The organism is Candidatus Competibacteraceae bacterium, assembly GCA_016713505.1.
Lineage (GTDB): Bacteria > Pseudomonadota > Gammaproteobacteria > Competibacterales > Competibacteraceae > Competibacter_A.
In genome coordinates this window covers 1612471-1995000 of record JADJPA010000001.1, presented here as the reverse complement: position 1 = coordinate 1995000, position 382530 = coordinate 1612471, and the positions used below count along the sequence as shown (strand labels likewise).

325 protein-coding genes, 2 tRNA genes, 2 rRNA genes, 1 other RNA gene, 3 pseudogenes and 1 riboswitch (2 of these 334 cut by a window edge) are annotated in these 382530 nt (G+C 61.5%); of the genes and pseudogenes, 156 read left to right on the top strand and 177 right to left on the bottom strand.

Annotated features, from left to right (window positions below; all coding sequences use genetic code 11):
* From IPK09_09010 to IPK09_08990, 5 genes are all read left to right on the top strand, one after another.
* Positions 1–2818, top strand: a 23S ribosomal RNA gene (locus IPK09_09010) (it extends 71 nt beyond the left edge of the window).
* A 149-nt stretch (positions 2819–2967) separates the two neighbouring features.
* A 5S ribosomal RNA gene (gene rrf, locus IPK09_09005) occupies positions 2968–3083 on the top strand.
* A gap of 954 nt (positions 3084–4037) precedes the next feature.
* Positions 4038–6029 (top strand): TonB-dependent receptor, encoded by a 1992-nt coding sequence (locus tag IPK09_09000; protein MBK7983754.1) that lies wholly within the window; start codon positions 4038–4040, stop codon positions 6027–6029.
* 142 nt (positions 6030–6171) lie between these two features.
* Complete coding sequence (locus IPK09_08995; protein ID MBK7983753.1) at positions 6172–6714, top strand: YfiR family protein; 543 nt, start codon at positions 6172–6174, stop codon at positions 6712–6714.
* A gap of 2 nt (positions 6715–6716) precedes the next feature.
* A complete protein-coding gene (locus IPK09_08990; GenBank protein MBK7983752.1) occupies positions 6717–9506 on the top strand; it encodes a response regulator in 2790 nt (929 codons plus the stop codon).
* A 47-nt stretch (positions 9507–9553) separates the two neighbouring features.
* On the opposite strand, the gene IPK09_08985 is transcribed toward IPK09_08990, so the two are convergent.
* Positions 9554–13816: a TIR domain-containing protein gene (locus IPK09_08985; GenBank protein MBK7983751.1), complete on the bottom strand. Its 4263-nt coding sequence runs from the start codon at positions 13814–13816 to the stop codon at positions 9554–9556.
* 164 nt (positions 13817–13980) lie between these two features.
* On the opposite strand from IPK09_08985, the gene IPK09_08980 reads away from it, so the two are divergent.
* Positions 13981–14421 (top strand): Hsp20/alpha crystallin family protein, encoded by a 441-nt coding sequence (locus IPK09_08980; GenBank protein ID MBK7983750.1) that lies wholly within the window; start codon positions 13981–13983, stop codon positions 14419–14421.
* Between the two features lie 94 nt (positions 14422–14515).
* Here IPK09_08980 and ptsP read toward each other — a convergent pair whose 3' ends face one another.
* Complete coding sequence (ptsP, locus tag IPK09_08975; protein ID MBK7983749.1) at positions 14516–16780, bottom strand: phosphoenolpyruvate--protein phosphotransferase; 2265 nt, start codon at positions 16778–16780, stop codon at positions 14516–14518.
* Between the two features lie 133 nt (positions 16781–16913).
* Between ptsP and IPK09_08970 the strand changes: the two genes are divergently transcribed.
* Together IPK09_08970 and IPK09_08965 are read left to right on the top strand one after the other, a co-directional pair.
* The gene (locus IPK09_08970) at positions 16914–17834 is read left to right on the top strand and encodes a cation diffusion facilitator family transporter (protein ID MBK7983748.1); all 921 of its coding nucleotides are present in this window, start codon (positions 16914–16916) and stop codon (positions 17832–17834) included.
* 115 nt (positions 17835–17949) lie between these two features.
* Entirely contained in the window at positions 17950–20502 is a 2553-nt protein-coding gene (locus IPK09_08965; GenBank protein MBK7983747.1) for an EAL domain-containing protein, read from the top strand.
* Positions 20503–20557: 55 nt separating this feature from the next.
* Here the strand turns inward: IPK09_08965 and IPK09_08960 are convergent, their stop codons facing one another.
* The 7 genes from IPK09_08960 to IPK09_08930 form a co-directional block, all read right to left on the bottom strand.
* Positions 20558–21490 (bottom strand): M23 family metallopeptidase, encoded by a 933-nt coding sequence (locus IPK09_08960; protein MBK7983746.1) that lies wholly within the window; start codon positions 21488–21490, stop codon positions 20558–20560.
* A 13-nt stretch (positions 21491–21503) separates the two neighbouring features.
* Entirely contained in the window at positions 21504–22163 is a 660-nt protein-coding gene (locus IPK09_08955; protein ID MBK7983745.1) for an NAD(P)H-binding protein, read from the bottom strand.
* A gap of 157 nt (positions 22164–22320) precedes the next feature.
* Positions 22321–22572, bottom strand: coding sequence for a YfhL family 4Fe-4S dicluster ferredoxin (locus IPK09_08950; GenBank protein MBK7983744.1), 252 nt, complete (start codon positions 22570–22572; stop codon positions 22321–22323).
* A gap of 108 nt (positions 22573–22680) precedes the next feature.
* The gene (gene coaD, locus IPK09_08945; GenBank protein ID MBK7983743.1) at positions 22681–23172 is read right to left on the bottom strand and encodes a pantetheine-phosphate adenylyltransferase; all 492 of its coding nucleotides are present in this window, start codon (positions 23170–23172) and stop codon (positions 22681–22683) included.
* Between the two features lie 76 nt (positions 23173–23248).
* A complete protein-coding gene (rsmD, locus tag IPK09_08940) occupies positions 23249–23866 on the bottom strand; it encodes a 16S rRNA (guanine(966)-N(2))-methyltransferase RsmD (protein ID MBK7983742.1) in 618 nt (205 codons plus the stop codon).
* Positions 23863–25227, bottom strand: a complete 1365-nt coding sequence (locus IPK09_08935) for an insulinase family protein (protein MBK7983741.1) — start codon at positions 25225–25227, stop codon at positions 23863–23865. The genes rsmD and IPK09_08935 overlap by 4 nt, the downstream gene beginning before the upstream one ends.
* A 57-nt stretch (positions 25228–25284) precedes the next feature.
* Entirely contained in the window at positions 25285–26661 is a 1377-nt protein-coding gene (locus IPK09_08930) for an insulinase family protein (GenBank protein ID MBK7983740.1), read from the bottom strand.
* 95 nt (positions 26662–26756) lie between these two features.
* Here IPK09_08930 and ftsY point away from each other — a divergent pair, with 95 nt between their 5' ends.
* The 11 genes from ftsY (at position 26757) to IPK09_08875 (ending at position 38542) form a co-directional block, all read left to right on the top strand.
* Positions 26757–27836, top strand: coding sequence for a signal recognition particle-docking protein FtsY (gene ftsY / locus IPK09_08925; protein ID MBK7983739.1), 1080 nt, complete (start codon positions 26757–26759; stop codon positions 27834–27836).
* Positions 27837–27941: 105 nt separating this feature from the next.
* Positions 27942–28811, top strand: coding sequence for an RNA polymerase sigma factor RpoH (gene rpoH / locus IPK09_08920; GenBank protein MBK7983738.1), 870 nt, complete (start codon positions 27942–27944; stop codon positions 28809–28811).
* Positions 28812–28930: 119 nt separating this feature from the next.
* Positions 28931–29968 (top strand): low specificity L-threonine aldolase, encoded by a 1038-nt coding sequence (locus tag IPK09_08915; protein ID MBK7983737.1) that lies wholly within the window; start codon positions 28931–28933, stop codon positions 29966–29968.
* An 11-nt stretch (positions 29969–29979) separates the two neighbouring features.
* Positions 29980–31005, top strand: a complete 1026-nt coding sequence (murB, locus tag IPK09_08910; GenBank protein ID MBK7983736.1) for a UDP-N-acetylmuramate dehydrogenase — start codon at positions 29980–29982, stop codon at positions 31003–31005.
* 24 nt (positions 31006–31029) lie between these two features.
* Positions 31030–31782: a 16S rRNA (uracil(1498)-N(3))-methyltransferase gene (locus IPK09_08905; GenBank protein MBK7983735.1), complete on the top strand. Its 753-nt coding sequence runs from the start codon at positions 31030–31032 to the stop codon at positions 31780–31782.
* Positions 31783–31933: 151 nt separating this feature from the next.
* The gene (locus tag IPK09_08900) at positions 31934–33235 is read left to right on the top strand and encodes a diguanylate cyclase (protein ID MBK7983734.1); all 1302 of its coding nucleotides are present in this window, start codon (positions 31934–31936) and stop codon (positions 33233–33235) included.
* A gap of 189 nt (positions 33236–33424) precedes the next feature.
* On the top strand, positions 33425–33919 hold the full coding sequence (locus tag IPK09_08895; GenBank protein MBK7983733.1) for a cache domain-containing protein: 495 nt from the start codon (positions 33425–33427) through the stop codon (positions 33917–33919).
* A gap of 177 nt (positions 33920–34096) precedes the next feature.
* The gene (locus IPK09_08890) at positions 34097–34621 is read left to right on the top strand and encodes a gamma carbonic anhydrase family protein (GenBank protein ID MBK7983732.1); all 525 of its coding nucleotides are present in this window, start codon (positions 34097–34099) and stop codon (positions 34619–34621) included.
* A 25-nt stretch (positions 34622–34646) separates the two neighbouring features.
* A complete protein-coding gene (locus IPK09_08885) occupies positions 34647–35555 on the top strand; it encodes an AAA family ATPase (GenBank protein MBK7983731.1) in 909 nt (302 codons plus the stop codon).
* 10 nt (positions 35556–35565) lie between these two features.
* Entirely contained in the window at positions 35566–36600 is a 1035-nt protein-coding gene (locus IPK09_08880) for a DUF58 domain-containing protein (GenBank protein ID MBK7983730.1), read from the top strand.
* The gene (locus tag IPK09_08875; GenBank protein ID MBK7983729.1) at positions 36539–38542 is read left to right on the top strand and encodes a DUF3488 domain-containing transglutaminase family protein; all 2004 of its coding nucleotides are present in this window, start codon (positions 36539–36541) and stop codon (positions 38540–38542) included. Before IPK09_08880 ends, IPK09_08875 begins: the two co-directional genes overlap by 62 nt.
* A 159-nt stretch (positions 38543–38701) precedes the next feature.
* On the opposite strand, the gene IPK09_08870 is transcribed toward IPK09_08875, so the two are convergent.
* Together IPK09_08870 and IPK09_08865 are read right to left on the bottom strand one after the other, a co-directional pair.
* Complete coding sequence (locus IPK09_08870; GenBank protein MBK7983728.1) at positions 38702–39301, bottom strand: CBS domain-containing protein; 600 nt, start codon at positions 39299–39301, stop codon at positions 38702–38704.
* Positions 39302–39618: 317 nt separating this feature from the next.
* Positions 39619–40410, bottom strand: coding sequence for an alpha/beta hydrolase (locus IPK09_08865; protein ID MBK7983727.1), 792 nt, complete (start codon positions 40408–40410; stop codon positions 39619–39621).
* A gap of 166 nt (positions 40411–40576) precedes the next feature.
* Between IPK09_08865 and IPK09_08860 the strand changes: the two genes are divergently transcribed.
* Positions 40577–41896 (top strand): deoxyribodipyrimidine photo-lyase, encoded by a 1320-nt coding sequence (locus IPK09_08860; GenBank protein ID MBK7983726.1) that lies wholly within the window; start codon positions 40577–40579, stop codon positions 41894–41896.
* A gap of 20 nt (positions 41897–41916) precedes the next feature.
* Here the strand turns inward: IPK09_08860 and IPK09_08855 are convergent, their stop codons facing one another.
* The gene (locus IPK09_08855; GenBank protein MBK7983725.1) at positions 41917–42666 is read right to left on the bottom strand and encodes an NAD-dependent deacylase; all 750 of its coding nucleotides are present in this window, start codon (positions 42664–42666) and stop codon (positions 41917–41919) included.
* 275 nt (positions 42667–42941) lie between these two features.
* On the opposite strand from IPK09_08855, the gene IPK09_08850 reads away from it, so the two are divergent.
* Complete coding sequence (locus IPK09_08850) at positions 42942–43772, top strand: protein phosphatase 2C domain-containing protein (GenBank protein MBK7983724.1); 831 nt, start codon at positions 42942–42944, stop codon at positions 43770–43772.
* Positions 43773–43819: 47 nt separating this feature from the next.
* On the opposite strand, the gene IPK09_08845 is transcribed toward IPK09_08850, so the two are convergent.
* The 3 genes from IPK09_08845 to IPK09_08835 all read right to left on the bottom strand — a co-directional run bounded on the left by IPK09_08845 (position 43820) and on the right by IPK09_08835 (position 46326).
* A complete protein-coding gene (locus IPK09_08845) occupies positions 43820–44236 on the bottom strand; it encodes a hypothetical protein (protein MBK7983723.1) in 417 nt (138 codons plus the stop codon).
* A gap of 124 nt (positions 44237–44360) precedes the next feature.
* Positions 44361–45872, bottom strand: coding sequence for a YifB family Mg chelatase-like AAA ATPase (locus IPK09_08840; protein MBK7983722.1), 1512 nt, complete (start codon positions 45870–45872; stop codon positions 44361–44363).
* A 154-nt stretch (positions 45873–46026) separates the two neighbouring features.
* The gene (locus tag IPK09_08835) at positions 46027–46326 is read right to left on the bottom strand and encodes an accessory factor UbiK family protein (GenBank protein MBK7983721.1); all 300 of its coding nucleotides are present in this window, start codon (positions 46324–46326) and stop codon (positions 46027–46029) included.
* Positions 46327–46646: 320 nt separating this feature from the next.
* Between IPK09_08835 and IPK09_08830 the strand changes: the two genes are divergently transcribed.
* From IPK09_08830 to IPK09_08820, 3 genes are all read left to right on the top strand, one after another.
* Positions 46647–46985, top strand: a complete 339-nt coding sequence (locus tag IPK09_08830; protein MBK7983720.1) for a P-II family nitrogen regulator — start codon at positions 46647–46649, stop codon at positions 46983–46985.
* Between the two features lie 61 nt (positions 46986–47046).
* Entirely contained in the window at positions 47047–48399 is a 1353-nt protein-coding gene (locus IPK09_08825) for an ammonium transporter (protein MBK7983719.1), read from the top strand.
* A gap of 126 nt (positions 48400–48525) precedes the next feature.
* Complete coding sequence (locus IPK09_08820) at positions 48526–48864, top strand: P-II family nitrogen regulator (protein MBK7983718.1); 339 nt, start codon at positions 48526–48528, stop codon at positions 48862–48864.
* Between the two features lie 61 nt (positions 48865–48925).
* Here the strand turns inward: IPK09_08820 and speE are convergent, their stop codons facing one another.
* Positions 48926–49786: a polyamine aminopropyltransferase gene (gene speE, locus IPK09_08815; GenBank protein ID MBK7983717.1), complete on the bottom strand. Its 861-nt coding sequence runs from the start codon at positions 49784–49786 to the stop codon at positions 48926–48928.
* 32 nt (positions 49787–49818) lie between these two features.
* On the opposite strand from speE, the gene speA reads away from it, so the two are divergent.
* Positions 49819–51723: a biosynthetic arginine decarboxylase gene (gene speA, locus IPK09_08810; GenBank protein ID MBK7983716.1), complete on the top strand. Its 1905-nt coding sequence runs from the start codon at positions 49819–49821 to the stop codon at positions 51721–51723.
* A gap of 79 nt (positions 51724–51802) precedes the next feature.
* Here speA and IPK09_08805 read toward each other — a convergent pair whose 3' ends face one another.
* The 16 genes from IPK09_08805 to IPK09_08730 form a co-directional block, all read right to left on the bottom strand.
* Positions 51803–53221 carry an HDOD domain-containing protein gene (locus tag IPK09_08805; protein MBK7983715.1) on the bottom strand — a complete coding sequence of 473 codons (1419 nt, stop codon included), beginning with the start codon at positions 53219–53221 and terminating at the stop codon, positions 51803–51805.
* Positions 53222–53387: 166 nt separating this feature from the next.
* Complete coding sequence (locus IPK09_08800; protein MBK7983714.1) at positions 53388–54356, bottom strand: hypothetical protein; 969 nt, start codon at positions 54354–54356, stop codon at positions 53388–53390.
* Positions 54353–56137: an arginine--tRNA ligase gene (locus tag IPK09_08795; GenBank protein MBK7983713.1), complete on the bottom strand. Its 1785-nt coding sequence runs from the start codon at positions 56135–56137 to the stop codon at positions 54353–54355. Before IPK09_08795 ends, IPK09_08800 begins: the two co-directional genes overlap by 4 nt.
* Before the next feature lie 28 nt (positions 56138–56165).
* Complete coding sequence (locus tag IPK09_08790; GenBank protein MBK7983712.1) at positions 56166–58049, bottom strand: cyclic nucleotide-binding/CBS domain-containing protein; 1884 nt, start codon at positions 58047–58049, stop codon at positions 56166–56168.
* A 126-nt stretch (positions 58050–58175) separates the two neighbouring features.
* Positions 58176–59861 (bottom strand): cation acetate symporter, encoded by a 1686-nt coding sequence (locus IPK09_08785; GenBank protein MBK7983711.1) that lies wholly within the window; start codon positions 59859–59861, stop codon positions 58176–58178.
* On the bottom strand, positions 59858–60166 hold the full coding sequence (locus tag IPK09_08780; GenBank protein MBK7983710.1) for a DUF485 domain-containing protein: 309 nt from the start codon (positions 60164–60166) through the stop codon (positions 59858–59860). The genes IPK09_08785 and IPK09_08780 overlap by 4 nt, the downstream gene beginning before the upstream one ends.
* A 320-nt stretch (positions 60167–60486) precedes the next feature.
* Positions 60487–62703 carry a primosomal protein N' gene (locus tag IPK09_08775; GenBank protein MBK7983709.1) on the bottom strand — a complete coding sequence of 739 codons (2217 nt, stop codon included), beginning with the start codon at positions 62701–62703 and terminating at the stop codon, positions 60487–60489.
* Between the two features lie 40 nt (positions 62704–62743).
* On the bottom strand, positions 62744–63904 hold the full coding sequence (bamB, locus tag IPK09_08770; protein MBK7983708.1) for an outer membrane protein assembly factor BamB: 1161 nt from the start codon (positions 63902–63904) through the stop codon (positions 62744–62746).
* A complete protein-coding gene (locus IPK09_08765; GenBank protein MBK7983707.1) occupies positions 63901–64824 on the bottom strand; it encodes a tetratricopeptide repeat protein in 924 nt (307 codons plus the stop codon). Before IPK09_08765 ends, bamB begins: the two co-directional genes overlap by 4 nt.
* Positions 64825–64830: 6 nt before the next feature.
* Positions 64831–66141 (bottom strand): histidine--tRNA ligase, encoded by a 1311-nt coding sequence (gene hisS / locus IPK09_08760; GenBank protein MBK7983706.1) that lies wholly within the window; start codon positions 66139–66141, stop codon positions 64831–64833.
* 82 nt (positions 66142–66223) lie between these two features.
* The gene (locus tag IPK09_08755) at positions 66224–67291 is read right to left on the bottom strand and encodes a helix-turn-helix domain-containing protein (protein ID MBK7983705.1); all 1068 of its coding nucleotides are present in this window, start codon (positions 67289–67291) and stop codon (positions 66224–66226) included.
* Between the two features lie 39 nt (positions 67292–67330).
* Positions 67331–68092 carry a type IV pilus biogenesis/stability protein PilW gene (gene pilW, locus IPK09_08750; protein ID MBK7983704.1) on the bottom strand — a complete coding sequence of 254 codons (762 nt, stop codon included), beginning with the start codon at positions 68090–68092 and terminating at the stop codon, positions 67331–67333.
* A 13-nt stretch (positions 68093–68105) separates the two neighbouring features.
* Positions 68106–69200 (bottom strand): 23S rRNA (adenine(2503)-C(2))-methyltransferase RlmN, encoded by a 1095-nt coding sequence (gene rlmN, locus IPK09_08745; protein ID MBK7983703.1) that lies wholly within the window; start codon positions 69198–69200, stop codon positions 68106–68108.
* Positions 69201–69208: 8 nt separating this feature from the next.
* Positions 69209–69655 (bottom strand): nucleoside-diphosphate kinase, encoded by a 447-nt coding sequence (gene ndk, locus IPK09_08740; protein MBK7983702.1) that lies wholly within the window; start codon positions 69653–69655, stop codon positions 69209–69211.
* Positions 69656–69947: 292 nt separating this feature from the next.
* Positions 69948–70820 (bottom strand): ATP phosphoribosyltransferase, encoded by an 873-nt coding sequence (locus IPK09_08735; GenBank protein MBK7983701.1) that lies wholly within the window; start codon positions 70818–70820, stop codon positions 69948–69950.
* Positions 70821–70859: 39 nt separating this feature from the next.
* Positions 70860–71063, bottom strand: a complete 204-nt coding sequence (locus tag IPK09_08730) for a hypothetical protein (protein ID MBK7983700.1) — start codon at positions 71061–71063, stop codon at positions 70860–70862.
* 105 nt (positions 71064–71168) lie between these two features.
* Between IPK09_08730 and IPK09_08725 the strand changes: the two genes are divergently transcribed.
* Both IPK09_08725 and nfi read left to right on the top strand, forming a co-directional pair.
* The gene (locus IPK09_08725; GenBank protein ID MBK7983699.1) at positions 71169–71807 is read left to right on the top strand and encodes a TIGR04211 family SH3 domain-containing protein; all 639 of its coding nucleotides are present in this window, start codon (positions 71169–71171) and stop codon (positions 71805–71807) included.
* Positions 71808–71838: 31 nt separating this feature from the next.
* Positions 71839–72489 (top strand): deoxyribonuclease V, encoded by a 651-nt coding sequence (gene nfi / locus IPK09_08720; protein MBK7983698.1) that lies wholly within the window; start codon positions 71839–71841, stop codon positions 72487–72489.
* On the opposite strand, the gene IPK09_08715 is transcribed toward nfi, so the two are convergent.
* Both IPK09_08715 and IPK09_08710 read right to left on the bottom strand, forming a co-directional pair.
* Complete coding sequence (locus IPK09_08715) at positions 72486–73550, bottom strand: hypothetical protein (protein ID MBK7983697.1); 1065 nt, start codon at positions 73548–73550, stop codon at positions 72486–72488. The two genes, nfi and IPK09_08715, sit on opposite strands and share 4 nt — an antisense overlap.
* Before the next feature lie 219 nt (positions 73551–73769).
* Positions 73770–75344 carry a glucan biosynthesis protein D gene (locus IPK09_08710; GenBank protein MBK7983696.1) on the bottom strand — a complete coding sequence of 525 codons (1575 nt, stop codon included), beginning with the start codon at positions 75342–75344 and terminating at the stop codon, positions 73770–73772.
* A 159-nt stretch (positions 75345–75503) separates the two neighbouring features.
* On the opposite strand from IPK09_08710, the gene IPK09_08705 reads away from it, so the two are divergent.
* A complete protein-coding gene (locus tag IPK09_08705) occupies positions 75504–78938 on the top strand; it encodes a mechanosensitive ion channel (GenBank protein ID MBK7983695.1) in 3435 nt (1144 codons plus the stop codon).
* A gap of 181 nt (positions 78939–79119) precedes the next feature.
* A complete protein-coding gene (locus tag IPK09_08700; GenBank protein MBK7983694.1) occupies positions 79120–80286 on the top strand; it encodes a hypothetical protein in 1167 nt (388 codons plus the stop codon).
* Between the two features lie 84 nt (positions 80287–80370).
* Here the strand turns inward: IPK09_08700 and IPK09_08695 are convergent, their stop codons facing one another.
* The 8 genes from IPK09_08695 to IPK09_08660 all read right to left on the bottom strand — a co-directional run bounded on the left by IPK09_08695 (position 80371) and on the right by IPK09_08660 (position 87355).
* Positions 80371–80877: a TIGR00645 family protein gene (locus IPK09_08695; protein MBK7983693.1), complete on the bottom strand. Its 507-nt coding sequence runs from the start codon at positions 80875–80877 to the stop codon at positions 80371–80373.
* Between the two features lie 144 nt (positions 80878–81021).
* On the bottom strand, positions 81022–81822 hold the full coding sequence (locus IPK09_08690; protein MBK7983692.1) for an ABC transporter permease: 801 nt from the start codon (positions 81820–81822) through the stop codon (positions 81022–81024).
* Entirely contained in the window at positions 81819–82571 is a 753-nt protein-coding gene (locus IPK09_08685; protein ID MBK7983691.1) for an ABC transporter ATP-binding protein, read from the bottom strand. The genes IPK09_08690 and IPK09_08685 overlap by 4 nt, the downstream gene beginning before the upstream one ends.
* The gene (locus IPK09_08680; protein ID MBK7983690.1) at positions 82564–82920 is read right to left on the bottom strand and encodes a Rieske (2Fe-2S) protein; all 357 of its coding nucleotides are present in this window, start codon (positions 82918–82920) and stop codon (positions 82564–82566) included. Before IPK09_08680 ends, IPK09_08685 begins: the two co-directional genes overlap by 8 nt.
* Before the next feature lie 8 nt (positions 82921–82928).
* Positions 82929–84146, bottom strand: a complete 1218-nt coding sequence (locus IPK09_08675; protein ID MBK7983689.1) for a UbiH/UbiF/VisC/COQ6 family ubiquinone biosynthesis hydroxylase — start codon at positions 84144–84146, stop codon at positions 82929–82931.
* Positions 84147–84183: 37 nt separating this feature from the next.
* The gene (gene ubiH / locus IPK09_08670; protein MBK7983688.1) at positions 84184–85416 is read right to left on the bottom strand and encodes a 2-octaprenyl-6-methoxyphenyl hydroxylase; all 1233 of its coding nucleotides are present in this window, start codon (positions 85414–85416) and stop codon (positions 84184–84186) included.
* Positions 85413–86777, bottom strand: a complete 1365-nt coding sequence (pepP, locus tag IPK09_08665) for a Xaa-Pro aminopeptidase (GenBank protein MBK7983687.1) — start codon at positions 86775–86777, stop codon at positions 85413–85415. Before pepP ends, ubiH begins: the two co-directional genes overlap by 4 nt.
* 17 nt (positions 86778–86794) lie before the next feature.
* Positions 86795–87355 carry a UPF0149 family protein gene (locus tag IPK09_08660; GenBank protein ID MBK7983686.1) on the bottom strand — a complete coding sequence of 187 codons (561 nt, stop codon included), beginning with the start codon at positions 87353–87355 and terminating at the stop codon, positions 86795–86797.
* Between the two features lie 122 nt (positions 87356–87477).
* Between IPK09_08660 and IPK09_08655 the strand changes: the two genes are divergently transcribed.
* From IPK09_08655 to IPK09_08635, 5 genes are all read left to right on the top strand, one after another.
* Positions 87478–87756 (top strand): TIGR02449 family protein, encoded by a 279-nt coding sequence (locus tag IPK09_08655; GenBank protein ID MBK7983685.1) that lies wholly within the window; start codon positions 87478–87480, stop codon positions 87754–87756.
* Positions 87753–88070, top strand: coding sequence for a cell division protein ZapA (locus IPK09_08650; protein ID MBK7983684.1), 318 nt, complete (start codon positions 87753–87755; stop codon positions 88068–88070). Before IPK09_08655 ends, IPK09_08650 begins: the two co-directional genes overlap by 4 nt.
* A 32-nt stretch (positions 88071–88102) precedes the next feature.
* Positions 88103–88290, top strand: a non-coding RNA gene (gene ssrS, locus IPK09_08645) — 6S RNA.
* A gap of 96 nt (positions 88291–88386) precedes the next feature.
* On the top strand, positions 88387–88989 hold the full coding sequence (locus IPK09_08640) for a 5-formyltetrahydrofolate cyclo-ligase (protein MBK7983683.1): 603 nt from the start codon (positions 88387–88389) through the stop codon (positions 88987–88989).
* 4 nt (positions 88990–88993) lie between these two features.
* A complete protein-coding gene (locus tag IPK09_08635) occupies positions 88994–89470 on the top strand; it encodes an EVE domain-containing protein (protein MBK7983682.1) in 477 nt (158 codons plus the stop codon).
* Positions 89471–89485: 15 nt separating this feature from the next.
* Here IPK09_08635 and alkB read toward each other — a convergent pair whose 3' ends face one another.
* The 3 genes from alkB to ilvA form a co-directional block, all read right to left on the bottom strand.
* Entirely contained in the window at positions 89486–90139 is a 654-nt protein-coding gene (gene alkB, locus IPK09_08630) for a DNA oxidative demethylase AlkB (GenBank protein ID MBK7983681.1), read from the bottom strand.
* A gap of 7 nt (positions 90140–90146) precedes the next feature.
* Positions 90147–91238: a bifunctional DNA-binding transcriptional regulator/O6-methylguanine-DNA methyltransferase Ada gene (gene ada / locus IPK09_08625; protein MBK7983680.1), complete on the bottom strand. Its 1092-nt coding sequence runs from the start codon at positions 91236–91238 to the stop codon at positions 90147–90149.
* A 100-nt stretch (positions 91239–91338) separates the two neighbouring features.
* The gene (gene ilvA / locus IPK09_08620; protein MBK7983679.1) at positions 91339–92859 is read right to left on the bottom strand and encodes a threonine ammonia-lyase, biosynthetic; all 1521 of its coding nucleotides are present in this window, start codon (positions 92857–92859) and stop codon (positions 91339–91341) included.
* A 32-nt stretch (positions 92860–92891) separates the two neighbouring features.
* On the opposite strand from ilvA, the gene rpiA reads away from it, so the two are divergent.
* Complete coding sequence (gene rpiA / locus IPK09_08615; protein ID MBK7983678.1) at positions 92892–93551, top strand: ribose-5-phosphate isomerase RpiA; 660 nt, start codon at positions 92892–92894, stop codon at positions 93549–93551.
* 80 nt (positions 93552–93631) lie between these two features.
* Here rpiA and IPK09_08610 read toward each other — a convergent pair whose 3' ends face one another.
* The 6 genes from IPK09_08610 to IPK09_08585 all read right to left on the bottom strand — a co-directional run bounded on the left by IPK09_08610 (position 93632) and on the right by IPK09_08585 (position 97660).
* The gene (locus IPK09_08610) at positions 93632–94747 is read right to left on the bottom strand and encodes a porin (protein MBK7983677.1); all 1116 of its coding nucleotides are present in this window, start codon (positions 94745–94747) and stop codon (positions 93632–93634) included.
* Positions 94748–95003: 256 nt separating this feature from the next.
* A complete protein-coding gene (locus tag IPK09_08605; protein ID MBK7983676.1) occupies positions 95004–96071 on the bottom strand; it encodes a porin in 1068 nt (355 codons plus the stop codon).
* Positions 96072–96286: 215 nt separating this feature from the next.
* Positions 96287–96360 (bottom strand) — tRNA-Gln (locus IPK09_08600).
* A gap of 16 nt (positions 96361–96376) precedes the next feature.
* The gene (rpsI, locus tag IPK09_08595; GenBank protein MBK7983675.1) at positions 96377–96769 is read right to left on the bottom strand and encodes a 30S ribosomal protein S9; all 393 of its coding nucleotides are present in this window, start codon (positions 96767–96769) and stop codon (positions 96377–96379) included.
* A gap of 31 nt (positions 96770–96800) precedes the next feature.
* Positions 96801–97235 (bottom strand): 50S ribosomal protein L13, encoded by a 435-nt coding sequence (rplM, locus tag IPK09_08590; GenBank protein ID MBK7983674.1) that lies wholly within the window; start codon positions 97233–97235, stop codon positions 96801–96803.
* 116 nt (positions 97236–97351) lie between these two features.
* On the bottom strand, positions 97352–97660 hold the full coding sequence (locus IPK09_08585; GenBank protein ID MBK7983673.1) for a (2Fe-2S) ferredoxin domain-containing protein: 309 nt from the start codon (positions 97658–97660) through the stop codon (positions 97352–97354).
* A 34-nt stretch (positions 97661–97694) separates the two neighbouring features.
* Between IPK09_08585 and coq7 the strand changes: the two genes are divergently transcribed.
* The gene (gene coq7 / locus IPK09_08580) at positions 97695–98342 is read left to right on the top strand and encodes a 2-polyprenyl-3-methyl-6-methoxy-1,4-benzoquinone monooxygenase (GenBank protein MBK7983672.1); all 648 of its coding nucleotides are present in this window, start codon (positions 97695–97697) and stop codon (positions 98340–98342) included.
* Positions 98343–98403: 61 nt separating this feature from the next.
* On the opposite strand, the gene speD is transcribed toward coq7, so the two are convergent.
* The 5 genes from speD to IPK09_08555 all read right to left on the bottom strand — a co-directional run bounded on the left by speD (position 98404) and on the right by IPK09_08555 (position 102229).
* Positions 98404–99207 carry an adenosylmethionine decarboxylase gene (gene speD, locus IPK09_08575; protein ID MBK7983671.1) on the bottom strand — a complete coding sequence of 268 codons (804 nt, stop codon included), beginning with the start codon at positions 99205–99207 and terminating at the stop codon, positions 98404–98406.
* A gap of 132 nt (positions 99208–99339) precedes the next feature.
* Positions 99340–99756, bottom strand: coding sequence for an OsmC family protein (locus IPK09_08570; GenBank protein MBK7983670.1), 417 nt, complete (start codon positions 99754–99756; stop codon positions 99340–99342).
* Complete coding sequence (trpC, locus tag IPK09_08565) at positions 99753–100592, bottom strand: indole-3-glycerol phosphate synthase TrpC (GenBank protein MBK7983669.1); 840 nt, start codon at positions 100590–100592, stop codon at positions 99753–99755. The genes IPK09_08570 and trpC overlap by 4 nt, the downstream gene beginning before the upstream one ends.
* Positions 100589–101623, bottom strand: a complete 1035-nt coding sequence (gene trpD / locus IPK09_08560) for an anthranilate phosphoribosyltransferase (GenBank protein MBK7983668.1) — start codon at positions 101621–101623, stop codon at positions 100589–100591. The genes trpC and trpD overlap by 4 nt, the downstream gene beginning before the upstream one ends.
* A gap of 21 nt (positions 101624–101644) precedes the next feature.
* Entirely contained in the window at positions 101645–102229 is a 585-nt protein-coding gene (locus tag IPK09_08555; protein ID MBK7983667.1) for an aminodeoxychorismate/anthranilate synthase component II, read from the bottom strand.
* Between the two features lie 567 nt (positions 102230–102796).
* Here IPK09_08555 and IPK09_08550 point away from each other — a divergent pair.
* The 7 genes from IPK09_08550 to IPK09_08520 all read left to right on the top strand — a co-directional run bounded on the left by IPK09_08550 (position 102797) and on the right by IPK09_08520 (position 111588).
* Entirely contained in the window at positions 102797–102955 is a 159-nt protein-coding gene (locus IPK09_08550; GenBank protein MBK7983666.1) for a hypothetical protein, read from the top strand.
* 461 nt (positions 102956–103416) lie between these two features.
* Positions 103417–104205, top strand: a complete 789-nt coding sequence (locus IPK09_08545; GenBank protein MBK7983665.1) for a prolipoprotein diacylglyceryl transferase — start codon at positions 103417–103419, stop codon at positions 104203–104205.
* Between the two features lie 274 nt (positions 104206–104479).
* Complete coding sequence (locus IPK09_08540) at positions 104480–107653, top strand: EAL domain-containing protein (GenBank protein MBK7983664.1); 3174 nt, start codon at positions 104480–104482, stop codon at positions 107651–107653.
* Positions 107654–107856: 203 nt separating this feature from the next.
* A complete protein-coding gene (locus IPK09_08535; protein MBK7983663.1) occupies positions 107857–109632 on the top strand; it encodes a DEAD/DEAH box helicase in 1776 nt (591 codons plus the stop codon).
* 43 nt (positions 109633–109675) lie between these two features.
* On the top strand, positions 109676–110311 hold the full coding sequence (locus IPK09_08530) for a glutathione S-transferase family protein (GenBank protein MBK7983662.1): 636 nt from the start codon (positions 109676–109678) through the stop codon (positions 110309–110311).
* Between the two features lie 10 nt (positions 110312–110321).
* Positions 110322–111035, top strand: a complete 714-nt coding sequence (tsaB, locus tag IPK09_08525) for a tRNA (adenosine(37)-N6)-threonylcarbamoyltransferase complex dimerization subunit type 1 TsaB (protein ID MBK7983661.1) — start codon at positions 110322–110324, stop codon at positions 111033–111035.
* Between the two features lie 79 nt (positions 111036–111114).
* Complete coding sequence (locus IPK09_08520; GenBank protein ID MBK7983660.1) at positions 111115–111588, top strand: Rsd/AlgQ family anti-sigma factor; 474 nt, start codon at positions 111115–111117, stop codon at positions 111586–111588.
* A gap of 1 nt (position 111589) precedes the next feature.
* On the opposite strand, the gene IPK09_08515 is transcribed toward IPK09_08520, so the two are convergent.
* Positions 111590–112471 (bottom strand): radical SAM protein, encoded by an 882-nt coding sequence (locus IPK09_08515; GenBank protein MBK7983659.1) that lies wholly within the window; start codon positions 112469–112471, stop codon positions 111590–111592.
* A 166-nt stretch (positions 112472–112637) separates the two neighbouring features.
* On the opposite strand from IPK09_08515, the gene IPK09_08510 reads away from it, so the two are divergent.
* The 5 genes from IPK09_08510 to IPK09_08490 all read left to right on the top strand — a co-directional run bounded on the left by IPK09_08510 (position 112638) and on the right by IPK09_08490 (position 116909).
* A complete protein-coding gene (locus IPK09_08510) occupies positions 112638–113075 on the top strand; it encodes a thioesterase family protein (GenBank protein ID MBK7983658.1) in 438 nt (145 codons plus the stop codon).
* Positions 113059–114669 carry a 50S ribosome-binding GTPase gene (locus tag IPK09_08505; protein ID MBK7983657.1) on the top strand — a complete coding sequence of 537 codons (1611 nt, stop codon included), beginning with the start codon at positions 113059–113061 and terminating at the stop codon, positions 114667–114669. Before IPK09_08510 ends, IPK09_08505 begins: the two co-directional genes overlap by 17 nt.
* Positions 114635–115948, top strand: a complete 1314-nt coding sequence (locus IPK09_08500; protein ID MBK7983656.1) for a GTP-binding protein — start codon at positions 114635–114637, stop codon at positions 115946–115948. Before IPK09_08505 ends, IPK09_08500 begins: the two co-directional genes overlap by 35 nt.
* A 4-nt stretch (positions 115949–115952) precedes the next feature.
* Positions 115953–116273, top strand: coding sequence for a DUF3301 domain-containing protein (locus IPK09_08495; GenBank protein MBK7983655.1), 321 nt, complete (start codon positions 115953–115955; stop codon positions 116271–116273).
* A 165-nt stretch (positions 116274–116438) separates the two neighbouring features.
* Positions 116439–116909, top strand: a complete 471-nt coding sequence (locus tag IPK09_08490) for a glycine zipper 2TM domain-containing protein (GenBank protein ID MBK7983654.1) — start codon at positions 116439–116441, stop codon at positions 116907–116909.
* Between the two features lie 71 nt (positions 116910–116980).
* Here IPK09_08490 and IPK09_08485 read toward each other — a convergent pair whose 3' ends face one another.
* Positions 116981–118270 carry a hypothetical protein gene (locus tag IPK09_08485; GenBank protein MBK7983653.1) on the bottom strand — a complete coding sequence of 430 codons (1290 nt, stop codon included), beginning with the start codon at positions 118268–118270 and terminating at the stop codon, positions 116981–116983.
* Between the two features lie 331 nt (positions 118271–118601).
* On the opposite strand from IPK09_08485, the gene IPK09_08480 reads away from it, so the two are divergent.
* The 7 genes from IPK09_08480 to ppc all read left to right on the top strand — a co-directional run bounded on the left by IPK09_08480 (position 118602) and on the right by ppc (position 130721).
* Entirely contained in the window at positions 118602–120326 is a 1725-nt protein-coding gene (locus IPK09_08480; GenBank protein ID MBK7983652.1) for an acyl-CoA dehydrogenase family protein, read from the top strand.
* 3 nt (positions 120327–120329) lie between these two features.
* On the top strand, positions 120330–121502 hold the full coding sequence (locus IPK09_08475) for a MaoC family dehydratase (protein MBK7983651.1): 1173 nt from the start codon (positions 120330–120332) through the stop codon (positions 121500–121502).
* Positions 121503–121527: 25 nt separating this feature from the next.
* A complete protein-coding gene (locus tag IPK09_08470) occupies positions 121528–122694 on the top strand; it encodes a DUF4062 domain-containing protein (GenBank protein MBK7983650.1) in 1167 nt (388 codons plus the stop codon).
* Between the two features lie 99 nt (positions 122695–122793).
* Positions 122794–124794, top strand: a complete 2001-nt coding sequence (locus IPK09_08465) for a protein meaA (GenBank protein MBK7983649.1) — start codon at positions 122794–122796, stop codon at positions 124792–124794.
* Between the two features lie 4 nt (positions 124795–124798).
* Positions 124799–125791 carry a methylmalonyl Co-A mutase-associated GTPase MeaB gene (gene meaB, locus IPK09_08460; GenBank protein MBK7983648.1) on the top strand — a complete coding sequence of 331 codons (993 nt, stop codon included), beginning with the start codon at positions 124799–124801 and terminating at the stop codon, positions 125789–125791.
* Positions 125792–125831: 40 nt separating this feature from the next.
* Positions 125832–127583 carry a crotonyl-CoA carboxylase/reductase gene (ccrA, locus tag IPK09_08455; protein MBK7983647.1) on the top strand — a complete coding sequence of 584 codons (1752 nt, stop codon included), beginning with the start codon at positions 125832–125834 and terminating at the stop codon, positions 127581–127583.
* 309 nt (positions 127584–127892) lie between these two features.
* A complete protein-coding gene (ppc, locus tag IPK09_08450; GenBank protein MBK7983646.1) occupies positions 127893–130721 on the top strand; it encodes a phosphoenolpyruvate carboxylase in 2829 nt (942 codons plus the stop codon).
* Between the two features lie 16 nt (positions 130722–130737).
* On the opposite strand, the gene nhaR is transcribed toward ppc, so the two are convergent.
* The gene (nhaR, locus tag IPK09_08445) at positions 130738–131697 is read right to left on the bottom strand and encodes a transcriptional activator NhaR (GenBank protein MBK7983645.1); all 960 of its coding nucleotides are present in this window, start codon (positions 131695–131697) and stop codon (positions 130738–130740) included.
* A gap of 112 nt (positions 131698–131809) precedes the next feature.
* Here nhaR and IPK09_08440 point away from each other — a divergent pair, with 112 nt between their 5' ends.
* The 3 genes from IPK09_08440 (at position 131810) to ccrA (IPK09_08430) (ending at position 134730) form a co-directional block, all read left to right on the top strand.
* Entirely contained in the window at positions 131810–132175 is a 366-nt protein-coding gene (locus IPK09_08440) for an HPF/RaiA family ribosome-associated protein (GenBank protein MBK7983644.1), read from the top strand.
* A gap of 16 nt (positions 132176–132191) precedes the next feature.
* Positions 132192–132854 (top strand): carbonate dehydratase, encoded by a 663-nt coding sequence (gene can, locus IPK09_08435; protein MBK7983643.1) that lies wholly within the window; start codon positions 132192–132194, stop codon positions 132852–132854.
* A gap of 106 nt (positions 132855–132960) precedes the next feature.
* A complete protein-coding gene (gene ccrA, locus IPK09_08430; GenBank protein ID MBK7983642.1) occupies positions 132961–134730 on the top strand; it encodes a crotonyl-CoA carboxylase/reductase in 1770 nt (589 codons plus the stop codon).
* A 226-nt stretch (positions 134731–134956) separates the two neighbouring features.
* On the opposite strand, the gene IPK09_08425 is transcribed toward ccrA (IPK09_08430), so the two are convergent.
* A tRNA-Val gene (locus tag IPK09_08425) sits at positions 134957–135031 on the bottom strand.
* A 227-nt stretch (positions 135032–135258) separates the two neighbouring features.
* Between IPK09_08425 and IPK09_08420 the strand changes: the two genes are divergently transcribed.
* Positions 135259–136209 (top strand): succinylglutamate desuccinylase/aspartoacylase family protein, encoded by a 951-nt coding sequence (locus IPK09_08420; protein ID MBK7983641.1) that lies wholly within the window; start codon positions 135259–135261, stop codon positions 136207–136209.
* The gene (locus tag IPK09_08415; protein MBK7983640.1) at positions 136181–136861 is read left to right on the top strand and encodes a protein-L-isoaspartate(D-aspartate) O-methyltransferase; all 681 of its coding nucleotides are present in this window, start codon (positions 136181–136183) and stop codon (positions 136859–136861) included. Before IPK09_08420 ends, IPK09_08415 begins: the two co-directional genes overlap by 29 nt.
* Before the next feature lie 2 nt (positions 136862–136863).
* On the opposite strand, the gene IPK09_08410 is transcribed toward IPK09_08415, so the two are convergent.
* The 5 genes from IPK09_08410 to IPK09_08390 form a co-directional block, all read right to left on the bottom strand.
* Positions 136864–138216 carry a deoxyguanosinetriphosphate triphosphohydrolase gene (locus tag IPK09_08410; protein MBK7983639.1) on the bottom strand — a complete coding sequence of 451 codons (1353 nt, stop codon included), beginning with the start codon at positions 138214–138216 and terminating at the stop codon, positions 136864–136866.
* Between the two features lie 224 nt (positions 138217–138440).
* Positions 138441–138620, bottom strand: a complete 180-nt coding sequence (locus tag IPK09_08405; GenBank protein ID MBK7983638.1) for a type II toxin-antitoxin system VapB family antitoxin — start codon at positions 138618–138620, stop codon at positions 138441–138443.
* A 51-nt stretch (positions 138621–138671) separates the two neighbouring features.
* Positions 138672–139085, bottom strand: a complete 414-nt coding sequence (locus IPK09_08400; protein MBK7983637.1) for a PIN domain-containing protein — start codon at positions 139083–139085, stop codon at positions 138672–138674.
* Positions 139082–139342: a hypothetical protein gene (locus tag IPK09_08395; GenBank protein ID MBK7983636.1), complete on the bottom strand. Its 261-nt coding sequence runs from the start codon at positions 139340–139342 to the stop codon at positions 139082–139084. The genes IPK09_08400 and IPK09_08395 overlap by 4 nt, the downstream gene beginning before the upstream one ends.
* A gap of 76 nt (positions 139343–139418) precedes the next feature.
* Positions 139419–141338, bottom strand: a complete 1920-nt coding sequence (locus IPK09_08390) for an ATP-binding cassette domain-containing protein (protein ID MBK7983635.1) — start codon at positions 141336–141338, stop codon at positions 139419–139421.
* A 93-nt stretch (positions 141339–141431) separates the two neighbouring features.
* On the opposite strand from IPK09_08390, the gene moeB reads away from it, so the two are divergent.
* Both moeB and IPK09_08380 read left to right on the top strand, forming a co-directional pair.
* Entirely contained in the window at positions 141432–142181 is a 750-nt protein-coding gene (gene moeB / locus IPK09_08385; protein MBK7983634.1) for a molybdopterin-synthase adenylyltransferase MoeB, read from the top strand.
* Complete coding sequence (locus IPK09_08380; GenBank protein ID MBK7983633.1) at positions 142178–142675, top strand: cupin domain-containing protein; 498 nt, start codon at positions 142178–142180, stop codon at positions 142673–142675. Before moeB ends, IPK09_08380 begins: the two co-directional genes overlap by 4 nt.
* A gap of 28 nt (positions 142676–142703) precedes the next feature.
* On the opposite strand, the gene IPK09_08375 is transcribed toward IPK09_08380, so the two are convergent.
* The gene (locus tag IPK09_08375; GenBank protein ID MBK7983632.1) at positions 142704–143303 is read right to left on the bottom strand and encodes an arylesterase; all 600 of its coding nucleotides are present in this window, start codon (positions 143301–143303) and stop codon (positions 142704–142706) included.
* A 131-nt stretch (positions 143304–143434) separates the two neighbouring features.
* Here IPK09_08375 and IPK09_08370 point away from each other — a divergent pair, with 131 nt between their 5' ends.
* Together IPK09_08370 and IPK09_08365 are read left to right on the top strand one after the other, a co-directional pair.
* Positions 143435–144118, top strand: a complete 684-nt coding sequence (locus IPK09_08370) for an ABC transporter ATP-binding protein (protein MBK7983631.1) — start codon at positions 143435–143437, stop codon at positions 144116–144118.
* 3 nt (positions 144119–144121) lie between these two features.
* Complete coding sequence (locus tag IPK09_08365; protein ID MBK7983630.1) at positions 144122–146659, top strand: FtsX-like permease family protein; 2538 nt, start codon at positions 144122–144124, stop codon at positions 146657–146659.
* 86 nt (positions 146660–146745) lie between these two features.
* Here IPK09_08365 and IPK09_08360 read toward each other — a convergent pair whose 3' ends face one another.
* The 13 genes and pseudogenes from IPK09_08360 to IPK09_08300 form a co-directional block, all read right to left on the bottom strand.
* Positions 146746–148149: an MFS transporter gene (locus IPK09_08360; protein MBK7983629.1), complete on the bottom strand. Its 1404-nt coding sequence runs from the start codon at positions 148147–148149 to the stop codon at positions 146746–146748.
* 67 nt (positions 148150–148216) lie between these two features.
* Positions 148217–149086 carry a formyltetrahydrofolate deformylase gene (gene purU / locus IPK09_08355; protein ID MBK7983628.1) on the bottom strand — a complete coding sequence of 290 codons (870 nt, stop codon included), beginning with the start codon at positions 149084–149086 and terminating at the stop codon, positions 148217–148219.
* 82 nt (positions 149087–149168) lie between these two features.
* A complete protein-coding gene (gene gcvT, locus IPK09_08350; GenBank protein MBK7983627.1) occupies positions 149169–150290 on the bottom strand; it encodes a glycine cleavage system aminomethyltransferase GcvT in 1122 nt (373 codons plus the stop codon).
* A 41-nt stretch (positions 150291–150331) separates the two neighbouring features.
* Positions 150332–151711 (bottom strand): L-serine ammonia-lyase, encoded by a 1380-nt coding sequence (locus tag IPK09_08345; protein ID MBK7983626.1) that lies wholly within the window; start codon positions 151709–151711, stop codon positions 150332–150334.
* Positions 151712–151769: 58 nt separating this feature from the next.
* Positions 151770–152198 (bottom strand): annotated as a pseudogene (locus IPK09_08340) (amino acid permease).
* A 199-nt stretch (positions 152199–152397) separates the two neighbouring features.
* Positions 152398–153654, bottom strand: a complete 1257-nt coding sequence (locus tag IPK09_08335) for a serine hydroxymethyltransferase (protein MBK7983625.1) — start codon at positions 153652–153654, stop codon at positions 152398–152400.
* Positions 153655–153685: 31 nt separating this feature from the next.
* Positions 153686–154207: a glycine cleavage system protein R gene (locus IPK09_08330; protein MBK7983624.1), complete on the bottom strand. Its 522-nt coding sequence runs from the start codon at positions 154205–154207 to the stop codon at positions 153686–153688.
* Positions 154208–154231: 24 nt separating this feature from the next.
* Positions 154232–157105: an aminomethyl-transferring glycine dehydrogenase gene (gcvP, locus tag IPK09_08325; GenBank protein ID MBK7983623.1), complete on the bottom strand. Its 2874-nt coding sequence runs from the start codon at positions 157103–157105 to the stop codon at positions 154232–154234.
* A 69-nt stretch (positions 157106–157174) separates the two neighbouring features.
* Positions 157175–157555 (bottom strand): glycine cleavage system protein GcvH, encoded by a 381-nt coding sequence (gcvH, locus tag IPK09_08320; GenBank protein MBK7983622.1) that lies wholly within the window; start codon positions 157553–157555, stop codon positions 157175–157177.
* A gap of 52 nt (positions 157556–157607) precedes the next feature.
* Positions 157608–158627, bottom strand: a complete 1020-nt coding sequence (locus tag IPK09_08315) for a methylenetetrahydrofolate reductase (GenBank protein MBK7983621.1) — start codon at positions 158625–158627, stop codon at positions 157608–157610.
* Positions 158624–159082, bottom strand: a complete 459-nt coding sequence (locus IPK09_08310) for a methylenetetrahydrofolate reductase C-terminal domain-containing protein (GenBank protein ID MBK7983620.1) — start codon at positions 159080–159082, stop codon at positions 158624–158626. The genes IPK09_08315 and IPK09_08310 overlap by 4 nt, the downstream gene beginning before the upstream one ends.
* 56 nt (positions 159083–159138) lie before the next feature.
* Entirely contained in the window at positions 159139–160296 is a 1158-nt protein-coding gene (locus IPK09_08305; protein MBK7983619.1) for an amidohydrolase, read from the bottom strand.
* A 411-nt stretch (positions 160297–160707) separates the two neighbouring features.
* Positions 160708–162267 carry a sigma 54-interacting transcriptional regulator gene (locus IPK09_08300; GenBank protein ID MBK7983618.1) on the bottom strand — a complete coding sequence of 520 codons (1560 nt, stop codon included), beginning with the start codon at positions 162265–162267 and terminating at the stop codon, positions 160708–160710.
* A gap of 139 nt (positions 162268–162406) precedes the next feature.
* On the opposite strand from IPK09_08300, the gene IPK09_08295 reads away from it, so the two are divergent.
* On the top strand, positions 162407–163651 hold the full coding sequence (locus IPK09_08295; GenBank protein MBK7983617.1) for a low temperature requirement protein A: 1245 nt from the start codon (positions 162407–162409) through the stop codon (positions 163649–163651).
* Between the two features lie 15 nt (positions 163652–163666).
* Here the strand turns inward: IPK09_08295 and znuB are convergent, their stop codons facing one another.
* Genes znuB through IPK09_08280 form a run of 3 tightly spaced genes read right to left on the bottom strand, consistent with a single transcriptional unit; the run spans position 163667 to position 165696 of the window.
* The gene (znuB, locus tag IPK09_08290) at positions 163667–164458 is read right to left on the bottom strand and encodes a zinc ABC transporter permease subunit ZnuB (GenBank protein ID MBK7983616.1); all 792 of its coding nucleotides are present in this window, start codon (positions 164456–164458) and stop codon (positions 163667–163669) included.
* Complete coding sequence (gene znuC, locus IPK09_08285; GenBank protein ID MBK7983615.1) at positions 164451–165203, bottom strand: zinc ABC transporter ATP-binding protein ZnuC; 753 nt, start codon at positions 165201–165203, stop codon at positions 164451–164453. The genes znuB and znuC overlap by 8 nt, the downstream gene beginning before the upstream one ends.
* A 1-nt stretch (position 165204) precedes the next feature.
* Complete coding sequence (locus IPK09_08280; GenBank protein ID MBK7983614.1) at positions 165205–165696, bottom strand: transcriptional repressor; 492 nt, start codon at positions 165694–165696, stop codon at positions 165205–165207.
* Positions 165697–165777: 81 nt separating this feature from the next.
* On the opposite strand from IPK09_08280, the gene IPK09_08275 reads away from it, so the two are divergent.
* The gene (locus tag IPK09_08275) at positions 165778–166716 is read left to right on the top strand and encodes a zinc ABC transporter substrate-binding protein (protein ID MBK7983613.1); all 939 of its coding nucleotides are present in this window, start codon (positions 165778–165780) and stop codon (positions 166714–166716) included.
* A 171-nt stretch (positions 166717–166887) separates the two neighbouring features.
* Positions 166888–167307 (top strand): RNA polymerase-binding protein DksA, encoded by a 420-nt coding sequence (gene dksA / locus IPK09_08270; protein MBK7983612.1) that lies wholly within the window; start codon positions 166888–166890, stop codon positions 167305–167307.
* 119 nt (positions 167308–167426) lie between these two features.
* Here dksA and IPK09_08265 read toward each other — a convergent pair whose 3' ends face one another.
* From IPK09_08265 to IPK09_08255, 3 genes are read right to left on the bottom strand one after another with little or no spacing between them, the layout of a single operon-like run.
* The gene (locus IPK09_08265) at positions 167427–167618 is read right to left on the bottom strand and encodes a hypothetical protein (GenBank protein MBK7983611.1); all 192 of its coding nucleotides are present in this window, start codon (positions 167616–167618) and stop codon (positions 167427–167429) included.
* A gap of 7 nt (positions 167619–167625) precedes the next feature.
* Positions 167626–168087 carry a tRNA (adenosine(37)-N6)-threonylcarbamoyltransferase complex ATPase subunit type 1 TsaE gene (tsaE, locus tag IPK09_08260; GenBank protein ID MBK7983610.1) on the bottom strand — a complete coding sequence of 154 codons (462 nt, stop codon included), beginning with the start codon at positions 168085–168087 and terminating at the stop codon, positions 167626–167628.
* Between the two features lie 21 nt (positions 168088–168108).
* A complete protein-coding gene (locus IPK09_08255) occupies positions 168109–169626 on the bottom strand; it encodes an NAD(P)H-hydrate dehydratase (protein ID MBK7983609.1) in 1518 nt (505 codons plus the stop codon).
* Between IPK09_08255 and queG the strand changes: the two genes are divergently transcribed.
* Positions 169625–170818, top strand: coding sequence for a tRNA epoxyqueuosine(34) reductase QueG (queG, locus tag IPK09_08250; GenBank protein ID MBK7983608.1), 1194 nt, complete (start codon positions 169625–169627; stop codon positions 170816–170818). The genes IPK09_08255 and queG overlap by 2 nt on opposite strands.
* Positions 170819–170904: 86 nt before the next feature.
* Here queG and IPK09_08245 read toward each other — a convergent pair whose 3' ends face one another.
* A complete protein-coding gene (locus IPK09_08245; protein MBK7983607.1) occupies positions 170905–172317 on the bottom strand; it encodes a sigma 54-interacting transcriptional regulator in 1413 nt (470 codons plus the stop codon).
* Positions 172318–172706: 389 nt separating this feature from the next.
* Here IPK09_08245 and IPK09_08240 point away from each other — a divergent pair, with 389 nt between their 5' ends.
* From IPK09_08240 to IPK09_08225, 4 genes are all read left to right on the top strand, one after another.
* The gene (locus IPK09_08240; protein ID MBK7983606.1) at positions 172707–173741 is read left to right on the top strand and encodes a cache and HAMP domain-containing protein; all 1035 of its coding nucleotides are present in this window, start codon (positions 172707–172709) and stop codon (positions 173739–173741) included.
* A 59-nt stretch (positions 173742–173800) separates the two neighbouring features.
* A complete protein-coding gene (locus IPK09_08235; GenBank protein ID MBK7983605.1) occupies positions 173801–174352 on the top strand; it encodes a hypothetical protein in 552 nt (183 codons plus the stop codon).
* Positions 174353–174434: 82 nt separating this feature from the next.
* Entirely contained in the window at positions 174435–175253 is an 819-nt protein-coding gene (locus tag IPK09_08230) for an N-formylglutamate amidohydrolase (GenBank protein MBK7983604.1), read from the top strand.
* 64 nt (positions 175254–175317) lie between these two features.
* Entirely contained in the window at positions 175318–177318 is a 2001-nt protein-coding gene (locus IPK09_08225; GenBank protein MBK7983603.1) for a diguanylate cyclase, read from the top strand.
* A gap of 31 nt (positions 177319–177349) precedes the next feature.
* Here the strand turns inward: IPK09_08225 and recJ are convergent, their stop codons facing one another.
* The 8 genes from recJ to IPK09_08185 form a co-directional block, all read right to left on the bottom strand.
* Complete coding sequence (gene recJ, locus IPK09_08220) at positions 177350–179065, bottom strand: single-stranded-DNA-specific exonuclease RecJ (protein ID MBK7983602.1); 1716 nt, start codon at positions 179063–179065, stop codon at positions 177350–177352.
* A 24-nt stretch (positions 179066–179089) separates the two neighbouring features.
* Entirely contained in the window at positions 179090–180118 is a 1029-nt protein-coding gene (locus IPK09_08215; protein ID MBK7983601.1) for a hypothetical protein, read from the bottom strand.
* 22 nt (positions 180119–180140) lie between these two features.
* A complete protein-coding gene (locus tag IPK09_08210) occupies positions 180141–181463 on the bottom strand; it encodes a homoserine dehydrogenase (GenBank protein MBK7983600.1) in 1323 nt (440 codons plus the stop codon).
* A complete protein-coding gene (alaC, locus tag IPK09_08205; protein MBK7983599.1) occupies positions 181463–182689 on the bottom strand; it encodes an alanine transaminase in 1227 nt (408 codons plus the stop codon). Before alaC ends, IPK09_08210 begins: the two co-directional genes overlap by 1 nt.
* 155 nt (positions 182690–182844) lie before the next feature.
* Positions 182845–183369, bottom strand: coding sequence for a hypothetical protein (locus IPK09_08200; GenBank protein ID MBK7983598.1), 525 nt, complete (start codon positions 183367–183369; stop codon positions 182845–182847).
* Positions 183370–183786, bottom strand: coding sequence for a hypothetical protein (locus IPK09_08195; GenBank protein MBK7983597.1), 417 nt, complete (start codon positions 183784–183786; stop codon positions 183370–183372).
* A 109-nt stretch (positions 183787–183895) separates the two neighbouring features.
* On the bottom strand, positions 183896–184738 hold the full coding sequence (locus IPK09_08190) for a hypothetical protein (GenBank protein ID MBK7983596.1): 843 nt from the start codon (positions 184736–184738) through the stop codon (positions 183896–183898).
* 252 nt (positions 184739–184990) lie between these two features.
* Positions 184991–187120, bottom strand: coding sequence for a glycosyl hydrolase family 57 (locus IPK09_08185; GenBank protein ID MBK7983595.1), 2130 nt, complete (start codon positions 187118–187120; stop codon positions 184991–184993).
* 254 nt (positions 187121–187374) lie between these two features.
* Here IPK09_08185 and pyk point away from each other — a divergent pair, with 254 nt between their 5' ends.
* The gene (gene pyk, locus IPK09_08180; GenBank protein MBK7983594.1) at positions 187375–188850 is read left to right on the top strand and encodes a pyruvate kinase; all 1476 of its coding nucleotides are present in this window, start codon (positions 187375–187377) and stop codon (positions 188848–188850) included.
* 70 nt (positions 188851–188920) lie between these two features.
* On the opposite strand, the gene IPK09_08175 is transcribed toward pyk, so the two are convergent.
* The 5 genes from IPK09_08175 to IPK09_08155 all read right to left on the bottom strand — a co-directional run bounded on the left by IPK09_08175 (position 188921) and on the right by IPK09_08155 (position 192332).
* The gene (locus IPK09_08175; protein ID MBK7983593.1) at positions 188921–190270 is read right to left on the bottom strand and encodes a sensor histidine kinase; all 1350 of its coding nucleotides are present in this window, start codon (positions 190268–190270) and stop codon (positions 188921–188923) included.
* Complete coding sequence (locus IPK09_08170; GenBank protein MBK7983592.1) at positions 190267–190938, bottom strand: response regulator transcription factor; 672 nt, start codon at positions 190936–190938, stop codon at positions 190267–190269. Before IPK09_08170 ends, IPK09_08175 begins: the two co-directional genes overlap by 4 nt.
* Positions 190939–190940: 2 nt before the next feature.
* Positions 190941–191261, bottom strand: coding sequence for a PepSY domain-containing protein (locus IPK09_08165; protein MBK7983591.1), 321 nt, complete (start codon positions 191259–191261; stop codon positions 190941–190943).
* 67 nt (positions 191262–191328) lie between these two features.
* Positions 191329–191940, bottom strand: coding sequence for a cytochrome b/b6 domain-containing protein (locus IPK09_08160; GenBank protein MBK7983590.1), 612 nt, complete (start codon positions 191938–191940; stop codon positions 191329–191331).
* A gap of 68 nt (positions 191941–192008) precedes the next feature.
* Positions 192009–192332: a PepSY domain-containing protein gene (locus tag IPK09_08155; protein ID MBK7983589.1), complete on the bottom strand. Its 324-nt coding sequence runs from the start codon at positions 192330–192332 to the stop codon at positions 192009–192011.
* Positions 192333–192563: 231 nt separating this feature from the next.
* Between IPK09_08155 and IPK09_08150 the strand changes: the two genes are divergently transcribed.
* Positions 192564–192956 carry a hypothetical protein gene (locus IPK09_08150; protein MBK7983588.1) on the top strand — a complete coding sequence of 131 codons (393 nt, stop codon included), beginning with the start codon at positions 192564–192566 and terminating at the stop codon, positions 192954–192956.
* Positions 192957–193236: 280 nt separating this feature from the next.
* Positions 193237–193836, top strand: a complete 600-nt coding sequence (locus IPK09_08145; GenBank protein MBK7983587.1) for a methyltransferase domain-containing protein — start codon at positions 193237–193239, stop codon at positions 193834–193836.
* Here IPK09_08145 and pta read toward each other — a convergent pair whose 3' ends face one another.
* Entirely contained in the window at positions 193837–195996 is a 2160-nt protein-coding gene (gene pta / locus IPK09_08140) for a phosphate acetyltransferase (protein MBK7983586.1), read from the bottom strand.
* Between the two features lie 177 nt (positions 195997–196173).
* A complete protein-coding gene (locus IPK09_08135) occupies positions 196174–198351 on the bottom strand; it encodes a DUF4214 domain-containing protein (GenBank protein ID MBK7983585.1) in 2178 nt (725 codons plus the stop codon).
* 249 nt (positions 198352–198600) lie between these two features.
* On the opposite strand from IPK09_08135, the gene IPK09_08130 reads away from it, so the two are divergent.
* Entirely contained in the window at positions 198601–199353 is a 753-nt protein-coding gene (locus IPK09_08130; GenBank protein MBK7983584.1) for an enoyl-CoA hydratase/isomerase family protein, read from the top strand.
* A gap of 44 nt (positions 199354–199397) precedes the next feature.
* On the opposite strand, the gene IPK09_08125 is transcribed toward IPK09_08130, so the two are convergent.
* The 5 genes from IPK09_08125 to IPK09_08105 form a co-directional block, all read right to left on the bottom strand.
* Entirely contained in the window at positions 199398–200012 is a 615-nt protein-coding gene (locus IPK09_08125) for a response regulator transcription factor (GenBank protein MBK7983583.1), read from the bottom strand.
* A 16-nt stretch (positions 200013–200028) separates the two neighbouring features.
* On the bottom strand, positions 200029–201957 hold the full coding sequence (locus IPK09_08120) for a PAS domain-containing protein (GenBank protein MBK7983582.1): 1929 nt from the start codon (positions 201955–201957) through the stop codon (positions 200029–200031).
* 15 nt (positions 201958–201972) lie between these two features.
* Complete coding sequence (locus IPK09_08115; protein MBK7983581.1) at positions 201973–203946, bottom strand: GAF domain-containing protein; 1974 nt, start codon at positions 203944–203946, stop codon at positions 201973–201975.
* Entirely contained in the window at positions 203943–204275 is a 333-nt protein-coding gene (locus tag IPK09_08110; protein MBK7983580.1) for a hypothetical protein, read from the bottom strand. Before IPK09_08110 ends, IPK09_08115 begins: the two co-directional genes overlap by 4 nt.
* A 73-nt stretch (positions 204276–204348) precedes the next feature.
* On the bottom strand, positions 204349–206595 hold the full coding sequence (locus tag IPK09_08105; protein ID MBK7983579.1) for a copper-translocating P-type ATPase: 2247 nt from the start codon (positions 206593–206595) through the stop codon (positions 204349–204351).
* A gap of 167 nt (positions 206596–206762) precedes the next feature.
* On the opposite strand from IPK09_08105, the gene IPK09_08100 reads away from it, so the two are divergent.
* From IPK09_08100 to galE, 6 genes are all read left to right on the top strand, one after another.
* A complete protein-coding gene (locus IPK09_08100; GenBank protein MBK7983578.1) occupies positions 206763–208013 on the top strand; it encodes a SpoIIE family protein phosphatase in 1251 nt (416 codons plus the stop codon).
* Positions 207979–208431 (top strand): ATP-binding protein, encoded by a 453-nt coding sequence (locus IPK09_08095; protein MBK7983577.1) that lies wholly within the window; start codon positions 207979–207981, stop codon positions 208429–208431. Before IPK09_08100 ends, IPK09_08095 begins: the two co-directional genes overlap by 35 nt.
* Before the next feature lie 95 nt (positions 208432–208526).
* A complete protein-coding gene (locus IPK09_08090; GenBank protein ID MBK7983576.1) occupies positions 208527–208862 on the top strand; it encodes an STAS domain-containing protein in 336 nt (111 codons plus the stop codon).
* A 169-nt stretch (positions 208863–209031) separates the two neighbouring features.
* Positions 209032–210129 carry a response regulator gene (locus IPK09_08085; protein MBK7983575.1) on the top strand — a complete coding sequence of 366 codons (1098 nt, stop codon included), beginning with the start codon at positions 209032–209034 and terminating at the stop codon, positions 210127–210129.
* A gap of 65 nt (positions 210130–210194) precedes the next feature.
* A complete protein-coding gene (locus IPK09_08080; protein ID MBK7983574.1) occupies positions 210195–211178 on the top strand; it encodes a hypothetical protein in 984 nt (327 codons plus the stop codon).
* A 184-nt stretch (positions 211179–211362) separates the two neighbouring features.
* Positions 211363–212334, top strand: coding sequence for a UDP-glucose 4-epimerase GalE (galE, locus tag IPK09_08075; GenBank protein ID MBK7983573.1), 972 nt, complete (start codon positions 211363–211365; stop codon positions 212332–212334).
* Here galE and IPK09_08070 read toward each other — a convergent pair.
* Positions 212331–212747, bottom strand: a complete 417-nt coding sequence (locus IPK09_08070) for an acyl-CoA thioesterase (protein MBK7983572.1) — start codon at positions 212745–212747, stop codon at positions 212331–212333. The two genes, galE and IPK09_08070, sit on opposite strands and share 4 nt — an antisense overlap.
* Before the next feature lie 184 nt (positions 212748–212931).
* Between IPK09_08070 and IPK09_08065 the strand changes: the two genes are divergently transcribed.
* From IPK09_08065 to IPK09_08030, 8 genes are all read left to right on the top strand, one after another.
* A complete protein-coding gene (locus IPK09_08065) occupies positions 212932–213717 on the top strand; it encodes a 4'-phosphopantetheinyl transferase superfamily protein (GenBank protein ID MBK7983571.1) in 786 nt (261 codons plus the stop codon).
* Complete coding sequence (locus IPK09_08060) at positions 213695–215035, top strand: WecB/TagA/CpsF family glycosyltransferase (GenBank protein MBK7983570.1); 1341 nt, start codon at positions 213695–213697, stop codon at positions 215033–215035. The genes IPK09_08065 and IPK09_08060 overlap by 23 nt, the downstream gene beginning before the upstream one ends.
* A complete protein-coding gene (locus tag IPK09_08055; protein ID MBK7983569.1) occupies positions 215032–215781 on the top strand; it encodes an exopolysaccharide biosynthesis polyprenyl glycosylphosphotransferase in 750 nt (249 codons plus the stop codon). Before IPK09_08060 ends, IPK09_08055 begins: the two co-directional genes overlap by 4 nt.
* 3 nt (positions 215782–215784) lie before the next feature.
* Complete coding sequence (locus IPK09_08050; GenBank protein MBK7983568.1) at positions 215785–217242, top strand: NDP-sugar synthase; 1458 nt, start codon at positions 215785–215787, stop codon at positions 217240–217242.
* A 22-nt stretch (positions 217243–217264) separates the two neighbouring features.
* Positions 217265–217936 carry a thiopurine S-methyltransferase gene (locus tag IPK09_08045; protein ID MBK7983567.1) on the top strand — a complete coding sequence of 224 codons (672 nt, stop codon included), beginning with the start codon at positions 217265–217267 and terminating at the stop codon, positions 217934–217936.
* Positions 217933–219162: an MFS transporter gene (locus IPK09_08040; protein ID MBK7983566.1), complete on the top strand. Its 1230-nt coding sequence runs from the start codon at positions 217933–217935 to the stop codon at positions 219160–219162. The genes IPK09_08045 and IPK09_08040 overlap by 4 nt, the downstream gene beginning before the upstream one ends.
* Before the next feature lie 99 nt (positions 219163–219261).
* Positions 219262–221466, top strand: coding sequence for a protein kinase (locus IPK09_08035; GenBank protein MBK7983565.1), 2205 nt, complete (start codon positions 219262–219264; stop codon positions 221464–221466).
* Positions 221454–222710, top strand: a complete 1257-nt coding sequence (locus IPK09_08030) for an OmpA family protein (GenBank protein MBK7983564.1) — start codon at positions 221454–221456, stop codon at positions 222708–222710. Before IPK09_08035 ends, IPK09_08030 begins: the two co-directional genes overlap by 13 nt.
* A gap of 58 nt (positions 222711–222768) precedes the next feature.
* On the opposite strand, the gene IPK09_08025 is transcribed toward IPK09_08030, so the two are convergent.
* The 5 genes from IPK09_08025 to IPK09_08005 all read right to left on the bottom strand — a co-directional run bounded on the left by IPK09_08025 (position 222769) and on the right by IPK09_08005 (position 226066).
* A complete protein-coding gene (locus tag IPK09_08025) occupies positions 222769–223365 on the bottom strand; it encodes a sel1 repeat family protein (protein ID MBK7983563.1) in 597 nt (198 codons plus the stop codon).
* On the bottom strand, positions 223362–224048 hold the full coding sequence (locus tag IPK09_08020) for a hypothetical protein (GenBank protein MBK7983562.1): 687 nt from the start codon (positions 224046–224048) through the stop codon (positions 223362–223364). Before IPK09_08020 ends, IPK09_08025 begins: the two co-directional genes overlap by 4 nt.
* The gene (gene xrtH / locus IPK09_08015) at positions 224032–224529 is read right to left on the bottom strand and encodes an exosortase H (protein MBK7983561.1); all 498 of its coding nucleotides are present in this window, start codon (positions 224527–224529) and stop codon (positions 224032–224034) included. The genes IPK09_08020 and xrtH overlap by 17 nt, the downstream gene beginning before the upstream one ends.
* A gap of 102 nt (positions 224530–224631) precedes the next feature.
* Positions 224632–225213, bottom strand: a complete 582-nt coding sequence (locus IPK09_08010; GenBank protein ID MBK7983560.1) for a hypothetical protein — start codon at positions 225211–225213, stop codon at positions 224632–224634.
* A 16-nt stretch (positions 225214–225229) separates the two neighbouring features.
* The gene (locus IPK09_08005; protein ID MBK7983559.1) at positions 225230–226066 is read right to left on the bottom strand and encodes a transporter substrate-binding domain-containing protein; all 837 of its coding nucleotides are present in this window, start codon (positions 226064–226066) and stop codon (positions 225230–225232) included.
* 262 nt (positions 226067–226328) lie between these two features.
* Here IPK09_08005 and IPK09_08000 point away from each other — a divergent pair, with 262 nt between their 5' ends.
* Together IPK09_08000 and leuB are read left to right on the top strand one after the other, a co-directional pair.
* Positions 226329–227888, top strand: coding sequence for a citramalate synthase (locus tag IPK09_08000; protein MBK7983558.1), 1560 nt, complete (start codon positions 226329–226331; stop codon positions 227886–227888).
* A 38-nt stretch (positions 227889–227926) separates the two neighbouring features.
* On the top strand, positions 227927–228985 hold the full coding sequence (gene leuB / locus IPK09_07995) for a 3-isopropylmalate dehydrogenase (protein MBK7983557.1): 1059 nt from the start codon (positions 227927–227929) through the stop codon (positions 228983–228985).
* Between the two features lie 110 nt (positions 228986–229095).
* Here leuB and IPK09_07990 read toward each other — a convergent pair whose 3' ends face one another.
* From IPK09_07990 to IPK09_07960, 7 genes are all read right to left on the bottom strand, one after another.
* Positions 229096–229968: a DUF3365 domain-containing protein gene (locus IPK09_07990; protein ID MBK7983556.1), complete on the bottom strand. Its 873-nt coding sequence runs from the start codon at positions 229966–229968 to the stop codon at positions 229096–229098.
* A 687-nt stretch (positions 229969–230655) separates the two neighbouring features.
* Complete coding sequence (locus tag IPK09_07985; protein MBK7983555.1) at positions 230656–232332, bottom strand: lactate permease LctP family transporter; 1677 nt, start codon at positions 232330–232332, stop codon at positions 230656–230658.
* Positions 232333–232477: 145 nt separating this feature from the next.
* The gene (locus tag IPK09_07980) at positions 232478–235312 is read right to left on the bottom strand and encodes an FAD-binding oxidoreductase (protein MBK7983554.1); all 2835 of its coding nucleotides are present in this window, start codon (positions 235310–235312) and stop codon (positions 232478–232480) included.
* An 81-nt stretch (positions 235313–235393) separates the two neighbouring features.
* A complete protein-coding gene (locus IPK09_07975; GenBank protein ID MBK7983553.1) occupies positions 235394–235837 on the bottom strand; it encodes a GNAT family N-acetyltransferase in 444 nt (147 codons plus the stop codon).
* 24 nt (positions 235838–235861) lie between these two features.
* Positions 235862–236512, bottom strand: coding sequence for a lactate utilization protein (locus IPK09_07970; GenBank protein ID MBK7983552.1), 651 nt, complete (start codon positions 236510–236512; stop codon positions 235862–235864).
* The gene (locus IPK09_07965; protein ID MBK7983551.1) at positions 236505–237944 is read right to left on the bottom strand and encodes an iron-sulfur cluster-binding protein; all 1440 of its coding nucleotides are present in this window, start codon (positions 237942–237944) and stop codon (positions 236505–236507) included. Before IPK09_07965 ends, IPK09_07970 begins: the two co-directional genes overlap by 8 nt.
* Positions 237944–238678: a (Fe-S)-binding protein gene (locus tag IPK09_07960; GenBank protein MBK7983550.1), complete on the bottom strand. Its 735-nt coding sequence runs from the start codon at positions 238676–238678 to the stop codon at positions 237944–237946. Before IPK09_07960 ends, IPK09_07965 begins: the two co-directional genes overlap by 1 nt.
* A gap of 311 nt (positions 238679–238989) precedes the next feature.
* Here IPK09_07960 and IPK09_07955 point away from each other — a divergent pair, with 311 nt between their 5' ends.
* The 5 genes from IPK09_07955 (at position 238990) to IPK09_07935 (ending at position 243028) form a co-directional block, all read left to right on the top strand.
* Entirely contained in the window at positions 238990–239778 is a 789-nt protein-coding gene (locus IPK09_07955) for a GntR family transcriptional regulator (protein MBK7983549.1), read from the top strand.
* A 39-nt stretch (positions 239779–239817) separates the two neighbouring features.
* Positions 239818–240633, top strand: a complete 816-nt coding sequence (locus IPK09_07950; protein ID MBK7983548.1) for an amino acid ABC transporter permease — start codon at positions 239818–239820, stop codon at positions 240631–240633.
* A gap of 3 nt (positions 240634–240636) precedes the next feature.
* Complete coding sequence (locus IPK09_07945) at positions 240637–241545, top strand: amino acid ABC transporter permease (protein ID MBK7983547.1); 909 nt, start codon at positions 240637–240639, stop codon at positions 241543–241545.
* 14 nt (positions 241546–241559) lie between these two features.
* On the top strand, positions 241560–242066 hold the full coding sequence (locus tag IPK09_07940; GenBank protein ID MBK7983546.1) for a glutaredoxin family protein: 507 nt from the start codon (positions 241560–241562) through the stop codon (positions 242064–242066).
* Positions 242067–242290: 224 nt separating this feature from the next.
* On the top strand, positions 242291–243028 hold the full coding sequence (locus tag IPK09_07935; protein MBK7983545.1) for an SDR family oxidoreductase: 738 nt from the start codon (positions 242291–242293) through the stop codon (positions 243026–243028).
* Between the two features lie 29 nt (positions 243029–243057).
* Here IPK09_07935 and IPK09_07930 read toward each other — a convergent pair whose 3' ends face one another.
* The 11 genes from IPK09_07930 to IPK09_07880 all read right to left on the bottom strand — a co-directional run bounded on the left by IPK09_07930 (position 243058) and on the right by IPK09_07880 (position 254910).
* On the bottom strand, positions 243058–243753 hold the full coding sequence (locus IPK09_07930; GenBank protein MBK7983544.1) for an HAD-IA family hydrolase: 696 nt from the start codon (positions 243751–243753) through the stop codon (positions 243058–243060).
* On the bottom strand, positions 243753–244946 hold the full coding sequence (locus tag IPK09_07925) for an O-succinylhomoserine sulfhydrylase (GenBank protein MBK7983543.1): 1194 nt from the start codon (positions 244944–244946) through the stop codon (positions 243753–243755). Before IPK09_07925 ends, IPK09_07930 begins: the two co-directional genes overlap by 1 nt.
* Before the next feature lie 105 nt (positions 244947–245051).
* Positions 245052–245130, bottom strand: a riboswitch (SAM riboswitch).
* A 41-nt stretch (positions 245131–245171) separates the two neighbouring features.
* Complete coding sequence (gene purF, locus IPK09_07920; GenBank protein MBK7983542.1) at positions 245172–246683, bottom strand: amidophosphoribosyltransferase; 1512 nt, start codon at positions 246681–246683, stop codon at positions 245172–245174.
* Positions 246684–246733: 50 nt separating this feature from the next.
* Positions 246734–247225 carry a CvpA family protein gene (locus IPK09_07915; GenBank protein MBK7983541.1) on the bottom strand — a complete coding sequence of 164 codons (492 nt, stop codon included), beginning with the start codon at positions 247223–247225 and terminating at the stop codon, positions 246734–246736.
* Between the two features lie 129 nt (positions 247226–247354).
* On the bottom strand, positions 247355–248644 hold the full coding sequence (locus IPK09_07910) for a hypothetical protein (GenBank protein ID MBK7983540.1): 1290 nt from the start codon (positions 248642–248644) through the stop codon (positions 247355–247357).
* A gap of 2 nt (positions 248645–248646) precedes the next feature.
* Positions 248647–249951 (bottom strand): bifunctional tetrahydrofolate synthase/dihydrofolate synthase, encoded by a 1305-nt coding sequence (gene folC, locus IPK09_07905; protein MBK7983539.1) that lies wholly within the window; start codon positions 249949–249951, stop codon positions 248647–248649.
* Positions 249952–249977: 26 nt separating this feature from the next.
* Complete coding sequence (locus IPK09_07900; protein MBK7983538.1) at positions 249978–250844, bottom strand: acetyl-CoA carboxylase carboxyltransferase subunit beta; 867 nt, start codon at positions 250842–250844, stop codon at positions 249978–249980.
* Between the two features lie 80 nt (positions 250845–250924).
* The gene (locus IPK09_07895; GenBank protein ID MBK7983537.1) at positions 250925–251755 is read right to left on the bottom strand and encodes a tryptophan synthase subunit alpha; all 831 of its coding nucleotides are present in this window, start codon (positions 251753–251755) and stop codon (positions 250925–250927) included.
* A gap of 15 nt (positions 251756–251770) precedes the next feature.
* Positions 251771–252997: a tryptophan synthase subunit beta gene (gene trpB / locus IPK09_07890; protein ID MBK7983536.1), complete on the bottom strand. Its 1227-nt coding sequence runs from the start codon at positions 252995–252997 to the stop codon at positions 251771–251773.
* Positions 252975–253616, bottom strand: a complete 642-nt coding sequence (locus tag IPK09_07885; protein MBK7983535.1) for a phosphoribosylanthranilate isomerase — start codon at positions 253614–253616, stop codon at positions 252975–252977. Before IPK09_07885 ends, trpB begins: the two co-directional genes overlap by 23 nt.
* Positions 253617–253731: 115 nt before the next feature.
* Positions 253732–254910 carry an MFS transporter gene (locus tag IPK09_07880; GenBank protein ID MBK7983534.1) on the bottom strand — a complete coding sequence of 393 codons (1179 nt, stop codon included), beginning with the start codon at positions 254908–254910 and terminating at the stop codon, positions 253732–253734.
* Positions 254911–255062: 152 nt separating this feature from the next.
* On the opposite strand from IPK09_07880, the gene der reads away from it, so the two are divergent.
* The 5 genes from der to IPK09_07855 all read left to right on the top strand — a co-directional run bounded on the left by der (position 255063) and on the right by IPK09_07855 (position 258962).
* Positions 255063–256451, top strand: coding sequence for a ribosome biogenesis GTPase Der (gene der, locus IPK09_07875; GenBank protein ID MBK7983533.1), 1389 nt, complete (start codon positions 255063–255065; stop codon positions 256449–256451).
* Positions 256452–256592: 141 nt separating this feature from the next.
* Positions 256593–257600 carry an SLAC1 anion channel family protein gene (locus IPK09_07870; GenBank protein MBK7983532.1) on the top strand — a complete coding sequence of 336 codons (1008 nt, stop codon included), beginning with the start codon at positions 256593–256595 and terminating at the stop codon, positions 257598–257600.
* Positions 257601–257653: 53 nt separating this feature from the next.
* Positions 257654–257866 carry a DUF2892 domain-containing protein gene (locus IPK09_07865; protein MBK7983531.1) on the top strand — a complete coding sequence of 71 codons (213 nt, stop codon included), beginning with the start codon at positions 257654–257656 and terminating at the stop codon, positions 257864–257866.
* A gap of 5 nt (positions 257867–257871) precedes the next feature.
* Entirely contained in the window at positions 257872–258216 is a 345-nt protein-coding gene (locus IPK09_07860; GenBank protein MBK7983530.1) for a carboxymuconolactone decarboxylase family protein, read from the top strand.
* Between the two features lie 119 nt (positions 258217–258335).
* Complete coding sequence (locus IPK09_07855) at positions 258336–258962, top strand: dual specificity protein phosphatase family protein (protein ID MBK7983529.1); 627 nt, start codon at positions 258336–258338, stop codon at positions 258960–258962.
* On the opposite strand, the gene IPK09_07850 is transcribed toward IPK09_07855, so the two are convergent.
* Together IPK09_07850 and IPK09_07845 are read right to left on the bottom strand one after the other, a co-directional pair.
* Positions 258947–259804 carry an isocitrate lyase/PEP mutase family protein gene (locus tag IPK09_07850; GenBank protein MBK7983528.1) on the bottom strand — a complete coding sequence of 286 codons (858 nt, stop codon included), beginning with the start codon at positions 259802–259804 and terminating at the stop codon, positions 258947–258949. The genes IPK09_07855 and IPK09_07850 overlap by 16 nt on opposite strands.
* A 14-nt stretch (positions 259805–259818) precedes the next feature.
* Positions 259819–260712, bottom strand: coding sequence for a carbon-nitrogen hydrolase (locus IPK09_07845; protein MBK7983527.1), 894 nt, complete (start codon positions 260710–260712; stop codon positions 259819–259821).
* A 285-nt stretch (positions 260713–260997) separates the two neighbouring features.
* Here IPK09_07845 and IPK09_07840 point away from each other — a divergent pair, with 285 nt between their 5' ends.
* Together IPK09_07840 and parC are read left to right on the top strand one after the other, a co-directional pair.
* Positions 260998–261222 (top strand): hypothetical protein, encoded by a 225-nt coding sequence (locus tag IPK09_07840; GenBank protein MBK7983526.1) that lies wholly within the window; start codon positions 260998–261000, stop codon positions 261220–261222.
* Positions 261223–261336: 114 nt separating this feature from the next.
* Entirely contained in the window at positions 261337–263577 is a 2241-nt protein-coding gene (gene parC, locus IPK09_07835) for a DNA topoisomerase IV subunit A (GenBank protein MBK7983525.1), read from the top strand.
* Here parC and msrQ read toward each other — a convergent pair.
* Positions 263544–264164 (bottom strand): protein-methionine-sulfoxide reductase heme-binding subunit MsrQ, encoded by a 621-nt coding sequence (gene msrQ, locus IPK09_07830; GenBank protein MBK7983524.1) that lies wholly within the window; start codon positions 264162–264164, stop codon positions 263544–263546. The genes parC and msrQ overlap by 34 nt on opposite strands.
* 350 nt (positions 264165–264514) lie before the next feature.
* A complete protein-coding gene (locus IPK09_07825; protein ID MBK7983523.1) occupies positions 264515–265525 on the bottom strand; it encodes a zinc-binding dehydrogenase in 1011 nt (336 codons plus the stop codon).
* A 374-nt stretch (positions 265526–265899) separates the two neighbouring features.
* On the opposite strand from IPK09_07825, the gene IPK09_07820 reads away from it, so the two are divergent.
* The 3 genes from IPK09_07820 to IPK09_07810 all read left to right on the top strand — a co-directional run bounded on the left by IPK09_07820 (position 265900) and on the right by IPK09_07810 (position 272376).
* A complete protein-coding gene (locus IPK09_07820; GenBank protein MBK7983522.1) occupies positions 265900–267555 on the top strand; it encodes an NAD(P)-binding protein in 1656 nt (551 codons plus the stop codon).
* Positions 267556–267662: 107 nt separating this feature from the next.
* Positions 267663–271247 carry a pyruvate:ferredoxin (flavodoxin) oxidoreductase gene (gene nifJ / locus IPK09_07815; GenBank protein ID MBK7983521.1) on the top strand — a complete coding sequence of 1195 codons (3585 nt, stop codon included), beginning with the start codon at positions 267663–267665 and terminating at the stop codon, positions 271245–271247.
* Between the two features lie 127 nt (positions 271248–271374).
* Entirely contained in the window at positions 271375–272376 is a 1002-nt protein-coding gene (locus IPK09_07810) for a dihydroorotate dehydrogenase-like protein (protein MBK7983520.1), read from the top strand.
* Between the two features lie 73 nt (positions 272377–272449).
* On the opposite strand, the gene IPK09_07805 is transcribed toward IPK09_07810, so the two are convergent.
* Positions 272450–273778, bottom strand: coding sequence for an MFS transporter (locus IPK09_07805; GenBank protein MBK7983519.1), 1329 nt, complete (start codon positions 273776–273778; stop codon positions 272450–272452).
* 109 nt (positions 273779–273887) lie between these two features.
* Between IPK09_07805 and IPK09_07800 the strand changes: the two genes are divergently transcribed.
* From IPK09_07800 to IPK09_07760, 9 genes are all read left to right on the top strand, one after another.
* On the top strand, positions 273888–274346 hold the full coding sequence (locus IPK09_07800) for a YaiI/YqxD family protein (protein ID MBK7983518.1): 459 nt from the start codon (positions 273888–273890) through the stop codon (positions 274344–274346).
* 144 nt (positions 274347–274490) lie between these two features.
* Positions 274491–275075 carry a LexA family transcriptional regulator gene (locus IPK09_07795; GenBank protein ID MBK7983517.1) on the top strand — a complete coding sequence of 195 codons (585 nt, stop codon included), beginning with the start codon at positions 274491–274493 and terminating at the stop codon, positions 275073–275075.
* 85 nt (positions 275076–275160) lie between these two features.
* Positions 275161–276426: a putative DNA modification/repair radical SAM protein gene (locus tag IPK09_07790; GenBank protein MBK7983516.1), complete on the top strand. Its 1266-nt coding sequence runs from the start codon at positions 275161–275163 to the stop codon at positions 276424–276426.
* Entirely contained in the window at positions 276423–277199 is a 777-nt protein-coding gene (locus IPK09_07785) for a TIGR03915 family putative DNA repair protein (GenBank protein MBK7983515.1), read from the top strand. The genes IPK09_07790 and IPK09_07785 overlap by 4 nt, the downstream gene beginning before the upstream one ends.
* A 329-nt stretch (positions 277200–277528) precedes the next feature.
* A complete protein-coding gene (locus IPK09_07780) occupies positions 277529–279295 on the top strand; it encodes a potassium/proton antiporter (GenBank protein MBK7983514.1) in 1767 nt (588 codons plus the stop codon).
* Positions 279296–279440: 145 nt separating this feature from the next.
* The gene (locus IPK09_07775) at positions 279441–280631 is read left to right on the top strand and encodes an efflux RND transporter periplasmic adaptor subunit (protein MBK7983513.1); all 1191 of its coding nucleotides are present in this window, start codon (positions 279441–279443) and stop codon (positions 280629–280631) included.
* A 12-nt stretch (positions 280632–280643) separates the two neighbouring features.
* A complete protein-coding gene (locus IPK09_07770) occupies positions 280644–283817 on the top strand; it encodes an efflux RND transporter permease subunit (protein MBK7983512.1) in 3174 nt (1057 codons plus the stop codon).
* Between the two features lie 13 nt (positions 283818–283830).
* Positions 283831–285219 (top strand): efflux transporter outer membrane subunit, encoded by a 1389-nt coding sequence (locus IPK09_07765; protein ID MBK7983511.1) that lies wholly within the window; start codon positions 283831–283833, stop codon positions 285217–285219.
* On the top strand, positions 285216–285854 hold the full coding sequence (locus tag IPK09_07760; protein MBK7983510.1) for a TetR/AcrR family transcriptional regulator: 639 nt from the start codon (positions 285216–285218) through the stop codon (positions 285852–285854). Before IPK09_07765 ends, IPK09_07760 begins: the two co-directional genes overlap by 4 nt.
* On the opposite strand, the gene IPK09_07755 is transcribed toward IPK09_07760, so the two are convergent.
* On the bottom strand, positions 285851–286408 hold the full coding sequence (locus tag IPK09_07755; protein ID MBK7983509.1) for a class II aldolase/adducin family protein: 558 nt from the start codon (positions 286406–286408) through the stop codon (positions 285851–285853). The genes IPK09_07760 and IPK09_07755 overlap by 4 nt on opposite strands.
* 13 nt (positions 286409–286421) lie before the next feature.
* On the opposite strand from IPK09_07755, the gene IPK09_07750 reads away from it, so the two are divergent.
* Positions 286422–286727 carry a hypothetical protein gene (locus tag IPK09_07750; protein MBK7983508.1) on the top strand — a complete coding sequence of 102 codons (306 nt, stop codon included), beginning with the start codon at positions 286422–286424 and terminating at the stop codon, positions 286725–286727.
* A 147-nt stretch (positions 286728–286874) separates the two neighbouring features.
* Here IPK09_07750 and cpdA read toward each other — a convergent pair whose 3' ends face one another.
* The 7 genes and pseudogenes from cpdA to IPK09_07715 form a co-directional block, all read right to left on the bottom strand.
* On the bottom strand, positions 286875–287651 hold the full coding sequence (gene cpdA, locus IPK09_07745) for a 3',5'-cyclic-AMP phosphodiesterase (GenBank protein MBK7983507.1): 777 nt from the start codon (positions 287649–287651) through the stop codon (positions 286875–286877).
* A 38-nt stretch (positions 287652–287689) separates the two neighbouring features.
* The gene (gene argA, locus IPK09_07740) at positions 287690–288994 is read right to left on the bottom strand and encodes an amino-acid N-acetyltransferase (GenBank protein ID MBK7983506.1); all 1305 of its coding nucleotides are present in this window, start codon (positions 288992–288994) and stop codon (positions 287690–287692) included.
* A 77-nt stretch (positions 288995–289071) separates the two neighbouring features.
* Positions 289072–289785: an N-acetylmuramoyl-L-alanine amidase gene (locus IPK09_07735; protein ID MBK7983505.1), complete on the bottom strand. Its 714-nt coding sequence runs from the start codon at positions 289783–289785 to the stop codon at positions 289072–289074.
* A gap of 162 nt (positions 289786–289947) precedes the next feature.
* Positions 289948–290142: pseudogene (locus IPK09_07730) on the bottom strand (aspartate racemase).
* A 71-nt stretch (positions 290143–290213) separates the two neighbouring features.
* The gene (locus IPK09_07725) at positions 290214–290462 is read right to left on the bottom strand and encodes a DUF2917 domain-containing protein (GenBank protein MBK7983504.1); all 249 of its coding nucleotides are present in this window, start codon (positions 290460–290462) and stop codon (positions 290214–290216) included.
* Between the two features lie 61 nt (positions 290463–290523).
* A complete protein-coding gene (locus IPK09_07720; protein MBK7983503.1) occupies positions 290524–291012 on the bottom strand; it encodes a hypothetical protein in 489 nt (162 codons plus the stop codon).
* Between the two features lie 253 nt (positions 291013–291265).
* Complete coding sequence (locus tag IPK09_07715; GenBank protein MBK7983502.1) at positions 291266–291634, bottom strand: nuclear transport factor 2 family protein; 369 nt, start codon at positions 291632–291634, stop codon at positions 291266–291268.
* A 168-nt stretch (positions 291635–291802) separates the two neighbouring features.
* Here IPK09_07715 and IPK09_07710 point away from each other — a divergent pair, with 168 nt between their 5' ends.
* On the top strand, positions 291803–292015 hold the full coding sequence (locus IPK09_07710) for a phage integrase N-terminal SAM-like domain-containing protein (GenBank protein MBK7983501.1): 213 nt from the start codon (positions 291803–291805) through the stop codon (positions 292013–292015).
* A gap of 24 nt (positions 292016–292039) precedes the next feature.
* Here the strand turns inward: IPK09_07710 and IPK09_07705 are convergent, their stop codons facing one another.
* Entirely contained in the window at positions 292040–294505 is a 2466-nt protein-coding gene (locus tag IPK09_07705; GenBank protein MBK7983500.1) for a penicillin acylase family protein, read from the bottom strand.
* 129 nt (positions 294506–294634) lie between these two features.
* On the opposite strand from IPK09_07705, the gene IPK09_07700 reads away from it, so the two are divergent.
* A complete protein-coding gene (locus IPK09_07700; protein MBK7983499.1) occupies positions 294635–294964 on the top strand; it encodes a high-potential iron-sulfur protein in 330 nt (109 codons plus the stop codon).
* Between the two features lie 51 nt (positions 294965–295015).
* On the opposite strand, the gene IPK09_07695 is transcribed toward IPK09_07700, so the two are convergent.
* Positions 295016–296497, bottom strand: coding sequence for a RimK family protein (locus IPK09_07695; protein MBK7983498.1), 1482 nt, complete (start codon positions 296495–296497; stop codon positions 295016–295018).
* Between the two features lie 30 nt (positions 296498–296527).
* Positions 296528–297664, bottom strand: a complete 1137-nt coding sequence (locus IPK09_07690) for a GNAT family N-acetyltransferase/peptidase C39 family protein (protein MBK7983497.1) — start codon at positions 297662–297664, stop codon at positions 296528–296530.
* 214 nt (positions 297665–297878) lie between these two features.
* Between IPK09_07690 and argE the strand changes: the two genes are divergently transcribed.
* From argE to IPK09_07670, 4 genes and pseudogenes are all read left to right on the top strand, one after another.
* The gene (argE, locus tag IPK09_07685) at positions 297879–299039 is read left to right on the top strand and encodes an acetylornithine deacetylase (GenBank protein ID MBK7983496.1); all 1161 of its coding nucleotides are present in this window, start codon (positions 297879–297881) and stop codon (positions 299037–299039) included.
* Positions 299036–299953 (top strand): AEC family transporter, encoded by a 918-nt coding sequence (locus tag IPK09_07680; protein ID MBK7983495.1) that lies wholly within the window; start codon positions 299036–299038, stop codon positions 299951–299953. The genes argE and IPK09_07680 overlap by 4 nt, the downstream gene beginning before the upstream one ends.
* Positions 299954–300023: 70 nt before the next feature.
* Positions 300024–300191: pseudogene (locus IPK09_07675) on the top strand (Uma2 family endonuclease).
* Between the two features lie 59 nt (positions 300192–300250).
* On the top strand, positions 300251–301054 hold the full coding sequence (locus IPK09_07670) for a DUF3782 domain-containing protein (GenBank protein ID MBK7983494.1): 804 nt from the start codon (positions 300251–300253) through the stop codon (positions 301052–301054).
* 36 nt (positions 301055–301090) lie between these two features.
* Here IPK09_07670 and IPK09_07665 read toward each other — a convergent pair whose 3' ends face one another.
* From IPK09_07665 to IPK09_07650, 4 genes are all read right to left on the bottom strand, one after another.
* Positions 301091–301855, bottom strand: coding sequence for a hypothetical protein (locus tag IPK09_07665; protein ID MBK7983493.1), 765 nt, complete (start codon positions 301853–301855; stop codon positions 301091–301093).
* Positions 301856–301933: 78 nt separating this feature from the next.
* Positions 301934–302500, bottom strand: coding sequence for a pilin (locus IPK09_07660; protein ID MBK7983492.1), 567 nt, complete (start codon positions 302498–302500; stop codon positions 301934–301936).
* A 466-nt stretch (positions 302501–302966) separates the two neighbouring features.
* On the bottom strand, positions 302967–304406 hold the full coding sequence (locus IPK09_07655; protein MBK7983491.1) for a sigma-54-dependent Fis family transcriptional regulator: 1440 nt from the start codon (positions 304404–304406) through the stop codon (positions 302967–302969).
* Positions 304385–306022 carry a hypothetical protein gene (locus IPK09_07650; protein ID MBK7983490.1) on the bottom strand — a complete coding sequence of 546 codons (1638 nt, stop codon included), beginning with the start codon at positions 306020–306022 and terminating at the stop codon, positions 304385–304387. Before IPK09_07650 ends, IPK09_07655 begins: the two co-directional genes overlap by 22 nt.
* A 258-nt stretch (positions 306023–306280) precedes the next feature.
* Between IPK09_07650 and sucC the strand changes: the two genes are divergently transcribed.
* The 3 genes from sucC to IPK09_07635 all read left to right on the top strand — a co-directional run bounded on the left by sucC (position 306281) and on the right by IPK09_07635 (position 310103).
* The gene (sucC, locus tag IPK09_07645) at positions 306281–307441 is read left to right on the top strand and encodes an ADP-forming succinate--CoA ligase subunit beta (protein ID MBK7983489.1); all 1161 of its coding nucleotides are present in this window, start codon (positions 306281–306283) and stop codon (positions 307439–307441) included.
* 43 nt (positions 307442–307484) lie between these two features.
* Positions 307485–308360, top strand: coding sequence for a succinate--CoA ligase subunit alpha (sucD, locus tag IPK09_07640; GenBank protein ID MBK7983488.1), 876 nt, complete (start codon positions 307485–307487; stop codon positions 308358–308360).
* Between the two features lie 108 nt (positions 308361–308468).
* Positions 308469–310103, top strand: coding sequence for an NAD+ synthase (locus IPK09_07635; GenBank protein MBK7983487.1), 1635 nt, complete (start codon positions 308469–308471; stop codon positions 310101–310103).
* A 4-nt stretch (positions 310104–310107) separates the two neighbouring features.
* On the opposite strand, the gene IPK09_07630 is transcribed toward IPK09_07635, so the two are convergent.
* The 7 genes from IPK09_07630 to IPK09_07600 form a co-directional block, all read right to left on the bottom strand.
* Complete coding sequence (locus IPK09_07630; GenBank protein ID MBK7983486.1) at positions 310108–311025, bottom strand: hypothetical protein; 918 nt, start codon at positions 311023–311025, stop codon at positions 310108–310110.
* Positions 311026–311053: 28 nt separating this feature from the next.
* A complete protein-coding gene (locus IPK09_07625; GenBank protein MBK7983485.1) occupies positions 311054–312766 on the bottom strand; it encodes an ABC transporter ATP-binding protein in 1713 nt (570 codons plus the stop codon).
* Complete coding sequence (locus tag IPK09_07620) at positions 312763–313917, bottom strand: DUF1611 domain-containing protein (GenBank protein MBK7983484.1); 1155 nt, start codon at positions 313915–313917, stop codon at positions 312763–312765. The genes IPK09_07625 and IPK09_07620 overlap by 4 nt, the downstream gene beginning before the upstream one ends.
* A gap of 217 nt (positions 313918–314134) precedes the next feature.
* Complete coding sequence (locus tag IPK09_07615) at positions 314135–315544, bottom strand: sigma-54-dependent Fis family transcriptional regulator (protein MBK7983483.1); 1410 nt, start codon at positions 315542–315544, stop codon at positions 314135–314137.
* 50 nt (positions 315545–315594) lie between these two features.
* A complete protein-coding gene (locus IPK09_07610; GenBank protein MBK7983482.1) occupies positions 315595–316947 on the bottom strand; it encodes a two-component sensor histidine kinase in 1353 nt (450 codons plus the stop codon).
* 169 nt (positions 316948–317116) lie between these two features.
* Positions 317117–317917, bottom strand: a complete 801-nt coding sequence (suhB, locus tag IPK09_07605) for an inositol-1-monophosphatase (protein MBK7983481.1) — start codon at positions 317915–317917, stop codon at positions 317117–317119.
* Positions 317914–318588 carry a Uma2 family endonuclease gene (locus IPK09_07600; GenBank protein ID MBK7983480.1) on the bottom strand — a complete coding sequence of 225 codons (675 nt, stop codon included), beginning with the start codon at positions 318586–318588 and terminating at the stop codon, positions 317914–317916. The genes suhB and IPK09_07600 overlap by 4 nt, the downstream gene beginning before the upstream one ends.
* A 324-nt stretch (positions 318589–318912) precedes the next feature.
* On the opposite strand from IPK09_07600, the gene IPK09_07595 reads away from it, so the two are divergent.
* The 3 genes from IPK09_07595 to IPK09_07585 are packed head-to-tail and all read left to right on the top strand — an operon-like array spanning position 318913 to position 326081.
* Positions 318913–319566, top strand: coding sequence for a hypothetical protein (locus IPK09_07595; protein ID MBK7983479.1), 654 nt, complete (start codon positions 318913–318915; stop codon positions 319564–319566).
* Between the two features lie 49 nt (positions 319567–319615).
* A complete protein-coding gene (locus IPK09_07590; GenBank protein ID MBK7983478.1) occupies positions 319616–320296 on the top strand; it encodes a PspA/IM30 family protein in 681 nt (226 codons plus the stop codon).
* Positions 320297–320336: 40 nt separating this feature from the next.
* Positions 320337–326081 carry a hypothetical protein gene (locus IPK09_07585; protein MBK7983477.1) on the top strand — a complete coding sequence of 1915 codons (5745 nt, stop codon included), beginning with the start codon at positions 320337–320339 and terminating at the stop codon, positions 326079–326081.
* A 47-nt stretch (positions 326082–326128) separates the two neighbouring features.
* Here the strand turns inward: IPK09_07585 and IPK09_07580 are convergent, their stop codons facing one another.
* Positions 326129–326449, bottom strand: coding sequence for a hypothetical protein (locus IPK09_07580; protein MBK7983476.1), 321 nt, complete (start codon positions 326447–326449; stop codon positions 326129–326131).
* A 292-nt stretch (positions 326450–326741) separates the two neighbouring features.
* Here IPK09_07580 and IPK09_07575 point away from each other — a divergent pair, with 292 nt between their 5' ends.
* Positions 326742–328508, top strand: coding sequence for an alpha amylase C-terminal domain-containing protein (locus tag IPK09_07575; protein ID MBK7983475.1), 1767 nt, complete (start codon positions 326742–326744; stop codon positions 328506–328508).
* Between the two features lie 84 nt (positions 328509–328592).
* On the opposite strand, the gene IPK09_07570 is transcribed toward IPK09_07575, so the two are convergent.
* From IPK09_07570 to cysE, 3 genes are read right to left on the bottom strand one after another with little or no spacing between them, the layout of a single operon-like run.
* Complete coding sequence (locus IPK09_07570) at positions 328593–328916, bottom strand: iron-sulfur cluster assembly accessory protein (protein ID MBK7983474.1); 324 nt, start codon at positions 328914–328916, stop codon at positions 328593–328595.
* Between the two features lie 13 nt (positions 328917–328929).
* On the bottom strand, positions 328930–329337 hold the full coding sequence (locus tag IPK09_07565; GenBank protein ID MBK7983473.1) for an iron-sulfur cluster assembly scaffold protein: 408 nt from the start codon (positions 329335–329337) through the stop codon (positions 328930–328932).
* Between the two features lie 7 nt (positions 329338–329344).
* Positions 329345–330172, bottom strand: coding sequence for a serine O-acetyltransferase (gene cysE, locus IPK09_07560; protein ID MBK7983472.1), 828 nt, complete (start codon positions 330170–330172; stop codon positions 329345–329347).
* Between the two features lie 363 nt (positions 330173–330535).
* Between cysE and IPK09_07555 the strand changes: the two genes are divergently transcribed.
* The 6 genes from IPK09_07555 to IPK09_07530 all read left to right on the top strand — a co-directional run bounded on the left by IPK09_07555 (position 330536) and on the right by IPK09_07530 (position 337987).
* On the top strand, positions 330536–331345 hold the full coding sequence (locus tag IPK09_07555) for a hypothetical protein (GenBank protein ID MBK7983471.1): 810 nt from the start codon (positions 330536–330538) through the stop codon (positions 331343–331345).
* A 474-nt stretch (positions 331346–331819) separates the two neighbouring features.
* Complete coding sequence (locus IPK09_07550) at positions 331820–333916, top strand: serine/threonine protein kinase (GenBank protein ID MBK7983470.1); 2097 nt, start codon at positions 331820–331822, stop codon at positions 333914–333916.
* 302 nt (positions 333917–334218) lie between these two features.
* Complete coding sequence (locus tag IPK09_07545) at positions 334219–336225, top strand: protein kinase (GenBank protein MBK7983469.1); 2007 nt, start codon at positions 334219–334221, stop codon at positions 336223–336225.
* A gap of 107 nt (positions 336226–336332) precedes the next feature.
* On the top strand, positions 336333–336578 hold the full coding sequence (locus tag IPK09_07540) for an FHA domain-containing protein (protein MBK7983468.1): 246 nt from the start codon (positions 336333–336335) through the stop codon (positions 336576–336578).
* Positions 336579–336777: 199 nt separating this feature from the next.
* A complete protein-coding gene (locus IPK09_07535; protein ID MBK7983467.1) occupies positions 336778–337122 on the top strand; it encodes an FHA domain-containing protein in 345 nt (114 codons plus the stop codon).
* Positions 337123–337135: 13 nt separating this feature from the next.
* Positions 337136–337987 carry a serine/threonine-protein phosphatase gene (locus IPK09_07530; protein MBK7983466.1) on the top strand — a complete coding sequence of 284 codons (852 nt, stop codon included), beginning with the start codon at positions 337136–337138 and terminating at the stop codon, positions 337985–337987.
* 49 nt (positions 337988–338036) lie between these two features.
* On the opposite strand, the gene IPK09_07525 is transcribed toward IPK09_07530, so the two are convergent.
* The 3 genes from IPK09_07525 to IPK09_07515 form a co-directional block, all read right to left on the bottom strand.
* Positions 338037–338750 (bottom strand): HAD-IA family hydrolase, encoded by a 714-nt coding sequence (locus IPK09_07525; GenBank protein ID MBK7983465.1) that lies wholly within the window; start codon positions 338748–338750, stop codon positions 338037–338039.
* Positions 338747–339466, bottom strand: coding sequence for a bifunctional 2-polyprenyl-6-hydroxyphenol methylase/3-demethylubiquinol 3-O-methyltransferase UbiG (ubiG, locus tag IPK09_07520; GenBank protein MBK7983464.1), 720 nt, complete (start codon positions 339464–339466; stop codon positions 338747–338749). Before ubiG ends, IPK09_07525 begins: the two co-directional genes overlap by 4 nt.
* 76 nt (positions 339467–339542) lie before the next feature.
* Complete coding sequence (locus tag IPK09_07515; protein MBK7983463.1) at positions 339543–340871, bottom strand: TRZ/ATZ family hydrolase; 1329 nt, start codon at positions 340869–340871, stop codon at positions 339543–339545.
* Between the two features lie 431 nt (positions 340872–341302).
* Here IPK09_07515 and IPK09_07510 point away from each other — a divergent pair, with 431 nt between their 5' ends.
* Both IPK09_07510 and IPK09_07505 read left to right on the top strand, forming a co-directional pair.
* Complete coding sequence (locus tag IPK09_07510) at positions 341303–341983, top strand: hypothetical protein (GenBank protein MBK7983462.1); 681 nt, start codon at positions 341303–341305, stop codon at positions 341981–341983.
* Positions 341984–342078: 95 nt separating this feature from the next.
* Complete coding sequence (locus IPK09_07505) at positions 342079–342546, top strand: DUF3574 domain-containing protein (GenBank protein MBK7983461.1); 468 nt, start codon at positions 342079–342081, stop codon at positions 342544–342546.
* Positions 342547–342735: 189 nt separating this feature from the next.
* Here IPK09_07505 and IPK09_07500 read toward each other — a convergent pair whose 3' ends face one another.
* Positions 342736–343347, bottom strand: a complete 612-nt coding sequence (locus tag IPK09_07500; protein MBK7983460.1) for an OmpA family protein — start codon at positions 343345–343347, stop codon at positions 342736–342738.
* 352 nt (positions 343348–343699) lie between these two features.
* Here IPK09_07500 and mtnA point away from each other — a divergent pair, with 352 nt between their 5' ends.
* Positions 343700–344755 carry an S-methyl-5-thioribose-1-phosphate isomerase gene (mtnA, locus tag IPK09_07495; GenBank protein MBK7983459.1) on the top strand — a complete coding sequence of 352 codons (1056 nt, stop codon included), beginning with the start codon at positions 343700–343702 and terminating at the stop codon, positions 344753–344755.
* A gap of 98 nt (positions 344756–344853) precedes the next feature.
* Here mtnA and fbaA read toward each other — a convergent pair whose 3' ends face one another.
* Positions 344854–345924 (bottom strand): class II fructose-bisphosphate aldolase, encoded by a 1071-nt coding sequence (gene fbaA, locus IPK09_07490; protein MBK7983458.1) that lies wholly within the window; start codon positions 345922–345924, stop codon positions 344854–344856.
* 250 nt (positions 345925–346174) lie between these two features.
* Here fbaA and IPK09_07485 point away from each other — a divergent pair, with 250 nt between their 5' ends.
* From IPK09_07485 to IPK09_07460, 6 genes are all read left to right on the top strand, one after another.
* Positions 346175–347242 carry a class I fructose-bisphosphate aldolase gene (locus tag IPK09_07485; GenBank protein MBK7983457.1) on the top strand — a complete coding sequence of 356 codons (1068 nt, stop codon included), beginning with the start codon at positions 346175–346177 and terminating at the stop codon, positions 347240–347242.
* Positions 347243–347378: 136 nt separating this feature from the next.
* Positions 347379–347924 (top strand): MgtC/SapB family protein, encoded by a 546-nt coding sequence (locus IPK09_07480; GenBank protein MBK7983456.1) that lies wholly within the window; start codon positions 347379–347381, stop codon positions 347922–347924.
* 229 nt (positions 347925–348153) lie between these two features.
* Positions 348154–349252, top strand: a protein-coding gene (gene prfB / locus IPK09_07475) for a peptide chain release factor 2 (GenBank protein MBK7983455.1) whose coding sequence is annotated in 2 segments (ribosomal slippage) — positions 348154–348228 and positions 348230–349252 — 1098 coding nt in all. Because the reading frame shifts where the segments join, the coding sequence is not laid out codon by codon here.
* 31 nt (positions 349253–349283) lie between these two features.
* Positions 349284–350780 carry a lysine--tRNA ligase gene (gene lysS / locus IPK09_07470; protein MBK7983454.1) on the top strand — a complete coding sequence of 499 codons (1497 nt, stop codon included), beginning with the start codon at positions 349284–349286 and terminating at the stop codon, positions 350778–350780.
* Positions 350781–351171: 391 nt separating this feature from the next.
* On the top strand, positions 351172–353118 hold the full coding sequence (locus IPK09_07465; GenBank protein MBK7983453.1) for a HAMP domain-containing protein: 1947 nt from the start codon (positions 351172–351174) through the stop codon (positions 353116–353118).
* Positions 353119–353262: 144 nt separating this feature from the next.
* On the top strand, positions 353263–354981 hold the full coding sequence (locus tag IPK09_07460; GenBank protein ID MBK7983452.1) for a methyl-accepting chemotaxis protein: 1719 nt from the start codon (positions 353263–353265) through the stop codon (positions 354979–354981).
* 116 nt (positions 354982–355097) lie between these two features.
* Here IPK09_07460 and IPK09_07455 read toward each other — a convergent pair whose 3' ends face one another.
* The 4 genes from IPK09_07455 to IPK09_07440 form a co-directional block, all read right to left on the bottom strand.
* Positions 355098–355427, bottom strand: coding sequence for a transporter (locus IPK09_07455; GenBank protein ID MBK7983451.1), 330 nt, complete (start codon positions 355425–355427; stop codon positions 355098–355100).
* Between the two features lie 46 nt (positions 355428–355473).
* Complete coding sequence (locus IPK09_07450; protein ID MBK7983450.1) at positions 355474–357348, bottom strand: potassium transporter Kup; 1875 nt, start codon at positions 357346–357348, stop codon at positions 355474–355476.
* 490 nt (positions 357349–357838) lie between these two features.
* Positions 357839–359359, bottom strand: a complete 1521-nt coding sequence (locus IPK09_07445; protein MBK7983449.1) for a DUF4080 domain-containing protein — start codon at positions 359357–359359, stop codon at positions 357839–357841.
* Between the two features lie 49 nt (positions 359360–359408).
* Positions 359409–359600 carry a hypothetical protein gene (locus IPK09_07440; protein ID MBK7983448.1) on the bottom strand — a complete coding sequence of 64 codons (192 nt, stop codon included), beginning with the start codon at positions 359598–359600 and terminating at the stop codon, positions 359409–359411.
* 215 nt (positions 359601–359815) lie between these two features.
* On the opposite strand from IPK09_07440, the gene pdxH reads away from it, so the two are divergent.
* Positions 359816–360460 carry a pyridoxamine 5'-phosphate oxidase gene (pdxH, locus tag IPK09_07435; GenBank protein ID MBK7983447.1) on the top strand — a complete coding sequence of 215 codons (645 nt, stop codon included), beginning with the start codon at positions 359816–359818 and terminating at the stop codon, positions 360458–360460.
* Between the two features lie 541 nt (positions 360461–361001).
* Here pdxH and IPK09_07430 read toward each other — a convergent pair.
* Both IPK09_07430 and acsA read right to left on the bottom strand, forming a co-directional pair.
* A complete protein-coding gene (locus IPK09_07430; GenBank protein ID MBK7983446.1) occupies positions 361002–361265 on the bottom strand; it encodes an acyl carrier protein in 264 nt (87 codons plus the stop codon).
* Positions 361266–361464: 199 nt separating this feature from the next.
* On the bottom strand, positions 361465–363228 hold the full coding sequence (gene acsA, locus IPK09_07425; protein MBK7983445.1) for an acetate--CoA ligase: 1764 nt from the start codon (positions 363226–363228) through the stop codon (positions 361465–361467).
* 175 nt (positions 363229–363403) lie between these two features.
* Between acsA and IPK09_07420 the strand changes: the two genes are divergently transcribed.
* From IPK09_07420 to recC, 4 genes are all read left to right on the top strand, one after another.
* Entirely contained in the window at positions 363404–366097 is a 2694-nt protein-coding gene (locus tag IPK09_07420) for a bifunctional acetate--CoA ligase family protein/GNAT family N-acetyltransferase (protein ID MBK7983444.1), read from the top strand.
* A 187-nt stretch (positions 366098–366284) separates the two neighbouring features.
* Positions 366285–366926: a molybdenum cofactor guanylyltransferase gene (gene mobA / locus IPK09_07415; GenBank protein MBK7983443.1), complete on the top strand. Its 642-nt coding sequence runs from the start codon at positions 366285–366287 to the stop codon at positions 366924–366926.
* A complete protein-coding gene (locus IPK09_07410; protein ID MBK7983442.1) occupies positions 366919–367722 on the top strand; it encodes a DUF721 domain-containing protein in 804 nt (267 codons plus the stop codon). The genes mobA and IPK09_07410 overlap by 8 nt, the downstream gene beginning before the upstream one ends.
* Positions 367723–367760: 38 nt before the next feature.
* Positions 367761–371051, top strand: a complete 3291-nt coding sequence (gene recC / locus IPK09_07405) for an exodeoxyribonuclease V subunit gamma (GenBank protein ID MBK7983441.1) — start codon at positions 367761–367763, stop codon at positions 371049–371051.
* 34 nt (positions 371052–371085) lie between these two features.
* Here the strand turns inward: recC and IPK09_07400 are convergent, their stop codons facing one another.
* The 3 genes from IPK09_07400 to IPK09_07390 all read right to left on the bottom strand — a co-directional run bounded on the left by IPK09_07400 (position 371086) and on the right by IPK09_07390 (position 375692).
* Complete coding sequence (locus tag IPK09_07400; protein MBK7983440.1) at positions 371086–373812, bottom strand: PASTA domain-containing protein; 2727 nt, start codon at positions 373810–373812, stop codon at positions 371086–371088.
* 397 nt (positions 373813–374209) lie between these two features.
* Complete coding sequence (locus IPK09_07395; protein ID MBK7983439.1) at positions 374210–375406, bottom strand: PLP-dependent aminotransferase family protein; 1197 nt, start codon at positions 375404–375406, stop codon at positions 374210–374212.
* Positions 375407–375425: 19 nt separating this feature from the next.
* Positions 375426–375692: a YcgL domain-containing protein gene (locus tag IPK09_07390; protein ID MBK7983438.1), complete on the bottom strand. Its 267-nt coding sequence runs from the start codon at positions 375690–375692 to the stop codon at positions 375426–375428.
* A 75-nt stretch (positions 375693–375767) separates the two neighbouring features.
* On the opposite strand from IPK09_07390, the gene IPK09_07385 reads away from it, so the two are divergent.
* The 6 genes from IPK09_07385 (at position 375768) to IPK09_07360 (ending at position 381701) form a co-directional block, all read left to right on the top strand.
* Complete coding sequence (locus IPK09_07385; protein MBK7983437.1) at positions 375768–376430, top strand: carbonic anhydrase; 663 nt, start codon at positions 375768–375770, stop codon at positions 376428–376430.
* 122 nt (positions 376431–376552) lie between these two features.
* Positions 376553–378118: a bifunctional phosphoribosylaminoimidazolecarboxamide formyltransferase/IMP cyclohydrolase gene (gene purH / locus IPK09_07380; protein MBK7983436.1), complete on the top strand. Its 1566-nt coding sequence runs from the start codon at positions 376553–376555 to the stop codon at positions 378116–378118.
* 30 nt (positions 378119–378148) lie between these two features.
* Positions 378149–379447 carry a phosphoribosylamine--glycine ligase gene (gene purD, locus IPK09_07375; GenBank protein MBK7983435.1) on the top strand — a complete coding sequence of 433 codons (1299 nt, stop codon included), beginning with the start codon at positions 378149–378151 and terminating at the stop codon, positions 379445–379447.
* 2 nt (positions 379448–379449) lie between these two features.
* Positions 379450–380481, top strand: a complete 1032-nt coding sequence (locus IPK09_07370; GenBank protein ID MBK7983434.1) for a U32 family peptidase — start codon at positions 379450–379452, stop codon at positions 380479–380481.
* A gap of 10 nt (positions 380482–380491) precedes the next feature.
* Positions 380492–381415, top strand: coding sequence for a U32 family peptidase (locus tag IPK09_07365; protein MBK7983433.1), 924 nt, complete (start codon positions 380492–380494; stop codon positions 381413–381415).
* 103 nt (positions 381416–381518) lie between these two features.
* On the top strand, positions 381519–381701 hold the full coding sequence (locus IPK09_07360; GenBank protein MBK7983432.1) for a ClpX C4-type zinc finger protein: 183 nt from the start codon (positions 381519–381521) through the stop codon (positions 381699–381701).
* Here IPK09_07360 and IPK09_07355 read toward each other — a convergent pair.
* Both IPK09_07355 and rho read right to left on the bottom strand, forming a co-directional pair.
* Positions 381691–382206 carry an SCP2 sterol-binding domain-containing protein gene (locus IPK09_07355; protein MBK7983431.1) on the bottom strand — a complete coding sequence of 172 codons (516 nt, stop codon included), beginning with the start codon at positions 382204–382206 and terminating at the stop codon, positions 381691–381693. The genes IPK09_07360 and IPK09_07355 overlap by 11 nt on opposite strands.
* Positions 382207–382244: 38 nt before the next feature.
* Positions 382245–382530 carry the final stretch of a transcription termination factor Rho gene (gene rho / locus IPK09_07350; protein ID MBK7983430.1) on the bottom strand. 971 nt of this gene lie beyond the right edge of the window, so the window shows 286 of its 1257 coding nt (coding positions 972–1257); its start codon lies off the right edge, out of view; the stop codon is at positions 382245–382247.

Genomic DNA, 382530 nt, shown 5'->3' with positions numbered 1-382530 from the left:
AAAGCTCCGGGGAGCTGGCAAACAAGCACTGATCCGGAGATCTCTGAATGGGGAAACCCACCCGCGAGGGTATCCCGACCTGAATCCATAGGGTCGGGAAGCGAACCCGGGGAACTGAAACATCTCAGTACCCGGAGGAACAGAAATCAACCGAGATTCCGCCAGTAGCGGCGAGCGAACGCGGAACAGCCACCAGCAGCTAACCGTCCGATTAGGAGAACGGCTTGGAAAGGCCGGCCGCAGCGGGTGACAGCCCCGTATCCGAAAATCCGACGGCGAGACTAAGGCTGGAACAAGTAAGGCGGGGCACGTGAAACCCTGTCCGAACACGGGGGGACCATCCTCCAAGGCTAAATACTCGTGGTCGACCGATAGCGAACCAGTACCGTGAGGGAAAGGCGAAAAGAACCCCGGCGAGGGGAGTGAAACAGACCCTGAAACCGCATGCGTACAAGCAGTCGGAGCCCCTTCGTGGGGTGACGGCGTACCTTTTGTATAATGGGTCAGCGACTTGCTTTCAGTGGCGAGCTTAACCGGTAGGGGAAGCGCAGGGAAACCGAGTCCGAACAGGGCGACCAGTCGCTGGGAGCAGACCCGAAACCGAGCGATCTATCCACGACCAGGCTGAAGGTGGGGTAACACCCACTGAAGGGCCGAACCCACGTCTGTTGAAAAAGCCGGGGATGAGTTGTGGATCGGAGTGAAAGGCTAATCAAGCTCGGAGATAGCTGGTTCTCCCCGAAAGCTATTGAGGTAGCGCCTCGTGTCTCACTCCCGGGGGTAGAGCACTGTTTCGGCTAGGGGGCCATCCCGGCTTACCAACCCGAGGCAAACTCCGAATACCGGGAAGTGCAATCACGGGAGACACACGGCGGGTGCGAACGTCCGTCGTGAAGAGGGAAACAACCCCAGACCGCCAGCTAAGGTCCCCAAATTGCGGCTCAGTGGGAAACGATGTAGGAAGGCCCAGACAGCCAGGAGGTTGGCTTAGAAGCAGCCATCCTTTAAAGAAAGCGTAATAGCTCACTGGTCGAGTCGGCCCGCGCGGAAGATTCACCGGGGCTCAAGCCGCATACCGAAGCTGCGGAGGCCGCAAGGCCTGGTAGGGGAGCGTTCCGTAGGCCGTTGAAGGTCGCTTGTGAGAGCGGCTGGAGGTATCGGAAGCGCGAATGCTGACATAAGTAACGATCATGCGGGTGAAAACCCCGCACGCCGAAAGCCCAAGGGTTCCTGCGCAACGTCAATCGGCGCAGGGTGAGTCGGCCCCTAAGGCGAGGCCGAAAGGCGTAGTCGATGGGAAACCGGTCAACAGTCCGGTACTGACGGAAACTGCGATGGGGGGACGGAGAAGGCTAAGCCAGCCGGCGATTGGTAGTGCCGGTTCAAGCGAGTAGGCAGGGCGACCCGGCAAATCCGGCCGCCCAATGCCGAGACGCGACAACGAGCCCTTCGGGGCGAAGTGGCCCACGCCCGGCTTCCAAGAAAAGCCTCTAAGCTTCAGGTTTCCGCCACCCGTACCCGAAACCGACACAGGTGGGCGAGGAGAGCATCCTCAGGCGCTGGAGAGAACTCGGGTGAAGGAACTCGGCAAACTAGCACCGTAACTTCGGGAGAAGGTGCGCCCGCGGTACGTGAAGCCCCTTGCGGGCGGAGCGGAGGCGGGCCGCAGTGACCAGGTGGCTGCGACTGTTTACTAAAAACACAGCACTCTGCCAACACGAAAGTGGACGTATAGGGTGTGACGCCTGCCCGGTGCCGGAAGGTTAATTGATGGGGTCAGCCGCAAGGCGAAGCTCTTGATCGAAGCCCCGGTAAACGGCGGCCGTAACTATAACGGTCCTAAGGTAGCGAAATTCCTTGTCGGGTAAGTTCCGACCTGCACGAATGGCGTAACGATAGCCACACTGTCTCCACCCGAGACTCCGTGAAATTGAACTCGCTGTGAAGATGCAGCGTACCCGCGGCAAGACGGAAAGACCCCGTGAACCTTTACTACAGCTTTGCACTGGACTTTGAGTCTTCTTGTGTAGGATAGGTGGGAGGCTTGGAAGCCGGGACGCCAGTTCCGGTGGAGCCAACCTTGAAATACCACCCTGGAACACTCGAGGTTCTAACCTCGGACCCGAAACGGGTTCAGGGACCGTGCATGGTGGGTAGTTTGACTGGGGCGGTCTCCTCCCAAAGCGTAACGGAGGAGCGCGAAGGTACCCTCAGCGCGGTCGGAAATCGCGCGGTGCGTGCAAAGGCCAAAGGGTGCTTGACTGCGAGACGGACAGGTCGAGCAGGTGCGAAAGCAGGTCTTAGTGATCCGGTGGTTCCTGATGGAAGGGCCATCGCTCAACGGATAAAAGGTACTCCGGGGATAACAGGCTGATACCGCCCAAGAGTCCATATCGACGGCGGTGTTTGGCACCTCGATGTCGGCTCATCACATCCTGGGGCTGCAGTCGGTCCCAAGGGTATGGCTGTTCGCCATTTAAAGTGGTACGCGAGCTGGGTTTAGAACGTCGTGAGACAGTTCGGTCCCTATCTGCCGTGGGCGTTGGAGCGTTGCGGGGAGCTGTTCCTAGTACGAGAGGACCGGAATGGACGGACCTCTGGTGCACCGGTTGTCACGCCAGTGGCACGGCCGGGTAGCCACGTCCGGACGGGATAACCGCTGAAAGCATCTAAGCGGGAAGCCCCCCCCAAGATGAGCGCTCCCGAGTCCTTGAGACTCCTGAAGGTCCGTGGGAGACCACCACGTGGATAGGCGGGCGGTGGACGCGCCGTGAGGCGTGCAGCCGACCCGTACTAATCGACCGTGCGGCTTGATCCGCCAACACCCAACCGCTGCGCGCCGAGGCCCCCCTCCGGCGCCGGCTCGATCTCGATCTCGATCTCAACTTCGACCCCGACCCCGACCCCCCCCTTCAAGCCGGCCCCTCCCTGCGAGTCCGGCGGCGTCGCACCGACCACCCCTTTTCGCTTGGCGACCTCAGCGTGCGGGAACCACCCGACCCCATCCCGAACTCGACCGTGAAACCGCACCGCGCCTATGATCGTGTGAGATCCACTCACGCTAAAGTCGGTCATCGCCAAGCTCCTATTACCAAGCCCAACTTTTTTGACGAAGTTGGGCTTTTTATTTTTCGATGTGCCTAATTCTTCGCTTTTACCCTTAAGGATTTTCCGGCAATTCGGATTTAATTGAATTTATATACTAATTAAATTACATTTTTAGATTGTTAATACCAAAGTCTTGGAACTCACTTTGAGCTTCTTGGCTTCTAACCAAGCCATTTTTTGTATCGAAATCGATTTAAGTGAAAAAAGGAGTGAAGCAATAGGCATGGAGATTGAGGGCGCGATTCAAGGCGCATCCTGCGGCTCGTCGCCGAGTGAGCCAAGCCGGTTATCGGTGTCGGGCTGAGGCGCGATTACCGCTGGTGCGCCAGTCAATATCCTGACACCGCGATATTGTTACCACCGCCGGAGCGGATAACGCCAAGGTTGTGGCGACAGTGATGGGTTAAGAAAACGCTAGACTCTGCGCCGCCAGTCTCAGCAGTATCCTGGACCCTGCGGTCATCGGGTTAGGCGAGAGTCTGTCGCAAGCGCTGTAGCCTTGCGAAACCGTACCGACGTCATGAAGAAGTTATCTTTTCCGATCAAATGAATATGCATTTGATACCGCTGCATGGCATTGATTCCAGCGGCGTATACGGTGCAGCATCGCTAGGGCTATAAGTCATATTAAAGTGACAAAATGACGGAACAATAGAGCGGCGCAATAAAAAATTGGCGGCATTAGTTCTGACGGTATGACGCTGGTCAGTCTTGGTATCACGATTGCTTGTATTTATTGATGGATTCGCGGTCCGTTATCGCGCGCGATAAGCTCACCGTTGTGCATGACTGAGTATATTAGATAGAAGTAATTATTTTAATTAGTTAATTTTTTGAAAAGGATCATGATAATGGAACGGTCACGGCCAGCCGAGCAGAATTCCTTCTTATACTGCAATGCTGTTGCTTGCTGGCGATATTGCAAAGCGATGTTGGTGGATGCCAGGCAGTTCAAAGGTTACAGCGGGCTGATGCTGTGGATTTTGGGCTGTAGCCTTGTCGGCCCGGCGCTGGCGGATAGCACCACACTGGCCGCTCTCAAACAGATGAGTATCGACGATCTGGCAAATCTGGAAATTTCCATTGCCTCCGGGCGGCCAGAACGATTTGGGGATACGGCGGCGGCGGTGTTCGTGATCACCGCCGAGGATATCCGGCGTTCCGGCGCGACAAGTTTACCGGAAGTATTGCGCATGGTGCCTGGATTGGCCGTGGGCCGGGTTGATGCTTCCTCGTCGGCGGTTTCGACCCGAGGTTTCCAGACGCAGGGAGCGAACAAATTGCTGGTGCTGATCGACGGGCGCAGTATTTACAACGCCCTTTTTTCGGGCGTTTACTGGGAATCGTATGGCATCGTGCTGCAAGACATCGAGCGGATCGAGGTCGTGCGTGGTCCCGGTGCGGTGACTTGGGGGGCGAACGCGGTCAACGGCGTCATCAATATCATCACCAAACGGACTGAAGAAACCCAAGGAACCTACATCGGCACGGTCGCGGGCGATAAACAGCGGCAACTCGTGGCCCGCCAGGGCGGGCGGTTAGGCGAGCAAGGCACTTACCGCCTTTATGCCAAATTGCATCGGGACGATCCGCTACCGATCATTTCAGGCGCGGATGAAAATGGAGTCTTGTGGAAAGGCGGCCGCGTGGGTTTCCGCGCCGACCGACGGATCGGTGACGACGATCTCATGCTGGAGGGTGAAACCTTCCGGGAAGCGGCCAATGCTAATGATTACACCGGCCGCTACCTGTTCGGGCGCTGGGAGCAGCGGAAAGGCGATGGTGCGGTCGGTACGCTACAGGCTTATTACAACCGGCTCGGGATAAACAATGGAACAGCAGACGATAGCGAAGATACCTTCGATCTGAGTTATCGTTGGAGCTTCGCGCCGGTGGGCCGGCACACCTTCAGTGTCGGTGGTGGCTATCGTTGGATTTACACTGATATCGACCCGAAAAGTGGCGTCCAGATTCGCAGCACGACTCGGAATGATCAGCTGTTCAGCGCTTTCATTCAGGACGATATCCAACTCGACGAGCAGCTTTACCTGACGCTCGGCACCAAGCTGGAGCACAACAGCTACACCGGTTTCGAAGTTCAGCCCAGCGCTCGCCTGCGCTGGCTGCCGAGCGACCGGCAAACGCTGTGGGCCGCCGTGTCGCGCGCCGTGCGAACCCCTTCGCGGGCCGAGCATGACATGATACTGACTCAATACCCCGGTAAAGTCATTGATATACCGGGTTTGGGGAATGTTCCGTTAATTGTCACGCTGATCGGCAATCCGGCGATGGTCTCGGAAGAATTGATCGCCTACGAAGCCGGTTACCGCTGGCAGGCCACATCGCGCCTGACTCTCGATGCGGCGCTCTTCCTAAACGATTACGATCGATTGCGCACCTTTGAACTGACAGGTCCACCCAGCCTGAGCCTGTTTCCCGCGCCCGCGCTGGTCCAGCAAGCCACTGCGGATAATAAGGACCACGGCCGCACTTACGGTTTGGAGCTGGCCGCTGAATTTCGGCCTTACGACTGGTGGCGGCTTCAGGGCGCCTACTCCTTTCTCCACATGAACATCAAGCCCGATGCGGGCGGCACCGACAACGCCAGCGCGCAGATCGACGAGCAATCTCCCATGCGGCAATGGACGCTGCGTTCGTCGCTGGATGTACGGGACGATGTGGATCTGGATTTGTGGTTGCGCTACGTCGCCGATATTCCGACTTTAGCCATCGACTCCTATATCACTCTCGATGCGCGTTTGGGCTGGAAAATCAACGCACAGTTCGATCTCGCCTTAGTGGGCCGCAACCTGCTGGATTCGCCGCATGTGGAATACAAGAAGTTTGCCGGATTGGATCTAGAACCGAACACGGCCGCGATCGAACGGGAAGTTTATCTGATGGCTGAATGGCGGTTCTGAATAGTCTCTCGATAGCACACCAGTGAATGCATTACCCGTCGCTGCCACATCTCGGTGGTGGGTTAAGCCCTGTGCTCGACCGCTCGCACCCGAAGTGACCCGCACTCGTAGCGCTCGTCCCGCAAGAGGCTGGCGCGGGTTTGTGGTCGGGTTCGGCTTGCTCGGTTTGGCGGCCGTCGACGGCCCAGCCGTTGCGGATGATTTTAGTGAAAATGAGGTGAAAGCCGTATTTCTCTACAATTTTGCGAGTTTTATAAACTGGCCGCAGGACGTCAGGCAGGATCCCGCAAAACCGTTCCGATACTGCGTGCTGGATGACGAATTGGTGCCGCTACTGCAAAATGTCTTGAAAGGCGAGACGATGCGAGGGCGGCCGCTGAGTGTCCAGCGCGAAGTGACGGCCTCCAATGTTGCGGAATGCCACATCCTTTATATGGGTACAAGCGGCTTTCGCGGAGCGGAAAGCTGGAAATTGGTGCAAGCGGCGCTCTCCGCCCAAGTGTTGACGGTCAGCGATATGGAAAACTTTGAAAACAATGGCGGAATGATCGCGCTGGTGCGGCAGGACCGGCGGATCCATCCGCGCATCAACATCGATATGGTGGAAAAGGGCAAGTTGCGGATCAGCGCCAAGCTGCTCAATCTGGCCACGGTCGTTCGCGATTCCACGAGTACGGGCCGTTAAAAATGTTGCTTTTGGTTCGCGATCGGCCGATCAAACAGAAAGTGATCGCCATTGCGCTGGTCAGCACGGTGATCGGTCTGGCCGTGGCGCTGACGATCCTGGTCGTCAGCGATATCTACACCCTGCGCCGCAACGCGCGCGATTTCGCCTCATCCCTGGCGCGGGTGGTGGCGGTCAACAGCTCGGCGGCGCTGGCCTTCCGAGATCCGGACACCGCCAACGAAATTCTCGCCGCGTTCAGCAGCGTACCCGAGGTAGCGGCAGCCCGCGTTCGCTCCCTCGACGGTCGCGAGTTCGCGCGTTATCAGAGCCAAAATCTGCACCATGCCCGGCTGCTCGAACAGATGTTCGAGAGCGAACAAAAAATCCCGCGCGCGTCAGGCGGTTCGAACGCGGGGCAAAAACCGCCTTCGTTTAGCTTCCAAGACGGGTATTTAGGGATCAGCCAACAGATTGTCGTCAACGGGAAACTGTCGGGTTTCATGGATTTGGCGCTCGATCTGTCGAGCCTCGACCAATTGATTCGACGGCGGTTGTTGTTGGCCTTGCTGGTGCTGTTGGGGGCGTTTGCCATCGCCTATCTGTTGGCCTCAAGGCTTCAGCATCTGATCTCGGATCCCATCATCACGCTCGCGAGCCGGATGCGAGAGATTTCGATCACGAAAGACTACTCCGTGCGGGTCCCTCGGAGCGCCAATGACGAAATCGGCACGCTCATGCAAGGCTTCAACACCATGCTGGAGCAGATCCAGCACCAGGATGCCGAACTGCATGTCGCCAAGGAAGATGCGGAGCGGGCGAACCGCGCCAAGAGCGATTTTCTCGCGCGCATGAGCCATGAAATCCGCACGCCCATGAACGGCGTCATGGGGATGGCGGAACTGTTGGCCGATTCGGAGCTGTCCGTGCGCCAGCGGCGATTTGTGAGCAACATTCGCGGCTCCGCCGAGTCGCTGCTCGCCATCATCAACGATATTCTGGATTTCTCGAAGATCGAGGCTGGGAAGCTTGAACTTGAGTGCATCGCTTTCGATCTTGAGGAGCTGGTTGACAACTTGGGCGAATTATTCGCCGAGCGGGCCCATCGCAAGGGGCTGGAGTTGATTTGTTGGGTGGAGCCCGGCGTGCATTCAACCTTGCGAGGCGATGTCGGGAGGTTGCGGCAGGTGTTGACCAACCTTCTCGGCAATGCGTTCAAATTCACGCAGGCTGGCGAGGTGGTTTTGTGCGTGACCTGCGCGCGTGAGGAAGACTCCGAAATCGTGCTGCATTTCGAAATCAGGGATACGGGAATTGGCATCGCGCCCGAAGCGCAGTCTCGCCTTTTCAGTTCTTTCTCGCAAGCCGACAGTTCGACGACCCGCAAGTACGGCGGCACGGGGTTGGGCTTGGCCATTTGCAAGCGACTGGCGGGGTTGATGGGCGGGGAAGTGGGGGTGGACAGTGTGTTGGGGCGTGGCACCCGATTTTGGTTCACCGCCCGTTTGGCCAAGGACGGGGGAGTTCAAACGGATCGCTCGCCTTCTTTCATCGCGCCGGGCGCGCTGAAGGCGCTCGTGGTGGATGACAGTGCTTCCAATCGGGCGCTGGTCGAAAAATTGTTGTCGGATTGGGGTGTTGCGTATGCCAGCGCCGATGGAGCGCCGCGGGCGCTGCGCTTGCTGCGAGAGGCGTCCGCCGCCGGTGCCCCCTTCAATCTGGGGTTGTTCGATCAAAAAATGCCGGAAATGAGCGGCATCGAGCTGATCAAAGAGATCCGAGCCGATCCGGTTCTGGCGCGGCTGTCGGTGGTCATGCTGAGTTCGATCTGGGAAGCCTCGGACAGCGAGCAAATGCAGGCGTTGGGAATCCAAGCTTGCCTGCCCAAACCCTTGCGGAAAGCGCAACTCCATCAGTGCCTTTTAGCGGCGACGGGCAAGGAGCCGCAAAGCCGGTTGGAGAAACAGCCGCCGCCCGTCGCGGCGATCAGCCTAGCGCAGTTCGAGCGGCGCGGACAGCGGGTTCTGTTGGTGGAAGATAATCCCGTCAACCAGGAACTGGGTTATGAAATGTTGCAAGCTTTGGGCGTGCAAGTCGAGCTGGCGGAAGACGGCGAGCAGGCGCTGGCCGCGCTCGCCCGGCAGAGCTATTCGTTGGTGCTGATGGATTGCCAGATGCCGGTGCTCGACGGGTTTGAGGCCACCCGTCGGTTTCGGGCGATCGAACCGGCTATCGGGGCCCGGCTGCCGGTGATCGCTCTGACCGCCAACGCTTTGATCGGCGATCGTGAGTTATGTCTGGCCGCCGGCATGGACGATTATCTCACCAAGCCGTTCACGACGGCGCAGCTCAACGGAATCCTCGAACGCTGGTTGCCTCAGCGCGGGACTGGTGCGGAGTTGGCCGCCGCTCCTCCGCCGGCGGATAATCAGGAAAAAGCGCTGTTGGACCTCGCGCAACTCGCCCAGATTCGCGCCCTGGATCGCGGGGGCGCCAGTGTCTTAGGCCGGATCATCACGCTTTTTCTCGAAAGCGCACCCGACCAAATCGCGGCGATCCGGGCCGCCCTCCAGGACGGGGACAGCGCGCGCGTTCGCGCGGTTGCCCACCCGTTGAAGTCGGCCAGCGCTAACCTGGGAGCCGCCCAGTTCTCGAAATTGTGCGGGCAACTGGAGATGCGAGGCAAGGAAGGCCAATTGGCGGGCGCGACCGAAGATCTGGCGGTGCTGGAACGAGAGTTTGAGGGGGTGCGCCGCGCCCTGCTGGCGCTACCCGAGGCCCCGGTGGCTAAGCCGCATGGGCTAAGCGACTAACCGTACTGGATTGGTTGCGACCCGTCGATCGCGGGGGTCGGCGTCGGTCACGGCTTGGCGAGTTCCTCGAACAGCAGTTGCAGTTCGACCGCATATTGATAATGCAGGTTGGAATCATCGGCCAAGGCAGGATCGCGGGAGCCGGCCAGGATGGCTTGCAGCTTGGCGATCAACAGTTGACCCGGAGCTGGAATATTGGGGCTCGCCGCCATTTTTTCCAGCATGGCCGCCAGGCTGGCGACATTGCCAGCGCGAATGGCATGACCGATCTGCTCGCAAAGACGGGCGCCTGGATTGGTGTTTTTACCGCCCGCCCGCCGGTAAGCCAAATACTTTTGCATGGCTTGCTGGCGGGCTTGATCGGCGACCTCGGGATTGGGGACGGCTTGGCCGAGGTCGTTCAGGCCGCGCCGGATCGCCCAGTTACGCGCGGTCAAGCTGTCTGGCAGGTTGCACTCGCTGGCCCGGTATAATTCCTGGCGGGCCTCGTCGTGCCGTCTGAGCTGGATCAACACGTTCGCCAAATGGTTGCGAGCAGACTCCTCACCGAGGCCATCGCCCAGTTGAGCGCACAGTTCGGACATGCGCCGGTAGGCCAGGGCGGCTTCTTCTAGTTGGCTCAACGCCAGATGCAGATGGCCGAGTTCGCCCAAGATTTCCGATATTTCGCCGCGGTTGCGTTGCCGCTCGTACAGGTAAAGCGCTTGCTGGCAAGCGTGCAGCGCGGCCGGCAGTGCTTCGTTCAGTTTGTGAGCCACGCCGATCTGACGCCAGGCGCGGGCGGTCCCTTCCGATTCGCCCAGCGTTTCGAAGATGGCTCGGGCGGTATCGTACAAGACGATCGCTTCCGGATAATGGCCCTGACGCTGGCGCACTAACCCCAACTGCATCTTGTTGGCCGCCAGCGTCAGGTTGGCGGTGCTCGAACCGGCGCGGGCGATCGCGGCTTCGTAGGCGGCGGCGGCTTCCTGAAGGCGTTGCAGATAAATCAGGCAGTCACCGATTTCCGCATCGGCGACCGCGACCATGCGGCCGGCGCTGGCGTTGCCGGCGTCAGCCAGGCTCTGGAACAGCCCGCGCGCCTCGGTCAACTCTCGCGCGGCGGGTTCGGCGGCGCCGGCCAGCTTGAGCAGTTTTCCCAGCTGCAAATAGGCGCGCGCCAGATCGTAACGCGCTCCAGCGTAGGATTCATCGCCGGCCGTCTGGCACTGGCGCAGCAGTTTGCGGGCGGCCTGAAGGGCCTCCTCGATGGACCCGCCATCGCGCAATCGCTCGATCCGCAGCCGCTCGGTTTCAAAGCGGATCCGGCTCCAGCCGGACAATGCTTGGCTGGCGCGTTCGCGGGCGGCCACCGCTTCATCCAGGGCGGCGGGCACGCCGAGGGTGGCGAGCAACTGTTCCAGGCGGGTGGCTAAATGAGCGGTTTGTTCCGGTTTGGCGTGTTGCTGGTAATCGCGCAGCAGGGCCAGCAGATTAGGTAGCTCCAACCGTAGGAGCCGCGTGGTGCGGGCGCTGTCTTTGAAGGACTGCTGGTAGAGTACTTCCAGCAATTGCTCCATGCCGGCGCACCAGCGCTCGCGCCAGAGCGGCCGCTGGTTGGCGGGCAACCGGCTGTTTATATAATGGGACAGCGCGATATCCAAACGCAGATGACCGTAGCCGCGATCCTCCGCCAGACCGAGTTGGAGGAGCCGCTCGCAGAAGGCGTCGAGGCGCTGGGCGTCGAGTTCGAGCGCTTTCCCCAAGACGAGGCGGTTGACGCCATCCTTGCAAAAAGCCAACAGGGTCGAGCGTTCCCGGTCTTCGGGGGAAAGATGGCGCAACGCCAGTTCCAAGCTTAAAAAAAGCGGCCATTGCGGGTCGTCGCCATGAAGGCGTAACAAGTCGGCGCGGAGCGGCCCCGTTAAAGCGCGCAGGGTTGCGTGCGCGCCCCGCGCGCCGATTTCACGGGCCAGGCGCTGCAAGGCGATGGGGTACCCGGCGGCCAGCCTGACCAGCGCGAGCAACTGCTGAAAGCCGCTGCCGCTATCGCTGGGCGGCGGCATTTCCCGATCGGCGATCAGCGTTTTACCGACCAGAGTGATGGCCTCTTGGTCATCCATGGCGCTTAGGGTGGTTTCCACCCAAGGTTGAGCGAAAGGCGGCGGCCCCAAGCGGCCCAATCCCAACAGCCGCAGCTCCGGCCATTCATTTAAAAAGTCTTTCCAAAACAGGTCGAAGGCCGCGTCCTGCTCCGCCGGCCAGCGCTCCAACTGATCGAGCACGATCAGGGCGGGCCGGGTCCGCAAGCTTTGACGGAGATCGTCGAGAGCCCGCCACAGACTCGGATAGCGGCCGACCGACCAGCGCTCGCCTTCGGGCAACAACTGCCGGCCGAGCGTTTCCAGCAGCGTGCGCGGATCGCTGGCGTCGTCACCGCGCGCGTAGGCCAAGTGGCCATAACGGCCACAATGGGCCAGCCACGTCACCAGGGCGGTGGCGGTGGCGGTTTTCCCGTTGCCGCCGGGACCCCGCAGGAAGACGGCGGGACGTTCTTCCAGCAACCGTTCCAGGACCAACAAGTCACGCCCGCGGCCGATGAAGCCGGTGGAGGGCGGTGGAGGCAACAAGCGCGGTGGGTTGAAATGGGCCTGCCCCAGCAACCGGCGCCAAAGCTCCAACGGGGGACGCAGGCAGAGCCGGGGATCGCGTTCGCCCAGATAGAGGTTAAAGCAAAACCAATCGTGCAAGTGCACGCCGCCGCCGCCCAAACCGGCCGCGCGGTAGCTGTCGCTGGCCAAACGGCGCTGGCTGGTGTTCAAGGCTTGAGCGATCTTCGCGCCGCCCAGCAATTCTTCATAAAACGTGCTCCAGAACTGCCGCTGAGTTTCCTGCGGGGTATCGGGCCGCACGGTGATCACCGCCGTGATTCCAGCCTTCAACAGCGCGGCGATCAGGCCGACGGTCGCGGTGGAGGGTGAGGCGCTGTCTGTTGAAGCGCACAGCACCACCAGGCGGACGCAGTAGGTGGCGAGCAGAGACGCCAGCGCCGTCGCCGCGATGAAGTGGGCTTCGCGACAAATCGGGGCGTGCAAGTCGTAGCTGGCCTCGAAGCCGATCAAGATCGTGTTGCTGTCGAGATCGTCGCGGAGATAGCTGTCCAGGTGGACGGCGGCGAACGGGCGTCCGGCCGCCCAAGCGTCGTTCAACTGCTTTTCCAGCGTGCCTGGGGTCGGCGGAGCCAGCAAGCGCGGTTCAACCAGACTGCCCAGACTGTCCAGCGCTTCCAGCAGAGGCAAGGCGCTGCGTCGGTAGTCGGGATGGCCAGTCGGTTCGGTGTCGGGCCGGGGGCTGATGGCGAGCAGCCGTAGGGGCGGGGGGACCGGCGCGAAGACAGTCCCCCCGCCCGCAAACCGGCGCAGGAATTGGACGGGGCGCTTGCCCTGCATCAGGAAGCCGGTCGGACCGTGCAGCAGCTCCCAGGGCAAGCCGAGCACGGTTGCGACGGCCGGATGATCCGTGGCGGCCCGCACCGTCAGACGCAATTCGTAACGTTCCGGCGCGTTGCGCCAGGCAGCGGTCAGTTGGTGCGGTCCGGGCGCTTCCAAGATGGCGTTGTGAAACGACCGACCCCACTTCGCCAGCAGGGTTTCAGTGCGGCGAGCCAGATAGCGCAGAGTGTCGGTCGGCCAGCACGGATGGCTTTGCAAGTACCAATTCAGGAGGCGGCCCGGAAAAGGGCCGGGCGGCAGACCGTGCGCGCTGAGTTCGTCATCGGCCGGCACGGGGTCCGCCGGGCGGCGCAGGCGAGCGACCCAGCGCCAGCGTCCGGCGGAATCTTCCGGTGCGAAGTCAAGTTCCAGCTCCGCCAGCGGCGGCGGATTGCGGCCGCTGGGAGGGTCGCCAGGCGGCGGTTCGTCCAAGGCGGCCAGCAGCAGGGGCAAAACCTCACCCAGCCCCTCGGCGGGCAGTTGGATGGGCGCGCAACGCGGGGCTGGCGCGAACCATTGCGTTAAAATCGTCGGGTCCACCCCCGGCAGCAAGAGCGGAATCACCCGATAACTCCCAGCCCGGCGGCGTTCGGTTGCCTGGGCGATCTCGATTTCCCGACGCAACCACGCCGGCTGGCCGGTGTTCAGGCCGAGCACCACGATCACCTGACGGGCCTGTTCGATGGTCCAGCGCACCTCCGGCGCCAAGCGGTTGCCGCCGCGCAAGTTCTGCTGGTCGCGCCAGACGCTGAGATGAGCGGTTTCCAATGCCAAACTCAAATCTTGGGAAAACAGGGTATCGGGTTGAGCGTGGCAGATAAAAACGGAGGCAACGGCCATCACATGGGGTTCCGAAGGGAAAGGATTGAAAAGCGTAAGCGCATATAGTTTAACGTAAAAAATGTCAAAGGTGGCCTTGAAATCAAGGCGCTCAACCTCATTTAACCAGCAAGACGACACGGCGTTCATGAGAGTGCCAAACCTAAAATTCGAGGAGATCGCTGATGGTTATAATGCGTTATGAGCCTTTGAATCTGTTGAATCAGTTACAGCGCGAAGTCGACCGTCTGTTCGACACCAGCCGCTTCGGCGACGCAGAAAACGGGCATAGGCTGGTGGACTGGGCGCCCGCGGTCGATATCAAGGAAGAATCGAACCAGTTCATCATTCGCGCCGACCTGCCGGGAGTGCCGCTCAAGGATATCGAGGTCACGCTTGAAAATGGGAGGTTGAGCCTGAAAGGGCAGCGCGCGAGCGAGAACGACGAGCAAACCGACCAGTACCGCCGGGTCGAGCGGGTGCGCGGCACCTTCTTGCGCCGGTTTTCGCTGCCGGATGTGGCCGACGCCGAGAAGGTCAGCGCCAAATGCAGGGACGGCGTGCTGGAAGTGATCGTGCCGAAACGCGAGGCGGCGCAACCGCGCAAGATCGCGATTGCAAGCTGATCGCTCGGCCGGGATGCGCCAGCCCTCCGCATTCCCCCAGCGTTGAGCCAAAGCACGGGTTAAAACCCGTGCTTTGCGTTGTCGCCCGCGGCGCTTAAGGCGGTTCGCGGACCAGTTTGCCCAGCCCCGCTCGGCGCAGCGCATCGTTCAGCAAGCGATGAACTTGGCGGGCGGTGTCCAATTGCAAGGCCTGCCGGGTCAGCTCCTGGGCTTGAGCGCGCGTGAAACTGCGGATGGCCCATTTGACGCGCGGCACGCTGGTGGCGCCGGCGCTCAAGCTGGCCGCTCCCATGCCCAGCAACAGGATGGCGGCGCCGGGATCGGCCGACATTTCGCCGCACAGATTCACCGGCCGGCCCGCTTGGCGGCCGTCCTCGATGATGTGAGCGATGATTTTCAGCATGGCGGGGTGCAGGCTGTCGTACAGTCCGGCCACGCGGGAATTATCGCGATCCACCGCCAGCAGATACTGGGTCAGATCGTTGGTGCCGACCGCCAAGAAATCCACCCGACTGGCCAGTTGCGCGGCTTGGAGCGCGGCGGAAGGGACTTCGATCATCACGCCGATCCGAGGGCGCGCGTGCGCCAGCTCATCTTCGGCCAGTTCGCGTTGCGCCCGCTCCAGCAGGCGCAATGCCTCATCCACCTCTTCCACGGTGGTGATCATCGGAAACAGAACCCGCAGGTTGTTCAGGCCGGCGTTGGCCCGTAACAGGGCGCGCAACTGGGTCATGAAGATGTCGGGCCGATCCAGGGTAAAGCGCATGCCGCGCCAGCCGAGAAAGGGATTTTTTTCCGAGATGCTGAAATAAGGCAGGCATTTGTCCCCACCGATATCCAGCGTGCGAATGACGACCGGCCGCGGGGCGAACGCCTCCAGCATTTGCCGGTACAGCGCGCATTGCTCGTCGGTGCTGGGAAAAGAGTCGCGCAGCATGAAGGCGAATTCAGTGCGATACAGCCCGATGCCGTCGGCGCCGCAGGCGCGGGCGGAGCCGATATCGGACAGCAGGCCGGCCTTGGCGTACAGCGGTAACCGGTAACCGTCTTGGGTTTCGGCCGGCAGGTCGCGCAGCGCCGCCAGCCCGGCGGACAGCTCGGCGTCGGCGGCGATCAGTTGGTGGTATTCCTGGCGCAAGGCACGGTCGGGATTGATGAACACCCGGCCCTGATAGCCGTCGACGATGATCTCGCAGCCTTCGAAACCGCCGATGGGTCGGTCGCCCAGCCCCATGACCGCCGGAATGCCCATCGCCCGCGCCAAAATCGAGACGTGCGACAGCGCCGAACCGCGCAGGCAGACGATGGCGGCCAATCGGTCCGGCGCCGCCGCCAGATGCGCCACGCTCATCTCCTCGGCCAACAACACGCAGCGCTCGCACGGGTTGCCGGTGGGTCGAACCGTTCCGGCCCGTAAGTGATGCAAGACCCGTCGGCCCAGATCGCGGATGTCGTCGGCTCGGGCGCTGAGATAAGAATCGTCGGCCTGCTCCAGCAGGCGCGCGCGCGTCAGAACCGCTTCGCACCAAGCGCCCTGCGCCCAAGAACCCGCTTGAATGCGCGCGCGGGTTTCATCGAGCAGGCTGTCGCTGTTCAACAGCATCCGATGGGCGGCAAACAGGCTTTGTTCGGTCGGGGGCAGCAGCGGCGCCAGCCGCTCGCCCGCCGAACGCAACTCATCATCGACGGCGGCGATGGCGGCTCGGAACGCGGCGTCCTCGGCGGCGGGGTCAGCGGCGGCGCGGTCGGGCACATCGTCGAGATCGATCAGCCGCTCGGGGATGGTGACCGCGCCGATCGCCACGCCGCCCGCTCCAGATACCCCCTGTAGCGCTTGAACGCCGGTTGCAAGCGGCGGTGGTTTCAGTACGCCGCTCGGGCCGCCCGCCGCCCGATCGAGCCTGCTGGCCAATTGCGCGGCGAGAGTGAGCAGAAGATTCAGCTCATCCGCCTGGAACTGACGGACCGCGGTGTCTTGGGCGACCAGCACGCCGAGCGTCCGCCGATATTGAATCAGCGGCGCGCCTAGAAAAGCGCGGTAGCCGTCCTCGCCGTGCCCGGAAGTTTCGCAAAAGCGCGGATGGCGCGAGGCATCCTGAAGGTTCAGCGGCTCCTGACGTTCGGCGATCAAGCTCACCAAACCGTGTTGTAGGTTCAGGCGCAGCTGGCCGACCGCCGAGGGGTGCAGGCCGGCCGCCGCCGCGAGCACGAACTCATCGTGCTCCGGGTCGGCCAGATAGAGACTACACGCTGCAACTCGCAGCGTATCCCGAATCCGCTGGACCGCGGTGGCCAGCGCGTCCGGCAAATCCAACGCGGTGCTGACCTCCTGGGCGATATGACGCAAGGTTTCGAGCATGGCGTCCGGGGCCTTTGGGTTGCAGTCGAAAAGAGGCGAGTCGAGCGCCGCCGGTGGGATCGCTCGACCGTCGCCGCGATCGAAGCCAACTAGACTATACTGGCTTGCCTCCCATCACAGAAGACCGAGCCTCATGAGCGACGCAATAAACTTGGCCGTGGGCCCCGCGCGAGCCGCGCGCTTGCTGCGGTGGGCGACCTATGCTTCCGTGGCGACCGCCACCGTCTTGATCGCCGGCAAACTGGCGGCCGCGCTGCTGACCCAATCGGTCAGCGTGCTGGCGTCCTTGGTCGATTCGATGATGGATATCGCGGCGTCAATCATTAACTTGCTGGCGGTGCATTATTCCCTGCAACCACCGGACCGCGATCACCGCTTCGGTCACGGCAAGGCCGAGCCGTTGGCGGGTTTGGCGCAAGCGGCGTTCATCGCCGGCTCGGCGCTGTTTTTGATCCTGCACGCCATCGACCGGTTGCTGCATCCCCAGCCGCTGAACGATGGGTTGGTCGGGATCGGGGTCCAGGTGTTCGCCCTGGTCCTGACCGGGGTGCTGCTGGCTTTTCAGCGCTATGTGATCCGTCGCACCCAATCCACGGCGATCAGCGCCGATGCCTTGCACTATGCGACCGATCTATTGACGAATGCCGCCATCATCATAGCGATTGGCTTGGCCATGTGGGGTTGGCCGAGTATGGATTCGATCTTTGCCATTGGGATTGCGTGCTATATTTTGTATAGCGCGGGACACATCGGCTATGAATCGATACAATTGCTCATGGATCACGAATTGCCGCCGGACGTTCATGCCCGCATCAAGCAGATCGTTCGCGCCCACTCCAGCGTACGCGGCGTCCATGAATTGCGGACCCGCCGTTCCGGGCAGACCTATTTCATTCAACTGCATCTGATGTTGGACGATCAATTGCCCTTGGTGGAGGCGCATCGGGTGGGCGACGAAGTGGAAGCGGCGATCAAGGCGGCATTCCCAGGCGCCGATGTGCTGATTCACCAGGATCCGACCAGCGAACCGCCGCCTCAGCCCTTGCCCGCTTGAACGTTGTGATGGCGCGGCTCGATGCGAGTTTTGCTTTATAAAATTTCGAGTAGGTGCGAAACCAGGTCGATGGATCGCCGCAGCATAGATCAACGCATTGCAAGGTATTGAGCCCATGTCAGCTAAGAGCGCGCCTGACCAACCCCTGGTGCTGATTGTCGACGATGATTTATCGATTCGCCTGTTGGTGAGCGTGGCCTTGGAACAAGCGGGGTTTCGGGTGGAACAGGCCGAAAACGGTCGTCTCGGGATCGAGCTGTTCGAACAGTATCATCCCGAGGTGGTGCTGATGGATGTGATGATGCCTGAGATGGACGGTTTCGCCGCCAGCGCCGAACTGCGCCGCCGCCCCGGCGGCGCGCAAGTCCCGATTCTGATGATGACCGGCCTGGACGATCACGAGTCGATCGATCGGGCTTTCGATGCCGGCGCGACCGATTTTATTACCAAACCGATCAACTACACGCTGCTCGGCCATCGGGTCCGCTATCTGCTTCGAGCCAGCGCGGCGATGAACGACTTGCGGGAGAGCGAACGGCGCTTGGCCGCCGCCCAGCACATCGCCCGACTGGGCCATTGGGATTGGCGTCCCGAGCAAGAGGTCCTGCATCTATCGCAAGAGGTCTGCCGGATCTTGGGATTGGACCCCGCCCGCTCGGAAGTAGCGCTCCAGGTCATTTTCGACCGTATTCCCGAAAAAGAGCGGCCGCGGGTGCGGGCCTGGTTTGCCGACATCCAAGACCAGGGCGAATCGGCCGGTATCAACCATTGGATTCTACATGCGGCGGATGGCGACCTCCGTTATGTCCGCCAGCAGGTCGAGGCGGTCTGTGACGAATCGGGTCGGATCGTCCAGCTGCATGGCGCGCTTCAGGATATCACCGAACTGCAACGGGCCGAGGAGCGCATTCGCCAGCTGGCGTTCATCGACAGCCTGACCCGGTTGCCCAACCGCGAACTGCTGAAGGACCGGCTCAGCGCCGCGCTCAGCCTGGCCAAACGCTATGGGCGGCGCGCGGCCTTGCTGTTTTTGGATCTGGATAATTTCAAGCGCATCAACGACACGCTCGGCCACAGCGTGGGCGATTTATTGCTCCAGGCGACGGCGGAGCGTTTGAAGGCGAGCCTGCGCCAGAGCGATACGGTCTCGCGCCGCGAAGGCGTCGAGGCGCAAGACGAAACCATCGCGCGGCTCGGCGGCGATGAATTCACGGTCCTGCTGCCCGAGGTGCGCCGCAGCGAAGATGTCGCGAACGTGGCGGAGCGCATCCAGGCGGCGCTGTCGCAGCCGCTGGTCCTCGGCGGGCACGAGGTGTTCATCACCCCCAGCATCGGTATCGCCATTTTCCCAGAGGACGGCGACGATTCCGAAACCTTGTTGAAAAACGCTGACATGGCGATGTATCTGGCCAAACGCCAAGGTCGGAACCTCTACCGCTTCTTCGACGCCACCTTGAACGATGCCGCGCTCAAACGCCTGACGATGGAGAACCAACTGCGCAAGGCCATCGAGCAGAACGACCTTTCCCTGCACTATCAACCCCAGCTGGACTTGCCCAGCGGCCGCATCAGCGGCGTCGAAGCCTTGTTGCGCTGGCACAGCCCGGTGCTGGGATCGGTGTCGCCGGTCGATTTCATTCCGCTCGCCGAGGAAACCGGTCTCATCATCTCCATCGGCGAATGGGTGCTGCGCACCGCCTGCCTGCAAGCCAAGCGCTGGCAGGAGCAAGGTACCGGCTTGCAGCGGATGGCGGTGAACATCTCGGTCCTGCAATTCGTCCAGCCCAGCTTTCCGGCGCTGGTCGCGCGGATTCTGGAAGAAACCGGTCTGATGCCGGAATCCCTGGAGCTGGAGATTACCGAAAGCCTGCTGATGAAGGACCCCGAGGGCGCCACCTGTACGCTTCAGGCCCTCAAGGATCTCGGCGTGCAACTGGCCATCGACGATTTCGGCACCGGCTATTCCAGCTTGAGCCGGCTCAAGCAATTGCCTTTGGACCGGCTCAAGATCGACAAGGCGTTCGTGCGTGAAGTCAACTTGCAACCGGATGACGCCGCCATCGCCACCGCCGTCATCGCCATGGCCGAAAGCATGGGATTGAAGGTGATCGCCGAGGGCGTGGAGAACGAAGCGCAACTGCGTTTTTTAAAGTCCAAGAATTGCGATGAGGTCCAGGGTTACTTCTTGAGCCGACCGCTGCCGGTCGATGAAGCCACCCAGATGTTCCAGCGCCACCGCGACACCGTGGCTGATGAGTCGGCGCTGGCCGGGGACATCCGCATTCTGCTGATCGCCGACTCCGACCCCGCTCACATGGCGACCATCGCGGACGCACTGCGTCCGGAAGGTTATCAGTTGCTGGCCGCCACCGACGCTCAGACCGCGCTGGATCTGCTGGCCAGTCACGACGTTGGAGTCGTGCTGGCGGACCTTCGGCTAGTCGGACCCGGCGGCGAGCAGATTTTCCGGGCCTTTCGCGAATTGCACCCGCAAACGCTGCGGATGGCGATGGGAAGCGACTGTGCGGCCGGGGAAATGATCGATTTAATCAATGAAGGCGCGATCTACAAATTCTTGCCCAAGCCGTTGGCGCTGCCAGCGCTACGCGAGGTATTGCGCAAGGCTTTCCTGACGCGCAACCGCGCGGTGGTGGAGGATTTGGGCTAGCGGCGCGCGCTGGAGCGCGGGTGGCCTCCCCCGCGCCGCGCGGGTCGGAATGCCCTCAGGGCGCTGCCAGCAGGGTGCCCGCGACCGGCGTGATGCCTCGCCCGTCAGCGCCGGCGAACTCGAAAGGGATGGAGATCAATTCCATGCCGGTATTGCGCTGGATGACAAAGTGCAGGTGCGGGCCGGTGGAGTAGCCGGTATTGCCGGAATCCGCCAGCCAAGCGCCGCGCTCCACCCGCTGTCCCAACGCCACGCGCACCGAATCGGGATGCAAGTGGGCGTAGAGGGCCATCGTGCCGTCGGCGTGCAAGATGCGCAGGGCATTGGCGCGGGTCTGGTATTTGGGGTCGGTCCCGCCGTCGAAGAAATCGCTGGAGGCCTCCATGACGGTGCCGGCCCGAGCGGCGCGAACCGGGGTGCCGAGCGGCAGGGAGAGATCGACCGCATAGCGGCTTTGCGTGTGCCGGTGGCTGAACGCGCCATCGAAAGCCTGGCCGATGGCAAAGCGCTGCCCTGAAGCGAACGGGGCTGCGTAGGGCTGTTCGGGCTGGTGCGTGGCGGCCGGATCGCCCAGTACGGCCCGGACTTGATAGGAATAGCGCCAGCGGGGTCCGGTCGGTTTGAGCGTGACGGCCGTCGTCTCCGCGCGGGCCGGAGCCACCACCCTGACCGGCAGCGGCGGTTCGGCGCGCATGTTCTCCAACCGTTCGGCGCTGATTTCCACCTCGACCGGCCCGTAGTAGTCGTTGACCACCGCCAGTACCGGCGCTTCGGGAGTGCCGCGATTGCGCAGGCTGATCCTGGCCGGCAGTTCGCTGGCCGGCAACGGCCGTACCTCGGCCTTGACATCGGCGCCGGGCGGTTTGTCGGTGAAGATCCAAGCGCCGGACGCATCCTGATATTTGTAGAGTTGTTTGGCGAACCCACCAGAGGCCGCGAGCGCCAACCCGAACGTCGCCGTCGCGACTACGATCCGAAGCGGCACCATCCCGAAGCCTCGCTCACGTTTTAAAATGATGAATTTGAACGCCTTGTGAGCTGCTTTTGGCGAGTTCCACCATTTTGGCCGCGACGGTTTCCGCGGGCACTGGCCGATAAGAGCTAAACGGCCCCCAAGCGAACATCGACCAGAAAGGCGCCATCAGCTTGCTCCAGTCCTCAAGCGGTCGGGGTTCGGAACGCTCCCCCAACAGCAGCGCGGGGCGCAAAAGGTGTACGGCTTCGAAAGCCATCTCGCTGACCTCGGTCTCGGCGCGTCCTTTGAGCCGGTTGTAGAACACCGGTGAACCGGGGTCGGCTCCGACCGACGACACCAGCACGAAGCGAGCCACGCCCCGCGTCACCGCCAGCTTGGCCAGTTCGACGACATAGATATGATCCACCTTGGCGAACGCTTCCGGGGAGCGGCTGGCCCGATGGGTGGTACCCAGACAGCAAAGCGCGGCATCGGCCACGATCGAGTCCGCCTGTTCGCGTAGGTGCTCGAAGTCGGTCACTCGAACGCTGAGCTTCGGATGGGTTTGTTCCAGCGGCCGGCGCGAGAGGACGGTGATGTGGTCGATGCCGTCATCCGCCAACAACTTCGTCAAGCAATGTCCGCCCACCAGGCCGGTCGCGCCCGCCAGTAATACCCGAATTCTCGGTCGTTGTTGAAGGCCCATTTGCGATGCTCCCAGGCTTGAATCCGGTGTATCGGACGCGGATCCGCCTCATGCCGGATCTCAGGAATTGCTCCATGGTGGTCGAGCGGGGTCGCCGCTTGAGGTTTCAAGCGGCCGCTGATCGGTGCTGGCCGACGATAAAACGCTGCCCAGCGCGTCAGGCCGTGCTGGTTAATTTCTCATACTTGGCTTGCAACTGTTCCTCGGTTTCGGAATGGCTGGGGTCGGGAAGAATGCAGTCCACCGGGCAAACTTCGATGCATTGCGGGGTATCGAAATGCCCCACGCACTGGGTGCAATGGCTGGGGTCGATTTCGTAGATTTCCTCGCCCTGCGAGATTGCTTCGTTCGGACACTCCGGTTCGCACACGTCGCAGTTGATACATTCGTCGGTGATCATCAGTGCCATGACGGGCTCCTCTTTGGTTGCGCACGACCGCCGTTGGTGAAGGTGGTTAATATAGACTTAAATTCGCCCTGATTGCTCTCGATTCGGCTGGATTTCCGAATATTTTAGTCAATTATTCCGAGGCGCGAATTTCGCCGCCAGCGCCGCCTCAACCTTGGGATGCACGAACGGTGCGATGTTCCCGCCCAGTTTGGCGACTTCGCGCACCAGGCTGGAGGAAATGAAGGAATATTGCTCCGCCGGCGTGAGAAAGACCGATTCGATTTCGGGATAGAGCCGACGGTTCATGTTGGCGAGCTGAAATTCAAACTCGAAATCCGAAACGGCCCGCAGCCCGCGCAGGATGACATCCGCGCCGATCTGTTTGGCGTGATTGACCAGCAGGATGTCGAAGCCGCAAACCTCGACCGTCGGCAAGTGCGACAACACCTCGCGCGCCAGTTTGACCCGTTCCTCCAGGGAAAACAGCGGTTGTTTGTTGGGGTTGGCGGCGACGCTGACGGTCAGGTGATCGAACATGCGGACGCCGCGCTCGATCAGATCGATGTGGCCCCGAGTGATCGGATCGAAGGTGCCCGGATAAATGGCGGCGACGGACATGAAGGTTCCTGGCGGGTGTCGGAGATTCGCGGATTATCGAGAATGCCGCGCCGCAAGGCAACCGTTCAGCAACGGTTCAAAATGCGGCTCGGTCGGGACGTGACGGAGCGACGGTGGCAGCCGGAGTTTCCCGCCGCGCCAGCCGGTAAGCCACCGCGCCAGCGGTCTTTTCCCGGACCGGTAGCCAGTTCGCCGGTAGAGCCAGTTGCGGTAAGGCCGTTTCCGCTTCCAGATAAATCCAGGCCGTCGGAGCCAGCCAGTCGCCTCGTTCGAGCGCCGCGCCAACCGGTTCCAGCAGGTCGTGGCCGAAGGGCGGATCGAGCAGCACGATTTCGAACGGCGCCCCAGGCTGTTGCAACCAAGTGAGGGCTTCGGCCTGTTCGACGCGGGCGTTGCTGGCATTCAGCCGCGCCAGATTCTCGCGCAACGCCGCGACCGCCGCCGGATGGCGCTCGACGAATACCGCCTCGGCCGCGCCGCGCGACAGGGCTTCGATGCCGAGCGCGCCGCTGCCGGCGAACAAATCCAGACAACGCGCGCCGGGCAGCACCGGCGCCAGCCAGTTGAACAGCGTTTCCCGCACCCGGTCGGGCGTCGGTCGCAGTCCGGGCAGCTCGGGAAACGACAAGCGCCGGCTCCGCCATCGGCCGGCGATGACGCGCAGCTGCTGGGCGCGCTCGCCGCCTCGGCTCATGATCCGGCCGGCTTGGCCGGGGTGTCGGGTGAGGTTGGCGCGGGCTGACCGCCGCCGACGATGACGGTAATCAGTTTGTCCGGCCGCACCTGTCGCTGCCAGGCGGTCTTGGCCTGTTCCAGGGTAATGCCGTTCATGGTGCCGATGTAATTTTGCAGGTAGTCCAGCGGCAGGCCATGGAAAGCGATCATTCCCAACGCACCGACCAGCTTGCCGTTGCCGGCGAGATCGAGCGCGAAGCCGCCGGTGATGTTTTGTCGGGCTTCTTCCAGCGCCTGCGTGCTGGGTCCGTGGTCGGTAAAGTCCCGCAAGGTGCTTTGCGCCACCTGAAGCGCGGTATCGGCTTGATCGTTGCGGGTTTGCAGGTTCATCAAGAAAGGTCCGGCCTGTTGCATGGGAGAAAAAGCACTATAGGCCCCGTAAGCCAAGCCGCGCTTTTCGCGAATTTCCTGCGAGAGCTGTGACACCAGTCCATTGCCGCCCAGGACATGGTTGCCCAGAAACAGCGCGTAGTAATCCGGATCGCCGCGCTTGACTCCGAGCTGGCCGATCAGGATATGGCTTTGACTGGAGGGGTGAGGGATGCGGATGGTTTGGCTGGCCGTGACAGCCGAGACCGGTGGTGGTGGCGGTACGGGTTCGCCTTTTGCCAACCCGTCGACCAAACGGCTCGCCAGTTGCTCGGCGGCGGAACGGTCCAGATCGCCGACGATGGCGACGACAGCGTTGGCGGCGGTGTAATAACGGCGGTGAAAGTTTTCGATGTCGGCGCGGGTGATGGCGTTGAGGCTGGCCGGCTGGCCTTCGGGCGGCGAAGCATAGGGGTGAGCGCCGTATAAGGTTTTGAAGAAGGCATCTTGTGCGATGGCGCCGGGCGATTGGGCGCGTTCCCGCAGTGCGATCAGCAGTTGCTGGCGGACCCGCTCCACGGCGTCCGGCGCGAAGCGCGGCTCCTTTAACAGTCGAGCCACGGTTTCGACGGCGGGTTGCAAATAACGTGGTTCGATCAAGCTGCGCAGCGACACCGACGCCGAATCACGCCGCGAACTGAAGCTCACTTGGGCGCCGACTTGGTCCAGCCGGTCGGCGATGACATCGGCCGACCAATCGCCGGCGCCTTCTTCCAGCAAGGCGTTGGTCAGTTTCGCCAAGCCCGGCTGCGCGCCGTCGCGGATCGAGCCGGCGTTGAACAGAATTTGCGCGTCCACCATGGGGAGTTCGCGCGCGGGGATGAAGTAGACCGATACGCCGTTGGCCGTGCGCCAGTTTTGGATGGCGGGTACGGCGGCGGCGAGACCGGCGGTCAGTAACAGAGCGGTGGCCAGAAGACTGGTCAGAGCGTGTTTTACGGAGGACAACATCGGGCGAATCCTTAATCCGCCTTTCTCCGCGGGAGAAAGGTCGAAGGTGAGGGGTAGTTAGCGAAGCACATGGTCCAGCGCGGCGGGAGGCGGGTTCGGACGGCGGTCATCCAGCGGCAGCGGCTCCAAGGTCGCCACGGTCAAGCGGTCGTCGGTGAGGTAGTTGCGGGCGACCTCGCGCACTTGTTCCGGCGTGACCGCCTGAACCCGTCGCACGTAATCGTCGAGCTTGTTCCAGCCTAAGCCAACCGTTTCCAGGACTCCCATGCGCATGCCTTGATAGAACATGGAATCTTGCCGGTAGACATCGGCGGCGACCACCTGCGCCACCACGCGCGCCAGTTCGTCGGCGCTCACCAGCTCCTCGCGCAGCCGCTTGACTTCGGCGCGCAAAGCGTTTTCCAGTTCGGCGCTGGTGTGGCCCGGCGCGGGATTGCCCGCCAGCACGAACAATTCTTCCAACCGTGACGTCGGACTGTAGCTGGTGTCGGCGGAAGCGGCGATCTGGCCGCCGCGAATCAGATTGCGGCTGAGCCGAGCGCTGGTCCCGCCGTCGAGGATGCCATCTAACACCGCCAGCGCATAGGGTTCCCAATCCGCGGCGGCGGTCTTCAAGGTCGGCACCTTATAGCCCAGCGTCACGTAGGGGACTTCCGCTGGGGTTTTGACCGCGATCCGCCGTTCGCCTTGCTGGAGGATTTCCACCACGGGTCTGGGTGGGGTGAGAGTGCTCGGACTCAGCGGGCCGAAATGCTTTTCGGCCAATTCGTGGACCTTGGCGGGGTCGACATCGCCGACGACCACCAGGGTAGCGTTATTGGGGGCGTACCACTGCTGGTACCAGCGGCGCAGATCGTCCGGGCTGATGGCTTGAATGTCCTGCATCCAGCCGATGATCGGATGGCGGTAGGGGCTGGTGACGTAGGCGGCGGCCATGAATTGTTCCTGAGTCAGGGCATCGGGCTGATCGTCAGTGCGCAACCGGCGCTCCTCGGCGACGACCTGAGCTTCCTTGCCGACATCTTCCGGTTTCAGCAGCAGATTGCGCATCCGATCGGCTTCCAGCCGGAAGCTGAGCTCCAGCCGCTCTTTTTCCAGCGTTTGAAAGTATGCCGTGTAGTCGCGGCTGGTGAAGGCGTTTTCATCGCCGCCGTTGGCGGCGATCAGCCGGGAGAACTCCCCGCCCGGCACGTTCGGAGTACCTTTGAACATCAAATGTTCCAGCAGGTGCGAAATGCCGGTCAGGCCGCTCGGCTCGTAGCTGGAGCCGACCTTATACCAGACCTGCGAAACCACGACCGGGGCGCGGTGGTCCTCGCGCACCAGCACTTTCAAGCCGTTGCCGAGGGTAAATTCGTGAACGGGCGTGGCCGCAAAGGCCGTGGGAACGCTCAAAAGGCAAAGGAGCAGCAGTGGATTGAGAGTATTCAACATGGTCTCGAACGTTAAATGGGAGCCTGCGTAAAACAGACTAAAATGGTACGATAAGTTCCGTTCCCAAATCAGCATAACGGTAACTTTGAAGCATCATGCCTGAATCCAAAAGCAATTCCGGCCGGTTGCCGCCCGGACCCGCCGCGCCGGAGCGCAAGAAATCCAGCCTGTTTGACGTATTGAATCGGCCGATTCATCTACCGTTTCGCAAGGAGCGCCCGCCGGAGGGAGCGGCCGAATCCGGTGACGGCAAACCCTTCGCCAAGCTGCGCGACCGCTTGCGCCGTACCCGGAAGGGCCTGGTCGGCGGCTTGGCCGGTCTGTTCGCCGGCCGGAAACTGGACGACGAGACGCTGGAAGAACTGGAAAGCCGCTTGTTGTTGGCGGATGTCGGGGTCGAGGTGACCGAGCAACTGATAAAGCGGCTGACCGAGCGGGTCTCGCGTCGGCAGTTGAACGACATCCCGGCGCTGATTCAAGCCTTGCGCGATGAATTGTTGGCTATTTTGATCCCTTGTCAACAGCCGTGGCAGCCCAGCGAATCCCGGCCTTACGTCATCCTCACGGTCGGCGTCAACGGGGTCGGCAAGACCACCACCATCGGCAAGCTGGCGAAGAAGCTGCAAAGCGACGGGCTTTCGGTGTTGCTGGCGGCCGGCGACACCTTCCGCGCCGCCGCTGTCGAACAGTTGCAGGTCTGGGGCGAGCGCAACCGGATCGCGGTGATCGCCCAGCACGGCGGGGCCGATTCCGCCTCGGTGATTTACGACGCGGTTCAAGCGGCCAAGGCCCGTCAGGTGGATGTGGTGATCGCCGATACCGCCGGTCGCTTGCACACTCAGTCGAACCTGATGGAAGAGCTCAAGAAGATCAAGCGGGTCACCGGCAAGGTCGATGCCGGAGCCCCGCACGAGGTGCTGTTGGTGGTGGACGCCAGCACCGGCCAGAACGCGCTCAATCAAGCCGTGCAGTTTCACGACGCGGTCGGCGTGACCGGCTTGATTTTGACCAAGCTCGACGGCACCGCCAAGGGCGGCATCGTGTTCGCCATCGCCCGCCGGTTGGGCCTGCCGATCCGCTTTATCGGGGTCGGCGAGGGTATCGAGGATTTGCGCGAGTTCGATGCCGGCGAATTCGTGACCGCTCTGTTGGATGAGGCGGCTGATAATAGTTGAGTGAAAGGTGAGGAAACTTTTCGCTGGTTTGGCACTCTTAGTCTGAGAGTGCTAAAATGAATACTGTAATGTTTGAGGGTTAGGGAGGAATGAAAGACGATGACGATGGCCACCGCGCTGGTTCCCCACTTGCAGCATTTGCCGGCTCCGGTCGACAGTCTGGAAAGTTACATCCAGGCCGTCAACCAAGTGCCGGTGTTGAGCGCCGAGGAAGAACAGGCTCTCGCCCGGCGTTTGCGGTTGAACGATGATTTGGCGGCGGCGCAGCGGCTGATCGTGGCTCATTTGCGCTTCGTGGTGCACGTCGCGCGCGGTTACATCGGTTACGGCCTGCCGTTGGGCGATTTGGTGCAGGAAGGGAACGTCGGCCTGATGAAGGCGGTCAAACGGTTTGATCCGGAGCACGAGGTGCGGCTGGTGTCCTTTGCGGTGCATTGGATTCGGGCGGAGATTCACGAGTTCATCCTCCGCAACTGGCGGATCGTCAAGGTCGCCACCACCAAGTCGCAACGCAAGCTGTTCTTCAAACTGCGCGGCGCCAAGAAGCGCCTGGGCTGGCTGAACGGCGAGGAAGTCGAGACGGTGGCCCGCGAATTGGGCGTGAGCGCCGAGTCGGTCATGGAGATGGAATCGCGGTTGAGCGGTTACGATGTGTCGTTCGATCCGGTTCCAGAAGCCGACGCCGACGCCGAACATGAACCGCATACGCCGTCGGCTTATTTACGGGACGAGCACGCCGATCCGGCCGATATGTTGGAGCGGTATGACTGGGAGGATCAGACCACCCTCCAGTTGAGCGAAGCGCTGGACCGTTTGGACCCGCGCAGCCGCGACATCGTGCAGCGTCGCTGGCTGGACGACGTCAAGCCGACCTTGCATGAGTTGGCCGCTGAATATAAGGTGTCCGCCGAACGGATCCGGCAATTAGAGCATAACGCCATGAAGAAATTGCGGGCTAGCCTGCCCGTCGCCTGAGCACGAGCGTTTCACAGCCCGCCCTCGTGGCGGGTTTTTTTATGGGCGCGGCCCGTCCGCGCTTGTGGCCCTTTCCAGCATTGCGCTATTTTTTCAGCCCCGCCACTCTGAGAGCCCTCATGAATCCGCCAGTGCGCCAGTTTGCCAGCGACAACTACTCGGGAATGTGTCCTGAAGCCCTGGACTATTGGCTGGCGGCCAACCAGGGCGACGCGCCCGCTTACGGTAACGACGGCTGGACGCAGCGCGCCGCGGACCGGTTTCGCGAGCTGTTCGAAACCGACTGTGAGGTATTTTTCGTCTTCAACGGTACGGCGGCTAATTCGCTATCGCTGTCGGCGCTGTGCCAGTCCTATCACAGCGTGATCTGCCACGAAACCGCCCACATCGAAACCGACGAATGCGGCGGGCCGGAATTCGCCTCCAACGGCTCCAAGCTGCTGTTGGCGCAAGGCGAAGACGGCAAGCTCGATCCGGTCGATGTCGGGCGGCTGATCACCCGGCGCTCGGATATTCACTACCCCAAACCCAAGGTGATCAGTCTCACGCAGGCGACCGAGTTGGGAACCCTCTACACGCTGGACGAACTGCACGCCTTGCGCGATTTGGCCGACCGCTACCAGTTGAAGGTGCACATGGACGGCGCGCGGTTCGCCAATGCCTTGGTGTCGCTGGAAAAGACCCCGGCGCAAGCGACGTGGCAAGCCGGGGTGGACGTGTTGTGTCTGGGCGGAACCAAGAACGGTATGGCGGTCGGTGAGGCCATTGTGTTCTTCGATCGGGAACTGGCGACCGATTTCGCCTACCGGTGCAAGCAGGCCGGACAATTGGCTTCCAAGATGCGCTTCATCGCCGCGCCCTGGCTGGGGCTGTTGGAAACGGGCGCTTGGCTGCGCAACGCCCGCCAAGCCAATCAGATGGCCGCCTATCTGGCCGAACGGCTGCGCGCGATCGCCGGCCTGCGCTTGATGTTTCCCCGCCAGGCGAATTCCGTGTTTCTGCAATTGCCGCCGGCGGCCATCGCGGCGTTGCGGGCCAAAGGCTGGCAGTTCTACACCTTCATCGGGGTCGGTGGCGTCCGCTTGATGTGCTCTTGGAACACCACTGCCGAAGCGGTCGATCAATTCATCGACGATCTGGGACATGCCTTGCGCTGAGGGGGCGGATAGTGGTTGCCGAGCTGCTCCAGCGCGACGTGCCGCTGCATCAACTGAACAGCTTCGGTCTGCCGGCTCGCGCCGCTTGGTTTGCGGCCATCGAAACCCTGGACCAGCTCGCCGCGCTGATGGCCACCCCGGAATGGCGCTATTTACAGCGCTTCGTGTTGGGGGGCGGCAGCAACGTGATCCTGACCGGCGATTTCGATGGGCTGGTGCTCCATGTACGGATTCCGGGGCGGGCGCTGGTCGCTGAAGACGCGGATGCTTGGATCGTGCGGGCGGGCGCGGGCGAGAATTGGCATGAATTCGTCACTTGGACGCTGGGGCAGGGTTGGCCGGGTCTGGAAAATCTGGCGCTGATCCCCGGCACGGTCGGCGCGGCGCCGATTCAAAACATCGGCGCTTATGGTCTGGAAATGGCCGAACGCTTTCAATCCCTGGAAGCGGTGGATCTGGCGACGGGTCAAGGTGTGGTGTTCGAGCGGGCCGCCTGCCGGTTTGGCTATCGGGACAGTACCTTCAAACAGGAAGCGACGGATCGGTTTCTGATTATCGCCGTGACCTTTCGCTTGCCCAAACGCTGGCGGCCGATCACCGGCTATGCCGGTGTGGCGCGCGAACTGGAGGCCTGCAAAATAACCGCTCCGACGGCCCGGCAGGTCGCCGATGCGGTCATCGCCATTCGCTCGCGCAAGTTGCCGGACCCCGCTCATCTGGGCAACGCCGGCAGTTTTTTCAAGAATCCGGTGGTGGACGCCGCCGCCTTTGCCCGTCTTGTCGCCCGCTGCTCCGACCTGCCGCACTACCCGCAGCCGGATGGTACGGTCAAACTGGCGGCGGGTTGGCTGATCGAGCGCTGTGGTTGGAAGGGTAAGCGGTTCGGTCCGGTCGGCGTCCACGACCAGCAGGCGCTGGTGCTGGTCAATCGTGGTGGCGCGCGAGCGCAAGACGTGCTGCGGCTGGCGCGGGCGATTCAAGAATCGGTTTTGACCGAATTCGGCGTCATGCTGGAACCGGAGCCCTTGGTGGTTTGATACGGCTTCAGGAGTGGCTTCCACATGCCGCGGCGAGACTTGAACCGCCTTCCCCGAATCTATCTGTCGCTACCGCTGGTGGTCGGTGAGACCGTGCCATTGGACGATACCGCTTTCGGCCATGTCGTGCGGGTACTGCGCTTGAAACCCGATGCGGCGCTGATCCTGTTCGACGGTCAGGGCGGAACGTTCGCGGCGACCCTGGTGGAAGTCGGCAAACGCAATGCCCGCGCGCGCGTGACGGAGGCGCTGCCCCGTGAAGTGGAGCCGCTGTTGCGGATCGTATTGGCCCAAGGGATCTCGCGCGGCGAGAAGATGGATTACACTTTGCAAAAGGCGGTCGAACTCGGCGTGACCGCCGTTCAGCCGCTTTTTACCGAACGCGCCGGCGTGGAGCTGGCCGGCGAACGTTTGGCGCGGAAAGTCCAGCATTGGCGCGGCATCATTATCAGCGCCTGCGAACAGTGCGGCCGCAGCCGCTTGCCGGAGTTGCGGGAGCCGCTGGCGCTGGCGGATTGGCTGGCCCGGCCCGCGCAACGGGATTTGCGCGTGCTGCTCGATCCGACGGCGCGTCAAGGTTTACGCGAACTGCCAGCGCCGGACCGTGCGGTCACCCTGTTGATCGGTCCGGAAGGGGGTCTCAGCCCGGCGGAAATCGCGCGGGCCCGCACGGGGGGGTTTACCGGCATCCGGCTCGGGCCGCGCATCCTCCGGACCGAAACCGCCGGTGTCGCTGCCCTGGCGGTGGTACAAACCCTGTGGGGCGATTGGAATTGAGGTTTTGGTCGAAGGCTGCCGTCCAGTCAATGCATCAAATTCCTGATGAAAATTCAAATAATGATGCTAACCCTATAAACTATTTCGGACATACCTGCGGCCTGATTTTTCGGAGGGTCACGCTGCGAATAATTGGCGGGGATGCGATTTCATGCCAAGCGATCACGGAAGCGACAGCAAAGAGACCGGTACGGTGCTCGTGGTGGAAGACAGTCGAGCCTTGCGAGGGCTGCTGGCGTCCTATCTCAACGACTGGTACGGACTGACGGTGGTGGGCGTCGGGTCTCTGGCCGAGACCGCAGCGCAACTCGCTTGGTGTCCCGAGCGGTTTTTCTGCGCCGTGCTGGACCTTAACCTGCCTGATGCCCCCAACGGCGGGGCCGTCGATCTGGTGCAAAGCCACGGAATTCCCGCGATTGTACTCACCGGCTTCGTGGACCCCGCGCTGCGGGAAACCATGCTCACCAAGCAAGTCCTGGATTATTTCATCAAGCGCAACCTCAGCGATATCGAACAGGTCGCCCGCACGATCGGGCGTTTGTGGCGAAATCGCCAAGTCAAGGTGATCGTGGTTGACGATTCCCGCGGCTTTCGAGGTTATTTGCAGGGCTTGCTGGAAAGCTACCGTTACCGGATTCTCACCGCCGGCAACGGTCACGAGGCGCTCGGGCTGCTGGCGGAGCATCCCGATACCAGCTTGGTCATCACCGATGTCAACATGCCGGAGATGGGCGGATTGGAATTGATCGAGCACATCCGCCGCCAGTACCGCCGCGAGGATCTGGCGGTGATCGGTATGTCGGATGCGTCCAAGCCGGGCCTGTCGGCGCTGCTGCTCAAGACCGGCGCCAACGATTTCATCGCCAAGCCGTTTCAGGTGGAGGAGCTGCTGTGCCGGGTCAATCAGAACACCGACATGATGGATTACGTGCGGCAATTGCGCGAGGCGGCCACCTGCGATTTCCTGACCGGACTTCTCAACCGGCGCCAGCTGCTGGAATTGGGTGAAAAACTCTACGCCAACGCCCAGCGCGGCCATTTTCTGCTCGGGCTCGGCATGGTGGACGCCGACTATTTCAAGCGGATCAACGATCGCTTCGGTCATTTGGTCGGCGATGAGGCGCTAAAGGCCATCGCCGCCACGCTGAACAAAACCTTGCGCGCGTCCGACATCATCGGCCGCTACGGCGGCGAGGAATTCGTTTGTCTGACCGTGCTGCAAGCCGAAGCCGATGCCGAGCGAGTCTTTGAGCGCTTGTGCGCCGCCGTGGCGAAAATCGGACTGTCCGCCGGCGGTCAACCCGTGCCGCTGACTGTCAGCATCGGCTTCACCACTGACCTGGGAAACTCGCTGAAGCAGATGATCGAACAGGCCGACAGCGCCGTTTATCGGGCCAAGGCCGAAGGTCGAAATCTGGCGGTGCGATGGTCGCTACAGCCCGCCACCGAATGAGGGCCAAGCTGGCGAATACATCCGATCCAAGCGGCAGTGTGCTCAGGTTCGGTACGTGTTGCGCCAATTAACCACAAAATGTTGCGCTTTATCTTGTGTCCCACTGTTTCAGCATCTAAGGTTAATACACGCCACCCCCCGTGGTGGTGTAATCACTACCTGAGCAACTAAACCAAGGAGATTTTGGAGATGAATAAAAAATTAGTGCTAGGCGTGGCCGCGTTCTGCACCCTGGGTCTTTCCGCCGGCGCGTGGGCGGCTGACGCCGCGACAGCCGATGAAGTGGTCGCCAAGGTCAAAGCCGCCGCCGCCGACGTCAAGGCGGGTGGAGATGCCGCGCTGGCCGCCTATAACGATCCCAAGGGCAAATGGGCCTGGAAAGACTCCTATGTCTTCGTGATGGATTGCAAGACCGGCGTCATGACCGCTCATCCCAACGATAAGGTCAAGGGCACCAAATTGGCTGACCTCAAGGGCAAGGCGGGCGAGAATCTCGGCCCGGCGCTGTGCGCCGCCGCCGCCAAGGGCGCCAATGGGGGCTGGGTGGAATATCAGTGGACCAAGCCCGGCGCGGAAGGTAACCACCGGAAAGTCAGCTACGTGCTGCCTGCCGGCAGCTATGCCGTCGGCGCGGGCGTTTATGACGATACCCCGGTTGCGACTTTAGAGTCTAAGACCAAGTAATCTTGGATTCCGCCGTGCTTGGCGCGCCTGCCGGGTTGCCAATCCGGTCGCGAAGCACGGTGGATTGACACTCCGCCAGTTTTTTACTCTCCGACTTTTTCCTTCATCTGCTCCTCCCGGTATTCGATCTCGTTTATACTGGCGCTTTCACGAGAAATACCCTGGCAGGAGGATGCGGTGATTTATTCCCTCGGCGACCGCAAGGTCGAGTTTCACGGCGAGGACTGGTTCATCGCCGACAACGCCACCGTCATCGGTTCGGTGGTGCTCAAGCAGAACGCCAGCATCTGGTTCAATGTCGTGGTGCGTGGCGACAACGACATCATCACCATCGGCGAAAACACCAACGTTCAGGACGGTTCGGTCCTGCATACCGACCCCGGCATCCTGCTCACCCTCGGCCGGGATGTGACCGTCGGCCATTTGGCCATGCTGCACGGCTGCATCGTCGGCGATAACAGCCTCATCGGAATCAAGAGCCTGATCATGAATCGGGCGGTGATCGGCAAGAATTGCCTGATCGGCGCCAACAGCCTGATCCCGGAGGGCAAGGTCATCCCCGACGGTTCGCTGGTGATGGGTTCGCCCGGCAAGATCGTCCGCGCCTTATCGGAGGGAGAAATCGAGCGCTTGCGGCAAACCGCCGGCCGCTACGTGGAGAATTTCAAGCGCTTCAAGTCCGCTTTGCGCCGGCAGGATTGATGTGGCCGCGGCGTTTGAAGATCGGCTGGAACTGACGGTCCGTCAGGTCGGGTCCATCATTCTGGGCAAGGAGCACGCCATCCGCTTGGCCGTGGCCTGCCTGTTGGCGCGCGGCCATCTGCTGATCGAGGATCTGCCGGGCATGGGCAAAACCACCCTGGCGCACGCCTTGGCGCACAGTCTGGGCTTGCACTACCAGCGCATCCAGTTCACCAGCGACCTGCTGCCGGCGGACATCCTCGGCGCGGCGGTCTACGAGCGCCAGCGCGAAGCCTTTGTCTTTCACCCCGGCCCGATTTTCGCCCAATTGATTTTGGCCGATGAAATCAACCGCGCCACGCCCAAAACCCAGAGCGCGTTGCTGGAGGCGATGGAGGAGGGGCAGGTCACCATCGAAGGCGAGACCCGGCCGTTGCCGGAGCCATTTTTCGTGATCGCCACCCAGAATCCGTCCTACCAGATCGGCACCTTTCCGTTGCCGGAGTCGCAGTTGGACCGATTTTTGATGCGGATCGAACTGGGCTATCCCGACCCTCAGGCCGAACGGATCTTGCTGGAGGGTGAGGACCGGCGCGATCTGCTGGCGCGGTTGCCAGTCGCGATGACGCCCGCACAGTTGCACGCGGCGCAGCTGCAAGTGAGCGGCGTGCACGTCGCCCCGCCGCTGCTCGATTACGTGCAGGCGCTGCTGGCGTTTTCCCGCCAATCCAACCGCTTCCGGGGCGGCTTGTCGCCTCGCGCCGGCTTGGGATTACTGCGGGCGGCGCGGGCCTGGGCGTTGCTGCACCGACGCGGCCATGTCTTGCCGGAAGACGTGCAGGCGGTATTGGCGGCGGCGGTCAGCCATCGCTTGCATCCTGGCGAAGACAGCCTGGAGCAATCGGCGAGCGATCTGGTCGGGCATCTGCTGGCCTCCGTGGCATTGCCGGCCTGAGCGCCGCGCGATGTTGAAGGGCTGGCGACGGCGTTTCGAGGTTTGGGTGACCCGCCACCAACGACCCGCTCACGAACCGATCCGGCTGGATCGTCGCCGCATCTACATTCTGCCGACCCGCCAGGGGTATGCTTTTGCCTTGCTGCTGTTTTTGCTGTTTCTGTGGTCGATCAATTACAGCAACAGCATGGGCTTCGCCTTTACGTTCCTGCTGACGGCGGTGGCCTTAAACACCATGTGGCAGGCGCACGACAATCTGTTGGGCCTGGTCATTCAGGGCAACGGCGCCGAGCCGGTATTCGCCGGCCAGGATGCCCGCTTCGGTTTCCGGCTGGAAAATCCGCGCCGGACGCCGCGCCACGGCATCGCGCTGCAATGGCGGGATCGGGAACCGCTGTATGTGGATGTTCCGGCCCAAGGTTCGACAGCAGCCGTTCTCGCCATTCCCGCCGAGCGGCGCGGCTGGTTGCGGCCGGGCCATGTGCGGGTCATGACCCGTTTTCCGCTCGGCTTGTTTCAATCTTGGAGTTGGGTGGAATTCGATGTCGCCGCCTTGGTTTATCCCCGGCCTCGCGGCCGGCGACCGTTGCCGGCGGTGCTGTCGGGCACCTCGGGTAGCGGATCGCACGAACTGGGCGCGGGCAGCGAGGATTACGCCGGCTTTCGGCACTACGCACCGGGCGATTCGCCGCGCCGGATCGCCTGGAAGGCGGCGACCCGCACCGATCAGTTGCTGGTCAAACGTTTCATCGATCAGGCGCGGCCGGAATTGTGGCTCGATTGGCGGTTGTTGGGCATCGAGAACGTGGAACCGCGTCTCGAACAGCTCTGTCAATGGGTATTGAAAGCCGAAAACGACGGCCACGAATACGGTTTGCGGCTGCCGGGTTCGAACGTTCCGCCGGCGCGCGGCGATCCTCAGCGCCGCCGCTGTCTGGAAGCGCTGGCCTTGTTCACCTATCGCGAAGATTTCCCTCGTGCCGATGAAGCTATGGAAGCCAGGAAACCGACAATGGCGGGAAAAACCCGCCGCACCGCCGGCTGAACCGCTGACGCTGCCCGCATTGATTTGGCTGCTGGTCGCGCTGGGGCTGGCGGTCGCGCCGCACGCGCGCGAAATGCCGGTCTGGCTCACGGTGCTGTTTTTTACCATCGCAGTCTGGCGCGGATTTCTGGCGCTGCGCAATCGACCGCTGCCGTCACGCTGGCTGTTGCTGGTGGTGGCCGTGCTGGCTGGCGCCGGCGTGCTGATCGATTTTCGGACCCTGTTTGGCCGCGACGCGGGAGTGGCCTTGCTGGTGGCGATGTCCGCCTGCAAGCTGCTAGAGACGCGCGGCTTGCGGGATGGAGTGGTGCTGGTGTTTCTCGGCTATCTGCTGGTGATGAGCAACCTGCTCTACAGCCAGGAAATTCCGATGGTCGCTTACCTGTTCGCGGTCGTTTTGGCGATGTTGGCGGCGCAGGTCATGATCCACCGCCAGCACGCGGGGCTTGGAGCGCTGGCTCCGCTGCGGCTGGCCGGCAAGATGGCGCTGCAAGCCGTCCCGGTGATGTTGATTCTGTTCATTTTATTCCCGCGTATTCCCGGACCGTTGTGGGGGTTGCCGAAGGATGCTTACAAGGGTCGCACCGGGTTGTCCGATGAGATGATGCCCGGTACGGTCAGCGAGCTGATCAAATCCGACGCGGTGGCGTTTCGAGCGCGCTTCACCGGCCCCATTCCACCGCCGCGCGAACTTTACTGGCGCGGGCCGGTGCTGTGGAATTTCGACGGTCGCCGTTGGGCCTCGGGTGAAGGGTCGCCCAGAAATGTTCCCATGCCGTTTACGCCTGAAGGCGCGGCGCTGGAGTACTCGGTGATTTTGGAGCCGAGCAATCGGATTTGGCTGTTCGCGCTCGATCTTCCGGCCAGCCTGCCGCCGCAAGCCGGCATGACGCCCTCGTTCCAATTGCTGCGCCAGCAGCCGGTCAACGAGGTTTACCGCTATTCGATGCGGTCCTATCTCAAGTATCGGACCGGCGATCTGGAAGCGTCGGAACGGGCTCGTGCTTTGCGCTTGCCCTCATGGGGCAATCGACGCGCCCGCGAGCTGGTGGCGGAATGGCGGGCGCGCGATGCGCGTCCCGAAGCGCTGGTGAACGCGGGACTGACGCTGTTTCGGGAGCAGGCGTTTTATTACACCTTGACGCCGCCCTTGTTGGGCAGCGATAGCGTGGATGAATTTCTATTTCGCACCCGCCAGGGCTTTTGCGAGCATTACGCCAGCGCGTTCGTGTTCCTGATGCGGGCGGCTGGGGTGCCGGCGCGGGTGGTGACCGGCTATCAGGGTGGGGAACGCAATACTTTCGGCGATTATCTGATTGTCCGCCAGTCTGACGCACATGCCTGGGCCGAGATTTGGCTGGAAGGGCAGGGCTGGGTGCGGGTGGACCCTACGGGCGCGGTGGCCCCAAATCGGGTACAGCAAGGACTCTATGCCGCCGTGGCCGATGCCGAGAACCTGCCGTTCCTGATCCGGCGCGGCGGCGACAGCGAGTGGTTGCGGCAATTGGCGATGGGCTGGGATTCCCTGAACAATTCCTGGAATGAGTGGGTGCTGGCCTATGGGCCGGACCGGCAAAAGGAATTTCTGTCGGGGCTGGGGTTCGGTCCGGTGGATTGGGCGGATATGACGGTGGCGATGACGGTGGCGCTGGGCGGATTTAGCCTGTTGGTTGCCGGATGGCGCTGGCGACGGCAAAGCTCTCGCGATCCAGTGGTGCGCGCTTGGCAGCGGTTCTGCGCCCGGCTGGCCCGGCGCGGGCTGGCGCGCGACGCGCATGAAGGGCCTTTGGCGTTTGCCGAGCGAGTGGCTGTCAGTCGGCCGAAGCTGGCGGATTCGGCGCGAGTGATCGGCGGTCTTTATGCGGTGTTGCGGTATGGGCCGGGTGTTTCTTTAGAAGAGGTGCGGCAATTGCAGAAGTTAGTACGGGAGTTCAAGGTTTAATATTTGAGCGGGCAGGGCGTGCGCTCAAATAAACAAGCCAAAAAAATAAGGGCGGCCGCTAGGACACCCTTATCGAAAAAATCGAACAGCTTAAAAGTGATGAGAATTCAAGATGCCGAAACTGAGCATCCGCTCAGCATTAATTATTACAGAGCCGCATTACAGAGCCGCGCCGGCTTTTTCCAATTCGGCGTAAGTCGTCGGCTGGCGCGCCGGATTGATGCTCAAGCCCATTCGCAAGCCAATTTCCGCCAGCGAGAAAATCCCGCGAATCGCCGGAATGTCGGTTTCAGGGTCGATGTCCAGCACCAAGGCATGTTGGCGGTTGACCTGACGCAAGGTCGCGATGATGTCGCCCACCCGCGAACCCAGCACATCCTCCATCATCAACACTTCCAGCTTCGGCCGGAGGGTCATCACGTCGGAAACCAGCAAATCCTCGCGGGCGCAACCGGATTTGGCGATGATCCGGCTGGCGCGTTCGCTGTCGATGTCGCGGCTGGTGACCACGCCGAGCAGGTTGTCCTCGGCGTCGCACACCAACAGGATGCGGACGCGGCGCTTGATCATCAATTCCACCGCCTTGCTGAGCGGGGTTGACAGATCGGTGGTCACGGCGGTGATTTGGCAGAGGTCGGTCATCACCGACAGCGCGGGATCGTCGGCGGTGATGCGTCGGGGGAGCTGTTGCTTGGGACGCGCGTAACGGATTCCCCGTTCTAGCCGGTGCAGCGATAGCGTGTGATAGGCGTTTTTCATGTTAGAGCTCTCTCCTGTTCTACAAGCATTAACGGCGATTTCGACCGTTTTTTATTGGAGGCGAAGCCATTATAAAGGATTATTCTCGGACAATAAATAGGGCAAATTGTCACACTCAATGCTCAAACGGTTGTCTATATTATGTGATGCTTGCAGGGTAAATCGCTTATTTCATGAGGTTTTTTAATGCTTCAATGCAGCATGAATTTTACCGTTTACAGATCATGGGGGCCTCAAAAGTAGCCAGCAATCGCTTTATGCAGCGTTATTTGTCGAGGAGCTCGATCACGGTTCGTCCGAACTTTTTTTCGGCTAGGTCAGAATGATTTTTCGCTTCGGTTTTCTCGGATGACGGCCAGCAGATCGCCCAGCGTTTGAACGAGCACCGCCAAATCTTGATCTCGCGACAGCGTGTGCTCGCCGTCCTTCAACAACAGCACGCGCACGTCCGAACCGCTCAACCGCTCGGCGACTTGCGCGCTGATCCGCCACGGCACATCGGCATCTTTCATGCCGTGAATCAGCCGCGCCGGGCAGGTGATCGGCAGCGTCGATTTGTCGAGCACACGGTGTTGCTCCGCTTCTTCGATCAAGTTCAGGGTGATGGTGTAAGGTTCGCCGTAGGGTGACGGCAGGCGGATGACCCGTTCCCGTCGCAAGCGTTCTCGCAAATGTTCATCCAGCCGCTCCCAAAGCAAATACTCGGTGAAGTCGGCGGCGCACGCCAGGCCGAGCAGGGCGGCGATCCGCTCCGGCCGCGCCAGCGCCGTCAGCAGCATCAGCCAAGCTCCCATCGACGAACCGACCAGGATTTGCGGCCCCTCGGTCAGTCGATCCAGAATGTCGAGCACTTCTTGCGCCCAGCGGCCGATAGTGCCGTCCGCGAAGCGGCCGCTGGACCCGCCGTGACCGGAGTAGTCGAAACGGATGAACGCTTGGCCGCGCCCCCGACACCAACGTTCCAGCGCGGTGGCCTTGAGACCGGTCATGTCCGAGGTGAAACCGCCCAGAAAAACCACGCCCGGCGCGGCGCCGGGACTGCGATGGTAGGCGAGCCGGGTACCGTCGGGGAGCGTGAGCTGGGCCGGTTTGGGTTCGAAGAGCGGCATGAGGCGGCTTTCTCCTGATGAAGTGCGCTACAGTATTTCATTAATGTCGGCAAAGATTGAACCGGTCCTTGGTCCGGCCGGCGACGAGCGGGCCGGGCATCGAATTTGCGCGATAAAATACGACAAAAACAATGGCGCGCGACACGGCCACCCGAGGAAGCGAACGATGACTGAACGACGTACGATCCTATGGTTTCGCAACGATCTACGCTTGCACGATCATGAAGTGCTGGCGTTGCTGGCGGATACCGTGCAGGTGTTGGTGCCGGTTTACTGCCTCGATCCGGCGCAATTCGACATCCAACCCTCGGGGTTTCCGCTGACCGGCCCGCTGCGGGCGCGGTTTCTGGTCGAATGCCTGGAGGATTTACGGGCGGGGCTGGAAGCGCGCGGCAGCGGTTTGCATGTGGTGGTGGGCCAACCAGAAAAAGTGATTCCCGCTTTGGCGCAAACCCTGGGTGTCCGGGAAGTATTCGCCGAGCGCGACGTGTTGGGCGAGCCAGTGAAAGTCGAGCGGCGGCTGGCCGCGGCATTGGAACCGCTGGGGGTATCGCTGCGCGGCTTCCGGGTCAGCACGCTTGTCCATCCCGATGACTTGTCCTTTCCCGCCGCCAATCTACCCGAATCCTTCGCGCAGTTTCAGGAAGCGGTGACAGCGAGCGGTGAGCCGCGCGCGCCGTTGCCGCCCTTGCAAAAGCTGCCGGAGTATCCCGACGGCCTGAGTACCCCCACCCTGGCGACTCTGGTTCAGGCGCTGGGCTTGTCCGCCGTGTCCGATCCTGGCCACCAGACCGGCTTCAAGGGCGGAGCGACCGTGGCGATCGCGCGGCTGGAGGATTTCGTGCAAGGACGGCGAACCTCCCTGGAGGCGTTGCGCGGCGGCGCGGGTGAGGCCGCCGCGCGGGCCGACCGTTTCGGGCCTTGGCTGGCGCGCGGCGCGCTGTCGCCCCGGCGGATTTATCAGTACGTCAACTATTCCGGGCTGACGATGTGGGCCGGCGAACTGGCGAACGCCGCGGTCACCGAGCTGCAACGGCGCGATTTCTGTCGGTTCTTGGCGATCAAGCGCGGCGAATGGGACGAGCAGTCCGGTCGGCCGCCGGCTTGGGAGGATGAGGGGTTACGGGAGCGCTTCGAACTCTGGCGGCGGGGGGAAACCGGCGAGCCGTTCGTGGACGCCCACTTGCGCGAACTGGCGCTGACCGGCCATTTGTCGTCCTTCGGCCGGCGGCTGGTGGCGAGCTATCTCTGCCATGAGCTGGGTTTGGATTGGCACTGGGGCGCGGCTTGGTTCGCCTCGCAGTTGTTGGACGACGATCCCAGCGTCAATCTGGCGATCTGGATGGAGGTGACCGGCCGCTGGCGCGCTTTCGATCGGCCGGGTCGCTTGAATTCCGCCGAGCAGGCGGCGTACTGCGATCCCGACGGAGTTTATTGCCGCCGCTGGCTGGAAACGGCCGGACCCGCCTCGCAGCGGTTCGGCTGAGAAAGGAGGGCTGATAGCGCTCACGCCGGTTCCCAGACTCGGGCGACCAGCGCTGGCAAAATCACCCCCGCCGCGCCGTTCAGGCTGTAGCTGACGTGCGCGCTGAGCGGGGTCGGGTGCGGGTTGATCTCGACCACCGTCGCGCCGGCGGCGAGCGCGCTAAACGGTAACTCAGCAGCCGGGTAAACCAGGGCCGAGGTACCGATGCTGAAAAACACCTCGGCGGTGGCGGCCGCGTGTTCCGCCGCGTGCAACGTCGCTACAGGCAGGCTTTCGCCAAACCAAACCACGTCCGGGCGCAACACGTTGCCGCAATGCGGGCAGCGCGGTGGAATCTCGCCGCTGTCGGGCCAGCTTTCCACCGGCCGTTCTTCGCTGAAGCATTTGGTGCGAAACAAATTGCCGTGCAGTTCCAGCAGGTGCTGGTTGCCGGCGCGCCGGTGTAAACCGTCCACGTTCTGGGTAATCAGCGTGAATTCGGCAAAGCGCCGTTCCATGTCGACCAGCGCCCGGTGTCCGGTGTTGGGTTCGGCCTGTCGGACCCGCGCCTGACGCCAGGCGTACCATTCCCAAACCAGTTTAGGATTGCGTCGGAAGGCGTCCGGCGTGGCGAGTTCTTCCGGGTTGTATTGCGCCCACAAGCCGGTCTGAGCCTCTCGAAAGGTCGGCACGCCGCTTTCGGCGGAAATGCCGGCACCGGTCAGGACCGCCACCCGGCGGGCGGCGCGGAGGCGGCTGACGAGTTCGGTGGGAATCAGGGCTTCACTCATGATGGCAAGCCTCCGGCATCAGTGAGTCGGACCGGCCAGTGCGGGATCGCGGAATTGCCCGACATTGCGCCGGTCCCATCCAAACAAGGACATAGTGATAGTATGCTACTAGAAGCTGGTGAGGGACCATTCATTTCGCGACGCCGCCCCAGCCCGGAAGTTCGAAAATCTGACCCCCTTGCGTGCGATGGGGCGACGTGTGCGACGGCTGATAGCCGCTGCCAGCGGTCGATTATCCGTAGTACTGAAAACAGCCCTGCGCTGATGGAGCCAGCATGACCGTTGCCTTAGATTCGTACTACACCATCGGTAAGGTGCATTTGTATTGTCAGGATTATGTGTTCCAAGGTTGGAAACCCGTTCCTCACGTCATTCTGGCCGACGGCTGTTCCGCCTCTCCCAATAGTGATGTGGGGGCCCGCTTGCTGGTGTTGAACGCGCGTCGGGAGCTGGAGCGCTACGCGAAAATCCCGCGCGATGGCCCCGAACTCGCTATTCAGCACTGGGACTTGGGCCGTCAGATCGTCCTGCGCGCGGCGCGGCAGGCACAAGAACTGGACCTGAATCCCGAGGTCTTGGATGCAACTCTGTTGGTGGCTTGGTGCGATGGCGCGACTGTCTACGTGCATCTATACGGCGATGGCTGCATCGCAACTCGCCGTGCCGATGGCGAGCTGGCCCTCATTGAGGTCGAATACGCCGAAAACGCGCCCTATTATCTGTCCTATTTATTGGAGCCCGACCGCCAAGTCCTCTATCAGGGGGCGGTCGGCAATCCCGAGGCGGCGCAAACAATCCATTATCGGAGTCAGGCGGCGGACGTTTCGACCCGGCAAAAACGCTTCGATACGCCGGTCGCCTTCAGCTTCGATCTGGCGACCTTTCCGACCGTGGCGGTCGCCACCGATGGGCTGCATTCCTTCATCAGCGCCGAAACCGGCCAACAGGTAGACCTCCTGGAAGTGGCACAAGCCATGTTCGATTTTGGTGACCTTCAAGGCACCTTCGTCATGGACCGGCTGCAAAATACCCTGATCGAGTTTGGCAACCGACTGCTGTTCAATCTGGATGATCTCAGCGTGGGCGCGTTCGTGAAAGTGGCGTGAGCCGGGCGCGATGGCGGCTGCGTCGAAAGCCGCCCGATCGGTTGCCATCACAAAAACCGTAAATACGCTTCCAGCACTTTCAGGGTGTAGGCGTCAGCGCCGTCGCTGCGATAGCGCTCTGGTTCGCCGGTCAGCCACCAGGCGGCAGCGCGTTGTACGGCGACGATTTCGTTTTGGTCGCTGGCGGCGAACTGATCGCGCAGCACGCCGTCCATCACGCAAACCAGCACCTGACGGGCCAAGGCTTGATCGGCGGCGAACTGTTCCGGGCTGAGTTCCTGGTTCAGACAAACCTTGGACCAGCGTTTGATATTTTCCGGTTTGACCTGCCAGTCGCCGTACAGGCCGGCGTCGGGCTTGGCCTCCGGCGCGGACAGCCGCAACGCCTCGACCAGCGCCGCCACCTTGGCTTCGGAAACCTGGGCCTGCACGGAGAACGCGGCGATCCAGAGCAACGCCAACAGCCCCCACCCCGACCGCTGGCGCAGCCGAGCAAACCGGGCTGCTGGACTCGACCGCAAACAGTTAGCGTGGCGTGGCATGGCATTCTCACTGGTGACAGGACGGATGGCTATAGGGTAGACGATCTCAGCGAAGGATCGTTCGGTCCAGCGCGCGGTAGCTGAGCGCTTCGGTGAGATGCGGGGTTCGGATGTCTTCGCTGCCGGCTAGATCGGCGATGGTGCGGGCGACTTTGAGGATGCGGTGATAGGCGCGCGGCGACAGCCCCAATCGTTCCAGCGCCTGTTCCAGCAAGCGGTGATCGCCCTCGCCCAGCGTGCAGTAGCGTTCGATCTCGCGGGTTTTCAGGGCGCTGTTGGGCTTGTTGGCGCGGTGCAGTTGCCGGTCGCGGGCGGCGCGGACGCGGGCGCGCACCGTGGCGCTGGTTTCCTCGGGCGTCTCGCCGCGCAACACCCGGTGAGCCAGGCGCGGCACCTCGATATGCAGGTCGATCCGGTCCGCCAACGGCCCCGAAATCCGCCCCCGGTAACGGCGAATCTGTTCCGGCCCGCAGGCGCAACGCCGCTCGCTGTCGCCCAGATAGCCGCACGGGCAGGGATTCATGGCCGCCACCAGTTGAAAGCGCGCGGGAAAATCAGCTTGGCGGGCGGCGCGGGAGATGGTGATTCGTCCCGATTCCAACGGTTCGCGCAGCACCTCCAGCACATGCCGGTCGTACTCTGGCAGCTCATCGAGAAACAGCACGCCGTGGTGGGCCAGCGAAATTTCGCCGGGTCGCGGCTGGCTGCCGCCCCCGACCAACGCCACCGCCGACGCAGTGTGATGGGGTGCTCTAAAGGGTCGAATACCCCATTGCGCCAAATCCAGTCCTTGCGCGCTGACCGAAGCGATGGCGGCGGTTTCCAGCGCTTCCGCTTCGCTCAGCGGCGGCAGGATGCCCGGTAGCCGGCTGGCCAGCATGGTCTTGCCGGTGCCGGGCGGACCGATCAGCAGCAGGTTGTGACCGCCGGCGGCGGCGATTTCCAGAGCGCGCTTGGCATGGTGCTGGCCGCGCACCTCACTGAGATCGCGCTCCAGAACGGGTTCCGGCGTCGGCTGGGGCCGAGCGGCGGGCGGTTGCAGGGCGGTTCCGGTCGCCAGATGACGGCAAACCTCCAGCAGATGGGCCGCGCCCAGCACGGCCACAGTGCTGACCAGCGTCGCTTCGGCGGTATTGTCGTGCGGCACCAGCAGCGTTCGTCCGGCAGCGCGGCAGGCCAAGGCAGCCGGCAGCACCCCACGCACGGAGCGCAGTTCGCCGCCCAAGGCCAGCTCGCCGAGAAATTCGTACTGTTTCAAACGCTCCCGGTCGATTTGTCCCGAAGCGGCCAGAATGCCGAGCGCGATGGGTAGATCGAAGCGACCGCCTTCCTTGGGCAGATCGGCCGGGGCCAGATTGATGGTGATGCGGCGGCTGGGGAATTCGAGCTGGCTGTTCAGCAACGCGCCTCGAACTCGATCCTTGCTTTCCTTGACGGCCGCTTCCGGCAAACCGACGATGAACAGCCCCGGCAAGCCGGCCGACAAATGCACCTCCACGCTCACCAGCGGCGCGTGGATGCCGACCTGAGCGCGGGTATAAACGATGGCGAGGGACATGGGGAGCCTGTGGTGCGTCCGCCGGGCCGGCACTTCTTGGATCGCCGCGCTCGGCGGGTCGCCGCCAGCAGCGCATTGCACTCATTTAGTGCGGTGTGATGGGCGCTCCAGAGAGCGAACGGCTGGCCGCGCGGTGGGGCGCATGGGGGGTGGATCAACCATCACCTTCGGTTTCGCCCGATTTTTCAGCACTTTTGCGCCGTTTGCCGATGCTGGCTTTCGCTTCCAGCTCCGCGACCTGTTTTTCCAACTCCTCCAGCTTGGCGCGGGTGCGGGCCAATACGCCCTGCTGGACCTCGAATTCCTCGCGCGTCACCAAATCCAGCTTGTTAAAGGTGGCTTGTAGGGCGGCATGGATGTTCTTTTCCATGTCTGCTTGGAACTGGCGGAAGCTGGACGGCAGGGCTTCGGTAAAGCGTTTGGCCAGATCGTCGAAGGTTTTGGGGTCGATCATCATGATTTCTCCAGAGTATCCAGCATGGTGAATTTTAGTTTAACGGGATTTTCCGGTTTGTGGACGGCAATCTATTGCACCAAATAAGTGCATGGCGCGGCGCGCGGGCCGGGTTGGAGCTACAACGAGTGCGAAAGATGGCGGAACTTTAAAATAATTCAATTAATATCAATTATTTAATTAGATGGCATGTAATGTGCTATGCGGTGTCGACACCTTTATTGGTTATTGTTGGTGCTGGCGCACGGAGATGCTGGAAACGCTGGGACAACGGGCCGTGCCCTTCGCCGGATTTTTCAAGTTATGGGAGATTGCAAGGTATGAAGCTGGTTTCCGCGGTCATCAAACCATTCAAGCTCGACGATGTGCGAGAAGCGCTCTCGGAAGTAGGCGCGCAAGGCATTACGGTCACCGAAGTCAAGGGGTTCGGCCGTCAGAAAGGGCATACCGAATTGTACCGGGGTGCGGAGTACATCGTGGACTTTCTGCCCAAGATCAAGATCGAGGTCGGTGTCTCCGACGACCTGACCGAGCGGGTGATCGAAGCGATCACCCGCTCCGCCAACACCGGTAAGGTCGGTGATGGCAAGATTTTCGTCTACGATCTGGAAAGCGCCGTCCGAATCCGCACCGGCGAGTCCGGGCCGGAAGCGTTGTGAAGCAATCCTGCATTTGACTGGTTTAACCGATGACTGGAGACATCCCCCGATGAGCAGAGCGATGCAGGTAGTCAAAAACGGCGGTTTGGGGTTGCTGGCGACGCTGGCCCCGACGCTGGCGCTGGCGCAAGAGGCCGTCAAACCGGAGCTGAATTCGGGCGACACCGCCTGGATGCTGACCTCGACCGCCCTGGTATTGTTCATGACCATTCCCGGCCTGTCGCTGTTCTACGCCGGCATGGTGCGCGCCAAGAACGTGCTGTCGGTGATGATGCAATGTTTTGCCATCACCGCGTTGGTGACGGTGCTGTGGGCGCTGTACGGTTACAGCGTGGCGTTCGATGCCACCGGTATGACGGCGGGTACCATCAACCTGAATTCCTTCGTCGGCACCTTGACGAAAGCCTTCCTGAACGGCGTGACCGTCGACAGTTTGTGGCAACCGGTGAGCACGGTGGCCAACGCCATCCCGGAAACGGTGTTCATGACCTATCAAATGACCTTCGCCATCATCACCCCGGCGCTGATCGTCGGCGCTTTCGCCGAGCGGATGAAGTTCTCCGCACTGTTGCTGTTCATAGGGTTGTGGCTGACCTTCGTTTATCTGCCGATCGCGCACATGGTCTGGGGCGGCGCGGGTTCGCTGATCGGCAGCAATTGGGGGGTATTGGATTTTGCCGGCGGTACGGTCGTCCACATCAACGCGGGTGTCGCGGGTTTGGTGGCCTGTTTGGTGGTCGGCAAGCGCAAGGGTTTTCCGCACACCGCGATGCCGCCGCACAACCTCAACTTCACCCTGATGGGCGCTTCGATGCTGTGGGTGGGTTGGTTCGGCTTCAACGCCGGCAGCGCGGTGGCGGCCAACGGCAGCGCCGGAATGGCGATGGCGGTCACCCAGATCGCCACGGCGATGGCGGCCCTGGCGTGGATGTTCTCAGAATGGCTGGCGCACGGCAAACCCAGCGCGTTGGGTATCGCCTCCGGCGCGGTGGCCGGCCTGGTGGCGATCACGCCCGCTTCTGGCACCGCCGGACCGATGGGGGCGTTGCTCATTGGGTTGGTGGCCGGCGCGGTGTGTTTTTTGGCCTCCACCAAGCTGAAGCGGGCGCTGGGTTACGATGACTCCTTGGATGCGTTCGGCGTACACGCCGTCGGTGGTTATATCGGCGCCATTCTGACCGGCTTGGGCGCCGACAAGATGATGGGCGGCGTCGGCTTGGCCGAGGGCGTGACGTTGGCCGATCAACTGCTCGCGCAGTTCAAGGGCGCCACCTTCACGCTCCTTTATACCGCTGTTTTAAGTTATATCTTGCTTAAGATCGTGGATGTGCTGGTCGGATTGCGAGTGACCGAAGAGCAGGAAACCGAAGGTCTGGATATCGCGTTGCACGACGAACGCGGCTACAACCTGTGACAGTCAGGGCGGCCGGCCGGTCGCGGAGTTCGGCCGTCCGCCTCCGACACATCGCACGCGATGCCGGATTTCGGTTATAGTCCGGCCCAGTCTTTCTTTGAATCAAGCGAACGCTAGAGGGCAGCCATGAAGTTAATCGCCGCAATCATCAAACCGTTCAAACTGGACGATGTGCGGGAGGCCCTATCGGGTATCGGCGTGCAGGGCATTACCGTAACCGAGGTCAAGGGGTTCGGCAGGCAGAAGGGACATACCGAACTGTACCGCGGCGCCGAATACGTGGTGGATTTTCTGCCGAAGGTCAAGCTGGAAATCGCGGTGGATGACGGCTTGGTGGACAAGGTGGTGGAAGCCATTTGCTCGACCGCCAACACCGGCAAGATCGGCGACGGCAAGATCTTCGTTTACGATCTGGAACGCGCGATTCGAATTCGCACCGGTGAATTCGGCCCCAGCGCCTTGTGAGCGCGCCGTGAGGCGCGGCCGACAGGCGGAACCGCCGGCGCCGGCCTCGCGTTTTTAGCGCTCAAAGTCCCGCCAGCGCCCGCCGCATGAATTCCGGGATGGCCAGCGCGGCGCGGTGGATGTCAGCGTTGTAGTAGTCGGTGGCGAACGCTTTGGCGGCGGCGTCCGCCTCGCGAAAGTCGGCGACCCGGCCGGCCTTGCGGGCGAGGGTGGCGCTCCACCAGCCGGACGGATAGCCGCATTGCGGAAAATGCAGGGTATGCGTGTCAGCGAAACCGGCGGCGCGCAAGTTCCGGTGCAGCGGCAGCAGGATGCTGTCGAGATGAAACAGCGGTGATTCGCTCTGCTGGACCAGCACGCCGTCCGCGCTCAGCGCCCGGTGGCAGTCGCGGAAAAAGGGTTCGGCGAACAATCCTTCGGCGGGTCCGATCGGGTCGGTGCTGTCGACGATAATCACCTCGTAAGCACCCGCCCCGGCATTTTTCACCCAAGCCAGACCGTCATCGAAACGCAGTTGCGCCCTTGGATCGCCGTTGGCCGCGCACAGTTCGGGGAAATAACGCTCGGCGGCGTCGGTGACGGCTCGGTCGATGTCGATCTGAACGACGGTTTCGATACCAGGATGCTTGAGCGCTTCCCGCAGCGTGCCGCAGTCGCCGCCGCCGACGATCAACACCCGCCTGGGATTGGGATGCGTGAACAGCGCCGGGTGCGCCATCATCTCGTGATACAAAAAATTATCGCGAGAAGTCAGCATGATGTAGCCGTCGATCACCAGCAAGTTACCGAACCCTGCGGTGGCGTAGACGGCGATGTGCTGGTGCGGGCTCCAAACGTCGTGCAACTTGCCTTCCAACTTGAGCGAGAAGGCGGAGCCGGTCGCGGGGTGGATTTCGGAAAACCAGCTATGATCCAGCGTCACGTCGGAACCCTTGTTGCGGAGGATAAACGGCAGTGAACGACGAGCGGCAGCCACCGCCGACCTGGACCGTGGCCCAGGCGCGCGAAGTATACAACACCGCCCGTTGGGGCGGCGGCTACTTCGACATTGACGAGGCCGGCCGGGTGCGGGCGCGGTCGCCGCGCTGGCCGAGCCATCCGGGGGTCGATCTGGCGGTTTTGGCCGAAGACGCGCGCGCTTTGGGCTACGGCTTGCCGGTGCTGGTCCGCTTCAGCCACATCTTGCACGACCGGGTCGATACCCTGTGCGACGCCTTCACCGCCGCCATTGCCGAACTGAATTATCAGGGTCGCTACACCGCCGTCTATCCGATCAAGGTCAACCAGCAGCGGCGGGTGGTTGGCGAGATCGTCCGGCACGGCGGCGCGCGGGTCGGGCTGGAAGCGGGCAGCAAGCCGGAGCTGCTGGCGGTGCTGGCCTTGTCGCCATCCGGCGGCGTGGTGGTCTGCAACGGCTATAAAGATCGGGAATACATCCGGCTGGCTCTGATCGGCCGGCAGTTGGGGCTCAACCTGTTCATCGTCATCGAAAAACTCTCCGAATTAGGATTGATCATCGAGGAAGCCAGCCGGCTTGGCGTCGCGCCGCAACTGGGAATGCGGGTGCGGCTGGCGTCCATCGGAGCCGGCAACTGGCAGAACACCGGCGGCGAGAAATCCAAGTTCGGCTTGTCGGCCAGTCAGGTGCTGGAGGCGATGCGGCGGTTGCGCGAACGGGGAATGCTGGAGCAGTTGGTATTGCTGCACGCGCATCTGGGCTCGCAGATCGCCAACATCCATGACATCCGGCGCGGCTTGCAAGAAGTGGGACGCTATTACGCCGATCTGTGGCGCTTGGGCGCTCGCCTGCAATGGGTGGATGTCGGCGGCGGTTTGGGGGTGGATTACGAGGGTACCGGCTCGCGCGGCGCTTGCTCGATGAACTACAGCGTGCGGGAATACGCCAACAACGTCGTGCACGCGCTGTGGGAAGCCTGCGTCGAAGCGAGCTTGCCGCATCCACAGCTCATCAGCGAATCCGGTCGGGCGCTGACCGCCCACCACGCGCTGCTGATCACCGAAGTCATCGACCACGAACCGATGCCTGGCGGTCAGTTGCCGCCCGCGCCGGGCGCTGGCGATCCGCTGCTGCTGCATCAGTTTTGGAAGGCCTATCAGAGCGTCTCGCGCGGCTCGGCGGTCGAGGCTTATCACAATGCCGCTCACTGGCTGGCGGAGGCGCGGGACTTGTACCTGCACGGCGTGTTGCGGTTGGAGCAGCGGGCCCGCGCCGAGCAACTCTATTTCGCCATTTGCCGCAAGCTGCGACCGTTATTGAATCCCACCGCCCGCGCGCATCGCGAATTGCTGGACCAACTGAACGATAAATTGGCGGAAAAGCTGTTCCTGAATTTTTCGGTCTTTCAATCGACGCCGGATGTCTGGGCGCTGGAGCAAATTTTCCCGATCTTGCCGCTGCAAGGGTTGAACGAAGCGCCGGCCAGCCGAGCGGTGCTCCAGGATCTGACCTGCGATTCCGACGGCTGTATCGAGCGCTACGCCGACCGCGAAGGAGTGGAGAGCACGTTGCCGCTGCCGCCGTATCAGGCCGGCGAACCGTATTTGCTGGGGATTTTTTTGCTGGGAGCCTATCAAGAGATTCTTGGCGATATGCACAATCTGTTCGGCGATACGGCTTCGATCAACGTGGAGCTGATTGAAAGTGGCCATCGCCTGGTCGAGCCGGCGCAGGGCGATACGGTAGCCGACCTGTTGCGCTACCTGCGTTTCGAGCCGGAAGCACTGCTGGCGGCCTATCGCGAAAAGATCGAGGCCGCCGCGCTCGATCCAGACCGACGGCGGGCTCATCTGGCGGAGCTGGCCAGCGGGCTGGCCGGCTCCACTTATCTGGAGCCCTGAGATCGGGTGGCCGCAACCGCTGAACAGCGGCTGCGGTAGCCCTTATGCCTTGCCTTGATGGAGGCGCGGAGACGGGCGCTCAGGTCTCTTTAGGCAGAGGTAACACCGCGCACAGCGTATCCAATTCCGCCATGCTGGCATGGACTTGGCCCACCGCCGCCAGCGCCTGTTCGCGGGTGATGCCGAGCGTGAACATGGCCAGCGCGGGGAGCCGGTTGTTATGTTCCTCGCCCAAGCCGACATAATGCAGCAGGCGATTGGCGATCAGCACCAGATTGGAGTATTCGGCGAAAGGATGGGTACCCTCCTCGCTGTGATGCCAGCGCACCGCCGAGACCACTTCTTCGGGCAGGTTCCAGGACTGCATCAACCAGGCGCCGATATGGCCGTGCTCGACGCCCATGACATAGCGCTCCGCATCGTTGATCGGGACATGCCGGTTGACGGCGAGAAAGCGGTTGAGCAGATAGAGGCGGGCCGGCAGGACATGCGCCAGCACCAGATAACCGAAATCGTGCAACAACCCGCTGAGATAGGCCAAGCCCGGATTCACGCAGGGCGGATCGGGAAGAAGCTTGACCAGTTCGCCGACGAGCGCGGCGCAGTAGATGCTGTGCTGCCAAACCGCCTGCAAGCCGACCGGACCGCCCGCCGGCATACGGAAGGTTTGAGCCATGCTGGAACCCAGTAAAAGAGCGAGCGTGCGGTCTGGTCCCAAGACCCGCTCGACGGCGGTCTCCAGCGAATCCACCGGGCCGTGAAAGCCGTGCAGCGGCGCGCGCGCCCAGTAGACGAGCTGGGCGGCGCAGCTGGCGTTCTGTTCGGCGAGTCGGATGATATCCTGGGTTGAAGGGGTTGCCTCGGCGCGCAGCGCCAGCAGCTGTTGTACGGTTTGGGGCACGGTCGGTAATTCGGTGATGGATTCCAAGCCAGCCCGCGTGGGTGCCGGTGTATAGCGGTTGGTCAGGCTGTTCAGGTTTTGAGGCGTGAGCGTCTGTTGGTTGGTCAGAAAATCCAGATCTTCGGCCGGAATCGCAAATTGCCCCCAGCGAGCTTGAGCCAGCAGGTGGCCGAAGTCGCTGGCTGCCATGTTGACGAGACAATCGCTGCTACCGCTTTCAAAAAAAATCTCCCCCTCGCCAGGCAGGCTGGTATCGACCAGCGCGGAAATGCCGAACGCGGCGGGTAAGGGGGGCCGAGAATCTCCCTTGCAGCCGCGAGTCTGAAAAAAGTTTAGCGTTTCGGCCCCGTACAGCGGTTCCAGCTCAAAGTCCCGCAACTGGCAAAGCAATGAGAAATCCAGCAGATGGCTGTAAGGCAGAATCGCCATCAGCAGTTCGTTTTTATCTTGCAGCAGGACCGCGCGCACGAGCCGACGGGTGGGTATGTCGAGCCTTTCCGCCACTTGGCCCAGGGCCTCGTTGGACGGATAAGGAATCAGCTTATAGGGAAACTGCTGCCGGTCCAGATAACTCCGAACGGAGTCGGGAAGGTTCATGGCAATATCCAAGTCGCGGAATTTTGAACAGCCAGACGTAACGTTATTATTATAGCTGTAGAAAGAGGTCAATATTAAGCAAATAAAGCGTCTGGATATCGGGCAAGCGCCGCGCCAGCAACCATAAGCTGTGCTAGGACCGAGCGGTTTGTCGGAATCGTTGGGATTATTCGCTTTTCACCGCAATCGCCGAACTTGGGCTGATCGGTTTGGCCGTTTGCGCCGGGCGGGCCGGGGCGTTGGCGGGTTTGGTCAGCCTGGGTCCACCGGCGGAGGTGGTGGTCGGCGTGGTGGCGTTGTGAATGGGACGGGCGGAGCGGGGGCCGCCGGCATCGGGCGGCGCGGTAAGATGGCGGATTGGCGCTATCGGCTTGGAGCTGCTGGAGGTCGGGCCGGTGGGTGTAGTCAGGTTACGAATCGGTGGGGTCGGCGCGGCGCGGCTGCCGGTGGTGGCGACATCGGGTTTGGCGGGGGTCTTCTTCAAGGTAGCGGGTTTGGTCCCGCTGGCGGCGGTGGTGGCGGCATCCGGTTTTGTGGCGGTCTTCTTTGACGTGGCGGGTTTGGTCCCGCTGGCGGCGGTTGCGGTGGCATCCGGTTTTGTGGCGGTCTTCTTTGACGTGGCGGGTTTGGTCCCGCTGGCGACCGGCGTAGCGATAGCTGGCTCGGTGGCGTTCTTTTTGGCCAGGGCCGATTTACGTGGGGGTTCCGAGAGCGCTTGCGCGCGACTGGCCGCCCGAGCGGCGGTACTGCGCGATCTGGACTCTTCCCGGCGAATATCGATTTGCCGCTTGGGGAGTTCGGTATAAAAGTCGTATTTAGGTTTGGGGGCGGCCGGTACGGTTTCAGCCACGGGTTTCGGCGTTGCCGATGCGACCGGCGGGCTGGCAGCCGACGGTCGACCGGCGGGAGGCGCGGCGGGGGCAGGATCGGCGGCGGTCGCGGCGGGGGCAGGATCGGCGGCGGTCGCGGCGGCGGTTGGCGCGCTTGGGTGTTGGCCGCCCTTTTTGATATAGGCCAGCAAACCACCGAACAGTCCGATCAGGACCAGCGTGACCATCAACAACCCATGCTGGCGCACCGCCTGACGGCGGCGCTGCCAATTGGAAGCGGGTTTGTAATCGCGACGGATGCTCACATGACCTCCGGAGCCGAAACGCCCAACAAGCTAAGACCGTTTTTAATGATTTGCCGCGTGGCGACGCTTAGGTTGAGACGGGCGTCGCGCAACGCATCATCCGTTACCAAGACCCGATGCTCGTTATAATACGTATGAAAGGCATTGGCCAGTTCTCGCAGATAATGGGCCAATTGGTGCGGCTCGTGCGCGAGTGCGGCCGCTTCGACCACTTCTGGATATCGGGACAGCGCCACCAGCAACAATTCTTCGTGCGGTTCGACCAGCAGCCCCAGATTGGCGTTGCCACGCGCCTCGTCGCGGCTTAGACCTTTTTCGCGCAATTGCCTGAGCACGCTACAAACCCGAGCGTGAGCGTACTGAATATAGTATACGGGATTGTCTTTCGATTGCGACTTGGCCAGATCGAGATCGAAGTCCAGATGTTGCTCGCTCTTGCGCATCACGTAGAAGAAACGGGCGGCATCGTTGCCGATCTCCCGGCGCAGTTCGCGCAAGGTGACGAACTCACCGGAGCGGGTAGACATCGGCGCCCGTTCGCCGTTGCGGTAAAGGATGGCGAATTGCACCAGTAACACCGCCAGGCGGTCCGGGTTTTCTCCCAGCGCTTGCAGCGTCGCCTTGATGCGGGGTACGTAGCCGTGGTGATCGGCGCCCCAGACATCGATCACCCAGTCGAAACCCCGTTCGAATTTTTCCAGGTGGTAGGCGATATCCGACGCGAAGTACGTCGTTTGACCGTTTTCGCGCCGCACCACCCGATCCTTTTCATCGCCGAAGGCGCTGGAACGAAACCACAGCGCGCCCTCTTGCTCGTAAAGATAACCGGCGGCGCGCAGTCGTTCGAGCGACTGATCGACCACGCCGCTGTGCTCCAGGGTGCGTTCCGAGTACCAGTGCTCGTAGACCACCCCAAAGTCCCGCAGATCGTCGCGGATATCGGCGAGGATGGTCTTGAGGCCCAAGTCGAAGATGAAGCCGTAACGGCGCTCGCCGAGAAGCGTTCGCGCGCGTTCGACCAGTGCGTCGATATAGGTTTCCTTATCGCCTCCAGCGACCTGATGGCCGGCTTCATCCTGAGTTTCATCCGCCGGCAGGCCCTGAAAAACCCGCGCCGACGGCAGCACGTAGGCGCCGCCGTGCTCGGCGTAAATCCGGGTGGCGATCTCGCGCACGTAGTCGCCCCGATAGCCGTTGCTGGGAAAAGTGAGCCGTTCGCCGCAGTGTTCGAGATAGCGCAACCAGATGCTGACGGCGAGAATGTTCATCTGCCGCCCGGCATCGTTGACGTAATATTCCCGGTGGACCTGATAGCCGATGGCGTCCAGCAGGTTGGCGACGGTGGCGCCGAAGGCCGCGCCGCGCCCGTGGCCGACGTGCAAGGGGCCGGTCGGATTGGCGGAAACGAATTCCACTTGCACCCGCCGGCCCGCGCCGAGCGAACCGCGACCGAAGGCATCGCCTTGTTCGAGAATGTCCGCGAGGATTCCGTGATAGGCGGTGGGCGTCAGAAAAAAATTGATGAAGCCGGGCCCCGCGATTTCCACGTTGGCCACGCGGTCGGACTCGGGGAGCGCGGCGACGATGCGCTCGGCCAACTCGCGAGGTTTGCGGCGCGCGGTTTTTGCCAGCATCAGGGCGATAGCGCTGGCAAAATCACCGTGAGTTCGGTCGCGAGCGCGCTCCAGCGGAATATCGGTCGGCGGCTCGCCCGCCAATAAGCCGTCCCGAAGCAACGCTTCGAGCGCTTGAGTCATCAGGGCTTGCAGGTGCGTTTTCAAAATAAAACCTTGCTGGCGGGTCTTTCGATCAGCCGATCATCCCGAGTTTGAAGTGGTAGGTAATAAATTTTTTGAATTCATTGACGATCTTAAACGAATCGCGCAACTGCTCCCGCTCCAACTTGTTCAGTTCCTTAGGGTTCATGTAATTGTCCTGCGGTACGCCTTGCCCGATCTTGCGCAGGCCGGCTTGGGTGCGCAGCGCGGACATGAAGGTGAACGCCTCGATCAATTCGGTCCCAAACGATGCTTCGAACAGGTTGCGCTGGCTCAGGGCGGTGATGCGTTCGATGGTATTGGTTTGCGGTAAGCGGTACTCCAAGGCCAAGCTGCGGACGCCGTGAACGATGGGAAAGATGCCGCCTTTCTTAATATCCAATTCATTGCGATTTTTCTCAAGCACGAAATTGGTGAAAAAACCGAGCGGTGTTTCAAACGCCACGGTGGCCCTGGCGAATTGGCTGTAAAAGGACCGATAGTCGCCGAGCAGGCGGTGCATCCGATCCTTGACGTGCCGCAGCAGGTTTTCATCGCCGGCCACCGCCTTGGCGTCGAAAAAGATCGCGAATTGCAGGAAGGAATCGTGAGTGGGATGGACGATCCACTGAAACAGTTCTTCCTTGAAGCCCGCCACCGGCTTGGCCCAGTAGGGGTTGGACACCATGATATTGCCGGGGCAGCGAGGGTAGCCGAAATCGAGCAAGCTTTCGGTGAACTCCTGGGTGATCCGTTCCAGCTCGGGCCAGGAAAACTCATCGCGCAGGATCAGCGCGTTATCCTGATCGGTTTTCAGCACCTGCTCCTCGCGGCCTTCACTGCCCAGCACCAACAGACAGGCGTTGTCCAGCAGCGCCGGCGGCACCAGCAGCTCGAACAGCTTCCGCAGCATCTTTTTGTTGAGCTCGGACACCAGTTGCATGATGTAGCGAATCTTGATGCCCTTGGCGTACAGATCGCGGATTACGTTGATCAGGTCGCGGCTGGCCCACTTCAGTTCTTCCTTGGAATGCGCGCGTTCGATTTGCAGGGCGATCAGATGCGAGTGGTTGGACCAATAGCTCAGCAGGTCGATCTGTTCGAGGATGCCGTGGATGGCGGGGCCGTCGCGGATCACCAGCCGGCTGATGTTGTGGCGGGTCATCCGCAGTAGGGCGTTGAACAGAAAGTCGTCCGGCGTCATGCCGACCAATTCGTAGGTGGCGAGCGGGCCGACCGGCGCATCCAAGGAGCGCCGCTCGATGATGGCGGCCTCTCGCAAATCCGTGGCGGTCACGATGCCGGTTTGATCGCCGTGTCGGACCAGCACCGAATTGGTTTTGTTCGCCTTCATCGCCACCGCGGCTTCGCGAATCGTCGCCTCGGCGGTGACATAAGTCGGCGGATGGATGTAAACATCCTGAATTTTGGTGACCGTGAACGCCGACAGCTCCCGCACGTCATCAGCGGTTTGGCGCGGCGCCGGCCGCTGCGAAATAGTGAGATCGTAGAAGCGCGCGAAGCCTGGATTGTCGCGCACGGCTTGCAGGAAGGCGGTTCGGGGCAGGCAATAACAGCGGGTCGCCTCGGCGGCTACGAAACTACGCTTGCTGGCGCCTTCCAGCAGGGCGCGGGTATCGAAGGTATCCTCACTCGCGTAAAACGAGGTGATGCACAGCAGGGTAGCGCTACCGGGTCCGAAGGTCTTGGCGGAATCCGGAGCCGACAGCGCGTCGTCGGTTTCCCAAACCGCGCCATCGATGACGATAAACAGGCCCGCCGGCATTTCCCCGGCCTTTATCAAGGCCTCACCAGCAGCGTAGCGACCGACCGTCAATTCCTGGGCGAGCCGCTCCAGTTCTGACTCGGGTAGCTGGTTGAAAGGGGGCAGTTGCGCGAGAAAGGTTTTTCGATCCAAGTCGTCGGAGATGGCCACGGCTATTGTGTCCGGTTACGTTAAAAACCCCCTTGCGGCATCGAGTCCGAAGGGGGTTCATCTTAGCAGATTTGCAGCCGGCGGGCGTTTGGCGCTTTCGAAGCCGCGCCCGTCGGCTCAAGTCGGTCAGTGGCCGGACGCGCCCTCGGCGCCTATGCCGGTCTGACAGCGGACATCCTGCGCCTCGAAAGCCGCGCGTTCCTGCCGGGCGTTTTCGCTGTTGTCCATGATCGAGCCGAGCCAGATTCCCAGGAACGAGATCGCCATCGAGAACAGCGCCGGATTTTTGAGCGGGAAGATCGGATCGCCCAGCTTGAGCACGTCGGTCCACACCGTCGGCCCCAGAATCACGAACAGCGTGGAGCTGATCAGACCCAGCCAGCCGCCCAGCAGCGCGCCCTTGGTGGTCATCTTCGACCAGAAGATCGAGGCAATCAGGATCGGGAAGTTAGCGCTGGCCGCCACCGCGAAGGTCAGGCCGACCATGTAGGCGACGTTTTGCTGCTCGAAGGCGATGCCCAACAGAATGGCGATGATGCCCAACACCAGCGTGGCCATCTTCGATACCCGGACTTCTTGCTGCTCGTTGACATTGCCGTGCGCGAACACGTTGGCGTACAGGTCGTGCGAGATCGCCGAGGCGCCGGCCAAGGTCAGCCCGGACACTACCGCCAGAATGGTGGCGAAAGCGACCGCCGAGATGAAGCCCAGCAGAAAGTTGCCGCCCACCGCCGCCGCCAGATTGACCGCCGCCATGTTCTGGCCGCCTTTCAGTTCCAGCACGCCCTTGGCATTCGTCACCATGAAGCCGGAATCCGCCGGCATCAGCAGCACGATGGCGCCAAAGCCGATCAGGAAGGTCAGGATGTAGAAATAGCCGATGAAACCGGTGGCGTAGAACACCGATTTGCGGGCTTCGGTGGCGTTGGGTACGGTGAAGAACCGCATCAAGATATGGGGCAAGCCGGCGGTGCCGAACATCAACGCCAGACCGAGCGAAATGGCTTCGGTGGCGCTGGTGACCAACACCCCAGGTCGCATCAGGGCGTCTTTTTTGGCGTGGATTTCGGTCGCTCGGCGGAACAGCGCTTCCGGGCTCATGGAACCGGCGGTGGCGACGTAGAGCGCCCCGAAGGCGATGATCGTCGCGCCGCCCAACAGCAGACAGGCCTTGATGATCTGCACCCAAGTCGTTGCGAGCATCCCGCCGAACGTGACATAGAGAACGATCAAGATGCCGACGATGATCACCGCGTAGGTGTAATCCAGTCCGAACAGCACCTGAATCAGCTTGCCGGCGCCGACCATTTGGCCGATCAAGTAGAGGATCACCACCACCAGCGAACCGGTGGCGGCCATGGTGCGCATCGGTACCCGCTGGAAGCGGTAGGACACTACGTCGGCGTAGGTGTACTTGCCGAGGTTGCGCAGCTGTTCGGCCATCAGGAACATGATGATCGGCCAGCCGACCAGCCAGCCCACCGAGTAGATCAAGCCGTCGTAGCCGTTGATGAACACCAGCCCGGAAATGCCCAGGAACGAGGCGGCGGACATGTAATCGCCCGCGATCGCCAAGCCGTTCTGGAAGCCGGTGATGCCGCCGCCGGCGGCGTAGAAGTCCTTGGCGGTCTTGGTGCGCTGCGCCGCCCAATAGGTGATGCCCAGGGTGGCGCCGACAAAGATCAGGAACATGATGATGGCGGTGACATTGACCGCTTGTTTTTTGACTTCGCCCACATCGCCGGCGGCCAGCGCCGCGCCGGCGACAAGGCTCAGCGCCAAGATCGCACTGGCATTTTTCCAAAATTTCATAGCACTTCCTCCTTGATTTCGCGGGTCAGCCGGTCGAATTCCGAGTTGGCGCGGAACACGTAGATGCCGGTGAGCACGAAGGCGCTGATGATGACGCCCAAGCCGACTGGAATTCCGACCGTGGTGATGGAGCCGGGCGACAGCGGTTGGCCGAGGAACTCTTTGTTGAAAGCGACGATCAGGATGAAGCCGTAATAGATCACCAGCATGACGAAGGCCAGCATCCAGGCAAACGCTTTACGTTTCGAGAGCAGCTCGTGATATTTGGGATTGCTTTTTATGGCGTGTACTAGATCTTGTTGCATTGTGGGTTTCCAAGAACAAGGGTGAATGGGGGTGGGAGCGCGACCGGATCGCCGCTTGCGGTGGCGCTGGCGAAGCAGGGGTCCGGGGTGGTGACTCGGAACGCTCGATTCCGTCGCGTCCTTCAGTGGTTGCTCGGCTGTGCCAAAACGCACATGCACCCAAAAAGTGTAGTAGCATTCTCGGTCAAGTAAAGGTTGTGCGATTTAGTTATTTTTTCAATCGCTTGAAATTTTTTGCAGCCACTTACCAAGGCGTGCGTTTTTCGGCGGCCAAGCGCGGAAGGGGCCGCTGACGACGCCTGGAACCCGCCAGAGCAGCGTCAATAGAGCTCTATGGGGTCGACATCCAGCGACCAGCGGACGCTGCGTTCGCCGCGCTCCGCCCACAATAAGGGAACCCACCGCTCCAGGAAGCGGTGGAGCGGCTGGCGCTGCGCGGCCTGCACCAAAAGCTGGGCGCGATAGCGGCCGGCGCGGCGCTCCATCGGCGCGGGGGCCGGCCCCAGCAATTCGACGTCCTCGGCGATCGGTTCCGCCAGCGCCAGTCCGATCCGTAGAAAAGCCGTGGCCTGTTCGGCGGTGGTGGCTTCGGCCCGCAGCAAAGCCTGGTGGGCGAAGGGCGGCAGCAGCGCGGCTTGCCGCTCCGCCAGCGCCGCCGTCGCGAAAGCCGGGTAGCCTTGCGACACTAAAACCCGCAATAACGGATGGTCGGGTTGATGGGTTTGGATGAGGACCGTGCCCGGTTTGTCGGCCCGCCCGGCCCGCCCGGCGACCTGAAGAATCAGTTGCGCCATCCGCTCGCTGGCGCGGAAATCGACGCCGTAAAGCCCTTGATCGGCGTCCACGATGCCGACCAGCGTCACGTCGGGAAAGTGGTGGCCCTTGGCCAGCATCTGCGTCCCGATCAGCAGGCGGCGTCCGCCGCTTTGAATGACCGCGAGCAAGGTTTGCAGGCTGCCGCGCCGGCGGGTGCTATCGCGGTCGATGCGGGTGACGGCGGTCTCGGGAAACTCGCGCCGCAGCACGCTTTCCAGACGTTCGGTCCCCTGGCCGAGCGGGCGCAGATCCAGGCTACCGCACAGCGGACAGAGCGCATCCACCGCCCGCTGATCGCCGCAATGGTGGCAGATCAGGCGGTTGCGGCGCAGGTGCAGGGTCATGCGGGCGTCGCAGTGCTGGCACTGGCTCAACCAACCGCATTCATGACAGAACAACACCGGCGCAAAGCCGCGCCGGTTGAGAAACAGCAACACTTGTTCGTCGCGATCGAGATGGAGTCGAATGCGTTCCAACAGCGGGCGCGACAGCCCTTCGGCCAGCGGCTGGCGGCGCAGGTCCAGAATGTCGATCGGCGGCTCGCTGCCGCCGCCGACCCGTTCGGGCAGGCTCAGCAGCCGGTAGCGGCCGCGCTGGGCGTTGTGGCGGCTTTCCAGCGCCGGCGTGGCGGAACCCAACATGACCGGAATGCCCAGTTGCCGGCCCCGAATCACCGCCAGATCGCGGGCGTGGTAGCGGAACCCCTCCTGTTGCTTGAAGGAGGAATCGTGTTCTTCGTCGACGATGATCAGGCCCGGCGCGCGCAACGGTACGAACACCGCCGAGCGGGTGCCGACCACCACTTTGGCGGTGCCGTCGCGCGCCAGCAGCCAGGCGTTGAGCCGTTCCCGGTCGCTCAAACCGGAATGCAGCACCGCCAGCGGTCCCGGCAACCGCTCCCGGAAGCGCTCCAGCAACTGGGGAGTCAGGCCGATTTCCGGCACCAGCACCAGCGTTTGCCGGCCGCATTCCAGCACCGCTTCGATCAGGCGCAGATAAACCTCGGTTTTGCCGCTGCCGGTAATGCCTTCCAGCAGAAAGACCTGAAATTGCTCCAGCTCCGCCAGGACCGCCGCGACCGCCGCCGCTTGAGCGTCGTTCAGGGTCGGCGGCGAGCCAAGCGCCGGCGCAGCCGGCGCACCCAGCGCTGCGGAGGGTGTGAGGGATTCCACCCAGCCTTTTTCGTGCAGCGCCCGCAAAAGGGCGGCGCTATCCCGTGCGACGGCGCGTAGGGCTTCGGTGGTAACCCCGGCGGAACAGCTTGCCAGATGCTCCAGTAGCCGCCGCTGGACGGGGGCGCGCCGCAGGCGCGCCGCGGTGGCGAGCGCGGCGCGCCCGGCGCCGCTGATCCGCCATTGCGGGGGGGGTGCCGGCGACAGCGCCGGCTCGCCTTGACGCAGTAATACCGGCAAGGCGGTGGCGAGCACTTCGCCGGGCGGATGGTGGTAATAGCGGCGCGCCCAATGCAACAACGCCAGTGCTTCGGCGGAGAGTACCGGCGCTTCGTCAAGCACCCGCTGGGCCGGCCGCAGCGTGTCGGCGGGCATCTCGGAACTGTTGCCGGTCTCGATTAAAAATCCGACGACGTGCCGGCGTCCGAACGGAATCCGCACCCGAACCCCAGGCTGGAGGGTGGTCGGATCACACTGTGGTGGAGGTAAATAATCGAAGGTTCGATAAAGCGGCGAAGGAACGGCGATGCGCAAGATGAGATCGGCCACGGCGGCAAGACCGGCAGGAGTTGGGCTCGCCGGGAACCGTTCAGCCCCCGGCCCGAAAAGCACCTAGCGCGCCGTTCTTGCCGTAGACGAAGATCGTGTTTCCGGCCGTGAGGGGGGGTGCGATGATGGCTTTGCCGGCGGCGCGAATCCGCCCGACGATGCGTCCGTCGTTCTTGTCCAGCCAATGCAGGTACCCTTCGAAGTCGCCGACCACGAGGTAATCGTCGCTGGCGGCCGGGGCGGTCAACCGGCGTCCGCTCAGTTCGTTCTGATTCCAAAGCGTGCCGCCGTCGCGCCGGTCCAGCGCCAGCACCGCATCGGCATCGTCGCTGACATAGACGTGTTGGGCGTCCACATCAAGGCCAGCATAGCTGGACAGCGCCCGGTTCCAGACCGGGTTGCCGCCGCGCATGTCGATGGCGGCAACGCTGCCGCGATAAGCCACCAAATAAAGGGTATCGCCGAAGACTTTCGGCTCGGAATCAATATCGATCAACCGCTCGATTTCGGTGCGGCCTTGCGGTGGAGAAACGGTCTTTTCAGTCAGCGGCAGCCCCTTATCGAGCGACATGACGAGCAGCTTACCGGTCTCCAGGCCGGCGACGACCAGATTCTGAACGATGACGGGCGCGGAATTGCCGCGCAGGCTGAGGGCGGGCAGGGCGTGCGCGGAAACCCAGCGCCGGTCCCCGGAGCGGGCGTCCAGACCGGTGAATTTGCCGTCGCTGGTGCGGACCACGACGGTGCCCCTGGCCGCGCGCGGCGGCGCCAGCACCTCGCTGGAAACCGTGGCCCTCCAGACTTCCTGGCCGTCGTCCTGTCTCAGGGCGACGACTTGGCCTTTGTCGGTGCCGACCAAGACTAGCTCTTTGTCGCTCAGGCCGACCCCGCCTGAGATCGGCAATTTCGTGGTGACTTCCCACAGGCGCTGGCCGCTGAGCGCGTCGAGCGCGGTGACCGTGCCATCGTAGCTGGCCGCATAAATTCGCCCGTCCGCCAGCGCGGGCGTCAGCCGGATGAATTGATTTTCCGCGCCGGAGCCGACCTTGGTCTCCCAAAGCTGCTGTATCCCGACCGGCGAGGTGATGGATTTCAAGGCGGCGGGCGGAACCGTATTGTCGGAACCGCCGAACCAGCCGCCGAACCAGCTACAGCCGGCGCTCAACACGAGCAAGAAAAGCGGGAGTACGCGACGGATCATGGTTGTTGGCCTGTGGCGGGAGCAGCGGGAGCCGGCGCCGGCACGGCGGCGGGCGGCGCGACGGCCGGTGCCGGAGGGGTGGCGGGTCCAGCAGCGCCGGCGGGTTCGGTAAGGGCTTGGGTCGGTTCGGGCTGAGCGCTAGCAGGCGAGGAGGCCGCTGTTTCGGGTTGTGGCGCTGGAGCCCGTTGCGCGGCGGGCGCTGGCGTGTCGGCCTCGGCCGGAGGGCCGTCGGTTCGGGCGTCAGCGTTGGCGGGTCGAGCGGCGGGCGGCGGGCCGGCCGGCGCCGCGATCAGCGACTCGGCGGTTGGCGGGGACAGGTTGTCGAGCTTGAGCTGCAAGAGCGTACTACCGCCGCTGGCGGCCAGGGCGGCGGCGTAGGCGTTTCGCGCCTTGCCGGGATCGTTGGCGGCCAGCGCCAGGTCGCCGCGCAGTTCCTCGCGTTCGGCGATCAGGCTGGCGGTCGTTACCTGGGCCAGCCGTTGTTCGGCATCCCCCGGCCGGCCGGCGGCGGCTAACACCGGCGCCAGCCGCAGCCGGGCGACATCCTTGAGCTCGTCGAGTTTGGCGTTTTCGACGACCCATTCCAGCCGCTGGTTTGCCACCGCGGTAGCGCCGTCCTCCAGGGCCAGCTTGGCCAGCCGCAGCATCGCCAGCGCGGTGTAGGGCGATTTCGGAAAATCGGCCAACAACGCCTGCCCGCGCTGCCGGGCCTGGTCGGCGTCCGGTTTTTCCACCGCCTCGATAAAGGCGTCATAGGCTTGGGAGGCTTGCTCGGCCGTGGCGTTGCGGTGAGATGTCCAATATTGCCAACCGAAAATTCCGATCACCGCGAGCGCGATGCCGGCGATGATACTGGCGCCGTTTTCCTTCCACCATTGCTTGAGGTCTTCGACGCGTTCGTCGTCGGTGTATTGCTCCATCGATCGCTATCCTCGGGTATCCGGTTCGGTTGTTGGGTGTTCTTCCAAGGTTGCCGCCCGCAAATAGGTGGTGACTTGATCCCTCGGGAGAGTCAGTTGTTCGCTGGCGGCGGCGCGCAACGCTTTGATGGCGACGGTTTGGCTGGCGATCTCGTTGTCGCCCAGAATCAGGGCAAACCGGGCGCCGCTGTGGTCGGCCCGACGAAACTGGGCCTTGAAGCCGCCGCCGCCGCAATGCATTTGCAAGCGCAGCGCCGGCACCTGTTCGCGCAACTGTTCGGCCAGCGCCAAGCCCTGCCGTTCCGCCGCCGCGCCAGCCACGATCAGATAGACGTGCGGCGGCTCGACGGTCGGTTGGCCGGCGGCGGCGAGCATGGCGATCAGCCGCTCCAAGCCCATCGCAAAGCCGATGCCCGGCACCGCTTGACCCCCCAATTGTTCGATCAAGCCGTCGTAGCGGCCGCCGGCGCAGATGGTTCCCTGAGCGCCCAACGTGTCGGTCACCCATTCAAACACGGTTTTGCAGTAGTAATCCAGGCCGCGCACCAATCTTGGGTTGATCTGGTAAGCGACGCCAGCCGCGGCGAGCAGTTCCTTCAACCCCTCAAAATGCGCTTCGGACTCGGGGTCGAGCTGGTCGAGCAGCGACGGCGCGTCCGCGATCAGCGCTCGCATCGCCGGATTCTTGCTGTCCAGAATCCGCAGGGGATTGGCGTTCAAACGGCGCTGGCTATCCTCGTCCAGCTCCGCGCGCCGGGCGGTGAAGTACGTCACCAAGCGTTCGCGATAGGCCGCGCGGGCGGCGCTGGAGCCGAGCGAGTTGATTTGCAGGACCACATCGCGGATACCGAGCCGTCGCCACAGCCGCGCCGACAGGCAGATCAGCTCGGCGTCGATATCGGGACCGGCCATGCCGTAAGCCTCGACGCCGACTTGATGGAACTGGCGATAGCGGCCTTTCTGAGGTTTTTCGTAGCGAAACATCGGACCGGCATACCACAGCCGCTGGGTTTGGTGGTGCAGCAGGCCGTGTTCGATGCAGGCGCGCGCGCAACCGGCGGTCCCTTCGGGACGCAGGGTCAGGCTGTCGCTGCCATCGCGGTCGGGAAAGGTATACATCTCTTTGCCGACGATATCGGTCACTTCACCGATGGAGCGGACGAACAGCTCGGTCTTTTCGACCAGCGGCAGACGGATTTCTTGATAGCCGTAAGCGGCGAGCACCTCGCGCACGGTCGCTTCGAGACGCTGCCACAGCGCCGATTCACCGGGCAGGATATCGTTCATGCCGCGAATGGCTTGAAACGCTTTGGTCATGGGCTGAAAGTTGTTGCTAAGCGGTTAAAACGGAGCGCCGCCATCGCTTCAGATGAAGCGAAGTCGGCGCTGAGACTGGCGGTCAGGGCTGCTCGCGCGCCAGGGTAAAGCGGCTGACCGTGCCGCGCCGCGGTACGTAAAAATCCGTATTAACCAACCGGTCGTCCAATAGGATCCGGGTCGCGGGAGCGTTGCCGAGAGTGACCTTGAACGGTGCCGGGCCCGAGATGGCGCGGGTGCTGTTGGCTTTCATCAAGCCGTTGGCGAGCACGTTGCCTTGGGCGTCCTTCACTTCCACCCAACAGTCGTTGCTGAATTCCAACAGCAGCTTGGCCTCACCGAGCGAGCCGGCGGGGGCCTCTGAATCCGTTTTGACCGGTCCGGGAGCGGCGGTGGAGACGATCCCGCTTGCCGGAGGCGCGGGCGGGGGTTCCGGCGCGGGGGCAGGGAGCGCCGGAGTCGTGGCCGCCGGCGGAGTTGCGCTTGCGGAAATCGCGGCGGGAGCGGGGCTGGTCGGTGGCGGCGAGGATGATCTGAGCGCCGGCGGGGCGACGGGGACCGCGGCGACGGTGGCCGGCGGCGGGGCCGGGATGGCCTCTTCGGGTGCGGGCTGAAACGGGTATTGGGTCTGGCTGATAGCGGTTTTGGAGGCGCTTTCGCCGGGTTTCTCGACGGCGGGCGCACCGTCCGACCACCACCCGAACAAACGGCTGGGGTCGAGGTCTTTGAGATTTTGAATGGCGGCCCAGGCGATGGCCACGACCACCGCCAAGTAAAACACGCCGCGCAGATCCCGTACTCGGGTGTGCCGCCGCACCGGGTGCATCACCTTCAGCGGCGGTGGTTCCTGCGTGCTGCTGCCCGACTGACGTCGGTAGCGGTCGAGCACCGCCTGTTCGGGGAGATTCAGCAGCCGAGCGTAGCGGCTGAGGTAACCACGGACGAAGACGGGCGGACCCAGCTGATCGAAGCGGTCGTTTTCGAGCGCCTCGATGATGGCGGCGTTCAGGCCGAGGTGGCGGGCGACCTCGCGCTGTTCGGCGTTATAGCTGGCCCGGACCTGCGTTAGCCAAGCACCCAGTGACTCGGCGCCGGCGGCAGGTTCGGGTGGGGGAGTGAGATGGGATGTGAGCTCGTTAGGTATGGTCATCGCGGTCTTTTAAATGGGTCGTTACTGTTTTCTAGAAAGTCACTTACTTTTGTCGTGCAGACGCTGGGCTTCTTCGGAATTTGGAAATTGAGACGATAAGGCCGAAGCGTACTCCCGGCGTAGTTGAGGGTCGCCTTCCTTGTCAGACTCCATCATAAAGCCCAACCAAAGGCTCTGCGCCGTGACGCGGGTCTGGCTGTGGTAGCGTTGTAGAAAGGCGCGTCCCTGCAAGGTTTTTCCTTGCGTTTGGCTGAGTTCGGCCATTTCGTACAAGGCGACGCTGTTATTGGGGTTTTGCTCCAACGCCTTGCGCAACCAGATTTCAGCCTGAGCGGGATCGCCGCGCTTGCGGGCGCACACTCCGAGGCCGGCGTTGGCGTCGGCGGCGTTGGTGCCCGCGTTGGCCGGATCGGCGAGGATTTTCTGGAACTCGGCTTCGCCCTCGGCGGTCCGGATCGGCTCGCGCGTGCAGAGCAGGCGGGCGTAGTTGAGCTTGGCCAGCGTGTAATCGGATTTCAGTTCCATCGCCCGCTTGAAATGGGTTTCGGCGGGACCGTACTCGCGCAGTTCTTCATACAGCACGCCGAGGGCGTTGTGGGCTTCCGGGTAATTTTCGTTGTATTGAACTGCTTTGAGCAGCTTTTCGGTCGCCACGTCGAGCCGGCCGGACTGCATGTAACCCACCCCCAGCTTGAAGTTGGTCTCGGCGATGTTTTCCTTGAATTCGGCGTCCTTGGTACTGGCGCACGCCGCCAGCAGCACGCTCAGCGCCAGCACGATCGATGAAGTGATGATTCGCATGGTCGGGCGTTTCTCAACTGGCGAGTCGGGTCAAGCGGCGTTCCGGCCGGCGGCCCCGAGGTTGGACTTGCCCGGCCAGTTGCCCGCAGGCGGCGGCGATGTCGTCTCCGCGCGTCTTGCGGGTGATCGCGGTCAGCCCATGCTGGATCAATACCGCGTGAAACCGGGCGATGGCGGTCGGCCCGGACCGGCGGTAAGCGGTTCCCGGAAAGGGGTTGAACGGGATCAGGTTGATCTTGGACGGGATGTCGCCAAGGAGTGCGACCAGCGCGCGGGCGTGCTGCTCCGAGTCGTTGACACCGTCCAGCAGCACGTATTCCCAGGTGATGCGGCGGTGCGGCTTGTCGGCGATATAATGCCGGCAGGCGGCCAGCAGCTCGGCGATGGGGTACTTGCGGTTGAGCGGCACCAGTCGGTCGCGCAATGCGTCGTCGGGCGCGTGCAGCGACACCGCCAGGCTGACTTCGGACACCTCCCGCAGCCGGTACAGCGCCGGCACCACGCCGGCGGTGCTCAGCGTGACGCGACGTTTGGAGATGCCAAAGCCGAGATCGTCCTGCATCAGGTCGGTCGCCTTTACCACGTTGTCGAAATTCAGCAGCGGTTCGCCCATGCCCATCAGCACGATGTTGGTGATGATGCGGTTGCCGTTGCGCTCATCGCCCAGCGCCCGGCTGGCCTGCCACACCTGACCGATGATTTCGGCGACGGTCAGGTTGCGGTTGAAGCCTTGCTGGGCGGTGGCGCAAAAGGAGCAGTCCAACGGGCAGCCGATTTGCGAGGACACGCATAGCGTACCGCGATCCGGCTCGGGGATGAACACCGTTTCGATGCAATTTCCACTATCGAGCCGCACCAACCATTTGTGCGAGCCATCGCGCGAGGCTCGATCGAGCACCAGCTCGGGCGGGCGGATTTCGGCGCAGCCGGCCAGCCGTTGCCGCAGCGCCTTGCTCAGATTGGTCATGGCGGCGAAATCGGTGACGCGCTCGTGATAAATCCATTTCATGAGTTGGACAGCGCGAAACGGCTTTTCGTCCAACGAGGCGCAGAACGCCTCCAGAGCGCGGCGGTCCAGATCGAGCAGGTTGGTACGGGCGGCGGTCACGGGCGCGGCTATTTGGCGGCAGGGTTCAATGGGTGCGGGCACAAGTCGAACTGACCGAAGAAAAACGCGATTTCATGAGCGGCGGTGTCGGGCGCGTCGGAGCCGTGCACCGCATTGCGGGTGACGCTTTCGGCGAAATCGGCGCGGATGGTGCCAGGAGTGGCTTTCTTGGGGTCGGTGGCGCCCATGATTTCCCGGTTCAACGCGATGGCGTTTTCACCTTCCAGCACCTGGACCATGACCGGGCCGGAAGTCATATAGTCGATCAGATCCTTGTAAAAAGGCCGTTCGCTATGGATGGCGTAAAAGACCTCAGCCTGCTGGCGGGTGAGGTGAACCATTTTGGCCGCGACGATTTGCAGCCCGCGATCCTCGAAGCGGCTGTAAATCTTGCCGATGATGTTTTGAACGACGGCATCGGGCTTGATGATGGATAGGGTGTGTTCCAAGGTCATGAAAGGCTCCATACGAAGAATGCGGGTTGGGAAAGAACGCGAATCTGACGCGGGCAGTCGGGATCGGCTAAAGTTTAGCGATATTGCAAGGACGCCGACAATGCGTCCGCCAGGTTCCGATCCATAAACAGGCTTGAGCCTCTTTAAATTAAGCGTTATTGAAAACTTGTCGGTGATGGGACGGCGGGAATTGGCAAGTCGTTCTGGCGGCCGTTCGTCCGCCGCCGGAGCGGTTACGCGCGCGGCATCCGGCGGGACCAGCGTTGCGCCGGGGACTCCTCACCCCATTTTCTCACACCATCTTGTTAAGTCCGTGCTCCAAAATGCCTCGGGCGCCCGCTTCGATGAGCCGGGGAATCAGATCGCGGACTTGGGCGCTGTCCACCACGGTTTCCAGCGCCAGCCAGTCGCGGTCGTAGAGGTGGCTGACCGTGGGCGCTTGCAGGCTGGGCAGCAGGCCGACCACGCGCTCCAGTTGAGATGCCGGCACGTTCATTTTCAGCGCGACCTTGTTGCGGGCGGCCAGCGCGGCGCGGGCGAGCAGGGCGATTTGCTCGATCTTGGTCTTTTTCCAAGGGTCGGCCAGCGCGGCGCGGTTGGCGATCAGGCGGGTGGTGGTGTTCAGCAGGTCACAGACGATGCGCAAACCGTGGGCGCGGATGGTGCTGCCGGTTTCGGTGATTTCCACCGCCGCGTCCACCAGCCCCTCGACCACCTTGGCTTCGGTCGCGCCCCAGGAAAACTCCACGGTGGCCCGGACGCCGCGCTCGGCCAGATAACGCTTGGTGAAGCCGACCAGTTCGGTGGCGATGCGCTTGCCGGCCAAGTCTTCCAGCGACTGGATCGGCGAATTGCCGTTGACGATCAACACCCAACGCGCGGGCTGATCGGAGCTTTTCGAATAACTCAGCTCGGCGATTTCCACCACGTCCGCTTCAGTTTCCAAGATCCAGTCCAACCCGGTGAGACCGGCGTCGAGAGTGCCGTTGGCGACATAGGGCGCCATTTCCTGCGAGCGCACCAGCGCGCAGCCGATTTCGGCGTCGTTGACGGTGGGGAAATAGTTGCGGCTGTGAGGGCTGATGCTCCAGCCGGCCTGGGCGAACAGCGCGATGGTGGAGGCTTCCAGGCTGCCCTTGGGAATGCCGAGTTTGAGTTGCCGCATGAGGTATCCTGTCGGGATCGGAGTTGCCGGGAAGGGGCGCTATTCTATGTCAAAGCGCGCTGGGATGTCCCGCGCGGCGTGAAGAATCCGCGATACCGCCAGTTTCGCGCGCGGCGGGTCAGCGCCTTCTGCTTGAAGCGGCGCGGCGCGGCCGGTATCCTCGTTACCCGACGCCGCGTCGGGGCGTCCGACCACCGCCGTAATAAGAATCACAAGCCCGTGTTTCAGCAGATGCTCAATCAAGATCGTTCTTGTAAACACTCTCTTTGCCAGCTTTCCAGCCGGGGCGAAATGACCCTTGGCGCGCGGCCCAGCGCACGCGCGCCGGGCGATTCGACGAAACTTTGCATGAAATGCCGATGGTTCTGGCTGATTGCATGGGGGTGCGCTGCCTGGCTTGGGTCCGTCCGGGCCGAAACCCGCTACGCGACCGATGCCATACCGGTACCCATTCAAAAAGGCCCCTCCCTGGAATTCAGGATCGCGCGCCTGGTGCCCGGCGGCACTCCGCTGGAGGTGCTAGAACCCAATGACAAGGGTTACACCAAGGTTAAATCCCCGGAGGGTACGGTCGGCTGGATCCTGACGCGCTATCTGATGGATCAGCCCATCCCGCGCGAGCGCGTGGGCCAGCTTGAAGAGCGCGTCGTCGTCTTGGAAAACGAAAACCGCGGCCTGCGGGATGAATCCAAAGCGTTGGGCGCTACCCGCGATACCTTGAACCGCTGTAGTCAGGACTTGACGGCGGTCCGGCGCAGCGCCTCTCAGACGCTGGAAATCGAACAGGAAAACCGCAAGATGCAGCAGGCGGTCGCGACGGCGCACGAACAGCGCCGCCAGTTCGAGGTGGAGAACCAAAGCTTGCGCAATCAATCGACCCGCCATTGGTTTCTCGCCGGCGCGGGCGTCGCCTTTGGCGGTTTGTTCCTCGGCCTCGTCATCCCGCGCCTGTCCTGGCAGCGGCGGCGGCGTTGGGACCAGTTCTAACCCGGCCGCCGCGTTCGCAATCTTGCAAGCGCTGTTCTCCCAGCCGTGGAATCTCAGCCCTGCCGAGGCGGCGGCGTTGCAGCGGGAATTGCGGCCGCGCGTGGAGTTGGGTGACCGGCTGGGGCCGGTGCGGCGGGTGGCCGGGGTGGATGTCGGCTTCGAGGCGGGCGGGACCGTGACCCGCGCGGCGGTGGCGGTGTTGCGCTATCCCGAACTGGCTGTGCTGGAGAGCGCCATCGCGCGGCGGCCGACCGAATTTCCCTACATCCCCGGCCTGCTGTCGTTTCGCGAGCTGCCGGCGGTCTTGGACGCGCTGGCGCAAGTGCGCGAGCCGCCGGATTTGTTGTTGTGCGACGGGCAGGGCATCGCCCATCCGCGCCGGCTGGGCATCGCCAGCCACCTCGGCCTGTTGGTGGATCTGCCCAGCATCGGCGTAGCCAAAACCCGGCTGTGTGGAACCTTTCAAGAGCCGCCGGACCAGCGCGGGGCCTGGACGCCGTTGCGCGCCGGCGAAGAGATCATCGGCGCGGTGTTGCGGACCCGGCCCGGCGTCAAGCCGTTGTATGTTTCATCCGGCCATCGCATCAGTTTGGAAACGGCGCTCGGCTACGTCATGGCGTGCTGTACCCGCTATCGGTTGCCGGAAACCACCCGCCGCGCGCATCGGCTGGCCTCGGGTTAAATAGTGGTGAGCCGGGGCTGGCCGCCGCTGTAAAGCATCCGGTTGGCTTCCTCGAAAAAGTCCCGCTCCGGCAGCAGTTCGTTGCTGGGAAAACGGATGAGCAAGGTGGTGATCCGGCGTTTTTTACCCAACAAAATATCGTCGAAGGTCAGGGTGTTGGCATTATCGAACGCGCCTTTTTCCACCCTGATGTTCATATGGTCCAGGGTGATCGACACCCGATCCAGCCGCAGGTATTTTTCAGGTTCGCGCAAGGTTGCCGCCACTTTGGCCAGATGGTCGTCGAGCGTCGCCGAATCGGCGCGCAGCCGCCCCAGCTCGGTTTCGATGTCGCGCAGCCGCCGGTCGATGGCGGCGGGCGTGCTCGGGGTGGCCGCTTGCGGGTCCAACAACGGTTGCAGCGCGATGTTGAGCCCCTTCAACAATTTGGTTTTTTGCTGGAGCAGCAGCCGCTGTTGCTGTTCGAGCTGTTGCTTTTGAACCCGGGTTGAGGTCAGCCGCTTGAGGGCGGTCTCGATCAAATAATCGAAGGAGCGCCGCTTGATTTCGCGCCGGGTCTTGGTTTCGCTGCCGGCCGGAAAAGCGACGTGGTGGTTGTGGAAATTAACGGTGATTTGCGCCACGTCGCGCCGGATCATATTGCCTTCCAGCGCCACGCCCAACGCGGTTTTCTCGGTGCGCTCCGCGCGCAACAAGGCGTATAAATCCACCGGCAAGCCACGGCTGACGCGCTTGCGATATTGCTGCAATTCCTGGCCGAAGCTCAGGATTTCCTGCAAGTGCTGGGAGGAGGCGAACAGGGCGCGCAAGCGGGGATCGCTGGTGAAGCGGCGGCTGGCGATTTCGATGGGCGGCGGCAGGGCCTCCGCCAATTCGATGACGTATTCGATGGCGTGTTCGACCGGTTCCCAGAGTTTCTTTCGATAGTGGCTCGCCATTCGCAAGCGGGGGTCGGTGCCCTCCACCACGCGCTCGATGGCGGCCCGAATCAAAGGAGGGTCGAACTTGCCCGATTGCCCGGACGCATCCGAAAACAGCGATTGCAGCAAGCGAAATACCATGATCTTGACTCGTTACGTTTCCGCCGATTTCGATGCAGCGCGGAGAAAGGTCGCCCGAACAGCGTCTTCTCAGACGGTCCGGTGTTTTTTTCTCCTACGATTATGGTCGGGATCAAGCGCAACGCAATGCGCCTTCGCCCTCAATTTTCAGCGTCGGCTGGGATCGAGGGCGAAGGGCGTCAAGACCGAATGCAAGGCCGGGGCCGTCAGGCCGGTTCTTCAGCAGCGCGGGGGCGGCGGCGACCATTGATAGAGCCAGGTTTCGCTCAGCGCCTCCGTGGCGTCACGCAGGAAACACCGTAAATCCACCGGTTCGCTACCGCTGACATTCAAGTCGAAATGGCAGCGCCAAATGCCTGAATCCAGGAGTGGAAGGGCTATTGCGTCCCTGATTTCGCCGCGCGAGGCGGCGACCACGGCATCCACCTTGGCGGTCTTGGGGAGTTGGGCCAACGAGCCGCCCTGAAAATCGAGGACGAATTTACGCAGCGGCACGGTGAGTTTTTGGCCGGGGACGCCGCCGCCGCCGGTGCGGGTGGCGATCACTTCAGCGACGGTCGGCCGGACCGGAGGTTGCGCCCCCCAGTGCAAGCGGTAGCTGAACGCCATTTCCTGACCCGGTTGCGCCGGTTGCGCCGGATTCCAGAAGGCCACGATGTTGTCGAGCGTTTCGTCGGCGGTCGGCAGCTCGATCAGTTGGATCATGCCACGCCCCCAGTCGCCGAGCGGCTCCACCCACAGCGAGGGCCGTTTGTCATAGAACGCGCCGACATCCTGGTAATGGCTGAAATCCCGGTCGCGCTGCAACAAGCCAAAGCCGCGCGGGTTTTCCTCCACGAACGAATTGACGCGGATATAGTGCGGGTTGAGGATCGGTCGCCAGATCCATTCGCCGGTGCCGCTCCACAGCGCCAGCCCGTCGGAATCGTGGATTTCGGGGCGGTAGTCATCGGCGATCCGCCGGTCGTTCTCGCCGCACTGGAACATTGAGGTCATCGGCGCGATGCCCAGCCGCTCGATGGGACGGCGCGGGAACAGATGGGTTTCGACCTCCATCACCGTGCTGTCGCCCGGCGTCACCGCGAAACTGTAAGCGCCGGTGATGCTCGGGCTGTCGAGCAGGGTGTGAATGGTCAAGGCCGTTGCGTCCGCCGCCGGACGTTCCAGCCAGAAGGCGCGGAAGGCGGGAAATTCCTCCGGCCGCTCCATGCCGGTGTCGATCGCCAGACCGCGGGCCGACAAGCCGTACTGCTTGCTGGCGCCGACCGCGCGAAAATAGCTGGCGCCGAGGAAGGAAAACATATCGCGGTCCCAGTCGGCGCGGCTGTTGACCCGAAAGCCGGCGAAACCGAGATCGCCGATCTGCTCCGGGATTTTGTCCTTGACCCGGGGGCCGTACTTATACATCTCCGGCGAGAAGTGAATCGGTCGCGCCGTGCCGCCGGCGACTTCGTATAGGCTGACCGGGTAATGAAAATAAAGGCCCAAATGAAAGAATCGCGCCTGAAACGGGAGTTCGCCGCCGACCCATAGCGAATGATCGTTGCGAAAATTGTTGAGGGCTTGATAATCGTCCCAGGTCATGGCGGCGAGCCAAGGCGGACGGGCGTCGGCGGGCTCCCGATACGGTTCGCTCGCCAGCCGTCGGGCGGTGTCTCGCAGCCAGTCCTTACTGAAGGGCTGGGCTTCGGGTTGCGGGTTCTCGGTGCTGGATGTCGCGCCAAGCACGGAAGCCGGTAGCGTCCCCAAGGCGGCCAATTGGATTAATCCTACTAGAAAGTCGCGTCTTATCATGATGTTATTAAAACCAGTCGTTTTTTATGAGTGCGGAGATTATAACGCCCATCGGTCGGAAGGGGGCCGCCCGCTGGCTTGGATTGACAGCGAAGCAACGAACGTGAAGGCTCCAGGGCTTATTTATTGTAGCGCGCCGGCTGGCCCGGCCTGGCGGTCATGACGAGAATCTGGCTGGGCGGTCTGGCGCTGTCGCTTTTGCTGCTGGCGGCGAGCCCGCCCGGCGTGGCCGCGGGTGCGGCCACCGTCGCGGGAGACGCTCGCGACCCTGGAGCGACGGCGGGCGCGGGCGCGGGAAGTACGGCGGTGGCGAGCGGCCCGACAGCTGATCTGATTCAGGCCAAGCTGGCCGTTCTGGCCGCCAGTTCCGACCTGTCCGACGAGGAACGCAAACAGGCTAAAGAACTTTATCAACAGGCGTTGAGCCAAGTGCAGGCCGCCAAGCGCTATATCGAGGCCGCCGCCGCCGCGCGACAGCTCCAGCAATCCGCCCCGGCCGCCATCGCCAAGCTGCAACAGCAGCCTCGAAACCAACCGCCCGCTCCACCGTCGCCGGATCTGGCTCCGAACGAATTGGCGCAACGGCTGACGGCGGCGCAGACCGAAGCCGGTGAGGCCCGCAAGCGGTTGGCCGACTTGGACGAGCAATTGACGGTCCAGCAGGGCCGCCTCAAGGCAATCCCGGTCGAAGTCGCCAATTTCCAGCAGCAAATGGCGGATTCGGACAACCAGGTAAAGCTGGCCGCGGCCAGCGCCACGCCGCCCGCTCTGGCTGAAGCTCGGCTGGTTTTTGTCAACGCCCAGCGCCACGCCTTGAGCGAGCAACTCGCCGCGCTGGAGCAGGAACGCTTGAGCCATGACGTCCGCTTGACCCTGCTGAACGCCCGACGCGCCGTGGCCGTGGCCGATGTGGAGCGGACTCAACTTCAGGTCCAGCAACTCCAGGAAGCACTCAACGAACGCCGCCGCGATGAAGCGGACGCCGTCGTCCAGCAGACCGCGCAAACCCGCCAAGACGTAGCGACCAAACCCGCTGTGCTGCAAAGCGCCGCCGCCGCCAACGCCGCGCTCAGCCGCCGGCTGGCGGATCTCGTGGCGGAGAGCGATGGCGTCAACCGCGAGCAGACGCAAGTCAACGAGCGCCTGTCGCAACTGAGCGGGCGGATGGTCAGCAGCCGACAACAGCTCGACATCGCGGGCTCCAGCGACGCCATCGGGCCGATCCTGCTTGAGGAACGGCGCACGCTGCCGGATGTCAGGCACTATCAGTACGATGCCAGCGAACGCCAGCAGCGCATCATCGAGGCGCGTTTGGCGCAGTATCGCAGCAATGAGGAATTGCGTCAGGGACGCGACATCGAGGCCGCGCTCAAAAGCGGTGCCGTCGGATTCGAACCGGATTGGACCGAGCCGCAACGTCAGGCGGTCGTGGCGGAATTGCGGCCTTTGCTGGTCCAACGCCAGGACCTGTTGGAGAAGCTCGGCGGCAGTTACGCCGATCTGATCGCCGGGTTGGTGGCGCTGGATGACGCCCAACGCAAGCTGGTCGATCAGGCCGGCGTATACGGCGCGCTGCTGGACCGGCATCTGTTGTGGGTGCGCAGCAGCCCGACGCTCGGCATCGAATGGCTGAGCGCTCTGGCGCAGGCGTTGGAGTGGCTGACCGGTCCGACCCGCTGGCGGGAAGTCGGGCAAAATCTCTGGCGCGGGGTGCAAAACAACGTCTTGCCGGCGCTGGTCGGCGCGGTGCTGCTGGCGGGCCTGCTGTACCAGCGCCGCGCTCTGGTGTGGCGCTTGGCTGAGGGCGTCGACGCCATCGGCGATGTCCGCCGCGACAGCTTCGGCCGCACGGCCCGCGCCTTGGGGGTTACGCTGTTGCTGTCGCTGCCTTGGCCCGGACTGATGGCGTGGCTGGCGTGGCTGCTGTACGGGTCCGGCAACGCCGCCGAATTCTCCCAAGGACTGGCGCGGGGACTGATGGCCGGCGCGCTGATCGCGCTCAGCATCACCTTTTTACGCCAGCTGTGCCGTCCCCAGGGCATCGCCAGCGCCCATTTCGGCTGGAGCGAAGCGGGCTGCCAGCACGCCCGCCGCCATCTTTACTGGTTTGTCTGGGTCGGAGCGAGCAGCGCGCTGATCGTCAAATTGTGCGACGCGCAAACCCTGCCTCTGTACAGCGACAGTCTGGGGCGGCTGGTGTTCTGCGCCGGGATGTCGGCCTTGGCGGCGTTGTTGTGGCGGGTGTTGCATCCCACGCAGCCGCTGATCGGCGCGTTGGCGGCCAAATATGAGGGGACGCTGTTTTGGCGGCTGCGTTATGTATGGTTCTGGCTCATCGTCGGCAGCTATCTGTTGCTGGCGCTGCTGGCATTGTCTGGCTATTACTACACCGCGTTGCAATTGCGCGCGCTGATGTTGCAGACGGCCTGGTTGTTGTTGGGTCTGGTGATTCTGGTCAGCCTGTTCCTGCGTTGGTCGAACATCAGCCAGCGCCGCTTGGCCTTGCAGCGGGCGCTCGCCAAGCGAGAAGCGCAACTGGCGGCCCGCGCCTCCAAGGAAGCGGTGGCCCCTTCCGGCGAGGTGGCGCCTCCCGAACTGCTGGAGCTGCCGGACCTCGATCTCAGCACCGTCGACGAACACACTCGCGGCCTGATCAATCTGCTGGTCTGGGTGGCGTTGGGGTTCGGCCTGTGGCATATCTGGGCGAGTCTGATTCCGGCGTTTTCCGTGCTGAACGAAATCGCGCTGTGGCAGCAGACGGTCCAGACCGCCGCCGGGCCTCAGCTTTCCGACATCACGCTGGGCAGCGTGCTGGCCGCCGGCCTGTTGCTGCTGCTGGTCGGTTTCATGGCCCACAACCTGCCCGGCGTGCTGGAGCTGGTGGTGTTGCGGCGATTGACGGTGGAGCCGGGCAACCGCAACGCCATCATCACCATCACCCGCTATCTGATCGTCGGAACGGGTCTGGCGGTGGCGCTGAACATCATCGGCGTCAGTTGGAGCAGCGTGCAATGGTTGGTGGCGGCGCTCGGCGTGGGCCTGGGCTTCGGCCTGCAAGAGATTTTCGCTAATTTCGTTTCCGGCTTGATCCTGCTGCTGGAGCGGCCGATCCGGGTCGGTGACAACGTGACGCTCGGCGAGCAGAACGGCACCGTCCGGCGTATCCACATTCGCGCCACCACCTTGATCGACTGGGACCGTAAGGAAATCATCGTCCCCAACAAGAGCTTCATCACCAACGTGCTGATCAATTGGACCCGGAACGGCTCCATCGCCCGCATCGATATTCCGGTAAAAATCAGCCACAGCAGCGATCCGCTGTTGGTGCATGACGTGTTGCTAGCGCTGGTGACGGCCCATCCCTTGGTGCTGAAAGAACCTGCCCCGGCGGTATTGTTGTTGAAGTTGGGTGAAAACGCCCTGGAATTTGAGGTTCGGGTGTTCGTGCAAGAGCCGGTCAACCGCCTGCCGCTGACCCACGAACTCAACAACCGGATTTTCGAAGCGTTGCGCGCCCATCAAATCGAGATTCCATTCCCGAAACGAGAGATCCATGTCCAGGGCTGGCCGGTTGCTCGGACGGATTCGCCTTGATAATTCTTGTGAAAAGCATGGTAATCATTGATACAAATTCCTCACCGGGCGAAATTGCCCGGAAATGAACTGGCGGAATACTTCCAGCGACGGATCGGCCGCATCGCGTTCGGTAACGGCGACAATTCTCCGGCCGATTCCAGAGCGACGAAAAGGACGGCCACAGGCTGGAGGTATTCCCATGATTACTGCCATACGCATCGAATTGCTGCCCGGTCATAGCACGGGCGATGCCGTGTTCCTCGCGGGGTCGGCGCCCGCCCACCAGGGTACGGTCGATACCGATCTCAGGCCGGGCATCTACAAACTGACCGCCCATAAAACCGTAAAAAAATGGACCATCCACGGAGCTGACGGCGGGGGGCTGCGTTTCTACGTCGTGCTCGACGGCGCCGACCCGTGGGCGATTGACTACGCTCCCGGTTTGCGGCTGGAGGTCATCAGCAAAGGGCAACTGCTCAATCCAAACGAGGACTTGCTCGACGGTATCGGCCCCGACGCCTACCGCAACGATCCCGCGTATGTCGACCGGGTCAGCGCCGGCCACTACGATGTCGCCACCGGCAAGTTCACGGTCGATCACGAGTCCGGCGTTACCGTCGAGTTGGACTATGCCGCCATTCTCAGATCCGTCCAGCAGCCGAGCGCGGGCGGCGCCACCATCTACGTTTATTACCGAAATCTGCAAAACTACAAAATCTACCCGCGCTTGTTCGACAAGAACACCGCGCCCAACATCGTCAGCATGGTGCTGGAAACCGAACAAGCCCGGCCGGGCGCGGAAGGGTTTGCCCGGCTCGGACGCTTTTTGCTGGAGCTGGTGAAGGTGCGGACCAGCGCCTCGGCGGCGGGCCACGTGGCGGGTCAGGTGCCTGCTCGGGCGGCGCCGGCCCAGGCGGCGGAGGTGGCGTGGAAAGCGGTGCCGAAGGCTTCGGCCAGTTTGGTGCGGAAGATGATACCGGGCATGACCGGCGGGAATTTGCCCTCGGCCAATTTGCGATTTGCTTCGGGCGATCTGTTGAAAGCGGGCGTGCAGAACCAAGGCGGAAAGATCGTTTATCGGGTCGATGAGATGATCGCCTTGGGCGCGGATGCGGTCACGGTCAAGGCGGCCCATCGCAGTATGATCGTCGCGGCCGCTCAAGAGGCGAGGCGGCTGGGTCAGAAAACGTTCAGCATGTTCGGTAGTCAGGCCAACCACAACGCTCGCCGACACTTCGACAAACTGGCGCGAGAAATTGGCGTGCCCAATTCCGGCAAGCAGCTCCCTGGGAGCCTGCCGATCGGCTATCAGAACTACGAAGTCACGCTTAAGGTCGACAGGGTGCTGTCTACAAATGTACCGTGATAGGTCGCAACCTTGGCTGTCGGCCGCCGATAGCCGACGTCCGGCAATGGGGGTTGCTCCGGCGCGTGCCGAGCGGATTCAAACCTAATGTTGGCGATGTTGGCTGAACGCGATCTTGTCGATCAACGCCATCAACAGCGCCGAAAGCACAAAAGCGATATGGACCACCATCAGCCAAAAAAGCTCTTGGGTATCGCCGGTCTTGAAGTTCATGAACGCTTTGAGCAAGTGAATCGAGGAAATGGCCACGATTGACACCGCCAGTTTGATTTTGAGGGTCGCGGCATCCATCCGGCCCAGCCAGGCCGGCTTTTGCTGCCCTTCGCCTAAGTCCATGGTCGACACAAAGGTTTCGTAACTGCTCAGAACCACCATCATCAGCAGGTTGGCGATCAGCGCCAGGTCGATCAGCGCCAGGCCGGCCATGACGACTTCGGTTGCCGTCATGACCAGCACCCGGTCGAACAGGTGAATGGTTTCCTGCGTCGCCTTAACGCCGAATAAGATCAGGATGGCCGCCAGCGCCAGATAGATCGGCACCAGCAGCCAGCGGCTGGCGAAAATCAGTTGTTCGAGGATTCGCTGGATCATGGTCTTAACTCTCGGCAAGGAGCGGTACGCTGCGCTGTTGGGATCGGCCAGCGAACCGGCGCATGAAAATAGCAAGGTTTCGCCAGCTCTCAAGCGCGATTGGAACAGGAAACCAAGCCGATGAGGGGCTGAAATAATGGATGGTCATTCCCCCGACTGCAACAGGGAACCGCGCTCCCGCGCCCCGTGAATGGCGCCCAGAAACACGCTGACGCCGAGCGCGAGATAACCGGCGTTCAACAACAGAGCGTACAGCAGATAATCCGCTCGAAAGGTCTGATGCAGCAGCACCGAGCGCATTCCTTCGAATACGTGGCTGGCCGGCAGCGCCCAGGACAGCGGTTGCAGCCAGCCGGGCAGGGTGCTGATCGGGTAATAGATGCCGCACAGCGGCGCGATGGCGAAGATCGCCGCCCAGGCGATGCTTTCCGCGCCCATGCCATTACGCAACACTAACGCCGATACCATCAGGCCGATGGCCCAACCCATCAGGATCAGATTCAAGAAGAAGCTGGCTAGCGATGGTCCAAGTTGGAACAGATTGAAGCCGTAAAACGGCATGGCCAGCAGCACCGCGATGCCAACGCCGATCAGGGTGCGCGCCAGACTGACCAGCATCAGGGACAAAATCAATTCCAGCGGTTGCAGCGGGCTGATGAACAGTTGGCCTAGGTTACGGGAGTGCAGTTCCTCAAAGAACACCACCGACAGGCCCAATTGGCTGCGAAACAGCACATCCCACAGCAGCACGCCCGACAGCAGCAGGCCGGTGGCCTGATGGATCACGTCGCTGTGGCCGGCCAGATAGCGGGTGATGAAACCCCACAGGATCATTTGCACGGTCGGCCAATAGGCCAGCTCGACGATGCGAATCCAGGAACTGCGCAGCAGATAGAGATAGCGCAGCGCCAGCGCGCCGATGCGCTGCGGGGAAATCGGGTTCATGCCATTACTTCGCCACTTTGAATGCCACGCGCGATGTCGAGAAACACTTCTTCCATGTCCTTGCGGCCGTAGCGCTGGATCAACTCGCGCGGCGCGCCGGTGGCGACGATATGACCGGCGCGCAACATGATGACTTGGTCGCAGAGCCGTTCGACTTCACTCATGTTGTGCGACGCCAGCAGCAAAGTCGCACCGCTGCGGTCCCGATAGTCGGTCAGAATCGAGCGCATCCGGTCGGCGGTGTCGGGGTCGAGCGAAGCGGTCGGTTCGTCCAACAACAGGATTTCCGGCTCGTTCAGCAGCGCCTTGGCCAGTACGACGCGGGTTTTTTGACCGGCGGACAACGTGCCGTAAGGACGCTTGAAAAAAGCGTCGATGTCCAGCTCTCGGCCCAGCGTCGCCAGACGCGCGCGGCTGTGGCGCACGCCGTACAAGCGCGCGTAAACGGTCAGGTTTTCCCACACGGTCAGCCGCTGCGGCAAGTCCATGTACGGCGAAGAAAAGTTCATGCGCGGCAACACCCGGTAACGCTGGCGCGGGATGTCTTCGCCGAGAATCCGAATCTGGCCGCCGCTCGGCAGCAACAATCCCAACAGCATGGCGATAGTGGTGGTTTTGCCGGCGCCGTTGCCGCCCAGCAGCGCGCAGGTGGCGCCGCGCGCGACCGAGAAACGGATGCCGTCCACGGCCCGCACCGTCCCGTAGTGCTTGCGCAAATCCTCCACCTGGATGACCGGCGCTTCAGTCACGCGCCCGCTCCAGGGGTTCGAGCGCGATCAGCCAACCGTCTTTTTCGGCCACGGCGATGCGCTGCAAGGATTGTCGGGCGCAAGGGCCGGAAACGCAGTACCCGTCTTCGATCCGAAACAGCGCGCCGTGAATGCCGCACTGAATCAGGGTGTTGGTGTAATCGAGAAATTGATCGGGTTCCCATTCCATCGGCGCGCCGGTATGCGGGCAGCGGTTGCGATAGGCGAAAATCCCCGCGCCAGTGCGCACCACCAGCAGGTCGGCGTAGCGGGCGTCAGGCCGGACGGTGATGCCTTTGCTTTGGCCTTCGGGCAATTGGTCCAGGCGACAAAGGGGATAGTCGGACATGGAATCGCTTATAGAACGGCGCGCGCCAGGCGCGGCAGATCGCCTTCCAAGCCCATCGCCCGCCGGGCGATCAAGTTCTTGAGCGGTCCGGCGGCATCGGTCAGCGTGAGGCCGAGGTTGCGCAGCAGGGGAAGCGGCGGCAGAGACGCGCCGAACAACCGCTTGAAACCGTCCATTACCCCCAACATCAACAAGTTGTCGCCCTTTCGCCAGCGTTCGTAACGCCGCAAGACCTTGAGCGATCCGATATCCTGCTCGACAGCGACACCATCCAGAACGACCTCGGCGAGCGTTGCCGCATCCAGCAGTCCCAGATTGACGCCCTGTCCCGCCAGCGGATGCACCACATGCGCGGCGTCACCGATCAAGGCGAGTCCGGGTTTGACGTACTGATGCGTGTGCTGCAAGCGCAGCGGAAACGCGCCGCGCTGGCCGATCTGGACGATGGAGCCGAGCCGCCATTCGAAGGCCTCCCCCAGCGCCTGCCCGAACTCGTATTCATCCAGCGCCAGCAGAAAATCGGCTTGGTCGGGGGTGGTGGACCAAACGATGGAGCAGCGGCCGTCGTGCAAGGGCAGAAAGGCCAGCGGCCCGGTCGGCAGGAAGCGCTGCCAGGCGGTTTCCTGATGCGGTTCGGCGGTACGGACGTTGGCGACGAGGCCTTTCTGATCGTAACTCCAGCCGCCGGTATCGATGCCGGCCCATTGCCGGACCTTGGATTGGGCGCCGTCCGCCCCGACCAACAAGCGGGCGGTCAGTTCGCGGCCGTCGCTCAACTGAGCCCGCCAACGGTTGTCGTCCATCACGTGCGCGGATTCCAATGCCGCCGGACAGAGCAGTTCGACCGCTGGCAACTGGCTGGCTCGTTCCAACAGCGTAAACTGGATCACCCGATTTTCGATGATCCAGCCCAAGAGCGGTTCGCCGATGGCGGCGCTGTCGAAATGAATCTGGCCGAAACCGGTTGAATCCCAGACCCGCATGTCGCGAAACGGGCTGACCCGCCACGCGGTCATGCCATCCCACGCGCCCACCGCCGCGAAGATGCGCTGCGAGGCGCGGCTGATGGCGGAAACCCGCAGATCGATCGCGTCGGCCGGTCGGGTGCGCTCCAACGGTACACCTTCGAGCAGCGCGATGCGCAGCTCGCTCTGGCCCAACGCGCAAGCCAGCGCCGAGCCGACCATGCCGCCGCCGGCGATAATGAGATCGTAATCTGTGTTCATACGGTTAAGACGTTATCTGACTGAATATGCCGGAAGCTCACGCCGTCAGCGGCAGACCTCGGGCCAGCTTCGGCAAGCGTCCGTCCAGGCCCATGGTCTGTCGGGCGAACCAGTGCTTGAGCGGCGGTAGGAGATCGAACGCCAGCAGGCCCAGATTGCGCGCGGCCCGCACCGGCGGCAGCGGGTTGACGAACAGTCGGGTCAGCGCGTCGGTGAAGGCGATGGTTTGCCGCTGGTCCCAACGCCGCCAATCCGCATACCGGTCCAGCACCGCCAAATCGCCGATGTCCTGACCCTTCCGCCCGGCGTCCGCGATCACCTCCGCCAGCGCCGCCACGTCGCGGATGCCGAGATTGAAACCTTGCCCGGCGATGGGGTGCAGCGTGTGCGCGGCATTGCCGATAAGCGCGACGCGGGTCCGCGCATGTTCGCGGGATTTTAGCAGAAACAGCGGATAGGCTTGCCGCCGGCCCACCCGTGTAAACGCCCCCAGCCGGTCGCCGAAGCGGTGGTGGAGCAGGGCGATGAAGCCGGCGTCGTCCAGCGCCAGCACCGCCGCCACATCAGGCTCGCGCACCGTGCAAACCACCGCGCAGCGATTGTCGGCCATCGGCAGCACCGCCACCGGTCCGTCCTCGGTAAAGCGCTCGTAGGCGACCTGTCGATGGGGCAGGGTCGGGGTGACGTTGGCGATGACCGCCTGTTGGTCGTATTCCCAGCGCAAGGCGGGGATGCCAAGCTGCTCGCGGACCGGCGAACGGGCGCCGTCGGCGGCGACCACCAATCTGGCGCTGAGCTCGACGGTTCGTTCATCACCCAACCGCACGGTGGCGCAAGCCGCCGCCGGTTCGACGTTAATCTGCTCCAGCCGGGCCGGACAGAGCAGTTCGACGCCCTTCAAAGTCGGCAGTTTCGCCAGCAGGGCCGCGCCGATCAGGCGCGCTTCGGTCACGTAGCCCAGCGCGTCCACCTTTTCCTCGCGGCAGTCGAGATGAGCGAAACCGATGCCGCCGCGTTCGGAGATGTGGATTTTTTTGATCGGCGCGGCGGTTGGCGCCAGCGTTTCCCACAAGCCGAGCGTCTGAAAAATCCGCTTGGTGCCTTGGGCGAGGGCGATGGTGCGGTCATCGTAGCTGGGGTGGGCGCTGACGGTGAGCGGCGCGGCTTCGAGCAGGCCAATCCGTAAGTCCTGACCGGCCAGCGCGCAGGCCAGGCTGGCGCCGACCATGCCGCCGCCGACAATCAATAGGTCATAATTCGGTATCGTCATCGGCTCGCCCGCATCAGTGCTTCGATGTCATCGATCTCTTTCGGCGCGGCGGTCAGCACTTCGTGGCCAGCGGCTGTGACCAGCACATCGTCCTCGATGCGAATGCCGATCCGCCACCAGCGTTCGTCCAGCTCGGTTTCGAGCGAGACGCCCAGCCGCGCCCAGTTCGCATCGATGATTTTACTGCCGGCGGCGATATAGAGGCCCGGCTCGACGGTGGTGACCATGCCCGGCTCGAACACCCGCCAGTCGTCGCCGGTCTTGTAGTCGCCGACATCGTGTACGTCCATTCCCAGCCAGTGGCCGGTGCGGTGCATGTAAAAAGGTTTGTAACTTTCCGCTTTGATGAGTTCGTCGGTTTCGCCGTGCAGCAGACCGAGCGCGATCAGCCCTTCGGCCAGGGCGCGGACGGCGGCGTCGTGCGGTTCGTTGAAGTGGCAGCCCGGCCGCACCTTGGCGATGGCGGCTTTCTGGGCGGCCAGCACCAGCTCGTAGACGGCGCGCTGTTCGCCCGAAAAACGGCCGTCGACCGGAAAACTGCGGGTGATGTCGGAGGCGTAGCCGTCCAGTTCCGCGCCCGCGTCGATCAGCACGATTTCCCCAGCGTTCAGCGGCGCGTTGTTCTCGGTATAGTGCAGGATGCAGCTGTTGGCGCCGCCGCCGACGATGGAGGGATAGGCCCAGCCGGCCCCGTTGCGCTGGAAAGTTTGGAAAATTTCGGCTTCAAGCTGATATTCCATCAAGCCTGGCCGGCAGATTTCCATGGCCCGCCGGTGCGCGGCGGTGGCGATGCGGGCCGATTCGCGCATCACCGCGATTTCTTCCGGCGCTTTGCGCAGCCGCATCGGGTGCAGCAGGTGTTCCAGCGCGATGAAGGTGGTCGGGGCCCGAACGCCGGTTCTGGCCTTGCCGCGTACCTGATTGATCCATCCCATCACCCGCCGGTCGAAGTCTGGATGGTAGCCGATGGCGTAATACACCCGTTCCCGATTTTCCAGCAGCGGCGGCAACCGTTCGTCGATGGCAGCGATGGGATGGGCGTTGTTGGCGCCGTAGCGCTCCACCGCGCCTTGCGGGCCGGCGCGGCGACCGTGCCAGGTTTCCATGAGCGGATCGCGGTCGCGGCAGAACAGCAAAAATTCCTGTTCGCCGCCGGGCACCAGCACCGCGATCGCTTCGGGTTCCGGGAAGCCGGTCAGATAGTAAAAATCGCTGTCCTGACGGAAGGGGTAATCGACATCCCGATTGCGGAGAGCTTGGTTGGCGGCGGGCACGATGGCGATCGCGCCCGGACCCATCTGCTCCATCAGGGCGCGGCGGCGGCGGGCGAAAACGGTGGCGGGTATGGTTCGGGCAAACATGCGGGTCGCTGGTGAAGTCAGTGCAGGCGGCCGTGCCGTGGCGCGGAACGGTGCAAGTCTTGTTGGACCAACAGCAAGCCGACTCGCAGGTATTCGACCACTTCCGCATAAGCGGTTTCATCGGCTTCGCTGGCGTTGTCCGTTTCAAAGCCGACCCGTGCGATGTCGGTGGCATCGCGCAGAAATTCCTGGCTTTCCGGCGATAGTTCGCCGCGCTCCGCCGCTCGGCCGAGACCGAGGCCGTACAACAACCCCTGGCACCAGGTTCCCAGCGCCTGAGTGCGCTGGTAAAGCGGCGTATCATCGTCCGGCAACAACGGCGTTACGGACCAGTCGGGATCGCCGCTCAATTGCGCGCTGCCGTACTCGAAGAGTTTGAGCAGAACGTCGCGGGCGGGTTCGGTGAGTTCGACGTCATCCTCCGCAAGTTCGCTGGCGTGCAGCAGCCATTGTTCGCGACTGAGTTCGCGGTCGGCGCACAACAGCCCGCACAGCAGCCCATGCACTTCGGCGGGGTCGAGCGGATCGAGCAACCGGATCAGACGTTCGAAGATCGGCTGGTGGTTGGTGGCGGACATGAGGGTTTCCGGGCAAGGGGAATCGAACAACGTGCGGTGCGGGCAATCCTAACACTCTGCAAGCCGCTGCCGATAGCACCGCGAAATTGACCTGATCGGAAAAGCCGCTCTATAGTATTGCCATGAAAATCGATGAACTTTACGAAACGGTAGTACCTTCCGAGGTCGATCCGCTCGATAGCGTGACCGAAACGGCCGCCAGCGGGTTGGCTATCCTGGCCGAACGGGTAGAACAATTGGCGCAGTTCTGCGAACGCTTGTTGCGGGAGAATCAAAGCTTGCGCGAGCAGCAGCACGACTTGCAGGCCAAGTGCGAGCAATTGCACGAGAAGAACGAACTATCGCGGTCCCGGATCGAGGCGATGGTCGTGCGCCTCAAGAGTTTGGAGCAAACCCCATGAGCCAGGAAACCATCGGCGTAATGATCCAACTGCTCGGCGGCGAGTATCGATTTGCTTGCACATCCGGCGAGCGGGAAGATTTGTTGGAGGCTGGCCGCTACCTCGACGAAAAGCTGCGGGAAGTACGCGATCGCAGCAGCAAGCTGCTGAGTTTGGAAGCGGTTGCGGTGATGGCCGCCATGAACATCAGTCACGAATTGTTACACCAGCGGCGTCAATCTGATGAGACGGACGCGCTGGTGAATTACCATGTGCAAGCGATAGTGCAAAAAATTGATGACGTTCTTAGTAAAGCCGTCCCGGTTGAGTTATAATCTGTCCGAGAATTTAGATTATTCGGTTCGGGCGCTCTCTGCGGTGTTCGAGTAGTGGGCCGGGTACTCCTTGATCCTAGTTGATTTTACCCGGGGAAACGGTCAGCGGTGTGGTGTGCATGTCCGCCTTGTAGCGGGAAGCCTGATACGCCGCTCTGTGTTCCCACTTGAGCCGCGCGGTTCAAGGGCAAAGGTCCGAGACGGCACAGGCGGAGAGCGCCCCCTATCCTGAAAGCATGGCGACTGCGGTCGCCTTTATCTTTTTCACTCCGACATCCTGCCTTTAGCAGTGTGCGATACGGCTGATCGGGACGACTTGCGTCAGCGATTGCGGATCGCCCGCCGGGCGTTGTCTGAAATCGAACGGCGGGACGCGGCGGCGGCGGTGGCCAGCCGGGTCGCGGTCTGGCCGTTGTTTGGCGAAGCCCAGCGGATCGCCGGGTACTGGGCCTGCAACGGTGAACTGGACCCGACGCTGTTGTTGGAAGTGGCCTGGACCGCCAACAAGACGGTCTATCTTCCCGTGGTGGTTGATACGCCGTTTCACGCGCTGCGCTTTGCTCCTTATCGGCCCGGTTTACCGTTGCGCCGCAATCGCTTCAACATTCCCGAACCTGACGTTGCGCCGTCGGAGTGGTTGGCGCCCGAGCAATTGGATTTGGTGTTAGTCCCTTTGGTGGCTTTTGATGCGACCGGTACGCGTTTTGGCATGGGTGGGGGATTCTACGACCGCAGTTTTGCTTTTTTAGGCGATTCCGGCTACCGAGGCCACCGGCCATTGCTGTTGGGGTTGGGCTATCAGTTTCAGAAATCCGCTGAGCCCTTGCGCCGCCAACCCTGGGATGTGCCCTTGAACGCGGTGGCGACTGAAGCGGCTTTGCAGGTGTTCGGCCCAACGAACGGAATGGCAAGGGGATGAACCCATGGGCTATTGGCTGTTGAAATCAGACGCCACCGCGTTCGGTTTTACCGATCTGGAGACCGCCCCGGCGCAAACGACGCCCTGGGAAGGGGTGCGCAACTACCAGGCTCGCAATTTGCTCCGCGATAGCCTGCGCCTGGGCGATCAGGCATTTTTCTATCACTCCGGCCCGCCGAACCCGGCCATCGCCGGCATCGTCGAAGTCGTGCGGGCGGGCTATCCCGATGAAACCGCCTTCGATCCTGAAAGTCCGTATTACGATCCCGCCAGTTCGCGCGAGCAGCCGCGCTGGTATCGAGTGGACGTGCGGCTCATTCGGCGTTTGCGCCGGCCCGTCACGCTGGCCGAGTTGAAACGGTATCCTGAAGCACTGGCGGATTTCGCCTTGCTGCGGCGAGGTAACCGCCTGTCGGTGTTGCCGGTCACAGCGGCGCAGTGGGGGTTCGTGCTGGATTTGGAGGATGGCGCGGAGGCTTGAGCACCGGCCGTCTCGTTAGGCCGCTTTGCGGAACGTCAGGTTGATGCGGTGTTCGCCTGTCAACGGGTGATAACCTGCTTTGAGCGGCAGGACGCCGTGATAGCGCAACCTTGCGGGTCCGCCCCACACCACCACGTCCGCGTGCGCCAGCGGCACGCGCGCGGGCGTGTCATTTCGGCGCAGCCCACCGAACAGGAATACCGCCGGCAAACCCAGCGAGACCGAGACGATGGGCGCGCTAAAGTCGCGTTCGTTCTTGTCTTGATGCAACGACAGTCGCGCGCCTGGTTGGTAACGGTTGAGGAGACAGACCTCTGGCTTAAACTCGATAAAGCCGGCGGCCGCCGCCGCGTCTTGAGCCAATTGCAAAAAGGCTTCCGGCATGGGAGGCCAAGGCCGGCCGCTTGCGGGATCGAGCGCATCGTAGCGGTAGCCGCTGTCATCCGACACCCAACCGTAACGACCGCAGTTGGTCATCGCCACCGACATGCGAAAGCCGCCCGGCGTGACCATGTGCCGAAAAGGTGCCTGAATCGCGATGTCCCGCAGCATCGCGACCAGCGCCGCGCCAGCCGAGCGGGCGAAGCCGCGCAACACGACCGCGCCGGAACACAGTTCCTCACGCCATTGCTGGCTCGCTTCCGCATCCGTAAACAGGCTCAATGTCATGGCTCTTTCAACCGTCGCGCGCATGAAAGGCTTCCTTTGCCAGCAGCGCGCGCTTGCGCTCTACCCCCCAGCGATAGCCGGCTAAGCCGCCGTCAGTGCGAACCGCGCGATGGCACGGAATAGCGACCGCCAAGCGGTTCGCCGCGCACGCTCCCGCCACCGCCCGCACCGCGGTGGGTGAACCGATTCGATGGGCGATAGCGGTGTAACTCGCTGTTTCGCCAGCCGGAATTTCACGTAAAGCCCGCCAGACTCGCCGCTGGAACGCCGTGCCGCGCACGTCGAGCGGCAAGTGCAGGCCGATGGACGGCTGTTCGACAAAGCCGACCACCTGGGCAACGCGTTGTTCAAATTCGAGATCATCGCCGATCAGTGCGGCGCGCGGGAAACGGTCTTGCAGTTCGCGGACCAATGAGTCGGGATCGTCGCCCATGAAAATGGCGCAAATGCCCCGCTCGCTTTGGGCGACAAGAATCGATCCGAGCGAACATTCGCCGACCGCAAAGCGAATTTCCGTGTTGGCGCCACCCGCCCGATAGCTGGTCGGTGTCATGCCCAGCATCTCGTTCGATGTTTCATAAAAACGGCCGTTGGCGTTGTAGCCGGCTTCAAAAACGGCTTCTGTCACCGTGCCGCCGCGGTTGAGTTGGTGACGTAGTTTTTTTGCGCGGTGCGCCGCCGCGTACTCTCTCGGCGTCAATCCCGTGATCGTCTTGAAGATTCGATGGAAGTGATAAGCGCTGAGTCCCACTCGATTTGCCAATTCTTCAAGATTCGGCGCGGTTTCGGCATTTTCGATCAGCCGGCAGGCTTCTGTCACTTTCGCCGCGTGCTGTGCGATCAAAGACGGCTGATCGGGCTTGCAGCGCTTGCAGGGTCGGAAGCCGGCGTGTTCGGCGTCCGCGACGGTTGCATGGAAGCGGACGTGCTCCGGTCGCGCCCGCCGCGCGGCGCACGAGGGTCGGCAGTAAACGCCCGTGGTCGCAACCGAGTAAAAAAACGTGCCGTCGGCCTTGGGATTACGGGCGACGAGGGCAGCCCACCGAGGATCGTCGACTGTTGCGGTGGCGCGTTGTGCGTTTTTGGCGGCGGCGTTCATCATGCATTTCTCTCAACCTTCCGATCGGGACTAGCACTCTATCGAGGGTCGCGAGCCTGCGCACTCCGAATCTTGCTTTCAAATTCGCTGCTGGGTGGGTTTAGGCTTGACCGTCCAGAAACAGCCGGTAGGCGGGGTTGTCGGTCTCATCGCGGTAAGGATAATTCAGGTCCTGAACGAACTGCTGAAACCGCGCTCGTTCCGCCGCCGGCACCTGAATGCCGACCAGCACCCGACCGTAATCCGAGCCGTGATTGCGGTAATGAAATAAGCTGATATTCCAGCCATGCGCCATGCCGGTCAGAAACTTCAGCAGCGCGCCCGGCCGTTCGGGAAACTGAAAACGATACAACAGCTCGTCGCTGATGCCGGGGGCATGACCGCCCACCATGTAACGGACATGCAGTTTGGCCATTTCATTGTCGCTCATGTCCACCACCGGATAGCCTTGGTCGCGCAAAGCGGCGATGATGCGCTGCTTTTCGTCATCGCTCTCGGCGAGCTGAATACCCGCAAAGACATGGGCGTGCCGGGCGTCGGCGTAGCGGTAATTGAATTCGGTAATGGAGCGCTTGCCGATGGTCTGACAAAACCGGCGGAAGCTGCCCGGCTGTTCGGGGATGGTGACCGCCAGCAGCGCCTCGCGCCGTTCGCCCAACTCAGCCCGCTCGGCAACGTGCCGCAAGCGGTCGAAATTGATATTGGCGCCGCAGTTGATCGCAATCAGGTTGGCGTTGCTGATGCCGGTGCGTTCCACGTACTTTTTCAAGCCGGCCGTGCCGAGCGCGCCGGCCGGTTCGGCGATGGAGCGGGTATCATCGAAAATGTCCTTGGTGGCGGCGCAAATTTCGTCCGTGGACACCAAGATGATGTCATCGACGACTTGCTGGGCCAGCCGAAAGGTTTCCGCGCCGACTTGCCGCACCGCCACGCCGTCGGCGAACAGGCCAACGTGGTCGAGCGTGACGCGCTGGCCGTGCTTGAGCGCCTCGTGCATCGAGGCGGCGTCATCCGGTTCCACACCGATGAGCTTGATGTCGGGTCGGAGGAATTTCACGTAAATGGCCACGCCCGCGATCAAGCCGCCGCCACCGACCGCAATGAAAATCGCCTCGATCGGGTCGGGGTGCTGGCGCAGGATTTCCATGCCGATGGTGCCTTGGCCGGCGATCACCTCCGGGTCGTCGTAAGGATGAATGAAAGTCAGGCCTTTGTCCGCTTCCAACTGGCGGGCGTGTTGGTAGGCTTCATCGTAGGTATCGCCAAATAGCACGATCTTACCGCCCCGGTCGCGTACCGCCTGGATCTTGATCGCCGGCGTGGTGCGGGGCATGACGATGGTTGCCCTAGCGCCGAGCCGCTGGGCGGCCAGGGCGACGCCTTGGGCGTGGTTGCCGGCCGAGGCGCAGATGATGCCCTTTTCCAGCGCTTCACGCGGCAGATGGGCGATCTTGTTATAAGCACCGCGCAGCTTGAAGGAAAACACCGGTTGTAAGTCCTCGCGTTTGAGCAACACTCGATTGTTCAAACGCCGCGACAGCCGGCTCATGGTCTCCAGTGGCGATTCGATGGCAACATCGTAGACCCTGGCGGTAAGAATTTTTTTGATATAGTCGTGCATAACGATAGTCAAGGCTGAAAGCAGAGAATTCCGTGTCCAACGACGAGATGAAAAAGCGCGCCGCCGAAGCCGCGCTGGAGTATGTGGGAGATGATACGGTTTTGGGCGTCGGCACCGGTTCGACGGTCAATTATTTTATTGCCGCGCTGGCCCGCATCAAGCACCGGCTCGACGGGGTGGTATCGAGTTCGGAGACCACGACCCAGCGCCTGAAAGCGGCCGGTATTCCCTTGTTGGATTTGAATGCCGCCGGTCCGTTGCCCTTATACGTGGACGGCGCGGACGAAGCCAACCGGCGGTTGCAACTCATCAAGGGCGGTGGTGGCGCGCTGACCCGGGAGAAGATCGTGGCGGCCGCCAGCGAACGGTTCGTCTGCATCGCCGATCAATTCAAATTGGTAGAGGTGCTCGGCGCGTTTCCCTTGCCGGTGGAAGTCATTCCGATGGCGCGCAGCCATGTGGGGCGCGAGGTGCTCAAGCGCGGCGGCCAGCCGGTCTTACGGGAGAATTTCATGACCGACAACGGCAACCTGATCCTGGATATCTACAACCTGCAAATTCTCGATCCCGTGGCATTGGAAGCGGAATTCAACAATATCGTGGGTGTCGTTACGGTCGGATTGTTCGCACGGCAGCCGGCGGATGTCCTGCTATTGGGCACCGCTGACGGTGTGCGAACGCTACGTCCTTGAGGGCGGGTAGCAGACGACAAAAAACGGGCGCTGCGTAGCAGCGCCCGTCGCCCTTACGCCCGGAGTCGGGCTTTTTTTGATTAGAAATCGACGCGAGTACCGATGGAGATGGCGTTTTGGTCGCCGAAGAACAACTCATCACCATTACGGCCGATATATTCAAGCCACACTGAAGTGCGTTTGCTGAAGTTGTACTGATAGCCGACCAAGTAATTCTCAACCTTGTCAAAACCATCAATACCGCCGTCCAACTGCCCGTAAGCAGCCCGCAAGGTATTGTTGCCAAAGCTGTAGGAGCCGGTCAGGTACCAGCTTTGCGGCTCGTCGCTTGAAACCGATAATCCGTCGAACTTCAGCTTGCGTCCCAGGCCGTTTGCATTGACGTCACCCCGCTCATAAATGAACGCCACCCCAAACGGACCAGAGTTATAACCCAAGCCCAAAGCCCATTGATCCAAATCAAAATTGGCAACGACATTTTGTCCAAAGTCGTTTTTTCCAAGATCAATATTACTATCCCCATTTATCTTGATATAGCTGAGGCCAGCGAAGAAGGGACCGTTGCTATATTTTAGCGCCACATTCCAGATATCGACGCTCTTGGAAAAAGGATCGGAATTGGTAGCAACTCCATCCATGACGAGCATGGCTTCAGCGCCAAAACCGGCAACATCGGGTGTCGCGTAGTAAAGACTGTCCACCGAGCGCACCAAGTCGCCCGGGCCACGGACGTTGCTCAATTCACCGACGGCGTCCAAGGCGAAAGCGCCGCCCAGCCATGCGCCAGGTCCAAAGGTTCTACCGCTGTTGAAAGTGTCCGCGATACCTACGATGTGATAGTAAGGTGTTTCCTGGGTACCCACTGAAATTTGGCCGAAACCGCCCTTTAAGCCGACAAATTTGGGACGGTTGCTGGTAAGGTTGCCGCCTTCAGTGATATCGACGCCAAACTCATACTGGTAGATGGCGCTCAAACCACCGCCCAACTCCTCCGAACCCAAGACGCCAAGGCGCGAGGAATTGTCAGTGACGTCCAGAAAACCATCGCTATCAAACAAATCGTTCAAACTGTTCCCGCCTTCATCGACGTAATCGACGGAAACTCGCGCCGAGCCGTACAGGATCGTATCGGCCTGACCGGTAAGAGGAACAACGAGCGCGGTTGAGACAGCCAAGGCGATTATGGACTTTTTCATGGCGGAATTTCCCGATGGTCTAAGAGTGATATCCAATTTAAAAATTCATTTCCAATCAATTGGATGTTTGATTAGAGATGAATTTCAAAAGTGATTCAGCACAAGTTATATACGAAGTTCATCAAAAACACAACTTTTTGTTTATAAAAAAACAACTAGATTTTCATTAAAACAACGGAAGAGGTTGCAAACGGCGAAAATGAAAACGGGCACCCGTAGGTACCCGTTTTTAACAACCGGTCACGCCAAGTAAAACTTAGAAATCGTGGCGGGTACCGATGGAAACAGCGTTGCCGTCGCCATAAACACTGTCGCTGGTCCGGCCGACGTATTCGACCCAAAGCCGGGTACGCTTGCTGAAGTTGTACTGATAGCCCACGGCATAGTTGTCAATTTCGTCAACACCGACGGCCTTGCTGTCAGGATCCACATGGCCGTAGGCGGCGCGGATGATATTGGGGCCGAAGGTGTACTGGCCAGTCAGGTAGTAATTCTTGGAATTATCGGGGAACAGCGTGTTGACGTCGCCATCTTCGTAAGCCAAGGTGACGGCGAACGGACCAGAATTATAGCCCAGCGCCACACCCCACTGATCGCCGTCCGGCGTCGGGGCCAGCGGGCCTAAGTCCGGACCTTCCAGCGCCAGATAAGTCGCGCCGGCAAAGAACGGACCATTCTTGTACGACAACCCGATGTTCCACATGTCAACAGTGTCGCTGAGGTTGGAGGGCAACTTGTTGTCGGCGGCGGACCGGCAGAAGGCGGCGTCTTTGGCCGGATTACAAGAGCCGTTCATAACCAGCATCGCCTGGGCGCTGAAACCGCTGAGATTGGGGGTCGTATAGACGAGGCTGTTGTCCATCCGCGTGGCGAACGTATTGCCGAGATAAATATAGTTACCGAACACCCGGCTGCTGTTGAAAATATCGCCGATGCCGATCACGTTGTAATACGGCGTCCACTGCGTGCCGACGGTGAGGGAGCCAAAGCCCCCTTTCAGACCGACCCACTTCGGGCGGTTGCTGTTTAAGTTGCCGCCTTCGGTCACATCGACGCCGAATTCGTATTGGTAGATGGCCGACAGACCGCCGCCCAGATCCTCTTCACCGCGCACGCCCAGGCGGGAAGCGTTGTTGACGATATCCAGATACCCATCGCCATCGAACAGACCTGAAACGAAGTCGCCAACATCTCTATTGGTATTTTCGTCGACGTAGTCAAGAGAGACTCGGGCCGAACCGTACAGCGTGGTGTCAGCGTAGGCGGCGGAGCCAAAACCAACCAGCGCGGTGGCTACGGCCAACGCAAGTGCGGACTTTTTCATAAACGTAAACTCCTAGGTTTGTGTTGCAAGTACACAACAAAAGGATGTTGAAAACGCGTTGATGAAATTTATACGCATTTTGCGGCACAAATGCAACTGATTTTTTCAAAAAAAACACAAAATTTAATTTTTGTTTTTAAAAAACAACATTTGTTGTTTTTTTACAATCAAGCAATAAAAAACCCATCTCACTACGGTTGAGGTGGGTTTGATGATGGTTGGGGGACTAGGATTCGAACCTAGGTTGACGGAGTCAGAGTCCGTAGTCCTGCCGCTAGACGATCCCCCAATAAGCGATTGAAAGATCAACGCTTCGAGTATTGGGTGGCGCGGCGAGCCTTGCGCAGGCCGACCTTTTTCCGTTCTACCTCGCGAGCGTCGCGGGTGACGAAGCCGGCTTTGCGCAACGGTGCCCGCAAGCTGTCATCATACTCGATCAAAGCACGGGTCAGGCCATGGCGAATCGCGCCCGCCTGACCGGTGATGCCGCCGCCCTTGACCGTGACATAAACATCAAACCGATCATTGAGGGCAGCCGCGTCCAACGCTTGATGGACGACCATCCGAGACGTTTCCCGGCCGAAATATTCGTCCAAGGGACGCTGGTTGACGGTGATGCGGCCGGCGCCGGGCCGCAGAAACACGCGGGCGGTGGCGGTTTTGCGTCGGCCGGTGCCGTAATGCTGATTCTCGATCATTCTCGATGGTTCCGTTTGCTATTCCGACAGGTTAGCCCTTCAGGTCCAGCGGCCGCGGCTGCTGGGCGGCGTGCTCGTGTTCGGAGCCCGCGTACACTTTCAGCTTGCGGAACATGGCCCGCCCGAGGGGGTTTTTGGGCAACATGCCCTTGACCGCGATTTGAATGACGCGCTCCGGGGCGGTCTTCAATAATTTTTCCAAGGAAATCGATTTGATATTTCCTACATAGCCTGTTGTTCTGTAGTAAAATTTATCGGTTTCCTTGCGGCCGGTCGCCCGTACTTTCGCGGCGTTGACCACGATGATGTAATCGCCGGTGTCGACATGGGGGGTATACTCGGGCTTGTGCTTGCCCCGCAAGCGGCGGGCGACTTCCGTCGACAGCCGGCCCAGAACCTTATCCGAGGCATCGATGACGTACCAGTCGCGCTTGACCTCGGCCGGCTTGGCGCTGAAAGTTTTCATTATGACAGGCTCCAAAAATCCGTGTCCGCGTAGGGAGTCGGGCATTCTACTCAAGAGGCGTGCGCCTTACAAGGGTGCGCTAGCGCTAAAAGCGACGTAAGGCTCTAGCGGGGAAGCTAAATTCGCAGCCGTTCCACCGGTTGGCCTTTGATGAGGTGTTGCTCCACGATCTCATCCAGATCGCTATGGTCCACATAGGTGTACCAGATCGCTTCGGGATAAATGACGATGGTCGGACCTTCGGCGCAGCGATCCATGCAACCGGCGGTGTTGATACGCACTTTATGGGGTATGGCGGACCCCAGTTCCTTGACGCGCCGCTTGACGTAATCGCGCGCTTCCTGAGCCCCGTATTGCTGGCAGCATTGCGAGCCATCAGCGCGCAAGTTGGTGCAAAAAAAGACGTGATAGCGATAATAAGACACTTGATTCTTCTCCAGGATTTGAGCTTACCCGCGCATGACGACTCGTTACTATACGCCCGCCGACGTTCTGCTCGGCAATTTGGATCAGGCGATCCGCACCCTGTTTGGCCGTCCGGCGACAACCGGCCGATCCCGGCCGAGCGCCGATGCCGTTCAGGCTTCCGAATTACCACCCGCCGAACAACAGTTGTCGGCCCGTTTGATGCGGGTCAACCATACCGGCGAAGTGTGCGCCCAAGCGCTGTATCAAGGTCAGGCGCTGACTGCTGATCTGGATAAAGTGCGGGATCGCATGGAGCGAGCCGCCGACGAGGAAAACGATCATCTGGCGTGGTGTGAGGCGCGGCTGAAGGAGTTGGACAGCCGGACCAGCATTCTCAACCCGTTGTTCTATGCCGGGTCTTTCGCCATCGGCGCGCTGGCTGGCAAGGTCGGCGACCGTTGGAGCCTGGGCTTCGTCGCCGAGACCGAATATCAAGTGGTCCAGCACCTCGATTCGCACCTGAAGCGCTTGCCGGAACAGGATCGAGCCAGCCGGGCGATTCTGGAGCAAATGAAGGAAGACGAAGCCCGGCACGCCACCAACGCGGTGGTCGCCGGCGGCGCGCGGTTGCCGCTGCCGATCCGGTTGCTGATGGAGGGCGTATCGAAAATAATGACCAAAACTACGTATTGGGTCTGATCGAATCTTCCCCCGTCGGCTGGAGGGGAGGGCGGCGCCAACTGGCGCGGGGGTCAAGCGGCTAAACCCGCAGGCCCTTGTGCAGGTTTTCGCCGTAAAAGATTTCCGCCATCTCCCGCCGCACCCGCCGCTCGATTTCTAACTGCTCGCGCGCCGGTACGGCCGGTTTGTCCACGCCGAACAGATAATTGTTCAAGTCGAAGTCTTTCAGAATCATTTTGGTGTGAAAGATATGTTCCTGATAGACGTTGACATCGATCAGCTGATACCGCTCGCGGGTGTCCTTGGACAGGTAGTTTTGGATCGAATTGATCTGGTGATCGATGAAATGCTTCTTGCCGCTCACATCACGGGTGAAGCCGCGCACCCGATAGTCGATTAACACGATGTCCGACTCGAAGCTGTGAATCAGGTAGTTCAGGGCTTTGAGCGGCGAGATGCGGCCGCAGGTCGATACGTCGATATCGGCCCGAAAGGTGCTGATGCCGTTGTCGGGGTGGCTTTCCGGGTAGGTGTGAACCGTGATGTGACTCTTGTCGAGATGGCAGATCACCGCTTCCGGCAGCGGCCCCGGCGCTTCCGAGTTGGACAGCTTATCGGAGGCGACGGGTTCCTCGGAAATCAGCAGGGTGACGCTGGCCCCGTTCGGCTCGTAGTCTTGGCGGGCGACGTTGAGGATATTGGCGCCGATGATCGCGGCGACGTTGCTCAGAATCTCGGTGAGGCGTTCGGCGTTGTACGCCTCGTCGATGTACGCCAGATAGCGTTCCTGCTGCTGCGGGGTCGCGGTATAGCAGATATCGTAGATATTGAAGCTGAGCGTTTTCGTCAGATTGTTGAAACCCTGCAACCGCAGTCTGGGCATGGGCCTAGGAGTCATCGCCTCTCCTCGCAGGCGGAACAATCGAGAAACCGCTCAGCGTACTGGCATCCCGTTCGGAAAGGGCGCGAGTATAACAGGTTCAGGCGGCCACGCTGCCATTGCACGGACGCTTCTTCAAGCGTCACGAATCTCAAAGCTGTGGCTGATTTGCGCGGTTTTGCCGAGCATGATCGAGGCGGAGCAATATTTCTCGGCGGACAGTTCGATGGCGCGCTCGACGTGCTTGGCGTTCAAGTCTTTGCCGGTCAGGATGAAATGCACGCGGATGGCGGTGAAGACTTTAGGATCGCTGTCGGCGCGGTCGGCATCCAATTGCAGCTCGCATCCCCGCAAATCCTGTCGGGCCTTGCGCAGAATGTTAACCACATCGACCGCCGTGCAGCCGCCCATACCCATCAACAACAGCTCCATCGGTCGCGGGCCGAGGTTGCGCCCACCCAGTTCTGGCGGGCCGTCCAACACCAAAGCATGGCCGCTGGCCGAGCGCGCGACGTAGCTCATGTCTTCCAGCCAGGTGATGCGGGTTTTCATCGGTGTTCTCGCAAGGCGTTTTGGTCGTTTCGGCCTGATATCCCGAACAATTCGGCCAGCTTGGCGCCGGGGTCCGCCGCTCGCATCAAGGCTTCGCCGACCAGAAAAGTATGGACGCCGCGCTCGCGCATCAGCGCGACATCCGCTGGGGTATGAATCCCGCTTTCAGTGACCACGGTGCGGTCGGGTGGGATGCGGGATAGCAGATCGAGGGTGATGTCCAGCCGAGTTGCAAAGGTGCGCAGGTTGCGGTTGTTGACGCCGAGCAGCGGCGTGTCCAGCACGAGCGCCCGCTCCAGCTCGCCCGCATCGTGAATTTCCACCAACACGTCCATGCCCAGTCCGACGGCCAGTTGTGTCAGTTCGCGCAGCGCGGTATCGTCCAGAGCCGCCACGATCAGCAAAATGCAGTCCGCGCCAATCGCGCGGGCTTCATAAACCTGATAAAGATCGATGGTGAAATCCTTGCGCAGCACCGGCAACTCGCAGGCCGCGCGCGCCTCTTGTAAATAGGCTTCGCAGCCCTGAAAGAAGTCGCGGTCGGTCAGCACCGACAGACAGGTTGCCCCAGCGGCGGCGTAGCTGCGGGCGATCTCCGCCGGCTGAAATGGATCGCGCAATAACCCCTTGCTGGGCGAAGCGCGCTTGATTTCAGCGATGACCGCCGGCTCGCCGCGCGCGCTAGCGGCTTTCAGTTGGGCCAGAAACGGCCGAGTCGGCGGCGCGGTTTCCGCTTGCCGGCGCACGTCGGCCAAATCGAGCCGCTGGCGGCGTTCGGCGATTTCCTCGGCCTTGCGGGCGAGGATGCGCTGGAGCACGTCGGGGATATCGCTCATGCCGAGAGCTTTTGGGTGCAGTGAACGAACTCGTCCAACTTCGCTTTGGCTTTACCGCTGGCCAGCGCCTCCCGCGCCTGTTCGATGCCTTCGGCGATGGAACTGACCCGGTCGGCGGCATACAGCGCCGCGCCAGCGTTGAGTGCGACGATATCGCGCGCCGTGCCGGGTTCGTTGTCGAGCACCGCCAGCAGAATCGTCTTGGATTGTTCCGCGCTTTCAACCTTGAGATTGCGGCTGGACATCATCGCCAAGCCAAAATCCTCGGGGTGGATCTCGTACTCCAGAATCTCACCGTTCTTGAGTTCTCCGACCAAGGTAGCGGCCCCTAGCGAAATTTCGTCCATGCCGTCCTTGCCCCAGACTACGAGCACATGCCGCGCGCCCAGCCGCTGCATGACGCGCACCTGAATCCCGACCAAATCGGGATGAAACACCCCCATGAGCTGGTTCGGCGCGCTGGCCGGATTAGTCAGCGGGCCGAGAATGTTAAAGATGGTGCGTACCCCCATCTCACGGCGCACCGGCGCGACGTTTTTCATCGCGGTGTGATGGTTCGGCGCGAACATGAAACCGATGCCGGTTTCCGCGATGCACTCGGCCACCCGCTCGGCGGGCAGGTCGAGCCGCACGCCGAGCGCTTCCAGCACGTCGGCGCTGCCGGATTTGGAGGAGACCCCGCGATTGCCGTGTTTGGCCACCCGCGCGCCGGCGGCGGCGGCCACGAACATCGCCGTGGTGGAAATGTTAAAGGTGTGCGAGCCGTCGCCCCCGGTGCCGACAATATCCACAAAATGCTCGTGCGGGGGTGGCACGTGGACCTTGGTGGATAGCTCGCGCATCACTATGGCGGCGGCGGTGATTTCACTGATGGTTTCCTTCTTGACCCGCAAACCGGTGAGAATGGCGGCGGTCATCACCGGTGAAATCTCGCCGGCCATGATCTGGCGCATCAGCGACAGCATTTCGTCGTAAAAGATTTCCCGGTGCTCGATGGTGCGTTGCAGGGCTTCCTGGGGAGTGATGGACATGAACAAGGTCTCCGCGGCCGTTCAGTGGCGCAGTTTGAGGAAATTGTGGAGTAGGGCGTGGCCGTGCTCGGTCAAGATGGATTCGGGATGAAATTGCACGCCCTCGACCGGTAACGTTTTATGCCGGACCCCCATGATTTCATCGAGCGCGCCAGCCGCCGTCTGCGTCCAGGCGGTGACCTCCAGACAATCCGGGGCGGTGGCCTTGTCGATCACCAGGGAATGATAGCGGACCACGGTAAAGGGATTGGGCAGATCGGCGAACACACCCTGGCCGTTGTGATGGACGGCGGAGGTTTTGCCGTGCATGACCTCGCCGGCGCGCACGATACGGCCGCCAAACGCCTGACCGATGCTCTGATGGCCCAAACAAACCCCCAGGATCGGAACTTGTCCGGCAAAAGTGTCGATCACCGCCAGCGACACCCCGGCCTCGTTAGGGGTGCAGGGTCCGGGTGAGAGGACGATGCGTTCGGGATCGAGCGCGGCGATTTCATCCGGGGTAATCTGATCGTTGCGGTAAACCCTCACCTGTTCGCCCAATTCGCCAAAATACTGCACCAAGTTGTAGGTAAAGGAATCATAATTGTCGATCATCAGCAGCATGGCGCATGTATCCTATTGTCAGTCATCAACTTAATCTGCTTCGGCACCATTCCTATCCGCCGCATCCACCCGCTCTTAGCCAGCAGTGATCGCGGGAAGCCTACATTTTTACCGGAATCCGGGTCGGGCGAAAAGGTTTTGACCCTCAGCGATCCGCTGAGAAGGACACCACCGCGCGGCGCCCCGCCGCCTCATTGATCTCGCCCCTCTGAAACACGGCGGGGCGAAACTGGAACGCTACTGGCGAACGGCGCCCATCCTGTCGCTTTTCTGACGGCTGCGAATCGATGCCGCCGGCGGCAAAAGCCGCCCACGGGCGGCGTCGCCGATCCGTTGGCGGTCAGCGTGGTTTGGCGCTGCTTCGAGTCGCATGGGATGGCCCCACAGACTGCCGCCATCAGTCAGGTCTAACCGCCAACTCCATGAGGGATCAGAGGATGGCACCGCCATGCGAGAGATCGGCATGATAAGTGCATTCATCGCGCTCGCTATTTTTGCGCGAAACCGACCTTGATCCTTAAGGAATTCGATATGCTTCAGACCGTTGCCACCGTGCCGACCCCTCGGATGATCGAACTGCTGGAACTGATTGATCTGGCGAACCAAAGTGATGTTGAACCCAGATTGGCCGATTATCTTTATCACTGCCGTCGAACCGGCTATGAGCCGCCCGCGGAGCTATTGGATATGGCGCGCGATGTGATCCAGCGAAAGCGGATCTGCTAGCGGGGCATTAACAGTCTGGCAAGGTCTAAAAACAGTCTGGCAAGGTCTAAAGCTCGCTCGTGCTCTTATCATTCACAGTCTCCGTGGTTGTCGCAACCCGCAAGCCGTTGGAAGCCGCTACCGGTTAAGTTCGGCGGTATGCCGGCTTTCGATCCCTCAGCCGAGCCTTGATGTCATCGAGCGGTTCCGGCCATGACGTTCCTGATCGATAGGTATCCAGCCGCAGCTAGGCGGAAATCTCTATAGGGACGGTTTTCGTTGCATGCCGCCGGATTGTGGCCGCCCGCCCGGTGGCCGATCTGACAACCGCAGCATCCTTTCAAGGCCATGCTGTCATTCTCCCGTGGATGTTAGGCGGTCTAAAAATGATAGTCTGTGCGGCCGGAGGCAGCACTCCTGGCGGCTAAGCACCGCGTTGGGGTGCGCCCGGTTCATTTGATCGATCATTGCAAGGAGTTTTCATGCTGGTGCATCCCAATTTTGATCCGGTGGCCTTCGCCTTGGGGCCGTTGCAGATACGCTGGTATGGCCTTATGTACTTGTTGGGCTTTGCCAGTGGTTGGGCGCTCGGCCGCTATCGCGCCAAACAACCCAATTCCGGTTGGAGCGTCGCCGAGGTGGATGATCTGGTGTTCTACATCGCCTTGGGGGTCATTCTTGGCGGCCGGATCGGCTATATCTTGTTTTATAGCCTGGGTTCGTTCTTGCAAAACCCGCTGTTGTTGTTTCGGATTTGGGAAGGTGGGATGTCGTTCCACGGCGGGTTTCTGGGCGTGCTGGCGGCGATGGCGCTTTTCGATCACAAATATCAGCGAGGATTTTGGCCGACGGTTGACTTCATCGCGCTGCTGGTTCCGCCCGGCATTTTTTTCGGCCGCATCGGCAATTTCATCAACGGCGAGCTGTGGGGGCGGGTGACCGACTTGCCTTGGGGGATGGTATTCCAGCAAACTGGCGATGGGTTGCCGCGCCATCCTTCCCAATTGTACGAAGCGGCCCTGGAGGGTGTGGCGTTGTTCGTCATCGTTTGGCTGTTTTCGGCCAAGCCGCGCCCGACCATGGCGGTATCGGGGGTCTTCGCCCTGACTTATGGGATTTTTCGCTTTCTGGTGGAATTTGTACGCCAGCCGGACCCGCAATTGGGTTATCTTGCTTTCGGTTGGCTGACCATGGGACAGGTGTTGTCGCTACCCTTGGTCGCGGTCGGCATCCTGCTGTTGAGCATGGCCTACCGCCGGCGCGGAACCTGATGGCGCACAGTGTTATTTCAGGGGTTGCGTTTCAATACTGGGGCGGCTTTGGCCGGCGGAGCGCCGCTCTAGGATCGCCTCCCGCTTCGTGAGCTTTCGTGACGGCGGCCAACCGCCTGAATGACAGAATTACGCTACACTTTTACGAACCTTGACGGTCCATCGGCTTGCTAGGCGTATTTATAGATTATTCTCTAATAAAATCAGCTTAGGAAAGGCTATGCCGCTTAATGACTTGCCAACTTTTGGAGCCGGCCGCCTCTCTCGGGAAAAAATGGGCGCGTCGCTAATGGTGGTGGCGAGTGCCTGCCTGACAGGATTGTTGTTCTGGTGGGTGTGCGAACGGCCGCACCTGTTTTTGCAGAATTCCATAGCCTATTGGCTGGCTTTGACGGCGAGTTCTCTGTCGGGTGGAGTCCTGACGTGGTATTTGCGAGCCTTGTCGGCGCGGCTGACCCGCGCGGAAGCGCGGGCGCGGGCGAACGAGTTCAAGGTTCATCGGTTGCTGGCGGAGCTGCCCAATCTTGCCGTTCACGGTTACAACGAAAAACGCCAGATCGTCTTCTGGAACGAAGGCAGCGAACGCCTTTATGGCTACAAGCGGGAAGAAGCCTTGGGCCGGCGGCTGGAAGATTTGCTGTTTCCGTCTTCGATGCGTTCGGGGGTGATCCGAACCGTCCGCCGCTGGTTCGAGGAAGGACGGCCGATCCCCTGCTCCGAACTCGACTTGCTGCGTAAGGATGGCTCGCTGGTCTCGGTCTGCTCCAGCCGGGTGGTGCTGCCGTCCAGCCAGGGATCTTCGGAACTCTATAGCCTCGATGTCGACTTGTCGGACCAAAGGCAGGCGCAAGTGGCGTTGGCGCAGCATGAGACCTTGCTGGAGGTGGCGGCCTTGATCGCGGCCCGGCTGCTGAAGGCGACCGATCCCTTGATGGCGATGGCGACCTGTTTCGCGCACTTGGGTGAAGCGGGCGGCGTCGACCGCGTGTATCTGTTCGAAAACCGCTTCTGTCCGCAGACCGGCCAATTGTTGATGAGCCAGCGCCATGTCTGGCGCGCCGATAAGGCTCCCGTCAGCACCAAGACCGCGCTGCAAAACCTGTCCTACGAACGGGGCGGCTTCGAGCGCTGGCGGCGGACGCTGGCGGCGAATACTCCCATCCTCGGCCTGGTGCGGGAATTCCCGGAGACCGAACGGGCGGTGCTGGAAGTTCAGGGCATCGTCGCCAGCCTAGTGGTGCCGGTCAACGTGCACGGCGAGTTTTGGGGATTCATCGGCTTCGACGACTGCCGGCACGAACGTGTGTGGACCCAGGCCGAGCGCAATATTCTCCAACACATCGCCGCCAATTTCGGGGAGGCTATCGTCCGCTGTCGGGCGGAACTGGCGTTACAGGAAAGCGAGGAGCGGTTCCGCCGTCTCGCCGACAACATGCGCGATCTGGTGTGCCAGATCGATGTCAACGGCACGATTTTGTATCTGAGCCCCTCCTATCGAACGATGCTGGGGTTCGATACGGACGCGCTGTTGGGCCGCTCGGTTTTCGCCAACGTCCATCCCGAAGACCGCCAAATGGCCATCGGTGTTTGTCAGCTATCGCTGTCGAAGAAGTCGATGGGCGAAGCGCAGTTCCGCCACCGGCGGGCCGATGGGGAGTACCTGTGGCTGGAAGCCGTCGGCAATCCCTTGTTCGACGCCAGGGGCAGGGTGTGCGGGGCGGTGATCAGCAGCCGCGATATCACCGAGCGCAAACGCGTCGAGGCGGAACTGCGCCTCGCGGCGCGCGTGTTCGAGAACAGCCGGGAAGCGATCATGATCACGGACGCCGAAAATCGCATTCTCTCGGTCAATCGCGCCTTTATCGATATCACGGGTTACGCCGCCGAGGAGGTGATCGGTCAAACACCGCAACTGCTGGCGTCGGGCCGGCACGACCGCGACTTCTTTCAAGCCCTGTGGCACGCCGTGGTGACCGAAGGCCACTGGCAGGGAGAAGTCTGGAACCGGCGCAAGAACGGTGAAGTTTATCCCGAGTGGCTAGGGATCACGGCGGTGTATGATTCGCGGGGGCAGCTCACGCATTACGTGGGGATTTTCAGCGATCTCAGCGAGCGCAAGGCCACCGCCGACAAGATCGAATTCCTCGCCCATCACGACCCCCTGACCGCGCTGCCGAATCGCGTGTTGTTTTACGACCGGCTGGAGCAGGCGCTGACCCAAGCCGAGCGCCAGCGCACCGCCGTGGCCTTGCTGATCCTCGATCTCGACCGATTCAAGCTGGTCAACGACTCCCTGGGACACGAACTGGGCGATCAATTATTACAGATGGTGGCGATGCGGCTGCACCAGCACGTGCGTGAGACGGACACGGTCAGCCGCCAGGGCAGCGATGAATTTTTGATCTTGCTACCCGAAACCGGGGTGGAAGGCACCGATCGGGTAGTGGACAATTTGCTGCGATGCTTTCAAAACGAGCCTTTCAAAGTCGCCGACCATGTCTTGAACATCACCGCCAGCATCGGGGTCACCCTGTATCCCACCCACGGCCGCAACAGTGACAGCCTGCTCAAGCAGGCCGGCATCGCGCTCGACTACGCCAAGAACGGCGGCGGTAACACCTACCGTTTCTTCACCGCCTCGATGAATGTCAACACGCTCGAACGCCTGCATCTGGAGACCAGCCTGCGGCTGGCCCTGGAACGCGGTGAGTTCGTGCTGTATTACCAACCGCAATTCTCCATGGCCAGCGGTCTGATCGGAGGCGCTGAAGCGCTGTTGCGCTGGCAGCACCCCGAATGGGGTTTGGTGGCGCCAGGCCGCTTCATTCCGGTGGCCGAGGACAGCGGTCTGATCGTGCCGATCGGGGAATGGGTGCTGCGGGAAGCGTGCCGTCAGGCACGGGGTTGGCAGGAGGCGGGGCTGAGGCCGATCACGGTTGCGGTCAATCTGTCCGCCTTGCAGTTCAAGCGGTCCGACCTGTTGGCCACCGTGACCCAGGCTTTGGCGGAAAGCGGGTTGGAGCCCGGCTACCTGGAATTGGAACTTACCGAATCCATCTTGATCCAGGATGTGGACAGCGCTCTCAAGGTCGTGCAGCAGATGCGGTCGATGGGGTTGAAGCTGTCGATCGACGACTTTGGAACCGGCTATTCCAGCCTCAGCTACCTGCAAAAGCTGGCCGTGCACAAGCTCAAGATCGATCAGTCGTTCATCCGGGGGCTGGCCGGCAACGATACCGACAGCGCGGCCATCATCCGCGCCATCATTCAAATGGCCCACAGCTTGAAACTGCTGACGGTGGCCGAAGGGGTGGAGAGCGGCCAGCAACTCAGCTTCCTGCGCCATCACCGCTGCGACGAGATTCAGGGGTATTATCTAGGCCGGCCGATGCCGGCCGTCGAATTTGCGACATGGCTGGCCGAACCGGCGCATCTGGCGCTGGCGTGATTGCGGCGGATGCCAGGATGTGGTGAAGTACTTCGCTCCGGTGGAGAAGGTCTGTACCGGTGTTTGGCAGCCTTGATCGGTCGGTCGTCGCAGCAAACGCCGATTCAGCCGAACGAGATTTCATGGACAGAGGTTTTGACTCGCCGTTTGTCGCTCAGCGCTTCCGCCCGCGCTCGCATTCTTCCAACTCAGGCTATTTTTGCATGTCAGCTCCCATCGAACGTTTTGACGATTTAGCGCTTTCTCCAGCGTTGCTCGAAACCCTTAAAGGCATCGGTTACGAAGCCCCGTCGCCGATCCAGGCCGCCACCATTCCGCTGCTGCTCGAAGGCCGCGATGTGCTGGGACAAGCGCAGACCGGAACCGGTAAGACCGCCGCATTCGCCTTGCCGGTGCTGGAAAAACTGGAATTGGCCGACCGGCGCCCGCAGGCGCTGGTGCTGACCCCGACCCGCGAGCTGGCGATTCAGGTCGCCGAAGCGTTTCAGGGCTACGCCCGCCACTTGCCGGGCTTTCACGTGCTGCCCATCTACGGCGGGCAGAGCATGGGCATCCAACTGCGCCATCTGCGGCGCGGCGTGCACGTCGTGGTCGGGACGCCGGGGCGAGTGATGGATCATCTGCGGCGGGAAACGCTGTCGCTGGCCGGGTTGCGCACCGTGGTGTTGGACGAAGCCGATGAAATGCTGCGGATGGGTTTCATCGACGATGTGGACTGGATTCTCGAACAGAGCCCGGCGGAGCGGCAGATCGCGTTGTTTTCGGCCACCATGCCCGAACCGATCCGCCGCGTGGCGCACCGCCATCTGCGCGATCCTCGAGAAGTGAAGATCAAGGCCGGCACCGCCACCGTCGCCACCGTCCGCCAGCGCTACTGTCAGGTCGGGCCGCAGCACAAGCTGGATGCCCTGACCCGCGTGTTGGAGGTCGAGGACGCCGATGCCGTGCTGATTTTCGTGCGCACCAAGGTCGCGGCGACCGAATTGGCGGAGCGGCTGGAAGCGCGAGGCTATCCCAGCGCCGCCCTGCACGGCGACATGACCCAGATCTTGCGCGAAAAAACCATCGAGCAGTTGCGCGGCGGCGGTCTCGACATCCTGGTCGCCACCGATGTGGCGGCGCGCGGGCTCGACGTGCAGCGGATCAGCCACGTCATCAATTACGATATTCCCTATGATACCGAGGCTTACGTGCACCGCATCGGTCGGACCGCCCGAGCGGGGCGGACCGGCGACGCCATTCTGTTCGTCGCGCCCCGCGAACTGCGGATGCTGCGCGCCATCGAGAAGGCGACCCGGCAACCCATCGAACGAATGCAATTGCCGACCCAGGAAACGATCACCGGGCATCGCCTGGCCCAATTCAAGCAGCAGGTCGGGGAGATTTTTGCCGCTCAGCAGCTGGATTTCTTCCAGCAGGTCGTCGCGGAAATCGAACGGGAACAGGATATCAGCGCGCCCGACATCGCCGCCGCGCTGACTTGGTTGGCGCAGCGCGACCGGCCGTTTCAGTTCGAGGACACCATTCCCAGCGAGGCGGAACGAGCGCCCGCCCGTGCGGAGCGGGAGACCAAGCCCAGCGCCCGCAACGAACGTCCGGCAAGAAGCTCTGCTCGGGAGTCGGCCGATTTCGACAAGGTGCGTTACCGGTTGGAAGTCGGCCACCAGCACGGCGCGACCCCGCAAAACATCGTGGGTGCCATCGCCAACGAAGCCGGTATCGAAAGCCGCTACATCGGCCGCATCGAAATTCACGAGGATTACAGCACGGTGGATTTGCCCGATGGAATGCCCAAGGAAATTTTCCAACATCTCAAGAAAGTTCGGGTACGCCAATATCCGTTGAACATCAGCCGCTTCGATGGCCTGGACGCCGACACCCCGCGCAAGCCTCCCAGGCGGACAGTGGCGGAAAAACAGACGACGGCGGGCGCCGCGGAGGGGTTACCAGTCAGGAAAGCCAGGAAGCGGAATCCTTGAAACTGACCGTCCGGTTTTGCAGTCATTCACGGGAGCGCTCGATATGCTGACGGTTTACGGTTGTCCGAATACCCGGTCCACCCGGGTGGTGTGGGCGCTGGAGGAAGCGGGCGCGGATTATGAATACGTGCCGATCGATCTACGAATCGGAGCCGGGTTGCAGCCCGATTATCTGGCGCTCAACATCGGCGGCAAGGTGCCTACTTTGGTGGACGGCGGCTTTGTGCTCACTGAGTCCGGCGCGATTTGCACCTATATCGGCGACCGATTTCCGGGGGCAGGGCTGGTGCCGCCGGTCGGTACAAAGGAGCGCGCTAGCTACAACCAATGGTGCTATTTCGCGCTGAGCGAGTTGGAGCAACCGCTGTGGACCCTCGCCAAGCACCGCTTTGCGTTGCCGAAACAATATCGAGTTCCTGCCGTCCTGGACACCGCCCGCTGGGAATTCGCGGTGGCGAGCCAGGTTCTGGCGGCGGGGCTCGGCCAACATTCCTTCATCGTCGACGAGCGCTTCAGCGCGGCCGATATTCTGATCGGTCATACTCTGGCTTGGGCGCGGGCCTGCGAATTGCCGCTCGAACACGACAACCTTCTGGCCTACGCCGCGCGCTTGTGGGAGCGTCCCGCCTTGGCCAGGGCCAAGCAGCGGGAGCGGGTCGAGAGCGGTTTGCAGGATTGAAGGGCCGGTTGTGAAGGTGCTGGCGTTCGATACCTCGACCGACGCCTGTTCCGCCGCCGTATGGGTGGCTGGCAGCGTTCTGGAACGCTACGAACTGGCCCCTCGCCGTCATGCGGCTTTGATCTTGCCGATGATCGAGGCGGTGCTGGCGGAAGCCGGAGCGGCGGTCGGGCAATTGGACGCCATCGCCTTCGGCCGGGGTCCGGGGGCTTTCACCGGCGTTCGGGTGGCGGCCGGCATCGCCCAAGGCCTCGCCTTCGCCGCCGATCTGCCGGTCGTCCCGATATCCACCTTGGCGGCAATGGCGCTGGGCGCGGGTCGGGAAACGGGCCACGCCCAGCTTGCGGTAGCGCTGGACGCCCGGATGGGAGAAGTTTACTGGGGAACGTATGCCGCGGTCGGCGCGGCGGTCGAACTGCGAGGCGAGGAAGGCGTTTGCGCGCCGGCCGCGGTGTCCGCGCCGCCGGGTGACTGGTTCGGTGTCGGCAGTGGCTGGGGCGTTTACCCGGCCATTTTGGCCCGTCGGGTAACAATGACCGGCTGGTCGAGCGCGTGCCTGCCACGCGCTGGAGACATCGCCCGGTTGGCCGCCGATCCGCGCCGGCGGGCGGAGTGGCTGCCCGCCGAGCGGGCGCTGCCTGTCTACTTGCGCAATGAGGTCGCCAGTAAGCCGGTCGGGACACTCTCCGGGTCCGCCGGGAAGGATAAAATCGTTGGGGGATAACATCTGGCATGATTTGTGATAGTCTCATGCGACGACAATAAAAAATGACGAAAATAGCCACCAACCTGGAGTATGTAAGATGAACGCGATCCTCAGCACCGCTCAGGTCCATAGTAAAAGCCTGCCGGATTTGTTAAATAAGCTGTTGGTGGCGCGCCAGGAAAGCCTGGTGCTGTTCCAAAAGCTGGCCGCGCTGAAGCCGTTTGCGCTCGCCACATCGATCCATCCTCCGCTGCGGCGCTTCCGGCAGGCGCTGGTGGATTATCTGGCCTTGGGACCGTTCGAAGTGTATGAAGCCCTGGAAGAACAGCCGGCCGAGTCGCCGTATTGCCGGGCGCGCGATTTATCCCGACGGCTCTACGCCCGCATCGCCCGCACCACCCAGACCGCGCTGGACTTTCACGACCGCTATGAAGGTAAACTGTCCGAACCGGCGCTGGCCGAATTGAACGAAGAACTGTCGCGCTTGGGCGAAGCGCTGGCCACCCGCATTGAGTTGGAAGACCAGATCATCACGGCGGTCCGCCGCGCCGACCTGCGGGTCGCGGCGTAAGTCAGTAGCCGCGCAGCCACTCGGGTCGCAAGCGCAATCCGCCGTTCATGGCCAATTGCAGTTGCGCCAGCAACGCATCGCGATCTTGCGGCAGCGTGCCGGCCAGCGCCAGCGCGTTGGAGGCGTGATTGGAGCGGAACACCAGCGGGGCGGGCGGATCGAGCCGTTCGATCAGCCGAACCTGTTCCGCCAGCAGCGCCCGATCATCCTGCGGTTGGAACGGCTCGCGGAATTTGCGCGCGAATTCATCGCGCAGGCTCGGGTCGATCATCAGTTGCAAGGTGGATAGATAATCCAATTCTACCTGGTTGACCAGCGCTGCGGTATCGTCGATGTGCTCCCGCCAGTACGCCCGGCCGCCCAATCCGAGAATGACCGTCGCGGAGATCGTCAAGCCCGCCGCCTTGGCCTTGCCCAACCCGGTGACCATGGCCTCCGGGGTCGCGCCCTTGGTGATCCGTTTCAATAGCTCTGCCGCGCCGGTTTCGATCCCGTAGTACAACAGCGTCAAACCGTTATCCCGCAAGCACCGCAGTTCGTCGGCCGATTTCTTGAGCAGGTTGGCGGGCAGAGCGTAGCTGGCAACCCGTTCCAACCGAGGCAAAGCCGCTTTCAGAGCGCGCAGGATTTCCAGAAGATGCTCGGTCGGCGCGGCCAGCGCGTCGCCGTCGGCCAGAAACACCCGTCGCGGAGTGGGGTCTAGCTGGGACATGGCCTGAATTTCTGCTTGAACTTGTGCCAGCGGACGGATGACAAAGGATTTAGTCCGATACATCGCACAAAAGCTGCACCGATTGAAACTGCACCCCAAGGTCGCCTGCAAAATGAAACTGTCGGCTTCCGAGGGTGGCCGCCAGAGTGGCATGTCATAGTCGATCAACATTGAGAGAGTCCTCAAGCAGGTTTGCGGCAGTGACGGTGGGAAATGAGGCGCGGTCCGTTTTTCACCATTATCGTTTACAATTCCCGCCACGAGCGCGATTTTCCCTGCGGCCATCGGCTTGGTCTTTCAGCGAAACACGCATTTCCGATCATCGTCGAGGCGACGCATGGCGCGAATTAAACTGGAGTTGCCGGCGGGTTTCCCATTCAGCACCGATCTGCCGATCCGAATTACCGATATCAATTATGCCGGACACCTGGGCAACGATGGCGTGTTGGGCTTGCTGCACGAGGCGCGGTTCCGCTTTATGGCGCACCACGGCTTGCAAGAGCTGAAAGTCGAGGGCCTGGGGCTCATCATCACCGACAGCGCGATCGTCTACAAATCCGAAGCGTTTGCCGGCGAGACGCTGACCGTGGCGGTGACCGTGGCGGATTTCAACAAATACGGCTGCGATTTCGTCTATCGGGTCACTGAAAAGCGTAGCGGTCGTGAGGTGGCGCACGCCAAGACCGGGATCGTTTTCTTCGACTACGAAAAGCGAACGGTGCAGAAAATACCACAATCTTTCCTCGACCTGTTCCCTGATGCCGCTCCCGTCTAAATGGTCCTTGCTCAAGAGCGGCCTCGGTTTTCGTCGTTCGGGGGCTAGCGTGGTCGAATCTGGCTCCGGCAAAACCGGGTCCGGCGCGCGCGGCGCGGTACCCTTCCGCTTGGTGTTGGGCGTGGCGGCCAGCATCGGTGTGGCCGCGCTGTTGGTGTTGGTGCTCTACATCACCGATTTGGGGCTTTCGGTGTGGGAGCGTCTGGATCGGGCGCCGACGACGTTCTGGGCGATTTACCTGCTGGTTCTGGCCGTGCTGAGCGCGGGTGGCGCTTACGCGGTGTGGCGAGCGTTAAACTGGGGCCGGCCCACCGGTAGGTCCCGAACCGCGGTTTCGGCCAAGCCGCCTGATGAAGCGACCCTGCGCGAGCGCTTGGAGCGCAGTGAAAAAGCGGGCGTGGCCGTCGGGGCGGTCCGCCGCGAGTTGGAAGAGTTGCAGCGGCGGCGGGCGGTGGGTGAAATCGTGGTGGCGGTGTTCGGCGAAATCAGCACCGGCAAGTCCTCGCTGATCCGCGCGTTGCTGCCGGGAACCGACATCGCGGTCGACGTGCGCGGCGGCACCACCCGCGAGGTCACCTATTACACCTGGACCAGTTCGGCCGGCGACCGCCTGATTCTGGCCGACCTGCCCGGCTTGAACGAGGCCGACGGCACGCTGGACCGGCAGGTGCGGGACGAAGCGTTGCGCGCCCATGTCATCCTGTATGTCTGCGAAGGCGATCTGACCCGCGATCAATATGAGGCGCTGCGAACTTTGGTGGATTTGGGCAGTCCGGTGATCGTGGCTCTGAACAAGGTCGATCGCTATACCGAGCAGGAACTAGAACAGATCCGGGCGCGGCTGGCCGAGCGGATCGGCGAGAAGCTGGAGGTAGCGCCGGTGCAGTGCGGCGGCATGGAGGAAGTCACCCGGATTTACCACGACGGCCGCGAGGAAACCACCCTGCGCGAACGCACCCCGCGCGTGGAGGAATTGCGCCGCGCCTTGCAGCGCTATCTCGACACCGACCCGCAGGTGCTGGATTCGCTGCGCGATACGGCCGTATTCGTGCTGGCCCAGCAGAAACTGGATGCGGCGGTCGCGCACTACCGCCAGGGCAAAGCGCAAGCCATCGTCCAGAGTTATTCGCGCAAGGCGGTGTTCGGGGCGCTGGCGGCGGTCAGTCCGGGCACCGACATCTTGATTCAGGGCTATCTCGGCCTCAATTTGGTCAAGGAATTGTGCGCGCTGTATGAAGTGCCGGCGCGAGAGATGGACATGCAGCGCTTTCTGGATCTGGCCGGCAACCAGATCCGCCGCAGCATGAACCTGCTGCTGGCTTTGGTCGGCAACGTTTTCAAGGCCTTTCCCGGCGTGGGTACGGTGGTGGGCGGCGCGATTCACGCCGTGGTCTACGGTTTGGTCTTCGAGAGCTTGGGCAAAGCGATCGCCCGTTCGCTGGAAAGCCGCGGCGATCTGGTCAGCGGACCGACTCTGCGGATGTTCGAGGATAACCTGAGTGAAGATTTGGAAGCGCGTGCAAGACGCCTTGCCCAACTGGTTTGGACACGACAGCGGGATGGTGAAGAAAATACCGGAAACATCGCCCCCTAACGGCGATGCCCACTTGGCGCTGGCCCGCGAGAGCTTGCGCGACTTGCTCGATGACAAGCGGGTGCCGCCGCCGGTGCGCGCGGCGCTGGCCGAGGATTACCAGCAGTTGAAACTGCTGCTGGAAAAGATCGAGCACGGCCACATCCATATCGCGGTGTTCGGGCGGGTCAGCGTCGGCAAGTCGGCGCTCCTGAACGCCTTGCTGGGTGAGACGCAATTCTCGACCAGCCCGCTGCACGGCGAAACCACCCGCGCCGCGCACGCCCGCTGGCAGGAATACGACGCCGGCGGGGTGTTTCTGATCGACACGCCCGGCATCAACGAGGTGGCCGGCGAAGAGCGCGAGCGACTCGCCCACGATGTCGCCAGCCGTTGCGATCTGGTGCTGTTCGTGGTCGATGGCGACATCACCGACACCGAAATCAAGGCGTTGCGGCAAGTCAAGGGCGCGGCGCAGCGGCTGCTGTTGGTGCTCAACAAGACCGACCGCTACACCCAAGCCGAACGCGAGCTACTCCTTAAGACGTTGCGCGAACGCACCGCGGGGTCGATCCATCCGCAGGATATCGTCACCGCCGCCGCGCAACCGGCCGAACGCATCGTGATTCTGGTGGACGCCGACGGCAACGAGACCGAAACCCGCCGTCGGCCGGAACCGGCTGTGACCGCGTTGCGCGAGCGGATCTGGGACATTCTCAAGGCGGAAGGCAAGACCATGGCGGCGCTCAATGCCGGGCTGTTCGCCGGCCGGTTCTCCGACCGGCTGACCCGCGAGATCGTCGCCGTCCGCCGCGATCTGGCCGAGCAAGTGGTGCGCAACTATTGCCTGGCCAAGGGGGTGGCGGTGGCGCTGAACCCGATTCCCGTGGCCGACATTCTGGCGGCGGTCGCCACCGACGCGGCGATGATCGTGCATTTGGGCCGGGTCTACGGCTTGCCGATCACGCGCGGCGAGGCGGGTTCGCTGCTCAAGGCCATCTTCACCCAACTGGCGTTTCTGATGGGGACGGTGTGGGTGATGAATCTGGTGGCCTCGGCGCTCAAGGGCATCAGTTTGGGGCTGTCGACGCTGGTGACCGCCGCCGCTCAAGGCGCGGTCGCCTGGTATGGGACTTATGTGGTCGGAAAAGCCGCCGAGCAGTATTTCGCCCAAGGCAAATCCTGGGGCGAGGGCGGCCCGAAGCGGGTGGTGCAAGACATTCTTGACAGCCTAGACCGGGAATCGCTGCTGGCCCAGGCGCGGGAGGATATTTTATCCCGCTTGAAACCGCTGCTGTGAACCGATGAGCTTCTCTTTTCTCATCAGCTTCCTGGCGGTATCGGGTATCGGCCTGTGGTTCTGGCGGGACAGCCTCGGCGCCCGCGAACAAGCCCGCGTCGCCAGCGCGCGCGCCTGCCAGCAAAACGGCGTGCAACTGCTGGACGATACCGTGGCGCTGGAACGGCTCTGGTTGCGTCGCGACGACGGTCGGTTGAAGCTGGAACGGCTGTATGTGTTCGAGTTCACCGATACCGGGCAGAACCGCCAAATCGGCAGCGTGTTATTGGTCGGCTGGCGCGTTGAAGTGCTGCAAATGGAAGGCGGCGATTTGCTGCTGCCCTAAAAGCGCGTCCGCGGGTTGGTTTGGGGCCGCGAAAAGCTCGGTGGCGGGCGTTCAGCCGAGATTCAGAGGGTTTTGCTAAGGTGGTGGCGCGGGTTTGGCGATCCTGTTTTAACGTTCTGAAATCAATGGTCCCATTGCAACTGCTTGAGTCGTCGAGGTGAGTTGATGAAAGCGCTTAAAACCATGGCGGTGGTCGTGATGCTGGCATCGGGTTTGATGCTGGGGGGCGGTTGCGCGTCCAGCCTGTCCGGCGGCGCTTACAGCCGCGCGCAGGCGCGCGGGGTGCAAGAAGTCCGGTTGGGTTATGTCGAAAGCGTGCGTGACGTGCTGATCGAAGGGACGCAGAGCGGGGTGGGTACGATGGGCGGCGCGGCGCTGGGCGGCTTGGCCGGCAGCAACCTCGGCAAGGGCAACGGCCGCGCGGCTGGCGCGATCGGCGGCGCGATCGTCGGGGGGCTGGTGGGCTCGACCATCGAGCAAAATGCAACTCGCCAACCCGGTTTGGAAATTACGGTTCGGTTGGACAGCGGTCGGTTGCTCGCCATCACTCAGGCCGCCGACGAGCCGTTCAATCGCGGTGATCGGGTGCGGTTGTTGACCGGCTACGACGGGACGGCGCGGATCGCGCATTACTGATCGCGGCCTTCCGGGGCCGGCGCAAGCCGGCCTGCATTCCGATGGCGCGAAAATCTGTGCGGTTACTGCGTTCAATGCGGCCGTGCCGCCGGCGCGGGCAAATCCGCTTCGGTTGCCGCCCGCAAGCTTCGGCCGTTTTCCGAGTGCAGCAGTCGGCCCGGATGCAGTACTTCGCGTTCGGCCTTCTGTTCGGCGCAGCGCTGGATCAAATGATCGACGATCACCTGCACCCCTTGCGGTTGCAAGGGATAGTAATGTTCCAAGCGCGCCAGTTGGCCGGAGGCGTCCAAGGCGGTCACGGTATAGGCCAGCGTCCCCAGTTCCGCGTCGGCCTGATGAGTGATCGATAGCTGGCGTTCCGGTTGTTCGCTGTCGTTGTGGAAAATGCGCTCGACCAAATAATCGCCTGACAGACAAGGAATCTCTCGAAACGCCGCCAGCGCGGTTTCGCTGGCGGCGTTTCGCAGCGTCTCTTCCAAAGGCGGGTTGGCCAACACCCAACGCACGTGCAGTCCGTAGAGCGCCAGCGCTAGCGCGTACTGCCGCTGCGCCCTCACCCAACCCCGATAGCCGCCCGTCAGTTCCGCGGCGGGCAAATTCCGTCCCGGTCCGAATTGCGCCCAGTCGTCGAAGGTGTAAAACAGGGTGTGGGCATCCCCTTTCGCCACCAGAAAACGGTTGCCGTCCTCCAGTACGGCAGCGCGGACGCCGGGTCGTTCGAACCAGGCGTGTTCCAGCAAATCCCACAGCGGCAATAAATGGCCGCTTTCCAACTGCACCCGCAACAAAGCGCAGAGATCGCTCAGGGTGGCGAAAGACAGATTCAGCGCCACCACCCCGAACACCTGCTGGACCGCCTCACGGGTTGCTTGCGACACTTCGCCGCTTTGCAGCAAAATGTCTTCCATAACTCGCGCCAAGCCGGCAATATCATGACTGTGCCCGACGAAGCAAAACGGCAACAACAGCAAGGGACCGGAGCCGGGCCGGCGCAATGGATTGATGGCGGCGACCGGAAAGAAACCCCGGTCGGTGCCGAGCGCCATCAGTTGCGGGGTAAAAACGGCCGCGCGCGAACTGCCGCGGTACAGTTCGGCCAAGGCGCCGACCAGTGGAAATCCCGGCTGGAGGATTTCGGTTTGATCGTAGAGCGCGCCGGATAGAATCAAGCCCAGATGGCTGATGCCGCCGAGAATGCGGTCCAAATCCTTAGCGAGATGGCCGGCCAAGGCGGTGGCGGCGATCACATCGAGCGGCGCGGGCGGCACGCCGGCGGGATCGGCGTGGTTGGGGTCCAATTCGAGCGCCAGCACGCCGGCGTGCTGGCTGAGTTCGGTCGACGGCTTGGAAAATGTGGCCACGAAGATCTCTTGCAGTGTGGCGGCGCGCTCTGTTTTCGGTGCGCCGATAATGATGGAAAATGCTTTGCGTCAGGCTGTTGACTTTGGCAAGAGCCCGCTGCTGACGGGCGCCATTATAAGGAGAAATCGACAAGCAATTTCTCCGAGGCCGTTCACCAGGAGGTAGTTTGTCGCCGTTCGTTGGCTATCGCTGATTTTCCCTGAAGGTTTTGCAAGCGACGGACACAATGCATGATGTGATCCGACCGGTTTCCGCTTAAACTTCGGCGATAGCTTTAAGAAATTTAGGGTTTTCATAAATAAACACAAACCACTCGATGAGGTAAAACCCATGTCCGCACCGACCCAGAATCCGGCAGAACAATTACAACAGGCCGCGCTGGCGCTGGATACCGTCCAGAAGGCGCTCGATTGTTCCCTGGCGGACGTGAAAGAACGCTCACAGAAGGCCGACGGTAAAATTTCCGCCGCGCTGCTCGACCATCACCAACTCGTCAGCTATGACTTGGCGCTGTCTTGTGCTGAAGTGACCGGCGCGCGTTTCGGGCTGGATTACGCCAGGCGGGCGCGGGCGGCGGCGGGCGGCGGTTCGGCCAGTGAACTGATACTGGAAGAACGGTTTGCCCTGCTGTTTGCCGCCGAAGCGTTGCAAGCGGTGCGCAATCGCCTGAGCGCCCGCCCCACCGATTTCGGGCTGGATGACGCCTGGTTGAGTAAAACGGTGGACGATCCCAAGGTTCGGCAGTTCTGCCAAGCGCAATTGCCAGCGGCCCATGTGGCTGAACTCGGTCAGTTGATGCGGGCGCAGGACGGCGTGACCGGCGCTTATCTGCTGGATGATCATCACGAGATGATGCGCGAGCAATTCCGCCGGGTGGCGGAGGAAGTGGTGATGCCACTGGCCGAGGAAGTCCACCGCCACGACCTGGACATCCCCGATGCTATTTTGGAGCAGGTCAAGGATATGGGTTGCTTTGGCATCTCCATCCCGGAACGCTTCGGCGGCATCCAAAGCGACGAGCAGGAAGACAACCTCGGCATGATCGTGGTGACCGAGGAACTGACCCGTGGTTCGCTGGGTGCGGCGGGCAGCCTGATCACCCGGCCGGAAATTCTGTCCAAGGCATTGCTCAAAGGTGGCACTGAGGAGCAAAAGAATAAATGGCTGCCGCAATTGGCCTCCGGCGAGTTGCTGTGCGCGGTGGCCGTAACCGAGCCGAACTACGGCTCCGATGTCGCCAACATGCGTTTGAAAGCCACCAAGACTGAAGGTGGCTGGCTGCTGAACGGGGCCAAGACCTGGTGCACTTTCGGCGGCAAGGCGGGCGTGTTGCTGATTCTGGCTCGCACGAATCCCGACATCTCGCTGGGCCATCGTGGCTTGTCGATGTTCCTGCTGGAAAAACCCAGCACCCCCGGCCACACCATCAATTTCACCCAGGAAGGCGGCGGCAAGCTCACCGGTAAGGCGATTTCCACCATCGGCTATCGCGGAATGCACTCGTTCGACCTGTTCTTCGACAATATCTTCGTGCCGGATGAGAACATGCTGGGCGGGCCGAAAGGCGAGGGCAAAGGCTTCTACTTTACGATGGCCGGATTTTCCGGCGGCCGGATTCAGACCGCCGCCCGCGCCATCGGCATCATGCAGGCCGCCTATGAGAAAGCCTTAAGCTATTCCCAGGAGCGGATGGTGTTCGGCTATCCCATCGGCGACTATCAACTGACCCAGATCAAACTGGCGCGGATGGCGACTTATCTCGCCATCGGCCGCCAGTTCACCTATTCCGTGGGTCGGCTAATGGACGAGGGCAAGGGCGACATGGAAGCCAGCATGGTCAAATTCTTTACCTGCAAGACCGCCGAATGGGTGACCCGCGAGGCGTTGCAGATTCATGGCGGCATGGGCTACGCCGAGGAAACCCCGGTCAGCCGCTATTTCATCGACGCGCGGGTGCTGTCGATTTTCGAGGGGGCGGAAGAAACCCTGGCGCTGAAGGTCATTGCCCGTTCTCTGGTGGACAACGCCAAATCCAAAGCTGAAGTGGGAGGTTGAGCGATGAGTTTTTCGATGCGTTTGAGCGAGCAGGCGGAAGTCGCTGGTTCCGTTACGGTCAACGTGGAATGGGCGCGGCGGCCGCAATACGGGCGCTATCTGGATGAGTTCGTACCGGGGCAGGTGTTCGTCCACCCACGTGGCTACACCTTCGAGCGTGGCCCGATGCTGGATTTCGCCCGCGTATTCATGCAATGCAATCCATTGTATTTGAACGTTGAATATGCCAAGGCCCACGGCTTCCCCGACCTGCCCGCCAGCCCGCAGATGGTGTTCAACGTCACGCTGTCGCTGGGCGTGCACAACGATTCTGAAAAAGCGATTGCCAATCTCGGTTATTACAACGTGCAATTCCTGCGGCCGGTGTATCCGGGCGACACCCTGCGCGGTTATACCCAGGTGGTGGATCGCAAGGCGCGTGGCGAGGATAAACCTGGCATCGTGCTGATTCGCACCCTGAGCGTGAACCAGCACAATCAGGTGGTGCTGCAATACGAGCGCAAGATCATGGTCGGTTATCGCGGCAATCGGTTGCCGACCACCCCCGCGCCGACCACCCCGGTCGATTTCCCGTGGGTCGAGCATCCGGTGGTGGATATTCCGCTCAATGCGGGCGGCTATCCCAGCCAGTTGACCGGCCCCAATACCTATTTCGAGGATTTCTCGCTCGGCGATCTGATCGTCCACACCAACGGCCGCACCATCACCGACGAGCACATGTATTGGACCTATCTGGTCGGCAACACCCATCCCTTGCATTTTGATCGGGTCTATAGCACCGGTCTGTCGGGCAAGATGAGCGGCGATCCAATTGTCTATGGCGGCTTGGTATTCGCTTGGCTGGAAGGCTTGGCCAGCCGCGATGTCAGCGAAAATGCGGTGTGGGAATTGGGCTTCACCGAGGGTTATCACACCCAGCCGTCGATCTCCGGCGATACGGTGGCGGCGCTCTCACGAGTGGTGGCGACCGAGACCGTGCCGAATAACGATGCGGTCGGTATCGTGACTTTCCAGTTCATCGGCGTGAAGAACATTAGCGCCGCTGCTGCATTGGAAACGTATGGCGCGGATTTGTTTATCAAGGAGAACGATAAGCAGAAGTTGAGTAAGGAGAAGCTGAGCAACAAGATTTTTGAGATTGAACGGCGGCTGCTGATTAAGCGGCGTACGGCGTGAGATGATAAGAATCCCCTCTCCAAAAATGGAGAGGGGAAAATTAATTAAAATTAATGATGATCTTCAGCCAGAATATGATTTGCACAGCTTGCGATTGAGAAAGGTCGGGCCTCGTCGTAAAAATTTTGGAGAAAAAGTGTCAACAATAAAATATCAGATATTTATTAGTTCGACATACGAGGATTTGAAGCAAGAAAGAGATGAAGTAATCAAAGCTATCCTTGAAATGGGACATATTCCTGTCGGCATGGAGATGTTCAGTGCTGCTGATGAGGAGCAGTGGAAGTTAATTGCCAGACAGATTGACCAAAGTGATTATTATATTGTTATTGTTGCACATAGGTATGGCTCAGTTACTGGTAAAAAAAGCTATACAGAGAAAGAGCATGATTATGCCGTAAAACAAGGCATTCCGGCAATCGCTTTCATTATAGATGACTCTGCATCTTGGCCTATAGATCGTATAGAGTCAGATGTTAAGAAAATAGAATCTCTTAAAAAATTCAAGCAGAAACTTAAGGGTAAGTTAGTTGGATTTTGGGCATCCAAAGAAGATTTAGGGGGCAAAGTATCACGATCTTTAGTAAAGTTGATCACAACTAACCCGCGTCCAGGATGGGTTAGAACCACTGAAACTATTGGGCCGGAAGTAGTTAGTGAGATGTCGCGGCTAAGTAGTGAAAATGCTCGCCTTGCTGATAAAAATGCACAGCTCGAAAAAATGCTAGAAGAAAATATAAAAATAGCAAATCAATATTTCTCTCAGGGAGGAAGCAAGATCGATTTAGAGTACATCTATCATATAGGCCAAGAAACGTATGAAAGTAAATTTAGTATAGATTGGGATGGTTTGTTCATAAGAATTGCTGAAGGACTCTTGGAGAATACTACTGAGTACAATGCTAGAAGTATAATAAATAAACTAATTTATTCTAAAATAATACAAGAGAATGAAAAAAAGATTACTTCATTAAATATTAAAGAAAATGAAATTTTAAAAATAAAAATCCAATTTATAGCTTTAGGATATATTGATATTCAAATAGTTACAGTACCTACTATTGCTAATGGTTCCTCTTCTAGCAGGCGAGGTTCACAACATCCCCATTGGATTCTTACTATCTTAGGCAAGGAAAAGCTTGCCGAGTTAGTGGCTATTCGTGAAGATAAAAATCTGAGCCTAGAAGAATAAATAGACTATGAAATTCTCTAAAGAAAAACCTCAATATCACCCCATCACAAGGACGTAAAATAACAACCCAATGACCACAACTCCCAAGAGAGGCGCCTGATGTCCAACCCTAAACGCGACAAACCCTGGCTGATGCGGACGTATTCCGGCCATTCTTCCGCCAAGGCATCCAACGAGTTGTACCGCACCAACCTCAGCAAAGGCCAAACCGGCCTGTCGGTGGCCTTCGACCTGCCGACCCAGACTGGTTATGACTCGGATCATCCGCTAGCCCGTGGTGAAGTCGGCAAGGTCGGCGTGCCGATTGGTAACATCGGCGACATGGAAGCGTTGTTCGACCAGATTCCGCTGGGTCAGATGAACACCTCTATGACGATCAACGCCACCGCCGCTTGGCTGTTGTCGTTGTACGTCGCCACTGCCGAGCGCCAGGGTGCGAAACCGGCGCAACTGCAAGGCACCACCCAAAACGATATCCTCAAGGAATACCTGTCGCGCGGCACCTACATCTTCCCGCCGTCGCCCTCGGTGCGGTTGACCACCGACATCATCGCCTACACCGTCAAGAACATTCCCAAGTGGAACCCAACCAACATTTGTAGCTACCATTTGCAGGAAGCGGGCGCGACCCCGACCCAAGAATTGGCCTATGCGCTGTCCACCGCCATCGCGGTCATGGACGCAGTGCGCGATTCCGGCCAAATCGGCGCGGATGGCTTCGAGCAGGTGGTCGGACGGATTTCCTTCTTCGTCAACGCCGGGATTCGGTTTATCGAGGAAACCTGCAAACTGCGGGCCTTCGGCGAGATGTGGGACACGATGACCCAGCAACGCTACGGCGCGCAAAGCGAGGAAATGCGCCGCTTCCGCTACGGGGTGCAGGTCAACTCTCTAGGTCTGACTGAAGCGCAGCCGGAAAACAACGTTCAACGCATCGTGCTGGAAATGCTCGGCGTGTCGCTGTCCAAACGCGCCCGCGCCCGCGCCATTCAGCTACCGGCTTGGAACGAGGCACTGGGTCTGCCCCGGCCCTGGGATCAGCAATGGGCGTTGCGGATGCAGCAGGTCTTAGCGTTTGAAACCGATTTGCTGGAATACGGCGACATCTTCGACGGCTCGCCGGTGATTGCGGCCAAGGTCAAATCGCTGATCGACGGCGCGACGGCGGAAATGGCGCGGGTGCAGGAGCAGGGCGGCATGGTGCAAGCCATCGAATCCGGCTACGTCAAGCGGCAACTGGTCACCAGCCACACCGAGCGGATGCGGGCTATCGAACGCGGCGATTTGAAGATCATCGGCCTGAATTGCTATCAGGAAACCGAGGAATCGCCGCTGACCGGCGGCAAGGACAGCGGCATCATGAAGGTCGATCCCCGCGCCGAACGCGAGCAGATCGAGCGGCTCAACGCCTTCCGTGCCCAGCGCAACGCCGCCGAAGTGAAAGCGGCGTTGGCCAATCTGGCCGAAACCGCCCGCAGCGGGGCCAACATCATGCCCGCCTCGATTCTGTGCGCCCACGCGGGCGTTACCACCGGCGAGTGGTCGCAGACCCTGCGTGACATTTTCGGCGAATACCGCGCCCCGACCGGCATCGACATTCCCGCCAACGACGATGCCCGTAGTGCGCGGGCGGTGGCGATTCGCACCCAGGTCAGCAAGACTGGCGAAGAAATGGGTCGGCCGTTGCGGCTGCTCATCGGCAAGCCCGGTCTGGACGGCCACAGCAACGGTGCCGAGCAAATCGCGGTCAAAGGGCGCGATGTCGGCTTCGAGATCGTCTACGAAGGTATCCGCCTGACCCCGGAACAAATCGCTAAGGCGGCGCTGGAAGAAGGCGTGCATCTGATCGGTTTGTCGGTGCTGTCCGGCAGCCATCTGGAAATGGTCGAGGATGTGTTCAATCAACTGGATAAAGTCGGCTTGAAGGAGTTGCCGGTGGTCATCGGCGGCATCATCCCGGAAAGCGACGCCAAGCAGTTGAAGGAACGCGGCATCGCTGCCGTCTACACGCCCAAGGACATCGATATGAACGGCATCATGGTCGATATCCTCAACCTGATTCGCAAAGCCAATGAGCTAAAGCCCGTCGCGGTGGTTTGAAGCCATGAGCTTGGCTCTGCCCGCACCGGAGGCGCTGGCCGCCGCCGTCAGCCGCCGCGACCGGCTGGCGCTGGCCCGTGCACTCAACCTGCTGGACGACCGCCGTCCAGCCGCTCGGCAGTGCGCGGCGGCGTTTCTGGATGCGCTGCCGCCGGACAAGTTGGACGCTGGCGGCCATCTGATCGGTATCACCGGCCCGCCGGGCGCGGGCAAATCCTCGCTGACCGCTGCGTTAATTCAGGTCTGGCGGCAGCGGGGCTTGAAGGTGGCGATTCTGGCGGTCGATCCGTCCAGCCCGATTACCGGCGGTGCGCTGCTCGGCGACCGGCTGCGGATGCACGCCAGCGGCGCGGATCGGGAGGTGTTCATACGCTCGCTGGCTTGTCGCGGTGAGTTCGGCGGTTTGAGCGCCGAGGTCTGGCCGATGAGCCTAGCGATGCTGGCGGTGTTTGACATCGTGCTGGTGGAAACCGTCGGCGTCGGTCAGAAGGAAATTGACGTATCCAAAATGACTGACACCACCTGTTTCGTGGCGCAACCGGCGTCGGGCGATAGCATCCAGTTTTTGAAAGCGGGCATCATGGAAGTGCCGCACGTCATCGTCGTCAACAAGGAAGACATTGGTATGGCGGCGCGCAAGACCTTATCGGAATTAAAAAATACCCTGCGGCGGCAAATGGACCCGGAAGGCTGGCAGGTTCCAGCTTTATCGGCCAGCGCTGCGCTCGGCAGCGGGATTGATAAGCTGGCCGATGCGCTGGAGCAGCACCGGCTATGGCTGCTGGGACAGCAGCAGTTCACCGCCCGCCGCCAGCGCTGTCAGGCGGAATGGCTGGTCAAGCATCTGCGCGAAGAGTTTGGTCGTTACGGCCTCGGCCTACTCGGCGGCGAGGAGACGCTGTTTAGCGAACTGGCCGAAGCGCCGCGCCGTTCGCCGATTGCGGAATATGAACGTTTGCGCGAGCGGGTGATGCAGGCTCTCAAAACACGATCTTAACAACAACCCTTAAAACCACCCCACAGAGAGGAATCACAACATGGCCAAAGAACTCTATAACCTTGGCGAACAACCCCCCTTAGGCGTTGTCCCCAAAAAAATGCACGCCTGGCTGATTCGCGCCGAGCGCTTCGGCAAGCCGACCGAAGCCTTCAAGCAGGAAGTGGTGGACGTGCCGCCGATTGCCGATGACGAAGTGCTGGTCTACGTGATGGCGGCGGGCATCAACTACAACAACGTCTGGGCCGGGCTAGGTATTCCGGTCAACGTCATCGGTGCGCGCAACAAGGCCGGGGAGAAGGAAGATTTCCACATCGGCGGCAGCGACGCCTCCGGCATCGTTTACAAAATCGGCAAGGACGTGACCCACGTCAAGGTCGGCGATGAAGTGGTCGTCCACTGCGGCACCTGGGATCGCAACTGCGAATGGGTCAAGAGCGGCGGTGACCCGATGTATTCGCCCAGCTTCCGTATCTGGGGCTACGAGACCAACTACGGTAGTTTCGCCCAATTTACCAAAGTGCAGGCCCAGCAATGTATGCCCAAGCCCAAGCACATGAACTGGGAAGAAGCCTCGGCCTACGTGCTGGTCGCGGCCACCGCGTGGCGGATGCTGCACGGCTGGGGCAAGAACGCGGTCAAAAAGGGCGATGTAGTATTGGTCTGGGGCGGCGCGGGCGGCCTCGGTTCAATGGCAATTCAGATCGTCAAGGCAGCCGGTGGCACGGCGATTGCGATGGTGTCCGGCGAAGATAAGTTCGACTATTGCATGAAGTTGGGCGCGAAAGGCTGCATCAACCGCAACGAATTCGAGCACTGGGGCATGTTGCCACACTGGAAGGATAACGTCGGCTACGCCAAGTGGCTGAAGGGGGTGCGGGCATTCGGGGCCAAGATTTGGGAGGTGCTGGGCGAGAAACGCGCTCCCAATCTCGTGTTCGAGCATCCCGGCGAAACCACCATCCCGACCTCGATTTTCGTTTGCGACACCGGCGGCATGGTGGTGGTCTGCGCGGGGACGACGGGCTATAACGCCACCGTCGATCTGCGCTATCTGTGGATGCGCCAAAAGCGCTTGCAAGGTTCGCACTTCGCCAACGCCGAACAGTCCTATCAGATGAACGAACTGGCAGTGCGCGGTCTGCTTGATCCGTGTCTGTCGCGGGCCTTCACCTACGAAGAACTGCCGGTAGCGCACCAACTGATGCACGACAACAAACACCCGCACGGCAACATGGCGGTGCTGATTGGCGCGACCGAATTTGGCCTGGGGGCCAGCGGCAAACCGCCGGTCAAACTGGAGCATCCCACGCTACCGAAGGGCGATGTGCACAATACCCCGCATCCGTACCCAATGTCCGAGCCGTTGCCGGGCGTGGCTGAAGCCGAAGCCATCAAGATCAGCGACGACGGCACCAAGGTCAAAGACCTCATGCACCGTGGCATCATTTCTTGTGCACCGAGCGATACGGTAGGTCAAGTGGCCAAGGTGATGGTGGACAACGAAATCCACGCGGTGGTGGTCATGGACGGCGGCAAGGCGGTTGGGGTGGTCTCGCAAACCGACATGGTGTTGGCGCGGCAAGGCCGTACCTCCGAACAAGCGCGGGCGATGAAGGCCGCAGACATCATGACCCCCGGTTGCGCTACCTGCGACGCCAATATTCTGTTGAGCGAAGCGGTGAGCCTGATGACCGGACGGCGGATGCACCGCTTGGTGGTGACCGAAAACGATCAGCCTACCGGCGTGATCTCTATGACCGATGTGGTGAGAAAAATTATCGGCGAGTAAGCGCTTACGACGCAGGTTAATGTTCCGGCTCATGCTCCATATACGGGGTAGAGCCGGGGTATCACGGCTGAGTAATCCAGGGGCGCTATTTGGCGCCCCTGATTATTTACGCCTAGTTCATCAGTAGACTGCTAAACCTCTCAAACAGGCGACGTTAAAGCCTTAGTGGAGATCAGCCAACCACGCTACGCTGCCCAAACCTACTATCGGTCGCAGGGAGTTCCTTCGGTAACCTGTAGGTGAAACAAAATCATCCGCTGTGGTCAATCCTTGATGAACTCTTGATCCAGAACCACCGGAGCATTCCCCATGCCGACCCCCTCTGACAAGCCGCTACGCGACCGCGTTAAACTGCTGGGCCAGTTGTTGGGCCAAACGCTGCGCGACCGCGAAGGTCGCACCGTATTCGATGCCGTTGAAACCCTGCGCCAGGGTTTCATTGAATTGCGCAGCCAATCCGATCTCGCGCCCGACATCCGCGAACGGCTGCTGCGTTTCATCGCGGCCCTCAATCCAGAGATGCTCAACCACGTCGTGCGTGCTTTCAACGCCTATTTCAATCTCGCCAACATTGCCGAGGAAAATTTTCAGCACCAGTTGCGCCGTGAGCAGGTTCGGCGCGGCAAAGCGCTGTGGCGCGGTTCGTTTGATGAAACGTTGCGCGCCTTGCGCGCCGATGGCGTGGATGCCAGACGGTTACAGACCTTGCTCGATCAACTGTGCTTTACGCCGGTGTTCACCGCGCACCCGACCGAGGCCAAGCGCCGAGTTTTGCTAGGGGCGCAACGACGGGTGTTTGTGACCAACGGCAAGCTCGACAATCCAGCGCTCAACCGCTACCAGCGCGCCGAGGTGGTGGAAGAGCTGCAAAGCCAGATTCAAATCCTGTGGAAAACCGACGAGGTGCGCAGCTTCAAGCCGCAGGTGCGCGATGAAATCAAGAATGGCCTGTACTATTTCCGCGAGTCCATCTTTCAGGCATTGCCGACGCTCTACCGCAACTTGGAGCGGGCGCTGAACGCGGTCTACGGCGATGTCGGCGGGAAAGGGGGTATCCGCATTCCCTGCCTGCTGCGGTTCGGTTCGTGGATCGGCGGCGACCGCGACGGCAACCCGTTCGTCACGCCGGAAACCACCGCCCTAGCGTTGCGCCTGCAAACGCAGGAAATCCTGCGCGAATATCTGCGCCGGATCGAGGAACTGAACCGCCATCTGACTTATTCCAGTTCGCTGGTCATGCCCTCGCCGGTGTTCGCCGCCCGTCTGGAAGCGGATGCGGAACAGATGAGTGCCCTGTTCACCGACGCGCCCCGCCAGTACGCGCAGGAACCGTACCGGCGCAAGCTGTTTTTGATCTATCACCGCCTGCGGCACAACCACGACCGGGCGCGCGCCCGCGCTGAGGGCCACCCCGAAGCAGCGCCAGTGCCGTTCTGGGGCTATGCATCCGAGCAGGCGTTTCTGGATGATCTCTATCTCATCCGCGATTCCTTAATCGCGCACGGCGACCGCGCAGTCGCCGATGGCGAACTGACCGATCTGATCCGGCTGGCGGAGACCTTCGGTTTCTACCTGACCGCGCTCGACGTGCGCCAGGAATCGGGCCGACACACGGCGGCGGTCACGGAGATTTTCGCGGTCGCGCCCAACTTGCCGGACTATGCCGCGCTGTCGGAAGAACAGCGGCTGGCTGTCCTGAACGAGCTGTTGGCTAAGCCCGGTACGCCGCTACTGTATTGCGATAGCTTGAGTCCGGCCACCCGCGAGACCTTGGAGGTGTTTCAGGTGATGGCGCGGCTGCGGGAGGAAATCAGCCCGTGCGCGTTCGACAATTACGTCATCTCCATGACCCACGAGGCTAGCCACATCCTGGAGGTGTTATTTCTGGGCAGTTTCGCGGGCTTGGCGGGGCGGCGCGTCGATGGTAGTTGGCATTGCGCGCTCCGGGTGGCACCGCTGTTCGAGACCATTGCCGACTTAAATCGGGTTGAAGTCTTGCTGAGTCGGTTATTGGATCAGCCGACGTATCAATCCTTGCTGGCGGCGACGGGCGGCGTTCAGGACGTAATGGTCGGCTATTCTGATTCCTGCAAGGACGGCGGTATTCTGGCCTCGAACTGGGGGCTATACCAGGCCCAACAGCGGGCGGTGGCGCTGACAGCGGCGCGCGGCTTTGGTTGTCGCCTGTTCCACGGTCGCGGCGGCACGGTCGGGCGCGGCGGCGGTCCGACCCACGACTCGATTTTGTCTCAGCCCACAGGCACGGTAAAAGGTCGGATCAAAATCACCGAACAGGGCGAGGTGCTGTCATTTAAGTATCAGAACTTGGAAACGGCGGTTTACGAGCTGACCCTGGGCATTACCGGGCTGATGAAAGCCAGCCGTCACCTGGTGCAGACGGTTCCGCCAGAACCGCCGGAAGCCGCGGCGGTGATGGCCGAGTTGGCCCTTCATGGCGAAGCGGCGTACCGGGAATTGACCGAGCAGACGCCGGGCTTCATCGATTACTTTTATGAAGCGACGCCGCTGGGTGAAATCGCGCTGCTGAACCTGGGTTCGCGGCCCTCGCACCGCGCGCAGAGCGACCGCTCCAAATACTCGGTACGGGCGATCCCCTGGATGTTCGGTTGGGGTCTGTCACGGCACACCTTGCCCGGTTGGTACGGCATCGGCACCGCCTTAGCCCTCTGGCGCGGCGACGATCCCCAGCGGCTGGCGACCCTGCAAACGCTTTACCGCGAATGGCCCTTCTTCCGGGCGCTGCTCGATAATAGCCAAATGTCGCTGAGCAAGGTCGATGTCGGCATCGCCCGCGAATATGCCCGGCTTTGCCACAACGCTGACGCCGAAAAGCGCATTTACCAGCAGTTTCGGGTGGAGTACGAGCAAACCTGCCGCGAGATTATGGCGGTGGCGCAAATCTCGACCCTGCTCGAAGAAAATCCGAACCTCGCCAAGTCGTTAGAGCGGCGCAATCCGTATCTGGACCCGCTCAACCACATTCAGGTGACGCTCTTGCCGCGCTATCGCCAAGCGCTGCGGGACCAGGGACCCGATTCACCGGAAGCGGAGAAGTGGTTGCGACCGTTGCTGCGATCCATCAACGCTTTGGCGGCGGGAATGCGGAACACCGGTTGAAGGCGGCGGTCGCTGCTTATGGATTGGCCTTGTCGGTGGCGCGGTCAGCATGGCCGCCGCCCTCGGTGCGCTCTGGCTTCCCGAAAAACTCGCGCTGGGTGGCCTGCACCACCGCCACAATGGCCGGATGCAGCAATCGCCGCTCGGTGGTGATGGCGTAGAGCCGTTCCGTCACCGCTTCAATCCGCCCGACCGCCTGCACCGTGTATTGCCGGGTCACATAATCGGCGATGGCGGTGGGGGCTACGAACAAACCCGCCCCAGCCTGACCGAACGCCTTGAGCAAGGCGCTGTCCTCGAATTCGCCGACGATGTGCGGATACAGGCGCTGGGTTTCAAACCAGCGTAAAAGATCGGGCCGTAGCGCCACATCGTCCCCCGGCAACAGAAACGGCGCACGATCCAGCAGTGCCGGAAAGTCGCCCGACAGGGACTGCGCCAACTGCGGGGCGGCGAACACCGTCAAATCGCTCTCGCCTAGAAAGTGGCTGTAGCCGCGCACGTTGAGATGATTGGGCATCGGCTGGTCCGCGATCACCAGATCAAGATGATGCACCGCCATCTCCGCCAACAGCGGGGCCAGGCGGCCTTCCCGACACAGCAGCCGCACCGGCTCGGCCATGCGCAACGCCGGTTCCACCACCCGATAAGCCACCGATTTCGGCACCGAGTTGGCGATGCCGACCCGAAACAGCAGGCTCTTGCGCACTGTCTGATCCAGCGCGAGTGCTAGCAGTTCATCGCCGAGCGCGAAAATCTCATCCGCGTAACTGAAGATACGCTGACCGGTCTCGGTCAGTTCCAGCCCCCGCCCGACCCGGCGAAACAGCTCCACCCCCAAACGGCCTTCGAGTTCGCTCAACTGGCTGCTGATCGATTGTGGCGTTAGGTGCAGGTGTTTACTGGCGCTGGCGATGCTGCCCGACCGGGCCACCATCCAAAAATAGTGCAGGTGTTTAAAGTTAAGGCTGGCCATGCGCCTCCAATACATCGAAAAAATCGAATGATTACGCAATATTATTCAGATTGTTGGATGTTTCGCCAGCCTTTAGACTGACGCTTGTCATTGACCCTAAAGGAGCCACCTCATGAATATCCAGATCCGAACCATTGGTATTGTGTTGACCAGCGCTGTGCGTGAGCATGTTGAGCGTCGGTTGCAATTTGCCTTCGGTTGGGCTGACGAGCGCTTGCGCCATGTCGCGGTGCGGTTGTCCGATGAGAACGGCCCACGCGGCGGTGAGGATAAGCGCTGCCGGATTCAGATTAGCTTCGCGGGCGCGCCGAGCCTGGTGGTTGATGATACCGAGGCTGATTTGTATGTCGCTATCGACCGGGCCGCTGACCGGGCCGGGCGCTCGTTGGCGCGGCGGCTAGAGCGGCAACGCGACTATCGTCAGGGCTTGTCCAACACCACCACACCACTGAGACCGAGCGCCTCAACGCTGCACTGAACTTTGGAGAACCTTGATGAAGTACTTACCAGAGTTATTCGCCGCCAACGCGCGCTGGGCCGAGGAGACGACTGCCAACGATCCCCATTTTTTCGCCGATTTAGCGTCGATTCAGACGCCGAGCTATCTGTGGATCGGCTGCTCGGATAGCCGAGTGCCTGCTAACCAGATCACTGGTTTGAAGCCGGGCGAAGTGTTCGTGCATCGCAATGTCGCCAACGTGGTGGTGCATACCGATCTCAATTGTCTGTCGGTGATGCAGTACGCCATTGAGGTGCTCAAGGTTCAACACATCATTGTCTGTGGTCATTACGGCTGCGGTGGGGTCAAGGCGGCTTTGGACGGCGCATCCTTTGGGTTGATCGATAACTGGCTGCGCCATATTCAGGACGTGCGCGACCGACATGCGGAGTTGCTAGACGCTTTGAAGGATACGGACGCGCGTTGGCGGGCGCTGTGCGAGTTAAATGTCATCGAGCAAACGCGCAATGTCGCCCGCACCACCTTGGTGGGCGATGCCTGGAAACGGGGGCAGACCTTGATGCTGCACGGTTGGGTTTACGGTTTGGCAGACGGCCGTCTCCAAGATCTTCAGACCTCTATTCAAGACAGTGTAGCGCTCGATGACACCATTGCTCTAGCGGTCGCGGGCGTGTGGTCGCGCTATGCACTGCCTTGATTTTTTTAGCAATCCAGCCGCAGGCCTCGCTTATAGGGCTACGCGGTTGGTGCGGTGTGCTGTGAAAGCGACCTGAAATGCTTCAACCGGGAGGATGAGAAAAATTATGACCAAAGAACTGTATAACCTCGGCGAGCAACCCCCATTAGGTGTTGTTCCCCAAAAAATGCACGCTTGGCTGATCCGCCCGGAACGCTTTGGCAAGCCGACCGGGGCCTTCCAGCAGGAAGTGGTCGATATCCCAGCCATCGCCGATGACGAAGTGCTGGTGTACGTGATGGCGGCGGGCATCAACTACAACAATGTTTGGGCGGGCTTGGGGATTCCGGTCAATGTCATCGGTGCGCGTAACAAAGCCTTTGAGCGGGGAGAACTGGGCGAACCGGAGCCGTTTCACATCGGCGGCAGCGACGCCTCCGGCATCGTCTATAAGGTCGGCAAGGATGTGACTGGTTTAAAGGTCGGCGACGAGGTGGTGATTCATTGCGGCCGCTACAGTCGTGACTGCGAATGGGTCAAAAGCGGTGGCGATCCGATGTATTCGCCCACCTATCGAATCTGGGGGTATGAAACTAACTGGGGCAGCTTCGCCCAGTTCACCAAAGTGCAAGCTCAGCAGTGTATGCCCAAGCCCAAACACATGACCTGGGAGGAAGCGTCGGCCTACACCTTAGTGGCGGCTACGGCTTGGCGGATGCTGCACGGCTGGGGGGCCAACGCCGTTAAGAAGGGTGATGTGGTGCTGGTCTGGGGCGGTGCGGGCGGCCTCGGCTCGATGGCGATTCAGATTGTCAAGGCGGCGGGCGCGATTCCTATCGCCATTGTCTCCGGTGAAGACAAATTTGATTACTGCATGAAGCTCGGCGCGAAAGGCTGCATCAACCGCAACGAGTTCGACCACTGGGGCATGTTGCCGCACTGGAAGGATAATGCAGGGTATGCGAAGTGGTTGAAGGGGGTGCGGGCGTTCGGGGCCAAGATTTGGGAGGTGCTGGGCGAGAAACGCGCTCCCAATCTCGTGTTCGAGCATCCCGGCGAAACCACCATCCCGACCTCGATTTTCGTTTGCGACACCGGCGGCATGGTGGTGGTCTGCGCGGGGACGACGGGCTATAACGCCACCGTCGATCTGCGCTATCTGTGGATGCGCCAAAAGCGGCTGCAAGGCTCACACTTCGCCAATACCGAGCAATCCAATCAGATGAATGCGCTAGCCTTGCAGGGTTTGCTTGATCCGTGTCTGTCGCGTGCCTTTCCTTATACCGACGTTCCTCATGTCCATCAGTTGATGTACGAAAATAAACACCCGCACGGCAACATGGCGGTGCTGATTGGGGCGACCGAATTTGGCCTGGGGGCCAGCGGCAAGCCGCCGGTCAAACTGGAGCATCCCACGCTACCGAAGGGCGACGTGCACAATACCCCGCATCCGTACCCAATGTCCGAGCCGCTGCCGGGCGTGGCCGAAGCCGAAGCGATCAAGATCACCGACGACGGCACCAAAGTCAAAGACCTGATGCACCGGGGCATTATTTCCTGCGCGTCGGGCGATACGGTCGGAAAAGTCGCCAAGATCATGGTGGACAACGAAATCCACGCGGTGGTGGTCATGGACGGCGGCAAGGCGGTCGGCGTGGTCTCGCAGACCGACATGGTGCTGGCGCGCCAGGGCCGCACCTCCGAACAAGCGCGGGCGATGAAGGCGGGCGAGATCATGACCCCCGGTTGCGCCACCTGCGACGCCAACATCCTGCTCAGCGAAGCGGTCAGCCTGATGACCGGGCGGCGGATGCACCGCTTGGTGGTGACCGAAAACGATCAGCCCACCGGCGTCATCTCCATGACCGATGTGGTCAGGAAGATCATCGGCGAATAAGCACTGCCATCAAACTCGGTTGGCGCTCGGGCTCGTTCTCTTGAAGCGGGCTGGAGCGTTACCGGTGAATTCATTGGGCGCGTCCGTTGCGGCCATTTTTACGGCCTTGAGCGATGTGATCGAACAAGCCAGCCAAGCGCAATGCGTGGAAATATCGAAGAAACGGACTGAAGCGGAGGAGGAAAAATCAGGAATCCGAGGGATGGTTTTTGCAGTTCAATTCGAGTGGTGGGCGATGCTGGGCTCGAACCAGCGACCCCTACCGTGTGAAGGTAGTGCTCTCCCACTGAGCTAATCGCCCGCTTAAAGCAGAAGATCAGTATAACGACTGGCGGGGGAGGCTGACAAGCATCCTGCGGATTCACGTGACCAGCAGGGGTTGTCGGCGCTGGGTGGAACCATCTGAACGCGAAATTTTCCAATTGGACTAAGTTATATAAAAACGCGATCTATAATAATTTTTGTAAAAAGCTGATGCCGCTATAACGGAGCGAGACCTTGATAAATACAACAATCTCCGGGTCAGTCATGTCTTCTGGCCGAGGTGGGGTATTTGCTTACCATGACATCGGCCCCAAGGAACGCGCGCCACGGCTGGCGTTAGTGGCCGATCTGCACGGCAACGAATTGAACGGCTTATTCATATTGTCGCGGTTAGCAGCTTTTCTGCGAAGTATACGTTTGAGCGACCGGCGCGGTTTGCGCTTGCGCGAACGAATCGTGATCGTTCCGACCATCAATACCTTGGAATCGCTCAATGCCCATGAAGCTCCGCAACGCGCGGACGCCAGCCAGCGCCGCTTGTTGTGGGTTGAGGCCACTGAGGCCTTGTTGGCGCTGACGCGCGCCGCTTACTATCGGGTCGACATCCACCAAGCGAATCTCGATATTGAAGAGATGCCCCAAGTTCGATTGTACGCGCCCAGCGATGACGAACGGGCCACCGCCTGTCTGTTTGGGTTGCCGGCGGTCATCGAGCGGCCGATGGAGCATGGTGCGGTGTCCGGTTTGGCCCATGCGTGGCGCCAGCAGGGCGGCGAAAATTTTTCGATCTACGCCGGCCAGTCGGGCAGCGTGCAAACCCGGCATTGCGAGATCGTTTTTAAGGCGCTGGTGGCGTTCCTCGACCGAACCGGTATCGTTACCGGCTTGAAGTCCACCGGCGATGATGAGTTGGGTTATTTTGGTCTGCGGCAGATTTGCGTCGTCTCAGCCGAGCAACCGGGCATTTTTTCATCGCCCCTGGAAGTCGGTCGTTGGGTTCGGACCGGCGAGCAACTGGGCCAGATTTACGACAGTTTTTCCGGCGGCGTGCGGCTACGGGTGATAGCGCCCACGACGGGGCTACTGGCCAGCCTACGCCGGCAGCCGCTGCTGGGTAAGGGCGAATTGTTGGCGCGCATTCTGATTCCAGAGGCCGCCAAGCGCCGACCGGCGATCGGAACGCATCATGAGCGACGAGCCGTTTCCCGACCCTGAAAGCGCCCGGCGCTTGCTGGAGCGAGTGGCGGCCGAAATGCGGGAAACCAGCCATTTGACGGGCTGTTCGCAGCTGAGCGACGCGGTGCGGAGGGCCTTGGCGGAGGTTCCGCGCCATCGCTTCGTGGCGGCCGACCAGCTGGAGTTGGCCTATGCGGATCGGCCGTTGCCCATCGGGCGCGGTCAGACCATTTCCCAGCCCTTCATCGTGGCGCTGATGACCGAATTGCTACGCGTCGATCCGCAGGCCGTGGTGTTGGAAATCGGCACTGGTTCCGGTTATCAGACCGCCGTGTTGGCCCAGCTGGCGCGGCAGGTTTATTCGGTCGAGCGCATTCCCGAACTGGCCGAGACCGCCGGGCGGCGCTTGTACGAACTCGGCTATGACAACATCGAGATTCGCTGCGATGACGGCGGGCGCGGTTGGAAAGAACAAGCGCCCTTCGATGGCATCATGGTCACGGCGGCGGCGACTGAGGTGCCGCCTGCATTGGTGCGGCAGTTGAAGCCTGGCGGGCGGCTGGTGATTCCGGTGGGCGAACCGTATCGCTCGCAGGATTTGCGCGTTATCAGCAAGGACCAGCAGGGCAAAGTGGCCACGCGCAGCGCTTTGCGGGTGGTGTTCGTGCCGCTGGTGCGGGATCGGGCTTGAGTTCAGCCGTTCGGTAAGGAAATACCGGTCAGTTTCTTGAACAAGGCCACCGCGTAGGAGTCGGTCATGCCGGACACGAAATCGGTGATGGCCAGCACGCGCCGGTAGAGATCGGCGGCGGGCTGCCGGCCCGGCCCCGCGAATTGCTCCGGGATCAAGTAAATCAGCATTCGGCTTTTGGGTGAGGCATTGGGGCCTTTAGCGGCGATGTCGTTGACGGTGGTGACGAACGCTTCCAACAGCCCGCCCAGCACTTCAAAACCGGCCGCTTCCACTTCGATCACCGGCTTCGATACATACACTTGATTCTCGCCGCAGTCCTTCAGGGCGTGCATGGCCTCGGCGGCGGGAATAATGTCCAGCAGCTCCTCAGTCAACGTCCCGGCCAGAATCCTGTCCTCATTTTCCATGAAGCAGTGGTGAACCTGATCGATGATCGCGCCGATGGTCTTGGCGCGCAGATATTCGATGCGTTCCTTGGGCCGGGTGATATGGTCCATTTTGCGGCGGGCGCGATCTGGATCGCCGGTCAGCTGCAACAGCAGATCGCTCACTTCCTCATACCGTAGTTGTTGCAGCCGGAAGGCGTCTTCCACGTCGATGATCCGATAACAAATATCGTCAGCCGCTTCGAGTAGATAAGCGAGCGGGTGACGGCTCCACGCACCGGGTTGCACCGGCTCCAGCCCCAGTTGCCCGGCCACTTCCGCGAATAAGTCGCCATCATCTTGATAAAAACCGAATTTCTTGAAGGCAATGTCCGACGGCGCTGCGGTTGGCAACGTGGCGGCGCGCGGGTATTTGGTAAAGGCGCCGAGCGTGGCGCAGGTCAGTTGCATTCCGCCGGGATTGTCGGGGCTTTGCAGTCGAGTGATGATCCGAAAGCCCTGGGCGTTGCCTTCGAAGCGCAGAAAATCCTGTTGTTGCGCTTCGCTCAACTGCTCCAAAACGGTTTGGCCGGTCTTGGACGTGGCGAACCAGAGCCGGATGGCGTCTTCGCCGGCGTGGCCGAACGGGGGGTTGCCGATGTCGTGCGCCAGCGAGGCGGCGGCCACCACCGCGCCGAAATCCTGCGGGTAGACGCCTTGCGGCTTGTGGCGTTTGATCACGCTGTCGCCGACCATCGTACCCAGCGACCGCCCGACGCTGGAGACTTCCAGGCTGTGAGTCAGGCGGGTGCGGACGTAATCGCTTTGCGAGAGCGGAAAGACTTGGGTTTTGTCTTGCAAGCGCCGGAAGGCCGAGGAAAAAACGATCCGGTCGAAATCGCGCTGAAAGTCGGTGCGCGCTTCGTTGTCGGGATGCTGGCGCGACAGGCCCAGTCGGACGCGGGAGAGCAGGCGGTTCCAGTCCATCATTTAGCGGTTGCGTTGCGCTTTCTTGGGCCAGTACGTCAAAGAATAGCGGAGAATCGGGGCGACGTTTTACAAGCCGCCGCTACAAGTCTGGTTCTGTTAAAAAGAGCTGCAAGACTTCCGATTTCAATATTTGAATCGCCGGGCTCTCAGCATTTCGCAACAGGCCGATCCACACTGAGGTGTCAACGAGGATCATCACCGGCGCGGGCCGCTTTGTGATCTTAGGTCGGGTCAAGTAAATCCTGACCCACCAGTTCGAGAATGCGTCGCTGCTTCTGACTGGCTATAAACCGCCGTAAAGCGATATCCACAATATCCACCGCTTCCCGCTTGGTTTTCACGTTCGCCAAACGCATGACTTCGTTGACCAGATCGTCATTGAGAACGATATTGGTGCGCATATACCCCTCTTTGATAAAGCTATCGTAAGCAGTGAACTGTTTTCTTCGCCATTAGGACAGTATCTCGAAAGAAACGTGTCGGTGGCCTTGTCGGATTCGATACGTTGAAAAATTATTCCGGTCGATGGTCAAGATTTTGCGTAGTTTTAAGGTCTCGGCGAGGACAACGAGTGAAGCATCGGCCAGGTCCATGGGATGATCGGCGTAGCGAACCATCAATTCAAAGGCCCGCACCAGCGCGGCATCGTCCAAATACCAAACCATAAGGCCGTGAGCGGCGACAAAATCCATCAACCGTTGCGAGCCGATGCTGCGAGGATCGAGCAGATGAAAAGCTTCGGTAAGCACCGGAACCGTGGTGCAAAGGGGTTCTTCGATGCGAGAAAGCCGTTGCGCGCAACGCAAATGATCGCGGTCAGCGGGGTCAAACAGGGCGACCAGCGGCCCGGTATCGACCAAGATCACCGCTTGTGTTTCCGGCGAATAATGTCGCCAATCGCGGATTTGGCCGCGCGGGCGGGCGCGACGGCATAACCGCCTTCGCCCAAATCGAGTTCGCGGTAAATTGAATAAGGAGTGCGGTTTGCCTGTTGCAGAGCGTGCTTTTCATAGATGCTCAAACCCTCCTTTAGCACTTCAGAAATGGACAGGCCGGTTAAATTTCGCAGCCGTTCCAAGGTTTTTTCGGCTTCCCCGTCAAGCCGGACAGTTCGGGTGCTCATGGATCGCCCTCAGTTGCTGATTACAAATTGTAATACAGAAAATCCCGTCGCGTGAAATCGCAACGGCTGAGGGCGTTCATTCCAAGCGCGCCAGCGCCTCCAACGCTTCTTGCGCTTCCAGCCAGTCGCTTTCGATTTCTTCCAGCGCTTTGTCCGCTTGCGCCTTGCGCAGCAATAGCGCTTTCAACGGGGTCTTGTTGGCGTCCTCGTACAGCGCTGGCTCCAACAAATCGTCGTGCAAGCGGCTCTGTTCGGCGTGCAGCGTCTCCAGCTGCTGTTCCAGCTTTTTAATTCGCTGCTCCAGCGGCTTGCGCTTGATCGCCTGTTGCTGGCGGCGCTCGGCGTCTTGCCGTTTCTGCTCGCGCCGTTCGAGTGCGCTGTTGCTGTTGCCGGTGGTCCGTGACTCCGCTTCCCGGCTGGCTGTCCGCTGCCGTTCGTTGATCCAATCGCGATAGTCGTCCAAATCGCCGTCGAAGGGTTGCGCCCGACCGTCCGCCACCAGCAAAAACTCATCGGTGACGGTGCGCAACAAATGGCGGTCGTGCGAAACCACGATCAACGCGCCTTGATAATCCTGCAACGCCAGGGTCAGCGCGTGGCGCATGTCTAGATCGAGGTGGTTGGTCGGCTCGTCCAACAGCAGCAAGTTCGGCCGCTGCCAAACCAGCAAGGCCAGCGCCAGCCGTGCCTTCTCGCCGCCGGAAAAGGGCGCGACCGGTTCCAAGGCCCGGTCGCCGTTAAAGCCGAAACCGCCGATGAAATCGCGCAACTGCTGTTCGGTGGCGCGGTCGCCCAATTGTTGCAAATGCCGTAGCGCGCTCCAATCGGGCCGCAGTTGCTCCAATTGGTGTTGGGCGAAATAACCGATAGCCAAGCCTTGACCGGTTTCGATCCGCCCGGATAGCGGCGGCAGCACGCCGGCCAACAGCTTAATCAACGTCGATTTGCCCGCGCCGTTCGGCCCTAGCAAACCCAGGCGGGTGCCGGGGTGAAGGGTGAGCTTGACCTGTTCCAACACCCGCCGCTCGCCGTAGCCAGCGGCTACTTTTTCAACCGCCAGCAGCGGATTCGGCAACCGTCCCGGCTCGGCGAACTGGAACTCAAACGGCGAATCGACATGGGCGGCGGCGATGCGCTCCATCCGCTCCAAGGCTTTGATCCGGCTTTGCGCTTGGCGAGCCTTGGTGGCCTTGGCGCGAAAGCGGGTGATGAAGCTTTCCAGGTGGGCGATTTCGCGTTGCTGCTTTTCATAAGCGGCTTGCTGCAAGGCCAGCCGGGCCGCGCGTTGCTCCTCGAAGGCCGCATAGTTGCCAGCGTAGAGGGTGATCCGGCATTGGTCGATATGGGCGATGCGATCGACCACGTTGTCCAATACATCGCGGTCGTGGGAAATTATTAGCAGCGTGCCCGGATACGCGCGCAACCACTGTTCCAGCCATAACACGGCGTCGAGATCGAGGTGGTTGGTCGGCTCGTCCAGCAGCAATAAATCCGAGCGGCACATCAGCGCCCGCGCCAGATTCAGCCGCACCCGCCAACCGCCGGAAAATTCGGCGGCCGGCCGTTCCAGTCGGTCGGGGGCGAAACCGAGACCGTTCATCAACTTGCCGGCGCGGGCGCGGGCGCTGTAGCCGTCGATGGCCTCAAAGCGGGCGTGACAGTCCGCTTGTCGCGCGCCGTCGTGGGCGGCTTCGGCGGCGTGCAACTCGCGCTCGATCCGGCGCAGTTCGGCGTCGCCGTCCAGCACGTACTCCAGCGCGGGAACCGTTAAGGCCGGCGTTTCCTGGGCGACATGGGCGACGACCCAGCGCGGCGGCCGGTCGAGATCGCCGGAATCTTGATGCAATTCATCGAGCAGCAGCGCGAACAGGCTAGACTTGCCGGAGCCGTTGGCTCCGATCAAGCCGACCTTCCAGCCGGGATAGACGGTTAGCGATGTGTTATCAAACAGCGGCTTGCCGCCGCGTTGCAAGGAAAGTTGGCGTAGGGTCAGCATAGTGGACTGAAGTTTATCAGCTTGCCGGCGAGGGCGATTCAACTGTTAGCTGGCTACAATCAGCCTTTAGCGACCCCAGCGCGAGGCCACTGCATGACGGACGATGAGTTGTTGCGTTACAGCCGGCAGATTCTGCTGCCGGAGTTCGATATCGAAGGCCAACAACGGCTGCGGCAGGCCCGCGCCTTGATCGTCGGCTTGGGCGGGCTGGGTTCGGCGGCGGCGATGTATCTGGCGGCGGCCGGGATAGGACGCTTGACGCTGGTCGATTTCGATAAGGTTGATCTGTCCAATCTGCAACGGCAGATCATCCACCGCACGGCGGACCTTGGCCGCCCTAAAGTAGAATCCGCCCGCGATACGGTGTTGGCACTCAATCCGCTGGTCGAAGTCATAGCGGCGGCGAAGGCGCTGGATGAAGCTGAGCTGGCGCAACATGTCGAGGGCGCCGCTGTGGTGGTGGACGCCAGCGACAATCTGCCGACTCGGCTGGCGCTCAACGCCGCGTGTGTTCGCGCGGGTACGCCGTTGGTGTCGGGGGCGGCGATCCGCTTGGACGGGCAAGTGCTGGTCTGGCGGCCAGGAGGGGAAGGGGCCTGTTATCGCTGCCTGTATCGCGACGCCGACTTGAATCTTGAAACCTGCGCTCAGACCGGTGTGTTGGCTCCGATAGTCGGGATCATTGGGAGTATCCAGGCGCTGGAAGCGATCAAGGTGTTAACCGGTCTTGGCGAACCGCTCGACGGCCGGCTGCTGCTGCTGGACGGCGCTCGCATGGAGTGGCGGACGATGAAAGTACGACGCGATCCGGCGTGTCCGATTTGCGGGGACCGTGGGGCATGAACGCCGACGACTGGATCGCCCATTTACGGCTCGAACCGCATCCCGAAGGGGGCTATTTCCGACGTATTTATACCGCCGCGTGGCATATTCCAGCCGATGTGCTGCCCGATCACGACGGAGCGCGGCCGGTGGTGACCGCCATTTACTACCTGTTAAAAGGCGAGCAGCATTCTCGATTGCACCGCTTGAAATCCGATGAGCTCTGGCATTTTTATTTGGGTTCGCCGCTGACCGTGCACATGCTGGATCGCGGCAATCAGTATGTGGCTTGGCGCTTGGGCGCTAACCCGAGCGCCGGCCAGCATCTGTACCATGTGACGCACGCCGGTTGTTGGTTCGGGGCCACGGTCGACGATCCCAACGGTTTTAGCCTGGTGGGTTGCACCGTGGCGCCCGGTTTCGACTTCGCCGATTTTGAATTGGCGGATCGACAGATGCTGCTCCAGCAGTATCCGCAACAGGCCGAATTGATCGAGCGTTTGACTTCATCCTGAGAGTCGCGGGATTTGCGAAAGGGCGGCATCATCGCAACGCCTGTTCCAGCGTCGGCCAGACGTTATCCAGAATCCGCTGCTGCGCCTCGGCGCGCGGGTGTATCCCATCGTCTTGCGTCAAGGTCGGATCGCCCGCCACGCCATCGAGCAGGAAGGGAATCAAGGCGATAGAGTAGCGTTGGGCCAGATCGCCGAACATCGCCTGAAACTTTTGGGTGTAGGAAGGGCCATAATTCGGCGGAATCCGCATTTCGGCCAGCAGCACGCGCGCGCCCGCTTTCTGGGACAGTTCGATCAGCCGGGCCAGATTTTCGCTGATGGTCGCGGGCGATTGGCCGCGCAGCCCGTCGTTGGCGCCCAATTCCAGAATGACGATGGCCGGGCGTTCGCGTTGCAGCGCCGCTGGCAACCGGCTCAGGCCGCCGCTGGTGGTGTCGCCGCTGATGCTGGCGTTGACGACTCGCTGCGGGTAGCCGCGTTCCGCCAACCGGCGTTGCAGCAAGCTCACCCAGCCGCGCTCGATGGGGATGCCATAGCCAGCGCTCACGCTGTCGCCCAGCACCAGCAGCACCGGGGGCTCGGCGCGAGCCGGAGCAGCGCAGAGCAGAACGCTCAGCCAGAACGCCATCTTGAGGAACGCTTTCAGGTTATTGGGTTCGATCATGGGAGAATGGAGCCATGCGGGTGGATAGTGACCAAACAGCGGGCAGCGGCGTTAGCGTAACCGCCGCGCCGCAATCAGACAATCAAACGGACTGTATGGTGCGGGTCGAAAGCTTGCGCAAGCAAGTCATCAGCCCGGAAGGCCCGCTGGTCATCCTGGATGACATCCACTTTACGATTCAGCGCGGTGAGAGCGTGGCGGTGGTCGGAGCGTCCGGCTCCGGCAAATCGACCTTGCTCAGCTTGCTGGCGGGGCTGGATACCCCCAGCGGCGGGCGGGTGTGGCTGGCCGGGGTCGATCTCGGTGGCCTGGATGAAGACGGCCGCGCCCTGTTGCGGGCGCGGCGGGTCGGCTTCGTGTTTCAGTCGTTTCAGCTGCTGGTCGGGTTGACCGCGTTGGAAAATGTGATGCTGCCACTGGAGTTGGCCGGCCAGACCGAGGCCCGCCGAGTGGCGTTGGATGTGCTGGATCGGGTCGGACTCAAGGCCCGCGCCCGCCATTATCCCACGCAATTATCCGGCGGCGAGCAACAGCGGGTGGCCATCGCTCGCGCCTTCGCCGGCGATCCCGACGTGCTGTTTGCCGATGAGCCGACCGGCAACCTCGACCAAAAGACCGGCCAGCGCATCATCGATCTGCTGTTTTCGCTCAACCGCGAACAGGGTGCGACCTTGATCCTGGTCACGCACGACCCCGAACTGGCGGCCTATTGTGACCGGATTCTGGAATTGGACGACGGGCGGCTGCGGGGTGAAAGCCATAAGGCGGGAGGTCGCTAGCGCATGGTTACCGAAAGGAATTTGGCCGCCACAGCGTCTCCGCAATGGCCGACGCTGCTGCGAATGGCTTTGCGGGCGCTGCGCCGCGACTGGCGGGCGGGTGAATTGCGGGTGCTGGCGGCCGCGCTGTTGATCGCGGTGGCTAGCGTTGCCGCCGTCGGTTTCTTCGCCGACCGCATCCGGCAAGCGATGGAGCACAAAGCCAGCGAACTGCTGGGCGCCGATCTTGCGGTATCGTCCTCGAACCCCTTGCAGCCGACGCTGGCGGAAACGGCGCGCCAGCGGGGCTTGTCGGTTGCCGACATTCTCAATTTCCGCAGCGTGGTCGTTTCTGGCGATCTCACCCAGTTGGCCGAGGTCAAGGCGGTCGGCCCCGGCTATCCGCTGCGCGGCGCGTTACAAGTCAGCGACCAGCCGTTCGGGCTCGCCCGCACCGTGACGACTATTCCCGAACCCGGTCAGGTTTGGCTGGATGAGCGTTTGTTGCAAACCCTCGGCTTGCAGGTCGGCGGCTCGGTCAACCTCGGCTCCCGCCGCTTTCGGATCGGACAGGTGCTGGCCTACGAGCCGGATCGGGCCGGCGATCTGTTCAGCCTCGCCCCGCGCTTGCTGATGAATCTGGCCGATATCCCCTCGACCGGCTTGATTCAGCGCGGCAGTCGGGTTGAATACCGGCTGTTGCTGGCCGGGGCGCCGGCGGCCTTGCAGGCTTTTAGAAGCTGGGCTGATCCCGTATTGAAAACGGGCGAGAAACTGCAAGGCGTGCGAGATGCCCGCGCTGAGTTGCGGGTCGCCTTGGAACGGGCGCAACGCTTTCTGAATCTGGCGGCGTTGGTCAGCGTCATTTTGGCCGGAGTCGGCGTGGCTATCGCCGCCCGGCGCTTCGCCGCCCGCCATTGGGATAGCGTCGCCATTCTGCGTTGCGTCGGCGCGACCCAGCCTTTAGTCACTCGGCTGTTCGTGCTCGAATTGCTGCTGTTGGCGGCGGCGGCCGGCGCAGCGGGTTTGGTGGTCGGCTATATCGCGCAATATGGGCTGAGCGGGGTGCTCGGCCAACTGATCAGCCGGACCGAATTGCCGCCCCCTTCTTGGCGGCCGCTGCTGCCGGCCTTGCTGACGGGCTTTGTGACCTTGCTCGGGTTCGGCTTGCCGCCGTTGCTGCGGCTGCGGGAGGTGCCGCCGCTGCGGGTGCTGCGGCGCGATCTCGGCCCGGTCGATCCGCGCTTGCTGGCGTTGTACGGTCCCGCCGTGCTGGCGAGCGCCGCGTTGCTGGTCTGGCAGGCGGGTGAATGGCGGCTGGCGTTATATGTCTGCGCCGGGGTGGCGGGAACGGTCATCGTGCTGTCGCTGGCGGCTTGGGGCTTGGTGAAGGCGCTGACTCTGTTGCGCGGTCGGGTCGGGGTGGCGTGGCGGTTCGGCTTGGCCAACATCGCCCGGCGCGGTCCCGGCAGCGCAGCGCAGGTGGTGGCGCTGGGTTTGGGCTTGATGGCGTTGTTGGTGCTGACCCTGGTGCGCACCGATTTGCTGGCCAGTTGGCGCTCCAGCTTGCCGGCCGATGCGCCCAATCATTTTTTGGTCAACATTCAGCCCGGCGAGGTCGCGGCGGTCGGGGATTTTCTGCACGAACACGGTTTGAATGGCGTTGAGCTGTTTCCGATGGTGCGCGGTCGCCTGAACGCCATCAACGGTCGCGCGGTGGGGCCGGACGATTACGACAACCCGCGCGCCAAGGGGTTGGTGGAACGGGAATTCAATCTGTCCTGGGCCGAACGCTTGCAGGCGGATAACCGCATCATGGCCGGTCGCTGGTGGACTGGCGCGGAGCACGGTCAGGGCCTTGCCTCGGTGGAGCAGGGTTTGGCGCAGACTCTGGGCATCACGCTGGGGGACACCTTGCGATTTCAAGTGGCCGGACAGAGTTTGGACGCCAAAGTGGGGAGCCTGCGCCGCGTCGAGTGGGATTCGTTCCGGGTGAATTTCTTCGTGCTGTTCCCGCCCGGCGTGCTGGATGCCTATCCGGCGACCTGGATCACCAGCTTTCATTTGCCTAAGGACCAGAAACCGCTGCTGGCGGAGTTGGTCCGCCGCTATCCTTCGGTGACGGTGATCGACGTGGACGCCCTGATGGGTAAGGTCCGCGAGATCATGGATCGGGTGATCGCCGCTGTCGAATACATATTTTTGTTTACCCTGGCGGCGGGCTTGGTGGTGTTGTACGCAGCGATTCAAGCCACCCAGGACGAGCGGCGGTTCGAGAGCGCCGTGCTGCGCACCTTGGGCGCGCGTCAGGCGGTGGTGCGGGAGAGCCTGCTGGCGGAGTTTGCGACGCTGGGACTGTTGGCTGGGGTGTTGGCCGCCGCCGCCGCGACCGTGTTGAGCTTCGTGCTCGCCGTGCAGGTCTTCGACTTTCCCTATCGCTGGAATCCGTGGGTCTGGCTGTTGGGCGCGGTCGCCGGCGTGCTGGGCGTGGGTTTGGCGGGTTTGTTCGGGGCGCGCTCGGCGCTGAGCCAGCCGCCGTGGCGGGCGCTGCGGGAATTGTAAGCGCCGGATCAAAAAAAACGCCTCTCCGCGAAGATTGGGGAGGCGCTGAGCGTTCTGTCAAGACGGAAATACAAAATGCGGATGGCCTATTTCTTGGCGGGGATCAACACAAAAGCGACCAGGGCCGCCAGCAGCGTTGCGACGACGCCGGAGCCGATGCTGTACATGGCGGCCGCGTGCAAGTTGCCTTGCGTGCTCGCCGCCACGGCTCCGTAGATGGCCAGATGGATAGCGATGCCGAACGCGCCGCCGATCGAACTGGCCATCTTGAAGATGCCGCCGGCCACACCGGCCTTGTCCGGAGGCGCCGTGTTGATCGCCGCGCCGGTCGCCGGCGTGGCGAACATGCCGAGGCCGACGCCTTGGGCGGCCAAGCCGGCGAAGACCAAGATGAAGTAGAGCGTATTGTCGGTGATGGAGGTCATGGACAGCAGGAGCACCATGACCAAGAAGCAGAGCGCCCCCAACACCATCGGCAGGCGCGGCCCGGTGCGCAGGCTGATCTTTTCGCCCACCCGGATCATGGTGACCACGGTCACGGCGTAACCCAAGGTCAGCAGCGCCGCTTCCATCGGCGTCAGACCGCGCCCTTTTTGAAGGTAGGTTTGAATCACGAACAGAATGCCGATCAGCGAGTTGATGAACAGGTTGGCCACCACCGCACCGGTGAAGATCTTGCTCTTGAACATGCGCAGATCCGCGATGGGCGATTGATGCCGCAGCTCGTTGGGAACGAACACCGCCATCGCTGCTATAAAGAGGGCGAGCGCACCGATGGTGGTCGGATTGGCCCATCCCCAAGCATTACCTTTGGAAATGAATAGATTGAGGGCCAGGAAGCCGACGATCAGCGCCGCGAAGCCCAGGGTATCGAACCGCTCGTTCGGGTTGCTGGCCGCTTTCCGTTCCGGCGCCCCGCGCAGCAGCCAAAAGGCGATGAAGATACAGGGCACGGCCAGCAGGAAAGCCCAGCGCCAGCCGATATAGGTGGCGACCAGCCCGCCGAACAGGCTGGAGACGCTGGCCGCGCCGAAGGTCGACATCGACCAGAGGCTGATGGCGCGTGGGCGGTCGGCGTCGTTGTAGTAAACCCTGACCAGCGCCAGGGTGGCGGGCATGATGATGGACGAGGCGAGGCCCTGAAAAAATCGGCCCGCAATCAGCATCGGCATGTTGGGAGCCAAGCCGGCCAGCAACATGCCGATCAGTCCGATGCCCAAGCCGATGCGCGTCAGCAGCACGCGCCCGTAACGATCCGCCAGCCCACCCGCCGGTACGATGCAGATGCCCGCCACCAACCCCGCCATGCTGGAGGCCAAACCCAGGTTTGGATCGGTGGACGGCACGCCCATGGTCGCGGCGATGCTCGGCAGCAGTGCGCCCATCGACATGGCGAACAGCCAATACAAGGATACGCCGATGCACATGCCCAAGAGAACACTGCCCGGACACCGGTACCCTTCGGAATTTAGCGCGGCGTTATTCGACATAAGCTATTCTCCTTATTCATATTATGAACGATCAACCCGAACGGCCCCGCCGGCGCCGGGGCTTGATTCAGCGGAATACCACCGTTCTCCTTCCGTTGAGGAACAGCCGGCGCTCGACGTAGTATTTGACCGCTCGCGCCAAGGCCGCGCACTCCATATCCCGACCGGTGGCCGCCAGTTGCTCGGGGCGGCAGGCATGATCGACCCGCTCGACCACTTGCTCGATGATCGGGCCTTCGTCCAAGTCCGAGGTCACGAAATGGGCGGTGGCTCCGATCAGCTTGACGCCGCGCTCGTGGGCTTGATGGTAGGGTTTGGCGCCTTTGAAACCGGGCAGGAAGGAATGGTGAATGTTGATGGCGCGACCGGCCAGTTGCTCGCACAGCTCGGCCGAAAGCACCTGCATGTACCGCGCGAGAACCACCAATTCGGTTGCGGTGCGGGACACGATCTCCAGCAGCTGTTGCTCTTGGGCGGCCTTGGTGTCCGGGGTCACCGGCAGATGGTGATAGGGCAGGCGGTGAGCGTCGGCGATGGGCTTCAGATCGGGATGGTTCGACACGATGGCCGTGACCTCCATCTTCAGTTCGCCAATGTGCCAGCGATATAACAGATCGTTCAGGCAATGGTCGAATTTGGAAACCATGAGCAGCACGCGCGGGCGCGCGGCGACCGCATGGATCGCCCAGCGCATCGCGAAGCGGCCGGCGACCGGCGCAAATTCCTGCCGCATTCGCGCCAGCGACGCGGACGGGTCAGCGGGGCTGTGATAGACGCAGCGCACGAAAAAGCGGTTGCTGGTCTCGTCGTCGAACACGGCCAGCTCTTCGATGTAACAACCCAGACCGTCCAAACAGGCCGAGACAGCGGCAATCTGTCCCGGCGCGCTCGGGCAATCCAGCGTCAGAATGAATGTGCTGCTGGGAGCGGCGGGCATGGCGGTAACATCCTCATCGGCGACCGACCCCAAGACCTGGGCCGGCCGCCCGAGCGTCGGTGTAACATGAAGGTCTTATCCATCAACCCCGGTGGTAACGCTGCGGGACGAACGGTGTTTTGGCGACTTCGACCGGCACCGGTTTGTCGCGCACCACGGCGTTGAGCGCGGTGCCGATCTTCGCCAGCGAGGTTTCGACATAGCCCATCGCGAGCGGGCCGCCCAAGGTCGGACCGAAGCCGCCGCTGGTGACTAGGCCGACCTTACGGCCGCTACCGTCCACTAATTCAGCGCCATCCCGGACTGGCATTTTGCCCTTGGGCAACAGGCCGACGCGCTTGCGCGCGACGCCGCCGGCGATCTGACCCAGAATGACATCGGCGCCGGGATAGCCGCCGGGCCGGGTGCCGTCGCGGCGGCGCGGCTTGGACAGCGCCCACAGCAGGCTGCCTTCGACCGGGGTGGTGGTGGTGTCGATATCGTGGCCGTACAGGCACAGCCCGGCTTCCAGCCGCAGCGAGTCCCGCGCGCCCAGCCCAATCGGGGCGACTTCCGGTTGCGCCAACAGCAGGCGGGCCAGCTCCATCGCCTTGTCGGCGGGTACGGAAATCTCGAAGCCATCTTCGCCGGTGTAGCCGGAACGGCTGATGTAACACGGGACACCGACCAGCTTGACTTGACCGTGATCCATGAAAATCATCTTGGCGGTGTCCGGCGCGAGCCGCGCCATCACCGCGCCCGCCGCCGGACCCTGAATGGCCAGCAGCGCGCGGTCGGCCAGCTCCTCTACGTTGCAGCGGTCGGACAAATGCGCCTTCATGTGGGCGATGTCCTGCTTTTTGCAGGCGGCGTTGACCACCACGAACAGCGAATCGCCGCTGTTGGCGACCATGAGATCGTCCAGAATGCCGCCTTGCTCGTTGGTGAACAGGGCATAGCGCTGGTTGCCGGCCGGGAGTTCGATGATGTCGACGGGAACCAACGTCTCCAGCGCCGCCGCTGCGTTTGCGCCGGATAGACGGACTTGGCCCATGTGGGAGACGTCGAACAGACCGGCCTGATTGCGGGTGTGATTGTGTTCCTTGATGATCCCAGAGGGGTATTGCACCGGCATTTCGTAACCGGCGAAAGGAACGATCTTGGCGCCGAGTTCGACGTGCAGGTCGTACAGCGGCGTGCGGGAAAGGGTTTCGTTCGTGCTCATGGCAGGGTTCCAAGTAGTGGAGAGTTCGGGTTCGCGGTGCGTTAGCACTCGATGATGTTGACGGCCAGTCCGCCGCGAGCGGTTTCCTTGTATTTGGTCTTCATGTCCGCGCCGGTCTCGCGCATGGTCTTGATGACCTTATCCAGCGACACGAAATGCTTGCCGTCGCCGCGCAGCGCCATGCGGGCGGCGTTGATCGCCTTGATCGAGGCCATCGCGTTGCGCTCGATGCACGGCACCTGCACCAGCCCGCCGACCGGATCGCAAGTAAGGCCGAGGTTGTGCTCCATGCCGATTTCGGCGGCGTTCTCGACCTGCTGCACGGTGCCACCGAGCACTTCCGCCAGTGCCCCGGCCGCCATCGAGCAGGCCACGCCGACCTCGCCCTGACAGCCGACCTCCGCGCCGGAAATCGAGGCGTTTTCCTTGTACAGGATGCCGATGGCGGCGGCGGTGAGCAGGAAACGCTCCACGCCGTCGTCGCTGGCGTTCCACACGAAGCGGGAGTAGTAGTGCAATACCGCTGGAACGATGCCAGCCGCGCCGTTGGTCGGGGCCGTAACCACTCGTCCGCCGGTGGCGTTTTGTTCGTTCACCGCCAGCGCGTACAGGTTGACCCAATCCATGACCGTCAGCGGATCGCGCAGGCTGGCCTCTGGCCGGTTCACCAGCGCACGGTACAGGTCGGCGGCCCGGCGGCGCACCTTGAGGCCGCCCGGCATGATGCCCTGCTTGCTGATGCCGGCGCGCACGCACTCCTGCATCACGTTCCAGATTTTCTGCAAACCCGCCCGCGTCTCGGCTTCCGGCCGCCAGCTCTGTTCGTTCTCCAACATCAGTTGGCTGATGGAAATCTGACTTTCCTCGCACCGCCGCATCAGGTCGGCGCTGGTCTTGAAGGGATAGGCCAGGGGCGTTTGGTCTTCCACGATGCGGTCGGCCCCGGCCGCTGCTTCGTTGACCACGAAACCACCGCCCACCGAGTAATAGACCTTGTTACTCAGCACGCCGCCACCGGCGTCAAACGCGGTGAAGCGCATCCCGTTGGGGTGGAACGGCAGCGACTCGCGCCGGTGCATGATCAGGTGTTCCTTTTCCCGGAACTCGATTTCATGCGCGCCCAGCAGCTTGAGGCAACGGGCGTCGCGCATCGCTTTCAGCCGGCTGTCCACCGCTTCGGTATCCACCGTATCCGGCGCGTCGCCTTCGAGGCCCAGCAGCACGGCTTTGTCGGAGCCGTGCCCCTTGCCGGTCGCGCCGAGCGAGCCATAGAGGTCGGCCTTGACCGCATGAACCCGTTCCAGCAGGCCGGCCTCCTTGAGGCCGACGGCGAATTCCAAGGCGGCCCGCATCGGGCCGACCGTGTGCGAGCTAGACGGCCCGATGCCGATTTTGAACAGATCGAAAACGCTCAGCGCCATGGGAGCCTCCGCAGTGCTCGTTAAGCCCGAATTGCTTCCTGATCGGGAGATTTCACCCCAGGGCGACCAGCGCGGGAACCCATTGGGGAATGTCGGGGAACCAGTAGTGAAAATAGACGCCGATGGCGGTGAGTTCCGCCATGCCGGTCGCCACCCAAGTGAACCAGTAGGTCCAGCCGGTCACGAATCCCGCCCACGGACTGACGTATTCCTCCGCGTAGACGGCGAAAGAGCCGGCGACCGGTCGGTGAAGCAACAGCTCTCCCAAAGCGCGCATGATGAAAAAAACGGCCAGGCCAGCGAGGGCATAGGTCACCACCAGAGCCGGCCCCGCTTTTGAAATCGCCCTGGCCGAACCGAGAAACAAGCCGACGCCGATGGCGCCACCGAGTGCGATCAACTGAATGTGGCGGTTTTCCAGCCCGCGGCGCAGCTCCTTTTTCTCGTGTTGCTGTTCTTCGTCCAACAGTTCCGTGACGGTGGTCATGGCGGCTGTTTCCTCTTTGGCGAAATGAGCGAAAGCCCTCGGCCTGGTGGTGGCGGGGCATGGGAATCTAACGGAGTTAGCTCCCGTTTTCATATCGGCTACCCACGGCCCGAGGGCGCCAATATGATTCGTTCTGTTTTTTTGTCGGACGTATTAGGTCCGGGGCCTGAAAGCACCGCGCCGGTAGAACCTGCGTCCGTTACGTTCCGTAGACCGGGAAACGGGCGCACAGCTCGGCGGTTTGCGCCTTGACCCGCGCGATCACCTCTGGGTTCTTGATGTCATCGAGGATGTCGCAGATCCAATTGGCGACAGACTCCACCTCGGCTTCCTTGAAGCCGCGGGTGGTCGCGGCCGGGGTGCCGATGCGGATGCCGCTGGTCACGAACGGCGATTGCGGGTCGTTGGGCACCGAGTTCTTGTTGACGGTGATGCCCGCTGACCCCAGCGCCGCGTCGGCGGCCTTACCGGTCAGGCCCTTGTCGATGAGACTGAGCAGGAACAAATGATCCTCGGTACCGTTGGAAACCACCTGGTAGCCGCGTTTTTGGAACACCGCCGCCATCGCCTTGGCGTTCTTGATCACCTGCTGCTGGTAGGTCTTGAACTCCGGTTGCAGGGCCTCCTTCAAGGCCACCGCCTTGGCGGCGATCACGTGCATCAGCGGGCCGCCTTGGATACCGGGAAAGACCATCGAATTAAACTTCTTCTCCAGATCGGGGTTGGACCGCGCCAGAATCAAACCGCCGCGCGGCCCGCGCAAGGTCTTGTGGGTGGTGGTAGTCACCACATCGGCGATCGGCACCGGGTTGGGATAGAGACCCGCCGCGACCAGGCCCGCCACATGCGCCATATCGACGAAGAAATAAGCCCCAACCTTATCGGCGATGGCGCGGAAGCGCGCCCAGTCGAGAATCAGCGAATAGGCCGAAAATCCGGCGACGATCATCTTAGGCCGGTGCTCCAGCGCCAGCGCTTCGACTTCCTCGTAGTCGACTTCGCCGGTGTCGGGCTTGATGCCGTACTGCACCGCGTTGTAGGTCTTGCCGGAGAAATTGACCTTGGCGCCGTGGGTCAGATGGCCGCCGTGGGCCAGGCTCATGCCGAGCACGGTTTCGTGCGGCTGGAGCAGGGCCATGTAGACCGCGCCGTTGGCCTGCGAGCCGGAATGCGGCTGGACGTTGGCGTAATCAGCCCCGAACAACTGCTTGGCGCGGTCGATGGCCAACTGCTCGGCGACATCGACATGCTCGCAGCCGCCGTAGTAACGCTTGCCGGGGTAGCCTTCGGCGTATTTGTTGGTGAGCGCCGAGCCTTGCGCTTCCAGCACCCGCGGGCTCGCGTAATTTTCGGAAGCGATCAGTTCGATGTGATCTTCTTGCCGCTGTTTCTCGGCTTCGATGGCGGCGAAAAGTTCGTCGTCAAAACCTTGGATTTTCATGTCGTTGCCAAACATCGCAAGTCCTCTCGATTCGGTGGTTTTCGCGTCAGGCCGCTGAGGCGAGGCTGATATCGACCATCAGGTTGTTGGCCAGATTCTCGATCGCCTGACGCAGTACGGCGTCGGTCAGTCCCGCGGGGATGCGCAGAGTGGCGCGCAGCTCAAACATGTCCTCACCCGAGAATGAGCCGCTGAAAAAAGCGGTCTCCATCTCCTCGATGTTGACCTTCTGCCGCGCCAGGGTGTCGGAGATATCGCGCACGATGCCGGGCCGGTCGAGGCCGGTCAGTTCCAGCTTGAGGGTGCGCCCGCCCGCCGCCGCCCCGCTGCTTCCCTGTTCGATCACCAGCCGCAGGCCCTGTTGTTCCAGCCCCTGCAACGAGGCGATCAAGGCCTCGGCCTTCGCCTGCGGCACGCTGACCAGCAGCAGGCCGGCGAACTTGCCGCCCAGGCTCGCCATGCGCGAGTCCAGCCAGTTGCCGCCGCCCGCGGTGATCTTTTGCGAGATCGCGCTCACCAATCCCGGTTTATCCTGACCGATCACGGTCAGGACGATGGAGGTCATCATGATTCGGCTCCTCAGTGAGTGGCGTCAGGCGCCCGCATAATCGCTCTGGTCTTCGTAGTCCGACACCGGCACGCACGCGCACACCAGATGGCGGTCGCCGTAGACGTTGTCGACCCGACCCACCGGCGGGAAATACTTGACGGTGCGCAGGCTGTCGACCGGGAATGCCGCCTGTTCGCGGCTGTAGGGATGACCCCATTCGCCGGCCAGATCCAGCGCCGTGTGCGGCGCGTTCTTCAGCGGGTTGTCGGCGGCCGGCATATGGCCCGATTCGATGGCGTGAATTTCCTCGCGAATGTGGATCATGGCGTCGCAGAAGCGGTCGAGTTCCGACCTCGGTTCGCTCTCGGTCGGCTCGATCATCAGCGTGCCCGGCACCGGGAACGACATGGTGGGGGCGTGGAAGCCGAAGTCGATCAACCGCTTGGCCACGTCGTCGACGGTGACGCCGGTACGATCCTTGATCGGGCGCAGGTCGATGATGCACTCGTGCGCCACCCGGCCGTTGGCGCCGGTGTAAAGGATCGGATAGTGCGGCGCGAGGCGGTGGGCCATGTAGTTGGCGTTGAGGATAGCCGCTTCGGTGGCCTGCTTGAGACCTTCGCGGCCCATCAGCGCGATGTAGGCCCAACTGATCGGTAGGATGCTGGCGCTGCCCCAAGGCGCCGCCGCCACCGCGCCGGAGGGTTTTTCCGCCCAAAGGTGATGGCCCGGCAGGAACGGCGCCAAGTGCGCCTTGACCCCGATGGGGCCGACACCGGGGCCGCCGCCGCCGTGTGGGATGCAGAAGGTCTTGTGCAGGTTGAGGTGGGATACGTCTCCGCCGAATTTCCCTGGCTGACACAGCCCCACCATCGCATTCATGTTGGCCCCGTCGAGATAGACTTGGCCGCCGTGGGAATGGATCACCGCGCAGATCTCGCGGATCGCTTCCTCGAACACGCCGTGAGTGGACGGGTAGGTGATCATGATGGCGGCCAGATTGGCGGAATGCTTCTCGGCCTTGGCCTTCAGATCGTTCAGATCGACGTTGCCGTTTTGATCGCAAGCCACGACCACCACCTGCATTCCGGCCATCTGCGCGGTCGCCGGGTTGGTGCCGTGGGCCGAGGACGGAATCAGGCAGACGTTGCGCCCGCCTTCGCCCCGGCTGGCGTGATAGGCGCGAATCGCCATCATGCCGGCGTATTCTCCTTGCGAACCGGCGTTGGGCTGGAGCGACACGGCGTCATAACCGGTGCAGGCCACCAGCATCTTCTCCAGTTCCGCGAACAGTTCCGCATAGCCCTGGGCCTGATCGAGCGGAGCCAGCGGGTGCAGGTTGGCGAACTCCGGCCAGGTGATCGGAATCATTTCCGTGGTGGCGTTCAGCTTCATCGTGCACGAGCCGAGCGGGATCATGCAGCGGTCCAGCGCCAGATCGCGGTCGGCGAGGAAGCGCAGGTAACGCAGCATCTCGGTTTCCGAGTGATAGGTGTTGAACACCGGATGGGTCAGGAACTCGGAGGTGCGAGCCAGAGCCGTCGGAATGCGGCCAGCGGCGGATGGCTCCAGCGCGGCGAAATCCGGCGGGGCCGCGCCCGCCTTGGCGAAGGCCGCCCACAGGACTTCCACGTCAGCGCGGGTGGTGGTCTCGTCCAGCGCGATGCCGATGGCGTCACCGCCGGCGGCGCGCAGGTTCAGCCGACGGTCGCGCGCGGCGGCGTGAATGGCGGCGGTCTGCCCGCCGGTCTTGACGGTGATGGTGTCGAAAAAAGCCGGGGTCGCCAGTTCGTGGCCGAGTTTCAGGAGTCCTTCGGCCAGGGTCACGGTCAGCCCATGCACCCGTTCGGCGATGGCGGTCAGGCCCTTGGGACCGTGATAAGCCGCGTACAGGCCGGCCATGATCGCCAGCAGCGCCTGCGCGGTGCAGATGTTGCTGGTGGCTTTCTCGCGCCGGATGTGCTGCTCGCGGGTCTGCATCGCCAGGCGCAGGGCCTTGTTGCCTTTGCTGTCGATGGAAACACCCACCAACCGTCCCGGCATGTCGCGCTTGTAGCGGTCGCTGGTGGCGAAGAAGGCGGCGTGCGGCCCACCGTAGCCGAACGGGATGCCGAAGCGCTGCGCCGAGCCGATGACCACATCGGCCCCGAATTCAGCCGGCGGCTTTAGCAGGGTCAGAGCCAGCAAATCGGCGGCGACCACCGCCAGCGCGCCCTTGCCGTGAGCCTTGGCGATGGTGTCGGCATAGTCGTGAATCGCGCCGGAGCTGGCCGGGTATTGCAGCAACACCCCGAAGCAGTCCAGCGCGTCGAGATCGCTCTGATGGCCGCCGACCACCACCTCCAGGCCGAGCGGCGCGGCGCGGGTGCGCACCACGTCGATGGTTTGGGGATGGCATTCGGCGGATACGAAAAACGTCTTGCTCTTGGCTTTCGACAGTCGCCGGCAGAAGGTCATCGCCTCGGCGGCGGCGGTTGCCTCGTCCAGCAGCGAGGCGTTGGCGATTTCCATGCCGGTGAGATCCATGATCATGGTCTGGAAGTTCAGCAGGGCTTCGAGTCGTCCTTGTGAGATTTCCGGTTGATACGGGGTATAGGCCGTGTACCACGCCGGATTTTCCAGCACGTTGCGCAAAATGACCGTCGGGGTGTGGGTATCGGAATAACCCATGCCCAGGAACGACCGGAACACCTTGTTATGGGCGGCCATGCGCCGTAGTTCGGCCAATACCCGCGCTTCGCCGCGAGCCGGATCGAGCGCCAGCGGCGTGCCGGACCGAATGCCGGCGGGCACCACCTTGTCGATAAAGGCATCCATCGAGTCAAAACCCAGCGTGGCGAGCATCTTGGCTTGCTCGGCGGCGCTCGGCCCGATGTGCCGGGAAATGAATTCTCCGCGGTTGTCCAGCTCGGACAAGGTGCGCCGGGGTGCGGTAGTTGGAGTATTCACGACCACCTCTTCGAATTGTGATGGAGCAGCGAACCGTCAATCGAGACTGGCTACGAACTTGTCGTAGGCCGCCTGGTCCATCAGGGCATCCAATTGCGCCGGATCGGCGATCTTGATCTTGAGGAACCAGCCCGCGCCGAGCGGGTCGCTGTTGGCCTGGGCGGGGTCGTCGGCGAGCGCGGCGTTAGTTTCGATCACCGTGCCGCCCGCCGGCATGTGAATTTCGCCGGCGGCCTTGACCGATTCGATGGTGGCCCCTTCGCCGCCTTGCGCCAGTTCCGCGCCGACCTCGGGCAGGCCGACGAACACCAAATCGCCCAGCGCGTTTTGGGCGTAGTCGGTGATGCCGATCACGCCGGTGCCGTCGTCTTCAAGGCGCAGCCATTCGTGGGTTTCGGTGAACTTGATCTGACTCATGAGCTTCTTCTCCTGATGGGTGAGGTTTCGGTTTGGCCTTTCGCGAAAGGCCCTACGAGCATAGTTGGTTATTGTTCCTAATGCCCGGATGCCAGGGCACTCGCCCTTGCAGCACGCCGGAGCGTTCGATCACGTCGGCCACCGCTTCCTGCTGGTAGTAGGCCATCACATGGACGCCGCTAACGCCCTTGATTTCACGAATTTCCTGCATCAATTCCGCGCACAGTTTCCGCCCTTCGGCCTGCTGGTTTGCAGCCCCAGCCAGCCGTCTGATCACGGCGTCCGGGATATAAACGCCCGGCACGTGCGAGCGCAGCCATTCGGCGGATTTGGCCGAGCGCAGCGGGCCGACGCCGATCAGGATGAACACCTTATCGAGCAGCCCGAGATCTTCCGTTTTTTTCATGAATTCCCTGAGTGGGGGAATTTCAAAGCAATATTGGGTCTGGATGAACTCCGCCCCCGCCGCGACTTTCTTGGCCAGCCGCCGCGGCCGCCACTCGCGCGGCGGCGTTAGCGGATTTTCGACCGCGCCGAAAAACACCCGTGGCGGCGAAGCGATCTTGCGGCCGCTTTGAAAGCGATGCTCGTCGCGCAACAGCCGGGCGATTTCCAACAGCGACATGCAATCCAAATCGAACACCGGCTTGGCCTGGGGATGGTCGCCCGCCTGCACGCCGTCGCCGGTCAGGCACAGCATGTTGCACACCCCCATCGCCGCGCCGCCGAGAATGTCGCCCTGAATCGCGATCCGGTTCTTGTCGCGGCAGGCGATCTGCATGATCGGCGCGTAACCGGCCCGAATTAGCAAGGCCGACACCGCCACGCTCGACATGTGGCAGTGGCCGCCGGCACCGTCGGTGGCGTTGATGGCGTCCACGTAACCGTCGAAGATGCGAGCGCGGGCAAACACTTCTTCCGGGTCGGCCGAATCGGGAGGGTCCATCTCGCTGGTGACCGCGAACGCGCCCGCCCGCAACACCCGCTCCAACCGGCCCGCCGAGACGTGGCCCGGCAGAATCGGCATCGGCAAGCTGGGATCGTCCGGGATGTCATCGAAGTTCAGCGTCATTCGGCGGCCTTCGCCCGTTCCCGCGCCTGGGCGAGCCAGGCCGAGCGTCCCCGCAAGCGCCAATCCACCGGCGCTTGCACCGTCCGCAAGCGAGCGAGGCCATCGCGCATCCGGGCGCTGCCGTTGAAGGCCTCGACCCACACGCATACCATCTCCTGCTTGACCTCGCAGCGCCCGTCGGATCGCACGCCGCCGCACGGCCCGTTGCGCAAATTCTTCGGGCAATTCATCGGACAGGACAGGCCGGTCGAGCTCAGCACGCAGCATCCGCACATCTGGCAATCGAACAGCAAGCCCTTGACCGCCCGCTCGACCGCCGCCACCGGTTTTTCCAGGCGGGCGTAGCCGATGCGCCGCCACAGCGGATCGAGCGCGATCATGGTCCGCTCGAACCCGCGATAGAGCCGCTCCAGCCCTTTGGCGTGACGCACTGACCAGCGGCGGACGGCGTACATGAGCGGGTTCTCGCTGGGGGCTGTGACGGGTCACCAGGGATTAAACCGGGCCGCCGCTATTGCAGATAGTGCTCGGCCACGGCCACCCAGTAGGCCGCGCCAATCGGCAAATTGCGGTCGTCGAAGCGGTACATGGGATGATGTACCATCGGCGTGTCGCCGTTGCCGATGAAACAGTAAGCGCTCGGTTTCCGCTGCGCGTAAAAGGCAAAATCCTCGCTGCCCATAAAGGTGGGGCCTTGGGTGATCACTCGATCCTCGCCCAGCAGCTTTTGGGCGATTTCGGTGCATACCGCCGTCTGCTCGGGATCGTTGACCAGCACCGCGCCCGGCGGGCCTTCCTTGATTTCATGGCTAACGCCGTAGGCTTCAGCGGTGGCGGCGGTGATGGCTTTGATCTTGGCCAGCACCATCTTGCGGGTTTCCGGCGCGCTGGTGCGGGTGCTCAAACGCAGAATGGCGGTTTGCGGGATCACGTTGCCGGCGTCGCCCGCCAGAAACGCGCCGACGCTGACCACCGCCGAATCCTTGGGCGCGACGTTGCGCGAGACGATGGTTTGCAGCGACATCACCAGCGCCGCGCCCGCCACCACCGGATCGACGCTCTTTTCCGGCATGGAGCCGTGACTGCCCACGCCGGTGAGAGTGATTTCCCAGTTATCCACCGCCGCCATCACCGGGCCGGGGGTGAAATAAATCTTACCCAGTTCGAGGCCGGGCATGTTATGCATCCCGAACACGGCCTCCATCGGGAACCGCTCGAACAGGCCATCATTAATCATGGCGGGCGCGCCGCCCATGATCTCCTCGGCGGGTTGGAAGATCAGGTTCACGGTGCCGTTGAAATTGCGGGTCTTGGCCAGATATTGGGCCGCTCCCAAGAGCATGGCGCTGTGGCCGTCGTGACCGCAGGCGTGCGATTTGCCCTCGACGGTGCTCTTGTACTCACTTTCCGACATTTCCGGTACCGGCAGCGCGTCGATGTCGGCGCGCAAGCCGATGGAGTTCTTGCCATCGCCCGCTTTAAGACGGGCCACCACGCCGGTCTTGCCGACGCCCTCAGCGACCTCATAGCCCCAGGCGCGTAGTAATTTTGCAATGTAACCGGCGGTATGGCGTTCCTCGAACGCGGTTTCGGGCTGGCGGTGCAGGGCGTGCCGCCAGGTTTTGATCTGTTCCTGTTCGGCGGTCAGAGCATTCAAAAGGGCGGTCATCACATCGTTTCTCCAAGTCGGTGAGCGGTGATCGAACGGTTTGGGGCTGGCGCGGGCGTCCGAGTGGGTCGTGAGGCGCTCGAACAGCCGCCGCTCAAATTTCAACCGTTGGCGGGTACATGGTTCCCTTGCGGGTGATGAAATGAATGGGTGACCTCAGCACGAGGTGGTGGAAGTGGAGCAAAAGCAATGCCAATCTAAAATTTATTGATAGATCATTATCTTATGTAAAAAGAGGCCCGCTTTGCCACAAGGTCTGTTGTCATATCCTTACAGCGATGCCTGAAGCAACGATGACGATCAATAAAAAGATTTTAAAAACATGATGATAGTGGCTGTAAGGAATTTATTACGCTGTAATAAAACTCATACGATGCGAACAGAGCGGATTTTGGAACGGTTGGGACTGCGCTAGCGCGGGTCGCGAATCCCGTATTTGCGCAGCTTGTCGGCGATTCGGGTATGCGAGGTCTTGAGGTGGGCAGCCAGCTTGCGGCTGGACGGGTAGAGCGGATACAGGCGTTGCAGGATCTCTTTCTCGGATTTTTCCACGATCTCGTCCCAGCTTGGGGCGGCGGCGTCCGCCATGGGCTCCTGCGCGAGGGTATCCGGACCGCTGATGCTGGAACGGGCGAGATCGAGATCGAACGCATCGAGAATCGACTTGTCGCTCATGGTGACGGCGCGAAAGATGGTGTTTTGTAACTGCCGGACATTGCCCGGCCACGGATTGGTCAGCAAGGCGGTTTCGGCGGCGGCGGTCAGCCGGCAAGGCGGCCGCCGGGCCTGGGCGGCGGCTCGCGCGATGAACAGCCGCGCCAGCAACAAGATGTCCTCGGCGCGCTCGCGCAGCGGCGGTATGGCTAAGGTCAGGACGTTGAGCCGGTAAAAGAGGTCTTCGCGGAAGGTGTGCTGGGCGACCATGTGTTCGAGGTTGCGATGGGTGGCGCTGACGGTGCGCACATCGACCTTCTGCTCGCGCTCGCCGCCGACGCGGCGGAAGCTGCCATCGTTCAGGAAGCGCAGCAGCTTGGCCTGGAGGTAGGGCGACATTTCACCGACTTCATCGAGAAAGACGGTACCGTGATTGGCGAGTTCCAAAAGGCCCGGCTTGCCGCCGCGCTGGCCCCCGGTGAACGCGCCCGGCGCGTAACCGAACAGCTCGCTTTCCGCGAGATTTTCCGGCAGGGCCGCGCAGTTCAGCGCGAAAAACGGCGCTTGCGAGCGCGTGCTGGCCGCGTGACAGGCCTGCGCGACCAATTCCTTGCCGGTGCCGGTCTCGCCGAGCAACAGCAGCGGGGCATCGACCAGCGCGACGCGCGCCGCCCGCGCCTTCAGCGCCCGAATCGGCGCGGATTCTCCAAGAATCGTCGCGAAACCGGTTTCTTCGACGCGCTGCAACGCGTGCAGCCGTTCGCCGATGCGGCTTGGCGCGTGCAAGGTGATCACGCCGCCGGCCGACTGGTCGCCGGCGGCTTCCGCCAGCGGTCGGGTATCCAGCAAAAAAGGCTTGCCCCGCAGCAGGACTTCTCGCAGTGGCGCGTGAAAGCGATTCTGAGTCAGCTCCGCCTGCAAGGCGTCGTCCCCGAACAATTCGCCCAGAGTCATTCCCCGCAATGCGGGTTCGCTGGTCTCGGCGACGACGGCCGCGGCGGCGTTGGCGACGATGATGGTGCCGCCCGTATCCACCGCCAGCACCGGATCGGCCATGGCCGCCAGCAGGGCATCGAGATAAAGTCGCCGTCGCGTTCCGGGAAGCATGTCGACATCGAAAATGGCTTCCACGCCGTCGATCAGAGCGAGCGCCTCGCGCAGTTCGGTAAGCCGCTGTGCGGTCAGAGCCGGGACATCGACGTAGATGTGAGGCACATCGACCTCGACCGCGGCGACGTTCAGGCGTCGCTTGGCAAAGACCAGCAGCATTTCCTGGAAGATGCCGATTCGGTCGACAAAGCGGATGTTGAGCCGCATGTTCGCCTCTTTGGGATGTGGTGTCTCGGGGCAAGGACTCTAAACTGGTTTTAGTGTAGTTGGAGAAGTTCGCATCCAGGCGTCTGCGTTTACAATCCGCGGACCGATCGATGACCGCTTTACAGGAGAACCCGCGCTCATGGCGATGAGACCGAAAAAATTCATGCAGGGACGTGACATTCACGAACAGCATCGGGTGGCGACCGCACTGGAGTTGTTGTTCGATCTGGTGTTCGTGGTGTCGATTGCCGCCGCCGCGCGTGAGTTGCATCATGCCTTGACCGCCCATCACATCGCTCAAGGTCTGATAGGTTTTGCCGTGGCGTTTTTCGGCATTTGGTGGGCGTGGATGAATTACACCTGGTTCGCTTCGGCTTACGATACCGACGACACCCGTTATCGGCTGACCACCATGGCGCAGATGTTCGGCGCGTTGATCTTGGCGGTCGGTATTCCCGATTTGTTCAATGACAACACCAAAAATACCGTGGCCGTGGTCGGCTATGCGGTCATGCGGTTGGCGATGGCGGCGCAATGGCTGCGGGCCGGGTACGAAGATCCCGGCCATCGCGAGGCCTGTTATCGCTATGCCGCCGGTATCCTGATCGTGCAGGCCTTTTGGATCGTGCGTTTGTTCTTACCGGTGAACGGGCAGCTGGCGCTGCTGGCGCCTTTGATCGTTGCCGAATTGTTAGTGCCGGCTATCGCCGAGCATAAGATCAGGACGCCGTGGCACCCGCATCATATCGCCGAGCGTTACGGCTTGCTGACCATCATCGTGTTGGGCGAATGCATTCTCGGAGCGAGCAACGCGATGGCCAACATGCTGCAAGCGCAAGGTTGGTCGTTCGGCCTGTTCCCGCTCGGGCTGAGTATCACCGCGCTGATTTTGGCGTTGTGGTGGCTGTATTTCGACATGCCTTGGGCGGAAGTGCTGACCCGCGAGCGCCGCCATCAGGTGGCGTTCCTGTTCGGCTACGGCCATTATCTGATTTTCGCCTCGCTCGCCGCCGTGGGCGCGGGTCTGGAAGTGGTGGCCGATGTGGTGCAGGCCAAGCGGGAAGCGGCGCTCCTCACGCCCGGAGCCGAGGTGGCCCATGCGGTTTCGCCGCTGTTCGCCATCGGTGCGGTCGCCACCACGGTGCTGGTCTATCTGTTCAGCGTGGCCTTCATGCGCGCCTATGTCATCGAGCATAGCCAAAGGATTTGGGGTGGTTTGCTGGCGGCGCTGGGCGTTTTGGCGGTGGCGGTCGGCGCGGTGGCGGCCGGCCTCCCGCTGCCGTGGGCCTTGCTGGTGACGGCGGCCGCACCGCTGATGATGACGCTGATCTGCCCGAATCAAGCGGCCGACGGACCCGCGCCCGCCGCGGTGGCGGCGCGCTGACAGCGGCGGCGCGAGCTAGCGCGGCCAGCGGTTGGGGATGGCGGAACCCAGCGCGAACAAGCTGGTGGCCGCCACCACGACCGAAGGGCCGGCCGGGGTGTCCCAGCGCAATGAGGCCCACAGCCCAAACCCGATGGCCAGACAGCCGATCAGGCTGGCCAGAGCCGCCATGCTCTCCGGGGAACGGGCGAAGCGGCGCGCCGTCGCCGCCGGGATGATCAGTAGCGAGGTGATGAGCAGGATGCCGACCACTTTCATCGCCACGGCGATGACGATGGCGATCAGCAACATAAAAGCCAGCCGCACCTGAAAGACCGACACCCCTTCCACCCGCGCCAGTTCTTCGTGGACGGTGGCCGCCAGCAGCGGTCGCCACAGCCCCGCCAGCACGCCCAAAGCCAGCAGATTGCCGCCCCAAATCCAATAGAGGTCGGTGGTGCCGATCGACAGAATATCGCCGAACAGATAGCCGGTCAGATCGATCCGCACCGTTTCCAGGAAGGCGAGCGTCACCAGCCCCAGCGACAGCGTGGTGTGGGCGAGGATGCCGAGCAGGGTGTCGGTGGCCAGCGCGTGTCGCCGCTGTAACAGCACCAGGACCAGCGCCACCACCAGACAGGTGAGGACCACGCCCAGGCCCGGATTGATGCCGAGCACCGCGCCCAGCGCGACCCCCAGCAAACCCGAATGGGCCAGGGTATCGCCGAAATAGGCCATGCGCCGCCAGACGATAAAGGCGCCGAGCGGTCCGGCGGCCAGCGCCACGCCGGTGCCGCCCGCCAGCGCGCGAACCAGAAACTCATCCATGAAAGCCGTCCTCCGCCGGCGCCACCACGGCGCCGTGTAAATCGTGGTGGTGATTGTGATGGTGGTGGTAGATCGCCAGATTGCGGGCGCCGTCGCTGCCGAACAGTTCGAGAAAAGCCGGATCGCGCGCCACATGATCGGGATGGCCGGAACAGCAGACGTGGCGGTTGAGGCAGATTACTTGATCGGTGGCGGCCATGACCAGATGCAGCTCGTGCGACACCATCAGGATGCCGCAGCCGCGCCGTCGTCGGAGCTCGCCGATCAGCTCGTAAAGTTCGTATTGGCCGTTCAAATCCACGCCCTGAACCGGCTCGTCCAACACCAGCAAATCGGGTTGGCGCAACAGCGCCCGCGCCAGCAACACCCGTTGCAGCTCACCGCCGGAAATGGCCTGCACCGGCGATTCCAGCACTTGTCCGGCTCCGACTTCCGTCAAGGCGTCCGACACCCGCGCCCGCGAGGCCGGCGTACCGAGGGTGAGGAAGCGCCGCACGCTCAACGGCAGAGTCGTATCGATCGTCAGGCGTTGCGGCAGGTAACCGACGCGCAGGCCCGGCTTGAGCGCGACCCGGCCGCTGTCCGGGCGCAGCAAGCCCAGAACGGCGCGCACCAAGGTGGATTTACCCGCGCCGTTGGGGCCGATCAAGGCCACGATCTCGCCGGTGCTGACCTGGAGATTGACGTCGTGCAGGATGGGGTTGCCGCGCAGGCTCAGGCTTAGGTTTTCGACCGTCAGCAGGATTTTAGCGGGCACGGGGCGCGGCTCCCTGCTGGCACCGTGGGCAATGTCCCAAGACCTCCACCGTCTGCGCCAGCACCTCGAAATGGCGGGCGGAGGCTTCGGCGCGCAGCAGCGCTTCGACGGCGGGATTGCTGAGCTCGTCGGCCCGACCGCACTCCTGGCAGATCAGGAATTGACCGCCGTGCAGATGGTCCGGGCGATGGCAGCCGGTGAAGACGTTCAGCGAAGCCAGCCGGTGGATCAAGCCTTGTTCCAGCAGGAAGTCCAACGCCCGATAAACCGTGGGCGGCGCGCCTTGGCGACCGTCGCCGCGCAAGACATCGAGAATCGCGTAAGCGCCCACCGGCGTGGGGTTGCTCCAGATGATTTCCAGCACCCGCCGCCGCAGTTCGGTCAACCGGGTGCCCCGCTGCTGGCACAGGCTCGCCGCGTGCTCCAGGGCGTGCTGCGGATCGATGGCGTGCGAACCATTGACATCTTTGAGTGAGATCATCGGCCATCCGGTTTGAAAGTCAGAGCTTGAATGTTATCTTATAACAATTGTTACTCTATAACATGACCACGAGTACGAGAGATGCGGTGTGATCCGACCCGTTGGCAATGGCCGCGCCAGCTGTTGGGGCTAGTGTTGTCGCTGCCGCTGGCGGCGCTGGCCGGACCTGAGGTGGTGGCCAGCATCCAGCCGCTCCACTCGCTGGTCGCCAGCATCATGCAAGGCGTGGCCGAGCCGGTGCTGCTGGTGCGGGGCGGAGCTTCGCCGCACGACTACGCGTTGCGCCCTTCGGATGCCCGCGCCCTGGCGGATGCTCGGGTCGTGTTCTGGATCGGGCCGGAACTGGAAACTTTCATGGTCAAGCCCTTGCAGAACGCGCAAGGCAAGGTCCGCTCGGTCGCTCTGCTGGACGCGCCCGGCGTGACCGTGCTGCCGCTGCGTTCGGGCGGCGCTTGGGAAGCGCGCCAACCTGAGCACGATCACGAGCATGGCGCTAGCACCGGCCGCGATGCGCATATCTGGCTGGACCCCGGCAATGCCGCCGCAATGGCGCGGCGGGTGGTCGCCGTGCTGGGCGAGGTCGATCCCGAACATCGCGCCGACTACGAACGCAACGGTTCGCTGCTGGCCGACCGACTGGATCAATTGAACCGGCGCCTGACGGCGGAGCTGGAGCCGATCAAGCGTCAGCCGTTCATCGTGTTTCACGATGCTTATCGTTATTTCGAGCAGCGCTACAATCTGAACACGGTCGGCGCGATCACGCTCGGCCCGGAACAGCGGCCGGGCGCCAAGCGGGTGGCGGAGATTCAGGCGCGGATTCGGTCCGCGGGCGTGCGTTGCGTGTTCAGCGAACCGCAGTTCCAGCCGGCCCTGGTGGAGACCCTCATCGCCGGGAGCAGCGCCCGCACCGGCGTACTCGATCCGTTGGGCGCTGCAATACCCAGCGGCCCCGAGGCTTATTTTCAGCTGGTGCGGGCGTTGGCTGACGCCTTGCGGGCTTGTTTGAATAAGGTTTGAAAAATCGCCCGAGCGTTGTAAAGTCTCCGGCCGCCGGAAATCTCCCTGGGAATGGTCTATGGTTTTATGCGCGCCTGGAGGCGCATCCGGCCGGCCGGCTTGACGTCGGCGTTATATTTTGTGGCTGAATTTCAATAGTTAGAGTGTCAAACCGACGGAAGGCGGATAACGATGACCGAACTGTTAACGGGATCTGCGCCCTATCTCGCGGGAGAGGGCGAGGATTATATGAATGACCGGCAAAAAACTCATTTTCGCACCATATTGGCAGCTTGGAAGCAGGAATTGATGGAGGAGGGGCGACGGGCTGTGAGTAACATGCAGGATGAGCCCTTGAACTTGCCCGATCCCAACGATCGCGCCAGCCAAGAAGAAGAATTCACGATCAATCTGCGAGCCCGGGATCGGGAGCGCAAATTGATTCATAAGATCGACAAGGCTTTGGAGCGGCTGAACCTCGACGAATACGGCTATTGCGAGGCCTGCGGCGTGGAGATCGGTCTGCGTCGGTTGGAAGCCCGGCCCACGGCGGAATTGTGCATCGACTGCAAGCATCTGGAAGAACAGCGGGAGAAAAGCCAAGCGGCTTGAGGCGCTGCCGACTGGAAAGGCTTAGGATGGAAGGCTAACGACAAAGACGCCCGCGAACGGGAGGTTTGTGGCTGGAGACCCAGGACGACCCAACCGGGTGATTGCAACCAAGGCTGCGGTCAACGGCGGCCGAATGTCGACCAGTTCCGAACGATTCGCGCGGCGGCCGTGCGGCGTTTCGGGCTGGCTTTCGAGTAAAAAACCCGCGCCTGGCCGAAATTCAAGGCGAAGGTTTGCACCCTGGCGGGATGCTTTTGCGGCAGATAGCCCAACTCGGTCGCCGGGCGGTGCGTGATGGTCGGGGCGAGCAGCCTGAGGCTATTCCATGGCTTGCAACTGGGTCACAATCGCGACTCCCAGAGCCGAGCAGGCCTCCAGCCGACAGTTTCGACCCTCGCCAGCATACGCGAGCATCACAGCAATATCTGCTGTCGGCAGCTCGCCCTGTCCGCGTTCTGGCCATTCGATCAGCAACACCGCTTCCCCGTCCAACTGGTCGCGCAAACCCAGATACTCCAGTTCCTCGGGGTCGCCAAGCCGGTACAAATCCCAGTGAAACAGCCGCCAGCCTTCCAATTCATAAGGTTCCACCAGGGTGAAAGTCGGGCTTTTCACCGTGCCGCGATGGCCGAGTCCGTGTAGCAAGCCGCGCGCTAGCGTGGTTTTGCCCGCGCCCAGATCGCCGCGTAGGTAAATGACGCAACCGGGTAGGAGCGTTCGCCCCAGTTGTCCGCCGAGCCGTTCGGTGGCGGCGGTGGAATCGAGAAAGCGTTCCAGCATGGCGATGGCGTGTTCCCGACCTCATCCCGTGGATGGGATGCGGGCGTTTTCGGTGGTGGTGGGGTTGACCAACCGCCGTAGGAAGGGCAATAAATCGGTCGCCAGCAAGCCGCGCTCGCCGCCGGATTGAGCCGCCAGATCGCCGGCGCGGCCGTGCAGGTATACGCCGGCGCGGGCCGCCACGAACGGCGGTAAGCCTTGCGCCAACAGCGCGGCGACGACTCCGGTCAGCACGTCGCCCATGCCGCCGCTGGCCATGCCGGGATTGCCAGACGCGCAAAGCACCACCACGCCATCCGCCTTGCTGGCGATCAGGGAACCCGCGCCCTTGAGGACAGCCACGCCGCCAAAGCGTAACGCCAAGTCCTCGACGGCGGCGAAACGGTCGGCCTCGACCTCGGCCGGAGTCATCTTCAACAATCGAGCGGCCTCGCCGGGATGCGGCGTCAGAATCCAGTTTTCGCGGAAGCTGGGTTCGACGGCCAACAGATTCAAGGCGTCGGCATCGGCCACCAGCGGTTTGTCGCTGGCGAGCACGGCGCGCAGCAAACCCCGACCCCAATCGTCCCGACCGAGCCCCGGTCCGATGGCGACGACGGTAGCCCGATCCAGCAAGGCGCTCAATGCCTCCGGGGTTTCAATTCCATGAAACATCAGTTCCGGGCGAGCCACCGCCTGCAAGCCGGCGTGCGCGCCGCGGGTGGCAACGCTGACCAGTCCCGCGCCGCAGCGAGCGGCGGCCTCGGCGCTCATGCGCGCCGCGCCGGCCATTCCCAGATCGCCGCCGACCACCAGTACATGGCCGAAATGACCTTTATGGGCGCTGCGCGAGCGGTTGGGCAAATAGTGCGGCAACTCTCGACCGGTATAGCGCCAGCTGGCCGGATGGATGGCCGCGTAAATATCGGATGGCACCTCCAGGTCGCTGAAACTGATCTCGCCGCAGCAGGCGGGGCCCTGGCCGGTGAACAAGCCTTGCTTGAGCCCGATGAAGCTCATGGTCGCCGCCGCCTGAACCGCCGCGCCGAGAATGACGCCGGTGTCGGCGTGCAGGCCGGACGGAATGTCGAGGGCCAAGATGTCGGCCGGATGGGCGTTCATGGCCAGGATCGCTGCCTTCCACGGACCGGTGACTTCCCGTTCCAGGCCGGTGCCGAGAATGGCGTCCACCAGCAAATCGGCGCCGTTCAGAGCGGCGGCGGTGAAGGGCATGATGGAAACTCCGGTGGAGCGGGCGTTCCACCAAGCGGTCTGGGCGTCGCCGTGCAACCCTTCGGGATCGGCCAGCGTCAGAACCCGGACGTCAAATCCGTGCTGGTGGGCCAGTCGCGCCACCAAGTAGCCATCGCCACCGTTGTTGCCGCCGCCGCAAACCACGGCGATCCGGCGCGCGTTCCAGCGCTGGCGCAGCAGGCCGAAGGCCGCCTCGCCGGCCCGCCACATCAGGGTGTAGCCAGAGATGCCGCGGACTTCGATGGCGATACGATCGAGTTCCCGCACCTGAGCGGCCCGGTACAGCTCGTAAGGCAACTCACCCATGGAAAAGCTCCTCAATGGTGATGGTTGGAGGCACAATACGCCGGTCATTTTCCCACATCCAGCCGCCGCCGTGACGCTTGTCGTAACCGACCCGCAACTTGCTGAACTGGCCGTCGCCATCAAGCGATGGGGCCGGGAATTGGGATTCCAACGGATCGGCATCGCCACTATCGATCTGGGCGAGCCCGAGGCGCGGCTGTTGGAGTGGTTGGCGGCCGGATTTCACGGCGACATGGCCTACATGGCGCGGCACGGGGTCAGGCGCAGCCGACCGGCGGAGCTGGTGCCGGGTACGGTGCGGGTCATTTCGGCGCGGCTGGATTATCTACCGCCGGGGGCCGCCGAGCCGTGGCGCGTGCTCAACGATCCCGCGTTGGGTTACCTCTCTCGCTACGCGCTAGGGCGGGATTATCACAAGCTGTTGCGCCAGCGGCTGCAACGCCTCGCCGGGTGTATTGCCGCCACCGTCGGGCCGTTCGGCCATCGAGTTTTCACCGACAGCGCGCCGGTCCTGGAAAAAGCGCTGGCCGAGAAAGCGGGTTTGGGCTGGATCGGCAAGCATAGCAATCTGCTCGACCGCCGCGCGGGCTCTTGGTTCTTTCTCGGAGAGATTTACGTTGACCTGCCATTGCCGGCGGATGAGCCCGCGACCGCCCATTGCGGGCGCTGTACGGCGTGTCTGGAAATTTGTCCGACCCGCGCCATCGTCGCGCCGTACCGGGTGGACGCCCGCCGCTGCATTTCCTATCACACCATTGAATTACCGGGTTCGATTCCTTTGGAATTTCGCCGCGCCATCGGCAACCGGATTTACGGTTGCGACGACTGCCAGTTGGCGTGTCCGTGGAATCGCTTCGCTCGGCCGACCGCAGAGCCTGATTTCCGTGCCCGGCACGGTTTGGACGCGCCGGGATTGAGCGAGCTGTTCGCGTGGGACGAGCGAGAGTTTCTGCGCCGCACCGAAGGCAGCGCCATCCGCCGGATCGGCCACCGACGCTGGCTGCGCAACATTGCCGTGGCTTTGGGCAATGCGCCCCATTCACCGGCGGTCTTGGCCGCCTTGCAAGCGCGCTCGACGCATCCGTCGGAGCTGGTGCGGGAACATGTGGCGTGGGCGCTGGGCGTACAGCAGCAGACGGTAGCGGCGCGCCCGACGGATGCTGGACCCCCATCATGCTGGCCTAAAACGTAAGCTTTATGGGTCGGTTTACAGCGGGTCGCCGGCTGCGGAAACCATCGCTCATCGAGAGTGCGAGGCTCGCATTTCGACTTGGTTGGTCAGTCTTCCTCGCCGATCTGATATTCCTTGAGACGGCGCTTCAGGGTCGATAAGGGAATGCCAAGCTCGCGGGCAACGGCGGCCTTATTATTGTTATTGAGCGCCATCGATTCCAGAATCATCTGGCGCTCCACTTCCTTGAGATGGGCGCGGGCGGCGGCGGTGCTGGTTTTCGGAGCGGGGGACGAGGGGTCCGCCGGCGCGCTGGAGGGGGTGACGGTGGGTACGGTCGGTGGGGGGGGTTGTCCCGTGCCAGAAGTGCTGGACGGCCGGATTTCCCTGGATAGCCGTAAGTCGTCAGGTTGAATTTCCCGGTCGCCGCACAACACCACCGCCCGCTCCAGCACGTTGCGCAACTCCCGCACGTTGCCGGGCCACGAGTAGAGCTGCAAGGCGCTCATGGCGGTGTCGGAGATCCGGCAGCTCAAGTTGAGTCGTTCGCATAAATGACGGGCGATCAACGGGATATCCTCGGGAATCTCCCGGAGCGCCGGCACCTCGACGGGTACGACGGAGAGCCGATAAAACAAGTCGGTCCGAAATGCTCCGGTTTTGACCATGGCTTCCAGGTCCCGGTGCGTTGCGGTGATGACCCTTACGTCGACCCGCAGCGGCTTGTCGGAACCGATCGGGGTCACTTCGCGGGTTTCCAGGACGCGCAGCAGCCGCGGTTGCAAGTCCAGCGGCAACTCGCCGATCTCATCGATGAACAGCGTGCCGGCGTGCGCTTGGCGGAAGGCGCCCTCGCGCGAGCCGGTGGCGCCGGTAAAGGCGCCCTTGATATGGCCGAACAGGTCGTTGCGCACCATTTCCGGGTCGGTGACCGAGGCGTCGAACACCACCAGCGGACCCGAGCGGCCGGAGAGCGCGTGCAAAGTACGAGCCACCGACTCCTTGCCGGCCCCGGATTCGCCATGCAGGTGTACGGTGGTCGGCGTGGGGGCCACCGCCCGAATCAGGCCGTACAGCTCCCGCATCCGCTCGCTGGCGCCAACCAATTCGCCCAAGTGATCCTGACGCGGCACCGCCACCTTGCGTTCTTCGGTATGCTGGCGGATCAGCACCCGTGAGTAGCCGAGGCGGCATTCGGCGCTTTCGGGGATATAGGCCTCGGTGATGCGCACGTCGTTGATGAAGGTGCCGTTGGTGGAACCGAGATCGCGCAGCAACAAGCCGTCCGCTGTCATGCGGATTTCGGCATGACGGCGCGAAACCGCCCGATCGGTCAACACCAAGTCGTTGTCCGCGGCGGTGCCGATCCGCACGGACGGCAGACCGAGACTGGCTTCCTGCCCGGTATCCGGGCCGGAGATCACCCGGATCTCGATCACCTCGAACTGGACCCGCAAAGGAGAACGGGCCGCCGCGACGATGATTTCGGTACCGCTGACGGCTGGGATGGAGGAGGACATTTCAACCCACCAAAGCAAACGTTATTTGCTTATATTAGTTCAATCTCGGCTGGCGGCAATGCCGGCGCCGGGAGATTGGAGAAAGCGACGCTCGAATTTTTACAGGTCGGAACTCTATCACCAATACCCTGAGGCTGTTTTTATGATTCAGACCATGGGTAGGCTTCGAGTAAGCGGCGCGCGCATTATAGGTAATAGGAAATCGCCCGATAAAGAAGGGCAAGGCCGCCGGGCAGCATGCAAATTGGCCCAGATTGATCGTAATTGTCAAAATACACTTGATATATAATTAATTCTATAGTTATTAAAGGTTATTTTTTTAGGGGAAATTTATGACACATCCTAAACTCGGATTTGAACTAAAAATCTTCCATAAGATGCTGTTGACCATGGTAGCCATCGCGTTGATTCCGCTCGCCAGCCTCATGTACCTCAGCGGTTACAAGCTCGAACAGGACTGGCGGCACAATGTCGAGCTGCACTTGACGCTGACCGCGAGCAACCTCGCGGGGAAGGTCAACGGCTGGATAGACACCAATCTGCGGGTTTTGCGGGAAAATACCGCTCTGCCCGAGATGATCTCGATGAACGCCTTCAAACAACAACCGATCCTCAAGGCGATTCAGAGCGCTTATGACTGGAGCTATCTGGTTTTTACCGTCGATCCCGCCGGCCAGAACATCGCGCGCAGCGACGCCGACCCGCCGCAACACTATCAATATGGCGATCGGGATTATTTCAAGGAGGTGCTGGGGGGTAAGCCGGTCGGGCAACAGGTCGTCATCGGTAAAACCTCCCAGAAACCGGCTCTGATTCTAGCCGGCCCGATCCGCAGCGCGGGCGGGACGCTCGAAGGCGTCATGGCGCTGGCCATGCAGGTGGCGGATATCTCTCAAAGCGTCGTCGGAACCAAGATCGGCGAGACGGGGTTTGCTATCCTTATCGATGATAAAAACAAGGTGATCGCCCACGGTCAGCCGCGGCAAATCACGCAGAGCCTACAGGATTTGAGCGCTCATCCGGCGTTGCAGGCCGCGGGAGCGGCTCAAGGTCCGGTCGTCTATGAGGCCGACGGCAAGCGCATCGTCGCGCATACCCGTAAGACCGATCTGGGCTGGACCTTGATCGTCCAGCAGGATTATGACGATGCTTTTGCGCCTTTGTTGGAAGCGAGGCGCAACGCGCTGCTGCTGATCGCCGGCGCGCTGGTTTTCGTGGGCGTCATCGCGTATCTGTTGTCCCGGCAACTGGCGCGGCCGATTTGGGAGCTGACGGCGGTCGCCGAGAACATCAGCCGGGGCAATTTCGAGATGGAGATCGTCGGGACCAACCGCCGTGATGAAATCGGCGCGTTGGCGCGCGCTATCGAACGGATGGCGGTCAGCATCAAAATGGCGTTCGAGCGGCTGCGTAAGAAAGCGTGATTCGATGTGATTGCTAGCGTCATTCGAACCAGCAACGATGCGTTTCGGAGGTGACAGATATGGCTCAGCCGCAGCGTTCCGAGTTTGCCAGAATCACCAGCGACAAGCTGCACGAGCTATGCCAGGATGGTTGCACCGGCACGCTGTATATCGCCACGACCGGCAGTTTGTTGATCCAGTTCGGCCTGCGCGATGGCGAGATCACCTTTCTGTCCGTGCAAAACAAGCAAGGACCGGAAGCCGTGGAAGCGCTGGATCTGCTGTTAAAGCAGGATATCAGGATCGGCACGACGCGCTTCTCGGAAGGACACGTCCCGACCTCCCGAGCGGCTCTGCCGTCCACGGGGTATCTCCTGGAGCAATTGAGGGGCGAAGCGGCGCGCGCGCCGAACGTGCAGGATCCGAGAAGCATGCGCATGACCGAGAATACCAAGGCCGTGGTCGAGCAGGAACTGGTGGAGCTCATCGGGCCGATGGGCGCCATCCTGTGTGATGAAGTATGGTTTTCGAGCGGCAGCTTGGATACGGTCTTGGATCTGTTGGGCCGAGAATTGGCCGATCCCAGCCAAGCGGCGCGATTCCGGCAAAACGTGCTCAAGCGGCTGTCGTGACGGCAGCTTGACCGGCGGTAGAGATCCGCTCAACGGCGTCGCCCATTGATACGATTTTTATAACTATCCTTTCAGCCAAATCATGCGCGATTCCGTCGGCAAGCCAACCGCTTCCAAGCGAATGCTGGACCCCACAGACCCGCCCCCCTTTACGGTGATCAACCCGGATGGCAAAGCGTCCGTGGTGCTGGTCTGCGATCATGCCAGCAATCGGATCCCCGCCAATCTCGACCAACTCGGCTTAGGATCGGTTGAGTTATCCCAACACATTGCTTGGGATATCGGCGCCGCGCCCGTCGCGCGCTTGTTGGCGGAACGATTGGACGCGCCCGCCGTGTTGGCGGGGTACTCGCGGTTGGTGATCGATTGCAACCGCCCGCCTGGCGATCCGACCTCCATCGCGCAGGTCAGCGATGGGATTATCGTTCCCGGAAATCTGCATCTTGACGATGCGGCGGCGGAAGCGCGCTCGAACGAGGTATTCTGGCCTTACCATCATGCGATTACCCAAATGCTGGCCCAGCGCTGGCGGCACGGCAACGGTCGGACTCCCGCCTTGGTGGCGATTCACAGCTTCACGCCGGTGCTGAACGGCTTTCGTCGGCCTTGGCAGCTGGGTGTGCTGTGGAACCGCGATGCCCGTCTGGCGTTGCCGCTGTTGCACCAGTTTCGGGCGGATTTGGAAGTCTGTGTCGGCGATAATGAACCCTATTCCGGGCGAGAAGTGGGGTTCACCATGAACGCCCACGGCGGAGCGGCGGGTCTGTCCCATGTGGAGATTGAGATACGTCAGGATTTGCTGGTCGATACGTCAGGGTGCGAGCGGTGGGCGGCGGTGATCGGCAATGCGCTGGCGGAGGCGTTGCGGGGTGAGAGCGTATATCAAGTCCAACATTACTGAATGAAAAGCGTAGCCGGCGGCACCGATTCGATCAACAGTTTAGAACCAGGCGTCTTTAGCAGAGATGGGAAGCGCGAACTCCACCCGCGACACTAACGATCGCCGTACCGCCGACCACCGGCGGTTCGCGCCGCTCATCCGCTACCAACCGCTGGTTTCAGTCGTGGGTTACGTGGTCGCCTGGGCGGTGCTGTGGCATGTCACGAACGCGCTCGAACGGTTGACCGGGGTCAGTCTTTGGTCGTTGCCCGCCGGTTTGACCTTCGCCGTTTTGCTTGAAGGCGGCGGGCGGGCTTTACCGTTACCCATCGTCGCAGCGCTCGTCGCCGGGCTGCTCGTCTGGCCCTGGCAGCAGTGGCCCTATTATCTGGCGATCAGCGTGCTGGTCCCGCTGGGCTATTTCGTGACGATTCAGACCCTGCGGCAATCCTGGCTGGACCGTTATCGGCGGCCGTGGCGCTTCAATGGCACGCCGCAGGTGGCGGTGTTTCTGGCCGCCGCCGCCGCCGGGAGCGGGTTCGCTGCGTTGGTCGGAACCCTGCTGTTGAAGGCCGCCGCGATCCTATCCCCCCAAGCCCCTTTCTCCCTGGCCGTGCTGGAGTGGTGGGCCGGCAATTTCGTCGGCATCGCCACGTTCGCGCCTTTCGTACTGCTCTTTGGATTTCCCGCGGTTCGTCGTTTTTACAAAAAAACGGAAGCGCCGCGCCCGTCGCGAACAGTGCGGATGGTCGATCCGCCATCGACGGCCAAGAGGCTGGTTCAGGGCCTGCTGTCGGTTTTATTATTGGCGGCGCTGTTTTGGATACCCCAGCAATTTTGGCGCGAACCCCATAATCCGTTCGTGGTTTTGCTGGCGCTGCCGGTGTTGGTTTGGATCGTGGCGACCAATGACATCCGGGGCGCGGTGTTGGGGGTGTTTCTATTCGAGTCGAGCATCGTGCTGATGGTGGCGGCCTTCGGACACTCCGATCAGATGCTCCAATATCAGACCGTCATGGCCGTGGTCGCGGTGTCCGGCTTGCTGGCCGGGGCTTTCTCTCATGAAAAACTGATCAGTACCGCGCTGTATCGGGATTTGGCCGAAATTTCTAACGACTTGCTGTGGGAGTTCGACGCTGCTGGCCACCTGCGCGAGCTGCGGGGGAAGTTTGCCAAGTCCCTTGAGTTCCGCGACTTCTGGATCGGTCTGAGCTGGAAGGATTGGGTCGTGTTCGAGCAATCGGAGACCGATCTGGCGGCGTTGCGGGCGGCGCTGGTCGAGCGACAGCCTTTCCAGCATTTGGTATTGTGCGTGCGGTTGCCCGGCCACGAGCGTTGGGCCTGGACGCGCAACGGCGGAGTGCCCTTGTTCGATGAGGATGGTGAATTCTTGGGCTATCGCGGCGCTACGGTGGATATCTCCGACCAGAAGCAGACCGAAGCGCTTCATAAAAAAGCCGAGGCGCTGCTCCAGACGTATGATGAGACGCTGGAAGCCAAGGTCGAAGCCAAGGTGGAGGAGCGGACCCGAATCCTGGCCGAGGTCAGCCTGCGCAACTGGCGTTTGGCCAATTACGATCAACTGACCAGCCTGCCCAACCGCAACCTGCTGTTCGAACACTTGCGTAAAGGCTTGCAACAAGCGCGGCGTCAGTGGCGGTTGCTGGCGATCCTGTTGGTGGATTTGGATGGCTTCAAGCAGGTGAACGATACCCTAGGACACGATGCGGGCGATGAACTGCTCCAGCAGGTGGCGGCGCGCCTGCAACAGTGCGTGCGGGCGACCGACACGGCGGCGCGGCTGGGGGGCGATGAATTCACCATCCTGCTGCAAGACTTGGAAGCGCCCGAAGCCGCCGCCGCCGTGGCTCAGAAAATCATCGACCGCTTGGCCGAGCCGTTTTTACTGGGTTCCGCCAGCGCCGCCATCACCGCCAGCGTCGGCATCGCGCTGTATCGGCCGGAACTGCCCGCCAATCTGGACTTGGCGATGAATTTGCTCCGGCAGGCCGACGCCGCCATGTACGCCGCCAAACAGACCGGCAAGAACAATTGGCGCTTCGCCGAGCAATTGGGTTTAGGCTGAGGTTGCCAAGGCCCGCCGGGCGGCCAGCGCGCTAAACCGCTTCCAGATGCTCGACCAGCAACTGCAAGCGTTCGCCGCGCCAGTCATTGACCTCCAGATGGTAAGCGATGCGGACCCGCGCGGTGCCCGGAACGAAGTCGGCCGCGCGTCGGAAGGCGATGGCTTCCAGCGTGAGGGATGTGGCCGGCGGTCGCAGCCAGAGTTTCAGCGTCTTACCGTCTCGCAGGATCTGATGGGACAGCACCTCGAACACACCGTCGAACAGCGGTTCGGGAAAGCCTTGGCCCCAGGGTCCGGCCTCGCGCAGCAGCTTGGCGGTATCCAGCGAAAATTCGGTCAATTCCAGTTCGCCGTCGCTGAGCAGGCGGCCGTGCAGGTCGTCGGCGCTGAGCCGCTGGCGGATTTGGGCATCGAAAGCTTGGCTGAACGGTTCGAAACGGTCGGCGGCCAAGCTCAGGCCGGCGGCCATGGCGTGTCCGCCGAATTGCTGGATGAGGCCGGGGTGCTCGGTCGCGACCGCCGCCAGCGCATCGCGCAGATGCATCCCTTCCACCGAGCGGCCCGAACCCTTGATGTTGCCGTCGCGGTCGGGTGCGAACACGATGACCGGTCGGTGCAGGTGATCTTTGAGGCGGCCGGCGATGATGCCGATCACGCCTTGATGCCAGGCGGGGTCGAACAGGCAGAGTCCGAAAGGGAGCGCGGTGCTCGCCGAGACCGCTTCGATGCACGCCAGAGCCTGGGCGTGAATCTCGCTGGTCAGTTCGCCGCGCTGGCGGTTGATCTCGTCCAGGCGGCGGGCGATGGCGCGGGCCGCCGTCGGATCGTCGCAGAGCAGGCATTCGATGCCTTGGCTCATGTCTTCCAGTCGCCCGGCGGCGTTGAGGCGGGGCGCGAGGTAAAAGGCGACGTCGGCGGCGCTCAGGCGCTCCGGGGTCCGGCCGGCGACTTCACACAGGGCTAGGATGCCGGGCGCGCACTGGCCCTGGCGGATGCGGCGCAAGCCTTGCTCGACCAGGATGCGGTTGTGATGGTCCAACCGCACCACGTCCGCCACCGTGCCGAACGCGACCAGATCGAGGTACCGGGCCAGATTCGGCTCGCTCAGGCCGCGCTCGCCAAACCAGCCGGCGGCCCGCAGCCGCGCCCGTAGCGCGGTCAACACGTAGAACATCACCCCCACGCCGGCCAAGTGTTTGCTGGGGAAACGATCGTCCGGCAGATTGGGATTGACGATGGCCTCGGCGGGCGGCAGTTCGCAGCCCGGCGGGTGATGGTCGGTGACCAAGACCTTGATGCCGAGGGCTTGGGCCGCGCGCACGCCTTCATGGCTGGAAATCCCGTTGTCCACCGTGATCAGCAAATCGGGTCGCGCCGCCGCCGCGACTGTGACGATCTCCGGGGTCAGGCCGTAGCCGTGCTCGAAGCGGTTCGGGACTCGATAGCCGACTTCGGCGGCGCCCAGCGCGCGCAAGCCCCGCACCGCCAGCGCGCAGCCGGTCGCGCCGTCGGCGTCGAAATCGGCGACGATGAGGATGCGCCAGCGCTCGCGCAAGGCGCTATGCAACAAATCCACCGCCTGGTCGATATTACTCAGGACGGAGGGTGGGCTTAAATGGCGCAGCTCATTGAGCAACTCGATGGCCGTGCCGACATTGCGGCCCGCGTAAATCCGATTCAGCAGCGGCGAGGGCGAGAGTTCGACGGCGGGCGAGAGGGCCGTGCGGCGGACGATCAGACGGGTCATGAGCGTGGTCGATGCCGGGGCGGCTTACAGATAGCCGCGCAAAGGCCGGGGCCGTTGCCAGAACCGCCAGCGCGCGGTTTTGCTCACGCCGTAGCGTTGACCGTTACCGGGGTAGAGATACAAGGCGGCCAGCGGGCCGGTTTGCAATAGCCGCTGGCACGGCTCGAACCAGTTCCGCTCCAGGTCAGCGATATGCCCGAGCCATGCCTCCAGGTCATCATCCAGGGGATCGAAGCGCGTCGTATCCAGCAGCGTCAAACTGTCTGCTTCCGAGGCAGAGGCATCCAGCCAGTCGGCGGCGGTTGCGGGAAGCGGCGCGACCGCCGCGGTGGCCAGCCGCGCCAGCCCGCGCGCCAGCGGATCGCGGGCGTACAAACCGGCGGCGGGCGGGCTGGCGCCGGTGGGGCAGCGGCCGCCGCCCCACAGCCAGACCCCGCTGATCAGCGGTTGGTTCCGATCTTCGCGCGCCCGGTTGACCGGGTGGTTGTGAAAGAGCATTTGCGCTTCCGTCAGCAGGGTGTGCCAGCGTTGCTTGGCGGGTCCGTAGGGCAACAGCGTGCGGATATCGCGGCCGCTGGCGCTCTCCAGCGGGTGAGCGCGCACGCCGGGATCGGCGGGCAGCCGCAGGTACCAGCGGTCGGGTCGCAAGGCGTCAAGCTGCACTCCATCGCTCGCGAAGGTTTGATTGAAGGCCTCCGCCAGCGCCCGCGCCTCGGCGGGTTCGATCGCCAGTATCCGCGCGTCCGCCAGAACTACGCCGTGCAAGTCGGAACGAAAATGCACCGGATCGGCCCGCCACCACCAACCGTCGTCGATGTTACCTCCGTCCGCCAAACGCGTGACCGCCGCCACCGGTAAATCAGCGGTATCTGTGACGGACAACCCGAAAAACTGGAATAAGGCGGCGTCTGTTGCGGCGGGCGCGACGGCAACGGTCGCCCGCGCCAGCAACCACTCCAGCGCCGGCGCGGTCGGGCGGGGGAACGCCGGATTGGAGCGGTCTGGCCACGGTCCGAGCAGGCCGGGGATCAGCAAATGTAGGATGGAGGCCACGGCTGGCTGTCGTTCGCGCCGCTCAATCGGAATCGAGATATTCCAGCCGGATGCGCATGACCGGCGCGCGGATGCTGTCCAAGGCTTCGATCGCCGCTATCGCTTCGTTCATCCGCTGTTCCTTGACCGGGTTGATCAGCAGCACCACCGGCACCTCGCTGGCGGTGGGGGGCGCTTCCTTCTGCACGAAGGCTTCGATGCTGATGCCGCAATCGGCCAAGATGCGGGTGATATCGGCCAGCACGCCGGGGCGATCCAGCGCTAGCAAACGCAGATAGCAGGCGGTTTCGACCGCTGCCATGGGCAAGACCGGCAAATCCGACAGCGCATCGGGCTGAAACGCCAGATGCGGCACCCGGTTTTCCGGATCGGCGGTCAGGGTGCGAACCACGTCGATGATGTCGGCCACCACCGCCGAGGCGGTCGGTTCGGCGCCGGCCCCAGCGCCGTAAAACAGGCTTTGGCCGACGGCGTCGCCCTTGACCAGCACGGCGTTCATCACCCCGTTGACGTTGGCCAATAACTGCCGCTGCGGGATGAGGGTCGGATGGACCCGCAGTTGCACGCCGTTTTGGTCGCGCCGGGCGATGCCGAGATGCTTGATGCGGTAGCCCAGTTTGGCGGCGTAGGCGACATCGTCCTGGGTGATCCGGCTGATCCCTTCGATGTAGACCTTGTCGAATTGGAGAGGGATGCCGAAGGCGATCGACGCCAGGATCGCCAGCTTGTGAGCGGCATCGACGCCCTCGATATCCAGGGTGGGATCGGCTTCGGCATAACCCAGCTGTTGGGCTTCGGCCAATACGCTGGGGAAGTCGCGGCCTTTACCGCGCATCTCGGTCAGAATGAAGTTGGCGGTGCCGTTGATGATGCCGGCGATCCATTCCAGCCGGTTGCCGGCCAAGCCTTCGCGGATGGCTTTGATGATCGGAATGCCGCCGGCCACCGCCGCCTCGAAGCCGACCATCATCTCGGCCTCGCGGGCGGCGGCGAAGATTTCGTTGCCGTGCAGGGCGATCAGCGCTTTATTGGCGGTCACGACGTGCTTGCCGTTGGCCAGCGCTCGCAGCACCAGGCTGCGCGCCGGTTCGTAACCGCCCATCAGTTCGACGACAATCGAAATCTCTGGATCGTCCACCACATCCGAACCGTCCTCGGTCAGTTTTATCGCCGTCGTGTTGGCGGTGGTGGTGTCCAGATTGCGGGCGGCGGCGTGGGTGATAACGATTTCGCGGCCGGCGCGGCGGCTGATTTCTCCGGCGTTGCGGGCCAGCACGCGGGTGACGCCGCCGCCGACCGTACCCAGGCCGAGGATGCCGATCTTGACGGGAGGGTAGGCGCTCATCAGCGTGCTCCGGCCGCTGGCATCGCGGGCAATACCGGCCGGTCCCGACCGTCTTTGCGGAACATCTCGCGGATGCCGCGCAAGGCTTGGCGGGTGCGGTGTTCGTTTTCGATCAACCCGAAGCGAACGTGGTCGTCACCGTACTCACCGAAGCCGATGCCGGGCGCCACCGCCACTTTCGCCTCGGCCAACAGTTTCTTGCAGAACTCCAACGAGCCGAGCGGACGGTACTGTTCGGGGATCGGCGCCCAGACGAACATGGTGGCCTTGGGTTTTTCCACCGCCCAGCCGAGTGCGTTCAGGCCGTCGCAGAGCACGTCGCGCCGCCGTTGGTACATATCGCGGATTTCGGTGACGCAGTCTTGTGGGCCTTCCAGCGCGGCGATGGCGGCCACCTGAACCGGCGTGAACATGCCGTAGTCGAGATAAGATTTCATCCGCGCCAGCGCCGCGATCAACACCGGATTGCCGCACATGAAACCGACCCGCCAGCCGGGCATGTTGTAGCTTTTGGACAAGGTGAAGGATTCGACCGCGATGTCCTTGGCGCCGGGTATTTGCAGGATCGAGGGTGCGACGTAACCGTCGAACACCAGATCGGCGTAGGCCAGATCTTGGATGACCCAGATTTCGTGCTCGCGGGCGATGGCGATCACGTTCTCGAAGAAATCCAGTCCGACGCATTGGGTGGTGGGGTTGGCCGGGAAGTTCAGCACCAGCATCTTCGGCTGCGGCCAGGAATCCTTGATCGCTTTTTCCAGCTCGGCGAAGAAATCCACGCCCGGCACCAGCGGCACGTGGCGGATGTCGGCGCCGGCGATGACGAAGCCGTAAGGGTGGATCGGATAGGCGGGATTGGGCACCAGCACGGCATCGCCCGGACCCAGCGTCGCCAGCGCCAGATGCGCCAAACCTTCCTTGGAGCCGATGGTGACGATGGCTTCGGATTCGGGGTCGAGCGCGACGGCGTAGCGGGTCTGATACCAGTTGCAGATCGCCCGGCGCAAGCGCGGGATGCCCCGCGAGACCGAATAACGGTGGGTGTCGCCGCGCCGGGCGGTCTCCACCAGCTTGTCCACGATGTGTTGGGGGGTCGGCTGGTCGGGGTTGCCCATGCCGAAATCGATGATGTCCTCGCCCTGAGCGCGGGCCTTGGCTTTCAACTCGTTGACGATATTGAAAACATAAGGCGGCAGGCGTTTGATGCGTTGAAAGTCGGCGTTCAAGATGGCGTTACCAAAGGCTGGATCACGAGGGTCTCTGCCCAGGTGAGACAGGCCGGGGCTGGAGGCCGACTGGCAAGACCGATGGGAAAGCAAGTATTGCCAGTAGAACCGAGCAGTCTACTGGCGGGACTGGAGCGGTTCAATCGAAAATCAGATTATTTTCCGACTCCATCGTCGGCGGGTTGTGTCCTGGCCGCGAACGCATGAAACATTTTCTCATCCCATACGGCCGGCAGGCACTGAGCGACTTTTTGGATCTGGACGGACAGGCGAATTTCCTGGGGAGTCACGATGACACCTCGAATCCAAGTGATGCAATCGCGACTCGATAGCGGGTCGGCGGCGTCCGCCGGTCGGGAGCTTTCCACCAGCAGGGTATGCGTTTTCCCGGTGCGCACCACGCGAACGTCGCCCTTGCGGTCGCTGCCGAACTGGCAAGGCACGGGAAAATCGAAGCGGACTTTGCCGGTTTTGCTCGCGCCCTGATAAGTCAGTTGGCATTCGGTCAGATGGAGTTTGAAGGGACCAACGGTAGCAGTTTGCAACTGCGGAACTGACGCCGGCTGGGTCGCGATGGGCTGTGAATTGCCCACCGCTTCCCGCGCGAGTTGCCCGGTTTGAGCGGAGCCGCAGGAAATGGCCGCCGAGCAGAGCAGCAGACCGATCATCTTTCTTTGCACTTAGCTGACCTCCCAAAACCAAGTTTGTTTGCACGAATCGATATATTCACCGGTTTTGGTGGTGCCGTTGTTCCAAAGATCGAAGTGATCGCCCACACCGCCACGGAAACCGGTAATGTCCTTGAAAAACAGCAGGCCGGTTTTGCCACCGACTGTGGTCCGGGTTTCACTGGCCGTTTTGGAGATTTTAGGACGACCGACTTGGTGCCATAAATAAGTAGCCAAGGACTCCGCGCCCCGAGCATGGCCGTGCTTGCATTTAGGTTCGGTGTATTTGGTCAATTGAAAGCCGGCATTGATAAGACAGACACTCATGCGAATGGCGCATTGATTGCTCCAACCCTGATCGCAGGGATGTTGTTCGTTGGGATAGCTGGACCACAGTGAAAGGAAATTGGGTAGGGTGCGTTTGGCCATTTTCCGGCTCCTTGATGAAGTGGTGAGAAGTCAGCAATATTGAGGCCAACGCTTTGAAAGTCGGAGTCGCCATCCCGCTTGGCAAACGTAGTGCTGACGGCTTGATTCGCTACGCATTCAGCGCTTCCAGTCGTTCGGTGAAGCGGGGTTTGATGATGCCGTCGTGAGTTGCCGACTTGTCGAAGATGATGTGAGCCTGGGTCAGAGTTCGGCGCTGCGTCAGTTTGTCGAGGTTGGTGGAACGGGTCGCGGTGCCGCCTCCTCGCGGTCCCGATGCGCAATATAAGAAAAACTCGACGCTGCTGTTGTCGCGTAGCCAGTTGGCCCAGAGCATTTCGCGATGCGCTTTTTGCTTGCTCTCCCACGCGGTCCATTTTGGCTGTGGCGCTTTGGGCTCCGGCGCGGGTGCTGGCGTCGATAGGGGGCCGTTGGCTTGGCCGTACAAACAATCGAACCCCCAGCATTCCACGATCTTGTCGGCGTATTTATCCGCGCCTCGGGTGCGCGCCAGGGCGAGCATGACCTTGCCGCCGCCGGAATGGGCGGCCAAAATGATCTTACTCACCTTATCCGGGGTGTCGAATTCGGGAATTGATGGGTTGGGTTTCTGTTTTTGCAGTTCCGCCGATACCAGGGGTAAGTACCATTGCAAGGCATTTTTAGGGATAGTGTCTGCCTCGTCGCCACCCAAATTACCGCCCTGCGCGCTTTTGGAAAGGGTCGGAGCGATCAAAATGACTTGTTTGACGGGGTTTGGACTGTCCAAAACGGTCTGCAAGTCGTGCTCGGGCTGCTGCAAGTAATCTCGGATGGAGGTTTGACCGGTACCGTGCAGAAACAGAATGATGTTGGCTTTCTCTCCAGCTTTAAAACCGCTGGGGACACAGACCGCCGTCAGCGACTTTGCCCCGTTTTTCAGATCGATATTATCCAGGTCATACTCAGTCGCCATGCTGGGTTCCTCCGGGTGGAGAACGTGCGGCGTTCGGGCTTGGCTTAAGCGGCGCGCCTTGCTTGATCCACAGCTCCTTGACAGGCAGCTGCAACGTTTTGCTGAACCGGGCGGAATAGCTCCGGCTCCATCGGATTTAGGCAAGACCCGTTCCAGTGATGGAACGGGTGATGGAACGGGCGGCTGTTGGATGAGATTTGGAACAAGGCCGAATGGGTAAAATTTAGCGCGCCCGAGGCTAGATGGCTGGATTTAGGCCAAATACACTTGCTCCAAAGCCCCGCGCGAGATGTTGCCCTTGCCGTCCTCCGCCTCGATGTAATAGCGCACGTCGCCCGCGCCGACCGGTAACTGGGCGGTAAAGTAATGGGCGGTGACGGCCGCGCCGGTTTGCGAGGGATAGGGACCGCGATCGCTCATTTCGATGCGCGTTTCACCGGTGGCGGCGCGCAAGACCAAGGTTACCCGCTTCAATCCCGCGATGTCGTAGACGAAGGTATGCACCGTCCCCTCGCGCGGCGCATCGAGCAAGCAGCCTTGGCCCCAGCGCTTGCCGCCCGGATTTTCCGGCGTGACCCACGGCGCGAAGATGGTCGGACCGGTGCGATCCCGGCCGGAGGCCAGTAGGGCGTCCACCTCGCTTTTCACTCTGCCGTAGCCGGCGTTGGCGGCATCGGTAACCTGTTGGTCCCAGATGTGCTGGCCGGTCCAATACCAGTAGCAACTGGTCTCGGCGGTCAGCAGCAGGCGGCTGACATCATCCAGCCACGGCTTGTCGGGATCGGCGTCTTCCAGGGCGTGCGCGACGTTCTGAAACGCGGTCAGCACCGCCCAGGAATTCAGATCGGGCGAGTAGGGCTGGTCGTAGCGGCTGAACCATTTCATGAACTGCGGATCGCCGTTGTCCGCGCCGCTCCACGAGCCGGGTTCGATATGCGCGGCCCGATCGGGATCGGGCGGGAAGCGATCCAGATAGTCGTGCGCCGTGGTCAGCTCGAAACGCGGGTCACCCTGCAACCATTGCACCAGTTGGCCGGTGTTGTGGTTGTAGTAGCTGTCCGCGCCGCCGCCGTGATTGTCGCCGTCCGAATGCAGGATAAAAAACGGCGGATGTTTTGGGTCGAAAGTGCCGGTCTCGACGATGGAGTTATAGACCTGACCCAGCACGTCGGGATATTGCAAGGCTCCGAAACCGCCGCGCGCGTCTTCGTTGCCGATGTAGCGTTCCGCTGGCACGGCGATGATTTTATGAAGCGTGCCGTCCGGGTCTTCGTACTGGACGTATTCCGGCTTGAGCAGGCTGGGCGAAATCTTGGAGCCGGCCCAGATGTTGCGCAGTTGCAGCCAGTCGTTGGCTGAGGGGTTGCGCTGTTCGGCGGGATTGGGCGGCAACATGCCTTCGTTGATGCCGGCGTAAGGATAGTCGCGGCAGGCCCGGAAGCGGTGGATGGAATCGTAAATCACCGCTTTGACGCCGGCCTGATTCAGCGCCGGAATCATGCGGACATGAAAGGCTGTTTCCGGCGGAAACATCACGCTGGACGCCTCGATGCCGAAGGCGGCGCGGATGATGCCGCGATGCCATTCGACCTGTTTGACGATATCCCGATCCGGGATCAGCGCCATCAGCGGATGAAAAAAGCCGAAGGCGCTGAAATCCACCCGTGGATGACCGAGCGCGGTTTTTTCCTGGGCGACGGCGCGCAGCTCGTTATTCCAGCCGCCAAATCGGCCACCGCACAGCCCCTCGGCCGCGCAACGGTCGAGCTGTTCGATCAGCGAGCCGCTCCAACTGGTCGATAAACCGGCGTGGGGCAGGCCGCCCCCAGCGTACTGGCGCACGGCGGTCGGAATGAAATGGGTGTAGGGTCCACCGCGCGCGCCGAAGATCGAATCCTTCTCACCGTCCCAATAACGCTGGTCGACCGCGTTATAGTAGGGTTGATGCATGTGCTTGTGGATGCCGAAATACAGCTTGACCGCCGTATCGCCGGAACCGCTGGCGACCCGGAGGGCTGGTGCCGGTTTGGCCCTCGGCGCGAGGCGCAACTGACCGAAGCTCTTGATCCAGTCGCCGCCGCCAGCTTGGTTGAGGTCGGCCTTGCGACACCCTTCCGCCTGGACCTGGATCTCGCCCGGTCGCAGCGAGCCGGCCGGGATGCTCGCCGTGTAAATGTATTCACCGCCGGTTCCGACGCTGGCCTGGATTGCGGCGTCCTTGCACAGGTGCTGGCCGTCCGGCGCGTGCAGGATCAGTTGCGGAAAGGGGACTTCGCCGTCGGTGACGAAACTGATGCTGAACGCCGGATTTTTGCCGGATTCATCGCAATGTAGCGTCTCGGGCAGGTCGATTCGCAATATGCGGGTAAATACCTCAGTCATTGCAACTCCTCGCGTGGGTTTGTCCATCCTGTTCGCCTTCCAGGAAAAGCAAAGGAGAGGCGGGCTTTTGAAGTGATCGCTATCAGTTTAATCGGGCTAGGGCGAATTGCCGCTGCAACCTCGGACAAAGCCGGTTGCCGCTGAATCGATTTTGAGGGAAACCGCCGCATCCTTTACACTGGATGATAGCGATAATGATAACCACTTGATTGTTTTGATTTGAGAACCGTTCCGGCTAGAGGGCGATATCGAGCATGGCGAAAGTGCTGAAGTTCACCAAGATCGTGGCGACATTGGGGCCGAATTCACGGAATCCCGAGGTCATCGAAGGCTTGCTGGTCGAAGGTGCCGACGTGATCCGGTTGAATTTTTCTCACGGCACGCATGAGGATCATGCCTTGTCCGTGCGATTGGTACGGGAAACCGCACAGAAACTGAATCGCTACATCGCCATTTTTCAGGATTTGCAGGGGCCGAAAATCCGGCTCGGTCAGTTGGAGGGCGAGTTTCTGGAAGTCGCTACCGGCGAGATACTGGTGCTGACCACCGACGACCTGATCGGCGGCATTCACGAGGGGGTCAAGAAAATCGCTATCGACCATCGCAGCTTGCATCAGGAAGTCAAAGCCGGCGACCGCATCTTGATCGACGATGGACTGTTCGAGCTGACCGTCGAGCGGATCGAAGGCCACGAGATCTTTAGCCGAGTGGTCAACGGCGGCCGGCTGAAGCCGCGCAAGGGCGTCAACCTGCCCAACATCAAACTGAAGATTTCGGCGATCACCGCCAAGGATCGGGCCGATTTGCAGTTCGCCTACGAGCACGGCCTGGATTACGTCGCGCTGTCGTTCGTGCGGGACGCCGAGGATGTCAAGGAACTGATCGATTTCATGTTGAGCACTTACGGCCGCAAGATTCCGATCATCGCCAAGATCGAGAAACCCGAGGCATTCAAGCATATTGACGGCATCATCGCCGTGGCTGACGCGATCATGGTGGCGCGCGGCGATCTGGGGGTGGAAACCTCGCCGCAGGATGTGCCTCTGATGCAAAAAACCATCATCCGCTTTTGCAATATTGCCGGAAAGCCGGTCATCACCGCGACGCAAATGCTGGAGTCCATGATCAACAATCCCCGGCCGACCCGCGCCGAGGCCAACGACGTGGCCAACGCCATCCTGGATGGCACCGATGCGGTGATGCTGTCGGCGGAAACCGCCGCCGGTCAGTATCCGGTCGCGGCGGTGCGGATGATGAAGAACATCGCGCTCAGCGTCGAAGGCAGCGATATCTTCAAGGCGCTGATGCACAAGAGCGTGCTGACGCAGGAGGAGCTGCTGGCCAAGGCGGGCCAGCGGGTCGAGGACGCCGTGCATTTCGCCACGGTGGATTTGGTGGAAAAAGTTCGCGCCCGCTATCTGGTCGGTTTCACCAACAGCGGTTCCAGCGTGTCGGGTTTGGCCAAATTCCGACCGGTGGCGCCATTGATCGCTTTCAGCTCGAAGCTGGGAACTTTGCGCAAGCTGGCGCTGATTTGGGGGGTGACGCCCTTACAACTGGGGACTGTCGTCAGTTCAGTGGACGATTTGCTGAGCGCCGCCACCGAATTTCTGCTCAACAAGAGCATGGTGCGAGAGGGCGAGATCGTGGTGTTCAGCGCTGGCGTGCCGGTCGGCGTGTCCGGCGGCACCAACATGATCAAAGTGGTGAGGGTCGAGCAGGGCGGCTGACGCTCGGCGGCATTCGCGACGGCGGCGGGCGCCGAGGCTCAGCCGGTCGAAAGAGCGATGCGGAGCTGATTCAAATCCGCCCGCTGGGCGGGTGGGGCAACGCTACCTCGGCCAGCAAGCCGCCCAGCGTTTCGGAACGGCCCAACCGCAAGGTGCCGCCGTACTGGGCGACGATATCGCTGATGATGGCTAAACCCAGGCCGTAACCGGCGCGGGACTCGTCGATCCGGGTTCCCCGCTGCCGCAGTAGCTCCAGTTGGTCCGGCGGGCAGCCGGGGCCGTCGTCCTCGACTTGCAGCCACAACCCTCCGGCATCGGTGTTCGCGGTCAACAAGACCCGCTGTCGGGCCCATTGGCAGGCGTTGTCGAGCAGGTTGCCGAGCAGTTCCAACAGATCGTCACGGTCGCCAGGAAAGATGCTGTCCGACGGCACCCGCAGTTCGAAATGCAGCGAGCAGTCGCGGTGGATACGCCGCAGCGTGTCGGTCAGATCGATGATCTCTTGGGTGAGCATGACCCGTTGGCCGGGCGTGCCGCCGCCGGCGATGCGCGCCCGTTTCAATTCCCGTTCGGTCAGCCGGCGGATATGCTGGAGTTGTTGGCGTAAATCCAGCCACCAATCCCTGGTATTGCCGGCGGCCGGGGGTTGATCGGTCAGTTGAGTCAGGGCGGTCAGCGGTGTCTTCAACGCATGAGCCAAGTTGCCCAGGGCGTGCCGGGTGCGCCGTTGGCGCTGGTTCATCAGTTCCAGCAAGCGGTTGAGCTCGCCAACGAGCGGACGCACCTCGTCCGGGGCATCGACTGACAGTTGGGAAATTTCGCCCCGCGCCAGGCGGGGCAGCTCGCGGCGGACCTGATCCAAGGGCGTCAAGCCCCTGCGCACGATCATGCGCTGGAGCAGGAGCAGCGCGCCAAACAGCCCCAAGGCGATCAGGCCAAACTGCAACAGCAAGCGCTTGAGCCCTTTATCCATCGGCGTGAAATCTTCGGTGACGACGATGGTGACCGGCAGGCTCTGGAGCTGAAAAGCACGGCCGACCAACAGCAACTGCTGGTTCTGCGGTCCCACGGCGAAGGATCGAGTGGAATGGTTGTGGCTGAGAGCCGGTAGTGCCGGCAGGTCGTCATCCCACAGCGAGCGGGAACGGATCTCGCCGCTTGCGGTTGTAATTTTGTAGTAATGGCCTGAATAGGGTTGGTGGAATGGAGCCCCCATTCGTTCGGTCGCCAACAAAGGTCGGCCTTCACCGTCGAATTGCAAGGCCGACAACACGGTGTCCATATCATGTTCCAGCCGGGTGACGACGAAATCCTCGGTGACGCGCCGCAAGGAATAGTAGCCGCCGGCGAGCACCAACAGGGTCAGCGCGGCCAGTCCGGCGCTCAGGCCGGCGGACAACCGGGTTTGCAGCGAGGTCACGGCGCATCGGCCCCGAACACGTAGCCCTGGCCCCGGCGCGTGCCGATCAAATCGCGACCGAGCTTGCGCCGCAGCCGGTTCACATAAACTTCTAGGACATTGCTGTCGCGTTCGCTTTCAAAGTCATAAACGTGTTCGGTCAGGCGCGTTTTGGAGAGCACGCGGCCGGAATGCAGCATAAAATAACGCAGGAGCCGAAACTCGGTCCCGGTCAGGTCGAATGTTTGACCGGTGGCCAGCACGAGCACGGTTTGGGTTTCCTCGCTCAATTCGAGCCCGGCGACTCGGAGCGGGCCGTTCGGCCGGGCCGTGCTGCGCCGCAATAGCGCGTGGAGCCGGGCGACTAACTCGGCGGTATGAAAGGGTTTGCCCAGATAGTCATCGGCGCCGGCCTTGAAACCGTCCACTTTTTCGTGCCAGGCGTCTCGGGCCGTCAGAATTAACACGGGCACTGGATTGTCGGCCGCGCGCCAGTGGCTTAATATCTCCAGACCAGGGCGGCCGGGCAGCCCGAGATCCAGCACCACGACGTCATAAGGCTCGGATGAGCCCATAAATTCAGCCTCCAAGCCGTCGGCGACCGTATCGACGGCGTACCCGGCCTGCTCCAAGTCGATCCGCAGGCGGCTGGCCAGTGGAATATCGTCTTCGACCAGTAACAAGCGCATCGCTATTTTTTATCTTCCAAGTGCCATAACTCGCCGCTCGCGGCGTCATATTCAAATTCACGCACCACGCCGTCGTCATCGATAAATTTCAAGTCGTACACGTAGCGGTGGCGCTCGAATTCCAGCTCTGCTTCCAATAACTGGCCGCCGGGATAGCGGTGCCGATGCTTGGCGATGATGGCGTCCAGCGACAAAATGGTTCCGGAGCGATACAACCGGCGGATTTCATTATGGTCGAAGCGCGCCGCCGCCTGACCGGCTCCTAACAGACCCACGGCCAGTAGAAAGACCAGAACAAAGTATTGAAGGTGATCTATCGACATGTCGAGCGCTCCTTGCTGGCGAACGGGCGAGCCGGGCGAACGAGAACTATGCCATAAAGCGCCGCGCTCAGGCCCGTTTGCGGCCGGTGAACATAGCAAGAACCAAATTTTCGCGATGCAACAGGCTTTCCCAAATCACCCCCAGCAGATGTCCGGCGATCAACAGCAGGGTGAAGTTGGCAAAAAACTCATGCACCTCTTCAAGAGTGTGAATGGTGGAATCATTGGCGTCCGCCAGCAGGCCGGCGAGAGGGCCCAGGCCCTTGTCAGCCCCGTACAGCGCCAGGCCGGAAACCGCGATGACGGTCAGGCTCAAGAGTAAAATAACGATCATCGCGCCGCCAGCGGGATTGTGTCCCAGATGGCGCGGGGCGCGCAGTAGCAGCACCTGTTTGACGTAAGCGAACGTGACGCGAGGACCGCGCACGAAATCATCGAAACGGGCGTGGCGCGGGCCGATGAAACCCCAGACCCACCGAAACAGCAGCAATCCGGCGATGAGGTAACCGGCCCAAACATGGACGGATTGCAGCCACGCGCCATCTAGCTGCTCCTGGATAGCCTCGAACGGTTCGCCTTCGGTGAGGTAAGCAGCACAGAACGCTGCCACCAGGGTCCAGTGAAACAGGCGGACCAACGGATCCCAAACGACCAATTCAGATGTATTGGCGGCGTTCATAGTCGGTATCGGCGTTTTAGCGCCGCCTCCCGCTACGGAGGCGGCGGGTTAATCGGACGGATCGAGCTTTATTTTCCTTCTTCCGCGACGAGCTGTCCGGTCTTGATCTCGTAGTACACCTCCCATTTCTTACCGTCGGCGCCGTCGATTTTCACTTCCCAGGTCTTTTTGCCTTTCTTGGTGTCTTCATAAGCTTTGGTGACTTTGCCGGGGTGCGCCTTGAGGGCCATCTCGACCGCCTGTTCCTTAGTGATGGCTGACGCGGCGGTTGCGGTGGCCGGCGCGGCGGCCGGCGCGGCGCTGTTGGTTTCAGCGGCTGAAACGAGAGTGCTAGCGGAGGCGACAAGCGCCAGCAGAGCGGAAGCGGTCAACAGGGTACGAATGTTCATCATGGATTACTCCCGGGTCGTTTGCGCAATGAAATCGAATGGATCGGCGGTTTGGGCGGACGGAGGCCGAAACCGCCTAAGCTACGAAACCGCAGTGTAAGGCGACAACCTGAAAGCAACCTGAAAACTCCCTCGCCGCTAAAGCTTCAAGTTGGCAATTCGGAAAGAGCGCTTTAGACTTGATCATTCGTTGGCGTAAACCCTACGGCTAAAGCGGAGTTTTATTCAGTGGAAATGAAAAATCTCGACCAACTACTCCAGTCGATCCGAAGCGATCTTCCCCGCGCCAGCAAGACGGCGGCGGCGATCGATCGCGGGGCCAGCTTGGAGGAAATTTCCGAACTCGCTGAGGAGGAGGGCTTGCACAAGCTCGCTACAGTCTTGTTCGAGGCCGAGCAGGAAGCACTGCGGAAAGGCCCGCAAACGGGAGACGATTCCGCCGCGGCGACCGATGACTTCGTGCGAACCGTCCGGGAGGGCTTGCCCGACGCCAGCCAAACCGCCGCCGCCATCGATCGTGGCGCTTCCTGGGAAGAAATTTCGGAATTGGCCGAGCAGGAAGGATTGCATCATCTGGCCTCGACGCTGTTCGAGGCCGAGCAGGCGCAGTTGCGCAAACCGGCTTGAGCGTGGCCGGGCTCGCCAGCTCCAGCCGGCGTTGGTCCGTGGCCGTACTCCGGGTTTTTCCGAAGCTGGCTGGGACTGCTCCAATTCGCTTGGGGCTTGCTGGCGCATTCCGCCGCCCCGGTCGACACTCGAAATGGAAATTGACGTGCTCTTCCACGGCCGTCCGGCTTCCATTCATCCCCGACGCCTTCCCGCGGTTGCGAGCCAGAAGCTCGCGCGCGGCTCGATGGCGTAGGTGCGTTTTTCCGACAGTTTCCCCGACCATAATACTAAGTAGGGTATGAAACATTTTGTGAAGGTTCTGCTACAAAATCCCGGAACGGTCTCGCTGGCCTTGTTCACCCGAGAGATCCTGGCCAATCCCAGGGCCATGGGGGCCGCTTGTCCGAGCGCGCCCGCGCTGGCGAGCTACATGGCCGCTCAAGTGCCGTGGGATCGGGAGGGGTTGGTGCTGGAACTGGGCGGCGGAACCGGCGCCGTGACCGCCGCTTTGCTCAAGCGCGGGCTGCCGCCGTGGAAGCTGGTGGTCGTCGAACGGTCGCCGACCCTAGCCCATCACCTGCGCCAGCGCTTTCCACAACTGCGGATCATTCAAGGCGATGCCGCCCAATTGAGCCAACTGCTGAACCACGAAAAGACCAAGAGCGTCAGCAGCATCGTTTCCAGCTTGCCGTTGCGTTCGCTGCATCCCGCCACCACCCGCGCCATCAGCCATCAGTTCGAAACCCTGCTCGACTGGGGTGGCTCGCTCGTGCAGTTCACCTACGATCTGCGCGGCACCCGCTCCGGCTTGCTGCCCCGCTTCCGCAAGCTCTCCAGCAAGATCATCTGGAGCAATCTGCCGCCGGCCAGGGTCGAGGTATTCGAACGGAAAAGCTAGTCAGCGGCGCTCGCGCGTCCGTTCGGCGGCCTGTTCGGCCTGAATCGCGGTCAGGGCGATGGTGAAAACGATGTCTTCCACCAGCGCGCCGCGCGACAGATCGTTGACCGGCTTGTTCAGCCCTTGCAGCATCGGGCCGATGCTGATGACGTCGGCGCTGCGCTGGACCGCCTTGTAAGTGGTGTTGCCGGTGTTGAGATCGGGGAAGATGAACACCGTCGCCCGTCCCGCCACCTGACTGTCCGGAGCCTTACTCTGCGCCACGGTCTTGATGGTGGCCGCGTCGTATTGCAGCGGTCCGTCGATCAGCAAGTCCGGCCGCCGCTGGCGGGCGAGCCGAGTGGCTTGCTTGACTTTTTCCACGTCGCTGCCGGCGCCCGAGGTGCCCGTGCTGTAGCTCAGCATGGCGACGCGGGGGGTGATGCCGAAGGCCTTGGCGGATTCGGCGCTTTGAATGGCGATATCGGCCAAATCCTCGGCGCTCGGATTGATGTTGATGGCGCAATCGCCATAAACCAGCACCTGCTCCGGCAAGCACATGAAGAAAATCGAGGAGACCAGCCGGGCCTCGGGCGCGGTCTTGATCAGTTGCAGGGCGGGCCGGATGGTATTGGCGGTGGTGTGCACGGCCCCAGATACCAGCCCGTCGACTTCACCGAGTTGCAGCATCATGGTGCCCAGCACCACCGAATCGTGCAGTTCTTCTTCGGCCAGGCCCGCCGTCAGCCCCTTGGATTGGCGCAGTTCGACCATGGCGTCGATGTAACGGCGGTCGATTTGAGTCGGATCGAGGATCTCGATATCCGGCGGGATGCTCATGCCACGGCGGGCGGACAAGCGATGCATCCGTCCGCCGTCGCCCATCAGCACGCAGCGAGCCAGGCCGCGCTGGTGGCAGATGATGGCGGCCTCGATCGTGCGCGGCTCGTTGCCTTCCGGCAGGATGATGCGTTTGTTGGCTTTGCGCGCCCGTTCCACCAAGGTATGTTGGAAGGCGGGCGGACTGAGCCGGCGCTCTTCGATCCGGGTCAGTAGGGGTTCTTTCCAATCTAGCCGGATGTGCGAGGCGACCGCTTCCACGGCCTGTTGCATCCGGTCGCGATCGTCGAGCGGAACCTCCAGATTGAGATGGGGTAGATAAAGCACCGATTGTAGGGTGCTGTGGGGAATGGTCAGCACCGGCAGGCCGACATCGAGCGCCGGGCCACACAGCTTCCAGACCCGCAGGTCGGGTCTGAGGCCGCCGGCCAGCAGAACGCCGGCGACATGCGTGCCGCTCATGGTCGCCATGCAGATGGCCAGCAACAGATCGTCGCGGTCGCCGGGAATGATGACCATGGCGCCGGGCCGCAATTCCTGGCAACTGTTGACCAAGGTGGAAGCGCCCAGCACGACGTGGGTGACCCGTCGGTTCAACTGTCCCTCGTTGAGAATCTGCGCGCCGATCAGTTGCATGATATCCCGCACCCGCGGGGCGCTCAGCTCGCGCTGCCAGGGAATGCAGCCCAGCAGCTTGAAGGTTTCGGGCCAGTGATGGGCGCATTCCGCCTGAAAAGCGGCTTCATGGCCGGGCTCGTGGCCGTTTTCAGCGCGGCTGAAGTCGAAGCGGATGTGGCCGGTTTGATCCACCGGCGCGTCCAACAGGTTGATGATGGCGCCGAGCATTCGCTCGTGGCGGATGCCGCCGTAGGCGCGGGCGACCACTTCGACGGTGTCGGCGACCTGACGCGGCGTGTCCCGGCCGGGCGCGGTGACGATGACGATTTTGGCGTCCAGGCTTTGCGCCATCTTGGTGTTGAGGCGGGTCCCGTAAGGTTGTTCCTCGGTGTCCATCAAGCCTTCGACGACGACGACGCTGGCGTGGTGGGCCGCCTGCTCGTAGCGGGCGATGACTTCTTCCAGCAAGACGTTTTCCCGGTCGTGGCCGAGCAGGTTTTCCGCATCGCTGACCGGAAGCGGTTCGGGTGGGTTCAAGCTGGTCACCATGCGCGCCAGCCGAGTCGAGCGCTCCGGCCCGGTGTCGCTGGCGTGCGGCTGGCTGATGGGCTTGCAGAAACCCACGGGGATTCCCTCGCGATCGAGCGCGTGCACGAGGCCGAGAGCGACGGTGGTCAACCCGACCCGTTGCTCGGTGGGGACGACAAGAATGGCGGTGGTCATGGCGGTTCCCTGGGACTAATCTATGCTGCGATGCAATATAGAATACACCTATTGACCCTTAAAAGATACAAAAATTACTAAGTTAATAATTAATTCGTGCTTTTAAAAAACTGCTGTGGTGCAGTTGAGCAACTCCAACGTCACTAATTATTTCCAGACCATCCTTGAGAGTGCTGCTTAAAGCAAACAGCCTTGCTGGATTATTTGTTGGACCCGGCTCTGAAACTCGGGCGACCGCAGCAGCAGCAAGCGTTCTTGATCGCGGCTGAGCGCGCCTCTGTTCAATTGGTCCAGCCAATACTGGAAGCCTTGCGGTTCCGCGCCGCGCCGCAGAAAGGCGTAATACAGGTCGGCGACATAATCGCTGTTGTTGCGGTTGCGCTGAACGTATTCCGCGCTGGCAATAAACTGGCGGGAAATGGTATCGACTTCGGCGTTGATCGCCGCCGCCCCCTGGCACTGGGCGGTGCGAAACCGTCCCAACCAGTAATCGAGTCCGGCGCTGTCCGGCAAGCGGTTGAGGAAGCCGCGATAGAAGTCGATGACGGCGTAGACTTCGCTCCGGCTGCTGGTGTTGCCGAGCAGGTTCCGCATGTAGCTGGTAAATTCGGGCGAGAAGAGGAAGGCGTACAGCACCAAACTGCGCGGCATCCCTTGGGCCAGTTGTCCGACCCAGAAGCTCAAACCGCCACTGTCCGGTTGGCGATTGAAAAAGGTGCGGTACAAATCGACCGCGTACTGCTCGTCGCTGGTTTGTTTGGTCAGATACTCAGGGCTGCTGAAGAACCAGCCGGCCATCACGCGAAAGGCTTCCTGGACATCGACCTCTAAAATCTGCATGCGGAGCGCTTCGTTTTCCCAGTGCGTTCTGCCGCCCGCATCTGGAGCACGGCCGAGAATGGCCAGATAGTAGTGATCGATCAAGGTGTTGTAAGCGAGTTCCAACGATTCGGAGGCGCCCAGGGTCGGTGGTGTTTGGCGCGATTTAGCGAAATAATCCTGGGAGACGTCCGTCGAGGTCTGGCCGGCGGCAACGGCGGGTGATCCGGGCAGCAAGACGTAATCGGCGGCCGTGTAACCGCCGGGTCGGTTGAAGGACGGGTCGCTGTATCGATCGGAAGCGCTCCGGGCAACGGGCTGAGGCGCTCCGCCCGACCAGAGATTGTGGTGAAAGCGAAAACCGCTGACATCACCGCTCAACCAGGTATGCGGCACACCGTCGATCTGCACGGAGATATTGTTGGAAAACTCGTTGTCGCTGTGGGTGTCAGGGTCGATTTGTAAGGCGGTCTCGACTTGCGCGTAGAGGGTGTTGAAGGCAAACCGCAGGCTTCTCAGGCCACCGCCGTTCTGATAGTTCCCATAGCTCAGGGCCGCGCGATTGCCGATGAAAATGTTGTTGGTGATGAGGTTGTTCGAGGAAAGGATCGGGGTGGTCCATTCCGACCAGCTTTCGTTGGCGATCTGAATGCCGGAAGCAGGTAACGGCACTTTGCCCGGCGTGTGATAAAAATCGCGGAAATAATCGGTTTTGCCGGTTGAGTAGACGAGATTGGCTTCGTGGCGGGTTTCGGTGCCACCGTCGATGTAGAGGTTGACCGAGTAATTGTCGTGAACCACGTTACGGGACACAGCGATGCGACGTGACTGCATGACGCTGATGCCTTCGCCGTAATTCTCATAGACCCGATTGCCCTGAACGGCGATGTCTTGACTGTAGAGGATGCCCAGGGTCGGGTGCCAGTTGCTGGTCCAAGTACGCGCCCGATTCTCCTGGACGTTGTGATAGAGCGTATTGCCGACGATCTGAACGTTGCGGACCCCGGCCGTGGTTTGATCGAGCTTGTGGCCGATGAAAATGCCCGATTTTTGGCAATCGTGAACGATGTTGTTGCGTATCACGACATTTTCGGCGGGCGTGGAATCCGGCCAGATCTGGATGCCGATGCCGGTTGAATTAGCGACGGTAAATCCATCGACGATGACGTGGCTTGCCAACACGGTGAGCACGGCGGGGCCGGTTGCTGGCAGTCCGGCGCCATCCAGAATGACTTTTTCGTTCGGATAAGGCCGCAACGTCAGGGGTGCGGTAGAAGCGCCACCCACGCTAACCCACTGAGGTGCTGTCAGAAAGTAAGTTCCGCCGCGCACGTAGACGGTATCTCCAGGGCCGGCATAACCGCTCCAGAACGCTCGGCTGATGCTGGCAAAAGGGTCGCTGATGGAGCCGCTGGCGTTCCAGTCGTCTCTACCGTTTAAGGCGACATACCAATCCACGGCCGCCGCCGCGTTCGAAAACAGCAGGACAAACAGCCCCAGCAGGGTGCTGGGTTGAAGAAGGAGGCGGCTCGGCATGGGTGATACCTTATGATGTCATCGGCAAAAACATAACGTCGTCCGCTAAAGCATGAACTGTGCCGATGAAAGGGAAAGCAGCCAAAAACCACGAAACGCTCGGCGGCGGGCTGGAGCGGGCAGCGTGGGGTTCCTTGGCGGGGCTGACGCGCGGACGTGGCGAGAGAGCGGTGCGATTGTCAGGATCTTGCCAAACGCGACCGGCTTCATAAAACGGCTATTGAATCCTTTGACGGAGTGATAGTGACGATGCACACCCAAGACATTGTGACGGAGCAGCAGGAGCATGTCGTGTTGGCGCGCGTCCACCGACCCGCCAAAAAGAACGCCTTGACCCGCGCCATGTACGCGGCGCTGACGGCGCTACTGGCTGAGGCTGGCCGCGATCCGGCGACCCATGTGGTGGTGGTGACCGGCAGCGAGGACAGCTTCAGCAGCGGTAACGATATCGCCGATTTTTTGGCGGCGCCACCTACCGACGAAGAGAGTCCGGTATTCCAGTTTCTGATGGCGCTACAGCGCTTTGAAAAGCCGCTGATCGCCGCCGTCAACGGGATGGCGGTCGGTATTGGCGTGACTTTGCTGCTGCATTGTGATCTGGTGTACGCGCGGGCTGGAGCGGTCTTGCGCATGCCCTTCGTCAATCTCGGCTTGTGCCCCGAGGCAGGTTCCAGTTGGCTGTTGCCGCGGCGGATCGGCCACGCCCGCGCCGCGGAGCTGTTGCTGCTCGGCGATGCGTTCAATGCGGAGCGCGCTTTGGAATGGGGTCTGATCAACGGGATCGGGGCCGATGCCGAGGCGACCCTGGAGTTGGCGCTGGCGCAAGCGCGGCGCTTGGCGGCGCTGCCGGCGCGGGCGGTGCGGCTGACCAAGGCCTTGCTGAAACAGCCCGACGCGGAGCGGGTGAAAGACAGCATCGCGTTGGAAAGCCGGTACTTCATCGAGCTATTGGGTTCGCCCGAAGCGCGGGCGGCCCTGCTCACCTTCGCGCAACGTCGGTAATCCGGCTCCTGAAGGCCCGGCGGATGAGGGGCGAACGCCGCGCTTCAGAGCCGCTCATCCAACAAGGCCAGCAAGCGAATCAAGTCCGACAGCGACTCGGCTTGCAGTTTTTCCATGACTCGCTTGCGGTGGATTTCCACGGTGGAAAGGCTGATGCCGAGTTCGGCGGCGATGACTTTGTTGTACTGCCCCTCCGCCACCCGCTCCAGCACTTCCCGCTCGCGGGGCGACAGCAGCGCCAGCCGCGCGGCCGCCTTATCGCGACACGCCTGCCGGCGGCGTTGCCGGGAGTCGAAAGCCAGCGCTTCGCGGATGCGGGCGAGCAGCGTCTGGCCCTGGAAGGGTTTCTCGATAAAATCGAAAGCGCCGGCTTTCATGGCCCGAATCGCCATCGGAACATCGCCGTGGCCGGTCATGAAGATGATCGGGGTGCGGTGGCCTTTGGCCCACAATTCTTTCTGCAAATCCAAGCCGCTGAGACCGGGCATCCGCACGTCCAGCACCAGGCAGCCCGGCCGGTGGACGACGCCCGCGTCGAGAAATTCAGCCGCGCTGGCGAAGGTCTCGACGGCGAACCCGCTGGCTTGCAACAGCAAGCCGACGGCATCGCGCACCGCGCGGTCGTCATCGATCAGAAAAACGGTGGGCGTGTCGGACATGCGGCGCGGGTTTATTTCAAGAAGAGGCATGGATAGGCAGGCTGAAATGGAACGAAGCTCCGCCCTCTGGATTGGAAGTCGCCCACAGCTGTCCGCCTTGCGATTCGACGATGGAACGACTGACCGACAGCCCCAGCCCCATGCCGCCCGCCTTGGTGGTGAAGAAGGGCTGGAACAAGCGGTCTTGGACCTCCGGGCTCAAGCCCTGTCCTGTATCCCGGACGGTGACTTGCACCCGGCCAGCATCGAGCCGGGCGGTGTGCAGGATCACCTCGCGGGGTTCGCTGTTCTTCGCGCTGATGGCTTCGAGGGCGTTGCGGATCAAATACAGCACGACCAGTTGAATCTGGATATCGTCGGCCAGGGCCGGCGGCAAGCCGTCGGTTAATTCCAAGCGCAACACGACGCCGGCCTGACGGACTTCCAGTTGCGCGTAGTGGACGACGGAGCGAATCAGCGCGTTCAGATCGAGCGCGGACTGGGCGGCCGGATGTTTGTCAACCAGCTCGCGTAAGTGACGGATGATTTCGCCGGCGCGCAGCCCTTGCTTGACCACTTCCTCAAGCGGGCCGGTCAGCACGCGGGGATCGGTATTGGCTTGGTGCAGCAAGGCTAGACACGCCTGCGTGTAAGCGACGATGGCCGCCAGCGGTTGGTTGAGTTCGTGGGCCAGGTTGGAAGCCAGTTCGACCGCCAGGCTGAGCCGCGACATGCGGGCCAGTTCCACCTGCTGCCGCCGCAATTGATCCTCGGCCAACTTGCGGTGGGTGATGTCCTCGGCCAAGCCGGCGATGCGGTAGATGTGGCCGCTTTCGTCAAGGATGGGGAAGCCGCGATCCCAAATCCAGCGGACCGTGCCGTCGGGGCGGACGATCCGATATTCTTCATCGAAGTGTCCCGAGTGCTGCTTGGCGACATGGGCGGCTTGCACGCGCGCCCGGTCGTCGGGATGGACCGCTTCGATCCAATCCTGCGGGCGGTCGTGCAGGCCGTCGATGGGCCGCCCCCAAATGTCCTCGTAGGCGGGGCTGATGTAGAGCGGCCTTTCCTGCTCGATACCGTGGACCCAGAACACCTCCCGGATGTGTTCGGCCAGCTGGCGGAAGCGCTCCTCGCTGTCGCGCAAGGCGAGTTCCGCCTGAGTGCGGGCGGCGATCTGCCGTTCCAGATTTGCATTGATGGCCAGCAGCTGGACAGTGCGCTCCCGCACGCGCGCTTCCAAGTCGACGCGCGTGCGTTGCGGGCGCTGTTCGGCCTGCTTTTGAACGGTGATGTCTCGGACGATGCCGAGAATGCCGACGATTGCGCCAGCGCTATCCCGGCAGGGCCATTTGGTGGAGAGGAAGGTTCGGGTATCGCCTTGAAAGGTGAAGGTGTCCTCGCGGCTCAACAGTTCGCCGCTGGCGATCACGCGCCGATCGTCCTCCATGATCTTTCGGGCCATATCGGCCGGGAACAAGGCGAGATCGTCCCGATTCAGGCACTCGCTCAAGGAGCGGCTCGCGAGTCGGACGCCCGCCGGGTTAAGGAGGACGTAGCGGCCCTGGCGGTCCTTGATGAAGGCCCCATCGAACATCCGCTCCATGAACTCGCTCAGCCGCAGCGCTTGCGTCTGTTGGGCGCGAGCGGCGCTGTTGGCGCGGGCTTGCAGCAGTCCATAAAGCAGGATGCCGCCGGTGAGGGTTGCCAGCACGTTGGGCCATTGTTCGAAAAGCCGTTTCGGGCCATCACCGTGGAACCCGGTAGCGAGGATCGGATCGACCACCAAAAGCCAAAGCAGGCCGGCCGCCGTGAAAAGCAGGCTGACGGTGGCCGGATCAAGGTGATGGGGACGCCAGCGCCGCCAGCCGGTTTCAGGCCGCTGCTCGTCTGAAAGCAACGCCTTGCGCTGAGCCGGCCAAGGCCGATCTTCGGAGGGCGCCGCTGGGGGTTTGAGGCCAATCAACGCTGGGTTTCCGGATCAGTTCGCCGCCAGAGACAAATCCGCGGCGATCCGTTCGGAGGCCTTGGCGCGGCTGGCGACGGGCAAGGTGAAATGCAAGGTAAGGCCGGGGCCTTGGTTGGAAGTCGCCCACAGCCGGCCGCCATGCGCCTCGACGATGGATTGGCTGATCGACAATCCCAAACCCAGCCCATCGGGCTTGGTAGTGAAAAACGGATTCAGCAATTGATTGAAGATATCGGGAGCCACGCCGGGTCCGGTGTCTTTCACGCCGATTTCGACGACCTCCTCAGCGAGCCGGGCAAACACGGTGATGATGCGTGGGCCTTCACTCTGGTTCACGGCATCCACCGCGTTGCGAATCAGGTTGAGGACCACCTGTTGAAATTGCAGGGGATCGGCCAATACCAACGGCAGCTCCGCATCGATGTTCTGATGGAACTGAATGCGGTGGCGGTGAACTTCCAGGCGCAGAAAATCCGCGATGTCGTCGAACAGGTCCTCGATGCGAACCGAAAGGTATTGCGGTTTGCTTTGACGGGCGAAATGACGGACTTGCTGGATGATGGTGTTGGTCCGCGCGCTTTGCGCGGCGATTTTCTCCAGGGTTTCTCGGATTTCATTCGGATTGGCTTGCGCGCTTCGCAGCCGGGCCAGGCACGTTTCGGTATACAAGGCGATGGCGGTGATGGGCTGGTTGATTTCGTGCGCCAGTCCGGAGGCCATCTCGCCCAGGGTATTGAGCCGCGACGCATGGGCCAGCAAGGTGTGTTGGCGTTGGGCGGCGACGGTCATGCGATCTTGTTCGAGGGTGGTGCCCACCCACTGCGCCATGAGTTGAATCAATTCGAGATCGACCGGGGTAAACGGAGCCGGCCGGGACCGAAGGTCGGAAAAGCTGAGCGTGCCGAAGGCGCGGTCGCCGACCTGCACGGCGGCGCCGAGATAGGTGGCTACCTGACGCTTGAAGTGCTGGGGCTGCCGCCTGTCCTGAAACCGGGTGAAGGCGGGTTCGAACGCCACGGGCTGCCGCGCGCGCAGGGTTTCCTGACAGCAGGTATCGTCCAAGGCGAACCGGTCCCCCGGAGCGAGTTGCTTGTCGGGCGCAACGAGCTGAACGATTTCATAGCCTTCACCCTCCACGCGCGCCAGCACTCCGGTATCCGCCCCGAACCGCTGGCAACCCATCGCCAGCAGCGCTTGGATTTGGCTGTTGGCGTGGCGGCGCGGCGTGGAAATGATGCGGTAAAACTCGCGCAGCGCATCCACGCTGCTTTGAAGCACCGCTTGTTGTTCGGCCAAGCGCCGGTTGGTGCGCTCGGTTTGTTCCTGCGCCTTGGCGCAGGATTGGGCGAGATCGAGATTTTCCAGGGCCAACCTCAAATACTGGCCGAGCGTCCGGTGGTAGCGGTGGGCGGTGCCCAACGCCAGCAACAGATATAACAATCCGGTCGTCCCCATGACGATGCGCAGCAGATCGTCTTGCAGGAGCAGCCACGACACCGACGGCAGCGCCAGAGGCAGGGCGTAGGCCATGCAGGTGGCCAATACCGGCGTCATGGCAAGCACGCCGCCCATCAAGACGCCGCCGAGGATCAGCATGATGAAACTTTGTTCGACCAGCGAGGGGGACAGCGCCAGCAGAACCACGCAGCCCCCCCAACCGACCCCGCTCGCGGCGCAAGCCCAAGTATAGCGTTCGGCCCAACGCTCGATGGCCTCAGCCCCGGCGGCGCGGCGCTGGAAGGCGACCGTCAGCGCCCAGCGGATCGCGACGGTGGTCTCCAGGAACAACACCCAAATCACTAGAATCGAATGCGGTACGGTGTTCCAGAGGATGAAGGCGAGCAGGGGCGCCACGAACAGGCTGCCGACCACCCCCAGCGGCGCTTGGGCGTACAACAAGCGCACCCGGTCGGTGTAAATGCGCTGGGAAATGAGATCGTTCGCGGAGCTGGAGAACGCGATGGCATCCGGCGCCATGGCGTTCATGGCGCCGGTCGGGGTTCGGTCGGAGCGGCGCCGGCGGACGGAGCCGGGTCCGACCGAGCTTCCAGCGCCAGAGGGCCTGACTCGATCTCGTATTCCCCTTCGAGCGCATCGGGTTGCGCCTCGCGCATCTTGCGGGTCAGTTTGTGGTATTGCCACCACAGCCAGCCGCCGACCGCCAGGCCCAGGACCAGCAACGCCGCGAACACGACGGAAGCGACGGCGAACGTCGCGACCAACACCAGGGCGGACGTCAGGCCCAGGGCCAGCCGCTGCAGCCAAGCCGGTTTCCGGTACGGTCCAGCCAGTTTGGGAACATCGGGAGATTTCATGAGCGTGCGATCCAAAACCACCAGATAATCAAGGCGATCAGCCCCAGTCCGGCCAGGTTGACGAGATAAGCTGTCATGCCGGCACCCCTTTCGGCTGAAAACCGCGCAATCGGTTGGCATTGCTGACCACGGTAAAGGACGACAGCGCCATCGCCGCGCCGGCCAGCATCGGGTCGAGCAGCAGTCCGGTCGCGGGATACAGGACGCCTGCCGCAAGCGGTATGCCCAAGGTATTGTAAAGGAAAGCGCCGAACAAATTCTGCCGGATATTGGTGACGGTGGCGCGGGAAATAGCGATGGCGTCGGCGATGCCGCGCAGCGAACCGCCGACCAGCGTGATGCCGGCGCTTTCGATGGCGACGTCAGTGCCGGTCCCCATCGCGAAACCGACCTCGGCCTTGGCCAGGGCCGGCGCGTCGTTGATGCCGTCGCCGACCATGCCCACGATCTCGCCCCGCGCTTGCAAGTCGGCGATGAGATCCGCCTTGGCGGTGGGCGGCACCTCGGCAAAAACGGTGTCGATGCCGGCTTCGGCGGCGATGGCGCGGGCGGTCGCGCGGTGATCGCCGGTCAGCAGGATCACGCGCAGCTTTAAATCCCGCAGGCGGCGAATGGCTTCGACCGAATCGGGCTTGAGCGGGTCGGCCACGGCGATGAGGCCGGCCGGCCAGCCGTCGATCGCCACGAAGACCGGCGTTTGGCCGGCGGCGGCCAGTCGCTCGGCTTGATCCGCCAGAGGCGCGGCATCGATTTGGGCGGCCTCCAGCAAGCGCCGGTTGCCGACCCGCAGCGAGCGGTCGGCCGCGCGACCGCTCGCGCCCTGGCCGGCAATCGCCTCGAACGCGGCCGGCGCGGGGACGGACAGGCCGCGTTCCTGGGCGGCCTTCACGATCGCCTGCCCTAGCGGGTGTTCGGAACCCGTCTCCAGACCGGCCGCCAGTCGTAGCAGTTCGGTTTCATCGAAACCCGGCAGGGCGATCAGCCGGGTGACCGTCGGCCGGCCGGTGGTGACCGTGCCGGTTTTATCGAGCACCACCGCGGTCAGTTGGCCGGCGCGTTGCAGCGCCTCGCCATCGCGAATCAGGATACCGTGTTCGGCGGCCTTGCCGACGCCGACCATGATGGAAATCGGCGTCGCCAGTCCCAGCGCGCAGGGGCAGGCGATGATCAGCACCGTCAAGGTCGTCACCAACATGAAGCCGCCGCGCGGCTCGGGACCGACGTTGAACCAGGCCAGCGCGGTCAGGACGGCGACGATCAGCACCGCCGGCACGAACACGGCGGCCACCCGGTCGGCCAGCCGGCCCAGCGGCGGTTTGCTGTTCTGGGCCTGCCGGACGCTGGCGATAATGTGCGCCAGCACCGTCTCCTCGCCGACCCGGATCGCTCGAAAGATGAAGCTGCCGGATTCGTTCAGAGTGCCGCCGGTGACCGCATCGCCTTCGCGTTTGACCACCGGCAAGGCTTCGCCGGTGAGCATCGCTTCATTCACGCTGGATTGCCCGCTGGTGACGATGCCGTCCACGGGAATTTTCTCGCCCGGTCGCACCCGGATCAGGGCGCCGCTGGCGAGCGTATCGATAGGGACATCCCGCTCCTGCTGGCCTTCGATCAGCCGGGCGGTTTTCGGGCGCAGGCCCAGCAGGCGCTGGATCGCGGCCGAGGCCTTGCCGCGCGCCCGGCTTTCCAGCGCGGAGCCGAGGTTGATCAAAGCGATGATGGTGACCGCCGCCTCGAAATAAGCGTGTCGGGCCAGAGTGGGTACGCTGTCGGGAAACAGCGCGACCAACATGGAGTAAAACCACGCCGAACCGGTGCCCAGCGCGATCAAGGTATCCATGTTGGCGTTATGATGGCGAAATTGCCGCCAGGCGCCGCTGAAAAAATGGCCGCCGGCGTACAGCAGCACGCCCAAAGTCGCCACGCCGGCCGCGATCCAGAAGAGCTGTCCGCCCGGCGTCGCCAGACTCGGCGCTGCGCCGGTCATTTCACCGAGCATCAGCAGCGCGGCGAGCGCGCCCGCGACCAGCGCGTTGCGGATCAGCCGCCGGTAACGGGTCCGCTCGGCTCGGTCGCGCTCGCTTTCATCGCTGGCATCGCGCAGTTCGCTAGCTTCGTAACCGGCCTCGCGCACCGCCGCGAGCAGCGTCGCAACTCGCGGCGCGCCAGTGACCTGGGCGGTGCGTTCGACCAGATTCACGTGGGCCTCGGTCACGCCCGAAACAGCGCGTAACGCGGTTTCCACGGCGGCGACACAACCGGCGCAACTCATGCCGGCGATGGCGAGACGGAGCGGCTTGTCGGAGGGTGCGGTTGGCATGATGCGGATTCTCCGGGAGGTGAAGGCCGGGCGTTCCCAGGTGGTAGGCCCAGAGATGGGTTTGCAGGTCGGTCCAGGTGAGCGAAGATAGGCATGATTTAAGACCGGGCCGAACCGAGTTTCGTTCGCTGTGGTCCGGCCCACGAACCGCCGCACCGTTGGAAGCCATGACCCCCATCTCAAGCAACCATATCTTAGTAGTCGATGACGATCCGGCCATGCTGCGGATCATCACGGCGATGCTGCGACAATGGCGCTATGAAACCAGCGTCGCCCGCGATGGCTTGGAAGCCTGGGACATTGTACGGCAAGGCCACGTCCGGTTAGTCATCAGCGACTGGATGATGCCCGGCTTGAGCGGTCCCGACTTGTGTCGGCGCATCCGTTCCACCGCCTTCGACAATTATATCTATCTGATCCTGCTGAGCGGTCGCAACGACCGCACTTCGCTGGTGCAAGGCATGGATGCGGGAGCTGACGATTTTATCGTCAAACCGGTCCATCCCGAGGAGTTGAGGGTGCGGGTTCGCGCCGGCGAACGCATCTTGAGGCTGGAGGAGGAGCTGGACGAGCGCAACCGACGGCTCAATCAGATCAACCACACGCTGTCCGAAGCCTATTCGACCATCCGCCACGACTTGGAATCCGCCGCCGGCATGCAAAAAGCCTTGCTGCCGGCGCCGTTGCGGCTGCCGGGCATCACGGTGGAATGGTTGTTCCATCCCTGCTCGTTCGTGGCGGGCGACATCTTCGATTACTTCACGCTGGACGGACGCCGCTTGAGTTTTTATCAGTTGGATGTCGTCGGCCACGGCGTTCCGGCCGCGCTGCTGTCGTTCACCTTGAACCGCTTGCTGTCGCAGGGGGCTGAGGAAAAGCGCTTGCGCCGGCAAGAGGCCATCCAGGATGACGAGTTGGTCCCGCAACTGCTGGTGAGCGAGCTGAACCGGCGCTTTCAGTCGGGTATCGACCCCTTGCAGTATTTCACCATGATTTACGGCACCCTGGATTTGGACTCCGGGCGGGTGAACCTGACGCAGGCGGGCCATCCGAAACCGCTGGTGCTGCACCGCGCTACCCGCCGGGTCGAACTGGTGGGCGGCGGCGGTTTTCCGGTCGGCATGTTTGCGGATGTCGGATACGAAACCATTTGCTTCGAGCTTGCGCCAGGAGATCGTCTAGTTTTATATTCAGATGGTATTAGCGAGTGCGCTAATGCGGTCGGCGAACAGTTTTCCGAAGCACGCTTGAGCGTGTTGTTGGAACAGACCTGCGATTGGCCAGTCGCCGCGGTTACCGAGCGGGTCGGTCAAGCATTGCTAGAGTGGAATGGCGACGACAACCTTCAGGATGACATCACTTTGCTGGTTTTGGAGCGCGAGCATGGCCGTGACCCGGACGATCAGCCTGGCTATTGAGAGCCGCCCTGAATGTATCGAATTGTTGAGTAGCGCGGTGAACGGGTTGTGTCGCCTGACCGCGTTGCCGGCGGCCGATATCGCCCAGATCGAGCTGGCCGTGGTGGAAGCGGTCAACAACGCGGTCGAACATGCCTATCACGGCGAACCCGGCCACGCGGTGATGGTGGAGTTCCGGCTGGCGCCGGACTGTTTCACCTTGCTGGTGCGCGATCGCGGCGATCCGATGGAACCCGGCAAGCTGGTGGCTCCGGCGGCGAAATTCAATGAAGTCGATCCGGAAGCGTGGCCCCTGCGCGGCCGGGGTTTGGCCATCATCAAGTCTTGCATGGATTCGGTCGAGTATCACGTCTGTGATGGGGAAAATACTCTGACCATGAACCGGCTGCTGCGCGATACGGGGTCGAAGCCTGCTTGAAAGAGCTTTCGCGCGCGGGTCACCGCAGGGGCTTGCTCTATCGTAACTCAGGGAAAGGCGCTATTTTACTTGAAAATTCTTCTAGGATATCCGCTATGGTTGTGACGCATCGCACGGTCGATGGTATTGATGTTATCGCCTTGGCGGGCCGGCTGGTCATGGCCGATGTGCCGCAGGTTCGCCAGCGTTTGCTCGAAACGGTCGAGCGCGGAGGCGGTAAGCTGATTTTGGATCTGGCCGAAGTGGGTTTCATGGATTCCAGCGGGCTTTCGGTCCTGGTCTCCACCTTCAAGGCGGCCCGCCTCAAGAACGGTGAAGTGGTTTTGTTGCATCCGAGTCCGACCGTGCGCTCCTTGATCGAACTGACCCGCTTGCAGCAAATTTTTTCGATCTTCGACGACGAGAATATGGCCCTGAGCCGGCTCCGTTAGCAAAGCGGTGGCGCGGACCATCGCCGGCGGCGCGCGGGTGCCTGGATTTGCGCGCCGGCCCGGACGGAGGGCGCTCCAAACGCGGTCTCGCAGGTGCGAGTTCCGTTTGGAGCGCTTGTTTTTTCCGCCTGCAAAAACTGTTAATCTGAAAAGAAAACCAGGAGGGTTTATGCCTGTCCGACACGTTCTTATCGTAGATGATTCAAAATCCGCGCGTTTGATGTTGCGCAAGATGTTGCAAGGATTTGGCTTGACCGTCGATACGGTCGATTCCGCTGAAGAGGCGCTGAGCTATCTGCGCAGCCAGCGCCCCGATGCGATTTTCATGGATCACACCATGCCCGGCCTGGATGGGGTGGCCGCCGTCCGGCAGATCAAGCGCGAACCCGGAACCGCGGCGATTCCGGTGACGATGTACACCTCCAAGGACGATCATGCCTATCAGGAAGAAGCCCGGGCGGCCGGCGCCATCGGCGTCCTGGTCAAACCGGCGACGCCGGATGCGTTGGGCATCGTGCTGAAGCAGATGAACGAGCGGTTCGACGCGGCGGCGGCGTTGGCCGTTCCGATGTTTCCGCCGGCTGCTTCGCCCGCCGCGCCGGCCGGCGAGCCGGTGCCGACCGAACAGATCGAAAAGATCGCTCTCGAAAAAGCCGAACTGGTGGTCTACGACGCCATTGAATCCCAGGTACTGCCGCTGATCAACGATGTCATCGCCAAGCTGCGGCGGGATTTGGAAGCTTCTCAAGAGCAGATCGGCGCCCGGATCGCGGCTCGGGAGTGCGAGGCGCAACTTGCCAAATGGCAGCCGCCCACGTCCGATAGCGATATTCACGCCGCGGTTGCGGACGCGGTCCGGTCTCAACTACCGCCGCTGTTACAGGAGCGTTTCGAAGCGTTGCAGCGCGAAGGACGAGTCTTTTTGGAGCGTCAGGCCAAGGAGATAACGACCCAGGTCTGCGAGGGCCAACTACAAGAACTGTCCGAACGGGTGGTGCAGCAGCTCAACGCGAAGGTGACCGAGGCCACCCAACAAGTGAAGGAGTCGGTGCACGGCGCTCTCATGCAAACCTCCCGAGAAGTGGCCCAGCAAGTTGTCGCCGAAAACGAAAGCGCCAACACGGCGGGTAGCCTGGTGGCGGAACATATCTTCAAACAGCTTTTAAGCGAGGCCAAACAGGCCACGCAGCGGCGGATTTATCAAGCCGCGGCTTGGGCGGCGGCGATCGGCGTCGGCGCGGCGGTGCTGGCCTACGGATTGCGGTGAAGGATCGAACGCGGTCCATGCCAGGTGGTCCCCAGGATAAAAGTCAAACAGGCGGATGATGTATCATGACGGATATCATGTCTCTGGTCGTTGGAGCGATCATCGGCTTGGCGGCCGGTGGCGCCATCATCTTGCTGTTGCCGTATCGGGCCTTGCAAAGCGATCAAGCCCGGATTCAGAACGAACTGGCGGAAGAGCAAGCCAAGAATAACGAACTGCAAAATACGCTGCTCAACCAACAGTCGACCGCCTATCAGGCTCGCCAAGTCCTGCTGTTGCAACAGAAGCGTCTTGAAGAAGAACTGACCCGCACCGCCGAGCTACACGGCAGCCTGGACCAACAACACGCCGAACTGAAGGCCCGTTACGAGCGGGACCGACAGAGCCATCTTTTGGAAGCGACGCGATTGCGCGATGCGACGACCCGCGTCGAACAGGAAAAAGCGGCCCTGCAAAAGCAGTTTGCCCAAGAGCGGGTCGAATGGGACCGGCAACTGCAAAGTCTGTTGCTGCAAAACACCCATATCGAAGACCAGTTACAGAGCTTGCAGCGGGATAAGACGCTGGTGAGCGCTCGCTTGGAGCAACAGCAGGAGATGTGGGAAGGCGAGCGTTTGGAGTTGCAGGTTCAACTCAATACCTTGGAAGATAGCTTGGCGCTCTACAAAGCGCGCGCCCAACAGCAGTTACCCCCCGACGCCGCCCAGTGGGCCGAGCAGTTGCGAGCGGAAGCCTCCGCCGAATTGGAACAGCGGCGGGCGGCCTGGGAAACGGAGCGCAAATCCTTGCGCGAACAACTGGAGCGCTTGCAGGCCGAGCGGCGGACGGCGCTCGGCTCGGGCGCTCAGGCGGCGCCATCTGGAAACTGGGAGCAGGAAAAACAGAATCTGCTCCAGCAGTTGGATCACGCCCATCGGTTGCGGCGGGATCTTGAGGAGAAGATGGCGGCGCGAGATCGCCAGGCAGAGCAGGAACGAAGTGCGTTGGAAGCGGAAATCGAGCAGTTGATGGAGCGGTTTTTACGGATGCATGAGGGACGTGACGCCTGAAGGCGTCGTGCCGCGAGCTTGAGCCGCTCGTCCTGTCGGAGCGAGCGGCGCGGATCCGCCCGTCGAACACCCCGCTTTTTGATGGCCCGTTTTCTGCCGGACCGACAGGCGTCGGAAACGGTGACGACCGACTTGTCGCTCGACCGTCGCGCCTTCCGCGACAGCCTTTCTGGATAGGAAAAACATGCACGTACTGGTGGTTGGCGGAGCGGGTTACATCGGTTCCCACATGGTCAAAATGCTGGATCAGCGCGGTTGCCAGGTGACGGTGCTGGACGATCTGTCAGCCGGCTATCGCGATGCGGTCGTGGGCGGGCGGTTCGTGCTGGGCGATCTGGGCGATGAAGCCGTGCTGGACGCGTTATTCAAAGCCGACCGTTTTGATGGAGTAATGCATTTCGCCTCTTACATTCAGGTCGGCGAATCGGTGCGCGAGCCGGCCAAGTACTATCGCAACAACACTTTCAAGACGCAGGTTCTGTTGGACGCCATGCGCTCCCATCAGGTCAAGCACTTTATCTTTTCGTCGACCGCCGCGATATTCGGCGAGCCGGTACGCACGCCCATCGATGAGGAGCATCCGAAAAATCCCATCAATCCCTACGGACGCGGCAAATGGATGGTCGAACAGATGCTGGAGGACTACGCTCTGGCCTACGGGTTAAAAGCGGTCAAACTGCGCTATTTCAATGCGGCCGGGGCCGATCCCGCAGGCCAGTTGGGCGAACGCCACGACCCGGAAACCCACCTGATTCCCCTGGTGCTGCAGGCCGCTGGCGGACGCCGGCCAAACATTACGGTGTTCGGCGACGATTACGACACCCCGGATGGCACCTGCATTCGCGATTACATCCATGTGACCGATCTGTGCGAAGCGCATTGGCTGGCGTTGCGACGGTTGTGGGAGGGCGGGGCGAGCGCGGCTTACAATTTAGGCAACGGCAACGGGTTTTCGGTGCGGGAAGTGATCGACACCGCCCGCAAGGTGAGCGGGCGGGATTTTACCGTCGTGTACGGCGAGCGCCGGCCGGGCGATCCAGCGCGGTTGGTGGCCGACTCTCAGCGGGCGCGAACCGAACTGGGCTGGGAGCCGCGTTATGCGGAGCTGGCGACCATCGTCGAGCACGCCTGGCGTTGGGAAACGCGACAGCGCTAGGCTGGGCCTGCCGCGGCCATTCGCTCCAGCGCCGCCCGCAACTCACCTTCCAAAAGAGCCGATTTTTCGGTGCGCGTGTCGACGATGACGAAGACGACATCGGCATCGGCCACTACCGTGGCGCTGCCCTTGAGAGTGACGAGTTGGCGCATGACGCAACTGCGGTTGCCGATGGATTTTACCGAGGTGGTGATGTCCAGGGTTTCGCCCATATAGGCGGCGCGACGGTAGTTGATGTTGATGTTGACCAGGGCGAAGGTGTAACCGCGTTCCTGAAGGAAATCGAGACTGCCCTGACTTTCCAGGAAGCTCCAGCGCGCTTCTTCCAGAAATTCCAGATAGCGAGCGTTATTGACGTGGCGGTATAAATCAAGATGATAACCGCGCACCTTGATTTCGATGCGGTGGGACATGCGGGCGCTCCCTTAAAGCGAAGGTGGTGGGCGGTTGCGCGGGGCCTGTTGGCGCCGGCGACTCGATCGGCCAAAGGTTTATTGTAAAGAACCCTCGGCCCAAGCACATGCGCGTTTTGGTTGCGCGGAGGTTGGCCGAGGCTGGGGTGTGGTAATGGTGGCTGAGCGAACGTCCGAAAGGACGATGATGGAGCCGAATGACCGACGGATTGCGAGCGAATCCTGGCGCTGGCCGGCCGCAACGCCTTCCGGGAGCTGGGATGGCGGCGACGTACAGGTCTGGCGGGCGAGTTTGCGACAGCCCACCGAGCGGTTGGCCGAGTTATCCGCGCATCTTTCGGCGGATGAATTGGAACGGGCGGCGCGGTTTCGCTTCCCGGAGCACAGCGACCGCTTCATCGCCGGACGGGGGCTGTTGCGGGAGTTGTTGGCCGCCTACCTCGACCGGCCGGCGGCGGCGCTGCGCTTCAGGCAGGGCAGGTACGGCAAGCCCGTCCTGGCGGGCGCGGAGGCGGGGGCCGGTTTGTGTTTCAACCTGTCGCACAGCGAGGAGGGCGTGCTGTATGCGGTCGCCCGCCGCGCGGTGGGCGCGGATTTGGAATGTCACGGCCGGTCCGTCCGCTACGAGGCCATCATCGACCGAATTTGCACCTCGGGCGAGCTGGCGTGCTTTCAGGCTCAGCCGGCCGAGCGGCGACGGGAGGCGTTTTTCACCTGTTGGACCCGCAAGGAGGCGATTGCCAAGGCTTTGGGGGGCGGGTTGGCCAGCGGGTTGCGCACGCTGGAGGTTTGTTTTCAAAAAGACGGGCAACCGGAGGGGCGGCTGCGCCTTCGCGATGCCGAGGGTCAGGAATGGAGTGTGTTGAGTCTGCCGTTGGAGCCTGGTTGGAGCGGGGCGTTGGCAGGGGCCGGCGTGGATTGGTGCTGGCAAGGATGGCGCTTGCCGAATGCCGGCGATGGGACGAACTAGAATTTGCGCGGTTGCGGCGCTCGGGGGAGATGAGGTGAAGGGGGATTCGCCGTCAGGTGCGGCGCCGGTCAGGTTGTTCGATCTGGCGCTGGCACTGTTGTTGCTCGGCGCGCTGGCGCCCTGGTGGCTGGCGCGCGCGTTGCTTGGCCTGACCCAGACCGGCCGTCTGGTCGAACGCCGCCGGCTGTTGGGCCGCGACCGGCGACCTTTCGAGCGGCTGGCTTTCGCGGGAACGGCGGTCGGACGGGGAGGAGCGGTGCTGCTCAATATCTTGCGCGGCGATATGGCCTTCGCCGGCCCGCGCCCCTTGACGCTCGAAGAAGCGGCGGCGGTGCCAGTCGAGGCGGAACGGCGTTTCGCGGTGCGGCCGGGCCTGTTTTCTCCCTATCGGCTCCAGCGCTTGACCGGCATCGCGCACGACCCTGAAAGCGAGCTGGATCGGGCCTTTGCCGAACGTGCGTCCCTGCGCGGCAGCCTGGGTTTGATCGTGCGTTCTCTGCTGGCCCTGCTGTTGGGCGGCGGCGACCGGCCGACCCCGCCCTCGCTCGATTTTTTCGGTGTTCCCATCGTCAACACCACCATGGATGAAGCCCTCGATTGGATCGTCGCGCGCGCCGCCGCGCTCCCGCTGACCGGGGCAGCGGACCCGTGGGAAAAGCCTCGGAATGGGTCCCTGTTGGCTTTCGTCAACCCCGATTGCCTCAACATCGCTTATCGAAACGAACGGTACCGGGCCGTGCTGCAAAGCGCGGCTCGGGTGTTGCCGGACGGCATCGGCCTGAAAATCGGCTGCCGGATGCTCGGTGTGGGTTTGGCCGCCAACGTCAACGGCACCGATCTGTTCCCGCGCTTGTGCGAGCGTGCCGCTCGCGAAGGTCTGCGCCTGTTTTTGCTGGGCGCGCGGCCGGGGGTGGCCGAACAGGTCGCCGCCAACATGCGGCAACGCTATCCGGCGCTGGTCGTTGCCGGAGTCCAGCACGGCTATTTCGATTCGAGCGAGCAGGACGCCATCATCGAGCGGATCAATGACTCCAGGGCGCATCTCGTGTTGGTGGCGTTCGGCGTGCCCCGCCAGGAACTGTGGCTGGCGGAGCACCACCAGCGCTTGCGGCCGCCGGTGCGGCTGGGGGTAGGTGGGCTGTTCGATTTCTATTCCGGCCGGATTCCCCGCGCCCCGTTGTGGCTGCGCGAAATCGGCCTGGAATGGGTCTGGCGGCTCGCTCAGGAGCCGGGGCGGATGTGGCGGCGCTACCTGCTCGGCAATCCGTTATTTCTCTACCGCGTGTGGCGGCAGGCCCGCCGGGAAGCGAAGCGATGAGCGAACAATCCGACCGTTGGTTCGAACCCGATCCGACGCTGCGCGAGGCATTGTTGAACCGATACGGCCAAGTGCGGCCCGACGGTTTCGGGCGGCAGTTGCGCTTTCAGATCAAACGCTCGACCTGGAAAGCGGTGATCGGCAGCACCTACGTCTTCAAGCGGCTGCTGGATATCGTGGTGTCCCTGGAACTGCTGCTTTTGTTGGCGCCGCTGTTCCTGGTGGTGGCGGTGCTGATCAAGTTGGAATCGCCAGGACCGATCTTCTTCCGGCAAATCCGGGTCGGGCGCTGGGGCAAGCTGTTTTCCATGTGGAAGTTCCGGTCGATGTATGTCGACGCCGAGGCCCGTAAGGCGGAACTGCTGGCCCGCAACGAGTCGGCCGGCGGCGTGCTGTTCAAGATGAAACGCGATCCGCGCATCACCCGCGTCGGCCGCTTCATCCGCCGCGCTTCCATCGACGAACTGCCGCAGTTCTGGAACGTGCTGGTGGGCGACATGTCGCTGGTGGGGCCGCGTCCGGCGCTGCCGAGCGAAGTGGACAAATACTCGCTGGCCGACCGCCGGCGGCTGGAAGTCATTCCGGGCATCACCTGCATTTGGCAAGTTTCGGGACGCTCGGATATTCCGTTCCCGGAGCAGGTCAAGCTCGACGTGCGCTATATCGAGTCGTCCTCGCTGCGACAAGACATTCAAATTCTGCTCAAGACCGTGCCGGCGGTACTGTTGGGGCGGGGGGCCTATTAGCTCGTGCAGGTATTGATTTTGGCCGACCGGCTGGGCCGGGAGTTGCAGCCGCTGACCGACCGATCCTGTGTGGCCTTGTTGCCGGTGGTCGGTAAAGCGGTCTTGGAGCATGTGCTGGAAAGGCTGGCCGCCGCTGGTTTGCGGCAGGCGCTGGTCGCTATTTCACCGCAGGCCGAGGAAGTGCGGGCGGCGTTCGGCGATGGCAGCCGCTGGGGAATGCGACTGGATTATATCCTGACCCGAGGCGAGGCCGATCCCGACGAGGTGTTGGATTTGAGTCAGCCCCGCTTGGCTGGCGCGGTGCTGGCGTTGCGGGGAGATATGCTTTACGGCCTCAGTCTGACCCAATTCCTGCAAGCCGCCCGCGAAACGGCCGGTCCGGTCGTCTATGGCAAAACCCTGGAGCAGCCGATCAGCCTTTGTCTGCATCAAGGAGGTGGTCGAGGCGGTTTGGAGTGGTTGCGCTGGAACGGCGCGCCGGAGGCCGCCGCGCCGGTGTGGCCGGTGGTGGAACTGCCGGGCACAGTGAATGGTCTGGATTCGTTGAGGGCGTATCACCGGGCCAATCTCGACGCGGCCGCCGGGCGCATTCCGGAGTTGATCGTGCCGGGCCGGCAGGTTGCCCTCGGCTTGACCGTGGGCTTGCGCTCCCAGCTCTCGCCGCGCAGCCTGCGGGAGGGGATCGCGTGGGTCGGTCGCGGTTGCCGGATCGACCCCAGCGCCGAATTCCACGGCGAGGTGGTGGTCGGCAATCGGGCGATCGTGGACCGGCTCGCCATTCTGCGGGACAGCGTGGTGCTGCCGGATACCTATATCGGCGAACTGGTGGAGGTGCGTAACGCCATCGTGCAGGGCAACCGGCTGATCCGGGTGGACATCGACGCGGTGCTGTCGGTGGCCGAGACGTTTTTGCTGGCCGATTTGGGTGAGACCACCTTGAGCCGTTTCATCGCCGAGCCGGTAAACCGGTTGTGCGGCCTGCTGCTGCTGGCCGCATCACTGCCGTTGTGGCCGCTGGCGTTGCTCGCCGCGCTGGCCGAGAATCACCGTCAGCCGTTGCGCGCGGTGCGGCTGCGGGGCAACCGCCTGGAATTCGATGAGTTCGGCGTGCGCCGGCGGCGGGAATTCAGCGCTTGGGAATGGGCGACCTCGATCCCGGTGTTGCGGTTTCTGCCGCGCTTGTTGGCGGTCGCGAGCGGCGATCTGCGGGTCGTGGGTACGGACGCGCTGACCCCCGACCAGGCGGCCGAACGCCTGGAGGAGTGGGAGCGGCTGGGCGATCAGGCGCCGGCGGGATTGATCGGGCCGACCCAGTTGCTGTTGCCGCCGTCCGCCCCGCGCGAAGAACGGCTGATGAGCGACGCTTTCTACGCCCGCCAGCGCAGCGCCGGCCGGGATTTGTACTATGTTGCACGGGGCCTGGGAGCGCTGCTCACGCCGCGCGCCTGGTGGCCGGTTTAGGCGTGAGATCCGGAGGTCTGTCATGGAGTTAAGCTTCTGGCGCGAACGTTGGGAACGCGCCGAGATCGGCTTTCACCAGCCGGCTGTCAACGTGCATCTCCAACAATTCTGGGGCCGGCTGGAGCTGCCGCCGGGCCGGCGGGTGTTCGCGCCGTTGTGCGGCAAAAGCCGGGATCTGTTGTGGCTGGCGGGTGAAGGCTATCCCGTCACCGGCGTGGAAATCAGCCCGATCGCCGTCGAGGGGTTTTTCCAAGAAAACCACTTGCGGCCGCGCCGCTGGCGGGAAGGCGTGTTCGAGGTTTGGGAGCAGGACGAAATCCGGATATTGCTGGGCGATTTTTTCGCCTTGGAGCCGCGCCATCTGGCGGATATCGCCGGCGTTTACGACCGTGCCTCGCTGATCGCCTTGCCCCCGGCCATGCGCGAAGGGTACGCGCGCAAGCTGGACGCCATTTTGCCGGTCGGGATCCGCACGCTGCTGGTGACGCTGGAATACGATCAGGCGCTGTTGGCGGGTCCGCCCTTTGCGGTCGCCGAGCCGGAAATCCGGGCGTTGTTCGGGGCGGGGCATGACGTGGAACTGCTGTGCGCGCGGGATGCGCTGGCGGAGGAATCCCGCTGGCGGGAGCGCGGCCTGACTTGGTTGCTGGAAAAAGCCTACCGGCTGACGCGCCGCGCGGCGCCGGGCCGATGACCGCCGCGCCCGCGCCGGGGTCGGCCGCGCTCGCGTTGCGAATTTTTCTGCCGTTTGCCGCCGGCTATTTTCTGTCGTATCTGTATCGGACCATCAACGCGGTGCTGTCGCCTTATCTGACGGCGGAGTTGCGGTTGGACGCCACCGCTCTGGGTTTGTTGACCAGCGTCTATTTTCTGACCTTTGCGGCGTTTCAACTGCCGTTGGGCGTCTTGCTGGATCGCTTCGGACCGCGCCGGGTGGAAGCGGCCTTGCTGCTGTTCGCGGCGGCCGGGGCCGGGCTGTTCGCCGCCAGCAGCAGTTCGCTGGAGCTGATCATCGGTCGGGGGTTGATCGGGTTGGGGGTGTCGGCCTGTTTGATGGCCAGCTTCAAGGCGTTCGCATTGTGGTTGCCGGCCGAGCGGCTGCCGGTGGCCAACGGCTGGGTGCTGGCGGCGGGCGGTTTGGGGGCCTTGACGGCCACCGCGCCGGTCGAGGCCGCCCTGCAACTGATCGGCTGGCGGGGCGTGTTCGCGGCGCTGGCGGCGTCGAGCGTCGCGCTTGCGCTCGCTTTACTGCTGGTGGTGCCGGAGCGTGGTCCCCAGACGGCGGCGGGCGATCTGCGTTCGCAGTTGCGCGGCGTCGCCGATGTGTTCCGCAGCCGGTTGTTCTGGCGGATCGCGCCCAACAGCGTGTTGACCCAGGCCTTCTTCTTGGCGGTGCAAAGCTTGTGGGCGGGGCCTTGGTTGCGCGACGTGGCCGACTTGAGCAAGGCCGCCGCCGCCGATTATCTGTTCTGGACGGCGGCGGCCATGGTGGCGGGCTTTCTCGGCATGGGGCAATTGGTCTATCGCTTGGCCCGCTTCGGAGTGCGGCCGATAACGGTGGCGACAGCCGGCATCGGGTTGTTCATGCTGGTGCAACTGGCGCTGCTGTTCCAGGTCGGCCCGTTGTTGGGGCTGTGGGTGTTGTTCGGGTTTTTTGGCACCAGCGCGGTATTGACTTACGCCATTCTGTCGCAAGCCTTTCCGCCGGAGCTGGCGGGGCGGGTGAATACCGCGCTGAACCTGCTGGTGTTCGTGCTGGCTTTCGCCGGCCAATGGGGGATGGGGGCGATCATCAACCGCTGGCCGGCGGCGGGCGGCGGCTATGCTGACACGGGCTATCAGCTCGCGTTCGGGCTGGCGTTGGTCGGACAATTGCTTTCCTGGTTCTGGTTGCTGGCGGGATGCCGCCGTCCGCGCTAAACCCCGTGCGTCGCGAGGCGTCCGACCTTGGTGAATTGCCGGGATCGAGCGCACAATAAAGACTCCCAAACAGGTTGACGCGATAAGGAAGCTCCGGTCGTGATCGAGGTTCCGGGTTACACGATTGTGCGTAAGATCGGCGAAGGCGGCATGGCCACCGTCTATCTCGCGATCCAGCAATCGCTCGGCCGCCAGGTCGCCTTGAAAGTCATCAAATCCGCTCAAGTCAACGACACCCACTTCAGCGATCGTTTCCTCAAAGAAGGGCGGATCATCGCCCAGTTCCAGCACCCACAAATTATTACGATCTATGATTTTGGCTCGCACGGGCCGCATTCGTATTTTTCGATGGAGTTTTTGCCTGAGGGGACCTTGGCGCAACACATCGAACGCGGGCTGAGCCCGGAACGGGCGCTCGAAATCATCAAGTCGGTGTCCGGCGCGCTGGCCTACGCCCACCGGCGCGGCGTCATTCACCGGGACATCAAGCCGCAGAACATCCTGTTTCGTCAGGACGGCACGGCGGTGCTCAGCGATTTTGGCATCGCCAAGATCGTGGATGCCGATGACACGCAACTGACCGCGCCCGGACTCGCCATCGGCAGTCCGGTTTACATGAGTCCGGAACAGATTACCGGCAAGCCGCTGGACAGCCGCAGCGATCTTTACAGTCTCGGCATCGTGTTTTACGAAATGCTGGTCCGGGAACCGCCCTATCGCGCGGATGATGTGATCAGCATCGCCATGATGCACTGTACCCAGCCCCTGCCGCGCCTGCCCGATGGGCTCGGCCGGTTCCAACCCGTGTTGCAAAAGCTGCTGGCCAAAACCCCGGCCGAGCGTTTTGAAACCGCCGATCAGCTCATTGACGCGCTCGACCATCCCGAGTCTAGACCCTCTTTTCGTAACCTGATCGATACCGCTCAAATTCCCCAAACCCTCAGCGACGCGCTGTCTTCGAAAAAAAGCGGGCTGATCGGCGGGCTTTCGCTATTGGCCATGATCGTCGGTGGTGGCGTTTATCTGGCCCTGAACCGGCAACCGGTCGACAGCTACGAACAGCTCGCGCTGAAACATTTTCAAAGCGGTGAATTCGCGCAAAGCCTGGAGCTAGTCAAATTGGGTTTGGCGGCTTCGCCCGAGGATGGCCGTCTCCTGGCCTTGCGCGAGCGGGTCGAACGCTATCGGAGCGCGGCTGATTTACTGGAGCAGGCCCGGCAAAACCAGCGTGACGGATCGTTTGAACAGAGTTTGCAGCGCGTCGAGGAAGGCTTGCGACTCATACCCGATCACAGCGAATTGTTGGTCTTGCGCCAAACCCTGCAACCACAACTGCGCGAGCGACGCGGCCAGGCGGATCAACTGTTGGCGCAAGCGCGCGCCCGCTGGCAGGCCGGTGATCTCGAAGGCGGCCTGCAAGCCGCCGAACAGGGCTTGCAACGAGCGCCCGACCATCCGGAATTGTCGACGTTGCGCACGATGATTCAGAATCGACTCAAAGAGCGACAGCTCGTTCCCCAACTGGTGGATACGGTGCGGGAATTACTGCGGCAAGGTCGGCTGGAGGACGGCCTGAAACGCATCGAGGACGGGCTGCGCATGATTCCCGAACAGCCCGACCTGTTGAATCTGCGCCGGCAGGCGAATGCGGCGATCGCGACCGACCGGCGTATCGACGAGCGGCTGCGAGATTGCGCCAACCGCTTTCCGCTCGACCGGTTGACCGGCCAACAGGGCAGCGAAATCGTGGCGTGCTACCATCAAATCGCAGCCTTGGCGCCCGATCCCGGCCGAGTGCGTGCCGCGCTGCAACAGATTGCGGATCGCTATGCGGAGCTGGCCGCCGCCGCCATCCGCAAAGCCGATTTGCCGCTGGCTGGGGATTATTTGGCGCAGCTCGCTCTGATCCAGTCCGGTCACCCGCGATGGGCGACGCTGAATCATCTTTTGCAGACCAAACGCCAACAGGCGGAGATCGAAGCCCGGCGGGCCATCGACGAGGAGGCCAAACGGCAGGCGGTCGAGGACGCCAAGCGCCGCGGCGCGGAAGAAGCCAAACGCCGCGCCCTTGAAAAGGGGCTTTCCGAACCCGCTCCGGCCAATCTTCGGGTCCGCCCGAAAGCGCCGGCAACCACGGTTTTAAAATCCGAACTGAACCCGTCGTCGAAACCCGCCAAACCCCGTTCGGAACTCGCTGGCCCCGCTCGCCAGAAAGGACCGAAAACCCATTGCCGGGAGGCGCTGCTCAAAGCGCAACTCGGAGAACCGCTTTCAGCCACCGAACAGGAGGAATGTCAGCCATGAATCGATCGCGCTTCGGCAGTCTCAAACCCATGCGCTCCCTAGCCGTGCTTTCGCTCGCCGCGCTGTTATGGGCCTGTACGACACCGCCCGCCGAGCAGAAGCAGGCGGCCGCCGCCCCGCCGCCGGTTCAACCGGTGCCCTTTGACGAAGCGGTTTTAAAAGCGGCGAACGACTTGTTCAGCCGCGCCCAATTGCCGGAGGCAAACGCCAAGGAGCCAGCGCCTTATACGCTGGTGATCGATCCGTTGATCGACGGCGTGTCAGGGGCGCAATCGGTCGCCACGCGCTCCATGGAAGCGCGTTTGGTCGAACTGGTCAAAGCGAAGTATCCGCGGTTCGCGGTGCAGCCGTTTTCGACGGCGGCGGTCGCCAAGTCGCCCATCGTGCTGGTCGGCACCTTCACAGGTGTCAACAAGGACGGAAAAACCGAAGGCGCGCGCGAGGCGTTCCGCGTCTGTCTGGCGCTGGCCGATCTCAAGTCGGGCAAGATCATTGCCAAGGGCACCGCGCGGGCCAAGCCCGAAGGCGTCGATATCACTCCGACCGCGTATTTCAACGATAGTCCGACCTGGACGCCGGACCCGGCCACCGAGGCGTACATCAAGACCTGCCAAGGCACCAAGGCCGGCGATCCGATCAATGCGGCCTACGCGGACCGCATCCTCACGGCCGCCCTGATCAGCGAAGCGATCGATGCCTACAACGACCGGCAATATCAAAGAGCGCTGGGGTTGTATCAGGATGCGCTCCGCTCGCCGGACGGCCAACAATTGCGAGTCTACAACGGCCTGTATCTCAGCAGTTGGAAACTGGGTCGTCGCAATGACGCCACTCAGGCCTTCGACAAGATCGTCGATTACGGGCTGAGCAACAAACGGCTGGCCGTCAAGTTTCTGTTCAAACCCGGTTCGACGGATTTCTGGCCGGACCGGCAAGTCAGTGGACCGTATCCGCTGTGGTTGCGGCAGATCGCGCAGCGCACGTCAGCGCGCGCGGGATGCTTGGAGGTGGTCGGGCATACCAGCCGCACCGGCCCCGAACCGATCAACGAGCGTTTATCCTTGCGGCGGGCGGAAAGCATCAAGGGCAAGCTGGAGAATGATGCGACGGCGCTCCGCAACCGCACCATCGCCAACGGCGTGGGCTCGAAGGAAACCTTGATCGGTACGGGGACTGACGATGCCCGAGACGCGCTGGATCGACGGGTTGAGTTCAAAGTGGTGGACTGCCGCGCGCCCGGTTAGGGTTGAGAGGCGCGAGGCCACCCCTGCAAGCGGCCGAAACCGCTGCTCGCGCGGCGGCTTAAAATCGCGTCGGCCGAGCCTTGTCTTCCCACTGCTGGGCTTGTCGCGGGTCGCGCGGCAAGCCCAGTTCGCCTTCCCGATAGGCCCGCGCCAGCCGCCGGGCCGCGTCTGCATGGCCGCCGGCGACCGCTCGTTGCAGCCAGTCGACGGCTGCCAAATCGTTTTTTGAAACGCCGAGACCTTGGGCGTAGGCCAGCGCGATTTGATATTGGGCCGGCGCGTAGCCGCGTTCGGCCAACTGGTTAAACCACTGAAAGGCCAACTCCGGCGCGCGGGGCACGCCTTCGCCCCGCCGGTAGGATTCGGCCAGCCAATATTGGCCGCCCACATCGCCTTGGCGGGCTGCCTTTTCGAACCAGTAACCCGACAACCGCAGGTTGCGCGGCACGCCAAGACCCAAGCGATACAAGAATCCCAAGCGGAATTGGGAGGGCGCGTGGCCGTTCTGGGCCAGCGTCGTCAATAACGTGGCGCCCGCCTGATAGTCGCGTTGAAATACCTGCTTCATCGCCAGCCGGTATTGTCCCTGTCGTGGGTCGTCACAGCCGGCCAGCAGCGCGGCGCTCAACAGCAGGCAGCGGAAAAGCGCCCTCACCCCATTGAGTCCGGGGGCGGCGCAGCCGGCGGCTCGCGCCGTGGCGCTTCCCCCGTGGCTCGCTGCATCAGTGCGCCGAGGATGACCCCGCGCAAATAGGGCTGATGCAGCAGCAGCCAAGCCAGCAGGGGCGCGACGATGGGGAGCACCAACATCGCCAGTTGCCGGCCCAATCCCCACAGCTGGTACAGCACCGGCGAGTCGGGCAGCGCCAGCGCGTAGTCGGGGGGCGGCAGCTCGGTCAGCAACGGCAGATGGGTTCGATACAGCGCCAGTTGAAATTGGACGTACAGCAACACCATGATGCAGATCACCGGCAGCAGGGCGAGGGTGCCGTACAACAACCGACGCGACAGACCTCGCCCCGGCGTCGCCAGCGTCAAGCCCCAGAACAGCGGCAGGATCACGGTCGCGCGGTTGAACGGTAGCGGCAAGGCCATGAACAGTCGAGCCGAGTCGGTCAGCGGTGGCAGCAAACTCACGATCAGGCCCTGATCGCGGTCCAGGCCGACGCCCAGGACCGATTCTGGCCACAGCCATTGACTGAGCAGGCCGACGCCATGGCCGAGTTCCCGCGCGAGCGGTTCTCGAACCAGCCACCACCACAATCCCAAGCACGCCGGCAGGCAAAGCGCGCCACCGAGCAACAAACGGACTAATAAAGGATCAAACCGCCGGGACATGCCGCGTCGTTTCCAGCGGCAACCGGCGCAGCCAGAGCAGGAAGACCAGCAGCACGTCCATCAGGATCAACGCATCCCAGACGTACCAGTGCACCCAGTAAAACCAGGCCGGTTTCCAGACCCCCAGATACGCCAGACTGATGATGCGCGCCATGTTGAGAGCCTGTACCGCCAGCCAGCCGACCAGAAGACCGGCCAGTCGGTGACGCCACGGCGCCGGAAACGCCAGCATGGCGGTCCACAGCAGCAAGGTGGCTTCCACGCCGTTGCATAAATCGAGGATGCGGACGCTGAAACCGGGGATGGTCAGCACGTTGTCATGCACCCAGGCTTGTCCGCCAAACAGCGTGATCAACCCGCCGGCCAGCGCCGTCAAGCCCGTGGTAAAAGGCTTGATGAGCTGTTCCCGCACCGGCGGTAAGTAGACCACCCCATAGAGCGCCAAGCCGATTCCGATAAAAGCCAGCAGAAAGCGCCGCATAAACTCTCTCGTTCAGCGTTTTCGAAGTCTTGTCACCCGTCCGATCTCAGGCGGGTATCGGGTTTGAAATGAAATAGGGTGCGGCGTCCGACAACCTCTGGTTTATCGAGCCAGCGCGGCAACGACCTTAGTTTGTGTTTGGAGAGGTAACGGCAGCCGGTTGTAGCCCACTTTTTCGGCGGCCCGCACGGCGCGCAATAGCGCGGCCATCGGCGGGGTGTAATCGCCGACCAGCCAGTGCTGCTGGCGCTGCGTTTTGGAGGGTTCGGTCCTCTCCAGCAGTAAAGCCAGCTTGCCCGTGGCGGGATCGAACACGACGGAGACGCTGGGGTTGCAACCATGCGGCTGGCAGCCGCTGATATAGATGAATTCCCCCTGTGGCGCGCTCAAGAAGCGATTGAGTGCCGATTTCATTTGCATCGGCGCCAACCAAGGCCCGTCGCTACGTTTGATGGGGCCTGGTAATTGGTTGATCGCATTTTGATAGGGCCGTTGGAAGGCGACCAGGTCCAGCGTGTTGGAAGCATAAACTTGGTACGCTGTCCAATGCCGCGGAAATGGCAAATCCCTGGCCGAGTTCAACAAGGTGCGGGCGAGCGTGGTGAAGTCGTCCGCTGCCCAGCTTGCCGCAACACTCAACAAACCCAGCAAGCAAAAGAGAAATCTCCAGACCGATACGATCATGATGGCACTCTTATTGTTATTCGCTGACCTGGGCGGCCCAGTCGCGAGTTTTGAACCAGTAGTCGTGGCGCTCCTTCAACCAGCCATCCTGTTGGCGCAACAAAATCCAATTATTGAAGAAATTCAGTGCGTCGGGATCACCCTTGCGCAGCGCGAAACCTTCCGCGCCCTGCACGAAGGGTTCGGGGATTGGCAGGAACAAGTTATCGGGATGTTTCAAAGCTTCGAAGGCCGGGGTCGGGGTGCTGGTGACGAAAGCGTGGGCTTTGCCGTTTAGCACCTCTTGTAGCGCTAGCGCGTCTTCATCGAACTGGCGCAGCGTGGCTTTAGGCAGCAGCCGCTTGGCGGCGGTGGCCGGGGTCGTCCCGCGCCTTACCGCCAGGACCACTTCGGCCTTGTCAAAATCCGCCAGGGATTTAAAACCGGCCGCCAGCTCCTTGTGGGCGACCAAATGGATGCCGGAATTGGCGTAGGGTAGGGTGAAATTGACGGTCAGATTGCGCTCCGGGGTGATCGACATGCCACCGATGATCACATCGAACTTGCCGGCCAGCAAGGCGGGAATGATGCCGTCCCAGGCGGTCGGCACGAATTCGGCCTTGACCTTCATATCCTCGGCCAGTTGCTTGGCGACATCGATTTCATAGCCGATCAACTCTCCGCTTTTGTTGCGCATCGCCCAGGGGACGAAGGTGGACAGGCCAATCTTGATCGAGCCGCGTTTCTTGATGGTTTCCAATACGCTATCGGCGGCGAGCTGCTGGCTGGCGTTTTGCGCGCGAACGAGCGGCGGTACGAGCAGGGCGAGCGCCAGAAGAGTAGCCGTCAGCGGGACCAGCAGGCGGTTTGACATAGGTGCCCTCGAAAGAGTGAGCGGGTTCGGCAACAGATATAGCGGAGTCCCCGCTTTGATGCAATTTCCCGCGCGACAATTGTCCGCGCTTGAATTTCCTGTTCGTATGAAAGTATGGGAAAATCCACCGCTTATTCAGTAACCCGATCCTCCGAATCGGCGCTGTTCGCACCACACCTGCCCGCTTGATGCGATGGATGAATCGGAGTCCATTCCGCTGTTGGAAAAGCCCTGTTGGCCGCTGAAGACCGAAGATAACTCTATGCCACTCATTCAAATTTACGATACCACCCTGCGTGATGGGACTCAAAGCGAGGGTTTTACCCTGTCGGGTTACGACAAGATCCGCGTGGCCCGGCGGCTGGACGAGCTGGGCGTGGCCTTCATCGAAGGCGGCTGGCCCGGCTCCAATCCCAAGGACGCCGAATTTTTCGAACGCGCCCGCGATCTCGAATGGAAAAACGCGCTGATCGCCGCCTTCGGCTCGACCTGCCGGGTCAAGGGCGGGCCGGAAGACGACGCCAACATTCAAGCGCTTTTGGAGGCGCGGACCCCGGTTTGCACCTTGTTCGGCAAAACCTGGAACCTGCACGTCACCGAGGTGCTGCTCACGACCTTGGATGACAACCTGCGCATCATCGAGCAGTCCATCGCCCATCTGCGCGCTGCTGGCCGGCGGGTCATTTACGATGCCGAACATTTCTTCGACGGCTATAAGGCCGATCCGTCCTACGCGCTCGAAACGTTGGAAGCCGCCGTTCGGGGCGGGGCGGAAACCCTGGTGTTGTGCGATACCAACGGCGGCAGCCTGCCGTGGGAGGTGGAAGCCATCCTCCACGAGATGAAGGAAGCGCTCCAGCATCCGTTTGGCATCCACACCCACAATGACGGCGAGTGCGCGGTCATCAACGCGCTGACCGCCGTGCGCCAGGGCGCGATTCAGGTCCAAGGCACCATCAACGGCGTCGGCGAACGCTGCGGCAACGCCAATTTGTGCTCGGTCATGGCGAATCTGGAACTCAAGATGAAGCGCCGCTGCTTGCCGGAGGGCGGTTTGGAGAAACTGTCCGAGCTGTCGCATTTTGTTGATGAGGTCGCCAATGTCACTCCCAACGACCATCTGCCCTACGTCGGTAAGAGCGCCTTCGCCCACAAGGGCGGTGTGCACGTCGCGGCGATGCGCCGCTGCGAGCAGTCCTACCAGCACGTCGCGCCGGAACAGGTCGGCAACAAGATGCGAGTCGTCGTCTCCGCGCTGTCAGGTCGGGCCAATATCTTGAGCAAGGCCGAGGAGCACGGCGTCGCTGTCAGCGATTCGACGGATGTAGTCGGCGTGCTGAACGATGTGAAGGAACTGGAAGCGCGCGGCTTTTCCTTCGAAGCCGCCGAAGCCTCGGTCGCCATGATGCTCAAGCGCCAGCAGCCGGATTACCAGCCGCTGTTCGAACTGATCGATTTTCTGGTGAACGTCGAGCATCGTCAGGGACGCGGCATCTTCGCTGAAGCCATGGTCAAGGTGCGGGTCGGCGATGAAGTGTTGCACACCGCCGCCGAGGGCAACGGCCCGGTCAACGCGCTGGATATCGCCCTGCGCAAGGCGCTGCTGGGGCATTACCCGCAGATCGCCGACTTCAATCTGGCCGATTACAAGGTGCGCATTCTGGACGGCCAGGACGGCACCGAGGCGATTACGCGCGTCTTGATCGACACCCGCAACACCACGCGGCTGTGGAGCACGGTCGGCGCCAGCGCCAACATTATCGAAGCCTCTTGGCAAGCGCTGGTCGATGCGGTGGAGTACGGGCTGTCGGTAGCCCATTGAGTCATTCCGCAACGGTATTCTTTGGGAAAACAAAAATCATGAAAGCGAAAATTGTCTTGCTCCCCGGCGACGGGATCGGCCCGGAAGTGGTTGCTGAAGCCGTCCGCGTGTTGGATACGCTCGCCGGCAAGTTCGGCCACGAATGGAACTACCAAGAGCGGCTGATGGGCGGCTGTTCCATCGACCGGTTCGGTTCGTCGTTGACGGACGAAACCCTGGCGGATTGCCAGGCGGCGGACGCGGTGGTGCTGGGCGCGGTGGGCGGGCCGAAGTGGGATGACCCCAACGCCAAGGATCGCCCGGAGCGGGGTTTGTTGGCCTTGCGCAAGGGCTTAGGGGTGTTCGCCAACCTGCGGCCGGTCAAGGTGCATCCGTCCCTGATCGACTCCTCGCCGCTCAAGCCGGAAAAGCTGCAAGGGGTGGATATTCTGGTGATCCGCGAACTGACTGGCGGCCTGTATTTCGGCTGGCCAAAGGGGCGGGATGTTAAAGATGGCCGCGAGCGGGCGGTCGATACTTTGGAGTATTACGATTACGAAATTCGCCGGGTGCTGGAACTGGCTTTCAAGCTGGCGAAAGGTCGCAAGAAAAAAGTCACCTCGGTCGACAAGGCCAACGTGCTGGAATCCTCACGGTTGTGGCGGCAGCTTGCCGTCCAGGTCGGCGCGGCGAATGCGGATGTCAGTCTGGATCATGTGCTGGTCGATACCGCCGCCATGCGATTGATTACCGGTCCTGCCTCAATGGATGTAATGGTCACGGAAAACATGTTCGGCGATATTTTGACCGACGAGGCTTCCGTTTTGGCCGGTTCGATGGGGATGCTGCCGTCCGCCAGCCTGGGCGCGGGTCGGGTCGGGTTATACGAGCCGATTCACGGCTCGGCCCCCGACATTGCCGGCAAAGGCATCGCCAATCCCATCGGCATGATCTTGTCGTGCGCGCTGCTGTTGCGGCACTCGCTGGGCTTGGAAGCCGAAGCCGCCGCCATCGAGAAGGCGGCGGACGACGCCATCACCGCCGGAGCGCGTACCGCCGATCTCGGCGGCACGCTGACCACCCGCCAAATGGCGGAGGAGATCGTTCAGCGGTTGTGATGTTTTAAAGATAATGAAAATTTCATTTGGGCCGGTTATTTCGGTCTGAACCGCTCGGTGGGAGCTGTTGAAAAAGTCGTTTTTGGGTCGAACGACGCGATAGCAAAGGCTCACTCGCCCAGCATTCTCATGGCGTTTTCCAAGCTCAGCCGCATCCGATTGAACGATTGCGACAGCGAGGAAATTTCATCCCTGCCCGAACGCACGTACTCCGACACGCTCAGTTTGCCCAAGCTGACTTCGTTGGCCATGTGCGCGATCCGCACCACCGGTTGAATCACCACGAAATGGAGGAGGATGTTAAGGAGGATCAGCAGAAACAGAAAAACGCCGCCCAACAGAATCATGAACGTGGTGAACGCTTTCTGGGCCCGCGCCAACGGCACGTCCATCGGCACCGTGACGATCTGCGCTCCGATAATTTCCTCCATCTTCCAGCCGAAACCGTTGTTGACGCCGTAGAGATCCGTAAAGGTTTTCGGTGCTTCTTCAGGTTTGCCGTGGCAGGTCAAGCAACCCTCGTCGTTGATGCGCAACGGCCGAGCCAAATTGAGCATCCGGCCGGTCGGCGTGTCGCGCTCCACCACGAGTTCCTTCCGGTCGGGATTGTCGCGAAATTCGCGGACAATATCGGCTTCCCAGTCGGTGGCCCGATTGTTGGGATTGGTCGGATTGAGCGCCGATTCCTTATAGGAGTATTCGGGAAACTTGACGCGCAGCGCCTTGAAAGTTTCCTTGGCCGCATAAGCGGATATGGTCTCCGGCCGGAACGCTCGTTTCATTTGCAAGGTCAACAGCGGTTTGATTTGTTCGGCGGTGTAAGTGCGGGCGCTGAGTGCGCTTTCCATCATGATGCCGGCGCTCTGAAGCACTTCTTCGCGGGCGTTCTGCTTGAGAAGGTTATTGCTCAAATGGGCTGTCAGTCCCAAACCAATGAGGAAAGCCAACAGTAAAACCAAATTGAATTTCAGGCGTAGACCCATGAGCGCTTTCCTCAGACTGCTTTGTCGATGAAATTACATTCTTTCAATTCAAAGGGTTGAGCATAGTATTTCGGTGCTTTGTTTCTGGATGATTTCACTTGATCGGTAATTTGTTTCAGCGCTATTTCATGGCGTTGTCGCACAAATTCAGATGGCCTTCCTGGTAGGAGGAGGAACAAAGAAACGGATATTCGGATATGGAATTGGCCGGCTTCAATGCGTGTATGGGCACAGGAACGGCTGATGATATCTGATGAACGCGATAACTAAGGAATCTATCATCAAGCAACTGTTCGGAATCGTATTAGGGGCGCGCAAAGATCCGCGAATCAAGGCGGACGAACCGCTAAGGCTTTCAGGCCGCCTTCCAAGGTGGCGACCTTGGCGACCTTGGCCTTCAAAATCCGGTGACCGTCGGCTTGGAGATCGGTGACGATCGGGGCGTCACCCAAGCCACCATCCAGAAGACCCGCTAGCGGGTGGCGGTAGGTCCGCTCGGCGGAAGGCGCGAAACGCAGACAGCGTCTCGCGCCTTCCGCCTGTTTGGGATGGATGCATAGCGGCTGCTTGTTACGGTTTTTCCGGTACGAGCAATCGCATGGAGCAGCAATGATATAAAAAGTTAAGAGGGCCGATGCGCGCTCCGCACGGCCCTCTATCAGTCGGCGCAAACCGCTGTCTGGCAAGTTACCGCGCCGCTAGGGGGATCATCCATTGCAGGTAATAAGCCTGCATGTAAGTGATGATGCCGATGATGACCGCGAAGAACAGGCTGTGCTTCAAGGTGAATCGGAACAGATCGGATTCCTTGCCGACCAGTCCGGTCGCCGCGCAGGCCACCGCGATGGACTGCGGCGAAATCATCTTCCCAGTCACACCGCCGGTGGTGTTGGCGGCGATGGTGAGGGTTGGATCGACTCCGATCTGTTGGGCCGTGACCTGCTGCAAGTTGGCGAACAGCGCGTTGCTGGAAGTATCGGAGCCGGTCAGAAACACGCCGAGCCAGCCCAGGAAGGGCGAGAAGAACGGGAACAGCGCGCCGGTCGCGGCAAACGCCAGCCCCAGCGTCGAGGACACGCCGGAGTAGTTGGCGATGAAGGCGAAACCCAGCACCAAGCCGATGGTGAAAATCGGTCGGGCCAATTCCACGAAGGTTTCCCATAAGGTGGTGAAGAAGGTTTTGATGTTGACGCCAAGCACGAAGGCGCTGATCACTGCCGCCAACAGGATGGACGTGCCGGTGGCGGAGAGTACGTCAAATTTGTAAACGGCCTCATACGGCGAGACCGCCTTGACGATCGGCACGTCTTTCAACACCTGCTTGTCCAGACCGGGGATGTGGAAGCTCATCACCCAAGACTCCAGCGGCGCGCCCTTGGCGAACAACGCCTTAAACGAGGGTAGCGTCCAAATCGTCACCATGATGGTCAGGATGATAAACGGCGACCACGCTTTCAGGATTTGACCGAGGGTGTATTGCGATTGGGCGCGATGATCCGCGGCGCTGACACCGCCGCCGTTGCCCTGAAAGGCGAAGTCCTGCTGCGGTTGCCAGACAAAGCGCAGGAACAACGTTAGCACGACCAGGCTGACCAGGGCGGAGGTGATGTCGGGCAGTTCGTATGCCCAATGGTTCGAGGTGTAATACTGGGTCAGCGCAAAGGCAGCCGCCGCTACTAACAGCGCTGGCCAGGTTTCGCGGATACCACGCCAGCCATTCATGATGAACACCAGCCAAAACGGCACGAACAGCGACAGCAGCGGCAGTTGTCGGCCCGCCATTTGCCCAATTAGGAATGGATCGGTACTGGTGACCTTGCCAGCGACGGTGATGGGAATGCCCAGCGCGCCGAACGCGACCGGTGCGGTGTTGGCGATCAAGCACAAACCAGCGGCGTAGAGTGGATTGAAGCCCAAGCCGACCAACAGCGCGGCCGTGATGGCTACCGGCGCGCCAAAGCCCGCCGCGCCTTCCAAGAACGCGCCGAAGCAGAAGCCGACCAGCACCATTTGCAGGCGCTGGTCGCCGGTGATGGACAGCACCGACGAGCGGATGATTTCGAACTGACCGGTCTTGACCGTGAGTTTGTAGAGGAACACGGCGGCCACGATGATCCAGGAGATCGGCCACAAGCCGTAGAGAAAACCGTAACCGGTCGCCGCCAGCGCCATCGACACCGGCATTTGATAAATCACCACCGCGACGGCGATGGCGAGCGCCACCGTGATCAGGGCGGCGATGTGGCCCTTCATCCGCAACACCGCCAGCGCGATGAAGAAAAAGATGATCGGAATGGCGGCGACCAAGGCCGACAGCCAGAGGCTGCCCCCTAAGGGCGCGTAAACCTGAGTCCAGGTTGACATCGTGATCGAACTCCTCGGTGGGTGGTTGAAAAGGTGAATGACGCTTTTGTTTTTCTTCCTGAAATCTCGGCGGGCGGAATCGCGGGCGCAAAAACCCCCTACCCACTCGCGCGAGCATCCTTAAGAAGCTGAAAGGACTAAGAAACTAGCTGGTGTCAGGCTGGGAGCAGCGATCCACCAGATAGACGATGGATCGGTAATAGCGGCCGCTATGCAGGGACAGGCCGATTTCGCAGGTGCGGCTGGTGGAATAGCCGGACTGGCACTCATCCGGTAGCGCCGCCTTTAAATCCCGCAGCGCGCTGGCGTTCAGTTCCGGGAGCGTGAAGCCCTTGTCGCCGGCCCAGCCGCAGCAGGTTACCCGGTCGGGGATGACGACTTTTTCGGCGCAGGCGTCGGCGATGGCTTTGAGTTTGATCTGCAAGCCCATGTTGGTGGTGCTACAGGTCGGGTGCAGGGCGACGGTTTCCGGCAGCTTGCGCAGCGTCAATCGTGGCAACACGACATCGTGCAGAAATTCGGTGATGTCTTGCACCTGGAGTCCCGATTGCGCTTGGTTGCGTTTCAGCCGCAGCGAACAGGGGCTGGTGTCGATCACGATGAGGTCTTGGCCGTTGCGGCTCGCTTTTAGCAGCGCCTGCTCGACGGCTCGCTGCTTGGCCTCGGCCTGTTCCGGCAGGCCCTTGCTGGCGAACGGTTGGCCGCAGCAGAGCGCGCCACGATCTTCCGGCAAAATCACCTCAAATCCGGCCTTGCGCAGTAGCGCGGCGGTTTTGACCGGCAAGGCGTCGGTTTCGGGATCGCCCTGTGCTGGCCCCATGCTGCGGCTGGCGCAACTGGGGAAATACACCACGCGCGGCCGCTCGGCTTTTGGGTTTGGTTCCAGATTCGGCAACGCACCAGCGGAGGGCATATAGCGGTTCCACAGCGGCAGCCGGTCGCCCGAGAGCTTGCGAAACGCGCCGGTGATCGCGCCTTGTACGCTGTCGCCGAGCAGGCGCTGTGAGAAGTTAGCGGCGGCCAGACCGGCGCGGGTGAGGGCGGTGACAGCGCTGAATTGCCCGCCGACCCGGTTCCCGACCCAGCGGCTAAGCGCGCCGCGCCGTTCCTCACGCTTCTTCAGCATCATCGCGCCGGTATTGATGCCGACCGGACAGGTCAGCGAACACAGGCTGTCGGCGGCGCAGGTGTCGATACCTTGATATTCGTAAGCATCAGCGAGCTGTTGTAACCGGCTGGCATCCTCGCCCACGGCGCGCAGCCGCGCCATCTCGCGCAGGCCGACGATGCGCTGGCGCGGCGAGAGGGTGAGGGCGCGAGACGGACAGTTCGGCTCGCAAAAGCCGCATTCGATGCACTTGTCCACCAGCGGATCGACGGCCGCCATCGGTTTGATATTTTTAAGATGCGCTTCCGGGTCGTCGTTGAGAATCACGCCGGGGTTGAGCAAGTTGCGCGGGTCGAACAGCGCCTTGATGTCCCGCATCAAGCCATAAGCTTGCTGGCCCCATTCCAATTCGACGAACGGAGCGATGTTGCGGCCGGTGCCGTGCTCCGCCTTCAGCGAACCGTCGTAGCGCTCGACGATCATCTTGCACACATCGTCCATGAAATTTTTGTAGCGTTTGGTTTCCGTCGGATCGGCGAAATTGGGGGTGATGACGAAGTGCAGATTGCCTTCCAGCGCATGGCCGAAAATGATCGAGCCGGTGTAACCGTGCTGGTCGAACAGCCGTTGCAAGTCCAAAGTCATCGCCGCCAGTTGCGGCACCGGCACCGCCACATCCTCGATGATGACGGTGGTGCCGGTCGCCCGCGCCGAGCCGACCGAGGGAAACAGGCCCTGGCGGATCGCCCACAGTTGAGTGAATTCTTCGGGTCGGTCGGTGAATTGAAACGGCAACAGGGTCGGGGTCGCGGTCAGGCTGGCGGTGATCGCCGCCACTTGAGCGCTTAGATTGTCCGCATCCATCGCACGGGTTTCCACCAGCAGCGCGGCCGCAGCTTCCGGCAGGGTCTTAAAATACGGCGGCATTCCGGCCTTGTTTTCCACCGAGCGGATCGAGGCCCGATCCATCAACTCCACCGCCGCCACCGGCTGGCTTTTCAACGTTGCCACCGCTTCGCAGGCGATTTTGATGTCGGGAAAAATCATCAGCGCGGTGGCTTTATGGCTGTGTTCCTCGACCGTGTGATAGGTGATTTCCGAGATGAAGCCCAGCGTGCCTTCCGAGCCGATCATCAGATGCTGGAGCATCTCGAAGGGGTCTGCAAAATCGACCAGCGCGTTGAGGCTGTAGCCGCAGGTGTTCTTGATCTTGAACTTGGCGCGGATGCGCTCGGCCAGCGGTGCGTCGGCGCGGGTGCGTTGGCCTAGTTCGTCGAGCCGCTCCAGCAGCGCGCCGTGGCTGGCGCGGAAGGCGTCACGACTGTCGGGGTCATCGGTGTCCAGCACTGCGCCGTCAGCCAGCATCACCCGCATACTTTTCAGCGTTTTATAGCTGTTTTGGGCGGTGCCGCAGCACATGCCGCTGGCGTTGTTGGCGGCGATGCCGCCGATTTGGCAGGTGTTGATCGAAGCCGGATCGGGGCCGATCTTGCGACGATACGGGGCCAGATAGCGGTTGGCATGGCCGCCGATCAGGCCCGGTTGTAGGCGGATGGTCGCGGCGTCGGGGCCGATGTTCCAGCCGCGCCAGCCATCGCCCAATTGCAGTAGCACCGAGTCGGTGACGGCTTGGCCCGACAGGCTGGTGCCCGCCGCGCGGAACGTCACCGGCGTTGCGTGCTGGTGGGCGAGCGCCAAAATCCGCCGCATTTCGTCTTCGTTTTCCACCTTGACCACCAGCTTCGGAATCAGCCGGTAGAGGCTGCCGTCGGTGCCGTAGGCGAGCGTGCGCAGCGGGTCGGTGATCAGGCGCGACGCGGGAATGAACGCTTGCAGGTCGCGGTGCAGACTGTCGTAGGCCGTCGGGGACATCGGTGGTTCAGCCTCTTTGGTGGTGTGCGCGTCGTGCGATGCGGCGCGCTGTTTTGTTATCGGGTTCGGCTGCAATTCTTATTAGGTAAGCTGCAACCCTTTTGCATAGCTATGCGCCGTTTTTTTATGCATGTAGCCAAGACTTAAATAAAACGGATGGGAGTCCTTGCGAAGGATGTTAGAACGCACCTGAATTTGTGCTAAACCCATCGTTGTTGCCCACTCCTCGGCGGCGCTCACGAGCTGACGGCCTACGCCACTACGCTGTGCTGTAGCCCGAACAACGAGACCACTAATTTCCGCTTTGAGGCCGGCTTCTAGTGATAATCGCTGCTCTACAACGATCCAGCCCAATAAACGGCTATCATTGTCAGCCGCCACGATAACCTGATGGGTATTGGAGCCAAGCAGTACGGATAACCATTCAAGGGTTTCTTTTTCTGAGACCCCATACCCAAGTTCTTGAGTGAGCGTGGCGATTTCAGAAGCGTCATTGCTGTTGGCGATTCTGAGGTTGATAGCCATGGCGCTTAACACCTAACCCTTGGATCAATCGTTAAGAATCAGCACCACCAATTCCTTGGGACCGTGCACGCCGAAGGTCAGCACCAATTCGATATCGGCGGTCTTGGACGGGCCGGAGATCAGTAAGGCGTTGGTCGGCATCCCTTCCGCCCAACGTTCCTGGCGCATGGCGGACGCCAGGGAGTCGTGAATCTTATCGGCGTCCAGCACCGCGATATGCAGCGGCGGAGCCAACGACATCAAACGCGGTTCATCGGCGGTCGGCCACAGAATCAGCGCGCCGACATCGGCGATGGCGCCTTGGGTCGAGGTGATGCCGGCGTCGATGGAAAACAGCCGCTCCTTGCATTGCTCGACGCTTTGGTCGTAAGCGACCAGCGGCGGCAGATTGTCTTCCCAGCTTTCCGCCAGCTTGACGCCGAGGGGGCTACGCGGCCCGTGCAGCAGGCCGTTCAGCGAGCGGCGGCGCAGCACATCCTTTAGAGTCGCCAGCCACTGTTGTCGCTCGCTGACGATCACCTCGGCGTGCATCGCTTCCATGCGCTGCTTCAATTGCGCGATCTTATCGGCGCGGCTGAATTCCGGCGTGGCCGGCGCTTCGGGTTCGGCGACGGACGCGACCGGCCGGGCCGTGACGCGCAGACGGGACAGAATGTTAGCGCGGGCTTCACTCATCGCGGATCCCCTTTTCCTTGGCGAGAACGTGTAGGCTTTTGGTGGCGAACGGCGGCAAAGCGCGGGATTGGCTCCATTTTTTCACAATGCCGACGGCGGGCAACTTGGGTAGCAGCGGCCCCGCCAGACCCAACAGCTTGGCGTTGAGCGCGTTGAACCAGGGTTCGGCATTGCTGAACGCCCAGCCCTTCCAGGTCAGATTCTCGGTCGCGTTCGACTTGTAGCCGTGATCCTTGACCGAATTCGGCGTTTCGTCCTTGTCGTAGGATTCGACGCGCAAGCGGCGCAGGATGTCGGTGATCGGAATCTTGACCGGACAGACTTCCTCGCACGCCCCGCAAAACGTGGAGGCGGTCGCCATCGCGCCGGCGTTTTTCAAGCCTTCGATTTGCGGGGTCAGAATCGAGCCGATGGGGCCGGGATAGACGTAGCCGTAAGCGTGGCCGCCGAGGCGAGTGTAAACCGGGCAATGATTCAGACAGGTGCCGCAGCGGATGCACTTCAAGGTGTGCCTGAGATCGGGATCGGCCCAGATTTTGGAGCGGCCGTTATCGAGCAACACCAGATGCACTTCCTTGGGGCCGTCTTTCTCATCGGGCTTGCGCGGCGAGCTGATCATGTTGAAATAGGTGGTGATCAACTGTCCGGTGGCCGAACCGGTCAGCAACCGCAACAGCGGCGGCACGTCCTCCAGCCGCTCCAGCACCTTTTCGATGCCCATGATGGCGATGTGCACCGGCGGGGCGGTGGTGCACATCCGGCCGTTGCCCTCGTTTTCCACCAAACACAGCGTGCCGGTTTCGGCGACCGCGAAATTGACCCCGCTGACGCCGACCTCGCCCGCGAAAAACTTCTCGCGCAACACCTGCCGGGCGATAGCGTTCAACTCCTCGACTACTTCGGTGTAAGGGGTGTTGGGAATTTTTTCGTGAAACAACTTGGCGATTTGGTCGCGGTTTTTGTGGATGGCGGGAACGATGATGTGCGAGGGCGTTTCGTGTTCCAGTTGGATGATGTACTCGCCGAGATCGGTTTCCAGCGCCTCAATGCCGCGTTCGTGCAGAAAATGGTTGAGGTGCATTTCCTCGGAGACCATCGACTTGCCCTTGATGACGCGGGTGGCGTTGTGGCGCTGGATGATCTCCAGGCAAATCGCGTTGGCCTCGGCCGGCGTTTCCGCCCAATGCACCTGAATGCCGTTTGCGGTGCATTTTTTCTCCAGGCGTTCCAGCAACTCCGGCAACTGGCGCAGCGCCCGCTGGCGGATGGCGTCGCCGCGCGCCCGCAACCGCTCGAAAGCCTCCACGTCGGAAAACAGGTTGCGGCGGCGCAGCCCCAGCGTGTCCATCGCCGCCCGCAGGTTGCGGCGCAGTTGGCCGTCGTCCAGCGCCTTTTTGAAATTCTTGGGAAAATCGACCGCGATCTCAGTCATCAGGTGCGCTCCAGCAGAAATTCGGCGACATGCTTGGCGGGAATCGGGCTGTTGCGGTGCTTCAACGCTCCGCCGATGTGCATCAGGCAACCGTAATCGCCCGACAGCACCACCGCCGCGCCGGTTTGCTCGATGTCCGCCACCTTGTCGGCGACCATCGCCGAGGAAATATCGGCCTGCTTGACCGAGAAGGAACCGCCGAAGCCGCAGCATTCGCGCTCCCGTTGCAGTTCGATCAATTCGACGTTTTTGAGTTGCCGCAGCAACGACTTGGCGTGATCGATGACCTTCATCTCGCGCAGGGCGCTACAGGACGAATGCCAGGTGACTTTGATCGGCTGCCCTTTGTCTTCCAGCTTGAGGTCGAGCACCTTGACCAGGAATTCATTCAATTCAAACACCCGGCCAGCGAAGCGTTGCGCCTCGGCGGCTTCGGGCTGATCGGCGAACAATTTGGGATAGTGATGCTTGAGCATCCCGCCGCAGGAGCCGGACGGAATGATGATCGGATAATCCTTGGCGAAGGCTTTCAACTGTTGGCGGGCCACCTTGCGGGCTTCGTCCGGAAAACCGGAGTTATAGGCGGGTTGGCCGCAGCAGGATTGGCTTTGAGGGTAGACGACCTGAATGCCTTCGCGTTGCAGCAGTTCCATGCCGGCCATTCCCGCTCGGGGAAAACACAGGTCAATCAGACAGGTGCCAAAAAAATACACCTTCTCAGGACGATTGGACATCGCGCGTTCTTCTCCAACTTTTGGGGTTATGCCGTTTCCGCTGGCGCTCTTCGCCAGTCGGGAAGCGGTTTCTTATTGTATTTATTATAGTTGCTGCGAACGGACCTCTGCGGGTCCGCCATCTTGGTCAGATGGTCTGACCAATTTATAGCAGCTTGTTTTTCGGTTTGCAACGGTTTGGTCATGTGGTCTGACCAAAAAGTTTGCTACTCTGTAACGGGAAGCGTGGGCTACCTTAGCGACACGGTGTCTTAACCGAGTGCGGGATGGCACAATTAAGCGGTGTATAGGATTTCATTGAGTAAAAGTCGATGCACTACGAAATCATTAATCCGCCGAAAGTTTCGGACGCCATCGTCAGCCAGATCGAGCAGTTGATTCTGGAAGGCGTGTTAAAACCGGGCGAACGCTTGCCGCCGGAGCGGGAGCTGGCGCAGCAGCTCAACGTCTCCCGCCCGTCGCTGCGCGAGGCGATGACGACCTTGAAATCGCGCGGTCTGTTGCAAAGCCGGCGGGGCGGGGGCCATTACGTCATGGATGTCATCGCGCCGGCCTTGACCGATCCGCTGATCGAACTGTTGCGCAACAACCCCAAGGCGATGTTTGACGTGCTCGAATTGCGCCACGCTTTAGAAGAAGTGGCCGCCTATTTCGCCGCGCTGCGCGCCACCGACGCCGACCGGGAAATCCTGCGCTGCCGGTTCGCGGCCCTGGAAGACATCCAGCGCGGCTCGCGCGAGGCCCAGCACGACGCGCTGGCGGACGCCAGCTTCCATCTCGCCATCGCCGACGCCTCGCACAACGTGGCGCTGATTCACGTCATGCGCGGCTTGTTCGATTTACTGTTGAGCAACATCTGCCGGTCGCTGGAGCGGCTGTACACCCGCGAGGGCAGCTACGAGGTGATCCATACCCAGCATCACGCCATTTTGCAGGCGGTGCTGGCGCGCGACCCGCAAGTCGCGCGTCAAGCCGCGCACGTCCATCTGGCTTACGTCGAGACCACCTTGCAGGATATCGATGCGGAAGCTGGCCGCCAGGAGCTTTCCCAACGCCGTTTGGAAAGCTTGCGGGCGTTGGAAGCTAACACCGCGTCGTAGCCAGTTGCGCTCTTTGACGTTTCAGCAGTGACGCGGCTGATGATGGCCAGGCGGAAACGTCGTGCGGGCGAGCGGTGGCGGGCGGCCTTCGATACGTTGGCCTTTCTCGTCCTGCTGGGCGGATTGGGTTGGCTGCTGTTCGAAGGAGCCGGAACCCTGCATTACAACTGGCAATGGTATCGAGTGCCGCAGTACCTCTACCGCATCGAGAATGGCGCATTCCATCTCGGACCGCTGTTGCGCGGGTTGGCGGTGACGCTGGAACTGAGCGCTTGGAGCCTGTTGCTGGCGCTGCTCTTCGGGCTGACGGCAGCGCTGTTGCAACGCTCGATGTCCTGGGCGGGCCATGCAGTAGCGCGGGTCTACGTGGAAGTCGTGCGCAATACCCCGATGCTGGTGCAGCTTTATCTGGTGTATTTCGTGCTCGCGCCGATCTTGGGGATGGATCGGTTCGCGGCGGCGGTGCTGGCGCTGGCGATTTTCGAGGGTGCCTACGCAGCCGAGATTTTCCGCGCCGGGATTGAGGCGGTGCCGCGCGGTCAGTGGGAAGCGGCGCAGGCGCTGGGCCTGTCGCGCCAAGCGACTTACCGGCGGGTGATTTTGCCGCAAGCCGTGCGGGTGGTGCTGCCGCCGCTGACCGGTTTGGGGGTGTCGCTGATCAAGCATTCGGCACTGGTCAGCGTGATTGCGGTCGCCGATCTGACCACCGAAGGCCGTAACCTCATCGCCGACACCTTCATGACTTTCGAGCTGTGGTTTACCGTGGCGGCGCTGTATTTGGCGCTTACCACCAGCTTGTCGCTGCTGGTCGGTTGGTTGGAACGGCGGCTGGCGGTCAGCGGCGGACACGGCTAAAGCGTGCGCTCCCGCAATTTTCGCTTCGGTTGGTTGGATGTGATCGTTCTGATCGCGGTGCTCGGCGTGAGCGCTTATATCATCTATCGGGCGCAAAACCATTTTCATTACCGCTGGGACTGGCAATTGATCCCCGGCTATTTCCTTCGCTACGACGGCGAGCGCGGACGTTGGGTGCTGAATCTGCTGGGACAAGGATTTATCACTACGCTGCGGCTGGCGCTGTGGGGCAGCGTGCTGGCCATAGTGGTCGGCGGGGTGATGGGAGTATGCCGGATCTCGCACAGCCTGTTTCTGAGATTGCTCAGTCGAAGCTACGTCGAACTGATTCGCAACATGCCGCCTTTGGTGTTCATTTTCATTTTCTATTTCTTCATCAGTAGTCAGTTGCCGCCGCTGCTAGATGTCGAAAATCGGCTCGCCGCCGCGCCGGAAACCTTAGCCGCGCCGGAAACCTTAGCTGTGTCAGCGGTCTTGTTTGGGCCGGCGGAATTATTGCCGAATTTTCTGTCCGGGTTGATCTGCCTGGCATTGTTCGAAGGCGCTTACGTCACCGAAATCGTCCGCGCCGGGATTGAGGCGATTCCGAAAGGCCAATGGGAAGGCGCGGCGGCATTGGGATTGCATAGACAACAATCATTGACGCGGGTGATTCTCCCGCAGGCGGTCCGAACGGTCGTGCCGCCGCTAGCCGGACAGTTCATCTCGCTGGTCAAGGATTCCTCGCTGATCTCGCTGATTTCCATTCAGGAGATGACTTTTACCGGCACCGAGTTGGCGGTGTCATCGGGCCGGGTGTTCGAGGTTTGGCTGACGGTGGCTGGGTTGTATTTTCTACTGTGCTTTGGGTTGGCACGCTTGTTCCGACGGCTGGAAAAACGTTTGGGCCGCTACGGTCATCACCGGCGTTAAGAGGTTAAAAGCAGGTGTTGATAAAATTGGATAAGCAATTAAAAGTAATAGTAATGATCGCGCTATCTCTCGTTGCGCCACCGGGATGGGCCGATACCCTGTACAAGTCAGTTGGCCCAGATGGCAAGGTGATTTACAGCGACAAGCCGCCGTCTGACGGTCAAATTGAAAAAATCGTGGAGTACGCTCCCGATCCTTCCAGTCCGTTGCCAGACTATGTCCCGCGTTTTAAGCCGGAGTTGGAAAAACGACTGCAACAGCAGGCCACGAAGGCGCCAGCGTCCGCTGAGACAGTGCGGCTGTTTACCGCCGCGTGGTGTGGTTTCTGCCGCAAAGCCAAAGCTTATCTCACCAAGCAACAGGTCGCTTTCACGGAATACAATGTTGAAACACCCGAAGGCTTGGAAGCATTGGCCAGCATCGGCGGCGGACACGGAGTCCCCATCTTGTTTTGGCGAGGCAAAAAGGTCTATGGTTTTTCCGAGGCCGGTTACGAGACGTTTCTGAGCGGCCAGCGTTAACGTCGGGTGCGTAATCGGCGGATTTTATGTAACGTGCTGAAGACGGCCAGCTCTTTTGAAAAAGCTGCCTAGGCCCTTTGTAAAAACGGATTTTGTTTTTGTGGCTGACTGGAGGCTCTGTTATTATTTTTGCCAAATCGTTTCTTGATATCCACCTGCGGTAGGAGCCAGGAACCACTAAAGCCCAATCTGATGGCCCGACTGATAACCAAAGGCGACGAGCGATGTTGAATAGCAAGAGCAGCAAACCGGTAGCGGTGGTCAGTGGCGCCAATCGCGGATTGGGCTTGGAAACGGTCCGACAGTTGGCCAAGCGCGACATCCGGGTGATTTTGACCAGCCGCAATGCCGGCAAAGGCGAGATGGCCGCGGAAAAATTGTTGGCCGAGGGATTGGATGTGCTCTTTCATGCATTGGATGTGACGGCGGAAAGCAGCGTCGCCGAATTGGGCGCTTTCATCCATAGCCGCTGCGGGCGCGTCGATATCCTGGTCAACAACGCCGGAGTTTCCCTGGACAGCCACGGTACGGAAGATACGGGAGGGGCCAGCGTGTTCAACGCCAGCCTGAAAACGCTGTCGGCCACGCTGCAAACCAACTTGTACGGCCCGTTGCTGCTGGCCCAAGAACTGGTGCCGTTAATGAAGCAACAACATTACGGCCGCATCGTCAACGTCTCCAGCGGCTTGGGCCAGTTGAGCGAGATGGAAGGCAAAACGCCGGCTTATCGGATTTCCAAGACCGCCCTGAACGCGCTGACCCGCATTCTGGCGGCGGAAACGCAGGGGTTCAATATCCTGGTGAATTCGGTCTGTCCCGGCTGGGTGCGCACCGATATGGGCGGTCCCGGCGCGGAACGGACCATAGAGCAGGGCGCTTCGGGTATCGTCTGGGCCGCCATCCTGCCGGATGACGGGCCGAGCGGCGGTTTCTTTCGGGACGGTCAGCCGATTGCTTGGTAGGGATTCGGTGCGCTTGGCCGGGCTGGCTGTCACTCGCCGCCGGATTCCCAAGCGACCAACACCGCTTCCAGTTCCATGAGGCTGCTGATTTCCGCATCTGCTCTGGGGCCGCCGGGCCATGCTCGTCGGTTGCGGTTCAGCCACACCGTCCGCATTCCGACGTTCGAAGCACCGCGCACATCGTGTTCGGGGTCGTCGCCGACATGCACGATCTGCCCGGGCCGCGCGTCCAAGCGGCGGCAGGCCAGTTCGAACATCAGCGGTTCCGGTTTGGCCGCACCCACCTCGATCGCGCTGAGCGAGAAACTGAACACGTCGTCCAGCCCGATCAAGCGGACATCGGCGTTGCCGTTGGACAATGAGGCCAACGTGTAGCGTTGCGCCAATCGTTCGAGCGTCGGTCGCACTTCCGCGAATAGCTCAACCGCGTTGCGAGCGGCGAAGAACACCGCGAACGCGCTTTCCGCGTCAAATTCGGCATAGCCGGCCCGGCTTGCCGCCAGTTGCAGCGCATCCTTGCGCAAGCGGGTGCGGTCGTGGGCGATCGCCGGTCTGGCGGCGGCGATTTCTTCGCACAAATCCCGCAATTGCAAGGGCGTGAATCGTTCGGAGATGCGCGGGTAACGCGCCGCCAGCCAGTCATGCAGCAAGACCTCGGCCCGTTCGACCACTGGCCAGATGTCCCACAGGGTATCGTCTAAATCGAAGGTCAGGGCTTTAATCATCAGGCCAACAAACGCAAGCCGCGTTCCAGATCCGCCTGAAGGTCCGCGACATCCTCCAAACCCGCCGAAATTCGCACCAAACCGTCGCCGATGCCGGCCGCCGCGCGCTCTTGCGGGGTCAAGCGGCCGTGGGTGGTGGTGGCGGGGTGGGTGATGGTGCTCTTGGCGTCACCCAGATTGGCGGTGATGGAAATGAGGCGCGTCGCGTCGATCAACGCCCAGGCAGCTGCTTTGCCGCCGCGCAGGTCGAAGGAGACGATGCCGCCGAAGCCGCTCTGTTGCCGTTTCGCCAATGCGTGTTGGGGGTGCGAGGGCAGTCCCGGATAGTAGACCCGTTCCACCGCTGGCTGGGTTTCCAACCACGTTGCCAGTTGCAGCGCCGCTTCGCTGTGGGCGTGCATCCGCAGCTTCAGCGTTTCCAGGCCCTTGAGAAACACCCAAGCATTGAACGGGCTTAAGGTGGGGCCGGCGGTGCGCAGAAAACCGAAAATGTCGGTGCCGACCCGCTGCTGGTCGCCGACCACCGCTCCCCCCACGCAGCGGCCTTGTCCGTCCAGATACTTGGTGCCGGAGTGGATGACCAGATCCGCGCCCAGCGTGAACGGCAATTGCAGCGCGGGGGTACAAAAGCAGTTGTCCACCACCAGCAGGATATCGCGAGCGTGCGCGAGTTCGGCCAGCGCCCGGATATCGGCCAGCTCCATCAACGGATTGGACGGGGTTTCGAGAAAGAACAGTCGGGTTTCCGGGCGGATGGCCGCTTCCCACGCGTTAAGATCGCTTAAAGGCACATAAGTGACCGTGACGCCAAATTTGGCGAGATATTGATTGAACAGCGAAACCGTGGTGCCGAACACCGCATTGGCCGAAACGAGGTGATCGCCGCTTTTCAGCAAGGTCATGCAGGTTGCCAGGATCGCCGCCATGCCGGAACTGGTGGCGATGCAGCTTGCGCCACCCTCCAGCGCCGCCAGCCGCTCCTGGAAAACCCGCACGGTCGGATTGGTGAAACGGGAATAGATGTTGCCGGTGGCGGTGCTGAAGCGTTCGGCGGCTTCGGCGGCGTTGGCGAATACGAAGCTGGAGGTCAGAAAAATCGGTTCTGAGTGTTCGCCTTCCTGAGTGCGAACTTGACCGGCGCGCACGGCCAGGCTGGCGAAACCGAGTTCGGGAATTTCGTCGGGAAAAATCATGTCCGGGCCTCTCCGCGATGGATGAATCGTTAGTAAATCGCCAGAGACGCCCGCAGCGGCACCGGCGGTGCGCGGGACGTTAAAAAACCCGCTCGATGGATCATCCAGGGCAGGTTCCGACCCGCTTTAGCAAAATTTGTTAAGCGCCTGCAAGCTGAGCACTCAAATCGGCGCTAGGACAAGCTTAGAAGGTCGGGGCCTCGCTGTCAAAAGCCAGCGCGACGATCAGTTATTGTTGTGCAAGTCGATGATGGCGCTGTCGGCGCAACCTTGGCGAGTTTTGGCGGTATCGCAACGCGAGCGGGCCAAGCGCTCCAGATAGTGGCGGTCGATATCACCCGTCACGTATTCGCCCGTAAAGCAGGAGGCGTCGAAGCGCTGCAAGCGCGAATTGCCGCGCCGCACCGCTTCTTCCAAATCCGCCATATCCTGGAAGATCAGGTAATCCGCGCCGATGGCCCGCGCCACTTCCTCCTCAGAGCGATCGTGCGCGATCAGCTCGTGAGCGGCCGGCATGTCGATGCCATAGACGTTGGGATAGCGCACCGGCGGCGCGGCCGAAGCGAAGTAAACCCGGCGCGCGCCGGCCTCGCGGGCCATCTGAATGATCTGTTCGGAGGTGGTGCCGCGCACGATGGAATCGTCTACCAGCAGCACGTTCTTGCCGCGAAATTCCAGATCGATGGGGTTGAGCTTCTGGCGCACCGATTTCTTGCGGATCTTCTGGCCGGGCATGATGAAGGTGCGGGCGATATAGCGGTTCTTGATGAAACCTTCCCGGTATTTGAGGCCCAAGATCGAGGCCATTTGCAGGGCAGCGGTGCGGCTGGTGTCGGGGATCGGAATCACCACATCGATATCTTGCTCCGGCCAGATTCGCAGAATTTTTTCGGCCAGATATTCGCCCATCCGCAACCGGGCTTTGTGCACGGACACCTGATCGATGATCGAATCCGGCCGCGCCAGATAGACGAATTCGAAGATGCAAGGCGAATTAACGGGCTGTTCGGCGCATTGGCGGGTGTGGATCTGCCCGTCCAGGTCAAACAGCACCGCCTCGCCCGGCGCGACATCGCGCACCCGGCGAAAATCCAGCACGTCCAGCGCCACGCTTTCGGAGGCGACCATGTATTCCATGCCGTGCTCGGTCTCACGCCGGCCGAACACCAGCGGCCGGATACCGTAAGGATCGCGAAACGCCACCAGCCCGAAACCGACGATCAAGGCCACGGCGGCGTAAGCGCCCCGCACCCGCCGGTGCACCGCCGCCACCGCCGCGAAAATATCCTCGGCGTCCACCGATAGCTTGCTGCGCTGTTGTAATTCGTGAGCGAAAACGTTCAACAGGATTTCGGAATCGGAATTGGTGTTGATGTGGCGCAGGTCCGAACGAAACAGCTCATCCTTGAGTTGGGCCGAGTTGGTCAGATTGCCGTTGTGGGCGAGCGTGATACCGAAGGGCGAGTTGACGTAGAACGGCTGCGCTTCGGCGGAATCGGAACTGCCGGCTGTCGGGTAGCGGACGTGGCCGATGCCGATGTTGCCGTGCAGGTTGAGCATGTGCCGGGTTCGAACCACGTCGCGGATCAGGCCGTTGTCCTTGCGCAGGAACAGCCGGCCCTCATCGCAGGTCACGATGCCCGCCGCGTCTTGGCCCCGATGCTGCAACACCGTCAGACCATCGAACAGGCTTTGATTGACCGGACTGCGCCCCGCGATACCGATAATTCCGCACATCTGCTCTTAGCCTCCGCGCTTGGACGGCTGTCGCCGTCAGGGGCAACAGCTTAATTGAAGCGAACGTATTGGGCTATTTCCGGGGGTAGAAAACCCCGCAACCAGAGGGCGCTGTTCTGAAAATGGCCTAGCAGGTGGGCTTGTTGCCACCAGGCGTCTCTCGGTAAGGGAGTGACCCCGGCCGCCAGGACCAACAGCACGATGACAGCGGCGCCGCGCCCGAAACCGAACAGCATTCCTAACAGCCGGTCGGTGCCGTTAAGGCCAGTATAGTCGACCAGATAGGACGCGAGGATTCCCAACAAGCCGCCCAACAGCAGCGTGGCCAGGAACAAGCCGCCAAAAGCGGCCGCGACGCGCAAGGGAGGGATATCGATATAAGGCGTCAGTAAGGCCGCCCCGTCCGCGGAGAACAGAAAAGCGATGGCGAAGGCGGCAATCCAGGTGGCCAGCGAGATGACTTCGCGCAACAGGCCGCGCCAAAGACCGATCAACATGGAGAGGGCCACGATGATGACGATGAGATAATCGGCCCAATTCATGGGTCGCTAGTTCCTGCCTTTGAGAGTGAGGGTTCGCGCGCGAGGCGCACAAGTAGCCTTCGGCCGTAAAAAGCTATTCTAACAAAATTAGCGTGGAGTCGAAACGACGATCCGCCGTCAAGCCTTTCTTCACCGCCAGATGCGCACTTGATAGATCGGTCGGCCGTTGACGCTGATCTGTTCGATCGCCACGCGGATGTTTTGGCTGCGATAGTAGTCCCGTAACGTATTGGCGTTTTCCTGCAAGGCATAACGACCCGCCACGGTGCCAGCGCCTGCCGGAGCTGGCTGGAGTTGAGGCCGGCTGGTGGCGGGCGCGACCGGGCGCGGCGGGGCCGGGCTTATGGATTCCGATTTGGCTAACAGCTCGATTTTCGGCAAAGGGACGACGGCTGGATTGGTCTTGGCGGTATTGGCTGAAGGGGTTGCGCTGCGGGTGGTATTCAGCTCGCGAGCCGAGGCGAGTTCTGTTTGCGCCTTGCGTCGGGCGGCCTCGGCGCGGGCGGCTTCAGTTCGAGCGGCTTCGGCTTGGGCGGTTTTGCGGGCGGCTTCGGCTTGAGCGGTTTTGCGGGCGGCTTCGGCGCGGGCTTCTTCGCGTCGCGCCGATTCCGTCGCGCGGGCGGCCTCGGCGCGAGCGGCCAGTGATTCAGCCGGGGAGGAGGCGGAAAGATTGACCGACTTTTGGGCGGCTTCGAGCCGCGCGGTTTGCGCCTTGGCGGCGGTGATGCGTTCGGCTTCGGCATTGGCTCTAACGCGGGCGGCTTCGGCGCGGGCGGCTTGGCGGGTGGCCTCGGCTTCCGCCTTGGCGGCGGCGATGCGTTCGGCTTCCGCTTGAGCCCTGGCTTTCGCGGCAGCTTCTTGAGCGGCCTTGCGGCGCGCGGCGTCCTCTTGGGCAAGTCTGGCCGTGTCGCTTTGAGTCGGGCTGGCTGGTGTAGGCTGAACTTTCCGGGGCGGTTGGGCTTGGGGTTGCCGGGCGGGCGCCGGCGGGGGAACCTCGGCGATGGTGGCCGGCGGGGCATCCGCGGCGCCGTCTGTTTGAGGTTGCCGGGCGGGCGCTGGCGGTCTGGAGGCACCCGCCACGGCGGCCGGGGGAGCATCCGGTGCGCCATCGGTTGACGCAGCCGGTTTGGCGGGCCTCGGTTCGGCTATTGCCGGAGCGGGAGCGGGTTTTGACGGGGGCTGCGGGGCGGGCTCGACCGCGGGTTTCGGTTCGGGCGCCTTGGTGGTGGAGCCAGTCTGGGGTTGAGAGAAGGTCAGACTCGACTGCGGCGGCTTCGGTCGGAGCGAAGGAGGCCGGCTTTCTGGTGTGGCGGTCGTTGTCGGCTGCGGTTTGTCCTGCACCAGTTCGGGAATAAAGATGACCGCCAGAGCCGCAACCACGGCGGCCCCGACCAGACGTTGAGCTAAACGGCTATCCATGGTTAAGCCTCCGTTAAAGGCGGTAGAGGAGCGCTGGTTATCCACGGTCGCGCCGCCAGTACCGGCGCGACGATATGAAACGACCCGAACACCACGATTCGATCCCCGGTCCGGGCGTCGGTTCGAGCGGACCGACACGCCTCGATGGCATCGTTCCGGGCGATTGCTCGCGCGCCGGCGGCGTGCAACCGGGCCGACAGTTCCGCGCCGGTGCGCCCGCGAGCGCCATCCAGGTTGACCGGATACCAAAGGTCCACCACGTCGGTCAGCGCCTGGATAACGCCGTCGGCATCCTTGTCGGCCAGCAAGCCAAACACGACGAAGGTTCGCCCGGAACAGGGGTGTTCTCGCAAGCACTTGGCCAGCACCTGGGCGGCATGTGGATTATGCGCAACGTCAAGAATCCACTCAACGGGTCCAGAGATAATTTGCAAGCGTCCCGCTAGCCGTGCCGTCGTCAGGCCGGTTCGGATGGCCTCGGGCGGCACCGGCAAACGGTCGCTGAGGCTGACTAGCGCGGTGAGGGCGGCGGCGGCATTGCCGAATTGATGCTCGCCGCTCAGGGCGGGCGGCGGCAAACCATCGAGGCGGACTCCCTGGTTCCACCAACTCCAGGTGTGGCCGGCGCGGGCAAAATCATAGTCGCGCCCGACCCGTTGCAGCCGAGCGCCCACCTGTCGGGCGTATTCCAACAGTCGCGCCGGCGGGTCGGGGTCGGCGCAGATCGCCGGTCGATCCCGGCGGAAGATGCCCGCCTTCTCATAACCGATGCTGTCCCGATCCGACCCCAGCCATTCCACATGATCGATGCCGATGCTGACCACCAGCGCGGCGTCGGCGTCCACGCTGTTGACCGCGTCCAACCGGCCGCCGAGGCCGACTTCCAGCACCGCGACGTTCACCGCCGCGTCCCGAAACAACTCCAGCGCCGCCAGCGTGCCGAACTCGAAGTAGGTCAGCGACTGCTCGCCGCGCGCGGCGTCGATCCGGGCGAACGCGCGACAGATCGCCGCGTCGCTCGCTTCCGTTCCATCGATGCGGATGCGTTCGTTGTAGCGCAGCAGATGGGGAGAGGTGTAAGCGCCGACCCGGTAGCCGGCGGCGCGCAACATCGCCTCCAGATAGGCGACGCAAGAGCCTTTACCGTTGGTGCCGCCGATGGTGATCGTCGGGTAGGGCGGCGGCTCCAGGCGCAGCCGGCGCAGCACCGTCCGAATCCGGTCCAGCTTCAATTCGATGCTGACGGGGTGCAGCGTTTCCTGCCAAGCCAGCCACTCATCGAGCGTGCTAAACCGAGGGTTGGTCATGGCGGCGCTTTCAGGTCCCGCCACGTTCAAGCCGCCAGCGCATCCCGGCCAGTGAGCATTGCCAGCAGTGAGGCCAACCGGTCGCGCAGGTCGCGGCGGTCCACGATCATGTCGATGGCCCCGTGCTCCAGTAAAAATTCGCTGCGCTGGAAACCGACCGGTAATTTTTCCCGCACGGTCTGTTCGATCACGCGCGGTCCGGCGAAGCCGATCAATGCTTTCGGTTCGGCGATGTTGACATCGCCCAGCATCGCCAGGCTGGCGGACACCCCGCCGGTCGTGGGATTGGTCAGCACCGACAGGTAGGGCACGCCGTGCTCGGCCAGCCGGGTCAAGGTCGCGCTGGTCTTGGCCATTTGCATCAGTGATACCAGAGCTTCCTGCATCCGCGCCCCGCCGCTGGCGGCAAAGCAAATGAAAGGGATATGCTCGTGCAGGGCGATTTGCGCGGCGCGGACGAAGCGCTCGCCGACCACCGAACCCATCGATCCCGCCATGAATTCGAATTCGAAGGCGACGGCGACCACCGGAATTCCTTTGAGCTGGCCGCGCATGGCGATCAGGGCGTCCTTTTCGTTGTGAGCTTTCTGGGCCTGTACCAATCGGTCGCGGTATTTCTTGCTGTCCTTGAATTTCAGGAAATCGGTCGGTTCGATGTCATCGCCGATTTCGACAGGACCGTCCTCATCGAGAAAACTCAGCAGGCGCTTGCGGGCGCCGATGTACATGTGATGGCCGCACTTGGGACAAACCTGAAGGTTGCGTTCCAATTCGGCGCCGTACAGCACGGCCCCGCATTCCACGCATTTATTCCAGAGTCCTTCGGGAATCTGGTGTTTGTTGCGGCCGTCGGTGCGAATCCGCGAGGGAACCAGTTTTTCGTACCAGCTCATAATCCTGTCCGGCGTTGAGGGCCTGAGCGCGCCTTATCCAATCGATCTATACGCAGAAAAGGAAGTCCGCTAGCAGGCGTTCACTGCGCGAGAGCGGCGGAGGCGAGCGCTTGATCCATCGCTTGGCGCATGGCGGCGAGCAGCGCGGCGACTTCACGACGCATCCGTTCGGGATCGTCCGCCAGTTCTCCCATTCGAGCGACCAAGGTGCTGCCCACCACCACGGCATCGGCGATCTTGGCGATGGCGGCGGCGGTCGGTGGATCTTTGATCCCGAACCCGACACCTAGCGGCAGATCGGTACAGGCGCGGATGGCCGCCAGCTTGGCGGCGACATCGGCCACATCAAGCGCCGCCGAGCCGGTCACGCCTTTCAGCGAGACGTAATACAGATAGCCGCGCGCCAACTGAGCGGTTTGCCGGACCCGCTCGATGGAACTGGTCGGGGCCAGCAGGAAGATCGGCGCGATCCCCGCCTTATCGAGCAACTCGGCCATTTCTCCGGCTTCTTCCGGCGGCAGGTCGACGGTCAGCACGCCGTCCACGCCAGCATCGCGAGCGGCGTTAGCGAAAGCGGCATGACCCATGCTCTCGATGGGATTGAGATAACCCATCAGCACCAGCGGTGTTTCGCGGTCGGTCTGACGGAATTCGCGCACCAGCGCCAGCACCTTGCGCAAGGACATGCCTTGCGCCAGCGCGCGCTCGCAGGCTTTTTGGATCACCGGGCCGTCGGCCATCGGGTCGGAAAACGGTACGCCCAGTTCGAGGATGTCCGCGCCGGCGTCCACCAGCGCGTGCAGCATGGGGACGGTTGACTCCGGGTGAGGGTGGCCGGCGGTGATGTAAGGAATAAGAGCCTTGCGACCGGCGCGGCGCAAGGCATCGAAACGGCGGGTGATGCGGTTCATGCGGTGAAACCCGTTTTAAAGTGGGATGCCTTCCAGCGCGGCGACGGTGTGGATGTCCTTATCGCCGCGTCCCGACAGATTGACCACGATCCGCTGATCGGGGCGCAGGGTCGGAGCGAGTTTGGCGGCGTAGGCCAGGGCGTGGCTGCTTTCCAGCGCCGGGATGATGCCTTCGGTGCGGGTGAGAGTGTGGAAACCTTGCAGGGCTTCATCATCGGTGATCGCGACGTACTGAACGCGGCCGATGTCCTTGAGCCAGGCGTGTTCCGGCCCGACGCCGGGATAATCCAAGCCGGCGGAAACAGAGTGCGTTTCGACGATCTGACCGTCGGCGTCGTTCAGCAGATAGGTGCGGTTGCCGTGCAGCACGCCGGGTCGGCCGGCGCAGAGTGTGGCGGCGTGCCGGCCGGATTCGATGCCCGCGCCGGCCGCCTCGACCCCGTAGATGGCGACCTCGGAATCGTTTAGAAACGGATGAAACAGGCCGATGGCGTTGGAGCCGCCGCCGACGCAAGCGACCAAGGCATCCGGCAGAACGCCGCAATCGGCCAGCATCTGCTCGCGGGTCTCACGGCCGATCACCGCTTGAAACTCGCGCACCATCAAGGGATAGGGGTGCGGGCCGGCGACCGTGCCGATCATGTAAAAGGTGTTATCGACGTTGGTCACCCAGTCGCGCAAGGCTTCGTTGAGGGCGTCCTTGAGCGTGCGGGAGCCGGCATCCACCGGCCGGACGGTCGCGCCCAACAGCTTCATGCGATAAACGTTCAACGACTGACGCTTGATGTCTTCCGTCCCCATGTAGACCACGCATTCCATGCCGAGGCGGGCGGCGATGGTGGCCGAGGCGACGCCGTGCTGGCCGGCTCCGGTTTCGGCGATCAAGCGGGTTTTGCCCATCCGCGCGGCCAGCAAGCCTTGACCGACGGTGTTGTTGATCTTGTGCGCGCCGGTGTGGTTGAGGTCTTCGCGCTTGAGATAGATTTGCGCGCCGCCCAGTTGCCGGCTCCAGCGCTCGGCGTGATAAAGCGGGCTCGGCCGCCCCACGTAACGCGCCAGATCGGCGTCCAGTTCCGCCAAAAATTCGGGATCGTTGCGGTAGTTTTGCCACGCCTCGTTCAACTCATGCAGCGCTTCCATCAGCGTTTCGGCGACGAAGCGGCCGCCGTAACGGCCGAAATGGCCGGTGGCGTCGGGAAACTGGCTGTAATCCACCTTATCAGGCAGGGCTTTCACCGTCATACACACCTCGCAGGAATGCGCGCATCAGTTCGACGTCTTTGATGCCCTTGGCCGTTTCTACGCCGCTGCTGGCATCGACCGCGTAGGGACGGACCTGTTGGATCGCGGCGGCGACGTTGCCCGAATCCAGGCCACCCGCCAAAATTAGTGGCTTGTGCCGTTCGGCGGGAATCCGGCTCCAGTCGAAGCGCTCGCCGGTACCGCCCATTGTGTTGCCGCCGTGGCTGTCGAGCAAGAGGCCCGCCGCCGTGGCGAAGCGCCGTTCGTAGTCTCGCACGTCAGCGCCGGAACCCATCGGTACGGCCTTGAGATAAGGCAGACCGAACGCAGCGCAGTAGTCGGGGTCTTCGTCGCCGTGAAATTGCAGCAGATGCAGCGGGACCGTCGCCAGAATCGCGCGCACCATCGCCGGCGGGTCATTTCTGAACAGACCGACCGTGGTGATGAACGGCGGTAGCGCGGCGATGATCCGTCGGGCCGCATCGGCGCCAACAAATCGGGGGCTGGCGGGGTGGAACACCAGCCCGATGGCATCCGCGCCCAAACCAGCCGCCATCGCGCCGTCTTCGGGGCGGGTGATGCCGCAAATCTTGACGCGAGCGCGGGAAATTGGGGTCATGAACCAGGTGCGAGAGAGGGGGCGGCCAGCGGAGTGCGAAGAGTAGCAGAAAGTTAGCGGATTTGCAGGGCAGGGAGGCGAAGCCGGTAGGGGCCAACGATCGAACACCCGGTGTCTAGGCTTCCTTGCCGACCTTGGCGATACTGTATAACCCGAATAAACTGGCAAACAGAATAATCAGGCAGACCGGGATGATCTCAAGGGAAATTTGGCGGGCCAGTTTCCCTATCAAACCGGGAATGATGGCGGTTCCCAGGCTGGCCGCCGCCATTTGTAGGCCGATAGTGTTGGCCGCAAAGCGTGCGCCTACCCGCTGGCTCGTGCCCGAAACCAGCGCGGGGAAAATGGGGGCGACGGCGAAGCCGATCAACGCCACCGCCACGAGATCGGTCGCCTCCAGCGGATTCCACCATAACAGGATCGCGCCCAGCAACGCGCCCGACAGGCCGCGTTGGATCAGGGCATCGATGCCAAGCCGTTTGGCGTATATCCCAGCGACGATCCGGCCTACGGTGAAAGTCGCCCAGTAGCTTCCCGTCACTAAACCCGCCGCCGCCGGTGAAATGCCGCGCCCTTCGGTGAGCAGGGTGTAGGCCCAAACGCCCACGGTGACTTCCGAGCCGGTGTACAGCAAGAACAACAAGGCGCTCAACCATACTCTGGCGCGCCGTAGCGTCTCGCGAAACGAGGTCCGGTAATCCGTCAGTTTTTCCGGCGGGTCGCGGTCGGGGTTGGTTTTGACCTCGGCCCATCTCGACATCGTGAGCAGGAAGCACGCCGACAGCAGCAATTGAAATCCACCCACCACGAGATAGCCGATCCGCCAGGAGTTCAGGGCCGCCAGGGCGACGGTCATGATAATGGGACCGAGCGTGACGCCGATCCCGTAGCTGGCGTGCAGCCATTGCATGACCCGCTCGCTGAAGTGGGTTGCCGCATAGGTGTTCAGGCCGGCGTCGATCGCGCCCGCGCCCAAGCCAGCCACGCTGCCCAGCAAGACCATCATCCACCACGCCGGTACCAGCGTATAGCCGATCAAACCGATTCCGGTCAGGGCGCAGCTCGCGGCTAAGACGAAACCCACACCGAGGCGGGCTATCAGATGGCCGCTTGAAAAACTGGACACCAGATAGCCGCTGACAGCGGCTAGCAGCAGGACGCCCATCGAATCCAGTGGGATGGCGAAATCGGCGCGAATGGAGGGCCACGCCACGCCCAACACGCCATCCGGCATTCCGAGAGCGATAAACGCCACGAACGCCAGAGCAATTAGGGCGATTTTGGAGCGGTCCATTTTTCTGTCGTCGTGCTTCTCTGGATGCGGTTGAATTTATTGAGTCGATGAGTCAACCCCATTTTAACACTTCAGAACTAATGGCCGTCACAGGGGAAGTTTCAGGCATAATGCCTAGCTCTGTTGGTTTCATCGAATCATAATAGCTCCTCATGCTTCCCGTCATCGCCCTGGTCGGCCGGCCCAACGTCGGTAAATCCACCTTATTCAATTCCCTGACCCGCACCCGTGACGCGCTGGTGGCGGACTTGCCCGGCCTGACCCGCGACCGTCAGTACGGCATCGGCCAACGGGGTCCAAGCCCCTATGTGGTGGTGGATACCGGCGGCCTGACCGACGAGAGCGAGGGTTTGGCCAGGATGGTGCGGCAGCAAGCGTGGCGGGCGATCGAGGAAGCCGACGCGGTACTGCTGCTGGTGGACGGACGCGCCGGCTTGACGGCGGCCGATGAGGACATCGCCAAACAATTGCGTCGCGCCGGCAAGCCTTTTCATTTGGTCATCAACAAAGCCGAACATCGTGATCCCGATGTGCTGAGCGCCGACTTTCACGCCCTCGGCCTAGACCATCTCCACACCATCGCCGCCGTTCACAATCAAGGGGTCGAAACCTTGATGGAAGCAGTTTTCGCCGCGCTGCCAGCCGCCAACGAAGTAGAAATATCGCGGGAATCCGAAGCGGCGGAAGAACCGGAAAGGGCGATCAAACTGGCGGTGGTCGGTCGCCCTAACGTCGGCAAATCCACCCTGGTCAACCGTTTGCTAGGCGAGGAACGAATGCTGGCCTGCGATCTGCCCGGCACCACCCGCGACAGCGTGGCGGTTCCCTTCGAGCGCGACGGCCAGCGGTATGTCTTGATCGACACCGCCGGGGTGCGCCGTCGGGGACGAATCAGCGAAGCGGTGGAAAAATTCAGCGTGATCAAGGCGCTCCAAGCCATCGAGCAATCGCATGTGGCGGTGTTGGTGCTGGATGCCCGCCAAGGCGTCAGCGAGCAGGACGCCAGTTTGTTAGGTCTGCTTCTGGACAGCGGTCGGGCTTTGGTGATTGCGGTCAACAAATGGGATCATCTCGATCCCGACACGCGCGCTCAAGTCAAAAACGATCTCGACCGCCGGCTGAATTTCCTCGACTTCGCCAAAATCCACTTTATTTCCGCCTTGCATGGCACCGGCGTCGGCGAGCTGATCGGCTCGGTGCGGGAAGCTCACGCCGCCGCCACCCGCAAGCTGTCCACGCCGGAGCTGACCCGGATTTTGGAAGACGCATTGGCCGCTCACCAGCCGCCGCTGGTGCAGGGACATAGCATCAAGCTGCGTTACGCCCATCAAGGCGGTCAAAACCCCCCGATGATCGTCATCCACGGCAACCGGGTCGCTCACGTACCGGAGTCCTACCGGCGTTATCTGGCCGGCGTTTACCGCAAGCGTCTGAATTTGTGGGGTACGCCGGTCCGCATCGAATTTCGAGGCGGAGAAAACCCCTTTAAACCCGCCGGCGGTCGGACCAAGGGCGGCGGGCGTTCAAAAAAACCAAACTAATGAATTTAAATATAAATTAGAATACTGTTGATCTAATATTAGTTTATTATGATATAATAAATAGACTGGGTTTAAGCTGATTCGCCATCTCGCGAAATGAGGGGCGCGATCTCGACCGATAACCGCGCGTAGAGACTTGACATGACGACCTCGGCTCCCGCATCCGCCGCGCCCGGCGACGCGCCGCCTCAAGAACGCCCCCACCATTGGCTCGAACATTTTCCGGTGACGTTGTTTTCAGCGGTGATGGGCACTTCGGGTCTGACCTTGGCTTGGCTGAAGGCCCATGCCGTTCTGGGCGCGCCGGTCATCGTGGGCGAGGGCTTGCGCGGGGTGGCCAGCGCGCTTTTCGTCTTGTTGTTGGTGTTTTATCTGTTGAAGGCGGCGCGCCATCCCGAAGCCGTCAAGCTGGAGATGCGCCACCCGATTAAGATCAATTTCATTCCCACCATCTCCATTTCCTTGCTGCTGTTGTCGGTTTGCTATCTCGAAGCCGCTCCGGTGCTGGCGTTTTGGTTGTGGGTGACGGGCGCGGTCCTGCATCTTGGCCTGACCTTGGGCGTGTTCGGCAGTTGGATTCATCACACCCACTACGCCATCCAGCACGCCAATCCGGCGTGGTTTATTCCGGTGGTCGGCAACATCATCGTGCCGGTGGCCGGAATCCGGCTCGCCTCGCCGGAAATCTCTTGGTTTTTCTTCAGCATCGGCGTGGTGTTTTGGATCGTGTTGTTGACCATTGTGTTGTACCGACTCATTTTTCACGAGCCGCTGCCGGCGCGGTTGGCCCCGACGTTGTTCATCCTGCTCGCGCCGCCGTCGGTGGGGTTTATCGCCTATGTCAACATGACCGGAGCCGTGGACGGCTTCGCGCGGGTGCTGTATTACACCGCGCTGTTTCTGGCGCTATTGTTGGCCAGCAACGCCGTGCGCTTTTTGCGGCTGCCGTTTTTCATCTCGGCGTGGGCTTATTCCTTTCCGCTGGCGGCGCTGACCCTCGCCACCTTGGTCATGAGCGTGCATTTGCCCGATGCGATTTTCCAGCCTTTGGGAATGGGGTTGCTGGCGCTGCTCAGTCTGGTGGTGGCGGCGCTGGCGGTTCGAACTTTAATCGCGGTCTGGCGTCGAGAGATTTGTCGGCCAGACTAAAATTGCTGTGGGCGAGAGCGTTTTATCAACGAGGCTATTGAGGAGGAAATAACATGCAAATCAATGTTGGAAGTCCTGACCGGATCGCCCGGATCGTGATTGGAGCGTTGTTGGTTGGGTTGGCGTTGGCAGGAACCATCGGCGCTTGGGGCTGGATCGGCATCGTGCCGCTGCTGACGGGCATCTTCCGGTTCTGCCCGGCTTATAGCTTGTTCGGTATGAACACCTGCAAGCTCGATTCTTCCCAGGGAGGCTCCATCGGTTAGTGACCATGAGCAGCAAATCGTTCAAGCAAATCACCCAAGACATCAATCAAGCACTCGGCTCGTTTCGCAAAGAGGCCGGTGGGACGATGGCCGGTTTCGGAGCCATGGCCAAGGCGGCGATGGCGCCTGGCGTGCTGTCGGAATTGCAGAAGGAATTGATGGCGCTCGCCATCGGCATCGCCGCGCGCTGCGACGGTTGCATCGGGTTCCACATGAAAGCGCTGGTGCGATTGGGCGTGACCCGCGAGCAACTCAACGAGACCTTGGCGGTCGCCGTATACATGGGCGGAGGGCCTTCGTTGATGTACGCCGCCGAGGCGTTGCGTGCGTATGAGGAGTTTCAGAGTTAAGCGCGCCACCTGAAAGCGCCGCTTTACGAACGGGTTGGCCCTCAAGCCAGCCCGTTTTTTATGATGGAGCGAAAGCGCAGCATCTATAGTTTTGGGATCACTCGGTTAGCGCCTCATCTATGTGGACCTGTACCCTGAATTGGAACGTCGTCCGTCGCGATCTGGTCATCGGTAGCTGCCCGCGCAGTTCCAACGACCTCAACATCATTCAGGCGGAAACGCAGGTTACCGCCATGCTCTCGCTCCAGCACGACGAATGCCTGGAGGCGCTGGAGATCGACTACCCGCGCCATCTGCGCCAGGGCCGCGCGCTCGGCTTGGTCATGACGCGCTGCCCGCTGCGCGATTTCGACCCCGACGACCAGCGGCGTGGCCTGCCCTCGGCGGTGCGGGCGCTGACCGATCTCTTGCGCCGGAACCATCGGGTCTACGTGCATTGCACCGCCGGGATCAATCGCGCTTCGCTGGTGGTGGTGTCTTATTTGACCTGGATCGAGGGGGCGAGTTTGGAGGAGGCGATGAAGTCGCTCCTGCACGCGCGCCCGGAAATCTTCCCGACCTGGGAGGCTTATCACGGTTGCCGCGAGGATTTGACGCTGGCGCATGAGGAACGCATCCGCCGGCGCGCGTTCGAACTCAGCCGCGAGCGGCCGGAGCGGGAGGCGTGGGAAAACTGGCTTCAGGCGGAACAGGAAATCCGGCACGATATCATTCTGGCTGATGAGCGTCCTCACGGGACGCGGTAGCGTTCCTCGCCGGCGTAATAGTCGGAAAAGCCGACTGCCGCTTGCACCTCTTGAAAATCCAGCACCTCCGCCGTTTCGCCTTGTTGGATGCGATCCAGCGCCGCGCGCATGGCCTTGATCGAAACGTTCAACAAAGTCAGCGGATAGACGGCGATCTTGTAGCCGATGGCTTCCAATTGCGGCAGCGGCAACAGCGGCGTCTTGCCGGATTCAATCAAATTGACCATCTTATAGCCGGGTACTTCCGTGCAGTAACGGCGCATTTCCGCTTCGCTCAGCGGCGCTTCCAGAAAGGTGATGTCCGCGCCGATTCGCGCGAACGCCTGACAGCGGGCGATGGCTTCGTCCAGTCCGTCGGTGGCGCGAGCGTCGGTGCGCGCCATGATCAAGATGTCCGCGCCCTCGTCGCGGGCGTCCACCGCCGCTTGAATCCGCATGAAAGCTTCCTCGCGCCCGACCACGGCCTTGCCTTGGGTGTGGCCGCAGCGTTTGGGCATGATCTGATCTTCGATCATGATGCAGCCGAAACCGGCGCGGGCGTAACCTTCGACGGTGCGCCGGACATTGAGCGGGTTGCCGAAACCGGTATCGCCGTCGCCGAACAACGGGATGGAGGCCGCGCCGCAGATGTTGCGGCCCTGTTCGACCAGTTCGCCGTAGGAAATCAAGCCGGTGTCGGGCAGGCCCAAGCGGACGGCGGAGACGGCGAAACCGCTCATGAACGCGGTCGGAAAACCGGCTTGTTCCACCAGTTTGGCGGATAAAGCGTCGTGACAGCCGGGCATCAGCAGCAGACCCGGTTGGGCCAGCAGCGCGCGGAGTCGGTCGGCGGGGGCAGGCATGAGCGTTCGTCCTTTCAGCGGTCCAGATAGCGTTTCAACAGGCCCTCATAGGCGTCGATCCGTCGGTCGCGCAAGAAAGGCCACAACCGCCGCACCTGCTCGGAGCGGTTGAGGTCGATGTCCACCGCCAGCGTAGCCGGTTGGTCGGGCGGGGCGCTGGCGAACCATTCGCCTTGCGGGCCGGCGATAAAACTGCTGCCCCAGAATTGCGCGCCGGGGGTGTGGCCGGACGGATCGGGTTCGAAACCGACCCGGTTACAAACCACGACCGGGAGGCCGTTGGCGACCGCGTGCGCCCGTTGGATGACGATCCATGCCTCCCATTGCCGCTGGCGTTCTTCCTCATCGTCGTGCGGATTCCAACCGATGGCGGTCGGATACAGCAGCAGTTCCGCGCCGCCCAATGCCATCAGCCGGGCCGCTTCCGGATACCACTGATCCCAGCAGACCAGCACGCCGAGCCGGCCGACCGAGGTGTCGATGGGCTTGAAGCCGAGATCGCCGGGGGTGAAATAGAATTTTTCGTAGTAGCCGGGATCGTCGGGAATGTGCATTTTGCGGTAGGTTCCGGCGATGGCTCCGTCGCGTTCCAGCACCACGGCGGTATTGTGATACAGGCCGGCAGCGCGGCGCTCGAACAGCGAGGCGACGACGACCACGCCGAGTTCTTTGGCGATGGCGCTCAAGGCTTCCGTGGTCGGGCCGGGAATGGGTTCAGCCCAATCGAATAAAGCGGGATTTTCGGTTTGGCAGGGGTAGGGCATCGCGTGGAGTTCGGATAGCACGATCAGTTGCGCGCCATGGCCGGCCAGTTCGCGGATGCCGTCGAGGCTGGCGGCGAAGTTGGTGCTGCGGTCGGCGCTACAGGCTTGCTGGACCAAGCCGACGGTCAAGTTTTTGGGGGGCATGGGTTGGGCCTTGAACTTGGAGCAGATGAGCGTATCGAAACTATAATGTCATGAATAGTCTATGAATCGCCTTTAAGGATCGTTGCGCCAAGACAGGAGTAGCCGCCATGGCCGCGCTCATGATCCGTCACGTTGAGTCTAGCAACCCGCCGCAATTCCTGGTGATGCGGTTGAAGGATGGCAAAACCACCAGTCCCGCCGCCATCGTCTCACCCGCCGCCACGCCGGTAAAGGATTTGCCGGATAGTCACAATCCCGCTGTACGCCAAAAACGGCATCCCGGAAGTGTGGCTGCTGGACGTGCAAAACCGACAATTGGAAATCTATCGCGAACCCGCCAACGGCGCATACCGCCAGCGCGACGCCTGTCAATCCGGCTTCATCGCCCCTATCCTCTGCCCTGACGCCAGCATCGACCTGGCCGAACTTATTCCCCCAAGGCTAAACGACCGTTTTGCGGGGCGGGTGATTTTTATATTCACTGCGGGGGTTCATCCGTGCAATTTCTAAATTGCATGGAATATTTGCACGGTTCCATGTCGCAAAAACCAAAATTCCGGTTAGGAATTAGGGTAAGATATTGATAATTATAATTCTCCTCTGAACCCTTCTTCTGTTTTCATCATGGCTAACCCTACTGAATCATTCGCCGCCGACGGGGCGGAGCGCGTCCCGCTCAAAGTTTTCACCGAAAAGGCGTATCTGGACTATTCCATGTACGTCATCCTCGACCGGGCGTTGCCGCACATCGGCGACGGGCTGAAACCGGTGCAGCGGCGCATCGTCTACGCCATGTCCGAACTCGGCCTCTCCGCCAATTCCAAGCACAAAAAATCCGCCCGCACCGTCGGCGACGTGCTCGGCAAATACCACCCGCACGGCGATCTGGCCTGCTACGAAGCCATGGTGCTGATGGCGCAACCGTTTTCCTACCGCTATCCGCTGGTGGACGGGCAGGGCAATTGGGGTTCGCCGGACGATCCCAAATCTTTCGCCGCCATGCGTTACACCGAGGCGCGGCTGTCGCCCTTCGCGCAAGTGTTGCTGTCCGAACTCGGTCAAGGCACGGTCGATTGGACGCCGAATTTCGACGGCACCCTGGACGAACCAACCTTGCTACCGGCCCGCCTGCCGCATGTGCTGCTGAACGGCGCGACCGGCATCGCGGTCGGCATGGCGACCGACATCCCGCCGCACAACCTCGGCGAACTGGCCGCCGCCTGCATTCAACTGCTCGATCTGCCCGACAGTTCCCTAGACACGCTGTGCGAGCTGGTGCCCGCGCCCGATTATCCCAGCGGGGCGGAAATCATCACCCCGCGCGAGGAGTTGCGCAGGCTGTACCAGACCGGCAATGGCGCGGTGCGGCTGCGCGCCCGCTTCGAGCGGGAAAACGGCGAATCGGTGGTGATCACCGCCTTGCCGCATCAGGTGTCCGGCGCGCGGATCATGGAGCAGATCGCCGCGCAAATGCGCGAGAAAAAATTGCCGATGGTCGAAGACTTGCGCGACGAGTCCGACCACGAAAACCCGACCCGGCTGGTGCTGGAACTGCGCTCGAATCGGGTCGATGTCGATTTGCTGATGGATCATCTGTTCGCCACCACCGACCTGGAAAAGAGCTATCGGGTCAACCTGAACATGATCGGCCTGGACGGCAGGCCGCAGGTCAAAAATCTCAAGCAAATCCTCGAAGAATGGCTGCGTTACCGCGTCGCCACCGTCCGCCGGCGGCTGCAATACCGGCTCGATCAAGTCGAGCAACGCCTGCATATTCTCGACGGTTTGCTGATCGCCTATCTCAATCTGGACGAAGTGATCCGCATCCTGCGCACCGAGGACAAACCCAAACCGGTGTTGATGGCGCGCTTTCAACTGTCGGACATGCAAGCCGAGGCGATCCTCGAAACCAAACTGCGCCACCTCGCGCGTCTGGAGGAAATGAAGCTGCGCGGCGAGCAGGACGAACTGCGCAAGGAACAAGAGCAGTTGCAAGGCTTGCTCGGTTCGGAACGGCGCTTGAAGACCTTGATCCGCAAGGAAATCCAAGACGACGCCAAACGTTACGCCGACCCGCGCCGCTGCCCGCTGGTGGAGCGGCGCGCGGCGCAAGCCTTGGATGAGGCCAGCCTGACGCCGAGCGAACCGATGACGGTGGTGCTGTCGCAAAAGGGCTGGGTAAGGTCCGCCAAGGGTCATGAAGTCGACGCGGCGGCGCTGAGTTATAAAGCGGGCGACGGTTTGCTCGATCAAGCCCAAGGCCGCAGCAATCAAGCGGCGGTATTTCTCGATACCACCGGCCGCACCTACACGCTGCCGGTGGCGGGTTTGGCCTCGGCGCGCGGCTACGGCGAACCCCTGACCGGCCGGCTCAGCCCACCCGACGGCGCGCGTTTCGTCAGCGTGCTGCTGGGCAATCCTGAAGACCTGTACTTGCTCGCAACCGACGCCGGTTACGGTTTCATCTGCGCGTTCGACGATCTGCTCAGCCGCAACAAGGCCGGCAAGGTGGTGCTGACCGTGCCGGACGGCGCGCGGATTCTTGCGCCGTTGCCCGTTGTCAACCTCGAAACTGAACGCTTGGCGGCGGTCGGCAGTGGCGGCCGGTTGTTGGTGTTTCCGGTGAGTGAATTGCCGCGCTTGCCCAAGGGAAAAGGCAATAAAATTCTGGACTTGCCGGGAGATGAAAAACTGGTTGCGCTGATCCTTTTACCGTCGGACAAGGGCGTGATCCTGACCGCCGGCAAGCGGGATTTCAAACTCAAGCCCGCCGATTTGGAAGCCTACGCGGGCGAGCGCGGCCGGCGGGGCAAGCCGCTGCCGCGCGGTTTTCAACGGGTGGAGCGGTTGGCCGTCGCCGACTGAACGCGCCGCCAGAGCCGATAGCCCAGCAACAAGGCCAAGATGCCCGCATACAGCAGCGGTTCGGTGATGTCCGCCTTGACCAACCAGAGAAAGTGCAGCACGCCGAGCAAACCGATGAGATAGACCAGCCGGTGCAGTCGCCGCCAGTTGCGGCCCAGCCGCTTGATCATCCCGTTGGTGGACGTGGCCGCCAGCGGGATCAACAACAACCAACCGGCGAAGCCGACCGTGATGTAGGGCCGTTTGGCGACATCTTCGATGATCGAGTTCAGATCGAAAAACTGATCGAAAATCAAGTAAACGCTGAAATGCAGGCAGACGTAAAAGAAGGCGAACAGTCCCAGCATCCGCCGAAATTTAATCCAATTGTTCCAACCGGTGATCTGGCGCAGCGGGGTGATGGCTAAGGTCATCAGCAGAAAACGCAGGCTCCAATCGCCGGTAAAATGGCTCAAGGTTTCGACCGGGTTGGCGCCCAGTTGCTCGTGCCAAACCAGCCAGCACAGCCAAGCTAGGGGCAACAGACTGGCGCTGAATACCAAGACCTTGGTAATAAAAAGAGGTGGGCGCAGGGTTTGGAGCGGCATGAGGCGCAGGGTGGCATTAAAAAAGCCGGAACCAAAGGCTCCGGCAAAGTAACCACCAAAGGAAGGTGTGGAGAAGAACGACATCTTTCGATGTCAGGAATAAGTTAAACAGCATTGTTGCACTGCGTCAAGTTCTTTTTTGCGGTTGCAAAAAAAAGCCGGAACCCGAAGTTCCGGCAAGCAACCACCAAAGGAGAAGTTTGAAAAACAACATTAACCACCGAATGTTGCGGTGCAGTATAAGCGATATGCTGCACTGCGTCAAGAAAATTTTCAAAACAAAGTTTCAGAAATTAGGATAGCGGCCATTGGGTGACATGCCGTCTTTCAAACCTTAAGGCGCGCGTTGCTTAGGTTTCATGGCGCAAGACGATTTTTCCCAGTTGCTGGGCGGCTAGCAGATGCTGGTGCGCAGCTATCGCCTCATCGAGCCTGAAAACCCGGTCGATGACCGGTTCGATGCGATGCTTGACCACAAATTCCAGCATCGCCGCGAATTCGGTTGGAGAGCCCATGGTGGAGCCGATGATTCGCGCCTGTCGGAAAAACAAACGCACCAGATCCAGGCCGGTCGGCGGATTGCCGGCGGTGGAGCCGTAAACGACCAGCCGCCCGCCCGGTTTGAGCAAGGAAAAACAACCGGGGAAATTAGCGCCGCCGGTTCCATCGATAACTACGTCCACGCCGCCGGTCAGCTCGGCCAGTTGTTTGGGCCAGTTTTCAACGTGATAATCGATACCTCCGGCAGTGCCAAGCCGGCGGGCTTGCTCCAGTTTGGGCGCATTTCCGCTGGTGATAAAGGTTTTTGCCCCAAGCGCAATCGCCCATTTCATGGCGAAGGTCGCCACGCCGCCGCCGATGCCGGTGACCAGGACCGTTTCGCCGGGTTGCGCCGCCGCCTGGGTCATCAAGGCTCGCCACGCCGTCAGCCCGGCCAGCGGAAAAGCGGCCGCTTGTTCCCAGCTCAGAAAATCCGGCTTGGGAACAACGTGGCCGGCCGGCACGCAGATGAATTCGGCGAAGGTGCCGGGATCGGGCATCCCCAAAACCCGAAAAGTGGCGCTGGGAAAGCGGGTGTCCGTACCCCAATCGTAGGCCGGATAGATCATGACCTCCTGGCCGAGCAAGCCAGACGGAGCATCCGCGCCGAGCTTGTCGATTACGCCGGCGCCATCCGAACCCATGATCGCGGGCAGCCGGATCTTGGGATACTGATTGAGGGTGATCCACACATCGCGCCGGTTGAGCGCGGACGCGCGCAAACGAACCCGAACCTGACCGGGGCCAGGTTCGGGCGTGGGGACTTCGATCAACTGTAACTGCTCTGGGCCGCCGAGTTTCGAAAGGACGATGGCTTTCATGCGAGGGTTTCCTGAAAAGGGTTGCGGTTCAGGTCAGAACGTTGTCATTTAAACTATGCTGTGAAACTTTATAGGCTCCAAAATACTGTCAAGCAAGGTAGCGGCGGACGAAACCGAACATCCTTGACGCGCCTTTCTTCACTTTCCCCAAACAATGATCTAGCTTTACTGGACGAACATCGCCGGGAGCGATCCCGACAACAACCGCGCCCTTCGAGCGCGCTCATCGATCAGCCCGGACTGAAAGCATTATTGCCTCACGCCTACTGACAAGCATCGGGAAGCGCAAGCTGCCGTGACTCCTTTGTTAGCCATTTCCTTTGCGGAGGCGGAAGGGTATCCCTCACCACTAGACGAGCACGAAGAGAAGCACGATGACTGACAAGCCTATCAATATGACACGCCCGCTAGATCTGACGCACGAAAAGCGTAACGTCGGCCCCCAGCGTATCCAACGGCCGCTCTATGTGGATTTGCTGCCCACCTGCAACAACGCCTGTCCGGCGGGCGAGAATATCCAAGCTTGGCTGGCGCACGCGCAAGCCGGTCGCTTCAAGGAAGCCTGGCAGAGCCTGACCGAGAACAATCCGATGCCGGCCATCCACGGGCGGGTCTGCTATCATCCCTGCGAAACCGCCTGCAACCGCGGCAAGCTCGATACGTCAGTCAGCATCCATGCTGTGGAACGCTTCCTCGGCGATCTGGCCTTGCAGGAAAACTGGCAGTTTACCGTGACCGCGCCGCCGACCGGCAAACGGATCTTGGTGGTCGGCGCCGGCCCCAGCGGTTTGTCGGCCGCCTACCATCTGGCCCGGATGGGCCACACCGTCGAAATCCATGAGGCCGGGCCGATGGCCGGCGGCATGATGCACTTCGGCATTCCCTCGTATCGTTTGCCGCGCGACGTGCTGGACACCGAGATCAAGCGCATCGAGAACATGGGCGTTAAGATCGTCCTCAACCACCGGGTCGATGACCTGATGGCGGAAAAGGAAGCCGGCAAGTTCGACGCGCTGTTCATCGCCGTGGGGGCGCACATCAGCAAGCGCACCGAGATTCCTTCCCGCGATGCCGGCAAGATGCTCGACGCCATCAGCTTTCTCAAGGATGTGGAAACCGGCAACGCGCCGAAGCTGGGCCGCAAGGTCGCCATCTACGGCGGCGGTAACACCGCGATGGACGCCGCTCGGGTCGCCAAGCGCCTCGGTTACGAGCCGCTGATCATCTACCGCCGCGACCGCGCCCACATGCCGGCGCACGATTTCGAAGCGACCGAAGCGCTCGAAGAGGACGTGAAGATTCATTGGCTGCGCACCATCAAGAACATCGAGGAAAACAAGTTCACGGTGGAGATCATGGAGGTCGACGCCAAGGGCCGGCCGCAACCGACCGGACAGTTCGAAACGCTGGAAGCCGATGCGCTGATCATGGCGTTGGGCCAGGATGTCGATACCAGTTTCATGCGCAAGGTGCCGGGCGTGGAATTCAAGGACGACGGCGTGGTGACGGTGGACGAGAACATGATGACCGGTTATCCCGGCCTGTTCGCCGGCGGCGACATGGTGCCTTCCGACCGTACCGTCACCATCGGCGTCGGCCACGGTAAGAAAGCCGCTCGCAACATCGATACTTGGCTGCGCGGCGCCTCTTATGTCAAGCCGCCCAAGCACGATCTGGCGACTTTCGAGAAGCTGCACGTCTGGTATTACACCGACGCCGCCCAGCGCCCGCAGGGCCATCTGGAGATGAAGCAGCGGGTCAGCAGCTTCGAGGAAGTGGTGGGCGGCTTGAGTCAAAAAGAAGCGCTGTACGAGGCCAGGCGCTGCCTGTCCTGCGGCAACTGCTACGAGTGCGACGGCTGTTACGGCGCTTGTCCGGAAGACGCCATCATCAAGCTGGGGCCGGGCAAACGCTACCGCTACAACTACGAGCTGTGCACCGGTTGCGCGGTGTGCTTCGAACAATGTCCGTGCCATGCCATCGACATGATCCCCGAGCCGCCGGCGGAGGCGTCACAGCCGGCCAGTTGAACCGATCAATGAAATCGCGCGCCTTTCCCGCACGGGAGGGGCCGCGCATAAATTTTTGAATCCACTGCCTGTCGCCGCGTGGCTCGGGCCAAGAGAAGAGAAGCACAATGACCGAACGGCAAGTCACCACCATCGATGGCAACGAGGCCGCCGCCTACGTCGCCTATCGCGTGAACGAAATCTGTACCATCTACCCCATCACGCCGTCCTCGACCATGGCCGAACTGGCGGATCAGTGGGCCTCGGAAGGGATCAAAAACATCTGGGGGACCGTCCCCCTGATCATGGAGATGCAGCATGAAGGCGGCGCGGCTGGCGCGGCGCACGGCGCGTTGCAGACCGGCGCGCTGACCACGACCTTCACCGCGTCGCAGGGTCTGCTGCTGATGATCCCCAACATGTACAAGATCGCCGGCGAGCTAACCTCGGCGGTGTTCCACGTCGCCGCCCGCGCGCTGGCGACCCAGGGCTTGTCGATCTTCGGCGACCACCAAGACGTGATGTCGGTGCGCCCGACCGGCTTTTGCATGTTGGTGTCGGCCTCGGTGCAGGAAGCCCACGACATGGCGTTGATCGCCCAGGCCGCTACGTTGGAAGCGCGGGTGCCGTTCATCCACTTCTTCGACGGCTTCCGTACCTCGCACGAGGTCAACAAGCTGACCCTGCTCACCGACGACGACATGCGGGCGATGATTCGCGACGATCTGGTGCTGGCCCATCGCGCCAGAGCGCTGAATCCCGACCGGCCGTTCATCCGCGGCACCGCCCAAAATCCCGATACCTATTTCCAAAGCCGCGAAACGGTCAATCCGTTCTACGCCAAGGTGCCGCAGATCGTGCAAGCGGCGATGGACAAGTTCGCCGGCGTCTCTGGCCGCCGCTATAACTTGTTCGACTACTTCGGCGATCCCAATGCCGAGCGGGTCATCATCATCATGGGTTCCGGCGCGGAGACCGCCCGCGAGACCGCCGGTTATCTGAACGCGCGCGGCGAGAAGGTCGGCGTGTTGCAGGTCCGGCTGTACATGCCGCTGTCGGCCTCGCATTTCCTGGCGACGCTGCCGGCCAGTACCAAGTCCATCGCGGTGCTGGAGCGCACCAAGGAACCGGGCGCGACCGGCGAGCCGATGTATCTGGAAGTCGTCAACACCTTGGTGGAGGCGCAGATGGACGGCAAGCTGCGCACGCAAAGCCTGCCGCGCGTCGTCGGTGGCCGCTACGGCCTGTCGTCCAAGGAATTTACCCCCGCCATGGTCAAGGCGGTGTTCGACGAGCTGCGCAAGGACAAGCCCAAGAATCACTTCACCGTCGGCATCAACGACGACGTGATGCATACCAGCCTGACGGTGGACCCGCATTTCGTCATCGAATCCGACAAGGTGGTGCGGGCGATGTTCTTCGGGCTGGGCGCGGACGGCACGGTCGGCGCCAACAAGAACTCCATCAAGATCATCGGCGACGACCCGGAGTTTTTCGCCCAGGGTTATTTCGTCTACGATTCCAAGAAGTCCGGCTCGCAGACGGTTTCGCATCTGCGCTTCGGCCCCGATCCGATTCAGGCGCCTTATCTGGTGCAATCGGCCAACTTCATCGGCGTCCATCAGTTCAACTTCCTGGATCGCGGCGACGTATTGACCCGCGCCGCGCCGGGTGCCATCGTGCTGCTCAACACCAGCCCGCACGAGCCGGAGGAAGCCTGGGATCGCATTCCCCGGCCGGTTCAGGAAGAAATCATCGCCAAGAAACTGGAGGTCTACGGCATCAACGCCGAAAAGGTGGCCCGCGACAACGGCATGGGGACGCGGATCAACACCATCATGCAGACCTGTTTCTTCGCCATTTCCAAGGTGCTGCCGCGCGACAAGGCCATCGACAAGATCAAGTATTCGATCAAGAAATCCTACGCCCGCAAGGGTGAGGAAGTGGTGCGCAAGAACTTCGTGGCAGTGGACAATACCCTGGTCAACTTAAAGCAAATTCCGGTGCCGGCGCAGGCCACCGGCACTCGGGCGCTGCCGCCGGTGGTGCCGGCCAACGCACCCGATTTCGTGCGCAACGTGACGGCGATGATGATGGCCGGACGCGGCGACGAGCTGCCGGTCAGCGCCTTTCCGGTGGACGGCACCTATCCCAGCGCCACCACCAAGTGGGAAAAGCGCAACATCTCCAACTTCGTACCGATCTGGGAGCCGGAGATTTGCATTCAGTGCGGCAATTGCAGCATGGTCTGCCCGCACGGGGTCATCCGCTCCAAGTTCTATCACCAGCAAGGCTTGGAAAGCGCGCCAAAAGCGTTCAAGACCGCGCCCATCGACGCCCGCGGCTTCCCGGATATCCGCTATACCCTGCAAGTCTATCTGGAGGATTGCACCGGCTGTTCGCTGTGCGTGGAAGTCTGTCCGGCCAAGAGCAAGGAAAAGGTCGGCCACAAGGCCATCAACATGGCGCTCAAGGAGCCGGTGCTGGACGACGAGCGCGCCAATATCGGCTTCTTCGAAACCTTGCCGGAAGTGGATCGCGGCCGGGTCGATTTTTCGACCGTGCGCGGCGTGCAATTCTTGCCGCCGCTGTTTGAGTTCTCCGGCGCCTGTTCCGGCTGCGGCGAGACCCCTTACGTCAAACTGCTGTCGCAACTGTTCGGCGACCGGCTGTTGGTGGCCAACGCCACCGGCTGCTCCTCGATCTACGGTGGCAACCAACCGACCACGCCGTGGTCGATCAACAGCGAAGGGCGCGGCCCGGCCTGGTCGAATTCGCTGTTCGAGGATAACGCCGAATTCGGTTTGGGCTTCCGGCTGACCGCCGACATGCACCTGAACTACGCGCGCGAGCTGTTGCAGGCGCTGGCGTCCGGCATCGGCCAGGAGCTGGTGGAGGATTTGTTGGAGGCCGAACAGGTCAGCGAAATCGACATCCGCCGCCAGCGCGGCCGAGTCGCCGAACTCAAGCAGCGCCTGAAAGAAAGCAAAGACCCGCGCGCCGCGCAGTTGTTGGCGATCGTCGACCAACTGGTCCGGCGCAGCATCTGGATCGTCGGCGGCGACGGCTGGGCCTACGACATCGGTTCTTCCGGGGTCGATCACGTGCTGGCCAGCGGCCGCGATGTGAACATCCTGGTCATGGACACCGAGGTCTATTCCAACACCGGCGGCCAGATGTCGAAATCCACCCCGCTGGGCGCGGTGGCCAAGTTCGCGGCGGCCGGCAAGGCGGTCGGCAAGAAAGACCTGGCGCTACAGGCGATTTCCTACGGCAACGTCTATGTGGCGCGGATCGCGCTGGGGGCCAACCCGCAGCAGGCGTTGCTGGCCTTCCGCGAGGCGGAAGCCTATCGGGGGCCGTCGCTGATTCTGGCCTACAGCCACTGCATCGCCCACGGCATCAACATGCAGCGCGGTCTCGACCAGCAGCATCTGGCGGTGGAAAGCGGCCATTGGCCGCTGGTCCGTTACAATCCGGGCGTGCGCGAGTCCGGCGACAATCCGTTCGTGTTGGATTCGGCGCGGCCGAAGATCCCGCTCAAGAAGTACGCTTACAACGAGGTGCGCTACAAGGTGCTGGCTTATACCAATCCCAAGGAGGCCGAACATCTCATGGAACTCGGACAGCAGGCGATCAACCAGCGCTGGGCCGTGTACGAGGAAATGGCGGCGCGCAGCGGCGCGGCCTTCCAGCCGACGTACAAACAATAAAAGGCGCGTCATCCCTGAACCTCCAGGCGCGCTCCTCGTCCCGGCAGGGGGAGGAGCACGCGCTAGCGCACCGCCAGTGGTAAAGGGCTGACGATCCACCGACATCTTGCACGCAGAAGGTATCACCATGGATTTACGAACCACTTACATGGGGATGGAATTGAAGCATCCCATCGTGGCGTCGGCCTCGCCGCTAGCGGGAACCGTGGCCAACATCAAGCGCTTGGAGGACGCCGGCGCGTCGGCCGTGGTCATGTTTTCGCTGTTCGAGGAACAGTTGAAACACGAGAGCGCCGCGCTGGAATATCTGATGACGGCGAACACCGAAAGCTTCGCCGAGTCGCTCAATTACTTTCCGGAAGTCGATGACTATACGGTCGGTCCGGACAGCTATCTGGATCTGTTGCGGCGGGCGTCCGAGGCGGTCGATATCCCCATCATGGGCAGCCTGAACGGCATCACCAGCACCGGCTGGATCGAGTACGCGCAGTTGATGCAGCAGGCCGGGGCTAGGGGCATCGAACTCAATATCTATTACATTCCGGCCGATCTGACCACCGACGGGCGCGCCGTGGAACAGCGTTACATCGAAATCGTCAAGGCGGTCAAAGCGGCGGTGACGGTGCCGGTGGCGGTGAAATTGAGCCCGTTTTTCAGCGCGATCGGTTCGATGACCAAATCCCTGGACGATGCCGGCGCGGATGCGTTGGTGCTGTTCAACCGCTTCTATCAGCCGGATTTCGATTTGGACAAGCTGGAAGTAGCGCCGAATCTCAATCTGAGTTCGCCCGATGAGATGCGCTTGCCGTTGCTGTGGATCGCGGTGTTGTACGGACGCTTGCGGGCCTCGCTGGGCGCGACTCGCGGCGTGCACACGCCGGTGGAAGTGGTGAAGTATCTGATGGCGGGCGCGGATGTGGTGATGACCACCTCGGCTTTGCTCAAGAACGGCATCGACTACATGACCACGCTGCGCGATGGTTTGCAGACCTGGATGGAGATGCATAACTACACATCGGTCGAACAGATGAAAGGCTCGATGAGCCAACAGAACGTAGCCGATCCGACCGCCTTCGAGCGCGCCAACTACATCAAGACCCTCGAAAGCTTCAAGGGCGATTACATCTGATTGATTTGCTCCTCTCGCTTGGAGGTCTCAGGGATCGCGCAAGCGATCCCTTTTTTTGTCCGAAAACCGCCCGTCAATCCCCGAGCGTGCTATTCCGACAGTGGGTTTCATAAAAAAAGGTCGAAGCCGCGACCGCCAGCACCACGCCCGCCAGAATCAGTAGAAATCCAGCCCGATAATCGGCGATGCCATAGGTCCGGACCCCGTTGGTGAGAGCGCCTCGCCACGTCAGATCCATGATCCAGCCAAACAGCGGCTGGACCAGCGCCGCGCCCAGGAAAATCCCGGTATTGACCAGGGCGATGGCCATGCCCGACAGCGCCGGGGCAACCACCTCCTTGGCGCCGGCATAGGTCAGGACGAACGAGCCGCAACTGAAGCCCATCAACACGAACCAAGCCATGCCTGTGCCGCCGGGCGTCCAACCGCCATAAACGATTCCCGTCCAGGCAATCGCATACAGCAAGGTCCCGCTGACCAACAGCGGTTTGCGCCGGCCCAGACGGTCGGAACACCAGCCGTGAAACAACGCACCGCAGGCGAAACCGGCCAAGGCGAAGGTGGTGTACAGGGAGGCTGCGGACCGCTCCAGACCGTGAACATCGCGCAGAAAGGGAATCGCCCACAGCCCGACAAACGCTAAAAAAGTGCCCGGCATTCCCAGATTGGCCCAGAAACCCGGCCAGGCCCGGCGGGTGGCCAATACGCCCAGCAAATCGTGCCACCAGTGGCGGTCGCGTCCCGCGTGCGCGGGTTTACCGTCCATTTCCCGGACCGAGGGAAACCCCAGCGCCTCCGGTCTGTCGCGCACGATCAGCCACGACAGCACCGCCAGCACCAGGGCGATAAGGCCGAAGGCGACGAACACCCACCGCCAGGACCACAACGTCAACAATCCCGCCAGGGGGCCAGCCGCCAGAATGGCCCCGATGTTGCCCAACAGCAGAGTCAAGCCGCTGATAAAACCGTAATCCCGATCCCGGAACCACACGGTGTTGCTTTTCATCAGCCCCACGAACACCACCGACACGCCCAATCCGACCAAGGTCCGGCCCAGTGACGCTTGCCAGAGGGTATCCGCCAGACCAAACCAAATAGAGCCCACTCCAGAGACGGCATTACCGACCGTCACCAAAACCCGCGCGCCCACGGTATCCGCCAACACCCCGGCGGGGATTTGCATGGCGGTATAGATGTAGTAATACGTCGCCGCCAGCGATCCCAAAGCCGCGCCGGTGGTACCGAAATCCCGCATCAGGTCGGCGGAGACCACAGCCGGTGCGATGCGGTGAAAAAACACCAGGAGATAGGCGGCCGCCAGAATGATGTAAATGGTCCAGCAGGCGCGGGTAAAACGCGCTGGATCAAAGGAGGTGGGCGTTTTTGCTGTCGGAGTTGTCATGACCGGTACTTCTTATGGTTGAATTCACCACACATCGTAGCAAGTTTGCCGCGCCGTGCTCGGCCGGGGTGGCCAAATCCGCCAAGAGGCGTGAAACCGTGGAGCAATGATGAGAATTTGGATCGATGCCGACGCCAGTCCGGGTCCGGTCAAGGACGTGGTCTTTCGCGCCTCGCGTCGAGTCGGTGTCCCGGTCACGCTGGTCGCCAACCGCCGGCTCGTCCTGCCACCGTCAGCGCTGATTTCAGCCGTACAAGTCGGCCAAGCGCTGGATGAAGCCGATGACTATATGGTCCAGCACGCGGCAAATGGCGATCTGGTGATCACGGCGGATATTCCGCTGGCGGCCCGGCTGGTGGTCCGAGGCATCGCCGCCCTGAACCCGCGCGGCGAGCTCTATACGCCCGAGAATATCCAGGAGCGGTTGAGCCTGCGCGACTTCAAGGAAGCCTTGCGTTCGACTGGGGTGGCGACCGGTGGGCCGCCGCCTTATGACAACCGCGACAAGCAAGCCTTCGCCAATGGCTTGGATCGCTGGCTGACGCAACAGCGATCGGCTAAACGCTGATTTTGCAAGCCCTGGCTGGCGTCTGCTCAAGCCAGCCGACGATGAGGCCAGCGCTTGGAGTACCAAGCTCGCTTATTAAATGTACAAATGTACAACAATGAGCTACCATACTGGAGTGATGACCCTTCATTGCCGGTGATCGAAATGCCCAGAACCGCCGATGACGCCGCCTATCTGGCGCGCTTGCAGGACTATTACAGCCGCTGGCGCAGCCTGCCGGCTTACCAAGTCTTGCGAACGATTCTGGGTTTGGCGACGCGCTCGGGCGTGGCGGTGGTGTTGCGGCGGTTGGAGCGGGCCGGTTATCTGGAGCGCACGCCCGCCAAACGCTGGACGCCCACCGCGCGCTTTTTCGAACGGCCGCTGGCGGATGCGCCGGTGCCCGCCGGCTATCCAACCGCGGTCGCGGACGGCGGTGAGACGGCATCCATCGATGCCTGGCTGGTTCGGGAACCTTCGCGCACGGTGGTACTGCCGGTGACCGGCGATTCGATGTGGGAGGCGGGCATCTATCCCGGAGATCGGGTCGTCGTCGAACGAGACCAAGCGGCCCGGCCCGGCGATCTGGTGGTTGCGGTGGTCGATAACGAATTCACGCTCAAGACGCTGGCCGTGGAAGAGGGTGCGATGGTATTGCGACCGGCCAATCCGCGCTATCCGGTGCTGCGCCCCGAGCGTTGGGAGCTGTTTGGGGTGGTGGTCGGGCTGGTGCGAAATTACCGCAAGTGAGCCGCTTGCAAGGGTGGCCAGCGTCGGACGACTGGGTGTGGCGCCAGCGGTTTGACGGGGTTTCCAGCAGAGTTGAGGCGGAATGATGGACATTCAGCGCAAACTCGCCATTCTGGCGGGGGCCGCCAAATACGACGCCTCCTGCGCGTCGGGCGGCGTGGCGAAGCGCGGCTCGGCAACGGGCCAGGGGCTAGGATCGACCGAGCGTTCGGGAATTTGCCATGGCTTCGGGCCGGACGGGCGCTGCATTTCCTTACTCAAGGTGCTGTTCACCAACTGGTGCGTTTATGACTGCCGGTATTGCGTGAATCGCTGGTCCAGCGACATTCCGCGCGCCCGGTTTCGCATCGACGAGTTGGTCCGACTTACCCTCGATTTCTACCGGCGTAACCTCATCGAAGGGCTGTTTCTCAGCTCGGGCATCATCCGCGACCCTGACTACACCATGGAACAGGTGATCGAAGTCGCCCGCTGTTTGCGAGAGGAGCACGGCTTCCGGGGTTACATCCATCTCAAGGCCATTCCCAACGCCAGCGAGGAACTGGTGCTGGAGGCGGGTCGGTATGCGGATCGCTTGAGCGTCAACATCGAACTGCCAACCCCTGCCGCGCTCGCGCGGCTGGCCCCTGAAAAGGAGGCTGGCGCCATCGAGCGGGCAATGGCGCAAATCCGTTCGGCGTGCGAGGCAGGCTTGGAGGGCGCGACCGTCAAGGCGCGCTGCCTGCCGGCGACAGCGCCGAAGCCCAACCGCGCGCCCCGCTTCGCTCCGGCGGGGCAGAGCACGCAAATGATCGTGGGTGCGGACGGTTCCAACGACCGAGCCATCCTGGAGACCAGCGCCGCCCTGTATTCAGCCTATCGCCTCAAACGGGTTTATTACTCGGCCTTCAGTCCGATCCCGCGCGCCCCGCCGAATTTGCCGCTTCAGGCCGCGCCGCCGCTGCGGGAACACCGCCTTTATCAGGCGGATTGGCTGTTGCGTTTTTACGGCTTTCAACAGCAGGAAATCGTCACGCCCGACGGCATGTTATCGCTGGACATGGACCCCAAACTGGCCTGGGCGCTGGCCCATCCGTCGCAGTTCCCGGTCGATCTGAACCGGGCGCCGAAAGAGCGGTTATTGCGGGTGCCGGGCTTGGGGGTACGCTCGGTCGGCCGCTTGCTGGCGGCGCGCCGCCTGGGCGCGATTCGGCGCGGCGATCTCGACCGGCTGTCTATCGCCGTCGCCAAGGTATTGCCTTTCGTGGTCTTGCCCGACCATCGGCCGCGCGATGGCGATGTGGGTTTGCTGCTCGCCAGCCGGCGCAAGCGCCCGCGCGCGACGCAACTGGAGCTGTTTGCCGACCCATGAATCTTTTGGCCGTCACCCTGTTGAGCGAGACCGATTGGGAAGGCTTTTCCCAGGCGGTCCGCTTTTTGGTGCGGCAAGGCGTGTCGCCCGATCGCGTTATCTGGCGCACGGCGAACCACCGTCAAAGCGACTTATTCGATGCGGTGCAAACCGCTGCGGCAGCAGATTTGCCGGCGGTGGCGGCTCTCCAACTGCCGGCGAGCTTCGTCGAAACAGCCCGCCTCGCTTTTCTGCACAAGGCGCACGCCCGCTTCGATTTATTGTATCGAACCGCGTGGCGGGTCGTCGAAGATCGGCGGCGCTGGCAAAATCCGCTCGCTCCAGACCGGATGCAGTTAGAGCGCATGGGCCATCAAGTGCGGCGGGAAATGCATTGGATGAAAGCCTTTGTCCGCTTTCGACGGCTGGTGGATACAGCCGGTCAATACCACCATGTGGCTTGGTTCGAACCGCAACATTATATCGTCGAGGCGGTTGCACCCTTTTTCGTGGGACGGTTTGGCGCGATGCGCTGGGCGCTTCTGACGCCGCGGGTCAGCGTTTCGTGGGACGGCAACGCGCTGAGCTTCAAGGCCGGAGCCAGGAAGGAAGACGCGCCGCCGGCCAACGCTGGGGAGGCGTTATGGATCGCCTATTACCAGAGCATTTTCAATCCGAGCCGCTTGAAGGTTCGGGCGCTGAAAAGAGGGATGCCGGTGCGCTACTGGGCCAATCTGCCGGAAGCCGCCGTGATCGGCACGCTCGTCCGGGGGCATCGGCCCGATCAGGACTGAAGAACCAGCGCGAACGGACAGCCGGCACGTAGAACGGGCATCAGCCGGGCTGGCTGGGTGGGTCCCGTACTGGTCACACCGTCGGCTAGCGCCGCACCCGCCCATGGCTCGATTCCGCCATTGCGCCCGCCGCCTGCCCGACCCTGGCCCACAGTGCAAATTAGAGTTTAACGGGGGGCATCACGCCTGAGTCTGGCGCCGTGCGCCTCGTTAGGGGGCGGTTTGTTCGAGTCGGTGGTACAAGACCGACATCGGTTACCATTAACGGCGTGGCGTCACCCTCAGCCCGCCGTAGCTGCCCTCGACTTTCGCGCAATTCAGATAAAACCATGGACTTTACCAATCAGTTGATCCTGTTGATCGGCGTGCTGTTCCTGCTCTGCGTGCTGGCGAGCACGATTTCAGCACGGCTCGGATTGCCGTTGTTGCTGGTGTTTCTGGCGCTGGGAATGCTGGCGGGCGAGGACGGACCGGGCGGGATTCGGTTCGATGACGTGCAAACGACCTACATGATCGGCACCGTGGCGTTGGTCGTGATCTTGTTCAATGGCGGTCTGTGCACCGATATCGGCAGTTTCCGGGTGGGGTTGGGGCCGGCGCTGTGGCTGGCGACCGTGGGCGTGGTGGTGACGGCGGGCCTGACCGGTCTCGCCGCCATGTGGTTTTTGGAGTTGCCCTGGCTGGAAGGCCTGTTGGTCGGCGCTATCGTCGGCTCCACCGATGCCGCGGCGGTGTTCAGCATTTTGCATTCGCATGGTTTGCGGCTGAAACAACGAGTGGACGCGACCTTGCAGATCGAATCGGGCGCCAACGACCCGATGGCGATTTTTCTGACCGTTACCTTGGTGAACCTGCTGGCGGCGGGCGGCACCGCGCTGGATTGGAAGGTCGGCATCCAGTTTTTTCAGCAAATGGGAATCGGCGCGGCCGTCGGCTTGGGGGGTGGCTGGGCGCTGGTGTGGTTGATCAACCGCATCACGCTCAACGTGAGTTTGTATCCGCTGTTGGCTTTTTCCGGCGGGATGCTGATTTTTGGAACGACCGCCGTGGCCGGTGGCAGCGGCTATCTGGCCGTCTATTTTGCCGGAATCGTGCTCGGTAACCGACCCTTGCAAAACATCGACGACATCCGCCGGTTCCACGATGGGCTGGCGTGGCTGAGCCAGATGAGCATGTTCTTGATTCTGGGACTTTTGATTACGCCGCACGAGCTGTCGCCGTCGTTGGCGATGCTCGGTCTGCTGATTGCGTTGACCCTGATTCTGATCGCTCGTCCCGTGGCGGTGGCCGTGTGTCTGCTGCCCTTCCGCTTCAATTGGCGAGAGCGGGTGTTCATCGGTTGGATCGGGTTGCGCGGCGCGGTGCCGATCATCCTGGCGCTGTTTCCGTGGCTGGCCGGTTTGGAATATTACCGCCTGTATTTCAACGTGGCGTTTTTCATCGTGTTGCTGTCGCTGGTCATTCAAGGATGGACGGTGGCACCGATGGCGCGCTGGCTCAAGTTGCAAGTGCCACCGTCGGCTAGCGCCCTGGCGCGGCGATTGCGGCTGGATGTGCCGGCAGGGTTGGACTACGAGCTTTTGAGCTATTGGGTGACGGGTGATAGTCCGGCGATAGGCCGCGCCTGGGCTGAGCTGATATTGCCGGAAGGCGTGCGCTTGGTCGGATTGATCCGGAATGGCCGCATGATCGATAGTGATGCGGAGCTGCGACTGCAAGATGACGATCATGTCTTCTTGCTCGGACGCGCGGCTGATTTAGCGCTGCTGGACCCGTGGTTCGCTGCCTCCGAGCGGCTGCCAGAATATCTGGAGCCTTCTCGCTTCTTCGGCGAGATGGCGCTGGACGCCGAGGCCAGCATGGCCGACATTGCCTTGCTGTATGGCCTTAAGCCCGATCCCGAAGCGGCGGTCGGTACGTTGGAGGGTTATCTGAACCGCCAGTTTGATAATCCGGTGGTGGGCGACCGCGCCCGCGTGGGTCGGGTCGAGTTCGTGGTGCGCGAGATGCGCGGCAAGCGCATCACGAAGGTCGGCATGAGGTTGAATGTGACAGAACGCCCCAAGTCGAAAAACCAACAGCCTCCTCGCGCGTAGCGCAGCAACTGAAATCCCGGCCCTCACCGGCTCCCTGGCGGGGTTGACATTCATTGAATGAACGTTCATTCTCTATGAATTATTAAATGAACGTTCATTCATTTTCCATCTTTCCTCATCGCTTAGGATACGGGAGCGCACCCTCATGCTGACGCGCGTACCATCGGGATGCTTGTTATGGTCTTTATTGTGGGTGTTGCTGGTCGGGGCCGACGCCCACGCGCAACAGCCAGGTCAAGCGCCGCCGCCGCCCGCCGTCACGGTGGTCACGTTAAAGCCGGAAACGGTGACCTTGACCCGCGAGTTGCCGGGGCGCACCAATCCGTATCTGGTGGCCGAAGTCCGCCCGCAAGTCAGTGGGATCATCGAGCGCCAGCTTTTTAGCGAAGGCAAGATGGTCAAGGCCGGGCAGCCGCTCTATCAGTTGGACGACGAGACCTATCGAGCGGACGCCAACAGCACCAAGGCGAGTTTGGCGCGCGCCCAAGCCAAGCTTGAAGCGACGCGGTTGACCGCCAAACGGGCGTCGGAACTGGTCAAGGCCAACGCGGTGAGCAAGCAGGAGGCTGAAGACGCCACCGCCGCGCTGCGGCAGGCGGAGGCCGATGTGAAAGTGGCGCAGGCCGCCGTCGAGAGCGCCGAAATCATTTTGAAGCGCGCGCGCATCGTCGCGCCGATTCAGGGGCGCATCGGCAAATCGTCGGTTACTCAGGGCGCGCTGGTCACCGCCAATCAGACCGCGCCGCTGGCGACCATCCAGCAACTCGACCCGATCTATGTCGATCTCACCCAGTCCAGTTCCGAGATCCTGCAAATCCGCAAGGAGCTGGCGGCGGGTAGTCTGGCGAGCACCAGCAACCTGCCGGTGACGATCCTGCTGGAAGACGGTGCGCAGTACGCGCAGCGGGGCCGGTTGGCGTTCTCGGAGGTGACGGTCGATCCGTCCACCGGCAGTACGGCCATTCGCGTCATCGTGCCCAATCCCAACGATCTGCTGCTGCCGGGCATGTACGTGCGGGCCGTGGTCAGCACCGGTCGGCGGGATAACGCGCTGCTGGCGCCGCAGCAAGGCATCACTCGCGATCCGAAAGGCAATGCCTCGGCGTTGACCGTCAACGCCGACAATAAAGTGGAAGCGCGCAAGGTCAAGGTCAGCGGTACGATCGGTGACAAATGGCTGGTCGAGGAGGGCCTGAAAGCAGGGGATCGGCTGATCGTCGAAGGGGTGATGAAGGTCAAGCCCGACATGCTGGTTCAAGCGACCGAAGCCGGCCCCGCGCCGCCGGCGACCAGCTCGCCAATCCCACCCGCCACGCCCGATGGGGCGCGGAAATAAGGAATCCGGCGCATGGCTCATTTCTTCATCGACCGGCCCATTTTCGCCTGGGTGATCGCGATTCTCATCATGGTGGCGGGTGGGCTTTCCGCTGTCCGGTTAGGCATCGAACGCTATCCGACCATCGCCCCGCCGCAAATTCAGATCAACGCGACCTATCCCGGCGCGTCGGCCACCGTGCTGGAGGATTCGGTGACTCAGATCATCGAACAGAGCATGAAGGGTCTGGACGGACTGATCTATATGTCCGCCACCAGTCAGTCCAACGGTCAGGCCACCCTCAACCTCAACTTCCAAAACGGCGTCAATCCCGACATCGCCCAGGTGCAGGTGCAGAACAAACTGCAAGTCGCCATGCCGCTGCTGCCGCAGGAAGTGCAGCGCCAGGGCGTGACCGTCACCAAGGCGTCGACATCGTTTCTGATGGTGGTCGGCTTCATCTCCCAAGATGGCAGCATGACCCGCGACGACATCGCCGACTACATCACCACCAATCTGGTGGACCCCCTGAGCCGGGTCGAGGGCGTCGGTCAGCTGCGGGTGTTCGGCGCCAAATACGCCATGCGGATTTGGCTCGACCCCAACAAGCTTGACACTTACCGGCTGACCATCGCCGAGGTGATCGCCGCGATCCAGGCGCAGAACGCGCAAGTCACCGTCGGCCAGCTCGGCGGCACCCCCGCCGTGCCGGGCCAGCAGCTCAACGCCACCATCATGGCCAACCAGCGTTTGCAGACGCCGGAGCAGTTCCGCGCCATCGTTCTGCGCAGCAACAGCGACGGTTCGGCGCTCAAACTGAGCGACATCGCGCGAGTGGAAGTCGGCAGCGAAACCTACGAGGTGATCTCTCGTTTTAACGGCAAACCGGCGGCCGGGGTCGCCATCTCGCTGGCGACCAACGCCAACGCCCTGGCGACCGCCCGCGCGGTGGAAGCGAAGGTCAAGGAATTACAGCCCAATTTCCCCACCGGGCTGACCACGGCGGTGCCGTTCGACACCACGCCGTTCGTCCGAGCTTCGATCAAGAGCGTGGTCGAGACCTTGGGTGAAGCCGTCCTGTTGGTTTTTCTGGTGATGTATCTGTTCTTGCAGAATTTTCGGGCGACCATCATCCCGACCATCGCGGTGCCGGTGGTGTTGCTCGGCACCTTCGGGGTGCTGGCGGTGCTCGGTTTCACCATCAACATGTTGACCATGTTCGCGATGGTGCTGGCCATCGGCTTGCTGGTGGACGACGCCATCGTGGTGGTGGAGAACGTCGAGCGGCTGATGACCGAGGAGGGGCTGTCGCCCAAAGAGGCGGCGCACAAATCGATGGATCAGATCACCGGCGCGCTGGTCGGCATCGGCCTGGTGCTGTCGGCGGTGTTTGTACCGATGGCTTTTCTAGGCGGCGCGACCGGTGTGATCTATCGGCAGTTCTCCGGCACCATCGTCGCCGCGATGGGCTTGTCGGTGCTGGTGGCGATCGTGCTCACCCCGGCGCTGTGCGCGACCATGCTCAAGCCGCTGCACAAGGGCGAACACTACGGCACGCGCGGCTTTTTCGGTTGGTTCAACCGCAATTTCGACCGCACCGGCCGCTGGTACCAGGCGGGAGTACGGGGGATTTTGGTGCGCCCGATCCGCTTTTTCCTGGTGTTTCTGGCGCTGGCCGCGGCGATGGTGCTGTTGTTTTTGCGCCTGCCCAGCGCGTTTTTGCCGCCGGAGGATCAGGGCATTCTGTTCGCGTTGGTGCAGACGCCGCCCGGCGCGACCCAGCAGCGCACGCTGGCGTCCATCGAGCAGATCGAACGCTATTTTCTGGAAAAGGAAACTCAGGCGGTCGAATCGTTGTTCGGCATTCAGGGCTTCAGCTTTTCCGGTTCCGGCCAGAATTCGGGCATGGCCTTCGTCAAGCTCAAGGATTGGGAGGAGCGTAAATCGCCGGCGTTGAGCGCGGGCGCGGTGGCCATGCGGGCGATGGGCGCGCTGATGCAGATCAAGGACGCGCGGGCTTTCGCTTTTCCGCCGCCCCCGGTTCCAGAGTTGGGCCTCGCCAACGGCTATGCCTTCTTTCTTAAGGATAACATCGGCCTGGGCCACCAGGCGCTGCTGGCGGCGCGCAATCAGTTGCTGGGCGCGGCGGCGCAAAGCAAGCTCTTGGCCAACGTGCGACCCAACGGCCAGGAGGACACGCCGCAACTGCGGGTGAAGGTCGATGTCCAGAAAGCCGCCGCGCTCGGTGTGTCCATGTCCACCATCAACAGCACGTTGGCCACGGCCTGGGGCGGCAGTTATATCGACGATTATCTCGACCGAGGCCGGGTCAAGCGCGTTTACCTGCAAGCCGACGCCCCGTTTCGGATGATGCCGGAAGATTTTGGCCTCTGGTCGGTTCGCGGCAGTTCGGGTGAGATGACGCCGGTTTCCTCGATCGCCGTCTCCTCTTGGGAGTACGGTTCGCCACGCTTGGAGCGTTATAACGGTGTCCCGGCGATGGAGCTGAACGGCGAAGCCAAACCGGGCGTCAGCACCGGCGAGGCGATGGCCGAGGTCGAGCGGCTGGCGGCCCAACTGCCTCCGGGCATCGGCATCGAATGGACCGGCGTGTCGTATCAAGAGCGGGCGGCCGGGGCGCAAGCGCCGCTGCTGTACGCTCTGTCGTTTTTGGTGGTGTTCCTCTGTTTGGCGGCGCTGTACGAGAGTTGGACGATTCCGACCGCCGTGTTGATGGTCGCGCCCCTGGGAGTGCTGGGAGCGGTGGCGGCGACCTGGCTGCGGGGCATGGAGCGCGATGTTTACTTCCAGGTAGCGATGCTGACCACGGTCGGCCTGACCAGCAAGAACGCGATTCTGATCATCGAATTCGCCAAGGCCAACCTGGAAAGCGGCCTGGATGTGACCGAGTCGATCATGAACGCGGTGCGTGACCGGATGCGGCCCATCGTCATGACCTCGTTGGCTTTCGGGCTGGGCGTGTTACCGCTGGCCATCGCCGCTGGCGCGGGTTCCGGCACCCAGCGCGCCATCGGCACCGGCGTATTGGGTGGCATGGCGGCGGGCACCGTCTTGGGGATGTTTTTCACGCCGCTGTTCTTTCTCGTGGTGCAGCGGCTGTTCCGCGGGAAACAAAAGCCGGCGGACGCCGCCCGCGGCGAACCACCGGCTGCGGTTTCAGCCGAAGGAGTGAAAGCTCGTGGGTAATTTCACTCGAAAAATGGGCGTGCTGGCGCTGACCGCCTGCGCCGCCGGTTGCGCCACGCTGGAGCCGCCGCTGCCGGCGGCCGATCCGGGAGTGCCGGTAAAGTGGTCCGCGCCGCTGGCGGATGTGGTCTGGGAGGCTGAGTTACCGGCGCGGGCCGCCGCCGACATCGGCTGGCGTGATTTCTTCCACGATCCCGACCTTCAGACCTTGGTCGCCCGCGCGCTTTCCAACAACCGCGATCTACGGGTGGCGGTTTTGAATATCGACAAGGCGCGCGCCCAGTATCGCATCCAGCGTTCCGAGCAGTTGCCTTGGGTCGGCGCCAACGCCGCCTTGCAGCGGATTGGCGGCGATACTCCGGCCCCCAGCAGCTACAGCGCCGGCACCGGCGTCACCGATTTCGAACTGGATCTGTTCGGGCGGCTGCGTAACCTGACCGATGCCGCCTTGCAACAGTATCTGGCGCAGGAAGCCGTGCGCCGCGCCGTGCATTTAGCGCTTGTGGCCGAAGTCGCCAATGCCTATCTGGCGCTCGCGGCCGATCGGGAGCTGTTCGGCCTCAGCCAGGCGACCTTGAAAAACTATCAGGACTCGTATGCGCTGATCGAAAAGCGCTTCAGTCTGGGGGCGGTGTCGGGCCTGGATGTAGAGCAGATCCGGACTCAGGTCGAGTCGGCGCGCGTCGATGTGGCCCGCTATGAAGGCCAGATCGCACTGGATGTCAACGCGCTCGGCCTGCTGGTCGGCGCGCCGGTGGAAGCCGCATTATTACCGGCGGGACTGAACAGCGGGATGATCGGTCTGGTCGCGCCGCCGGCCGGCTTGCCGTCGGAAATCCTGCTGCGTCGCCCGGACGTGCAAGCGGCGGAGCATCGGCTGCGCGCCGCCAACGCCAACATCGGCGTCGCCCGCGCCGCCTACTTTCCGTCTATCTCGCTGACGGGGAGCGTGGGATCGGCCAGCAGCGACCTGTCCAAACTGTTTGGCAACGGCACCTTGCTGTGGAGCTTTATCCCGCAGCTCAACGTACCGATTTTTCAGGGCGAACGCTTGCGGGCGAACGTCGATAGCTCGGTTGCGGAGCGCGATATCGCCCTGGCGGAGTACGAGAAGTCGATCCAGACCGGATTCCGTGAAGTGGCGGACGCCCTGGCGTCCGCGGTTACGCTGACCCAGCAATACGAAGCTCAGAAGGCGCTGGTCGAGGCGGCCACCCGCGCCGAACACCTGTCGCGCCTTCGCTATCAGGCCGGCCGCGACAGCTACCTCGGACTGCTCGACGCGCAGCGCACCCTGTACGCCGCGCAGCAAGGGCTGCTCGCCACCCGTTTCTCCCGACAGACCAACCGCCTCACCCTTTACAAAGTGCTGGGGGGAGGCTGGAAGGAGAGCGGTCGGTGAGCGACGCTTCGCGAAAATCCAAGGCGGAGGCCCGGTGCGAGGCACAGCGCGAGCGCATCCTGCGCGCCGCGCGGCAATGTTTTGTCGAGAGCGGTTTTCACGCCGCCAACATGGCCAGCATCGCGCAGACAGCCGGCGTCAGCGCGGGCCTGATCTATCGCTATTTCGAAAGCAAGAACGCCATCATTCTCGCTATCATCGAACGACATTTGGATGAAGTGCAGTCCGATATCAGGCAGTTGCAGTGGGTGTCAGAGGCAGTGGCCAATCGGATCGTGGAGCGGTTCCGGGATTGGCGGCGCCGTGAGTGTGAGATGGGGTCTCCGGGACTGTTTCTTGAAATCGTCGCCTTGGCTCATCGAGACCCGCAGGTGGCCGAGGCGCTGCGTACCGCTGACCGGGGCATTCGGACTGAAATCAATGCCTGTTTGCTGCAAGCCTGGGGAAAAAACGCCGGTTGCGGGCTGTCCGAAGCCGAAGTGCGGGAGCGGGTGTTCGTGCTGCAATGCTTCTTTGACGGCTTGATGATTCGCGCCATCAAACAGCCCGATTCCGAGGAGCTGATTAAGGGTGGGCTGAGACCGCTGCTGGCGTATTTGTTCCCCGCCGGGGGAGAAAGGAACCGGCCCGATTAAATTTTTCCCGCCTGCTGAGCGATGAAGGCGGTCTTAGCCGACAGTTCCAACGAGCAAGTCCATTTATAGGCGAGGTTTAGGCTGTTGGCGCAGGCGTAAACCCCGTGGCCGCGCACCACGGCGATGGGATAATCCATCAACACTTCGGCCACCATGCGCGGCGAGCGGGCCTCGTACTGGTCGTATGGGATAGTCAGCACCGGCACCCGGCTGAAATACAACTGGCCTTCGAAATCGGCGGGCAGGAATTCCTCGTTATCCATGGTCATCGCCACGGAATAAGGACCGTGGCTGTGCAGCACGGCGAGGGTTTGAGGGTTGGATTGGTAGACCGCCAGATGCAGCCGGGTATCCAATGAAGCACCCTTGCCGATGGCACCTTCCAGCTCGCATTCGACCAGATCGCCGCTGCTCAGCAGGTCAGCGCAGCAGCCGGTCGGGGTGATCCAGAAAGAATCCCCATCTCGCACTGACGCATTGCCGCTATGAGAGTCGTTGAGGCCGTACTGGCGCAGCCAGAGATAGTGTCTTACTAGATTGTCTTTGATGTTCATGAAAATAAAGTAGGTGGATGGTCGGAATCTTTATCAAGACATTACCGCAACAACCGAGTCCAGGATTTTTAATCGCTTGCTTGATGAGGTTCTGCACTCGCGGATCCAGGACAGGGATGGCGGCTCCTTCACATTATTTTTATTATTCGTTGCTTGCCGCGCTCGCGCGATTTTCTATTTTTTACTTGAGCGCTTCGAACGTTATCAAGAATTCTTCAAGGAGTACATAAATTCTGGCGGAGTTTATTGCAAGTCATTGGGAATCGCAGCTGTTTGGTGGAGGCTAGGCGGCTGGGGATGCAATCGCGCCGTGGCATGAGCATCCGCATAAATACCTTTAGGCAGCGCGAAGGCGCGATGGGTGGCGCGCACGGCTTCGAAATCGCTCGGTTCGCTGTGGCGGATGACGAGTCCTTTATACCCTCTCCAAGTCAAATAACAGCGCTGTCTGTTCCAGCGGCCTGCGTCAGGATTTTACCGCTCGACCGACCCGCTCCACGCCGGTTCGCAACGTTCCGTCAGGATACAATTCAAACCAGCGGTAACCGGGTGGTAGGTTGTCGACTTGTGGGTCTGGGGTGTTAGGTTTGAACTGCACGCTGGTCGCTGGGGTTGCCAACAACTGAATCGCTTCGCGCCAGCCGGCATATTCGCCATGAATGTGGCCGCACACCACGGCCCGGACTTTGGGATAACGCTCCAGGATCGCGAACAGCGCTTCTCCGTTGGTGACGGTCATGGTGTCCAACCAAGCCGTGCCGAACGATAACGGGTTGTGGTGCAAGCACACCAGCGTATGCAGATCGGGGCGCGTGGCCAATGCGGTATCCAGCAAGCCCAGCTCGCCGCGCGCCAAATGGCCGACCGGCGAACCGGGAACGCTGGAATCGAGCAACACGATTTGCCAGTTGCCGCTGGCCAGATAGCGCTCCCGGCGCACCCGCCCGCCGCGCAGCGCCTGCGCCATGGCGGCGGGAAAGTCGTGATTGCCCGGCAGGCAATAGACCGGAACCTCCAGCGTTTCCAACAGCCCGCGCAGACGGTAATAAGCGTGCGGCTCGTCGCCGACCAGATCGCCGGTGGCAAGGACAAAATCGGGCGCGGGGTTGCGGCGTCGGACATGGGCCAGCACCGCGTTCAGCCCCGCATCGACATCCGCGCCCCAGAGCAAACTGCCGGCTTCGGCTTTAAGGTGGAGATCAGTGATCTGGACGATCCGCAAGGGTGTGGCGGTAGCCGGCATGGGGTAGGATTCCTCGGCAGGGTTGATGCGTCGCTAGCTTACAGCGTTTTGACGAATACTTTGGAGCGGCGCTGCCAGTTGTAGAGCACCAGCTTGCGGACCGGCAAATCGGTGACCTCGGCCGGCTCGAAGCCGCGTTCCTGAAACCAGTGGGCGGCGCGGGTCGTCAGCACGAACAAGCGTTTCAATCCTTGTTCGCACGCTTGCCGCTCGATAAAGCGCAACAGCGACTCGGCGCGGCCGCTGTTGCGGTAATTGGGATGCATGACGACACAGGCCAACTCGCCGATTTGCTCCTCGGGAAAAGGATACAGCGCCATGCAGCCGATGATCGCGCCGTCACGCTCCAACAGGATGAAGCGCCCGATTTCCATTTCCAGCCGTTCGCGCGAGCGCCGCACTAATACGCCGTCCTCTTCCAAGGGTTGAATCAATGCCAACAGACCGCCGATATCGTCGATAGTGGCCGGTCGCAAGCCCTCGTAGATATCGGCGGTGATCAAGGTGCCGATGCCATCGCGGGTGAACAATTCCAGCAGCAGCGCGCCGCCCACGCGCCGTTCGAGCAGGTGAACGCGGCGCACGCCGGCCTGACAGGCGCGCAAGGCCTGTTCCAGATGGCGGATCGTTTCCTCGTTTAACTCGGCTCTGGCCGCCAACAGCCGTTCGGCATCGCTGGGGCTGAGCTCGCGGATCGGCCGGCCGCCAGGTTGGCGTAGGGCCGGGCTTTCGCTCAACACCAGCAATTTGTCGGCGCGCAAGGCCATGGCGGTGGCGGTCGCCACGTCCTCGGCGCTCAGGTTGAAGATTTCACCGGTCGGCGAATAACCCAGCGGCGACAGCAGCACGATGGCGTTTTGATCCAACCAGAGGCGGATGGCCCGATCGTCGATCCGCCGCACCTCACCGGTAAAACCGTAGTCGATTCCTTCGCGCACGCCCAGCGGGCGGGCGGTGATCAGATTGCCCGACACCACCCGCAGCCGCGCGCCGTGCATCGGTGAGTTGGCCACTCCCATCGACAGCAGCGCCTCGATGCGGATGCGGGCTCGACCGACCGCCTGCTTGACGTAGCGCAGGTCGTCGGCATCGGTGAGCCGCAAGCCGTTGACGTAACGCAGCTCGCGACCGGCTTCCCGCAACCGTTGTTCGGCTTGCGGGCGCGCGCCATGCACCAGTACCAGCCGAATACCCAAGGTATGCAGCAAAGCGAGGTCGTGAATCAGCCCGGAGAAGTCCTCGGCTTCCACCGCCGCGCCGCCGAATTGCACCACGAAGGTTTTGCCGCGATGGGCGTTGATATAAGGACCGGCCTGCCGGAACCACCGAACGAAATGCTCCATGTTTCAGCTCTTGAAGAGATTCAAATGGCTGGCGATTATGACAGAGGACGCTTGCCAGCGGGATGCTGTTGCGGGGTTCAATGGGGATCTGTGACGGGCGCGGGTGCGGCTACCGCGCTGGAAACCGGCCTTGTCGGGGCGGCGGACGCGGGTTCGGGGCCCACGTAACCGCCCGAGCCGAATCGCAGCCCCAGTTCGGCGGCCAGCGCCGGGAGCAGCGGCTCCACATTCTTGCCGGGACACAGCGTTTTTCCGGGCAAGAAGTCGCTGTGGCCCGCCAGATGGGTGAGCGGGTGATCTTGCATGAGGCGGCGGACCAGCCATTTCAAGCGATCCAGTTGTTCGGCGCTCGGCGTCAGTTCTTCGTAGTTGCCCATCAGCACGATACCCAGCGTGCCGGCGTTATGTTCTCGGACGTGAGCGCCATGCACCGCCAGGTTCCGGCCCTCGTAAATGCGCCCCCGGCCGTCGAGCACGAAGTGGTAGCCGATATCCATAAAGCCGCGCTCGCGCATGTGCGCGTATTGAATTTCCAGCGGCCCTTCGTAAGGCATCATGGCGGAATGATGCACCACGACGGTATTGAACACTTCGCGGCTTGCTGGCGGTTGCAATTGTGAATCGGGCGGCTCCGCGCCCCATTCCGCGCGGGAAATGATAGCGGGCGGGCCGAGCGGAGCAACCCAAGGCCAGAAACGCAGGTACAGAAAGATCGTGAGACCGATCGCCGCTAAAACCAGCAGTCCTTTTAGAGCGCAGCGCTGGGAGAAAGGGGCGAACCTGGGGGACATTGAGCGTCAGATGGGACCGGCTTCGCCAAGCGCGTGGAGCGCGGCGGCGCGGGCGTGAATGACCGCCGTATCGAACAGCGGAACGGCGCTAGCGGTAGCTTGGAGCAGCATGGCTATTTCAGTACAGCCCAAGATGATGCACCGCGCGCCGCGCTGGCAGGCGGCGAGCAGTTCGCCGGCTTGTTCCCATTGACCGGTCTGCTGAAAGTATTCTATTTCGGCAAAGTCGATACTGTAGAGAATGATCTTGGCCGAATGCAGGCCGCCGAGGCGCTCGGCGATAGTCCGGTTGATCGTTTGGTAGTAAGAAACCGTGGATTCCCAACTCATGCTGCCCAGTAAACCAATCGTTTTCATCTCGGCGTCTCTCAGCATGGCCCTTTCTAGCATCGCTCCATGCTGTACAGACGCTTCAAACCGCGATTCGTTCATCGCGCCCGGTTTCGACGCCGCTCGAAAGTCAGTTCGCAGCTTTGTTGGGGTTCTAACAGCGTCAGGGCATTATTGGGAAATTCGAAGCACTCGCCCGCTTCCAGCACGATATCCTGCGGCATTCCCGCGACCGTGATCCACAACACGCCGCGCAAAACCCTGACGCGAGCGCGCTTGGCGCGGCGCAATCCCAGCAAGGTTTTGGGTTGCAAGATCAGCGGGTTGGAATTTAACGTCAGTTTCACAGTAACCTCCATAAACGTCCGGTTTGGCCATCTTGATTTCCCGCATTGGGCAAGACGGCCGTCAGCGCACGGTCAGCACTTCCCGAGCGAGGTGGTCGGGGCCATCAGGAAACATCCGGTCTACTTTAGCGTTGGAATTTTGAATCAGAGCGGCATTGATGGCCGCGCGCGCGGTTGGGTTTTTGAAGGATGGGGTGGGATTGTTTCGAGGAAAACCCGCTCGATAGATATCGGAAGGGGTGAGGACCGGTAAGAAGACATCCTTGGCCGGCAAGGGTGGCCCCTTGGGATAAGGGCTAGGGCGAGTTAACCCCAGGGCGAAAGTGCCTTCGGGCAGATGTTCGATCACTTTGACCGTGCCCTTGATGGTGTTCCGTTCGCCGCTCGCCTCCGCGTAAAGCGCCACCTGCGGAGGTAGCGCGCAACCGACGAGATACTTGAGAAAATGGCGTTGTTCGGGGGTGGCCGCCAGCGCGAAATCCGCCAGTGGCCGAACGCGAGGTGGCGCGGCCGCCGCACGGTGTTCGGGGCTGGTAACGAACGCGATCACCAGCGCCAGGCCCGCGCTCGAAGCGATCCAGCCCAGGTTAGTCGCCGTTTGTTTCCGCGCTATGTCCTCAGGCCGAGAGTTTGTTTCAGTTGTTAGCGGCGGACGGTCGCTCTCCGTGTGCGCTTGCCGGGATAACGTTTGAAAGCGAGCCGCCCTGAAGCTGTCAGGTTAGGCGGCTGTCCCGGACCTCTCGTAACCGACCCGCAAACAATCAGCGCAGCCCGCAGGCGCTCGGGTAAAGGCCGCGTGCCCATCACGTGTGCACAGGTGTTCCTTGGTGAAACCTCAGCCTCCACTTTCCCCTAGAGAGCACCCACAGCGACGATCGTAGGGTGGCACGACGGGTGGGTCCCTCAGCAGCATGAGCCGACGTGTATGTCAGTAAGGCCACACCCTCGCCGATCAAGGACACTTCGTAACTTTCGGCTTGCACCTTCGGCAGACAGGCTCCGTCTGTGAACTCCGCGAGAACCTCGCATCGGCTGTACCGGCGTCCTGAACGGCCAAATTCCTCGAAGTCAGGGTGCAGCAGTGCGGCGAGCGCCTCCGGATCCTGGCGCACTTCGTTGGTATGAAGCAGCGCTTCCAAGCGCTGCAACTCCACGAGCAACTCGTCATTCATCGTCAGCAGCCTAGCGTAAAGCTAATCGGGCGCGGCCACGGGAAGCCTGAGAATACACAAAGTGCTACTATTATCCAGTCGGCTACTCCTCTTTGGTGCCTTAGAGATTTCATCGTCTTCTCCGTTTGGTGAGTGAAAAGTGATGCACCTCCCTCTTTCGGAAGAAAAATGCACGCTGACCCAGATTTCAAAATCCGTGTGCCCAGACTGATCCCTCAAAATATAGGGAGTCAATCTCTAAAGCTGTTGGATCGAGTGAGGGAAAAAATCCGGCTCAAGCATTACAGCATCCGCACCGAGCAAGCTTATATCGACTGGATTGGTCGTTTTATCTTGTTCCACAACAAGCGACATCCTGATTTCGGTCAGCCCGCTGAATAATTTATGAATTTGGGTACGGCGCTTCTAACGAGCGTCGGGCCTGAGTTCCAATCGGTGCCGGGCCTGCCCCGGAACCAGCGGCGCTGGCTCACCCTTCGCCCACGCATCAAAGCCGGATCGATAAAACGGCGATAGCGGGTGGCCGCTTTGTCCGCCGGGCATGTGCAAAATACCCGCTGTTTCGTGACCCGGCGCGACCGCCAGCCGCTCGGACGCGCCGCTGCCAGGCAGTTGAACGCGCGGCATATTTAAGTCTCCGGGCAACATCCGCGCCGGCATATCGAGCCAGCCGCTCAGCCAGGATAAAGTCCGGCTGAAAGGATGTTGGATGCGGGCTCGGTTGTAATCGCCCCAAGTGTGCGCCGCCAGCGGCCGACCGTCGGCGGCGAGCTGCTTTCGAACCGCATCCGCCGCCGCCAGCAGCAGCGCCGGCCAATCGGCGTAGCGCGGATCGAGCAGATGCGGCGGACGTTGGGAGATGAGTCGCCACAGCGGACCTTCATATTGCCGGAACTGGCTGTAATCGAAACGCGGGTCGGCTTGCCGACAAGCGGCGAGCAGCGGCGCGAACGCCCGCTCCCGTACTTCCTCCCGAAACTCGCGCACCAGTCGGTAGCCGGCCGAATCGACCGCTGCCCGCCCGCCCCAATGCTCGATCAGCCGTCGCATTTCACTTCGCTGTGGCTCGGCGCGCAACGCTTCCGGCGCGAGCGTTTCCAACAACAATTGCCGCCACCGCTCCAAAAACAGCGCGCGATCATCGAGTTGTAGAGCCAAAAAATCCCGTTCATCGAACCGCTCGCGCTCCAGCAATCGATCTCGAATTTGCCGGGCGCGAGCGCCGAGGGCGTAATCACCATCGCCGAGCGTCGCCAACCAATCGCCGTCCACCACCCGGCTGTTGGCGGTCCACAGCCGGCCGCTCGGCGGATCGACGATGCGCGGATAGTCGGCCGGCTCCAGCCAGCCCGACCAGCCGCGTTGGCCGTCCGTCCAGGACGACGGCAGGCGGCCATCATGCCCGAAGCGGCGCGGGATAGGGCCGGAAATCGTCCAGGCGATCCGCCCGTCGGCGCCCGCCAGCAAAATATTTTGAGCCGGCGCGCCGGCGCGGTTGGCGCTGTCGAGCGCCGCTTCCACAGTGTCCGCTCGCTCCAGCGCCAACAGTCCCAGATTGACCGCCCGCGAGTCGTGCGCCACCCAGCGCAACGCCCGTTGCCGGCCTTGATGATCGCGGTCGATCACCGGCCCCCAAACCGTTGTCAAAATCTCCAGCGTTTCGGTGGGGCGGTCTTTGACGGCAAGCGTTTCCCTAACGCGTTCGAACGGTCGGGGTCCATCAGGCGTTTGGTAACCCGTTTCATCCGCTGACGGCTCTAACACCACCAAGTCAGCCCAATCGCCTTGGCTGTTGGTATAACCCCAGGCGATCCGGCCGTTACTGCCGGCGACGATGGCGGGCGCGCCGGGCAGCATCACCCCTTCGACCCGGCGCTGCTGGCCTTGTGCGTCTGAAAATACCAGCGCGGCGCGATACCAGATGTTGGGCACGCGCAGCGCCAAATGCATGTCATTGGCCAGCAGCGCGCCGCCATGGGCGGTCAGCCGCCCGGCGACCGCCCAGTTGTTGCTGCCGCTGCTGGACTCGGATTCGGCGGCCGAGTCCGTGGGGAACGGGGCAACATGCAGCGCCGAGAAGGTCACCGAAGCGGTTAAGGACGCTGAAACGGCAGCAGCGACGGGCTGTCGGCGCAGATCGAAAACCTCCGAACCCGGCAGCGGCGGCGCGGCCAGGATAGCGCCCTGAAGCGGTGCGTCCCAGTCGGTGCCGGGCGGATCGAGGAAAGCCGCAAGTTCGGCGGGCAGTTGATCGTGTAACACCCCGCGCGCCGACTCGCGCGACCATTGCCGGCCCTGCAAATCCAGATACATGGCATACACTACCAGCAAGGTGTCCTCCGCTTGCCAGGGTTCGGGGGCAGCCCGCAGCAGCAGGTATTCGAACGGTGGGGCGGACAGTGCCTTCAGTCCGGCATTGACCCCGGCCACATAAGCCACGAGCAGCGCGCGATCCGCGGCGGGCGCGGCGGCCAAGGCGAGTCCGGCGCGCCGCCGGAAACGGTGCAACCGGTTGGCGCGATCCAGGTCGAGCGCCATCGGGCCGAACAAAGCCGCCAACTCGCCAGCCGCCGCGCGCCGCAGCAGGTCCATTTGGAAAAATCGGTCCTGGGCGTGCACGAAGCCGGTGGCGCGGGCGACATCCGACCGGGAGCGGCCCCGGATCGTCGGAATGCCCGAGGCATCGCGCTCGATCTCGACCGAGGCGCTGAGTCCGGCCAGCACCGCCGTCCCGTCCAGTTGCGGCAGGCTGCCGCGCAGTTGCGGATACAGCCAGCCGGCGAAACCGAGCAGCAAGACCAGCAGACCGCCAGCACTCAGCGCGAGCCGGCGCCGCCCGCGACGGATGAAGCGAAAAGAGGAAGCGAACAGGATCGTTCTCCGTCAACCTGGTCTAAGGTCGAGCCGCCGCTTGGCGGCCCGTGGTATAATTCCCGCGCTCGCGTGAGATGTATTAGCGCGGGTTTCCCAATCTTTCACAATAACTTCGAGGGAACCATCATGACGAGTCACGCCCCTGACAACAGCCGCCGCCGCTTCATCAAACTGACCGCCATCGGTCTTGCCGCCGCGCCGTTCGCCAACGCGCTGCTGAGCGGAACCGCTGGGGCGGCGGATGCGGTCACCGAGGCTGATCCGCAGGCGTCGGCGTTGGGTTATAAGGAGGATGCAGCCAAAGCTGAGAAGCGCACTGACGCCACCGCGCATTGCGCCAATTGTGGTTTGTACACCGGCAAGGCAGGCGACGCCACTGGCCCTTGCGCGATCTTTCAAAACAAGCTGGTGGCCGCCAACGGCTGGTGTACCGCTTGGGTCAAGAAAGCATCCTGATCCGTTCGCGGGGACAGGTGGCGGTTGCCTCGTTTCCTGTCCCCCGCCCGCTCATTTTCCCCGCTTGCGGTCCAGCCGCCAGACGAAATCGTTGATGATCGTGCGGTAGACCTCTTCCTTCAGCACCGCATCCTCGACGCCGTGATCGATGTTGGGATTGTCGTTGATTTCGATGACCACCACGCCTTTGGTCGTCTGCTTCAGGTCGACCCCGTAGAAGCCGTTGCCGATCAGGCCGGCCGCCTTGAGCGCGGTCTTGACCACGATTTCCGGCGCGTCTTCGACTCGGAAAGTTTTTGAATCACCCTCGCGGGCCGCGCGTTCCTGGCCGGGTTCGTGGTTGTAAATCTGCCAGTGTTCCTTCGACATGAAGTATTGGCAGACGAACAGAGGGGTCCGGTTGAGAATGCCGACCCGCCAGTCGAAATCGGTGTAGAGAAACTCCTGAGCCAGCACCAGATCGGACGACTTGAACAAGCGGCCGGCGACTTCCAGCAGTTCGGGACGGTTGGTGACTTTGAACACGCCGCGCGAGAAAGAACCGTCAGGAATTTTTAGCACGATGGGGTAGGGGATTTCGTTGTCCACCCGTTCCAGGTTGTCCCGGCGGACGATGACGGTTTTGGGGGTGCGGATGCGATGGGTGCGCAACAGCTCATCCAGATACACCTTGTTGGTGCATTTGAGGATGGAGTCGGGATCGTCGATGACCACCATGCCTTCACTCTCAGCCTTCTTGGCGAACTGGTAGGTGTAGTGGTCGATGCCGGTGGTGTCGCGGATGAACAAGGCATCGAATTCCGCCAGCCGGCCGTAGTCCTTTTTCTCGATCAGTTCGACGTTGACGCCGCACTCGCGGCCGATCTTGACGAATTGCTGCAAGGCTTTGGGGTTGGAGGGGGGCATGGCTTCCTTGGGATTGTGCAGCACCGCCAGATCGTAGCGGTAGTTGCTGCGCGCCCGAGGCTGTCGCCAGCGCCGGCTGAGATAGGTCGTCAGCGCGCCCATGAACATTTCTTCCTGCTCGGCCGACAGCGAAGACAGGTGCAAGGCCTTGAGCGTTGCAATGCGCCACTGACCTTGCAGGCGAAATTCCACCCGTAACAGTGGCGCGCGAAAAACGCCAAATAATTGACGCGCCAGTTCTTGCAATTCCTTGGCCGGACACTGACCGAAATAAATGTCCAGTTCGAAGGCGGTGGCGGTGAAGCCGGGTCGGGGTTTGCCCAAGACCTGCTGGACGTGATCGTCCAGATCTTCGATATCGAGGCTATAGATGGATTTGCGGCTGAGGTCGTTGAGGGTGCGCACGCTGGGGATGACCCGGTGGCGGCGGGCTTCGGCCAGCAGCGAGCAGTAGTAACCGACGCTGAGATAGCGGTAGCTGCGACAGAGGTTCAGCACCCGCAGGTTGCGGCCGGCGGACGAGTATTCGGGTTTGGCCAGATAGTCCTTGGCGGCGACGACGGGCAGTTTCGGAAAGTGGGTTTTCCAGTCGGTGGGATTTTCCACCAAGATGATGTGATCGGCCATCGAAGTAAAGCGGTGCTCCTGACGCTGCGGTTATCCAATGATGATGGTGGGAGGGACCGGCGGTTCGGGCCGGCGGTTGGCGCGATAAAGGACCAGCACGGCCTTCTGGCTGGCTTTACCGTAGCGGGCCATACGCTGAAATTCCCGATGTGGGATCGGCATGTTGATGGAATCGGTGACGGTTTCACCCTCCTCGCTATCGACCAGGGGATCGTGGACGTAGATGTAATGATCGTCGAAGCCGGTGACCACCACCCAGTGCGGAAAACGCTCGCCGTAGATGCGCCAGGAACTGATCAGCACCAACGGCACGCCGCCGGCCTCGCATTTTTGCCGCAACTCGTCCACGCCCAAACTGCCGCAGCGCAATAGCACCGGCAACTGACTCAACTCCTCGATCCAGTCTTCCTGAACCAAGCGCATGACTTCCTTTTTCTCAAGACTGCGTACGGAGTCAATCAGGAAGACGTTGTTTTCGTTGACATGAATTTCCAGCTCGAAACCGCGCCGGTACGCCGACAGCGCTAAGCCATAGGGACCGCAGCCGCCGTGACCGGAGGTCATGAAAATAGTGGTAGCCTCGCGCCACAGCCGCAATTCCAGTTTGCGATTCAATTCCATGACGGGGTCCAACGCCTTCATCGCCATCATCAGCGCCGCTGGCCCGCAGGTGAAATCCAAGGTTTGCTGGTAATACGGCACCTTCACCAGATCGACCTGCAAATACGGGACCAAACGCTTCTCGAAGCGCAGGGCGTCCATGTGGTCCTCGTAATAATCTGGCGTTTCCTCGAACTGGCGGTAGCCGTGACGGCGAAACAGCGCCAGCGAGGCGGGATTGTCGCGGCGCACTTCCAGGCGCATCGACACGCAGTCCCGCTCCAGCGCGGCGGCTTCAGCCGCTTCGAGCAACCGGTCGCCGATGCCGCGTCGTCCATGGTCGGGATGGACTGCGATCGAATAGAGCCGGGCCATTGAGGTGCCGCGCGAAAACAGCAACAGCACATAACCGCGAATCTGCCTTTCCTGGTCATCCAGCAAAATAGCGGCGTTGCCGTGCGTGAGCAGATGGCGGAAGCTGCGCCGGGACAGGCGATCCGTCCTAAAGCATTGCTGTTCGATGGCCAGCAAAGCCGGGATGTCGTCCAAAGTGGCATGACGCAGCATGGCGGTAACAAACGATTGCGGCGATGGATAGGAGACGCGGACGTAACAGATGAAACGGTTCGCGGGGATGGGTCAAACGAAAGGGGACGAACCGGGCGCTTCAAGCCAAACGGAGTTGTGCGGCTGGCCTTGACGCTCTATCGAGAACGGCGCTTTCATTGAATGTACTGGTATTATCACGCAGTCCCCGCCGCCATCGCCAGTGAAAATCGTGATGACCAGCCCCGATCCCCGTTTGTTGGAACGCATCCGTCAATTGATCGCCACGCCCTCGGTCAGCAGCGTGTCGCCGCAATTCGACCAGAGCAACCGGGCGGTCATCGACCTGCTGGCGGGCTGGCTGGAGGACGCCGGCTTTAGGGTCCGCATCGAGCCGCTGGCGGAGCGACCGGACAAAGCCAATTTGATCGCGACCTTGGGTGAAGGGGCAGGGGGTTTGGTGCTGGCGGGACACACCGACACCGTGCCTTATGACGCCGGACGCTGGCGTTACGATCCCTTCGAGGGCGTGATTGCGGACCAGCGGATTTACGGTCTGGGTTCGGCGGATATGAAAGCCTTTTTGGCGCTGGCGATCGAGGCGGCGAGCGCGGTCAAGGCGCGAGCGTTACGGAAACCGCTGGTGATTTTGGCGACGGCGGACGAGGAGAGCAGCATGAGCGGCGCGCGGGCGCTGGCGGCGGCCGGTCGGCCGCTGGGCCGCCACGCGCTGATCGGCGAACCGACCGATTTAAAGCCGGTGCGGATGCACAAAGGCATTTTGATGGAAGCGATCCGTTTGGAAGGTCGTTCCGGTCATTCCAGCAATCCGGCGTTGGGCGTCAGCGCCTTGGAAGGGATGCATCACGCGATCGGCGAGTTGCTGCGCTGGCGCGCGGAATTGCAGGCGCGCTATCGCAATCCGTTGTTCGAGGTGGAGGTTCCGACGCTGAATTTAGGGAGCATCCACGGCGGCGACAACCCCAACCGAATTTGCGCCGATTGCGAATTGCACATCGATATTCGGCCGTTGCCGGGCATGACGCTGGCGGAGCTGCGCGGTGCGATGCGGCAGCGATTGGAGCGGCTGCTAGCGGATGGAGCGCTTAAGCTGAGTTTCAGACCGCTGTTTGCCGGCATTGAGGCGTTGGAAACATCGGCGGCGGCGGCCATCGTGCGGGCGGCCGAAGAGTTGACCGGCGAACCGGCCGGCGCGGTGGGCTTTGGGACCGAAGGGCCGTATCTGAACGCCTTGGGAATGGAGACGATCATTCTCGGTCCCGGCAGCGTGGATCGCGCGCACCAACCGGACGAGTTTCTGCCGCTCGCGAGCATACAGCCGACCTTGGAATTGTTACGGAGTTTGATCGGGCGCTTCTGCGAGCGGGGCGAATGAACAATCTTTCGTTGATCGTCGGCGCGCTGGGTCCGATCTTCGCCATGATCTTGCTCGGCGCGGGCTTGCGGTGGTTACGCTTTCCGGGCGACGGGTTCTGGCCGGCGGCGGAACGCTTCACTTATTTCGTGCTGTTTCCGGCGTTGCTGGTGCATCAGCTTGCCTTGGCGAGATTGACCGGCTACGCCGTGAAGCCGGTGGCGCTGATTATCGTGATGTTACTGTTAGTCATGACGGCGGCGGTCTATGTACTCCGGCCGTGGCTGAAAGTGGACGGTCCGGCGTTTACTTCGGTTTATCAAGGCGTGATCCGTTTCAACACCTATGTCGGACTGGCGGTGGTGTTGGCGGTGTTTCACAACGAAGGCGGCACGATGGCGGCGCTGGTGATGGCGATCATGATTCCGTTGATCAACGTGCTGTGCGTGCTGGTGCTGACCGCTCACGCGGGCGGTGGGGCAACCTTAGACGGAATTCTAAGAGGATTGATTTCTAATCCGCTGATCGTGGCCTGTTTGGTCGGGATCGGTTTGAATGTAACGGATATCGGCTTGCCGCTCGGTTCGGCGGCGGTGTTGGATATTCTGGCGCGGGCGGCGTTGCCGTTGGGCTTGCTGGCGGTCGGCGCGGGCTTGCGCTTGGACGCGCTGACGCGGCCGGGCTTGCTGGTTGGAACCAGCGTCTTGAAATTATTGGTCATGCCAGCGCTGGCGGGAGTGCTTTGTTGGCTGGTCAATCCCGGACGACTGGAAGCGGTGGTGTTGGTGACCTTCGCGGCCTTGCCGAGCGCGTCGGCGGCTTACATCCTAGCGCGACAACTGGGCGGCGACGGGGCCTTGATTGCGGCGATTCTCACGGTGGAAACGGCGCTGGCGCTGGTGACGTTGCCGGTGGTTTTATTGTGGGTGATATGAAGTCGCCCATTGAAACGATTGAAAAAGTAGCGCGTCAAATTCAAAAGTGACGACGGACGGAGGCGAAACCATGAGCGCGATAACGGGAACTCCAATACGATCTTTGCGAACGATACCGCCATTGGAAACTGGCGACCGTGTCGGTCGCGCGGAGTTCGAGCGGCGCTATGCCGCCATGCCGGGCGTGAAAAAAGCGGAGTTGATCGAAGGAGTGGTTTACAGGGGTTCGCCGGTGCGCCTTGAAAGTCGATCTGGTTTTGAGTGAGTTGCGAAAGGGCGTGGTTCGGAGATGAGGTTATGGATGTCACTGATTTAAAGGCAATGATACGGCGGGAGTTGCCCGGTTTGCTACGGGATGATCCTAGCTTGCATAACTTTTTGTTGGAGTTGATGCGACAGGAACATCCGAGTCGTGCCGAGACAGAGGATCGCTTTTCTCAACTGTTGGGCGAACTGCGGCGCGACCGAGAGGAGCAAAACCGCAAGTGGGAGGAGCAAAACCGCAAGTGGGATGAAAACCAAGCGGAGATGCGCGAAGAGTTCAGGAAACTTTACGAGCAGCAGAACCGAGATCGGCAAGAACAAAACCACCGCTGGGAGGTGCAAAACATCAGGGAAGAGGAGCACAAGCGCAAATGGGAAGACAACCAGAAAGAGTTGCAGCGGCTTCATGAAGCGGTCATGGCCCAAGCGTCGAAACATGATCGCAGCATCGGCGCGTTGGGCGCGCGGTGGGGGATGCAGTCCGAAAAAACGTTCCGCGATGCGCTGGCGGGGATTCTGGAGAAGAACTTCGATGTCCGGGTGCTGAACGTCAACGAATACGACGATCAGGGTGAAGTGTTCGGTCGACCGGATCAAGTAGAACTGGATATTATCGTCATGAATGGATTGCTGCTGATCTGTGAGTTGAAATCCTCCATTGACAAGGCCGGAATATACGCTTTCGAGTGCAAGGCGCGGTTTTACGAGCGGCGGCACGACGAGAAGGCCGACCGGTTGCTGGTGATCTCGCCGATGGTGGACGCGCGGGCGCGCAAGGTGGCCGAACAGTTGGGGATTGAGTTGTATAGCGATTTGATCGACGTGAAAGCGTTATGAAAGCCTATATTTTCTGACTCGATTATGATGGCGGCTTCAGGGTGCGCTCGGATAATCGCTGATCCACGGATTGATGCTGATATGACCCACTGGCATCCCGTCCTTAGACGAAATTACCATCACGATATCCTTGTTTCTTCCTCGTAGCGGCAGATAGAAATAATCTTCTAATTTCCCTCCTTGACGGTTGATGAAGGTATCAATGGCTTGCTTGGCCTGGGCATCGAGCAACGCGATTTTCGCTAAATCCACGCTGCGGGCGCGGAGGTGTTCGAGGTCGGGTCGGTAAGGCTCGTAAAACTCCGCTCTAAATTCCAAATCTTTTTGACCTTGCAGCAGAACGCCGAACATGATGTCCCGCCGTAATTTCGGATCGTCCGGCGAACGAGCTTGTGCCAACAATGGGCCGATTCCAGCGGTCCGTTTTAATTCTGGAAATTTTAATTTCTCGAATTCCACCTCTTTTGCTGGAATTGAGCTAAAACGGTCCATGCCAAACACGGTAAAAGTGGGGCGTTGTTGGTAAATGATCGTTGCACCGCAAAGCAGTGCGACCAGTTGCACCAGCACGATTACGCTCATGTCGAACTTGAGGCTGGGTTTGCCGGGTTTGAAGACAATCAGGGTGAGTAATGGACCCAGCACAACATCGACACCGGCCAGAATCCGCAGCACTTTCCACCCGCCGTCGATTTCGAAATAGGGGACCGGATACCAGACGAAAAACATGAGGCCCAGGAAGAACAGGAAAATCAAAATGCTGGAGGTCAGATGGATGGTAAAGGCGCGGAATCTGGTCATGGCGTCAACTCTTTGCAGGGATGAGAAGCACAAAAAACCCCCGTTTCCGGGGGTTTCGTTCCTACATCCAGCCAGGGATTAACGGCATTCGGCGGGGGCATATTTGGCCAGAAGAGTACCCGCCGTGATACCGGCCATCTGTTTGCTAGTGGCGCTCGTTTGCGTGACCGAGGCACAACCCCAGTCAACCGAACCTTCCTGACCCGCCACCACGCTACCCAATTTAGTCGCGGCAGCAAGAACAGCACCGCCACCGCCAATACGCAGGTATGGCGCCAAGACAAGGGTGTTTTGGGCGGCAGCCAATTGCGAGATACCATTGGCAGTGCTGTCGTAGGTAATGGTAATCTCGCCCAGAGTGGCACCAGGAGCAGCTTGGACGACCATGTTATTGACGTACTTGGTTGCGCCGAACCCTGCGGCATTCCAAGCCGCCGCCGCCGCCGCCACGCCAACTAGGCCGGAAGATTGGAAACTTTCGCTGATCGTGGCCTTGGGGGATGAAGCCAGCATCAGACCTTCCGAGACCTTCGCACGAACGGTGTAATCGGTATACGCCGGAATCGCGATGGCAGCCAAGATGCCGATGATCGCTACGACGATCATGAGTTCGATCAGGGTGAAGCCTTTCTGGAATTTTTTCATGGATGACTCCTTATTACACTTGAAAAACAGGGGTTTAGATTTTAGGGGACCGCCATTTGATCCCTTCGCGTAGAGTTATTGCAGGGGTTGTGCCAATGAGTTGGTTTTGAAAACTTTAATTTTTAAATTACTTTAAAATCAATAAATTGAGTAATTAAGTGATATTAAGTATGCAACATTAATTTTCCTAATTAGGGAATAAAGAAATCTTTTAGTTACATCAAGTGGTGAGATGTGACAAAAAAAGTCAGTCGCAAAAGGTTAAGTCAAAATTTTGTTGGGAACGGCTGATAGGATTGCCGTCGCGAGGTTCGTGATGCTCCGGGATATGGATTTCACCGAACCACCCACTCTGCTGCCGTTGTGGTTCGGTTGTCGCTATAACATCGAGAGCCGTTACCGAGCTCGCGATTCTGATCACCGAGGAAGAGTCGCTGGCCCAGTACGGCGGCAGCGCAATATTAATTCACTCCAGCCCCAGCTTTTTCAACCGGTAGCGCAAGGCCCGGAAGCTGATCCCCAACTTTTCGGCGGCGGCGGTCTTGTTATACCGAGTTGCTTCCAGGGCGCGCAGGATCGCCGCCTTTTCCAAGCCTTCCAGATAGCCTTCCAAATTGTTGACCACCGGCAGCATCGGTTGCGTTTTCGGCTCCTCCGACCGACGCACGGACGGGCCGCCTTGCGAGATCGGATCCGGTCTTATTGAAGGGGGATTAGAGACTGCGGCCGGAGCGTTCAACGGTGCGGAAATTCCGGTGGTGGCTGGCAGCAGCAAATCTTCCGGCTGAATCACACCGCTTTCGCACAACGTAAACGCTCGCTCCAGAATGTTTTCCAGTTCGCGAATGTTGCCAGGGAACGGGTAGCGCTGGAGCGCCTGGATCGCGGAAGGCGTGACCGTCGGCCGAGGCGCTCCGGATTGGCGGCTCAGGCGGTCGAAAGTGGCGGTCACCAACTCCGTAATATCGTCGGGATGTTCGCGCAGGCTGGGCATCCGCAGCTCGATCACGTTCAAGCGATAAAACAAATCCTGACGGAACGCGCCGTTGCGCACCAGCGCCGCCAAGTTCTTATGGCTGGCGCTGAGAATTCGCACGTCGGTGGCGACCTCGGCTTGCGCGCCGACCGGCCGCACCGCCCGCTCCTGAATCGCCCGTAGCAGCTTGACCTGCATGTGCATCGGCAGTTCGGCCACTTCGTCCAGAAACAAGGTTCCACCTTGGGCCGCTTGAAAAAGGCCGCTTTTATCGTGACTCGCGCCGGTAAAACTTCCTTTCTTGTAGCCGAAGAACTCACTTTCCATCAACTGTTCGGGAATGGCTCCGCAGTTGACCGGCACAAACGGCTTGTCAGCGCGCGGGCCGGACAGATGGATCAAGCGCGCCGCCAGTTCCTTGCCGGTGCCGGATTCGCCGTTGATCAAGATCGGCGCTTGGCTGCGCGCCAGCTTGGCAATCAAGGCGCGCACGCCCTCCATCGCCGCCGAACGGCCCAACAGCACGGGCGCGCGCGGGTCGCCGCTGCGTGGCTCGCCGCTGCGGTTGAGCCGCAAGGCGGTCGCCACCATATCGCGCAATACCGAAATCTCAAACGGTTTGGAAATGAAGTCGAACGCCCCCAGCTTCAAAGCCTCGACCGCGCTTTCCACATTGCCGTGCGCGGTGATCACCGCCACCGGAAGGTTGGAATAATGCTTCTGAATGTGGGCCACCAACTCCAGGCCGTTGCCGTCGGGCAGGCGCAAATCGGTAATGCAAAAACTGAGAGGTTGGCGCTTGAGAAAAGCGCGGGCTTCGCTCAAGGTTTCCGCCGGCAGACAAGTGACGCCCAGCGGCAGCAGCGTCATTTCGATCAGTTCACGGATATCGGCTTCATCGTCCACGATCAAGGCATTGCAGTCGTCCATCGGTCCATCTCCGTAGCTAAAGCGGGAGCGAAGGTGATCCGGAAGCAGCTACCACCTTCAGGAATGGGCAAATATTGTAAATGGGCTCGATTGGCTTCGCACAGTTCCCGCGCCAAATACAGGCCCAGTCCGGTCCCCTTGGAGCGAGTGGTGAAGAACGGCTCGAACAGTTTTTCGGCATTTTCCGGGGCAACGCCGGGGCCGGCATCGCGCACCTCCAGAAACGGCCGCTCGCGAATCGGTTCGATGCCGGCGCGGAGTGCGACCACCGGTGTCTCTCCGGGTCGAGCGCCGTGTTGGCAGGCGTTCGCGCAGAGGTTCCACAGGACTTGCCGTAACTGGTGGGGGTCGAAAGTGATCTGCATATCGGTCGGATCGACGGTTTGACTCCAGGCCGGCGGCGGGTTTTCCGCACTGCGACAAAACTCCTGCGAAAAATTGTCCAACCAAGGCAACAACGCAATGAGCTCGGGTTGGACCCGATCGCGCCGGGCTAAATCCAGCACGTCATTGATAATGCGATTGGCCCGTTTGACATTATCATACACGATCTGCCCCAAGCGCCGGTCGCTGGCGCTGGCTCCGGTCGACTCTTGCATCAGTTGGGCGGCGTGGCCGATCGCGGACAACGGATTGCGGATTTCATGAGCGATACCGGCCGTCAACCGACCCAGCGCCGCCAGCTTGATCTGCTGCAAGCGCTCGGTCACTTGTTCGGAGTCCTCCAGCATGATCAACACATTGGTGGCTTGGCTGCCGCTGAGTCGGGTGAAGCGCGGAATCAGTTCCGGCCGGTGGGCAATCGGCCGAAACGCTGCAATATCCGCAACGCCGGCCCGCCAGTCGTGCAAGCGCTCTTGCAGCGGCGCGGACAGCTCCGCCAAGGGGATGGCCGGCCGCACCTTGGCGCAGCCGAGCAAATCCCTGGCGGTGTCGTTCAACAACTGAACCTGATCGGCGCGGTCCACGACGACGACGCCGTTGTGTAAGTGGCGGATGATGCCTTGATTCAGTTCGGCGATTTCCAGGAGTTCCCAGGTACGCCGGCGGGCCAGCGCCTCGCTGCGCCGCGCCCGCTCCGCCAGCGCGTAACTCAATCCCGCCGTGATGAATAACGCAGCGCCGATAACCCCCAATCGGACCCAACTGTCAGAGACATCGCGCAAAGGCTCCAGTAGATCGGACCAGTTGTCGGGCGGGCGGACACCTCTTTCCCGTGCGTCAGTCGGGTACCAATGCGCGATCAACCAAGAACTGGTCAGTAGAAAAAATCCCAAGGCGGCGGCTAACAGCGCCGAGCTTAACGGCAGCAGAATGCTACTGGCGGCGATAGCGGTGATCAGCAGGCTGATCAGGCTGCTGGTCAAGCCCCCGGACGCATGAATCATCACGGTCAAGGCCGCCAAATCCAGCAGCATTTGCCAGTGGGCCTGCACCGCCAAACTCGGTCGTCGCCAGTAACTGCCGGCGACGCCGAGCAACGCCAGCGCCATGTAGGCCAACGCCGTGCCGAGAAACAGGGCAGGGTATTGCTTGCCGAACAACCGGTTTTGTTCGTCGAGCGCGAAGGTCACCAGCAACAAAGCCGCCAGGATCAGCCGATAGAAGTTAGCCACCCGAAATGCGCGCCACAAATGGCGACGGTCGAGGAAACGGTCGGCAGGGAGTCCAGAAGGCAAATCAACAACGGTCATCATGGCGCGGACAGGGCGATTGGCTTTTTGTAACGAGGATGGCATCGATAAATTGTAACGCTGATTGTAACGCTACCGGTATTGGGACGGGTTGGTTGAAAGGCCTTCACGGCACGCGTGAAGAGTGAGACGATTCGGGGTATAATCGCAACCTCACTGAAAAAGGGGGATGTAATCCGCATGAACCTGCACGAATACCAAGCAAAAGAACTCTTACAGCAATTCGGCGTGGCGATACCCCGCGGCATCAAGGTCACCTCCCAGCAGGAAGCCGTCGAAGCGGCCAAGCAAATCGGCGGTCCGCTCTGGGTGGTCAAGGCCCAGGTTCACGCGGGCGGTCGCGGCAAGGCCGGCGGCGTCAAGCTGGCGCGCAGCCTCCAGGATGTCGAGGACATTTCCGGCAAGCTGCTGGGATCGACCCTGGTGACCAAGCAAACCGGCGCGGACGGCGTCAAGGTCCACGCCCTGCTGATTCAGGACGGCGTGGATATCACCAAGGAATACTATCTGAGCGCCTTGGTGGATCGCAGCAAGAAGCGCGTCATCCTGATCGGTTCGTCCGAGGGCGGCATGGACATCGAGGAAGTCGCCGCCAAGACGCCTGAGAAAATCCTGACCCTGACCGTCGATCCGGTCGCCGGCATCCAGCCCTATCAAGCGCGCGATCTCGGCTTCCGCATGGGCATGGGCAAGAAGGAAGTCGATCAACTGGTCAAGGTTTTGAGCGGCGTCTACAACCTGTTCGTTCAGAAAGATTGCAGCATGGTCGAGATCAACCCCTTGATCGTCACCACCGACGGCCAAGTGATGGCGCTCGACGCCAAGGTCAGCCTGGACGACAACGCCCTGTACCGGCACAAGGACACGGCCGAAATGCGCGATCCGACCCAGGAAGACGAACGCGAGCATATCGCCCACGAGATCGGCCTCAACTACGTCGCGCTGGACGGCAGCATCGGCTGCATGGTCAACGGCGCGGGCTTGGCGATGGCGACCATGGACGTCATCAAGCTGCAAGGCGGCGAACCGGCCAACTTCCTGGACGTGGGCGGCGGCGCGACCGCCGAGCGCGTGGCGCGGGCCTTCAAGCTGATTCTGTCCTCGTCCAAGGTCAAGGCGATTCTGGTCAACATTTTCGGCGGTATCGTCCGCTGCGACACCATCGCCGAGGGCATTATTTCCGCCGTTAAGGAAGTGGGTTTGACCCTGCCCGTGGTGGTGCGCTTGCAAGGCACCAACGTGGAAGCGGGCCGCGAGATGTTGGCCAAATCCGGCATGAACATCATGGCCGCCGACGATCTCACCGACGCCGCCAAGAAGGCGGTGGGCGCTGTCAAGTAAGCGGCGCATTCGGTTTCCACGATTCAGAGAGAACGAGACGACCATGAGCATTCTGATCAACAAAGACACCAAGGTCATCTGCCAGGGCTTCACCGGCTCGCAGGGTACCTTCCATTCCGAACAGTCCATCGCTTACGGCACCAATCTGGTCGGCGGCATCAGCCCCGGCAAGGGCGGCACCAAGCACCTCGACAAGCCGGTGTTCAACACCGTGCGCGAAGCAGTCGAGGCCACCGGGGCCGAGGCCAGCATGATCTATGTGCCGGCGGCGTTTGCCGGCGATGCCATCCTGGAGGCGGCCGACGCCGGCATCAAGGTCATCGCCTGCATCACCGAGGGCATTCCGGTGACGGACATGCTGAAGGTGAAGGCGGTGCTGATGAACAATTATCAGAGCACCTATCTAATCGGCCCCAACTGTCCGGGTGTCATCACTCCCGGCGGCTGCAAGATGGGCATCATGCCCGGTCATATCCACAAGCCCGGCAAAATTGGCATCGTCTCCCGCTCCGGCACGTTGACCTATGAGGCCGTCGATCAGACGACGCGCGCGGGGCTGGGGCAATCGACCTGCGTCGGCATCGGCGGCGATCCGATCCACGGCATGAGCTTTATCGACGTGATCGCGCTGTTCAAGGACGACCCGCAGACCGAAGGCATCGTGATGGTCGGCGAAATCGGCGGCAGCGCCGAGGAAGAAGCCGCCGAGTACATCAAGGCCAACGTCAAGAAGCCGGTGGTGGCGTATATCGCCGGCGTCACCGCGCCGCCCGGCAAACGCATGGGTCACGCCGGCGCGATCATCATGGGCGGCAAGGGTACGGCGGCCGATAAATTCGCCGCGCTGGAAGCGGCCGGCGCGACCATCGTCCGCTCTCCGGCCGACATCGGCGCGGCGATGAAGAAGTTCTTTCCCTAAGCATCGGACTTCGGTCTGATTGTGAAACCGAGAGGGGCGCGCGAGCGCCCCTTTCAGCATCTTCAAAAGTTATTTTTTCAGGCCGCCCGTGAGGACGCTTAAGACGCCATGACCGCTCCCGCCGCGCCATTCCGGGTCGTGATGGCCCAGATCAATTTGCTGGTCGGCGACATTGCCGGCAACGCCGATAAAATCATCGCCGCCACCAGTGAGGCGCGCGAGCGCTGGCGGGCCGATCTCATCGTTTTTCCCGAACTGACGCTGACCGGTTATCCGCCGGAAGATCTGCTGTTGCGCCCCGGTTTCATCGCCCAGATCGAACCGGCTTTGCAGCGGCTATGCAAGGCGATTCAGGGGATCGCCGCCGTGATCGGCTGCCCCCTCACCACGCCGGCAGGCTTGCGCAACGCCGCCGTGGTGGTCGGCGACGGCGCGATTCAGGCGACCTATTACAAACAACTGCTGCCGAACTACAGCGTGTTCGACGAGAAGCGCTACTTCGTCGCCGGAACGGAAGCCGGGGTGACGGTGGTTAAGGGAGTTCGGGTCGGGGTGACGATTTGCGAGGACGCCTGGCAGCCGGGTCCGATGGCGCAAGCCGCCGAGGCCGGGGCACGGTTGCTGGTCAATCTCAACGCCTCGCCCTATCACGCCGGCAAGAGCGGCCAACGGTTGCAGGTGTTGCGCCAGCGGGTCGGGGAAACCGGCATTCCCATCGTGTACGTCAATCTGCTGGGCGGGCAAGACGAATTGGTGTTCGACGGCGGATCGCTCGCGGTCGGCGTGGACGGCGCGTTGATCCAACAAGCGCCTTTTTTCATGGACGGTCTCTATCCGGTTGATTTTGAGATCGGCCAAGATCGGTTGATTCCCGTTCGAGGCCCCGTCGCCGAGGAACCGGGCTTGGAGGAGGGCATCTATCAAGCCTTGGTGCTGGGGGTGCGCGATTACGTCCAAAAAAACGGCTTTCCCGGCGTGGTCTTGGGCCTATCCGGCGGCATCGACTCGGCGCTGACGCTCGCTGTCGCGGTCGATGCCTTGGGCGCTGAGCGGGTCGAAGCGGTGCTGATGCCTTCGCGCTATACCGCCGATATGAGCAACACCGACGCTGAGCTGGAAGCCGAGGCGCTGGGCGTCAAGTATCACATCTTGCCCATCGAACCGGCCTTTCAAGCCTTTTTACAGATTTTGCAGCCCGTGTTCGCCGGGCTGCCGCCGGATATCGCCGAGGAAAACATTCAAGCCCGCTGCCGGGGGGTGCTGCTGATGGCGATTTCCAACAAAACCGGCAAGATGGTGTTGACCACCGGCAACAAGAGCGAAACGGCGGTCGGCTATTCCACCCTGTACGGCGACATGGCGGGCGGTTTCGCGCCGATCAAGGACGTGCTCAAAACCATGGTTTACCGATTGGCCGACTGGCGCAACCGCCAGTCGCCGATCATCCCGCAGCGGGTGTTCGACCGGCCGCCGTCGGCGGAACTGCGCCCCGATCAGACCGATCAAGACAGCCTGCCGCCTTATGACGTATTGGACGCCATCCTGCGCGGCTACGTGGAGGAAGATCGCTCGGTGCAAGAGTTGGTCGCGGCCGGTTTCGACCGGGCGACGGTGGAGCGGGTGGCGCGGCTGGTGATCGTCAACGAATACAAGCGCCGCCAAGCCGCGCCGGGGGTGCGGATCACCCCGCGCGCCTTCGGCCGCGACCGGCGCTATCCGATCACTTCAGGATTTCGACGCTGAGGCATTACGACGAGCGGCGAACGGGCGGCGACCCAAACAGGAAATCGAAGACCCGCTGTCCCAAATGTCCGTGCTTCATGCTGGCTTTGAACGAATGGCTGGCGTGGGGTAGCACCTCATATTGGTAAGCGGTCGTCAGTCCGTGGGCCGCCGCCGCCGCGCGCATCGCTTCGATCCAATGCCGGCCGCGTTCCAGACGGGTCAAGCCCTGCTGCGCGTCGACCTTGACTGATTGTTTCAGTTCAGGACGCTCCGAACCGCGCCGGACGTCACGCTCGCCGACGAACGCCGCCATCGGCACTTTTAAAAACGCTTCCGGTTTAAGGTGCGATTTCAGCCACTTGGAGCGCGTTTTCAGGCCGCGCGGGAAGCGGGCCGCCAGATCGGGAAAGGTATACCAGCCAGCGGCACCGACCGCCACCGCCGCCACTTGGTCGGGGTATGCCATCGCGTAGCGGTGAACGAATTGGCCGCCGCCAGAGTAACCGAACAAATAAACCCGACTGACATCGGCTCCGGTTAAATCATTCACTTCATCAAGAATGGCCCGCAGGAGCCGATCTGGTCGCCCGCCCTTGCCGGATCGCCCCAAGCGCTGATAGTCGGGAAAAGTTGCCTTGGGAAACAGCGGCGCGATCAACACGATTCCGTATTGCTTGGCCAGCCGCTTGAAACGATGGGCGTGTTCCTCGGCGTTGCGGGAAATTCCGTGCACGACCACGAGCACGCGCGCGCCCGCACCGGTGCGCGGCGGCTGGTAAAGGAAGTATTGCTGCCTTGGATCGCTTGCCAAATGGCGCAACAAGATGCCGCCGGGCGACTGGCGGGCGGCCTCTAGCGTGGGATAAACCGACGGACCCGGCGGGCGGGCGAGTCCGGAGCGGACAGGCACAGCGCTTGAAAAGGCGATGCTGGTCAACATGATGATCCTTGCCATACGGTAAAGCGTGCTATTCATTGACCGTCCAGGGTATCGCGCCAAACAGGCGGCGGGTGGGGCCATCGCTGTTGAGCAGTTTCAGCGGCGGTCCGGTCTCCACCAAGCGCCCGTCGGCCATGTGCCAAATTTCGTCAGCCTGAAACAGGCGGTCGCGATGGTGGGTGACCATCAGCACCGTACCGTCATAATGCGCCAGGATTCGGTCGATCACGCCGCTGGCTCGCAGGTCGAGATGGGCTTCGACTTCATCCAACAGCAGCAGCGCGGGCTGGCCGAGCAGCGCACGGGCGAGCGCGATCCGCTGGCGTTGTCCGGGCGACAGATTTTTGCCGTCTTCGAGCAGGCGGGTTTGCGCGCCTTCTGGCAATTCGGCCAGTAATTCGTCCACCCCGCACAAGGCGCATACTCGTGCGACTTCTTGATCTGGAGCATCCGGCCAACGGTAGCGCAGGTTTTTGGCGATGGTTCCTTTCAGCAAGGGCAGTTCGGCGCTGACCATGCCGACCGCTTGGCGCACCGAAGCGAGGCTGTGTTGGGCCAAGTCCTGGCTATCGAGCAAAACCGTACCTCGGTCGGGATCCAGCAGGCGGGCGGCCAACGCCAGCAGGGTCGACTTACCGGCTCCATTGGGGCCGACGATAGCGATTCTCCCGCCGGCCAGCGCGGTGGCGTTCAAGCCCTCGAAGACGCCGCCGACGCTGGCCTGCCGCAATTCCAGCCGGCCGCGAACCAAGGCCAAATCTGGAGCGCCGGGGTAGTCGCTGACCAGACTAGGCAACTCCAGAAAGCGTTGGAGCCGCTCCGAAGCAACCCGAAAACCGTAGGCGTATTCGTGGGTTCGCCCGAGATCGCGCAGGGCGGGCAGCAGAAGACCGACGATGGTCATGGCGCCGACGACGGTGCCAGGGGTCGTCCTGCCGCTGGCTACTTCCAGCGCGCCCAGCACCACCACGACGGCCACCGCCAGCGCGCCGGTGGCTTCGGTGATCGCGCGCAGCCAACCGCTGATACGCGCCCGCGCCACCATCGCATCGCGCAAGCGCTGGCCTTGATGGGCAACATGGCGTCGTTCCCGGCGTATTTGACCGCACAGTTGCACCACCGTCATGGCCGCGATTTTCTCATTTACATTCGCCGCCAATAAAGCTTGACGGCGGCGCGATTCCCGCACCGCCGCGCGCAGCGGCGTGGCGACGGCCAGCGCGGTCGCCACGCCGCCGGCCAAAGTCAGACTGATGGCGCCGGCCAGAGTCGGATTCAGGTAAGCCAAAGCCGCCAGGGCCACGCCAGCGGTCACTCCCGCGACGCTCAGGCGGGCCAAACCGAGGCTGACCCACTGCCGCAGGGCGCTTAGATCGCCGACGAAGCGCAGCATCAGGCTGCCGCGCCGCCGCCGTTGCAGCACGCGGGGTGCCAGCGTGCCGAGACGATCAAAAATCGCCAGTCGTACCCGATAAACGTAGTCTTGGCCCAGCAGCTCGGCGTCGGTGCGTTCCCGCATCCGCAGCCAGGCCCGCGATAAGGCAAGCGCCACCAAAGCCGCGCCGATCCACGCTAGCGCCAGCGGGAGCGCGGCGCGCGGGGCTGTCAGCCAGCGGTCGAAGACATGGCGGATCAATAAAGTCGTCGCCACCGCCGCCACGGCTTGCGCCAAACCGTTGCCGACCAAGCGCAGCCACAACCCGCGCCGGCGACCGTCGAGAATCCGGGGTAGCGCCATCAACCAAGACCCATCACAACGGCGGAAGCATCTTCCCAGAGCGTTTGCCAAGCCTGCGAGGCAGCGCCGTTGGCCGGACGGTCGGGCCGCCATTCGCCACGCGATAGCTGCTGTTGCGATAGCACCGGCAAGCCGGTGGCGGCCGCTTCCCGGCAGGCCAAAGGAGAAGCCGTCAGCAAGCCGCTGACCGCCTGCACGGGGAGGCGGTGGCGGCGCAGCCATTCCACCCCGGCCAGCGCGCCGAGCGCGTCGCCAGCGGCGAAGATGATCCCGTCCACCTGCTCGGTAAAGGTCGGGGAGGCCAGCAGGCGCGAGGTCTCTTCCTGAAACAGGCCGTCGGCGACTTCCAGCACGATGAATTCCGCGCCTGCCGCCACCAGATGGCCGCACAGCAGGGTCATGATGTTTTCGACCTGGGATGGAGATACCCGGTAGGTCGATGCATAACCGGCATCGGTGAAATCCAGCACCGGATGAGCGCCCGTGTCCACCAACGTCCAGCGGTCGCAGCCAGCCCCGGTGCCGGTGATCTTGGCCGCGCCGACCTTGGTGCCGGCCCTGATCAGACCCTTACATAAATTGGCCGCCGTAGTGGTCTTGCCGGCGTTCATCGCGGTGCCGACCACGGCGATCGTGTAGGGACGGGCGGCGGTCGGAGTGGGTTTGGGCAAACCCCAATCGGCGACGTTCACGCGATGGCCCTCAGCGTCTCCCACCAGGCCGAGCGGGGCAAGCGTGGTGGGCCTTTTCATGCTGCTGTGGCGGGACAACATTTTCGCCGCGACGCCGCCGCCGGCGACCAGATGGCATTCTTCCACGCGGTCCGGGACGACAGCTTCAAACTGATCGGGCGCATAGCGGTTGCCGTAGCAAACGATAATTTCGTCGCCCTCGTAAAGCTGCGCCCGCCGCCCATGCGGCAATTCGATGCGCTGATGCTGGCCCAGGCGGTCCACTCGCGCCAGAACCAGATCGCCGGCGCGCGGCTTGATGGGGCCGCGCAGCAGCATGTGCAGCGCTTCGCGCTCGACCCGTCGGGCGCTGTAGGCGATCCTGACGCTGGCAAGCCGCTCGGGCGTCAGCGGTTCTTTCTCGATGGGGGTCCGGTTGATCCGGTTGAGCAAGGAGATGGGTTCGGCTTTTGAGATGGGCATGGCGTCGCTCGATGGGTGGTCGATAAAGGCGTCAGTAACGATGTTAAGCGTGTTGGAGCAAAGCCGGTGCCAACTTTGATTTTTATTTTATGATATTGATTTATTTAATATTAATCTCTATTAACTAAAAAGGATTGCAGGGGCGGGCCCGTTGGGTGGGGGATTTGACCCAGGGTCTGGGTCATTCACCCCAAACTTGGGCTAAGGGAAAAAACGGCTAAGTCGGGGCGTAGAGTCGGTATTTTTCCATGCGATAGCGCAAGGTGTCGCGCGACAAACCTAACAGTTTGGCGGCGCGGCTGACGTTCCAGCCGGTATGCTGCAAGGCTTGCACGATTAACTCCTGCTCCAGCCGTTCCAGATCGATCCCTTCCTGGGGGAAGTTCTGACCGGCGGCAAGAGTGCTGGGCGCAGCGCTGGGTGGCGCGGGCGTCAAGGCCGGACAAACGGCCAGATGTTGCGGTTCGATGTGAGTGTCTTCCGCCAACAGTACGGCGTGCTCGATACCGTTGCGCAATTCCCGCACGTTACCCGGCCAGGTGTAGTGGCACAGCGCCTGTTCCGCCGCCGCCGTGAAGCGCAAAGCGGGCTTGCCGTAGCGCTTGCCGTGACTGTCGAGAAAGGCTCTGGCCAGCAGAATGATGTCTTCAGCCCGCTCGCGCAGCGACGGTAGGGCAATGTGAATGATGCGCAGTCGGAAAAACAGATCGGAGCGAAATTGCCCTTGCTGAACTCGCTCCTCCAGGGATTGGTTGGTGGCGGCGATGATGCGGAGATTGACTTTTTGATCGCGCAGGCTGCCCAGACGCCGCACGGTCTTATCTTCCAACAATTTGAGCAGCTTCGCCTGCAACGACAGTTGCATCTCGCCGATTTCATCGAGAAACAGGGTGCCGCCGTCAGCCATTTCCACCAAACCCAGCTTGCGCTCCTTAGCGTCGGTAAAAGCGCCGCGTTCGAAACCGAACAATTCGGTTTCCAGCAGTTGCGCCGGAATCGCCGCGCAATTGATCTCGACGAAAGGTTGGCGCTGGCGCGGACCCTCGAAATGAAAGGCCCGCGCCACCAGTTCCTTGCCGGTGCCGGTCTCGCCGGTGATCAGCACGGCGGGTGGTTCGCCGTCGATCAAGCGGCGTTCCGCTTCGATGAATTGGCGGATTTTGTGCTTGAGCGCCAGCATCGGCGGCGATTCGCCCAACAGCTTGTTCAAGCCGCTTTGCTCCGCTTGCCGGCCTTGATAATAGCTCAGCGCGCTTTCCAACCGGTCTTGGCCGACAGCCTTGTCCAGCAGCCGCTTGAGTTCGCCGAGCACGACCGGTTTGGTCAAATAATCGTAAGCGCCGGCTTTCATCGCTTCGACCGCCACCTCCACGCCGCCGTGGCCGGTCAACATGATGACCTTGATATGCGGGGCTTCCGCTCGAATCCGCCGCAATACGTCGAGGCCGTTCATTCCCTCCATCTGAAAATCCAGCAGGACCACATCGGGCTTGAAATGGTCGAGTTGCGCCAGACCTTCCTCGCCGCTGGCGGCTGCTTGCGCTTCATAACCGTGGCGGGCGAGGTAGGTCTTGACGTTCTTGGCGAGCGTCGCCTCATCGTCGATGATCAGAATGGCGTTGGACATGGCGGCGCTTACCGGTCGGGTGTCGAGGGGCGGATCGGAACGCGGGTAGCTTACCGGACTATCGGCAATTGCAAGGAGGCGGTGGTGCCTTTGCCCGGTTGGCTGCGCAAGTCCAATTGCCCGCCGTAACGTTGGGCGATGCGGCGCGCCAGCGCCAGACCGACCCCCAGGCCCTGCGGTTTATGGGTGATGAACGGCGTGAAGACCTCGGCCAAGCGATCGGGTGAAATACCGGCGCCGGTGTCGCTCAAATGCAAGGTAAAGCGGTCTTCCCGGCGTTCGCCGCCGATCCGCAGCCGGCCCCCGTCGGGCATCGCTTCCAGCGCGTTGGCGATCAGGCTGTTGAGCACTTGCACGAGCAACTGAGGGTCGCCCTGCACGGTCGGCAGCGGTTCGGACAGCGCCAGCTCCACTTGGATCCGCTGGCTTTGCGTGCGCCGGGCAAAACTATCGAGAGTGGTCTGTAAAACGGTGGCGACCGGCGCGGTCTTCTGCGTGTCGCCGGGTTGATAGAAATAAATGAGCAATTCGCGCGCCCATTTTTCCAGCTCATCCACTTTGATCATGATGTCGGTCAGGTATTCGTGGATCGCCGGGTTCTGTTCCTCGCGCGCCAGTTCGGCGGAGGAGCGGATCGAGGCCAGGGGGTTGCGCAAGCTGTGGGTCACCGCCGCCGCCAGTTCGCCGATGGCCGCCCATTTTCCCGCTTCCACCAAGGCTTGCTGCTGGCATTGAATGGTGAGGCTGGCGCGGCGCACGATCCAAAACAGCGCGCCGTAAATCAGCAAGCCGCCCAGCAAGGCGTTGAGCCAGACCAGACGTGTCCCCTTGGCGATGGTCTGCATCAGCACGCGCGGCAGCTTGTAGATTTCGACCACGCCGACGACCTCGCCGCCGCGCGGGTCGCGAATCGGAATGTAGTTTTCCACGAATTGATCGACGTCCGGCGCGAACAGAATGTGTTCGGATTTGGCCGGATGATCGACTTGGCCGGTTTCCAGCGCCAGTTCGCCCGCCAAGGCGCGATCCAGTTCCAAGTTATCGTCCTTGAATTGTTGGCCGATCATGTGTTCTTCGTTGGACCAAAGAACGATCCGTTGCCGCGAGTAGACGTTGGCGCGCACCACATCCGGCATGTGGGCGATGTGGTTGAAGAAATCCGTCAGCGGTCCCTTGCGCTTGGCGTAATTCTGTTCGGTGAAATAAACGCTGGTGTTTTGCGTTTGGGCGATGCCTTGCACGAATTGCATCGTAACCACGGCGTCTCGTTGTAGCAGATTGTCCCGCAGGAACCGCGCCAGCAAAGCGGCTGAGATCGCGCTGATCGCCACGATGGATAACAGGCTGAGAATGGAAAAAGAGCGCAACAGATTGTAAGGTTTGGACGTCGCTGCTTCCGTCATCAGATTTTCCATCCATTACCGGTCGCCAAGGGTTCAGGATACTTCAAGAAATAGCCTATTCACCGGGAAAACTACTCCATTAGGTAGTGAGCGCCCGGCACGGGTCCGCGCCGGGGCCGCGGCCGGCCCGCACCGAGCGCCGCGGACGCCGGCGCTGTGCCCCGTGCGGCTAACGGGCCAAGTCCGGCGTCAGATGCGGCTGCATCTCTTGAAGCAAGGCTTTGAACATTTTGGGGTTACCGGCGACGATGTTGCCAGTTTTCATGAAGTCGTTGCCGCCGCCGAAATCGCTGAGCAAACCGCCAGCCTCTTGCACCAGCAGCGCGCCGCCCGCCAGATCCCACGGTTTCAAGCCGATCTCCCAGAAGGCGTCGAGCCGGCCCGCCGCGACGTAGGCCAAATCCAACGAGGCCGCTCCGGCGCGACGGATTTCCACGCATTTGCCGAACAAATGGCCGAAGGCATTCAGATAAGCCGGTTGGTGCTGGGGATGGCGAAACGGAAAGCCGGTACCGAGCAAGGCGTTTTCCAGGGCGTTGACCCCGCTGACCCTGATGCGTCGGTCGTTCAGCTGGGCGCTGCCACCGCGCGAGGCGGTGAATAGCTCCTGGCGGATCGGGTCGTAGACCAACGCCGCTTCCAGCCGCTTCTTGTGACGGAAAGCGATGGAGATGGCGAAGTGAGGGATCCCATGCAAAAAGTTGGTGGTGCCGTCTAGCGGATCGATCACCCATTCGTACTCGTCCTGGCCGGGTTGTTCGCCGCTTTCCTCGGCCAGAATGCCGTGATTGGGATAGGTTTTGCGCAGGGTTTGAATGATCTCGCGCTCGGCCTGCACATCGGCTTCGCTGACAAAATCGTTGCGCTGTTTGGTGGTGACGTTGAGCCGTTCCAGGTGATCGAAATGGCGCAGCAGGATACGGCTGGCGCTGAGAGCGGCGCGCTGGGCGATGTGTAAAACTGGATTCATGGCGGGTCGGATCGTTCTGATAACACAGGGGCCGGGGTATCCGGCGCGAGCGCGCCATGATAGCAGACTGGAACCCGCTCGAACGTCGGGCGTTTCAGGTGGTCGGCCATTCCACCTGGTCGTAAATCGCCGCCAGCGCCAGCGTGCGGTCGCTGGATGGCCAGCGCAACACCCCGTCCAGACCGTCGCATTCCGCCAGCAACCATTCCTGGTTTGACCCGGCGTCGGTGCGCGTCGATATGGGGGCGGTTTTGCGCGGTCAGCACGTATTCGGCCAGCGATTCCAGCTTGCGGTACTGCTCGAACTTGCGACCCCGGTCGTGGGCTTGGGTGGAGTCCGACAGCACCTCGACGATGAGGGTCGGATTCAGCAAGGTGTCGAGCTGGGCGTCGTCGAACTGGGCCTTGCCGCAAACCACCACCACGTCCGGGCCGCTGCACAACCCGCTCCGATCAACCTGGACTTGCAGGTTATTGGTATAAGTTTTGCAAAGAAATTTTTTGAACTGAAAGCTCAATTCGCGTATTGCGTTAGTCACAATGAGGTTATGCGACTCATTGGCCGCCGTCGGGGCGAAGATTTCACCATCGAAAAATTCGCTCTTGAAGTCGGCGCTGCGTTCGAGGGCCAGATTATCCTCGGGGTCAGATGGGGTTTGAGAAGCAGGGATAAGAGGTGGCCTTCACAGGTGATGGCTTGCAAAGCATGGTGCCACAAACCGCACTTGCAAGGTTCTGTGACACCCGTCGTCATAAGCGTGGCTATAGGGCGGCACACCAGCCCGTTAACTGCTATTGTTTTGTGGTCAAGGGCAGGAATTAATACGGCGTTATATTTAACTGGGACAGGGGCAAACTCATGAATATCAAGGTACTGGTTCTATCGGTGGCGACTCTAATGGTCTCGGCTCCGGTGGCGGTCTCCGCCAGGGGAGCGGGAGACGATCTTCCGTTCAGGTTGATGCAGGAGGTCTTCAAGGGAACTCCGGTGGGCGATGTCATGGAGCACGTTCCGCGCGGTGACCGCGATGGAAGGGATGACCGCGAGCGTTCCGGCAGACGCAATCGTTCCGACGCTGGTAACGATGGGCAAAGCAGACAAGGCCACCGCAACAGTGGCAGCGGTGATGACTGGCAGAGCCGGACAGGTGGTCGCAAGCAAAGTGGCGGTTTTGACAGCGGTAGTTCCGGTGGCGATGGCGATGACTGGCAGAGCCGGATGGGTAATCGCGGGCGCGGCGGCGGTGAGGGCAATGACGGTCAGAGCGGCCGTCGTGATCGAGGCAATGACGATTGGGGGCGCAACCGAGGTCGGAACGATGACGCCGCCGGTGGTGGCCGCGGGCGAGGCAATGACGATTGGGGGCGCAACCGAGGTCGGAACGATGACGCCGCCGGTGGTGGCCGCGGGCGAGGCAATGACGATTGGGGGCGCAACCGAGGTCGGAACGATGACGCCGCCGGTGGTGGCCGCGGGCGCAATCGTGACAGTGACGATGCAGGTCAAGGTCGCAAGCGCAACCGTGACGATGATGCCGGAGATGGTCGCCGTCGCCGTCAACAGCAAGATTGAGCGCTATTTCAATCCGCCGTTTGGCGGATTTTTTTCGAAAATTAAATTAAACAATGTTCAAGACATATATTCCTGATTATACTCACGCTATTATTCTCATAAACTGTCACTCTTTGGAGGCTAATATGGCTAATCTGTTCAAGCGCATCAGCGATGTAATCAGTGCCAACCTGAACGATCTAGTGGATCGGGTCGAAGATCCGGAGCGGATGATCAAGCAACTCATCCGTGAGATGGAGGAGAATATCAACAGCGCCCGTGAAGGGGTGATCGACGCCGTGGCCAGCGAAAAGCAGTTGGCCAAGGAGTTGGAAAATCAACGCCGTCAGGCCGAGGAATGGCACGGTCGAGCGCGCCGGGCGCTGGAATCCGGCAACGAGGCGCTGGCGCGGGAAGCGTTGCTGCGCAAGAAAGAGCACGATGCAGTGGTCGCCAACCTGGAAACCTCCTGGGAGTCGGCCAAACGCACCAGCGAACGGCTCAAGACCCAATTGCGCGCGCTGGAAATGAAACTGGAGGAGGCGCGGCTGAAGAAAGGCAGTCTGGTGGCGCGGCAGCGCGCGGCGCAAGCGCGGGGGCAAATGGATCAGGTCTACGACCGCTTCCAGACCGGCCTCGATCTCAATAACTCGCTCGGCCGGATGGCGGGCAAGGTAGATGAGATGGAAGCGCGGATGGAGGCGCGCGAGGAGCTGTACGGGCAGTACAGTCAGATCGAACGGGAATTTCTGAAGATGGAAGTCAACAGCGAAGTCGAGGCGGAGCTGGCGGCGCTCAAGCAGGAAGCGTTATTGGGTAAGCATTGAACTTAAGACGTGGAGCGACGGTTAAAAGGCGGTTTTCCCTATGGATTGGACGTTCTTGTTGCTGCTGGCGGGGTTGTGGCTGCTGTCGCCGATCATTCTTCTGATTGCGCTTATCGTCGCCCGGCATCAGGTGCGGATGTTGCGGGGCCGCTTGGCCGTCACCCAAGGCGCCAGCGCGTCGGTGCTGGCGCCATCCGAGCCAGCGCCGCCGATTGTGGCGATGGCCGGTGACCAGTCGCGCTACGCATCGATCGACCTAGAAAATCTAACGTTGTTGCGCTTGGAGTTGCAGCGGCTGCTGGATTCTGGCGAACTGAGTGAAGGCCGCCATCGGCAACTGGCGGATGAGCTAGATCGATTGTGGGAGAACCATCTCGGCGCGGGCGGCGCGCAGCCGGGTAATGAGCTTTGGCAGCGCCGTCGCGCGCTGGGATGGCTGCTGTTAGCGCAAGCGGCGGCTGACCCGCCGGGGCCGCCGCCGTGGTCGACAGCCGCTCCAGCGCCGCCCGCTCCGCGGGTTGCTGGAGCGCCGCCGCCCGCGGCCGTCTCCGAGAAGACGCCGCCGGTGATGCCGTCGCCGGCTCCGGCGGCGTGGACGGTCGCTCCGCTGGAGCCGCTAGCACCATCGTCCCTTGCCGCATCTCGCGCTCTAAGCCCGGCCGAGCCGCTCATCAGGCAACCACTCCCACAACCGACCGCGCCGCTGGCGCCACCAGCGCCACGGTCGATCCCAGAACTTGAAGTGACCGAGGCTGACGACTGGCGTCCGAGGCCGCCCGGTCCACTGGAAAAGGCGCTGCAAACGATATCCGGCTGGCCGAAGTTGATCGCGCCGTTTCTGGCGCAGAACGTCGGCTGGTTCGTCGGCGGCTTCTGTTTTATCGCCGGCGCATTGTTCCTGATCGCCACTACTTCCGGTTTCATCAACGCCCTGGTGGTCTTCGCCAGCTTGTTCGGCGCGAGCGCCTTCCTGATCTGGGCCGGTTACCAGTTCCGCCGCAAGCGCCCGGAACTGTCCGTCGCCAGCAGCATGTTGTTGACATTCGGGATGTTGTTGGCCCCGCTGGTGCTGGCGGTCGCCGTGCGTCTGGCGGTCGCCAGCCGTGGCGATCCGCTGTTGGCGGTCATTGGCCTTGGAGTGACGGCGGCTACCTTGGCCGCTTTCGCCTGGGCGGCCAATCTGAGCAGCGCGCTGATGGATCGGGTATTGCTGGGCCGCTACGCCTGGCTGTTGACGGGGTTGGGCGCGCTGCAACTGGCCGCGCCGCTGGCCGGATTCGCGCCGGACTGGCGGGTGTTGATGCTGTTGCACGCGCTGTTGCTGGGGCTGCTGGGCTACGGGTTGTGGGCTTTTTCGAACGAGTGGCTGCGGCGGTTGTTCGTGGATCGACGGCTGACCACCTACTACGCCGCCGGGATGTTGGTCTATACCGCGACGGTGTCGTTCGTTCATCTGACTTGGCTGTGGCCGGAGCCTTTGCCGGGCGGCTATGCGGGACCGTTCTTGATGGCGTTGTGCGCTCTGCTGGTGCCGGTGGATGCCGCTTTCAAGGAATGGGTCAACAAATACACTTTCCTGTCCCGCTTCACTTTCGTGCTCTACGGCTTGTCGGTGGTGGCGGTGGCGGTGGCGTTTCAATCCATGGCGCCATTGTTGCTGACGCTGTTCTTGGGTGCGCTGCTGTACGGCTGGATGACGTGGCGCTATCGGACCTTGCCGCCGCTGTATCTACTGTTTGGCTGCGTCGCCGGCTTGTATGGATTCAGTCTGCTGCACGGGTTGCCGCCGGCTTGGCACGGGCTGGCCAGCCAGCCGGGTCTGCTGGGGTTGGTGGCGTTGGGTCGTTGGGCGGGCTCGCGCTGGCGGGCCATCGCCTTGCCATGTTTCGCGGTTTTCGCCCTGCTGCTGGTTGGAGTCGCCGCTTGGAGCGCGTGGTGGAGCGAGTCCGGTTGGTTGGGCTTCGCGACCTTTTTAGCGGCGGCTGGACTGGCTTATTTCGCCTTGCGCTGGATGCTGGAACTCCCGGACGCCGAACCGCGCTGGAGCTACGCCGGTTATGGCGTGGTGGTGCTGGCGTCCGTGGCGATGGCTTATCTGCCGGGCGGTTTCAGACTGGATTGGGCGATGCGGACGGCTTACGGCTGGCTGGCGCTGGCGGCGTTATGGACGGTGCTGGGCTTGCACGATTCCCGGCAATCGGCCAGCAGTCGCCGGGTGTGGGTGACGAGCGCGCTGGCGAATGTCCTGCTCGCGCTCGCGCTGGCCGGTTTGATGCGGTGGCCGACGCTGCTTGGCCGGCTGGAGCCGATCCTGTTGCTGGTGCAGGCGGGCGCGCTGCTGTCGTGGCTGAGTTTGGGCTTACGCTGGCAGGCGTTGTTCTACGGGGTGCTGGCTTGCGCCAGCGGGGCTGGAATATTGGTCAAGCACGGTTATTTCCCAGCGCCGGGAACCGGTTTGGTCGAGTTTGTTTTGGCGGCGGCGCTATGGGTGTTGCTGTGGCGTCTGGATTGGCGGTTGCGAGCGCGTCGCGCGTTATTGGCTGATGGGACCGACAGTGCGCTGTCCGCTGCGGTGGCTGAGCCTGCTTCACTCGCTCTGGCCGATCTGGTCCGACAGCCGCTGGAACAGGCCATGGCCTTGCTGTGGGCGGTCGGGCTGGTGCAACTCAGCCTGCGCTTCCTGGCCGGCGGCCTCTCGGCAACATGGCCGGTGACGGCGGGGCTGGGTGTGGTGACCGGCTGGTTGCTGGTCGGCTATTTCCATCTGTTCCGCTGGATGGCATTGCCGTTTGCGCTGGGATTGGCGGGATTGTTGGTTGGATTGGAGCGGATTGGATTTACGCTGCCGTGGCTGGGCGCGGCGGCGGTACTTTACGCCCTGCTGGTCTGGCGCGTGGCTGTTGCCCTGTTGGCTCAGCCCACGACGCAACGATTGGCGCAGGTCTTGGGTTTCACCGTTCCCGGCGGCGCTGGCGGCAGCCGGCTGGTCGAGGAAAGCCTGCACGGTTGCGCCTTTTTGGTCGCGGCGCTGCCGGTGGCGGCCGGTCCGTCATTGGCGTTATTGGGATCGCCGGTACTGGAGCTGCTGCCGGCGCTGGCGCTCGGTCTGCTGCTGTTCCTGTTGGCGGGCTGGCATTACCGTTCGGAGCGACACGCCTACGCGGCCTTGGTCACGCTGACGGTGACCGCTTGGTTGCTGGAGGGCGGCTGGGTTTCATCCGGTTGGTTGGGCCTCGGACAGCCGCTGCTGAATGGGCTGTTGAGCGCGGGCATGGCGCTGGCCCGGCTGGGTCTGGAGTCGGAGAAAGCCGCGCCGCTGGGGTATTGGCGCAGCCCGTTGCAATGGTCGAGTACTCTGTTGTATCTGCTGGCGTTGGCCGGCGCCTTGCTGGGGGGGCTGGCGGGCGATGTGCGGCTACCGGTATTGCTGGCGCTGCTGTGCCTGGCGCTGTTTCCGGTGGCGCGGCCGTGGCCGAACGCACCGGCGTGGCGCGGCCTTGGGTTGGCGCTGCTGTCGAGTGCGTTGGCTTGGAGTTTGGCGGGCTGGGCGGATTTCGCGTGGTCGACTGAAATCTGGATGGCGGTTGGCTGGGGTTATGCACTGTGGTTCGACGGCAACCTGTTGTTGCCACGCTGGAATGCCCGTCAGCCGGGTTGGGCGGTCGCGCCGGAGTTCTGGCCGTTGCTGGGGTTGGCCTGTGTCCTGCTCGGTTCGGTACTCGGCTTTACGACGGGTGTTTTGTCGCTCGCCGCCGCCTTGGCGGCCCTGACGCCCTACTTGTTCCTGCTGTTGCGGAATACGGCCTGGCCGGGCATGGCTTGGTTGGCGGTCGCGACGCTGACCGTCAGCGGGTTGTTGGCCGGCAATGGTGCAACGGGGTGGAATCCCCTGGTAAACGGTTATGGAGTGGTCGCGAGCGGCTGCGTCGGCGCGCTGCTCTGGATCAATGCTTTGTTCTTGCTGGCCCCGCTCTGGCAGCGGCAGGGTCAGGCGCTGGCGCGCTGGCTGGGCTGGCGGCAAAACGGTTTGGCGGAACCGTTGTTCTGGTTGCCTTTCGCGGCGCTGCTGGTGGTTTTGGGATGCTTAGGGTGGCTGGAGTTGGGGCTGTTTTGGAGTCCCTCCCGCTCCGAACCGCTGCCTTGGGAGTTGGTCGCGGTCACGTTCTTGCTGGCGGCGACCGCCGGTCATGCGTTCTGGCTGCGCCGGCGCTGGCCGCAAGCTCATGGACTGTTGCTGGCCTCGTTCGTGTTGGCGGGCGCGGTGTTCCTGATGCTGAGGCTGGCGCCGGTCTGGCTGCCGCTTGCAGTCGCGCTGTGGGATGGCGCGCTGTTGTTGGTTTGGCGCTATGGGTCGTGTCGGTTGGCGATTTGGCGGGAGGCGCTGGCGCAGTGGTTGACCGCGTTGCCTGTCGCCATCCTTGCGCTGCTGTTCGTGATGACCGCTTTCGAGTGGGCCGCCATCACCGCGACTCTGTTGGTGTTGGCGCTGGTCCTGCTGGCGCAGGGCTGGTGGCAAAGCGAAGCGATCCGCTTGAAACTGGGGCTGCTGCTGGCGTTGATCGCCAGCTATACCGTGTGGCTGGCTGGAGCGACCGGCTTGGCAAGCGTTTCGCTGGTTGGGCTGGCTCCTTGGTACGCTTTGCAGACGGTAGTCCTATTGCTGGCGCTCATGGCGGTGCGGCCACGGTTGGAAGCGTGGCTGAACGGTGTGGCGACTGAAGTTGAGGAAGGGCGAGCTAGCCGGATTTATGAGGTCGAGCGGACGCTTGCAGCAGCGTTACCTCGGTTGTTGTCGCTGGGCCTGCTGTGGCTGGGATTACATGGCTACGTCGTGCTGGCGTATCAGGGCGGCTGGGGTTCGACGCCTTGGCGTTTCGGCGCGACCATCGATCCCTTGGCGGCGGGCGCGGCGCTCCTGCTGTTAGCGGGACTGGCTGGAGTGCGGGGGTGGCGACGGCCGCAAGAGCCGAACTGGGTTTACGCGACCGCCTTGTTGATGGGGTTGTTGGCGGCTTACGGTCGCTTGGTGCTACTGGGTTTGACGCCGTTCACGGTCGCCGACACCACCGCGCTGATGGTCGCCGCTTATGCCGCGTTTTTGCTCCAGCGATTTACCGCATCCCGGCCGCTGTACCATTTCGCCTTGGTGTTGCCGTTGCTGGCGCTGGCGACGGCCCCTTGGCAGCTGGCTTCATCCTGGACCGGAGGAGCCTTCCTGGCTGCCGCCGTGCTGTATCTGTCACTGGCCGGAACGCTGCGCAATCCGCTGCCGCTGTACCTGGGCGTATTGGCGTTGAATGGCGCGATCTATCTATGGGCGCCACTGTGGGCGGCTCGTTATGGCTTGTGGCAGTTTTACATCATCCCGGCGGCGGTGTCGGTGCTGGCGTTGGTGCATCTGCACCGGCGAGAATTACGGCCGGGCGTGTTGAACGCCACGCGCTTGGCGGCCTTGAGCGCGCTGTACGCCGGGGTGGGGCTGGATGTATTTCTGCGACCGGAATTGTGGGTGTTCGTGCTGGCGCTAGGGTTGGCGCTGGCTGGGGTCATACTGGGCATCGCCTTGCGGGTGCGTGCCTTCCTCTATGCTGGCGTGGCGTTTCTGGTGCTGAACGTGGCCGGGCAGTTGATCCGCTTTTACCCCGAGCAGAATTTGAGCCGAGCGCTGATTCTGATTGGATTGGGCGCGCTGATCACCGTCGGCATGGTGCTGTTCAATCTCAAGCGAGAGGAGATCATGCAGCGGATTCGGATCATGTACGCCGATTTGGCGGCGTGGGAATGAACTTGTCCGTAACGCGGCTTATGAAATTTGGCCGCATGAGCGGTGAACTATAAAAATATTGTTAAAGTCAAACCATTGCCAAACTGCAATCGACAGTTCATCTGGAAAATTTGCGTGAGGATGACTTTATGAAGCAGACGCTTAAGATTAAACGCTGGATGGAAGGCAGGATATTGCCGCCATTGATCTTGTGGCTGTTGGGTGTGCCAGGGATTGTGGTGATCTTGCTGTGGCTTTTCTTCTTCAGAGGTTAATCGGGTAGACGCTTTTTCGCCCGACGCTGGTTTTTGAATCCGCTGGCGGCTCATTGTGTTGAAGGGCCGCCGGTCTGGAATCTCAAGAAAAATCCCGATCCCTGCATTTTCCATTCATGGTGGTTGTCAGCTTTGCCCCGTGGCTCTCCGGTCAAGAAGCTAGCTGCTGGCACTGCCGTGAATTTTCCCTGTACTAGCGTAAGTGACCCGCTAGACTAGGTGGCAGAGGTGGCGGCTGGCCTCGTTTTTTATTATTCGCTCGTGAGGAGATTGGAGCATGACTGATAAGACCAAGAAATCCGTCAAACCCGAAAAGCCCACTAAGCCCACTAAGCCCACTAAGACCGAAAAAACCAAAAAAACCACCGCCACCAACAGCGGCGAGCCTGTCCAAATCCAGCCTGGCATGGGCGCCTTACCGCATCCGGGCGGCGTCGCCTTCAGGGTATGGGCGCCTCATGCCAACCAGGTTTACGTCAAAGGCGACTTTAACGATTGGTCCGATACGGCCCATCCCATGACCCTGGAGGAAAAAGGTTACTGGTATGCCGACATCGCTGAAGCCAAGGTAGGCCAGGGCTATAAGTATCTGATTCAAAATGGTGATATGAGGATGGAGCGCATCGATCCTTACGCCCGGCAAGTCACCAATTCCGTCGGCCACGGCGTGGTTTACAATGTGGGCTCGTTCGATTGGCAAGGCGTTGACTACCAGCTTCCGCCCCACAATGAATTAGTCATTTATGAAATGCACATCGGCTCTTTTTTCGTCAAGAGCCAGGATAAACCCGGTAATTTCGACCTCGCCTTGGAAAAGATGGATCACTTGAAGCGCCTTGGCGTCAACGTGATTCAGGTGATGCCGGTCGCGGAGTTCGCCGGCGACTACTCGTGGGGCTACAACCCCGCCAACATTTTCGCTGTGGAAAGCGCCTACGGAGGGCCCATCGGTTTCAAGACCTTCGTGCGGGAAGCGCATCGAAGGGGCATTGCGGTGGTGTTGGACGTCGTTTACAACCATTTTGGCCCCAGCGATCTCGATTTGTGGCGGTTTGATGGCTGGCACGAAAACGAGAAGGGCGGTATCTACTTTTACAACGACCATCGCTCCCAGACGCCGTGGGGCGACACGCGGCCCGATTATGGTCGGGAAGAGGTGCGCCGGTTCATCCACGACAACGCTCTAATGTGGCTGCGGGACTACCGCGTGGACGGACTGCGCTACGATATGACCCTTTACATTCGCAGCATCCACGGCGGCGGCGGCGACGATATCCCCGAAGGTTGGGGCTTGATGCAATGGATCAACGGCGACATTCGGAGCCAGTTCCCCGGTTGCATCGCCATTGCCGAGGATCTGCGCGGCAATGAATGGATCACCAAATCGCCGGGGGAAGGCGGTGCCGGCTACCACGCGCAATGGGACGCGCATTTCGTGCATCCGATCCGCGAAGCGGTGATCCTGGCGGAAGACCAGTGGCGTTCGATGGACGCGGTGCGGGATGCCATCGGCTTTACCTACAGCGGCGATGCGTTCCGGCGGATCATTTACAGCGAATCCCACGACGAAGTGGCCAACGGCAAGGCCCGCGTGCCGCAGGAAGTCAACCCCGGCGATCCGACCGGTTGGTACGCGCAAAAACGCTCCACTCTGGCGGCGGGGTTGGTCTTTACCTCTCCCGGTATCCCGATGATTTTTCAGGGCCAGGAATTTCTCCAAGGCGAATGGTTCCGGGACGATGTGCCGCTGGAATGGCACAAGAATGACCAATTCCACGGTATCGTCCGCCTCTATCGCGATTTGGTGCTGCTGCGCTTGAACGAGGCGGGGATCAGTCGCGGCCTGTGCGGGCAATTTGTCAACATCTATCACGTCAACGATGCCGACAACGTCATCGCTTTCCAGCGCTGGGACCAGCATGGTCCGGGCGATGACGTGGTGGTAGTCGTGAATATGAGCCATCATCCGAAGGAAGGCTATTACATCGGTATGCCGATGGCCGGGCGGTGGCGGCTGCGCTTCAACAGCGATGCGACGCTTTACAGCGACGATTTCGGCGGCTTTGCCAGCGGCGATGTCGATGCCTGGGACGGGCCGCGCGATGGCCTGAACGCCCACAGCATTATCGGCATCGGGCCCTACAGTATGCTGATCTACAGCATGGATCGTTAGCCGGTTGGAACTCGCGAATCCGCCCGGCAATCGCCAGACGCCGGGCGGACCTCGCAACCAAGCCCGCGTAAAACAAACGCTGCTTCAAACGCTGAAACTCTCTCCGCAGCCGCACATTTCCTTGGCGTTGGGGTTGTTGAAGCGAAACCCCTCATTGAGCCCCTGCTTGGCGTAATCCACCTCCACGCCATCTAAAAGGGGCAAGTTTTTCTCGCTGACCACAATTTTGACGCCCTGCGATTCGATGACCCGATCATCGGTGTTGATCGTGTCAGCCAGCCCGACGGTATACATATAGCCGGAGCAGCCGGTATTGCGCACGCCCAGCCGCAACCCCTGCGCTTTGGCCTGCTTGGCGAGATGGTCGCGGGCCCGAGCGGCGGCTTTTTCGGTCAGAGTGATCGTCATGAATGTTTTCCTCTCAAGCAAGCGGATGTTTAAGCTCAGATGCGCCAGCGTCGCTGAGGTTCTGCAAGGCTGTTTTGAGCGCGGTTTCGGCCAGCACGGCGCAATGCAATTTCGCCGGCGGTATTTCCAACGTTTCGACCAGATGATGGTGGCGAAAGTGCCGCGCCTGTTCCAATGATTGGCCTTCGAGACGCTCGCTCAACAGGGAACCGCAGGCGATCAACCAGCCGCAGCCATAAGCCTTGAAGCGAACGGTATCAATAATGCCTTGAGCGCTCGCCCGCAACTGCAATTGCAGGATATCGCCACTGGCGGGTTCGCCCACGCGCGCGCGCGCGATCAGGGGCGCGGGCGCTGCCAACTCACCGACATGGCGCGGGCGCTCGAAGTGTTCTCGGGCGGCGGCGCTTAATTCCAGCATGGTCGTTTCAGACCGATGCCTTGGCGTTTTGCTCGGCTTTGGCCGTGCTATCGTCCGCTGCGACGGGCCAGCCGTTTTTGCTGGCGGCGGAATGCAATTGACAACCTTTCAATTCGGCCAAACACAATTTTCCAGGATTGATACCGGCCTCTTGCAACGCTTGGCAAAGTTGGTGGATGGTGGAGTCGAGCGATTGAATGTGATCGAGCATCTGGTTGATGGCGTGCGCTTCCGGGTCGGGCAGGTCGGGCGTGGCCCCATACGCGTCGAAACCAAGCTTGCGAGCGATTTCGCGGCGCACGTCCGTACCCGCTTCGCCCGCTTCGACCATCCGACCCGGTACGCCGACCACCGTGGCGTGCGGCGGCACTTCCTTGATGACCACCGAATTCGAGCCGATGCGGGCATTGTCGCCGACCTTGAACGGGCCTAACACCTTAGCGCCAGCGCCGATCACCACGTTGTTGCCGAGCGTGGGATGGCGTTTGCCCTTGTTCCAGCTGGTGCCGCCCAGGGTAACGCCTTGATAGAGCGTGCAGTCGTCGCCGATTTCGGTGGTTTCGCCGATCACCACCCCCATGCCGTGGTCGATGAAAAAGCGGCGGCCGATTTTAGCGCCCGGATGGATTTCGATACCGGTCAGCCAGCGGCTGATGGCCGACAGAAAGCGCGCCAGCCATTTAAGGCCCATGTTCCATAAAGCATGGTGGATGCGATGAAACAGGATGGCATGGATGCCGGGATAGGCGGTCAAGATTTCAAGTACGGTGCGCGCGGCCGGGTCCCGGTCGAATACGCAGGTTATGTCTTCGCGCAGACGTTGCCAAAACACCATAAACAACCCATCCAGAACGCTAAGTGAGAAAATCGCTGCATCGAGCGGCGACGGCAGGGAAGGGATTATATCGGCTTCTCGGCGAATCTCCGTAATAATGATCGGTTGGACCCCGCCTGCTGAAGCGGAGGGAGGCGCCTCTTACCGGCAAGGCGGATGGCGCCAGCTCAGGCCACGAGCGTCGAGCCAGTTTTCCAGCCTTCGGGTGGCGCTATCGTGTTAAAGTGGTTTTCGAACAAGAAAATCTGGCTTCTACGGTCTTGCAGTCCTATGATTATGTTCATAAACACTCTCCGCGATCTTGAACTGATCCTAGTTGGGGTCGGCGGTTGAATGATAGGTTGAACGTGGAGGACGTTAGCGATGATAAAGCCGTGGATCAATGAAGATATCTTTAAAACCTGGACCGAGGCCCAGAGGCGTCTTTGGGACAGTCTGTGTTCGGCCGTGCCGTTCAAACCGCCGACGGGAATCGAAACGTGGCGGGAAACTTATCTTAAGAATCTGGAGGTTTGGGAATCGGCGGTCAGAAAAACCTTATCGCAGGAAGCGTCCTGGGTGCAGCGGTGGGTCAAGCAGGTCGCCCAGGAAAACGGTTCGCCGGAAATAATGACCGCCTGGGTCCAGCAGATGGAGGAGGTGCTCAAGCGCTGGGTCCAAACGCAAAATCAGTGGTGGGACGAGTATTTTGCGGTTTTGCGGCGCGGCGGGGAATTCGCGCGCGCCAGCCGGGAAAGAAAGCAACCGGATGCTGTAACAAAATCGGTAGCGAGCACAGCGGCTGGCGTCAAGCCGGCAGCGGCCGAGCCAGCGCCAAAAACCCTCGCGGCCGCAACGTCCGCCGCGGTCTCGGCGCCGCCCGCCGGCGCTCCGGTTGCCGCCAAGCCGCCAACGACTCCAGGAGCCGATCCAGGCAAAGCGCCCGCTCCGCCCGCTGGCGCGGCGACTTCCGTCCAACCCGACGACCTGAAATCGATCAACGGCATCGGCCCAGCGCTGGAGAAAAAACTGCAAGCCCAAGGCATTTTCAGTTATCGGCAACTGGCCGCCTTGAACGACGCGGACATCACTCGGCTTGAAACCGCGATCAAGGCAGCGGGCCGCATCCGTCGCGACGATTGGGCCGGGCAAGCCAAGACGCAGCATCTCCAGAAATACCACGAACAACTTTGAGCGTTTTTGAGAGGCTAAGGGCGCCCCAGCGGTGCGGATTTGGATTTTCGAAACCTTTCGGGCGGTTTCTGGTCAGCTCAATAGTGAAGGTTGGCGCCTGACAGTGCCCAAGGTTTACACTTTTGGCCCGTTCATTTACGCCGCGTCCGGCAAAATCAGTGTGATTCAGTCAAAAGAAGAATACTGTAACGGACGATGGTTCGAACCGATCCATGCGGCAGGCCGATAAAACCTGTATTCAGCGCTTGGAGCAGATTATTCAGCCTCAATTCAGGACTTTGGATTTATGCTCAGGCGATCCGGATGATAGTCGGTCGAACTGAGGTTGCGTGCCAGCTTGCTATAGGGCGTGCAACGTTCTGTCGGCAATGTGGCTGCATGATGAATAGTATGCGTAATGTCATCCCATTTCCGCGCGCGCCTCGCAGCGTGGATTTTTAGTATTCCGTTCCGCGTCACGACGGATGCACTCCCATGATCGACATTGCTTACCCAGTTGCTCTAGCCAAGAATCCCGACCGTCGAGCCGGCCCGCCCTCATTGCGGCATCGCGCGAAGGAAAAGTGCGCCGGCTTGAGGATGGATATGATCGACACGACTAGCTCCACGATCGTACCGACGGGGAGGCTCGCGGAGCGAAGCCTCCCCATCAATACCCTATGGCCGGGCCATCTGCTGGATGAATACCTGATTGATTGTGTGTTGGGGGCGGGCGGTTTCGGGGTGACTTACAAGGCGTGGGACACGCTGCTGGAAACCTGGGTCGCCCTCAAGGAGTATTTCCCCCTGGGCTGGTCGTTTCGCGACGGCGACGGCGTGACCGTCTATCCGAATACCCAGGGCGGAAGCCGCGCTATCGATGATAACTTATCCAACTACCTGTGGGGATTGGAGCGATTTTTGGAGGAAGCGCGGGTGCTGGCGCGGGTGCAGCATCCGTACGTGGTGCGGGTGAAGCGCTACTTTCGGGCGCACGGGACGGCCTACATCGTGATGGATTACGAGGAAGGGCAACCGCTGAGCGCGGTGCTGGGGGAAGGGGAGACGCTGGACGAGGCGGAGGTGCGGGGGCTGTTGGAAGACGTGTTGCCGGCGCTGCGGACGGTGCACGAGCAGGGGTTTCTGCACCGGGACATCAAGCCGTCCAACCTCTACATTCGGGCGCACGACCACCGGGTGATTTTGATTGATTTCGGGGCGGCGCGGGAAGCGGTGAGCCAGCAAGGGCGGAGCATGACGAGTTTGGTCACGCCGGGGTACTCGCCGCCGGAGCAGTACACCACCCGCAGCGAGCGCTACGGTGCCTGGACCGATCTGTACGCGCTGGGGGCGGTGCTGTATCGCTGCGTGACGGGGCGAGCGCCGGTGGAGGCGGCCGAGCGGTTGTTGGAGGACCGGTTGGAGCCGGCGGCGCAGGCGGCGGCCGGGCGCTACAGCGCCAGCCTGTTGGAGGCGATCGACCGGACCTTGGCCGTCCAGCCCGAACAGCGCTTCCCCACCGTCACCGACTTCCAGGCCGCCTTGAGAGGTTTGGGCCGAGTTGCTAATGGTGACGAGACTCTCTTTTTGAAAAGCAGGTTCGAAAGAGTCGAGCCGGGCCCACCGCTTTTCGTTCGACCCCCAGCGGCCGCATCGGTCGAAAAAAATCCCGCAGGTAAAGGCCGGAAAGCTTTCCAGGCTTTTACCCGAGACTTTCCGCCCGCCCGCCGCAAGCAGAAGGCGCCGCGATCCTTAGCCGAAACCGAGCTGTCCGGTTGGTTACAATGGTCGCAAGTCTTGCTCGGCAGCGGGTTGGTGGCGGTGGCGCTGCTGGCGTCGTTGGCGGTGAAGCTCGTCGGGCTGCCGTCCGCGACCGCGCGCGAGGAGCAGCCTCCCCTGTCTTATTCGGTAACGCAAGATGGGGCGCTTCTAGCGAAAGCAACCGCTAGGGAGCCTTTGCTCGCCAATCATTCTTCGCTGGCCATACCGTCCGCCCGCTTGGAGAGGGCTTCAGAAGCTGCTGCCCCGAAGCTTCCGCCCGACGCAGCGCCGACGGTCGAGGAGCAGCCCGTGCTGTTGCAACTCGCTGAAGAACGGGCGATGAATCCGGCGCCGCTCCCGAAAGGAACTGATTGGGCGGGCCAGCCCCATTCAGAGGGAGAGCTACAGCCCGATACAGCGTTGGTGGCGCCGCCTCCTTTAGATTGGGCGGGTCCGTCCGATTCAGCGAGGTTGGCACAGCCCCCTTCAATGGACACTCTTGTGCCCAATAGCGCCTTGAAGCCGATCAGTCAGTCCATCTCCGTACTTTCACCCGGTCCTACTATTCGACCGGTCAAGGCGCGAATCAGCGCGATAACACGGCCAGAAGCCAAGGAGCAGCTGCTACCCGTCGATGCAGGCCGCTCTCAGCAACGCACCGAAGTACTTGTTCGGCTCCATGCGCCGTCCGTACGGGAAGCAGGCCGAAGCCGCTCTTGGTCTCGATCCCGAGTGGCCAATTCTCGACCTGCTGCCAAGTTCTGGCGGAAATGGGGAGCGGTTCGCAACCCATGGGAGCCGCCCACCCGTACGGGGTTCAATCAAAAATGAGATTGTTCCCAGCGGTTTTTCGCCGGTAGTTTGAGCGATCGGAAACTGGAGTCGGAGAGCGTGGCTCTAAAGAATGACCTACGTACGGTTGCAGTCTATGAATGGACAACCGTGCGAGCAGCCGCATGAATGGCACAAATCATGTATAAACGTCATTCATGGCAGACAGACTCCGAAACGTTGAGCTTTGATCTTTCGTTTCGCGCTACCGTTAGGTTGCTTTGATGATCAGCACCTCTAATCCAGACACGCTAGCAAAAAATAACATCCGACGCGCTAATACCTTAGCGTCGGGATGTATTTTGAATGAATACCTGATTGATTGTGTGTTGGGGGCGGGCGGTTTCGGGGTGACTTACAAGGCGTGGGACACGCTGCTGGAAACCTGGGTCGCCCTCAAGGAGTATTTCCCCCTGGGCTGGTCGTTTCGCGACGGCGACGGCGTGACCGTCTATGCGAACACCCAAGGCGATGACGCCAGCGGCAACGACGGCCATATCTCCTGTTATCTGTGGGGGTTGGAGCGATTTTTGGAGGAAGCGCGGGTGCTGGCGCGGGTGCAGCATCCGTACGTGGTGCGGGTGAAGCGCTACTTTCGGGCGCACGGGACGGCCTACATCGTGATGGATTACGAGGAAGGGCAACCGCTGAGCGCGGTGCTGGGGGAAGGGGAGACGCTGGACGAGGCGGAGGTGCGGGGGCTGTTGGAAGACGTGTTGCCGGCGCTGCGGACGGTGCACGAGCAGGGGTTTCTGCACCGGGACATCAAGCCGTCCAACCTCTACATTCGGGCGCACGACCACCGGGTGATTTTGATTGATTTCGGGGCGGCGCGGGAAGCGGTGAGCCAGCAAGGGCGGAGCATGACGAGTTTGGTCACGCCGGGGTACTCGCCGCCGGAGCAGTACACCACCCGCAGCGAGCGCTACGGTGCCTGGACCGATCTGTACGCGCTGGGGGCGGTGCTGTATCGCTGCGTGACGGGGCGAGCGCCGGTGGAGGCGGCCGAGCGGTTGTTGGAGGACCGGTTGGAGCCGGCGGCGCAGGCGGCGGCCGGGCGCTACAGCGCCAGCCTGTTGGAGGCGATCGACCGGACCTTGGCCGTCCAGCCCGAACAGCGCTTCCCCACCGTCACCGACTTCCAGGCCGCGCTGGATGAGGATGGCGACGAAACGGTGATTCTGGGGTCGTTAGTGGGAGCTGGCCGCAAGTCGGCCCAGCCGCCGAAACAAACTCGTACCGTCGAACCGGTTTCGACCCCGGTCATCGATGCGTTTACCAGCAGCGACGGCTTGAATCTGTTGCCGCCGCTCGATCACGGCGAGCAGCCGCCCAACCACCGGCTCAAAATGCTGCAACCGCCGGATTCCTTCTCGATCCGACGGCCCTCTTCGTTGTCGAACTTGGTGGTTGGGGGTTCGGTCCTGGCGTTGGCGCTGGTGGCTTTAGCGTTTGTGTGGTTATGGTCTTCCTGGTCGGGTTCTGAAGAAAACCTCTCGCGTGATCATGCGTTGAGTGCTCGGACACATCCGTCGCAAGTTCCCGATTCGAGCCCTTCGAGCGGCGCCGCCGCCGCGACCGTCCAGCCACCCTCGCTCGTGCGCGGTTCCACAGCGCCTGAACCAGTGGCCAAACCGGGGTTTGCAACGCCACCAACGACTGCCGCGCCGGAGGCCGCGACCGCTCAAACGAGTTCTGGCCCGTTACCCTTGACGGTGGAATTGACCACCCCGTTGCCGCCAGCACCGCCGCTCGCGCCGGCGGAGGTGTTGGATTCGGCACGGGCTTCGAAAAGCGCAGCGGCGATATCGCCGCCGGTCGCGCTACCCGACCAGGGTTCGGACCCAAAGCTGGCAGGACCGATACCGACCGCATTGCCCGAGCCGCCGGCGTCCCCCGCTGTATCCACGGAGACCGCCGCGAAACCGTTACCTGAGCCGACCGCCGTGACCGGGTCGCCAAAGCCGGTCGAAACACCGGTCGCCGAACGCCCTTTAGAACCCGGCGGCGGAACGGCCGGCGAATTTTTGACGCCAATATCCCCTGGCGCCGTCTCTGCGATCAAGGCCGGAACTGGCTCGCCCGCGAAGTTATCGGTAAAAACCTCAAACGCGAACAAGCTGAGCGTTCGGCAGCCAGCCGCGCCGCCCCAGCCACGCAGCCCGCGCCGTTCGGCCGGCCGAAAACGGGACGTCGCGCAATTGGGTTATGGCAAAGCTGAGCCACCGCTCAAGGAAAAGCCAGTCGGTAGCGCAAGCGTCAGCAGTCCTTGGGGATCACCGGACTCAACTGGATTCAATCAAAAATGAAATTTCCCAAATGGTCATTTTTTCGCCGACATGGCCGGGAACCAGAAGCCTTATTGGTAAAGGCGCGTTTTATCCGTACTGATTCGGTAGGAAAAGGCCACCTTCGCCTGCGTTCGCCCTTGTGTCGGGTGGGGCGGTCTCCTGAAAACGATATTTTTTTCGAAAACGATTCAGTTTCGGGCTATCACGCCGAAATCTATCACCTACCGGATGGCACCTTCCAGATTTGCGATTTGGATTCGACCAATGGCACTTGGGTCAACGGGCAGCGAGTTCGAGTAAAAATTCTGCGCAATGGTGATGTGGTGGAGTTGGGTGAGGTGCGTTTGCATTTTCGCATCGGTGACGATTGAGGCCGGATGACGGATTTTGACTGGAGTGTGAGCAATGCCTCTTTATCGCAGTTTGAATAAGGCTACTTCGGGTTCGCCAACGGTTGAGCCCACTCGTTTTATCGCCCGCCCTGTACCGGGAGCAAAGGCTCGGTCGAGAACGGTTCAAGCTGCGGTCCAGGCCAAACCGGTTGCCGCGGATATCTTCGCCGACGCCCAATTGGGTCCGGCCGTCGGTTGGCTGGCGATTATTTCAGGTCCGGGTCGCGGGCAGGTGCTGGTGCTGCACTATGGGGTCAACGATATCGGCCGTGGGATCAAGGCGCGGGTCCGGCTGGATTTCGGCGATGCTTGCATCGCGCTTGAGAATCAGGCGGCCATCATCTACACCGCCGGTTCCCGGCGTTTTTACCTACAGTCGATCGCCGCCGAAACGTGGTTGAACGAGCGGCCAGCCCGAGGATCGGCCGAATTGATGGGTGGTGAGGTCTTACAGTTCGGTCAGACCCGGTTGCGATTCGTGCCGTTATGTGGCCCTGATTTTGATTGGCGGGACAACATCTGAAGCCGGGGGAATCATGGGAGCTTGGATTCACGACGAAAACCGGGCTCAAGGCGGTCGCGCTCGTCAGGAGGACGATTATGGCGTTTTCGAACTGCCGCCGCAGCTGGAAGCCGGCGAGTTGTTGTTGGTGCTGGCCGATGGCATGGGGGGGGAGCAAGCCGGCGCCTTCGCCAGCGCCTTGGCGGTCCGCAGTTTCATCAAAACCTACGACACCCTGCCTTCCGTGACAATTTCCGAAAGGCTCGAACACACGCTGCATCACGTCAACGAGCAGATGGCGCTGGAAGTGGCGGGCAATCCCGAGCATCTGCACGGCATGGGCTGCACGTTGCTGGCGGTGGTATTGGCCGAGGAGGGTTTGTACTGGGTCAGCGTCGGCGATTCTCCGCTGTGGCTGTGGCGACGGGGGCGATTGCACCGCCTGAATCAGGATCACGCCTACCGCAGCGTGCTCGCCGAGCGGGTGAGCGTTGGGGAGATCAGCGCCGCGGAGGCCGCTTGCCATCCTGATCGGAATGCGTTGATCAGCGCGGTGACCGGCGAAGAGTTGGAATTGGTCGATGTCTCGCGCCAACCGTTCGCCCTGAAGCCCAACGATCAAATACTGTTGGCCAGCGATGGGATTCTCACCTTGAGCGAGCGGGAAATCGGCACGGTCCTGAAAGCGGCACGCACCCTCGCCTCGCCCTGCGAGCCCTTGTTGGCGGCGGTGATGTCGCGCCAGCATCCCCAGCAGGACAATATCACCGTGCTGTGGGCCAAACAGGCGCCAACCGCTGCGGCCGAGTCGTTTTGGCGCCAGCCGTGGGTGCGAAATACTTTACTATTGAGCGTGCAGCTTTTGGCGCTGTCGGGGGTTTGGTAGGCTCGCCCTAAAAGCGACTTGTATGGTGGCCATCCAGCGGGGGTGACGTCTAAACACCTCTGCCGGGCAGAGCCGGTGCGCCCAGCCAAGCAAATAGATCGACAGGTTTTTCCAGAAAACCATGAGCTTCCCATTCCCAAGGGCGATCCTCGGGGCTCAAATAGCCAAATCCTGCCACCAGCGTACGCATTCCCGCTCGGTTGCCGGCCAGAATGTCCCGTTCGGCATCACCCACATACAGCGAGCGCTGCGGCGTTACCGCCAAGCATTGACAGGCATGTAGCAGCGGTTCGGGGTCCGGCTTGGCTTTGTTGAGGGTGTCGCCGCTCACCACGCAGGCGGCGCGCGACCACAGCGCCAGCCCTTGCAGCAGCGGTTCGGTCAGCCAGCCTGGCTTATTGGTGACCACCCCCCAGGGAATCGCCTGCGTTTCCAGATAGGCCAACACGTCGGCCATGCCGGGAAAAAGCGCGGTTTCCACAGCGATGGCGGAGTGGTACAAGTCCAGAAAACGCTGGTTGAGGCCAGGGTAACGTGGATCGGTGGGGTTCAAGCCGAAACACGCGTGCAGCATGCCCGGCGAGCCTTGTGAAACGGTGGCGCGGATACGGTCCAGCGGCACTGGGTCCAGGCCGCGCTCGGCGCGCAACCGATTCAGAGCCACCGCCATATCCGGCGCGGTATCCGCCAAAGTCCCGTCCAGATCGAACAGCACGCAGGCGGGCGGCGCGGCGGCGTCAGCGCCGGTGCCGCGGGCAATCATGTCGGATCGGTCGGCCGGCAATGAACCAGATAATTGACCGATACCCCCGATCCTAACCAGTAGCGGCGAAGCAGAGGGTTGTAATGCATTCCGGTCAGCTGCTGGAGCGTCAGTCCGGCCGCTCGCGCCCAGCCATCCAGCTCCGAGGGACGGATGAATTTGCGATAGTCGTGGGTGCCCTTGGGCAGCATCCGCAACAGGTACTCCGCGCCGATGACGGCGAACAGATACGCTTTCGGATTGCGGTTGATCGTCGAAAAAAACGCATGGCCACCCGGCTTCAGCAAACGGGCGCAAGCCTCGACGGTCAGCGCCGGATCGGGTACGTGCTCCAGCATTTCCATGCAAGTCACCACGTCGAAACTGCCCGGTTCGCTGGCCGCCAGCGCTTCGGCGGTGATGCGGCGGTAGTCCAGCACCGCGCCGGATTCCAATTGGTGCAGGCGCGCCACCGCCAGCGGCGCTTCGCCCATGTCGATACCGGTGACCCGCGCCCCGCGCAAGGCCATGCTCTCGGCCAGGATGCCGCCGCCGCAGCCTACATCCAGCACCTGCTGGTCGGCCAGCCCGCCGCTGCGTTCGGCGATGTAATCCAGTCGCAGCGGGTTGATATCGTGTAGGGGTTTGAACTCGCTGTCAGGATCCCACCAGCGGCTGGCGAGTTCCTCGAATTTGGCGATTTCCTGAAAGTCCACGTTGGGTTGGGCGGTCGGCATGTCTGGGTTCCACGGGCTACCGGATATGGACGGAAAGAAAAGGGTCTGCTTGGCTTTGACCCAAGCGGGTTGGATTTTACACCGGGTGCTGGGCGGTAATTTTGCGCCGCCAAACTCGGGCGCGCTGGATTAGATCGGCGTCATCCAGGGTGGTCAACCGGCGCTCGGCCAACAACCGCCGACCGGCGACCCACACGTCGGTCACTTGATGGCGGCCGGTCGCATAGACCAATTGCGAGATCGGATGATAGATCGGTTCGGTTTCCGGTTGTTCGAGATCGACGGCGATCAGGTCGGCGGATTTGCCGGGTTCCAGCGAGCCGGTCTCGCCGTCCAGGCCGAGCGCCCGCGCGCCGTTGAGGGTCGCCATCCGCAGCACCCGCGCGGCGGGCAGCACGGTGGCGTCGCCGGCCACGCCCTTGCCGAGCAGGGCGGCGGTGCGCATTTCGCCAAAAAGATCCAAATCGTTGTTGCTAGCCGCGCCGTCGGTGCCGATGGCGACGTTGACGCCGGCGGCGTCCAAGCGGGCGGCGGGACAAAAACCGCTGGCCAGTTTGAGGTTGGATTCCGGACAGTGGGCGACGTGAGCGCCGGCTTGCGCCAAGCGCTCGATTTCGGCCGGCTCCAGTTGGGTCATATGCACCGCCAACAGACGCGAGTTGAGCAGCCCCAATTGCTTCAAGCGCTCCAGCGGCCGACAGCCTCGTTCGCTTTGAAAGCGGGCGACTTCGGCGGCGGTTTCGTGAACGTGAATATGGATGGGAATTTGCAGCTCGTCGGCCAGCCGGGCGATGCGGGCCAGCGCCGGTTCCGAGACCGTATACGGCGCGTGCGGCGCGAATGCGGTATGGACCAGCGGCTCAGCGCGCATCGCATCGTGGAGCTGGAGGCCCTTGGCCAAGTACTCCTCCATGTTTTGCGCGTAGCCGGTCGGAAAATCGAAAGCGATCAGGCCCACGCAGGCACGTATCCCGCACTCGCGCGCGGCGGCGGCCACCGCGTCCGGAAACATGTACATATCGTTGAAGCAGGTGGTGCCGCCCCGCACCATTTCGGCCATGGCCAACAGCGCGCCGTCGCGGACGAAATCAGCGCCGACCCAGCGGCTTTCAACCGGCCAAATGTGCTCTTGCAGCCAGGTCATCAATGGTAAATCGTCGGCCAAGCCCCTCAGCAGGGTCATGCTGGCGTGGGTGTGGGCGTTGATCAAACCGGGCAAAACGACGTGTCGGTCAAGGTCCAGCGCGAACGCGGGCCGATAGCGGGCGAGGGCGTCCTCGCGCGGCAGCACGGCGAGGATGCGTCCGTCGTGAATGGCGATGGCATGGTGTTCCAAAACCACGTTTTCCGGTTCGACCGGGACGATCCAACGGGCGCTGAGCAGGGTGTCGACAGCTTGCGGCATTCGCGGTTCTCCAAGCATCGGCGGATTATAAGCTCGAAGCCGCGAATAGATGTAACAGTCCGCCGCGCACCGGCTGGACGCCTCGAAAAACAATAGGGAGCCTGCGGAAGGGAACGCCTTTGCGACCGCGGTCAGACCGTCGACGACACCCTATTGCGCGCCACTGGGCTGGGAGCAGCTTAGCCTGACTGATGATTTCCTCTGGCGTGGCAGCGCCAAAATCGGTGCGGACAAGTTCGGGTCGCTACGGTCGTTGCAACCGCTTTAGCGTGCGATTTTTTTCTTTTCTGGGACGCATCCTATAGAAATATCCCGCTTAGAGCCGTTTGAATTGGAAACAACTGAAATGAAAAGATCGCCTGCTGAAATCGAATAGAAATTCGGCATCGCTAACGTAGCACTCGCGGAATCGCAAGAGGAGTGATCTAGCGATGTTTTTGTCTGATTTTCGCCCCGTCAATCACGATGCCCGAACATTGGCGCTCCACACGGACTTACCGCTGGCGCAACAGTGGACGAAAGAGGCCATCATGGCCCTCAATCTTTTCATCGCCAATCTTACTTTAAAGGCCGGCCCAACAAGTTCGCTACATACTCTTTGCGAGGCGGCGCTGAACATCAATTTCGCTTACGCCAAAGTTCCACTCGGGCAGCGATTGCAGTACGCCACGCAAGTTCTCAAAGGTTTCCACGCGCTAACGGCGATTTACGACTCGGCGCCGCAGCGTTTTACCGGCGTCACGGATGAAGAAGCGCGAAAACTTTTCCCCGTCGCTAAATTTCCGATACTGCCGCCCGCTTATGCGGTTTTTCACGGTCGCATCCATTTCACCTCAAACTATCGAGCTTTCAGCAACTCGACTTCGCAAGGCTTCGGCCCAAAGTGTCGGGCCGCCATGGTGATCCATGAATGCTTTCATGTGATCGATTTGCCGTCCGGCCAAAAAACCATCCATATCTCTGAATTTGACGAGCCCGCGTTTTCCAATCAAAACCCGCAACAAAAAATTCATAATCCATCCGCCTATGCGAGCTTCGCGGGCCAGATTTCCGAGAAAACGGTGGCGTGGCCACCCCAAAAGCGATTTGGTGCTGGAAATCCAAGCCAATAAAAAGAACGCTTTTATGGATAGGGATTTGAAACCCGCTCACGCTAGCAAAAATTAGCGTGAAGAATTTAGCAAGCCATTGAGATGAGGAGTTAAAGATGAAGCACAACAACCGTGTTGGAATCATTCTCTGCTTGAGCGCCGGAATATTGCTGAACATCGCATGGGCATTTGATGATAACGCGCAGCGGCTTCATTCAAATCTCTCAAACGAGCGTCAGTTTTGCAAAAGTCAGATTCATGGAGAGCTATTTTCCAGAACCGAGCTATTTTTCGGCTTGTCAAGATCTGACGGGCCTGAGGTGACTGAAGAAGAATTTCAGAATTTCGTCGATACTGAAATTACCCCTCGTTTTCCTGATGGGTTGACCCTGCTCAGCGGCAAAGGTCAATTCAAAAACTCCAGCGGGATTATTGTTCAGGAAAGCCCCAAGCTATTGATCTTACTCTATGCTTTCAATCCAGAAAACCATCAGGCAATTGAAGTTATCCGCAATGAATACAAAAATGCTTTTCAACAAGAGTCAGTATTGCGTACCGACGAGCAGCAATGCGTATCGTTTTAATCATTCGCGCGCAGTGCCGGGAGGTTCCGAAAAAATACTGTTTTGATAATGGCCGCACTCAAACACATCCGGCCTTGAAGCAACTTTCTAAATAGCAGCGAACTGGCGATGAAAACAATCTTTACTGCTAGCTGAAAAAACGCCCCGGAAGACCGGGGCGCGGATGATCGAGTCAAGCCAGCAGACGAATTACTCGCGGCACATCTCGGTCAGGGTGGTAATTTCGACCCGACGGTTCTGGGCGCGGCCTTCCGGGTTGTCCCGGCCGTTGGGCAGTGTGTTGGGCGCGACCGGTTGTGATTCGCCCATGCTGCTGGTTCTGACTTTGCCAGTGGGTATGTTTCTGGAGACCAGATAGCTCGCCACAGTATCGGCGCGGCGTTGGCCGAGACGCATGTTGTAGGCATCGGTGCCCTTGGCGTCGGTGTGGCCCACGATCTTGACCGTGGAAACGCGCTCGGCACGGGTGATATCGGAGGCCAGTTGATCGAGTCTGGCGCGGCCCCGCGGCTTCAGCTCGGAGCGATCGAAATCGAACAGGGTATCGGTGCCGAGAGTGATTTTTTCACACTGCGGCGGAGCGGGTTCAACCGCCACGGCGCCCCCGCATTCGGGGACATCCTTTTCGGCGGTCCACCACGGAGTGCGGATGCAGCGACCGTAGGGATCCTTCACGATCTTGTCCCAAGGATCGACGGCGTAGATGCAACCATACTTGTTGATCGCATGGGCGGGCAGGGCAGCAAACAGCATCACCGAGGCAGCCAAGCCCAAGCCAAGCTTATGGAGTTTCAGTTTCATCGATATACTCTCCCAATAGGCACCAAGAATTTCTGTGCGCGACACGTTGTCAAACTCGGGTCGCGGCAGGAACCGGAGTCGGTCAAACCGCGATGATGATTCACCCGGCCAGTTTACCCGGCATTTGGGTGCCGAAAGTCGCAAGCCAGCCGGCCATAATGCGTAATGATACAACGTTGTGTCAGAATTGCAAAAAATGTTGTTTCAGCAATAAATGGCTTAATTTTGCGCGCTATCTAAGCATTTTGGCAAGATATTTTTGCATTTTCGGCCCCTTGGCCGGTCGTGTCGTAAGATTGCAACACCCATTATATTTTAGTCTTTTTTCAAAAATTGCCCAATCGAGCTTCCGATGTCATTCGAATATGATCGCGTGCGCGCCATTGTCTGGCATGAACAAGCGCTCGAATTGCTGGACCAACGTCTGCTGCCAGGAACGTTGCGCTATCAGCGGTTCTCGACGGCGGCGGCGGTAGCCCAAGCCATCCGCGAGATGGTGGTGCGCGGTGCGCCGGCCATCGGTATCACCGCCGCTTATGGGGTGGTGCTGGCGGCCAGGGATTGTCATGCCCGCGACCCGAAACGCTGGCGTGCGCTGATCGCTAAGGACCTGGCGCTGCTGGCGGCCGCCCGCCCGACAGCCGTCAACCTGTTCTGGGCGTTACGGCGGATGGAACGGGTGATGGAGGAACAGCCCGCTGGTCCGGTGGAGCGACTGCTGGCCGAAGCGCGAGCGATTCACCAGGAAGATATCGCCGCCAACCGCTGCATGGGGCGGCTGGGCGCGGCGCTGCTGGGCGAACGCGGCGCGGTATTGACCCATTGTAATGCCGGTGCGCTGGCGACCGGCGGTTACGGCACGGCGCTGGGGGTGATTCGTGAAGGCTATGCGGCGGGGTTGATCGAGCGGGTTTACGCCGACGAAACCCGGCCCTGGTTGCAAGGCGCGAGGCTGACCGCTTGGGAGCTGCTACAGGACGGCATTCCGGTGACGCTGCTGGCGGATGCGGCGGCGGGCGCCTTAATGCGGCAGGGCCGAGTGCGCTGGGTCATTGTCGGGGCCGACCGGATTGCGGCCAACGGCGATGTCGCCAACAAGATCGGTACTTATTATCTGGCGGTGGCCGCTCGCCATCACGGCGTGCGGTTCATGGTGGTGGCGCCGGCCTCGACCGTGGATCTGAGCGTCGGCGACGGGGCGGTTATTCCCATCGAGCAACGCGCCGCCGAGGAACTGCTGGCGCTGGGTGGACAGCCGGTGGCGGCGGCTGGAGCAGAGGTCTGGAATCCATCGTTCGACGTGACTCCGGCGGCGTTGGTCGATGCGCTGATAACGGAACGCGGGGTGGTGCTGGCGCCGGATGCGGAGAAGATGGCGCGGTTGATGGATAGCGAAGCCTCTCGCTAGCCGCGCCATCTTGACGACGCTCCCTTCCCTGGCGGGAGAGGGCGTTGCAAGAGAGCGGGCGGAACGCCCGAAGCGCGCCCGCCGCCGTGATCGGAAGTTTACGCGGCCAGGGATTTCCCTTTCGAACCCAAATCCTGAAAGGCTTCATTCAGCCGGGCGATCATGTTCTCTTCCGCCGCGCGCAGATATTTACGCGGATCGTAGTACTTCTTGTAGGGCTTGTCGGTTTCGGGATCGACCTGATACAGGAAAGCCTTGGGGTTATCGGTGACGAATTTGCCGATGGCTTCCGAATAGGCGAATTGCAAGTCGGTGTCGATGTTCATCTTGAACACGCCGTAACCGACCGCTTCAGTGATCTTGTCCTTCTCCGAACCCGAACCGCCGTGGAATACCAGATTGAGTGGCTTGGTGGCGGTCTTGTGCCGCTGTTCGATCAAGGCCTGGGAGTTCTTGAGGATTTCCGGCCGCAGCTTGACGTTGCCGGGTTTGTAGACGCCGTGGACGTTGCCGAAGGAAGCGGCGACCGAGAAATGGCCGATGGGCGACAGCCGGTCATAGGCTTGTAGCACGTCTTCGGGCTGAGTGTAGAGGTGGGAGTTATCGGCGCTTTCATCCATTTCCTTGCCGATGCCGTCTTCCTCGCCGCCGGTGACGCCCAGTTCGATTTCCAGGCTCATGTTCAAAGGCGCCATGCGCTTGAGGATGCGAGCGCACTCGTTCAGGTTGAACTCCATCGATTCTTCCGACAGGTCCAGCATGTGCGAGCTGAACAGCGGCTTGCCGTGCTGTTTGAAAAAGGCCTCGCCGTGATCCAGCAGCGCTTCGACCCACGGAATCAGCCCTTTGTTGGCGTGATCGGTGTGCAGCACCACGCACACGCCGTACTGCTCGGCCAACAAATGTACGTGCTGGGCGGCCGAGACGCCACCCAATACCTTGGCCTTGAAACCGTCTTTCATGCCTTGTCCGGCATAGAACTGAGCGCCGCCGTTGGAGAGCTGGACGATGACGTCGGCCTGATTCTTGGCGGCGGCTTCCAGCACCGCGTTGACGGTGCTACTGCTGCTGACGTTGACCGCGGGCAGGGCATAGCCGCCCGCTTTGGCGGCGGCAACCAAGGTCAAATAGTCTTTGCCAGTAACGACACCGGGTTTGAGTTGCGCCATAAACGGATCCTCTCTTTGCGAATAGTTATGATGGAACGACAACGAATGCTGCAATCAGTATAGCTTCTACGCGGTCGCCATCAAAGCCGGACTCATTATTCGCGGCTGCGGTCCAAGCGTCTATCAAGACGGTTTGCCGCCAGCGGAGCGGGCCTGGCGATTGATCCGAGGCGGCGGCTGTCTCAAAATAACCCATTAAAAAGAGTCTTTTCATGGTGTCTGTCAATTTGCCCTTGAGGAGGATTGCACGATGAGTAAAGTTACTGAACTGCTGGGTTCTCACGCCGAAAGCCTGCTGGGCCATACCTGCAAGACCATTCCCAAGGAATCCCTACACTTGCCGGGACCCGATTTCGTGGATCGCATTTTCGCGGCCTCCGACCGCAACAACCGCGTGCTGGGCAACTTGCAGCGCATGTTCGGCTGCGGGCGCTTGGGCGGGACTGGGTTTCTGTCGATCCTGCCGGTCGATCAAGGCATCGAGCATTCAGGCGGCGCCAGTTTCGCCAAGAATCCGATGTATTTCGACCCTGAAAACATCGTGAAACTCGCCGTCGAAGGCGGCTGCAACGCGGTGGCATCGACCTATGGCGTGCTCGGCATGGTGGCGCGCAAGTACGCCCATAAGATTCCGTTCCTAGTTAAGATCAACCATAACGAGTTGCTGACTTTCCCCAATAAGGCCGACCAGATCATGTGGGGCACGATCAAGGAAGCGCATGACATGGGCTGCGCCGCCGTGGGGGCGACCATCTATTTCGGATCGCCGGAAAGCGGGCGACAGATCGTCGAGGTCGCTCAAGCCTTCGCCATAGCCCACGAACTGGGCATGGCGACCGTGCTGTGGTGCTATCTGCGCAACAACGCCTTCAAGACCAAGGAAAAGGATTATCACGTCTCGGCCGATCTGACCGGTCAGGCCAACCATCTCGGCGTCACCATCCAAGCCGACATCATCAAGCAGAAGCTGCCCGAAAATAACGGTGGCTTCGAAGCGCTCAACATGGGTGGCTCCAGCTACGGCAAGTTCGATAAGAAGATTTACACCGATCTAGCCAGCGACCATCCCATCGATCTGTGCCGCTATCAGATCGCCAACTGCTACATGGGCCGCGCCGGCTTGATCAATTCCGGCGGCGAATCCAAGGGCGCGGGCGATTTGGAAGCGGCGGTGACCACGGCGGTCATCAACAAGCGCGCCGGCGGGATGGGTCTGATCTCCGGCCGTAAAGCCTTCCAGCGGCCGATGAAAGACGGCGTGGAAATCCTCAACGCCATTCAAGACGTGTACCTCGACGCCAGCGTCACCGTCGCCTGAGCGCCGGCTATTTTTTAAAGCCTCGCTGCCGCGAGGTTTTTTTGATCGGTGGTCGTAAAACCGCAATATTTCCAACGTGAGGGGTTTGCGATGAAACAAGTCAAGCGCGGCGTCCGTCGCCCGTTGAGAGGGTAAGATGGAAGCGATTATCTGGAACGAACTCACCGGAGGACTTTATTTAAAAGAAGTCGTGACGGTGATCATGCGGTTGCTGGTGGCCATGATGCTGGGAGCGGTCATCGGCTTGGAGCGAGACGCTTCCGGCAAGGCGGCGGGATTGCGGACGCATATGCTGGTGGCGCTCGGCTCGGCGTTTTTTGTGGTGGTGCCACTGGAGCTTGGCATGTCGCTTGATGAGGTAGCCCGCATCGCGCAGGGTGTGGCGACCGGTGTGGGTTTTCTCGGCGCTGGCGCTATTCTCAAGGTCAGCGAACAAGGCGAAATCAAGGGACTGACCACGGCGGCCGGCATCTGGGTGACGGCGGCGGTCGGTATGGCGGCGGGCATGGGCCGGATCTGGATCGCCGTTTTGGGCGTTGCTTTGGTGGGAATAGTTTTAGCGGTGCTCGGCCGGGTTCAGCAGAATTTGCAGTTAAACGAACAAAAGCAGGAGGAAAAAAAGTCGGAACAAAATCCCGCGCCCTCAAATAAAAAGCTCGCCGCCTTAAACAAGGAGGAATAAAAACCATCCGAACAGCGTCGCGGTTCGCGAAAAAACGGGCAACGGCCCGCGCTGCCGCCGTCGGCCCGCGGCGCGGGATTACACCAATCCGCATCTCCTTCAAGACGCGATGCGGATTGGTGGGCTTCGGTGAGGGAGCAACCGGCCTGACGCCTTGACAAGGATGACTTGCCCGCGCCGCGCCGCTACAATTCTTCCCCTTTGCCGGTGCGGCGCGGAGATGGCGATCATGCAGGAACTCAACCCTTATTTCAGTCAGATTAATGATTTGCGGGGACGCTGTGCGTCTCTCAGGGGGTATCTTTGACTTCGAGACCAAGCGCGAGCGCCTGGACGAGGTCAGCCGGGAATTGCAGGAACCCGATATCTGGAACAAGCCGGAGCGAGCGCAAGCGCTCGGTAAGGAACGCGCCCAACTGGAGGCGGTGGTTCACCGCCTAGAGCAGCTCGATCGAGGGTTGAACGATGTCGCCGAGTTATTGCTGCTGGCCGGCGAGGAAGGCGATGAAGCGGCGGTCGCTGAAGTCGTGCGGGATCTAGACCGTCACGCCGGAACGGTCGCCGATCTTGAATTCCAGCGCATGTTCTCGGGCGAGCTCGATTCGAGCAATGCGTTCGTCGATGTGCAGGCCGGCTCCGGCGGCACCGAGGCGCAAGATTGGGCTGAGATGTTGCTGCGGATGTACTTGCGCTGGGGCGAGCGGCGCGGTTTCAAGACTGAATTGCTCGATGAATCACCGGGGGAAGTGGCCGGGATCAAGAGCGCCAGCATCCGATTCGAGGGTGATTATGCCTATGGCTGGTTGCGCACCGAAACCGGGGTCCATCGGCTGGTGCGCAAATCGCCGTTCGATTCCGGCAATCGCCGGCACACCTCGTTCGCGGCGGTGTTCGTGTCGCCGGAAGTGGATGACGACATTGAGGTCGATATCAACCCGGCCGATTTGCGGGTCGATGTGTTTCGGGCGTCGGGCGCGGGCGGCCAGCATGTCAACCGCACCGAATCAGCGATCCGTATCACCCACCTGCCGACCAATATCGTGGTGCAATGTCAGAATGACCGCTCCCAGCACAAGAATCGCTCCACCGCCATGAAGCAACTGAAGGCCAAGCTCTACGAACTGGAGTTGCAAAAGCGCAACGCCAAGGCGCAGGCTGTGGAAGATTCCAAATCCGATATCGGTTGGGGCAGCCAGATTCGTTCCTATGTCCTGGATCAATCGCGCATCAAGGATTTACGCACCAACGTCGAAACCAGCAACACTCAAGCGGTGTTGGATGGCGATCTGGACGATTTCATCGAAGCCAGCTTGAAGAGCGGATTGTGATTGAGACTTTGAAAAATCGATGAATGAGATCATGAACTCGCCAGACGAACCCGTCGATGAAAACAAGCTGATCGCGCTACGCCGCCAGAAGCTCGCTGAATTGCGCCAAGCGGGCAACGCCTATCCCACCGATTTCCGGCGCGACGCGCTGGCGGCGGAGCTGCACGCGGCTTATGACGGCAAGAACAATACCGAACTTGAGGCCGATCCGGTTCGGGTTTGCGTCGCCGGGCGGATGCTGGCCAAGCGGATCATGGGCAAAGCCAGCTTCGCCAAGCTGCGCGACCAGTCCGGCGACATTCAACTGTTCGTCCAGAAGAACGCCCTGCCGGAAGGTCGCTACGAGGAATTCAAGGATTGGGATTTGGGCGACATTCTCGGCGCGGAGGGAACCGTCTTTAAAACCAAGACCGGCGAGCTGTCGGTCAAGGTGGATGTGCTGCGGCTTTTGACCAAAGCCTTGCGCCCGCTGCCGGAGAAGTTTCACGGGTTGGCCGATCAGGAAACGCGGTATCGCCAGCGCCATGTGGACCTGATCATGAACGAGTCCACCCGCGCGACCTTTCGCTTGCGCTCGGCCATCGTCGCGCATATCCGCCAGTTTTTCGACCGGCGCGGCTTTCTGGAAGTCGAGACGCCGATGATGCAGCCGATCCCTGGCGGCGCGACGGCCCGGCCGTTCATCACCCATCACAACGCGTTGGACATGCAACTCTATTTGCGCATCGCGCCGGAATTGTATTTGAAGCGATTGGTCGTGGGTGGCTTTGAGAAAGTCTACGAAATCAACCGCAATTTCCGCAACGAAGGATTGTCCACCCGGCACAATCCCGAATTCACCATGCTGGAGTTTTATCAAGGCTATGCCGATTACCGCGATCTGATGGATTTAACCGAGGAGTTATTGCGCGGCATGGCGCAAGCGCTGCTGGGCGGCGCGCGGTTTCAGTATCAGGGCGAGACCTGCGATTTCAGCCAGCCGTTCCGACGGCTGACGGTCAAGGACGCCATTCTGGCCTTCAATCCGACCCTCGACGCCGCTCGGTTGGGAGATCTCGCGGCCGCGCGAGCCATCGCCGAGGGCTTGGGTTTGAAGGTTTTCCCCGAGCACGGTTTGGGGCGGATTCAGTTGGAGATTTTCGAGCAGACGGTCGAACATCAGTTGCGCGATCCGACCTTCATTACTGCTTATCCCACCGAAGTATCGCCGCTGGCCCGCCGCAACGACGCCGATCCCACCGTCACCGACCGCTTCGAATTGTTCGTGGGCGGGCGGGAAATCGCCAACGGGTTTTCCGAGTTGAACGACCCCGAGGATCAGGCCGAACGCTTTCGCAAGCAGGCCCAATCCAAGGCCTCGGGCGACGTTGAAGCGATGCACTATGACGCCGATTACATCCGAGCGCTGGAATACGGCCTGCCGCCAACGGCGGGCGAAGGCATCGGCATCGACCGCTTGGTCATGCTGCTCGCCGATGCTCCGTCGATTCGAGACGTGTTGCTGTTCCCGCACCTGCGGCCGGAGTGAGCCGTCGCGGGCGGCGTTTAGGGATCAGCTCACTGCCGGCAATCTGCGGAAGGTCTTTCTGATTCTGGATAACAACCTGAAGGCTCATCACCTCAGGTAGTGACCCAGTGGTTGCGAGACCGCCGACAGCACGCATAATCAAAAAATTGGCGTGGCGAGACGAAATCGCCAAGCTATTGACATGCTAGTAACCGATCAAGCAATTTTTGCTCAAAAAATCGCCTATTCACATATTTTAGAATGGGTATCGATATTGCATATTCCTATCCATAGCCGAGATTGGCACAGGCTGCGGGCCTAATACTCGAACCACAGTGAATACAATCTATATTGCCATTGAAAATAAATAGCGATCCAAATTTTATATATCTTTAATTTTAAGAAATATAGGATGCTTAATGTGAATGCGAATTGGTTTTCTAAGCTAAAGCTAGGGATTAAATTACAGATCACTTCTTTTTTAATTGCTATCGCACTGATTATATTTTTATTTTTTTATATCGATATTCAATCAAAAAGTCGGTTTCAAAACACCCAAATTAATGAAATCCAAAACGTAAGTTCCGCCGCCTCCGAATATTTGAAGGCAGTTTCTGGATTTCTTAATGAAGATAGTGATTCTAACGCTTTGGCAGGCGCTAGAAAAAAGTTCAAGGAAAACGTTGGCGCGACAGCGATTGAAGAACTCAACAACATCGAGACTAATATCTCCAAAGGTGAAAAACTCATCGAACGCAATAAGGAGTTGTTTGCCGAAGTCGAAAAATTAACAGAAGATTCGATAGCGACATCGAACAAATTCGTTAATGAAACATCCGCACGGTTGGCTGATTCAAATCAAGATCAGAATGTCACCACTCTTGAGCGAGTAGCCCTTTCAAGAGCTAATAATAACTCAAATTCTAACCATACTGTTCAAAAAAAATTTCTCGAAATCAAACTTGGTTATAAGGCTGATGGCGACCTGATCAAGCTTCTAGATCAAAGTATTAAAAATGCCGAAAAAAATATCGAGAACCTTAAAGGTACGCCCTTTGAAAAGCTTCCCGTTCACGCACGGGCAGCCAATCTAAAGATTAAAGAAATCGGAACTGAATTTATTAATAATATCGCTACTTTAGAGAAACTGCGGTCAGATACCGAGTCCATTCGTTCGGCTATTACAAACCGCCTACTACAACGGACTGGCGATAGCATTAAAAATGCTTTTTCCTCCATTAATTCCTCGTTGACTATTCAGCTTTTTAGCCTAGGGTTCTTGATTTTTTTGATTGTTTTAATTCAATCGAGATTGGCTCGCTCGATTGGTCGATCCATTATGAACCTCGCTAAACAGCTTGAAGAAATGGCAAAAGGTGATTTAGCGCGCGTTCAACAATTAAAGCTGATCACCAGCAAAGATGAAATCGGAACAGCAATTTTAGCGTTTGATCGTTTTGCTATTACGCTCCAAGGAATCATCACTTCCGTTCAAACGACGATGAATACCTTTAATGCCACTACTTCCGAGATCGCGCGCGGGAGCGCGGACCTGTCGCAGCGGACGGAAGAGCAGGCCAGTGCGTTGGAAGAGACGGCCTCCTCGATGGAAGAGCTGACCGGGACGGTGAAGCAAAGCGCGGAGAACGCCGGACAGGCGAACCAACTAGCGAGCGCGGCGCGCGCGCAAGCCGAGCAAGGGGGTCAGGTGGTGGAGCAGGCGGTGGCGGCGATGGGGGCGATCCACCAGAGCAGCAAAAAGATCGCCGACATCATCGGGGTGATCGACGAGATCGCCTTTCAAACCAACCTGCTGGCCTTGAACGCCGCAGTGGAAGCGGCCCGAGCCGGCGAGCAGGGTCGGGGCTTCGCGGTAGTGGCCGGCGAGGTCCGCAAGCTCGCCCAGCGCAGCGCCGACGCCGCCAAGGAGATCAAGGCCCTGATCACCGACAGCGTGACCAAGGTCGAGGACGGCGGGGCGCTGGTCGAGCGCTCCGGGAAGACCCTCCAAGAGATCGTCACCGCCATCAAGAAAGTCAGCGACATCGTGGCGGAAATGGCCGCCGCCAGCCGGGAACAAGCCTCCGGCATCGAACAGGTCAACAAAGCCATCCTCCAGATGGACCAGACCACCCAGCAAAACGCCGCCCTGGTCGAGCAGACCGCCGCCGCCAGCCACGCCATGGGCGAGCAGGCCCAGCAGCTCCAGCGCCTCATGGCTTTTTTTAAATTGGATCAGCAAGAGCAAATAAACAACTTAAAAGTAAATTCCAAACTCCATTCGACCCCAAATGTCAATCAGCATTATCCTGCTTTCGTCGAGCCCAATCTCAAAAGAGTTCATACAGCCTTAAATTAATAAGCAAAAATCCTTCAATTGATTTTTTAATCTTATTTATTAAATCAATTTTTTATTTATATATCGTTTAAAGGTGATATTGTGGGCACGGGAAGACAAGCTGCAAATAGCATTAGAAAACAAATTCTTTCTTCTTTTTTAATCATGTCTCTACTATTTTTAGTGGCAGGATTTTTATTTTTATCGGCAGCAACAAAATTTAAAGACCAATTATCTGCTGCTACCCCAATTCAAGAACAACTATTAAGAGCACAATCTATTATATGGCTTGATGAAGTTCTTACCCATTCAATTAAAAGCTACCTGTATTCAAAAGATGAAGCTTGGAAGAATAGGTATGAAGAGTATGGAGCAAAATTAGATGGAATAATTACTGAAGCACAGCAAAATGCAGACAACGATAAAATAAAAGTGCTTTTCGAAGAGCAAAAAGGCATTAATGATCAGCTTATCAAAATGGAAACCCAAGCATTCGATTTAATGAAGGAAAATCATGGCGATCAAGCCTTGACCTTAATCGAAGGAAAAGAATATACAGAGTGGAAAAAGAAGTACACTAAGACGATTAATGAATTTTTAAGAGAATCTGAGACAGGCGAGCATGCGTTTAGAAAAATTATCAATGATAATTTAAAAAAAGTTGTAAATATTTCCCAATACACTTTCGGTGCCACCATTTTAATTGGGATAGGGATTATTATTTTTGGATATGTTTTATCAAAATGGATAGCAGAAGCGATTAAAAAAGCAATTACTATTACGGGGTGTACCGCTCAGGGTGATTTAAAGTCTAATAATGCGAGTTCATCTTTATCCGAGATAAAGGAATTGTTTCAAGCTATTCAACTAATGAAAACTCGGTTAACAGAAATTGTGGTTAAGGTTCAGGCAACCGTTAAAACGGTGAGTGCGGCGACCGCTGAAATCGCCCGAGGCAGTTCGGACCTGTCGCAGCGCACGGAAGAGCAGGCCAGTGCGTTGGAAGAGACGGCCTCCTCGATGGAAGAGCTGACCGGGACGGTCAAGCAAAGCGCGGAGAACGCGGGGCAAGCCAACCGGCTAGCGAGCGCGGCGCGCGCGCAAGCCGAGCAAGGGGGTCAGGTGGTGGAGCAGGCGGTGGCGGCGATGGGGGCGATCCACCACAGCAGCAAAAAGATCGCCGACATCATCGGGGTGATCGACGAGATCGCCTTCCAGACCAACCTGCTGGCCTTGAACGCGGCGGTGGAAGCGGCCCGAGCCGGCGAGCAGGGCCGGGGCTTCGCGGTGGTGGCCGGCGAGGTCCGCAAGCTCGCCCAGCGCAGCGCCGACGCCGCCAAGGAGATCAAGGCCCTGATCACCGACAGCGTGACCAAGGTCGAGGACGGCGGGGCGCTGGTCGAGCGCTCCGGGAAAACCCTCCAAGAGATCGTCACCGCCATCAAGAAAGTCAGCGACATCGTGGCGGAAATGGCCGCCGCCAGCCGCGAGCAAGCCTCCGGCATCGAACAGGTCAACAAAGCCATCCTCCAGATGGACCAGACCACCCAGCAAAACGCCGCCCTGGTCGAGCAGACCGCCGCCGCCAGCCACGCCATGGGCGAGCAGGCCCAGCAGCTCCAACAGCTCATGGCCTTCTTCAAGCTCGACGGGCAGGCCGCAGCCAGCACACCCAACACAGCCAGTACAGCGGTGCTACCCCAAGTGGCGGTGGCAACCACTCCATCCGCCAAGGCGCGTCCCGAGTTACGGCCCGTGGCCGGTATTGGCTCCCGAGCGACCCCGGCCAGACCGGCCGCCGCCAAACCGCGCAGTGCCGCCCAGCCCGCTCCGGTCGATAAAAGAACCATCGCCGCCACATCCGAGGAATGGCAGCAATTTTAAGCTAGAGCCTTAACGAGTTAGCAGACATTTGAAAAACGAGTAACCCCGCAATTTGCTGCGGGGTTATCGATCAAATAGCCTCAAATTATTTTGAGGCTCGATAAAATCGCCTCACTTCAGAAGCTGGTAATAAATTTAAACAAGAATTTATTGCCTTTAAACCGATTTTCGGCGGTCGTTTCAGAACTCCAACTGCCGATAAAGCTCATGTGATTGTAATCGTATTTAATGACCGGTCCTAAGGCAAACACTTTTCCACGATTTCCATCTGGATCAACAGTTTTTCCATTCATCTTATCGTCAGTCGTCTGCTGGAGATAATAACCTCCTAAACCTGCCGCCCACGGACCAAAATGCTGGCCGATTAAATAATCAATGTGAAGCTCATCTCCAGACTGGTAATTAATCGATAAGTAAACCTCCGGCTTCGCCGGGGGTGATTTAATTAAGTTGGCATCTTAAAATCCCGGTAAAATTTTGTTCGGGTACTGATTAAATCTCGACCAGCGTGCCCAGCTCGACCACGCGGTTGGTGGGAATACGGAAGAAATCGCTGGCGCTCTGCGCGTTGCGCAGCATCGAGATGAAGTACAGTTCGCGCCATAACATCATCGGTGGCGCCAGCTTGGGAACGACCACCTCCCGGCTGAGGAAAAACGAGGTTTTTTCAATGTCGAACACCAGCCCCTTCTCGGCGCACAGATCCAACGCCCTGGGAATATCGGGCTGTTCCATAAAGCCGTACCGCACGAACACCCGGTAAAAGCTTTCACCGAGGTCGGTAATTTCAATCCGCTCCGAGTCAGTAACAGCGGGCACTTCGGCGGTCAGAACGGTGACGAAGATGCTGCGGGCGTGCAGGACCTCATTGTGTTTGATGTTGTGCAGCAACGCCGACGGCGCACCCTCGGGCCGGCTGGTGAGATACACGGCGGTGCCGCTGATTTGCTGTAACGACCGGTCTTCGAGGGAGCGGATGAATTGATCGAGAGGCATGGTTAAATTGCCCATCTCCTTGAACAATAGCTGCCGGCCCCGCCGCCACGTCGTCAGCGTGGTGAAGGACGCTAACGCAATCACGATCGGGAACCAACCGCCTTGCAACAACTTGATGGCGTTGGCGGAGAAGAAGGCGACATCGATCAACAACAGCGCGGCCAGCAGAGGCGCGGCCAGCCAGGGATTCCAGCGCCAAGCTAGGAACACCACGAACGAGACCAAAATGGTGTCGATCATCATGGTGCCGGTCACCGCGATGCCGTAAGCCGCCGCCAGGTTGCTCGAGGATTGAAAACCGAACACCAGCGCCATCACCGCGATATAGAGCGTCCAATTGGTGAAGGGAACGTAGATTTGCCCGACCTCCATGTGGGAGGTATGGATGATGCGCATCCGGGGCAGGTAACCGAGTTGCACCGCCTGCCGGGCTACCGAAAACGCGCCCGAGATCACCGCCTGCGAGGCGATCACCGTCGCCGCCGTGGCCAGCGCCAACATCGGGAGCAAGGCCCAGCCAGGCGCTAGCAGGTAAAAGGGGTTTTCAATGGCTTCGGGATCGTTGAGCAGCAAAGCGCCTTGGCCATAGTAATTCAAGACCAGCGCTGGCAGTACAAAGCCGAACCAGGCGGCGCGGATCGGGAATTTACCAAAATGCCCCATGTCGGTGTACAACGCCTCGCCGCCGGTCACCGCCAGAACGATGGCGCCAAGCGCGAGAAAGCTTTCCCAGGGATGACGCGCCAGAAACTCGACGGCATGGATGGGGTTGAGCGCCGCCAACACGGCTGGCGCGTGCCAGATACCAAGCAAGCCGAGCAGGCCCAGCACGCCAAACCAGGCGCACATGACGGGACCAAAAAATCGGCCGACGACGCCCGTGCCATGCTTCTGGATCGAGAACAGACCCGTTAGGACAATGGCCGTGATCGGCAGGATATAGTCCTTGAGGCCCGGCGCGACCACATTCAGGCCCTCGACCGCACTGAGCACCGAGATGGCCGGCGTAATCATGCTGTCACCGTAAAACAGGGCGGCGGCGAAGATACCGAGCATGGTGACAAACCAGGTGGCTGGCGAGTTCTTGGTCAACTCGGTGACGCGGGCCAACAACGCTAAGCTGCCGCCTTCGCCCCGGTTGTCCGCGCGCATGATGATGGCGACATATTTCAACGTCACCAGCGCCATGATGGTCCAAAAGATCAGCGACAAGACGCCGAGAATGCTCTCTGGCGTGACAGGGATGGGATGGTGCCCGGCGAAAGTTTCCTTAAGTGCGTACAGCGGGCTAGTGCCAATATCCCCAAACACAACACCAATGGCGCCGATGATCAGTGCCGATGAACGGCTTTTGTTTTCATGCGCGGACATCGTGCTTGTCCTCTCGGTTTATTGTTATTCGAATGCCGACCGGTCCCGCATCCATCGCCGGAGCGGACGATGATGCGGTGCATCATAAGATGCGACCGGGGCGAAATCAATAAAACCGATCTTTTATGGACAAGTACTTAACGGCTTAGCGCGAGAGATGCGGTCCACTCATGCCGGTTGCGCGGCAATGGCGTGTCCGACAGGCGGGTTCACGATGGCGCTGCGCATCGGCACGATTTGTCCGTGCTCCGGGCATTGGGCGTGAAGTTGATCAGGCTGTGCTATGACCGGTCGTTTGCAATGCGGGCACACAGTGTGAGTTGGGCGTGAGTTCGTCATGGCTCAAATTCCTCTGTGAAAGGTTCTCTCCATAGAAATTAGTTTTATTCATACCCCGTTTGTTCCCGCATTGCAACAAAAAATGTTGCCGCGCAACATCAGTGGCTAACAGGATACTGTGCTGAATCAAATAAGTGGTTTGAGCAAGCGCTTAGCGATGTCGTGCTTGACGGTTTGGCGCGGCGGCTGATGTGGCTCGCATGGAAGATTGAGAGGGGAGGTTGGCTGGGTGAGAACGCAGGCATTTCGGACAACCCTTTGCGCCGCTTCTTTGATAGTCGGTTTCCAGGGCTTCGCGCACTAGGGCTTGATGAACGCATAGCGCTTCGGTCAAGCCGTCATACAGCAGATCGAACAACCGTTCCAAAGCGAATTGATGCGTTTGCCCGGTAGTTGCGAACAGCCGATCGCTCAGCGCCATAAAGCGCCCAAACGGGTCGTCACCCAGCAAGAGCGCCCGGGTGTGGCGGAACCGTCCCGAGTTGCCGATCAAATCCCAATAGCGGGCAAATCGCTCCAGCCGTCGCAGGGTGGCAAAATCCAGCAGCGCCGAACACAGCAGGTTATAAGGGGGATGTGGGTTATAGCGGCAACCGAAATCGCCGGTATGCCGGTCGATAGGCGCGCCGCGCAGCCGTTTGAGAATGCCAACCTGGATTTCATGAGGGTCGAGCGCAACCAAGCGGTTGAAGCCGGCGGCAAAGCTGGCCAGGTCCTCGCCCGGTAGGCCGACGATCAAGTCGGCGTGCAAATGCGCCTGAGTGTACTGGCGCAGCCAGCGCAAGTTGGTCTCGGTTCGGGCGTTGTCCTGCTGGCGGCCGATCATCGCCTGCACGATGGGATTGAAGGTTTGCACCCCGATTTCAAATTGCAAGGCGCCGGGCGGAAAGCGGGTGATCCGCTCCTTGAGGGTGTCCGGCAAATGGTCCGGGATCAGCTCGAAATGCAGGAACAACTTTTCATCCAGCCGTTCCAGAAAGAAATCCAGAATCCGCGCGCCGGTTTTGGCGTTGAGGTTGAAGGTGCGATCCACGAATTTGAAATGCCGGACACCCCGTTCGTAAAGCTGTTGCATTTCGTTGAGAAAAGCAGCTAGCGGAAACGGCCAAGCGGTTTTGTCCAGCGCCGACAGACAAAACTCGCATTTGAAAGGGCAGCCGCGCGAGGCTTCGACGTAGATCAGCCGGCGGCTGATATCCTCCTCAGTGTAAAAACGGTACGGCGGGATCAGCCGTTCCAGCAACGGCGGTTCAGCGCCGATCACCTTCGCGGCGGGTGGCTCGCCAGCTAGCACGCGCTGGCACAATCGACCGAAGGCGAGGTCGGCCGGACCGGCAATCAGGTAGTCGGCAAGGTCGAAGATCGGCTGTTCGGTCCATTCATAACTGACTTCGGGTCCGCCCACTACGATCACAAGCTCCGGCCGCACCCGTTTGAGCAGAGCGACGGTTTGCGTGGTTTCGGCGACGTTCCAGAGATAAACCCCAAAGCCGACGATGCGCGGTGATTCGGCCAATAGCGCCTCGGCGATATCCAGCGGACGCTGATTGATGATGAATTCCCGAATGGCGGTATCCGCTTGCAACGCTCCCATGTTGGCCAACAGATAACGCAACCCCAGAGAGGAATGGAAATAGCGGGCGTTCAGGGTTGAAAGCAGAATGGACGGCATGAGTGATCGGAAAGAATAATGGAGCGCGGATCATAAACCCGCACTCTATCTATAATAAAAGCGTGATGACTTGGGTTGCCGCACCGGCGTAAAAAGTCGTATTCAAACAACCGGTAGCGGCATACTGGGCCAGCGCGGCCTCGGGGTCCACTCGGCAAGCCCGTCCGCCCGCTTCGTTGTAAGCAGCGGTTGCCGGGACCAGTCGGCCCGGTTGCGAGTTGCGAAGTTGCTTGTTGGCCATGTCGGTGACTCCTTGGCCCAGAGAAGCGGGCACAGCGACTTGAGATGAGTGTTCCTTGGCGCGAAAATTCTGGCGTCAACGCCATCGTCCTCTGTTGGGCGTTTGCTAGCTTACCAACCGACAATGGTGGGTCGCTTGAAGACGATGAATGCGATGCTGAAAAGCGGCTCAGGATACCTCAAATTCATAGTCCACCGCAGGAGCTTATCCATCTCATGGGCGAATCCCTTGCTGAAATGCGTCATGACTACGCTTTGAGCGCCTTGAACAAAGCCGATGCTGATCCAGATCCTATCAAGCAGTTCCAATGCTGGCTGCAAGCAGCGGTCGATGCGCGATTGCCCGAACCGAACGCCATGACCCTGGCTACCGCCGACCGAACCGGCCGGCCCTACGCACGGGTGCTGTTGCTGAAGGAATGTGGCGCCGGAGGGTTCGTATTCTTTACGAACTATCGCAGCGACAAGGGCCAGCAATTGGCTCAAAACCCGCGAGCTGCCTTGGTCTTTCTCTGGTTGGAACTGGAGCGGCAGGTACGGGTCGAGGGCACGGTCGATAAGCTGTCGTCAGAAGAATCTGAAGCCTACTTTCGCAGCCGCCCCCGTGAAAGCCGCTTGGGGTCGCTGGCGTCGCGGCAGAGTCAGGTAGTGGCCAACCGCCGAGTGCTGGATGAGCGTTTCCAACAATTGGCCGCCCAATACCCAGACGACAATATCCCCATGCCCGCGCACTGGGGCGGCTATCGGTTGCAGCCCGTAATGCTGGAATTTTGGCAAGGCCGCCACGGCCGGCTGCATGATCGGCTACGCTATCGGCTGCGAGAGGGGAGGCAGTGGTTGCTGGAGCGGCTAGAACCCTGAGCGCGGCACCATTTTTTTGTGACCACGCGCGGAAAAGCCAAGAAAATGACGCGCCGCACCAAGATTTCGCCAATTATCCATTGCTACTATTTTCGGGACGAGAAGAGTGTTTTTCGATAACAATAAAGCGACGCAATGACGGTGGGACGAGGAGCCGCCATGAAAAAGTTGCGGGATTAAATGTAATTGCTATAATGCGTTCGGCGTGCGGGCCGAGCGCATTTTAAAACCAACAAACGGTTCGGCCCAAAGCGCGGCTCTCGATCAGGGTAATGTGGTTACAGCCCACACGATCCAATCAATTGAAAGGGGGTCCCAATTCGGCTGAAAACCACTAAAGGAGAGCTGTGCAGACCAGCAAACGCGCTAAAAATGCTTGATGCACAGCGCAAGCTTAGAATTTGAGATTAGGCGATCCCCCTAATCCTGCTGTAGTTCAAAGACCGCCCCTCGTAGGTCGGTCTTTTTGTTTTTAGGGGCCACCCGACCCGGCGGTGCTAAGTGCCGCGCCATCGCGTCGGAGTTGTGGCGTCCTATGCGGTCACACCGTGGCTGCCTTACGCTCGCTCAGGTAATTTTCACACCCTTTCAGGGTGGACAGTTTCGGATAATCAAAATCGAAAATGGTCACATTCAACTCTTTTTCCAGACCCATCATCAGTCGCAGGAAGTCGATGGAGTCCAGTTCGAGTTGATCGTGAAAGCTGATGTCAGGCTTGATCGCTTTGGTATCGGCATTTGGGATGACATCGCTAAGCACGCGAAAGATCGTTTCGCGGATCGGCTCTTGGCTTTTGGCATTCATTGCTCATTTCCTTGTTGCTGAAAGCAGTTAACAGTAAGCTCAAATCTTGAATTTATAAGATCTTCTTTATGTTGCGTCGCAGCATATTCTGGCATTTCCCGCTTGGAAAAGCAAGTTGGGTCGGCTGCAATTCCTTGAGCTTTCTGCTGTAATGATATGCAATAGTCTTGCCGATATTTATCAAGTTAAGGTCTCGACTTCAATTTTCCTCGGTGCCGCCGCTTTCCAGAGTCGACAGATCGCCCTCGGGCAAGCCCAGTTCCCGAGCGCGCAACAGCCGGCGCATGATCTTGCCGCTGCGGGTTTTAGGCAGATCGGCCATGAATTCCAGTTCGCGCGGGGCCACTGTCGGCCCCAATCGAATCCGGGCGAAGCCGATCAGTTCCTTGCGCAGCGCATCGCTAGGGGCATGATCGGGTTTGAGCGCCACGAACGCCTTGATGATTTCGCCGGCGACCGCATCTGGTTTGCCGATCATGCCGGCTTCGGCGACCGCCGGATGCTCCAACAAAGCGCTTTCCACCTCAAAGGGACCGATCAGATGGCCGGCGGTTTTGATCACATCATCGGACCGCCCGAGGAACCAGAAATAGCCCTCGGCGTCTCGGGTGGCTAAATCGCCGCTCAGATACCAGCCGTCCGCGAAACAAGCTTGATAGCGGTCTTCATCGTTCAAGTAGCCGCGAAACAGCGAAGGCCAGCCGGCCCGCAGCGCCAGTTCGCCTTCTTCGCCTGGCCCCAACCGGTCCACGCCGCCATCGAGGCGTCGCCGGACGATGGCCGCCTCAATGCCCGGCAGCGGCCGGCCCATGGAACCCGGCCGCACGTTCTGACTGCGATAGTTGGCGATCATGATGGCGCCGGTTTCCGTCTGCCACCAGGTGTCGTGAAACGGTTGGCCCAAAACCGCCTGCCCCCAGAGCACGCCTTCGGGATTCAGCGGTTCGCCGACGCTGGCCGCGAACCGTAGCGCGCTGAGATCGTGTCCCCGCACGGCTTCGACGCCGGCTTTCATCAACATGCGAATGGCGGTCGGGGCGGTATACCAGACGTTGACCCGTTCCCGTTCCAGAATGCCGTACCAGCGGCGGGCGTCGAATTCCGCCTCATCCACCACCAGCGTCGCGCCGTTGGCCAGCGGCGCGATGATGCCGTAAGAAACCCCGGTGACCCAGCCTGGATCGGCGGTACACCAGTAGACATCGCCGGGGCGCAGGTCGAGCGCCAGCCGTCCGGTCAGGCGATGGGCGACGATGGCGTCATGGACGTGGATTGCGCCTTTAGGCGCGCCGGTCGTACCGCTGGTAAAGTGCAGCAGCGCCCTATCCTCCGGCAAGGTGCGGGGCGGGGGGCGCTGCTCCGCCTCCACCGCCAACAGCGCCTGAAGCGAATCCGCTCCGGCTTCGTTTCCGATCCCATCGGTCAGCAATACCCGCTCCAGCGCAGGCAAATCGCCGCGCAGCGCCCGCACCTTGCGCTCGTACAATGCGGCAGTGGTGACCAACACCCGCGCCTGGCTTTTGCGCAAACGCACGCGAATCGGATCGGGGCCAAACGCGGAAAACAACGGGCAGAACACCGCGCCGGCTTTCAAGGTTCCCAGCGCGGTGACGAAAAGCTCTGGAATGCGTCCGGCCAGCGCGCAAATCCGGTCGCCCTTGCAAACGCCCAGTCGGTCCAGGAGGTTGGCGAAGCGATTGCTCAGGCGGCTGAGTTCGGCGTAGCTGATGGTTTGGCGCTCGCCGTTTTTGCCTAGCCAGATCAACGCGGTCGCATCGCCTCGACCCACCTGGACCTGGCGATCCACCGCCTCCCAGGCGATGTTCAAACCGCCGTCGGGCAAGCCGGCCAGTTCGGCGCGCGCCGCCGCCCAGGAAAAATCGGCGCGGGCTGGCGCATAGTCGGCGAGCTGTGGCTTGGGTTCGCCCGATTCTATCAGTTTGCCAATCGTCGTCCCGATCATGCGGACTCCAGTATTTTTTAATGAAAGGAAAGCGGTCGAAATTGTAAAGAAAAATCATAAAAACAGCGTGGGCATTAGCAAGGTCGATCCGTTGCTGTCTGAATCGCGTTACCATAATCAAGCCCCATCCGATTTTCCGACCTGCTTTAGCGATGACCAGCGCTGAGACGCCCTCATGACCATTCGTAATCTTGAATATTTGTTCAAGCCTCGCTCCATTGCGGTCGTCGGCCGCAGCCAGCAAGCGGGTAGTTTCGATGCCGCCGTGCAATTCAACCTGATCGAGGGTGGTTTCAAGGGTCCGGTGATGCCGGTGAACCCCGACCGTCAATCGGTTTCCGGCGTGCTGGCCTATCAGAACATCGCCAGCCTGCCGGTCGTGCCGGAACTGGCTATTCTGACCACTCCGCTGGCGGAAGCGCCAGGCCTGATCGGCGAATTGGGTCAGCGTGGAACCAAGGCCGTGTTGCTGCTGACGCGAGAAGCCCTGCAAACCCATCGCGATGCTCAGGCGGCGCGGCTTGAGCAAGCAACGCCGGACCAATCTCCAGACGGAAGCGACACCCTGAAGCAAAAGATTCTAGAAGCCGCCAAACCTTATCTGCTGCGCGTCATCGGGCCGGATCACCTCGGTTACGCGGTGCCGTCGGCCAGCGTCAACGCCAGCCTCAATCCCACCCGTCCATTGGCGGGGGGGCTGGCGCTGCTGTGCCAATCGACGGCGATCATGCGCAGTGTGATCGACTGGGCCGCCAGTCGGAACATCGGTTTCTCCCATGCGATCTCGCTCGGGATGCGCTGGGATGTGGATTTGGGCGATCTGCTCGATTATCTGCTGCGGGATAACAATACGCGGGCCATTTTGATCTACATGGAATATACCCGCAACCGCCGGAAGTTCGTATCGGCCGCCCGCGCCGCCGCCCGGGTCAAGCCGGTCATCGTGCTCAAGCCCCGCGATTTTCGAACCGGCGCGCTGGAAGACGCCGTGTATGACGCCGTGTTTCAGCGCGCCGGCATTCTGCGGGTCAACAATATCGAGCAACTGTTCGGCGCCGCCGAAACGCTGGCCACCGCCAAGCCGGTTTACAACAACCGGCTGGCCATCCTCAGCAATAGCTACAGTCTCGCGCTGCTGACCAGCGACAGCTTGCTGCGGCACAACGGCCGGCTGGCCGAACTCAGCGAGGCTGCGCGGACGCGGCTGGCGGAGGATTGCCGCCCCGGTTATCCCATCGAAAATCCGATCGATCTGGGCGACTTGGCCAGCCCCGAGCAATATGGCAAGGCGCTGGATTTGTTGCTGCGAGAACCGGGAACCGATGGCGTGCTGGTGATTCATGCGCCGACCTCGGACGAACGGTCGCTACAGAATGCCAAGGTGGTGATCGAGCGCGCCAAGAGCCGGCGTTTGATCATGGCCTGCTGGGTCGGAGAATCGATTGCCGAGCCGGCGCGCAATCTGTTCAAGGAGGTTCATCTGCCCAGTTATGAGGCGCCCGGTGAGGCGGTGGAAGCGTTCCTGCGCTTGGCCGAGCACCGGCACAATCAAGAATTGCTGATGGAAACGCCGCCCTCGATTCCTGAGGAATTCACCCCCGATACCGAAACCGCGCGCCGCATCATCCAAATCGCCTTGACCGCCGGCCGCCGTCGCTTGAATGCCTATGAAACCAGCCAGATCCTGAGCGCTTACGAAATTCCGGTCGCACCGCTGCATTTTGCCTCCACGCCCGAGGCGGCCACCGACTTGGTCGCGGAGATCGACGGACCGGTGGCGCTCAAAATTCTCTCGCCTGATATCGCGCATAAATCCGATGTCGGCGGCGTGGCCTTCAATCTCAAAAACCCGCTCGAAGTGCTGTTGGCCGCCACCGAGATGCTGAAACGAGTGCGGGATCTAGCGCCCGAGGCGGTCATCGATGGGTTTGCGGTGCAACCGATGCAATCCCGGCACGGCGTTTACGAGCTGATGGTCGGGATCCGCACCGGCCGTCGCTTTGGACCCGTCATCTTCTTCGGTCACGGCGGTACCGAAGCCGGCGTGATCGACGACATCGCCTATGCCTTGCCGCCGTTGAACATGCACTTGGCGCGCGATCTGATGTCCCGAACCCGCCTGTATCGCCGCCTCAGCACCAATCGCGGGCGGCCGGTCGATATGAGCGCCGTGGCGCTGACCTTGATCAAGGTCTCGCAAATGGTGATCGATCTGGCGGAAGTCGTCGAAATGGAGATCAATCCGATCTGGGCCGATGCCCGCGGCGTGCTGACGCTGGACGCCAACATCCTGATCGAAGCGTCAGCGCCGCCGGCGATCCAACGACTGGCGATTTCGCCGTATCCGAAGCAACTGGAACGGGTTTACGCCCTGCCCGACGGTCGCTCTTTTCTGATTCGACCGATCTTACCTGAAGACGAGCCAGAGCTTCAGAGTTTGGTCAAACGCATGCCCGCCGAAGATGTTCGGATGCGTTTTTTTCAGCCGATCCGCGAGTTGCCGCACGAGATGGCGGCGCGGTTGACCCAACTCGATTACGAGCGGGAAATGGCCTTTATCGTCACCGAACCCAACAGCTTGCCGGGTAAGGGCAAGATTTGGGGCGCGGTGCGCTGCAATGCGGATCCGAACCTGGAGAAGGCCGAATACGCCATCCTCGTCGATCGCGCCATGATCGGAATGGGTTTGGGACCGATGCTGATGCGCTATATCATCGATTATGCTAAAAAAATGGGGATCAAGGAGCTGTACGGTGAAGTGTTGCGCGAGAATGAAGCCATGCTGAGGCTCAACCGCGCGCTGAACTTCAAGTTCCAAACCTCGCCGGACGATCCGGGGATCATTCATGTGATTTTGCCTTTGGCCTGAAAGACGGATCTCGGTAGGACGGAATCGTTGTCAGGCATTTGAGCCGAGTGAGAAACTTTTGCGGAATAAAACCCTCACAGCGGTAGCCGGCGTGAGGTGATCCTGCCGTTTCGGTCGCCGTGTTAACCTCAACTTCAGGAGTCTTGTGGATGGGTTCGTTTGACGCCCGGGGCGCTAAAGGAACGCTGTGACCTCAGCGGCGGGAAAACTGACCGGCCTGGTTCTGGCCGGCGGGCGCGCCGAACGGATGGGAGGCCGCGATAAGGGGTTGCTGGCGCTGGCCGGCGAGCCGCTCGTCGCGCACGTCGTACGCGGCCTGCGACCGCAAGTGGCTGAAGTGCTGATCAGCGCCAACCGTAATGTCGAAAACTACCGGCAGTTGGGGTGCCGGGTGATCGAGGACGAGCCACGCGAGCGGTATCAGGGTCCGCTGGCGGGCATCTTGGCGGCGCTGCGGGTGGTCGAAACGCCTTATTTGCTGACCGCGCCCTGTGATTCGCCTTTTTTGCCGCCGGATTACGCCCGCCGGATGCAGGAGGCGCTGGACCGCGAGCGCGCTTCAGCCGCGGTGGCCTGTTACGAGGGTTTTCGGCAGCCAGTGTTTGCGTTGCTGCCAGTCGGATTGCGGGACGATCTCAGCGCTTATCTGGCGTCGGGCGAGCGTAACGCCGGCCGCTGGTTGCGACGGCACCGGTCGGTGGCGGTGGAATTTTTCGAGGCATCCCTACCGTTTTTTCAGAATATCAACACGCCAGCGGATTTAGCTCGGCTGGCATCGACTGGGTTACCGGCGGATCAACCCGCTGGACAGGGGGTAAAAGATGGCTGACTCCCACGACGCTCGCGCCGTCGCCCGGCAGCATACCGCCCGGCTGTTGAAGATGTTGCGGGGCTACGGCCCGCCCGCCGCCGTCCCGCCCGCCGAATCCGAACCGACGGCGCTACCCGGCAAACCGGCCGCTGTCACCGAGGTTCCCGCCGCCTACAGCCGACGGCCTGATCGGACGCCGCCACGGCTGCCCTTGGATGTGGTTCGGTCCGATGCGGGAGCCGATTGCACCGAGCAGCGGGAACCGGGCGTCAGCCGCGCCGCGCCCGAGCTTGCTCGTGACGGCCGTGAATCCCTACCCGCGGCCCGCGAGCGTTCTGCGTTCGCGCCCATCGCCACCGTCGGCGAAAGCTTGGCCCGCCAGCGCGGCGCGTTGGGAGAATTGATCGCCAAGGCCCAGCAACGGGTTCGTTTGGATCGGATGTTTCTTGCTTACCTGCCGCCGCATCTGCACGATCATGCGGTATTGGTGCGTTTGGATGCGGAAAGTTGGGTCGTGCATACCGACTCAGCCAGTTGGGCGACCCGGTTGCGCTACGCGCTACACAACATGCGGGAAGCGTTGGGCCAACATCTCGGGATCGCGCTGCCCAAGCCGCAGATCCGGGTTGTACCCGCCGTTTTACCGCCGCCCCCGAGACCCCGGCTGAAGCTGACCAAGCGCAATGCCAAGCTGTTGGAAGTGGCCGCCCGCGATCTGGCGGACGACCGGCTGAGCGCCGCCTTGCGCCGGCTGGCGGCGCACGCTAGCAAGCCGCCCTCGGAACCCATCGAGAACCAGCCGCCGCTACGTTGAAGCGTCGGGCGGCCAGTGGTTTTTCACGCGAAGGCGCCATGTTTCATACCCATCACAGCAACCAGCTGGAAGTTCTGGCCGACCGCCTGACGGATTTGCTACGCGAGCCTTTGCCCTCGCCGCTGGCGCGCGAGATCGTGGTGGTGCAAAGCAACGGCATGGCCCGCTGGTTGGCGCTGCGCTTGGCCGACGGGTTGGGCGTTTGCGCCAATGTGGGTTGGCGGTTTCCGGCCACGTTTTTATGGGATATGAGCCGGGTGGTTTTACAGCATTTACCGGCTACCTCGACCTTCGATAAGCCGGTGCTGGTCTGGCGGACGATGGCGCTGTTGCGGGATTTAGAGCCGACCGCGTGTTTCGAGCCGCTGCGGGCTTGGCTCGGCGACCGCTCCGACGCTTTCCGCCGTTACGAGCTCGCCCGGCAGATCGCCGATAGCTTCGATCAATATCTGGTCTACCGACCCGATTGGATCAGGAAATGGGAAGCCGGCGAAGGCGAGCACTGGCAAGCCGAACTGTGGCGACGGCTGGCGCGGAGCGGCGACGCGCATCGGGTGCGGGTGCAACAACAGGTCCGCGCGGCGCTGGACCGCGGCGATTTCGACCGTCGTCGCTTGCCGCGGCGGGTCGCCATCATCGGCGTCGCGGCGCTGCCGCCCGCCTATCTCGATCTCCTGGAAGCGCTGGCGCGCTATGTGGAGATTCACTGGTTCCTGCTCAATCCCTGTCAAGAATATTGGGGCGATATCCAAGCCGAACGCGATCTGGCGCGGCTGGGTGAGGAGATCGACCCGGATGAGGCCTATCTGACGGTCGGCAATCCGTTGTTGGCCTCGCTGGGCAAGCAGGGCCGGGATTTTCTCGATTTGCTGCTGGTTTGCCCGCAGGCGGCCTGGGAAGGGTTTGTCGAACCCGCCGGCAACGACCTGTTGCAGTGCTTGCAGGGGGATATCCTGCATCTGCGCGAACGGGGCGGGGACGACTGCCCGCCGCTGGCGTTGCGGTCGGAGGACCGTTCGCTCCAGGTTCACAGTTGCCACAGCCCCATGCGTGAGGTCGAGGTGCTGCACGATCAGTTGCTGGCGCTGTTCGAGCGCTGGCCGGATTTGCGGCCTTCCGATGTCATCGTGATGGCGCCGGACATCGCCGTTTACGGGCCGTTGTTCGAAGCGGTGTTCGACAGCGCGCCGCGCGAGCGCCGGATTCCCTGCGGCGTCGCCGATCAGGGCGCGCGGGCCGAGAATCCATTGGTCGACGTATTTTTCGAGTTACTGGATTTGGGCGGCGGCCGGTTCGATGCCGCTCAAGTATTGAGCCTGCTGGAGCCGCCGGCGCTACGGCGGCGCTTCGATATCTCGGAGGACGACCTGGAGCGCATCCGGCGCTGGGTGCAAGGAGCCGGCATCCGCTGGGGCATCGCCGCCGATACTAAAAAAACCTGGGGCTTGCCCGGTACCGCCGAGCACACTTGGCGGGCAGGTCTGGATCGATTGATGCTGGGCTATGCGCTGCCGGGCGGCGGGCGGGATTTATATGGCGATATTTTGCCCTACGACGAGGTGGAAGGCAGCGACGCGCAAGCGTTGGGCTGCTTGCAAAGCTTCACCGAGGCCTTGTTCGGCTTGGACGACCGCTTGCGCGAGACGCGGTCCTGGGCGGAGTGGGCCGCCACGCTCGTTGCCGTGCTGGCGGATTTTTTCGAGCCGCGCGAACGTGAGGAAAACGAACTGCAACTGCTCCGTGACACGCTGGAGAGCCTGCGGGCCAATGCCGAACTGGCCGGTTTCGCCGAACCGGTCAACCTGGCGGTGGTGAAATCGGCGTTGCGGCTTCAGTTGAACGGCATTGAGGGGCAATCGAGCCGATTTCTGAGCGGGGGTGTGACCTGTTGCGCGATGGTGCCAATGCGCAGCATCCCGTTTGCGGTGGTCTGTCTGATCGGGATGAACGATGACGCTTATCCGCGGCCCCGGCGCTCGGTCGGTTTCGATCTGATGGCGACTCGCTTCCGGCGCGGCGACCGCTCGCGCCGGCAGGACGACCGTTATTTGTTTCTAGAAACCTTACTGTCGGCCCGCCGTTGTTTGTACCTGAGCTATGTCGGTCAAAATATCCGGGATAACTCGGTCTTGCCGCCCTCGGTGTTGGTCAGCGAGCTATTGGATGGGGTGGACCGGGGGTTTTATCGAGCGGAGGGCGGACGAGCCAGCGAGCTGTTGCTCACCCGCCACCCGCTGCAAGCGTTCAGCCGGCGTTATTTCACCGGCGATGAGCGTTTGTTCAGCTATGCGCGGGAGTGGATCGAAGCCAGCCGTCAGGCCGGTCGGGGAGAACGCCAGGCGACGCCGCTGTTGACGGTCGAGTTGCCGGAACCAGAACCGGTCTTGCGGACGGTGACGCTGGCCCATCTGGCGCGCTTTTTCAAGAATCCCGCGCGGTGGTTGTTGCGGGAGCGCTTGGGCATCCAGCCGGAAAAAGGCGAGGACGCCTTGGCGATTCGCGAGCCGTTCGTGCTCGATGGCTTGGAAAGCTATCAACTGGTCGGCCAAATGCTGGCGCTGCATCAGGAAGGTCGGCCGGCGGCGGAGATTGCCAAAGTCGTGCGAGCGAGCGGGGCCTTGCCGCACGGGCGGGTCGGCGACTGCGTGTTCGCCGACGCCCAGGAGCGGGTGGTCCGGTTTGCCGGTCGGTTGGGTCGGGCCTTGCCGCGCCGGGGAGCGGAGTGGCTGAATGTCGATTTGACGCTCGGCGAATTTCGGCTGGTCGATCGCCTGACCGGACTGACGCCGGGAGGGTGGGTGGGCTATCGCCTGGCCAATATGAAAGCCGGCGATTATTTGAATTTGTGGCTGCATCATCTGGCGTTGAATGCCGCTGCGCCGGCTGGGATGCCGCTGCAAAGCCATTGGGTGGCGGAGGATAAGGATTTGGTGTTGCCGCCGTTGACGGACCCGAAAATTCAACTCCAGTCGCTATTGGAGCTTTATTGGCGGGGTTCGCGGCGCTTGGTGCATTTTTTTCCGAAAAGCGCCTTGGCCTATTTGGAGCGCTTTCGCAAAGAGCGGGCGGCGGATAAGGCGTTATGGGCCGCGCGCCGGGTATGGGAAGGTGATGAGTATGCGAAAGTCCGGCCGGAACGGGACGATACCTATTATCAGTTGGCGTTCCGGAATACCGACCCGCTGGATGAGGAGTTTGTCGAACTAGCGACGGCGGTTTTTGAGCCGTTGTTCGGGTGTGCCGACCAAGAGGCCGGAGAAAGCACGGGTGAAGCGAGAGGAAGTAGCGCCACCGCCGATCGGGTTCCGTCCGCACCATCGGAGCGGTGACGCTACATAAATCGGGCTAACCCGCGCTCCATGCTCAACCGATAACAAGCTGGTAAACGATAAGATCGACACTCGTTCCAGCCGCAACGGTGGTGCCCGCTGCTGGGTTTTGTCTGGCGACTTGGCCATCCAAACGGGAGCTGGTGGTGCCTTGATAGGTGATCGAACCGACGGTTAGACCGGCCCCGGCGAGCACGGTGGAGGCATTTTGTTGTGATAAACCAACCACATTGGGGACCGTGACCGGCGGTGGTCCCGACGATACGACCAAATTCACCGCTGAGCCGCGCGCGACGGCAGCGCCGGCCGCTGGATTCTGGCTGATGACGGTGCCGGCGGGGACGGTGGAGCTGGTCTGCGGGGTGACGTTGCCGACGGTCAGGCCGGCGTTGCTCAGAGCGGTGGCGGCGGCGCTTTGAGTTTGGCCGACCACATTGGGAACCGTGACCGGCGCGGGTCCCGACGATACGACCAAACTCACCGCCGATCCGGGCGCGACGGCAGCGCCGGCCGCCGGATTCTGGCTGATGACGGTGCCGGCGGGGACGGTGGAGCTGGTCTGCGGGGTGACGTTGCCGACGGTCAGGCCGGCGTTGCTCAGAGCGGTGGCGGCGGCGCTTTGAGTTTGGCCGACCACATTGGGAACCGTGACCGGCGCGGGTCCCGACGATACGACCAAACTCACCGCCGATCCGGGCGCGACGGCAGCGCCGGCCGCCGGATTCTGGCTGATGACGGTGCCGATGGGTACGGTGGCGCTGACTTGTTGGGTCACGCTGCCGACGGTCAGGCCGGCGTTAGTCAGGGCGGCGGTGGCGGCGCTTTGAGCCTGCCCGACCACGTTCGGAACAATGCTTGGAGCCGGACCTAGGGACCTTACCAAATCGACTCTCGTGCCGGGCGCGACGAGAGTGCCAGCCGCCGGGTTTTGGCTGATGACGTTGCCGATGGGTACGGTGGCGCTGCTTTGTTCGGTAATGTGTCCGGCCGTCAAACCGGCATTGCCGATCTCGGCGGCGGCGGCGCTCGAATTCAGGCCCACCACATCAGGAACAGGGATCGTAGTGGAGCCTGAATCAGGCGGAATTGATCGGGCCGGAGCGGCGGTGACGCGTAGCACGGCCGCCGCCGGGAACAAGCAACCCGCGCTGTCGCCCGACCTTGTACAGGGTGCTTGAATCACGTCCTGAACGAGCTGCAAGGACTGTTGGAATTTAAAGTCGAGCGCGGCATCGGCGGGCGTTGCCTGGGTGCTAGGGTTGTTGGCGAGCGCCAAAAAATCAGTGACCAGAGGGGATTGGCAACCGGTTGCGGCCACCACGTCGCCTGCCCCGACGGTGGCCGCCGCCGTGCGAATCGTGCATAACAGCTCTCCCGCCGCGATGCCGCCCGAGCCGAACAGCCTGACCAGCAGCGCGTTCAAGGAGAAGCGCACGGAATCGATAAGGGAGGCGTCGGTTTCAGCGGCGTTGGCGGTAGCCTCTGTCAAGCTTGAAGACAACTGGGCTGATGCGGTGGACGCACCTGCCGTCGCTTGCTTCAATTGGTTGACCAGTTGTTGCAAGTTTTGCAAAAGGCTACTGTTGATCGGGGTGGTGACCGGTTCGCTCCGGGTCTGACCGTTGCTGTCGAAAAACTGCACGACGACCGAGTTGGCGGTGTACTGATCCAAGCGGGCCTCCACACCGGAGGAATCCTGGTAAACGCGGGGTAAGCCATCCGCGCCCAGCGTCAGGTCCGCCCAGGTTTGCGCGTTGGTGTCCGCCCAGGTGACGCCGCCGACATCGGTCGGCTGGCCTTGGGGGTTTTTACTGGTATGCACGCCGAGGGTATTGGATAAGTTGGAGCCGACCCCCAAGACAGCGAATTTGTTCAGGATATCGGTGACGGCGGAGACAACGGCGATTTTGGGGGGAGCGGCGGTGGAGTTGGCGATCACGAAATTTTGATCGGCTTCGGACCACTCGACGGTCGTGGCCGGTTCGGTTGCTCCACCAGCGTGAGCGGCCGCCGCGCCCGTACCCGGAAAGCCGAGCAGGCGGACCGTGTTCAACAAACCGGTCAGGAAGTCACCGCCCAGCGTGGTGACGGCGAAATTGACGTTGGCGAACTCGACGCCATCGGCGAACGCCCGAATGTTGTGGACCCCCTGCCCGGTGCTATTCCAGTTATGGGTCAAGCCGAAACCGGTGTCGGCGCGACCGCACGCGCCGGTCGTATCGGGCCGGTCGGTGCCGTGAGCGGTCACCTGGAGCGGTCCGCCGTCGATGCTCACCTCCACGCGGCTCGTCGCGCAGACCCAACCTCGGATCAAGCCGATGCCGCTTTCGGAAGAGCCTTGGGAGGGCGATTCCAGCAGCGCCCGCGCTGATGAGGGCGGATTGCTCACCGGCGGGACCGTTATCGGGCTGGTGAAAACGAAATTTTGGTGGGGTTCCGACCAAGCGATTTTTGCCGAGCTTCCCGCAGCGGGAAAATCCGGCACCGTGTAGCTGCCCTGCAAGCCAGTTCGGAATTCCCCGCCCAGCGTGGCGACCGTGAAATTGACGTTGGCGAATTCCACGCCATTCGCGAGCGCCCGCAGGTTGTGGAGACCTTCCCCGATGCGGTTCCAGTTATAGATCAACCCAAACCCGGTATCGGTGCGACCGCACACGGTCGCCGTGTCGGGTCGGTTGGTGCCGGAGGCGGTAGCCTGGAGCGGCCCGCCATCGACGCTGACCTCCACCCGCCCGGCCTCGCACGACCAACCGCGGATCAAGCCCACTCCGCTGCGGAAAAAAGCGTGCGGTGAGGGAGATTCCAAGTAAGCCAACGGCGCCGCGCGCGCGGCGAGGCTGGACAGCGTTAGGGTGAGACACCCGAAAATCGTGAGGATAAGCACTGCCGGACGATTAAAACTCTGCCTTGCCGTCATGGTGACCACTCCCAAACCCATTCCGCCATTGATGTCAAAAAACACGCTTGCAACTGTTCGGCCAAGTCGTATCCGCCAGAAAAACGAAGACTGGGCGGTCAGCGATCGGCCTTTCGGGCCGACCCATCGCGGTCGGCCCGTTTCAAAATGAGCCGCGGCCTGCCAAAGTGGCCGGGGTTCGACCAGCTTGGCCCCGGTAACGGTGGCCGCTGCCCGAGCGGTCCACGGAGCGCGATGCCGGCTAAATCTCCATCATGCCGACGGGCCCCGCAACCTTCGCGACCCCTCGTTGTTCTGTGATGACGTCAGCCAACACGGCCATGCCGCGCTCCAGTTGTTCGGGCGTGGCGTGGCTGAAATTGAGTCGCATGTAAGCGCCGTGGCGCGGGTCGGGGTTGGCGAAAAACGCCTCGCCCGGCATGAACGCGACCTTGCGTTCCAACGCCCGGACCAGCAGGGCGCGGGTATCGCCACCGCCTTTCAAGCGCACCCAGAAAAACAGCCCGCCGTGAGGCTGGGTCCAGTCGGCCAGATCGCCCAGGTGATGGGCCAGCGCCGCCTGCATGGCGTCGCGGCGCTCCCGATAAAAGTTCCGCAGCCGCTCCAGATGCGCGGGGTAGTCGCGGGAATACAGGAAGCGGGCGCACCACCATTGACCGATGCGATTGGTGTGCAGGTCGGTGGATTGCTTGAGTCGCACCAGATAGGGATGCACGTTCTCGGAAGCGGCGATATAACCGACCCGCAAGCCGGGAATGCCGGTCTTGGAAAAGGTCCCCATGTACATCCAGGTATCGTTCTCGACCAACCGGGCGCAAAGTGGGGTGCGCTCGACCGGCTCGTAGACCAGCTCCCGATAGGGTTCGTCTTCCAGCAAGGGCGTACCGCTCTCGCGCAGAACCTCGGCGACCGCCGCGCGGGTCGCTTCGTCGTAGCAAACGCCGGCCGGATTCTGGAACGTCGGGATGAGATACACCAACGCCGGTCGCTGGCGCCGGATGACGTGGCGCAACTGGTCGGGATCGATGCCGTGAGCCGCCAGCGGCAGTTCTTCGAAACGGGCGCCGAACAGCCGAAACGATTGCAACGCCGCCAGATAGCTCGGCGCTTCCACGGCCACCGGCGTGCCGGGGTCGATGTAGAGCTTGGAGGCGAGGTCGATGCCTTGTTGCGAACCGGTGGTGACCAACACCTGCTCCGGCCGACAGCGCAGCCCCAACCCGACCAACTGTTCGGCGATGGCGGCGCGCAGCTCCGGCTCGCCGTCGGTGGTGCCGTACTGACTCAAGTCGGGCGGTAGTTCGACCAAATCCAGCGGCGGCATGGCGGCGCGGGCCGGCAAGCCGCCGGCAAAGGAAATGATGTCGGGTTTCTGGGTCAGGGCGAGCAGTTCTCGGATCAGGGAACTGGTCAGGCGGTCGATGCGTTCGGAGAACATGCGCTGGTTTCCGTGAAATTCAATGTTTGGGTTGCGGTTTGAAGCTCGGCCACTCTTCCTGACGCGGCATCTGCAAGTGCCAGCCGCGTTCCTGAAGGTTGCGCAGGACGTCCGCCGTATCCTCTTGCGCCAGCTTGCGTTCTGGAGACAGCTCCAAGTCCATGACGTAAATCGGTTCGCCCAGCAATTTCAGCAGGTTTTCGGGAACCTTGGAGAAATCGTCCTTGGCGGCCATGTAAAGGTAAGTGTCCTGTTTCTTGCGGCTTTTATAAATCGCGCACAGCATGAGCGTCTCCAGGCGAAGGTTCGAGGCCGACAGGGTATAATGTAACGCTGACCGCAACCAACAGAGTAGTGTGTTATGACCAGTATCAACGATCTATTGCAAGGCTTTCATCGCTTTCGCCGCAAAAACTTCGAGCCGAACCGGGATCTGTTCAACCAACTGGCGATGAAAGGGCAAACGCCTCGCACTCTACTGATCGGTTGCAGCGATTCCCGCGTCGATCCGGCGATCCTCACCGACTCCGCGCCGGGCGATCTGTTCGTGATCCGCAACGTCGCCAACTTGATCCCGCCGTGCGAGACGGGCGGTCGCTACCACGGCACCAGCGCCGCGGTGGAGTATGCCGTTTGCAACCTGGAGGTCGATAACATCATCGTGCTCGGTCATTCGCGCTGCGGCGGCATTAACGCCTTGCTGGAAGGTTACGGGGAAAACGATGAGGGCGAGGGTTATATCGCGCCTTGGGTGCGAATCGCCGCGCCCGCCCGCGACGAGGTGCTGCGGCGCTGGCCGGACGCCAGCCGCGAATTCAAGCAGCGGGCCTGCGAGCGGGCCTGCGTGCGGATTTCGCTGACGAATTTGCTGACGTTCCCATTTATTCGCCAGCGGGTCGAGAGCAAGTCTCTAAGCCTGTACGGTTGGTATTACGATCTGGAAAACGGTGAGTTGATGCAATACGACCCGGACAAAGATCGGTTTTACGATATATATTTTGGCCCGGTGCCGGAGCATGTCTAGAGCGGGCCACGCTCTGTTAAATCCATAGGCCATAGAGAGGCATCACGCTAGTTCGCTCGCCAAACGATAACAATAAATTCTCGTTCTCGGACCCAACGGAACCCTACATGAATCCGACCGCTTTGCTTCCCATCCGCCGCGCCTTGATGAGCGTCTCTGATAAGACCGGCATCGTCGATTTTGCCCGCGCCTTGACCGAATGGGGCGTGGAAATTCTGTCCACCGGCGGCACCGCCAAGCTGTTGGCGGATCAAGGCGTCGCCGTCCGCGAAGTCGCCGATTACACCGGCTTCCCGGAAATGATGGACGGTCGCCTCAAAACCCTGCATCCGAAAATTCACGGCGGTTTGCTGGGGCGGCGCGGCGAAGATGAGGCGGCGATGGCGCGGCACGACATCCCGCCGATCGATCTGCTGGTGGTCAATCTTTATCCCTTCGAGGCCACGGTCGCCAAACCGAACTGCGTGCTGGCCGACGCCATTGAAAACATCGACATCGGCGGGCCGGCAATGCTGCGGGCGGCGGCCAAGAATCACGCGGCGGTCACGGTGATTACCGATGCCAGCGATTACCAGCGGGTGCTGGCTGAAATGCAAGCCAACAATGGCGCGGTGAGCGCGGCCACCCGCTTCGATCTGGCGGTTAAGGTGTTCGAGCACACCGGCCGCTACGACGGGGCCATCGCCAATTACTTGGGATCGATCAAGAGCGAAGGAGCGCGTGACCCGTTTCCCCGCACGTACAGCACGCAATTTCGCAAGGCGCAAGAGATGCGCTACGGCGAGAACCCCCATCAGGGCGCGGCGTTTTACGTCGAGCCGCAACCGGCGGAAGCCTGCATCGCCACCGCCAAACAACTTCAAGGCAAGGAACTGTCCTACAACAACGTCGCCGACACCGACGCCGCGCTGGAGTGCGTCAAGAGTTTCAGCGCCCCGGCCTGCGTGATCGTCAAGCACGCCAACCCCTGCGGGGTGGCGATCGGTTCCAACATTCTGGAAGCCTACGACCGGGCCTATAGAACCGATCCGACCTCGGCCTTCGGCGGCATCATCGCCTTCAACCGACCGCTGGATGGCGCGACCGCGAAAGCCATCGTGGACCGACAGTTCGTCGAGGTGATCATCGCCCCGGCAGTCACGCCGGAAGCGCTGGCGGCGACCGCCAGCAAACAAAACGTGCGGGTGCTGGCTTGCGGTCAATGGGACGCCCACCGCGCGCCGGGTTGGGACTACAAGCGCGTCACCGGCGGTTTGCTGGTGCAGGATCGGGATTTGGGCCAGGTGTCACGATCTGATTTGAAAGTAGTGACGAAACGCCAGCCCAGCGAGCAGGAAATGGTCGATTTGCAATTCGTCTGGCAGGTGGTGAAGTTCGTCAAATCCAACGCCATCGTCTACGGCCGGGACGGGATGATTCTCGGCGTTGGAGCCGGGCAGATGAGCCGGGTGTTTTCAGCGCGCATCGCCGCCATGAAAGCCGCCGAGGAGAACCTCGCTTTGCAAGGCGCGGCACTGGGCTCGGACGCCTTTTTCCCGTTCCGCGACGGCATCGACCTCGCCGCCGACTACGGCATCAGCGCCGTGATTCAGCCGGGTGGTTCCATGCGCGATAAAGAGGTGATCGCCGCCGCCGACGAGCGCGGCATGACCATGGTGTTTACCGGAATGCGGCATTTCCGGCACTGAGTTTTCATTCAGGAAAGGCGCACTAAGATCATGAATATCCTGATTGTCGGCGGCGGTGGCCGCGAACACGCGCTGGCTTGGAAGGTCGCGCGATCCAGCCGCGTCCGCAACGTCTACGTCGCGCCGGGCAATGCCGGCACCGCCCGCGAACCGAAAGCGACCAACATCGCCATCACCGCCGACAACCCGTCGGAGTTGCTCAAGTTCGCTCGAAGCCATCAGGTCGATCTCACCCTCATCGGGCCGGAAGTGCCGCTGGTGTTAGGAATTACCGATTTGTTCGCCAGCGCCGGCCTGCGCTGTTTCGGACCTTCCAAAGCAGCCGCGCAACTGGAAGGTTCTAAAACCTTCACCAAGGATTTTCTGGCCCGCCATCACATTCCCACCGCCCGCTATCAAAGTTTCACCGACCCCGATGCGGCGGAGGCGTTCATCGGCGAGATGGGCGCGCCGGTGGTGGTCAAGGCCGACGGATTGGCGGCCGGCAAAGGGGTGATTCTGGCGCAAAGCGAGTTGGAAGCCATCGCCGCCGTCCGTGGGATGCTGAGCGGCACGGACTTTGGCGAGGCCGGCCGGCGCGTGGTGGTCGAGGAGTTTCTGCACGGCGAGGAAGCCAGCTTCATCGTCATGACCGACGGCAAGCACATTCTGCCCTTTGCCTCCTCCCAGGATCACAAGGCGCGCGACGACGGCGACCGAGGCCCCAACACCGGCGGCATGGGCGCGTATTCACCCGCGCCGGTGGTGACGCCGGAACTGCACGACCGCATCATGGCCGACGTTATTGAGCCGACCGTGCGCGGCATGGCGGTGGAAGGTCATCGCTATGTCGGCTTTCTCTATGCGGGCCTGATGATCACCGCCGATGGCCCCAAGGTGCTGGAATACAACTGCCGGCTCGGCGATCCCGAAGCTCAGCCTTTAATCATGCGGTTGCGTTCCGATCTGGTGGGCTTGTGCGAAGCGGCGCTGGACGGACGGTTGGACCAGGTTGAGGCGGATTGGGACCCGCGACCCGCGCTGGGCGTAGTGATGGTGGCCGCCGGTTATCCCGGTGCTTACCGCAAGGATGATGTCATCGAGGGACTGCCGCGCCACCGTGAAGAATTGGGCGATGGGGCGATGCTGTTTCATGCCGGGACGCTGGAGACCGAGAACGGTGCTGTCGTGACGCACGGCGGCCGGGTGCTGTGCGCGACCGCGCTCGGGGATACGGTGGCCGCCGCGCAACACTCGGCGTATAGCCTGGCCAAGCGGGTGCATTGGGAAGGTGCTTATTATCGCACCGACATCGGCTATCGAGCCATCGCCCGAGAGCAGGGGGACTAAATATGGCCATAGCCACGCCAGCCGCTCAGACAAAATCGTTGGAACTGGTCTGCCCCGCCGGCAATCTGCCTTCCCTGAAAACGGCCGTGGACAACGGGGCCGATTCGGTTTATCTCGGCTTTCGGGACGACACCAACGCCCGCCATTTTCCCGGTCTGAACTTCGATGCCAAAACGGCGGCGCAGGGTATCCACTACGCGCACGCCAAAGGGCGGCGGGTGTTCGTCGCCCTTAACACTTTCCCGCAACCGGCGGGTTGGGAGCGCTGGCAACGGGCGGTTGATCGAGCGGCGGAACTCGGCGCGGACGCCATCATCGCCGCCGATATCAGCGTGTTGGATTACGCCTGCCGCACCTATCCTGCGTTGCCGCTGCATCTGTCGGTACAAGGTTCCGCCACCAATTACGAGGCGATCCGCTTCTATCACGAGCATTTCGGCATTCGCCGGGTGGTGTTGCCGCGCGTGCTCTCGCTGCCGCAAGTAAAACACGTTTTGGAGAACAGCCCGGTGGCTATCGAAGTGTTCGGCTTCGGCGGGCTGTGCATCATGGTGGAAGGGCGTTGTTTGCTGTCGTCCTACGTCACCGGCGAGTCGCCCAACATGTGCGGGGTCTGTTCCCCGGCTGAGGCGGTGCGCTGGGAGGAGACGCCACACGGTCTGGAAACCCGCTTGGGTGGATTGCTGATCGACCGTTATGCTCCCGGCGAACCGGCGGGTTACCCAACCCTGTGCAAGGGTCGGTTCAAAGTGGCGGAAAATACCTATTATGCCATTGAGGAGCCGACCAGTCTCAATACCTTGGAACTGTTGCCCGATCTGCTCGAGATGGGCATTGCCGCCGTCAAGATCGAAGGCCGCCAGCGCAGTCCGGCCTATGTCACCCAAGTCACCAAGGTCTGGCGGGCGGCCATCGATGCGTGCCAGCGCAACCCGACCGCTTACGCGCCGAAACCGGAATGGCTGCGCGAGCTCGGTAAGGTATCGGAAGGCCATCAGACCACGCTGGGCGCTTATCATCGGACTTGGCAGTGAGGCGGGGACCATGAGCGAATACCCTCAAAAACTGGCATTGGGACCGGTGTTGTATTACTGGCCCAAGGCGATGTTGCTCGATTTTTACGAGCGGATGAGCGCCACGCCGGTGGACATCGTCTACCTCGGCGAAACGGTGTGCGCCAAACGCCACGCGCTGAATACCGGCGACTGGTTGGAGTTGGCCGAGCGGCTGCGCGCCGCCGGCAAGGAGGTGGTGCTGTCCACCATGGCATTGCTGGAGGCCGAATCGGAACTCAAGACGCTCCGCCGTTTGTGTGAAAACGGTCGGTTTACGGTCGAAGCCAACGACATGGGCGCGGTGCGCTTGTTGTCCGAGCGGAAAACGCCGTTCGTGCTGGGCACCGGGATCAACGTTTACAGCGACCGGACCTTGCGTTTTCTGGCGGGATTGGGTGCGAAGCGTTGGGTGATGCCGGTTGAATTGTCGCGGCATAGCTTGGCGTCGGTTCAAGAGGGGCGGCCGGCAAACGTGGAAACCGAGGTCTTTGTTTACGGTCGGCTGCCGTTGGCGTACTCCGCTCGCTGCTTCACCGCCCGGCATCACAATTTACCCAAGGACGATTGCCAGTATCGCTGTCTCGATGACCCGGAAGGATTGATTTTAAGCACCCGTGAGGGACAGGCGTTTTTGGCCATTAACGGCATTCAGACCCAATCGGCGCAGACTTGCAATTTGTTGCCAGAACTGGCGGAGTTGCGAGAATTGAAGGTGGATGTGCTCCGCGTCAGCCCCCGACCCGAGGGGATGGAGGCGGTGATTGACGCCTTCGCCGCTGGCTTGCGCGGGGAGCGCGATCCGCTGGAGGGCGCGCGGGCGCTGAATGCGGATTTACCGTTGGGTGCGTGCAACGGTTATTGGCGGGGACAGCCGGGGCTCACCCAGAATGCGGCAATGGCTTCAGGGTATTGAAGGGCGCGGTAGGGTTCAGTGGGCTGTGGAGGTGAGTGACATGTTTGAGAAAAGGTAGCTTTGTTGTTCTTTTTGTGGAAGAAATGCAGCCGAAGTCTCCAAGTTGGTCGCTGGTCCACGAGTTTATATTTGTGATCGATGCGTGCTATTGGCCAGTCAGATTATGGGAGGTGATTCCGATAACGGCTCCCGACCAGCGGTTCGCGGCGCCTCGGTTTGGAACAGGCTCGTGGCGCGTGCCCGGCAAGTTTGGGATTGGAGTGAATCCCGGCTTCTCAACGCCTGAATCGCTCGTAAGCCCCCATCAAGCCATCAGCGGCGCGCAGCAATGGCGGCGCCCACCCGCTGATGGCTTCAAGATCTACCCCATCCAGCCAATTTTTGAGTTCCAGCCCTAGGGCGGTATCGCCTGCCATGACGACGCGCCGGTTGAAGAACAGCGTGTCGGAGTCTTCGCGCCGGGTCGCCAGCGCCAGAAAATCGTAGGCCGTGCCACTGATGGTCAAATCCGGTGGTCGGTCGGTGCGACAGGCGACGAAACCGGCGGGGCCGGCGTAACGAAACCGATAGTTCGCTTGGGCGTCGCGCACCTGAATGGCCAAAACCCGGTCGCGCAAAAACTCAAACTCGCCCTCGCGAATGCTATCGGCGAAAAGCGCGTTCAAAGCGGTAGCCAACACGGTCGAATGAATCGGGCCGGGAATCTTCGAAAAAGGCCAAGCCAGGAATGCGGGTATCAGCGGGCGACGCGGAGCTTGCGAGCGGGTGGCGGTATCGGCGGGAGCATTCATGGAGATGGGAGCTGCGTTCGGTAAAGAGCGGTGCGGTCTCAGCGCTTCATAGCCTCGAAAAATTCCCGGTTGGTTTTATTGGCCTTCAAGCGTTCCAACATGAATTCCATCGCTTGTAGCTCGTCCATCGGGTGCAGCAGCTTGCGCAAGATCCACATCTTCTGCAAATCGTCCGGGTCGGTCAGCAGCTCCTCGCGGCGGGTGCCGGAGCGGTTGATATCAATGGCCGGAAACACCCGCTTCTCGGAAATCCGCCGGTCGAGATGGATTTCCATGTTGCCGGTGCCTTTGAATTCCTCGTAAATCACGTCGTCCATCCGCGAG

What these genes read in the sequence shown, in the direction of transcription:
- IPK09_08380 (MBK7983633.1), top strand. Translation starts at nt 142,178, where the DNA reads ATGAACGCCGACGACTGGATCGCCCATTTACGGCTCGAACCGCATCCC.
- ilvA (MBK7983679.1), bottom strand. Translation starts at nt 92,859, where the DNA reads ATGCACGACTATATCAAAAAAATTCTTACCGCCAGGGTCTACGATGTT.
- IPK09_08045 (MBK7983567.1), top strand. Translation starts at nt 217,265, where the DNA reads ATGGAGTTAAGCTTCTGGCGCGAACGTTGGGAACGCGCCGAGATCGGC.
- IPK09_07680 (MBK7983495.1), top strand. Translation starts at nt 299,036, where the DNA reads ATGAACAATCTTTCGTTGATCGTCGGCGCGCTGGGTCCGATCTTCGCC.
- IPK09_08765 (MBK7983707.1), bottom strand. Translation starts at nt 64,824, where the DNA reads ATGGAGCAATACACCGACGACGAACGCGTCGAAGACCTCAAGCAATGG.
- IPK09_07860 (MBK7983530.1), top strand. Translation starts at nt 257,872, where the DNA reads ATGAGCAGCAAATCGTTCAAGCAAATCACCCAAGACATCAATCAAGCA.
- IPK09_08880 (MBK7983730.1), top strand. Translation starts at nt 35,566, where the DNA reads ATGTTGAAGGGCTGGCGACGGCGTTTCGAGGTTTGGGTGACCCGCCAC.
- IPK09_08065 (MBK7983571.1), top strand. Translation starts at nt 212,932, where the DNA reads ATGATGGAGCCGAATGACCGACGGATTGCGAGCGAATCCTGGCGCTGG.
- IPK09_08510 (MBK7983658.1), top strand. Translation starts at nt 112,638, where the DNA reads ATGGCGCGAATTAAACTGGAGTTGCCGGCGGGTTTCCCATTCAGCACC.
- IPK09_08935 (MBK7983741.1), bottom strand. Translation starts at nt 25,227, where the DNA reads ATGTTGTCCTCCGTAAAACACGCTCTGACCAGTCTTCTGGCCACCGCT.
- parC (MBK7983525.1), top strand. Translation starts at nt 261,337, where the DNA reads ATGGCTAACCCTACTGAATCATTCGCCGCCGACGGGGCGGAGCGCGTC.
- IPK09_08135 (MBK7983585.1), bottom strand. Translation starts at nt 198,351, where the DNA reads ATGCCGAGCCGCCTCCTTCTTCAACCCAGCACCCTGCTGGGGCTGTTT.
- IPK09_08465 (MBK7983649.1), top strand. Translation starts at nt 122,794, where the DNA reads ATGTCCAACCCTAAACGCGACAAACCCTGGCTGATGCGGACGTATTCC.
- IPK09_08480 (MBK7983652.1), top strand. Translation starts at nt 118,602, where the DNA reads ATGTCCGCACCGACCCAGAATCCGGCAGAACAATTACAACAGGCCGCG.
- gcvT (MBK7983627.1), bottom strand. Translation starts at nt 150,290, where the DNA reads ATGAGCACGAACGAAACCCTTTCCCGCACGCCGCTGTACGACCTGCAC.
- IPK09_08980 (MBK7983750.1), top strand. Translation starts at nt 13,981, where the DNA reads ATGGTTATAATGCGTTATGAGCCTTTGAATCTGTTGAATCAGTTACAG.
- IPK09_07955 (MBK7983549.1), top strand. Translation starts at nt 238,990, where the DNA reads ATGCACTACGAAATCATTAATCCGCCGAAAGTTTCGGACGCCATCGTC.
- IPK09_08335 (MBK7983625.1), bottom strand. Translation starts at nt 153,654, where the DNA reads ATGTTTGGCAACGACATGAAAATCCAAGGTTTTGACGACGAACTTTTC.
- IPK09_08680 (MBK7983690.1), bottom strand. Translation starts at nt 82,920, where the DNA reads ATGTCCGACTATCCCCTTTGTCGCCTGGACCAATTGCCCGAAGGCCAA.
- IPK09_08420 (MBK7983641.1), top strand. Translation starts at nt 135,259, where the DNA reads ATGTCTTCTGGCCGAGGTGGGGTATTTGCTTACCATGACATCGGCCCC.
- IPK09_08440 (MBK7983644.1), top strand. Translation starts at nt 131,810, where the DNA reads ATGAATATCCAGATCCGAACCATTGGTATTGTGTTGACCAGCGCTGTG.
- IPK09_08840 (MBK7983722.1), bottom strand. Translation starts at nt 45,872, where the DNA reads ATGTCCCTCGCCATCGTTTATACCCGCGCTCAGGTCGGCATCCACGCG.
- IPK09_08125 (MBK7983583.1), bottom strand. Translation starts at nt 200,012, where the DNA reads ATGTCCGACACGCCCACCGTTTTTCTGATCGATGACGACCGCGCGGTG.
- IPK09_08540 (MBK7983664.1), top strand. Translation starts at nt 104,480, where the DNA reads ATGGGCGCGTCGCTAATGGTGGTGGCGAGTGCCTGCCTGACAGGATTG.
- IPK09_08105 (MBK7983579.1), bottom strand. Translation starts at nt 206,595, where the DNA reads ATGCCAACCGCACCCTCCGACAAGCCGCTCCGTCTCGCCATCGCCGGC.
- IPK09_07580 (MBK7983476.1), bottom strand. Translation starts at nt 326,449, where the DNA reads ATGGAAAATGCAGGGATCGGGATTTTTCTTGAGATTCCAGACCGGCGG.
- rpsI (MBK7983675.1), bottom strand. Translation starts at nt 96,769, where the DNA reads ATGATCGAGAATCAGCATTACGGCACCGGCCGACGCAAAACCGCCACC.
- IPK09_07485 (MBK7983457.1), top strand. Translation starts at nt 346,175, where the DNA reads ATGAGTAAAGTTACTGAACTGCTGGGTTCTCACGCCGAAAGCCTGCTG.
- IPK09_08415 (MBK7983640.1), top strand. Translation starts at nt 136,181, where the DNA reads ATGAGCGACGAGCCGTTTCCCGACCCTGAAAGCGCCCGGCGCTTGCTG.
- IPK09_08500 (MBK7983656.1), top strand. Translation starts at nt 114,635, where the DNA reads ATGGTGAAGAAAATACCGGAAACATCGCCCCCTAACGGCGATGCCCAC.
- IPK09_08160 (MBK7983590.1), bottom strand. Translation starts at nt 191,940, where the DNA reads ATGAACGCCGCCAATACATCTGAATTGGTCGTTTGGGATCCGTTGGTC.
- IPK09_08660 (MBK7983686.1), bottom strand. Translation starts at nt 87,355, where the DNA reads ATGTCCGCCACCAACCACCAGCCGATCTTCGAACGTCTGATCCGGTTG.
- IPK09_08345 (MBK7983626.1), bottom strand. Translation starts at nt 151,711, where the DNA reads ATGGCGCTGAGCGTTTTCGATCTGTTCAAAATCGGCATCGGGCCGTCT.
- IPK09_07935 (MBK7983545.1), top strand. Translation starts at nt 242,291, where the DNA reads ATGTTGAATAGCAAGAGCAGCAAACCGGTAGCGGTGGTCAGTGGCGCC.
- IPK09_07975 (MBK7983553.1), bottom strand. Translation starts at nt 235,837, where the DNA reads ATGGCTATCAACCTCAGAATCGCCAACAGCAATGACGCTTCTGAAATC.
- IPK09_08710 (MBK7983696.1), bottom strand. Translation starts at nt 75,344, where the DNA reads ATGATAAGACGCGACTTTCTAGTAGGATTAATCCAATTGGCCGCCTTG.
- IPK09_08165 (MBK7983591.1), bottom strand. Translation starts at nt 191,261, where the DNA reads ATGTCGATAGATCACCTTCAATACTTTGTTCTGGTCTTTCTACTGGCC.
- can (MBK7983643.1), top strand. Translation starts at nt 132,192, where the DNA reads ATGAAGTACTTACCAGAGTTATTCGCCGCCAACGCGCGCTGGGCCGAG.
- IPK09_08110 (MBK7983580.1), bottom strand. Translation starts at nt 204,275, where the DNA reads ATGAAATCTCCCGATGTTCCCAAACTGGCTGGACCGTACCGGAAACCG.
- galE (MBK7983573.1), top strand. Translation starts at nt 211,363, where the DNA reads ATGCACGTACTGGTGGTTGGCGGAGCGGGTTACATCGGTTCCCACATG.
- IPK09_07950 (MBK7983548.1), top strand. Translation starts at nt 239,818, where the DNA reads ATGATGGCCAGGCGGAAACGTCGTGCGGGCGAGCGGTGGCGGGCGGCC.
- pepP (MBK7983687.1), bottom strand. Translation starts at nt 86,777, where the DNA reads ATGTTTGCCCGAACCATACCCGCCACCGTTTTCGCCCGCCGCCGCCGC.
- IPK09_07790 (MBK7983516.1), top strand. Translation starts at nt 275,161, where the DNA reads ATGGACATTCAGCGCAAACTCGCCATTCTGGCGGGGGCCGCCAAATAC.
- IPK09_07450 (MBK7983450.1), bottom strand. Translation starts at nt 357,348, where the DNA reads ATGTCCGCGCATGAAAACAAAAGCCGTTCATCGGCACTGATCATCGGC.
- IPK09_07870 (MBK7983532.1), top strand. Translation starts at nt 256,593, where the DNA reads ATGACGACCTCGGCTCCCGCATCCGCCGCGCCCGGCGACGCGCCGCCT.
- IPK09_08115 (MBK7983581.1), bottom strand. Translation starts at nt 203,946, where the DNA reads ATGAACGCCATGGCGCCGGATGCCATCGCGTTCTCCAGCTCCGCGAAC.
- IPK09_07780 (MBK7983514.1), top strand. Translation starts at nt 277,529, where the DNA reads ATGGACTTTACCAATCAGTTGATCCTGTTGATCGGCGTGCTGTTCCTG.
- IPK09_08275 (MBK7983613.1), top strand. Translation starts at nt 165,778, where the DNA reads ATGCGGTGTGATCCGACCCGTTGGCAATGGCCGCGCCAGCTGTTGGGG.
- bamB (MBK7983708.1), bottom strand. Translation starts at nt 63,904, where the DNA reads ATGATCCGTCGCGTACTCCCGCTTTTCTTGCTCGTGTTGAGCGCCGGC.
- IPK09_07480 (MBK7983456.1), top strand. Translation starts at nt 347,379, where the DNA reads ATGGAAGCGATTATCTGGAACGAACTCACCGGAGGACTTTATTTAAAA.
- IPK09_08230 (MBK7983604.1), top strand. Translation starts at nt 174,435, where the DNA reads ATGCGCGATTCCGTCGGCAAGCCAACCGCTTCCAAGCGAATGCTGGAC.
- nifJ (MBK7983521.1), top strand. Translation starts at nt 267,663, where the DNA reads ATGACCGAACGGCAAGTCACCACCATCGATGGCAACGAGGCCGCCGCC.
- acsA (MBK7983445.1), bottom strand. Translation starts at nt 363,228, where the DNA reads ATGATCGGGACGACGATTGGCAAACTGATAGAATCGGGCGAACCCAAG.
- IPK09_08020 (MBK7983562.1), bottom strand. Translation starts at nt 224,048, where the DNA reads ATGTCCCGGCGGTTTGATCCTTTATTAGTCCGTTTGTTGCTCGGTGGC.
- IPK09_08255 (MBK7983609.1), bottom strand. Translation starts at nt 169,626, where the DNA reads ATGGGTGAGTTGCCTTACGAGCTGTACCGGGCCGCTCAGGTGCGGGAA.
- IPK09_08850 (MBK7983724.1), top strand. Translation starts at nt 42,942, where the DNA reads ATGACCGTTGCCTTAGATTCGTACTACACCATCGGTAAGGTGCATTTG.
- IPK09_08635 (MBK7983682.1), top strand. Translation starts at nt 88,994, where the DNA reads ATGGGCTATTGGCTGTTGAAATCAGACGCCACCGCGTTCGGTTTTACC.
- IPK09_08395 (MBK7983636.1), bottom strand. Translation starts at nt 139,342, where the DNA reads ATGAGCACCCGAACTGTCCGGCTTGACGGGGAAGCCGAAAAAACCTTG.
- IPK09_08900 (MBK7983734.1), top strand. Translation starts at nt 31,934, where the DNA reads ATGCCAAGCGATCACGGAAGCGACAGCAAAGAGACCGGTACGGTGCTC.
- IPK09_07610 (MBK7983482.1), bottom strand. Translation starts at nt 316,947, where the DNA reads ATGACGGAAGCAGCGACGTCCAAACCTTACAATCTGTTGCGCTCTTTT.
- IPK09_07755 (MBK7983509.1), bottom strand. Translation starts at nt 286,408, where the DNA reads ATGAACATCAAAGACAATCTAGTAAGACACTATCTCTGGCTGCGCCAG.
- IPK09_08070 (MBK7983572.1), bottom strand. Translation starts at nt 212,747, where the DNA reads ATGTCCCACCGCATCGAAATCAAGGTGCGCGGTTATCATCTTGATTTA.
- IPK09_07615 (MBK7983483.1), bottom strand. Translation starts at nt 315,544, where the DNA reads ATGTCCAACGCCATTCTGATCATCGACGATGAGGCGACGCTCGCCAAG.
- IPK09_08985 (MBK7983751.1), bottom strand. Translation starts at nt 13,816, where the DNA reads ATGGCCGTTGCCTCCGTTTTTATCTGCCACGCTCAACCCGATACCCTG.
- IPK09_07990 (MBK7983556.1), bottom strand. Translation starts at nt 229,968, where the DNA reads ATGGGTCTACGCCTGAAATTCAATTTGGTTTTACTGTTGGCTTTCCTC.
- purU (MBK7983628.1), bottom strand. Translation starts at nt 149,086, where the DNA reads ATGCCCGCCGCTCCCAGCAGCACATTCATTCTGACGCTGGATTGCCCG.
- rpoH (MBK7983738.1), top strand. Translation starts at nt 27,942, where the DNA reads ATGGCCACCGCGCTGGTTCCCCACTTGCAGCATTTGCCGGCTCCGGTC.
- IPK09_08905 (MBK7983735.1), top strand. Translation starts at nt 31,030, where the DNA reads ATGCCGCGGCGAGACTTGAACCGCCTTCCCCGAATCTATCTGTCGCTA.
- IPK09_08170 (MBK7983592.1), bottom strand. Translation starts at nt 190,938, where the DNA reads ATGCGCTTGTTACTGGTCGAAGACGATATTCCACTGGCCAGCCGCCTG.
- IPK09_08005 (MBK7983559.1), bottom strand. Translation starts at nt 226,066, where the DNA reads ATGTCAAACCGCCTGCTGGTCCCGCTGACGGCTACTCTTCTGGCGCTC.
- IPK09_08055 (MBK7983569.1), top strand. Translation starts at nt 215,032, where the DNA reads ATGAGCGAACAATCCGACCGTTGGTTCGAACCCGATCCGACGCTGCGC.
- IPK09_07970 (MBK7983552.1), bottom strand. Translation starts at nt 236,512, where the DNA reads ATGAGTGAAGCCCGCGCTAACATTCTGTCCCGTCTGCGCGTCACGGCC.
- hisS (MBK7983706.1), bottom strand. Translation starts at nt 66,141, where the DNA reads ATGACCAAAGCGTTTCAAGCCATTCGCGGCATGAACGATATCCTGCCC.
- IPK09_07895 (MBK7983537.1), bottom strand. Translation starts at nt 251,755, where the DNA reads ATGAACCGCATCACCCGCCGTTTCGATGCCTTGCGCCGCGCCGGTCGC.
- IPK09_08240 (MBK7983606.1), top strand. Translation starts at nt 172,707, where the DNA reads ATGGTAGCCATCGCGTTGATTCCGCTCGCCAGCCTCATGTACCTCAGC.
- IPK09_08675 (MBK7983689.1), bottom strand. Translation starts at nt 84,146, where the DNA reads ATGAACACAGATTACGATCTCATTATCGCCGGCGGCGGCATGGTCGGC.
- IPK09_08990 (MBK7983752.1), top strand. Translation starts at nt 6,717, where the DNA reads ATGTTGCTTTTGGTTCGCGATCGGCCGATCAAACAGAAAGTGATCGCC.
- IPK09_08085 (MBK7983575.1), top strand. Translation starts at nt 209,032, where the DNA reads ATGCCTGTCCGACACGTTCTTATCGTAGATGATTCAAAATCCGCGCGT.
- IPK09_08735 (MBK7983701.1), bottom strand. Translation starts at nt 70,820, where the DNA reads ATGCGGCAACTCAAACTCGGCATTCCCAAGGGCAGCCTGGAAGCCTCC.
- IPK09_08700 (MBK7983694.1), top strand. Translation starts at nt 79,120, where the DNA reads ATGATTACTGCCATACGCATCGAATTGCTGCCCGGTCATAGCACGGGC.
- IPK09_07800 (MBK7983518.1), top strand. Translation starts at nt 273,888, where the DNA reads ATGAGAATTTGGATCGATGCCGACGCCAGTCCGGGTCCGGTCAAGGAC.
- IPK09_08505 (MBK7983657.1), top strand. Translation starts at nt 113,059, where the DNA reads ATGCCGCTCCCGTCTAAATGGTCCTTGCTCAAGAGCGGCCTCGGTTTT.
- ptsP (MBK7983749.1), bottom strand. Translation starts at nt 16,780, where the DNA reads ATGCTCGAAACCTTGCGTCATATCGCCCAGGAGGTCAGCACCGCGTTG.
- IPK09_08490 (MBK7983654.1), top strand. Translation starts at nt 116,439, where the DNA reads ATGAAAGCGCTTAAAACCATGGCGGTGGTCGTGATGCTGGCATCGGGT.
- IPK09_07385 (MBK7983437.1), top strand. Translation starts at nt 375,768, where the DNA reads ATGACCAGTATCAACGATCTATTGCAAGGCTTTCATCGCTTTCGCCGC.
- IPK09_08610 (MBK7983677.1), bottom strand. Translation starts at nt 94,747, where the DNA reads ATGAAAAAGTCCATAATCGCCTTGGCTGTCTCAACCGCGCTCGTTGTT.
- IPK09_08530 (MBK7983662.1), top strand. Translation starts at nt 109,676, where the DNA reads ATGCTGACGGTTTACGGTTGTCCGAATACCCGGTCCACCCGGGTGGTG.
- recC (MBK7983441.1), top strand. Translation starts at nt 367,761, where the DNA reads ATGTTTCATACCCATCACAGCAACCAGCTGGAAGTTCTGGCCGACCGC.
- folC (MBK7983539.1), bottom strand. Translation starts at nt 249,951, where the DNA reads ATGACCAACCCTCGGTTTAGCACGCTCGATGAGTGGCTGGCTTGGCAG.
- ada (MBK7983680.1), bottom strand. Translation starts at nt 91,238, where the DNA reads ATGAACGCCGCCGCCAAAAACGCACAACGCGCCACCGCAACAGTCGAC.
- sucD (MBK7983488.1), top strand. Translation starts at nt 307,485, where the DNA reads ATGAGCATTCTGATCAACAAAGACACCAAGGTCATCTGCCAGGGCTTC.
- IPK09_07930 (MBK7983544.1), bottom strand. Translation starts at nt 243,753, where the DNA reads ATGATTAAAGCCCTGACCTTCGATTTAGACGATACCCTGTGGGACATC.
- IPK09_08100 (MBK7983578.1), top strand. Translation starts at nt 206,763, where the DNA reads ATGACCCCCATCTCAAGCAACCATATCTTAGTAGTCGATGACGATCCG.
- purF (MBK7983542.1), bottom strand. Translation starts at nt 246,683, where the DNA reads ATGTGCGGAATTATCGGTATCGCGGGGCGCAGTCCGGTCAATCAAAGC.
- ftsY (MBK7983739.1), top strand. Translation starts at nt 26,757, where the DNA reads ATGCCTGAATCCAAAAGCAATTCCGGCCGGTTGCCGCCCGGACCCGCC.
- IPK09_08915 (MBK7983737.1), top strand. Translation starts at nt 28,931, where the DNA reads ATGAATCCGCCAGTGCGCCAGTTTGCCAGCGACAACTACTCGGGAATG.
- IPK09_08225 (MBK7983603.1), top strand. Translation starts at nt 175,318, where the DNA reads ATGGGAAGCGCGAACTCCACCCGCGACACTAACGATCGCCGTACCGCC.
- IPK09_08030 (MBK7983564.1), top strand. Translation starts at nt 221,454, where the DNA reads ATGTCAGCCATGAATCGATCGCGCTTCGGCAGTCTCAAACCCATGCGC.
- IPK09_08090 (MBK7983576.1), top strand. Translation starts at nt 208,527, where the DNA reads ATGGTTGTGACGCATCGCACGGTCGATGGTATTGATGTTATCGCCTTG.
- IPK09_08545 (MBK7983665.1), top strand. Translation starts at nt 103,417, where the DNA reads ATGCTGGTGCATCCCAATTTTGATCCGGTGGCCTTCGCCTTGGGGCCG.
- IPK09_07430 (MBK7983446.1), bottom strand. Translation starts at nt 361,265, where the DNA reads ATGAATGCCAAAAGCCAAGAGCCGATCCGCGAAACGATCTTTCGCGTG.
- queG (MBK7983608.1), top strand. Translation starts at nt 169,625, where the DNA reads ATGGAAAAGCTCCTCAATGGTGATGGTTGGAGGCACAATACGCCGGTC.
- IPK09_07575 (MBK7983475.1), top strand. Translation starts at nt 326,742, where the DNA reads ATGGGCGCCTTACCGCATCCGGGCGGCGTCGCCTTCAGGGTATGGGCG.
- ppc (MBK7983646.1), top strand. Translation starts at nt 127,893, where the DNA reads ATGCCGACCCCCTCTGACAAGCCGCTACGCGACCGCGTTAAACTGCTG.
- IPK09_08195 (MBK7983597.1), bottom strand. Translation starts at nt 183,786, where the DNA reads ATGGCCAAACGCACCCTACCCAATTTCCTTTCACTGTGGTCCAGCTAT.
- IPK09_08855 (MBK7983725.1), bottom strand. Translation starts at nt 42,666, where the DNA reads ATGAGTGAAGCCCTGATTCCCACCGAACTCGTCAGCCGCCTCCGCGCC.
- IPK09_08405 (MBK7983638.1), bottom strand. Translation starts at nt 138,620, where the DNA reads ATGCGCACCAATATCGTTCTCAATGACGATCTGGTCAACGAAGTCATG.
- IPK09_07390 (MBK7983438.1), bottom strand. Translation starts at nt 375,692, where the DNA reads ATGCTGTGCGCGATTTATAAAAGCCGCAAGAAACAGGACACTTACCTT.
- IPK09_07515 (MBK7983463.1), bottom strand. Translation starts at nt 340,871, where the DNA reads ATGCCGCAAGCTGTCGACACCCTGCTCAGCGCCCGTTGGATCGTCCCG.
- znuB (MBK7983616.1), bottom strand. Translation starts at nt 164,458, where the DNA reads ATGGATGAGTTTCTGGTTCGCGCGCTGGCGGGCGGCACCGGCGTGGCG.
- IPK09_08010 (MBK7983560.1), bottom strand. Translation starts at nt 225,213, where the DNA reads ATGATCGTATCGGTCTGGAGATTTCTCTTTTGCTTGCTGGGTTTGTTG.
- IPK09_07765 (MBK7983511.1), top strand. Translation starts at nt 283,831, where the DNA reads ATGGGCGTGCTGGCGCTGACCGCCTGCGCCGCCGGTTGCGCCACGCTG.
- IPK09_08955 (MBK7983745.1), bottom strand. Translation starts at nt 22,163, where the DNA reads ATGGGCCTTCAACAACGACCGAGAATTCGGGTATTACTGGCGGGCGCG.
- IPK09_07980 (MBK7983554.1), bottom strand. Translation starts at nt 235,312, where the DNA reads ATGTCCCCGACGGCCTACGACAGTCTGCACCGCGACCTGCAAGCGTTC.
- IPK09_08570 (MBK7983670.1), bottom strand. Translation starts at nt 99,756, where the DNA reads ATGAAAACCCGCATCACCTGGCTGGAAGACATGAGCTACGTCGCGCGC.
- IPK09_08000 (MBK7983558.1), top strand. Translation starts at nt 226,329, where the DNA reads ATGCCACTCATTCAAATTTACGATACCACCCTGCGTGATGGGACTCAA.
- IPK09_07770 (MBK7983512.1), top strand. Translation starts at nt 280,644, where the DNA reads ATGGCTCATTTCTTCATCGACCGGCCCATTTTCGCCTGGGTGATCGCG.
- IPK09_08060 (MBK7983570.1), top strand. Translation starts at nt 213,695, where the DNA reads ATGCCGGCGATGGGACGAACTAGAATTTGCGCGGTTGCGGCGCTCGGG.
- IPK09_08655 (MBK7983685.1), top strand. Translation starts at nt 87,478, where the DNA reads ATGAAAATCGATGAACTTTACGAAACGGTAGTACCTTCCGAGGTCGAT.
- IPK09_07925 (MBK7983543.1), bottom strand. Translation starts at nt 244,946, where the DNA reads ATGATTTTTCCCGACGAAATTCCCGAACTCGGTTTCGCCAGCCTGGCC.
- IPK09_07810 (MBK7983520.1), top strand. Translation starts at nt 271,375, where the DNA reads ATGGATTTACGAACCACTTACATGGGGATGGAATTGAAGCATCCCATC.
- IPK09_08185 (MBK7983595.1), bottom strand. Translation starts at nt 187,120, where the DNA reads ATGACTGAGGTATTTACCCGCATATTGCGAATCGACCTGCCCGAGACG.
- IPK09_08365 (MBK7983630.1), top strand. Translation starts at nt 144,122, where the DNA reads ATGGTTACCGAAAGGAATTTGGCCGCCACAGCGTCTCCGCAATGGCCG.
- msrQ (MBK7983524.1), bottom strand. Translation starts at nt 264,164, where the DNA reads ATGCCGCTCCAAACCCTGCGCCCACCTCTTTTTATTACCAAGGTCTTG.
- IPK09_07355 (MBK7983431.1), bottom strand. Translation starts at nt 382,206, where the DNA reads ATGAATGCTCCCGCCGATACCGCCACCCGCTCGCAAGCTCCGCGTCGC.
- coaD (MBK7983743.1), bottom strand. Translation starts at nt 23,172, where the DNA reads ATGTCCGTCGCCGCCATTTATCCGGGCACCTTCGATCCGATCACTCGG.
- meaB (MBK7983648.1), top strand. Translation starts at nt 124,799, where the DNA reads ATGAGCTTGGCTCTGCCCGCACCGGAGGCGCTGGCCGCCGCCGTCAGC.
- IPK09_07915 (MBK7983541.1), bottom strand. Translation starts at nt 247,225, where the DNA reads ATGAATTGGGCCGATTATCTCATCGTCATCATCGTGGCCCTCTCCATG.
- IPK09_08785 (MBK7983711.1), bottom strand. Translation starts at nt 59,861, where the DNA reads ATGAAATTTTGGAAAAATGCCAGTGCGATCTTGGCGCTGAGCCTTGTC.
- IPK09_08895 (MBK7983733.1), top strand. Translation starts at nt 33,425, where the DNA reads ATGAATAAAAAATTAGTGCTAGGCGTGGCCGCGTTCTGCACCCTGGGT.
- leuB (MBK7983557.1), top strand. Translation starts at nt 227,927, where the DNA reads ATGAAAGCGAAAATTGTCTTGCTCCCCGGCGACGGGATCGGCCCGGAA.
- ubiH (MBK7983688.1), bottom strand. Translation starts at nt 85,416, where the DNA reads ATGACGATACCGAATTATGACCTATTGATTGTCGGCGGCGGCATGGTC.
- IPK09_07775 (MBK7983513.1), top strand. Translation starts at nt 279,441, where the DNA reads ATGCTGACGCGCGTACCATCGGGATGCTTGTTATGGTCTTTATTGTGG.
- IPK09_08965 (MBK7983747.1), top strand. Translation starts at nt 17,950, where the DNA reads ATGTCAGCTAAGAGCGCGCCTGACCAACCCCTGGTGCTGATTGTCGAC.
- IPK09_07595 (MBK7983479.1), top strand. Translation starts at nt 318,913, where the DNA reads ATGTCATGGAGCACGTTCCGCGCGGTGACCGCGATGGAAGGGATGACC.
- IPK09_07550 (MBK7983470.1), top strand. Translation starts at nt 331,820, where the DNA reads ATGATCGACATTGCTTACCCAGTTGCTCTAGCCAAGAATCCCGACCGT.
- IPK09_08865 (MBK7983727.1), bottom strand. Translation starts at nt 40,410, where the DNA reads ATGCCGCTCTTCGAACCCAAACCGGCCCAGCTCACGCTCCCCGACGGT.
- IPK09_08805 (MBK7983715.1), bottom strand. Translation starts at nt 53,221, where the DNA reads ATGAACCTTCCCGACTCCGTTCGGAGTTATCTGGACCGGCAGCAGTTT.
- trpD (MBK7983668.1), bottom strand. Translation starts at nt 101,623, where the DNA reads ATGTCCATCACTCCCCAGGAAGCCCTGCAACGCACCATCGAGCACCGG.
- IPK09_07505 (MBK7983461.1), top strand. Translation starts at nt 342,079, where the DNA reads ATGAAGCACAACAACCGTGTTGGAATCATTCTCTGCTTGAGCGCCGGA.
- IPK09_08690 (MBK7983692.1), bottom strand. Translation starts at nt 81,822, where the DNA reads ATGAACCCGATTTCCCCGCAGCGCATCGGCGCGCTGGCGCTGCGCTAT.
- IPK09_08315 (MBK7983621.1), bottom strand. Translation starts at nt 158,627, where the DNA reads ATGACGCTGAACTTCGATGACATCCCGGACGATCCCAGCTTGCCGATG.
- IPK09_07715 (MBK7983502.1), bottom strand. Translation starts at nt 291,634, where the DNA reads ATGAATGACGAGTTGCTCGTGGAGTTGCAGCGCTTGGAAGCGCTGCTT.
- IPK09_08295 (MBK7983617.1), top strand. Translation starts at nt 162,407, where the DNA reads ATGGCGATGAGACCGAAAAAATTCATGCAGGGACGTGACATTCACGAA.
- IPK09_07555 (MBK7983471.1), top strand. Translation starts at nt 330,536, where the DNA reads ATGATAAAGCCGTGGATCAATGAAGATATCTTTAAAACCTGGACCGAG.
- IPK09_07665 (MBK7983493.1), bottom strand. Translation starts at nt 301,855, where the DNA reads ATGACCAGATTCCGCGCCTTTACCATCCATCTGACCTCCAGCATTTTG.
- IPK09_08875 (MBK7983729.1), top strand. Translation starts at nt 36,539, where the DNA reads ATGAAGCTATGGAAGCCAGGAAACCGACAATGGCGGGAAAAACCCGCC.
- IPK09_08155 (MBK7983589.1), bottom strand. Translation starts at nt 192,332, where the DNA reads ATGATGAACATTCGTACCCTGTTGACCGCTTCCGCTCTGCTGGCGCTT.
- IPK09_07660 (MBK7983492.1), bottom strand. Translation starts at nt 302,500, where the DNA reads ATGAAAAAATTCCAGAAAGGCTTCACCCTGATCGAACTCATGATCGTC.
- IPK09_07460 (MBK7983452.1), top strand. Translation starts at nt 353,263, where the DNA reads ATGTCTCTACTATTTTTAGTGGCAGGATTTTTATTTTTATCGGCAGCA.
- IPK09_07695 (MBK7983498.1), bottom strand. Translation starts at nt 296,497, where the DNA reads ATGGCCGATCACATCATCTTGGTGGAAAATCCCACCGACTGGAAAACC.
- IPK09_08825 (MBK7983719.1), top strand. Translation starts at nt 47,047, where the DNA reads ATGCAGGTAGTCAAAAACGGCGGTTTGGGGTTGCTGGCGACGCTGGCC.
- IPK09_08515 (MBK7983659.1), bottom strand. Translation starts at nt 112,471, where the DNA reads ATGTTGATCGACTATGACATGCCACTCTGGCGGCCACCCTCGGAAGCC.
- IPK09_07635 (MBK7983487.1), top strand. Translation starts at nt 308,469, where the DNA reads ATGACCGCTCCCGCCGCGCCATTCCGGGTCGTGATGGCCCAGATCAAT.
- IPK09_07445 (MBK7983449.1), bottom strand. Translation starts at nt 359,359, where the DNA reads ATGCCGTCCATTCTGCTTTCAACCCTGAACGCCCGCTATTTCCATTCC.
- IPK09_08930 (MBK7983740.1), bottom strand. Translation starts at nt 26,661, where the DNA reads ATGTTGAATACTCTCAATCCACTGCTGCTCCTTTGCCTTTTGAGCGTT.
- IPK09_07960 (MBK7983550.1), bottom strand. Translation starts at nt 238,678, where the DNA reads ATGTCCAATCGTCCTGAGAAGGTGTATTTTTTTGGCACCTGTCTGATT.
- IPK09_07845 (MBK7983527.1), bottom strand. Translation starts at nt 260,712, where the DNA reads ATGCCCCCCAAAAACTTGACCGTCGGCTTGGTCCAGCAAGCCTGTAGC.
- pdxH (MBK7983447.1), top strand. Translation starts at nt 359,816, where the DNA reads ATGGGCGAATCCCTTGCTGAAATGCGTCATGACTACGCTTTGAGCGCC.
- IPK09_07630 (MBK7983486.1), bottom strand. Translation starts at nt 311,025, where the DNA reads ATGTTGACCAGCATCGCCTTTTCAAGCGCTGTGCCTGTCCGCTCCGGA.
- IPK09_07795 (MBK7983517.1), top strand. Translation starts at nt 274,491, where the DNA reads ATGCCCAGAACCGCCGATGACGCCGCCTATCTGGCGCGCTTGCAGGAC.
- IPK09_07570 (MBK7983474.1), bottom strand. Translation starts at nt 328,916, where the DNA reads ATGACGATCACTCTGACCGAAAAAGCCGCCGCTCGGGCCCGCGACCAT.
- IPK09_08300 (MBK7983618.1), bottom strand. Translation starts at nt 162,267, where the DNA reads ATGCGGCTCAACATCCGCTTTGTCGACCGAATCGGCATCTTCCAGGAA.
- IPK09_08605 (MBK7983676.1), bottom strand. Translation starts at nt 96,071, where the DNA reads ATGAAAAAGTCCGCACTTGCGTTGGCCGTAGCCACCGCGCTGGTTGGT.
- alkB (MBK7983681.1), bottom strand. Translation starts at nt 90,139, where the DNA reads ATGACATTGAGCCTGTTTACGGATGCGGAAGCGAGCCAGCAATGGCGT.
- argA (MBK7983506.1), bottom strand. Translation starts at nt 288,994, where the DNA reads ATGGAGCATTTCGTTCGGTGGTTCCGGCAGGCCGGTCCTTATATCAAC.
- IPK09_08950 (MBK7983744.1), bottom strand. Translation starts at nt 22,572, where the DNA reads ATGGCACTGATGATCACCGACGAATGTATCAACTGCGACGTGTGCGAA.
- IPK09_08210 (MBK7983600.1), bottom strand. Translation starts at nt 181,463, where the DNA reads ATGAGCGCCTACCCTCCCGTCAAGATCGGCATCCTCGGCCTGGGTACG.
- IPK09_08245 (MBK7983607.1), bottom strand. Translation starts at nt 172,317, where the DNA reads ATGTCCTCCTCCATCCCAGCCGTCAGCGGTACCGAAATCATCGTCGCG.
- IPK09_07420 (MBK7983444.1), top strand. Translation starts at nt 363,404, where the DNA reads ATGACCATTCGTAATCTTGAATATTTGTTCAAGCCTCGCTCCATTGCG.
- pta (MBK7983586.1), bottom strand. Translation starts at nt 195,996, where the DNA reads ATGACCACCGCCATTCTTGTCGTCCCCACCGAGCAACGGGTCGGGTTG.
- trpC (MBK7983669.1), bottom strand. Translation starts at nt 100,592, where the DNA reads ATGAGCGATATCCCCGACGTGCTCCAGCGCATCCTCGCCCGCAAGGCC.
- IPK09_07510 (MBK7983462.1), top strand. Translation starts at nt 341,303, where the DNA reads ATGTTTTTGTCTGATTTTCGCCCCGTCAATCACGATGCCCGAACATTG.
- IPK09_08725 (MBK7983699.1), top strand. Translation starts at nt 71,169, where the DNA reads ATGAAATGCCGATGGTTCTGGCTGATTGCATGGGGGTGCGCTGCCTGG.
- pilW (MBK7983704.1), bottom strand. Translation starts at nt 68,092, where the DNA reads ATGCGAATCATCACTTCATCGATCGTGCTGGCGCTGAGCGTGCTGCTG.
- der (MBK7983533.1), top strand. Translation starts at nt 255,063, where the DNA reads ATGCTTCCCGTCATCGCCCTGGTCGGCCGGCCCAACGTCGGTAAATCC.
- IPK09_07910 (MBK7983540.1), bottom strand. Translation starts at nt 248,644, where the DNA reads ATGGATAGCCGTTTAGCTCAACGTCTGGTCGGGGCCGCCGTGGTTGCG.
- mtnA (MBK7983459.1), top strand. Translation starts at nt 343,700, where the DNA reads ATGTCATTCGAATATGATCGCGTGCGCGCCATTGTCTGGCATGAACAA.
- xrtH (MBK7983561.1), bottom strand. Translation starts at nt 224,529, where the DNA reads ATGCGGCGCTTTCTGCTGGCTTTTATCGGAATCGGCTTGGCGCTCTAT.
- IPK09_08190 (MBK7983596.1), bottom strand. Translation starts at nt 184,738, where the DNA reads ATGGCGACTGAGTATGACCTGGATAATATCGATCTGAAAAACGGGGCA.
- IPK09_08550 (MBK7983666.1), top strand. Translation starts at nt 102,797, where the DNA reads ATGATCGAACTGCTGGAACTGATTGATCTGGCGAACCAAAGTGATGTT.
- coq7 (MBK7983672.1), top strand. Translation starts at nt 97,695, where the DNA reads ATGACGACTCGTTACTATACGCCCGCCGACGTTCTGCTCGGCAATTTG.
- IPK09_07735 (MBK7983505.1), bottom strand. Translation starts at nt 289,785, where the DNA reads ATGTCCCCCAGGTTCGCCCCTTTCTCCCAGCGCTGCGCTCTAAAAGGA.
- IPK09_08970 (MBK7983748.1), top strand. Translation starts at nt 16,914, where the DNA reads ATGAGCGACGCAATAAACTTGGCCGTGGGCCCCGCGCGAGCCGCGCGC.
- IPK09_07590 (MBK7983478.1), top strand. Translation starts at nt 319,616, where the DNA reads ATGGCTAATCTGTTCAAGCGCATCAGCGATGTAATCAGTGCCAACCTG.
- IPK09_07670 (MBK7983494.1), top strand. Translation starts at nt 300,251, where the DNA reads ATGGATGTCACTGATTTAAAGGCAATGATACGGCGGGAGTTGCCCGGT.
- IPK09_08820 (MBK7983718.1), top strand. Translation starts at nt 48,526, where the DNA reads ATGAAGTTAATCGCCGCAATCATCAAACCGTTCAAACTGGACGATGTG.
- IPK09_07500 (MBK7983460.1), bottom strand. Translation starts at nt 343,347, where the DNA reads ATGAAACTGAAACTCCATAAGCTTGGCTTGGGCTTGGCTGCCTCGGTG.
- purD (MBK7983435.1), top strand. Translation starts at nt 378,149, where the DNA reads ATGAATATCCTGATTGTCGGCGGCGGTGGCCGCGAACACGCGCTGGCT.
- IPK09_08235 (MBK7983605.1), top strand. Translation starts at nt 173,801, where the DNA reads ATGGCTCAGCCGCAGCGTTCCGAGTTTGCCAGAATCACCAGCGACAAG.
- IPK09_08830 (MBK7983720.1), top strand. Translation starts at nt 46,647, where the DNA reads ATGAAGCTGGTTTCCGCGGTCATCAAACCATTCAAGCTCGACGATGTG.
- sucC (MBK7983489.1), top strand. Translation starts at nt 306,281, where the DNA reads ATGAACCTGCACGAATACCAAGCAAAAGAACTCTTACAGCAATTCGGC.
- rplM (MBK7983674.1), bottom strand. Translation starts at nt 97,235, where the DNA reads ATGAAAACTTTCAGCGCCAAGCCGGCCGAGGTCAAGCGCGACTGGTAC.
- suhB (MBK7983481.1), bottom strand. Translation starts at nt 317,917, where the DNA reads ATGAATCCAGTTTTACACATCGCCCAGCGCGCCGCTCTCAGCGCCAGC.
- IPK09_07440 (MBK7983448.1), bottom strand. Translation starts at nt 359,600, where the DNA reads ATGGCCAACAAGCAACTTCGCAACTCGCAACCGGGCCGACTGGTCCCG.
- IPK09_07655 (MBK7983491.1), bottom strand. Translation starts at nt 304,406, where the DNA reads ATGGACGACTGCAATGCCTTGATCGTGGACGATGAAGCCGATATCCGT.
- IPK09_08705 (MBK7983695.1), top strand. Translation starts at nt 75,504, where the DNA reads ATGACGAGAATCTGGCTGGGCGGTCTGGCGCTGTCGCTTTTGCTGCTG.
- cpdA (MBK7983507.1), bottom strand. Translation starts at nt 287,651, where the DNA reads ATGCCGGCTACCGCCACACCCTTGCGGATCGTCCAGATCACTGATCTC.
- IPK09_07395 (MBK7983439.1), bottom strand. Translation starts at nt 375,406, where the DNA reads ATGTTCTCCGAACGCATCGACCGCCTGACCAGTTCCCTGATCCGAGAA.
- IPK09_08780 (MBK7983710.1), bottom strand. Translation starts at nt 60,166, where the DNA reads ATGCAACAAGATCTAGTACACGCCATAAAAAGCAATCCCAAATATCAC.
- IPK09_07465 (MBK7983453.1), top strand. Translation starts at nt 351,172, where the DNA reads ATGCTTAATGTGAATGCGAATTGGTTTTCTAAGCTAAAGCTAGGGATT.
- IPK09_07370 (MBK7983434.1), top strand. Translation starts at nt 379,450, where the DNA reads ATGGCCATAGCCACGCCAGCCGCTCAGACAAAATCGTTGGAACTGGTC.
- IPK09_08495 (MBK7983655.1), top strand. Translation starts at nt 115,953, where the DNA reads ATGAGCTTCTCTTTTCTCATCAGCTTCCTGGCGGTATCGGGTATCGGC.
- dksA (MBK7983612.1), top strand. Translation starts at nt 166,888, where the DNA reads ATGACCGAACTGTTAACGGGATCTGCGCCCTATCTCGCGGGAGAGGGC.
- IPK09_07965 (MBK7983551.1), bottom strand. Translation starts at nt 237,944, where the DNA reads ATGACTGAGATCGCGGTCGATTTTCCCAAGAATTTCAAAAAGGCGCTG.
- ccrA (MBK7983647.1), top strand. Translation starts at nt 125,832, where the DNA reads ATGGCCAAAGAACTCTATAACCTTGGCGAACAACCCCCCTTAGGCGTT.
- ndk (MBK7983702.1), bottom strand. Translation starts at nt 69,655, where the DNA reads ATGACCTTGGAACACACCCTATCCATCATCAAGCCCGATGCCGTCGTT.
- IPK09_08470 (MBK7983650.1), top strand. Translation starts at nt 121,528, where the DNA reads ATGGAGAGGGGAAAATTAATTAAAATTAATGATGATCTTCAGCCAGAA.
- IPK09_08695 (MBK7983693.1), bottom strand. Translation starts at nt 80,877, where the DNA reads ATGATCCAGCGAATCCTCGAACAACTGATTTTCGCCAGCCGCTGGCTG.
- IPK09_07530 (MBK7983466.1), top strand. Translation starts at nt 337,136, where the DNA reads ATGGGAGCTTGGATTCACGACGAAAACCGGGCTCAAGGCGGTCGCGCT.
- IPK09_08555 (MBK7983667.1), bottom strand. Translation starts at nt 102,229, where the DNA reads ATGCTGCTGATGATCGACAATTATGATTCCTTTACCTACAACTTGGTG.
- IPK09_07865 (MBK7983531.1), top strand. Translation starts at nt 257,654, where the DNA reads ATGCAAATCAATGTTGGAAGTCCTGACCGGATCGCCCGGATCGTGATT.
- IPK09_08960 (MBK7983746.1), bottom strand. Translation starts at nt 21,490, where the DNA reads ATGGTGCCGCTTCGGATCGTAGTCGCGACGGCGACGTTCGGGTTGGCG.
- gcvH (MBK7983622.1), bottom strand. Translation starts at nt 157,555, where the DNA reads ATGAGTCAGATCAAGTTCACCGAAACCCACGAATGGCTGCGCCTTGAA.
- IPK09_08130 (MBK7983584.1), top strand. Translation starts at nt 198,601, where the DNA reads ATGCACACCCAAGACATTGTGACGGAGCAGCAGGAGCATGTCGTGTTG.
- IPK09_08305 (MBK7983619.1), bottom strand. Translation starts at nt 160,296, where the DNA reads ATGACCGCCCTTTTGAATGCTCTGACCGCCGAACAGGAACAGATCAAA.
- IPK09_07805 (MBK7983519.1), bottom strand. Translation starts at nt 273,778, where the DNA reads ATGACAACTCCGACAGCAAAAACGCCCACCTCCTTTGATCCAGCGCGT.
- IPK09_07365 (MBK7983433.1), top strand. Translation starts at nt 380,492, where the DNA reads ATGAGCGAATACCCTCAAAAACTGGCATTGGGACCGGTGTTGTATTAC.
- speD (MBK7983671.1), bottom strand. Translation starts at nt 99,207, where the DNA reads ATGCCCAGACTGCGGTTGCAGGGTTTCAACAATCTGACGAAAACGCTC.
- ccrA (MBK7983642.1), top strand. Translation starts at nt 132,961, where the DNA reads ATGACCAAAGAACTGTATAACCTCGGCGAGCAACCCCCATTAGGTGTT.
- lysS (MBK7983454.1), top strand. Translation starts at nt 349,284, where the DNA reads ATGAACTCGCCAGACGAACCCGTCGATGAAAACAAGCTGATCGCGCTA.
- IPK09_07525 (MBK7983465.1), bottom strand. Translation starts at nt 338,750, where the DNA reads ATGATTGCCCGCGGCACCGGCGCTGACGCCGCCGCGCCGCCCGCCTGC.
- IPK09_08145 (MBK7983587.1), top strand. Translation starts at nt 193,237, where the DNA reads ATGAAACATTTTGTGAAGGTTCTGCTACAAAATCCCGGAACGGTCTCG.
- IPK09_07690 (MBK7983497.1), bottom strand. Translation starts at nt 297,664, where the DNA reads ATGCTGCGTCATGCCACTTTGGACGACATCCCGGCTTTGCTGGCCATC.
- IPK09_07620 (MBK7983484.1), bottom strand. Translation starts at nt 313,917, where the DNA reads ATGCCCATCTCAAAAGCCGAACCCATCTCCTTGCTCAACCGGATCAAC.
- IPK09_07700 (MBK7983499.1), top strand. Translation starts at nt 294,635, where the DNA reads ATGACGAGTCACGCCCCTGACAACAGCCGCCGCCGCTTCATCAAACTG.
- argE (MBK7983496.1), top strand. Translation starts at nt 297,879, where the DNA reads ATGACCAGCCCCGATCCCCGTTTGTTGGAACGCATCCGTCAATTGATC.
- IPK09_08475 (MBK7983651.1), top strand. Translation starts at nt 120,330, where the DNA reads ATGAGTTTTTCGATGCGTTTGAGCGAGCAGGCGGAAGTCGCTGGTTCC.
- IPK09_08375 (MBK7983632.1), bottom strand. Translation starts at nt 143,303, where the DNA reads ATGGCGTTCTGGCTGAGCGTTCTGCTCTGCGCTGCTCCGGCTCGCGCC.
- cysE (MBK7983472.1), bottom strand. Translation starts at nt 330,172, where the DNA reads ATGGTGTTTTGGCAACGTCTGCGCGAAGACATAACCTGCGTATTCGAC.
- IPK09_07855 (MBK7983529.1), top strand. Translation starts at nt 258,336, where the DNA reads ATGTGGACCTGTACCCTGAATTGGAACGTCGTCCGTCGCGATCTGGTC.
- fbaA (MBK7983458.1), bottom strand. Translation starts at nt 345,924, where the DNA reads ATGGCGCAACTCAAACCCGGTGTCGTTACTGGCAAAGACTATTTGACC.
- IPK09_07880 (MBK7983534.1), bottom strand. Translation starts at nt 254,910, where the DNA reads ATGGACCGCTCCAAAATCGCCCTAATTGCTCTGGCGTTCGTGGCGTTT.
- IPK09_08535 (MBK7983663.1), top strand. Translation starts at nt 107,857, where the DNA reads ATGTCAGCTCCCATCGAACGTTTTGACGATTTAGCGCTTTCTCCAGCG.
- IPK09_07850 (MBK7983528.1), bottom strand. Translation starts at nt 259,804, where the DNA reads ATGCCTGCCCCCGCCGACCGACTCCGCGCGCTGCTGGCCCAACCGGGT.
- IPK09_08520 (MBK7983660.1), top strand. Translation starts at nt 111,115, where the DNA reads ATGAACGCGATCCTCAGCACCGCTCAGGTCCATAGTAAAAGCCTGCCG.
- IPK09_08410 (MBK7983639.1), bottom strand. Translation starts at nt 138,216, where the DNA reads ATGGACTGGAACCGCCTGCTCTCCCGCGTCCGACTGGGCCTGTCGCGC.
- IPK09_07410 (MBK7983442.1), top strand. Translation starts at nt 366,919, where the DNA reads ATGGCTGACTCCCACGACGCTCGCGCCGTCGCCCGGCAGCATACCGCC.
- IPK09_07985 (MBK7983555.1), bottom strand. Translation starts at nt 232,332, where the DNA reads ATGTCAACCTGGACTCAGGTTTACGCGCCCTTAGGGGGCAGCCTCTGG.
- IPK09_08870 (MBK7983728.1), bottom strand. Translation starts at nt 39,301, where the DNA reads ATGAAAAACGCCTATCACACGCTATCGCTGCACCGGCTAGAACGGGGA.
- ubiG (MBK7983464.1), bottom strand. Translation starts at nt 339,466, where the DNA reads ATGCCGACCGCCCAACCCAACGTGGACTTTCAGGAAATCGCCAAATTC.
- moeB (MBK7983634.1), top strand. Translation starts at nt 141,432, where the DNA reads ATGACGGACGATGAGTTGTTGCGTTACAGCCGGCAGATTCTGCTGCCG.
- IPK09_08715 (MBK7983697.1), bottom strand. Translation starts at nt 73,550, where the DNA reads ATGGTATTTCGCTTGCTGCAATCGCTGTTTTCGGATGCGTCCGGGCAA.
- nhaR (MBK7983645.1), bottom strand. Translation starts at nt 131,697, where the DNA reads ATGGCCAGCCTTAACTTTAAACACCTGCACTATTTTTGGATGGTGGCC.
- IPK09_07885 (MBK7983535.1), bottom strand. Translation starts at nt 253,616, where the DNA reads ATGACCCCAATTTCCCGCGCTCGCGTCAAGATTTGCGGCATCACCCGC.
- tsaE (MBK7983610.1), bottom strand. Translation starts at nt 168,087, where the DNA reads ATGCTGGAACGCTTTCTCGATTCCACCGCCGCCACCGAACGGCTCGGC.
- IPK09_07710 (MBK7983501.1), top strand. Translation starts at nt 291,803, where the DNA reads ATGCACGCTGACCCAGATTTCAAAATCCGTGTGCCCAGACTGATCCCT.
- trpB (MBK7983536.1), bottom strand. Translation starts at nt 252,997, where the DNA reads ATGACGGTGAAAGCCCTGCCTGATAAGGTGGATTACAGCCAGTTTCCC.
- IPK09_08280 (MBK7983614.1), bottom strand. Translation starts at nt 165,696, where the DNA reads ATGATCTCACTCAAAGATGTCAATGGTTCGCACGCCATCGATCCGCAG.
- IPK09_07565 (MBK7983473.1), bottom strand. Translation starts at nt 329,337, where the DNA reads ATGCTGGAATTAAGCGCCGCCGCCCGAGAACACTTCGAGCGCCCGCGC.
- IPK09_08150 (MBK7983588.1), top strand. Translation starts at nt 192,564, where the DNA reads ATGAAAAATCTCGACCAACTACTCCAGTCGATCCGAAGCGATCTTCCC.
- IPK09_08080 (MBK7983574.1), top strand. Translation starts at nt 210,195, where the DNA reads ATGACGGATATCATGTCTCTGGTCGTTGGAGCGATCATCGGCTTGGCG.
- IPK09_07820 (MBK7983522.1), top strand. Translation starts at nt 265,900, where the DNA reads ATGACTGACAAGCCTATCAATATGACACGCCCGCTAGATCTGACGCAC.
- IPK09_07900 (MBK7983538.1), bottom strand. Translation starts at nt 250,844, where the DNA reads ATGAGCTGGTACGAAAAACTGGTTCCCTCGCGGATTCGCACCGACGGC.
- IPK09_08095 (MBK7983577.1), top strand. Translation starts at nt 207,979, where the DNA reads ATGGCCGTGACCCGGACGATCAGCCTGGCTATTGAGAGCCGCCCTGAA.
- rsmD (MBK7983742.1), bottom strand. Translation starts at nt 23,866, where the DNA reads ATGAGCCGAGGCGGCGAGCGCGCCCAGCAGCTGCGCGTCATCGCCGGC.
- IPK09_08650 (MBK7983684.1), top strand. Translation starts at nt 87,753, where the DNA reads ATGAGCCAGGAAACCATCGGCGTAATGATCCAACTGCTCGGCGGCGAG.
- IPK09_08360 (MBK7983629.1), bottom strand. Translation starts at nt 148,149, where the DNA reads ATGTCGAATAACGCCGCGCTAAATTCCGAAGGGTACCGGTGTCCGGGC.
- IPK09_08310 (MBK7983620.1), bottom strand. Translation starts at nt 159,082, where the DNA reads ATGTACGCCGTCCGCCGCTGGTCAGTGCGTCACGCCAAAGGGCTGGAG.
- IPK09_08390 (MBK7983635.1), bottom strand. Translation starts at nt 141,338, where the DNA reads ATGCTGACCCTACGCCAACTTTCCTTGCAACGCGGCGGCAAGCCGCTG.
- recJ (MBK7983602.1), bottom strand. Translation starts at nt 179,065, where the DNA reads ATGACCCGTCTGATCGTCCGCCGCACGGCCCTCTCGCCCGCCGTCGAA.
- IPK09_07785 (MBK7983515.1), top strand. Translation starts at nt 276,423, where the DNA reads ATGAATCTTTTGGCCGTCACCCTGTTGAGCGAGACCGATTGGGAAGGC.
- IPK09_07585 (MBK7983477.1), top strand. Translation starts at nt 320,337, where the DNA reads ATGGATTGGACGTTCTTGTTGCTGCTGGCGGGGTTGTGGCTGCTGTCG.
- pyk (MBK7983594.1), top strand. Translation starts at nt 187,375, where the DNA reads ATGGCGAAAGTGCTGAAGTTCACCAAGATCGTGGCGACATTGGGGCCG.
- IPK09_09000 (MBK7983754.1), top strand. Translation starts at nt 4,038, where the DNA reads ATGTTGGTGGATGCCAGGCAGTTCAAAGGTTACAGCGGGCTGATGCTG.
- IPK09_08835 (MBK7983721.1), bottom strand. Translation starts at nt 46,326, where the DNA reads ATGATCGACCCCAAAACCTTCGACGATCTGGCCAAACGCTTTACCGAA.
- IPK09_08755 (MBK7983705.1), bottom strand. Translation starts at nt 67,291, where the DNA reads ATGACCATACCTAACGAGCTCACATCCCATCTCACTCCCCCACCCGAA.
- IPK09_08330 (MBK7983624.1), bottom strand. Translation starts at nt 154,207, where the DNA reads ATGATGACCTCCATCGTCCTGACCGTGATCGGTCAGGATAAACCGGGA.
- IPK09_08370 (MBK7983631.1), top strand. Translation starts at nt 143,435, where the DNA reads ATGGTGCGGGTCGAAAGCTTGCGCAAGCAAGTCATCAGCCCGGAAGGC.
- IPK09_08040 (MBK7983566.1), top strand. Translation starts at nt 217,933, where the DNA reads ATGACCGCCGCGCCCGCGCCGGGGTCGGCCGCGCTCGCGTTGCGAATT.
- IPK09_08860 (MBK7983726.1), top strand. Translation starts at nt 40,577, where the DNA reads ATGACTGAACGACGTACGATCCTATGGTTTCGCAACGATCTACGCTTG.
- IPK09_07825 (MBK7983523.1), bottom strand. Translation starts at nt 265,525, where the DNA reads ATGAAAGCCATCGTCCTTTCGAAACTCGGCGGCCCAGAGCAGTTACAG.